Source organism: Roseovarius maritimus (genome assembly GCF_043355895.2).
GTDB classification, from domain to species: Bacteria; Pseudomonadota; Alphaproteobacteria; order Rhodobacterales; family Rhodobacteraceae; genus Roseovarius; species Roseovarius maritimus.
The window spans coordinates 226,707-673,776 of the sequence record NZ_JBHFPF020000001.1; the positions used below are offsets into that span (position 1 = coordinate 226,707).

The following is a 447,070-nucleotide window of genomic DNA, read 5'->3' on the forward strand; positions in this document are numbered from 1 at the left end:
CGATCATCACGCCATCCGCCCCCGAGGCGTTCAGCGCCTGCCGCGCCGAGGCCGCATCATTGATATCGCCATTGGCAATGACCGGAATGCTCACCGCCTCGCGCACCGCGCGGATCGCGTCCCAATCGGCGCGACCCTTGTAGAACTGACAGCGCGTGCGGCCATGCACCGTCACCATCGCGGCGCCCGCATCTTCTGCCATTCGCGCCAGAAGCGGCGCATTGCGCTGATCATCATCCCAGCCAAGCCGCATTTTCAGTGTCACGGGCACCCGGACGGCACCGGCCACCGCCTCGATCAGGCTGCGCGCATGGTCCGGGTCGCGCATCAGCGCCGATCCGGCAGCGCCGGACCCTTGCGCACGGGTCACTTTCTTGGCGGGGCAGCCCATGTTGATATCGATGATGCGCGCGCCGCCCGCCTCGGCCATTCTCGCGGCCTCGGCCATCCAGACCGCCTCGCAACCGGCCAGCTGAACCGCAGTTGCCACATCGCCCAAGCCCAGCTCGGCCTTGTCGCGGGCGGAGGGCTTGGATTGCACCATTTCCTGACTTGCAATCATCTCGCTGACCACCAGCCCTGCGCCGAACTCCGCGACCAGAGTGCGAAACGGCAGGTCCGTGATCCCCGCCAGCGGCGCCAGCAGAACCGGCGAGGCCAGCTCGATATCGCCAAGGGTCAGAGTGTGGTCCAGCGGCATGTGCAAGGGTCCCGGTGTTGCGCGTTTATGTTTATCCGGCGCGGGGGACCTGTGCAATGAATTGCGCGCCGCACTGCAGCACGATACGCTGCTTTTCATGACATGTGCTGTTTTAATAGTCGCTGCCGGGCGCGGAACCCGCGCGGGAGGCGATCTGCCCAAGCAATGGCAGCCGCTGGCCGGTGCGCGCGTGATCGACTGGACCTTGCGCGCGTTCCAGGCGGTGGCGGAGATGGATGAGATCATGATCGCCCTCCATCCCGATGATATCGCATCCTATTCCGCGCCTGCAGGCGTGCGCGTCACGCCGGGCGGCAGCACCCGGGCCGCATCGGTGCGCGCGGGGCTCGAGGAGCTCAGCGGCACGAAATGCACTCATGTCCTGATCCATGACGTGGCACGGCCCTGCGCGTCGCCTGCCCTGATCCGGCGGGTTCTGGCCGCTCTTGAGGGCGGCGCCGTCGCCGCGGCGCCCGCTCTGCCGGTGACCGACGCGCTCTGGACGGGTGCGGAGGGACACGTGACCGGCACGCGGGACCGCGCGGGCCTTTTTCGCGCACAGACGCCGCAGGGGTTTGACTATGGCGCCATCCTCGCGGCCCATCGCCGCCATGAGGGCGCGGCGGCCGATGACGTGGCCGTGGCGCGGGCCGCCGGACTTGACGTTGTGATCGTGCCGGGCGATGAGGAAAACCTCAAGATCACCTACCCTTCTGATTTTGCGCGGGCTGAGGCCCTTTTGAGAGGCAGAATGGATATTCGTATCGGCAACGGCTATGATGTGCACCGCTTTGGCCCCGGCGATCACGTGATGCTCTGCGGCGTTTCGGTGCCACATGAACGCGGCCTGCAAGGCCATTCGGATGCGGATGTCGGCCTGCACGCGATTTGCGACGCGATCTACGGCGCGCTGGCCGAGGGCGATATCGGCCGCCATTTCCCGCCCAGCGAAGCGCAGTGGAAAGGCGCCGAGAGCCATATCTTCCTGCGCCATGCCGTCGCCCTCGCCGCAGAGAAAGGCTATGATATCAGCAATATGGACGTCACTCTTGTCTGCGAGCAGCCCAAGATCGGACCCCATGCCGCAAGTATGCAGGCCGCGCTGAGCACGCTCACCGGCCTTGCGCCGGACCGGATCTCGGTCAAGGCGACGACCTCCGAGCGCCTCGGCTTTACCGGCCGCGAGGAAGGGATCGCCGCCCTGGCCAGCGTCCTTCTGGTGGCGCCGTGAACGTGGCGCGCCTTGTTGCGACGGTGGGCGGCGTCGGCCATCTGCGCCCTGCCCCCGGCACCTGGGGATCGCTCGCCGCACTGCCCATGGCGGCGATCCTGCACCTGATCGGCGGGCCGTGGCTGTTGGTGATCGCGCTGATCGCGGCATTCTTCGAAGGACTGTGGGCCACGACACAGGTGACCCGTTGGGAAGATGATCACGATCCGTCGCATGTCGTCATCGACGAGGTGGTCGGCCAGTGGGTCGCGCTGCTGCCGATCTCGTTTGGGGCGTGGCATGTGGGCGCGTCGATCTTCGCGCTCTGGCCGGGCTGGATTGCCGCCTTTGCGCTCTTTCGCCTCTTCGACATCCTCAAGCCCGGCCCCGTCGGCTGGGCGGATCGCCGGCATACCCCGCTGGGGGTCATGCTGGACGATGTGATCGCGGGCATTCTGGCGGCGGTCTGCGTCATCGTGCTGGCGGCAGTGGCGCATGGGGTGATGGCGTGACGCCTGCGGATCTGCTGGCCAAGGCGCGCCTGCAAGGCGTTATGATAGCCGCCGCCGAAAGCTGCACGGGCGGCATGGTCATGGCAGCGCTGACGGATGTGCCTGGCAGCTCGGATGTGGTTGAACGTGGCTTCGTAACCTATTCGAATGACGCGAAAATCGAGATGCTGGACGTCTCGCCCCAAGCACTCGCCGCGCATGGGGCCGTCAGCGCCGAGGTCGCCGCCGAGATGGCAGCGGGCGCGCTGACCGCGTCCCGCGCGCAACTGGCCGTGTCGATCACCGGCATCGCCGGCCCCGGCGGATCGGATCACAAGCCCGAGGGGCGCGTCTGGTTCGGGATCGCCCGCGAGGGCGGCGATGTGACCACCGACCTGCAGGAATTCGGCGCGCTCGGCCGGGCCGCCGTGCGCCGCGCCGCGCGCGACCATGCGCTGACGCTGATGGCCCAGGCGCTGGATCAGCCGTAAAGCTCGCGCGCGCGCCGCTCGAACGCGCGCACGATGCGCTGCATCGCCTCGTAGAAGAAGAGTCCCGCCGCAGATTGCAAGATGCGGTTGCGAAACTCGAAATCGACGTGGAAATCGACCGTGCAGCCGTCTTCGGCATCAGTGAATTTCCAGTTGGAAATCATATGCTTGAACGGCCCGTCAAGGTATTTCGTGTCGATCTTTTTCGCCTCGGGATAAAGCACGACACGACTTGCGAATTTCTCGCGGAAAACCTTGAAGCTGATAACCAGATCGGCCTCCATCACCTCGGATCCGTCTGGCTGCTCGGTCTGGCTGCGCACGCGGGCGGCAGCAGTCCATGGCAGGAATTCGGGGTAATTTCCGACATCGGCCACCAGATCATACATCTGCTGGGCGGTATAGGGGAGGTGTCGGGTTTCGGAATGGGTGGGCAAGGCCGCCTCCGGGGTTTTCGCGTGACAGTGGGCCTCTATGTCATAGACTGAGGCGCAAATGACAAGGGCCGGTGACCGCGCCATGGCGGGGTTGGCGGGTATAAGCGGCCTAAAAAGCGGCCGCGCTGGCACCGCACAAGAAGGCAGCAACGCAAGCCGATGAACAGCAGATGGCTTTTACGGATGAGGCGGTGGGCGCAAAACCCACCCAGCCCCGGGCGCGTGAAATTCGTCTTGGCGATCATCGCGGTGTGCATCGCTCTTTATGCGGTCGAGCAGATCTATGGCTGGCCCGAGGCGCTGACGCCGGAAAAGACGATGCAGCGCGGCTTTCGGCCGTGAGCACTCCTTGGATGGGGAGCAGCACATACTAAGAGGGGAAAGTGGCGCGGTTGACGGGGCTCGAACCCGCGACCCCCGGCGTGACAGGCCGGTACTCTAACCAACTGAGCTACAACCGCGCGTGAGGCTTGGAGTAATTCAGCCAGCCCGACCCGTCAATGCTGAAAAGACGCCTTTTTAGCGCAAGGCGCGGTTTTTCTACGCCGCCCAGAACCCGATGGCGCAAGGCCCGGAACTCGCACCGCGGAAGGCTGATCGCGACCGCATAACTCTTTGGGTTTTCGGAAAATGCAGCGGTGGCGCGGTTGACGGGGCTCGAACCCGCGACCCCCGGCGTGACAGGCCGGTACTCTAACCAACTGAGCTACAACCGCCCACTGCAAGCGCGCACCGGGCTGCTGCCCCGTTTGCGATGGGACGTCTTTAGTCGGCGCGATGGGACGCGTCAAGCGGCAGTTTCAGCTAATTTCGCTTTGCCGCATATCTGCCGTCATGGGCGGCGGCGCACGGTGTCCATCCATTCCACCGCGCCCCGGTGGACCGCGTCGAAAACCGCCCTGCCCGCCGCGACGCCGATATCGGTATGCATCCCCGCATAGGCGATGTTTCCCTGCGCAGCGGCCACCGCGATGCAGTCCGTACCGGTGCCCGTGGCAATGCCGGTCGGCAGGTCCAGACCCACCTCCATGATGGCGGCCGTGCGGGCCGACGACGCGATGCTGAGCGCTTCGACCAGCGCCGCATCGGTCAGGCCAACGCCCTGCCCCACGTCTAGCTGCAGCGCGATGTTGATGGTGCCCCAATCGTGGCCCCTGCGGTCGACGCGCTGCCCGATCCGCTCGGCATTTGACAGGCCCACTGTTGCGACAGCGGTGGCCTTAGCGCCGTCCATCCCGGCCGTGACAGCGTGATAGCAGGTGATATCGCGCGAGGTCAGGAATGTGACAGCGTCCAGAGCGCCGCGCGATGCCAGCGCGCTCTGCAGCCAATCCTCGACATCCAGATCGGCAGGCAGATCGGCGTTGCGCACCTCGCGCCAGAGGATGCGCCGCGCCAAGACGAAACCGGGACGGTTGACCGCCCAGCTCAGCACGCGCCTCTCGCCCCCGAGGTCAAGCTCGAGCCACGGCGCGTCCAGCGTCGGCGCGCTCATCGCGTCACGCGCAAAGGCTGAAAGAGCGGACCGTCGTCACACCACTGAAACGCCGCCTCGATGCCAAAGACACTGTCCAGCCGCTCGGACGTCAGCACGGCTTCGGGCGCGCCATCGGCGACCAGACCCTCACCCGGCGCCAACAGGATCAGACGGGTGCAGTGGCGCACGGCAAGGCCCAGATCATGCAGCGACACAAGGCAGGATTTGCCCTGCGCGGCCAGCGCGGCAAAGGTCTCCATCGTCGATATCTGGTGCGCGGGATCAAGGCCTGCCGTTGGCTCATCCGCCATAAGAAGGGGCGTGTCCTGCGCCAGCGCGCGGGCGATCAGAACGCGCGCAGTCTCGCCGCCGGAAAGGCGGGTGGCGGCGCGGTGGCGCAATGGCTCCAGCCCCATACGGGCGATGGCCGCCTCCATTGCGGCGATATCGGCGGGCGCGGCGCGCTGTCCGGCCCCCAGATGGGGCACCCGGCCCAGCATCACGAGCGTCTCGACCGTGACGGGCCAGGCGATCTCGCGCGCTTGCGGCATCCAGGCGGCGGCTTTGGCACGTGCCCGCGGCGCCATCGCGGCAAGGCTACTATGACCGGTGCTGGGGATGAGGCCAAGTGCCGCGCGCATCAGCGTGGTCTTGCCCGCGCCATTGGGCCCGATCAGGCCGACGAACTCACCCGGCGCGATGTCGAGGCTCACATCCTTCAGAATGCTGCGCCCCCGCAGGGTGACGCCAAGGCGGTCAAGCGTCAAAAGGCTCATATCCCGTCCTTTCGCGTCTTGAAGATGAGGTGGAGAAACACCGGCGCGCCGACGATGGCGGTCAAAACGCCCAACTTCAGATCCTGCGACGGCAGGATCAACCGGACGGCGATATCAGCGGCGAGCAGCATGATCGCCCCGCCAAGCGCCGAGGCCCATAACAGGCGCGAGGGCCGCGCCCCGACCAGCGGGCGCAGGATATGCGGCACCACCAACCCGACAAAGCCGATCGCCCCCGCAACGGCGGTCCCGGCCCCCACAACGCAGGCCGTGCCGATGACCAACACCAAGCGCATCCGGCCAAGGCTGATGCCCATCGCACCCGCCGCATCCTCGCCCAGCGTCAGCGCGTCCAGCCCCCGGCTCAGCGTGCCCAGAAGGATCCAGCCCACGGCCATCAGCGGCAGCGCCAGCCAGACGTGGGCCATGGAGCGGTCCGAGAGCGAGCCCATCATCCAGAAGACGATTTCATTGGCGGCAAAGGGGTTTGGCGAGAGGTTCAGCACCAGCGATGTCAGCGCCCCGGCAAGGGCCGAGATGGCAATCCCCGCTAGGATGAGCGTCAGCGCCCCGCCGCGTGGCCCCGCCAGCGTCATCACCAGAACCACGCCGCCAAGCGCGCCCGCCAGCGCCGCCAGCGGCAGGCCCAGCGTATAAGCGGCGGCCAGGCCCGTCTGGATCGCCAGCACAGCGCCCAGAGCCGCCGAGCTGGAGACGCCGATCAGCCCCGGCTCGGCCAGCGGATTACGCAGATAGCCCTGCATCGCCGCCCCGCTAAGGCCGAGGCTGCCCCCGATCATCACCGCCAATATCGCGCGTGGCAGGCGGATCTGGCGCATGACGGTCGCGATCGGGCCTTCCCCGCCCTGCCAAAGGGCGGCGAGGCTGTCGGCGATGCCCAGCTCGGCCGGCCCCACCAGAAGCGAGACGGCGAAAAGCGCGGCAAGCGCAAGCGCAAGCGGGATCATCACACGGCTCATCCACCGGCCTCGAAGGCGCGGCGTGCCCGGGCCATGTCGCTGATGGCGCGCAGCACGTAGGGCGTGCCGCAGACCCAATCCTGATCCGTCAGCGCACCCCGGCCCGCCTGCCCGCGCAGATCGCCGACCACGGGATGGTCCATGACCTCCTCGGCGCGGCTGCCGCCGGGATAGCGCCGGGCGGTGATGACCAGATCGGGATCGATCAGCGCCAGCACCTCCAGCGGCAGCTTGCCCCAATCATAGCCTGCCTCGGCGGGGGCGTTGCGCAGGCCGGCTGCCGTCAGGATATCGGTCGCCAGAGACTTCGCGCCCGAGGTATAACCATTGGCATAGTAGAGTGCCGCGCGTGGCATCTCGCCCTTGTCCGGCGCGGCACTCCGCAGCGCCGCCAAATCGGCGTCAAAGCGGGCGACCATTTCCTGCGCGGCGGCCTCACGGCCCAGTACCTCACCCATCTCAAGGATACGGTCGCGCACATCCTCCAGCGAGTGAACGATATCGAACTGCGCGACCTCGATACCGAGGCGCCGCAGCATCGCGACGGTATCGCGCGATGTATAGGTGCCCGCGACGACCAGATCGGGCTGCATCACATGCACCTCTTCGGCGCGACCCGCATTGATCGCATAGCGCTCGGCCTCTTCGGCCATGGGCGAGACGCGCGGGTCCAGCGCGATCCGGCTGACCGAGATCAGCTGATTCTTCCCCCCCAGCAGCATGGCCAGCTGGTCGGTGCAGAGGTTGATCGAGACGACGCGTTGCGGCGGCTCCCCAGCTTGCGCGGCGGACGCCGCGCAAAGGGTCACCGCACCCGCCAGACAGGCGGACGCGGCAAGGTGTCTTATGCGCTCAAAAACTGGCACGAAGCCCGACATAGGCCGCACGGCCCGGCTGATTGAACCCGCCCGCTGTCTCGTAATCTTCATCGAAGATGTTTTCCAGACGCAGGTACAGCTCGGCCTTGTCGGTGACGCCGTAGGATACCCCGGCGCCGACCAGTGTATAGTCGCCGACTTTGTGATCAACGGGTGCAAACGAGCTGGGCACTACGTCAGCGACATGGCGCACGTCCACATATCCCGAGAACCTGTCGGTAAAGTCGTTTGAAACGCCCAGCGTGACATCATGCTTGGGCGTGCGCGCCAGCCGGACACCGTCGGTTTCGGCGTCGGTGTAGGTGTAAGCGCCATAAACGCTTAGCCCTGATGTCAGCGCGTATTCGCCCGACAGTTCGATCCCCTTTGACGTCGTGGTTCCGGGTATCTGAAGGTAGCATCCATTGCCGCCGTTGTTGCAGCCGTTGTCGGCAAAATCGTAATCAATCAGATCTTCGACATCCGTGTAGAACAGCGTTGCCTTGATATATCCCGCCGTGCCGAATGTCTTTTCGACGCCCACCTCATAGCTGCTGCTGTTTTCAGGTTGCAGCGTCGGAAGACCATACAGGCTGAAACGTTCGTATAGGGACGGAGCGCGATACCCGGTGCCAACAACCGCCCTGAAGGCCAGATCCTGAACCGGGCGCCAGACAGCGGCAATACGCCCCGTCGTCTCGCCGCCGAATGACGAATTGTCATCATAGCGCAGCGCCGCCGACAGATCGACATTTTCGGACGGGCTGAACAGGACCTCGGCATTAAGGCCCGTGTTATCCTCGGATCCGCTGGCCGGAGGACCGGCGAATATAGAAGGCCCGGGAACGGTGCTGAACGTCTCTTCGGTGTATTCTGCACCGAAATTCAATATTGTACGCGTGTTCAGCTCGGCGCTGCCCAGATAGGAGACGCTTTTACGATCACCGTTGAAGCCAGTGGTGAACTGGCTTTGTGGATCGTCGCGGTCAATATCGAAGTAAGTATAGCTCAGCGTATTGGTGACGGCGCCGGCCCGCAGCGTGCTGTAGACACGCGCGCCGCGTTCCGTCAGGAAAAACTTGTCGCCCACACTCCCAGCGACGTCGATATCCAGCTCATTGTCGCGGTAATGGAGGGCCGCCCCGAACGTGAGCGCATCGGTGACGTCGTATTCTGCCGTTACATCAACTGTCGATTGATCGAAGCCGTCCTTGTCGGTGTTGAAGCTGCGTTGCGAGAATCCCTCCGCCTCGATCCGTCCATATGACAGCGCGACAAAGCCTTTCTCGGATTTATATCCTGCGCTGAGATTGGCGCCATAAGTCTCATAGGTGCCACCCTCAATCGCGGCCGTGCCGGAAAATCCCAGCTTCTCGGGGCGAAATGTCGTGATATTGACCACACCGGCAATTGCCTCTGATCCGTAGAGCGCTGATTGCGAGCCTTTGAGCACCTCCATCCGCTGGATGCCCGAGCTTGTCAGCCCTCCGAAATTAAAAGCATTTTGCGTACCTGACATATCAGACACGTCGATTCCGTTGATACGCACGCCAACATAGCGTGCTGGCAAGCCACGGATCTGGATGCCGCGAGATGCCCCGATCCCGCCATTTGAAGTCGAATTGACGCCAGGCAGCCGGTCCAGTCGATCCGCCACTGAGGCGCCAGTGCGGCCCACCTCATCGCCCTCCAGAACCTCGACGGTGGCGCCGGTGCGGCCCAGCTCGACAGGGGTCAGACTGGACGATAGCACGATGGTACCCAGATCATAGGTCTGTTGCGCGGCGGCGGGGCTGGCGATCAGCGTGCCGGTGCAGACCAGACCGGTCGCGGTAAGAAAGGTGGAAGTGGAAAAAGAGCGTTTCATATGCGTCTCCGGGTCGCCTGTATTCAGGCGATGCAGGTCTTGGATATGCATGCGGATTGACGTCTTTGCCCCTCCGCAGGCGGCGAAATGCCACCACACCGGAAGAATCCGTTGTCGCCGACGCGCCCCGCGTCCGGACAGGGTGAACACTCCGGCAGGTCTCCTGACTTGCGGGTCGACGCTGGGCCGGGTCTTCCCACCGCAAGGCGCGGCAGTGACGTTGTTCCGGCTTCGCTCACCGCCTACAGTTGCGGGGGCAGTCGCGGATTTGGCGCAAGGCACCTGACCGCGTTCCCTATTATCCGGGGGGTGTTACATCCCGGACCGAAGTAACATCTGCCTAGCGCAGAGGCCCCCTTTCGAAAAGGGGAAAAGCTAAAAAAGACAAAAATTGGATGGGGCGACGCGCGGTACTGCGGTGATCCAAGGATCAACCGCGCTACGCAACACATTGAAATTTAGCGGGATAACGGTGGGTCATGAGGAACCAGAATCCGAAAATATTGGCATACAAACGGATACTTACAAGACACTTTGCAACCAAGTTGGCAAAAATACGATGGACATATGACGTCAGGTAAAGTCGACTGGAATCGGAATGACTTGGCTCGCGCTCTCGGGCAACCTTTAGCGCAGTCATCTCAATCTACGCCCTTAAGGAAGTAAAATAATGAAGCGAATCCTTGTCACCGCGGCCTGCCTCTTTGTCCCCAGTTTTGGGTTCGCTCAAATCGCGTGCACCCCAAGCGACATGTTCACAGTGGACAAAAATGGAAAGCCTTACACACCCTTGGTTGCATCAATGTTTGTCGATCAGACGTTCGAAGTGGATGAGGTAACCGGGGAGCACAATCTTCTCGGGATTGGCAACTCCCAAAGTTTCGATACAACCCGCATTCTTTCATCAGGGGCAGGTGCATCAGGAACGACAATTCTTTCAACTGGAAATCCGGGGAAGGATTCTTCTGGCGCTGAGATCGAAGAGGTTCAGTTCTTTTCGATAGCTCCCGCAGGTGACGGCCCTCGTCCGTTCGTCTTCACAGAAGGATCCTCTTTTGTGATGACAGGCACTTGCCAGTAGAACCCAGCTTTCCCCGAAAAGCACTTAAGATGAAAAACCCGCCGGAGTGGTCCGGCTGGTTTCGTGGTCTTGGTGTGATGGATAACTCCCCGGTAGCAGCTTGAGCGCTTGACGTTAGTCGCCGCCGAGAAGTTCGCGCAGTTCTGTCTTCCGGAGGATGGGGCGCAAGTCTTTTGGCACCACAAGGCGCGCGTGACAGCGCCCTTTGCGGCTGGTCATGTGGCGGACTATACTAGCTATTTCGATGCGTGTTTGTTATCAAATTTGTAACGGTAGAATGGGCATAGTGCCCTGTATGCAGGGCCTTTCTTCGATTTCAATGAGATAGAATGGTGGGTGGTGAGGGGCTCGAACCCCCGACATTTTCGGTGTAAACGAAACGCTCTACCAACTGAGCTAACCACCCGCGCAGCCCGATTAGCGTCATCTGGCCGCTCGCGCAAGTCCCCCGCCGCAGCAATCTGGTCCGAGCCTCTCATCTCGGGGCCGGAGCGTTGCAATGACGATGAAAGATCAGGCCTTTGACGGGAGGATGCGTCGCTCGGTCCCCTGCGACAGATAATAGACGCAGCCCTGCGCATTGTCCTGCGCGCCCATCGCCTCGGCGGGCAGCCCGGTGGCAAGGCCGCGCATCACCTGCCCCCAGAGGCCGTGCGCCACGACGATGCTTGGGCCGCGTAGATCCTCGGCAAAACTGCGCACGCGGTCAATCAGCGCCTCCAGCCCCTCGCCGCCCGGGGCCTTGGCATAGGTGGCCAGGTCATTGGCGCCCTGCGGCAGGTCCGCCTTGTTCTCCCCCTCCCAGGCGCCGGTGTCGATCTCGGCAAGACGCGGGTCGATGACGGGCGTGTGTGCGGGCATGGCCAGCGCGGCGGTTTCACGCGCGCGGCCCAGCGGCGAGACATAGATGTCACCTGCGCCTTTGGCGACGCGCGCCGCGATATCGGTGATCAGCCCGGCCTGCTGCAGCGCCTGCGCGCGCCCCAGCTCCGTCAGCGGGGAATCCAGCCGCCCCTGGATACGGCCGGCGAGGTTCCACTCGGTCTGGCCGTGGCGTAGAAACCATATCTCGGGCCATGTCACTTGAGGCATATCCACGACCCTCCCGAAATCATCCGCTTGCAGGGATCTCTTAATCCACCCCCGCAGGCCGCGCCAATCCCTTAGGCGGCACCGGGCTGCAAAATCTTTCACTTGGCCGGACGCCCCGCCCCGGCTAGCATCCATCGAACCCTTTCAAGGAGGTAATGCCATGTGCCGTCTGTTCATCGGGGCCGATCCGACACTCTGGGAGAGCGTGACACGCTCGTTCCGCATGGATGGCATGGTCACCAGTGTCCGGCTGGAGCAGATGTTCTGGTCAGTGCTGGAGGATATCGCGCAGCGGCAGGATCTGAACGTGCCGCAACTGCTGCACCAGCTTTACAACGAATCCATCGATGAGGGACATGATCTTGGGAATTTCACGTCGTTCCTGCGCGTCTGCTGTATGCGGTTCATCGATTTGCAGCTGAACGGTCTGATCGCCAGCGACAGCGCCGTCGATTTCGAGGCGCTGCCCGTCGAAGAGATCCTGACCGAAGAGCGCAAGCGCAACGCTGCCGCCGGCCAGCGTCGCGCGACCAATTCGAAACAGCACTGACGCCCGCACCCGGAGCAGCGCACAAGCGAAAGCCCGGCATGATATCCTCGTGCCGGGCTTCTGCAATTTCAGAGGCTAGAGGTTGCCCTTGCCCATTTCATCCGCGATGCGGTCGGCCTGCCGGATCGCCAGCGCCACGATGGTCAACGTCGGGTTCTCCGCCGCGCCGGTCGTGAACTGCGAGCCATCCGAGACGAAGAGGTTGGCAATGTCATGCGTCTGACCCCAGCGGTTGACCACCCCGTCCTCTGCCCTTTCCGACATTCGGTTGGTGCCGAGGTTATGCGTCGACGGATATGGCGGGGTCGGCAGCGTGCGCGTAGCCCCCATCGCGTCATAGATCGCTTGGCCGCGCTCATAAGCGTGGTTGCGCATCGCCACATCGTTGGCATGGTCCGAGTAATGCACGTTGGGCACCGGCAGGCCGAATTGGTCGGTCACGTCGGTATTCAGTGTCACGCGGTTGCTCTCTTGCGGCATGTCCTCGCCCACGATCCACATACCTGCCATGTTCTCATACTGGTCGAGGGCGCTGGTAAACTCGCGGCCCCATGCGCCGGGATCGAGGAATGCAGCCATGAAGGGGATGCCGAGGCTAAGTGTTTCCAGCTCGTAACCGCCGACGAATCCGCGGCTGGGATCGTGGCGTGCCTCATCCTGGACGATGCCCGCCATGGTCGTGCCGCGCCACATCTTTACCGGCTTGTCGAAGATGCCATAGACCGACCCGGTGAGGTGACGCATGTAGTTGCGGCCCACCTGCCCCGAGCTGTTCGCGAGGCCATCAGGGAACATCGAGCTAGCCGAGTTGAGCAAGAGGCGCGGGCTCTCGATCGAGTTGCCAGCAACGCAGACGACGCGCGCCTTCTGCATCTGCTCATTGCCATCCGCATCGACATAGACGACGCCGGTGACCTTGCCGCTGTCATCATGCTCGATCCGTAGCACATGGGCCTTTTCGCGGACCTCCAGATTGCCGGTCGCCTCACCTGCGGGGATGTCGGTATAGGCCGAGGACCACTTGGCTCCCCATTTGCAGCCCTGAAAGCAGAAACCCGTCTGCTGGCAGGCCAGGCGATCCTCGGTCGGAGCCGAGTTGATGGCCATGCGGCCGGTACTGACCTCCTTGTAGCCCAGCTTTTGCGCACCCGCCTCGAACACCTTGTAGTTGTTGTTGCCCGGCAGGCCCGCATTGCCGTTTGTTCGGGTCACGTTCAGCTTCTTTTCGGCCTTGTCGTAATAGGGCGCCATCTCGGCCCCATCTATCGGCCAGTCGAGCAGGTTCGCGCCCTCGACAGCGCCGTAATGCGTCTTGGCTTTCCACTCATGCTCCTGAAAGCGCAAGGATGCGCCCGCCCAATGAGTCGTCGTGCCGCCGACAGCCTTGACGATCCATGCGGGCAGGCCCGAAAAATCGTTGGCCACGCGCCAGTCGCCCGAGGTGGTGCGCCCGTCCAGCCAGGCCAGCTGGCCAAAACTGTCCCACTCGTCGTTGATGTAATCCTCGGGCAGATACCGCCCGCCCGCCTCTAGGGCGACAACGCTGACGCCCTTCTGGGCCAGCTCGTTTGCCAGAACCCCGCCGCCGGCGCCGGTTCCGATGATAACGACAACACTGTCGTCGGTGAGGTCAAAAGGTGCCGTCATGGTGCCAATCCTCCCTTAAATCCAGTTGATGTCGTTGAAACCGCGATCGATATAGCCGCCTTGGCTATAACTCTCGCCCTCATAGCCGAAGATCGGCCAGACCGCCTTTTGGTTGTAGAGCCCGGTCACAAGGCCGCCGCGCACCTTTTGGAAAAACGCGGTATCCTCCATGCTGGTCAGAATCGCCACGCGATCCTTTTCCCATCCGGTCCCAAGGTAGCTGTCAAAGCCTGCGGCGCGGGCCGCCTCATCCAGCGCGGCAATCCCGGCCTCTGTCTCGTCCACGGCCTCGGGCACGTCGTATCCCTTGACCGCAATCACGTAGAACTCATCGGCCAGCTGATCGTGCGGGTAGATATCCCGCGCCATCTGCACCAGCGTCGCCATCGTCTCGGGCTTGAGCGCGTCCATCGTCGAGGCCCAGGCGCCGTTGCTGCCCGCGATGAAGCCCGGCCCGACGACAAGCGCCGTCCCTGCCAAGGCCCCACGCGACAAGAGCTGTCGCCGGGTCATTTTTTTCAATTCCAGTGTCATGTCGTTCCTCCCTAGAACTTTGCCTTACTGATATCTTCCGTGTTTCTGCATCACCTCGATCTCGTAGCCGTCCGGATCCTTGACGAAGAAAAACCGCGCCAGAAGCGCCCCGTCGCGCTCGAAATCGACCAATTTACGCGGCGCCCAGCCCGCCGCAATGAACCGGGCATGCTCGGCATCCAGATCGTCGACGCAAAAGGCCAGGTGGCCATAGCCGTCGCCCAGATCGTAGGGCTCCGTGCGGTCCTTGTTGATCGTCAGCTCCAGCTCGAACGCTGTCTCGTCATTCGAGAGGTAAACCAGCGTGAAGCTGTCGAAATCCAATCGCTGCGCAACGCTCAGCCCGAATGCCTTTTGATAGAACTCGACCGAGCGCTCCTCCTCCAGAACGCGAATCATCGAATGTAGTGCCTTGGCCATGATACTTCCCAAACAGTCGTGAACAGAATAATCGACGGTAAGCCGAAAGATCGGGCAAGAGGTAGTAGGTGGATACTACGCCGGCCCGGCACTGCATTTGACTGTTCTAAAAACGCGCGTATCGGCGGACCCACCAAACGAAAACGGCGCCCGTTCAAGGCGCCGTTTTACCTGAAATCAGAACCGCTCCGGTCAGAGCACATCCTGGATTTTCACTGACAAATGGTGGGTGATAAGAGATTTGAACTCCTGACATCTTCGATGTGAACGAAGCGCTCTACCACTGAGCTAATCACCCGTGGGCCGTTTTCTAGCGTCAGTCGTCGCTCTCTGCAACCGCTTCTTTCAGAGGATGGCGCAGGGGCGCGCCCGCGCCCGTGGGGGCGGCGCCGGGCAAGTGTCTGGGGATGCTGCCTGGGGTGCTTTTGGACAGTGGGCGCGGGCCTGTCCCATCAGTCTCGCCCGAGGATTTTTTCTGGCGGATATTGGCAATCACGATGCGGGCCTTGTCGGTCTCCTTCATGCGTTTGCGCTTGATCTTGCCCAAGGGCTGCAGATTCAGATCGCGGCCCTCGGCCAGCGCCTCGCCCAGCACATCCAGCATGGCCTCGATCACCGGCTTGGCATGTTTCTTGGCCACTTCCGAGCGCGCGACGACCTGCGCCATCAATTCCTGCTTCTTGAGCGGAGCGGCATCGTCATCCAGCGTGGCGTCGTTGGTCTTGGCGGTCGCAGGTTTTGCCGGTGTTCTGGCGGGACCGGGTTTGCCGGGCAGCGGGGGCGCCGGGACCATCGTGCTCGTCCCGGCCTGTTCGCGCAGCGGCGCAGGTGTCTTGGGCGGCACGGCACTGGCCCTTCGAGGCTTTTGCGCCTTGGATTTCGTCTTGCTGCCTGTCGATTTGCGGCTTGCCATGAGGCTGCCCCCTTATGGGTTGTTATTGTTTCCTGCTCGGCGACAGAATAACGCCAATCAAGTCTTTATGCCAGTGTTTCATGCAAGATGGGCCTCAGCGGCCCTTGAAAAGCCCGCCCAGAATACCCCGCACGATGCGGCGGCCCGTGGTGCCTTTCAACTCTTTCAGAACCGCACCGGTGATCGCCTCGCCAAAGCTGCCAGCGGTACTGTCCGCGCGCCGCTGCGCGGTCGAGCGCTCCACCCGTTTTCCGGAATAGCGACGGCCCGCGTTGAATTCGCGCTCGGCCACCGACTGCTCTTCGGCGGCCTCTTCGGCGCGTGCCGCCTCGGCGGCCGCCTGATCGGCGCGCGATTTGAGGATCTCGTAAGCGGATTTGCGGTCGATGCTGGCCTCATATTTGCCCGCGACGGGAGAGGCTTTCAGCGCAGCCGCGCGGGCGCTTTCGTCAATCGGCCCCAGCCGCGAGGACGGGGGGCGGATCAGCGTACGCTCGACGATGCCGGGCACGCCCTTCTTCTGCAGCATCGAGGTCACCGCCTCGCCCACGCCCACGTCGCGGATGGCATCGACCGTCGAGAACCGCTCGTTCGGGCGGTACGTCTCGGCGGCGCGGCTCAGCGCCTTGCGGTCACGCGCGGTGAAAGCCCGCAGCGCGTGCTGGAACCGGTTGCCCAGCTGACCCAGGATATCCTCGGGCACGTCATCAGGATTTTGCGTGATGAAATAGACGCCGACGCCCTTGGAGCGGATGAGGCGCGCCACCTGCTCGACCTTGTCAACCAGCGCCTTGGGCGCGTCATCAAAGAGCAGATGCGCCTCGTCAAAGAAGAAAACCAGCTTGGGCTTGTCCGGATCGCCCACCTCGGGCAGCGTTTCAAAGAGCTCGGAAAGCAACCAGAGCAGGAAGGTGGCATAAAGGCGCGGGGCGCCCATCAACTTGTCGGCGGCAAGGATGTTGATCTGCCCACGCCCATCAGCGCCGACATGCATGAGGTCGGCCAACTCCAACGCAGGCTCACCAAAGAGCTGCGCGCCGCCCTGGTTCTCCAGCACCATGAGCTGGCGCTGGATCGCGCCCACGGACTGCGTCGAGACATTGCCATAGCGCAGCGACAGCGCCTCGCGGTTCTCGCCGACCCAGACCAGCAGCGCCTGCAGATCCTTGAGATCGAGCAGCGGCATCCCCTCTTCGTCCGCGACGCGGAAGGCGATGTTCATGATGCCCTCCTGCGCCTCGCTCAACTCCATCAGGCGGCTCAGCAGAAGCGGGCCCATCTCGGCCAGTGTGGTGCGCACGGGATGACCCTGCCGGCCAAAAAGGTCCCAGAAGGTGACCGGAAAGGCGGAATAGGCGTAATCCGTCAGGCCAATCGTCTGGGCCCGGCTGGTAAAGGCCTCATGCAGTTTGAAATCGGCGCTTCCGGCCTGGGCAAGGCCCGAGAGGTCGCCCTTGACGTCCGAGAGGAAGACCGGAACGCCCGCGGCGGAAAATCCTTCGGCCAGGATCTGGAGTGTGACGGTCTTGCCGGTGCCCGTCGCGCCTGCGATCAGACCATGACGGTTGGCGTATTTCAGGCCCAGCATCTGCGCCTCGCCATAGTCCGGCCCGCCGCCACCGATAAAGATTCCGTCACTCATATTTCCGTCCTTCATAGACCGCCGCGTTGCAGCGTGCCGCGAGACCATACAATCTTAACCTTTCGGTGCCAGTATCATTTTCATTCCGGCGCACATGTCCTCTGGGTGCCGGAGTGGTTTCCTCCCTGTCAGACTGGCCGCGCCCCCGGGTGCGGCCCTTTTTTTCAACGCCCTACGGCATGCTCTGAACGCGTGACGAAGGCTCATTTTGACTGTTGACGGCGATTCTCTTGTATCGTAGCGTCACGCTCAATGATTAAGTCGGCCAAGTTCGGCGGGGAGAATTCGGGGAAAGGGGCCATGCGGCCCCTTTTTCTACGGCCACAACAAGGCCCGAAGGGACGCCTCGCCACATGACCCGCGCGGAAATCCGCCCCGTCGTCCTCTTTGGCCGACATTTTGCCCCTGACAGCGCGCCCACGTCATGTTAGATGCGCCGAGAAACTTCAATGAATGAAGGGGACATCATGCCCAAGTCGATTTCCATCCTGTCTTTCGCAGCGGCCCTCGGCCTTGCCGGTGCAGCGTTTGCGCAAGACACCACCACCGAAGAGCCTGCAGCCGAAAGCGCGGCAGAGACCTCCACCGACGCGGCGGCGGATACAGCCACCGAGACCGGCACAGCAGCCGACGCGCCTGCAGAGGCCGATGCTGCGGCATCGGAAGAAGGCGCTGAAAACGGCACCGACAATGCCTTTTCGACCGGCACGCAGGTCGCGGACGAGCAGCCCGCCGTCTATGTCAAAGAGAAGTTTGGCGACTGGAGCCTGCGCTGCTTCCGCAACGATGAGGGCGAAGATCCTTGCCAGCTCTACCAGTTGCTGCGCGAAGCGGGGGGCAACCCCGTTGCAGAATTCAGCGTCTTTCGCATTGAGGGCCAGGCCCCAGCCGTTGCCGGCGCAACCGCGATCGTCCCGCTGGTCACGCTGCTGACCGAAGAGCTGAAATTGTCGGTCGATGGCGGCACCGCCAAGAGCTATCCCTACCGCGTTTGCACCGAGGCAGGCTGCGTTGCGCAGATGGGCCTGACGCAAGAGGATGTCGACACGTTCAAGCGCGGCGCGACCGCGCAGATCACGCTGGTCCCCGCGCAGGCGCCCGACCAGAAAGTGCGCATCGATGTGTCTCTCGCAGGCTTCACCGCGGGCTACGAGGCTGTCGGTGAGTTCACCGAGTAAGCGTTGACGATATATGGTATTTTGAGGGGCGTGCCGGAAGGCGCGCCCCTTTGCTATTGAGCGCTGCGGCCCAGCGGCCCGGGTCCGCCGATGCCATTTCTTCCGCTTGAATACGCGCGGCGAAAGTCTATCATAAATGATAGCAAAAGGGAGGACGTCATGCCCACTATCGTCCGTTTCTACATTACCCACTGCGTGATCGGCTTCATCATCGCTGGCGCGTTCACGGCAACGCTGCTGTGGCTGAACGTCGCGAACCTGTGGCATCTGGTCAGCACATCCGACATCGGCCTCATGGCCGTCCTCGTTTTCTGGGTCCTCAACGGGATCGTCTATGCCGGTGTCCAATGCGGCGTCGCGATCATGCTGATGACCGAGAAGGAGGACAAGGATGAGGGTCCCCGCACCGGCCACGCCATGCTTGCCCGCGCTCCTGCCAAGGCGCAGGCCAAGGGTCTCTGATCCTTTTTTTCTTGAAGTGAACGCAGTCTTGGCGGTTTGCGTTTTGACCTTTGAACTTGTCCCTGACATTTCCAACACAGGACCAGGAACCGGTGGCTCAGATGCCCGCTTTGAGCCCGTAGTGTTGAATGCTGCAGTGGGGGCGAATGGCAGCTACCTGCTATGACTACTCTTGTCTAAGGTCGCGTATCGTCAATAAAGGGCGCTCAAGTGTCAAATTATAGCCCTTTTTGCCCAGTACTATTTTCAGATGACGGAAAAAACCCGCCCCGCTATTGAACGATTGTTGAGAGGTATTTCGACAGATCATGTTGAAACCGTTCGCGATGCATGGCGCGAGCTGTTGCAAGGCGGCGCAGAGGCAACCCTCCAGGTTCAAGAGAAACTGGCGTCATCTGCATGGTCAGAGAACCCGCGCGGACCTTTGGCCAAATATTTCGGGGTGTTGCTATCCATCCTCGATGAGTTGGACGCGTCTGCTTTTGAACAGGAAATCCGCAGGCTGCGAAACAGCAACCTACACTCCATGCACGAAAGAACATTGGATCTTCTTTCGCGCCGCGTTCATGAATACCCGGCAACCTATGTTGGCGACCAAATCCCGGTATTTGTTGCCCCCGGCATAGCTGACCGCTCTGTGGTGATCGGAAATATCGAACGCTGGAGTAAGACGAAGAGGCTTTCGCTCGATAACGTGGCCCGCATCAATGTTATCGCCCGCCGCCCGGACCTCGATTATCTGGGAAGATACAATTTGTTCTTCTCCTGCATCATCCTGACATGGCCCGCCAGCACCCCGAAAGGTATCAAGCTTTGGTGGTGTCGTCTGAATGCGGAATTCACGTTCTACCATGAAGTCGGGCATCACGTATCCGGTCACATCGAGGGTGGACGGGTGGCTGACCAGGAAAAGGAAGCCGATAAATACGCCAGTTCGATGATGCGGAATTCGAGGCCGGTCCTTACGTTGATTGGCAGGATGGTTTTCAAGCCGCTCGCGCCGCTGCTCAAGCGCATAATCGCATCGTCAGGTCCCGCCAAAGTTGATGTTAGCTAGCCAATCGCGCCGATAGCTGCCATTAGCGCATCCGCACCGAAATCACCCTTCGTCCCGCCCAGCGGATATCGATACCTGCCACGCATCGTCGATCACAGTCGAGCCCACCAGGCAGACCAACCAACGCCTCTACCCGGCGCGCCTCAGCGCCAAAACCGCATTCAACCCGCCAAATGCGAAGGCATTGTTCAGTGCCACTTCGACCTTAGCCTCGCGGGCCTCGTTGGGGACGACATCGAGGGCGCATTCCGGGTCCGGCTCGTCGTAGTTGATTGTGGGTGCGATTACGCCGTCGCGCAGGGCCATGATGCAGGCAAGCAGTTCGACCGCGCCGGTGCCGCCGATCAGATGGCCGTGCATGGACTTGGTCGACGAGATCATCAGCTTGTCCGCGTGCCGGCCAAAGACGTCGGCCACGGCAGCGCATTCGGTCTTGTCATTGGCCGCCGTCCCGGTGCCATGCGCGTTGATATAGCCGACCTCCTCGGGATCAACGCGCGCATCGCGCATGGCGCCCGATATGGTACGGGCCGCGCCCTCCTTGGAGGGCATGACGATGTCCGAGGCGTCCGAGGACATGGCGTAGCCCACCACTTCGGCCAGTATATCGGCACCGCGGGCGCGGGCGTGCTCGAACTCCTCGAAGACGAAGATCCCTGCCCCCTCGCCCTGCACCATGCCGTTGCGATTGGCTGAAAAGGGTCGGCATCCGTCGCGCGACATGACGCGCAGCCCCTCCCACGCCTTGACCCCGCCAAAGCACAGCATCGATTCCGAGCCGCCGGTCAGCATCACGGGGCACAGCCCGCCATGCACCATCTGAAACGCCTGCGCCATCGCGTGATTGGAGGACGCGCAGGCGGTCGAGACGGTAAAGCTGGGCCCGCGCAGCCCCCAGGCCATCGAGACATGGCTGGCCGCCGCGTTGTTCATCAGCTTGGGCACGACGAAGGGATGCACGCGGTTCTTGCCGTCCTCGTAGACCGAGCGGTAATTCTCGTCGAGGGTGGTCATGCCGCCCCCCGAATTGCCCAGAACGACGCCCGAACGCAGCGACAACTCTTCGGAGAAATCGAGGCCCGATTGCTGGACCGCCTCGCGCGCGGCGATCAGGGTGAACTGGGTAAAGCGGTCATAGAGGGCCAGTTGCTGGCGGGTAAAATCCACCTCGGGGTCATAACCCTTGACCTGCCCGCCGATGCGGATGGCCAGACGCTCGACATCGCGGAACTCCAGCTCGCTGATGCCGCAGCGGCCCTCACGCATTGCCTCCAGCGTTTCGGGGACATCCTTCCCCAGCGCGTTGATCGTACCCGCGCCGGTGATGACGACCCGCTTCACGATTGCTCTGCGACGAGCCGCTGAACCCCCGCCGCGATGGCGCCGACCGTCGAGATATCGAAATCCCCGGCCGTCGGCTCGTTCGCATTGAAAGGTACGTTGATGTCGAACTCTTCCTCGATGGCAAAAATGCTCTCGACAAGGCCCAGACTGTCGACGCCCAGATCCTCGAGCGTGCTATCCAGCGTGACGTCGGACGGCTCCAGCATGGCCTGCTCGGCGATGATGGCGATCACGCGGTCCGGTATGCTCATGCCATGTCTCCTTGGACGAGTGGCTCCGATTTAGTCACTCTCTTGGGCCTTGGAAACCGATTTCTTCAGCTGGGCGACATCGGCCACCAGTCGGCCCAGACGCCGCAAATGTTTGTACATATCAATATGCGCATCCATCTTCATCGCGGGGTAGCCCAGGATGACACGCCCCGCCGGCACATTCGAAAGGATCTTGGTGCCGCCGCCCGCGATCACGTTATCACCGACAAAGAGGTTATCACCAACGCCAACCTGCCCGGCCAGCACCACGTTGTTGCCGATCCGGGACGAGCCTGCGATGCCGACCAGCCCGCATAGTAGCGTATCGGTGCCGACCACCACGTTATGGGCCACCATGACCAACGTATCGATCTTTGTGCGATCACCGATCACCGTGTCGCGGATGGTGCCGCGGTCGATGGCGGCATTTGCGCCCACCTCGACATCGTCGCCCAGCCGGACCGAGCCAAGGCTGTGAATTCGTACATAGCTCTGCGCCGCCGCGCCGCCCTGATCGCCCAGCGTCTCGCGCACAGACTCGACGCCGGATTTCTCGGGCGTGACAAAGCTGAACCCGTCGCCGCCGATCACTGCGCCGGGATTGATGATGACGCGCGTCCCGATCCGAACGCGGGCAGCGACGCGCACGCCCTCGCGGATCAGGCCATCCTCCCCGATGACAGCATCCGCGCCGATCGTGACCTGCGGCCCGATCCGGGTGCCTGCGCCGATGCGCGCACCACGTCCGATGACCGTGAGCGGTCCGACATGCACGCCGTCGCCCAACTCGGCACTGCAATCAATGATCGCCGAGGGGTGGATGCCCTCGCCCCAGCCCTCGCCGAGGTCCATCATCGCGGTCAGACCCGACATCGCAAAGCGCGGGCGCGGCGCGATGATGGCTGCCTCCAGCCCCAGCGCCTGCCAATCCGCGCCGTCCCAGATCAGCGCGGCGCGGGCGCGGCCCTCGGGCAGGCCTTCGGCATAGGCGGGCTTGGTCGCGAGCGCCAGATCGTCTGGTCCGGCATCCGCAGGCTCGGCCAGAGCGCCAACGCGAATGGATCCGTCGCCAAAGGCGATGGCCCCCAGCGATTTGGCGATTTCATCAATGGTGTAGGACATGGCGCACCCCTAGGCTTGGCGGTGCGATATCTATCCCTGAATAGCGGGCAGTGAAACCCCCGCCTTTTGCAGCGCGTCCCAGATCTTGCCGTCGCGGCCATAGATATCGTCGCGATACTGCACCGGGCCTTTGGCCGGCACGGTGACGGTGCGATAGATGATATGCACCGGGATCTTCTGCTCCAGCGGCACCTGGGTCTGGCGGCCCGAACTCAGTATGCGGTCGAAATAGGTCTTGGGGTCGGCCTCCTGCCGCGACAGGATTTCATAGGCGAAATCGAAGGGGCGCTGCAGGCGGATGCAGCCATGGCTGAACGCGCGCACATTGCGGTTGAAGAGGTTCTTGGACGGCGTGTCGTGCAGGTAGATGTTGTACTTGTTCGGAAACATGAACTTGACCAGCCCCAGCGCATTGCGGTTCGAGGGCGGCTGTTTCAGCGCAAAAGGAAATGTGCGGGCCGAGTAGGCATTGAAATTGACATTGGCCCGGCTGACCTCCTGCCCGCGCGAATTGTAGAGCTTCAGATGCCCCGCCGCGCCGCGATTGCGCTGCATCTGCGGCAGATATTCCTTGACCGTGATCGAGCGCGGGACGTTCCAGACCGGATTGATCTCGAGATATTCCATCTCGTCCGAAAACTCGGGGCTGCGCTGGCCCGAGGTATTCTTGCCGATAACGGCGCGGGTCTCGAAGGTCAGGCTGTCGTCATCCATGATGCGGGCGGTGAAATCGGCAAGGTTGACCAGGATGTGCCGCTGCCCGCGCGGCTTGTTGAGCCAGCGCTCGCGCTCCATCGCGACATGCAGCATGGGCAGACGCTCGGAGATCGGCTTGTTGATCTCGGCCATGGTCGCAGCGCCTGCGGTGCCGTCGGCCACCAGCCCGTGCGCCGCCTGGAACTGCTGCACGGCCTGCATGATCGGGATATCATAAGTGCCTGTCGCGGTCCGCTCCAGATAGCCCATCTGCATCAGGCGGTTGCGCAGCGCGATAACCTCGGGGCCCGACTGGCCGGGCGCCAGGGACGTCGCAGGCACTGCGGGGCCCCAGCCGCCGGTCGCAAGCATGCCCTCAAGCCGGGTCTTTTCGCGCAAAAGCCGCGCGTATTCGCCCGACTTGGGCGCCAGGTTGCGAAAGAATCCGGAAGGTGCGCTGGTGGCAAAGCTGGTCAGCAGCTCTTCGTCGCTACGCACGGGAACATCCCGCACAATGTCGCTGACAACGCGCGACGGCGTCAGGATGCCGGTATGCATGTCATGGGCAAGGCGTAGGAAAGTGCGCGACATCGCGACCTCGACCGCACCCAGATCGCGCGGAGTGCGCGCCGCGCGCATCATCGCCAAAAGCCCCGGTGCGTCATACCGGCTTGCGGGCAGGCCATGCGCGGTGGCGTCGTCAATCGCCTGCAGCAGAGCCTGCCGGCGCGCGCGGCCTGTCTCGCCCTGAATGGTCCAGATGGCTTTGAATCCGCTGGCGCGGTAATACTCCGCCAGCCCGTCCTCGCGCGCGGCTCCCTCTGCCACGGCCTGCTTGAACGCGGTAACGCCCGCCGTCGCCGCAGGCGGCGCGGCAAGGATCATCGCCGCCGCGATTGCCGGCAGCACCGCCCGCCGCGTGCCCTGCACCCAGCGCGAATCCCTGCCAGGTGTGGTCTGGAAAAACGCGGCAATGGTCATGTGGTCCCCCGGCACTCGTTAATCACAGCAGCACTCCCACATCAGCCGGGCAATCAAGCTATTGTCCACCCATTTTTCCGTGATCGGGCCAAAGCTTGGAGGCGTGCGACGCAAACGCATCAATCCATGGCAACCGGGTTACGCATGCTTTGAAATGCGCGGAAATGTGCCGAAATTCATTGCCAAAATAAAAATCGGGAACCTTCATCTTGGTTAGCGATTCTTAATATGCCATAGCTACAAATGCATCTGGGGGAAGATGAAACGCCCGCGCCAAGCGGGGTATAATTTGAAGCGACGGACAGGCAAATCAATGACCGATTCCAGAACGACCAGCCTGTCGCGGCGTGCGCTTTTGGGCGCGTTCGCGGCAACCGCACTCGTTGCGGCCCCATCTTATGGCAACGCTTTCGGACTTCTGCGCGGCGCCGGCGATATCCGCCGCCTGCGCATGACCTCGCCCCGCACGGGCGAGAAGATCGACACGATCTACTGGATCGAGGGTGAGTATATTCGCGATGCCGTAAACGAAATCTCGGCCTTCATGCGCGACTGGCGCACCAACGACATCAAGGGCATCGATGTGCGCACCGTCGATATCATGGTTGCCGCGCATAACCTGCTGGACACGTCCGAGCCATACACGCTCCTTTCCGGTTATCGCAGTCCCAAGACCAACTCGATGCTGCGCAGCCGCTCTGGCGGGGTCGCCAAGAACTCGCTTCATCTCAAGGGACAGGCCGCCGATCTGCGGCTCGGCTCGCGCTCGGTCGGCCAGATGAGCAAGGCGGCCATGGCCTGCCGTGCTGGCGGGGTGGGCCGCTACTCGCGCTCGAATTTCGTGCATATGGATTGCGGCACGGTGCGCAGCTGGGGCGGCTGACACGCCCCCTCGCACAGCCCGCAGCTCCCGCGTTTTCACCTTGAATTCCGCCCGCATCCGGTGCTACCAGATCAGGTGCGGCGGGTATGGTGAAAAGGTATCACGGCAGCTTCCCAAGCTTTAGTTACGGGTTCGATTCCCGTTACCCGCTCCATCCCCGCCACTGACGCGCAGGCGCATCCGATGCAGCGATGGACATGACACGGCGATCCTCATGAGCCGGACCGCACGCGCCGCCACCAGCCTCGCCCTTCTTGCGCTTGGCACCCTCGCCGCCTTCGTGGCCAATGCGCTTTCGACGCCGCTACCCTTCATGCTTGGTCCTCTTATTGCCGTCGGGGCTGTCGCCTGCAGCCGCGCGGCGCGGTTTATGCCGACGGGCTACCGATTTCCGCAACCTCTGCGCGAAAGTTTCATCGCGATGATCGGATTGATGATCGGCGCCCAGGTCGCGCCCGATCTTTTCCGAAACGCTCCGGGCCTCATGCTCAGCATCGGGGCGCTGACCGCCTTTGTCCTTCTGTCGCTGGCTGGCAATTACCTGCTCTTTCGCAGTATTGGCGGCTTCGATCGCCCCACCGCCTTCTTCGCTGCGGCCCCCGGCGGCCTTTACGAGAGCATCGCACTGGGGGAGGCGGCGGGCGCGGATCTGCCCCGGCTGATGACTCAGCAATTCCTGCGCATCATCGTCGTGGTCACCGCCCTGCCCTTCGGCATGTCGCTGCACTTGGGCGCGCCGGTGGGCAGTGCGGCGGGCGTCAGCATGGCTCAAGGCCCTGTGCCGTGGGGCGCCATGCCCTGGCTGGCCCTTGCCGGCTTGGTTGGCTGGGCCTTGGGACGTGCCGCGCGGCTGCCCGCGCCGCAGCTGACCGGCCCACTCGTCGTCGCGGCTGCGCTGAACCTCGCGGGGCTGGTGCATCTGGACGTGCCGCCCTGGCTGGTCAATGTTGCGCAAGTGGTAATCGGCACCGCGCTCGGCACGCGATTTGCGGGCATCGGGCGCGGCCTGATCCTGCGAGGCGCCGCGCTGGCTATGGTATCCGTGGGCGGTATGCTGCTATTGGCGGCGGGGATCGCAGCGCTTCTGCGGCCCCTCTTGGGCGAGGCGTTCGACACGCTTTTGATCAGCTTCGCCCCGGGCGGCGTGACCGAGATGGGGCTGATCGCGCTCAGCATGGCCGCGAACCCCGCTTTCGTCACGATGCATCACATTCTGCGCATCCTGATCACGGTCGTTGCGGTGACGGCTCTGGGGCCGCGCCTGCGCGCGGGCACATGAAGGTCAGCCGCGCGTCAGCCGGCCTTCTCTTCCAGCGTCAGCCACTCTTCCTCGGCCTTGGCCAGCGCTTCTTGCCGCGCGGTCAGCGCCTCGGTCGCCTTGCGGAATTTCACCGGCTCGCGGGTAAAAAGCTCGGGGTCGGCCATCAACCCCTCAAGCTTGCCGATCTCTGCCTCAAGCCGTGCGATCTCATCAGGCAATTCGGCCAACCGGTGCTTCTCGGTAAAGCTCAACTTGGTAGAATTATCCTTCGGCGTCGGGGCGTTGCCCTTGTCTTTTGAAGTGCTCTTGGGCGCCGGACTGGCCGAGGCCGCCCATTCGGGCTGGCGCTGCGCCTGGTAATCGGACCAGCCCCCCGCATAGGCAGTGGCGCGGCCGTTGCCCTCCATAGCGATGGTGGTTGTGGCGATCCGGTCCAGAAAATCGCGGTCGTGGCTGACGAGGATGATCGTGCCATCGTAATCGTCCAACAGCTCCTGAAGCAGATCCAGCGTCTCGATATCCAGATCGTTCGTCGGCTCGTCCAGCACCAGAAGGTTCGATTCGCGGGCCATCAGCTTGGCCAGCAGCAGCCGGGCCTTTTCGCCCCCCGAAAGCGAGCGCACCGGCGCGCGCGCCTGCGCCTCGTCAAAGAGGAATTCCTTGAGATAGCCGATCACATGGCGCGGCGATCCGCGCACAAGGATCTGGTCGGCCTTGCCCGACACGCGCATTTCAGGATCACCAGTCAAACTGTCCCAGAGGCTCATCTCGGGGTCGAGTTGCGCGCGCGCCTGGTCGAATACGGCTGGCATGAGGTTGGTCCCGAGACTGACGGTGCCGCTATCGGGCGCCTCCTGCCCCAAAAGCATGTTCAGCAGCGTTGTCTTGCCCACGCCATTCGGCCCAACCAGCGCGATCCGGTCGCCCCGCAGCACCCGAAGCGAGAAGTCCCGCAGGATCACCTTGTCGCCGTAAGCCTTTGATATGCCTTCTGCCTCAATCACCTTCTTGCCGGATTTCGGCCCGGCCTCCAGCGCCATGGCCGCGGCGCCCTGACGCTTGATCTGACTGCTGCGCTCAGCCCGCAGATCCTGCAAGGCGCGCACGCGGCCCTGATTGCGCTTGCGCCGGGCGCTGATGCCCTCGACGGCCCAGCGGGCCTCGGACTTGATCTTGCGGTTCAGCTTGTGGCGTTGCTGATCCTCATCTTCCCAGACCTTGTCGCGCCATTCTTCGAAATGGGTGAAACCCTTTTCCTGCCGGCGCACCATACCCCGGTCAATCCAGAGGGTTGCGCGCGTCAGTTCACGTAGAAATGCGCGGTCGTGGCTGATCAGGACATAGCCAGTGCGCGTCTCTTTCAGCGTGTTCTCCAGCCAGGCGATCGCCTCGATATCGAGATGGTTCGTCGGCTCGTCCAGCAGCATGAGCTCGGGCGCTTCGGCCATCAGCTTGGCCAGCGCGGCGCGGCGGCGCTCCCCGCCCGAGGCGGTCTCGACCGGGCGGGCAGGATCGAATTTGAGGCCCTCACCGGCCATTTCGACGCGGTAATGCTCGGCCGGGTCCAGCTGACTGGCGGCGAAATCGCCCAGCGTGGCAAAGCCGGACATGTCGGGGTCCTGCTCCATGTAACCGACCGAGGCGGCGGGGGCGACAACGCGCATGCCCGCGTCAGGCTCGACGAGGCCGGCCATCACTTTCATCAGGGTGGATTTGCCTGATCCGTTGCGCCCGACCAGCGCCACCCGGTCACCCGGCTGAACGACAAGCGAGAGGTCGGCAAAGACGGGATCGCCCCCGAACGTGAGGGAGATATCGGAGAGTTGCAAAAGGGGGGGACGTGCTGCCATGGCGCCCGCTACCGTGCTGCGCTGCCGCCGTCAAGCGTGCTGCGCAGGCGGCGCTTGCGCGCCTCGGGGATGCGGGCGATCTCGAGCCCGGTAAATACGTGGATCGTGTTCATTTCAGGGTCGATCACTGCATGGTCGCTGACCCAGCCGCCCATGCCCAGATAACTCCGCAACAGGGGCGGCATCATCGCACGCGCGGCGGCAGGATCCGAGACCTCGCCCACCAGCGGCACGGCATTGGCGGTGCGGCGCCCCGGCCTCCATGCGGGCGGGGCAAGGTGATGCGCGGCCAGCGCGGCAAAGGCCTCACGATAGGGTGCGGGGTCCGTGCCGCGCAAAGAGGTGCAGCCGATCAGCAGTGCAACACCCTTGTCATCGACATGGGCAGTGATCTCGCCCCATGCGGCGCGCAGGATGTCGGGATCATGGGCGGCAGGATCGACGCAGAACCGGCCAAGCTCGGTAATGTGGCCGGGATAGTCGGCCAGCGCAGTCAGGTCATAGAATTGCGCGGCATAGCTGCGGGTGAAGTCGGCGCCCGCCAGCGCCATGAGGCGAAAGCAGGCAACAAGCCGCCCCTCGCGCCGATCCTCGACCACGATATGGGTGCACTGCGCATCGAAGGTATCCCCATCGGGGCGGGTCAGGCCGAAAGCCCGTGTGCGCAAGGCCTGCGCCGCCGCCAGATCGTGCTGCCCTTCAGCGAGCCGCGCGATGTAGCGGCGCTGCGATGAAGGGGCGATCACAGGCGCACCCCCGCCCCAAGCACCCTAGAAGAAGTCGGCCGGGTTGATATTGCCGATATTGCCCAGCATCTGCCGCAGGAAGCCTTTGCCCTGCACGCTCGAATCCGTGACGCGGCGTGAAAGCGGCACGACATTGCCGTCGCGCAGATCGAACCGCTCGATATTCGAGACGATTCCCTGCTGGTCGAAGCTGATGGCCAGCACCTGACGCTCAATCACCTCAGGGCGCAGCATGCCGTAATGCCGGACGCGGCTGCGCACGTAGTAATAGTCGCCGCCCGACAGAACACCGGAGGCCGAGGGCGCGCCGATCACGTCATCGACCGTTGCCCGCGTGTCGACGCCGGGCGCCAGTTGCGCCAGATCCTCGTCTGGGGGCACATACCCATGATTCTGGTAAGTCGCGGTGCAACCCGCAACGGCACCAAAGCCGACAAGGGCAAGCACCATGGCGCAGGCTTTCAGCGAAAAATGGGTTCCGAACATGACTGCCCTCTTGCATCCCGGCCCGCCGGGCCTTTTATCCCGCTTACAACACTCCATACCGGAGGTTCAAGAAAGGAAGCGTTTTCCGCCATGGCAAAGCTGCTGAAAGACCCCGCCGCGCTGCGCGTGGCCGAACTGCCCAAGGGCACCACCCTCAGCTTCGATATCGTGCCGGATGCAGACATGCGCGCCGCGATGGCCCAGGAACTGGGCGTCATCGCCCTGCGCAAGCTATCCTTTCGGGGCACGCTGGCCCCGCTGGGCCGGCGCGACTGGCAGCTGAAGGCAGATCTGGGCGCCACCGCGCAGCAAGAATGCGTGGCCACGCTGGAGTCGGTAACAACCCGCGTCGATACCCGTGTGGAGCGCCGCTTTCTCACCGATATGCCGCAGCCCGAAGAGCTGGCCCCGACTCCGGACGATGGCGTGGAGATGCCAGAGGATGACACAGAAGAACCGCTGGGCGAAGTGATCGACCTTGCACGCGTACTGATCGAGGCGGTTGCGCTTGCCCTGCCCGATTATCCGCGCAAGGACGGCATCGAGCCCGCGGACGCCATCGCCGCTCCTCCGGGTGAGGCGCCGCTGGACGACGATGCGGTCAAGCCCTTCGCAGGGCTGGCCGCGCTGCGGGCGCAGATGAAGGATGACGAGTAGTCCGGTCAGGGCGCGGCGACCGCGAGAATTCGCTTGCAGATGTTGCAATTCGCTGTATTTTCGCGCTCTCACAGGATTTGGGGGTTGAACCGGCGCCCCAAGGCGGACTATGTGCCGCGGAACCTCATGGAAACAGGGCCGAACCGGCCCACAGGAATCGGGATCGCGACATGGCCGTCCAGCAGAACAAAGTATCGAAATCGCGCCGCAACAATCGCCGCGCGCATGACGCCCTCAGTGGCGCCAACCCCAATGAATGCCCCAACTGTGGCGAGCTGAAGCGCCCGCATCACGTCTGCTCGGCATGCGGCCATTACGCGGACCGTGAAGTCGTCGCGCTGGCAGATGAGGTCGATCTGGACGAAGACGCGGCCTGAGCCGCGCCTACTTCCGACTCCGCCGCGCCTGATCATTATTGAGGACGGACCGCCTGCATGACTGCGCGTCCAGACACTGGGCCGGCCCTCGCCGGCCAGACCGGCGCATCGCAGACCGGCACATCATCAGGCTCGCAGCCGGATGTGACCGCTGAACCTGATGCCCGGGCCTCAACCTCGGAACGCGGCCAAGCCCCTCTCAAGGGCAAGACAGTCATTTCTGTTGACGCAATGGGCGGCGATTTGGGCCCCGCGACCGTGGTGGCTGGCATCGCCGCCAGTGCGCACAAAAACCCCGATATTGCCTTCATCGTGCACGGCGCAATCGCCGAGCTCGAGCCGCTTGTGGCCAAGCATCGCGTTCTCGCCGATTGCTGCGTCCTGCGCGACGCCGCCGGCGTCGTCACCATGGAGGACAAGCCCAGTCACGTCGCCCGCCACGGCAAGGACACCTCGATGTGGTCCGCGCTGGAATCGGTGCGCGCGGGCGAGGCGACGGTTTGCGTCAGCTGCGGCAACACAGGGGCGTTGATGCTGATGTCGGTGCTGCGCCTGCGCCGCCTGCCCGGCATTTATCGACCGGCCATCGCCGTCATGTGGCCCTCGCGCAATCCGCAGGGTTTCAACCTCTTGATGGATGGCGGCGCGGATATCAGCGCGGATGCCAAGGATCTGATGCAATACGCGCTGATGGGGGCCGCCTATGCGCGCAACGGATTCGGTGTGCAGCGCCCGCGCATCGGTCTGCTGAATGTCGGCACGGAGGAGCACAAGGGCCGCGCCGAGCTGCGCGAGGCGCATGACCTGATCGCCGCCCACGCGCGCGGCGCCGATTTCGATTTCGTCGGCTTTGTCGAGGGACGCGATCTGCCGGGCGACACCTGCGATGTGATCGTGACGGACGGCTTCACCGGCAATGTCGCGCTGAAAACCGGCGAGGGCACCGCCACGCTGATCGCGGACCTTCTGCGCGAGGCGTTCCAGTATTCGATCCTGTCGCGCATCGCCTCGGTCCTTGCTTACCCGTCGCTGCGCCGCCTGAAAAAGCGGATAGACCCGCGCCGCTTCAATGGTGGCGTGTTTTTGGGTCTTAACGGCACGGTCGTCAAATCCCACGGGGCCGCCGATGCCACTGGCGTTTCGGCTGCGGTCAAGCTGGCTTTTCAGTTGGCGCAGACCGGCTTTTCGGAGAAGCTGGCCTCGCGCGTTGCCTTGGCCGCCCTGCCCGCTCAGGATGACACCGAGGACGAAGCCACAACGGAGAAATCCCAATGACCCGCCGCGCCGTTCCTCTCGGGATCGGGCATTACCTGCCTGACCGCATCGTCCCGAATGCCCATTTCGAAGAGCTGGTCGATACCAGCGACGAATGGATTCGCACGCGCTCGGGGATCGAACGGCGCCATTTCGCCGCCGAGGGGCAAACCACGTCGGACCTTGCCGTGCGCGCGGCACGTGCGGCGTTGGAAAACGCGGGCATCGGCATTGACGGTATCGACGGCATCATCGTCGCCACCTCGACCCCTGACCTCACCTTTCCCTCGGTCGGCACCATGGTGCAGGCCGAGTTGGGCATGACACACGGCTTTGCCTTCGACGTGCAGGCCGTCTGCGCGGGCTTCATCTATGCGCTTTGCAATGCCAATGCGATGATCGTCTCGGGCCAGGCCGACCGTCTTCTGGTGATCGGGGCCGAGACATTCAGCCGCATCATGGACTGGACTGACCGCAGCACCTGCGTGCTCTTTGGCGATGGCGCGGGCGCGCTTGTCCTCGGGGCCGAGGACGGGGCCGGCACATCGGATGACCGCGGCATTCTGGCAACCGATCTCAATTCCGACGGGCGCTATCGGGAAATGCTCTATGTCGATGGCGGCGTCTCGACCACCGGCACCTCGGGCAAGGTGCGCATGCAGGGCAATCCGTTATTCCGCCAGGCCGTGGACAAGTTGGCATCGACCGCCGAAGCGGCCCTCGCCAAGACTGGCGTGACATCCGCAGATGTGGACTGGATCGTACCGCACCAGGCGAATATCCGCATCATTCAGGGCACCGCCAAGAAGATGGGCGTGCCGATGGACCATGTGATCCTGACCGTTCAGGACCATGGCAATACCTCTGCTGCATCCATTCCGCTGGCCCTGTCGGTCGGTGTCGCGGATGGCCGGATCAAGCGCGGCGATCTGATTCTCAGCGAGGCGATTGGCGGCGGTCTGGCGTGGGGCGCGGTGGCGCTACGCTGGTAGTCCGGCTCTCAGCACCGCTCATTGGTGCAAAACCCGCTTAAACAGCCCCTTGCAAGCCATTGTAATTGACTCGCAAATTTCTTCGCCCCTATTGTTGCTCAAAATATATTTGGGGGATGGCGATGAGTGACAAGACTTTGACGCGGATGGACCTGAGCGAAGCGATTTTCCGCGAGGTCGGCCTGTCCCGTAACGATTCGTCCCAACTGGTCGAAAGCGTGCTTGAACATATGTCGGATGCGCTGGTGCGCGGCGAGCAGGTGAAAATCTCGTCCTTCGGCACATTTTCCGTGCGCGAGAAATCGGCCCGTGTCGGGCGCAACCCGAAAACCGGGGAAGAAGTCCCGATCAATCCGCGCCGCGTTCTCAGCTTTCGTCCCTCGCATCTGATGAAGGATCGCGTGGCAGCCGGGAACAAGCGCTGATCATGTCCAAATCCGCGGACGCCTTTCGCACCATCAGCGAAGTCGCAGACTGGCTGGGCATTCCTGCCCATGTCCTGCGCTTCTGGGAGAGCAAGTTCACCCAGGTGAAGCCAGTCAAGCGTGCCGGCGGGCGGCGCTATTACCGACCCGCCGACATGCAGTTGTTGGGCGGCATTCGCAAGCTGCTGCATGACGACGGCATGACCATCAAGGGCGTGCAGAAGGTGATGCGTGATCAGGGTGTGCGCCATGTGGCGTCACTCTCGCCACCGCTCGACGCCGATCTGGAAGGCACCGTTGCCGATATGGCACTCGACGTGCCCGAGGCCGAAGAAGAGCAGCGCGGCCAGGTTGTGAACTTTGAACGGCCGGCTGGTAGCCAGCCGCGGGTTGAGACATCTGAAGGCGAAGATGCGGCCGAGGAGGCCGGCGCAGGGGCGTCCGCCAAGGATATCGCTGAAGCAGAGGCCGCCCCGGATACCGAGGCCGTTGAGGCGGAGGCCGATACTGCCGAGGTGGATCAGACCGAAAGCGCAATCGACGAGACCACGCAGAACGACAGCTCCACTCCGCAGGCCCTGCCGCCAGACCAAACTGCCACGCGCAGCCCTGCACCGGCTAAGATGACCGCCGACGAGGCTGCCGATTCGGGTGACCCGACGCCTAAGGAAGAGGCCGGCCAGGCCGCCCCAGCGCCCGCGCCGGAGCGTCAGAGCATCGCACCTGTCGATACACCCGATGATCCGCCCGACACCATGCCTGCGCCTGCCTCGATCGTTGGGAAGTTAGCCAACCTCAAGCACGTCACGGCGGCCGAGGCCGCTGATTATGCCGATATCGCCAACCGCCTTGCCGATCTGCGGCAGCGCATGGGCGATGGGCGCAGTCCATCCTGAAGCTCATCCTGAGGCGATGTCGAAAAATCGGATTTAGCCCTTGTCGCCGCCGCCAAAACAGGTAAGAAAGCGCCATCGTCGGGCTATGGCGCAGCCTGGTAGCGCGTCCGTCTGGGGGACGGAAGGTCGCAGGTTCGAGTCCTGCTAGCCCGACCATAACCACCCTTCCCCAGCTCCCCTTCACGCACTGCCAGATCGTTTTTCCAAACAATTGCATCGGGCCGCCAAGGCGGGTAGTTAAGCCCAAGTTTGATAGGGGCATGACGATGACCGGGGTTCTCTCCAGCCAGGAATTAGAAGGTCTGATCGCGGACGGCGCCATCACCGCCACCCCGCCCGTGCGCCCCGAACAGATCCAGCCCGCCAGCATCGATCTGCGCCTTGGCACTGTCGCCTACCGCGTCAGGGCTTCGTTTCTGGCCGGACATGGCCGCCGCGTCGCGGATCGGCTGGCCGAGTTCGAAATGCACCGCATTGATCTGACTGCGGGCGCCGTGCTGGAAAAGGGCTGCGTCTATGTGGTGCCACTGATGGAATCGCTGGCCCTCCCCGAGTGTGTTCAGGCCACCGCCAATGCCAAGTCCTCCACCGGGCGGCTGGACTTGCTGACGCGGGCCATCACCGATGGCGGCGCTGAGTTCGACCGGATTCCGGCGGGCTACACCGGACCTCTCTATGCCGAGATCTGCCCGCGCTCCTTCTCCGTGCTGGTGCGGCCCGGAATGCGCCTCAACCAGATCCGCTTCAGCGATGGCGGCGCCGCGTTGACAGATGCCGAGCTGACAGCGCTCCACGCCTCCGACAAGCTGGTCGATAGCGATCCTGTGATCGATGACGGCCTGGGATTTTCGGTCGATCTGAGGCCCGATGACGGCACATTGGTCGGCTACCGGGCCAAGCCGCATACGGGCGTGATCGACCTTGATAACATTGGTTATTATCCGCCCGCCGAGTTTTGGGAGGAGGTCCATTCCGAGCGCGGCCAGATCATTCTCGATCCCGGCGCGTTCTATATCCTCGTCAGCCGCGAAGCAGTGCATATCCCGCCCGATTACGCCGCCGAGATGGCGCCCTACCTCGCCATGGTCGGGGAGTTTCGCGTGCATTATGCCGGGTTCTTCGATCCAGGCTTTGGCCATGATGCGGCGGGCGGCACAGGGTCACGAGGGGTGCTGGAGGTGCGCTGTCACGAGGCTCCGTTCGTACTGGAGCATGGGCAGATCGTTGGCCGCCTGATCTACGAGCGGATGAGCCAGAGGCCCGCCACGCTCTACGGCGCGGGTCTCAGCTCCAACTATCAGGGTCAAGGCCTGAAGTTATCCAAGCATTTCAAATCCGTATAGACCAATCTTAATGCGATGAATGAACTACATTCGCCCCATGCGGCGCGCGATCTTCATCGTGCTACGGGCACGTTTCTGCGTTTCTGACGCATCGGGGGACGGCCCGGCATCTTTGCCTTTGGACATCCGCTTGCTCACCGCGCCGATACCGGCATCCACGCCGGACCGCATCAGGCGACGCATGATCATGCGCATCGCCATGGAGATCAGTTGATTGGCGTTCATTGCGCCCTCCTGCTTTTCCTCGTCGTTACAACATAGCATCGAATAGTGCAGATTTCAGGGCACCCGGCGCTTATTCTTCAAAAAGCTCGCTCTGATCGCCGTCATCCAGCGGGCCTTCATCCTCGTCCTCATCCTCACCGGCGGGCGCGCCTGGCATCGACATGGGCGGCAGGCGGCTATCCAGAAGCCCTGCGGCCCGTAGCTCCTTGAGGCCGGGCAGGTCGCGGGCGCTTTCCAGGCCGAAATGGCCCAGGAAGGTATCTGTCACTACGAAAGTCACCGGCCGGCCCGGCGTCATGCGGCGGCGGCCAAACCTTATCCATTCCAACTCGAGCAGCTGATCGACGGTGCCACGGCTGACCGAGACGCCGCGGATTTCCTCAATCTCGGCGCGGGTGACAGGCTGCTGATAGGCGATGATGGCCAGCGTCTCGATCGCGGCGCGGCTCAGCTTGCGGGTCTCGACCGTCTCGCGCTCCATCAGAAAGCCTAGATCGGGCGCCGTGCGCATGACATAGCCGTCGCCCACCCGCATCAGCTGAACGCCGCGCCCCTCGTAGCGCTTGCGCAAATGCACCAGCGCCTCGGCAGGGTCGCTGCCATGGGGCAGACGCGCCTCCAACTCGCGAACACCGACAGGATCGGACGCGGCAAAGAGGATCGCCTCGACCATCCGCTCCTGCTCGGCCATGGGCGGGGCGGCAAAAAGGCTTTCGCTCGTGTCGTCAATATCTTCAGCCACGTCTCTCATCCCGTTTTCGCAACTCGATAGGCCCGAACACCTCGCCCTGCCGCAACTCGACCCGGCCCTCCTTTGCCAGCTCCAGAGACGCCGCAAAGGTCGAGGCCATGGCCGAACGGCGCCGCGCGGGATCGGTGCCGAACCCTTCCGGCAGATAAGTGGAAATGTCAGTCCAGTCCCCGCCAAATCCGATTAGCCCGCGCATCCGGTCCAACGCCTGTTCGAGCGAGAAGATCGCCTCGCGGTCCATCGCATAAGGGCGGAATTCATCGCGGGTGCGGGTGCGGGCATAGCCCTGCATCAGGTCCAAAAGCGTCGCGGTATAACGGACGCTGCGTCTGCGCGTGACCTCTTCGGGCCGGCCGCGCGCAAAGAAATCGCGCCCCAACTGGCCCCGCGCCATAAGCCGCGCGGCGACGTCGCGCATGGCCTGCAAGCGCTCCAGTTGAAAGGCCAGATGCGCGGCCAGATCCTCGCCAGAAGGGCCGTCTTCTTCGGGATCGGGGGGCAGCAGCAGGCGCGATTTCAGAAAGGCGAGCCATGCGGCCATGACAAGGTAATCTGCGGCCAGCTCCAACCGCAACTCGCGGGCTTTTTCAACAAATTCAAGGTATTGGCGGGCAAGTTGGAGCACTGAAATCTTGCGCAGATCCACCTTTTGCGTGCGGCTGAGAGTAAGCAGCAGATCGAGCGGCCCCTCGAAGCCGTCGACATCGACGATCAGTGCCTCGGCGGCCTGCCGCTCCGCAACGCTCGCGCGCTGTTCTTCCCAATCGTCATCCGCCATGTGCAACGCCGCCGCTCATGGCGGACAGCTTTGCCTCCAGCGCGGAAATGTCAACCTCCGTGGGCGTGCGGCGTGCAGCCAGCGCTGCCTCGGCGCGGGCCAGCCCGGCGTCATCAAGACGTCCTGCTGCCTCGGCCACGGCGCGGCGGTCCTCCAGCGAAGCATTGCATAGCAGCGCCACATCGCAGCCTGCATCAAGCGAGGCGCGCGCGATATCGGTCAGGCTGCCGCTGAGTGCCCTCATCGAGATATCGTCGGTCATGATCAGCCCGTCAAAGCCGATCTCATCGCGGATGAGGCGCATCATTCGGGGCGAGATGGTGGCGGGAAGATCGTCAATCGCCGCGTAGACCAGATGCGCGGTCATACCCATCGGCAGACCGTTCAGCGCCTTGAAGGGGGCGAAATCACAGGCTCTCAGAGCGTCCAGATCCGCGTCGACCACCGGCAGGTCCAGGTGGCTGTCAGCCTGCGCGCGGCCATGTCCGGGGATGTGCTTGAGCACCGGCAGCACCCCGCCGTCCAGAAGGCCATCAGCCACGGCCCGGCCTAGCTCGGACACCTGCGCAGCGTCGGTGCCGTAGCAGCGGTCGCGCAGGAAATCATGAGTTTGCGGGCCGGCAACATCGACGAGGGGCGCGCAATTGCTGTCGATACCAACCGCGTGCAACTCGTGCGCGATCAGGCGATAGCGCAGATACATGACCTCGCGCGCATTTCTGCCCGCCGCCTCGACCTGGCTCAGCGGCGACGGCCAGTCACGCCAGAGCGGCGCACGCAGTCGCTGCACGCGCCCGCCCTCCTGATCGATGGTTATGGGCGCGTCGCGGCCCACCGCATCGCGCATCTCGGCGCAAAGGGCGCGGACTTGATCCGCGCTCTCGATATTGCGTCTAAAAAGGATGAAGCCGAACGGATCCGCATCGGTGAAGAAGCGTTTTTCCTCCGCGCTGAGCCGCGTGCCCGTCGCATCAAGGATGGTGGCGCCGAAATGGGTCATGCGTTCTGCCTGAGATTAATTTTACCGGGTAACCACTGGAATACATTCCGCTTTTTCAGCCACAAGGGCCGAACAGAAGCGCCGTGCATCAGCCAGATCCTCGAAGCCCATCGCGCGCAGGCGATAGAATGTCCGCCCGCCGCTGGTGGCACGCTGGATCACGCGGTCCTTGCCTTCGAGATACTCCTCGAAGCGCACATCCAACCTGTCCCACTCCTCGCGGGCGATTTCCTCGCTGGAAAATGCACCGAGCTGCGCCAGCCGAGTGCCGATGGCGATGCTTTCGGGGTCGATATCGCGGGCCTCTGCATCGGGGGCCGCTGCAGCAACGACCTGGCGGATATTGCTCAGATCGGCCGGGCGGGCCTTGGGCCGCAACGATGCGGTGATGGTCCCGGTGGTCTGGTCTTCTTCGCCGGCACCCGCGTCTTCGACGGTCTCTTCTCCGGCAGGCTCGGCATCGCTCAGCGGATCCAACGGGGTGATCCCCTCGCTGATCGCTCCGGCCAGCGCCAGCATTTCGGCGGTGCCGTCTTCGTCTGTGGAAGCGGGCGCGCTTTCGACCGGCGCGGACGCCTCCTCAGCCACATCTTCTGCTTCCGGCGCAGGCGTCTCTACCTCAGCTTGCTGAGCCGGTGCGGCTTGCTGCACGGGCACGGGGGCGTCGTCTTCCGTCAGGTCCAGCGGCGCGGGGGCGAGGATCAGCTCGTCCGGGGCCTTGCCCGCCGTGCCGACAGCGGCGACGTCATTTACGGATAGCCCCTGGTTCTGCGCCTGGCGCCCGCCCGGATCCTCGGGCTGCACACGGATCGGCCCCTCGGCGGCGCGGATAACCGGCACGCCGCTGACGTCGCGCACCAACAGCTTGTAGCCCCAGACGCCAAGTCCAATGACCAGAGCGACCGAAACGATCGACCCCACCGCGTAGGTCGCGCGTGTCAGCGCGCCAGGCGCTTGTTGTTCGTCCTCCCAGCGGGGCGCGGTCTGCGCGTTGTGATATGCGCCGTCAGACGTGTTGCCACTGTGGTCGCCATGATGGCCGCGCGGGATCTCGTGTGGGTGATGATCTGCCATTGTCCGCCTCTTGTCCGCCGGCGGGCTGCGGAGCCAGCCGAGGGAATGAATTCTGCCTCATTGTCCCCGGCGGCGCGCGATTTTTACCGCATCTCTTCTGCCGGAGTGACGCCCAAAATACCCAAACCCGCGGAAATGACAACGCTTGCGGCCTTGGCCAGCGCGATTTTCGCCTGACTTGTGGCCGGATCGCCCTCCTGGATGAAACGCAGCTCGGGCACATCATGGCCACGGTTCCAGAGCGCATGCAGATCGGACGCCAGATCATAGAGGTAGAATGCCACGCGGTGCGGCTCGCCGGTGCGGCCCGCGATCTCGATCAGGCGCGGCCATTCGGCGATCTTGCGCGCCAGCGCCAGCTCGGCCTCATGGCCGATCAGGTTCAGATCCGCGCCCTTCAGGACCGCATCCGACACGTCGATGCCCGCCGCCTCGGCCTTGCGCAGTACCGAGCAGACACGCGCATGGGCGTATTGGACATAAAAGACTGGATTGTCCTTGGATTGCTCCAGCACCTTGTCGAAATCGAAATCGAGCGGCGCGTCGTTCTTGCGCGTCAGCATGACAAAGCGCGTCACATCCGCGCCGACCAGGTCGACTACGTCGCGCAGGGTGACAAACGTTCCCGCGCGCTTCGACATCTTGAAGGGCTCGCCGTTCTTGTAGAGCTTGACCAGCTGCGTCAGCTTGATGTCGAGCGGTACGCGGCCGCCCGAGAGCGCCGAGACGGCGGCCTTCATACGTTTGACATAACCGCCGTGATCGGCGCCAAAGACGTCGATCAGCATGTCAAAGCCGCGCATGACCTTGTCATAGTGATAGGCGATATCGGGCGCGAAATAGGTCCATGCGCCGTCAGACTTCTTGACGGGCCGGTCCACGTCGTCGCCGTGGGCGGTCGAGCGGAAGAGCGTCTGTTCGCGCGGTTCCCAATCCTCGGGCATCTTGCCCTTCGGCGGCTCCAGCACGCCCTCGTAGATCAGGCCTTTTTCATCCAGCGAGGCAATCGCCTTCTCGATCAGGCCGGTGCCGTAGAAGGACTTTTCGGAGCTGAATTTGTCCATCTCGACGCCAAGGGATTTCAGGTCGGTGCGGATGAGGTCCATCATCGCATCCGTCGCAAACTCGCGCAGCTCGGCCAGCCAGACCTCTTCGGGCTGGTCAACCCAGGCATCGCCGACCTTCGCCTTGAGCTGCTCGCCCGTCTCGATCAGGTAGTCGCCGGGATAGGTGCCATCGGGGAAATCGACGGCACGGCCATGCGCCTCAAGGTAGCGCAGGTAAACGGATCGCGCGAGTGTATCGACCTGCCCGCCGCCATCGTTGATGTAGTATTCGCGCGTGACGTCATAACCGTTGAAATCCAGCAAGCTGGCCAGCGCATCGCCAAAAACCGCGCCGCGCGTGTGACCCACATGCAAGGGGCCGGTGGGGTTGGCGCTGACATATTCAACATTGACGCGCAGCCCCTGCCCCATCGTCGAGCGGCCGAAATCATCGCCTGCCTCCAGCACGGCGCGCAGCACGCCGCGCCAGCAATCGGGCGAAAGGCGCAGGTTGAGAAAGCCGGGACCGGCCACCTCAGCGCTGTCGATGCGCGCATCCTTGGCCAGTTCGGCGGCCAGCGCATCGGCGATGTCACGTGGCTTCATCCCCGCGGGCTTGGCCAGCACCATCGCGGCATTCGTGGCCATGTCGCCATGCAGCGGATCGCGCGGTGGCTCGACGGTGACATTGCCCATCTCCAAGCCGGCAGGCAGCGTGCCTGCGGTCTCCAGCGCGCCGAGCGCCTCCAGAACGGCGGCGCGGATATCGGTAAAGAGGTTCATCGCATCATTCCTTGAATTCCGCCCCAATTTTCGCTGCCCGTCTTAGCACCGATGCGGCCCGCGTCAATCGCTGCGCTTGTCTCTCTCAGCGTCAGCCTTCTCCTCTGCCTCCGCATCCTTGGCGGCCTCTTGCGCGTCGTTCTCGCCATTGCGCTCGGCGGCCTCACTGGTGCGGTCGCGCCCGGGCGACAGGGCCAGCAGTCGCATGCCCGCCCCGGCCTTCAGTTCGGCATCGGCAGCGAGGATGCGCAGGGCGCGGTCGGGCGTCACTTCGGCCAGCGGGATCGACTCGGGGTTGTCCTCTCGCCAAGCGTCCAGCCCGTATTCCTCGGTCAGGTTGGTGGCGCGCACCTCCCAGCCCTGCTGCATGTATTGCGCCAGTTCCAGATAGCGCAGGCCACCTGCAATACTGCGCCCGCCCAGCGTCGCGGGCAGCGCGTGGCGCGTCTGCTCCTGCTTGGCGCGCTTCAGTTGATAGACATGCTCGCGCCCGAATTCAGGGGCAAGGTCCGTGACGACAAGCGTGTTGTAGGCGTCGTTGTCGGAGGTGGCGACAACCCGGCCAAAGCTGATGAACTCGACCCCATGCTCGGCCCCCTCCGAAAGGATGTCGCCCACATAGATCGGCAGGCCCAACTCGCGCGCGCTGCGCAGTCTGGCACGGTTGGCATCGGCGATCAGGACGGGGATGTCCTCTTCCTTCAGCGCCTCGGCAAAGGCAGACGAGAAACGCGAGCCGCCAACGAAGATCACGCCCGGCACATGCGCGCCGGCCAGACCCAGCGCACGGCCAAGCGGGCGCAGGGTAAAGCCGTGCAGGACCACCGTGGCCGCGACCAGCGCGAAGGCCAGAGGCGTGAGCACGTCGGCATCTTCGATTCCGGCATTGACCAGCCTGTCTGAAAAGAGACCCGCAACCGCCACCAGAACCACCCCGCGCGGGCCAGTGAAGGCGACCAGGATCCGCTCGCTCATCGGGACGTTGCTGAACGCCAGCGAAGCCATGACCGTGATCGGACGCACGACCAAAATAACGGCCACGACAAAAATCACCGATGGCCAGCCCAGAAGGCTGAGCCGCTCGATATTCATCGAAGCCGCCAGCAGAATGAAGACGCCCGAGACCAGCAGGACCGTCGCATGCTCCTTGAAGCGTCGCAGCTCGGTATAACTGGGCAGGCCCGCATTCGCGATGTAAAATCCCATGATGGTCACGGCCAGAAGGCCACTTTCATGCAGCAGCCCGTCCGACAGCGCAAAGACCAGCAAAAGGGACGCGAAGAGCACCGGAACCTTCATGAATTCGGGCACCCGGCCTCGCCGGAACCCTTCCGACAAGGCCCAGCCGGCAGCAATGCCCATTGCGATCGCCCCGACGATGCCGACGCCCATGTCCCAGATCGCCGCGCCGAACGTCTCGCTGGCATAGATGACCAGAACCACCTCGAAGGCGAGGACCGCCGCCAGCGCACCGATGGGATCATTGACAATCGCCTCCCATTGCAGCAGTTGCGCGGGCCTCTTGCTGAGCCGCGCAGTGCGCAACAGGGGCGCGATGACCGTGGGACCGGTAACGATCATGATGCCGCCAAAAACGGCCGCGCTGGCCCAGCTGAGGCCCGCGATATAGTGCAGCGCCGCCGCTGATCCGGCCCAGCCGATCGGTGCGCCGATAAAGACAAGGCGTCTTACCCCCCCTGCCGCCTCGCGCAGGGAATGCAGGTTCAGCGTCATCCCGCCCTCGAACAGAATGATTGCCACCGCGATCGAAATCATCGGCGTCATCAGGGGGCCGATATCCCGCTCGGGATTGAAGATGCCCAGACCCGGCCCGATGGCGAGGCCCGCCAGCAGCATCAGCACGATGGCCGGCAGGCGCAGCTTCCACGCGATCCATTGCGAGCCGACGCCGATGGCCCCCACCAGCGCAAAGGCCATGACCGGGCTCATCGCGCCCGCGCTTTCAACTGCCATTCGTCGTCTCTCCTGCTGAGCTGGGCCAGGACCCTGCGCCGCCGGGACCGCCGAGATGCGCGGCGTGCTGCGCCAGCGCGTATCGGTCGGTCATTCCGGCAATATAATCGCTGACCAGCCGGGCCAGTTCGGTCGTGTCTTTCGCCGCCTCCACATCGCTCTGCCAGCGGCGCGGCAGATGCCTAGGCTGCTCCATGTAGAACGGGAACAACCCTTCGACCACATTGGTTGCCTGGGCGCGTTGCACCATCACCATCGGGGCGCGGTACATGCGGGTAAAGAGAAATTTGCGCACCCCTTGCAGATCGCGCCAGAGCGCGTTCGAAAACCGGATCACGGGCCGACCCAGATGACGCACCGCCTCGCTGCTGGCAGGGCTGGCCTCGGCGATGATCGCGCGGGACGCCTCGATCACGTCGCCCACCATAACGCCGAAGACACGCCTGAGCGCCTCGTGGCGTCGGCGATAGGAATCCAGGCCAGGATAGAGACGGTCAACCTCGCCATAGCAGTCCCTGAGGATCGGCAGCTCGGCTACCTCGTCCTCGGTGAACAGCCCTGCGCGCAGGCCATCGTGCAGGTCGTGGTTGTTATAGGCGATATCATCGGCCAGCGCGGCCACCTGCGCCTCGGCGCTAGCATGGGTGTGCAGCTCCAGATCGTGATGCGCGTTATACTCGGCCAGCGCATAGGGCAACGCGCCAGCAGCCTTCCCCCCGATGTGCGTGACAGGGCCGTTATGCTTGGCCAGACCCTCCAGTGTTTCCCATGTCAGGTTCAGCCCGTCGAACTCGGCGTAATGCCGCTCCAGCCGGGTGACGATGCGGATGGCCTGCGCGTTGTGATCGAACCCGCCATAGGGCGTCATCAGCGCATGCAGCGCGTCCTCGCCCGTGTGGCCAAAAGGCGTGTGCCCCAGATCATGCGCCAGGGCCACAGCCTCGGTCAGCTCGGCATTGAGGCCGAGCGCGCCGGAAATCGTCCGAGCCACCTGTGCCACCTCAATCGAATGCGACAGCCGCGTGCGGAAGTAATCTCCCTCATGCGCAACAAAGACCTGTGTTTTGTGCTTGAGCCTGCGAAAGGCGCTGGAATGGATGATCCGGTCGCGGTCGCGCTGAAAGCAGGAGCGAAAAGCGCTTTCCTCCTCGGCCACAACGCGCCCACGCGATTGGCCGGGACACGCGGCGATATCGGGCCTCGTCAGAGCGATCATATGGGCGGCCTCCTTGCCGGGTGGTGCTGCGCCCCATATATTGCAAACGTATCGACAGTGAAACTGTCCAAACCCACCGCACGTCCCCCAGTGGAGGCCCTTATGAACCTGCCGCCCAAAGTCACCCCCCGCGCGTTCGAGCGCCTGAGCGAAATCGGCGCCGGAGATCAGGGACAAGCCTTGCGCATCGCGGTCGAGGGCGGCGGTTGCTCAGGCTTTCAGTATGATATCAAGCTGGACACCCCCGCCGAGGATGATCTGGTACTGGAAGGGCAAGGACAGAAGGTAGTTGTCGATGCCGTCTCGCTCCCGTTCCTGACCGGCGCGGTCATCGATTTCAGCGAGGAGTTGATCGGCGCACGCTTTGTCATCGAGAATCCCAATGCCAGCAGCAGCTGTGGCTGCGGCACGTCTTTCTCCATGTAAATCAGGCAAATACGCGGCGAGTCTTGCGCATCACCTTCACTCCGCCGGAACCACCTTTCGCCCAGCCGCGCCGGGATAGGCCTGATCGTAGATCAGCCACGCGCCCGCCGTGATCACAAGCGCGGCACCCAGATAGATTGCGGCGCCCGGCACCTCACCGAACACAGCCGCGCCAATCACCACCATCCACAGGAACTGTAGGTTCATCAGGGGTGTGATCACATAGGCTGGCAGCATCTTGAAAGCCGCCACCAACACCCAGCGCGCGCCAAACAGCAGCCCGGCATAGAGCACGGCCCAGCCCAGATCGGCCGCTCCCATGGGTGCCCAGACGAAAGGCAGCGCGCAGGCACTGACCGCGGCGAGTGCAAGATTGGGCCAAAAGACCTGCGCCAGAAGGTTACCGTCCCGCATCCCGATATAGCGCGAGGCCATCATCGACACCGTTCCCAGCAATACCGCAGCCAGCGCCACCGCGTGCCCTGCTCCGAAACTTTCAAAGCCGCCGGGCGCAAGGCAGAGTAGCCCGATCATGCCCAGCGTCAGCGCGCCCCAAGCCTGAGGCCGCACAGCCTCGCCCAGAACGGGGCCAGAAAGAAGCGCGGTAAAGAGCGGGATCATCGCAATAAAGAGAAAGACCTCGGCGAAGGGCAGCAGGCGGAACGCGTAGAAAAACGCCCCCGCGCCCAGAACAGTCGCAACGCTGCGCACCGCCATGGCCCGCGGGCAGCGCGTGCCAACGCCGCGCGGGCTGGGCCCGGCGCGGTTGACCAGCACCGACAGAAGCGCGACGATACCACCCGACAGCGCAAAAAGCTGCGGCGCCGCATAGCTGGCGGCAAACATCTTGGTAATCGCATCGGCGCTGGAAATCAGCGCGGTGTAGATGACCGTCAGGCCCACGCCCGCCGCTATTGCCGCCCCAGCGGTGCGCGCGGCGATCATAGCGCCGCCCCCCGCGCCAGGCCGCCTCTCAGCCCAACCCGCGCGAAGCCCTCGAAAAACGCGCCAAACTGGTCGGTCGACGCCTCGGCAGCGATCAGGGCTGCCTGCGCCTCGTCGGAGACCTGCGCCGCGACCTCTTCGCGCATCACTTCCCAATCGGAAGAACGGGCGCGACCCATTGAATAGATGCAATGCGACAGCTCGCGCAGCGGCGCCGAGGCGGGCCGCATGCGGGCAAAGGTGACGCGCCCCTCGGGCACATGATCGCCAAAGCCGCCCTGACCTGCGCGTGTCATGAACCAGTTCAGCATCAGGTATTCGTGGTAGTCGTCCTGCAGCCCGTCGCTGTCCTCGAGCGAGAAGGTACGGATCTGCTGGGTCAGCCAGATCTCCCACACCTCGGGGGCCTCCATTCCGGCAAACCGCATCGCAAGGCAGATCTCGGCCAGAAGGTCGGCATTGAAATCCAGAAAGGCCAGCGTGCCGGCAAACATCAGGCTGCGCCGCGCCTGCGCATCCAACTGCGGATCCTTGCGCCCGTATTCGGACAGGTAGAAAACGATGTGTGTTAGCTCGTAGGCTGCCTTCTTGTTGGGCATGGTAAAGGTATGCGACCGCCCGGCAAAGCCGCGAAGCCGCGCATCCAGCCCGTCATCGTCCGGCAGCGGATCGATCCCCCGCCGCGCGCACAGGCGTCGCGCCTCGGCGCGCTGCAGATCCGACAGCTCGGCATCGGCAAGGCCCTGATCGGCAACCCATGCGGCCAGCGTGGCCCCCTTGCCGCCCGTCATGCCAAGATCTTCCAGATCGAGGCACAGCGACAGAAGGAAGCGGTAATACTGCGGAAAGAACTCCATCCGCTCTTCGATGTCATCATAGAAGTTGTCGTATGGCGAGAGGGCGCCGGGCGCGATATCGGCTCCGGTGCATTCTAGGATGTTCAGCATCTCGGCGTTTTCCTTGAGCCAGAAAACATCCTCTTGCGTGCGGCGCGTCTGCGCGAAGGTTTTGAGCAAGGCCGCCTGGCGTGCGGCCTTGCTGTGCTGCCGGAACGGGACGTCGAGCTGGACGATGGTGGTCATTTTGGTGAACTCCATTTTGATGTGGTCCGGGCCGATCGCCCCGTTCGGGTGTGCGCTTACATGCTTGAGGTAAACATCTCGACCGCGTCGCCTTCGCGTGCTGCAGTCACGGGCGCCATCGAGGAGGTGAAGGCACCAACGGCCTCGCCTGCGGCAACCGGTGCCATGGACGATGTGAACATCTGCACCGCGTCACCTGCTGCGGCGTCGGCGGTGACTGACGGGCTCATCGACGATGTGAACATTTCCACATTGTCGCCAGCAGCGGCATCTGTGCGGGCCGAAGGCGCCATCGACGAGGTGAACATTTCGACGTTGTCGCCGGTGGACGCGTCTGCGCGGGCGGACGGTGCCATCGACGAGGTGAACATCTGAACGTTGTCGCCAAGGCTGGCATCCGCACGGGCCGAGGGGCTCATGGAGGAGGTGAACATCTCGACATTGTCGCCTGCGGTCGCGTCAGTGCGGGCCGAGGGTGCCATGGACGAGGTGAACATCTGCACCGCGTCACCGGTTGCGGCATCTGCGGTCACGCTGGGCGCCATGGACGACGTGAACATCTCGAGGCCTTCGCCCAGACCGGCATCTGCCGACATGATCGGACCCATGGACGAGGTGAACATCTCTGCCCCGATACCGTCATGCAGGCTGGCCGTGCGAACAGTGTTGGTTGCGCCGAAGGTGGTTTCAACTTTGCGTTGTGCTGTCATTTTCATAATCCCCAGATTGAAGTTGCAGACACCCAAAGGCTTGCAGCTTGACGCAAAGCTGCCAAGCAAAATTTCAACCTAAAGGCGAGTTGCCGTTAGCAGGTGATGTCAAGAACATCGGCTAAGGTTCGCGGACTCTTGAAAGAATCCGAACCGCAAAAAAACTTATCCACAGGGGAGTTTGGGAGCCGTTTTAGAGTCTGTTTCGGGAAAAATTCGCGACGTCAAGATACAACCTGAACGTGTTTCTTGATTCCAAACCCCCTTCAGATCCACTCGGAACCGCCTCAGCGATTCGCTCTGGGCACCCACCCCTCCCTTGCCCCTTGCGCCCGGCTGCGTAATAGGTGGGATCGGCATTCCGACCGCGCGAGGACCAACCGATGAAAGTGGCGACATTCAACATCAACGGCATCAAGGCCCGCATCACCGCCCTGCCCGATTGGCTGGACGAAGCGGAGGCCGACGTGGTGCTGCTGCAAGAGATAAAGTCCGTCGACGAGGCCTTTCCGCGCGAGATTTTCGAGGATCGCGGCTACACCGTGGAGACGCATGGGCAAAAGGGATTCAACGGGGTTGCGATCCTGTCGAAACTGCCGCTTGAAGATGTCACGCGCGGCCTGCCCGGCGATGACAACGACGAGCAGGCCCGCTGGATCGAGGCCACCGTGATGGGCGACACCGCCATCCGCGTCTGCGGGCTCTACCTGCCAAACGGCAATCCGGCGCCGGGGCCGAAATACGACTACAAGCTGGCTTGGATGGAGCGAATGGAGGTTCGCGCCACCGAGCTTCTGGCGCTGGAAGAGCCGTTCCTGATGGCGGGCGACTACAACGTCATCCCGCAGGACGAGGACGCAAAGCGGCCTGAGGCGTGGCAGGACGACGCGCTGGCCCGGCCCGAGACAAGGCAAGCCTTTCGCCGCCTGATGAACCTCGGCTTTACCGAGGCGTTCCGCGCCCGCACGCAAGGGCCGGGGCATTACAGCTTTTGGGATTACCAGGCGGGCGCGTGGAACCGCGATGACGGCATCCGCATAGATCACTTCCTTCTGAGTCCCGCCTGCGCCGACTTGCTGGAAGATTGCCAGATCGACCGCGAAATCCGCGCACGGGAAAAACCTTCTGACCATGTGCCTGTCTGGGTGCGTCTGCGCGCCTGATCCGTTCCTGAAAGGACACAAGATGGATAATTTGCGCGGCAGCCTCCTGATGGTGGTGGCCATGGCGGGCTTTGCCGCCGAGGACCTCTTCGTCAAACTCCTGTCCGAGGATCTCCCCGTGGGACAGATGCTGATGATGCTGGGCGCAGCGGGCTGTGCCGTCTTTGCGTTGGCGGCACGGGCGCAGGGTGCGCGGCTGATCAGTCCGGTCCTGCTCACACGCCCCGTTATGTTGCGCAATCTGGGCGAGATCATCGCGGCGGTCAGCTATGTCACCGCGCTGGCCATGGCGGACCTCTCGACCGTCTCTGCCATCCTGCAGGCGACGCCACTAGCCGTAACCCTGGGCGCCGCGCTTTTCATGGGGGCGCAGGTGGGTTGGCGGCGCTGGTCGGCGATCCTGGTGGGCTTCGGCGGAGTTCTGATGATCGTGCGGCCAGGTTTCGACGCGTTCGACATCTCGTCGATCTTCGCGGTCGTTTCGGTCTTTGGCCTCGCGATCCGCGATCTGGCGACGCGGACGATCCCGTCCACGATCTCTTCCATGCAACTCAGCTGCTATGCCTTCGGCACGATGGTGCCCACCGGCGCGGTCCTCCTGGCGTTCAGCGGCGGCGCGACCATGCCGACGCCGGTGAACTGGGCCTACCTTCTGGGCGCGCTGATCTTCGGTGTGCTCGGTTATTATTTCATCGTCGGCGCGATGCGCATCGGGGAAATCGCCGCTGTCACGCCATTCCGCTATGCCCGCCTGCTCTTTGCGCTGATCCTCGGGATGTCCCTTTTGGGCGAACGTCCGGATCTGTGGACCCTACTTGGTGCCGTGATCATCATCGCCTCGGGCCTCTACACCCTCATCCGCGAGCAGCGCATTGCGCGGCGCGCCTTCCGACAGGCAAAACCCAAAGGGCCCCTCTAGCGCTACCATAATTCCCTTTGCCGCGCGCATTTGTTAAAGGCGGCCTCCAAGCCAATTTCCCAGATCAGGACATCCGCCCAATGAGCAGCATCATCGACATTCACGCCCGCGAGATTCTCGACAGCCGGGGCAACCCCACGATCGAGGTAGACGTGACGCTTGAGGACGGCACTCTGGGCCGCGCTGCCGTGCCCTCGGGCGCATCCACCGGCGCGCATGAGGCGGTCGAGCGGCGCGATGGCGACACCGCCCGCTACATGGGCAAGGGCGTGCTGGAGGCGGTCGAGGCCGTCAATGGCGAGATCGCCGATGCGCTGGACGGGTTCGACGCGACCGAGCAGGTCGCCATCGACATGGCGATGATCGAGATGGACGGCACCGATAACAAATCGCGCCTGGGCGCCAACGCGATCCTCGGCGTGTCGCTGGCGGTCGCCAAGGCGGCGGCGGACTATACCGGCCAGCCGCTTTATCGCTATGTCGGCGGCACCTCGGCCCATGTCCTGCCCGTGCCGATGATGAACATCATCAACGGCGGCGAGCATGCGGACAACCCGATCGACATCCAGGAATTCATGATCATGCCGGTCGCCGCCGGGAACATCCGCGAGGCGGTGCGCATGGGCGCCGAAGTGTTCCACACACTCAAGAAGGAGCTTTCGGCAGCGGGCCTTTCCACAGGGATCGGCGACGAGGGTGGGTTTGCCCCCAACATCGCCAGCGCGCGCGAAGCGCTGGATTTCATCCTGAAGAGTATCGAAAAGGCCGGCTACAAACCGGGCGACGACATCTACCTCGCCCTCGATTGCGCGGCGACGGAATACTACAAGAACGGCAAGTATGAGATGATCGGCGAGGGCAAATCGCTGACCAGCGAGGAAAATGCCGACTACCTCGCAGCCCTCGTCGCGGACTATCCGATCATTTCCATCGAGGACGGCATGGCCGAGGATGACTGGGACGGCTGGAAGGCGCTGACCGAGACCTTGGGCGACAAGGTGCAGCTGGTGGGTGATGACCTCTTCGTCACCAACCCCGAGCGTCTGGCCAACGGCATCGCGCGCGGCTGCGCCAATTCGATGCTGGTCAAGGTCAACCAGATCGGCACCCTTACGGAAACGCTGCGCGCCGTCGATATGGCGCATCGCGCTGGCTATACCAACGTCATGTCCCACCGCTCGGGCGAGACGGAGGATGCGACGATTGCCGATCTGGCCGTTGCCACGAATTGCGGGCAGATCAAGACCGGCAGCCTCGCGCGTTCGGACCGGCTGGCGAAGTACAACCAGCTGATCCGCATCGACGAGCTGTTGGGCGAGACGGCCGAGTACGCCGGACGCAGCATCCTGCGCGGCTAGGCGCGATCATCGTAAAAAAAAAGACGCGGCAGAATTGCCGCGCCTTTCAATATCCTGCGCCGCCAATTTTAGGGGCAAGGCGCTTCGTAATAGGTGCCGTCGCCACGCGCATAGGCGCAGATCTTTTGCTGCTGGTTCTGCGCCACGACCGTACCCGCGGCTGCACCGCCCAAGGCCGAGATCAACTTCCAATCATCATCAGCCCCCAGCGCTTCGGCTGTCAGCAGGCCTGCGGCGGCGCCGCCCGCCACACCGGCCACGGTGCGCTGGTTCGACGTGAGGTTTTCACAGGCCCCGAGGCCCATAACAGCGGTCAAGGCGACTGCGGAAATCCAAGGTTTCATTGATTTCTCCTTAATTTGTCTCTCATATCCGTCACCCGGGCCATGCATTGCACAAAGCACCCGGCGCTGACGCATCAACACATGTCGCGCGAGAAGGTTCCAACCAGAACTGCGCAAATGAAAAATTAAGCAAAAATCTGCTTAAGGGATGAAACCATTTGCGGAATTCCGCGTGAGTACAGGCAATCAGGCGGCTTGGAGTGTCCGGATCCCAGCATGGATGGACCTTGAAACGCTTGTCTCAATCGCGTCGCATCCCGTGCGGCGCCAGACGGACGCTGCGTGATCCTCCTCCGGAGGGCGTGCGGCCAGAGGGCGGATCAGCCTGTTACAGAGTGAACGTAGTGTATCAGTTGCCGGGTTGATCCGTCCTTGCCATCCGCCGAAACCTCACCCGACACGACCGGGCCAAGGTCGTTTGCCAGTTTCTTGCCCAACTCGACGCCCCATTGATCGAATGAATTCAGACCGAGCATGACACCCTCGGCAAAGACGCGGTGCTCATAGAGCGCGATGATCTGGCCGAGGCGGCGCGGCGTCAGCCGGTCATAGATCAAGGTGACCGACGGGCGGTTCCCGGGAAAGACGCGATGCCGCGCCTGCCGGTCCAGTTCGGCTCCGGAAAAACCGCGCTCCTTCATCAGCGTGCGCGCCTCATCGAGAGTCCGGCCCAGCATCAGCGCCTCGGATTGCGCCAGACAGTTTGCTACCAGCAAGCGGTGCTGATGGGCGAGATCCGGCTCATGCCCTTCGGCGGCCAGCAGGAATTCGCACGGCACGACTTGCGTGCCTTGGTGGATCAGCTGGTAAAAGGCGTGCTGACCATTTGTGCCCGGCTCGCCCCAGACGACCGGGCCGCCGCCATGCGCCAGAGGCCGCCCATCCATGCCGACGCCCTTGCCGTTCGATTCCATTTCCAGCTGCTGCAGATAGGCCGGCAGCCGCGCCAGACGCTGGTCATAGGGCAGCACGGCGCGCGTCGGGTACCCGCACGCCTGATGGTGCCAAAGCCCGGTCAGCGCCAGCATGATCGGCATGTTCCGATGCGGCGGAGCCCCCAGGAAGTGGCCATCCATCGCCTCGGCTCCGCGTAGGAAATCAGTAAATTTCTCGGCGCCTATGGCGATCATCAGCGAGAGGCCGATCGGCCCCCAGATCGAATAGCGCCCACCGACCCAATCCTCGAAGCCAAAGACACGCTCGGCCGGAATGCCCCATTCTGCCGCCTCCGCTTCGGCGGAAGACAGCGCGGCGAATTGCGCACCGGGATCGTCCACGCTCTGTGCCATCCAGGCGCGGGCTGTGGCTGCATTCGTCATCGTCTCGGTCGTGGTGAACGTCTTGGAGGCCACAAGGATCAGCGTGGTCGCCGGATCAAGCCCCGCCAGTGCGGCAGTGATATCCGCGCCATCCACGTTCGAGACGAAATGACAGCGCGGTCCGTCATGATAGGGCGCAAGCGCGCGCACTGCCATTTCCGGGCCCAGATGCGAACCGCCGATGCCGATATTGACCACATCCGTGATCGCGCCGCCCGCCCCCTTGAATGCGCCGCTGCGCACAGCACCGGCAAAGCTGCGCATCCGCGCCAGCGTGTCCCGAACGCCGGGCATCACATCGCTGCCGTCCACCATGACAGAGCCGCCCGACAGATTGCGCAGCGCCGTATGCAGCACCGCGCGGCCCTCGGTCTCGTTGATGGGCTGGCCCGCGAACATCGCCTCGCGCCGCTCAGGCAGGCCCTGCGCGTCGGCCAGCGCCAGAAGTGCGCCGCGTGCCGCTGCGTCCATCGACGTCTTGGAGTAATCCAGCAACATATCGTCGAACCGGGCCGAGAAGTCGGCGGCCCGCCCTGCCCCGAAGAGTGGCGCGATGCCGCGCATGCGCGCCTTGTCGGCCATGGATTTGATGTCGCGCCACATATCAGGGTGCCCAGTGAACCGTGGCATCGTCCAAAAGCGCGACGATCGGCGCATCAGCGGCATCCATCGTGCGCGCCCGCTCCAGGGCCTTGCGCTTGGCGTTTCCGGTGATGACCACATGCAGATGCATCGCGCCGCGGAGCACCCGCGCGGTCAGCGTGACGCGCGGCTCCGGCTCGCCCTCGATCCGCACGGGCAGGACTGCGGGCGCGTCATGCGCCAGCGTCGCCTCTAGGCCGGGGGCGCGCGGAAACATCGAGGCGGTGTGCATATCGCCGCCCATGCCGACCAGCGCGACGTCGATCGGCAGGCGCGGCGTCAACTGCTCGGCCAGCCCCGGCGCGGCCTCTTCGGGCGTGGCATCCTCGACATAGAGCGGCAAGAGCGTGGCTGCCGCCGCCCGCTCGCATATCAGGCGCTGCGCGATCTGGCCCGCGTTCGAGCGCAGATGCGCTTGCGGGCGCCAACGCTCGTCGCTGGGCATGACGTCAATATGGCCCCAGTCGACACGCGCGCCGCAAAGCGTGTCAAAGACCGGACCCGGCGTTGTTCCGCCCGGCACCACGAGCAGGGCGCGATCGCGCTGGCGCAGCGCCGCATTCAACTGAGCGGCCATCACATCGGCAAGGCCCATCGCCATGAATTCGGCATCGGGATATTCGGTCAGGTTCATGGGCGTATCTCCCGCCAGCGGCGTCCGTCACGGTGCATGAGGGCCAGCGCATCGTCCGGCCCCGAGCTTCCTGTTGCATAAGTGCAGGGCGGGCGGCTGGATGCCTCCCATTCGTCGATGATGGGGTCGGTCCATTCCCACGCCGCCTCCACCTCGTCCCCGCGCATGAAGAGGGTCTGATCGCCGCGGATCACATCCATGATCAGCCGCTCGTAAGCGTCGGGGATATCATCGGCCTCGGGGCCCAAAGCGTCGGAAAAGGTCATGTCCAGCGGCACATCGACAAGGCGCATGCCGCCCGGTCCCGGCTCCTTGATGGTTACGCCCATCTCGATCCCTTCATTGGGTTGCAGGCGGATGGTCAGGATGTTGCGGTGCCGCCCCGCATCGGCGCCAAAAATCGAATGGGGCGCGTCCTTGAACACCACGGCGATTTCGCTGGCGCGGGCGCGCAGCCGTTTGCCCGTGCGCAGGTAGAAGGGCGTGCCGGCCCATCGCCAGTTGCCAATCCGCGCCTTCAGCGCGACAAAGCTTTCGGTCTGGGTGTCGGGATTGCCGACCTCCTCGGCATAGCCGGGCAGGCCATCGGTGCTTTCATACTGGCCGCGCACCACGTCAGCGGGCTGCACCGCCTCAAGCGCGCGGATCACCTTGAGCTTCTCGTCGCGCACGGCATGGGGGTCGTATTTTGCGGGCGGCTCCATCGCAGTCAGACATAGTAGTTGCATGATATGGTTCTGCATCATGTCCCGCATCGCACCCGACTTATCGTAATACTCGCCTCGGCTGCCGACCCCGCCGGATTCGGCGACGGTGATCTGGATATGATCGACATACTGGCTGTTCCACAGCGGCTCGAAGAGGGTATTACCGAAGCGGATGGCCATCAGGTTCTGAACCGTCTCCTTGCCCAGATAATGATCGATCCGGTATATCTGCGTCTCATCGAAATGCTGCGCCAGCGCCGCATTCAGCTTGCGCGCCGAGGTCAGATCGCGGCCGAAGGGTTTTTCGACCACCACGCGCGTATCTGCGCAGATCAGCCCATGCGCCTCGATCCGCTCGGCCAGATCGCCAAATAGACCCGGCCCGACCGAGAAGTAGAAGGCGCGGATGCGTCCCTCGCCGGTCAAACGCTCTTTCAAAACAGTCCAGCCCTCGTCACCGCGCGCGTCCAGCGTGACATAGCCAAGCTGGCCCAGAAATGCACCCAAATGCTCGGAATCGCAGGCCGTATCGGCGCCAAACTCTGTGACCGCCGCCCGGACAAACTCGCGATAGCCTGCATCGTCCATCTCGGCGCGGGCCGCGCCGATGACGCGCGCCTCGTCGCCCATCTGGCCCGCGCAATAACGGCGAAAGAGAGCCGGCAGGATCTTGCGCCGCGCCAGATCGCCGGTGCCGCCAAAAATCACCAGATCGAATGGCTGGACTGGAATGACGCGCGATACCATCAAAGGGGCTCCTCTTCGCCGCGCACCTTAGCACCCTGCGCCGCGTTCACAACTCTGTCAGATGCGGGTGCGCGGCTTTCCAGAGCCGGGCAGCCGGGATAGGCACGATTGACGGGCACGCAAGTCAGGCATGCAAGTCAGGCACTTCAGGAAGGACCGCATGAGAGACGCAATAGAGACCCCCAATGCAGGCAAGTTTCGCGACCCCGAGGTGACCGCCTCGGGCGAGCCGCGCGCCCATGTCGCGCTGACCCGGCCCGACACGCTTTGGTTCAATACCGGAACGCTCTGCAATATCGAGTGCGAGAATTGTTATATCCTCAGTTCGCCCACCAATGACGCGCTGGTCTATATCACCGAGGCCGAGGTGGCAGACTATCTGGACCAGATCGAGGCGCGCGGCTGGCCCGTGCGTGAAATCGCCTTCACCGGCGGCGAGCCTTTCATGAACCCCGAGATGATCGGGATGGCGCGCGCGGCCCTTGAGCGCGGCTATGAGGTGCTGATCCTGACCAATGCCATGCGCCCGATGATGCGCAAGAGCATGCGTGCGGGCATCGAAGAGTTGAACGCCGCCTGGCCCGGCCAGATGACCTTCCGCATCTCGGTCGATCACTGGTCCGAAGAACTGCACGACAAGGAACGCGGCAGGGGCGCCTTTGCCCGCACGCTGGAAGGCATGGACTGGTTGAAGGGAGCCGGCGTGCCGATGGCCGTTGCCGGCCGCACCGTCTGGGGCGAAAGCGAGGGCGAGGGCCGCGCCGGCTATGCCCACCTTTATGCCGCGCGCGGCTATGACATCGACGCTACCGATCCGGGCGCCACCGTTCTATTCCCTGAAATGGACGAAGCGGTCGAGGTGCCCGAGATCACCACCGGCTGCTGGGATATCCTGGGCACATCCCCCGATGCCGTGATGTGCGCCTCGTCCCGCATGGTGGTCAAGCGCAAGGGCGCGGCCCGCCCCGCGGTGCTGGCCTGCACCCTCCTGCCCTACGCGCCTGAATTCGAGCTGGGCGAGACTTTGGCCGAGGCCGAGCGCGACGTATCGCTCAACCATCCGCATTGCGCCAAGTTCTGCGTTCTGGGCGGGGCGAGCTGCTCGGCCTGAATGGCAAGGGGCGCAGGTAGGAGCCGGGCCCGGCAAGGATGCGGGAACACGGTCGATTTAGGCCAAGGCCCCTTGACCTTCCAGCAAGTGGAACCCCTATGTCGGGTTCAAAGACTTGCAGGAGCCGCCAATGCCAAAATCGCACCCCCTACGGTTTACCGTTGAGAATATGTCCTGCGGCTCGTGCGTGGGCCGTGTCGAGCGCGCGCTGACGGGCCTTCCGGGCGTGTCAGATGTGACCGTGAACCTCGCTGCCGAAACGGTGCAGGCACAGATCGACGTGCCGGAGCGCACAGGAGATATCGTGGCGGCGCTGCAACAGGCCGGATATCCCCCGCGCGTGCAGACCGTGCGGCTGAACGTGGCCTCGATGTCCTGCGCGTCCTGCGTGGGCCGCGTCGACAGGGCGCTGGCCGCTCTTCCGGGGGTTCTGGACGTTGCGGTCAACCTGGCCTCCGAGACAGCGACTGTCACCTACGCCGAAGGTGCGCTGCAACTGGAGGACCTTCTGCGCGCCGCCGAGGAGGCCGGGTATCCGGCGACACCTACCGAGACTGCCTCCAAAGAGGACACCGGCGCCCGCAAGGCCGAAGAGGCCCGCGCGATGGCACGCAAGACGGTACTGGCCGCGGCCTTGGCCCTGCCGGTTTTCCTGCTGGAAATGGGCGCGCATGTCATTCCGGGCATGCACGCGCTGATCGGGCGCAGCATCGGCCATGAGGCCAGCTGGCTGATCCAGTTCGCGCTGACGACGGCGGTCCTTGCCGGGCCGGGCCGCGCCTTCTACACCAAGGGTTTCCCTGCGCTCCTGAAGGGGGCGCCGGACATGAACAGCCTTGTCGCCGTTGGCACCTCGGCCGCCTATCTCTATTCGCTGGTCGCGCTTTTCGCCCCCGACCTTCTGCCCGAGGCATCGCGCGCCGTCTATTTCGAAGCAGCGGCGGTCATCGTCGTGCTGATCCTGCTGGGCCGCTGGATGGAGGCGCGAGCCAAGGGCCGCACCGGCGCCGCGATCCAGAAGCTGATCGGCTTGCAGGCCCGGACCGCCCGCGTTCTGGTGAACGGCGAGGCGCAGGACCTGCCGATAGAGCAGATCAGCGCGGGCGCCACCCTGCTGGTTCGCCCGGGCGAGCGTATCGCTGTGGATGGCGAGATCACCCAAGGCAGCGCCCGCATCGACGAGAGCATGATCACAGGCGAGCCGCTTCCCGTGGCGAAAACCGAGGGCGATCCCGTCATCGGCGGCACGGTCAATGGCTCCGGCAGCTTTCAGTTCCGCGCAACCCGCGTAGGCGCGGACACCACGCTGGCGCAGATCATCCGCATGGTCGAAGAGGCGCAAGGCGCCAAGCTGCCCGTGCAGGGCATGGTCGACCGCATCACGCTTTGGTTCGTACCCGCTGTCATGGCATTGGCCGCGTTGACGGTGCTGGTCTGGCTGGTCTTCGGCCCCTCCCCGGAGCTGTCCTATGCGCTGGTCGCGGGCGTGTCGGTCCTGATCATCGCCTGCCCCTGCGCGATGGGCTTGGCGACGCCGACCTCGATCATGGTGGGCACGGGCCGCGCGGCGGAAATGGGTGTGCTCTTCCGCAAGGGCGACGCGTTGCAACAGCTCTCAAGCGCGCGCATCGTTGCGCTGGACAAGACCGGCACCGTGACCGAGGGGCGCCCTGCCCTGACCGATCTGGTGCTGGCGGACGGGTTCGACCGGGCCGAGGTGCTGGGCCTCATCGCCGCTGTCGAGGCGCAGTCCGAGCATCCCATCGCCGAGGCCATCCTGCGTGCCGCTGAGACCGAAGGCGCGCCGCACCACGAGGCGCACGCGTTCGAATCGATCACCGGCTACGGCGTTCGCGCGCAGGTCGCTGGCCGCGACATCCTGATCGGGGCTGAGCGTCTGATGACCCGCGAAGGGCTGCAGCCGGGTGCGCTGGCCGAGGCTGAAATGGAATTGGCCAGCGCTGGCCGCACGGCGCTTTATGCCGCGATCGACGGGCAGGTCGCGGCGGTTATCGCCGTGGCCGATCCGGTCAAGCCCGCCAGCGCGGCGGCGATCCGCGCGCTGCACGATCTGGGGCTGAAGGTTGCGATGATCACCGGTGACAAGCGCGAGACGGCTGAGGCCATCGCGCGCGAGACGGGCATAGACAATGTCATTGCCGGGGTCCTGCCCGAGGGCAAGGTCGCCGCGCTGGACGAGTTGCGCACCGGCGGGCAGATCGCCTTTGTCGGCGACGGCATCAATGACGCGCCCGCGCTGGCCCATGCGGATATCGGCATCGCCATCGGCACCGGTACGGATGTGGCCATCGAATCCGCCGATGTCGTGCTGATGTCCGGCGATCTGCGCGGCGTGGTCAACGCGATCACCGTATCCACCCGCACCATGCGCAACATCCGGCAAAACCTTTTCTGGGCCTTCGGCTATAACGTCGCGCTTATTCCTGTGGCGGCGGGTGCGCTTTACCCGGCCTTCGGCGTCCTGCTTTCGCCGGTTCTGGCAGCCGGGGCGATGGCGCTCAGCTCGGTCTTCGTGCTGACCAACGCGCTGCGCCTGCGCCGGGTTCGTCCCGCGATGCGGGAAGCCCGGCCCCCGCGCCCTGCCGCTGACCCCTCACCGGCCCCGGCGGAATAAGGAGGACACGCCATGAATATCGGAGATGTCGCCGCCCGCTCGGGCTTGCCCGCCAAGACGATCCGCTATTACGAGGATATCGGCCTCGTCAAACCGCAACGCAGCGCCAATGGCTATCGCAGCTTCCGCGAAACGGACGTGCACAAACTGGCCTTTCTGGGCCGGGCCCGCGCGCTGGGATTCAGCATCGAAGATTGCCGCAGCCTGATGAAGCTCTATGAGGATACCGGCCGGACCAGCGCCGAGGTCAAGCAGATCGCGCAGGAGCATCTGGTGCATATCGAAGAGAAGATCGCCGAGCTGTCACAAATGCGCGCTACCCTCGCGTCCCTCGTCGATGCCTGCGCCGGGGATCAGCGCCCCGATTGCCCTATTCTGGCCGATCTCGCCTCCAAAAATGGCCGCGCGCAGCCCGGCGAGTAGCACCGCCTTTGCGACTTTCGCCTAAAACGCGATTTCACATCGCAAAAAATATGGAACCCTCCAGCGGTGGAGCATGGTTTTGTTCCTGTCAAAGGTGCCGAACCGCTGTGTTTCTGCGCCGGAAGGATAGGGAGAATTGTCATGTCCTATTGGAGATTTGCCGCCATGATCGCGACCTCGACGGTCGTGATGTTCATCCTCATGTATCTCAACACTTTCCTCTGGACCCATGTATTCTGGTCCGAAACCCGCGCCTATATGGCGATCCTGATGGGTGGCGTGATGGCGATCATCATGCTGTCCTTCATGCTGGCCATGTATTCCAGCAAGGCTATCAATGCCGCGATTTTTGCCGGTGCCGCCATCGCGGTCGCCGGCTCTTTGTGGTTGGTGCGCAGCCAGGTCACCGTGGGCGATACCAGCTATATGCGCGCGATGATCCCGCACCATTCCATCGCCATCATGACATCGGGCCGAGCCAATATCGAGGATGCCCGTGTGCGCAAGTTGGCCGACAGCATCATCTTTGCGCAGGACAAGGAAATTGCCGAGATGCGCTATCTGATCAACCAGATCGAGGCCTCGGGTGTGGCCGCCGAGGAGGGCCGCGATGACCCGGCTCAGATTGTCAGCGTGGAAGAAGCGCTCTCCACGGCGAAAGTGGCGGGAGTTGATGCGGAATTCCTCAAGGATGATGAAATCGCGCAGCTTTTCCCTGACGGCGCCGCCTGCACTTTCAACTATACCACGAAAAGCCCCGCGTCGCTGGCCCTCGGACAAGTGGACGGCGCAAGCGCCGGTCTGGTCAAGCTGAGCGGCGATCTGGTGCGGCTCGAGGCCGATGCCGCCGGCCAGACCCTCAGCGCTGAGGGCATCACGATGAAACTCAGTGCCGCGGATGGCTCCGGCTCTCTCGAAAATGTCGGCAATACCCCGGTCGAGGCAACACTCGTGCTGGAGTTGGCGGCAGGGCTGACCGCTGGCTATCGCGGCTTCTACAGTTGCCGCGCCTGATTCCGCCAAATGCACCCGAATGGAGACGTTATGCCAAAGGACACCCCCAATACCGCCAAACTCTATCGCATGGTCATGCCGGACCACCTCTGCCCCTTTGGTCTCAAATCCAAGGATCTTCTGGAGCGTGAAGGCTACACGGTAGAGGACCATGAGCTGACCACGCGCGAGGAAACCGACGCCTTCATGGAGCGTCACGGCGTCGATACGACGCCACAGGCGTGGATCGGGGACAAACGGATCGGCGGATACGAGGCGCTGCGGGTCTATTTCGACTTGGACAAGCCTGAAAGCGAACGGTCGGACATTTCTTACACGCCCGTCATCGCGATCTTCTCTGTCGCTTTCCTGATCGCGCTGGGACTGTCGTGGTTCACCTTTCAGGATCTCCTCACCCTGCGCGGCTTCGAATGGTTCATCTCCATCTCGATGTGCTTTCTGGCCGTCCAGAAACTGAAGGATATCGAGAGCTTTTCGACCATGTTTCTCAACTACGACCTTCTGGCGCGGCGCTGGGTAAGGTACGGATACATCTACCCCTTTGCCGAGGGCTTTGCCGGTATCCTGATGGTCGCGAGTGCGCTCACCTGGCTCTCGGCCCCGGTCGCGCTCTTCGTCGGGACGGTCGGCGCAGTGTCGGTCTTCAAGGCGGTCTATATCGACAAGCGCGAACTGAAATGCGCCTGCGTCGGCGGCAACAGCAATGTGCCACTGGGATTCGTGTCGCTGACCGAGAACCTGATGATGATGGCGATGGGCATCTGGATGCCGCTCAAGGTTTATGTTCTGGGCTGGTGACAGCCAGATCGGCAGACCGGACGCCTTGCCCGCACCGCGCGCGCAGCCCATATATAAGGCATGTTGAAATTCACCCCGATCCTTCTGGCGCTGATCTATGCCTTCGTCATGTTCCGGTTCTCGGTCTGGCGCACCTCACGCGATCTGACCGACAAATCGACCGAACTGGCAGACCCCAGGCTGAAGGCGCTGACCGACAGGCTGGCCGCCGCGCTGGATCTGGCGCGGATCCGAGTGCATATCTACGAGATCGAGCCGGTGAACGGCCTCGCTGCCCCGGACGGGCGCATCTTCATCACCCGCGGCTTCTACAACAAGTTCCAGTCTGGCGAGGTCTCGGGCGAGGAGATGGCATCCGTCATCGCGCATGAGCTTGGCCATGTGGCCCTTGGCCATTCGCGGCGGCGGATGATCGACTTTTCGGGTCAAAACGCTCTGCGCACGGCGCTGGCGATGGTGCTCTCGCGCTTCCTGCCCGGCATCGGCGTGATGATCGCTGGTGCGCTGACCTCGCTTTTGGCCGCGCGGCTGTCGCGCCGGGATGAGTATGAGGCGGATGAATACGCCGCAGCGCTGCTGGTCAAGGCCGGGATCGGGACGGAGCCGCAGAAATCGCTTTTCCAAAAGCTGGAGGCGCTGACCAAGTCGAATTCCGGCGCCGCCCCCGCGTGGTTGATGAGCCACCCCAAGACGGCGGAACGTATCGCCGCCATCGAAAAGCTGGAGGGACGCTGGGGTCAGGGCTGACCCGCTCAGCTTTGCGTCAGTGCCTTGGCAAGGCGCGGCAGGCGCGCCTTTTTCAGTAAGGGCCGCAAGGTCCAGTCCGTTCCGCCAAGGCGGCGCGCCTCAGCCAGAATTTGGTCCGCAACCTCGGCTATCATCTCGGGCTGCGCCTGCCAGATGCCATGCAGAAGCGCGTCTGGATCGCTGCGCGACAACCCTTCTTCTGCCAGGATCTGGCGCGGAAAATCCTTGGCATTTAGGGTGATGATTACGTCCGCCGATCCCGCGATGGCGGCGGCCAGCACATGGATATCTGCAGCGTCAGGCAGCCACAGCCGATCCTCCAGCGATTGCGGCCAGCGGATTTCGGCGTTGGGCCAATCTATCGCCAGAAGGGCCGCCTCGGAGGCTGCCTGCGCCATGCCATCGGGGCCCAGTTTGATCGCGGCACGCTGCCATTCCTCGATGATGCGCGCGGACCAGAGGGGGGTGAAGGCCCCTGCCCGCGCCGCGCCCAGCAGCATCTGGCGCATGACCGTCGGATAGATCACGCAAGTATCCAGAAGCGCCTTCACAGCCGGAAAAAGAGCGCCTTGAGATAGCCGCTTTCGGCCAGTTGCGGATGCATCGGGTGGTCCGGCCCCGCCCCGCCCGTGTGGATCAGCTGCGCGCTGCGCCCGGTCTCGTGCAGGCCGCGCCCGATGCCGCGCAGGCTGGCGCGGCGGAAGGCGTCCATGTCGGCGGCGTGGCTGCACGAGCAGAGGCCCAGATAGCCGCCGGGTCGCACCAACGGCGCGGCAAGGCGCGCGGTGCGCTCATAGGCGCGCAGGCCAGCCTCCAGCGCCTTTTTCGACGGCGCAAAAGCGGGCGGGTCGCAGATGACCACGTCAAATGTCGCGCCCTCCTGCCCCAGCGCCATCAACACGTCGAAGGCATCGCCGCGCCGCATCTGGAAGGCATCGCCAAGCCCCATCGCGTCCGCGCCGCCCTGCGCAAGAGTGAGCGCCGGCTCGGAGCCATCCACGGCCAGCGCCGAGGACGCGCCCGCCGCCATCGCCGCAAGGGAAAAACCGCCGACATGGCTGAAGACATCGAGCACGCGCGCGCCCTTAGACAGGCGCGCGGCAAAGGCGTGGTTGGGCCGCTGGTCATAGAACAGGCCCGTTTTCTGCCCGCCGGTCAGGTCGGCCAGATAGGTGGCGCCGTTCATCGGCACATGCACCGGCGCATCCGGCGCGCTGCCCATCAGCCCAGCAGAGACATCATCGAGCCCCTCGAGACCGCGCGCGCGGCCGCTGGCATTTTTCAGGATGTTGCGCGCGCCCGTGACCTCGGCCGTCGCGGCGGCCAGATCCTCCTGCATCACATCGGCCCATACGGCATTGGGCTGAATCACGCAGGTATCGCCAAAGCGGTCGATGATGACCCCCGGCATGCCGTCCGCCTCGGCGTGGATCAGGCGGTAATACGGCGCATCGAACAGCGTCTCGCGCAACTCCAGCGCGCGGACCAGGCGACGGGTCAGCCAGGCGCGGTCGATCTGCGCGGAGGTGTCAAGGTCCAGCACCCGCGCCATAATCCGCGAGGCGGGGTTGACGGCGACAAGGGCGAGCGGCGCGCGTTCGGCATCCTCCAGCAACGCGATGGTGCCAGGCACAATCGCTTTGGTGCGCCGGTCTGTCACCAACTCGTTATCGTAGACCCAAGGGGCGCCAAAGCGCACGGCCTTGGGCGAGGTTTTGGGTTTGAGGCGGATCACGGGAAAAGGGGACGGTGTCATGCCGTCCCCTTAGAAGGTTTTGCGGTGTGCGCAAAGCCTATTTGGCGTTGAACATGGACATCAGGCCCAGTTGCTCGGGTTGAAAGCTGCCGGGCTCGATCAACTCGGTCTGGATGACTTTGGCAAGATGATCGGTGATGCGCACCTTCTGAGTTTCGCCACGCTGCTCGGCGGCCATGGCCTGCGAGCCGCCATAGCCCTTGAGGTCGGCCTCTATGCTACGTGTCGGCGTCAGGGCCAGACCCGTGGCCGGATCGCGCAGCGTGACCGAGAAAGTCACGTCGTGCACGCCGCCAACCGAGTAGCGCGCCTTTTCCGTCAGGGCATGAAATCGCTGGACTTCGATGTCGAGAACGGCGGGCACGCCACTTTTCATGTTCTGCGTGCCGCGCATCATTGCCTCTTCGAAGATCGCGCCAATTTGTTCATAGCGATCACCGATCGGATCGCCGCGCCAGACGATGTCGCCCCCGGGATAATAGCTGTTGGCCTCCGAAACCTTCAGCGTCCGGGGTACATTCACGCGCACCGACTGGATGTCCACGGCCATAGTCGTGGCACGCTGCGGCGCATCGACGATGGCAGCGCGGCTGACCGACTGATCGGGCACACCTGCGCAGGCCGAAATCCCCAGCGCCAGCGACAGTCCCATGATCGTGCGGATCGTTGTGCGAAATGTAGACATCACTGTCCTCCTGCGGCCTTTTCGGCCCTATTCCGTCGGGGCGTATCCCCGCGCTCAGGAAGGACCATCGCCGCGAATTGAGGCCAATTCGCGACAAATGAGGTGCAAATGCGTGATGAATGCGGGGCCTTGTTGCGGCGCGGATCCTGCCTGCGCCGCTCGCCTGTCAGTCCCGTGGCCGCGATTTCCAGCCGCCGCGCCGCCGCGGACGCGCCGAGCCCTCCTGCCCCTGCAGAAGCACGGCGGTCATGGGATGAGCCGGGTGATCGGCCTGATAACGTGCCAGAAAGTGCGCGATGGCCTCTTGGGTGTCCTGCCCGTCGGGCAGCGAAAGCGCCCAGTCGAGAAAGATCGACCGGCACTCTTCGGGCGCGATACCGTCGATGCGGTAGGCCTCGAAGATCAGGCCCTTTCTGTCCAGTGGATCACTTGATTTCACGGTGTCGCCCCTTGGCTGTCCGGCGCATCGGCGCGCGCCGCCTCTGATAACGCCGCATCTATGACATCCGCCGCCGCCTGCGCGCGCGCCTCCAACTCGGCGATAAGGTCCGGGATATCGGCGCAACCCGTCTCGCGCAACACAAACGCGCGCGCGCCCGAGCCGAGCGTATCGGCATCCAGCGGGCCTTCGCCCAAAAGGCGCGCTGCCATCTGCACATCGCGGCAGAGCGAATGCGCGCGCGACAGCGCCTGCGCGCCCGGCTTGTCCCACCAGCCCAGCGATGTGCCCGCACGCAGCCCGGCCTGTGTGCCGGCCACCCGGCCCACTTCGCCCGAAACCAGAATCGCCGCCTGCGCGATCAGTTGAATATCCTGCAGCCGTCCCGGCCCCAGTTTCGGGTCCAGCGGCCCTTCGGGCAACTTGGCGGCGGCGATGCGCGCGCGCATCTCGGAAACCTCGCGCGCCAGGCGCGGCGCTGTGTCCGGGCGCGCCGCCACCTCGGCGATCAGATCACAGCGAAACGCCTCGACCTCGGCGCCCAGATCGGCCTCGCCCGCGATGGCGCGGGCGCGGGTCAGGGCCAGATGCTCCCACCCCCAGGCGCGATTGCGCTGGTAGTCCTGAAACGCGCCCAGAGATGTGGCCACCGGCCCCTGATTGCCCGAGGGGCGCAGACGCATGTCCACCTCGTAGAGCCGCCCGCCGGTCATCTGCGCGGTCAGCCCCGAGATCATCGCCTGCGTCAGCCGTGCGTAATAAGGCTGCACCGCCAGCGGCCTGCGGCCCTCCGACGCCTCGGCGCCGCCCGCATCGTAGATCACGATCAGATCCAGATCCGAGGCCGCGTTCAGCGCCCGCGCACCCAGCGATCCCATCGCCATGACCGCCGCGCCGCGCCCCGGCGGCGGCCCATGCTTGCGCGAGAACTCGGCAACGACTTCGGGCCAGAGCGCGCCCAGAACCGCCTCGGCCAGATCGGCATAGTGCCGCGCCGAGGTAGCGGCATCGACAAGCCCGCGCAGGTGATGCACACCGATGCGGAAATGCCATTCGCGCCGCCAACTGCGCAGCGCGATCAGGCGCCCCTCGTAATCGCGCTCGCGCGCCAGCCGCGCGGAGACATCCGCGCGCAGCGCAGCAAGGCCGGGCCAGGGGGCAAAGAAATCCCCGGCGATCACCGCGTCAAATACGGCGGCATTGCGCGACAGATACCCCGCCAGTGCGGGCGCGGTTCCGACGATATCGACCAGAAGCTCGATCAGCTGCGGATTGCTCTCGAAAAGCGAGAAGACCTGCACGCCCGCGGGCAGCCCCGCCAGAAACCCGTCGAAGGCCAGCAAGGCCTCCTCGGGATGCGAGGTTCGCGACAGGCGTGCAATGATGTCGGGGCGCAGGCGGCGGAAAATCTGCCCTGCCCGATCCGAGCGCAGCGCCGGATAGCTCGGCCAACGCCCGATTACTTTGGCATCCAGCCAGGTGCCTTGCTCGGCCTCGTCGCCACCGGTCTCGTCCTCCTCCTCGGGTCTGAAGAACCGCTCGATCACGCCATCGACTGCAGTAAGGCGCGCCAAAAGATCGTCCTTCAAATCGTCCGCGTCCCGGTCCATGAAAGCGGCGAGCCGTTCGAAACCTTCGTCTGTCTCGGGCAAATCATGCGTCTGCTGATCGCGCAGCATCTGCAGGCGATGCTCGACCTCGCGGTAAAAGCGGTAATGATCGGCCAGATCGCTTGCGATATTGGCCGGAATCCAGTCCTTTTCGGCCAGTCCCGCCAGCCCGTCGAGTGTGCCGCGCATGCGCAGCGAGGGATCGCGCCCCCCGACGATCAGCTGCCGCGTCTGGGTAAAGAACTCGATCTCGCGGATGCCGCCCCGCCCCAGCTTCATGTTGTGGCCCATGAGGTCCAGCGGACCGCCCAGATCGGCGCCGAGGCCTTTATGCGCACGGATGCGCAGTCGCATGTTATGCGCGTCCTCGATGGCGGCGAAATCGAGATGCCGCCGCCAGACGAAAGGTTGCAAGGCGGTCAGGAACGCCTCGCCCGCCGCCAGATCGCCCGCGCAAGGGCGCGCCTTTATATAGGCCGCGCGCTCCCATGTGCGGCCAAGGCTCTCGTAATAGCTCTCGGCGGCGGCCATCGACATGCAGACGGGCGTGACACCCGGGTCGGGGCGCAGCCGCAGATCGGTTCGAAAGACATAGCCCTCGGCCGTGTTTTCGCTGAGTATGGCGGCCATCCGGCGGGTGGCGCGCACAAAGGCGGCGCGCGCCTCGTGCTGGTCATCCTGCGCATAGCGCGTATCGTCATAGAGGCAGATCAGGTCGATATCCGAGCTGTAATTCAGCTCGCCGGCGCCTTGTTTGCCCATGGCCAGAACGGTCATGCCGGCGCAGCTGTCCAGATCGTCCTCGCTCATGCCGGGCAGCTTGCCTCGGCGCAGCTCGTGCCCGATGGCGTGGCGCAGCGCGATTTCGCAGGCCAGATCGGCCAGATCGGTCAACGCCTGCGTGACCATCTCCAGCGGCCAGACACCGGCCAGATCGGCAAGCCCGATCAACAGCGCCGTGCGCCGTTTCGCTTGCCGCAGCGGCACGGCGGGATCGCCTTCGAGCGCCCCGAGCCTCTCCAAAACGTCCGCCAGCGCATCCTCGGGCGCGTTCAGCGCGCCGGGCAGCCAATCCGCCTCGCTGTGCAGCAGATGACGCAGATACGGGCTACATCCGGCGGCGCCCGCGATGACATCGGAAAGATCGCCCTTGATCGCGCCAAACCGCGCCCGCGCTTCGTCGGCAGGCTCGGTCTGGTAAGGGCGCGGTATGCGGCGGATGCGGTCGGCAAAATCCATGCCCATAGTGATACGCATGGGGCGGGGGCGGTCAATGGCGCATGGCGCGGCAGCCTCGGCTATGTAAATATTATTCACATAGCCCCTTGCGGATGCGCGGCGCCGCTCCAATCTATCCAATGTGAATAGAATTTACATATCCCGCTTGAGAGGACATTGACAATGACCACCTATGCCCAAACCCCGACCGCGATCGGCGGTGTGCTGCGCTGGCTTGACCGCGCGGCTGCATGGCTGGACCAGCGCGGCAAACTGGCTTGGATCGCCGTTCTGGTGATCAGTTTTGCCACGATCTGGCCGATCGGCCTTGCCATTCTTGCCTATATGATATGGAGCAAACGCATGTTCGGATCCTGCAACGCCCGCCGCAAGGCGGCCCCTACGATGACCATCTCCCGCAGCAGCGGCAACACTGCCTTCGACGCTTATCGGGACGAAACGCTGCGCCGCCTGCAGGATGAGCAGGCCAGCTTCGAGCAATTCCTCGACCGTCTGCGCCAGGCCAAGGACAAGGCCGAGTTCGACCAGTTCATGGACGAGCGCGCCCGCGCGCCCCGCGGTGCCGATGCCGAACGGGATGCGGAGCCCTCGAAAGAGAACTGAGCCTCTCCACGCCATTCCGGGCAGGGCAGCCCCCTGCCCGGATTATTGCGCGGACTTGATCCCCGGCGCCGCGATGGTTTGATAAGGTGAGCCGCGCCGCGCCAAGCCAACACAGAGAGACGAAGATGTACAACCCCGACCCCGTCTATGATTCGGCTGCCGCGTATGTCGGGCTGCCAGACCCTGTCGCGCAGCCTGAATTCTATGCGGGCGTGACAATGAAACGCTTTCTCGCCTGGGTCGTCGATTCGGTCATGATCCTGATCTTTTGCGTCCTCGCGCTCATTCTGACCCTTGGGATCGGGTTTTTCTTTCTGCCCGCGCTGATGCTGGCCGTCGGACTGGTGTATCGCAGCGCCACGCTGGCACGGGGCTCGGCGACCTGGGGCATGGCACTGATGGCGATTGAGTTGCGCCGCCATGACGGCACACGCCTCGATTCCATGACCGCAGTCATTCATACTTTATGCTATAGCGCATCGATGGCCTTCGCGATTCCGCAGGTCATCTCGGTTCTGCTGATGTTGGTCGGCGGGCGCGGTCAGGGCTTGACCGATGTCGTTCTGGGCACCGCCGCGATCAATCGCCGTGCCATCCTTTAGCGGCATCAACGGATTCCCGGCTTGGCCCCGGACGCCTAGATTGCTAGTCTCCGCGAAACGCTGCTGAAAACGGTCCTTGATGCGACATACGAACACCATAGCGCCGCAGTTCTACGTGACTGCGCCCCAGCCCTGCCCTTATCTGGAGGGTCGGATGGAGCGCAAGCTGTTCACGGCCTTGCAAGGCGAAGGTGCGCAGCGGCTGAATGACGGGTTGAGTAAACAGGGCTTCCGCCGTTCGCAGAACGTTCTTTATCGCCCGTCCTGCGCCGATTGCGCCGCCTGCATGTCGGCGCGGATCAGCGTGGCGGATTTCACGCCCTCCAAAAGCCAAAGGCGCGTGACGCGCCGCAATGCGGGCCTCGAGCGCCGCGCAACCTCGCCCTGGGCGACCGAGGACCAATACGCGCTCTTTCGCCGCTACCTCGAATCGCGCCATGCGGCCGGGGGCATGGCGGACATGGATGCGTTCGAATTCGCGTCGATGGTCGAAGAAACCCCCATCCGGACCCGTGTCGTCGAATATGTCGACCGTGAGACCGGCGCGCTGGTTGCGGTCTGTCTGACCGACGTGCTCGAGGACGGGGTCAGCATGGTCTATTCCTTCTTCGATCCAGATTTGACCCGCCATTCCCTGGGCACCTACATAATCCTCGATCACATCGAGATCGCCCGCGAGGCAGGGTTGCCGCATGTCTATCTGGGCTATTGGGTGCCCGGATCTCCGAAAATGGGCTACAAGGCCGGCTTTTCCGGGCTCGAGCTGCATGTCGGCGGCCAGTGGGAGCTGATGCGCAACCCCGAGGATTACTCCGGCAAGGCGCATCCGCTATCCAACGATCCCATCTCCGAGCAGGTGGCCGGCATCACCCTGCCCGATGGCGAGCCGCTGAGACGCGGCTAGGACCTGCTGTGCACGGGCTGCGCGCTTGGTTGCGGCGCATATCATGCCGCCTCTGAACCCGTTTGAGGCGCTTCCGGCCTTTTCCTTGACGATTTAATCCCTAATGTCCCGTCAACGCACCCGCGCAACAGATGGACCCCTGCCATGAGCACTGATCCCCTCGTCGTCTTCACCCCCTCAGGTAAGCGTGGCCGCTTTCCGGTGGGCACGCCCGTCCTGACCGCAGCGCGGCAGCTGGGCGTCGATCTCGATTCGGTCTGCGGCGGGCGGGGCATCTGCTCGAAATGCCAGATCACGCCCAGCTACGGGGAGTTCTCCAAGCATGGGGTGACCGTGGCCCCCGACGCCCTGTCGGAATGGAATGCCGTCGAGCAGCGCTATGACGACAAGCGCGGATTGAAGGCCGGGCGCCGCCTTGGCTGCCAAGCCACTGTGCAGCGCGATGTCGTCATCGACGTGCCACCCGAAAGCCAGGTACACCGCCAGGTCGTACGCAAGGCAGCCTCGGCGCGCGTGATCGAGATGGACCCGGCCACGCGTCTTTACATGGCCGAGGTCGACGAGCCCGACATGCACGAGCCGACCGGCGATATGGAGCGCCTCGCCCGCGCTCTGCGCGAGCAATGGGACATCCCCGCCATCCGCGCCGATCTGAGCCTCATGTCCAAGCTGCAACCAACCCTGCGCAAGGGCAAATGGCAGGTGACGGTCGCGCTGAACAAGGCGCATGACGACGATGTCGCGCGCATGCTGGAAATTTGGCCGGGGCTGCATGAGTCGGGCCTCTACGGGCTGGCGATCGACCTTGGCTCCACCACCATCGCCGCACATCTGACCGATCTGCACAACGGGGCCGTCATTGCGTCCTCGGGCATCATGAACCCGCAGATCCGCTTTGGTGAGGATCTGATGAGCCGCGTGAGCTATTCGATGATGAACCCCGGCGGCAACAAGGAAATGACCGCTGCCGTGCGCGAGGCGATCAACACCCTGGCCGAGGAGATCGCAAAAGAGGCCGATATCGAGCCCGGTTTGATCGTCGAGACGGTGTTTGTCTGCAACCCGGTCATGCACCACCTCCTGCTGGGAATCGATCCGGTCGAGCTGGGCCAGGCGCCCTTCGCCCTCGCCACCTCGGACAGCATCTCGATGGACGCGCGCGAGCTGGACCTGAGCGCGATCAACCCACGCGCCCGCGTCTACATTCTGCCCTGCATCGCGGGCCATGTGGGCGCCGATGCCGCCGCCGTGGCCCTGTCCGAGCAGCCGGGCCGATCCGACGATCTGGTTCTGATCATCGACGTGGGCACAAATGCCGAGATCCTGCTGGGTGACAAACAAGGCGTTCTTGCCTGCTCCTCCCCCACCGGCCCGGCCTTCGAGGGGGCCCAGATCAGCTCGGGCCAGCGCGCCGCGCCCGGCGCGATCGATGCGATCCGAATCGATCCCGAGACGAAAGAGCCACGCTTTCGCGTGATCGGCAGCGATCTTTGGTCGGACGAGGACGGCTTTGACGCCGCCATCGGCGCCTCCGGCATCACCGGCATCTGCGGGTCCGGGATCATCGAGGCCGTGGCCGAGCTGCGCATGGCGGGGCTTATGGACGAGAACGGCCTGATGGGCAGCGCCGAGGCCACAGGCACGCAGCGCATGGTGCCCGAGGGGCGCACGCATAGCTATCTCGTCCATGACAGCACGAACGAGGGCGGTCCGCGCATCACCGTGACCCAGGGCGATATCCGCGCGATCCAGCTTGCCAAATCCGCGCTTTATGCCGGCGCGCGCCTGCTGATGGATGAGCGCGGCGTCGACAAGGTTGACCGCGTCGTGCTGGCCGGCGCCTTCGGCGCGCATATCTCGAACCTGCACGCGATGGTGCTGGGGATGATTCCCGACGCGCCGCTGGAAAAGGTGACATCGGCGGGCAACGCCGCCGGAACCGGCGCGCGCATCGCGCTGTGCAGCCTCAAGGCCCGCGCCGAGATCGAGCGCACGGTGCGCCGCATCCACAAAGTGGAAACCGCGATCGAGCCCAAATTCCAGGAGCATTTTGTCGCCGCCAATGCGATCCCGCACAAGACCGCCACCTTCCCCGAACTGTCGAAAATCACCAGCCTGCCCAGCCCGAATTTCAACGCAGGCTCGGGCGGCGGCGAGGATGGCGGGCGACGCCGCAGACGGCGGGGGTAAAATCGGGCGCGGCTTAGGAATTTCTAAAGGCCTGCGGTCTACGCAGATGGTTCCATTTATAACGGGATACCATCGATGCACCGCACCCTGCCGCTCACCCTTTCCGCTCTCTTGTTGCTGACCGCTTGCGCGGGGCGTGAGCCTAATCCGATCAAGGAGATACATGACGGCGACGCCCGCCTATCCTGCAGCGAGTTGCGCCGCGAGATCAACGTCAACAGCAAGGCCATTCAGGGGCTGATCGATGAAAAAAAGAGCAAGCAGACACAAAACGTCGTCGCAGGAACAGCCGGTGCCATCCTGTTTTGGCCGGCCCTCTTCTTCATGGACCTGAAGGGGGCGTCAGCCGAAGAAGCGCGAGCCTACCAGCGCCGCAATCAGGGCCTGCTCAGCCGCTACGAGGCGCGTGGCTGCAAGCCCACCATCGCCATCCAGACCTATGACCCCTCCAAGTCAGGAGGCGAGGCCGAGGCAAAGCGCATTGCGCAGGATGCCAAGGTCAAGAACGCGCCGACCAATTGATCGCGCCGCCGCGACGGGGCGCAGACGCCTTCGGATGGTGATGCACCCCGTCAGGCATGTTCAGTAGTTGCCGGCCACGTATTTCGCGATGGCGCCGCCACGCGAATTGACGTCCAGTTTCTGGTAGATCGCCTTGAGGTAATACTTGACGGTGTTCTCGGACAGGCCCAGCCGCGCGGAGATCTGGAAATTGGTCAGCCCGTTGGCCAGCAGCCCCAGGATCTCATGCTCGCGCCGCGACAGCGTATCCGTCGTCTCATTGGCCAATCGGCGCAGGATCTCGGTCGGAACTATCGAATGGCCTTCCACCAGCTTGCCCAGAATCTTGGGCAGGCTGATCAGGATCTGCGCCATCATGCAGACCGAATTGGCCCCGGCCTTGATCGCGGCGCGGATGAACGCGAACTCTCCTTCGTCGGCCACCACCACGACCAGCACGGCGGGGTAATCGCGGCGGATCATCTCCATCGCCGTGGGGTGTCCGAGATCTGCCCGACGAGCGAGCCGATCCCCTGACACACGATCAGCTGCCGGTCCGCAACGATCACGCGCGTTTCTGTCAAGATCGTCTCCTCCATCGCATGATTGCTGCATATCGGCGCGCCCTTGTCACGGGTTTTCTATGCAAAGCACGATGCGAACCCACTGATCTTACGGTATTTTTTGGTGTGCGATGGTATGCCGGGCGCCGCTCACCCCGGCGGGTAGGCCTGCCCTACCCATTCGGCGCGCCGTCTCAGCAAATCGCGGACAGGCCCATGCGGACGGGCATTGTGCCCGCGTACAGCGAACCCAATACATATCCACAGCAACAGGAGAAGACTCATGCACGGCACGTCCCATCTATTCATTCCCGGCCCCACCAACGTCCCCGAAGAGGTGCGCCGCGCCATGAACATTCCGATGGAGGATATGCGTGCGCCCGATTTCTGCGATTTCGTCTCTCCCCTCCTTGAGGACGTCAAGAAGGTGTTCCGCCTAAAGAATGGCCGCGTCTTCATCTACCCATCCTCCGGCACGGGTGCGTGGGAGTCCGCCATCTCGAACACGCTGGCCGCGGGCGACAAGGTGCTGATGGCGCGCTTTGGCCAATTCTCGCTGCTCTGGGCCGACATGGCCGAACGGCTGGGCCTGGACGTGGAACTTATCGAGGTTGAATGGGGCAAGGGCGTGCCGGTCGAAGATTATGCCGCCAAGCTGAAGGATGATACCGACCACGCCATCAAGGCCGTTTTCGTCACGCATAACGAGACGGCGACGGGCGTGACCTCGGACGTCAAGGCGGTACGCGATGCGCTGGACGCGGCGGGCCACCCGGCGCTGCTCTTCGTCGACGGTGTCAGCGCCATTGGTTCGATCCCGTTCGAGCAGGAGGATTGGGGCGTTGATCTGGCCGTCGCGGGATCGCAAAAAGGCTTCATGTTGCCTGCGGGTCTTGGCTTTCTGGGCGTTTCAGCCAAAGCTTTGGAAATCAACGCATCCAACAGCCCGAAAATGCCGCGTAGCTATTTCGCTTTCGACGAGATGATCAAGCTGAACGATACCGGCTATTTTCCCTACACGCCGCCGACACAGCTTCTGCGCGGTCTGCGCGTCTCGCTCGACATGATGCTGGCCGAGGGGATGGAGGCCATCTGGGCGCGCCACGCCTATCTCGCGGAAGGCGTGCGGCAGGCCGTTGGCGAGTGGGAAGGATGCAAGCTGGTCGCGGCTGCACCCGAGTGGCAGTCCGATACCGTCTCGGCCATCTACACGCCTGAGGGCGTGGACGCGAAAGACGTGATCTCGGGCGCCTATTCCAAGTATCGCACCTCGCTGGGCAGCGGCCTGAGCAAGCTGGCGGGCGAGGCGTTCCGCATCGGTCATCTGGGCTCGCTCAACCCCGTGATGCTCTGCGGTGCGCTGTCGGCAACCGAAATGGCGCTACGCGATGCGGGAGCCAGCATCACACCCGGCGCAGGCGTGGCGGCGGCGCAGGAGCATTACCGCAAGCATGCCTGAGCGCGTTCAAGCCTTTATTAACCATGCCCCGGCGACAGTCGGGGCATGAGCATGAACGCCGCCATTCCCCTGACGCCCGAGCAATGGATGCGCGGCGTCTTCGGCACGCAGGCCGCACGCGATGGCCGTGTCCTGCGCCGCAAGCTCGATCATATCGACCGCTATGTCGGACGCGCCCGCTTTGTCGCGGAACTGCAGCGGCGCGGCTATCACGCGGTCGAGAACGCCGGTCAGATGATCATCTTTTGCAACAACGAGCCGGTGCGCATCGTGCTCTAACGGAAAACATTCGTTTTCCGCATTCGGAATGCGCAGGCATTCCGCATCCCGCTGCATGCCATAGCGCCCGGCCCGGGTAGCGCCGCCCTACCCGTTCGCAGCAAAGCGCCCTCCCGGACCTCGCAAAGCTACCCGTGCGAAAGTAGGCGGCACGCGCGGTCTGCGGCAGTCTGGCCCTCGTGACATGATCCGAGGGAGGATACCGACATGAGCTACACCTTGCACCCGCTCAAGAAACAGCGCCTGCAGCGATCCGAGCTGGCCGTGCCAGGCTCGAACCCGTCGATGATCGAAAAGGCCGCCGATAGCGATGTCGATTACATCTTTCTCGACCTTGAAGATGCCGTCGCGCCGCCCGACAAGGCTCAGGCCCGCAAGAACATTATCGAGGCGCTGAACGACATCGACTGGCGCGCTAAGGGCAAGACAATGTCAATCCGCATCAATGGCCTCGACACCCATTACATGTATCGCGATGTCGTGGATATTCTCGAACAGGCCGGCAGTCATGTGGACACGATCCTGGTGCCAAAGGTGGGCGTGCCGGGCGACCTCTACACCGTGGAAACCATGGTCAGCCAGATCGAGGAGGCGATGGGGCTCACACATCAGATCGGCCTTGAGGCGCTGATCGAGACCGCGCTTGGCATGGCCAATGTCGAGGCGATCGCCGCCGCACCCGGGCGGCTGGAGGCGCTGCATTTCGGCGTGGCGGATTACGCGGCCTCGAACCGGGCGCGCACCGTTGTCATCGGCGGGCTGAACCCCGACTATCCCGGCGATCAGTGGCATTTCGCGCTATCCCGCATGACCGTCGCCTGCCGCGCCTACGGGCTCCGCGCCATCGATGGGCCGTTCGGGGATTTCAACGATCCGGACGGCTACACACTCTCGGCCAAGCGCGCCGCGGCGCTGGGGATCGAAGGCAAATGGGCTATCCACCCCAGCCAGATCGCTTTGGCGAATGAAACCTTTTCCCCGCCCGAAGCCGAAGTCACCCGTGCGCGGCGCATCATCGAGGAGTTGCGCAAGGCCGAAGCGCAAGGCAAGGGGGCGGCCAGCCTCGACGGCAAGATGATCGACGCCGCCAGCGAGCGCATGGCCAACAACGTGCTGCAGGTGGCCGATGCCATCGCGGCCAAGGGATGAGGTAGCGCCATGGATATCCACGAATATCAGGCCAAGGACCTGCTGAAGAAATTCGGCGTCAACGTACCTAGAGGTGGCATCGCCTATTCCCCCGAGCAGGCGGTCTACCGCGCGCAGGAACTGTCGGGCGAGCGTGTCGTCGTCAAGGCGCAGATCCATTCCGGCGCGCGCGGGAAGGCGGGCGGCGTCAAGATTTGTAGCACGGATGACGAGATTGCAGATGCCGCCGCCTGGATGCTGGGCCGCAAGCTGGTCACGCATCAGACCGGCCCCGGCGGAAAGCTGGTAGGGCGCCTCTATATCGAGGAGGCAACCGATATCGCGCAGGAGCTTTACCTCGGCTTCGTCATGGACCGCACCGAGGAGCGCGTCGTCGTCGTTGCCTCAGCTCAGGGCGGGATGGAGATCGAGGATATCTCGTCGGACGAGCCGGACAGCATCATCCGCTCGGTTGTCGATCCGGCGGTGGGGATGCAGGCGTTTCAGGCGCGCGAGATCGCGTTTCAGTTGGGGCTGGAGCCCGCGCTGATCCCCCAAGCGGTCAAGCAAATCACCGGCGCCTATCGCGCGATGGACGAAATGGACGCCGCCATGGTCGAGATCAATCCGCTGGTCGTCACCAAATCGGGCGAGATCGTCGCGTTGGACGCCAAGCTCAGCTTTGACGACAACGCGCTTTTCCGCCACCCCGAGATTTCCGAGCTGCGCGACAAGAGCCAAGAGGACCCGCGCGAGACCTATGCCGAGGATCGCGGCCTCAGCTATATCGGCCTCGAGGGCCATATCGGCTGTATCGTGAACGGTGCGGGCCTCGCCATGGCGACGCTGGACATGATCAAGATGTCGGGCGGCGAGCCGGCCAATTTCCTTGATGTCGGCGGCGGGGCCAGCCCGGAACGGGTGTTGATGTCCTTCAAGGCGGTGCTGAACGATCCCAAGGTCGAGGCGATCCTTGTCAACATCTTTGCGGGCATCAACCGTTGCGACTGGATCGCCGAGGGTGTTGTGCGCGCGGTCAAGGAGCTTGAGCTGACCATGCCGCTGGTCGTGCGCCTGTCGGGTACGAATGTGAATGAGGGGCGCAAGGTCCTGGCGACAAGCGGGCTGAACATCACCACGACCGAGACGCTGGCCGAGGCTGCGAACAAGGTTGTCACGGCCTGGAAGGCAACCGGAAATCCATCCACCACGGCGGAGGCAACACGATGAGCATCCTGATAGACAAGACATCCAAGGTGCTGGTTCTCGGCCTCACGGGCCGCATCGGCAGCTTTCACGCCGAGGATATGCGCGCCTACGGAACCAATGTTGTCGGCGGCGTGACCCCTGGAAAAGGCGGCACGCTGCATAACGGCTTGCCGGTCTTCAACACGGTCAAGGGTGCGGTGGCCGAGACAGGCGCGACCTTCGCCATCAGTTTCGTCCCCCCGCCTTTTGCAGCGGATTCGATCATGGAAGCGGCGGATGCCGGGATCGAGACCTGTGTTTGCATCGCGGACGGCATTCCCACGCAGGACATGATCCGCGTCAAACGCTACATGCGCCGCTACAAGGAAGCGCGCCGGATGCGCTTGATCGGACCGAACTGCGCCGGGATTATCTCGCCGGGTGCGGCCTTTGCGGGACTTATGCCGCCCTCGATCTACCTGCCGGGCCGCGTCGGCATAGTTAGCCGCTCGGGCACGCTGGGATACGAGGCCGCCAGCCAGATGAAGGCGCGCGGCATCGGCGTCAGCACCTCTGTCGGTATCGGCGGCGATCCCATCAACGGATCCAGCTTCCGCGATATCCTCGAGCTCTTCGAGCAGGATGAGGGCACCGATGCAGTCGTCATGGTCGGCGAGATCGGCGGCCCGCAAGAGGCGGCAGCGGCCGAATATATCCGTGATCACATGACCAAGCCTGTCGCGGCCTATGTCGCGGGCCTGTCGGCGCCCAAAGGCCGGCGCATGGGCCATGCGGGCGCGATCGTGTCGGCCTTCGGCGAGTCGGCGCAAGAAAAGGTCGAAATCCTGTCAGGCGCCGGTGTGACAATTGTGCCCACCCCATCAGCCTTCGGTGAAACTGTGGAAAAAATGATGGCATGACAACAGCTTGGCAGGGCATCGGCCCTGCCTTGCCGATGCGGTTCTTTGCATATTGTCTTTGCCCAAATTTTGCCGCAATTGCACCGCATTCACGCCCCGGTTCACGGCGAGCATGGGGAATCACACCAGCTGCCAGCTGGAAATACCTCCGGCGCGTGACCCTTTCTTCAGGAGCACTCCGATGCCAGATTCGACCCCCGCCCCCAAGCCGCAATCGGCCAAGGCCACCGAACCCGCCCAAACCACGACACAGCGCCAAGCAGCGCGCCCGTCCAAGACGAAACCGCAGATCATCTCGCGGCAAGTCTTCAGCGATTTTGCCAGCATCTAATCTCTGGCACGCACAAGGATCGGGCGCTAGGCTGCTCAGATGAGCGCCGCTCCCGATCCCGTCTCATCCATTCGAAACCTCGGCCCCGCCGTCGAGGCGGCCTGCGCCCGCGCAGGCATCCATTCAGCCAAGGCACTGCGTGCGCTTGGGGCTGATGCCGCTTATGCGCGCCTGATCGCGGCGGGAATGCAGCCGCATTTCATTGGATTTTATGCCATGGTCATGGGCCTGCAAGGCCGCCCGTGGAACGATTGCCAAGGGGATGAGAAGGCCGCCCTGCGCACCCGGTTTGACCAGATCAAAAGCGCCGCGCAAACCTCTGTTTCCAATAGCAAAGGCCGCACCCAGATGGATGCGGCCCTCAATGAGATCGGTGTGATCTCTAAACGACCTGGCGCTTAGCCGACCAGCTCGAGACCCGAGAAGAAATACGCGATTTCCTCTTTCGCCGTCTCGGGCGCGTCCGAGCCGTGGACCGAGTTTTCGCCAACGCTCTCGGCGAATTCGGCGCGGATGGTGCCGGCGGCGGCATCGGCGGGGTTGGTCGCGCCCATTACTTCGCGGTTCTTGGCGATGGCGCCCTCGCCTTCCAGGACCTGAACGACGACCGGTCCGGAGGCCATGAATTCGCACAGCTCGCCGTAGAACGGACGTTCGGCGTGGACCTTGTAGAACTCGCCCGCCTGCGCCGGGGTCAGGTGGATGCGCTTTTGCGCAACGATGCGCAGACCGGCATCCTCGAATTTGGCGTTGATCTTGCCGGTGAGGTTGCGCTTGGTCGCGTCGGGTTTGATGATGCTCAGGGTACGTTCTTTAGCCATGTCAGCCTCTATGTGTGTGGGTGATGATATGGCGGTGGCGGTATCACGCAGGCGCCATGGGATAAAGACCTATTCGGGGTGCGACATCTTGACCTGAAAGTCCGCTTTCAAATCCAACTATTTTAGTCAGATTATAGCAGAGTACCGACTCACCACAGGACACCGACCCATGTTTACACGTTCCGCCATCGCATCAGCCCTCGTTCTGCTCGCCGCGCCTGCACTGGGCCAAGAGCCAATGCCCCTCACCTATGAGCAGTTCGAAATCGCCGTCGCCCATGTCGACCTCGAGACCTGCCCCAGCGCATTGGCCGAGGAGGGCGTTTTCTGCCGAGCGACATTGCGGCATGACGAAATCCACGTCTTCGTCTTCCGCGATGAGGGAGAAAGCCTGCTCACCGGGTTCAAATCCTATCCTGCCGATGGCTTGGCAACCCTCTTGGAGTAACGCCACCCGTTGACAAGGGCGGAGCGGTCGGCCATCGCTCCGCGCATGCTGCGCATTGATGACATATCCTATTCCGTCGCGGGCCGCCCGCTGATCGAAAACGCCTCGGCCACCATCCCTGACGGGCATAAGGTGGGCATCGTGGGCCGTAACGGGACGGGCAAGACCACGCTGTTTCGCATCATCCGGGGCGAATTGGCGCTGGAAGGGGGTAGTATCACCCTGCCCCAGCGCGCCCGCATTGGTGGCGTCAGCCAAGAGGTGCCGGGCAACGAGGTGTCGCTGATCGACACTGTCCTCGCCGCCGATACCGAGCGCGCGGCCCTTCTGGCCGAGGCCGAGACGGCGACCGACCCCACCCGCATCGCCGAGGTGCAGACGCGGCTGAGCGATATCGACGCCTGGGGCGCCGAGGCGCGTGCGGCCTCGATCCTCAAGGGCCTCGGCTTTGATGACGATCAGCAGCGCCAGCCCTGCTCGGCCTTTTCCGGCGGATGGCGGATGCGCGTTGCGCTGGCCGCTGTCCTTTTTTCGCAGCCCGATCTGCTGTTGCTGGACGAGCCGACGAACTATCTCGACCTCGAGGGCGCGCTCTGGCTTGAGACATACCTTGCGCGTTATCCGCACACTGTCCTCATTGTCAGCCATGACCGAGGGCTGCTCAATCGCGCCGTCGGCTCGATCCTGCATCTCGAGGACAAGAAGCTGACGCTCTACCAGGGCGCCTATGACACCTTCGCCGAGACGCGCGCCGCGCGGCTGGCCGCCGCCGAATCCGAGGCCAGGAAACAGGAGGCGCGCCGCGCCCATCTGCAAAGCTTTGTCGACCGCTTCCGCGCCAAGGCATCGAAGGCCGTGCAAGCCCAGTCGCGCCTCAAGATGATCGCCAAGATGAAGCCGATCACGACCCCGCAGGAGGCCGCGCTCAAGAAGTTCACTTTCCCGTCGCCCGAAGAGCTGTCACCGCCCATCATCCATATGGAGGGCGGCTCGGTCGGCTATGACGGCAAGCCGATCCTGCAGCGCCTGAATCTGCGCATCGACCAGGATGACCGCATTGCGCTTTTGGGCAAGAACGGCGAGGGAAAGTCCACCCTTTCCAAGCTCTTGGCGGGAAAACTTCAGCCGATGGGTGGCAAGATGACCACATCGTCCAAGCTGCGCGTCGGCTTCTTCGCGCAGCACCAGGTCGAAGAGTTGCACGTCGATGAGACGCCCATCGACCATATCCGGCGCCTCCGCCCCGGCGAGACGCCTTCGCGCCTGCGCGCGCGCCTTGGCGGATTCGGCATAGGCGCCGAGCAGGCGGAAACGCTGGTGGGTAAGCTTTCGGGCGGGCAAAAAGCGCGGCTGAGCCTGATGCTGGCCACCATCGACGCGCCTCATATGCTGATCCTCGACGAGCCGACCAACCACCTCGACATCGAATCGCGCGAGGCGCTGGTCGAGGCACTGACCGCCTATACGGGCGCCGTGATCCTCGTCAGCCACGACATGCACCTGCTATCCCTCGTCGCCGACCGCCTCTGGCTGGTCAAGGATGGCGGCGTTTCGGCCTATGAGGGCGATCTTGAGAGCTATCGCGCGATGTTGTTGGCGGGCGACAAGCCTGCACCGAAGCCCAAGGAGCAAAAGCCGAAACGCCCCACGAAGGACGCCATCACCGCGCTCAAGCAGGACGTGAGGAAATGTGAGGAACGCGTTGAAAAGCTGAACACAATGGCTGACAAGCTGGCCAGGAAACTGGCCGATCCCGCCATGTATGACGAAGACAACAAGGACGAGGCGACCGTCTGGCAAAAGAAGTATTCCGAGGTGATGGAGGCGCAGGACCGCGCCGAGTCCCTCTGGATGCGCGCGCTGGAAAAGCTGGAACGCGCAGAGGCGTGATAGCCAACCCCGCCTTGAGACGGTAAGGATAAGCATGGAAAGCGCCGCCCTCATCACCACGTTCGTCACGCTCTTCATCGTGCTTGACCCGTTCGCGCTGGCGCCTTTGTTTCTGGCGCTGACGCGAGGCATGGACAGGCATATGCGCCGCGTGATCGCGATCCGCGCCTGCCTGATGGGCGCGGCCCTTCTCTGCGTCTTCGGCGCGTTCGGCGAGGCGGTGCTGGGCTTCATCGGTATCTCCATGCCCGCCTTCCGCATCGCGGGCGGCATCCTTTTGTTCCTCACCGCGCTCGACATGCTGTTCCAGCGGCGCACTGCGCGGCGCGAGGATACGGCCGAGCAGGACGATCATGACGACCCGTCCATCTTTCCGCTGGCCATTCCGCTGATCGCGGGCCCCGGCGCCATCGCCACGATCATCCTGCTGACAGGCGAGCACCGCGGCATGACAGGCTTGGCATGGGTGCTGGGCACGATGCTCTTCGTGATGACGCTGGTCTTCATCTCGTTTCTGGGTGCCGGGATGCTGGAGCGGGCGCTTGGCAAGACGGGCATTGCCGTTGTCACCCGCGTCCTTGGCATGCTCTTGGCAGCGTTGGCAGTCCAATTCGTGCTGGATGGTCTGCGCGGATTCGGCATTGCGGCATAATGCGCGCCGGATCATCTGGCGAAAGCGCCCTGCGCATCTTATCTTGGGTGCATGAACCCTGATTTTGATACCGCCAACCTGATCTATCTGGTCGTGCTCGGCAGCGCCGTCATGATCTGGTTTTTTGCCGCCAACCGCAATTCGCTGGGCAAGACGGTGCAGCAGGCTGCGGTCTGGGGGCTGATCTTCATCGGCGTCATCGCTGCCATCGGCCTGTGGGACGAGATCAGCGGCACCGTCGCGCCACGCCAGTTGGTCAGCTCGGAAGCTGGCCGGATCGAGCTGCCTCGCGCAGCAGACGGGCATTATTACCTGGCTGCGGAGGTGAACGGTGCGCCGATCCGTTTTGTCGTGGATACCGGCGCCAGCGATATCGTGCTCAGCCGAGATGACGCGATTTCGGCGGGACTGCATCCCGAGGATCTGAATTTCACCGGGCAGGCCAGCACCGCGAACGGGATCGTGCGCACCGCGCCCGTGCGCCTCGACAGCCTTTCGGTCGAAGGGATCACGGATCGGGATGTGCGCGCCGTCGTGAATTCTGGCGAGCTGCGCGAGTCGCTGCTCGGAATGGGCTATCTCGAGCGGTTCACCAACATGCAGATCACTGGCGGTAAGCTCATCCTCGAGCGGTGAGACACAGGCTGCGACACCCCACCGCAGGGCAGATTGATTGAGATCAATCTGCGGGACACTTTGGCGATTATATTCAAGAATGAGCATACATTGTTTCAAGGAGATATTCCCATGCGCCTGATACCCGCCCTCGCCCTCTGCGCCGCCGGTTTTGCCGCCGCTGCCCTGCCCGCTTCTGCCGCGGATGCCCCCACGAAGGTCGTGACCGTCATCAGCAGTGCAGATGCGCAAACGCAGCTGATGGGCATGGTCCTGACGATGCAATCCATCAAGGGGGGCGCGACGGGCCATATGCTCCTGTGCGGTCCGGGTGGTGACATCGCTCTCAAGGACGCACCCGAAAGCGCGACAGCAGCTCAGCCGCCCATGGGCATGAGCCCGCAGGGCCTGATACAGAAAATCCAGGAGGCCGGCGCGACCATTGAGGTCTGCGCAATCTACCTGCCCGGCAAGGGTGCCGAGGCGGACGTGCTGCTGGACGGTGTCACTGTTGCCAAACCGCCCGCAATGGCCGCGCGCCTGATGGATCCCGATGCACGCGTCCTGTCGTTTTGACACATCAAGGAGGATAATCCGATGCTGAAGACATGGATCAGCGCCGCGCTGGCCGCAGCCATGCTGAGCGGCGGCGCCTATGCCGCGGAAGAACCCGAAAACCCGGCCCACCAGACCGAGTGGGGCCTCTACCTGACCGCCCGCGAGGCCTACGAGATGAAAACGGCCCGCGGCGACGAGGTGCTTTTCGTCGATGTGCGAGAGCCGATCGAGATCATGTTCACCGGCTTTACCGACGTCGTGGATGTGAACGTGCCCTTCATGCTGGTCGATCCCACGGCTTGGAATCCAAAAAAGTCCGTTCTGCAGATGCGCAAGAACCCGGGCTTCGCCGCCGGAGTCGCGGCCGCGATGGAAGAGCGCGGCATGGGCAAGGACACGCCCGTCATCCTCATGTGCCGCTCGGGCGGCACGCGCGGCGCGCCCTCGGCCAATGCGCTGGACGGGCTGGGGCTGAGCGAGGTCTATGTCGTGGTCGACGGCTTCGAGGGCGGCTCGATCAAGGACGATCCGCGCGGGCCCTGGCGGCTCAAGAATGGCTGGAAAAACAGCGAGTTGCCGTGGAGCTATGATCTGAACAAGGACAAGATCCCGCTGCGCAGCGAATAAACGCAGCGAGACAACTATGAACGTAAGACTTGCCCGCCCGTCCTAGGACGCGGCGGGTTCTTTTTCTGCCTTTTTCTCCCACCGGCCAGATGCCTCGGACCAGTATTGCGCGGCGCAGCCCGCGTCGGTCAGCGCCTTCCACTGCGTGCGCGCATGGGCCAAAGCGGCTTCGTCATTGCCATCGAAAAGCACGCAAACCCGGTCAAGGCGTTGCACCTCCTTCGGCTGCACCTCGGCGCCCTCGACCGTCATCAGGCAACTGGCACCGTTGGGCATATCGGTCAGCGTGGTCAGCAGGATGGGCTGATCCGCCTCATGCGGCTGGCCCGCGCGGCCATGGGGCAAAAAGGCATCGTCACCCCCAGCATTCCACAGCGCCTCGTCCAGCGCATCCATGCGCGCTGGATCGGACCCGCGCACGGCCACGCGCCAACCCGCGCCGCGTGCCTTGCCCAGAAGCATCGGCAAGGTCACTTCCAGCGGCGCGCGCGTCAGGTGATAGAAATAGGCGACGCCCATTACGCCCGGTCTTCCGAATCCGCGACAAGCCGGTTCAGCGCCATGACGCCCCAACCGGTCGCGCCCTTGGGAGCGTAATCCGTGCCGTCTTTGACCGACGCTACTCCAGCAATGTCCAGATGCATCCAAGGCGTCCCCTCCTGCACGAAACGTTGCAGGAACTGCGCTGCGGTGATCGAGCCTGCGGGACGCCCGCCGACATTCTTCATGTCGGCGATCTGGCTTTTCAGCTGGTCGTCATAGGATTTGCCCATCGGCATGCGCCACGCGCCCTCGCCCTCGGCACCCGCCGCCTTAAGGAAATCGCCCGCGAGCGTGTCGTCATTCGAAAAAACGCCCGCATTATCGTGGCCAAGCCCGATGATGATGGCCCCTGTTAGCGTTGCCAGATCGACCATCGCGCGCGGCTTGTAGGTTTCTTGCGCGTACCACATGACATCCGCCAGAACGAGGCGACCCTCGGCGTCGGTATTTATGACTTCGACCGTGTCGCCCTTCATCGAGGTCACCACGTCGCCGGGGCGCGTGGCCCGGTCCGAGGGCATGTTCTCGACCAACCCGACAAGGCCGACGACATTCGCCTTGGCCTTGCGCAGCGCCAGCGTGCGCATCACGCCCGCAACGACTCCCGCGCCGCCCATATCCATCGTCATGTCCTCCATGCCGGCAGCGGGCTTGAGGCTGATGCCGCCGGTGTCAAAGACAACGCCCTTGCCGACCAGCGCGAGGGGCGCATCACCCTTGGCGCCGCCATTCCACTCCATCACGGCCACCTTGGAAGGGCTGGCACTGCCATGGCCTACACTCAGCAAAAGGCCCATGCCGAGGCTCTCCAGCTTGTCCTCCTCCAGCACGGTCACCTTGAGGCCGAGGCTCTCCATATCCTTGATGCGCTTGGCGAATTCGGTGGTGGTCAGATGATTGGCAGGCTCGCTGACCAGATCGCGGGTGAAAAAGACGCCCTCGGCCACGGCGCGCGCGGCCTCCGCCTCCGCTTTCATCTCATCAGGCTTTGCGACCATCATCGTCACCTCGCCCAGCGTTTTCTTCTCGTCCGTCTTGCGGTCGGTAAAGCTGTAGGCCCGCAGAATCAGGCCCAGCATAAGATCGACTGGGCGGCGCTGCTGCGCGGCCAGCACGGTCATGCCGCCCTTGTCCAAGAGCTTGCCCAACGCGGCGCCGCCCTTGCGCGCCTCGACCTCCTTGGCGCCCCGCTCAAGGCAAAGCACGTCCACCGCCTCGGCCTTGAGGCCCGCAGGCCAGGCCAGCGTTTTCACGTCGCCCGATTTCATGTCTTCCAGCGCGCCGCTCTCGATCATCCGCGCCAGCGCGCCCCTGGTCAGCTTGTTGATGCGCCGCGCGCCTGCGCCCAGCTTGCCGTCCTTGCCGATCACGACGGCGATGCGGCCCTTGGCCTCGGCCAGCATGTCGAAATCGGTCTCGATGATCCGGGTGGATGCGGGTGCGGTCATGTGGTGGCTCCTGAAAGGCTGTGGCGACCGGGCCGCTGGGCCCGGTATGCGCCGATGCGTGTCATGTACTCTCTGCGCCGGACTCTGCGCATTTTCGCCCCGAGTGCAATGGCCGCCAGACGGGCGGCGCGGCGCCGCCCATGGCCCGGCCCGTCCCCGCTTTAGCAGTTTTACCGCGCGGCCAATTCGGATAGCGTGCCACCAGATATGGTGTTGCGGGGGGAATGAGTTGGCCAGATTCGACAGATACATGCTGTCGCAATTCATGGTGCTGTTCGGCTTTTTCGCACTGGTTCTGGTATCCATTTTCTGGATCAACAAGGCCGTGCGCATGTTCGACCGCCTTGTCAGCGACGGGCAGTCGGCGTGGGTCTTTGTCGAGTTCACCGCGCTCACGCTGCCGGGCGTAATCGGCATCGTTCTGCCGATCGCGGCTTTTGCAGGTGCCGTCTACGTGACCAACCGCCTCTCGACCGAAAGCGAGCTGACCGTGATGCAGGCCACCGGCTATTCGCCGTGGCGCATGGCGCGGCCTGTCCTCTATTTCGGAATCATTGTCGCACTGATGATGTCTCTGCTGTCGCATGTCCTCATTCCGCTCAGCCTGCAAAAGCTGGAACAGCGGCGCGCCGAGGTTTCGGGCAATATCACGGCCAAGCTGCTGACCGAGGGAGAATTCCTGCATCCCGCTGCGGGCGTCACCTTCTATATTCGCGAAATCACGCCCAGCGGCGAGCTGCGCAACGTGTTCCTGTCGGATCGCCGCCGCGAAAACGCCCCGACAACCTATACCTCCTCATCGGCCTATCTGGTGCAGGAGGGCGGCGGGACCAAGCTGGTAATGCTGGATGGGTTGGCGCAGAATATCGCGCCCGATGGCCAGCGGCTCTTTACCACGCATTTCGAGGATTTTTCATACGATATCAGCCGCCTCGTGTCGCAAAGCGCGCTGAACCTCGACCGCATCGCCTTTGCCGGCACGCCCGAGTTGATCCGCGACCCGGCCGCGGTGGCCGAGCGGACGGGCGTCACTCTGGGCGTGGCGATCACGGCGCTCCATGCCCGCTTCGCGCAGGCGATCCTTTGCATCGTCGCGGCGCTGATCGGGTTTGCCACGCTGTTGCAAGGCGGGTTCAGCCGGTTTGGCGTCTGGCGCCAGATCCTGACCGCCTTCCTGCTGTTGATCGGCGTCAAACTGGTTGAAGGGGGCGTTGCCGGGCCGGTGCTGGCCGCGCCGATTTTGTGGCCGCTGCTCTATCTGCCGTCGCTGATCGGTTTCGCCATTGCGTGGATCCTGCTCTATTCCGCCGCGCATCCAGGCCTCTTGCGACGCCTGCGCGGCATACGGCGCATCCCGCCGGAGGGGGCTGCCACATGACGCTGCATTGGTATTTCGCGCGCAAGTTCCTGTGGACCTATCTGGGGATCACCGCCATCTTCGTGGTTATCCTCGGCCTTATCGACATGGTGGACGAGTTGCAGGATTTCCCCGATCTCTCGGTCTGGGACGTGGCCGAGGTCGTGCTGCTGAACCTGCCCCATGCCAATTACGAGATCCTGCCGCTGGTCATCATCCTGGCCTCCGTGGCCGTCTTCGTGCGCCTTGCCCGCTCGTCCGAGATGGTGGTGGTGCGCGCCTCGGGCCTCTCAGGGCTGCGCGGCATGAGCGCGCCCGTCATGATGGCCGCGCTGGTCGGCATCGTGTCTATCACCGTCTTCAACCCGCTGGTTGCCGCATCGTCCAAAAGATATCACGATCTCGTCGCATCCTATAGCGGCGCCGGCTCAAGCATCCTTGCGCTCTCCTCGGAGGGGCTGTGGCTGCGCCAAGGCAGCGAAGAGGGGCAGACGGTGATCCATGCCGCCTCGGCCAGCGCGGACATATCCGTGCTGAACGATGCGACATTCATCTCATTCTCGCCTATGGGCGATCCCATTCGGCGCATCACCGCACGTACCGCATCTCTGGGCATCGGCGAGTGGCAATTGACGGACGTCAAGCTCTGGACCCTCGCGAGCGGGCTCAACCCCGAGGCAGGGGCAGAGCGAATGGAGACGCTGTCTGTGCCTTCTGCCCTGACGCGCGAGGGGATCGTAGACAGTTTCGGCAAGCCGGAATACATCCCGATCTGGGATCTGCCCGCCTTCATCGACCAGTTGGAAGCGGCCGGTTTTTCCGCCCGCCGCTATGCCGTCTGGTACCAGATGGAGCTGGCGCGGCCGATTTTCCTGATGGCGCTGGTGCTGGTCGCCGCCGCGTTCACCATGCGCCATGTGCGCACGACCAATACCGGCGTATCGGTTTTGATCGCGATCATGATGGGCTTTTCACTCCATTACATCCGCAATTTCGCGCAAGTTTTGGGTGAGAACGGCCAAATCCCGGTGATATTGGCCGCTTGGGCCCCGCCTGTTGCGTCATTGATGCTTGCCCTTGGCATCGTTCTGCATATGGAGGACGGATGACCCGCGCTCGTCCTTTTGCCGCCCCGGCCCTGGCTCTTGTCGCTGCCATTGCGTTGGCCAGCGCGCCCGTGCGTAGCCAAGAGCGGAATGCGCCGACAGCTGCTGCCGCCCCGGCGCTGCTGATCGCGGATGATGTGACCCTTGATGGTGACCGCAGCTTGACTGCCACCGGCAATGTCGAGGCTGTCTTTGACGGCCAGCGCCTCAAGGCGCGCAGTATCACTTATGACCGTAGCACCGATCAGCTGAAAATCACCGGTCCGCTGACGCTCTATGACGGGGATTACACCACGGTCCTGGCCGATGAGGGGCAGCTGGACCGCGACATGCGTAATGGAATCCTGACCGGCGCGCGGCTGGTGATGGATGATCAGCTGCAACTGGCAGCCAACCAGATCAGCCGCACAGATGGGCGCTACTCTCAACTCTACAAGGCCGCTGTTACATCGTGCCGCGTGTGCAACGAGGGCGACACGCCGCTATGGCAGATCCGTGCGCGGCGCGTGATCCATGATGCCGAAACCCGGCAGCTCTTTCTGGACGGCGCGCAGTTTCGCGTGGGCAACCTGCCGATCGCCTATTTCCCGCGCCTGCGCCTGCCCGATCCGACGGTCGAGCGCCTGACAGGCTTTCTGACGCCGTCGCTCTATAATTCGAGCCTTTTGGGGTTCGGCGTGAAGGTGCCTTATTTCATTCGCATCGGTGATCACAAGGATCTGACGCTGACGCCCTATTACACGAACAAGACTCGCACGTTGGAATTCCGCTATCGCCAGGAATTCACGACGGGTGGGATTGAGTTCGAAGGTGCGATCAGCGATGACGATCTGCAGCGACGCGATCGGCGAGCCTATATCTTTGGCCGAGGCGTTTTTTCTCTGCCGCAGGATTACGTACTGCGGTTCGATATCGAGGCCGTCAAGGATGACGCCTACCTCGTCGATTATGGCTATTCCGACAAGGACCGGCTCGACAGCGAAATCTCGGTCGAACGGGTGCGACGCGATGAATGGCGCCGCGCGGCCCTGACCTATTTTCACACGCTGCGCGACGGTGAAAACAATTCGACCCTGCCGACCAGTGTCGGCAATCTGGATTACGAGAAACGCTATTTCCCCAAGCGCATGGGCGGCGAGCTACGGTTTGCCGGGCAGTTGCATGGACACTACCGGACCTCTTCGGTGACGACGGATGGCCCGGATCTGGACCGTTTTGCCGACGGGCGCGATGTCGCGCGGTTGACCGCCAGCGCCGATTGGCTGCGCAGCTGGACGATGGCAGGCGGCCTGCGCACCACCTTCCAGACCGGGGTTGCTGTCGATCACATCGAGGTCCGCGGCGCGGCAGCCACATCCAGCAGCGAGTATAGCGAGGCCACTCCCAGCGCCGCACTGACCATGCGTTATCCGCTCGCCAAGACGACGGCACGCGGCACGGTGCACATGATCGAGCCGGTCGTGCAACTGGCCTGGGTTGGCGGTAGCACGCCCAACATCGCCAATGACGAAAGCACCCGAAACGAATTCGACGAGGGCAATCTTTTATCCCTGTCGCGCTTCGCCGCCGCCGACCGACGCGAGCGCGGCCTGAGCGCCGTCTGGGGCCTCAACTGGACGCGCTTTGCGCCAGGCGGTCTTCGCAGCACGCTCAGCTTGGGACAGATTGTGCGCGAGCAGGCGCAGCTGGAGGCGACAGGCACCGAGAGCTTTTCGCTGTCCTCAGGGCTGCAGGGATCGACCTCGGATCTGTTGATCGCGGGGCAGATCGCCACACAAAATGGCCTGACCCTGACCGCGCGCAGCCTTTTTAACGAAATGTTCGATACGACCAAAGCCGAGGCCCGGGCCAGTTGGAGCAACGCGGCGCTGGATCTGGGGGCCACCTATATCTGGCTGCCGAACGATCCGCTTGAGGAACGGGGCGGCACGGTGTCGGAATGGGCCTTCGATGCGTCCTACCGGTTGTCGCGGCACTGGACGGGCAGCGCCGAATGGCGTTATGACGTGGCCAGCGATGAAAACGTCAAGGCCGGTGTCGGCATTACCTATACGAATGAATGCGTCGATGTTTCGCTTTCGGCCTCGCGCCGCTTCACCTCTTCCACTATCCTCGAGCCGTCGACGGACATATCGCTGACCGTCGGTCTTCGCGGCTTCAGCGCCCGCGCCGAGGACAAAAGCTACGTTCGGGAATGCAAGAAATGACTTCACTGACCAAGACCGCCAGTCACACCGCCACGCAGGCCATGCGGGCCATCGGCCTCGCTTTCGCGCTGTCGCTGGGGGCGGCGGGCATCGCCGCACCGGGCACCGCCACCGCGCAGGGTCTTTTCGATCCGGTGGTCAAGGTCAACGGCGCCGCCATCACCCGCTACGAGCTGACGCAGCGCGCCGCGCTGCTCAAGCTTCTGCGCGCGCCCGCCGATCCGGCGCGCCTCGCACGCGAGCAGCTGATTGAGGACCGGCTCAAGGCCGAGGCCGCCGCCGCCCAAGGCATCACCGTCAGTGACGAGCAGATCACCGCCGGGATGCAGAATTTCGCAGCGCAGGGCAACCTGGAGGCCGACCAGATGATCGCCCTGCTCGAGCGCGGCGGTGTCAGCCGCGAGACGTTCGAGGCGTTCATTCGCTCGGGTCTGCTCTGGCGCGAGGTGACCCAATCCCGCTTTGGCGCGCGGGTCTCGGTCAGCGAGGACGATCTGGAGCGCGCCCGCGCCGCAGTTTCCGATGGCACCGGCGTCCGGGTCCTTCTGTCCGAAATCATCATCCCCTTCGAGGGTCGCGGCGAAGAGCAGGTGCTGGCCAAGGCGCGCCAGATCTCTGATCTGACCTCGACCGCCGCCTTCAGCGCGCAGGCGCGGCAATTCTCGGCCACGCCCACGCGCGAGGCGGGCGGCCAACTGCCGTGGCAGCCGATCACCAAGCTGCCCCCGGTGCTGCGCCCACTGGTTCTGGGCCTCGCACCCGGCGAGGTGACCGATCCGCTGCCGCTGGACGGCGCCGTCGCGCTCTTCCAGCTGCGCGACATTCAGGAAACCGATGTGCGGGAGCCAAGCTATAGCGCCATTGAATATGCCGCCTATTACATTCCCGGCGGGCGCACCCCCGAGGCGTTGGGCCGCGCGGCGCAGATAGACGCCCAGACCGATACCTGCGACGATCTGTACGGCATTGCGCAGGGCCAGCCCGAGAGCGTGCTGGAGCGCGGCACCAAGGCGCCCGGCGCGATACCGGATGACATCGCCATTTCTCTGTCGCGGCTGGATCCCGGCGAAGTGTCCTATGACGTGACGCGCGCAAACGGCCAGACGCTGGTGCTTCTGATGATGTGCGGCCGGAGCCAGACGATCGAGGGCGCCGGCGAGATTGCCGAGGGCGGTGAAGGCGCCGGAGACGACACGGCGCAACTGTCGCAGCAGATTGGGGCGCGGCGCCTCGAATCCTTTGCCGACGGCTATCTGGAGCAGTTGCGCGCCGAGGCGCGGATCATCGAGTACTGATGCCAACCGCCCTGCCCATCGCCCTCACCTGCGGCGAGCCTGCGGGCGTCGGCCCCGAACTGGCGCATAAGGCGTGGGAGGCTTTGGGGACGTCCCTGCCCTTCTTCTGGATCGGCGATCCGTCGCATCTACCGGATGGCTGCCCTGTGCAGCTGATCGACCGGCCCGGCCAAGCCGACCCGGCCAAAGGGCTTCCGGTACTCGCCCATCCCATGCCCGGCGCGCTGACCCCCGGCACGCCCAATCCGGCCCATGCGCAGGGTGTCATCGACGCCATCGCGCGGGGCGTGGATCTGGTGCGGGACGGCGCGGCGCTGGCCCTTTGCACCGCGCCCATCCACAAGAAGGCGCTGCAGGATGGTGCGGGCTTTGGCCATCCGGGCCATACCGAATACCTTGCCGCGCTGACCGGCACACCGCGCGTCGTGATGATGCTGGCCAGTGACCAACTACGCGTGGTGCCGACGACCATCCATATCCCTCTGGCCGAGGTGCCCGGCGCGCTGACGCGCGAGCTTTTGCTCGACACGATCCGTATCACTCATGCGGGCCTCATCCGCGATTTCGGCCTGCCCTCGCCCCGCATCGCCGTCGCTGGGCTCAACCCCCATGCGGGCGAAGGGGGCAAAATGGGCCGCGAGGAGCTGGACATGATTGCCCCGCTGGTCGCTGAATTGCAGGCCGAGGGAATGGATATCACAGGGCCGATGTCGGCCGACACGATGTTCCACGCCGCTGCGCGCGCGCAATATGACGCCGCCATTGCGATGTATCACGATCAGGCGCTGATCCCGATCAAGACGCTGGATTTTGACCGGGGCGTCAACGTCACGCTGGGCTTGCCTATCGTGCGCACCTCGCCCGATCACGGCACCGCACTGGACATTGCCGGGCGCGGCATGGCCAACCCCACCTCGCTGATCGAAGCGCTGAAGATGGCCGCGCGCATGGGCGCCGCGCGGGGCGCATGAGCATCGACGCGCTGCCCCCGCTGCGGCAGGTGATCGCGGCCCATGAGCTGAGCGCGCGCAAATCGCTGGGGCAGAACTTCCTTCTGGACCTGAACCTGACGACCAAGATCGCACGGCAGGCGGGCGATCTGACCGAATGCGACGTGCTGGAGATCGGCCCCGGCCCCGGTGGCCTGACGCGCGGCCTTCTGGCCGAGGGTGCGCGCCGGGTTCTGGCGATCGAGAAGGATCCGCGCTGCCTGCCCGCGCTGAACGAGATTGCCGAGGCCTATCCGGGCCGCCTGACCGTGATGATTGGCGATGCGCTGAAGGTTGACCCTCTCCAGCATTTGACGCCGCCCATCCGGGTCGCCGCCAACCTGCCTTATAATGTCGGAACCGAGTTGCTCGTGCGCTGGCTGACGCCCGATATCTGGCCCCCCTTCTGGCAATCGCTCACGCTGATGTTCCAGCGCGAGGTGGCCGAGCGGATCGTCGCCGCCCCCGGCTCCAAGGCGTATGGCCGCCTTGCCCTTCTGGCCCAGTGGCGCGCCGAGCCGCGCATCGTGATGCATCTGCCGCCCGAGGCGTTCAGCCCGCCGCCGAAAGTGTCATCCGCCGTGGTGCACCTCACCGCCCTGCCCCTGCCGCGTTACCCCGCGCAACCCAAGCTGCTGGAGCGCACCGTCGCAATGGCCTTCAACCAGCGGCGCAAGATGCTACGCGCGGCGCTCAAGGGGCTGGCGCCCGATATCGAGGACCGGCTGATCGCCTCAGGCATTCAGCCGACCGATCGGGCCGAGACCGTCGGGCTGGAGCAGTTCTGCGCCCTCGCCCGCACGCTGGAATGACGGTTGCCATCCTCGTACCGGCTGCGGGCGCATCGTTGCGTATGGGCGGGCGCGACAAGCTGATGGAAAAGATCGGCGGCGTGCCCCTCTTGCTGCGCCAGACAAGGCGCGCGCTGGCCACGGGTGCCGATGTTCTGGTGACGATCCGCGCTGATTACCCGGCCCGCATTGCCGCGTTGACGGACACTGCCGCGCGGCTGGTGCCGGTGGACGCGCCGGAGGAAGGCATCGCGGCCTCCCTGCGCGCCGGGATTGCAGCCCTGCCGGATGGCACCAGCGCACTGATGATTCTGCTGCCCGACCTGCCTGATATCGACACCGCAGACCTGAAGGCGATTTTGGCCGCCCATAGCGCCGCGCCGGACCGCATCTTGCGCGCCGTCGCCGAGGATGGCGCAGCAGGCCATCCCACGCTTTTTCCTGCACGGTTTTTTCCCGAATTGGCACGGCTCACAGGCGATTCCGGCGCGGCCGGCGTGATCCGCGGGGCAGGCTTCGCCCCCGTTCCACTGACCGGCAATCGCGCCATTCTCGATCTCGACACCCCCGCGGCGTGGGCCGCTTGGCGCACACGGAATTCTTAAGTTTGGCTGGTTCCAAAAACGAAACAATCCCGGCCTTTCGGCCAGGATTGCCTCACTATTTCTGGATCCCAGATGCTCGCCGCTACCGGAGCCCAAGGACCGCAAAGGCTTACTTGGTCAACAGGCGCGCCTCGTGCTTCTTCAGCGAACGGCGGGCGGCCTGATAGGCTTCGATGCCCTCAAAATCGCGCAATTCAGGGAAGAGCGCATAGATCTCGCCGCGCTGCTCGTCGCCCATATCGCCCAGCGTCTGCTCGCCCGGCTGGAAGCTTTCGGTCCAGCTGCCATTCGACAGCACAACCTCATGCTGGTCGAACATGAAGTGGATGTAGCTGATCGCACTCGTGTCCACCGCATCCACGCCTTCCAGGTCGGTCAGATGCTTGGCTGCGGCCAGCACTTCGCGGTCCTCGAAATAGAGGGCGGTTTTCTCGTTGTTGATCAGCACCCGGTGGTTTGGACTGACCAACAGGTCACGCTCGGGCAGACCGCGACCAAGGCTACCGGCGCGGATCAGCACCGGGCGCAGATGCGGCGCTTGCAACAGCTCGGCCCCGGCCAGATCGCGGCAGCCCAGCCAGCGGATTTCCTGCAGGCCGTTGTCCCGGGTAATGATCCGGTCGCCAACCTGTAGCTCTTCCACCAGACGCTCGCCCTTGGGCGTTGCGATCACGGTGCCGGGTGTGAAGCAAGGGATGATCCGCTCGATTTCCTGAAAGGTCATCGAGCCGGTCACGGCGCCGCCGGGCGCGTCGAGGAAATTGATCGTGCCGCTGGTCGAGTTGCCATCGGCATCGACCGTCTCGCCGACGATCTGGTAGGGACCCGCGCCGGTCAGATCGAGCGTGTCGAAATCGTCGCCCCCCGAGCCGCCATCGGCATTGTCGCCATTGCCGTCTTCGGCCGATCCGATGATGAACGTATCCCGGCCCGTATCGCCCGACATGTCATCCGCGCCCGCGCCGCCGATGATGACATCGTTATCGGCGCGGCCCTCGATAGTGTCGTCGCCTTCACCACCCAGAATGGTATCGTCGCCATTGCCGCCGCGCAGGCTGTCATCGCCGTCACCGCCCAGGATGCTGTCGTCGCCGTCCTGGCCCCGGATGAAGTCGTCGTCGATCCCGCCGTCCAGCGTATCATTGCCGCTACCGCCAAGGATCGTGTCGTTGTCATCCTCGCCAAGGATCAGATCGTCGCCAGCCCCGCCGTCGATGAAGTCATCCGCATTGTCCAGCTCGGGATCGATTGCATCGGGAATGTTCGCAGCCGGTTGGTTGACACCGCCATAGATGGTGTCGTTGCCGTCACCGCCAAAGATGGTGTCGCTGCCCTCGCCGCCGATCACCTGATCGTCGCCGGCCCCGGCATTGATCTCGTCATCGTCGAGACCACCGTAGATCACGTCATCCCCGGCGCCGCCTGTAATGGTGTCTGCGTCGTCACCGGTAAAGATGGTGTCATTGCCAGCACCACCCGAAACGAGGTCGCGATCATTGTCCGTGTCCGGATCGGCAGGCACGCCCGAAGGATCGTTGAAGCCGTCATCCGGCAGCGGCGTATTGGCCCCTGTCAGCGGCGCGCTGGTGTCGATGAAGTCATCGCCGTCACCGCCAAGAGCCGTATCCTGACCGTCGCCGCCCAGGATAGTGTCATTGCCCGCCCCGCCGATCAGCGAGTCGTCGCCGATACCGCCATTCAGGGTGTCTTCACCTGCATCGCCGCTGAGCGTGTCGTCGCCCGCGCCGCCGTTCAGCCTGTCATCGCCGGCATCGCCGCCCATGCTGTCGTCACCTTCGCCGCCATTCAGCGTATCATCGCCCTCGCGGCCGCGCACGGTGTCATCTCCGGCGCCCGCCTCGACAATATCGTCGTTCGAGCCGACATCGCCCAGGATCGCGTCATTCGCATCCACCCGGTCGCCCTCGGGATCCCCGGTATAGGGAAGGTCAATCACGTCGTCGCCTTCGGTGCCGGAAACGATGCCATCACGAACCGGATCGGGGAGGATCAGGGTCTCGATCTCGGTAAAGGTCATGGTGCCAGTGACGTCGCCTGCATCATCGAGGAATTCCACCGTTCCGCTGGTCGAATTGCCATCTGCGTCCGTGGTCTCGTTGATTACCCGCAGCGGGCCGCTATCCGACAGATCGAGCGTGTCATTGTCATCGCCGCCCGCGCCGCCGTCGACCACGTCGCCGGCGGTGCCGCCGACGATCACGTCGGCATCGTCGCCGCCGGAAATCACATCCGCACCCGCGCCGCCGGTCAGAACGTCCTCACCACCCTCGCCCAGCAGGCTGTCATCGCCTTCGCCGCCGTTCAGCGTATCATCCCCCGCCGCGGTCTCCTCGGGGACCGTGTCGAAATAGACGTCGGTGATCTTGATACCCGATGTCAGTGGGCCGTTCTGGGTGTGCTCCACCTCGATCCGCGACACGGGGCCGGGGATCTCGACCAGAACCGAGAAAGTCGGATCGGTGTCGTTGCCATAAGCGCCGTTGCTGTCAGCCGTATCGGCCCCCGCAACCGAATCGTTGTCCAGCAGGGTCACGCCGGCTCCGGCAGACAGGTTCACTATCGTTGCATTGCCATCGGCATCGAAGGCACGAACCTGCACGACGCCGTCGCCATCCACGTCATTGACGCGGAACGCGACGTTTTCGACCGCATTTGAAAAATCGAGCTTGTAGGAGGCGCACCCGCCTGCACTCAGCACGTTATCAAGCGCGCTGTTACCATCCGGAGCGGGCAGATCGCCGCTATCCAGACCATCGACGAGGTGTGCCCCCTCGCTATAGACCGTCGGTCCTGTCGACGTGCCGCTAAAGGTCACCTCGGTCTTGCCGGTATCCTGGGTAAAGCCGCGCAACTTGTCGCCATCGTCGATCCCGGGTGCATTGTAGTCATTGGAATGGGGATCGGGCGCCTCGCTCCACTGGAAGACTTCGCGCACAGGGCCATTGTCGGCGGTGTCGCGATCTCCAACCAGCAGATCGTCGCCTGCGCCGCCATCGATTGAATCATCGCCCGCGCCGCCAAAGATTTCGTCATCACCCTTGCCCGCCGCAACGATATCGTCGCCGTCGCCGGCATTGACAACGTCGTCATTTCCGCTCTCGCCGTCTAGGCTGGCGTCGCCCCCGTCGATCACGTCACCCTGCGGATCCGCAGTGTAGCTTGCATCAATGATGTCGTTGCCGTTGGTTCCGTCCACCACGCCCGCACCGGTGTCTGTTCTATCGATACCCATAGTATTCCCCTCATACACAACCGTTACCGGCGCACCGCGGATCGCGGTATTTTTAAAATGTCACCGACGCCTAAGCGACCGGATAACGGTCTTCGCAAGACCCGCACGATACCAAGGGAGAATGGTGGCTTTCCAAGCAGCCACGCCTCGCGGAAAATATCCGCGACTTCGCGCTTTCATCACATCGCAAACCGGCGATATGGCGTTCACACGTCTCCCACATCCGTAAAGATGCGCGTTTCGTGTGGCCGCCCCCATGACCACAGACATTACCCCCCAGTGGGCATGTTTGTTTTAGGTTACCGCCCAAGGTGAACAAAGTGAAATTTGTGTCAATTGTGGTTCGAATGGGGCGAAACCCGGATGATCGCGCCACGATCTTGCCCCGATTCAGCGCATGAAAACGGCGATTGTTTCCACTCCCTTTATACGTGTATTCATTGATTAGGCCTCGCAAAACAAGGCTTTTCTGACGCCGCGCATCCGGCTGATCGGGTGGATTGGGGCGACATCATTGTTTCCAAAGACGCTGATCGGCCGTCCGAATTGGGACGTTAACTATGGCAGAATATTGGCAAAAAGATTGTTGTTGGAGATAGGCCAATGCGCAGAATCCGACCGGTTTGGGGTCGATTGGGAAACCTGACCATCGAATCGGCAATCTCCAGAACATCCGCTGCACGCCGGCACTCAAATCTATTCCCGCGAGTGGCGCATCGGCCGCCGCAAGCGGCCGCACCCGTAAGAGCGCGTCAGAGCTGCCAGTCCCCTGAAGTTCGATAGGATTAAGATGAAACCGTGCGCTTGGTACCCAAGGCCGGACTCGAACCGGCACGCCTTGCGGCGGGGGATTTTGAATCCCCTGCGTCTACCATTCCGCCACTTGGGCGCACTGGAGCCGAGGTCTACCGAAAGGGCACGCGCGCGTCCAGACCCTCCGCGCATTTCGGGCCAGCATTTTTGGATTTGACGAGCGGTCAGGCATGGCCCGGACAGAGGCGCCGTGCGCCATCGGGGCTTGACCGGCCCTGCCCTGCATGGTCTGAGCGCGTCACCCTTTGCCGGAGCGTGCGCCGCACATGATCAGACGCCTATATGACCGCACCATCGCGATGGCCGACCACCCGCATGCGCTCTGGGTGCTGGCCATGGTCGCCTTCATCGAAAGCTCGGTCTTTCCCATCCCGCCCGATGTGCTGATGATCCCCATGATCCTCGCGCGCCCGTCGCGGGCCTGGATCATTGCGGGCACGGCGATGCTGGCCTCGGTGCTGGGCGGCCTTGCGGGCTATGCCATCGGTGCGCTGGCCTTCGAACAAATCGGCCAGCCAATCCTTCAATCGCTGGGCAAGGCCGACGCGATGGCCGAATTCAACATGCGATTCAACGATCTGGGCTTCTGGGCGGTACTTATGGCGGGGATCACGCCATTTCCCTACAAGGTGATCACCATCATGTCGGGCTGGACGGGTATGCCACTGGCGACGTTCATCGCCACTTCGATCCTGGCGCGCGGGCTGCGCTTTTTCATCGTCGCGGGTCTGCTGTGGAAATTCGGCGCGCCGATCCGCGATTTCGTCGAGCGCCGGCTGGGCCTGATGTTCATCATCTTCTTTGCTTGCCTCATCGGCGGCTTTCTTTTGGTAAAGGTGTTCTGAGCCATGTCACGCAACGCTTATATCGCCCTCGCCGCCATCGGGTCGGTCCTGCTTCTGGCGGGCGCCTATGCATTCCAGCATATAGGGGGGCTGGCCCCGTGCCAGCTTTGCCTGTGGCAGCGCTGGCCTCATGCGGCGGCGGCGCTGATCGGCCTCTTCGCGCTTGCGCTGGGTCGGTGGTCACATGGGCGGTTCATGCCGTGGCTGGGCATGTTGGCAGTGCTGACCAGCGCGGGCATCGCCGCCTACCACACAGGCGTCGAGCGCGGCTGGTGGGAAGGCCCGACCGCCTGCTCGGGTGGCGGCTTGGGCGCAGGATCGGGGTCTGACCTTCTCAGCCTCGAAGGCCCGCTAGGCGTCGTGATGTGCGACGAGGTTGCGTGGCAGATGGCAGGCCTGTCGATGGCCAGTTGGAACATGCTGGCCTCATTCGCGCTGGCGGTCCTCTGGGGGATGGCCGCGCGGCGCTAACCAGCCGATTTACGCGTCGAGAGGAGCAAGCTCGTTTCGCTACTGACCACACCGTCTAGGCGACGGATCTGAGCCAGCACGCGGTCGAACTCCTCCAGCGTCGGCGCGCCGATCTCGACGATGATATCCCATTGGCCATTGGTGCTATGCAAGGCCCGCACCGCGCTCAGCCCGTTCAGCTGGCGCAGGATGCGGTCGGTGCCGCGCCCCTCGATGCCCAGCATCATCAGCCCGCGCACCGGATCGCGTGCGGCATCGGCCTTGAGAACGACGGTAAACCCGACAATCTCGCCGCTGCGCTGAAGCCGCTCGATCCGGCTGCGCACCGTCGTGCGCGATACACCAAGGCCCGCTGCCAGATCCGACAGGGACGCGCGCGCGTCATGGCGCAGCGCGGATATGAGCGCACGGTCAATTTCGTCCATATAGGCTGTCCTTTGTTCCGTTTTGCACAAACTTGTTCCCTTCTGTGCAAATTGTCCACTTCCATCCGCCCCATTCGCGCAACACATTGCAGCCAACCGAATTGAGGAGAGCGATATGAACGGCAAGACATGCATATTGATCGGCGCGCCCATGGATGCCGGCAAGCGCCGTCAGGGGTGTCTTATGGGCCCCGACGCCTACCGCACGGCGGGCCTAGGCCCGGCGCTGGCCGATCTGGGCCATGACGTGGTGGATATCGGCAATGTCGCGCCCGATGCGGCCGAGCGGCATCCCGATCTGCCCGATCACCTCTACCAGCCCGCCGAGATGATCGGCTGGACCTCTGCCCTCGCCCGCGCCGCCGAAGAGGCGCTGCCGCGCGGCCTGCCCATCTTCATGGGCGGCGATCACGGCCTTGCGCTTGGCTCGGTCCTTGGCGCCGCGAACCATGCCGCACGCGAAGGGCGGCCCCTCTTCGTGTTGTGGCTGGATGCGCATACCGATTACCATACACCCCAAAGCACCGGCTCGGGCAACCTGCATGGCGCGCCTCTGGGCTATGTGACGGGCCGCGACGGCTTTCACGGCTTTCCCGAGGTGGCGCACCCGGTACCGCATGAAAACATCTGCCTTCTGGGCTTGCGCTCGGTCGATCCGGACGAGCGTGAGGCGATGCAGGCCACCCATGTGCGCTATCACGACATGCGCAGCATCGACGAGACCGGCATTGCCAGCCCCCTCTCCGATTTCCTCGCCGCCGTGGAGAAGGCGAACGGGATGCTGCATGTCTCGCTCGACGTCGATTTTCTCGACCCCAGCTTTGCCCCCGCCGTCGGCACCACCGTGCCGGGCGGCGCGACGATGCGCGAAGGGCATCTGGCCATGGAGATGATCTGCGACAGCGGCCTGATGACATCGCTTGACCTGGTCGAGCTCAACCCATTCCTCGATGATCGGGGCCGCACGGCGCAGGTCATGGTCGATCTGGCGGCCTCCGCGCTTGGCCGCCGCGTCTTCGACCGCCCGACGAGGGCCTTCTCATGACGGTCCAAGCCCCTGCAAACGTGGTGATGATCCGGCCCAACCGGTTCCACCCCAATCCCGAGACGGCTGCCGACAACCGGTTTCAGTCGCGCCCCACGCTGACCGAGGTCGAGGTCGCGCAGGCGGCGGCAGACGAGTTCGACGCCGCCGCGGCACGGCTTCGGGCCGAGGGTGTAGGCGTGCATGTGTTTCAGGACGACCGCGACGACACGCCCGATTCCGTCTTTCCCAATAACTGGTTCTCGACGCATCCGGGCGGGCATGTCGCCGTCTATCCGATGTTCGTGCCCAGCCGCCGCCGCGAGCGGCGCGATGACGTGATCGAGATGCTGAAACGCGAATACCGCGTACAGGTCGTCACCGATTACTCGGGGCTGGAGCAGGACGGGCTGGCCCTGGAAGGCACCGGCGCGATGGTCATCGACCATATCGGGCGCATCGCCTATGTTGCGCGCTCGCACCGCGCCGATCCGATCCTGCTCGAGCGTTTCTGCACCAATTTCGGTTACGAGCCGATGGTGTTCGACGCAATAGATGAGAGCGGCGCGCCCGTCTATCACACGAATGTGGTCATGGCGATCGGCACGCATTTCGCGATGATCAGCCTCGACATGATCAAGAACGCAAGCCGCCGCGCCGAGATCGCCGAGCGCCTGGCCGAGCCGGGCCGCGACGTGATCGACCTCAGCCACCACCAGATTGCCGAATTCGCCGGCAACGCCATCGAGCTGAACACGCCGAGCGGCCTGATGGCTGCCATGTCCAGCCGCGCCCTCGCGGCCCTCGACAAGAACCAGATCGCAATGATCGAGCGATCAGCCCGCATCGTGCCGCTGGACATCCCCACCATCGAAAGCGCAGGAGGATCGGTGCGCTGCATGCTTGCCGGTCTGCACCTCGCCAAACGCAACACGAACCCCGAGAAGGCAAACAGATGAGCAACCTCTTCCCCTCCGAAAAGGCCTACGTGCCTTTTGTCAGCGTCGACAACATGATGAAGCTGATCCACCATATCGGCATCGAAGAGATGCTGGCCGGCCTTGCCACCTATATCGAGGAAGATTTCAAACGCTGGGAGCTTTTCGACAAGACCCCCCGCGTCGCCAGCCATTCCGCAGAAGGCGTGATCGAGTTGATGCCGACCTCGGATGGCGAGGTTTACGGATTCAAATATGTGAACGGCCATCCCAGCAACACCAAGCTGGGCTATCAGACGGTCACCGCCTTCGGCCTTCTGGCCAATGTCGGTAACGGCTATCCGGTGCTGCTGAGCGAGATGACCATTCTCACCGCGCTGCGCACGGCCGCCACATCGGCGCTGGTGGCGAAATACCTCGCGCCCAAGGGCGCGGACACGATGGCGATGATCGGAAACGGCGCGCAGTCCGAGTTCCAGAGCCTCGCGATGAAATCAATCGTCGGCATCAAGAACGTCCGCCTTTGGGATATCGACAAGGCGGCCACCGAGAAGGCCGCGCGCAACCTTGAAGGCATGGGCCTCAACGTCGTCAAATGCGAGAGCGCCGAGGCCAGCATGGAAGGTGCGCAGATCATCACGACCTGCACGGCGGACAAGCAATACGCGACCATCCTGACTGACAACATGGTCGGCGCGGGCGTTCATATCAACGCCATTGGCGGTGACTGCCCGGGCAAGACCGAGCTGGCCCCTGCCATTCTTGAGCGCTCGGATGTCTTTGTCGAATTCCCGCCCCAGACCCGCATCGAGGGCGAGATTCAGCAGATGCCCGAGGATTTCGCTGTCACCGAGCTGTGGCAGGTGATGACGGGCGCCGCCAAGGGCCGCACCAGCAACAGCCAGATCACGCTTTTCGACTCCGTGGGCTTCGCCACCGAGGATTTCAGCGCGCTGCGCTACGTGCGCGCGCAGATCGAGGGGACGAACTTCCATCAGGACCTCGACATGCTGGCCGACCCGGACGATCCGCGCGACCTCTTTGGCATGGTGCGGCGGGCAACGCCCAAGTAATCAGCGCGCCGGACCGCGCCTGGGTCATCAAGGCGGCGGACCGCCTCGAGGCGAAACTTGGGACCCTCACGAATAGCGAAAACGGCGCGCCCAATTCAGGCCGCGCCGTTTTTCTGATTCATGCCATGTCGTCCAGCGCCGCAGAGCAAGCCCTTGGGATGCCTGCCCTGCGGCCACCTTCCCCCGGTGGCCGTGTTTGTTGGAGAAGAAACTCACCGGGGGAAAACGCACTGTCCAGCCAGCGTTGCGGCCAGCCAGGCAGAGTCAGCCCGGTTTAGCTGGCCGGAAGCAGGCCAGCGTCCGTCGCTGCCGTCAATTCGGCATCGTCAACGGCGCCGTCGCCGTTCGAGTCGATTTCACTGAACTGCTCGGCGGTCATGTCGGGATAGGCTGCCTGAACCTCTTCCATCGTCAGCATGCCATCGGCGTTGGTGTCCATGGCCGACATTTCCGCGAATGCGGTCGTTGCCATTGCGCCCATGCCGAGTGCGAGTGCGATATATTTGGTCATGTGATATCTCCTGATTATCAAGTCATCTTGGGAAGAGGCCTCATCGCCCGCTTCACCTAACAAGACGCGGCTAATGGCAATCGCGTCCCGTCACATTCACCGCATTCGCGCCATTGGCGGCGCGGCGCCGATGACGCGATCGCAATCGGCGCGCCTCCGCGCAAAAAGGCCGATTTGGCCCTATCGGCGGAAAGACCCCGGATTGCCTAGAGAAAAAATGCTGCGACTGTAGATAGATATCGTCTCAACAAGAGGTCTGTCCGATGCTGCCCAACCTGCCACTCCTTTCAGAAGAACCAGCCTGTTCGACCCATGTCATGGTCGCACTGCATCCCGACTTGATGCGTCTGGCCCGCCGCCTCGCCGATAGCGAGGCCGAGGCCCAGGACCTGGCTCAAGAAACGCTTTTGCGCCTTTGGCGCCGGCGCGGCGAGATGGCCGAGATCGAGGATCTACGCGCCTACGCGCGTGCCGCGCTGCGCAATCTCTATCGCCAGGGCCTGCGCCGCGCGCCGCATCTTCCGCTGGAGGACGAGGACGCCCCGAGCACCGAGCCCGAGGTTTTTGCCAGCCTCGCGCTGTCGGATCTGCAGGAGGCCATCGCGCGCCTGCCGAGAGATCAGGCCGCGCTCATCGCGCTGGTCATCGCGGGCGAGACCAGCCCTGCGGCGCTGGCCGGGCAAACGGGCTGCGGCAAGAACACCGTGATGTCCCGCCTCGCCCGCGCCCGTGCGCAACTGCGCCGCGAGATGGATCTGGCCCCCGGGGCGCCGGTGGCGAGCCTATTCTGAGAACGGCGGCTAGCCACAGCCACAAATCGGAATCAAAAACGGCGCGACCCTCAGGCGCGCCGTTTCATCTCCATCACCGGATCGCCGTCCGCCGCACTTACTCGGCCGCCTTGGACATATCCGTCATCTCGGCATTGAAGGTAAAAAGCTGCTCGCCCGCGATGCGGTAGCCGTCAATCAGCTCCTTGGCGCGCGCGCTGGTCAGCCAGACCTCCAGCTCCTCGGCCAGATCGCTCTTGATGTAGTCGCCCTTGTCCGGATCCACCGGCAGGTAGGCGTATTGATTAAAGAGCAGCGGATCGCCCGAATAGAGCAGTGCCAGATCGGCCTTGTTGCCGAAATTCAGCCAGCTGGCCCTGTCGGACATGATATAGGCGTTGATCCCCGCGGCCGTATTCAGCGCGGCGCCCATGCCGGCGCCAATCTCCTTGTACCAGTCGCCCTCCGCATCCGGCTTGAGCCCGGCCGCGCTCCATAGGCTCAGCTCTTTCTTGTGGGTGCCGCTGTCATCGCCGCGGCTGACGAAAGGCGCGTCGGCCTCAGCGATGGCCTCCAGCGCCTCGGCGGCGCTGCCCGCACCCTTGATGCCCGCCGGATCGGCCTCGGGGCCGACCAGAACGAAATCATTATACATAATCTCGCGGCGATGGGTGCCGTGACCCGCCTCGACGAATTTCTCCTCGGCGGCGCGCGCATGGACAAGGATCGCATCCACATCGCCCGCCTCGCCCAGCTTGATCGCCTGGCCGGTGCCGACGACCAGAAGTTGCACGTCAATGCCGGTATCCTTGAGGATCTCGGGCAAGAGCACTTCGGCAAGGCCGGAATTGTGGAAGCTGGTCGTGACGGCCATCTTCATCTCTTCGGCCTGTGCCGGGGCGGTTGCCGCCGCACTGCCAAGCATCAGCGCCACTGCAAGGGTGAATTTACGCATCTGGGTAACTCCTTTTCGTCGTCTCATGTCTGAGGGTCGTTCAAGCTGAAGGTCATTCAACGATATCGCCTGCCAGAAAGGCGCGCGCGGCCTCCGTGGTGGGTGTATCGAAAAAGGCGCGAGCGGGTCCGGTCTCATGGATTTTGCCGCCGCGCAGAAATATCACCTCACGGGCCAGGCGCCGGGCCTGCCCCATGTCATGTGTCGCCATGACGATACGTGTTCCCGCTTCGGTGGCAAGGGCCAAAAGCGTCTCGATCTCGCGCGTGGCGCGCCCGTCGAGCGAGGCCGACGGCTCGTCGAGGAACAAAAGCTCAGGCGCTGTGACCAGGGCGCGGGCGAGGGCCAGCTTCTGCTTCTCGCCGCCCGAAAGGACCGTGGCCGCGCGGGCCTCCATCCCCTCGAGGCCGATGCGCGCGCACCAGCCCGCCGCCGCCTCGCGCGCCGCGCGGCGCGGCGTGCCCGCAAGGCGCAGCGGATAGGCCAAATTGTCCAGCACCGAACGGCGCAGCATGACCGGCGTTTGAAAGACGAAGGCCTGCCGGTGCAGCGCCTCGCCGCGCGGGCAGGACCAGGTGATATGTCCCTCGCTCAGCCGCTCGAGCCCGTGCAGCGCCTTGAGCAGGGTCGACTTGCCCGCCCCGTTGGGGCCGATTACCACCGTGACTCCCTGCCCGCCGATATCCATGTCGATGGGGCCGATCAGACGCTTGCCGCGCCGATGCACGGCGCCGTCCGTCATGGAGAGAGGTAATAGCGCGCTCACCACCGGCCCTCCGTCTCGGTCCGGCTGAGCGCGTGGATGGCGAGGTTGATCACGATCGACAGCGCGATCAGGATGAATCCCAGCGCCAGTGCCAGCGCGAAATTCCCCTTGCCGGTTTCCAGCGCGATGGCCGTGGTCATGACCCGCGTGGCATGGTCGATATTACCGCCGACAATCATGATTGCGCCCACCTCGCCCACGCCCCGGCCAAAACCCGCCAGCCCCGCCGTCAGCAAGGCGCGGCGTCCATCATAAAGCAGCGCCGTGATGCGCTGGCCGCGCGTGGCGTTCATCGAAATCAGCAGGTCGTGATACTCGGCCCAGAGATCACGCAGCGACTGATGCGCGATCGAGGCAATGAGGGGCACGATGATGACAACCTGCGCGACGATCATCGCCGTCGGCGTGAAAAGGAGGCCCAGAACGCCGAAAGGCCCCGACCGCGACAGCAGCACATAGACGATCAAGCCCACCACCACGGGCGGCAGGCCCATCAGCGCGTTGAGGATCGCGATCGTGCTGCGGCGCCATCGAAACCGCTGCACCGACAGCAGGGCCGCTAGGGGCAGCGCGATCACGCAGGCGATGACCAAGGCGGTGCCGGTCACGCGCAGGCTGCGCCACGCGATCTCGTAGAGGTCAGGATCGAGGCTACGAATCAGCCAGACCGCCTGCACCATGCCATCCCAAACGTCGCCCATGCCCTTGCGCCCGTTTCCTTTTCGCCGCGTCACCCCGCCCACCCGTATGGCGCGGCTGCGCGCCATGCAAGATATCCCGTGAACGATTGCGCCTCAGCGCCCTGCCCCTCACGCTGCAGGCGCCCCCGAAGATTCGCGCGGCCAGTCATTGCGGGCGCGCTTTGATTGGGGTTTACTTGGGTATAAATCCCAGTGCGCAAGCCATGGAGCCAGCTATGCAATACATGAAACCGCAAACCGCAGCCGAAGTGTCGGACATCCTCGCCCGCAGCGAGGGCGCCGCACGTATCCTTGGCGGCGGGACCGACCTTCTGGTTCAACTCCGCTCGGGGATGATCGAGCCCGATACGGTCGTCGATATCAAGCATTTGAGCGGTATAACCGACATCACCGAGGAAGAGGGTGGCCTGCGCATTGGCGCGGCTGTTTCAGGCCTGCGTCTGGGCGAGCATGAGGGCGCCCGTGCGCTGTGGCCCGGCGTGGTTGAGGCGTGCGAGCTGATCGGCTCGACACAGGTGCAGGGGCGTTGCACGATGGCCGGCAACCTCTGCAACGGCTCGCCCGCTGCAGATTCGGTGCCCGCGATGATCGCCGCCGCCGCCGTGGCGCGGATCGAGGGGCCGGATGGCCCGCGCGACTGCCCGGTCGAGGATATCCCCGTCAGCCCGGGCAAGACGTCGCTGGGCAAGGGCGAATTCGTCTCGTCCATCTTTCTGCCCGCCCGTCCCAACGGCGCGGCGGATGCCTATCTGCGCTTTATCCCGCGCACCGAGATGGACATCGCCGTCGCCTCGGCGGGCGTGAGCATCGAGCTCGGCAGCGACGGCACGATCAAATCCGCCCGCGTGGCCTTGGGGGCGGTTGGCCCAAAGGTCGCCCTGGTGCCGGAGGCGGCGGAGGCGATCATCGGCTCCAAACTGGAGGATCCGGCCATCGCCGCGCTGGTGCGTGCTTGCGAAGCTGCCTGCAATCCCATCGACGACAAGCGCGGCACCGCCGAGTTCCGCACTACCGTCGCGGGCGTCCTGGCCAAGCGCGCCGCCCGCATCGCCATGGAGCGCGCCACCGCGCGCGCCTGAGGCCATTTGACATTCGAGGCTCATAAGGGCCGGGAGAGACCGACATGAAGAACATCCACGTATCCACCACCATCAACGGCGATGAGGCCGAATTCGTCTGCGCCCCCGAGGAAACGCTGCTGGACAGCTTGCGCAACCGCCTTGGCCTCAGCGGAGCCAAGGAAGGTTGCGGCACCGGCGATTGCGGTGCCTGCACAGTCGAGATGGACGGGCGCCTTGTCTGCGCCTGCCTCGTGCTGGGCGCCGAGGCCGAAGGCGCCGAGATCAAGACCGTCGAGGGCATGGCCATCGGTGAGGGTCTGCATCCCCTGCAACAGGCGTTCATCGACCATGCGGCGCTGCAATGCGGGATCTGCACACCCGGCATCCTCGTTGCCGCCAAGACCCTGCTGGAGCGCAATCCCGATCCTACCGACGAGGAGGTCCGCTATTGGCTGGCCGGCAATCTTTGCCGCTGCACCGGCTATGACAAGATCATCAAGGCTGTTCAGATCGCAGCCGCCGACATGAGAGGCGCATGACATGAACTTCCAATCCAAGACCAAGGCTGATTTCAAGATCGTCGGCACCCGCGTGCCGCGCCCCGACGGGGTCGACAAGGTGACGGGTCGCGCGCTCTATGGCGCTGATTTCAACGTTCCGGGTATGCTGGTGGGCCTCATCCTGCGCAGCCCGCATGCCCATGCCACCATCAACAGCATCGACGCCTCCGACGCGCTGGCCCTGCCCGGCGTAAAGGCCGTGGTGACCGCGGCCGATTGGGGCGTGCCAGAGGATGATTTCCTGCGCGACGTGCAGGACAACTGCCTGGCGCGGGGCAAGACACTTTATGATGGACATGCCGTTGCTGCCGTGGCGGCCAAGGACATGGCGACCGCCAAGAAGGCGCTGAAGCTGATAAAGGTCGACTACACGCCCCTGCCCCATGTGACAGACGTGGACGAGGCGATTAAGCCGGACGCGCCCGTGGTGCAAGAGGCCCGCGCGGACGAGAGCGTACCCGCAGGCGCAGGCCCCAACGTCACGCATTACTGCGAATTCGGGCATGGCGATCTCGAGGCGGGCTTTGCGCGCGCCGACAAGATCATCGAGCGCAGCTTTACCACCGCCGCCACCCACCAAGGTTACATCGAACCGCATGCCTGTCTGGCCTCCTACGGCAATGACGGCAAGGCGGACCTGTGGTGTACCACCCAGGGCCAGTATAATGTGCGCGATCTTTGCTCGGGGATCATGGGTATGGAGGGCAGCCAGCTGCGCGTGACCGCGTCAGAGATCGGCGGCGGTTTCGGCGGCAAAACCACCGTCTTCATCGAGCCGGTCGCGCTGGCGCTCAGCCGCAAATGCGGGCGCCCGGTCAAGATCGTTATGAGCCGCGTGGATGTATTCCGCGCGACAGGTCCCACAGTGTCATCCTCGATGGATGTCCGCATCGGCATGACCAATGACGGCCGCATCACGGCCGCCGACGCGCAGCTGCGCTATCAGGGCGGCGCCTTCCCCTGCGAGACTGTCGATATGGGCGCGCAGGCGGCTTTTGCCGCCTATGACCTCGAAGCGGTGCGCACCCAGGGCTGGAACACGCTGACCAACCGCCCCAAGGAAGCCGCCTACCGCGCCCCCGGTGCGCCGATGGCGATCTACGCGGTCGAGAGCGTCGTGGACGAGCTCTGCCAGAAGCTGGACCTGGATCCGCTGGACGTGCGTATCCTCAATGCCGCCGATGCAGGCACCAAGGCATCCTATGGCGTGACATTCGACCAGATTGGCCTCAAGGCGACGCTCGAGGCGGCCAAGGAGCATGAGCACTACCACGCCCCCTTGGGCGAGAATCAGGGGCGCGGCCTCTCTTGCGGCTTCTGGTTCAATTTTGGCGGCAATACCTCGGTCTCCCTCGCCATCAACGCCGATGGCACGGTCAGCGTGACAGAGGGGAATCCAGATATCGGCGGCAGCCGCGCGTCTATCAGCATGATGGCCGCCGAGGAGCTGGGCGTGCCTTATGACAAGGTGCGCACCACCATCACCGACACCGCGAGCCTTGGCCAGAACGATGTGACCGATGGCAGCCGCGTGACCTTTGCCGTGGGCCTTGCCACGATCAAGGCCGCCCGCGCCGCGATCCGCGTCATGTGCGGGCGCGTCGCCAAGATCTGGGGCATCGACGAGGAGGCCGTCCTCTGGGAGGATGGCTGCGCCAAGCCTTCCGGGCCGAACGCAGGTAATTTCGAGCCGATGACACTGGCCGAGATCGCCGCCATATCGTCGGAGACCGGCGGGCCGATCGCGGGGCATCACGAGGTCAATGCCGAGGGCGCGGGCGTCAGCTTTGGCGTTCATCTCGCGGATGTCGAAGTGGACCCCGAGACGGGCGCCACCAAGGTCCTGCGCTACACCGTGTTTCAGGACGCGGGCAAGGCGGTGCATCCAGACTACGTGGAGGGCCAGATGCAGGGCGGCGCCGTGCAGGGCATCGGCTGGGCGTTGAACGAGGAATATATTTATGGCGAAGATGGCAAGCTGCAGAATGCGGGCTTCCTCGACTACCGCATCCCGGTGGCGTCGGACCTGCCCAATATCGATACGGTGATCCTGGAAATCCCGAACCCCGGCCATCCTTATGGCGTGCGCGGCGTGGGCGAGACACCCATCGTGCCGCCCCTCGCCGCGCTCTCGAACGCTGTCAGCCGCGCCGTCGGCGTGCGCCTGCATGAATTGCCCATGTCGCCGCCCAAGATCCTCAAGGCGATCATGGCCAAAGCGTAAGTGCCATGGTGCAGGTGAAACTCTGGGGCTCTCTGCGCGATCTGGCGGACGGTCAGGAAACGGTCGAGGTCGAGGCCAGCAACTTCAAGGAGTTGCTGGATGCTCTGGCCGAGAAGCATCCGGCGCTGAAGCCGCAAATTGACCGCGGGGTCAGCCTCGCGGTCGACGGTCTGGTCTATCGCAACTCGTGGTTCACCGAGGTGAAGCCGGATAGCGAAGTGGTCCTCATGCCCTATATGAAGGGCGGGTGACATCACAGAAACGGATTGCACGACACGGCGATCATGCTTGTCTAATGGCAAAAAATTAGCCCGCCGGTCATGAACCGCCGGGCTTTTCAATTCGAGCGTCTGAAGCGCTTACGGCAGCAGAACCTTGTCGATCACATGGATGACGCCATTCGTCGCCAGAATGTCTGCATTGGTCACGTTGGCATCGTTCACCTTCACAGCCGCACCATACTTGCCGCCCGTGCCATCAACGAGAACCGTGCCGCCCTGAACGGTCGTCACGTTCATGCGCTGGCCGAGGATCTGGTCAGATGTGACCGCACCCGGAACGACGTGATAGGTCAGGATCGACGCCAGCTTGTCCTTGTTCTCGGGCATCAGCAGCATGTCTAGCGTGCCGGCCGGCAGCGCATCGAAGGCCGCGTCGGTCGGCGCGAACACGGTGAAGGGGCCCGGCCCGCGCAGCGTGTCCGTCAGGCCGGCCGCGCCGATGGCGGCGGTCAGAGTAGAGAACTGCGGGTTTGACGAGGCAATATCGACGATGTCATCGCCATCGTCCATCTGGGCGCAGGCACCCACGGCGGCGAGCATACCGGCGGCGGCGAATGATTTGATAATTGAGCGGCGCTTCATGAAATATCCTTTCGCTTTCACATCTATGTGATGCGAACTAGTGCGACATATCGGGCAGGCCAAATTTTTCTTTGATAATTTTACGCAGCGGTGACGATTTTTGTCCTTTTGGCCATTTCGCGGTCAGCCGCGCACATAACTCTGCGCGATCATCCAGACGGCGGTCAGCAGAAGCGCCGGTAGCAGAAAGGTTCGGAAAATCAGCACGGCCAGGATGGACAGATAGCTGGAAATGATCTCGTCGGCGTTCGTCACGACATCGCGCGCCTGCGCCAAAACTTGCTGTCCGCTGGCCACGTAATCGACACCTGCACTGAAACGATCCCGCAAACCGCTCAGCATACCCGGCTCCTCAAGCGCGCTTTCGAGCGGCTCGGGAGCCACTTCGGGCACATCAGCGACGATGTCATCGATGACGGCCTGATGCCGGATCAAAACGGAGCCAGTCAGCGGAACGGCCAGCCAGTCGGACGCCATCAGGCAAAGCGGCAGGCCCAGCGTCAGCACAGCGCCCATGACACCCAGTTTGCGCGCGCCGGGCCGCAAGGGCAGTCGGTGGCCTATCAGCATCAGCAGGCAGGCCGCCGCGATCATCGCTCCGCCCACGGCTCCGACCGGCCCCATCGCCACCGCCAGCAGGCCGGATACCAGCATGATCGAGAAAACCGTCGCCGCGATGCGCTCGATCGTGTCGTCAATCGGCTCGAGGACCTTGCCGGGCTGGAAATTGCCCGACACACCAACCGATGCGCCAACCTCCACCTCCTGGGCGGTCGAAAGGAGTGCGTTCAGCGTCCGCAGTGTCACGTAGGTCGCGGCGCTGACCTTGGCGATGGATTCGGCATACTCGCCGGCCTCTTCCGCCAACGGGTTTCTGTCATGAAAGATCGCCGCGCCGAGGGACAGCGCGGCGATCAGGAGCAGGACGAGGGCCGAAAACCGGCCCTTCCCCTCAGCCATCTTTACGGATGACCTCGTTCTTCGGATCATAGGGGCTGTCTTCGGTCACGGTCGCATCCCAGAGCTTGTCCATGATCTTGACCTTCAGAACGGTCCCCGGCACGACCAGTTCGGGCTTGATGTAGCCCATCCCGATGCTCTTGCCGAAAGCGACCGAATAGCCGCCCGAGGTCAGGCGGCCGACGCGCTCGCCATCTGCGGTATAGAGAACTTCGCGGCCCCAGGGGTCGGCATCGTCCGGCCCGTCGATGAGGAAGGTCGCACATTTCGCGCGCACGCCCGTTTCGATCATCGCCTCCTTGCCGTGGAACTCCTTCTCCAGATCGACGAAGCGCGGCAGATCGGCCTCGAGAGGGGTCGCATCGCGGCCCAGCTCGTTGCCGAAGGCGCGATAGCTCTTTTCCTGGCGCAGCCAGTTCTGGGCGCGCGCCCCGACCAGCTTCATGCCGTGCTTCTCGCCCGCCTTTTCCAGCAGATCGAAGAGGTAGTTCTGCATCTCGATCGGGTGATGCAGCTCCCAACCCAACTCGCCGGTATAGGCGACGCGGATCGCGTTGACGGGGCACATGCCCAGCTCAATTTGGCGGGCGCTAAGCCAGGGAAAACGTTTGTTCGACAGGGCGGTTGAGGGATCGGCATCGACGACGATGTCCTTCAGCACATCGCGCGATTTTGGCCCGGCGATGGCGAAGACGCCCCATTGGCTGGTCACGTCCTGGATCTCGATGTAGCCGAAATCCTCCATCTTGTCCTCGGCAGCCTTGCGCAGGAAATCGGCGTCATACTCGGTCCAGGCACCGGCGGAAACGAGGTAATAGGCGTTCTCACCGGTGCGCACGATGGTGTATTCCGTCCGCGTCGTGCCATGAGCCGTCAGTGCATAGGTCAGGTTGATCCGGCCGATTTTCGGCAGCTTGTTGCAGGTGAACCAGTCGAGAAACTGGGTCGCGCCCGGCCCTTTGATCACATGCTTGGAGAAGGCCGTCGCGTCGATCAGGCCGACGCCCTCACGGATTGCCTTGGCCTCGGCCACAGCATAGTCCCACCAGCCGCCACGGCGGAAGCTGCGCGCGTCGTGGTCGAAATTCTCGGGCGCCTCCAAGGGGCCGTAATAGTTGGGCCGCTCCCAGCCATTGACGAAGCCGAACTGCGCGCCGCGTGCCTTTTGGCGCTCATACGCGGGCGCTGTGCGCAGGGGGCGGCAGGCTGGACGCTCCTCATCCGGGTGGTGGAGGATATAGACGTGCTCGTAGCACTCCTCATTCTTGCGCGCGGCGAATTCGGTGGTCATCCAACCCGACGAATAGCGCTTGGGATCGAGCGACGCCATGTCGATCTCGGCCTCGCCATCCACCATCATCTGGGCAAGATAATAGCCGGTGCCACCCGCCGCCGTGATGCCAAAGCTGAAGCCTTCGGCCAGCCACATGTTGCGCAGGCCCGGCGCGGGGCCAACCAGCGGGTTCCCGTCAGGGGTGTAGCAGATCGGGCCGTTGAAATCGTCCTTGAGCCCGCATTCCTCGCAACTTGGGATGCGATGGTTCATCGCCATGTACTGGTCCTCGATCCGCTCCAGATCGAGCTGGAACAGGTCCGCGCGGAAGCTGTCGGGCACGCCATGCTCGAACCGCGCGGGCGCGTTCGGCTCATACACCCCAAGGATCCAGCCACCGCGCTCCTCGCGCACATAGCTTTGCGCGTCGGCGTCGCGGATCACGGGATGCTCGGGGTTGCCTTCTGCGCGGAATTTGACCAGCTCGGGGTCGCTGTCCATCACGATGAACTGATGCTCGACCGGGATCGCGGGCATCTTGATGCCCAGCATTTTCGCGGTGCGCTGCGCGTGGTTTCCGCTTGCGGTCACGACATGCTCGGCAGTGATCACGATCTGCTCGTCCGAGGGCACGAGGTTGCCGCCCTTCTCGACCATCTTGGTCGCGGTGACTTCCCACGCGTCGCCGTTCCAATGGAATGCGTCGGCCTGCCATTTACGCTCGATCATCACGCCGCGCTGGCGCGCACCCTTGGCCATCGCCATGGTAACATCGGCCGGGTTAATGTAGCCGTCGGTCTGGTGATAGAGCGCGCCCTTGAGGTCCTCGGTTCGGATCAACGGCCATTTCGCCTTGATCTCGTCGGGCGTCATCCACTCATAGGGCACGCCGCAGGTCTCGGCGGTCGAGGCGTAGAGGCGGTATTCGTCCATGCGCTCTTCGGTCTGGGCCATGCGCAGGTTGCCGACCACGGCAAAGCCCGCGTTGAGGCCGGTTTCCTCCTCGAGCGTCTTGTAGAACTTGATCGAATAGTCATGGATATGCGTCGTCGCATAGCTCATGTTGAAATAGGGCAGAAGGCCCGCCGCGTGCCACGTGCTGCCGGAGGTCAGCTCGTCCCGCTCGAGCAGCATCACGTCGTCCCAGCCCGCCTTGGCAAGGTGGTAGGCGATGGACGTGCCGACGGCACCGCCACCGACGACAAGGGCTTTGACTGTGGTTTTCATGCGCTGCGACTCCGAAAGGCATTTCTCGCCCCGGTTCTATCAGTTTCATGATGTGGCGCGCGGCCCATCCGACCTATGCGCGACGGAAACCGACATGCCCCAACACTGCATCAGCGACCCAGCGCCGCATCCAGCCGGTCGATCGGAAAATAGGGCGCCAGAAGCGGACGCAGCTCGGCCCGGCGGGGCGCGGCGGGATCGTAGAGCGCGTGGCAGAGGTAGTCCTCCAGAAGCGCGCCCTGCTGTTCATAGCCGAAATCAAGAAAGCCGGCATCCTCGCCCGGCATGTAGAAATAGGGGTCCATGTTCATCAGACTTTCCAGCGCAGCGCGCGTGGGACGATAGCCGGTGATATCGCGGTTCTGCCATTGCCAGACATGGACCAGCTCATGCGCAAAGACCAGCGCCTGGGGAAAGCGCGCGGCGACCGGCCAGGCGGGCGCAAGATCGGCGCGGTAAAATTCACGGCTGAAATGCACCCTGTTCCACAGCGCCCAGCCGGGCGGCGGGCCACTGCGCGGCTCGGGCGCGGCGCGGGTGCAAAGGCCAGTGACGGTGTTTTCGGCGATCACCGGGTAGAGATCGGATGTATCGGGCACCTGCCGCGCGGGCGGCAACGGGGAAAAACCGCGCGCAACGCGCACCGCGTCCACATCCAGCGTCGGCCCGATCACATCAGCGGCAAAGCGGCGCTCATTCTCGGTCAGCGGCCGAGTGCAGCCCGAAAGACTCGCAATCAGCAAGGGCGTTGCCAGCGCCACTGCGATGTACTTTGCCAGATAGCTCATTCGCCCGAACGCTCCACCGATCCTCAGCCGCAGTTTCGCGCAGCGCGGCAAATGTTCCAAGGGGGCGCAGCCTCAATCGCGGCAAAAACGGCTGGCCGAGCCGTCGAGGCAGGCCTTGCCGCCCGAAAGGGTCAGGCGGCGGGGTTTGGATGCGGCCTCCGATGCGGGTCTGGTTGCAGGATCGACGGGCGCTAGCTTGTTTTGCGCGGCATCGGTAAACGCGTGCTCGATCTCTGCACCCGATTCAGCATCACGGCCTGCGAGCAACACACTGAGTCGCGCTGCCATGACCGCCTCGCGATCTGCCGCGCCGTCGGCCAAGGCTACCCCCGCCTGCAGCTGCAGCAAAACGTCGGCGACCTTTGCCTGCACACCGACCGGCAGATCAGGTGCGGCGCTGCCGAAATACGGCAATGGATGACTTAGAAGATTATTCAGCCCGTCATAGTCGACCGCAGACAGAAGGGCGCGAAGATCGGTCTCGGAAGCAGTGCTGACGACGCGGATCCGGACAATGTCGTCAAACCCGAACACGGCTTCATATGAACCATACTCTGCGCCAGCCTGCGTGATGATCGGGTCATCGGCATCCAATCGGTCCGAGACGCGCCCATAGGCGGCGCCGCCAATGACGGCCCAGCCGGTACCAGCCGTCTGTGCCACCTTCTTCAATTTACCAAAGAACCAGCGCGACTGGTTGCAGTCATCGCCCGCAACGACGTGCTCTGCCCGGATCGCAATACTCGAATCGCCACGCTGATAGATCCAGCCCTGATTGGCGGGGGGCGTGTCCGGAGCGACGCGTGAACTGCCATCAGGCTTGAGCCATGCGCTTCGCGTCCAGCTTTCAGGCGCATCCGGCAGGAACACCTCGGCACCTGCGGCGCGGCTATCCGGGTTGCCTCCTGGCAAATCAGCGCCGTTGCCAGCCACACAGCGATCCCCGAACCGTCCGGAAAAACTGGCGATATAAGCGCCGGGCGAATAGCCGCTCGGGACGGCACCGGCGATGCTGGCCTGATTGGCATAGTCGATGGCCCCCAATGCGGCCAGCGCGACGACACCGAATCCGACGGCGAAATAGTTCATGTCTGCATCTCCGCATCGCTCATCACGGGTGCCACTGTGCAGGGCAAACCGGGCATTTTCGCGATATGCGCGCGGCAGTTTGGCGGCAGGTAACGCGCTTCGAACCGCATGGCGACGCAGGCCTCAGTCGCCGATCGCAAGACCCTCGCGGCGTGGATCGACCCCGCCAGTCAGCGCCTCGCCGATCGCGATGGCATGAAGACCAGAGTTTAGGCCGCGCAGCTCCACTTCATAACCCATGTCCCGCAAGGGACCCGCCAACGCCTCGGCATCCGTTCCCTCCTCAAGGTCATAGACGCCAAAGCGGTTGACGGCATGCGGCATGGCGGTGATCGCCTGCACGTCCATCCCCCAGTCGAGGTGGGCGATGATGGCATTCGTCACGTAGGGAATGATGCGGCTGCCCCCGGGGCTGCCCAGCACAAGGCGCGGCGCACCGTCCTTGAGCAGAATCGTCGGCGCCATGGAGGAGCGGGGCCGTTTGCCCGGCGCGGCGGCATTGGCGATGGGCATGCCGCCCTCATGGCTGGAAAAGCTGAAATCCGTCAGCTCGTTGTTCAGAAGAAACCCGGCGGCCATGAGGCGCGAGCCAAAAGCGTTCTCGATCGTCGTCGTCATCGAGAGCGCATTGCCATAGCCATCGACAATCGAGATATGCGAGGTCGAGGGCATCTCGACCGGAATATGATCTGCCCAGTTCAGCGCGTGGTCGAACTCGGGCGCCCCCGGCGCCACGTCCGTCAGCGCCGCATCCCCCTGCAAGAGCGCGCCGCGCTGCGCCAGATATCCTTCGTCCAGCATCCCCTCGGTCGGGACTGGCACGAAATCGGGGTCAGCAACATAGCGGCCCCGGTCGGCAAAGGCGAGGCGGCTGGCATCACCGATCAGGCGCCGCGCCTCGGGCGCGTCCGGTCCAAGCGCCGCCAGCTCGTATTGCTCGAGCGCGCCCAGGATTTGCCCCACGGCAATCGCCCCGGACGAGGGCGGCCCCATTCCGCAGACGTCATGGCCGCGATATGGCGCGCAAACGGCGGGACGCTCCTTGACGCTGTATAGCGCGAGGTCCAGCAACCCGAGCGTCCCGGGATTGCCAGGCGCCGATTGCGCCGCGCGGGTAATCCGGCGCGCGATGTCGCCCGTGTAGAAAGGCGCGGGGCCCTCGGAGGCAAAGGTTTCCAGCGTTTGCGCATAGGCCGGGTTGCGCAGCCGGTCACCCGCCTTCAGCACCCGACCGCCGGGCATGAAATAGTCGCGCGTGGCGGCGAACCGGTCCAGCGTGTCGGCATTGGCCGCAATTGAGGCGGCCATGCGGGGCGTGACCTCGAACCCCTCGCGCGCATGGTCTAGCGCCTCGGTAAAAAGGTCCTCCCAGTCCAGCCGCCCCCAGCGCGCATGGGCCTCGCCGAGCAGCATAGGCGTGCCCGGCACCCCGACCGACCGGCCACCGACCACGGCATCGAAGAAACCCATGGGCTGGCCTGCATCATTCAGAAAAAGCAGCGGCGTCGCGCCCTGCGGCGCCGTTTCGCGCCCGTCGAGCGTGGTCAACGCCCCCTTCTTGGCGTCCCACCAGACGAGGAAAGCACCGCCACCAAGGCCCGAGCTTTGCGGCTCGACCAGACCCAGTACCAGTTGCGCGGCGATCATGGCATCCGCGGCGGTTCCGCCCTGCCCCAGCACGCGCGCGCCCGCCCGGCTGGCCAGCGGGTGCGCGGTGACGATCATCCAGTCATCGGCGGTGACCGGCCGCGTCGCCGCCTCTATCTCGAACGCGCCTACCTCGGGCGCGACCACATCGGCGGCCTGCTGCGCCGTCGCCGCCGAAGCGGCACAGCCGAGGGCGATCAGCAGCCAGCGCATGTCACAGCATCGCCGGAACGACCTGATCGGGCGGGCGATGCCCATCCGCCCAGGTCTTGATGTTCAGCAGCACCTTCTCGCCCATTTCGATCCGCCCTTCGACAGTGGCCGAACCCATATGGGGCAGAAGGACGACATTTTTCATCTCGCGCAGGCGCGGATTGGCCGCATCCTCATAGACGTCCAGCCCCGCCCCCGCGATTTCACCGGCACGCAGCATCCGCGTCAGCGCATTCTGGTCAATCACCTCGCCGCGCGAGGTATTCACGATCACGGCCTCGGGCTTCATCAGCTTGAGGCGGCGGGCATTCATCAGATGGAAGGTGGAGGGCGTATGTGGGCAGTTGACCGAGATCACGTCCATCCGCGCGACCATCTGGTCGAGGCTCTCCCAATAGGTGGCCCCCAGCGCCTCTTCGGTCTCGGGGCGCAGGCGCTTGCGATTGTGGTAATGGACCTGCATCCCGAAGGCTGCGGCGCGCCTCGCCACCGCCTGCCCGATCCGGCCAAGGCCCAGAATGCCCAGGCGCCGCCCGGACACGCGCCCGCCCATCAGTGCCGTGGGTGACCAGCCGGACCATTCACCCGATTGCATCAGCGCCAGCCCCTCGGGGATGCGCCTGAGCGTGGCAAGGATCAGCGCAATGGTCATGTCGGCGGTGTCATCCGCCGAAACCCCCGGCGTGTTCGATACCAGGATTCCCCGCTGCCGCGCCGTCGCCACGTCGATATGATCAACGCCGGCGCCGTAATTCGCGATCAGCTTAAGCCGGTCGCCCGCCTGCCCGATCAGCCCCGCATCGATGCGGTCGGTCAGCGTCGGCACCAGCACGTCACTGCTGCGCGCGGCCTCCGTCAGCTCTTCGCGCGTCATCGGCGTGTCATCTTCCCGCAGCGTGGTGTCGAACAACTCGCACAGGCGCGCCTCGACCGGGTCCGGCAACCGCCGCGTCAGGGCGACACTCAAACGTTGAGATGGCATGGGACGCCTCCTTGATCTTCCATATTCCGCGCTCTGGTGTCATGGTGGCGCAGGAACGGGCGAGGCACAAGAACCCCGCAGACGAGAACGGACAGATTTCCGGCCATGAGCAGATTATCCAACCTTGCAATCGCGCTGGCGCTTTGCGCCGCGCTGCCCCTTGCGGCCGCCGCGCAGGATCGCGGGCCGGTGACAAACCTGCCCCTGCCGCGCTTCGTGTCAATGAAGGCCGCCGAGGGTAACGCCCGCCGCGGGCCCAGCCGGACGCACCGCATCGACTGGATTTTCAAGCGGCGCGACACGCCGCTGGAAATCACCGCCGAGCATGGCCATTGGCGCCGGGTGCGAGACCGCGATGGCGCAGGTGGCTGGATGCACTACTCGCTCTTGTCGGGTGTGCGCACTGTCATCGTCGAGCGAGACATGCTGCAGATGCGCGCCACCCCCGACCCGAACGCGCTGGTCAACGCCCAGCTTGAGTTGGGCGTGATCGCCCGGATCGAGGAATGCCAGCCCACATGGTGCGCGCTGCAGGCCGGCGGCTATGAAGGATGGGTCCCAAAGGCTGCCATTTGGGGCGTCGGCCCCAATGAGGTCCTTGACTGACCAGCCATCTTGGCCGCCCCGCCAAGGCGCGCGCCCGCCCCCTGCCGGGCACCGCCCCGCCCATCGCAAAATTTCAACCGAATTTTTCATCGTCGGGTCTTGCACCCCAAAGCGCCTCGGTTTAACACCCACGCCAAGTTGGGGTGTAGCCAAGCGGTAAGGCATCGGTTTTTGGTACCGTGTATCGTAGGTTCGAATCCTACCACCCCAGCCATATCCTTTAGATCTCGCCGGACAGAGGCGCGCGCTGACGTAGGGTCAAGGGAACCTCCACCTCCTCTCACGTGTTGTTATTTCTCAATTACCTGTCGTAAGCTGGCCGAACCGCCATGCGACACGCAAAGGAAACAAGCCTGATGACGCCATTCGCAATCGCAGGAGTTCAGATGTATGTGAATGCCCTGCACTCCAATGTCGACGGTATGATCCACCGTCTTGACTTGCTCATGGCGCGGTTTCCCTGGACGCAGATGGTGTTGTTTTCCGAGCTTGCGCCTTTTGGCCCACTGACCAAGTTTTCGCTACCCCTGCGCAATGAAACGATCGACCGGTTTTGCGAGGCGGCGGAGCGACATAACGTCTGGCTGATCCCTGGCTCGATGTTCGAGACGGCAGAAGATGGACGCATTTACAACACCTCCACCGTGATCAACCCGCAGGGTGAAATTGTCAGCAGCTACCGCAAGATGTTTCCGTTCCGCCCGTATGAGGCGGGTGTCGAGGCGGGAACCGGCTTTTGTGTCTTTGACGTGCCGGATGTAGGCCGGTTTGGCCTGTCGATCTGCTATGATATGTGGTTTCCTGAAACGACACGCCAGCTGACCAGCCAGGGTGTCGAGGTGCTGCTCCATCCGGTGCTGACCGGCACCACCGACCGCGAGGCCGAGCTTTCGATGGCGCGGGCGACGGCAGCGCAATTTCAATGCTACGTCATCGACGTCAACGGACTCGGCGCGGGCGGCGTGGGCAAATCCTGCGTGGTCGATCCCACATCAACCGTCCTGCACCAGTCAGCAGGCCAAGAGGATATGTTTCCCATCGAAGTGGACCTCAGCCATGTGCGCCGCCAGCGCGAGCGCGGTATGAAGGGATTGGGCCAGGTTCTGAAAAGTTTCCGCGACCGCGAGGTCGACTTTTCGGTCTATGACCGCAACAGCGGCGCCGATGCATACCTGCACAGTCTGGGGCCGCTGACTATTCCGGGCCAAAATTCGACCGGCGCCGCGCGTGCCGATCTCGGCGCAGATCTGGGCGGGCGACCGGGCTCGCACCATCCGCGCAATTCCGTGACCGAGCATGATAATGAGGATACCTCGGGGGTCATCCCGGGCATCAAGGTCGGAGGCACACCGCCCCTGACCAACTAACGATATAAAAATGCGGACGATCAGACACTGCCCGCACGACACTACCAGCATCCTCTGATCGCCCGCGCATAACAACAGCGGGGAAGAGATATGCATTCGATGGCAGACTATTATTCGGCGGTTCAGCTGCGCGCCGATCGTTGGAGTTCGCTTCGCGAGACGTCGGCCGAGTTGTCGCGCAAGGAAGGCGGCCGCGGCGCGAAAGCTCAGATCGCGCAGATCGACGAGCTGCTGGATCAGTTGGCCCCCATCGAGACGTTCTGGGCCTTTCCCGGCACCGCCGCCTTCGAAATGCTGCGCCGCCAGTTCGATGCGGGCCATTATGGTGAGCTGGCCTTTACCGTGCAGCGCATCACCCGCGCGCTGACCAGCGGCGCGTATCGCCGCCGGCACATCCCGCTCGACCGCGACGGCATCGACTCGGACGATCACGAAGACGAGGCGATGCAGTCGCTGGAAGCGCGGGCGCTGACCAAGCCCTATTTCGAAGTGCTGATCGTCGATAACCTGAACGAGCATCAGGAACGCTGGCTGAAGAACAATTTCCAGCGCATGCGCCGCCCTGAAGACCCGTTCCAGTATGAGCCGGTCGTCGTGCCCAGCTTGCAGGACGCGCTGATGGGGGTGCTCTTCAACCATAATATCCAGGCCATCGTGGTCCGTCCCGGTCTGACGCTGGAATCCAAGTTGTCGCTGCCAATTCTGGAGCGGTATCTGAACCGCGCGGGCGGCGCCGCTGCGCTGGATGACCTCGATCCCAGCAATTACGGCCCCGAACTGTGCAGGATGATCGCGAAGGTCCGCCCCGAACTTGACGCCTACCTGATCACCGACCGCTCGGTCGAGGATATCGCGGGTCTGGATCTGGGGATCTGCCGCCGCGTCTTCTACAATCAGGAGGACTTTCTCGAACTGCACCTCAACATCATTCGCGGCGTGCAGTCGCGCTACAAGACGCCCTTCTTTACCGCGCTGGTCGAGTATTCCAAACAGCCCACCGGCGTCTTTCACGCCATGCCGATCAGCCGGGGAAAGTCCATCAGCCGCTCGCACTGGATTCAGGATATGGGCGCCTTCTACGGCCCCAACATCTTCCTTGCCGAGACTTCCGCCACCTCCGGCGGTCTGGACAGCCTGCTGGAGCCGCATGGCCCCATCAAGGAGGCGCAGCGCCTTGCCAGCCGCGCCTTCGGATCGAAGCAGACCTATTTTGCCACGAATGGCACCTCGACCTGCAACAAGATCGTCGTGCAAGCCCTTGTTCGGCCAGGGGATATCGTGCTGGTCGATCGCGACTGTCACAAGTCGCATCATTACGGCATGGTGCTGGCCGGGGCGCAGGTCTGCTATCTGGATAGCTACCCGCTCAATGAGTATTCGATGTATGGCGCCGTGCCACTGAAGGATATCAAGAAGCAGCTGTTAGACCTTAAGGCGGCGGGCAAGCTGGACCGTGTGCGCATGCTGCTCCTGACAAACTGCACGTTTGACGGCATCGTCTACAATGTCGAGCGGGTGATGGAGGAATGCCTCGCCATCAAACCCGACCTCGTGTTTCTATGGGACGAGGCATGGTTCGCCTTTGCCCGCTTTGGCCCCACCTACCGCCAGCGCACCGCAATGAACGCGGCGGGCAACCTGCGCGAGCGTCTGCGCAGCGAAGCCCATACCAAGGCCTATGAGGCTCAGCAGGAAGAGTTGAAGGACAAGGGCGTCGATGCCTGGCTGAACACCCGCCTCGTGCCGCCGCCGGACGCACGCGTTCGCATCTATGCCACGCAATCGACCCACAAGACGCTGACATCGCTGCGTCAGGGTTCGATGATCCACGTGCATGATCAGGACTTCAAGGGCGAGGTCGAAGCCTCGTTTCAGGAGGCCTACATGACGCATACCTCCACCTCGCCCAACTATCAGATCATCGCATCGTTGGATGTGGGCCGCCGCCAGGTCGAGTTGGAAGGCTTTGAATTCGTTCAAAGACAGGTCGAGGCCGCGATGTCGATGCGGCGAGCGATCTCGACTCACCCGCTCTTGCAGAAATACTTCAAGGTGCTGACCGCGGGTGACATGATCCCCGAGGAGCACCGCGAAAGCGGCGTGACCAGCTATTACGACTCGCAGCAGGGCTGGACAGATATCTGGGATTGCTGGGAGAGCGACGAGTTCGTGCTGGATGCTACCCGCGTGACGCTGGCCGTGGGCGGTACGGGATGGGATGGCGACACGTTCAAGACCGATATCCTGATGGACAAATACGGCATCCAGATCAACAAGACGTCGCGCAACACGGTTCTTTTCATGACCAATATCGGCACGACGCGGTCCTCCGTCGCCTATCTGATCGAGGTGCTGGTCGAGATCGCGCGCGAGCTGGACGAGTTGCAGGATGATGCCTCGATGATGGAGCGTCGCGGGTTCGAGCGGCGCGTCGCGAACCTGATGGACGATCTGCCCCCGCTGCCCGATTTCAGCCGCTTTCACGACAGCTTCCGCTCGGAAGGTGAAACATCCGAGGGCGATATCCGCTCTGCCTTCTTCCTCAGCTATGACGACAAGAATTGCGACTACCTGGAACTCGATGGCTCGATCCACGACGCGATGAGTTCGGGCAATGACGTCGTCTCGGCGCAGTTCATCATCCCCTACCCGCCCGGCTTTCCGATCCTGGTGCCGGGCCAGGTCGTCAGCGACGAAATCCTGTCCTTCATGCGCGCCCTCGATGTCAGCGAGATCCACGGATACCGCGCCGACCTTGGCCTGCGCGTGTTTACCCAGGACGCGCTCAAACGGCAGGGCAAGGCCAACGCCGCGCGGCTGAAACTCAATGACGCACGCGCAAAACTTTGAAGGCACACAGTAAACAAGAAACGAACAAGGGAGACAGAACAATGGTAGCAGAACTCAAGAACATCTCGGAAATCCGCCGGCATTTTCACCGCAACGAGGATCCGATATATTTCATCTCGGCCACAAATTTCAACCTGCTGGGCCTCGATGAATGGTGCAAGAATTTCAAGTATATCTGCTATATCGACTGCTATGGCGGCAAGCATCCCAACACATTTGTTCCGTCCGAGCAGCCGCATGCCGAGTTTCAGTCGATCGAGGACATCAACAACTATTTGCTACAGCACAAGGAGGTCATCGACCTCATCAAGCGGCGCGGCGGCAAGCCCAAATTCGTGTTCCTCATGTTCGACGAGGAGACCGAGCGGCTGTCAAAAGAACTGGGCGCCGATGTCTGGTTCCCCAAGGCCAAGCTGCGCCAGAAGATGGACAACAAGATCGAGACCGTGCGTATCGGCAACAAGGCCGGAGTGCCCTCGGTGCCCAACACGCTGAGCGTGGTCGAAAGCTATGAGCATCTGAACGAGATCTGCGACAAGGCGGGCCTCGGCCATGATCTGGTCCTGCAATCGGCCTATGGCGATAGCGGGCACACCACCTTCTTCATCAAGTCCGAAGCCGATTTCCGCAAGCACGAGCACGAGATCATCGGCGAGGGCGAGATCAAGATCATGAAGCGGATCGACTGCCGCGGCAGCGCCATCGAGGGCTGCGCCACCAAGGAAGGCACCATCGTCGGCCCGCTGATGACAGAGCTTGTCGGCTTCAAGGAACTGACCCCCTATCGCGGCGGCTGGTGCGGCAACGAGATTTTTTCGACAGCCTTCCCGCCCAAGGTGCGCCAGAAGGCGCGCGAGCTGACCTTCAAATTCGGCGAGCAGCTGCGCAAGGAAGGATATCGCGGCTATTTCGAGCTGGATTTCCTGATCGACAAGAAGACCGGCGACATCTGGCTGGGCGAGCTCAACCCGCGCATCACCGGCTGCTCGTCCATGACCAACCACGCGGCCTTTGCCCATGCCGACGCGCCGCTTTTCCTTTTCCATCTGCTGGAGTTCTCCAAGAAGAAATTCCACCTCGATGTGGACGAGCTGAACAGCCGCTGGGCCGATCCCAAGATGATCGACAGCTGGTCTCAGATGGTGATCAAACATACCGACGATACGGTGGATATCGCGACGGACGTCCCAGAAACCGGAATCTACCGGATGCGCGAAGATGGCAGCATCGACTTCAATCGCTTCGACTATCACCGCCGCGCGGTCGAGAGCGAGAACGAGGCGTTCTTCCTGCGTATCCTGCAACCCGGCGACTACCGCTACGAGGGCGCTGATATTGGCATTCTGGTGACGCGCGGGCGGTCCATGACCAACGGCTTCAAGCTGACCGAGCGTGCCAAGCGCTGGATCCACGGGATCAAGCAAGGCGTGCAGGGCCGACCGATGCCCACCGCCGAGGCAGGCCCGGCGTTGAACGATCCCGCGTTCAAGATCATGTAGCCTTTGCATGAAGCTGACTTGGCGCGCGATATCGGAGGATGACCCCGGCCCGAAATGGGCCGGGCTTTTCCGTGAATACTGGCCAGACTACCATCGCTGGTGGGGGCGCGAGGGGGCCGAGGCGCGTCCGGGCTTCTGGGACAGTCACAAGGCGATCCGGGAATACATGCCCGAGATCCTGCCGCTCTACGATCAGTTGGTCGAATTGGCTGGCGGCACCGATCACGCTGCGCGCTTTCTCAGCTTCTATTGTCCGCCGCCCTACCTTTCGGCCTGCAGTCAGGCGATCTGGCCGGGGGCCGAGCCGGTCATGGTGCGCAATTACGATTACTCGCCCAAGGCCTTTGACAGCCTGACGCTGCGCACCAACTGGCAGGGGCGCGCCGTGATTGGTACGTCGGACGGGCTCTGGGGGCTGGTCGACGGGATCAACGATGCGGGGCTGGCCGTCTCGCTCACCTTCGGCGGGCGGCGCGTTGTGGGCGATGGCTTCGGGGTGCCGCTGATCCTGCGCTATGTGCTGCAGACCTGCGAGACGACAGCCGAGGCGGGGCGCGTGCTGGCACGTGTGCCCACGCATATGAGTTACAACGTCACGGTGCTTGACCGGAAGCGCAAGTTCCTGACCGCGCTCATGGCGCCCGACCGGCAGACCGTCATCACGCATCAGGCGGTGGCCACAAACCATCAGGAACGCGTCGAATGGGCCAGCCACGCGCGCTTTACCGCCACGGTCGAGCGCGAGCGCTATCTGCTTCAGCGCCTGACGCTGCATGTCGAGGCCGAGGAGAAATTCATCGGCGCGTTCCTGCGCCCGCCTCTATACTCCACGCGCTTCGACCACGGCTTTGGCACGCTCTACACCGCCGTTTTCCGCCCCCGACAGCTACAGATGGAGATGCGCTGGCCTCGCGCCCGCTGGCCGCTGGATCTGCATGATTTCCGCGAAGATACGCGGGTGATCTATACGCCCGAGGGACCGGCGAAAGTAGAAGAGCGCGCCCATTCGCGTGAGTAGCCCGGGCGCGACGACCTCACCACCGCTTGCGAAACTTTGCCGGCGCCATGTCGAACTTCGCCCGGAACGCCCGCGCAAACGCCGAAGTGCCACCAAACCCGGTGGCCGCGGCGATCTCGGCTATCGGCAGATCCGTCTCGCTCAGCAACGAATAGGCCCGCGCGAGACGCATATCGGTGTAGTAGCGGCGCGGGCTGAGGCCGGTATGCTGCGCAAAGCTGCGCTCGAGCTGGCGTTTCGATATCCCGGCCCCGCGGGCGATCTCCTCGACGCCCAGCGGCTCTTCGAGGTTCAACTGCATCAGGCGCATCGCGGCAATGAGATGCCGGTTGCGGCTGCCGATGACGGCCGAATGCGCGGTCTTCTGCGGCACGTGATCCGAATGGCTGCGCCCGTGCAGACACATATCAGACACGGTCAGCGCGAATTCCGGGCCGAAATCATCCTCGATCACGCTCAGGATCAAGTCGGTCGAGGCCGAGCCGCCCGCTGCCGTCATCAAATCGCGGTCCACCTCATAGAGGTTCGGCGTCGGGACCAGATCGGGATAGGCCTCGACAAAGGCGGGCTGGTTCTCCCAATGCAGCGTGAAGGTGCGCCCGGCCAACAGGCCCGCCCGGGCCAGCGTGAAGGCTCCGGTGCAGATCGCGCCCACCGGCGTGCCATGCGCCGCCTGCCGCGCCGCCCAGTGGGTCACGCTCGCATCCATCGTCTCGGCAGGCTCCACCCCCGAGCAGACAAAGACGCGCGCGCCCCGGCCCGGCGGCCCCAGCGCGGCATCGGCGACGATCGAGATGTTGTTCGAGCAGCGCACGGGCGCACCGCCCGGTGTCATGGTGCGCCAGCGATAAAGCTCCTGCTGGGAGATCTGGTTGGCGACGCGCAACGGCTCGATCGCCGCCGAGAGGGCAAGCATGGTCAGCTTGGGCAAGAGCACGAATTCAAAAAGGCGCGGTGACGCGACACGCGGAATGCGGAAACTGGCCGCGCCTTTGGGAATGTAGTCCGACTGGGTCATGTTAGTCCACACTGATAAGCGCGCCATGCTAGCACGGGCGCCGGGCAAGGCCCAGATCGCGCGCGCGGTCTAGCCGCTGATCACATCCAGCAACGCGGCATGCAGCGCGGGCGTTGCCGCCGTCACCACCCGTCCATCCGATCCAAGCGTCAGCGCGCCCCCCTCCCAGTCGGTGATGATGCCGCCCGCCGCCTCGATCAGCGGGACCAGCGGCAGGAAATCATAGGGCTCGAGGCCGATATCGGTCACCGCGTCGATCTGGCCCGACGCCACCATCGCATGCGGGTAACAGTCAAAGGACATGCGCCGCGTATGGCCGACTTTGCAGAGCCGCGCGAAAAGCGCGGGGTCGCGCTCGAACGTGCGCTGGGGCTCGTTGATATAAAGGCGCGCATCGGTCAGCTCGGTCGTGCCGCGCACATTGATCGGCACGCCGTTCAGCGTGGCGCCGCCACCCCGGATGCCCATATAAGTCTCATCCAGCGCAGGCATCCGCACGATGCCGACCTGCGGTACGCCAGCCTGCAGGTGGCCGATCAGCATCCCAAAGGCCGGATAGCCCGTCAGGAAGAACCGCGTGCCGTCGATCGGGTCGATGATCCAGGCGGGCCCATCCAGCGAGCCGGCTATGCCGAACTCCTCACCAAAGATCCCTTGGCCGGGAAATTCCGCGGCCAGCGCCGCGCGAATGACCTCTTCGGTGGCGCGGTCCGCGATGGTGACGGGGCTGGAATCTGCGTCATCCTTGGTTTCGACCCCAAGGGAGCCTTGACGGAAATGCCGCATCGGCACGGCGCTCGCCTCTTCGGCGATGCGTGCGGCAATGGCCGCGATCTGCTGGAGTTTCACGGGTCTGCCACCTCGATTGTCAGGGACCATGTCTGCGCTGCCTCGGCCAGATCGGCCGGCGGGACCGCATCGGTGACCAAAGTGTCGATCGAGGCAGGATCGCACAGGGTGATAGGCGCCGCGCGCCCGAACTTGGCCGCGTCGGCGGCGACGATACTCCGTGCCGCGCCCTTGATGATCTCTCGGCTGAAATTCGCCTCTTCCAGATCGAACAGCATGAAGCCGTTCTGCGATGTGATTCCGGCGGTTGAAAGCACCGCCAGATCCGTTTTGAAGTTTCGCGCGAATGCCATCGCCTCGGCACCGAACGCGCCGCCATCATGCGCACGCAACGCCCCCCCGGCCATGTAAACCTGATTGCCGCCGCGCGTCGCCAGCTTGTAGGCGACCGAAACGGAATTGGTCACGATCAGCAGCCCCGCATGATCGCGCAGCGCATCCGCGATATAGCTGGTCGTGCTGCCCACATCCAGAAAGACCGACGCGCCATCGGGGATCATGCCGGCCAAATGCCGCGCGATGCGTTGCTTGGCCCCCGCGCCGATATTGAGGCGATGCTGGAAATCGCCCTCGCCCGCCATTTCGGCCAGACGCGCGCCGCCATGCATCTTGTCGACATGGCCCGCCTCGGCCAGCCGCTTGAGATTGCGGCGCACCGTCTCTTCGCTGACACCCAGATCGGCGGCAAGCCGCTGCACCCGCAAGGAGCCGCCCGCGCGGCGCAGCGCGTCGAGAATTTCCTGCTGTCTATGCGTGGGATGCGCGCTGTCCATCGGCCCTGTCCGTCATGTCCATTAAACAGGCGATACATCACGCAGCGCCGGATACAAGTTCAGTTTTGCACGGGATCGCGCGGCAATCCAACATTTTTCCACAAAATATGTTGCCATATATTGTTTTCTGCGTTTCACTCCAAAGTGTCGCACCCATCAAAACGAGGCGCGACCGCAAAACAGGGAGTCCATTACATGAAACGCATTGCCACCTGCGCCGCAGCCCTTGCCGCGTTCGCCGCCCCCGCCCTGGCCGAGGTCGAAAGCCAGGATCCCATCCGCTTGACCACCCACGACTGGACCGGCCAGATCGTCAACACCACGATCCTTAAGAATGTGCTGGAAAAGGCAGGCTATAATGTCGAGCTGGTGCAGGCCGATTACATCGCGCAATTTGCAGGGCTGAAAACCGGTGATCTGCACGTCGCCTCCGAAATCTGGGAGACGACGGGCCGCGAGGCGATGGACGAGGCCGTGGCCACGGGCAATGTCGTCAACATGGGCGAAGGCGGCATGATCGCCATCGAGGAATGGTGGTATCCCAGCTACATGGAGGACCGCTGCCCCGGCCTGCCGAATTGGGAGGCATTGCAAGGATGCGCAAGCGAGTTCGCCACGTCCGAGACCGCGCCGCTGGGCCGCTACCTGGGCGGGCCGGTCACCTGGGGCGGCTTCGACGAAGAGCGGGTCGAGGCGCTCGGCCTCGATTTCGAGGTGGTCCATGCGGGCACGGACGCCGCCCTCTTTGCCGAACTGGAATCGGCCTATCAGCGCGAAGCACCGATCATCCTCTGGCTCTATTCGCCGCATTGGGCGCCCGCGAAATACGATGGCAAATACATTGAATTTCCCGAGTACTCCAAGGAATGCTACGAGGATCCTTCAGTGGGTATAAACCCCGATGCCGCCTATGACTGCGGCAAGCCGACCGGCCCGATCTGGAAAGTCGCATGGTCCGGCGTCGAAGAGAAATGGCCCGGCGCCGCCGAGATCATCCGCGACTACACGATCACCAATGACGAGATGGGCGCGATGGTTTCCGCCGTCGATCTGGACGGAAAGTCCATCGACGATGTAGCCGACGAGTGGATGTCGAGCAATGAAGCCAAGGTAGATGGCTGGATCAACTGAATCTTCCTGAGACTGAGGGGGGCGCACTCTGCCCCCCGCTTTTTCGCAGGACTACCTGCCACACCCCCTGGCCGATCTCCGGCGCCGATGAGGTGACGATGCCCCGCGCACGCAAACTGCTCTGCAAAAACGTCTGGAAAATTTACGGCCCGGACGCGGACCAATTCCTTTCCCGCCATCCCGCCCCGGACGATGTCACGCTGCGGGGCAGCGGCATGATCGGCGCGGTTCGCGCGGCCGATGTCGAAATCCTCGAGGGCGAGATTTTCGTCATCATGGGCCTTTCCGGCTCGGGCAAATCCACGCTGGTGCGGTGCCTGTCGCGTCTGGTCGAGCCGACGGGCGGCGCCATCGAATTCGATGGTGAGGATTTGCTGGCCATGAACGAGACGCAACTGACGCAGCTGAGACGCAAGAAGATCGGGATGGTCTTTCAGAACTTCGCCCTTCTGCCGCATCTGACGGTTCTCCAGAACGTCGCATTCCCGCTGGAGGTTCAGGGCGTGGCCCGCGCAACCCGCGAGACCCGCGCGCATGAGATGATCGAGACGGTCGGCCTGAAGGGCCGCGAGGATTACTTTCCCCGCCAGCTATCGGGCGGACAGCAACAGCGCGTCGGCATCGCCCGCAGCCTCGTGGGCGAGCCCGAGATCTGGTTCCTGGACGAGCCGTTCAGTGCGCTCGACCCGCTGATCCGGCGCGAGATGCAGGACGAATTTTTGCGCCTGCAAGGCCTTTTGCATAAGACCATCGTCTTTATCACCCATGACTTTGATGAGGCCATCCGCCTCGCCGACCGTATCGCGGTGATGAAGGACGGACGCATCGTGCAGACCGCCACTCCCGAAGAGCTGGTGCTGAACCCCGCCACAGACTATGTGGCTGAATTCACGAAACATATCCCGCGCGGCAAGGTGCTGAGCCTTGGCGCGGTCATGGCGCCCCTTGGCCCCGGCCCCTTTGCCGGTGATCTGGACGCCGGGTCGCGTGTCGCGGACGTGGCCGACGAGGTCGAGGCCGCCCGGCGTCCGTTTCGCGTGATGAAAGACGGCGCGCCCGTCGGGCAGGTAGGCGCTGCTGCCGTGGTCGATGTGCTGATCGGCCGGAATGCGTCAGGACTTGGCGCGAGAACGCCTGCATGAGCTGGCGGCGCCTGACCACGCCCCGCGCGCTGTTCTGGTGGGGCCTCTTGGCGGTGACATGGCTACTGTCCAGCTATTCTTTTCAGCTCTACAAGGCGCTGGATGCGCGCTGGATCATCCGCTTTCCCAAGGGATGGCAGATCAATTTCGAGGGTTGGATCTCGGGTGGGATGCGCTGGCTTTTGGAGGATGCGACGTTCGGAATCTTCACGTTCCGCGAGCTTACGCGCTTCATCTCGGGCCTGATCGAGATCCCCTATGACGCCGCGCGCGCCCTTCTGGCAGACGGGTTCATCAGCGGCCTCGGCTCGAACGCCACCGAAATCGCGCCGCCCCTCAGTTGGCTGGCCGTGACGGCGCTGATGATGATGCTGGCGCGTTATGCCAAGGATTGGGGCCTTGCGGCGCTGGTGGGCATCTGTTTCGTCTACCTCGCCGTCTTCGGCCAATGGCAAAGCGCGATGGTCACGCTCGCCTCGGTCGTGATCGCGGTGCCCATCGGCGTTCTGGGCGGCCTCGCGCTCGGCATCGCATGCTACCGCGCGCCGTGGTTCGAACGCGCGCTGCGCCCGGTACTGGACCTCATGCAGACGGTGCCTATCTTTGCCTATCTGGTCCCCATCCTCTTCCTTTTCGGCTTCGGGCCTGTCTCGGCGCTGGTCGCGACGGTGATCTACGCGATGCCGCCCATGGTGCGCGTCGCCACGGTCGCGCTTCAAACGGTCCCGCCAGAGGTGGTTGAAGCTGGTCATATGGCCGGCTGCACCAAGCGGCAGATGATGTGGAAGGTGCTGGTGCCCTCGGCTGGCCCGACGCTGATGGTGGGCGTCAACCAGGTGATCATGCTGTCACTCAACATGGTGATCATCGCGTCGATGATCGGTGCGGGCGGCCTTGGCTTTGACGTGCTGAGCGCGCTGCGCAGCCTCGATATCGGCGGCGGGATAGAGGCGGGGCTGGCCATCGTCGTCATCGCCATCGCGCTCGACCGCGTGAGTCAGGCCTTCGCCACCCGCCTGCCGGATGCGGCACCCGCGCGGGATGCGGGGCTGGTTCAACGCCACCCCTACATCGTGGCCGCCGCCGGGATTATCGCCGCCACCTATCTGATCGGCCTCATCCTGCCCTTCGTGCAGGACTACCCCGAGCGGCTGACCCTCACCACCTCCGCCTTCTGGGAAGACGCGATGCGCTGGATCAACGTGACGTTCTTCGACACGCTGGACGCGATCAAATCCTTCTTTCTCACCTACCTGCTATTGCCGGTAAAGCGATTCTTCACCGGCATTCCCTGGGCCTGGGGTATCATCGCCACAGGCCTTGCGGCGGGCCGCGTCGGCGGCTGGCGGCTGGGCTTGATGGCGGCGCTCATGGCGGGGCTCATCGCCTCGGTCGGCCTCTGGAACGAGGCAATGACGACAGTCTATCTTTGCGGCGTCTCCGTCCTCATCGCCTATGCCATCGGCGTGCCGCTAGGTATCTGGGCGGGTCAGCGCGCAAGGGCACATCGCTGGGTCGGCGCGTTCATCGACACGCTGCAGACGCTACCCAGCTTTGTCTATCTGATCCCCGTCGTGATGCTCTTCCGCGTGGGCGAGTTTTCGGCGATGATCGCGGTCGTTCTCTACGCCCTCGCCCCCGCCGTACGTTACGCGGCCCATGGCGTCAGATCAGTCGATCCACAGATGATCGAGGCGGGGCTGGTCGCGGGCTGTACGCCGCGCCAGCTTCTCTGGCGCATCAAGCTGCCGCTGGCCGCACCCTCGCTGCTGCTGGGCCTCAACCAAACGATCATGCTGGCGCTCTCGATGCTGGTCATCACCGCACTCGTCGGAACGCGTGATCTGGGACAGGAGGTCTATATCGCGCTGACCAAGGCGAATACCGGCCAGGGCATTGTCGCAGGCGTGGCCGTCGCCTTTATCGCCATCACGGCGGATCGCGTCATTTCTGCCATGGCGGCCAGATCAAAGGAAAGGCTGGGACTGACATGACACCTGATGAGGCCATTGCCGCCGCGCTCGCTCTGCCCTGCTGGACGGCGCCAAGCGCCGCGATCCCACTGGAGGGCGGGATCACCAATCACAACATCAAGCTGACCGATGGGGGCCGCGACTATGTCGTGCGGCTGGGTGAGGATATCCCCGAGCATGGCATTCTGCGCTGGCACGAATTGGCACTCAGCCGCGCCGCGGCTGAGGCCGGCCTCTCGCCGCGCGTGCACCACCACGCGCCCGGCGCGCTGGTGATCGAGTTCATTCCCAGCATGGCACTCACCGAAGATGACCTGCATCACGAGGCCACGCTGATGCAGGCGACGGACCTTGTGGCAACGCTGCACCGCGATCTGCCCCAGCACGCCCATGGCCCGACGCTGGCCTTCTGGGTGTTCCACATCCTGCGCAGCTACGCACATGATCTGCGCCAGCGCGGCTCGCTCCATGTGGCCAAGCTGAACGGCCTGCTGGACGAGGCCGCGCTGCTGGAGCGCGCAGTTGGACCCGTGCAGATGGTGCTGGGCCATAATGATCTGCTTCCCGCAAACATCCTGCGCGATGACACCCGCATGTGGCTGATCGACTGGGAATATGGCGGCTGGAACTCGCCCCTTTTCGATCTGGGCGGGCTGGCCAGCAATGCGGCCCTGCCGCATGAAGCCGAAGAGGCGATGCTGATCCGCTACTACCAGCACGCTCCCGATGCCGCCCTCTGGCGCAGCTATGAGTCGATGAAATGCGCCTCGCTCCTGCGCGAGACGATGTGGTCGATGGTGAGCGAGCAGACCTCGGCCATAGACTTCGACTATGCCGATTACACCGCACTGAATCTGGGCCGCTACCGCGAGGCGCTGGCCAAACTCAAAGCCCAAGGACATCTGACATGAGCGATTTTCCGCAAGAGGCCCGCGCCGTCATCGTCGGCGGCGGCATCATTGGCTGCTCGACCGCCTATCACCTCGCCGAACTGGGCTGGGACGTGGTGCTGCTGGAGCGCAAGAAGCTGACCTCGGGGACCACCTTTCATGCGGCGGGCCTCGTGGGCCAGCTGCGCTCGAACGCCAACATCACGCAGCTTCTGGGCTATTCCGTCGATCTCTACAAACGGCTGGAGGCCGAGACGGGACAGGCGACTGGCTGGAAGATGAATGGCGGCCTGCGCCTTGCCTGCAACGAGGAGCGCTGGACCGAAGTGAAGCGGCAAGCCACCACGGCGCACAGCTTCGGGCTGGAGATGGAGCTGCTGACGCCCTCCGAGGCGCAAAAGCTCTGGCCGCTGATGCAGGTGGATGACGTGATCGGCGCGGCGTATCTGCCTACGGACGGACAGGCCAACCCGTCGGACATCACCCTGTCGCTGGCCAAGGGCGCGCGGCAAAAGGGCGCGCGCATCTTCGAGGACACGAAGGTGACCGAGGTCATCGTCGAGGATGGCGTCATCAAGGGCGCCCTGACCGACAAGGGCCGCATTGACACGCCCATCGTCATCGCCTGCTGCGGTCAGTGGACGCGCGCCTTCGCCAAGCAGGTCGGCGTCAACGTCCCGCTCGTCCCGGTCGAGCATCAATACATGGTGACCGAGCCGATCGACGGCGTCACCGCCGATCTGCCGACCCTGCGCGATCCCGACCGGCTGACCTATTACAAGGAAGAGGTCGGCGGCCTTGTCATGGGCGGCTACGAGGCAAACCCAATCCTATGGGCCAAGAACGGCATCCCCAAGGATTTCCACTACACCCTGCTCGACAGCAATTTCGATCACTTCGAGCAGCTGATGGAGCTCTCCTTGGGTCGCGTCCCCGCCTTGGAGACCGCAGGCATCAAGACGCTGACCAATGGCCCCGAAAGCTTTACCCCCGATGGCAATTTCATCCTCGGCGAGGCGCCCGAGCTGCGCAATTTCTTCGTCGGCGCGGGCTTCAATGCCTACGGGATCGCAGCGGGGGGCGGCGCGGGCATGGCTCTGGCCGAATGGGTGGTCAAGGGGCAGCCGCCCTATGACCTCTGGGCCGTGGATATCCGCCGCTTTGGCCAGCCGCATTTCGACGATGACTGGATCCGCGCCCGCACCTACGAGGCGTACGGCAAGCATTACACCATGGCGTGGCCCAGCGAGGAGCACACCAGCGCCCGGCCCTGCCGCAAATCCCCGCTCTATGATGTGCTGAAGTCCCAAGGCGCCGTCTTTGGCGAGAAGCTGGGCTGGGAACGGCCCAACTGGTTCGCTGAAAAGGGCGAGGAGGCGCGCGACATCTACACCTTCGGCGTGCCGAACTGGCATAAGGCCGTGGCGCGCGAGCATAAGGCCGCGCGCGAGGCGGCGGTGGTCTTTGACCAGACCTCCTTTGCCAAATTTGTTCTGAAAGGCCCCGATGCCGAGGCCGCTCTTGGCTGGATCGCGGCGAATGACGTGCGCGGGCCGGTCGGCAAGCTGACCTATACCCAGATGCTGAACGATCACGGCGGTATCGAATGCGATCTGACCTGCCTGCGCGTGGCCGACGACGAGTTCTACATCGTCACCGGCACCGGCTTTGCCACGCATGATTTCGACCATATCGCGCGCGGGATCCCCGAGGGCATGAACGCGCAGCTGGTCGATGTAACATCGTCATACGCTGTGCTGTCGCTGATGGGGCCGAAATCGCGGGATATCCTGCAGGCGGTCACCCATGCGAATGTCTCGAACACCGCCTTCCCCTTTGGCACCGGACAGAACATCGGCATCGCGGGCGCGCCCGTGCGGGCGCTGCGCGTGACGTATGTGGGCGAGCTGGGGTGGGAGCTACACATCCCCGCCGAATATGCCACCGCCGTCCATGCCGCATTGTCCCAAGCCGGCGCTGATGACGGCCTGCGCAATGCAGGCTACCGCGCGCTCGAAACGCTGCGGCTGGAAAAGGGGTATCGCGCCTGGTCCTCCGATATCGGCCCCGATCATACGCCTTTCGACGCTGGGCTGGGCTGGGCGGTCAAGCTGAAGACCAATGTCGATTTCCGGGGCCGCGAGGCCTGCGCCGCACAGAAGGAGAATGGCGTCCGCAAGATCATGGCCACTTTTACCGCCGCGCCGGATGTGATCCTGTCGGGGCGCGAGACGATTTATCGGGACGGCAAACGCTGCGGCTGGCTCAGCTCGGCGGGCTATGGGCACACCATCGGCGCGCCGATCGGGATGGGATATGTACGCTCGGACGAGTTCATCACGCAGCGCGATGTGCTGGCCGGCAGTTACGAGTTGGAAGTCGCGGGGGAGCGTGTGCCCGCCAAGGTACATCTGGCGCCTCTCTACGACCCCAAGATGGCCAAGGTCAAAGTCTGAGCCAATAAAAAAGGCAGGCCGCGGGGCCTGCCTTTCGTCACACATATCTAGATTAGATCACTCGGCCGCGGGCGCGATCGAGTGCAGATAGGCGTATAGATCAAGGGCATCCTGCTCCTTGCGCACTTTCCATGTCATCTTGCTGCGCGCCTTGCTGTCATCCAGCGTCGTTTGCAGCCAATCGGTCGGATCCTGAACATAGGCAACGAAGTTTTCCTCGGTCCACTCGGCACCGGTATCGTGCGCTTCAATCATCGGTTTGCCGTATTTGAAATCCTCGACAGCGCCCACGGGACCGCCGGTCACGCCATAGAGGTTCGGGCCGATCTGGCCACGCTTGCCCGCGAGAAGTTCACCATCGTCCGACTTGACGATGTGGCACGTTATGCACTGCTTGGCAAAGACCGCTTCGCCGGCCGCAGCGTCACCGCTATCTGCAAGGGCTGGTGCGCCCAGCATCATGGCTGCGGCGGTGGCTGTTGCAAAAGTGAATTTCATTCGTCCTCCTTGGCCCCAAGCGGGCCATAGTTAAATCCAAAAACGCAACTCCCAAGGCTGCGCCATGGTTCCGACCCTCTACTTCCCGAACGCGGGGCGCGAGGCGGCACCTTGCCGCAGGTCCGCATTGGCGCGGCCCCGGCATGGGGGTATGCTAGCGCCCAACCAAGCCGACCGAAAGGGCCAAGATGCGCTACCTGCGACTTAACATCACCAGTCTTGCTGGCGCGGCCGTTCTGCTTGCCCATGCGCCGGCGATGGCGCATGCCATCAGCTCCGATTGGAGCTCGCGCAAATGCAGCCTCTACCGCGCGGCCCTCGCCGACGCGCTGGCCGCGCGCGACACAAAAGGGCTGCGGCCCGAGTTTCTGGCCGCTAACGAGGCCTTCATCGCAAGCGGGTGCCGCGAGGTGCCCGATCTTTGCGCGGAGGGACCTGAGGAGATCGCGATGATCGACATGCTGACGGTGATGACGATGAACGAAGGGATGGCCAGCACCTTCGTTCCCTTTGCCTGCACCCGTCCCTAGCCCGGCCATGCCCGGCATGATTGCAATGCGAACCTCCGCGCTCAAAATACTGGCCTTCGCCGCAGATTGATTTTACGCTGCGCTTGCAAACTACATTCCTCAGGGGGATCTGATACATGACCAAGGCACCGACATTGCCGCGCGGCCTGACGCGCCGCCGTTTTCTGGCCACGGCCGCTGCTGCCGCGCTGACGGCGGGCCTCTTCTCGGGAGCGCGCCCGCTGATGGCCGCCGAGCCGATCAAGACTGCAGGCATCTACACCGTCCCGGTCGAGCAGCAATGGGTCAGCCGAATTCACAAGGCCGCAGTCGCCGCCCAGGAGCGCGGCGATATCGACTACGCCTATTCGGAGAATGTCAGCAATACCGACTACGCCCGCGTCATGCGCGAATATGCCGAGAGCGGTTATGCCCTGATCATCGGCGAAGCCTTCGCCGTCGAGCAGGAGGCCCGCGAAGTGGCCGCCGAATATCCCGAGATCGCCTTCCTCCTGGGCTCCAGCTTCAAGCCCGAGCCGGATCTGCCCAACTTCGCCGTCTTCGACAACTACATTCAGGACGCCTCCTATCTGACTGGTATCATTGCTGGATCACTCAGCGAGAGCGGCAATATCGGCCTTATCGGCGGCTTTCCTATCCCCGAGGTCAACCGGCTGATGCATGCCTTCATGGCTGGCGTCCGCGAGACCAATCCCGACGCGACCTTCCAGGTCAGTTTCATCGGCTCGTGGTTCGATCCGCCCGCCGCCAAGGAAACCGCCTACGCCATGATCGAGAACGGCGCAGACATGCTCTATGCCGAGCGCTTTGGTGTGAGCGATGCCGCGCAGGAAAAGGGCGTTCTGGCCATCGGCAACGTAATCGACACGCAGGCCGACTATCCTGACACGGTCGTCGCCTCGGCGATCTGGAATTTCGAGCCGACGCTGAACATGGCGATCAGCCAGGTGCAGGCGGGCACTTTCAAGGCCGAGGATTACGGACGATTCTCGATGATGAAGGAAGGCGGCGCCGAACTGGCCCCGCTCGGAACCTTTGCCGGCAAGGTCCCGCAAGAGGCGATGGATCTGGTCGAGCAGCGCAAGGGCGAGATCATGTCGGGCGACTACGTCACCGAAATCAACGACGAAGAGCCGAAGTCCAACTAAATGCCTGATAAACAAGAGGCGCAGGTCGTCCTGCGCCTCGATCAGATTACCAAGACGTTCGGCAATTTCACGGCCAACGATGCTGTCAGCCTCACCCTGCACAAGGGTGAGGTCATTGCCCTTCTGGGCGAAAACGGCGCGGGCAAGACCACGCTGATGAATATTCTCTTCGGCCAATACACCGCCGATGCCGGCACGGTCGAGGTGATGGGCACCGCCCTGCCCCCTGGCAATCCGCGCGCGGCGCTGGATGCGGGCGTTGGCATGGTGCATCAGCATTTCACGCTGGCCGAGAACATGACCGTGCTGGAGAACGTGACGCTTGGCACGCAGCCTCTGACCGCGCTGCGGCAGGACCGCAGCGGCGCGCGGGCGCGGATCCGGCAGCTCGCCCAAGATTTCAAGCTGAGCGTTGATCCGGATGCCCGCGTCGGCACCCTGACGGTGGGCGAGCGGCAGCGGGTCGAGATCCTTAAGGCGCTCTACCGCGACGCGCGCATCCTCATCCTGGACGAGCCGACGGCGGTTCTGACCCCGCAGGAGACGAACGATCTTTTCGAGACGCTGCGCAAGGCCGTCGCCCTGGGGCTGTCGATCATTTTCATCTCGCACAAGCTGCACGAGGTTATGGCCATTTCCGACCGCGTCGTGATCCTGCGCCATGGCAAGGTCGTACACGCGGGGCCGACATCGGGTACGGACCGGCACGATCTGGCCGCGCGCATGGTCGGCGGCGAGGTCAGTGCACCCAAGGCGGACCCGGGCACACCCGGCGCGCCGCTCTTGTCGCTGCGCGGCGTCTCGACCCCCGACAAGGGCGCGGCTCCGGGCCTAAAATCGCTCGATGTCTCGCTGCATGCGGGCCAGATCACCGGCCTTGCGGGCGTGTCGGGCAACGGGCAGGCCGCACTCGCCGCGCTGGTCGGCGGCGTCATTCGCCCGGCCTCCGGCACGCTCGCGCTGAACGGCTCCGAGGTGACTGCATGGACCCCCCGCGAGGCCATTCACCACGGTATCGCCCGCATCCCCGAGGACCGGCACAAGACCGGCACCATCGCCGATTTCGACCTGACCGAGAACGCCATTCTCGAAACCTATCGCGACACCCCTTTCAGCCGTCACGGCTGGCTTAACTGGCGCCGCGCGCGCGAGTTTGCCGAAGGGATCATCAAAGGCTACGACGTGCGCTGCCCAGGTCCCGGCACGCGCATTCGCCTGCTGTCGGGCGGCAACATGCAAAAGCTGATCCTTGGCCGCGTTATGGAAGGCAGCCCCCAAATCATCCTCGCCAATCAGCCTGTGCGCGGCCTCGATATCGGCGCGGTGAACTACGTGCATTCTCAGCTATTGGCAGCACGCGACCGCGGCGCGGCGGTGCTGCTTATCTCCGAAGACCTGGATGAAATCATGGCCTTGTCGGATGTCATTCATGTCATATCCGAAGGCCGCCTGTCGCCGCCCTTCGCGCGCGGAAGCATGACGCCCGCCGAGCTTGGCGTCTGGATGGCCGGCCATGGATTTGCGGAGCCCGCCCATGCGTCTTGAACCCGTCGCCAACCCATCGCTAGCCCGCACCACCGTGCCGCCCGCGCTGGCCATCCTCGCCACCGTCGCGATTGCGTCCTTCCTCGCCATGATCGCAGGCGCCAACCCGTTTTCAGTGCTGGGCCTCATAATCAAGGGCGCGTTCGGCAGCAAATTCGCCCTCCTGGAAACGCTGAACCGCGCAACCCCGCTCATCTTTACGGGCCTTGCCGTCGCCGTCGCCTTTCGAGCGCGGCTGTGGAATATCGGCGCCGAGGCGCAGCTTTATGCCGGCGCGCTGGTCGTCGCAGTCCTCGGCACCGGCCTGCTCAATTGGCCCTCATTCGCCCTGCTGCCTGCGATGGCGATCCTCGCGATGGTCGCGGGCGCGATCCTCTTGCTCATCCCCGCGCTGCTCAAGGTCCGGCTCGGCGTCGACGAGGTCGTCACGACGCTGCTAATCAACTTCATCTTTCTGCTCTTCATCTCGATGCTGCTCGAAGGGCCGCTGAAGGATCCGATGGGCATGGGCTGGCCCAAATCACCGCGCCTCATCGACGAGGCCCGCCTGTCCCGCATGGCCGAAGGGCTGCGCCTGCATTGGGGCTTCGGCCTTGCCCTGATCGCCGCCGTGATCACCTGGATCATCGGCGCGCGCACCACGCTGGGCTACGAGATGCGCGCGGTCGGCCTCAACCGCGAGGCGGCGGAATTCGCGGGCATCCCGGTAGGCCGCGTGTTGATCAAGACCGCGCTCCTTTCGGGCGGCCTTGCGGCGCTCGCGGGCTATTCGGAGGTAGCGGGGCTCAAGGGCAACCTCACGCTCGATCTCAGCCCCGGCTTTGGCTACACCGGCATCATTGTGGCGATGCTGGCCCTGCTCAATCCGCTGGGGGTCATCGCCGCTGCCCTCTTCGTCGCCGGCATCTTTGTGGGCGCCGACAGTATGAGCCGCGCCGTGGGCGTGCCGACCTATCTGGCGGACATCATGCTGGCCACGGCGCTCCTCCTGATGGTGGTCGCGATCCTTCTGACCCGGTTCCGCGTGGTGAGGGAGTAAGTCATGGACATCTTCGAGATCCTCCTCACCGCCAGCTTCTGGACCGCCGCGATCCGCATCGCTTCACCGCTGATCTTTGCCACGCTGGGCGAATTGATCTGCGAGCGCGCGGGGGTTCTGAACCTCGGGATCGAGGGCATCATGGTCGCGGGCGCCTTTGCGGGCTGGATGGCGGTCTATTCGGGCCTCGGCCTCTGGCCCGGTGTCATGGTCGCCTTCGTCGTCGGCATGGGCTTTGGCCTCGTCCACTCGATCCTCACGGTTCCCTTCGGCCTCTCGCAACATGTGGTCGGCCTCGGCGTTACCCTGCTGGCCACGTCCAGCACCTACTACGCCTACCGCCTCGCGCTGCCCGAGGTCACGTCTCCGCCCAAGATCGAGGCCTTCCAGCCGCTCGAAATCCCAATCTTGTCCGAAATCCCCCTGATCGGGCCGGCACTCTTCGCGCAAACGCCGCTCACTTATCTGGCCTTCGCCATGGTCGCCATTGTGTCGATCACGCTCTACCGCACGCCCCTTGGCCTCGCCGTGCGCGCGGCGGGCGAGAACCCGCAGGCAGTGGCGGCGCAGGGCCTATCGGTCACAGCGATCCGAATGGGCGCTGTGATGGTCGGCAGCGGCCTCATGGCGATCGGCGGCGCGTTCCTCACCATGTCCGCCTTCAACAGCTTCTTCTTCGAGATGGTGAACGGCCGCGGCTGGATCTGCATCGCCCTCGTCGTCTTTGGCGCGTGGAAGCCCGGCAAGGCCCTCCTCGGCGCGATCCTCTTTGCGGCCTTTGACGCCGCCCAGATCCGCCTGCAACAGACCCCGATGGGCGCGGACATCCCCTATCAGGTCTTCCTCATGATGCCCTATTTCCTCTCGATCCTCGCCCTCGTCGTCATGTCGCGCCGGGCCGAGGTGCCAGCGGCCCTCATGGTCCCATTCAACAAAGGAGAGCGCTGATGTTCGATATTCTCGTCAAAGGCGGCACGCTGCCGGATGGCCGGGTGGCCGATATCGGGATCGAGAAGGGTCGCATCAAGGCCATTGGAACGCTGGACGCCGAGGCGGGCGAGGTGATCGACGCCGCCGGCGATCTGGTCAGCCCGCCCTTTGTCGATCCGCACTTTCACCTCGACGCCACGCAATCCTACGGCACGCCGCGCATCAACGCCTCGGGCACCCTGCTCGAAGGCATCGGCCTCTGGAGTGAGCTCAAGCAGGTGATGACGGAAGGCGAGATGATCGCCCGCGCCCTCACCTATTGCGACTGGGCGGCCTCGATGGGCCTGCTGGCGATCCGCAGCCATGTCGACACATGCGACGACACGCTCAAGGGCGTGCGCGCCATGCTGGAGGTGCGCGAGCAGGTCAAGGACTATATCGACCTGCAGCTCGTCGCCTTCCCGCAGGACGGCCTCTACCGCGACCCGACCGCGCGCGAGAACACCGTACGCGCGCTCGACATGGGGATCGATGTGGTCGGCGGCATCCCGCATTTCGAGCGCACGATGGCAGATGGCGCCGCCTCGGTCCGCGAGCTCTGCGAGATGGCAGCCCAGCGTGGCCTGCGCGTCGACATGCATTGCGACGAGACGGACGACCCCCTGAGCCGCCATATCGAGACGCTGGCCTATGAGACCCAGCGCCTGGGCCTCCAGGGCCGCGTTAATGGCAGCCACCTGACCTCGATGCATTCGATGGACAATTACTACGTCTCGAAACTCCTGCCCCTCATCGCCGAGGCGGGCGTCAGCGCCGTGCCCAACCCGCTGATCAACATCATGATCCAGGGCCGCCACGACACCTTCCCCAAACGGCGTGGCATGACTCGCGTCAAGGAGATGCAGGCCCATGGAATCACCGTCGGCTGGGGGCAGGATTGTGTGCTCGACCCTTGGTATCCGCTGGGCACTGCCGACATGCTGGATGTGGCCTTCATGGGGCTCCATGTCGCGCAGATGTCCTCGCCCGAGGACATGGCGCGCTGCTTTGACATGGTCACCACCGAGAACGCCAAGATCATGGGACTTCAAAACTACGGCCTGCACGAGGGGGCGCAAGCCTCGCTCGTCATCCTAGATGCTGCCACCCCGACCGAAGCGCTGCGCCTGCGCGCCGCACGGCTCTGCGTCATCGCAAAGGGCCGCGTGATCTCGCGCAGCCCTCGCATGGACGCCGCACTGTCATTGCCGGGTCGCCCGGGCAGCGTGCGCCGCCGCCACCGCATTGCCTGACGCGGCGCGCATGTATCTTCTGGCCTGAAATATCCTGGGGTGAGACAGAAGGTTTCGCAGAAACCTTCTGACGAGGGGCAACGCCCCTCTGCCGGGCATGACACAAGACCGTCCGCGCATGTCGCTTTCGGTATAGGCCGCTTGCGGTTAGGCTGTCACAAAGATCGCACCCGCAACGCCCCTCGAAGGAAGCACCCCATGTTCCTATCCGTCTTCGACATGTTCAAGGTCGGCATCGGCCCGTCCTCGTCGCACACGATGGGGCCCATGGTGGCTGCCGCGCGGTTCCTGGACAAGATGCGCGCCGCGCCCTTCACCCCGCATGGCGTCAAGGGCTCGCTGCATGGCAGCCTCGCCTTCACCGGCGTCGGCCACGCGACCGACCGCGCGACGATCCTCGGCCTCGCGGGCTTCGTTCCCGAGACCTATGATCACGACAAGGCCGAAGAGGTGATGGAGCAGATCCGCGAGACGCACAGCCTCGAACCCGAAGGCCTTGGCACGCTCAAGTTCAACCCCAAGGAAGACCTTCTCTTCGATTTCGGCCCCAACCTGCCAGGTCATGTCAACGGCATGATCCTGATGGCGACCGACAGCCAGGGCGACACGATCCTGCAGGAGACTTATTACTCCATCGGCGGCGGCTTCGTGATGACGGAGGCCGAGCTGGCCGCAGGAAGGAATACCGAGGAAGGCGCGCCCGTGCCCTACCCGTTCAAATCCGCCGCCGAAATGCTGCAGATGTGCGAGACCTCGGGCAAGAGCATCGCCCAGATGAAGAAGGCCAACGAGATCTCCCGCAAGGGCGAGCATGACATGACAGCAGGTGTCAAACGCATCTGGCAGGTGATGAACGACTGCATCGAGCGCGGCATGAATACGGACGGCACATTGCCCGGCGGGCTGGGCGTCAAGCGCCGCGCCAAGGGCATCCGCGACGCCCTGATTGCCGAGCGCGGCACAAATCTGAGCGCGCCGCACAAGATCAACGACTGGATGAGCCTTTATGCCATGGCCGTGAACGAGGAGAATGCCGCCGGCGGACAGGTCGTCACGGCCCCCACCAACGGCGCGGCGGGCGTCGTGCCGGCTGTAATCCGCTACTACCTCGATCACTACCCCGGCGCGTCCGAGGCGCATGTCGAGGATTTCCTGCTGACAGCCGCCGCCATCGGCGGTCTGGTCAAGTTCAACGCCAGCATCTCGGGTGCCGAGGCGGGTTGCCAGGCCGAGGTGGGCAGCGCCGCCGCTATGGGCGCCGCAGGCCTTTGCGCCGTGATGGGCGGCACGCCCATGCAGATCGAGAATGCCGCCGAGATCGCGCTCGAGCATCACCTCGGCATGACCTGCGATCCGGTCAAGGGCCTTGTCCAGGTGCCCTGCATCGAGCGCAATGGTCTGGGTGCGATCAAGGCCGTCTCGGCGGCATCTCTGGCGATGCGCGGCGATGGCACCCATCTCGTGCCGCTCGACGCCTGTATCGAGACGATGCGCCAGACCGGCGCCGACATGATGGACAAGTACAAGGAAACTTCGCTTGGCGGCCTCGCCGTCAACGTGCCGAACTGTTGACCCCGCCATGCAGGCGTCCCCGGCCCTGACCACCCTGCCCGCAGCGCGCGTGACGCTCGGCATCCTGCTCATGGTCGCCTTCTCGCTGACCGCGCCCATCATGGACAGCTTTGCCAAGCTGATCGGCAGCGCGCTGCCGGTCGCGCAAGTGGCCGCGATCCGGTTCTTTGCGCAGGCGCTGCTGCTGACACCCTTCGCCTGGGCGATGGGCTGGCTGCACATGCCCGGCCGCGCCGAAAGCGGGCTGCATCTCGTGCGCGCCGCGCTCCTTCTGATCGCGACGGGCTGCTTCTTCTTTTCGCTCCAATTCATGCCGGTGGCCGACGCCATCGCCATCTTCTTCGTCGAGCCTTTCATCCTGACGCTGCTCGGTGGCTTGCTACTGGGCGAGGCCATCGGCCCGCGCCGCTACATCGCCTGCGCGGTCGGCTTTGCCGGCGCAATGCTGGTCATTCGGCCCAGCTTTCAGGACGTGGGCGCGCCCGCGCTTCTGCCACTGGTCACGGCGTTATTATTTGCCTTCTACATGATCCTGACGCGCCGCATGGCGACGCGAATGCATCCCATCACGCTGCAGGCCTATACAGGCATCGCCGCGCTGGTCCTTGCGGTGCCGGTGCTGGTGGCGGCGAATGGCTCGGGCCTTGCGCAGTTCGACCCCGAATGGCCCGCCGCGCGCGAGATGTGGCTGCTGGTCGGCCTTGGCCTCGCCGCGACGGTCAGCCACATCTGCATCAGCTTCGCGCTCAAATTCGCGCCCGCATCGACGCTGGCCCCGGTGCAGTATCTGGAAATCGTCACGGCCACCGCTTTCGGCTTCTGGATCTTCGGGGATCTGCCGGACACGATGGCCTTCTGCGGCATCGCGCTGATCGTGGCCTCTGGCCTCTTCGTCTTCCTGCGCGAGCGGCACCTGGAGCGGCGGCCCCTGCCCCAGCCCTGAAGCTCAGGGCCAGCGGGCGGGGTTCTCCATCAACATCTGCACCACGTCCTCCAGATGCGCGGCGGGCAGAATGACCAGCAACTTGGGCGCGGTGACGCTCAGATGGACCGGCCCAGTGGCGAAATTCGACGTGCCGATCTGCCCGTCCGGCGTCAGGACCAGCCCGTCGATCGGCCAGTTCAACCCCTCCGAGCATCCCTCGACCACGCCCATGGGAAAGAGCGACACGCGGCTGCCCACGGGCAGATCGAGCGCCATGGTGGGCGGCGCGAGGAACATCGCGTCATACTCGCTCATCAGCACGCAGCGCCGCGTAGGCCAGCGCACCAAAACGTTGCAGACCGCCAGTTGGTGATCGACGCGCGCACCGCTGAAACCCACGCCGATGATCAAGGGCGCGTCGATCCGGCTGAGGCATTTCTCGAAATCGGTACTGTCTTGCTCATCCACCTTGTGCAGGATTCTGTCCGGCAATGCATCACGTGCAGCATCCGGGATCGAATCCAGATCGCCGATCACGATCTCGGGCATGGCTCCATGCGCCAGCGCCGTGGCCGCACCGCTATCGGCCGCGACCACCCTGCAGGACATGTTTAACACGCGCTCAACCACCTTGCTGGACACCTGAGCGCCTCCGAGCAGGGCGATTGGACCCGTTTTGTGAACAATCATGTTAAATTCCTTCAGACTTACCGCCAGAGGGGAAACAAATCACAATCTTGCCATGAAATGATACGCTGATGATCGCAGATTCGGGCCTCTTTGGGCTAGCCTGCCATGGTAAAGATTGGCTTCGCAGTCAAGGAAAGGCGAGTTAATTATGGTCAGCAACAGCAAGATCCTCACAGTCTCCTACGGCACATTCTCGTGCACATTGGAAGGCTTTGACGACTCGTTCGACACCATGAAGGCGATTGCCGAGTATTTCCGCGATCTTGCCGCTGATGACCGATACTTCGGGGCCGAGCCGCCCAGCCCCGATGCCGAGATGCTGGCCCGCATCGCCGAGCGCGAAATCTCGCGCCGGGTCGAGGCACGCGGAACCGATGGCAAGATTCACCTGCGCGCAGACCCCGCCTCGCTGCCCGCCGCCGAGGCTGCCAAAGCCGAAATGCCCCAATCCGAAATACCCGAATCCGAAACGGCCAAAACCGAAACGCCCAAAACAGAAGCGCGCGCCGCCGAGGCTGACGATGATGCGGCCCAGGCTGAAGCGCCCGAGGCATCCGGGCCGCAGGGAGAGATGGCAGCAGCACCTGAAGAAGAAACATCGCAATTCGCAGATGCGCCGCGCGAGCCGGCCTTCAAGGCCCCCGCCGCCACCGCCGTGAGCGAGAGCATCGCCGACAAGCTGCGCCGTATCCGCGCCGTGGCCGCGCCTGCCGGCACTGGATACGCCGCGCCCGGCTTTGACGAGGATGAGCATGCGCAGGATTTCCTGACCGATACCGCGCTGTCTGACGCCTCCCTCGCTGTCGATGAAAGCGCCATGGACGATGATGCAGACCTGGCGCTCGCCGAGGGTCTGTCGGGTCTGTCCGATGCCTGGGAAGATGACATCGGTCTTGATGAGGCGGAGGGCACGCTCGTGGGCGCGTCCGACCAGGGTGGGGATGATTCTGTGCCCGATGTTTCGGATGCGCCCGAAGCCGAGCCGTCGCTGCAAGATGAAATCGAGAGTGACGACGAGGCCGAAGATAACGGCGAAGAGCAAAGCCTGATCGCGCCCGAGCCGTCAGAGCCAGTGAGTGCGCCCGAGGAGGAGACCGCCAATATCGATGATGGCGACGTCATCACCCCTCTTGCTGCTGCGGATGCGCCCGAGATCGAAGTCGAGGCTGACCACGCGATGGCAGAGGACGCCTCTTCGCGGAACGCGGATGATGCGGATGAGCAGGATCTGGAAGAGATGCTGCGCGCCGCCGAGGCGACCTGGAACGACGACGCCATCGAAGAAGATGAGAATATCTTTGGCGAGGACGAAGCTCAGTCCGGTGATGACGACACGCTGTCGCAGCTTTTGGCTGACGCGATGGGCAGTGAACGGGCCACAACCGATGTGGCCGTCGATAAGACGGCTGACGATATAGACGAGGATGATGAGGACGAGCGGGCCGATCTGCAGGATGCCGAGCCTCCGCTGGCGGCGCGTGTCATCAAGATGAAGCGCAGCGATCTGGATGCGGCCCTCGCGAGTGGCGATCTGGAGGCAGAGATGGACGCGGCGGATCGCCCTTCCGATCTGAGCCCCGAGGCCGAGGCCGAGCTGCAGCGCGAACTGGCCGAAGTCGAGGCCGAACTGCAACACGCCCGCGCCCCGGAGACGGTCATCCCTGACGTGACGCATGCGCCGATGGACGACAAGACGCAGGCCGAGGACGCGACGCTCGATGAGGCCGATGAGGACATGGGGCGCGACGATGCGGATCACGCGGAGGAAGACCGCGCCGAAGAAGATGAAGCCGCCTCACTCCTGGCCGAAAAGGACAAGAGCGACGATGAAGAGGCGCGGGTCGAAGAGACCGCCCCCATCCGTGCAAGTCATCTGGGCACTCCGGCCTCGGACGCGCAGGCCGCGCGCATCTTTGACGAGGCGAATACGCAGTTGGAAGAACCCGAAGCCAACCAGCGCCGCAGCGCGATCCAGCATCTGCGCGCCGCCGTCGCCGCCACGCGGGCCGAGCGCCGCGCAGGCAGCGCCATGGAAGCCGATGTCGACGATCAGCCCTACCGCAAGGACCTGCAAAGCGCCGTGCGTCCGCGCCGTCCGCGCCCTCTTGCGTCCGGCACGACCCCGCGCCCAAGCACCAATCCCGCAGCGCGGCCCGCGCCGCTGAAACTGGTCGCCGAGCAGCGCGTCGATACCCCGACGCAGCCCGTCCGGCCCCGCCGCATCACGCGCGCCGACCTCGCCACCGCACCGGCCCCTGATATCGAGCGCCCCCAGCACGCCGAGCAAGAAGACGCACCTGGTTTTGCGGAATTTGCCGAGCAGATGGGTGCCAACAGCCTGACTGACATGCTGGAAGCCGCCGCCGCCTACATGGCCGATGTCGAGGGGATGCCCCAGTTCTCGCGCCCGATGCTGATGCAGAAGCTGCGCGAGGCGCAGGAGGACGAGTTTACGCGGGAGGATGGGCTGCGCTCCTTCGGCCTTCTGTTGCGGCAGGGTAAGCTGCAAAAGCTGAAGGGCGGTCGCTTTGCCGTCACCTCGGTGACCGAGTTCCGCCGCTCCGCCTGAGGACACATGTTAACCAAGAAAAACGCCGCCGAAGATATCTTCGGCGGCGCTTCTTGTTCGCAATTCACGCTGTGCCAAGGGAATGCCCCTGACGCGTGCCTGCCTTTACATCGACGGCATCAGCACGCTGTCGATGACATGGATGACGCCATTCGACGCTTCGATGTCAGCCGAGGTCACGTTGGCTTCATTAACCATGACGCCGCCCTCGGTCATGATCGTAACGTCGCTGCCCTCAACCGTGGCCGCGGTCATTCCATCGCTCAGGTCACCCGACATGACTTTGCCCGGAACCACGTGATAGGTCAGGATCGCGGTCAGCTTGTCCTTGTTTTCGGGCTTCAGCAGATCATCGACGGTGCCTTCGGGCAGGGCCGCAAATGCATCATCGGTCGGAGCGAATACGGTGAACGGGCCTTCGCCCTTCAGCGTCTCGACAAGGCCCGCGGCCTCGACGGCAGCGACGAGCGTGTTGAACGAGCCGGCATCGACGGCGGTGTCGACAATGTCCATGGAGTGGTTGTCTGCGAATGCGGGAAGTGCCAGTGCGGTCGATGCGGCAAGGGCCATGAATGTTCTGCGGATCATCAGGTAAATCTCCTCTCTGAGTGTCGCCGTTATCAGCGATATCAGGACTACGTCGCGGGATCGGAACAGGATCACTCACATAACCGTGATGCGCGGCTCGATGGTGGCGCAGCGCCCGGCACCTGCCATGCCGCAGCCTCATTAATCCCTTATTAACATGGGATAGAGGAGCCTGAGTGGGGTTTGCCACCGGAGGATCGGTATGCGACATTTTACCATGCAGCTCTTACCGCAGACGCGACATGCGCGGCTGTTTGAGTTGATCCGACAACAGAACCGCGCCGCGCGCATTGCGCAGCGTCTGGGCGTGGCGCCGCCTCCTGATGCCGGTGTCCTCGCTGAGATTGCGCGCCGGGCCGAAGCCTCTTGGCAAAAGCTTTGCTGAGACAGTCCCGGTTTCGGGCACGAAGCCTCTCAGCCGCGAAAGCCCGTAGCGACCACGAATTTTTCGGAGCTGTCCGAGCGCGAAGCTGGCGGTTTGACGTTGGCGACCTTGGCAAAGCGTTGCTTGAGCAGTTTTTGCAACTCACCCTCGGCGCCGCCTGCCAGCACTTTCGACACGAAGGTGCCGCCCTCTTCCAGCACGTCGAAGGCAAGGTAGGCCGCAGCCTCGCAAAGTGCGATGATGCGCAAGTGGTCGGTCTGCTTGTGCCCCGAGGATGAGGCCGCCATGTCGGACATGACCACGTCGGCCTTGCCCCCCAGCCATTCCTTGACCTGCTCATCCGCGCCATCAGCCATGAAATCCAGCGTGTGCAGCGTCGCGCCCGCGATCGGCTCGATCTCTTGAAGATCGACGCCAAGGATGGTGCCAACGGCCTTACGGCCCTTTTCACCCAGCGCGTTGATGCGCGGCACGGCCACCTGCACCCAGCCACCCGGCGCACAGCCCAGATCGACAACGCGCGCGCCCGGCACAAGGAAGCGGAACTTGTCGTCCAATTCCATGATCTTGTAGGCGGCGCGTCCGCGATACCCCTCAGCCTGCGCGCGCTTGACGTAAGGATCATTCAACTGGCGCTGCAGCCAGCGCGTCGAGGAGGCTTTGCGCCCGCGCGCGGACTTGACCTTGATTGTCAGGTCGCGCTGGCCGCGCCCCGACGTGTTCTTGCCATCCGGTCCCTTGTTCATGCATCCTCCTGGGTGCTGAGCACGCCATCTGCCGACATCTGCGCATAGAGCATTCCCTCGCGCAGGCCGCGATCGGCCACCGACAGGCGGTCCGTGGGCCAGCAGCGCAGGAGCGCCTGCAGTATCGCTGCCCCAGACATGATCAGCGCGTGGCGGTCAAGTCCGATCCGCGGATCATTGCGCCGCCCCTCGGGGCCAAGGGCCAAATAGCCGCGAATGACTGTGTCTATTTCATCCGAGGTCATGCGCAGCCCGTCCACCCGGTTGCGGTCATAGCGCCTGAGCTTCAGGTGGCTGGCCGCGACGGTTGTGACCGTGCCGCTGGTGCCGACGATCTGAAAACCCTTGCGCGACTGCTCGCTCATATAGGGGGCAAATTCGGTGAGATTTTCCTCGAAGAACCAGCTCATCAGCGCAAATCGGGCCGCATCGTCGTCCACATCGTGGAACTGATCGCGCAGCGTCGCGACACCCAAGGGCACGCTGATCCAGTCGACGACACGGGCGCGGGGTCCGTCCCCGCCACTTCCGGCGTTGAAGCCACCATGCAGGCGCATGATGGCGCGGCGGCGGTCATGGGGCGGCACTTCGGTGAGGTCGATCCAGACAAGCTCGGTCGAGCCGCCGCCGATATCGACGACGAGCAGCTGGTCCGTCTCGGGCGCGACGAGGGGCGCGCAGCTGACCACGGCCAGTTGCGCCTCTTCCAGAGGCGAGATGACATCCAGCGTCAGGCCGGTCTCGCGCCGCACGCGCGCCATGAAGGCCGCGCCATTGCCCGCGCGGCGCGTCGCCTCGGTGGCGACCAGCCGCATGGACTCGACCTTGTGGCGCTTGAGTTTCTGCTGGCACACGCGCAACGCCTGTATCGTGCGCCCGATCGAGGCACGCGACAACTGGCCGGTCTTTTCCAGACCGGCACCCAGCTGCACCGACTTGCTGAAGCTGTCAATCACTCGGAACTGACTGCCGCGGGGCTCCGCGATCAGCATTCGGCAGCTATTTGTACCCAGATCGAGCGCCGCATAGAGCGGCGGGCGGTCGGGCGGTTTCGGCGCGGGGCTTTCAACCGGTTTCGGGACAGCGCCCGCACCTTCGGGACGCTTGGGCGTCATAGGGAACGCCCTCCATTTTGAGTTACCTCCAAGTTATGGCCTATGCGCCTTCTGCGCAAGCCCGCTGCGCGCGGCGGGCCCGTGCGCCTCATGCAGGAGATGAATATTATGGGGCTAGGCCTGCATGGCCCCGCCGGGGTGGCTCGGTTAAGAATACCGCGTCGCGCAACACATGCTTTCGGTCGAAAACAGGCGCCGGAGGCCGCAGGGCGTGCATTAGACAGGGGCGAGAAACAGGGGAATCACCATGGTCGATGTCACCATAGTTTACTGGCGGGACATTCCCGCGCAGGTCATCGTCGGCAAGGGCCGCCGGGGCGCGAAAAAGCAGCTGCCCGAGCGATTCGAGCAGGCCATCGACCGCGCCGCGATGAAGATCGGCGCGAATGGCAGTGATGATTACCTCGCCGAATGGCGCAAGGCCGCCCCTTATGACGTCGACGGCGAGCCAGCCGAGGTGGCCGAATCCGAGGCCGCCCGCATCGAGGCCGAATACGACCGCGAGCGCATCAAGGTGCTGATCGCCAATGACGGCTGGAATGCCGCAGACGCATCCTCTCAGGCATGACCCCAACCGGGATTAAGGAGGCTATCATGGCCCTTTTGAACTTCAAGAAGCGCAGCACCCCCGCCCACGCCACACCGCCCGCCGCCGTCGAGGCCTTGCTCAAGGACTACTCGATCGAGGTCATGCCGCGCACCGCCGAGAAGGTCGAGAATTTCCGCGATCTGCTGCCCGAGGGGACGCGCGTCTATATCGCTCATATCGAGGGCACGCCGATCGAGGACATGGTCGCCACGGCCAAACGCCTGGCCGAGGGTGGCTATCCGGTCATGCCGCATTTCCCGGCGCGCATCATCAAGGACCGCGCGATGCTGGCCGACTGGATCGCGCGTTATCAGGGCGAAGCGGACGTCGATCAGGCGCTGGTGCTGGCGGGCGGCGTTGCCCAGCCGCATGGCGAGTATCACAGCTCGATGCAGCTGCTGGAATCGGGCGAGTTCGGCAAGGCGGGCTTCAAGCGTTTGCACGTTGCAGGCCATCCCGAGGGCAATCGCGACATCGACCCCGATGGCGGCATGGACAATGTCAGCGCCGCGCTGAAATGGAAGCAGGCCTTTTCCGAGACGTCTGACGCCGAGATGGCGCTGGCTACGCAATTTGCCTTCGAGGCCGGCCCGATCATCGAATGGGCCGACACGCTCAAGGCCAACGGGATCGACCTGCCCATCCATATCGGCATCGCGGGCCCGGCAAAGCTGCAGACGCTGATCAAGTTCGCCATTGCCTGCGGCGTCGGCCCGTCCCTCAAGGTGCTTCAGAAGCGCGCGATGGACGTGACCAAGCTGCTGCTGCCTTACGAGCCGACCGAAGTTATCGCCGAGCTGGCGGCGCACAAAGCGGGCAACCCCGATTTCAACATCACCAACGTGCATTTCTTTCCCTTGGGCGGTATCAAGGCGAATGCGACATGGGCCATCGAGAATGCAGGCGCGTCCGGCGTGCCCGCCTCGGCCAAGTAAAACAAGCATCAAGGAACACACATGACCCGCACTATCGTCGAGAGCAAAACGAAAACCGCCGTCATCGGCTTTGACGAGCCCTTTTGCGTCATCGGCGAGCGCATCAACCCCACGGGCCGCAAGAAACTGGCTGCCGAACTTGAAGCGGGCGATTTCTCGACCGTCGAGAAGGATGCCGTTGCGCAAGCCAATTGCGGGGCGACCGTCCTCGATATCAATGCGGGCGTGGTCTACAACTCCAACCCCAACCCGAACGAGACAGAGCCGCCGCTGATGACCAAGATCGTCGAGCTGGTGCAGGGCCTGGTCGATCTGCCGCTTTGCATCGACAGCTCGGTGCCTGCCGCTTTGGAAGCGGGTCTGAAGGCGGCGCATGGCCGTCCGCTGCTCAACTCGGTCACGGGCGAGGAAGAGCGGCTGGAGTTCGTGCTGCCTCTGGTCAAGAAATACAACGTGCCTGTGGTCGCCATCTCGAACGACGACACCGGTATTTCCGAGGATCCCGACGTGCGTTTCGCTGTCGCAAAAAAGATCGTCGAGCGCGCCGCCGATTTCGGCATCCCCGCGCATGATATTGTGGTCGATCCGCTGGTGATGCCCATCGGCGCGATGGGCACCGCTGGTCTGCAGGTGTTTACGTTGGTCCGGCGTCTGCGCGAAGAGCTGGGCGTGAACACCACCTGCGGTGCGTCCAACATCAGCTTTGGCTTGCCCAACCGCCACGGCATCAACAACGCCTTCCTGCCGATGGCCATGGGTGCTGGCATGACCTCGGCCATCATGAACCCGGTCGCCCTGCCCGTCCCGCCATCCAAGATTGCCGAAAAGCGTGCCGAAGTTGCCGCCACCGGCCTCGAGATCCCCGAGGATATGGATGACGAGACCTTCTGCCAGCTTTTCGGCCTTGGCAGTACCCTGCCCAAGCCCGGTTCGGAAATGGAAGCCATCCGCGCCGCCAACTTCCTGACCAATAACGATGCCCATGGCGGCGAATGGATCCGCTTCAACAAGCAACCTCCCAAGGCCGGTGAAGAGGGCCGTGGGCGCGCGGGCCGCACCGGCGGGCGTCGCCGCCGCTGACATTTCCTCCTGCACCACCTGAGAGGCCCTGCATCCTGCGGGGCCTTTTTCGTTTGATCCGGCTGACTTGTGCGGCGCTCTTGGCGGTTTTTCGCCAAGGAAATTCTAATCACTTCGGTTTGACAAAGAATTGTAGCAAAACGTGACCCAGAGCGCCGCCAAGGTGCCACAGGCAAATCGAAGGACGAGGGACCGAATGACGACGCAGACCACCCGACCCGCACGGCGCGCCGCGCCTCTTCTGGTTTTTGCCGCCCTTGCCCTTTCGGCCTGCGCAGGTGCCCCCAAGATGGAAGAAGCCAGCCTTGGCGGGATCGATCCGGTGCGCGAGGCCATGGCCCTGCGCGAGGCTGCGACCCTGCGCGCCAAGGGCCAGCGCGTCTGGTGCGTGCCCTTCGCGCGTAACGTCAGCGGCATCAATATCCGCGGTAACGCCCATACATGGTGGGGCAAGGCCAAGGACAGCTTTGATCAAAGCAACACGCCCATGGTCGGCGCGGTCATGTCGTTCCGCTCGACGCCGTCCATGCCTCTCGGCCATGTCGCGGTTGTCTCCGAAGTGATTTCGAAGGATCGCATCCTTGTGGATCACGCGAACTGGCACCGCGATCAGGTCAGCCAGGGCATGGCCGTAATCGATGTATCTGACAAGGGCGACTGGTCGGCCGTGCGTCTGGAATCGAACCCGGACGCCTTTGGCGGCGTCTATCCGGTCAACGGGTTCATCCTGCCTCCCTCTGCTGATCAGGGCTGACGCGGGGCGCGGATTGCGCTTTTTTTTCCGATGAATTTTATCCGTTAAGACATCCTTCCGCGTCTCTGCGGTAGACAGACCTCCTCGGGCTCGAAGGGGGAAATCATGCTGCTGTTGCCGCAATTCATCGGATCTCTGGCGCTTGTCGCGGTTTTGTCATCACTCTACGGGATGGTCCGGATCCGCATGCGCCCTGCAAGGGCGCAGACGCTGCTTGGCCTTGCCTTCGGGCTGGTCGCCATGCTGCAGATGAGCGCGCCGCTGGAAATGCTGCCGGGTATCATACTAGACATGCGCAACGTCCCTATCGCGCTTGCGGGGGCATTCTTGGGCTGGCGCGGAGCTCTTCTCTGCCTTGGCATGGCTGTGATGACGCGCGCCTCCATCGGCGGAATCGGAATGGCCGCCGGGATTGCCGGCATGATCATTTCCTGCACGGCCGGGTATGCGTGGAACCGGGTAACGCTTAGCCTGCAGCCCCGCCGGGCCACCCAGCTTTTCGGGTTCGGCCTGATCGTCTCCCTCCACATGGTCGCGGCCGTCCTGCTTCCTTTTGATGTCTGCGCGGCCTTTTTTGCGTCGGCAGCTCTGCCCATGGCGCTGCTGAACCTGCTGTCAGTGCCTGTCGCCGCCGCGTTTCTCGAGCATGAGCGCGTTCGCATGTTGGCTGAAGAGCGACAGGAGACCGACCGACCGCGCGATCCTTACACCGGACTGGCGCGGTTCAGCCATTTCCACCGCGAGGCGACAGCGCTGGCGCGCGGCGACACCAATGGCGGGATCGCAGGCCTTGTCACGATCCGGATGAAGGGCGCGCGTGCCATGCAACGCAACTTGGGTGAAGTGATGTACGCACAGCTTCTCGGTGCCATGCGTTTACGCCTTGCACAGATCGCTCGCCCCGAGCAGCCGGCCATCGCCATGACGGAGGACGGACGTATCGTGATGGCTCTGGATTTTCGACAGGTGGCCGAACACCCTCAAGCCGTAACCGAGATCCGCCGCATTCTCAGCGATCGCACCTATCGGATGACAGACGCGGCCAAGCTGCGCATCAGCGTCTCGCTCGAGGCATATGCGACGCCGACTATCGAAGGACTCGAAGAGACCCTAACGGACCTCGCGCTGCAACGCCCGGCTCAAGCCTCGCCAACGCGATGTGGCGAGACCGAGAAAGAGGACCTCCGCGCAAGGCTCTCCCGACCCACCAGCCTGACCGCCAACCGCAAGACTGTGCGCCATGACCGCCTTTTTGCCGCAGCGAATGTTCTTTCTGCAACGAAAGGCGGCGAACCCGAGCGTAGTATGCGGCGATACAAGGCGCGCGTGAACTCGCAACTTTGAGGTCGTCTGCCTATAGTGCTACCGATGACACAGCCGCCGATTCGTGCGGCCAGAATGCGAGGACGCCCATTCATGTCCCAAGACCTCTTGCTAATCGGCGCCGGTGAATTTGCGGATATCGCATACGAGTATTTCACGGTCGACAGCCCGTATACAGTCGTCGGCTTTGCTGTCGAGAAGGAGCACCTTGGGGACACCGAAAAATTCGGATTGCCTGTCGTCGCGCTGGACGATGCCGCAGACCGGTTCGATCCCGCAACCACCGCGGCGCATGTTGCGATCACGTCGACCCAGCTGAACCGTGTACGCGCAAGGTTGATGGATACGGCGCAGGATGCCGGTTACGAGTTGATCAATTTCATCAGTCCGCGTGCGATGGTCTGGCGCACGGCCAAGCTGGGTAGAAACGTTTTCATCTTTGAGAACAACGTAGTGCAGCACGGTGTTGAGATCGGCGATGGCTGCGTTCTGTGGTCTGGCAACCATGTCGGGCACCAAACGCAGATCGCGAACCACTGTTTCCTGTCCTCGCATGTGGTGATCTCGGGCTATTGCAAGATCGGGGCGCGCAGCTTTCTGGGGGTGAATGCGACCTTCGCCGACAGTGTCACCATCGGCGCGGACTGTCTTGTCGGCATGGCTGCGGTGATCAACAAATCCTTCGAAGAAGATGGGCTGATCCTGAACGGCCACCCCGCCGAGCCGTCGCGGGTTTCTTCCTACCGCTATTACAAGTTGAAGCCGACGGCATGACCTGGCGTAAGCTCGGGCTTGTGTATTGCCCCGATGGATCATCGGACTGGGCGCGGCACTCCTTCATGACGCCGACGCCGTGGCTGCGTAATGCAACCACGATCCGCCTCTACGGCGGCATGCGCGACGATCACGGCATCAGCCGGATCGGCTGGGTCGACGTGGACGCCTCTGATCCGACGCGGATCAAGGGCAGATCCGACCACCCGGTTCTGGACCTTGGTGCGCCTGGCATGTTCGACGACAATGGCCTCATCCTTGGCGACGTTCTGGAGGTCGCCGAAGATGACCTGCGTCTCTATTATGTTGGCTTTCAACTTGTTGAGAAGGCTAAGTTTCTGGCATTTTCCGGCGTAGCAATAAGCCGCGATCATGGTCAGAGCTTTGCGCGGTATCAGCAAACTCCCATTCTGGACCGCTGTCCCGAGGGCATGTTCATCGGCGCCCTTCACTCCATCGCCAAGCTGCCCGAGGGCGGCTATCGCGCGTGGATCTCGCGCGGACGCGGTTGGCAGGAAATCGGCGGGCGGCACTATCCGCAATATGATTGCTGGACCTTGGTCAGCCCCGATGGGCTGCATTTCGACAACGCCGCAGCACAGCCGATCATTGCCCCGGCGCGAAATGAATATCGCATCGGACGTCCCCGCGCCAATGCCTTGCCAGACGGCACATGGGAATTGCGCGCGACGTCGGACACACTGGACAAACAATATGAGAGCTTCCGCTTCATCTCACACGACGGCGTTACGTTCAAACGGACCGGAGAGGTTGAACTGCCGCGCGGCGCTCCCGGCGAGTGGGACAGTGAGATGACATGCTATCCGGCCCATATCCAGACGCCGGGTGGCACGCGCTACCTGTTCTTCAACGGCAATGACATGGGTCGCACTGGCGTGGGCGTGGCGCGCTGGGAGGGGGCATGATTGTGTCTCTGCAGAATAGCGGGACATCTACGTGACACTGGCGGGCACCCAATCACCTCCCGCCAGCTTCATCATGCTGACATTCAATCAGCAAGACAGTGTGGCAAAGGCCGTTCAATCCGTACTGGACCAGCAATGCGAGCCGATCGAGATCATCATTTCGGATGATTGCTCGACAGACCGAAGCTTCGAAATCATTCAAGACGTCGTCGAGCGCTACGAAGGTCCGCACCACGTCATTGCACGGCGCAATGATGTAAATCTGGGCGTAAACGCGCATATCGAGTGCGCCATCGGTCTCAGCACGGCAGATCTCATGATTTGGACTGCGGGAGACGACATCAACACTGAAAACCGCGCTGCGCGGATACTGGAAACGGTCCGCGAGCGTCCGGCTAAACTGCTGTTTTCTGATGCCAGGACAAAATCCGCCGATGGCGGCGATGGGCGCGATGCCTATCGCCGCGCATTGTTTTACCGCGATTACTCGATGGTGGATGCCGCGCTTTCATTCGAGCTCTACCTCGGGGCGACCGTGGCATGGCATAAGGATCTCTATCTTAAATACGGCGGCTTTCCTACGGATACTGCGTATGAGGACTTGATCCTGGGCTTTCGCGCGGTGTTGGAGGACAGCATAGATTATATCGCCGAGCCGCTCGTCATCTATCAAGAAGGGGTTGGCGTCTCCAACCTGCTCAGTCGCCAAACCAGCAAGCTTCCAAACAGTGAGCGGCGGATTGCCGTCTTGACGTTGCAGCTGAATGTTCTGAAGCAGCGTCTGGCGGACACCCGGACCTTTGGTCTTCTACAAAGACATCCTGTGGTTACTGCCCTATGCCGACGTATTGAAACGGTGGAGTCGCGGTTGCTCTACTATCAGTGGGACTGGGCCAGTGTATGGGCAAAATGCGGCAGGCCGATACGTTTCAGTCATGCGCTCTTGTCGGAAATGGTGCGCGACCTTCGTCAACGCTGACGCGGCATCCTAAAGCAGCACCCATTCATATTGATTGAACAGCACACTGCGCGCGCCGAACATCTCTTTCTGACGAGACAGGCCGGCGTTCAGTACGCGCCCACCATCGGTGGTGGAGATCCCGAAATTCAGCCAGTCTCGGTCACTGTATTCCTCCAGCAGATGCGCAACGATCAGGTCCAGCGCGCCGTTTCTGCGCCCGTCTTCGGTTGAGGCCATGTATTGCACGTGGATTGTGCGGCCGCAGTCAAAGACAACGATACCGCCTTGCGCGGTGCTATCGGCCTCAGCGATATAGAGGCGGAGCACGTCGGGGAAGCGGGCGTGCAGCTGCTGGATCTCGGCGAGGTCGTGGGTAGGCGCGGCCCCGTGGGCAGTATCAAGACGGTCGGTCAGGATGTTCCAGAACCCTGCGAAATCCGCGCTCGGCTGCGCGCTCAACCCGGCCTTGCGGGCGCGGGTGATGCCCTGCCGCTTGGACTTGGACATTTTCGGCGCCCGCCCGATGGCGATGGCCGAGGACAGATCGCAGCGCACGAGGCGCGCGCCGGCCTGGATAAGCGCATAGACATCCTGCTCGGCCGGGTAGTTATGGAAGATATGCGGAATCGCCTTGTAGTGCAGCCGGTCGAAGCCCGCAGCCCGCAGCGTGTCCCCAAGCAAGCCAACGATTTCGACCATCAGTTCGGCGGACATTGACGGCCCGGTGACAAAGCCGCCATAGGTCAGCCCGCCATGCGACTGCAGAGTTTTCCCTGCCCTGTTCGCCGGCAGCAGCGCGATGATCTTGTCGCCCTGCTCGACGATCAGCGAGTAATCCTCGAAGCGGTCCGCGTGATACTCCATGAAGCCGCGATCCAGCAGGAAGGTCCCGTTTCCCGAACTGGCGACAAAGGCATTCCATGCCTCTGCGTCCTGCGGCGTATACCGCCTGATTGTTGGCGAGGTGCTCATTGCGCGTCGCCCCTTTTGCTGCCTTGTGTAAGTCGAGGTCAGGTATCAAGGTTTGGCGTCACAGGATCAATGACTGTTTTCGTGCGGGAAAACCATCGGCACACCGATCATGCCGGGCCCCGCTTGCCATAGCCCCGCGGATACCCGACTCTTGCCGAACCCATAACCGGAGTCTGATGACATGAGCGCGATATTGGTCCTGCACACGGGCGGCACTATCGGCATGGCACCCGGCCCTGACGGGTTTGCGCCCTCAGAGGGCGTGGTCGAGACGGCATTGGGGCATATCGCGCCCAGTGACGCCACGGTGATTGTGCGGAGCTTTTCTCCACTCATCGACAGCGCCGAGATTGGCGCGGATGATTGGAACCATATCATCGACGAGATCGCGGGTTTCGAGGGAACCGGCGTCATCCTGACCCATGGCACCGATACGATGGCGTTTACCGGCGCTGCCCTTGCACAGGCGCTGGCCGGCATTGAGATGCCCGTGATCCTTTGCGGCGCCATGCACGCGCTCGATACCGGCGGCGATGCTGAGGACAATCTTGCGCTCGCGCTCGAGGCGGCGCAAACATTCGCGCCGGGGGTCTGGCTGGCTTTCGGGGGGCAGGTGCTACCTGCTGCAGGTCTGGTCAAAGTGCACTCGCAGGAAACGATTGCGTTTAAAGCCGTTCCGCAATCGCCCGTCGCCACACCGGCCGGGCCGCGTCGCTTTGGGCCCTGCCGCCTCGCGATCCTGACGCTCTCACCGGGACTGCCGGCCATGGCGGTGGGCGCGATGTTGCGCCGCCTGGACGGGGCCGTGCTGCGCGTCTACGGCGCAGGCACCACGATGTCCGATCCCGCACTGATGCAGTCCCTGTCAGAGGCCACCGCACGAGGCTGCCGTATCCGCGCGGTCAGTCAATGCCTGGAGGGCGGCCTGACACCCGGAGCCTATGCTGCAGGTGCCGCCCTTTGGCGCGCCGGGATCGAAAACGGCGGCACGCAAACGCCCGAGGCCGCATTCGCGCAGCTTTGGCTGGAACTATCGAGCGAGCGAGAGCGCATTGGCCCCGTTCCCGAGGCTTTTTGAACACTGCGCTCCGTCATGATTGAGTCAATGCTCAATACAGGTCATCAGCAATCACTCAGGTTGGTTATCTGGAGTTAAAGCGCAGCAATGAGACCGCGCCAGGGACGCAGCCGCAGCCAAAGCCGCGGAGCCATCCATGGCGGGTTTCACCAACCGCACCGAGGGCGAGGATGTCAAGCCACTACGCGCCAAATCCAACTAAGAATACAGGATGATCCCCAACCTGCATGCCGTGATGGCCGAGATGCCAGAATTACTCCGGGGATATCGAACCCTGCACGAGCTTTTCGTGGATTCAGGCCTAAATGAGGATGAGCAGACCATTGTCTGGCAGACCATCAGTGTCGAGAATACCTGCCATTACTGCGTCCCCGCCCATACCGGCATCGCCAAGAGCAGGAAGGTCGATGACGCCATCACCGATGCGCTGCGCGACGGCACCCTCCTGCCGAATGCACATCCGGGAGCGCTGCGGACCTTCACGCTGCAGGTCGTGCGCCAGCGCGGCGACTTGTCCGAGACCGAGCTTCAGACATTCTTCGACGCGGGCTATATCTGAACACGATACGCGGAGACATCGCGTCCGCGTTCGAGGTGGCCCGAGATCAGGGTGAGATCCCGAAATCATCCGATTGCACAATGCTCGTGCGCAGCTATCAGGCATATATCACGGCCCTACGGCTCGAGCTGCACCAGCGCACGGATCAGGACGAGATGACGGCGCTGGCCGATCTCTTTGCGCATGACGCGAGACGCTCGGCGTCTCAGGTCCGGGGCCGCATCAGACATGGGCCACCCGCGCTATCGCTCGGCAAAGCGCATGCCCTGCGCCGCATAGCCATCATTACCTAAGCATCCAGAAAACAGCAGGCAGGATTCGACGTAAAAAGGGGCGCATCCCCCGGAATGCGCCCCTCTCACCAATTTTCGTGCCACACACCCCGAAGGGTAGGCTTCAGGCCAAGGCGATGTTGGTGGCGCTTTCGCGACCATCGCGGCCAGCTTCGATGTCGAAAGTCACTTTCTGATCATCGTTCAAGCCGGTCAGGCCTGCGCGCTCAACGGCGGAAATATGGACGAAAACGTCCTTGCCGCCGCCATCTGGCGCGATAAAGCCGAAGCCTTTAGTTGTATTGAACCATTTGACGGTGCCAGTAGCCATCGTCGTACTCCTTTGAAATAACTGCCCGCGAAATGCGGCAGGTCGGCCAAGTCAGTGCAAGATCGAATGACTGACTCGAAAAGGAGCAGTGATGCCGATAAAGGTAACGTCGCATCCCCCACATGCGCCTAAAGAAGGCAAAGTGCAAGGGGAGATGGCGAGAATTGCTGATCAGGCGAAAACACTTCGCACATGACTGGAGGAGAATCTCACGGCACCGGGACCACCTCGCTCGGGTCAATGAATTCCTTGAGACGCAGCCTGAAGCCCCCCCCTAGCCCGTTCAATCGCTCTCCGGGTCGATCTGCCCCCTGCGCGCAAGGATGCTGGCCAGCAGCCACACCATAATGGCCCAAGCCGCGCCCAGCGACCAGCCTGCCAGAATATCCGAAGGCCAGTGAACACCCAGGTAGACGCGGCTGACACCGACGAGAAGCGTCAGAATCGACGCGACCGCGATATAGAACACGCGTGTTCTGACTTGTGTCGCCGTCCGGGCCAGCATGACGGCGAGCGTCAGATAGGTTACCGCGGCCATCATTGAATGGCCCGACGGGAATGACGCAGTCACGGCATCCACCCCGTGCGGGACCAGATCGGGGCGGGGTCGTGAAAAAGCGTATTTGGCCAGGTTGGACAACACCAGTCCGCCGGAGATCGCGACAGCAAGGAAAATCGCCGATGAGCGTTGGCGCAAGAGCAACATGTAAGCCAGCACCGACAGCGAGATGAATGTAAGGACAGTGACGCCGCCGAGCGCGGTCAGATCTCGCATTGCGACCTCCACCTGGGGCCCGCCGATCGCATTTGTCGGATCACCCGGCATTCGCAGCGCCATGAGCACCGCCTCGTCGAACCTATGCAGATCGCCTTCCATCATTTCGTCCGAGAGTGCGATGAAGGCCCATAATCCTCCCGCGATGACGCCGATGGCGACGACCGTTACCACCTCGACCCGGCGCGACAATCTTCCAAGAATGGGAGGAATAGTCATGTCATCTCCTTTATGGCGCGTGGCTGCAAGCACTGGGTAAACGGAAACAGACCGAAGGGCATACCCTTGGGATCGAAAACTACAAACGCTCAGCATGAAAATCAGTTGCGAGCATTCCAATTCCGCCACACCATCCACCCCAATGAGGCCAGCACGGCACCACCTGCAATCAGCGCCATGTGGCGGGGACGCATGCCTTCGCCCGCGGTCGACGCCTGACCGGGACGATACCGTGGATCCAGCAGACGCGTATCGGCAAGGAAACCGCCCAATGCACCCTCGGGCCGGCTCTCGATTCTGCACAGCCTGCGCCCTTCGGAGGCGTTCAACCATTCAATGGCGGCGATCAACGAGCCTTCCTCGCGCAGAGCGTCCTGCATGACTTTCGAGGGGACGCCGAGATGCTCGGCAACAAGCCTCGTGCGGAATCCGTCGATGAGATCCTCAGGGCCCTCGATCGTCACATCGCATTCGGTATCAAAGCCCATCGAGCGATCGTTGAGATTGCTGGACCCGAGACGCAGAATTGCGGCGTCGACGATCATCACCTTGGCATGGACATAGATCGGCTGTCCTTCGGTGGTGACCGGATAGTAAATACGAAAACGATCCTCATGATCAGCGTCGCGCAACTCTTCGATCATCCGGCCGCGCAGCACGTGCATCGCATCATCTTCCAACTGCGACTCGGCGAATTTGGGATTGACCACGACAACCTCGGGGCCGTCCGGCTCGCTCAGGCGCTTACGCAGCGCGGCATGTATGGACTCGCAGGCGAAATACTGCGACTCGATGTAGATAGCCTTGGTGGCCGCCTCGATGCCGCTGAGATAGAGCCGCTCGATCTCGTTGATCAGCGCCTCCCCGTCATAAGGTGGCTCGGTCCGCGAAATCGCAACCTCAACCCCTCTGGCGTCGATATCCAAGCCGTCTGGCCAGATGTCGGTCGCGGCGCCTTCGGGCCGCTCCAGCGTTTCGCCCGTGGCGCGGTGCCAGCGATTGCGCGACAGTTCTGCCAGCGATGTCGCAACCGCGCCGGTGAGCGCAGAGGTCGCGTCATGCCACGGCTCGGATGGGGATCCATCCTTTCGCACCCGGCGCGGATCGTCAGGCAGGTGCTCGGACGTATCCCACCTGTCTTCCGTCGCGTCGATGCCGCCACAAAAGGCGATGCTGTCATCGGCAACGACAATTTTCTGGTGATGACAGGCCCCGAAAGGGTGGTGTCCATCGAGCGCAAAGTGAATGCGATCACTTCCAAACACACTGAGCGCAACCGATGGCACCACGCGCCCAGGCGCCACCAGCACCGCGCCGTTCCATTTCAGAATATAGACATGAAGATCCGGCGAGCGGTCCACGACCGCCTCCAGAAACGCTCCAAGCTGGTTCGGAAATCCGTCGGGTGCGTTGCCCTCGCTGTCGCTTTCACCCGGCAGCATTTCGATCTCGAAATCGAAATCCCATCCGATCAGCAGAATTTCCTGCTGCGCCGCGAGGAACACTTTGCGCAGAGCCCGAAAATAATCTGCCGCGTCGACAATGAGGGCAATCCTCTCGGCCTCGGCAACTCGCCAACAGTTCTGACCGGGTCGGAAAACCGAGCCGATACGTTTTTGCTCAACGTTAGCGCTGTTCACTCGGTTCGGCTCCACTCTATCATACCCGATTGCTCATGATCTTCACTTGGAAGGCGGATTGCAAGGCGCGCCAAAAGCTGCGGGGGAAATCGGCCCAAACACCCGATGAGCCAACCTATGAGGCAAAAGATCAAAGCCTTCGGCTTAAGCGGAAACGGAGCAGCATCTGCTTTTCCTGAAGCCCGAGCCATCGATCGATCTGCCTGCGGTCAAAGGAGCCATCAGAGTGACGTCGCGGCCTCACGATTCCGTGCAACCTTGAACCAATCCCATCGTGACGACCGCATCACCGGTCAAGTTTGACACGGCCGCCCAAGGCATCCCTGATCGCCCGAGCGGCTTTGCGCCCGCTCTCAAGCGCGCCGTTCACGAGGGCCGAGCAATTGCCGCCCATCGCTTCACCCGCAAAGAACACCCTGCCCGCCATCGGTTCAGCCAGAACATTCCGGGCACCATGTCGGCCCGGGCGCAGCGCGGCATAAGCCCCAAGGGTGAGCGGATCGCTGGCCCACTCTGTCGCGATGCCTTTGATAAAATGCTTGCGCGCATCGCTGCCGACCTGCCGGACCAATTCATCAAGCGCGAAATCGACGGTGGCCTCGGGTCCTTCGCGCGAGATGTCCCAGCCGAAGCGGCCGCCGATATTGCCAAAGACGTAATCCTGTCCAAAGGGCCAGGTAATGAAGAAACAGGCCCGCGTGGACGCCTCATCGGGAATATCATAGCTCATCCACTCATTATCCTTCAGCCCGAGCCGCGCGCCGTCGAAGAGCAGCGGCACCTTGACCAGAAGCCCCATGGGCAGGTCATGGATCGCCTGCTGCTTGGCGGCGGGCAGATCGGGGGTAAAACGGATCGCGCCCGAGGCCAGTACACCAGTCGAGACCGTGACAAGGCAAGCGCGCGCACGGATCGTTCCACGATCCGTTTCAATCACGACGCCCTGGCCCGACCAATCGACCGCACGCACGGCGGTACCGAGCGCGATTGGAAGCCCTTCGGCCAAGGTCGCAACGACCGCGCCCAGCCCTTCGGCGACGATGTAGCTGGGCTGGTCATTGGCCGAGAGGTAATCGTCCAGCGCCGAGATGCCGTCCCAATCGACGCCGTAATCCATCGGTCCCATCCAGGCCTTGGCCGCGCCGAGAAAGGGCAGCCCGATGGGGATCACGTCCGATGCAGGAACGTCGCGGTCCTTCTTGCCGGCCTTTGCCATCGCCTGCTCTACCTTGCGGCCTGCCTTCTCGTAGGCCGCGAGTTCGGCCTCGCTTGCGCGGCGGCCATCGATGAAGAGCGCGGTGCCCCGGTCGGTATGATCGACGAGGGTAAATCCGCTCTTGCGCGCGATCTTGGCAAAGCGATTCTTGCGCGCGCCCGAGATCCACGAGCAGCCCATGTCGATCGGCACGCCGAAGCTGTCGGACTGGGTCCAGGCGCGCCCGCCCACGCGGCTCGCCGCTTCGACGATCAGCACCGAATGGCCAGATTTCATCAGCTTGCGAGCGGCGCCAAGGCCAGCCGCACCAGCGCCGATGATAACGACATCTGGACTCGACGGGAGAGCGGCCGGCATCAAGTGCTATCGTGCCGCAGATCGCAGGAGGCGATCAGAAGGCGCGTGCCGGCAGCCACCTCCCAGTCGAGACCGGAGCCGGGAAGCAGGTAGAGACTGCTGCCTGCCTCGAAGGTGTCGCCGTCGATTTTTACGCCGCCTGCAAGCACATGGATCACGCGTCGCCGCGTTTGCGGGGCTGGTCCCTGCATGCGCTCGTGAAACTTTTCGACATGCACGGCCATACGCCCGTCATGGTTGACGAAATGCGTCTCGCGCGTGGCAAGCGCGCCGGGGCTGGCGCTGCCGGCGACGTCGAGCGCAGGCACGGTGACGCGTCGCAACCCCGCATTGTCGGCGCTGCCGGGTGCGGCGCCATCGAGTATCATGAATATCTTGCGCACGGTTTGCGGCATCTTCCACTGGCATTCGAGGCCTTTGGGGATCACGAAGGCGTCGCCGGGCCCAACGGTGACCGAACTGCCATCCGGCATCGCCATCTCGACCGTGCCATCAAGCAGCAGCATGAACTCGTCCACTGGATAGGGCCCGGGATTGTCGACAAATGCAGTGCATTCCCAGATACCGACCGAGTAATCTACTGTCTCGACCTCGTCGTAGAAGACCCCCTTCTGCACGGGATTTCCCGACACAAGATTGGCCGGATCCATCTCCGGCCACTCGGTCAATTCGGCGGCATCCGGGCCGTGTGCGGCGATTCGCTTGAGGTGTTTTTCGGCTGACATCAGTACGTTCTCCTCGGTTCCTTTGCTCTTTCCAACAGGCGAGCAGGTGAATTTTCATGTAGTTCATCAGTTACTTATGCAGCTATGTTGCATGAGTTTCTGGCCGATACTCTATAGGCTTTCCGTATTGAAGCTTGACGTGGAAATGCCGCGCGCACAATCTGAATGAACGATTGTTCAGTCGAATGCACCATCTCGGCTGCCGATGAATTTGGAGACCGACCTTTGCGCATCAGCAGCAAGCATCTGTGACATGCGCCTTACAAAACGGGAGTGTTATTCATGGATGTTGTCGACCACCTGAGCGCAGTAAAGCGCGGGAAACTGTCGCGCAGAGCTTTCAACCGAATCCTAATGGGCGCCGGAATCGGCGTTATTGCCACCCCCCTCACCTCGCGGCGCGCGCTAGCGCAGGACGGCGCGCAGGGGACGATCTTCACCTGGGGCGGCTATGACATCCCCGAGCTTTATACCAACTACGAAGCCGATAACGGCACGCTGCCCAATTTCGCCATCTTCGGCGGGACCGAGGAGGCTCTGACCAAGATGCGCGCGGGCTTTACCCCCGATGTGGCGCATCCGTGCTATTCAGGCGTGAAACGCTGGGCCGATACCGGCATGTTCCAGCCCGTCGACACCTCGCGCCTCTCTAATTGGGGCGACGTCATCCCGAGCCTCGTCAAACTCGACGGCAACATGGCCGAGAACGGCAATCCGTGGCTCGTGCCCTTCGACTGGGGCGGCACCTCGGTCACCTATCGCACCGATCTTTTCGAGCTCGAGGGCGAGGAAAGCTGGGACATGCTCTGGGACCAGCGCTATGCCGGCCAGCTTGGCTCGCTCGCCTCGGGTGGGGATGCCTGGTGGTGCGGCGCGATCAAGGCAGGCGTCGATTTTGACGATATCGCCACCGATGAGGGCTTCGAGAAGGTCGCGGCCGTGATGCGCGAGCAGCGTCCGCTGATCCGCGTCTACACGGACGACACCACAACGCTGGAACAGGCGCTCGCCTCGGGCGAGATGGTGGCCTCGATGACATGGGCCAGCTCGGCCGTCACGCTGGCCTCCGAGGGTGTTCCTGTCAAGTTTGCGCAGCCCAAGGAAGGCGCGCTGACATGGGTGTGCGGCCTGATGATGCACAAGGACGCGCCCAACCCCGACAAGGCCTACGAGATCATCGACAGCCTGCTCAGCGTTGAAGCGGGCAAGTTCATGATCAACGATTACGGCTATGGTCACTCGAATGCCCGCTCCTTTGATCAGTTCGACGAAGAGCAGCTAACGGCGCTCGGCCTCAGCAAGAATCCCGAGGAGATCCTCTCGGCCGGTCACTTCCAGCACCAGCAATCTCAGGAGTGGGAGACGAAGATGAACGAGACCTTCGAGATGATCAAGGCGGGGTTCTGATCTGATGCGGGCGGATAAGGTCAGCGTAGCGAGCCATCCGCCCAGCGCGGCGGGCGCGACATGAGTGACACGGCCGCCCCGGCCGGCGCCACGCGCCGGCCTGCCACGCGCGGCCTCTTCGCGCGGCTGCGTCATGCCAGGACGGCACAGAGTTACGGCCTGCTGGCGCCGTCGCTTCTGGTGCTTGTGATCGGAGTGGTGATTCCGTTCCTGATCCTCGTCGCGATGAGCTTCTGGACGCGGCAGGGTTTCGAGTTCGACACGACGTTCACCACGACGAACTATGCTCGCGCGGCGTCCGAACCGATCTTCGGGGCCTTCCTTGCGCGATCCTTCTGGGTGTCGGGCATCGCCACGGTCTCGACCGTGCTCTTGTGCTACCCGATGGCCTATTACGTCGCGTTCCATGTGCATCGTAACAAGATGCTGTGGATCGTGCTGATGACCCTGCCTTTCTGGACCAGCTATCTGCTGCGCGTCTTCGCGTGGAAGGTGATCCTGGGCTATGAGGGCGTTATCAACGCCTCGCTCTTGGGCATGGGCTTCATCGAGAAGCCGCTGGAATTCCTCCTCTACAGCCAGACGGCAGTTGTCATCACGCTGGCCCATGCCTGGGCGGCCTTCGCCATCCTGCCGATGTATGTCTCGCTTGAAAAGATCGACCGCTCCCTGCTGGAGGCGGCGGCGGATCTGGGCGACGGGCCGGTCATGCGGTTCCTGCGCATCACCCTGCCGCTCTCGATGCCGGGCGTCATTGCGGCCTCCTTCCTGATCTTCATCCCGACCACAGGGGATTACATCACGCCGGCGCTTCTGGGCGGGCCTGACGGGGCGATGATCGGCAACCTCATCCAGCTGCAATTCGGGCCGGTCAACAACTGGCCGATGGGTGCGGCACTGTCGATCGTGCTGATGCTGTGGATCGCGGCGATCGGCCTCGTCTTCCTTTTCGTCACGCGCCGCGCGCAGAGGATGGTGGCATGAGCAAGGGCAGCTATATCTCGCGGCCAAACCGCCCCTTGCAGATCTATGCCTGCCTTTTCCTCGTGGCGCTCTACACGCCCGTCCTCTTCATCCCGCTCTTCAGTTTCAACTCATCCATCTATGTGCGCTTTCCGCTGACCGGTTTCACGACCAACTGGTATGTCGATCTGATGAGCCGCGCCTCGGTCTGGGACGCGATGTGGAATTCGGTCCGGGTGGGGCTGTTCGTCTCGATCGTCTCGACCATCCTCGGGGTGCTTGCGGCGCGGGCCATTACGCGGCGCCGCCTGCCGGGGCAGAATGCGATCATCATCTTCATCATGTTGCCGCTGGTCATCCCGGCGATCATCTTCGGCGTCGCGCTTCTGGTGCTGCTCAGCCGGATGGGGGTGCCGCTCTCGCTCTATACTGTCGCGCTCGGCCATCTCATCGTCTGCATGCCCTTCTCGGTCGCAACGCTCCTGCCACGGTTCGAGGGCATGGACAGCTCGATGGAGGAGGCCTCGGCCGATCTGGGCGAGAACGGCTGGTGGACCTTCTGGCGCGTGACCTTCCCGCTGGTCCTGCCCGGCATCATCGCGAGCCTGCTGCTGACCTTCACCGTCTCCTTCGACGAATTCATCATGGCGTTCTTTTTGTCGAGCACGGACTCGACGCTGCCGATGTACATCTGGTCGCAACTGCGCTTTCCGCGCGAATTCCCTTCGATCCTCGCCCTGTCGTCGCTTATCCTGCTGATCTCCTTCGCGCTCGTCTTCGTCGCGCTCTGGATCAACCGGATGGGTCTGCGCGACGAAGATATTCCCAGCTAGGAGACCCGCGTCCGTGGCCCGATCCCAACCCATCATCAGCATCCAGCAGGTCGGCAAATCCTACGGTGCCTTCCGTGCAATCGAGAATGTGTCGCTCGATATCGAGCATGGCGAGTTCTTCTCGCTTCTTGGCGCCTCGGGCTGCGGCAAGACCACGCTTCTGCGGATGCTGGCAGGGCTCGAGGATGTGACCGATGGCGAGATCCTGATCGACGCTGTGCCGATGTCAGGCGTGCCGCCCTACCGGCGCCCCGTGAACATGGTCTTTCAGAGCTACGCGATCTTTCCGCATCTCAACGTGGCCGACAACATCGCCTACGGCCTGCGCAAACAGCGCCTGCCCAAGGACAAGCGTAACGAGATGATCGACGAGATGCTCTCGCTCGTCATGCTCGAAGGCTACGGCGACCGGCGGGCGAACCAGCTGTCGGGCGGCCAGCGCCAGCGCATCGCGCTTGCCCGCGCGCTGATCATGCGGCCCAAGGTGCTGCTGCTGGACGAGCCCCTCGGCGCGCTCGACAAGCAGCTGCGCGAACAGATGCAGCTGGAGCTGCGGCGCCTGCAGCAGACGCTGGGCATCACCTTCGTCTTTGTGACCCATGACCAGGAAGAGGCGCTGACCCTCTCGGACCGCATCGCCGTGATGTCGGGCGGCGACGTGCTTCAGGTCGACACGCCGAGTGGGCTTTACGAGCGGCCCCGCAACCGGCAGATCGCCAGCTTCATCGGCAATATGAACTTCATGGATGGCCGCGTCGTTTCGCGCGTCAACGGTACGGCATCAGTCAAGATCGAAGGAATTGGCACGCTGGATGCAGCGGCAGGCGGCACGGATTTCCGAGAGGGTGACCGCACCTGCGTGGCCATTCGCCCCGAAAAGCTGCGTGTGCATACCGCTCGGCCCGAGACTGGGCAGGTGATCGAGGGCCAGATCGAGATGCGGACCTATTTCGGCGAGCGCAGCCACCTGCATGTGCGCGTGCCGGGGCTTGAGCAGCCGCTCGCCATCTCGGTCCAGAACAGCACGATCGAAGGCGATGCGCCCACGGAAGCTGGCCCCGTCTGGCTGACCTGGCCCGAAGGCGCGCTGATCACGCTCAAGGACGTATAGGAGACGAGGTTGACCACCCAAGAAGCCCTCAGAAGCCGCCGCTTCGCGCCACCCGAAGTGCGCCGCCAGCAGCTGATAGACGCCACGATCGAGGCGCTGGCACATCATGGCGTCTCGGGCACCACGATGGCCGAGGTGACGCGCCGCGCGGGTCTGTCGATGGGCATCGTCAGCCTGCATTTCCAGTCCAAGGACAACCTGCTCACGTCGACCCTGCGCCATCTCTCCGAAGAATATCGCGAGGTCTGGGCGCCGATCTGCGAGAACACGGCACTGCCGCCCACCAAACGGCTGGCCAGCATCATCGCCGCCAGCTTTGATCCGGTGACCTCCTCGCCGACCAAGATGAAGGCCTGGTTCGCCTTTTTCGGCGAGACGCGATACCGGCTGATCTATGACAAGATGGTCAACGAGTTCGACGACGAACGCATTGACGCGATGGAGCGGCTCTGCGCCGAGATCATCGCCGAGGGCGGTTATGACGATGTCTGCCCCGAGGCGGTGGCCGCCTCCATCGAGTGCCTCTGCGACGGGCTCTGGCTAAGCATGATCCTCTGCCCCGGCTGGCTGACGCCCGAGGGCGCCCAGCAGCAGGTCATGGACATCGTAGCGCGCCATTTCCCGCACCATTTTGCCCTTTCGGGCGCGCAGACTCTAGCCCGCCGCAAAACATGAGCGGTGCGCGCCTCACCCGCCGCAGTGCGATGACCGGAATGGCCGCTGCGCTGGCCTGGCCGAGGCTCACGCGCGCCAATGTGACAAACCCCGACATCGTCGTGATCGGCGCGGGTGTGGCCGGCATCGCGGCGGCGCGGCGGGTCATCGCCAGCGGGCGCTCCGTGCAAGTCATAGAGGCCGCAGGCCGCATCGGCGGGCGCGCCTATACCGAGAGCGCGACCTTCGGCGTGCCTTACGATCATGGCTGCGCCTGGCTGCAGGGGCCGGGCGATCTGCCCCATCTGGAGGCCGCGCGCGAGCTGGGCGCGACGCTGGTGGATCACGCCGGAGCGCGCGATGTGCTTTATGTCGAGGGCCGCCGCGCGGATCATGCCGAGCGCGGCGCCTATGATCGCGCCTATGCCAGTCTCTATGCCGCGCTCGACACGGATCGCGACGTCGCCGCGTCCAGCCTTGCGCCGCTGAACGGTCCTATGGATGCCGTCGCGCAGACGTGGACCGGGCCAATGGATTTCGGCGTCGATCTGGACGCGCTCTCGACCGCCGATTTCAACGCCTACGCAGATTTCGACGTGAATTACCTCGTGCGCGAGGGTCTTGGCACGCTTGTCGCGCATCTGGGGCGCGCGCTCCCGGTCAGCCTCGATACCGCCGCCATCGCCATCGACTGGAGCGGGGACGGCGTCCGGGTGGAGACCAGCAAAGGCACGATCAATGCCCGCGCCGCAATCGTCACCGTCTCGACCGGGGTTCTGGCTTCGGGGCGGGTCCGCTTTACCCCCGATCTGCCGGCCACGAAACAGCAGGCGATCTCGGACGTGCCGATGGGCCTTTTGACGCGGATCGGCCTGCAATTCGACGGCGAGCGCTTTGGCCTGTCGGAGAATGACTTTCTCACCTATGCCGTGCCAGCGGCCCTGCCCGCCGAGGCCTGCTATTTCCTGACCTTCCCCACCGGGCATGACATCGCCGTCGGTTTTGTCGGGGGGCAATTCGGCTGGGATCTGGCGGCCGAGGGCGAGGCCGCCGCCATTGATTTCGCCTTGGGCGAATTCGCCGGCATGATGGGCTCGGACGCGCGCAAGCATTTCGTCAAGGGACACATGAGCGGCTGGGACAGCAACCCGCTGACACTCGGCGCCTATTCTGCGGCAAAGCCCGGCCGCGCAGCATCGCGCGACGTGCTGGCCGAGCCTCTGGGCGAGCGGGTTTTCTTCGCCGGTGAGGCCGTCGCCGGCCCGTATATCGCGCTGATGTCCGGCGCACATCTCAGCGGCGACAGCACCGCGCGCGCCGCGATCGAAACACTCGGCGGCGTGGAGGAGTGCAACTCCTGCGCCGCACGCAAACAGAACCTCGGAAAGGCCAAGCAATGACCAGGCAAGACCCCATCATCCGCCCCGGCAACCGCGATCCGCGCTATGACATCCTCTTCGAGCCGGTCAAGATCGGCCCCGTGACGACGCGCAACCGCTTCTACCAGGTGCCACATTGCAACGGAATGGGGCATCAATACCCCTCGTCGATGGCCGAGATGCGCGGGACAAAGGCCGAGGGCGGCTGGGGCGTGGTCTGCACCGAACAGGTCGAGATCCACCCCTCGTCGGAATTGAGCCCGACCATCGAGGGGCGGCTTTGGGACGATGCCGATATTCCGGTCTTCCAGCGCATGACCGACAAGATCCATGAATATGGCGGCCTTGCGGGCATCGAGCCTTGCTATGACGGGCTTTCGACCGCCAACCGCTATAGCCGCGAAATTCCGATGGGGCCTTCCGCGCGGCCCGTGGAATATCTCGACCCGGTGCAGGTGCGCGTGATGGACACGACCGATATCCGCAACGTGCGGCGCTGGTATGTCGACGCGGCCAAGCGGGCCAAGCGCGCGGGGTTCGATATCATCTATGTCTATGCGGGCCATAACCTCAGCGTGCTGTCGACCTTCCTGTCGCGGCGCGGCAATGACCGCATCGACGAATATGGCGGCAGCCTCGAGAACCGCGCGCGCCTTTTGCGCGAGGTGCTGAGCGATACCAAGGAGGCCGTCGGCGACACATGCGGCATCGCGATCCGCTTCGGCGTCGAGGAGATGATGGGCGAGGCCGGCCTCACCTCGACCGGCGAGGGGCGCGACGTGGTCGAGATGCTGGCTGACATTCCCGATCTGTGGGACGTGAACCTCAGCGACTGGGAAAACGACAGCATGACCTCGCGCTTTTCCGACGAGGGGTTCCAGAACAGCCATGTCGCCTTCGTCAAGAAGGTCACGCAAAAGCCCGTCGTGGGCGTCGGGCGCTACACCTCGCCCGACACGATGGTCAAGCTGGTCAAGTCGGGCGTGCTCGACCTTATCGGCGCCGCGCGCCCCTCGATTGCCGATCCGTTCCTGCCGAAAAAAATCGAAGAAGGCCGGATCGAGGATATTCGCGAATGCATCGGCTGCAATATCTGTGTAAGCTCGGATTTCCTGTCCGTCCCGCTGCGCTGCACCCAGAATCCGACGCAGGGCGAGGAATGGCGTCGCGGCTGGCATCCAGAGAAGATCGACGAAAAGCACGCCGATCAAAGCGTTCTGGTGGTCGGCGCGGGCCCCGCAGGGCTCGAGGCGACGCGCGCGCTGGGGCAGCGGGGCTATGACGTGACGCTCGCCGAGGCCAGTGATGCTATCGGTGGGCGCGTGACGCTCGAGTCGGCCCTGCCCGGCCTTTCGGCGTGGCGGCGCGTGTCGGATTACCGCGAATACCAGATCAGCCAGATGGCCAATGTCGAGACCTACCTGAACAGCCCCCTGACGCCTGAGCAGGTGCTGGAATTCGGCGCCGATCACATCGTCATCGCGACCGGCGCCAAGTGGTGCGACACCGGCGTGGGCCGTCACAATGACGCGCCGATCCCCCGCGACGAGGGCGCGAATGTTGTGACGGTCGATGCGCTGATGCGCGGCGCCGAGGCGACCGGCCCGGTCGTGATCTTCGACGATGATCACTATTACATGGGCGGCGTCCTGGCCGAGCTTTTGCGCGACAAGGGCCACGAGGTGACGCTGGTCACGCCCGCGGGCGATGTCTCGCACTGGACGCATAACACACTGGAACAACGGCGCATCCAGACCCGGCTGATGGAGATGGATGTGAGGATCGTGACGCTTCACACTGTCTCCGAGGTCGAGGCCGATGCCGTGACGCTGGAATGCATCTATACCGAGCGTGAGCATCAAATCCCCTGCGCAACCTTCTTGCCGGTCACGATGCGCCGCGCCGAGGATGGGCTTTATCGCGGCGTCGAGGCGCTGCTGGAGGGCCGCGAGGATGCGCCCAGCCTCACGCGCATCGGCGATTGCTTCGGCCCCAGCACCATCGCCGCCGCCGTCTATGGCGGCCACCGCTATGCGCGCGAGCTGGGCGAGACATCGCAGGACATCGTGCCCTTCCGCCGCGAACTTCCCCGTCTCGCCACCGACTGATCCGAGCCGAAAGGTGCCCATATGACCCGTGATCCCAGATACGACATCCTCTTCGAGCCGGTGAAGATCGGGCCGGTGACCGCGAAGAACCGCTTTTTCCAGGTGCCGCATTGCACCGGCATGGGCTATCTGCGCCCGCAGACGCTGGCCGCGATGCGCGGCGTCAAGGCCGAGGGTGGCTGGGGCGTCGTCTGCACCGAATACAACTCGATCCACCCCACTTCCGACGATGCGCCCGGTGTGCATGCGACGCTCTGGGATGACAGCGATGTGCGCGCCAACCGGCTGATGACCGACGCGGTGCACGCGCATGGCGCGCTCGCGGGGGCCGAGCTCTGGTATGGCGGCGCGCGCTCGCCCAATCTCTACTCGCGCCTGCCCGCGATGGATGTGGCGAGCCTGCCCAATCTCGCCGGACACCCGTTCCAGACCCGCGCGATGGACAAGACCGACATCCGCAACCTGCGCCGCTGGCACCGCAAGGCGGCGCTGCGCGCGCGCGATGCGGGTTATGACATCGTCTATGTCTATGCGACCCACGGCTATCTTCTGGCCAATTTCCTCGACCCGGTCATGAACACGCGCGGCGATGAATATGGCGGCAACCTCGAGAACCGGCTGCGCCTGACGCGCGAGCTGATCGAGGAGACGAAGGAGGCCGTGGGCGATCGCTGCGCCGTGGCCGTGCGCTTCAAGGCCGACGAGACCATCGGCAAGGACGGCGTTCCGGAATATGGCGAGCGGCGCGAGATGTTCGAGCGGCTGGCGCATCTGCCCGACCTCTGGGACATAAACATCGCGGATTACTCGCTGGAAATGGGCATGTCGCGCTTTGCCAAGGAGGGCGCGCTCGAGCCTTACATGTCTTGGGTCAAGAGCATCACGGACGTGCCCGTCGTCACCGTGGGCCGCTTTACCTCGCCCGACACGATGGCCAGCCAGGTGAGGCGCGGGATCACCGATTTCATCGGGGCCGCGCGCCCCTCGATCGCCGATCCCTTCATCCCGAAGAAGATCGAGGAAGGCCGCCCTGAGGATATCCGCGAATGCATCGGCTGCAATATCTGCTACTCGGGCGACAGCCTCGGCGTGCCGATCCGCTGCACCCAGAACCCCACCATGGGCGAGGAATGGCGGCGCGGCTGGCACCCCGAGAACGTGGCGGAAAAAGGCTCGAACGCCCGCGTGCTGATCGTCGGCGCCGGTCCATCGGGCCTCGAGGCGGCGCGTACCGCAGGGCGGCGAGGCTACGAGGTGATGCTGGCCGAAGCCACGCGCAATCTGGGCGGGCGCGTGCCGCGCGAGGCGGCCCTGCCGGGGATGGGCGAATACATCCGCGTGCGGGACTACCGCGAGGGGCAGCTCGTGAAGCTGCCGAATGTCGAGGTCTTCCGCGAAAGCCGCCTGAGCGCCGAGGATGTCCTTGCCGTCGAGGCCGATCACGTCGCCATCGCCACCGGCGCCACATGGCGGCGCGACCGTTTCGACGGCAAATCCTACGTGCCGGTCGCAGCGGATGGCGCCGAGATTTTGACACCCGACGACATCATGGACGGCACCCTGCCCGAGGGGCCATGCGTCGTCTTCGATGGCGACAATTACTATATCGGCGGCCTCATGGCCGAAGCGCTGGCGGATGCGGGGCAGCAGGTGGCCTATGTCACCGAGGAGGACAGCGTGTCGGCCTGGGCCGGCAACACCTCGGAGCGTTGGCGCATCCGCACGCAGATGATGGAGAAGGGCATCGAGATCATCACAGCGCATACGCTGGTGCGTTTCGACGGCGCCGAGGCGACGCTGGAATGCGCCTATACCGGGCGGCAGCGCGCGATTCCGGCCAAGGCCGCCGTGCTGGCGACGCACCGCACGCCGAATAACGCGCTCTATCACGAGATCCTCGCCTCGGTGGAGGGGGACGCCTCCCGCCTGCCCTTCACGCTCACGCTCATCGGCGATTGCGAGGCTCCCTCGATCGTGGCCGCCGCCGTGCATGCCGGCCACCGCTTTGCCACCGAGCTCGACAGCGTTCAGGACGTGGACCAGCCGCTACGTTTTGACCGGATGGATGTGGGCGCGAGGATGCCCGCCCCGATATCGCTCGAGGATCCGGCGAATGTAGCGCAGGCTGACGCGACCTATCTCAAGACGCTACTTGACTATTACGAGGAGGAGATTGGCGGCATCGCCTATTTCAACGCTCTGGCTGACTTGTGCGATACTGCTGATCACAAGGCCAAACTCACGCTTCTTGCCGATGTCGAGCGGCATACTGCGCAGATTGTCGAGCCGCTTTTGCAGCGCTATGATCTCACACCCCGCGCAGTTCATGTCCTGGGCGCTGAAGGAACCGCAACCATTGCCGACGGCCCGCAGGACTGGGACGCAATGATCGCCCACATGCGGAAGCTGTTTCCAAGCTACATCGCCGATTTCGAGCGGCTCGAGCGTATGGCCCCTCCGCAGGACCTGCCCATCCTGAGGCGCATGACCGAACATGAAGTGGTCGCCATCGCGTTCCTTGAGCTGGAAGCCAAGGGTGATCCAGATGCCACTGCGCCGCTGCTGCGTTTTCTTTCCGCGCCCGCCGCCACCGACAGCGCTGCATGAGCAAACGCAATGACAAGATGGGCGTTCTGGGAGGTATCACCGCACTGATTGCAGAAGAAGAAGTAGAACGCCAAGGCTCACAGGCCAGACTGTCCACGTTTTGACGCGGTCAGCTCCAGGCAGAGGAACGACTGACTAAAACCCGACGGTTTGCGCCTTAAGTTGTGTTTGATCCATCTTGCTCCGCAAGGTCCGGTTCTTGCTGGGAAGCCGCCGTTGAGTAAGGCGATATATCAGACGTTACGTAGGTGGTCTTGGTGCGCGCCAGGTCATGGTCAAGAACGCGCAATTTCAGCCAGTCTTCGTATGGAGCCCGCACCAATGCATGATGAACAGTGTCATCCCCGCGCACGCATCTGTCCGGCCATGAAATCCTGCGCGGGCGCCTCGTTTCCCCGCGTCGATGGAAAGCGGACAAGATCCGCCGTCAGATCAACCTGCGCGTCAAAGCCGTCCTCGACCGCCTCGATCAGCTTTTGCTCTTTACTCTGCCCGGATGACCTCCGGCGGGAGGTAGGCATCGACGAAATTCACGATGAGGCCCTGGACCTCCTTGTCCGCGCTCAGCCAATGCTTGCCTGCAAGGTAGTCCGGCGCGGAATAGACCCGTGATATCTGCGCCTCGCCGTGCATGAATGCCCCACAATCGCCGCTCAGTACCGGCTGGCGGAACCAAGGGTCATCCTCTCCGATGAGGGCCAGCACCGGCTGATCAACAGGCGCGTTCAGGCCCCGATAGTCCGGCCATCCGGCATGGCAGGTCCAACCCTCGATGATGCGCATCGCGACATCCGGGGCCATCATCGTCGCGACGGTGATCCCGCCTTCTGAATGGCCCATGAGGACGATCGGAACCTCCCTCAGCACTTCTGTTTCGCGCAGCTGGGCCAAGGCATACTGCATCTCTTCCTGCCGCCAGCCCAGCACCGCGCGGTGCAACCCGCCCCGCGTCTGCGCCGCGTTGCAACTGACAGGCTTGTTCTGCCGCGCGAAACTATCGGGTGCGACGACCAGATAACCGGCGCCCGCCAGGAACCGTGCCGTCACGGTGGTGATCCGGCTCAGCCCATCGCAGCCATGGGCATAAAGGACGGTGGCGCGCGGCGCATCTGCCTCGTCCAGCGCATCGACTGTAGTGGCGTTGACCGTGCCGGGCAGCCAGACCTGCGCCGCGTCCCATGTCCGCGTGACCTCGGCGTTCTCCGCCTGTGCAGAAGAGGCACACAGCGCCAACAGCAGGGCACGAAGGCATATCATGCCACGGCCTCCATCAGGGCCCGGCTATAGGGATGCGACGGGGTGCCGTAGAAATCCTCGGCGGGTGCGGCCTCGACAATCTCGCCCCGGAGCATCACTGCGATGCGGTCTGACACATAGCGCGTCGCGGCCAGATCATGCGAGATGAACATCGCGGCAAAGCCGTGATCGGCCTGCAGATCGCGGATGAGGTTCAGCACCTGCGTCTGCACCGACACGTCGAGCGCGCTCACCGCCTCGTCGAACAGGATGAAACGCGGCTCGGTGATCAACGCGCGGGCGATGGCCACGCGCTGCCTTTGGCCACCCGAAAGCTGACCGGGATAGCGGTCGGCGAAATCGGCGCTCAGCCCGACCTGATCGAGCATGCGCGCGACCGCCTCCTGCCGGGCGGCGGCAGGCGTGCCCAGAACGCGCAGAGGCTCGCCCACCGAGGCGCCGCAGCGCAAACGCGGGTTCAGCGCCCATTCGGGGTGTTGCAGCACGACAGACAGCTGGCCGCGCCGCTGGCGCAGCCTGCCAAATGCCTCGCCCTGCATCCGCATCTCGCCGGTGGTGGGCTGCAAGAGGCCGAGGCAGACGCGCCCGAGCGTTGTCTTGCCCGATCCGCTCTCGCCCACGAGGCCCAGCGTCTCGCCCTCGGCGATTTCCAGCGACACATCGCGCACCGCCTCGACCACGTCTCCGCCGATCAGGCGGCGACGAAAGGTGACGCCGACCTTATCGAGCGTGATGACGGCACTCATCGCGGATCCTCCCTGCTTGCGGGCGTCTTTGCCAGAACATCCTCGGCAAAGTGACAAATGACCTCGCGGCCCGCGACCTCGCGCGGCTCGGGGCGCTCTGCATGGCATTTCTCCTGCGCGAAGGCACAGCGCGGGGCGAAGGCGCAGGCCTCGCATCGCCCGCTCAGGGTGGGCGGCGTGCCGGGGATCGGCTCGAGCCGCTCGCCCGGACGCTCGCTTCCCGATGCCGCGGCGAGGAGCGCGCGGGTATAGGGATGCGCCGGGCGCTCCAGCACCGCGGCGCTGGCGCCAACCTCGACAACCCGGCCGCCATACATCACCGCGACGCGGCCCGCGTGGCGTGCCATCAGACGCAGATCGTGGCTGAGCACCACAAGGCTGGCGCCGGTCTCGTCGCGCAGGCGTGCCAATGTCGCCATCACTTTCTCACGGATCGACGCGTCCAGCGACGCCGTCGGCTCGTCCGCGATCAAGAGCTGCGGCGAGCGCGCAATCGCAATCGCGATCACCACGCGCTGCGCCATGCCGCCCGACAGCTCATGCGGATAGGCGCGCATCACGCGGGTCGGATCGGACAGCTCGGCCCGCTCCAGCAGCGCCGCGATCTCGGCGTCGCTGGCACGGCCCGGCATGGCGCGCGCCACCTGGCGGCCCACCCGCATCGTCGGATCGAGCGCCGTCATGGGGTTCTGAAAGACGAAGCCAAGCTTGTCACGGCGCAGGTTGCGCAATGTCTCGGCATCCGTGGCAAAGACGTTGGTGCCATCCACCTCGATCGTGCCTGCCTCATGCTCGGCCTCGCCCGGCAGAACACGGCCGAAGGCCATGCCCAGCGTCGACTTTCCCGATCCGCTTTCACCGACCACGGCCAGTGTCTCGCCCGCGCGCACCGCAAGATCTGCGCCGTCAAGCGCACGCAAGCTGCCCTTCGAGGTGCGGTAGGAGATGACGACGCCCTCGGCCTTGGCGATATCGCTCATGTCAGCGCCCTGCCCTTCAGCGGCTCCAGCATGTCGCGCACCGCATCGCCAACGAGGTTGACCGACATGATCGCCAGCGACAGCACCGCCCCCGAGGACAGCACCATCCAGGGCGCGATGGTCAGATAGGCGCTGCCCTGCCGCAGAAGCGAGCCGAGCGAGGCTTCGGGCGGCTGCACCCCGAGGCCCAGAAAGCTGAGTGCACTTTCGATGATCATCCCGATCGAGAGGGCGTAGGTCAGTTGCACCATCACCGCGCCCATCACGTTGGGCAGGATATGCACCGCGAGGATGCGCACCCAGGACGCGCCGGCCACGCGCGCCGCGATCACGAAGCCGCGCCCCGCCACGCTGAGCGTGACGGACCGGACCACGCGAATGAGCAGCGGCAAGGTCGCGATCGAGATGACCGAGATGGCCGAGAATTGCCCCGGTCCCAGAACAGCGGCAACCAGCAGGCCGACCAGCAGCGCGGGAAAGGCGAAAAGGATGTCGGCCCCGCGCGCCACCGCGATGTCGATGCCGCGCCCGAAATATCCCGCCGCCATGCCCAGCGCCGTGCCGATCACTGCCGAGATCAGGACCGCGATGGCCGACAAAAGGAAGGTCGCGCGGATGCCCTGCACGACGCGCGGCAGGAAGGACCGGCCCAGCTCGTCCGTGCCGAAGGGAAAGGCCAGCGATGGCGGCCCGAGGCGCGGCCCGGCGGCGATGCGCGTGGGATCGCCCAGCGGCAGCCATTGGCCGAAGATGCCGAGGAAGATCAGCAGACCCAGCACCGCCAGTCCGAAGGCCGACAGGAAATCGGCGCGCCAGAGGCGCCTGAGCCAGTTGAAAGCTGTCCGCATCAATCCGCCCCCACGCGCGGGTCGATCACCGCATAGAGAAAATCGGCCAGCATGTTGATTGCGACAAAGGCGGTCGCCGCCAGAAGCACCCCGGCCTGCACGATGGCATAGTCGCGGTTCAGCAGCCCGTTGAAGATGTAGAGGCCAAAGCCCGGCACGGAAAACAGCACCTCGACCACCACGGCGCCGCCCAGCAGGAAGCCGAAATAGGTCGTCACGACCGTCACTACCGGGATGGCTGCGTTGCGCAGAATGTGCATCCGCACGATATCGCGGGGCCGCTCGCCCCGCGCGACGGCGGCGGTGATGTAGCCTTCGGTCATCACGCGCAGCACTGCGTCCCGCGTGGTGCGCAAGACCAGCGCGATCCCGAAAAGCGACAGCGTCAGCGCGGGCAAGAGCATCACCTGCATGTTGCCAACGGGGTCCTCGCCGAAGGGCACGTATCCGCCGACACGGAACCAGAGCGACCAGACCGAGAAGACGAAGATCAGCGCGCTGCCCAGCACGAAATCCGGCACGCTCGCGCCCAATGCACCGACCAGCCGCGCGAAATCGACGCCGCGCCGCCCGCCCTGCCGGATGCCCGACCAAACCCCCAAGGGCAGGCCGACCAACAGCGCCAGTCCCAGCGCGATCAGCGCCAGCTCGAGCGTGACGGGCGCGCGGCGGATGAACTCATCGAGAACCGGCTGGCGCGTCACCATCGACACGCCGAAATCGCCCTGAAGAAGGGCTGCCAGCCAGCGCAGGTATTGCACCACCAAGGGCTGATCCAGCCCGTATTGCTGGCTGATCGCCTCGCGCGCGGCGGGGGTGACGAAGGGGCCCAGAAGGATGTCGGCATAGCCGCCGGGGATCATCCTCAGCGACAGGAAGACGAGGATCGAGACGCCCAAAAGCGTTACGATCATCGCGGCCAGCCGCGGCAGAAGGTAGAGGAAAAGGCGCATTGACGCTCCGAACGATCAGCGGCGGCGGCGCATGAGAACTGCCGCCGCGAATGCCTTACTTGGGATCGAACTCGGCGATGAACTGATAGGTATTCGCCGATCCGGACCGCTCTGACAGCGTCACGTCCACCTGATCCTCGCGGTAGGCGAGGTAATCGGACTTGCCGACCAGGGCGAGGATATTGGCGCCGTCGTCGATCATCGCGCAGATCTCGGTCAGCTTGGCGTCACGCTCGGCGCCGTCCTGCATCGCACCCACATCGTCGAGTGCCTGCGACAGCTCGGGCACGTTCTCGTGGAAGACGGCATTCCAGACGGCGAATTCAGGGTTCCACCATTTGATGACCATTCCGGGGTCGGTATAGCCCGCCAGCCAAGAGGCCGAGAAATCGAAATCGCCATCGGTGAAGACCTTTTGCAGGTATTCCGCCGTCGGCACCTGATCGAGCGAGACGTCGAAGCCCGCCTCGCCCAGGCTTTGCTGCACGACCTGCCCGATGCGCCCCAGAACCGGATTGGCCGAGCTGAGCGTCAGCGCGATTTCGGGCGAGGTATTTCCCGCCTCCTCCAATAGGTCCCGCGCCTTCTCGAGGCGTTCCTCGCGCGGCATCGCGTAGGTGTCCAGATCGCGGCACGCCTCCTTGCCGAAGGCGGCAGGCACCGGGTAATCTGGCGACGATGTGCCAGCGAAGACGAAATCATTGATCGCATCGCGGTCCAGCGCGAGGTTCATTGCCTGGCGGATACGCTTGTCGTGGAAGGGCGACTCCTCGTCCAGCGCGTTGACGTCAAGGCGGTAGTAATTCGTGGTCTGCTGGACGTCGATGGCGACATTGCCCGCGCTGCTCAGCATCTGCTGCGCGTCGGGGTTCTCGAACGTGGTGAAGTCGATGCGCCCGTCGCGCAGCGCCGCGATGCGCGCGCTCTCGTCGGGGATGATCGGCACCTCCAGCGTGTCGGCCAGCGGATAGCCCTCGCGCCAGTAATGCGGATTGCGGGCCAGGGTCCAGCTTTCGTCCTGCTTGTGTTCTTCAACCATGAAGGGACCCGAGCCCAGCATCTGAGACGCCGGATCGAAGCTGCCCTCCTCCAGCTCTTTCATGGGCAGGATCGCCGCCGTGATATGCGCCAGCGCGGGCAGGAAGCTCGCCTGAGGGCTGGCCAGCTCGATCTCGATCACGCGCTCGCCCGTGGCCTCCATGCGGGCGATGTCACCCAGCTGCGGCGACCAGTAGCTTGCCGTCTCGGGGTTCTTGATCCGCTCGAGGCTGCCGATGACGTCATCGGTCGTGACCGCCCGTCCGTTGGAAAAGGCCGCGCCTTCACGCAAGGTCAGCGTGTAGGCCGTGGGCGATGTCTGCTCCCAAGCCTCGGCAAGACCTGCGGCAAGGCCTAGGTCCGCATCGGTGGTCAGGAGAGTTTCGTAGACCATCTGGTACATTTCCCACGAGGCAACGGTGCCCGCGACATGGACGTCAAAGCCGGTGATCTCGGCCGGCTTGCCCCATGTCATCACACTGTCTTGCGCCAAGGCGCCCATCGGACCAAAAGCCAACAGCGCCGTTGCGCCCATCAGATTGAGTGTTTTCATGTCGGAATTCCCCAGTTGATACGCTCTTTGCACGGTTGCTTGCAGAGCTTATTGACGATGCTGTTATAAAAGTCCCATTCTGTCAATCACGGTTATATTCAGAACATTACACAAAGGCGCGTCCCGATGGAAAATTACGCACAGCATGACGCCACCGGTTTGGCCGCATTGGTAAAAAACGGTGACGCTTCGCCCAACGAACTTCTGGAGACGGCCATCAATCGCGCGGAAGCGTGCGATCCTGTGATTAATGCGCTGTCGCAAAAGCTATATGATCATGGCCGCGCTGCCATTGATGCCGGCCTTCCGGAGGGCCCGTTTCGCGGTGTGCCCTTCTTGCTGAAGGATGCGTCGGGCGAGCTTGCCGGCCATGTCACGGCCAATGGCGCTCGCCTCTTGTCAAAGGGTGTGCCTGCGGCCAGCGATTCGACCTTGGTCGCGCGCTACAAGGCATCGGGGGTCGTTATCTTCGGCAAAACGACGACGCCCGAATTCTCACTTGCCGCATCGACCGAAACCTCCCTCACGGGTGCGACGCGCAACCCCTGGGATCTGGCGCGCAGCGCCGGCGGCTCTTCGGGCGGCGCCGCGGCCGCCGTTGCGGCGGGCATTGTCCCGGCGGCCCATGGCAGCGATGGGGGCGGTTCGATCCGCATCCCGGCCTCCTGCTGTGGCCTTTTCGGGATGAAGCCATCGCGCGCGCGCAACCCGTCCGGGCCGCTGGTTGGCGAAGGCTGGGGCAGCCTCTCGGTCTCGCATGTGCTGACCCGGTCGGTGCGAGACAGCGCCGCGATGCTGGATGCGACGCAGGGAATGGCGCCCGGCGATCCCTATTGCGCCCCGGCCCGCGCGCGGCCCTATGCCGAGGAAGTCCTGCGTGACCCCGGTCGCCTGCGCATCGGCTGGCACATCTCTCCGATGAGCGGCAAGCCCGTCGCGGCACCGTGCCGCAAGGCCGCCATGGATGCCGTGCATCTTCTGGCCTCCCTCGGCCATGAGGTCGAGGAGATGACCCTGCCCGGCGAGGTCGAGCCGTTGCAAAAGGCGCTCTGGGTGCTGGTGGCCAGCAATGTCGCGCGCAGCATCAACGCCATCGGCACGCGCCGGGGCCGCCAGGTTGCGCGCGCGGATGTGGACAACGTGACATGGAATGCCATCGAGGATGCGCGCGACATGAGCGCTGAGGACTATGCCGAAGCCCTCTTTCAGATCCACGCGCAAAGCCGCCGCATGGCCGATCTGCACGCGCGCTTTGACGTGATCCTCAGCCCGACACTGGCAACCCTGCCACCTGAACTGGGTGTGCAACGCACTGACACGCAGGACCTGGACGCCTATCGCACGGCCCTCACCGGCTTTACGCCCTTTACGCAGCTCTACAACATGACGGGTGCGCCCAGCATGACGGTGCCGGTGGGCTGGCACCGTCCCAAGCCTTCGCAGGCCGAGCTGCCGGTGGGCGTGATGATTTCCGCCGATTTCGGGCGCGAAGACATCCTCTTTCGCCTTGCTGGCCAGATCGAGGCAGAATGCCCTTGGTTCGACCGCCTGCCAGACCTAACCAGCCAGAAGCCTCGCCGATGACCCAGCCGTCCCTTCAGGATCGCTTGCGCAAGAAGTACCCGGATTTGACGCGCGCCGAGAAAGCCGTTGCCAATTACATGCTCACGCATTTCGAGCGCCTCGCCTTCGAGACCGCCGCCTCAATCGCCGAGAATATCGGTGTCAGCCAGATGACGGTCGGCCGGTTTCTGCGCAGGCTGGGCTATAACGGCCTGCCAGATCTCAAGACCGACTTGCTCAGTCAGATCGAGGCGCCACCAGTGCGGGTCTCCGACCGTCTTGGCCGCATCCGCGCCAAGGGAAGCGGCGATTCCTGGGACAATTTCGATATGGACGTCACCGCTTTGCAAAGCGCCTATGCGCTGCGCGGCACCCCGGCATGGCATGCCGCGATCCGCAGCATCGGCGCCGCGCAAAAGCTGCATGTCGCGGGATTTCAGACGATTGCAGGGATCGCGTCAGGGTTTGCCACGCGCCTTGCCTATCTGCGGGATGATGTGCGGATCGAAGATGGCAGGGATGGCATCTTTGGTGATATCCTGGGTAACCCGGCAAGCTCGCATTGCGTCGTCCTTTTCGAGATGCGGCGCTATACTCAGGCCAGTCTGACCCTTGCGGCCGCCACCGAAGAAGCGGGAATTCCGCTGATCATCATCTGCGACACGCACTGCATCTGGGCACGCGACCATACGGATATGGTTTTTCCCCTGCGCACCGACTCGCAATTGTTCTGGGACTCGCATGTACCCTATTCCTGCCTCAGCACCTTGCTGCTGAACGACCTGACCGCGCATCTGGGCGATAGCGTTTCAACAAGGCTGGAGCACATGCGCGCTCTTCAAGACCGCTTTGGTGCCTTCAGGGATTGATTTTTCAAGATACAGCACAGGTCCGGGCAATGCCCTGGACTGCCGACCATCGGCCTCACAAACCAATTCCCGATGCAACGCAGGCCCAAAAGGTAGCAGCTTGGACACGCCCGAGACCAGTATGACACTGCGACCCATCCAGGAGCCATGGTTACTTTCACCCAGCGTTCTTCTCAGGTGCGGCCTTTCCATGGCACCAGGAAATCCTCGGCCTTACGCATGAGGATGTCGATGCTGAAGCCGATGACTCCGATCAGGATGATCCCCATAAGAACGATATCGGTCAGCTGGAAACGGCTCGCGACCATGATCATCATGCCTGCGCCCTTCTCGGCTGCGACCACCGTGCCCCAGCAGACCCCATCGCCACCCGCGCACCGGTGAAGATTTCCGGGAGGAAGTTCGGCACGATCACGTGTCGCAGGATCTGCCAGCGGCTCGCGCCCAGAGAATAGGCCGCATGCACCTTGGAGATCGCGACGCCCCGGAACGCAGGCCAGCGCTATTCTTTTTCGCGGAATCAGCTTGATGCCGGAGGGATCAGACGGTAGTTACCGACCACTGGTCTGTATTGATGATTGTCACTCTGTCAGCCGCAATGGGCGGTCATACTGCTTTTGCGGACAGCACTGCGAGAGGCGCAGGGCCGATCATAAAGTCCAGGGGGAGCACAAAAACCAATGCAAAAGATTACGGAGCCTTCCTCACCGCGATGGAACGTGGCACGGACGTGATGGCGGGCGAGGAAAAAGCGATGATTGCGGGGCACCCCCCCTTGCCCGCCTATCGCACCAGGGGACTGACCAAGGTTTACGGCGACGGCCATTCGGCCGTCCATGCTCTGCGCGGCGTCGATCTGGAGATTCCTTCGGGCGAAATCGTGGTCCTGCTCGGGCCGTCCGGGTCCGGCAAGTCGACGCTTCTGAACATCATCGGCGGATTGGATCGCGGCACGGACGGTATTGTGCATTTCCGCGATCAATGCCTCAGCGACATGGGCGATGCGCAGCTGACTCGCTACCGGCGCGATCACGTCGGCTTTGTCTTTCAGTTCTACAACCTGATGCCCAGTCTTACCGCGCGCGAGAATGTCGAGCTGGTGACCGAGATCGCACGCGATCCGATGGACCCCGACGAGGCGCTGGCGCTGGTGGGGTTGAAGGGCCGCGTCGATCACTTCCCGGCGCAGATGTCGGGCGGCGAGCAGCAGCGCGTTGCCATTGCCCGCGCCGTTGCGAAACGACCCGACGTTCTGTTCTGCGACGAGCCGACCGGCGCGCTCGACAGCCAGACAGGCCGCGCCGTGCTGGAGGTGCTCCGTGACGTCAACGAAGAGCTGGGCTCGACCGTGCTGATGGTCACTCACGCCGCCAGCCAGGCCCGGATGGCAGACCGCGTGATCCACTTCGCAGACGGAGATATCCGCGAGGTGGTGCGGAACGAGACCAAACTCAGCCCATCCGAGATCGAGTGGTAAGCCCGCTCGATCATAAACTCCTGCGTGACCTGTGGCGCATGAAGGGGCAGGCCATCGCGATCGGCGCCGTGATCGGGGTGGGCGTAATGATGCTGGTGATGATGACGGGACTCGTCGCCTCGCTCAGCGAGACGCGCGCGGCCTATTACGAGCGATACAGATTGGCCGATGTGTTTGCGCCGGTCAGCCGCGCACCCCAACGGCTGGCCGGCCACCTGGCCCAGATAGAAGGCGTCTCGGCGGTTCAGACGCGCATCGTGGGACGCGCGTTGATCGACCTGCCGGATCAGACGCTGCCCGTGCAGGCCCAGGCCGTGTCCGTGCCCGAGCGTGGGCGCCCGGCCCTTAACGACGTCTACCTGACCGATGGCCGCCTGCCAGCCTCGGGCCGCTCGGACGAGATCGTGCTGCTGCAAAGCTTTGCCGCCGCCCATAACCTGCATCCCGGCGACAACCTCGACGCCACGATGAACGGTGCGCGCCGCAGCTTCAGGATCGTCGGCCTCGCTCAAAGCCCCGAATTTCTTTATGTCACAGCCCCCGGTGAGCTCGTCCCCGACGACGCGCGGTTTGGCGTCATCTGGATGAGCCGTCCGGGTCTCGCCGCCGCATATGACATGGACGGCGCCTTCAACGAGGCGCTGCTGGATCTTACGCGGGGTGTGAATGCCGCTGCCGTCCTTGACCGGGTCGACCGGCTGCTGGCGCCCTATGGCGGCAGCGGCGCCTACGGCCTGGAGGACCAGACGTCGAACCGCTTCATATCCGAGGAGATCGACGGCCTGGATGCCGCCGCCGCGGGCGTGCCGCCGATCTTTCTCGCCGTGGCGGCCTTCCTTCTTTATATCGTCATCAGCCGCATGGTGCAGTCCGAGCGCGAGGAAATCGGGCTGATGAAGGCCTTTGGCTATACCAATACCGAGGTCGGCAGCCATTACTTCAAACTCATCCTCGCCATCGCCGTCGGGGGCGCCATCGCGGGCTGCCTTGGCGGGATCGGGCTGGGCCGGGCGATGATCGGGCTCTATACCGATTATTTCAAGTTCCCCTTTCTCGTCTTTCAACTCGATTCGGCCTCCTTCGTGATTGGCGTGTCGGTCAGCGTCCTGTCGGCCTCTGCCGGGGGGCTTCTGGTCTTGCGGCAGGTCTTTAGGCTGACGCCGGCCACCGCCATGCGCGCGCCCGCGCCTCCCGATTACAGCCGTGTGGGCGGCGCGCTGCGGCGACTGTCCTCATGGCTGGATCAGCCCAGCCGCATGGTGTTGCGCCGCCTGACGCGCCAGCCTGCGCGCATGGCGGGTGCGATGATCGGCATTGCTTGCGGCATGGCGCTGTCGGTGGCGATGATCACGATCTACGCTGGCTTTGACCGGACGATTGATCTGACATTCTCCGTTGTGGATCGCAGCGACGTGACGGTCAGTTTCACCGATCCGGTCAGCGACAAGACCCTGTTCGAGATGCGCCGCATTCCGGGGGTCAAGCGGGTAGAAGGCGTTCGCAACGTCGCCGCCATCCTGCGCCATGGGCAGCGAAGTTATCGCGGGGCGCTGACCGGCCTGCCGAAGGGACCGGTGCTGAACCGCGCCCTGAATAGCGATATGGAGCCCGTAGAGATGCCGCAGACCGGAGCCGTATTGTCGAGCGTGCTGGCCGACATCCTCGAAATCGAGGCGGGCGACACCGTGACTGTGGATGTGCGCGAAGGCCGCCAGCCGGTGCTCAACATTCCCGTCAGCGGCATCGCCGAGACGTTGCTGGGCTCGCCGGCCTTCATGGATCTGGGCGCGCTCAACCGAAGCCTGCGCGAGCCGGGCCGCGTTTCGGGCGCGTATCTGACGATTGACGAGGCTTATGCCGACGCCATTTATCAGACGCTTCAGGACATGCCCACCGTGGCCGGGTTGAGCCTCAAGTCGCAGGCGCGTGAAGCGTTCAACACCCTGATGAACACCGGCGCGGGCGCTATTCGCTACGTGATGGGGGCCATCGCCTTCGTGATCACGTTCGGAATTGTCTACAATGCCGCCCGGATCGCCTATGCCGAGCGTGCGCGTGACCTGGCCAGCCTGCGGGTCATCGGCTTTACCAAGGGCGACGTGGGCTTCGTGCTGCTGGCCGAATTGGCTGTGGTCATACTCGTGGCGCTGCCGGTGGGCGCGATCTTGGGGTATTACCTGTCCTTCGGCATCGCCGCTGGATTTTCGACCGACCTCTACCAGATCCCCGCGACTTTCAATCCGGCCAGCTACGGGCAAGCCATGCTTGTCGTGCTGGCCGCCGCGACGGTTTCGGGCTGGATGGTCAAGCGCGATCTGGATCGCTCGGATCTGGTCGCAGCACTCAAGACGCGGGAGTAAGACGATGGCGAAGGCACGAAAGCGGTCCCGGTTGATCCTGACGGCGGTGGTTGGCGCCTTGATCCTTGGCGCACTCACGGCGGCCTTCTGGCCGCGGCCGATCATGGTCGATCTGGGAAGCGTCACGCGCGGGCCGATGATGGTGACGATCGACGAAGAAGGCCGCACCCGCGTCAGCGAACCTTACGTCGTCTCCACGCCCGTCGCGGGGCGGCTTCAGCGGGTCGAGGTGGATCCCGGTGATGCCGTGCTGCACGGCGAGACGGTCATCGCGCATATGCTGCCTACCAATCCCGCCGCGCTCGACATTCGCACGCGCGAGCAGGCGCAGGCCGCCGTACAGGCCGCCGAGGCGGCGCTGAGGGTCGCCCGCGCCGATCTGAATGCCGCCGAGGCAAGCCGCGATCTGGCCGAGACGCAGTGGCAGCGCACCCAGCGCCTGGCCGAGCGCGATATCGCAAGCAGCGCCGCGCTTGACCGCGCGCGACAGGAATTCCGGGTTGCCGATGCCGCGGTCGAAACCGCACACGCCGCCATCGACATGCGCACGGCGGATCTGGCCAACGCCCGCTCGCAACTGATCGGCTTCGATGATCGCGGTCTGGGCGCCGCACCGGGCGAGAAAACCAAGGACGACATTCCACTCTACGCCCCGGCCTCGGGCCGCATCCTGCGGATTATCCAGCAAAGCGAGACAACCCTGCCGGCAGGCGCACCTATCATGGAAATCGGCGACGTCGAGGGCGACCTCGAGATCGTCGTCGACCTGATCTCGTCCGACGCGGTGCAGGTCGAGCGCGGCGACCGGGTGATCATCGACGATTGGGGCGGCCCTGCTGCGCTCGCGGGCGAGGTCACCCGGATTGATCCCTTCGGAATGACGCAGATCTCGGCCCTCGGGGTCGAGGAGCAGCGCGTGTCGGTGACCATCGCGCTTGCCACGCCCGCCACCGCGCGAATCGGCCTTGGACACGGTTACCGCGTCGAGGCGCGGATCGTCGTATGGGAGGCGGATGATGTCCTGCGCGTGCCATCCAGCGCGCTGTTCCGGTCCGGCTCCGAGTGGTCAATCTTCGTCGAAAAAGGCGGTAAGGCTGTCCAGCGCCAGATCTCGATCGGCCAGAACAATGGCATCGAGGCTGAGGTGACAGGCGGGTTGAAGGCCGGCGATCAAGTCGTCGTCTATCCCTCAGCAGCCGTCCATGATGGGGCTGCCATTGCGGAAAGGTCCATCGAATAGATGCGTGAATGCCTGACTTCGAGAGGCAACCGAACATTGAACTTGGAGCCGTGAGGATCCGCGCGGCCACGTTGCCACCCGTGATGTCCCCGTATTTGAATACTAGCAACATTTTCTGATTACGAAAAACCGCTGCCATTGATTACCGTCGGGTGCCCTCTGCAGTGGCCGAGGCACGAAGTGCCCCCAGATCGCAAAGGCATGAGGGCGCCGCAAGGACGCCCCCCTGATATCGATTTCATCGAATTGCTCCGACTTGCGTCTAATGAACTCCTCGCGCGGAACGCGAGGACTCTCTATTTCGTTGAAGGCACTTCATCTGAATTTTGAAATTCGGACAAAATTATGGCTTCTCACACCGGCCGACAACAACCCTCGATTACTCAGCTACACCCGCTCGTCGCGCCGCACGTGTTGCACTTCATGCAAGTGCCGTTGCGGACCAGCGTGTAGTTGCCGCAATCGCCGCAGGCCTCGCCCTCGTAGCCTTGCATCTTGGCCTTGACGCGGGCGTCCATGGAGACGGAGGTGGCCGTGAAGGTTGCGCTTGAGGCCGTCATGGTGGCGCCGGCGGTCTCGGGAACCAGCGTTTGCAGGCTGCGCGCGGGATCGCCCGCCACCGATGAGAAGGCCTGACCGCCGTTCAGCACGTACAGTTCCTGAGGCAAACGCTTGCGCAGGTAGCCGGTCGAGCTGATCTGCTTGAGCACTTCGAGCGATTTCGACGCCGCGGCCTCGCTCATCTCGCTGATATTGCTGACGCCTTCTTCCTCGCCGCGGCCCAGATCGTCAAAGCTGTGGCCCTCGGGCTTCACATGCGCCAGATCGGTGCGGTCGAGATAGGAGACCGCCAGCTCGCGGAAGATGTAGTCGAGGATCGAGGTCGCGTTCTTGATGCTGTCATTGCCCTGCACCATGCCCGAGGGCTCGAACTTGGTGAAGGTGAAGGCATCGACGAACTCTTCCAGCGGGACGCCATATTGCAGACCCACGGACACGGCGATGGCGAAGTTGTTCATCATCGCGCGGAAGCCCGCGCCTTCCTTGTGCATGTCGATGAAGATCTCGCCCAGCTGACCATCGGCATATTCGCCGGTGCGCAAGTAAACCTTGTGACCGCCGATCACCGCCTTCTGGGTATAACCCTTGCGGCGCTCGGGCATCTTCTCGCGCTGCGACTTGTTCACTTCCTTGATGACGATCTTCTCGACGATCTTCTCGGCCAGGGTAACAGCCTTGTCGTGATTGCTGCCGCTTTCCAGGATCTCGGCCGCGTCGTCGTCATCCTCGACCAAGGCAGAGGCCAGAGGCTGGCTCAGCTTGGAGCCATCGCGGTAGAGCGCGTTGGCCTTGACGCCGAGCGACCACGAAAGTTCATAAGCTTTCTGGCAATCCTCGATCGTGGCGTCGTTCGCCATGTTGATCGTCTTGGAGATCGCACCCGAGATGAAGGACTGCGCGGCGGCCATCATGGTGATGTGGCTGTTCACGCTGAGATAGCGCTTGCCCTTCTTGCCGCAGGGGTTGGCGCAGTCGAAGACGTGGTAATGCTCGGCCTTCAGGTGCGGCGCGCCTTCGAGGGTCATCGTGCCACAAACATGATCGTTCGCCGCCTCGATATCCTTCCTAGAATAGCCCAGATACGCCAAGAGGTCGAAGGCCGGGTCGTTCAGCTTGGCCTCGGGGATGCCGAGGACATTGGTGCAGAACTCGACGCCCAGCGTCCACTGGTTGAAGACGAAGCGGATGTCGAAGGCCGAGCCCAGCGCCGCGTCCACCTTGGCCAGCTCGTTGGGGCCAAAGCCGTGGCCGACCAGAGAGGTGTGGTTGATGCCGGGCGCGTTGCCGATGGTGCCGTGACCCACGGCATAGCCGATGATCTCTTCGATCTGCGCCGAGCCATAGCCCAGCATTTCAAGGGCGGCAGGCACCGAATGGTTGATGATCTTGAAATAGCCGCCGCCGGCCAGTTTCTTGAACTTCACCAGCGCGAAGTCAGGCTCGATGCCGGTTGTGTCGCAGTCCATGACAAGGCCGATCGTGCCGGTGGGCGCGATGACGGTGGATTGCGCGTTGCGGTAGCCGTGCTTTTCGCCCAGTGCCAGCGCCTCGTCCCAGGTGGACATGGCCAGCTCGACAAGGCGGCTGTCGGGGCAGCCGGTCAAGTCCAGCGGCACGGGCTTGACCGCCAGCGCCTCGTAGCCTTCGGAGGCGCCATTGGCCGCGTTTCGGTGATTTCGGATGACGCGCAGCATATGCTCGGCATTGCGCTCGTAGCCCGGAAAGGCGCCGAGCTCGCCCGCCATTTCGGCGGAGGTGGCATAGGCGACGCCCGTCATGATCGCGCTCAGCGCACCGCAAAGCGCGCGGCCCTCGTCACTATCGTAGCCGAAACCCATATTCATCAGAAGGCCGCCGATATTGGCGTAGCCCAGGCCCAGCGTGCGGAAGTCAAAGCTGCGCTGCGCGATTTCCTTGGAGGGGAACTGCGCCATCATCACGCTGATTTCCAGCGTCACGGTCCAGAGGCGTGAGGCGTGCATATAGGCTTCGGCGTCGAACCGACCGTCATCGTAGAACTTGAGCAGGTTCATCGAGGCGAGGTTGCAGGCCGTATCGTCGAGGAACATGTATTCCGAGCAGGGGTTCGATCCGCGGATCTCGCCATCTTCGGGGCATGTGTGCCACGCGTTGACCGTGTCGTGGTACTGGATGCCCGGATCGGCACAGGCCCATGCGGCATGGCCCACATCCTCCCAGAGGTCGCGTGCCTTGATCGTCTTGGCCACGCTGCCATCGGTGCGGTTGATCAGCGCCCAATCGGCATCATCCTTGACCGCCTGAAGGAAGGCGTCGGTGACGCGGATCGAATTGTTGGAATTCTGGCCCGAGACGCTTGCATAGGCCTCGGAATCCCAGTCGGTGTCGTAGGTCGGGAATTCAATGCTCTCATAGCCCTGCTTGGCATAGTCCAGCACGCGCTTGACGTATGTCTCGGGGATCGAACATTTCTTGGCGCCGCGAATGGCGTCCTTGAGGCCCGCGTTCTTCTTGGGGTCGACCGAATCCTCAAGGCTGCCATCCCAGGCACGGATCGCGGCGAAGATGTCGTTCAACTTGGCTTCGTGCATCTTGGAGCCGGCGACGATGCTGGCGACCTTCTGCTCTTCCTTGACCTTCCAGTTGATGAATTCCTCGATATCGGGGTGGTCGGCATCGCAGATCACCATCTTGGCCGCGCGGCGCGTGGTGCCGCCCGACTTGATCGCGCCTGCTGCGCGGTCACCGATTTTCAGAAAGCCCATGAGGCCCGAGGATTTGCCGCCGCCCGACAGTGGCTCGTTCGCAGCGCGCAAGCTGGAGAAGTTGGTGCCCGTGCCGGACCCGTATTTGAAAAGACGCGCCTCGCGCACCCAAAGATCCATGATGCCGCCATCGCCGACGAGGTCATCGGCGACCGACTGGATGAAGCAGGCATGGGGCTGCGGATGCTCGTAGGCGCTGGTCGACTTGGTCAGCTTGCCGGTCTTGTAGTCGACATAGTAATGCCCCTGCCCGGGCCCATCAATGCCGTAAGCCCAGTGCAGGCCGGTGTTGAACCACTGCGGGCTGTTGGGCGCGCCCATCTGGCGGGCCAGCATGATGCGCATCTCGTCGAAATAGGCCTGTGCGTCGGCCTCGGTGGTGAAATAGCCACCCTTCCAGCCCCAATAGGTCCATGCGCCGGCCAGACGGTCAAAGACCTGCTTGGCCGAGGTCTCGCCCGTGGTCTCGACATTGTCGCCATCGGGAACCGAGCGCCACAGGAACTCGGGCACGCCCTTTTCCTTGACGCGCTTGAGGCGGACAGGGACGCCGGCCTTGCGGAAATACTTCTGCGCGATCACGTCGCTCGCGACCTGACTCCAGCCGGCGGGCACTTCGACATTGTCCAGCTTGAAGACCGACGTGCCGTTGGGATTGCGGATCTCGGACGAGGTCGTGACGAACTCGAGCTCCGCATATGCGTCCTTACCGGCCTTCGTGAACTTTCTGTCGATTTTCATGTCGCTGCCTCTCGCCCCGCTTTGGGTACTGGTTCATGTTGGTTGGCTGCCGCGACGCGCCGTTCCGCGCCGGACCCTGTTCATCGGGCGCACCCCTCCACACTGCGACCGCACGCCCCTCGGCGCACGCCTGCTAGCCTGAAATTCGGCTGGTATCGAGAATGTCCCTCGCCGCCCTGGTTGCACTACATATTGTGTGCGCATCGGCGGCCTGCACAACCTGACGCATTGGCACATACTCCGTCAATCGCAAATTTATGGAAAAGCTGCCTCTTTGCCGTTGACCTTTTGCGCGGGTTCCGACCGTGACCCGGGCCAGCCGATTCATGCACAGCATATCCACAGGGTTGCGCGCCGCTGACGTAAAGGAAGCTCGGCTTTCAAAACCGCTGATTTTCGGATGGTTTAGCGCCCGACGCTCACAAAGCGCTTCAACCTTATCCCGCGCTGTTGGTGTAAAGGCGGTGCAGGATTTGGCGCGCGCCGGGGGCGAAAAAAACTTTTCCGCCTCTGGGCGACCCGGTGCATCCGCGCCACAGGCAAGGGCTCAATCCCGCGCAGGAACCGCGTAGGACGGGCACGGGTCCACCGGATGCGGCGCATTTGCGCGATTTCATATGTTGAGAGGAAGAATGGTCGGGGAGGCAGGATTCGAACCTACGACCCCCTGTACCCAAAACAGGTGCGCTACCAGACTGCGCCACACCCCGGACCATGCAGGAGGCTTACGCAGAATCGGATAGGAAGAAAAGCCCAAATGCGAACGTTTGACCGCAAGGTGTCAGCATTTCCAAGCGGCGCGATCTTCGACAAAAGACGGATGGCGCATCTGGGTACCCGGCGCGATACCAAGGCGCTCGGCCAGTCCACCATTGATCTCGAGCACGGCCTTGATATCGGCGCCCCCCATGATCGGGGTAAGGTCGCCCGGCACCGCGTTGGAATGCACCCGTGCCACGGTGCCAGTCGCGTCGACGAAAATCATGTCCAGCGGGATCAGCGTATTCTTCATCCAGAAGCCGACGGTGCGGGTTTCGGGATAGACAAAAAGCATGCCTCCCGATTGCGGGAGGCTTTCGCGGTGCATCAGGCCCTGTGCCCGCTCGGCCTCGTCATCAGCCAGCTCGATGGCGAACCGTGCCTGCCCCCAGTCGCCGCGAAGCTGAACCACGTCGGGGCGGCACTCTTCGGCCAAGGCCGCCGTGCCGACAAGCGCCAGCCAACAGGCAACCGCGAGTTGCTTCATTTGACGGCGCTCTCCCAGCCGCTGACCTCTGCGGCCATTCGGCCCCTCTTGCCGTTGATGACCCGGATGGCCAGCGCCTCGCCCGGCTGCAAATCCGCAAGGCCCGAGCGCCGGAGAACTTCCATATGCACGAAGACGTCACCGTCCTCGCCAAAGGTATTGGCAAAACCAAATCCCTTGGCCTTGTCGAACCACTTGACCCGCGCGGGCACCAAGGGCGCATCGCGCAGCGTCTCGGGATCGATCTCGTCGAAATCGGCGAGCCCGGGAAGGTTACCGGCATCGGGCGGCACGATCTCATGGACGGCAGTCGCCTGCACACCGCGTTCAGTGCTTTGGACGTCCAACTCGACGATGGCGGCATCCGCCACCGAACTCTGGCCGAAATTGCGCAGCACATTCGCATGCAAAAGGATGTCTGCGCCACCTTGATCGTCAAGGACAAACCCAAAGCCGCGCACGGGGTCGAACCATTTGACGCGGCCACGCACACGCCTCAAGTCCGCATCGTCCGATCCGACGATAGTGGCCATCCTGCCTTGCGTCACGTCAAACATGCCCACGCACTCCACTCCTTTCAGCTGCAAGGAGACACATCCATAGAGCGCCCCCTGACACGCTTACATATAGAGTCACCGGGTCTAAGCGTCCATGCCTAAGGGACTCAAAAATCACTTTTTAGAGGACTGTGTCGGCAACAGCTCGCTTTATGCGTGTAAATTCCGGCGTAATCTTGCCACTTTACCCTTGACGTCGGCGAGATAACGTAACGTAAGCTTTGAAATCATGGATTCAGCCGCGTCACACTCCACGCCTCATCCGCCCCCCCCCGGCGCCAGACAAAACGATCGTGAAGCCTGTAATCGCCGTCTGCCCAGAACTCGATCTCGACCGGAGTGATCTTGAATCCGCCCCAGAACGGTGGGCGCGGAGGGTTCAGCCCGTGGCGCGCTGAAACCTTGGCGACCTCCGCCATCAGCGCCCCCCGGCTCGAAAGGGGGCGCGACTGCTTTGAAGCCCAGGCCCCCAGCCGGCTCTTGAGCGACCGCGACGCGTAGTAGGCATCTGCCTCGGGGCCGTCCTGCCGCGCGACGGGCCCGCGCACCCGGATCTGGCGGCGCAGCGTCTTCCAATGCATGACGAAACCGGCTTTGCCGCCAGAGGCCAGTTCCTGCCCCTTGGCGCTCTCGTAATTGGTGTAGAAAACGAAGCCGTCATCCGCGATTTCCTTGAGCAGGACCATGCGCATGTTGGGCATACCCTGCGCATCGACGGTGGCCAGCGCGATGGCGTTGGGATCGTTCGGCTCGGTGCCCTCAGCCTCCTCCAGCCAGCGGCGCGCGATCTGAAAGGGATCGTCGCCTGCGAATTTGCCAGTTCTGTCTGTCATTTCAACCGTCCCCTCGATTTCCATCACGCTAAGATATGACGCAAGGCGCACACCATTTCCAGAGTGACCACGCCACCCTTTGCGGAAGGCAGCCCTTGATGCACCCCGGGCAATCGCCTAAAGGTCAGCAAAAGCATCTAATCGGGTCGGGAAGCGGGATATGTCAAACAATCTTATGGCGGGCAAGCGCGGCGTTATCATGGGCCTTGCCAACGACAAATCCATCGCCTGGGGCATCGCCCAAGCCTGTGCCGATGCGGGCGCCGAACTGGCCTTCACTTACATGGGCGACGCGTTCAAAAAGCGGGTCGAGCCGCTGGCAAAATCGCTAGGCTCCGATGTGATGATCGACTGCAACGTGTCGGACCCCGCTTCGATCGACGCCGCCTTCGCCGAGATCGAACGTGTCTGGGGCAAGATCGACTTTCTGGTCCACGCCATCGGCTTTTCCGACAAGAACGAACTGCGCGGGCGCTATATCGACACAAGCCGCCAAAACTTCCTCGATACGATGGATGTCAGCTGCTACAGCTTCACCGCCGTTGCCAAGCGCGCGGAAAAGCTGATGAAAGAGGGCGGCTCGATGCTGACCCTCACCTATTACGGCGCCGAGCAGGTCATGCCCCATTACAACGTGATGGGCATCGCCAAGGCCGCACTGGAGGCATCGGTGAAATACCTTGCCGAGGATCTGGGCAAGGACGGTATCCGCGTCAACGCCATCTCGGCGGGTCCGATCAAGACGCTGGCCGCATCCGGAATCGGCGATTTCCGCTATATTCTCAAGTGGAACGAGTTGAACTCGCCGCTCCGCCGCAACGTGACCATCGACGATGTGGGCAAGGCCGCGCTTTACCTTCTCAGCGATCTCGGGAGCGGCACGACGGGCGAGAACCTCCATGTCGATGCGGGCTATCACGTGGTCGGCATGAAGGCCGTCGACGCGCCCGATATCGACAACACCTGAGGGCAATGATGGACGCGGCGACGCTCCTTCTGTTCAATGCGGCCATACTCGGCGCGCTTGCCAGTCCCGGACCTGCGTTCATCGCGATGATCCGCTCGTCCTTCGTCGGTGGGCGGCGCGCGGGCTTGATGACGGGGCTTGGTCTGTCGCTCTCGGCCGTCATCTGGTCCGGGGTGGCGCTCTTGGGCCTCAGCGCGATCTTCGCGGCCGTGCCTGCGGCGTATACAGCGCTGAAACTGGCCGGCGCCGCCTATCTGATCTGGCTGGCGATCGGTCTCTGGCGCGGCGCCGACCGCCCCGTCGAGACCGCTCTGCCCGGCATCGCTCAAGGCTTTCGGCTGGGCCTGATCACCAATCTGGCGAACCCCAAGCTGGTATTCTTCATCGGCTCGATCTTCTCCACGATTCTGCCTGCGGATCTGGCTTGGAGCACTTCGGCGCTGATCCTGGCCAATCATCTAGCGCTGGAGCTTGCCTGGTATGCAATGGCGACGATGATCCTGACCACTGCGCCCATGCGAGCAGGGTATATCCGCCTCAAATCCAAATTCGATCGGTGCGCCGCACTTCTTTTGGGCGCCATGGCCGCACGCATCGCAATCTGAGTCATTGGAGCCTCCATGCAAGAACCCCTGCCCCACGAAAAAGGATTCCATGTCAGCTGGGACCAGTTGCACCGCGACGCGCGCGCGCTGGCGTGGCGGCTTGATGGCAAGGGGCCGGATGACGGCGCATGGCGCGCGATCGTGGCCATCACGCGCGGCGGCATGGCCCCCGCGATGATCGTCGCGCGCGAGTTGGATATCCGCACCGTCGATACGATCAGCGTCAAGAGCTACGACCACCAGTCCCAAGGCGCGGCGCAGATCCTGAAATCCCCGGATATGGACATCGTCGGCGACGGCACCGGCATCCTCGTGATCGACGATCTGGTGGATACCGGACGGACGCTCGACGTGGTGCGCGCGCATATGCCCAAGGCGCATATCGCCACCGTCTATGCCAAGCCGATGGCCAAGGAGCGCGTCCAGACCTTCGTCACAGAAGTCAGCCAGGATACCTGGATCTTCTTCCCCTGGGATCTCGCCCTGCAATATGTCCAGCCTTATCGCGGCAAATAAGAAAGACCAGCATATGAGCCGCACTACGCATAGTTTCGCCCCGCCCGTGATGGAGGCCCGCCGCTGGCTGGACGGAGTCCAGTTCCCGCCCGACCGCCCGCTGATCAACGTAAGCCAGGCCGCCCCTGTCGAGGTGCCGCCCGAGGGACTGCGCCGCGCGATGGCCGAGGCGTCGATGACGCAGACCGATGCGCATCTTTATGGCGCCGTTCTGGGCCGCGACGATCTGCGCGCCGAGGTGGCATCGCAATGGACCGCCGCCTATGGCGGCGCCATCGGGGCGGGGAATGTCGCCATCACCTCGGGCTGCAACCAGGCGTTCTGCGCCGCCTTGGCCACGCTCTGCGATGAGGGGGATGAAGTCATCCTTCCAACCCCATGGTATTTCAACCATAAAATGTGGTGCGACATGAACGGCGTGCGTATCTTGCCGCTGCCGGCGCGCGCGGGCCTTCTGCCCGATCCCGAAGAGGCCGCTGCCCTCATCACGCCGCGCACCCGCGCCATTGTGCTGGTCACGCCCAACAATCCGGGCGGTGTGGAGTATCCGGCGGACCTCGTGCGCGCCTTCTACGAGCTGGCCAAATCGCGCGGCATCGCCCTGATGGTCGATGAGACCTACCGCGATTTCGACGCGCGCGCCGGCGCGCCGCACGACCTTTTCACCGATCCCGACTGGGACCAGACGCTGATCCAGCTTTACTCCTTTTCCAAGGCCTACCGCCTGACTGGGCACCGCGTCGGCGCGATGACCGCCTCGCCCGCGCGGCTGGCCGAGGCCGAGAAGTTCCTCGATTGCGTCGCCATCTGCCCCAACCAGCTGGGCCAGATCGGCGCGCTCTGGGGGATGCAGAACCTTGCGCAATGGCTGGCCGGTGAGCGGGCCGAGATTCTGGACCGCCGCGCCGCCATCACGGAGCAGATGCCGAAACTGGCCGCGCAAGGCTGGGAGTTGAAGGGCGTCGGCGCGTATTTCGCCTATCTCGCGCATCCCTTTGCCGAGGGGTCGGACGCGCTGGCCCCGCGCCTTGTCCGCGATGCGGGCGTGCTGACCCTGCCCGGCACGATGTTCGCGCCCGCCGAAGACAGTTCCGGCGCGCGACATTTCCGCATCGCTTTCGCCAATGTGGACCGCGCCGGGATCGAGACGCTGTTCGGCCGGCTCGCCGCGCTTGGCGCCCTTCAGGATCGGGGCTGGCCCCTTGCCCCTCGGACCCCGAGCGCATAGACAATCCCCAACGCGAGACCGCACCCCATTTCCGACGAAGGCGCCAAAAACATGCGATCCAAAAGCATTTCCAAATCCGCGATGTGGGTCCTGATGGGCCTTCTGATCCTTGGCCTCGGCGGCTTTGGCGTAACCAATCTGGGTGGCGGCATCACCCGCATCGGCACGGTGGGCGACACCGAGATCACGATCGACGAATATGCTCGCGCCCTGCGGTCCGAGGTGAACGCTGCGGTGGCCGAGACGGGCGCCCCCCTGCCCTTCGCCGAGGCCGAGGCACGCGGCCTGCCACAGCGCGTCCTTTCGCGCCTCGTCAGCCAGGCCGCGATCGAGGATGAGGCGGCGCGGATGGGCATCTCCGTGGGCGACGCCACGCTGGGCCGCCAGATCATGGATATCCCCGGGTTCCAGGGCGTTGACGGGCAGTTCGACCGCGAAGGCTATCGCTTTGCGCTGGAACGCGCGGGCCTCAGCGAGGCGCAGTTCGAAGAGGATGTGCGCGCCGAGACTGCCAGCACGCTGGTGCAGGGCGCCGTCATCGCGGGCGTCAGCACGCCCGCCGCCTATACGGACAGCCTGCTGGACTATATCGCCGAAGAGCGTGACGTGACCTTCACCGCGCTCGGGCGCGGCGATCTGAACAGCGGCCTGCCGGTGCCCACAGACGCGAATCTGGAAACCTACTATCAGGCCAACATCCCCCAGTTCACCATCCCCGAGACGCAGCGCATCACCTATGCCTGGCTCACCCCCGAGATGATCATCGACGAGGTCGAAGTGGATGAGGCCGCCCTGCGCGAAGCGTATGAAGCCCGCGCAGCCGAGTTCAACCAACCCGAACGCCGCCTGGTCGAGCGTCTGGTCTATCCCGACGCCGAGGCCGCCGAGGCAGCTCGTGCAGAGCTGGACGCGGGCGAGGCCACATTCGACGATCTGGTCGAGGCGCGCGGTTTGACCTTGCAGGATGTCGATATGGGCGACGTGGACCGGACCGAGTTGGGCGCCGCGGGCGAGCCTGTCTTCGGCGCCGCATCGGGCGACGTGGTCGGCCCGGTCGAGACGAGCCTCGGCCCCGCGCTCTTCCGCATCAACGCGGTGCTGCAAGAGCAGATCACCAGTTTTGAGGAGGCCGAACCCGAGCTGCGCGGCGCCTTGGCCAATGACCGCGCCGCGCGCGTTATCGACGCCTCGATCGAGGGCACGAACGATCTGCTGGCAGGTGGTGCGACCATCGAGAACCTCGGCGACGAGACGCAGATGGAAACCGGCACGATTGACTGGCGCCCCGGCATGAGCGAGGGCATCGCAGGCTACGCCGCCTTCCGCGACGCCGCCGCCGACCTGCAAGTGGGCGATTTCCCCGAAGTCCTGAACCTCGGCGACGGCGGGATCTTTGCCATGCGCCTTGACGAGGTGGTCGAGCCCACGGTTCAGCCGCTGGAAGAGGTGCAGCAGCAGGTCGCCGCGGCTTGGGCACGTGACGCGCTGATCGAGGCGCTGCGCGCACAGGCGGACGAGTTGATCGCCGAGCTGGAAAGCGGCGCGTCCTTCGAGGATGTCGGTCTGACGCCCCGCACCGGCAAGGGTATCACGCGCCAGGGCTTTCAGGCTGGCACCCCTTCGGGCACCATCCCCGCGATCTTTGCGATGGACGAGGGCGACGTGACCATGGTCAATGGCGACGACCGCCTGTTCATCATCCGCCTCGACAAGGCCGCCGTCCCCGAGAGCGAGGGCGATGAGCTGGACCGCATCCGCAGCAGCCTGCAGGATTCGGCGGCAGGCGACATCGCGCAGGATCTCTACCAGGCGCTTGCCGATGATATCCGGTCGCGCGCCGGGATCACGCTGGACCAGCAGGCCATCGCCGCCGTTCACGCCAACTTTCAATAAGGACGCGCTGCCGTGGAACTGACCCCATCCTATGATGCCTTTGCCGCAGAATATGAGGCCGGCAAGAGCCAGTTGGTCTATACGCGTCTCGCTGCCGATCTCGACACACCCGTCTCGCTGATGATGAAGCTGGCAGGCACCGCCACTGACGCTTTCATGCTGGAATCGGTCACCGGCGGCGAGGTGCGCGGGCGCTATTCGATCATCGGAATGAAGCCGGACCTTGTCTGGCAGTGCCACGGCAAGTCCAGTCGGATCAACCGGCAGGCCCGCTTCGATCCCGAGGCTTGGGAAGCGCAGGACGGCGATCCGTTGGCCAATCTGCGCAGCCTCATCGCCGAGAGTCGCATCGATCTGCCCGACGATCTGCCCGCCGCCAGTGCGGGGCTTTTCGGCTATCTGGGCTATGACATGATCCGCCTGGTCGAGCATTTGCCCAATGTGAACCCCGACCCGCTCGGCCTGCCCGACGCGCTGATGCTGCGCCCCTCGGTCATCGCCGTGCTGGACGGGGTCAAGGGCGAGGTGATCGTCGTGGCACCCGCATGGCATGAGCCGGGCACCAGCGCCCGCGCCGCCCATGCCCGCGCCGCCGAGCGCGTGATGGACGCCGTGCGCGATCTGGACCGCGCCCTGCCCCAAAGCCGCGGCCTCGGCCAAGCCGCCGAAGATGGCGAGGCGGTGTCGAACTTCACCCGCGAAGGCTACAAGGCCGCCGTGGAGCAGGCCAAGGAATACATCAAGGCGGGCGATATCTTTCAGGTGGTGCCCAGTCAGCGCTGGACGCAGCCTTTCGCGCAGCCGCCCTTCGCGCTCTACCGCAGCCTGCGCCGCACGAACCCCTCGCCCTTCATGTTCTACTTCAATTTCGGAGGGTTTCAGATGATCGGCGCCAGCCCCGAGATTCTGGTCCGCGTCTTTGGCAATGAGGTCACGATCCGCCCCATCGCAGGCACCCGGCCCCGCGGCGCGACTCCCGAAGAGGACCGCGAGAATGAGGCCGACCTGATGGCCGATACCAAGGAACTGGCAGAGCATCTGATGCTGCTGGATCTGGGGCGCAACGACACGGGCCGCGTCTGCAAGGTGGGCACCGTGCACCCGACCGAGGAATTCATCATCGAGCGCTACAGCCACGTCATGCACATCGTCTCGAACGTCGTGGGTGAGTTGTCGGATGATCAGGACGCGCTCAGTGCCCTTCTGGCGGGCCTGCCCGCTGGCACGGTATCAGGCGCCCCCAAGGTGCGTGCGATGGAGATCATCGACGAGCTGGAGCCGGAAAAGCGCGGCGTCTATGGCGGCGGGGTGGGCTATTTCAGCGCGGGCGGCGACATGGATATCTGCATCGCCCTGCGGACGGCCGTGGTCAAGGATGCCAAGCTCTATATCCAGGCGGGCGGCGGCGTGGTCTATGACAGCGACCCCGAGGCCGAGTATATGGAGACAGTACACAAATCCAACGCCATCAGGCGGGCAGCTGCGGATGCGGCCCGGTTCGGGGGATCCTCCAACGGGTAATGCGGGAGGTTGCGCCGCGTCTTGATTGAGCCCACGCGGACCTCAGGTCGAGAGCAGGGAAGCCGATGCAAATTCAAATGATCAAGCATCTGGCGTCGCATCCGCGTGTCGAAACCAAGCGGGTGAAACCCGAATGGCTTTACACGACCAGACGCTATCCGCTTTACTGGCATCATATCCCCAAAAATGGCGGAACGTTTTTCAAGAGTCTGCTCTACTACCTGGATAACGAGCGCCTGATTGACCCTGAGACCGGCAGACATGATTGGGATGATCAGCTGGAACGCGCCTCGCAGACCTCGCTGGAGGAAATCGAAAGAAACGCGCACAACCTGATCATCATGCGCAATCCCATACATCGCTTTCTGTCCGTCTATTTTGACAAGGTTTATCACGGTGGCGGGCCCCGCCGCCCCGGAATGTCTCGGGAGTTTTTCGCCGCCCATGATCTGCGCGAAGACAAGAATTTATCTGCAGCCGGTCATACGGAAAACTGTTTGAAACTGGCGCAATGGGCTGCGTCCAACATTGCCGGTGAGACCAGGACGAAACCCAATTGGCACCTCGTCCCGCAAACGCACCAACTGACACAGGTTTTCAAATCGAATTTTCACGTCCTGACGCTCGAAGGTTTCCGGTGGCAGTTGGTGCATTTCCTAAAGGATCTGGTCCCCGACATCGAAAAGGCGTCCCACGCAGTTGGCGCGCGCAATAAATCCCCAAAGCCCATTCGGAAATCCGATATTCTGACGCCCGAGTTGACTCAGCGTTTGAAGGAAATCTATGCAGATGATTTTCGGTCGTTCCGGCAGGTGCGGCGATATTGGCGGGAATTGAGACAGCGTGAATTGAGCTGACCAAGCACGGCGCGACAGAGCCAGAACAGACGCAAAGGCACGGTCTTCGATTGACGCATTGCCCCCCACCCACGCACTGCCTGAAAGCTATCTATGAGTCGCCTCATCCTTCTCAACAAGCCGCATGGCGTCCTGTCGCAATTCACCGATGAGGGCAGCGGGCATTCGACGCTGGCCGCCTATGTGGACGTGCCGGGCGTCTATCCCGCCGGGCGACTGGACCGCGATAGCGAGGGGCTGCTGATCCTGACCAGTGACGGCAAGCTGCAGGCGCGCATTGCCGATCCGAAGTTCAAGCAGCCCAAGACCTATCTGGCTCAGGTCGAGGGCGTGCCGGACGACGTCGCGCTGGCCGCGCTGGCCAAGGGGGTCGCACTCAAGGACGGCCTGACGCGGCCCGCCGAGGTCCGCCGGATCGACCCGCCCGCCCTCTGGCCGCGCGTGCCGCCGGTGCGGTATCGCAAATCTGTCCCGGACAGCTGGATTGAGCTGACCATCACCGAGGGGCGTAATCGGCAGGTGCGGCGCATGACAGCGCATGTCGGATTTCCCACGCTGCGGCTGGTGCGCTGGCGCATTGGCGAGTGGACACTGGACGGCATTGCCCCCGGTTGTTGGCGCGAAGCTTAATCCTCAGCCAGAAGCACCGCGGAAATCGGAGCGAGCGCCACCCGACTGGCGCGGTCCTGCAGCCCCCAGAGCAGCAGCGCGCTAATCGTATCGGCGCGCAGGCGGCCCAGCATGATCACGCCCTCTTCGTCGCGCCCCGCCTTGAACGCCGCCTGATCGAGGAAGCGGCGAATGACGGTCGCGCTTTGATCATTGCTGTCGAAATCCCTGAAAATCGTGCCGACGGGTACGCCCTCGCGCGCGATCAGCTTTGGCGCGGTCTGAAGACCCTTCGCAAAGAGAACGAGGCCATGCCCGGACTCGAGAAGGATCGGTACCAGTTGCTCGCTGGCATCGCGGCTGATCTGCAGGCCGGTGCCCGAGCCTTCCAGTACGCCGACAGCCTCGGGTACGGCGGCAAAGACGGTCTGCATGACGGCTTCGGCATCGCGCGCATCGGCGCTTTCGGGCAGATCCGCCATGGCAAGCACCTCGAAGCCCGCATCGCGGTAGCGCGCCATCGCCTCGGCAGCGTCAGGCCGCATCGCATCCACGGCAAAGCTGAGCGGATAGGGAAAGGCATCCAGCGCCTCAAGCCCGATGGGGCTGCTGCCGTTGTCGATCAATACGATGGCCATCAGCGGCTTGCCTTCGGGATTGTCGAAGGGCGCGGCGTTTCTTGCGATCGCGCGCGGATCCTCCGGCACCTCTTCGATCTCCAGCTCGACAGGTTCGGGGCCCACGGACGGAAGGCGGTTCGTCTCGATATCCTCCGCGATATCTCCGATCGTGCCGGATGGCATGGCATCCTCGTCGGATGCATCCGGCGCATCAATTGACGGCTCCGGCGAGGAATCCGGCGCGTCTTGAAGTGGATCGTTGTCCATCTCGGGCGCATCCTGAGAGCCGGCGTCCGAAGGCGTCAGGCCTGCACTCGCCTCGACCTCGGGCATGCTGGGCTGGGCTGGATCGGCGGAAATGGCCGGGTCTTCGGCGCCCGGCGCTGGTGCGGTGGCGATATCGCTTGTGACATCGGGCGCGGTCTCGGCGGTGGTTTCTGGAACCACACTTTCTTCCGCACCGGCATCCGCCGCCTCGTCCGGCAGACTGGCGATGATACCGCTGCCGTCGCTGGGCACTTGCGGGGCGCTGAGGTCGGCGTCGATTCCGCCTGTCTCCGGGCGCTGCGAGGGCTGGGTATTCTCGGCCCCCATCGCACTCAGATCATCGGGCGCTGCCGTGTCGACCTTGGGCGCGTCCGAGGCGATGGCTGGCGCGCCGTCCGCATCCGGCATCTGCGCAGGCCCATCGACCAGCGACTGGTTGAATTCCGACCCGGCCGGCACCTCGATCGTGGCCGCGCCGGGCGCTGCGTCCTGCCCGCCCCCGGCGACAACCGAAAGCGTGCCCAAGGCAAACCCCGATACGGCCGCACCGGCCACCAGCCCCGACAAAAATCCGCTCGCCATGCCTTGGCCCTCCTGCAACTGCCCGTCTGCCGCGGCGTTTCCCGCCTTCGGCCCCCTTGACCCTCGGGGCCAAGCCTGAACATGTATACCGCGACCGCCCCCCCGGCCTCCACCCCAAATCCAAGGGACCGATGGCGATGGGGCAAATCCAACACGGACCTGCTGACATGCTGCTGCTCATCGATAATTACGACAGTTTCACCTACAATCTGGTGCACTACGTCGGAGAGCTGGGCGCCGAGGTGATCGTGCGCCGCAACGACGCGCTGGACGTGGAGGCCGCACTGGCCATGAAACCGTCGGGCATCCTGCTGTCTCCCGGCCCCTGCGATCCGGATCAGGCGGGGATCTGCCTAGACCTGACGCTGGCGGCGGCGCGAGCGCGTATTCCCCTTCTGGGCGTGTGCCTTGGACACCAGACCATCGGACAGGCCTTTGGCGGGCGCGTCGTGCGGCATAGCGAAATAGTGCATGGCAAGATGGGTCTGATGCATCACGAGGGCAAAGGCGTCTTTGCCGGGCTTCCCTCGCCCTTCGAGGCGACGCGCTATCACAGCCTCGTGGTCGAACGTGCGAGCCTGCCCGACTGCCTAGAGATCACCGCGCATCTGGAGGACGGCACCATCATGGGGCTCCGGCACCGCGAATTGCCAATCGAGGGCGTGCAGTTTCATCCCGAATCCATCGCCTCGCAGCATGGCCATGCCCTGCTGAAAAACTTCCTCGACATGATGCAGCAACCGGCCAAGGTGCCCGCATGAGCGACGCGATCAAGCCCCTGATCGACGCCGCCGCGAACGGCCCTCTTACGCGCATGCAGGCCGAGCAGGCCTTTGGTATCCTCTTCGACGGCGAAGCGACACCCAGCCAGATCGGCGGCTTCCTCATGGCGCTACGCACCCGCGGCGAGACGGTGGATGAATACGCCGCTGCCGCCGCCGTCATGCGCGCCAAGTGCAACAAGGTGCGCGCGCCCGAGGGGGCGATGGATATCGTCGGCACTGGGGGCGACGGAAAGGGCACGCTCAACATCTCGACCGCGGCGGCCTTTGTCGTAGCGGGCGCCGGCGTTTGCGTGGCCAAACATGGCAACCGCAATCTCAGCTCGAAATCCGGCGCGGCGGATGCGCTGGGACAAATGGGCGTCAACGTGATGATCGGCCCGGAAGTTGTTGAAAGGGCGCTTAAAGACGCGGGCATCGCCTTTATGATGGCGCCGATGCACCACCCCGCGATGGCGCATGTCGGGCCGGTGCGGGCCGAGCTTGGCACGCGCACGATCTTCAACATCCTCGGGCCCCTGACCAACCCCGCAGGCGTCAAGTTTCAACTGACCGGCGCCTATCGGCGCGACCTGATCCGCCCCATGGCCGAAACGCTGGGACAGCTGGGCTCCACCCGCGCGTGGCTGGTGCATGGCAGTGACGGCACGGACGAGCTGGCCATCAGCGGGCATAGCTGGGTTGCCGCCCTCAATGAGGATGGCACCATCACCGAATTCGAGTTGCACCCGGAAGAGGCCGGCCTGCCGCTGCACCCGTTTGAGGACATACTGGGCGGCACTCCGCAGGAAAACGGCGCCGCTTTCCGTGCGCTGCTGAACGGGGCGCCCGGCGCCTATCGCGACGCGGTGCTGCTGAACTCCGCCGCGGCGCTGGTGGTGGCCGGTCACGCCGCATCCCTTCCCGAGGGTGCCGAGCAGGCCGCAGCCAGCATCGATAGCGGGGCGGCCCTCAAATGCCTAGAAACGCTTGCTAAAATCACATCGGAGACGACATGAGCACGCCCACAATCCTCGAAAAGATCAAAGCCTACAAGCTGGACGAGATCGCGGCGACCAAGGCCGAGGTCTCACCCGAAGCGATGGCCGAGCGTGCCCAATCCGCGCCCGAAGTGCGGCCCTTCAAGGAGGCGTTGCTTCAGGCGTCCATCGGAGGCTATGGCCTGATCGCCGAGATCAAGAAGGCCAGCCCCTCAAAGGGCGTCATCCGCGCTGATTTCGATCCCGCCGCGCTGGCACAGGCCTATGCAGAGGGCGGCGCGACTTGCCTGTCGGTCCTCACCGACACGCCCAGCTTTCAGGGCGCCAAGGAATTTCTGACGCAGGCCCGCGCCGCCTGCGAATTGCCCGTGCTGCGCAAGGATTTCATGTATGATCCCTATCAGGTCGCCGAAGCGCGCAGCCTGGGCGCGGATTGCATCCTGATCATCATGGCCAGCGTCACCGACGCCGAGGCCGCCGCGCTGGAACAGGCTGCCGAAACTTGGGGCATGGACGCGATTATCGAGGTGCACAATGCCGAAGAACTCAACCGCGCCGAGGCACTGAAATCTCAGCTCATTGGCATCAACAACCGCGATCTGAACACGTTCGAGACGTCTCTCGACACCTCACGCACCCTCGCCCGCTACGTGCCCGAGGACCGTATCATCATCTGCGAAAGCGGCCTGGAGACGCGCGAGGACCTTGCGGATATCGCACGCTACGGGGCGCGCTGTTTCCTTATCGGCGAGACATTGATGCGCGCGGACGATGTGGCCAGCGCGACGCGGCAGTTGCTTGCCAATCCCCTGACCCCCGGAGGCCTGTAAATGACGGGCCTGACACATTTCGACGCGCAGGGCGACGCGCATATGGTCGACGTGTCCGGCAAGCCCGTGACCGCTCGTGTCGCGACCGCAGCCTGCCACATCAAGATGGCGCGAGAAACCTTTGATATCATTTCCGAAGGCCGCGCCAAGAAGGGCGACGTCATGGCCGTCGCGCGCCTTGCCGGGATCATGGGGGCCAAGCGAACGCCCGACCTGATCCCGCTTTGTCATCCGTTGCCCATCGCGAAGGCCAGCGTCGATCTGATCCTCGACCCTGATTTGCCGGGGCTGCGGATTGAGGCCACGGTCAAGACCACCGGTCAAACCGGCGTTGAGATGGAGGCGCTCACCGCCGCGAGCGTGGCCGCGCTAACCGTCTATGACATGGCCAAGGCGGTCGACCGGGCCATGGAAATCGGCGGACTGCGTGTTCTTCTGAAAGATGGTGGAAAATCCGGTCGTTACGAGGCGGAATAAATGTATTTGGATTTCCAGCGCACTGGCTTCCCAGCATGATCAGCGTTGACGAAGCCCTCGCTCACCTCTTTGCCTTGAGCCGTTTCAGCGGTATTGAGACAGTGCCCCTGCAGGCCGCTTGCGGCCGCGTGCTGGCGAAGCCGGTCAGCTCCTCGCGTGACCAGCCGCCCTTCGCTGCGTCCGCGATGGATGGCTATGCGGTCCGCGCCGCAGATGCCCGCCCCGGCGCCTCCTTGACCGTGGTCGGCGAGGCGGCCGCCGGCCATCGCTGGTCCGGCGTTCTGGCCCCCAATCAAGCAGTAAGAATCTTTACCGGCGCGCCGTTACCCAATGGCGCTGATCGCGTTATCATTCAAGAGGATGTCGAGTTTTCTTCATCCCAAATCACGCTCGGCGAAAGTCTTGATCCTGCGCTGCATGTCCGCCCCGCAGCCGCGGATTTCGCGGCTGGCGAGACGATGGAGGCTCCCCGTAGATTGCGCCCACACGACATCGCTCTTTTGGCGGCGATGAACGTCCCTGACATTCCTGTGGCGCGCAGACCCAGCGTTGCCATCATCGCCACGGGGGACGAGTTGGTCATGCCGGGCGAAACGCCAAATTCCGACCAGATCATTGCTTCCAACACCTTCGGACTGGCTGCCCTGATCGAGGAAAACGGCGGCATCGCCCGCGTTTTGCCCATCGCGAGGGACAATTCCGCATCCCTTGAGACGGCCTTTGGTCTGGCATATGGGGCCGACTTGATCATCACGGTCGGCGGGGCATCCGTAGGCGATCATGACCTTGTCGGCGCGGTTGCCGCCGGGCTTGGGCTGCAGCGGTCCTTCTACAAGATCGCCATGCGACCGGGCAAGCCGCTCATGGCCGGACGTATCAACGGTTCCGTCATGGTCGGACTGCCCGGAAATCCCGTGTCCGCAATGGTTTGCGGTCATGTTTTCATCCTGCCGATGCTGCGCGCAATGATTGGACTCGGCGAGACAGGCGCGCCTTGCATCACCGCCGAACTCGGCGCGGACCTTCCGCAAAACGGGCCTCGCGCGCATTACATGCGCGGGCATCTTGACCGAGGCATCGTGGCGCCTGCCGCATCCCAGGACAGTGCCCTTCTCAGCGTTCTCTCGCGCGCCAACGTGCTTATCGTCAGGCCCGTTCATGCCCCGCCCGCGGCCAAGGGCAGCCTTGTTTCCGTCATGCCGATCTGACCCGTGCCCAAACGGCTTGACACAAAACGGGAACATGTATAGAACAAACTAGGATAAATCGGCGGAGGGACGGATGCTATGCTGACCAAGAAGCAGCTGGATTTGCTGGAATACATCAACAAACGGGTTCAGCGCGATGGCGTGCCGCCCAGTTTCGACGAGATGAAGGATGCATTGGACCTGCGGTCCAAATCCGGAATTCACCGCCTGATCACGGCCCTTGAGGAACGCGGTTTCATCCGCCGTCTTGCCCACCGTGCGCGCGCGCTTGAAATCGTCAAGCTGCCGGAATCGCTGGGCGGCACATCGAGCCATGGCTTTGCCGCACGCGTGATCGACGGCGACATGCCCGACGACCCACCCCCCGCCAATGCCCGCCCGGTCACGATCGATGCGCTGGAAGTGCCCTTGATGGGGCGGATCGCCGCCGGTGTCCCGATCGAGGCCATTCAGCACGCGTCGCACAATGTCGCCGTACCGGGCGCGATGATCGCGGGCGCCGGCGAGCATTATGCGCTGGAGGTCAAGGGCGATTCCATGATCGACGCGGGTATCAATGACGGCGATGTGGTCGTCATCCGCGAGACCTCGACCGCCGATAATGGCGATATCGTGGTGGCCCTTGTCGAGGATCAGGAGGCGACGCTGAAACGGTTTTTCCGGCGTGGCGGCGCGATTGCGCTGGAGGCGGCCAACCCGGCCTATGAAACGCGCATTCTCTCCGATGACAAGGTCAAGGTGCAGGGTCGTCTGGTCGGGCTCATCCGCACCTACTGAGTCATCCGCGCGGCGCGCCTCTTGTGCCGCGCATTCCAAAGCCGCTCGCCCGAGATTTGCCGGGCGGTGGTGGCGTGCAGTTCCTTGCCCTGCAATGCCATTGCCCCGGTGTCCCGCAGAGCCGTCGCATCAAGAGTTTTGCACGCCTTGATCTCGGTCCAATCCGGGGGCGCAACAGAGTTCATGACGATCAGCCCGGGCTCGGTGCAGCCAGTCAGCCCTTCCAGCGCCCGCTTACCGCGAAAGGCGCGAATGGCGGGCCAGCCTGCCGGAACAAAGTCCTGAGGCCATCTTGCTGCCGCCTCTTCCTGCGTCGCCGGATCCCCATCATTCTCCAGCCAGTTCTGTGCCGCGAACCCGTCCCCCTTTGCCGCGCTGAGCGCACGGCCCGACGGCGTCATGATTCCTACCAGGCCTCCGGTGTCGGAGATCAGGATATACGGGCGGTCTGCTTCCGCCCACAACGCGAAAGCGACGATCATCGGAAGGGCGCCGACGAAGCGCAGCCGCCCCTGCCAGAGGATAAGCATCAGTGCCCCCAGCGCCAGAATCGGAAGCACCCATGCCCCCGGGCTGGGCACCATGCCGCGAGCGCCATCCTGCTCCGCGATCCAATGCGCGACACCGAGGATCCAGTCCAGCCCCAGCCCCATGACCCATAAGCCCATGCCTTCCAGTCCGAAGGGCAAGAGGCACACCGACAGAACGGCCGCCGGCATAACCAGAGCGCCCATCAGCGGAACCGAGGCGAGGTTGGCGATCAGGCCGTAATGCGCGATCTGGTTGAAATGCGCGGCGGAAATCGGGGCGGTCGCCAGCCCGGCTACACCGGATGAAATCACGACGGCTACCACCGGGCGCAGCAATTTCGGCCCGCGCGGGACGCTGTCATGCTGCAGCCAGCCAAAGACGGCGATCAGCGCGGTCGTGGCGGCAAAGCTCATCTGGAAGCCGGGGCCCATCAACGCTTCGGGCCGCAGGACCAGCACGATGAGCGCAGCCAGCGCCACGGCCCGCAGGCTGAGTGCGCGGCGGCTGAGCATGACGGCAACCAGCATGACGGCAACCATGATGAAGGCCCGCTCGGTCGCGATGCTGCCGCCCGAAAGGCCGAGGTAGAAGGCTGCGACGACGAGGGCGAGCGCGGCGGCGACCGGCTTGACCGGTGCGCGCAGGGCAATCCATGGCACCAGGGCCAGACCATAGCGGAGCGCGCCAAAGACAAACGCGGTAAGCAGGCCCATATGCAAACCCGAAATCGCCAGAAGATGCGCGAGATTCGATACGCGCAGCGCCGTCAGCGTGTCCTGCCCCATGCCGGACCGATCACCTGTCATGATGGCGGCCGCAAAGGCCCCCGTCTCGCCCGGCAGGGCCGCCTGGACCCGGGCAGACAGGCCCATACGGATGCGGAACATCCACTGCCCGCCCTCGGGCGGGGCCAGGGCAACCAAGGGCACACGGGTGTAACCCACCGCTCCCAGCCCCTGGAACCACGCGTGGCGCTGGAAATCGAAGCCGCCCGGCTCGACCGGGCCGGAGGGCGGCGACAGATGCCCCGTCGCACCCATATAAAGACCGGGCTGCGGCGCGGCGCCAGCAATCTTGGAATGCAGCGACAGACGCACGCGCTCGGGCGTGCGGCCCGGCGCCACGCCTGAAAGTCGCACCCGGTCCAGCGTCACGCGCACCGCGTCCGAGGCCGAGCGGTCGATGCCCACAACGCGCCCCTCGATCGGTCCGTAATAGCGCCAGCCAAGAACCGGTCCGGCAACCTGATGCGCCCGCGCGCCTGCCAGGAGCGCTCCCGCGATGATCAGCGCGGCGCCAATCGCCAGCGGCGAGGTCGCCTGCCCCATCTTGCGCGACAGCCCGAGCAAGAGCGCGATCAGCCCGGCAAGCGCCGCATAGGCGGGCCAGCCCGGCTCGGCCGGGAGGGTGAAATAGAGACCTATCCCCGTGCCGAGGCAAACAGGCGCCCAGCCGATCAGATGCCCCCGCTGCAACAGCAGCACGCCCGCGGAATACTGCCAGAGCGCCGCCACTTGTTTCCCTTCCCGCTCATAGGTAGACAGACGCCGAACCTATCCCCGACATCGTTACCGAAAGGTTAATGCGCCCCATGTCCAATCTGGTGTCCCAAAAGGTCGTGACCCGTTTCGCCCCCTCGCCCACCGGCTATCTGCATATCGGCGGGGCGCGCACGGCGCTGTTCAACTGGCTCTTCGCGCGTGGTCGCGGCGGCCAGTTCCTGCTGCGGATCGAGGATACCGACCGCGCCCGCTCGACCCCCGAGGCGACGCAGGCCATTCTGGACGGGATGGCGTGGATGGGCCTCGACCATGACGGCGAGGTGATCAGCCAGTTCGAGCGCGCCAGCCGCCACGCCGAGGTCGCGCACCAGATGCTGGAGGCGGGGCAGGCCTATAAATGCTTTGCGACCCAAGAGGAAATCCAGGCTTTCCGTGACAATGCCAAGGAGGAGGGCCGCTCGACCCTCTTTCGCAGCCCGTGGCGCGATGCCGCGCCCGAGACGCATCCGGATCTGCCCTACGTCATTCGCATCAAGGCGCCGCTGGAGGGGGCGACTGTAATCGAGGATGCCGTGCAGGGCCGCGTGACCATCCGCAACGACCAGCTGGATGACATGGTGCTGCTGCGCTCGGACGGGACGCCCGTCTACATGCTGGCCGTGGCGGTGGACGATCACGACATGGGCGTGACCCATGTCATTCGCGGCGATGACCACCTCAACAATGCGGCCCGCCAGATGATGATCTATACCGCGATGGGCTGGCCCCTGCCCATCTATGCGCATATCCCGCTGATCCACGGTCCCGACGGCAAGAAGCTGAGCAAGCGGCACGGCGCGCTTGGTACGAACGAATACCGCCAGATGGGCTATCCCGCGTCCGGCATGCGCAATTACCTCGCCCGGCTCGGCTGGAGCCATGGGGATGCCGAGTTCTTCACTGATGCCGAGGCGCAGGAATGGTTCGATCTGGGCGGGATCGGCAAATCCGCGGCGCGGTTCGATTTCAAGAAACTCGAAAACATCTGCGGTCAGCACCTGGCCGCGACGGAAAATGCTGCGCTGCTGCATCAACTCGAGGAATTTTTGCAGGTAACCGGCCGCCCGCGCCTTACGCCCGAACAGGCGGCGATGTTTCTGGACGCGATGCCGCACCTCAAGGAACGCGCGCGCACCTACATAGAACTCCTTGAAAAGGGTCAGTTTATTCTGGCGTCTCGCCCCTTGGACATTGACGAGAAAGCCGCCGCACAACTCGATACGGTATCCCGTGGTATGCTGCGAGAATTGACGCCGCATCTGCAAAATGCTAATTGGACCCGGACGAGCCTCGAGGCGTTTATGAACGATTTTGCAGAGGCGCGCGATATCAAGTTTGGCAAGATGGCAGGCCCGCTCAGGGCCGCGCTGGCCGGGCGCAGCGCAACGCCCAGCGTCTATGACATGATGCTGGTTCTGGGGCAGGCCGAAACGCTCGCCCGTCTCGAGGATGCAGGCAGCGACGCGGATTAATCCCGTCGTAAGGCCAGTAGATTATCCAGCCCGGACCGGGGTACGGCCCACGGTTCGCAACAGGGAGAACGCCTAATGGCCGACGACAAGAAAACCGCCACGCTGAGCATCGACGGCAAGGAATACGAGCTTCCCATTCACTCGCCCACCGCCGGCCCTGATGTCATCGACATCCGCAAGCTCTACAGCCAGGCGGGCGTTTTCACTTATGACCCTGGCTTTACCTCGACCGCCAGCTGCGACAGCACGATCACCTTCATCGATGGTGAAAAAGGCGAATTGCTGCACCGTGGCTACCCGATCGACCAGTTGGCCGAAAAATCGCACTATCTGGAGGTTTGCTACCTGCTTCTCTATGGCGAGCTGCCCTCGGCAGCGCAGCTTGAGGATTTCGAGTCGCGGGTGACGAATCATACGATGCTGCACGAGCAGATGCAGTTCCTCTTCCGCGGCTTCCGCCGCGATGCGCCGCCAATGGCCATCATGGTGGGCGTCGTCGGCGCGCTGAGCGCATTCTATCACGACAGCACCGACATCAACGACCCGTGGCAGCGCGAAGTCGCCTCGGTCCGAATGATCGCCAAGATGCCGACTATCGCGGCAATGGCGTACAAGTACACGATCGGCCAGCCTTTCGTTTATCCGCGCAATGATATCGACTATGCGTCTAACTTCCTGCGCATGTGCTTTGCCGTTCCGTCCGAGGATTACGAGGTCAACCCGATCCTCAGCCGCGCAATGGACCGCATCTTTACGCTGCACGCGGATCACGAGCAGAATGCGTCCACCTCGACCGTGCGCCTAGCCTCGTCCTCGGGCGCAAACCCCTTCGCCTGCATCGCCGCTGGCATCGCCTGTCTCTGGGGCCCTGCCCATGGCGGCGCCAATCAGGCCTGCCTCGAGATGCTGCGCGAGATCGGCACCGTCGACCGCATCCCCGAATATATCGACCGCGCCAAGGACAAGAACGATCCTTTCCGCCTGATGGGCTTTGGTCACCGGGTCTACAAGAATTTCGACCCCCGCGCGAAAGTGATGAAGCAATCCGCAGACGAAGTTCTGGACCTCATGGGGATTGAGGACAATCCGACCCTGCAGGTCGCGAAAGAGCTCGAAAAACAGGCGCTGGCCGATCCCTATTTCGCGGATAAGAAGCTGTTCCCGAATGTCGATTTCTACTCGGGCATCATTCTCGAGGCGATGGGTTTCCCGACCTCGATGTTCACCGCGATTTTCGCCGTCTCGCGCACCGTCGGCTGGATTTCTCAGTGGAAAGAGATGATCGCCGATCCGCAGCTGAAAATCGGGCGGCCCCGTCAGCTATATGCAGGGGCCACGTTGCGGGATTACGTAGATATCGAAAACCGCTGAGCAGCGGCAGTACTATAGAAGAGGGCGCGGCAACATTGCTGCGCCTTTTTCACGACTCAAGCCGGACTTTTGTCAGCAAACCGGCTTCCTTCTCAAAGGACGGACTTGCCGGTTACCGCTCGGTTTCTGCCCCGCTTCCCGCGTCACAATCGGTCCGCAGGGTCATTCGGACGGAGGCGGGGCAAGTTTTACACGCAACCAAGCGCGCGGGCGGGTCCGGTCACGTGTTTCGGGCTGATCGAATTTCGGCCAGCGTTCGGATCGGTCAGACGCGACCTTCTGAAAAACGATTGCAGGCCGGATTGGCTGCGGTCCGGGAAATAACGCTCCCAAGGGCCTGCGATGGACCCGACCGTGTGTCGGCAGGCATCGCCCAGCTCGGCTGGCTATTTGTTTTGAACGTCACCCCGTCGTTATCAGCCAAGCCGCGCGTGCCCCCCAAGTACATCATCAACGAAGTTATCGCGCTGCGCGAAGGCGGCAGCTATGGTTCCGATGCACGCATCTTGCCCGGTGTGCCCAACCGCTCTGGCCGAACCTGCCAGCCAATCTGCAACGTCTCGCCGGTGGGCACCCCCAAGGACCGGATTCACCATCCGGACGCGCGCCAAAGCCGAGCAAAAGGGAAGAGAACATGAGCCGCGACCCCCTCCTTCAACCATACCAACTCAAGCATCTGACGCTGCGCAACCGGATCATGACCACTGCGCACGAACCGGCTTACCCCGAGGACGGGATGCCGAAGGAGCGTTACACCGCCTATCACGCCGAGCGCGCCAAAGCTGGCGTCGCGCTGGCCATGACAGCCGGATCAGCGGCGGTAAGCCGGGACAGCCCGCCGGCCTTCAACAATATCCTCGCGTACAAGGACGAGGTCGTGCCGTGGCTCCGGCAACTGACCGATACCTGCCATGAGCATGGCTGCGCGGTGATGATTCAACTGACACATCTTGGCCGCCGTACAGGCTGGGACAAGGGCGACTGGCTGCCCTCGGTCTCGTCCTCCAAGCACCGCGAGCCGGCGCATCGCGCCTTTCCCAAGCTGGTCGAAGATTGGGATATCGAACGGATCACCGCCGATTTCGCCGACGCCGCCGAGCGGATGCAGGCTGGAGGCATGGACGGGATCGAACTTCAGGTCTACGGCCACCTACTGGATCAGTTCTGGTCGCCGCTGACCAATGATCTGGACGGTCCCTATGACGCGGCCACGCTCGAAAGCCGCCTTAAGTTCCCGATGGACGTTCTGAAGGCGATCCGGGGCCGGGTGGGTGAGAAGTTCATCGTCGGGCTGCGCTATACTGCGGACGAAGCGGCGGCAGGCGGCATCACTCCAACCGAGGGTATCGAGATTTCGAAACGGCTGGCCGATTGCGGCATGGTGGATTTTTTGAACGTCATCCGGGGGCGCATCCATACCGACCCGGCAATGACCGATGTGATCCCGGTGCAGGGCATGAAAAGCGCGCCACATCTGGATTTCGCCGGCACGGTGAAGAAGGCAACCGGCATGCCCACTTTTCATGCTGCCCGCATTCCCGATGTGGCAACCGCGCGCCATGCTATTTCCGCCGGCCTGCTGGACATGGTGGGCATGACCCGCGCGCATATGGCCGATCCGCATATCGTGCAAAAGATCGTCGAGGGGCGCGAGGAGGATATCCGCCCTTGCGTCGGTGCCACCTATTGCCTCGACCGGATCTACCAGGCGGGCGAGGCGCTTTGCATCCACAACCCGGCGACGGGGCGCGAGCTTACCATGCCGCACCGCATCATGCGTGCTGACACACGGCGCAAGGTTGTGGTTGTCGGTGCGGGCCCTGGCGGGTTGGAGGCCGCGCGCGTCGCGGCCGAGCGCGGCCATGACGTAATCGTATTCGAGGCGCAGCCGGACCCCGGCGGGCAGGTTCGACTGACCGCGCAGAATTCGCGCCGCCGCGAGATGATCGGCATCATCGACTGGCGCATGGCGCAATGCGCCGCGCGCGACGTGACGTTTCACTTCAACAGCTTTGCTGAATTGGACGATGTCACCGCACTTTCGCCTGACATCGTGATCGTCGCCACCGGTGGCCTACCCAACCTCGAGTTATTCGAGACCGGGCGCGAGCAAGGGTTGGCCGTCAGTGCATGGGATCTGATCGCAGGCGACGTGAAGCCCGCCGAGCATGTGCTGATCTATGACGAAAGCGGCGATCACCCCGCGCTGATGGCCGCCGAAGTAGCCGCCAACGCAGGTGCGCGCGTTGAGGTGATGACGCCGGATCGGACCTTCGCGCCCGATATCATGGGGATGAACCTGGTGCCCTATATGCGAAGCCTTCAGGACAAGGACACGACCTTTACCGTGGCACGCCGCCTTATGGATATCGCCAGGGATGGCAACAAGCTGAGGGCAACCATCGGCACCGATTACAGTGATCACAAGGTTACGCAGCTCTATGATCAGGTAGTCGTCAATTACGGAACACTGCCGATGGATGAGCTGTATTTTCAGCTCAAGCCGATGTCGTCCAACGCAGGCGCTGTTGATTACGATGCCTTGACTGAAGGCCGCCCGCAGGCGGTTCGTCGCAATGCCGCCGGCGCGTTTCAGCTATTTCGCATCGGCGACGCAGTCAGCGCCCGCAACACCCATGCCGCGATATATGACGCACTTCGGTTGATGAAAGATCTATAAGGCAGGAGACGGCCAGAACGGGCTATTTCGATTTCCGACAACAGCGACTCGATGATCCTGCGAAGCGCCTGAAATGTAACCTCCGAGACACCCAGGCGCCGACAGCGTGATACGACGCGCCGTGATATGTCTTCGGCTGGAAGGATGCATTTCGAGCGACCACCCCCCGCCGAGCTTCAACGACCCTCGAAGGACGGCTTTCGCTTGTCCAGAAACGCCATGACGCCTTCCTTGAAATCGCGGGTCTGGCCACAGGCGCCTTGCAGTCGCGCCTCGACATCCAGTTGCGCTTCGGGGGCGTTTTGCCAGCTTGCGCGCAGGGCGGTCTTGAGATGGCGATAGGCTTCGGTCGGGCCTGCCGCCAGATGCGCTGCGCGGGCGCGCCAATGGCTATCGAACTCCATGTCCGGGACCGCCTCCCAGATCATGCCCCAGTCGGCAGCATCGCGGGCACTGACCGGCTCGGCGAAGAGGGCCGCCCCCATGGCCTTGGCGGATCCCATCTGGCGCGGCAGCCAATACGTGCCGCCAGCATCCGGCATCAATCCGATACGCGTGAAGGCCTGAATGAAGGCGGCACTGTCGGTCGCAATCGTCACATCGGCGGCCAAAGCAAGGTTTGCGCCGGCACCGGCGGCCACGCCGTTGACCGCCGCGACGGTCGGGATCGGGCATTCGGCGATGGCGCGCAGCATGGGGGCGTACTCATCGCGCAGTACACGCTCAAGGTCGAGCGCCGCCGCGTTTCCAGCGTCGCTCAGGTCCTGTCCCGCGCAAAAGGCCCGGCCATTGCCGGTAATGACCAGCACGCGCGCGGATTTTCCGGCGCTTATCACCGCGTCTGTCACCTCGGCCCGCATCTGCGCGTTGAGCGCATTCATCTTCTCGGGTCGATCGAGCCGCAGGATCGCTATGGACGCGTCGATCTCCAGTGTGATGACGGAGTAGCGGCTCATCGCGGCCTCACTTGTCAAGAATGTCGCGCAAGCGCGCCGCCTCGTCATCGCTCAACTGACTGTCCTCAGGTGCTGCCTGACCTCGCCTGCGGATATAGATCACCGCAATCCCGGCGCCGATCAGCAGCATGGCCGGTCCGGCCAGCCACAGAAAAAGCGTGCTACCCGTGGCAGGCGGATTGAGCAAGACGTATTCGCCGTAACGATCCACGATGTAGGTGATCGCCTCATCATCGGTATCGCCCGCCATGAGCCGCTCGCGCACCAGGAGCCGCAGATCACGCGCAAGCGGAGCATTCGAGGCGTCGATATTCTCGTTCCGGCAGACCAGACAGCGAAGCCCCTCGGAAAGCGCACGCGCACGCGCCTCAAGCGCCGGGTCGTCCAGAATCTCGTCAGGCTGCACCGCCATGAGCGGACTGGCAATCAGAGCGAGGATCAGCGCAAGCCGTCTCATTCGGCGGGCACCGCACCGGGCAGCTTGCGAGCACCCGCAGCAACGCGGTAGCGTCGATCACTCAGCGACAGGGCGCCGCCCAGGGCCATCAAGATCGCCCCGCCCCAGATCCAGTTGGCCAGCGGCTTGTAATAGGTGCGGACGGCCCAGCCGCCATCATCCTGCGGATCCCCGATCACGACGTAGACATCGCGGAAGAGCCCGTTATCGATGGCCGCCTCGGTCGTGGGCATCTCGGCCACGGGATAAAAGCGCTTTTCCGGTTGCAGAATGCCGAGCGTCTCACCGTTCTGCGACAGGCGCATATCCGCGATCGTGGCCATATAGTTCGGCCCCTCGCTGCGGCGCACATCCTGAAGCGTGATGGTATAGCCCGCCAAATCGAAGCTGTCGCCGACATTGACCACGCGGATGTCTTCGGCCTCCCAGGCCAACAAGCCCGCGATGCCCGCCATGGTCACGCCAAGGCCTGCATGGGCCGTGGCCTTGCCCCAGTCGGCGCGCGGCAGGCGTGCCAGGCGCCCTGCCCGGCTGGCGATATCACCGCGGCTTCCGGTGCGCGACCAGATGTCGATCACCGAACCGGCGACCAGCCATGTTGCCAGCCCCAATCCGACAGGCCCCATCAGGCTGCGCCCGGTCTGGATGGCCCATGCCAGGCCCAGCACCGCCAAGGCCAGCACCATTGCCGGGGCCAGCTGTCGCAACACGCGCCGCATCTGCCCGCGTTTCCACGGCATCATCGCCCCGATGGGCAGCAGCAAACCCAGCAGGATCATGAAGGGCGTGAAAGCCATGTTGAAGAAGGGCGCGCCGACCGACAGTTTGCGGTCGAAGAAGAGCTCGGCCACGAGTGGCCAAATGGTTCCGACGAAGACGACGAAGGCCGAGACGCCAAGCAAAACGTTATTCGCGACCAGCATGGATTCGCGACTGGAGAGCGCAAAGACCCCCCGCGCCTGCATCGCGCCCGCGCGTGCCGCGAACATCGTCAGACCGCCCATCATGAAGAGCGCCGTGATGCCCAGAAGGAACATCCCCCGCTCGGGATCATTGGCGAAGGCATGGACAGAGGTCAGCACGCCCGAGCGCGTGATGAACGCGCCGATCATCGAAAAGCCGAAGGCGATGATGGCCAGAAGGATGGTCCAGCTTTTCAGGCTCTCGCGTTTTTCGACTACGATGGCCGAGTGCAGCAGTGCGGCAGCAATCAGCCACGGCATGAAGCTGGCGTTTTCCACCGGATCCCAGAACCAGAAACCGCCCCAGCCGAGCTCGTAATAGGCCCACCAGCTGCCCATCGCGATGCCGATGGTCAGAAAGACCCAGGCCGCCAGCGTGTAGGGCCGCACCCAGCGGCCCCAGGCGGCATCGACGCGCCCTTCGATCAGGGCGGCAACGGCAAAGCTGAAGGTCATCGAAAGGCCGACATAGCCGATATAGAGAAACGGCGGATGAAAGGCGAGGCCGGGATCCTGCAGGAGCGGATTCAGATCCTGCCCGTCCAGCGGCGGCGTGGCGAGACGCAGAAAGGGGTTGGACGTAAAGAGAATGAAGGCGAGGAACGCGATCCCGATCATGCCTTGAACAGCGAGCACGCGTGCGCGCAGACCCGGCGGCAGGTTGCCCCCGAACCACGCTGCCGCAGCACCGAAAAGCGCCACGATCAGCACCCAGAGCAGCATGGAGCCTTCGTGATTCCCCCAGACGCCGGTGATCTTGTAGAGCATCGGCTTGGCCGAGTGGCTGTTCAGCGTGACCAGCCGCAGCGAGAAATCCGACGTGATGAAGGCTTGGGTGAGCGCTGCGAAGGAAATCGCGATCATCAGGAATTGTAGGCCCGCCACCGTATCGCCGACGGCCATCCAGCCGCTCCAGCGTTTATGGGCGCCAATCAGCGGGACAGTGGCCTGAACGCAGGCCAGGGCGAGGGCGAGGATAAGGGCGAAGTGGCCGAGTTCTGTAATCATGCCCCTCTATAACCGCCCCGCGCCTTCTCCACCAATGAGAAAAATCATGCGGGGCGGTTCAGATTGTCGCGGGCGGCTACCGCTCCTGCTCGCGCCAGGCGCGCAGGGCGGGGTTGGGCGCATCGGCGGCCTCCTCCGGCGCGTCTTCGGTTCCACCCGCATGGGCCGACTCAAGCGCCCGGATACTGGCGGCGATCCGCGGCGCCTGAGCGGCGCTCTGCACGATCGAGCGGCGATAGGTCTGACCCTTGAACTGATGGCGCGCGCCGAAATAGAAGGAAACGATGACGCCCAAAAGCCACCAGAGCGGCTCGGGTACCAGCGCAATGCCCTGCATCCGCGCCGCGAACCAGACGGGATCGACCATCGCCGCAACGAAAAGGCCCAACGTGCCAAGGGCCAGCGCCGGGCGCGGCAGGCGATTGACGCCGTCCATGAACCGGTCAAAGAGGCCCTGCTGCCCTGCCCCGAACTCGGCGTCGAACTGGCTGACCGCCGCGCCGCGCTCTTCTGTGCGGCGCCTGGCCCCGGCCTCGGCATTCTCGCGAAAAACCTCGGCCGTGCGCGCGACGACATTGCGCCCGTCACCGAAGAGCAGCGTCATGATGCGCTCCATCATTGCCATGCCGCCACCCGTGCGCGAAATTCCGCGACGCTCAGGTGATAGCGCGGCGACATGAACTCTTCGGCGCGCAGGATCCAGCCACCCTTGCCGCCGGCCTTCGTGCGGGCAAACTTGCGGCTGGTCGGGCGCTTGTCCGCGATACGCAGGTAGTAATTGCGCCGCGCAATGGCATAGGCGTCGGCGATGTGGTGCGGCGCGGTCTGCGCGGCGATCTGCGCGGCCTCGGCGGTGCGCGGACCGATCACACCGTCGACGGCCACTTGCTGACCCATCTGGCACAGAAGGCGCTGAAGGATGCGCACCGCGTTCGCGCCCGCATTGACATACATGTCGAAAACGCTCGCGCGCAGGACCGGCGGCAGCCGGTCGATGCCTGGCCCCTCATAATAATGCTCCAGAAAAATCTGTTCGGCCTGCGCGGCACTGATCTGACGCACATCCGCCGCATTGATGCGCCCGTCCGCGTTCAGATCCAACCCCAGACGGCGCATCGTATGCACCGTCACGCCATTTTTGGTCGCACCACCGGGATCATCGGGATCATTGACATAGCCGCCTTCGCGGGCAACGATTTCTCGGGCGATTTCGCGCACTTGGTCCATTGGCACCCCTGCACTTCACTGGCTGGGGACCGCCCCCAGGCCTCGTGCAGAAACTGACGTGCGAATGGTTAATGCCGCGCTTACTGGCCGACCGGCTCCTGATAGACGCCCTGTTCTTTCAGCGCGTCTACAACCTCTTTGGGCATGTAGGATTCGTCGTGCTTGGCCAGGATCTCGGTCGCGCGGAAAGTCTGTCCGTCATAGCTGCCAAGGCCGACCATACCCTGCTCCTCGCCAAAGAGATCGGGCAGTACGCCGACATAAGCAACCGGTACGCTGGCCCCGCCATCCGTGACGCTGAACGTTACCTCCGAGCCCGCGCCGCGCCGCAGGCTGCCCGTTTCAACCAGCCCGCCGATGCGAAACACCTCGCCGGGACCCGGCGGTTCGGCCATGACCTGCGTGGGCGAGCGGAAGAAATTGATCCCGTCGCGCATCGCATAGCCAATCAACCCCGTTGACACGACCAGCGCCACCGCCGCGACGGCGATGATCTGGACCCTGCGCTTTTTCTTGAGCGATTTCATCGCCATGCGGTTCGTTCCTCAAGCAGAGTTCAGGGAAAGACAGGCGGCACCATAAGCGCAGTCGTCTCATCCAAATTTAACATCAGGTTGGCATTCTGCAAGGCCTGACCACTGGACCCCTTGGTGAGGTTGTCCAGCACCGCAATGATGATGGCGCGCCCCGGAATGCGGTCACCGCTGACACCAATATGGCAAAAATTGCTGCCGCGAATATGGCGCGTGCTGGGCACCTCGCCAATGGGCAGCACCTGCAGGAACGGCTCGGATGCGTAGGCGTTTCGCAGCGCCTCATGGATCTGCGGCGCCTCGCCCTTTACATAAACAGTGGCGATTATCCCTCTGTTTGCAGGTAACAAATGTGGGGTGAACTGCACTTTTACAGCGCGTCCAGCGATCGAGGAAAACTCCTGATCGAACTCGGCTAGATGGCGGTGCGTGCCTCCGACGCCATAGGCAAGCGCGCCCTCGCTCAACTCGGCATGCAGCAGGTTTTCCTTCAGGCTGCGGCCCGCACCGCTAACGCCGGTCTTAAGATCAATGATGATATCGTCGAGGTCGATCAGGCCACCTGCGATCAAGGGTCGCAGGGCGTATTGCCCCGTCGCCGCGTTGCACCCCGTTCCAGCGACAAGCCGCGCGCTGCGGATTTGCTCGCGGTAGAATTCGGTCAGGCCATAAACCGCCTCGGCCTGGCAATCGAGGGCGGCATGGGCGTGGCCATACCACTTCTGATAGGCCTCGGGATCGCGCAAACGAAAATCAGCGCTGAGATCGACGATCTTCAGATCCTTTGGCAGGCCCGCGATCACTTCCTGGCTGGTGGCGTGCGGCAGCGCACAAAAACACAGGTCGATGCCCGAGAAGTCGATCTGATCAATCGTCACAAGGTCCGGCAGGTCCAGATGCCGCAAGTGCGGGAAAACCTCGGCCATGCTCTGACCCGCCTTGGAATTGGCGGCTAGCGCGGTGATGTGCATCTCGGGATGGACCGCGATCAGGCGAACCAGCTCGGCGCCGGTGTAGCCGGAGGCGCCCAGAATGGCGATATTATTCATGAGACGGGCCTTTCGATACTGCGCGTAACCAATATGCCGCAGGCTTACGCCATCCCGGCGCGCCGGGCAATCGCCCCTAGGCCGCCTCAAACTGGACAGGGCGGCGCAGGAACTGCGTCGCGCGGTAAGACACACGGGACGGGGCACCCGTGGTCAGATATCGCAGGCCGGTGCCCTGCCCGGCCATCGCTGGACGCCGCGTCAAATAATCGGCCAGGCTATCCGCCACCAGCGAGGGCTGCGACAGAACTGTAACCTCAGGGCCAAGCGCGTCCTGAAACACGGCCTGCAGCAGCGGATAATGCGTGCAGCCAAGCACCGCCGCCTGCGGCTGCGGCATCTTGCGGCGCAGCGCGTCGACATGGCTGCGCACCAGTGCCTCGGCCAGTATCATGTCGCCCTCCTCGATCGCATCCACCACGCCGCCGCAGGCCTGCGCCTCGACATCGACGCCGATGGCGCGAAAGGCCAGTTCGCGCTGGAACGCGCGGCTGCTGACCGTTGCAGGCGTGGCGAACAGCGCCACATGGCGGGCATTCACCTCGCGGGGCGGCGAATTGTCGCCCCATTGACGCTCGGTCAGGGCCTCGATCAGGGGCACAAAGACGCCCAGCACGCGCTTGCCCTCGGGCACGCCCGCCTCCTGCATGCGGCGCAGCGCAACGGCCGATGCGGTGTTGCAAGCCAGCACGACCAGATCGCACCCCTCGGACCAGAGCCGCTCGACCCCGGCGCGGGTCAGCGCATGGATATCCTCGGCTGTGCGCACGCCATATGGCGCATGGGCGTTATCCCCAAGATAGACCAACGCCTGATCCGGCAGGCGCGCGGCTACCGCATCCATCACTGTCAGCCCGCCCAGACCGCTGTCAAAAATCCCTACTGCCATCGCCACTCTCTCCGCCAAACGCATGATGCGTATGGGCGCGACCCTAATCACCGCCGCGCAGCCGCGCCATACCGATCTGCCGCAGTTGCGCGCTCAATCGACCGCGCAGCGCGATGATTCTATGCAGAAGGGGCATTTCTTTGCTAAGGCTGTCCGCAATTAACAGCCGATGGGATGGGGCGCGATGGATTGGGACAAGCTGAGAATTTTTCACGCGGTGGCCGATGCAGGTAGCCTGACCCATGCGGGTGATCAGCTGCACCTATCGCAATCCGCGGTCTCGCGCCAGGTCCGGTCGCTGGAAGAGGCGCTGAACGCAACACTGTTTCACCGCCACGCGCGCGGCCTGATTCTGACCGAGCAGGGCGAGCTGCTGTTCGACGCGACCCGCGCCATGGTCAAACGTCTGGATGCCGCCACCGCCCGCATCCGCGACAGCGAGGACGAGGTTTTCGGCGAGTTGCGCGTGACCACCACAATAGGCTTCGGCACCTTGTGGTTGGCCCCGCGCCTGGCCAAGCTCTACGAGAAATACCCCGATCTCAAGATCGACCTCATGCTGGAAGAGCGCGTCCTCGATCTGCCCATGCGCGAGGCCGACGTGGCCATCCGCATGAAAGAGCCGAGCCAGGCCGACCTCATCCGCAAGCGCCTGATGGGCGTGCACATGGGCCTCTACGCTTCGCCGGACTACCTGGCCAAGAACGCCGCGCCCATATCCGTAGAGGATCTCTGTGATCATCGGCTTATCTGTCAGAACATCAATTCGGCACAGGTCAGCGCGGCCACATATCTAGTGAAGGAGCTGGTCGCCAACGACATTGCGTCTATGCTGACGGTCAACAACTACTTCGGCGTGCTTCAGGCGGTGCTCAACCACCTGGGAATTGGTGTGCTGCCCGATTACCTCACATATGATTTTCCGGGCCTCGTTCGCGTACTACCTGAGGTAGAATCGGTCGAAGTGCCGGTTTTCCTCGCCTACCCCGAGGAACTGCGCCATTCTCAGCGGATTGCCGCCTTTCGCGACTTCGTGCAGCAAGAGATCTTTGCCTACCGCAAAACCGTGAAAGATCAAAAGATTAGCTGAGCCCTTCACCTGCTATGCATTTTCTGCATAGCGGCCATGCCACAAGATCTTGGAATTTTCCTTGATTGGACCCAGAACAGACACTAACTGCTCTTTTGACGGGAACGCCGCTACGGCGTCTCCGTCATACCTCCCTGTTGGACTATGGCCGAGCTTAGTGCTCGGCCTTTTTTTTGCGCGCGCCAATCTCATGCCGGGATCCTGCCCTGATTGCCAATGGCTTTGATCTACGCAAGCAAACAAAACCGGCCGGCGCAAATCTGCAACGCCCGGGTCTGAAACATCATCGATATGGCTCGATTATTCCGCTGCCGTCTCGGATGAGGGAGGAGAGGCGTCGCCGTCTTGTGCTTCGCCCGGCTCCGATTTCGGCTTGCGGGGACGACGCGGCTTGGGCTTGGGCGCGTTACTATCGCCGGCCTCTTCATCCTTGCTCTCGCCATGATCCTGCACGCGCTGGCCGCCGGATGCACCGCCTTCATCAGAGCTGGATGGCTTCTGACGCGGCTTGCGCGGCGCACGTTTTGGGGGCGCTTTGCCTTCGGGAGTGTCCACCAGGGTACTTCCCCCGTCGTCCTGATTGTCGCGGGGCTCTGATTGCTGCGCGTCCGCCACATCACCGCGGCTCTCTTCGCGCTGGTTGCGCTCGCGGTCGCGTTCGGCCTGACGCTCCCGGTTTTCGCGCTCTTGCTGTTCGCGCTTGGCATCCTGCTCGCGCTTGGCGTCCAACTCCTTCTGAGCGGCGCCCAAAAGCCGCAGGTAATGCTCGGCATGCTGTTGAAAATTCTCGGTCGCAACCCGATCATTGGCCAGCTGGGCATCGCGCGCCAACTGGTTGTATTTCTCGATGATTTGCTGCGGCGTGCCGCGCACCTTGCCCTCGGGGCCGGAACTGTCGAACACGCGGTTGACGACGTTGCCGACCGAATTGGGGCGGTTTCTGTTCGACTTGTTGCGCGAACGTGACTTCGATGATCTCATAGGTCTGCTGTCCAGCCTTGTTTCTAGAACCGTGGTAAACCCGAGAGGCGCCCGATGCGCACATGCATAAAACCGGGTTCGGCTATGTTGGCTTGGCGTCGCGCGGGACCACCCGAGATATGGGTATCCACCGCGTCGACCCCTTCACTAACCATGCAACAGCCCCCCGCACAAGGGAAAACTGGGCGATTTTGCTGCCTTTGAAGTGGTTTTTCGCTGTTCTGCGCGGTTTTTGCCCCATCTTGGTGCGGATGCTAGGCTGGAACACCGGCACAGACGACGCGGTCGCGACCGTCCAGATCGGGCAAAATGCGCACATCAACCAGGCCCGCCTCCTGCATCAGACCTGCCACCGGCGGGCCTTGCCTCCAGCCGATTTCGACCATCACCCGGCCACCGGGGACCAGATGCGCCCCCGCCCCGGCACAGATCGCGCGATACGCGGTCAGGCCATCCTTCTCATCCGTCAGCGCCAAGCGCGGCTCAAAGGCCAGTTCCGGCGCCAAGCCCACCATTTCTTCTAAGGCGATATAGGGTGGGTTGCTCACGATTAGATCGAACCGCCCCGTGACGCCCTCGAACCAGTCCGACCGTACAAAGCTTGCGCGATCCGCCACGCCCAGCCGTCCCGCGTTGCGCCCTGCCACGTCCAGCGCCGCTTGGCTGAGGTCAGTCCCCACCCCGCGCGCACTACGCCGCGCCGCAAGGAGCGACAGCAGGATCGCTCCCGATCCGGTGCCCAGGTCCAACACACTGTCAAAAGTGCCTGAAAGCGCCGCGCCCACCAGCGCCTCCGTCTCGGGGCGCGGGTCCAACACGTCGGGCGAGATCTCGAACTCATGCTCGTAGAATGCGCGCCGCCCCAGAATGTGTGAAATGGGTTGCCGCTCCAGCCGCCGCACGGTGTAGTCGCGCAGCAGCGTCGCCGCGGCGGGCGCCAGAGCGTCGCCCTCGTGCAGGCTCAGCCGTCCCGGCGGGATGCCCAGTGCCCCCGCCATCAGCACGCGCGCGTCGCGCGCCGCGCCATCTATGCCGGCCTGCTCCAAGGCGGCGGCCAACTCGCGCACCGCATGCCCGACGCTGCGCGCAGGGCTCATGCCCCCATCTCGGCCAGCATCTGCGCCTGCGCATCGGCGGTCAGCGCGTCGATCAACTCGTCAAGATCGCCCTGCATCACCTGATCAAGCTTGTAGAGCGTCAGGTTGATCCGGTGATCTGTCATGCGGCCCTGCGGGAAGTTATAGGTGCGAATGCGCTCGCTGCGATCGCCCGATCCCACCTGCGCCGCACGGTCGGCGCTACGGGCCGAATCCACCCTCTGGCGTTCGGCATCATACAGCCGGGTTTTCAGCACCTGCATCGCAATTTCGCGGTTGCGGTGCTGGGATTTCTCGCTGCTGGTGACGACAATGCCGCTGGGGATATGTGTGATGCGCACCGCCGAATCGGTGGTGTTCACATGCTGCCCGCCCGCGCCCGAGCTGCGCATCGTGTCGATCCGCAGATCGCCCGCGTCGATCTTGATGTCCACATCCTCGGCCTCGGGCAGCACCGCCACCGTCGCCGCGCTGGTGTGGATGCGCCCGCCGCTCTCGGTTTCGGGCACGCGCTGGACCCGGTGCACGCCGCTTTCAAACTTGAGACGGGCAAAGACGTGGTTGCCCTTCACATGTGCCACCACGTCCTTGATCCCGCCCAGCTCGGTCTGGCTCATCTCGATGATCTCCAGGCTCCAGCCCCTCGCTTCTGCATAGCGCTGATACATGCGCAAAAGGTCACCGGCAAAGAGCGCGGCCTCCTCGCCGCCGGTGCCGGGACGGATCTCGATCATCGCGGGGCGCGCATCGGCCTCATCTTTGGGCAGAAGGCTCAGCTGTAGCGCCGCCTCGACTTCCGGCAGGCGCGCCTCCAGCTCTTTCAGCTCGTCCTCGGCCAGCTCGCGCATCTCGGGATCGTTCAGCATGCCGCGCGCGCCCTCGATATCGGCAAGAAGCGTCTTGTAGTGGCGGATTTCCTCGACCACGGGCCGCAGCTCGGCATATTCGCGGCCCAGCGCGGCAATGTTGCCGCCGCCCGCAGACATCTTGGCCTCGAGAAACTCGAAGCGCTGCACGATCTGCTCTAACCTGTCGAATGGAACCATGGCCCCCATGTCCTTCATTCAATTGTTTTGGTCAAGACGCCGGGGCGTGATATAGTTCGCGCCATGCGCAACGCACTCACCCTCGCCCTTTTCCTGGCCGCCGCCCCGGCGCTGGCCGATGGCACGATGGGCGGCAAGACGATTGATTGCTATTGCACAGACAAGACCGGCGCGCGTGTCGAGTTGGGTGAAATGACCTGCCTCCATGTCGACGGCAAGACCTTTATGGCGCAGTGCCAGATGTCGCTGAACGTGCCCATGTGGCGCAAGATCAGCGATGGTTGCCTTAGCTCATCCCTGCCGCAAAGCAGCCAGCCAACGCTCCACGCGAGCCTTGTTGACGCCCATATCTGACTTGCCATAGCGCAGCCGCGCATGAAGGGCGATCTGATCGCCCTGTTGCTCGATCGTCGTGTAATCGGGAAAGCCGAAGACGCGCGAACGGGTGATATAGGTCACCTTCCCTTCGGCGACCGAGCCGGCCAAGACATGCGTGCGCGGCTCGGCACGGATGATCTTGTCCAGCGCCGCCAGATTGCCGGTGACGCGGCGCATCACGCCGCCTTCCATATCCTTGTTCTCGACCGCGTCCGGCAGTACATGCCAGCGCGCCACATCATCAGGCGCAAGCCTGATCCAGGCCAGCAGGCCAAGCGCGGCCAACAGTAAAAGCAGTCCAATCCACTTCATGCACTCGCACCTTCATCTTGGAGGAAAATGCTCATTCCCCGATCCGCATCAAGCGTCGCCGCCATGATCGTTCCACCCCAGCAGGCAGATGATATTCGTCGCCACATGCGCCCCGGCAATGGCCGTCGCCCCGGTTGTGTCGAACGGCGGCGAGACCTCGACGATATCCCCGCCCTTCAGGTCGATCCCCGCCAGATCGCGCAGCATGATCGCCGCCTGCGCGCTGGTCAGCCCACCCCAGACCGGCGTGCCGGTGCCGGGCGCGAAGGCCGGGTCCAGCGCGTCAATATCGAAGCTGAGATAGACGGGCGCATCGCCAAGAATTCCCTTGATCTTCTTGACCGCCGCTGCCGTGCCGCCCTCATGCACCTCCCGCGCGTCAATGATGTTCATGCCCATCGGATCGGGCACCGTCGTGCGAATGCCCACCTGCACCGACTTGGCCGGATCGATCAGCCCCAGCTTGATCGCCTTGTAGAACATGGTGCCGTGGTCGATCCGCTCGAAATTATCGTCCTGCCACGTGTCCGTATGGGCATCGAAATGCAGCAGGGCCATGGGGCCGAACTTCTCGGCATAGGCCTTGAGGATGGGAAAGCTGATATAGTGATCGCCGCCCAGCACGACGCTGGCCGCGCCCGCATCCAGAATGCCCTTGATATGCTGCGTCAGAAGGCCCGGAAACTCGGGCACCATGGCATAGTCAAAGGCCAGATCGCCGTAATCGACGATATTGAGCGCGCTCATCGGATCATAACCCCAGCCATAGGGCGCATCCGCCGTTTGCAGCGCGCTCGCCTCGCGGATCGCACGCGGGCCAAGGCGCGTGCCGGGCCGGTTTGTTACCGCCTGATCAAAGGGCACGCCCGTCACGGCCACATCGACGCCGGTCAGATCCTTGGTATAGCGCCGCCGCAAGAAGGACGTGGCCCCGCCAAAGGTATTCTCGAAGCTGAGGCCGAGATTATCCGCCCTGGTGAACGCCTCGTCCACCGTGCTGCTTGCGTCTTCCAGTCCCATAATGACCCCTTTCGCTCTTGCGCCGATGCAGCACCCTGTAAGACAAACCCCTCCAGATGCAAGCCCGCCAGCCGAGGAGATGACAGTGACCGATGCCCTGATTCAAGACCCCAAGGGCGGCCTACCCCGCCTTCTGGCGATCATGCGCGCGCTGCGCGATCCTGATAGCGGCTGCCCTTGGGATATCGAACAGGATTTCGCCAGCATTGCCCCCTACACGATCGAGGAGGCCTACGAGGTGGCCGACGCAATCGAGCGCGCCGACTGGACCGATCTTACGGGCGAGCTGGGCGATCTGCTCTTGCAGGTCGTCTTTCACGCGCAGATTGCCGAGGATCGCGGGCTTTTCGATTTCAGCGACGTGGCCAACGGCATCGCGGACAAGATGGTCGCGCGGCACCCGCATGTCTTCGGGGATGAGAGCCGCGACAAGAGCGCCGAGCAGCAGACCCGCGACTGGGAGGCGATCAAGGCCACCGAGCGCGCGGCGCGAGCCGAGACAGGAACGCTCAGCGGCGTCGCCCTGGGCCTGCCCGCCCTGCTGCGCGCGGTCAAGCTGCAGAAACGCGCGGCGCGCATCGGCTTCGACTGGCCGGATATGGAGGGCGTGCTGAACAAGATCAGCGAGGAAGTGGCCGAACTGGCCGAGGCCCATGCCAGCGGCGACGCGGATCATACCGAGGAGGAGTTCGGCGATCTGATGTTCGTGATGGCAAACCTCGCGCGGCACATGAAGATCGACCCCGAGGCGGCGCTAAGACGCGCCAATGCCAAGTTCACGCGGCGGTTCATTCGGATCGAGGCGTTGCTCGACGAGAACGGCAAGACGCCCGATCAAAGCGATCTGGCCGAAATGGACGCACTCTGGAACCGCGCCAAGGCCGAGGAACGGCAGGGCTGAGAGCGCCTCAAACCACCGGCAGCTCTGCCGTAGCAAAGCGGGTCAGCTGCTCGGCGCCGTCCTCGCGGATGACGATATCCTCCTCGGCGACCATGATCGTGCCCGGCCCCGTTGTGACACCGGGCTCCAGCGTGATGACCATGCCCGGCACCAGCTCGGCCCGGTCTTGGGGGATCAGCGACAGCCCCTCGGTCAGTTGCATGCCAAGGCCGTGGCCCAGCCGCCCCGATCCCTCGCCCGCCCCGGTGATCGCGGCCATCGCGGCGTAGACATCGCAGGCGCGCGCGCCGGGGCGCGATGCCTCCAGCCCAGCCTGCACGGCCTCGGCCAGCTGCGCATGCGCCAGCGCCGCGTTGCCGGACGCGGCGCCCACCGCGTAATTCCGGTCGAAATCGCAAAAATACCCATCCCAGACGGCGCCAGTGTCCAGCATCAGCACGTCACCGCGTTTCAGCGGCGCGTCGGACGCGGGCGAAATCACGTTGCCATAACCGTCCGGCCCCGCCCCGCCCGCGATATAGGCCACGAGGTCAGCCCCCTCCTCCAGCAACAGGCGCTGAAAATCGCGAAAGACGGCGCTGAGCGCGCGCCCCTCGCGGGCGATCTCGGGCACCCGGTCAAAGGCGCGATTGCCGATCGCGCAGGCGCGGGCGATCTTGGCGATCTCCGCTTGGGATTTCACCGCGCGCAGGCTTGCGACGATGCCATAATCATGGGTGAACTTCAGCCCGGCTGCCGCCTTGACCGCTGCAAAGCTGGCCATCGGCATCCGGAGATAGCTTTCTGGCCCCGAGGGTACGCCCACCGGCCCGCCCACCTCGCGCAAGGTCGCCGCCAGAAGGCTGATCCCGTCATCTTGTGGGTCCGGCGCGGGCCAGACCCGGATATCGGCCACCCATGTCTGCGCCATCAGCGCGGCACCGATGCTGGGAATGACGGCGATGGGCGCGCCCGACACCGGCAGGACGAGGAACCAGGGGCGGCTGGGGCTTTCCCAGAATCGGGTGAGAAAGCCGGTGAAATAGCGAATTTCCGGCTCGGTCGTCAGCAACAGCGCGCCAAGCCCTGCCGTATCCATGCGCGCCTGCGCGGCGGCCAACCGCGCCGCAAACTCGGCGCGCGCGAAACCGCGCGTCACTCGGCGGGCCCTTCGCTGAGGATGCAAAGCACGCGGGCATCTTCGGGCAGGCCCAGATGCGACAGCGCCGCCAGCCCCGCGCCCCCCGATTCGGAGGTATCGAGCCCCAGCGCCGCCAGTTCTGGCAGCACCGCCGCCGCCTCGTCATCCGTGATCAGTGCAAAGGCATCCGCGTCCCGCGCCAGCCCTTTCAGCGCGATCAGCGACGCCTCCTTGCAATCTAGGCGACCCATATTCGACACTGGCCCCTCGCTGGGTACGAACGCGCCTGCCTCGATGCTGTCATAGAGGGCCGGTGCCGCCTCCGGCTCGACCACGATGATGCGGGGGGCATCGCCCCAGACGCTGCGGAAATAAGCGGCACATGCCCCGGCCATACCGCCAACGCCCGCCTGCAGCAGGATATGCGTCGGCGCCTGCGGCATCTGCTCGGACGCTTCGGCGGCCATGGCCAGATACCCTTCCATGAGGCGATGCGGCAGATCGGTATATCCCGGCCACGAGCTGTCCGAGAGCAGCGTCCAGCCATTCTCGTCCGCGGCCTTTTGCGCGGCCTCCATGCTGGCCTCGTAATTGTCCCCTGCGCGCACCACCTCTGCGCCGCGGGCGCGTAGACGGTCCGCAAAGCTTTCCGGCACCGGCGCCGCCAGGTAGATCACCGCGCGCGCGCCGAAAATCGCCGCCCCGGCGGCGACGGACATGCCGTGATTGCCGGCACTGGCGGTGACGTAGGTGCGCCCATCCAGGATGCGCATCATGTCGCGGTCATCCATCTGGCCGGCCGCCTCCTGCGCCTCATGCGCTATGACATATGCCGCGCCCAAGGCCTTGAAGCTGCCAAGGTTCATGCGGCCCCGCTCGTCCTTGACCCAGACAGCGGGGCCGAATCCCTCGGCTGTCACCAAGGGCGTCGCGCCCGCCGCAGGACAGCGCGCCAGAAGGGCACGGGGAGCTTCGGAATCGGTGCTGGGCCACGGAACATCGGCCAGCGCGCCCTCGGGCAGGCCCTTGCGGCGCCACGGATTATCCTTGATCTGAATGATGCGTCTCCCTTTGCACGCATAGGACGCAGGCAGGGCGCGTCAGTCAAGACCCCGACCTGCCAACCGCGCCCCATCGCCATGCCCCCCTTCCCCCCTCGCGTTCAATCGAATAAAGAGGCGCCAAACGCCCCAGAACCGACAGCCCGAAGGAATATCATCACATGAACGAGCCGGACATCACCCCCGATCTGATCGCCGCTCATGGGCTCAAGCCGGACGAATACGAGCGGATCCTCGAGATTATCGGACGCGAGCCGACATTCACCGAGCTTGGCATCTTCTCGGCCATGTGGAACGAGCATTGCAGCTATAAATCCTCCAAGAAATGGCTGCGCACACTGCCCACCGAGGGGCCTCAGGTGATTTGCGGCCCCGGCGAGAATGCCGGCATCGTCGATATCGGCGACGGGCAATGCGTAGTCTTCAAGATGGAGAGCCACAACCATCCCTCCTATATCGAGCCCTACCAAGGCGCGGCGACGGGCGTGGGCGGTATTTTGCGCGATGTCTTTACCATGGGCGCACGGCCCATCGCGGCGATGAACTCGCTCAGCTTCGGTAGCCCCGACCATCCCAAGACGCGCCAGCTGGTGCATGGTGTGGTCGAGGGGATCGGCGGCTATGGCAACGCGTTCGGCGTGCCCACTGTGGGCGGCGAGCTGCGCTTTGATTCCGCCTATAATGGCAACTGCCTGGTCAACGCCTTTGCCGCGGGCCTCGCAGAGACGGACAAGATCTTTTATTCCGCCGCCTCGGGCGTCGGCCGCCCGGTGGTGTATCTCGGCGCCAAGACGGGCCGCGACGGCGTCGGCGGTGCGACGATGGCAAGCGCGGAATTCGACGACACGATCGAAGAGAAACGGCCCACCGTGCAGGTGGGCGACCCTTTCACCGAAAAGCGTCTGATGGAGGCCACGCTAGAGCTGATGGCCACAGGTGCGGTGATCTCGATCCAGGATATGGGCGCCGCGGGCCTCACCTGCTCGGCGGTCGAAATGGGCGACAAGGGCGGTCTCGGCGTCCGGCTCAACCTCGAGGCCGTGCCGCAGCGCGAGACGAACATGACCGCCTATGAGATGATGCTGAGCGAAAGCCAGGAGCGCATGCTCATGGTGCTGGAGCCATCTCTGGAAGCGGAAGCGCGCGCCGTCTTCGAGAAATGGGACCTCGATTTCGCCATCGTCGGCGAGACGATTGCCGAGGACCGCTTCCTCATCATGCACAATAACGAGGTGAAGGCAGATCTGCCGCTGGCCGCCCTTTCGGGCACCGCGCCGGAATATGACCGCCCTTGGGACGAGCCTGTCCCCGCCGAGGCGCTGGATGCGGCCTCCGTGCCGCAGATCGATCCTATCGACGGGCTGCGCGCGCTGATTGGCTCGCCGAACTATTGCAGCCGCGACTGGGTGTATGAGCAATACGATACGATGGTCATGGCCGATACCGTGCGCGGCCCCGGCCTGGGCGGTGGCCTGATCCGGGTGCATGGCACAGACAAGCTGCTGGCATTCACCTCCGATGTGACGCCCCGCTACGTGCAGGCCAACCCCGAGATGGGCGGCAAGCAGGCGGTGGCCGAAGCCTACCGCAACCTCACCGCGCTGGGGGCCAAACCGCTGGCCAGCACCGACAACCTGAATTTCGGCAACCCCGAAAAGCCGCAGATCATGGGCCAGCTCGTTGGCGCGATCAAAGGCATCGGCGCCGCCGTCGCCGCGCTCGACATGCCCATCGTGTCGGGCAACGTGTCGCTTTATAATGAGACCGACGGTGCGGCGATCCTGCCGACTCCGACTATCGGCGCCGTGGGCCTCATTGCCCATCCCGACCATGCCATTATCGGCCAGGCCCGGGAGGGTCATGCCGCGCTGCTGGTCGGCGAGACCCACGGGCATCTCGGCCAGTCGGCCCTCCTCGCCGAGGTCTTCAACCGCGCCGAGGGCGACGCGCCCCATGTCGACCTTGAGGCCGAGCGCCAGAACGGCGACTTCATCCGTGACAATTACAGCCTGATCACCGCCTGCACCGACCTGTCGGATGGCGGCCTTGCCCTTGCTGCCTTCGAGATGGCCGAGGCGGCCGGCGTGGGCGTGCATCTGGATAGCGACGATACCGGCACCCTCTTCGGCGAGGATCAGGCGCGCTATCTCGTTGCCTGCAACTTCGATCAGGCGGAGGCGCTGATGACGGAGGCCGCCAAAGCCGGCGTGACTGTGACCAGCGTCGGAAAATTCACCGGCGACGCGGTGCGTATGGGCAGTTCCAAGGCACCGCTGGACGAACTGTCACATGTATTCCGCAACACATTTACCGAACGGTTCGCCTGACCTCGGCTGTCGATAGAGTATTTTTGCCAAGATGAAGCAGGGGCGCGCCCCGGATTCATCTTGGTTTCAAATACTCATATCCCCCTCATCCCGCGCTCGACGCTTCCGACGAGACGGACCTGATCCGCTCGATCATGGCCCTCAGCCCGTTCGAGCGTTGCGCCGAGAGGTGGTCCGTCAGACCCAGCCGCGCCAGCTCGCCGCCCGCATCGACGCGCGGGACCTCAGACACGGGCAGATCGTTATAGAGAGCGCGCAGCACCGCGATGAGGCCGCGCACGATCAGCGCATCGCTGTCCCCGTCGAAGCGGAAGGTGCTGCCCGCAATCTGAGGATGCAGCCAAACCTGGCTTGCACACCCCTCGACGCGGGTGGCGGGCACTTTGAGCGCATCGGCCAAAGGCTCCATCGCCTTCCCGGCCTCGATGACATGGCGATAGCGATCTTCCCAATCCTCCAGAAACTCGAAATCCTCGACGATCTCTTCGAATGCCGGCTGGGCCATGCTTCGCTCCTTCTTGCTCTTTGGCTCAGAGGTAGGCGCGCGGGGGGCAAAGGTCCAGCCCCAGCCATGGGCATCCGGGGCGCCGGAACCGGGCCTGTGCGCTTGCGCTTGGGCACCGCGTCCTGCTAGGGTCCGCCGAGTTTCAGACCCTTTGACAAGGACCTTTGCCGATGCGCAGACTGGTGACCCTCGTGACGATTTCCAGCCTGACCCTTGCGGGCTGCTCGGGGTTTCGCGATTCGCGCGCGAACCCGGCCAACTGGTTCGGCAGCAGCCGCACCGCGCCCGCGCCGACCGCCGCCGAGGCAGCGGCCAACCCGCTGATCCCCGAAGAGCGGCGTAACAGTATCTTTCAGCGCAAGTCCGACGCCGAAACCTATGCGGGGACGCCGATCTACGCGATCGAAAACGTTGCGATCGAACGCTCGTCCGGTGGCGCAATTGTCAAGGCGACGGGCCTGTCGCTGCGCCAAGGGGCGTTCGATGTGCGCCTGATGCCCGAGAACAAGGGCGAGTCGGTGAATGGCGTTCTGACCTACACGCTGCGCGCCGTGCAGCGCGCCGACACGCCCCAAGGCCCCGAGCAGACACGGCGCGTCAGCGCGGGCCAGTTCATCTCGACCCAGACTTTGCTGGAGGCGCGTGAAATCCGCGTGCTGGGACAGACCAACAGCGCCGCTTCGCGCCGCTGATCGCGGTGGTCGTTATTGCAAAGCGACCGTCTCAATCGTGCTGCCGTTGACGCGCAAGGCAATCTGGCCAGCGCAAAGGCGCAGCGCCTCGTTGCCAAAGACGTTGCGTCGCCAGCCGCTAAGCGCGGGCACATCGCGCTGCCCGGCGGCGATGGCGTCTAGATCGGCCGCCGTCGCGATCAGCTTTGCCGCCACGCCCTCGCGGTCCGACACGCCTTTCAGAAGGACGCGCAGCAGGTCCGCAATGGCCGGGTTCACTTGCAAACGCTCACGGCTGAGATCAGGCTGAGGCTGCGCACTGGCGGGTGTCGCCAGCCCGTCGACCACGGCCTTGAGGATACCGTCGGCAATCTCGCCCTTGCGCGCCTCGCGCAGCAAAAGGCGAGAGCGACCGAGGTCCTGGATATTGGCCGGCTTGGTTGCCGCCAATTCGACCAGCGCATCGTCCTTGAAGACCCGGCTGCGCGGCACGTCACGCGCCTGCGCGTATTCCTCGCGAAACCGCGCCAATTCGCGCACAATGGCCAAGTATTTGCCGCCATTGTTGCGCGTCTTGATACGCTGCCAGGCATCGTCGGGGCGGGTCACATATGTCTCGGGTGCGTTCAGCACGGCCATTTCCTCGGCCACCCATTTGTCGCGGCCGGACTTCTCCAGCTCGGTGGCGAGAAATTCGTAGATCTTGCGCAGATGCGTGACATCGGCCAGCGCGTATTTCTTCTGCGCATCGCTCAACGGGCGGCGCGACCAATCGGTAAAGCGCGAGGATTTGTCGACCTGCGCCTTGGCGATGCGCTTGACCAGCGTCTCGTATCCCGCCTGCTCGCCAAAACCGCAAACCATCGCAGCCACCTGAGTGTCGAAAAGGGGCGTAGGGATGAGGCCCGCATCGACATAAAAAATCTCCAGATCCTGGCGGGCGGCGTGGAACACCTTGACCGTGCTCTCATCGCGGAAAAGCGCGTAGAGGGGCTCGAGCGACAGGCCCTCGACCAGAGGATCGACCAGCACCGCGTTGTCGTCATCCTCGCCCGGAAACGCCAGTTGCACGAGGCAGAGCTTGGAGTAGTAGGTCCGCTCGCGCAGGAATTCGGTGTCGACAGTTACGTAAGGATAGTCGGCGGCGCGGGCGCAGAATTCGGACAGCTCTTCGGTCGTGGTGAGGGTCTGGATCAAGGGAACGGCTTCTTTCGCTTTGGTTTGTTGCGCCGCTATAGGCCGGATCGGCGCGGATTGAAACGGGGTTGGCGCCGAGCGCGGCGGTTAGGGCAGATGGATCGGCGTGCGGTCCCCGGCAGCAAAGCGGCGCAGGACCGCCGGGTAGAGGCGATGTTCGGCCTCCAGCACGCGGGCGGCGAGGGTCTCGGCGGTGTCGCCCGCTGCGACGGGCACGCGGGCCTGACCCAGAATGGGGCCATCATCCAGCGCCGCCGTCACCTCGTGCACGGTGCAGCCCGCCTCGGCCTCGCCCGCGTCGAGCGCACGCTGATGGGTGTGAAGGCCCCGGTATTTGGGCAAAAGCGACGGATGAATGTTGATCATCCGGCCCTGCCAGCGACTAACAAAGCCTTCGGTCAGCACGCGCATGAAACCGGCAAGGCAGATGATATCCGGCTCATGCGCCATGATCGCGCTATGTAGCGCATCGTCGAAACTGGCGCGATCCTCGCCATGCGGGCGGTGATCGACGACATCGGTCGCGATGCCGCGCGCGGCGGCCTTTTGCAGCCCGCCCGCATCGGCGCGGTTAGACAGAACCAGCGCGGGGCGCGCAGGGTGATCGCCCGTCATGCTATCGACCAGCGCCACCATGTTCGAGCCGCCGCCGGACAAGAGAATGGCGACGCGTTTCGTCACTTGAGCGCGCCGCCATAGCGGATGCCCGCGCCCTTGGTGACATGGCCAAGGCGGTGCACCGTCTCGCCCCGCTCCGCCAGCAGCTCCTGCAGCGCGTCCACTTGCATTGCGTCCACGGCGACGATCATGCCGATGCCGCAGTTGAAGGTCTTGAGCAACTCTGCCTCATCCATGCCGCCGGTCTGGCGCAGCCACCCAAATACGCCCGGCAATTCCCATGCGCCAAGGTCGATATCGGCGCCCAGATCCTCGGGCAGAACGCGCGGCAGGTTTTCGGTCAGGCCGCCGCCAGTGATATGGGCCAATGCGTGTACGCCGCCCGCGCGTATGGCCGCCAGCGCGGGTTTCACGTAAAGGCGCGTCGGCGTCAGCAGAGCCGCGCCCAGCGTGCCCTCGGCCCAAGGGCATTTCGCGTCCCAACCGAGACCCGACATCTCGACCAGCTTGCGAACGAGGCTGTAGCCGTTGGAGTGGACACCATTGCTCGCAAGGCCCAGAAGGATGTCGCCCTCTGCCACACCCGTGGGCAGCGCCGCGCCCCGCTCCATTGCGCCGACGGCGAAGCCCGCGAGGTCGAAATCTCCCGCCGGGTACATGCCGGGCATTTCCGCCGTTTCGCCGCCGATAAGAGCCGTCCCAGACAAGGCGCAACCTTCCGCGATCCCCTCGATGATGCGCGCCGCCTGATCCATCTCCAGCTTACCGGTGGCGAAATAATCGAGGAAGAAGAGCGGCTCGGCCCCTTGGCAGACCAGATCGTTGACGCACATCGCGACGAGATCGATCCCCACACCGTCCACATGACCAGTGTCGATGGCGATGCGCAGCTTGGTGCCGACGCCGTCCGTCGCCGCGACCAAGACCGGATCATCATAGCCCGCCGCCTTGAGGTCGAAAAGCGCGCCGAAGCCGCCCAGACCCGACATCACACCGGGCCGCGCTGTGCGCTTTGCGGCGGGTTTGATGCGCTCGACCAGCGCATTGCCGGCGTCGATATCAACGCCGGCATCGGCATAGCTCACACCATTCTTGGGATAGGTCATTCGGCTCTCCTCGGATTTACGCGGGGACCTAGCCCATAGCGCCATCCAGCGCAATCTCAAAGCCTTGACGCGGGCGCGCGCTCTGCGTAGGAAACACGGCAGGCGGGCCTGTAGCTCAACTGGTTAGAGCAGAGCGCTCATAACGCTTTGGTTGCGGGTTCAAGTCCTGCCGGGCCTACCACACACCGCCTGCCCCAGCCTCAGAGCCACGCCAGCATTTGCAGCGAGATCAGAGCGATGAAGGCGCCTGCGGCGATTTCCATTATCGGCATGGCGCCCCAGATGGCGCTATCCCGCGCGCCTGAGCCGAGCGCGCCTTCGCGCGCGAAGGCGGCCATGAGGGCCACGGCGACGGTCACGGCCCCGGTGCCCAGCGCCATGGCCAGCGTTCCGGCGATTCCCGCAGCGGGGATGCCCATCTGCCACGTCAGCACCAAAAGCAGCAGCGCCCCGGTGCAGGGCCGGATCGCCACCGCGCCGATCAGTGCAAGCGTGCCGCGCAGCCCATGGGCCTGCGCCACCTCCTCCGCCGTCGGACCGTGGCTGTGCCCGCAACCGCACTCGGCACTATGGGTATGTACGGGGCGGCGGCCACGCAGCAGCTTGCGCGCGCCCCGCAGGATCAGCCACAACCCGATCAGCCCGATTGCGGCCGCCGAGACGGTGGCCATCGCCCCTTCGGCAAGGCCAGTCAGCTGCGCGCGGGTATAGCCCAGCAGCAGCATCCCGCCATAGACCAGCGCAATCGCCGTACCCGCCTGTCCCAGCGATGACGCCATGGCGATCAGCGACAGGCGCAGGGCAGACACGCGAGCCGCCATGCCATAGCCGCCGATCAGCAGCTTACCATGACCCGGCCCCGCCGCATGGACGAAACCATAGGCGAAAGACAGCCCCATCAGCCACGCGAACGCGCCCGCATCACCGCTGCGCAGCGCGCGCAAGGCCCCGGCCAGCCCGTTCTGAAACTCGCGCTGCCACGCCGAGGACCACCGCGCAACGGACGCATCCATGCCGGTCCACAAGGCCGCGCCAAGCGCCGCGCCGATCAGCGCGAGGATCAGGAGGGTGCGGCGCATGTCACGATAAACCTGTCTGCAAAGAGAACGCCAATATCCCCCAGATCGACCTCGACATAGGGATCCTCGCCGACATCGACCGAGGCAAGCTTGTCGCCGTATTCCGCGTATGCCTTGTCCGTATCGGCGGCCTGCCGCGTCACGGCGCAGTCCTCGGGCCCCTCGATCGTGGGCAGTGCAGGCACGTCATAAGCCACGAAAAAGCTGGGATCGTAAAGCTGGGCCACCGCGCTGCCCTCGCCCAGATCAACCGGCGCGCTCAGCGGGCGTAGATGGGTGGTGATGATGCGGCCATTCTCAAAATAGGCTCGGTGCTGCGCGGGGCCCTCCAATGCGACCGCCACCCCATCGCGCATCAGCGTGACATCCCCCGGAAACCCTGCGGCCCAGTCCACATCATGACCGGCAAACGCCTCCAGTTGCGCGGGTTCGGGCGTGCCGTCGCCATCGGCATCAAGGCCCTTATCCTCGATCATCACCAGCGAATAGAACTCGTCATAGGACCAGCCGATGCGCAGCGCCGCCAGCCGCCCGTGATCGTCGAAGATCAGCGACAATGCGCCGTCGATGAAAACATGCGGATGCGCCTCGCCTTGCCCCGCAGGCATAGCGAACGCACCCATCAGCGCCAGCGCGCCGATCATGCGGGGGGCTGATCGCCCGGCCCCTGCCCGTCTGGCGCCTAGCTTGCGCATACCGCCAACCGCCGCGCCACGTCGCGGATCAGCTCCGGGTAAAATTGCGGGCCCGGCTTAAGATCAGCCCCCAGCGGGTCAATTACGCCTTTGCGCAGGGCGGCGCCTTCGGTCACCGTATCGACAAAGGCCGAGTTGAACGCCGGCTCGGACAGAACGCAGGTGACGTTCATGTCTTGGATGATATGGCGCACCTCCTGGATCCGGGCGGGACCGGGATCGGAGGCATCGCTTGCGGCGATGGCGCCGACGGCGTGCATGTCGAACCGGTGCTCGAAATAGTGGTAGGCGTCATGAAAGACGACGATACGCGCATCCGAAACCGGCGTCAGTAATGTCCGGGCCTCGACGGCGGCGGCCTCTATCTCGGCGCGCCCCTCGGCGGCGTTGGCGACATAGATATCCGCATTTTCCGGGTCCAGCTGCGACAGCTTGCCCGCGATCACACCCAGCCATGCCTTGCCATTTTCCGGGTCGAGCCATGCATGCGGGTCATCGCCCGAGTGATCGTGCGCGGCATGGCCACCATCGCTACCCTCCGTCTGATAGGCTTCGTGCTCAGGGGGCTCGTGATCATGTGTCCCGCCCTCGTGCTCTGGCCCCTCCTCGGCAAAGCTGACGCCGCTGCGAAAACTCAGAATGAAGGTCTCCGGCGCGTGCAGCAACTCGGTGACATCCGCTTCCGGTGCCAAGGTATCGATCGTGCCATCCAGCCAAGGCGTCAACTCCGGCCCGACCCAGAAGATGGCGTCCGCGCCAGACAGCGCCTCCGCCTCGGAGGGGCGCATGGCGTATCCGTGGGGCGACGCGCCAGGCCGCACGATCTGCTGAGGGGTGCCCAGCCCGTCCATCACGCGGGCGGCCAGAGATGCGACGGGCGCGATATCCGTCACCACGCGAGGCACCTCGGCCGCCGCGGCGCTGGCCGAAACCCATAGCGCCGCCGTAGCCAGAAGAAGAGATCTGTATCTTTGCGTGGACATTCCGGCCTCATGTGATTATGTAACACTTCGCAATGAGGTAAATGGTATAATATAACATATCAACCCCTTTTCGCGCCCAAATCCAGGACCCCGCGCCATGACGATAGATCCTTTTGAAACGCACGACCATGATGGCTGCATCAAGGCCGGCATGCGCGCTGCCGAACGGCAATGTTCCGCGCAGGGCTTGCAATTCACGCCTGTGCGCCGGCGCGTGCTGGAGATTCTGCTGGGCGAGCACAAGGCGCTGGGAGCTTACGACATTCTTGAGGTGCTGCGGGCCGAGGGGCTGGGCGCGCAGCCGCCCGTCGCTTACCGCGCGCTTGATTTTCTGGTCAGTCATGGGCTGGCCCACCGGATCGAGCGGCTGAATGCCTTTACCGCCTGCACCCATTCCGATCAAAGCCACGCCCCCGTTTTCCTGATCTGCCGCGCCTGCCAGCGGGTCGTCGAGGTGGATACCGATCCCGAAGCAGGCGAACTGGCGCGCGCGGCGGGCGATGCGGGGTTCCAGATCGAGCGCACGGTGCGCGAGGCCGTCGGGCTCTGCCCCGGATGCCACGAGAGCGCCACCGCATGACGCCCCCCCTGATCGAAGCCAAGGGCCTGAGCGTGCGGCATGGTCGGAACACCGTGCTGCAAAACGTCGATTTCGCCATCGCCCCCGGCGAAATCGTGACCATTGTCGGGCCCAACGGATCCGGCAAATCCACCCTCTTGCGCGCCCTCTTGGGCGGGGTGCGCCCCAGCGCCGGGCGCATCACGCGCCGCCCCGGCCTTCGGCTGGGCTATGTGCCGCAGCGGCTGGTGCTGGATGCGGCGCTGCCGATCACCGTCTCGCGCTTTCTCAGCCTGCCGCGCCGAGTCAGCCGCGAGGCCGCTCGCGATGCGCTGGAGCGCGCCGGCGTGCCCGATATCGGCGGGCATCCCATGGCGGACCTGTCGGGCGGACAGTTTCAACGCGTCGTGCTGGCGCGCGCCCTGCTGCGGAACCCTCAGCTTTTGATGCTGGACGAGGGCACCGCGGGCCTGGATCAGCCCGGCGCCGCCGCGTTCTATCGCCGGATCGAGGATGTGCGCCGTGAGACGGGCTGCGCCATCTTGATGGTCAGCCATGATCTGCATGTCGTAATGAGCGCGTCTGACCGTGTGATCTGCCTCAACGGGCATGTCTGCTGCGAAGGCACGCCCGAAGTCGTCGCCGAGGCGCCCGTCTATCGCGCCCTTTTTGGCGAAGGCACGCAAGGGGCGCTGGCGCTCTACCGGCACCACCACGACCATTTGCATGGCGAGGAATGCACGCATGACCATGGCACGGCGCAGGCGAAGGCAGGTGACTGATGCTGGATGATTTCATGACCCGGGCGGCGCTGGCCGGGATCGGCACGTCACTGGCCGCGGCGCCCTTGGGGTGTTTCGTCGTCTGGCGGCGCATGGCTTATTTTGGCGACGCGACCGCCCATGCGGCTATTTTGGGCGTCGCCCTGTCGCTGGCGCTGTCCTTGCCGATCTTTGCCGGCGCCCTGGTCGTTGCGCTGGCGATGGCCACATTGGTCACGGCCCTCTCGGGGCGCGGGCGCGGCGTGGATACGGTGCTGGGCGTGCTGGCCCATTCGGCGCTGGCCTTCGGCCTTGTGGGCGTGTCCTTCCTGCAAGGGGTGCGCATCGATGTGATGTCGTTTCTTTTTGGCGATATCCTGTCGGTCTCTCGCGCAGATCTGGCGGTGATCTGGGGCGGCGCGGCGCTGGTTCTGGCGCTGGTCGGCTGGCGCTGGTCAGCACTCCTGACCGCGACGCTGGACCCGGACCTGGCCCGCGCCGACGGGATCGACCCCAAGCGCGAGGAGCTGATCCTGACCCTCGCCCTGGCCATCGTAGTGGCGGTGGCAATCAAGGTCGTCGGCGCGCTGCTGATCACCGCCCTGCTGATCATCCCTGCAGCCACCGCGCGCCCATTCGCCCGCACGCCCGAGGCGATGGCCGTCATCGCCGCCGGGCTGGCGGTAGTAGCGGCATGGGCCGGGCTTCGAACGTCCTACGCGCTGGATACGCCCACCGGGCCGACCATCGTTTGCGCCGCCGCAATCCTTTTCGCCGCCTCAAGCCTCTATGCCGCGATCAAGGATCGCTGGCACGCGCGCTGACGCTCGGCCTAGTGCAAGCGCGCCGCGCGGCCACGCCTTCCGCGGGGTGAGGCGCGCATCGTGGCCTGATTTAGAAACCGGACAAAGGCTTGCGCCGCAGGGCTGCGCGCCTCTGCCGGGGCAGCCTTGAGTGCGGCTCGCGCCGCTTCGGGGGTCGCCGCGCCTGGCAGGGCAAAGGCCCATTCCAGAAAGCCCAGCCGCGCCACCGCGTCCGCATCGGCGCCAACGGCGTCGCTCCGCTCAAGCCCGTTCAGAATCTGCTTCACGCTCATGTCTCATCCACTCCTTGGCCGCACCCCGGGCCGGTTGGGGCGCAGGATGGCGTGCGAGGCTGGCATGCGAGGAACGAGGCCCGGCAGCAGCGTCCACACCGCCCCACGCGGTTTGACGTCACTTCCAAGGCTGGTTTCCGGACTTCGGGGGCCGGGCCGCGATTGGCCCATGATCAGGCGCCCTTCCCGGGCCGTCGTGCCCAGTGGTCTTGCGCCGTCTCGCCCACCCTTACCGTTGCGGGGGCAGTGCCGGATTTGCACCGGCTTCCCAATTCTCCGCGCAGCCGCGCAGCACCTTGGAGATTTCACTGTGACGGATTCGATGCTCCCGCACAACGCCTGATGGCCGGCCGGACGCCAAAAGAGATTTCAGCCTCCGGCGGGGATATTTTTCAGCCAAAAGATGCAGAGCAATGCGCTAGAAAGGCACGTCATCGGGGCTGGTGACAAAGCGCGCCACGACCTTTTTCGTGCCCGCCTTGTCGAATGCGATCTCAAGCTTGTCGCCCTCAAGACCAATGATCTCGCCATAGCCGAATTTCTGGTGGAACACCCGCTCGCCCACCGTGTGGGACGAGGCGGCGGCCATGTCGATCACCGGCGAGGTCGACTCGCGCGGCTGGGCCGTGGGGCGCTGGCCCGCGCGCGCCTGCATCCGTTTCCAGCCGGGGGAATTGTAGACATTCGCCTCGGCCACCTTGGCGTCGATGCTGTTTTGCACGACACCCATGCCCGCCGCGCCATAGCCGCCGCCATAGAGGCCGGGCGGGGTCAGAACATCGACATGATCCTCGGGCAGCTCGTCGATGAAGCGCGACGGCAAGGATGATTGCCACTGGCCAAAGACCCGGCGATTGCCGGCGAAGGAGATCGTGCAGACCTCCTCGGCCCGCGTAATGCCGACATAGGCAAGACGGCGCTCTTCCTCGACGCCCTTGAGTCCGCTTTCATCCATCGAGCGCTGCGACGGGAAGAGACCATCCTCCCAGCCCGGCAGGAAGACGGCGGGAAATTCGAGGCCCTTGGCGGCGTGAAGCGTCATGATGCTGACCTTCTCGCCCTCATTTTCGCTCTCGTTATCCATGATCAGACTGACATGTTCGAGAAACCCTGTCAGATTCTCGAAATTCTCGAGTGCCTTGACCAGCTCCTTGAGGTTCTCGAGCCGTCCCGGCGCCTCGGGCGTTTTGTCGTTCTGCCACATCTCGGTATAGCCGCTCTCATCAAGGATGATCTCGGCCAGCTCGATATGGCTGATCGCCGCATCGCCGGCCATGCGTCCCCAGCGAGCAAGGCCATCCAGTAGCAGCGACAACTCGCGCGCGCCTTTGCCCGTCAGGCCCTTTTCCGCGACCAGAATGCGCGCGCCTTCTATCAAGGGCACACCGTTCTCTCGTGCCGTCACCTGCATCTTTTGCTGCGCCTTGTCGCCGAGGCCACGCTTGGGCGTGTTCACGATCCGCTCGAAGGCCAGATCGTCACTTGGCGACGTTACGCAGCGGAAATAGGCCATCGCATCGCGGATCTCCATCCGCTCGTAGAAGCGTGGACCACCGATGACGCGGTAGGGCAGACCGATGGTCAGGAACCGATCCTCGAAGGCGCGCATCTGGTGCGACGCGCGCACGAGGATGGCCATATCGTCAAGACCGTAAGGACGCTGGCCACGGGTGCCGCGCTGCATCGCCTCGATCTCTTCGCCGATCCAGCGTGCCTCTTCTTCACCATCCCAATGGCCGATGAGGCGCACCTTCTCGCCATCTTGTTCTTGCGTCCACAGCTCCTTGCCCAATCGGCCCTGATTACCCGCGATCACGCCCGAGGCAGCGGCCAGAATATGAGGGGTCGAGCGGTAATTCTGTTCGAGCCGGACCACATGCGCGCCGGGGAAATCCTTTTCGAACCGCAGGATATTGCCCACCTCGGCGCCGCGCCAGCCATAGATCGACTGATCGTCATCGCCGACGCAGCAGATATTCTTGTGCCCGCCGGCAAGGAGGCGCAGCCATAGGTATTGGGCGACATTCGTGTCCTGGTATTCGTCCACGAGGATATATTTGAACCAACGCTGATATTGCTGGAGGATGTCATCATGCTTCTGGAAGATCGTGACGACATGGAGCAGCAGATCGCCAAAATCCACGGCGTTCAGCTCGATCAGGCGGCGCTGGTACTGCTTGTAGAGCAGCACCGCCTTGCCATTGTAGGCGCCCGCCTCGGCGGCGGGCACGCGGTCCGGCGTCCAGGCGCGGTTTTTCCAGTTGTCGATCACCCCGGCCAACTGGCGGGCGGGCCAGCGCTTGTCGTCGATGCCGGCGGCTTGCACCAGCTGCTTGAGCAGGCGCAGTTGATCGTCCGTGTCGAGAATGGTGAAGTTCGACTTCAGCGTGACCTCGCGCGCCGGCGCCTCGATCACGTCATCCGTATATCCACCGCCTTGCACGCCGATCAGCTCGGCATGGCGGCGCAGCAGCTTGACGCAGATCGAGTGGAACGTGCCCAGCCACGGCATCCCCTCGATGGACTGGCCCAAAAGCGCGCCGACGCGGGTCTTCATCTCGCGCGCGGCCTTGTTGGTGAAGGTAACAGCCAGCACCTCGTTGGGGCGTGCGCGGCCGGTATTCAGAAGATGCACGATGCGCGTTGTCAGCGCCTTGGTCTTGCCCGTGCCTGCGCCTGCCAGCATCAGGACGGGGCCGTCCATCGTCTCGACCGCCAGACGCTGCTCGGGGTTCAGGCCATCAAGGTATGGCGCGGGCCGCGCGGCCATTGCGCGCGAAGACAGGGAGGCGCTCTCGAACGCGTCGGATTCGTCAAAACTGCTCATGGGCGGAACCATAGCGCCACCGGCGCGCAAGATAAAGAGATGTTCGGCCTATGTTCTGCACATGAAACACGTCGGGGCGGCATCCCGCCGCCCTGCCCTTTCACACCCCTGGCCATCGGCTTGCGGAGGTGTCAGCCTGCCTTCTTGCCATCCACCGTCTCGGCCAGCGCCTCGGCGCGGGCGGCGATTTCGGCCAGCGTATCGGTGATCGAGCTGGGCACAACCGGAACCTCGACCCTTTCGGGCGTGGGCGGAGGCGCATCGCGCAGGCCTGCCAGCTCAGCTTCGCGCTCGGCCAGCTTGTCGTTCATCTCGGCCAACTTATCCTGCAAACCGGCGGTCTTGTCGGCCAGCATGAGGCCCGCCATCAGCAGCATGCGTGCCTCGGGAATGCGCCCGATCTGCGCAGCCAGAACCGAGGCCTCGTCATCCAGCATCTTGGCGGCGGAATGCAGAAAATGCTCTTCGCCAGTCTGACAGGACACTTGGAACGTGCGGCCACCGATTTCGACATCAACTTCGGGCATCATGCGTCCCCCATTCCATTTCCACTGGTTTTTGCGCCGCTGGTGGCAGTGCTACCGGCCTCATCGAGACTGCCATCGCCTGACCCGCCGATCCGCGCGAGCTCGCCGAGAATGGCATCCATTTCGGCCCGGTCGGCAGCACGGGTGGCACGCAAGCCATCCAGCTCGGCCATCATCGCCTTATTGATCAGATGCGGCTCGGCCACGCCACTGGCATTCGCATCGCGCAGCTTGGCGTTATTGTCGCGCAGTTGCTGATTGGCATGGCGCAGCGATTGCAGATCGCCGTCGATCTTGCGCAGCATCTTGGCACGCGCGTCTTCCTCGGCCTTGGCCTCACCGGCGGCGGCCTTGAGCTCTTCCAAGCTGGCTTCGGCCTCGCGGGCGCGGGCGCTTAGCTGCTTGACGCGCTCTTCCAGCTGGGCATTTGCCAGCCTTTCATCCTCGACCTGCTGGCGCAGGGCCTCTACCTCGCCCGGCTCGTCGGCCTGATCATCCGTCGTTCCCAGCCCGTCCAGTCCCTGCCCGATCCGGTCCAGCGCCGCCATGATACGGCTTTGCATCGCGTCGATATCGCTCATCGCGTCAATGTCCTTTTCAACTGTCTGCCCCAACTCTCTTACAGGGCACGCCGAATCGCAACATGCCCTTGATGGCGCCAAGTCTAGCGAATGGCTTGCAAAAAGGCTTCCCCCCTTGCGGCGGAAGGCGTCGACGTGCCGGGGGGCGGTATGGCGGCGCTTGAACTTCGGGGCCGGGCTGGTATTGAGGCAGGCAGTTAACGCCTCTCCCATAAGGAAACCGCTGCCGTGGATCTCAACGCCCTCGCCAAAGCCAATCCCGATCACTGGTCCAAAGCGACCGCCATTCGCGCCCTGACGCTGGACGCGGTCCACGCCGCCAATTCGGGCCATTCCGGGATGCCTATGGGCATGGCCGATGTCGCCACCGTGCTTTACGAGAAACACCTGAAATTCGATGCGTCCGCGCCCGACTGGCCCGACCGCGACCGCTTCATCCTCAGCGCAGGTCATGGCTCGATGCTGCTTTATTCTCTGCTGCACCTGACGGGCTACGAGGACATGACGCTGGAGCAGATCAAGAATTTCCGCCAATGGGGCGCGATCACGGCGGGCCATCCGGAATATGGCCATGCCAAGGGGATCGAGACAACCACCGGCCCGCTGGGCCAGGGCATCGCCAATTCGGTCGGCTTCGCCATGGCCGAGGAAATCCTGCGCGCGCGCCACGGCCGCAAGCTGGTCGATCACCATACTTACGTCATCGCCGGAGATGGCTGCCTGATGGAGGGGATCAGCCAGGAGGCCATCACGCTGGCCGGGCGTCATTCGCTGGGCAAGCTGATCGTTTTTTGGGACAACAACGACATTACAATCGACGGCAAGGTGTCGCTGTCGGATCGCACCGATCAGGTCAAGCGCTTCCGTGCCGCAGGCTGGCAAGTGATCGAGATCGATGGCCACAACCCGGACGAGATCGACGAGGCAATCGTTAAAGCCAAGAAGTCGAAAAAGCCCAGCATGATCGCTTGCAAGACGCATATTGCGCTGGGGCACGCGGCGCAGGATACGTCCAAGGGCCATGGCGCGCTGACCGACGAGGATCAGATGGCTGCAGCCAAGGCCGCCTATGGCTGGACCACTGGCCCGTTCGAAGTGCCGGGCGATGTGAAAAAGGCATGGAAGGCGATTGGCGCGCGCGGCGCGGACGAACGCAAGGCTTGGGAAGCCCGCTTTGCCGAGGCGTCCGAACGCCGGCAAGGTGAGTTCACGCGGGCCCTAGACCGTGACCCCCCCAAGAAGCTGAGCGCGCGCATCAAGGCGCTGAAGAAACAGATCAGCGAGGAGGCCCCCAAGGTCGCCACGCGCAAATCGAGCGAGATGGTGCTGGAGGTTGTGAATCCGATCATGCGCGAGACCGTCGGCGGCTCGGCGGACCTCACCGGATCGAACAACACAAAGACGGGCGATCTGGGCGTCTTTGACACCGATAATCGCAAGGGTCGATATATCTATTGGGGCATTCGCGAGCATGGCATGGCCGCCGCGATGAACGGCATGGCGCTGCATGGCGGTATCCGCCCCTATGGCGGCACCTTCATGTGCTTCACCGATTATGCCCGGCCCGCGATGCGTCTCGCGGCGCTGATGCGCGTACCCACGGTATTCGTGATGACCCATGACAGCATCGGTCTGGGTGAGGACGGCCCGACGCACCAGCCGGTCGAACATCTGGCGATTTCGCGCGCTACACCCAACACCTGGGTCTTCCGCCCCTGCGACACGGTGGAAACGGCCGAGGCATGGGAACTGGCACTGAGCACCAAGGAGACGCCCTCTGTCCTGTCGCTGACGCGCCAGAACGTGCCCACGCTGCGGACCGAGCATCGCAACAAGAACCTCACCGCGCAGGGCGCCTATGTGCTGGCCGATGCGGAGGGCAAGCGTCAGGCGATCCTCATGGCCACCGGCTCGGAGGTCGAGATCGCAATGAAGGCGCGTGATCTGCTGCAGGCCGAGGGGATCGGGTGCCGCGTTGTCTCGATGCCCTGCATGGAGCTTTTCGAGGCGCAGGACGAGGCGGTGCGCAAGCGCGTGCTGCCCGCAGGTCCGGTGCGCGTCGCCGTTGAGGCCGCCGTGCGGCAGGGCTGGGACAAATGGCTGAGCGGTGAGCGTGGCCGCGCGGCGAAGTCCGGCTTTGTCGGGATGGACAGCTTCGGCGCATCGGCCCCGGCCGATGTTCTCTATGAGAAGTTCGGCATCACCGCCGAGGCGGTCGCCGCCAAGGTGAAATCGCTACTCTGAGGCGAACGGGAAGACTATTATCCAAATAGTCTTCCCGAAACTCTTGGATGAGTTTTTTCCCTAGCAGATGACGTGCACCTGATCATCATTGCAGGCAATCATGATCTTCACGGCATTTTGCGCAATGTGACCTCCGATCCGATCAGATCAAACCACCGGATTGATCTTTCGCACCCGCTGCCAGATCGGCGTGATAACGTTGGTTCCAATAGGGATGAGCACCAGACCCAGCGCCAGCCCCAGAACCCCGTCCATGGCAGCGACCAGCGCCCATTCCGCGGCGGCCCGCCCCTGCTCCAGTCCATGGGCAGCCATTTCGGCCAGGTGATGGATCTGGTCATAGAGCCACGTAAAGCCCAGAGCCGCCAGCCCGTGCAGGATGATGTTGCCGCCCACCCAGAGCATGGCCGCCGTGCCTATGATCACCAGCAGCGCGAGAACCTTGGGCATCGCGGCAACGATCCAGCGGCCCAGACCCCGCGTCGCGCCAAGCTGCCCCTTGGCGGCCATGAACAGCCCCAGATCATCGGCCTTCACGATCAGCGCCACCGCACCATAGACCGCCACCGTGATCATCACCGCAACAGCAGCCAGCGTGCCCGCCTCCATCCAGAAGCTGCTGGGCGGAATCGCGGCCAGCGCGATGGTCATGATCTCGGCCGAGAGGATGAAGTCCGTCTTGATCGCACCCGCGACCTTCTGCTCTTCCAGATGGGCCGGATCGTCGGGCTCCGTCTCCATGTGGCTTTCCTCATGATGCGCCCAGCCCAGTGCGTGAGCCACCTTCTCGGCGCCCTCAAAGCACAGATAGCAGCCCCCCAGCATCAAAAGCGGCGTGACCGCCCAAGGCGCGAACGCGCTCAGGGCCAGCCCGGCGGGCAGAAGAAACACCAGCTTGTTCACCAGCGAGCCGCGCGCGATGCGCCAGATGATCGGCAATTCGCGCGCAGCGTCAAAACCATGCACGTATTTCGGCGTCACCGCGGCGTCGTCGATCGCCGCGCCTGCCGCCTTGGCGCCTGCCTTGGCCGCCTGCCCCACCACGTCATCGACCGAGGCCGCCGCCACTTTGGCGATTGCCGCCACATCGTCGAGTAGCGCCAGAAGTCCGCTCATGCCTGTTCTCCGATCATATTTGCTTCACCGTAGCAAAGCTGATTCCGCGTACAAGGCTGCGACGCGAGATTGCGCTAACAGCCGCGCGCTCTTGCGTTTAGACCTTTCGGTACGGCCCGCTCGCCCGTATATCCCCTGCAAACGCTAAAACCTGCCAAGGAGTTCATCCCCATGACCATCAATGTCGGCATCAACGGATTTGGCCGCATCGGCCGCGCCACCCTCGCCCATATCAGCGAGACAGGTCGCGAGGATATCAATGTGGTCAAGCTGAATGCCACCGGCCCGCTGGAGACGGCGGCGCATCTGATCCGTTTCGACAGTGTGCATGGCCGGTTCCCCGGCACGGTGACCACCGGCGACGGCACGATGGATCTGGGGCGCGGCGATATCCAGATGTTCTCGACCTACGAGATGGATGAGTTGGACTGGGACGGTTGCGACGTCGTGCTGGAATGCACCGGCAACTTTAATGACGGTGAAAAAGCAAAGAAGCATCTCGAGCGCGGCGCGGGCAAGGTCCTGCTCTCGGCCCCCGGCAAGAACGTGGACCGCACCGTGGTGATGGGCGTCAATGACGGCGATCTGCAGGCGGGCGAGCGCATGATCTCGAACGGGTCCTGCACCACCAACTGCCTCGCCCCACTGGCCAAGGTCTTGCATGAGGGCATCGGCATCGAGAGCGGCATCATGACCACGATCCACGCCTACACGGGCGATCAGCCGACGCTGGACCGCCGTCACAAGGATCTCTACCGCGCACGCGCCGCGGCGATGTCGATGATCCCCACCTCCACCGGCGCGGCCAAGGCCCTGTCGGAGGTTCTGCCCGCGATGAAGGGCCGCCTTGATGGATCGGCCATCCGCGTGCCCACGCCCAATGTCTCGGCGGTGGACCTCACATTCGTTGCCTCGAAATCCGTCACCGCCGAAGAGGTCAACGCCGTCGTGGCCGAAGCTGCGGCAGGCGCGATGAAAGGCATTCTTGCCTATGATCCCGCGCCCAAGGTCAGCATCGATTTCAACCACACCGAGGAAAGCAGCATCTTCGCGCCCCAGCAGACCAAGGTCGTCGGCGGCACTCTGGTGCGCGTTCTGGCATGGTATGACAACGAATGGGGCTTTTCCTGCCGCATGGCGGATGTAGCCGCATTGATGGGCCGGCTGGGCTGAGCCGCCGCGATATTGCCAGATGCGGCCCCCGTCTGTACCAAGGCGCGGGGCCGCATGCCATTTGAAAGGGCGCTGACATGACCGACCGCATCGCGCTCTGGCTATTCATACTGATCGTGCTGGCGCTGGTGCTGGATTATTACATCCAAGGCATGGCGGGGCTGATCTTCCTCGGGGCAAAGCTCGGCGAACTCATCGAATGGATGGCCTTCTGGCGGTGACGCCTCGGACCTCGGATTTCAGCGGAACTTGGCGATGAGCGCGGCTTTCACGTCCGGGGTCACGAATGTCGAGACGTCTCCGTCCAGCCGCGCGATTTCCTTGACCAGCTTGGACGCAATGGCCTGGTGACCGGTATCGGCCATCAGAAAAACGGTTTCGATATCCGCATCAAGCGCGCGGTTCATGCCGACCATCTGGAACTCGTATTCAAAATCCGCGACCGCGCGCAGGCCGCGCACGATCACCTGCGCGCCCACATCACGCGCGCAATTTATCAGCAGGTTCTCGAACGGATGCACGACGATCTCGGCCCTGCCCGGCACGGTGATCCGCTCCGCCGCTGATTCCAGCATCGTCACACGCTCGTCCAGGGTAAAAAGCGGGCCCTTGTCGCGGTTTATGGCGACGCCGATCACCAGACGGTCGACCAGTCGCGCGGCGCGGCGGATGATGTCGATATGACCCAGCGTGACAGGATCGAAGGTGCCGGGGTAAAGGCCGATGCGCATGAGGGGTCATCCGTCTGTAGTTTGCGCCAAAAGGCATCACCCGCCCTCAAATTGCAAGGGCGCAGCGGCTCAGTGGCCCATGATCATGCCCTGCATCGACGCGTTTTCCATCGCCAGCTCTTCCAGCCGCGCCTTGACCAAGTCGCCCAGCGTGACGATGCCCACCAATTCGCCATCCTTCAGGACAGGCATGTGGCGGAACCGGCCCTCGGTCATGCGGCTCAGCACCTCTTCGCCCGTGTCGCCCAGACCGGCGCAGAACGGATCGGGCGTCATCAGCGCCTCGACACTGTCCGAAAGGCACCCCGCCCCCCGATCACCAAGCGCGCGCACGATATCGCGCTCGGACAGGATGCCGACAACGCCCTTTTTGCCATCGGTGATGACCAAAGCACCGATGCTTTTCGCGCCCAGCGTGGCCGCCGCGTCCGAGATGAGAGTCTTCCGCGAGATGGTGAAGACGGCATCGCCCTTGGCCTTGAGAATTTGTGAAACCAGCATGATCTAGCGCCCCCTTGTGATCTCCGGCATTGCGTCCGGCCGTGCCCGCGGAATGCCCGCCGGTTGATCCAGCGTAATCGCACCGCAGCATCTGTCAAGCGCGCGTCACCCCTGCCCCTCCAGCCGGGCGACCTCGCGCCGCATCGCCGCCGCCAGCGCCTCGGCAAAACGGTTGAGCCGGTCGAGCCGCCGATCGTCCACATGGCGGATAAGGTAAAAGCTGCGTGTGAGGCTGACCTTATCGGGAAGTACCCGCACCAGTCCGTGACCAAAAGGGATCGAGAAATCATGCACGATGCCGATCCCCGCCCCCTGCCGGATCCAGCTGAACTGCACCGAAACCGAGTTGCTGGCCAGATCCACGCGGGGCAGCCCGGCCTCGGCCATGTAGTCCAGTTCCTTGTCGAAGATCATGTCCTGAATGTAACCGACGATCCGGTGATGGCGCAGATCCTCGACGCTGTTGATCGGCGCGGAATCGCGCAGGTAATCGCGCGACGCCACCAGGCTCAGCCGATAATCGGTGACCTTCTGCACACTCAGGCGCCCCGCCAGGGGCGCGCTGACTGCGATGGCCATGTCCGCCTCGCGACGCGACAGGTTGAAGACGCGTGGCAGCGCGACGATCTGCACCTCCAGATCCGGGTTCTCCTCGACAATCTGCGCGCAGACCTGGGGCAGCAGGAAATTGGCCGACCCATCGGGCGAGCCCAACCGGATCTGTCCACTCAGCTGCGCGCCCTGCCCAGACAGATCTTCGAAGGCGGCGGTCATCTCCTGCTCGGCGCGGGCGGCGTGGCCCATCAGGCGCTGCCCCTCGCCGGTCAGCGCATATCCCTGCGGTGATCTGGCAAACAGCGGCGCGCGCAGCGCCTCTTCCAGCCGCGTGATGCGCCGCCCCACGGTGGCGGGGTCGATCTTGAGTACGCGTCCGGCAGCCGAGAGGCTCTCAAGACGCGCGACGGCCAGAAATATCCTCAGATCGTCCCATTGAGGTTGCACGGCAATCCCTTTGCAAAAACGCAAAATAGCTTTGGTAACATTGTCTCTGTTCTGCGCAATTTTGCAAGACTATGCTGCGCTCAATCGAAATTAGGAGGTTTCCATGACCACTGAACTCACGCATTACATCAACGGCAAGCATGTCAAAGGCACGTCGGGCCGTTTTTCGGACGTCTACAACCCCGCCACGGGCGAAGTGCAGGCCAAGACGCCGCTTGCCTCCGTGGACGAGCTGAACCAGGCCGTCGCTGACGCCGCGAAGGCCCAGATCGAGTGGGAAGCGGTCAACCCGCAAAAGCGCGCCCGCGTCATGATGGAATTCGTGCGTCTCATCAACCGCGACATGGACAAGTTGGCCGAGGCGATCAGCCGCGAGCATGGCAAGACCATCCCCGACGCCAAGGGCGACGTCCAGCGCGGCATGGAAGTGATCGAATTCTGCATCGGCGCGCCGCATTTCCTGAAAGGCGAGTATTCCGGCAACGCCTCGACCGGCATCGACATCTACTCGATGCGCCAGGCGCTGGGTGTCGTTGCGGGCATCACGCCCTTCAACTTCCCCGCCATGATCCCGATGTGGAAGATGGGTCCCGCCATCGCCGCCGGCAACGCCGTCATCATCAAGCCGTCCGAGCGCGATCCTTCCTGCCCGCTCATGCTGGCCGAGCTCTGGACCGAAGCGGGCCTGCCCGACGGCGTCTGCCAGGTCGTCAATGGCGACAAGGAATCGGTCGACGCGATCCTCGACAATGACGATATCAAAGCCGTCGGCTTTGTCGGCTCGACCCCAATCGCGCAGTATATCTATGGCCGGGCCTGCTCGAACGGCAAGCGCGCGCAGTGCTTTGGCGGTGCCAAGAACCACATGATCATCATGCCCGACGCGGACCTCGATCAGGCGGCAGACGCGCTGATCGGTGCCGGTTACGGCGCGGCGGGCGAGCGCTGCATGGCGATCTCGGTCGCGGTGCCGGTGGGCGACGAAACCGCGGACAAGCTGATCGAGAAGCTGGTTCCGCGCATCGAGAAGCTGAAGGTCGGCCCCTACACCTCGGATACCGAGATGGATTACGGCCCGGTCGTGACCGCCGAGGCGAAAAAGCGGATCGAGGGCCTTGTGCAGTCCGGCATTGACCAGGGCGCCGAGCTGGTCGTCGACGGGCGCGGTTTCAGCCTGCAGGGCTATGAGGATGGTTTCTTCCTCGGGCCGCACCTTTTCGACAAGGTGACGCCCGACATGGACATCTACCAGCAGGAGATCTTTGGCCCCGTCCTGACCACGATCCGCGCAGGCAGCTATGAAGAAGCGCTCAAACTGGCCTCGGATCATGAGATGGGCAACGGCACCGCCATCTTCACCCGCGACGGCGATGCGGCGCGCGATTTCGCATCCCGCGTGAATGTGGGCATGGTCGGCATCAACTTCCCCATCCCGGTGCCGCTGGCGCATTACACCTTCGGCGGGTGGAAGAAATCGGCTTTCGGCGATCTTAACCAATACGGTCCCGACGCGTTCAAGTTCTACACCAAGACCAAGACCGTCACCTCGCGCTGGCCCTCGGGAATAAAGGAAGGCGGCGAGTTCCACTTCAAACTGGCCGACTGATGACATATTGGCGCCCGGCCTATCCGGGCGCCAAAAGCCTTCTGGAAGGCTTTTGCCTAAGAAAATTCGAATTTTCTTGGCACGGCGCGCAACCTGCGCTTTGCTGAGCCTCCGGTACAGGAGGCGTGCATGGCATTGGATGAGCCCGATTTCACCATCGGCATCGAGGAGGAGTACCTCCTTGTCGATAGGGAGACCATGGCGCTGACCGACGCGCCCGAAGCGCTGATGAAGGCCTGCCGCAGCGAGTTGCAGGATCAGGTCAGCCCCGAATTCCTGAACTGCCAGATCGAGATCGGCACCAAGGTCTGCGCCACCGTCGGCGATGCCCGCGAGGATCTGCGCCGCCTGCGCAGCTGTATCGCGCGCGAAGCCTCGAAATTCGGCCTCGCGCCGATTGCTGCCTCCTGCCATCCCTTCTCGCGCTGGCGCGAGCAAAAGCATACTGACAAGGACCGGTACAACGATTTGTCCACCGATCTGGCTGGTGTGGTGCGGCGCATGCTGATCTGCGGCATGCATGTACATGTCGCTGTCGGCGCGCCCGACCGGCGCATCGATATCATGAACCAGCTCAGCTACTTCCTGCCGCATCTTCTGGCGCTCAGCTGCTCCTCACCATTCTGGCAAGGCCACGACACCGGCCTCGACAGCTATCGCCTGACGGTGTTCGACAACCTGCCCCGCACCGGCCTGCCGCCCCGGATGAGCAGCTTTGGCGAGTATGAGCGCGCCACCCATGTCCTCACCGATCTGGGCGTGATCGAGGATGCGTCCAAGATCTGGTGGGATCTGCGCCCCTCGTCCAAATTTCCGACCATCGAGGCGCGGATTTGTGATGTACAGCCCCGGATAGAGGACGCCTTGACGCTTGCCGCGCTGATCCAGGGACTGGCCCGGATGCTATGGCGGCTCTCGATCAAGAACCAGCGCTGGCGCATTTATGAAACATTTCTCATCTCGGAAAACCGTTGGCGTGCGCAGCGCTACGGCGTGCGAGAGGGGCTGATTGACTTCGGGCTTGGTCAGATCGTGCCGATGTCCGTCCTGATGGATGAAATGCTGGAGCTGATCGAAGAGGACGCCGCGCATTTCAACTCGGCCTCCGAGGTGGCACATGCGCGCAGCATGGCGTCGCAAGGCACAAGCGCAGATCGCCAGCGCCGCACCTTCGAGGCCGCTGCGACCGCGGGCAAGGACCGTGAGGCGGCCCTGCGCGAAGTCGTTGCTCATCTCATCGAAGAATTTCACGACGGGCTCTAGGCGGCGCTAACAGGTGCTTTGCGCTTGGTGGTATTCGCTCAAACTCCTCTCTCCTGCGCCATTGTGCCACCCATCCTATCGTTCTAATCTGCGCGAAATTTCAAACGCATGAAAGGGGTTGTCATGGAAATCGGATTTATCGGGCTGGGCAATATGGGCGGGCCCATGGCGGCCAATCTGGCTGCGGCCGGCCATGATGTTACCGGTTTCGACCCGGCGGGCGTGACAGCCGAAGGTGTCGTGATTGCCTCCAGCGCCGAAGAGGCTGCACGCGGGCGGGAGGTGGTTATCACCATGCTGCCAAATGGCGACATCCTGCGCAGCGTCGCCGATCAGATCATCCCCGTCATGGAAAAACGCTCCGTCTTTCTCGACTGTTCGACCGTCGATGTGGCCAGCGCCCACGATGTGGCGGCTCAGGCCCAAAAGGCAGGCCTCTCCGCACTTGATGCGCCGGTTTCGGGCGGCGTCGGCGGCGCGGCGGGCGGGACGCTCACCTTCATGGTCGGCGGCGATGAGGCAGGCTTTGCCATCGCCAGGCCGCTCTTCGACATCATGGGCGCGAAAGCCGTGCATTGCGGCCCCTCGGGCAATGGCCAGGCGGCCAAGATCTGCAACAACATGATCCTCGGCGCCACGATGATCGCCACCTGCGAGGCCTTCGCGCTTGCCGACAAGTTGGGCCTCGACCGGCAGGCGATGTTCGATGTGGTCAGCACATCGTCGGGCTACAGCTGGTCCATGAACGCCTACTGCCCCGCCCCCGGCATCGGCCCAAAAAGCCCCGCCGACAACGACTACAAGCCGGGTTTCGCAGCCGAGCTGATGCTCAAGGACCTCACCCTTGCCCAGCAGGCCGCCGAGGCCGTGGATGCCGACACGCCGATGGGCACCGCCGCTCGTGCGATTTATGCCCGCTTCGTTGAGGAAGAAGACGGCCGGGGCCGCGATTTCAGCGCAATGCTTCCGCGGTTCTCAGACCGCGGGCGCAGCTAGGCCAGGCATCTAACCCGCGAAGGCTTTCCTGCGGAACCAATCCCGCGGCACCGGCGTTCAACTCAGGATGAGCGCGACAAGCGGTCACTTGGGGGGCACTGCCGAAATGAAGGCGCAGAAACGCATTTATGTGCCGCTGATCGGCATTTTCATCGTGGTTCTGGTGGCGGCTCTCGTAGCAGCCGCCAATTTCCTGATACCAGTGACGGCGGCGATCCTGTCTTATTTCGTATTCAGTCGTCCGCGCCGCATGCTGGAACGGCTGGGACTTCCCAGCATGCTGATTGCCGGAATCTTCACTGCTTTTCTCTTCGTCTGCGTTGGCATTGCCATCGCCTGGTTTGCCGAGCCTGTCAGCAATCTCGTTGATGACATGCCGCGCCTCATACAGGAAATGCAGACAAAGCTTGGCGATAGCGACAGCCCTCTGGCGAAGGTGAATGACGCCGCAGAAGCAATCGACAAAGCGGTCGGAAATGACAACAAAAAGCCCGCGATGGAAGTCGAGGTCGTCTCGGAGACTTCGACATCCCTGACCATCCTGACCATGGCGCCAAAGGTGCTGAGCCAGGTCATCTTTGCCATTTTCCTGACCTTTTTCCTGATCGGATCGGGTGACTTCTTTGCCCTGCGCACGGTGGAAAGCCTGCCCAAGCTGCAGGACAAGCGCCGCGCAGTCGAGATCATCAAGACCATCGAAGACCGGCTGGGCCGTTACCTGGGCGGGATTGCCATCATAAACGCGATCCTGGGACTGTCGATCGGGATTGCCATGTATCTTTGGGGCGTCCCGAATGCCATCGCGATCGGTGTAATGGGCTTCGCGCTGAATTTCGTACCTTTCCTGGGCGCCGTTGCAGGTGCCTGCATCGCGGCCCTTGTGGCCTTCGTGTCTCTGTCGACCGGGTGGGAAACGGCCGGCGTTTTCCTGACCTACATGGCTCTCACGTCTATCGAGGGGCAGCTGGTAACGCCCCTCCTGATTTCCCGCCGCATGCAGCTGAACACGCCTATCCTTTTCCTGATCGTCGCGTTCTTCGCCTATATCTGGTCGGTCGTCGGGATGGTAGTCGCGGTGCCCGTTCTGATCGTGGTCAAGATCGTCTGCGACGAGATCGAGGGTTTGCGGCCCTTGGGCCACTTCCTCGGCGACAGCTCTGACCAACGGCTTCGCGCGGCATCCAGAGACTCGGGCGCGCGAGGCAAGGCTGGTCAGGATCGGTAGACTTTTTGCTACCTTCCTGCGGGAAACCTGCGGACGCTAACGGTTTTGTTATAGGTATCGCCGAAGACTGGCGGTTTCTTCCACTGCCAGGTGCCCGGATGCCAACCACGCCGATTACTGCCACGCCCCTTGCGGTTTCCAACATCGCCAACATGATCCCGAACGCCATGGAGCTTGCCTGCGGCAGCGGGGATGAGACGATCGATGCCGCCCTTGCATTCGTGCGTGTGCACCTGGGCATGGAAGTCGCTTATCTGTCCGAATTTATCGGCGACAATCTGCTGTTTCGCGCGGTCAGCGCGCCGGGCTTGGAAAATTTGGCGCATGTTGGCGCCACGATGCCGCTTGATCAGGTCTATTGCCGTCATATTCTGGCGGGCCGCCTGCCGGAACTCATCCCCGACACTGCGGACCAGCCGATGTGCCAGGGCCTCGCGCTGACCCATGCGATACCGATCAAGAGTCATGTCAGTGTGCCGATCCGACGCCGCGACGGCAGCGTCTATGGCATGTTCTGCTGTCTCAGCCGCATGGCCAAGCCTGACCTTACACAGCGTGATCTGGAGGTCATGCGCGCCTTCGCCGCTCTTTCGGCCGAGCAGATCAATGACAAGATCGCGGCGCGTGTCACCCATGACACCGTGCATGGCACCATCAGCGATGTTCTGGCGGCGCGCGATTTTGACATCATGTATCAGCCCATCATGGATGCCGCCGCGCGGCGGCCGAAAGGGTTCGAGGCACTCTGCCGATTTCATGCGCAGCCCTATCGCCCGCCGAACCTTTGGTTTGAAGATGCGGCAGCTGTCGGTCTGCAGGTGGACTTGGAAATCTGCGTGATCGAAGAGGCTCTGACGGCGTTGGCAGAGCTGCCCGCCCACGTCTATGTCTCGGTCAATGCGTCGCCCGGCACTGTCGCCTCCGGGCGGCTGGGCGCTGTATTCGCCAACTGGCCGGCCGAGCGGATCGTGCTGGAAGTGACCGAACATGCGATGGTCGAAAACTACGACCGCCTGCTGCAAGAACTCGATGCGCTGCGCTTTCGGGGCGTGCGCCTCGCCATCGACGACGCTGGCGCGGGCTACTCGGGCCTGCAGCACATCGTGCGCCTACATCCCGACATCATCAAGCTGGACATGTCCCTGACAAGCGGTATCGATGCGGATATCGTGCGCCGCTCTCTTGGCGCGGCACTAGTGCAGTTCGCGATTGAAATCGATGCCGCCATTGTCGCCGAGGGGATCGAAACAGAAGCCGAATTCGACACCCTGCACAGGTTGGGTGTTCCGCTGACCCAAGGGTATTTCCTGGGCAAGCCGGCGGATCTAAAAACGGCTCGGGCCTGGTTCGCAAAACCCGAAGCGCAGCAACGCCCCGCCCGGCGCGACTGACGCCGGGCGGCACTCAGCTCATTCCGCGGCAACCTTTCGGGGGCGCAGCATGGGTCCAAGGTAATGGCCGGTATGGCTGCGCGGCTCGGCCGCGACAGCCTCTGGCGTGCCGACCGCAACAACCTCACCGCCGCCATCGCCGCCTTCGGGGCCGATATCGATGATCCAGTCAGCCGTCTTGATGACGTCGAGGTTGTGCTCGATCACGACCACGGTGTTTCCGCTGTCGACCAGCTCGTGCAGCACCTCCAGCAGCTTTTTCACATCCTCAAAATGCAGGCCCGTTGTCGGCTCATCGAGGATATAAAGCGTGCGGCCTGTGCTGCGCTTGGCGAGCTCCTTCGAAAGCTTCACGCGCTGCGCCTCGCCGCCGGAAAGCGTCGTCGCCTGCTGGCCGACCTTGATATAGCCAAGGCCGACGCGCACCAATGCATCCATCTTCTCGCGGATGCTCGGCACCGCCTTGAAGAAGTCCTGCGCATCTTCAACCGTCATATCAAGAACATCGGCTATGCTCTTGCCCTTGAAGCGAATTTCCAGAGTTTCGCGATTGTAGCGCGCGCCTTGGCAGGTCTCGCAGGTGACATAGACATCGGGTAGAAAATGCATCTCGATCTTGATAACACCATCTCCCTGACACGCCTCGCAGCGCCCGCCCTTCACGTTGAAACTGAAGCGTCCGGGTTTATAGCCACGCGCCTTGGCCTCGGGCAGATTGGCAAACCAGTCACGGATCGGCGTGAAGGCGCCGGTATAGGTGGCGGGGTTCGAGCGGGGTGTGCGCCCGATGGGGCGCTGGTCGATGTCGATAACCTTGTCGAGATGCTCGAGCCCCTTGATCGTCTCGCAGGGCGCGGGCGTCTGGCGTGCGCCATTCAGTTGCATCGAGGCGGTCTTGAACAGCGTCTCGATGGTCAGGGTGGACTTGCCCCCGCCCGATACGCCCGAAACACAGACGAATTTGCCAAGGGGAAACTCGGCCGTCACGTCCTTGAGGTTGTTGCCGGTCGCCTTGACGACCTTCAGCTTCTTGCCGTTGCCCTTGCGCCTCTTGGCCGGAACCGAAATCTCGCGCGCGCCAGAAAGGTATTGCCCGGTGATGGAATTGGGGTCGGCCGCCACCGCCGAAGGCACACCATGGCTAACCACCTGCCCGCCATGCACGCCCGCGCCGGGGCCGATATCGAAAACGTAATCCGCCTCGCGGATCGCCTCTTCGTCATGTTCGACCACGATCACGGTATTGCCCTGATCCCGCAGGTTTTTCAGTGTCCCGAGCAGGCGGTCATTGTCGCGCTGGTGCAGGCCAATGGACGGCTCGTCCAGCACGTAGAGCACACCGGTCAACCCGCTGCCGATCTGACTGGCTAGGCGGATACGCTGCGACTCGCCACCCGACAGAGTGCCGGCGTTGCGGCTGAGCGTCAGGTATTCGAGGCCCACGTTATTCAGGAACCCCAGCCTTTCGCGGATCTCCTTGAATATCGCGCGGGCGATCTCCTGCTTCTGGTTGCTGAGGCGCGCGGGCGCCTTGGTCACCCAGTCGAGAGCCTCGCGGATCGACATCTGCACGACCTGGCCAATGTGCAGGTCCGCGATCTTGACCGCCAGCGCCTCTTCGCGCAGGCGATAGCCCTCGCAGGCGCCGCAGGGGCGGTTGTTCTGGTAGCGCTCGAATTCCTCGCGCACCCAGGCGCTATCCGTCTCGCGATAGCGGCGCTCCATATTGGGAATCACGCCCTCGAACACGCGGCTGACATTGTAGACGCGCCCGCCCTCGTCATAGCGGAACGCGATCTCATCCTCGCCCGAGCCATGCAGAAAGACTTGCTGCACATGGGCAGGCAGATCCTTCCACTTGGTCTTCATGTCGAATTCGTAGTGGCGCGCGATGGCCTCGATCGTCTGCAGGAAATAGGGGCTCTTGCCCTTGCGCCACGGGGCCAGCGCACCGTCGTAGATTTTCAGGTTCTGATCGGGCACGACCAGCCGCTCGTCAAAAAACAGCTCCACCCCAAGGCCGTCGCAGACCGGGCAAGCGCCGAAAGGCGCGTTGAAAGAAAAGAGGCGCGGCTCGATTTCGGGGATGGTAAAACCTGACACGGGGCACGCAAATTTTTCGGAGAAGGTCACGCGCTCCGGCTCGCCCTCGCTGGGCGCGGTTTCCAAAACGGCGATGCCATCGGCAAGGTCCAAGGCGGTGCGCAGGCTGTCGGCCAGCCGCGTCTCAAGGCCCTCTTTCACCACAAGCCGATCAACCACCACGTCAATGTCGTGGCGGAACTTCTTGTCCAGCGTCGGCGGCTCGTCCAGCTCGTAGAACTCGCCATTCACCTTGACGCGCTGGAATCCGTTCTTGCGCAGCTCGATGAATTCCTTGCGGTATTCACCCTTGCGGTCGCGCACGATGGGGGCCAGCAGATAGGCGCGCGTACCCTCTTCCATCGCCATGATGCGGTCTACCATGTCCTGCACCTGCTGCGCCTCGATTGGCTTGCCGGTGGCGGGCGAATAGGGCGTGCCCGCGCGGGCGAAGAGAAGGCGCAGGTAATCGTAGATTTCGGTCACGGTGCCGACAGTCGAGCGGGGATTCTTAGACGTCGTCTTCTGCTCGATACTGATCGCGGGGCTAAGGCCGCTGATGTGATCGACATCGGGCTTCTGCATCATGTCGAGAAATTGCCGCGCATAGGCGCTGAGCGATTCTACATAGCGACGCTGGCCCTCGGCATAGATGGTGTCGAAGGCGAGGCTGGACTTGCCCGAACCGGAAAGACCCGTGATCACAACCAGTTGGTCGCGGGGGATATCGACGTCGATATTCTTCAGGTTATGCTCGCGCGCGCCGCGCACTTCGATGTTTTTCAGCTCGGCCATGGTGCCCCCAAGTTTGAGGCTACACAGATAGTGTAGCGCGCCCGCCGTTCCAACCCGTATTAACGAACATAAGTGGAACGTGAAGACCTGAAACTTTGCCAGCCCCTCCGCGTTCTCACAGAAAGGAGACATATCATGGATATACGCACACGACGCGCCTATGACGACATGGCGGAAAACGATGGATATCGCGTGCTGGTCGACAGGATCTGGCCACGCGGCGTCTCCAAGGATGATCTGGATCTCGACGATTGGTGCAAGGAGGTCGCGCCCAGCGATGAGTTGCGCGAATGGTTCGACCACGATGCGGACAAGTGGGAGGAATTCCGGCGCCGCTATCACTCGGAATTGAGCGACTGCAGCGCCGCCGCTGATCTGGCAAAGCGGGCGAAGAAGGGTCGTGTGACGCTGATCTACGGCGCCAAGGACGAGACGCATAACAACGCCGAGGCGTTGCGCGACTGGCTGAAGACCAAGGCCGGCTAGATTTTCTGCGCCAGCGCCCAGGCACAGATGGGGTAATCCGGATCGTTGGTCAGATCATCGGTCGCGGGGTCATAAACCGGCGGCCATTTGTCCTCCAGATTGCGGGCCGCTGCCTGCCGATTGCCCCACTGTCCCGCCTTGATATGCGCCGCGTCAAAACCGGCCTCAATCAGCAGGTTGGTCAGGCCGCGCGCTGTCCAGCGCGTGCAGTCATGGGGCGCGCCGTGATAGCGCACGAAGAAGGGCACGGCGAGCCAGAAATAGCCCCCCATCCGCAACATCCGCAGCACGTTGCGCGTGGCGGCATAAGGGCGATCCAGATGCTCCCACACCTGATTGGCCAGCACGATGTCGAATTTCTGCACCAGTCCGTCCTGCGACAGGAATGGACCCTCGCAGATATCATGTTCGGGATAGCGAAAGCGCGTGTAGCTACCGAACGTGTAGCGCCGCCCGTTCTTGCCTGAAATCTCGGCCGCATCCATGGCAAGCAAAGGAAGCGCCTCCAGCCATTCCCGCGACGTCTGCTGCATGACGATCCGATTGAGCGATGGCATTGCCGCCTACATGTGGATGACGCGGTCGTAGGCGTCGAGGACGCTTTCGTGCATCATCTCGCTCAGCGTGGGGTGCGGGAAAACGGCGTTCATCAGGTCTTCCTCGGTCGTCTCCAACTGGCGTCCAACGACATATCCCTGGATAAGTTCGGTGACTTCCGCTCCGATCATATGCGCACCCAGCAGCTCGCCGGTCTTGGCGTCGAAGATGGTCTTGACCATGCCCTCGGCCTCGCCCAACGCGATGGCCTTACCGTTGCCGATGAAGGGGAAGCGGCCCACCTTGATGTCATGGCCGAGTTCCTTGGCCTTGGCTTCGGTATAGCCGACGGACGCGATCTGCGGGTTGGAATATGTGCAGCCCGCGATACTGGCAGGCTTGACGGGGTGAGGATCTTTGCCCGCGATCAGCTCGGCCACCATGACGCCCTCATGACTGGCCTTGTGCGCGAGCCAGGGCGCGCCGGCGATGTCGCCGATGGCATAGAGTCCATCGACGCCGGTGCGGCAGTATTCATCGGTCAGCACATGGGTGCGGTCAATCTTGACGCCCAGCTCTTCCAGCCCAAGACCTTCGATATTGCCGACGATGCCGACAGCGGAGATCACCGTATCGAACTCGTGTTTCTCGGTCTTGCCATTCGCTTCGATATGCGCGGTCACCTTGCCCTTGGCGCGGTCCAGCTTCTTGACGGCGGTTTTCTGCAGGATCTTCATCCCCTGCTTCTCGAACTGCTTTTTCGCGAATTTCGAGATCTCGGCATCCTCGACGGGCAGGATACGGTCCATCACCTCGACCACGGTCGTTTCGGCGCCCAGCGTGTTGTAGAAGCTGGCGAATTCGATCCCAATGGCGCCCGACCCGATGACCAGCAGCTTTTTGGGCATACGCACCGGCTGCAGCGCGTGGCGATAGGTCCAGACCAGATCGCCATCCGCCTCCAGCCCCGGCAACTCGCGCGCGCGCGCGCCGGTGGCCAGAACGATGTTCTTGGCCGTCAGCTCCTCATCATCGCCCTTGTCCATCTTGATGGCGACCTTGCCCTTGGCGGGCATCGTCGCCTCGCCGCGGAAGACGTTGATCTTGTTCTTCTTCATCAGATGGCCAATGCCATCCGATAGCTGCTTGGCCACCCCGCGCGAGCGTTTGACGACGGCGTCCAGATCGTAATCGACCTTCTCGACCTTGAGGCCGAATTCCTTGGCCCGGTGCATCAGGTGAAACACTTCCGAGCTGCGCAGCATCGCCTTGGTCGGGATACAGCCCCAGTTCAGGCAGATGCCACCCATGTTCTCACGCTCGACGATGGCGACAGACATACCCAACTGCGCGCCACGAATGGCGGCAACATAGCCGCCGGGGCCGGCGCCGATCACGATCAGGTCAAAGGATTTGGGGGCCATCTGCGTCTCCGGGATGCTGAACTGGGATGCTATTTAGTTCAATGTTAAACCACCTTGCGCAAAGGCACAACGCAAACGCCGCGCCCGACCTGGTCGGGTGCGCCGTGATGTGATCTGTTGGATTGAAACAGATCTACGCGCGGTCAGGCGGCGTCTTTCTGCTGAAGCTGGCGCAGCGTATGTCCGTAGGCCCCCGCCTTGAGATACGCCGTTTCGGCTGGCGTGGATTTGCGGCCCAGCGCCTCGTTGCGATAGGGGAAGCGGCCAAATTGCCGGATTACCTCGCGATGCGCCCGCGCGTGCAGCAACTGACTGTCGCCGGTTTCGGGCATACGCTCGCAAATCAGGCGGATGCAGCGCTCCTGATCGCAAAGATTTTCGGAGTGCATGAGCGGCAGGTAGAAGAACTGGCGCGCAGGCTCGTCGATCATCATGTCCCATTTGCGCCCGATCGCGGACTTGGCGGCAGCGACGGCATGGCGGTCAGTTGCAAAGGCCGTGCCCGCGCCTCGAAACATGTTGCGCGGCAACTGGTCCATCAGAATGATATAGGCCAGCGTCCCGGTGGGATAGGTCAGCCAGAGGCCATGGGCGCCTTTGCGGGCGCTTTCCCAAGCAGGTTCGAACCGGTCCTTGATCTGCGCATCCAGCGCGTCGGTCGGGTCATACCAGCGCTTGGGTCCGACATCATCAAGCCAGAACGCGAGGATTTCCTCTGGTGCCGTCACGGGTCTCACTCCTCAAATGCCACGCCGCCGTATCTATCAGGTTACCGTCATGAAGGTGGTGATGGACAGTAACGTATTGCTACAAACGCGAAATTCCGCTCACGCCACGCTTTCGCGGGCGGCTTCCACAGCCTCTTCCTCCTGCGCGACATCGACGGCGTATTCTTGTGCATAGGTCACGGCCATCGGCGAGGAGGAGGGCATGACCGGCGTGTATCCCTCGACCGGATCCACGATCTGCGTCGGGCGCTGCGTCATGCGGTAGGCGGCATAGATGGCCATGGCCGCGCCAAGGATCGCGATATAGAGGAAAAAGCCCCCCGGCCCCATCACCGACATCATCCAGCCCGTCGTGACTGGGCCCGCGATGGCGCCGAGGCCATTGATGAAGACGAGGCCACTGGCCGCCGCTGGCATATCCTCATGCTGCAGGAAGTCGTTGGTATAAGCAATAAGCAGAGAATACAAAGGGTTGGAGAGGCCACCCACGATGAAGGCCGCGGCCAGAAGCATCGTGAAATTCGCGCCGAAAATCATCGCGATGACCGCCCCGGCAGCCAACATCGCGCTGGAGATCAGGATCAGCAGACGCCGGTCCATCCAGTCCGAAAGCCAGCCCAGCGGGTATTGCACCAACATCGCACCGATATAGAAGGCCGAGACGAAGGCCGAGATTTCACCTACGCTCAGACCTGCCTTACCGCCATAGACCGCGCCCATTCCGAATTGCGCCGAAAAGATCCCGCCCAGCAGGAACATCCCCACGCAGCCCAGTGGCGACGTGTGATATATCTGCAGCAGCGTCATCGGCTTGGTCGCCTCGAAGGCGGGGGTCGGACTGATCGAGAGCAATACCGGCGCGAAAGAAATCGAAATCAGAACCGACGGGATGATGAACAGAATGAACCCGCCCGGATCCGCGACGATCATCAAACCCTGCGCCGAGACAATACCGATCATCTGAACGATCATGTAAAGCGACAGCGCCTTGCCGCGGTTCTCGTTACTGGCCGAATTGTTCAGCCAGGATTCGGCGGTGACATAGACGCCCGAGAAGCAAAATCCGATCAGCACGCGCGCAAGGCCCCAGGCCCAAGGGTCCGTCCAGGTGGGGTAAAGCAGCATTACCGACGAGATGAGCGAGCCGAGCGCCGCATAGACGCGCACATGACCCACCCGGCGGATCATCTCGGGCGCAAGGCGCGAGCCGAAGAGGAAGCCGACAAAATAGCCCGACATGACCAGCGACATCGCGAAGGTCGAGAAGCCCTCGATCTCGCCGCGAATACCCAAGAGCGTGCCCTGCATGCCGTTGCCGACCTGCAGCAGCATCATGCCGAAGAGCAGTGCCCATGCGCCTGATAGAACCTTGAACATGTTTTCTCTCCCGGAGCCGGTCTCCGGGCCATCTGGCCCGGGCATGCGCGGTGTGTCTGCCTTGAATGCGACTCAAGAACATGCGTGTCGCACTCGCCCTTGGCAGCGTTTCAGCGCGGGATCAACAAGGATGCATCGCCATAAGAGAAAAACCTGTATCGCTGCTCAACCGCATGAGCGTATATCCGGCGCAACTCGGCCCGGCCCATCAGCGCCGAGACCAGCATCATCAGCGTCGATTTTGGCAGGTGGAAATTGGTCATCAGCGCGTCTGTGACTTTGAAATCGAAGCCGGGATAGATGAAGATATCCGTCTCACCCGTCCATGGCGCAATGGTGCCACTGGCCCGCGCCGCGCTTTCGATCAGGCGCAGGGCGGTGGTCCCCACCGGGATGACGCGCCCGCCTCCGGCCTTGGTTGCCGCGATCTCGGCGGCGGCGGATTCGGTGACCTCGCCCCACTCGGCATGCATCTTGTGGGTGGTCACGTCCTCGACCTTGACGGGCAGAAAAGTACCCGCGCCCACATGCAGCGTCACATGGGTCATGGAAACGCCGCGCGCCGCCAGCGCCTCCAGCAACGGCGCGTCGAAATGCAGCGATGCGGTTGGCGCCGCCACGGCGCCCGAATGCCGCGCCCAGACGGTCTGGTAGTCGTCCTTATCAGAAGCGTCAGCGGCACGGCGCGCAGCGATGTAGGGCGGCAGCGGCATCGCGCCCGCCTCGGCCAGCGCCGCGTCGAAATCATCACCGGTCAAGTTGAATTCCAGGGCGCCCTGCCCGTCTTCCTTGGCGATCAGCGTGGCGCTCAGCCGGTCCGAGAAAACCACCACCTCACCCTCGCGCAGCTTCTTAAGCGGCTTTATCAGCGCGCTCCACCCGCCATCGGGACGCGGCTGCAGCAAGGTCACCTCGATGCGCGCCTCGGTGCGGCCCTGAGCGCCGTTGCGGGTGCGCAGCCCCGAGAGGCGCGCAGGAATGACGCGGGTGTCGTTCAGGACCAGCCTATCACCGGGGCGAAGCCAGTCCGGCAGATCGCCTACATGCGCGTCGGTCAGATGGGTGCCTTCGGCCACCAGCAGGCGGGCGGCACTGCGCGGGCGGATGGGACGCACGGCGATCAGATCGTCGGGAAGGTCATAGTCGAAATCACTCAGCTGCATCGCGCGGCCTTTGTCTGAATGCGGCAGGGTCTACCGGCTGTTGATGCCGCCTTGGCCGCCCAATTCCTGTCGGCGCGGGGACGATGGCGCCGGCGCGCTGGCCTCCGGCTGGGTTCGGGCGGTGCCGGGCGGGCTGCTGGCAGGCGGGCTGGCGGCGGGGCGCGTGGGCGCTTGGCGGCGGAAAATCTCGCGGAACATGCCGGGTGTCAACAGCGACAAGGGGTTGACCGACACCCTCGGAGCAGCTGCCCCGCCCTTCAGCGTGTAATTGACGCCCACCAGCCCCTCGCCCTGCCGGGTGAACATGCCCCCGATCGCGTTCACGATATAAAGGGGCGACACCACGCCCTGCATATCCATCTGCTTGTTTGCGAGGTAGTAATAGCCGTCCATCGAAATGCCCATCGACGCGCCCACCGCGCTGCTGGAGTAGAGCGTGAGTCGCTCAGGCCCCAGACGGAAGCGCGCATCGACATCGCTGAAATGGATGCCGCTCCCCGCCATTTGTTCCAGCAGGCCGACCACGCTGATCGCGCTGAGCAGCTCAGCCAGCGCGGGCGCCTCGGTCAGCCAGATGTCGCCGCCGGTCAGCTGTCCCTCATAGGTGCCCGGCGCGCCCGCGGGCGTCAGGATCAGCTCCATCTCGCCGCCGCGCGCCTGCTTGAGCACACCGGCCGAGCCCAGAACGCCGCCCGCGTCGTCAGTGACGATGCGAAAGGCGCTGCGCCCGTTCTGCGGCACGATCCGCCCACGGATCGGCGCACCGCCATTGAGGCGACCCGTAAAGGTGCCGTCCGCGCCATTGGCCGTGTCCAGCTGTGCGCGGAAATCGCTGAGCTGAATGCCGTCCGAGACGATCAGGCGGCTCAGCGCCAGCGAGACAGGCCCGCCCTGCCCCGAGCCGCCGCCCGATCCGGCCAAATCGGCGCGGCGCAAATCCACCTCGCCGCCCGTCACCTCGACGCCGGGCGCCGCGCCCTTGCCCCGCCCGACCAGCGTGACCGGCGACTCCAGCCAACCGCCGACGGAGACGCGCGAGAAGGTCGCGCGATCCAGCTGCCCCGCGCCCGTCAGGCTGACGCTCCCCGCCGCACTGAGGCCCGGCGCGTCCAGCGACAGCGCCTCGATCCGAAGCGGCGCACCCAGACGGCCCCGCACCTCCAGCGCGCCGCGCGCTGCGCGCGGCAGGCTCCAGTTCAGCTGCGACAGGGACAGGCCCAGCCCCGCCAGATCGGAGGTCAGCACGAAGCTGCCCGTGCCGTCCTTGGCCAGATCCACCGTCACTTCACCCCTGGCGCTGCCCCCCAGGCTGCCCGGCGGCAGGCCGATCCCGAACTCATCCGCAAAGGCCTGATCAAGCGTGACTGTCCCCTTGACTTGGCTGCCGGTCGAGTCCGGTCCCAGCGCGGCGGTATAGGCACCGGTGAAAGGCACCTCGCCCAGGCGGCCATCGCCGGCTACGCGCAAGCCGTCCTCATTGACGCTGAGGTTCAGCGCCTCGGCGCTCAGCATCCGGTTCGGGACCAGGACATCACTGCTGACATCGCTCAGCCGGCCCTTCACATCAAAGCTAACCTCGTGCGTCTTGAGCCCTTTCTTCAAAGGAAAGCCCAGTTGCGCCTCGATTTGCGCCATGCCCTCGGCCAGTGCGACAGGCCTGCCCTGCTTGCTCAGAAACTCGAACGGCTTGTTGTCCATCAGCGATAGCGCGGCGGTGACGCTGCTGTTGGTGCGCACCTGCACCTCGGCGGGCGCTTCGTGCACTTCGACATCGGGAACGGCGAAACTGGTGCCGGATATGTCGATGCGCCCGCCCTCGTCCGGCTGTATCCAGCCGCTATCGGCAGTAATGGCAAAGCGCCCATCCATCAGCCGCGCCGTGCCGGACAGCTCCTGAATCGGCGGCATCTCCTTCATGAAGCGGGTAGAGAGCCCTTCGAAATCGAACCCAAGAAACACATCCACCCGGTTTTTGGGCGGCGAGCGGACGGCCAGTTGAACGTTGCTCAGCTCTGCCTCCGAGACATTCTGCGACACCCATTTGCGCGTCTTGGGAACTGCCGCCTCGGGCCAGAGCTCCATCAGGCGGTCGCGGTCGATCTGGTCCATCCGCCCGTCCAGCGCCAGATCCCAGCCCGCCTCACCGCCGCGCAGGTCTCCCTCCAACACCAGGTGCCGCCCCTGATCCGACAGGCTCAACTGGCCGACCGTCAGATGAAACGGCGCCAGCCGCAGCCGCATGTCCAGTGTCGCGCCATCCAGCGCGACGGGCGCGTCATAAAGGTCGGCCGGATCGGCAGTGATGTCGGTGACCCGCAGCTGCGCCAGAAATTCATCGGGCCAGTCGCTTTGCCCGCCGATCATGTGGGCGATGCCCTCGGCCCGCGCCGAGACCCATTTGCTCTCGATCGAGACGGCCTCGAAGGTGATCGTCTGCGCCTTGGGATCATAGGTGAAATAACTACCCGCCGCATCGAAGGCGATGGGTGTGGTGCCTGCGGTCGGGCGTAGCGCACCCTTGCCGATCTGCAGGCTGGCATTGAGCGGGCCAAGCTGCCCTTCGGCATCCAGCCGGGCGCGCAGGGCGCCCGAAATGGGCGCATCCAGCGCATCGAGCCATGTCAGTGCCGGCGATTGCATCGCCAAGTCGCCCGCTGGCAGGTCCGAGAAGTTCAGCCCCAGCTGCGCCGCGCTACTTCCGATCCGGCTGGAGAAACTCATTTCAAGTGTGCTTGGATAGGCGCGCGCGCCCAGCACGGTAAAATCCCCGCGCATGCGCAGCGTACCGCCCTCGCGCGTCGCGGCCAGCTTGCCCCCGTCGATCGTCCAGGCCCGGCCGGTGCGCGCATCCTCGTAGCGCAGGGTCATGTTGTCGGCATGCACCCCGCGCAACGACGCCATGGCGGGACGCGTCAGCGCCTGATCCACCTGCGCGATGAGGCCACTGACGTCCCGCGGCGCGGCCGGGCCGACCGCCCCGTTCGCCGGCGCGGCGCCGCCCAGCTTGAGACCGACATCGCCCGCATCATTGCGCCGCAGATTGACCTGAAGCCCCGACAGCCGGATCTGCGACGGCTGGACCTGACCCTGCAGCAACGGACGCAGCGCCACGGTGCCGCCCAGTTCGGCCAAGGTCGCGATGACGCGGCGGTCCGGGCCGCGCAGCGTCACGTCCCGCAAGGCAAGGCGCGGGGTCCAACCCTCGTCGACCACCACGACCATCTCGCGCAGATCCACGTTCAGCCCACCTGCCTCGGCGTTTATACGGTCTACGATACGGCCACGCAGCCAGTCGGGCACCACCACCGGAGCGCCGATATAGGATAGCGCAAAGACCGCAACTGCCGCCGCCAGCGCGGCCATGCTCAGCAGCGACCACAGCCCGGCCTTGCGCCGCCGCTTGCGGCGCGCGTGACGCGTCTTGTGCGCGGCGTGCGTACCCGGAACGCGCGTATCGTCCGGAGGCTGATAGGGAGGATGCTTGCTCATTTGCTCCTTCGGGGGCCACGGCGATGATTGCGGAGCGCCTGATATCTTATGCGCATGGCCTTTTGCATTCGGCCCGCACCACTCTAATATATCACGAACATAACTGGACCCAAGGATCACAGATGCCCGATATTTCAGACATGGCGCCCGATTTCACGCTTCCTTTGGGTGGCGGCGGCGAAATTCAGCTTACGGATCTTTCAGGATCTCCCGTTGTCCTCTTTTTCTACCCGCGCGACGACACGCCCGGCTGCACCAACGAGGCACGCGATTTCTCGGCGCTCTTGCCGGAATTCGAGGCGTCGGGCGCACGGGTGATCGGCATTTCCAAGGATACCGTGGCCAAGCACGAAAAATTCGCAACCAAGCATGACCTGGCTGTGCCACTGGCTTCGGATGCCGAGGGCTCGGTCTGCGAGGATTATGGCGTCTGGAAGGAAAAGCAGATGTACGGCAAGACCTTTCTGGGCATCGAGCGCAGCACATTTCTGATTGGCGCGGACGGCCGCATCGCGCGCATCTGGCCAAAGGTGAAAGTGCCCGGCCATGCGGACGAGGTGCTGGACGCAGTACGCGCGCTCTGATCCGCGCGGCACCTGCATGCAAGACAGATGAACTCAAGACAGAGGGCCTGCAGGCAACTCTGCCCGCCCATGTTTTTTCTTGGTGAAAATACCCTTCCCCCTTTGCCGGAGGAGCTGCCGACCCGCCCCGTGTCGCTGCCCGTCCCGTACAGGGGTGCGCTGCGCTCTGTTGCGTTGAAGCGCCTTCCAAACCTGCAAATCCTCGCTCAAGCCGTTGCGGATCGGCAATATTCTGCCATTTATCGCCCCCTCGCCCCCGTTTGCCCGCGATTGGCTGTAAAAGAGTTGCCCATCTGCCGTGTGCTGTCTAAGCAAATGCCCAAGGTGCTGCGCAGCCTTCAACGACGCGCGCCAGCGACGGGACGTAACGGAACAATCGGGGACGGACATTTGCGTACACGTATCGCAATCGCAACTCATGCATTTCTAGAGCGCCACTTTCCGGAACGCCGGATCTTCTTGCGCTCGGACACCGACACGCGCTTCCTGCGGCTGCGGCCTGCGACACAGCTGATCGCCTTCACCGGTGTCTCGCTGATCGTCGGCTGGGCCATCATCGCCACCGCCATCCTGCTGATGGACAGCATCGGATCGGGCAATTTCCGCGAGCAGGCCAAGCGTGATCAGCGCACCTACGAGCGCCGCCTCAACGATCTGAGCGCCGAGCGCGACAAGCGCGCCGCCGAGGCCCGCGATGCGCAGGAACGGTTCAACTCTGCGCTCGAGCAGATTTCGGTGATGCAATCCGAACTTCTGGCCTCCGAAACGCGCCGCCGCGAGATGGAGACCGGCATCGGCGTCATCCAGGCCACCCTGCGCCGCACCATGCAGGAGCGGGACACCGCGCGCAACAAGACCGAGACGCTGACCGCGCAGCTTGAGACTTCCGGCGCCGACAGCCCGCTGGCGCAGGATAGCGAGACGGGCTCCAGCCCCGTCGATTTTCTGACGGCCGCGCTGGCCGATACAGCCGCCGAGCGGGACCAGATCACCGCCGACGCGCAGGACGCCCTTCTGCAGGCCGACGAGATGCAGGCCCAGATCCGTCTCATGCAGGATCAGAACGATCAGATCTTCCGCCAGCTCGAAGATGCCATGACCATCTCGGTCGAGCCGCTGGACAAGATGTTCCGCGCCGCAGGAATGAACACCGATACGATGCTCGATACCGTGCGCAAAGGTTATTCCGGTCAGGGCGGCCCGCTCATGCCACTCAGCTTTTCGACCCGCAGCGAAGAGCCCTCGCCCGACGCCGCGCGCGCCAATGGCATCCTCAATCAGATGGATCGCCTGAACCTCTACCGAATCGCCGCCGAGAAGGCACCCTTCGCCCTGCCCCTGAAAAGTGCGTTCCGCTACACCTCGGGTTTCGGCAAGCGGTGGGGCCGGATGCATGCGGGCACTGATATGGCCGGCCCCACCGGCACCCCCATCTATGCAACCGCCGACGGCGTCGTAACCCATGCAGGCTGGCTTTCGGGCTATGGACGGCTAGTCAAGATCAAGCACGACTTCGGCATCGAGACGCGCTATGCGCACCAATCCAAAATCCGCGTAACGAAGGGACAAAGAGTCTCGCGTGGGGACCATATCGGTGATATGGGAAACTCTGGACGGTCGACCGGCACCCATCTACACTATGAGGTTCGCGTCAACGGCAACGCCGTCAACCCAATGACATATATCAAGGCTGCGAGAGATGTTTTCTAAAAGCAAAATCAACGACCCGAGCCCGCAAAAGGCCGATGCGCCCAAGCCGGCAGGCCATGACAAGCCGCAGGACGCTCCGAAGCCCGCAGCGCCCCAAGGCGATTACAAGGCCTCGGCCCCCAAGGCCAAGCCGCCCGCCTCGGTCTTGTCGGCGGACCTTCATGTCACCGGCAACATGAAGACGACCGGCGACATCCAGGTCGAAGGCACTGTCGAGGGCGACATCCGCGCGCATCTTTTGACCATCGGCGAGACCGCGACGATCAAGGGCGAAGTCATTGCCGATGACGTTGTGATCAACGGCCGTATCGTGGGCCGCGTGCGTGGCCTCAAGGTCCGTCTGACGTCGACTGCCCGCGTCGAAGGCGACATCATTCACAAGACGATCGCCATCGAATCCGGCGCCCATTTCGAGGGTTCGGTTCAGCGTCAGGACGATCCGCTCAATCCGAAGGCCAAAATCGCCGAGCCTGGCGCACCCAAGCCCGCCGAGGCAAAACAGCAAGGCTGATCTGTCATCGTGCCGACGGCGCCCTACGGGAACCCGCCGCCCCCGCGCCATTCGGTTCGGGGGCGGTTTGCGTTCAAGGATTAGCGCCGTCCCGGAATAATGAAAAAAGGCGCGCCCATTGGCGCGCCCTGTCCATCTATCCCGGCAACAGCTATCCTTCAGAAGCAGCCCTTTTCGCCCTCACGGCAGTTAGGGCTTGCACTGTATCGGGCTGGCGTGTGACGCGCTCGCGTGACGGGATGCGCTTTCACTTGCTGATAGGTCTGGTGTTGGTTCGGCACGCCGCAGCAGATCACGCCCGAGAGTGTGATCGGCTGCAAACCCGCCGGGCAGTAATTCTCTTTCGAGTGGTAGGGATAAATCTTGGCTTCGACCGCCAAGGCCGGCGCCACCGCGCCGATCGTCAATGCAATCCCAACCGCAAAGCCAAGTCCGAAATTGGTCAGGTTGCGCATTTTGTCCCTCATGTGTTGCATGCCGCGATTTTGTGATGCGGCGCTTAAAATATGGAGGTCATGGTATAGAAGGACGCGGACCTGTCAAATTTTTTGGCCTTTACGCAAATGCGTGATCTGCCGCGCAACATACCATGTGACGGGAAGGCTGATGACAAAGCCGATCACGGCGGCAACGACCACGCCCTGCATGTCATCATAGCCTGCGACCAGCGCGACAATGATGGCGATCCCTGCCAGGCTGGTGCCGATGATAATATTCAGAAAACTGGCGAGCATCCACATGACAAGGCTCCTTCATGGACGGTGTTCAGATGGGCGCACCCTAGCGCGCAGGACAGGATGCCGCTTTGATCCATGTCATGTTCTCGGCCCGGAACCCTCGGCTGTGCAGTCGCGTTGTCGCCTTGATACCGCAGAAGGAGAAATGACATGCCGAAATTCGTACTCGCACTGATCGCCGTTGCCGGCCTCGCCGCGTGCAACACTGTCGAAGGCTTTGGCCAAGACGTTGAAAATACCGGTGAAGCGATCGAAGCCGAAGCGGATTGATCACTGCAGCGTGGATCGATCAAAGGGGCAGTCGCTTGGGCTGCCCTTTTTTTGTGCGCGGTGCCCGGATGTTCGATGCGGCTCAACAATACCTTAAGACATGGGCGGCAGATTGGCCGCATGAGTTATACAACCCTCGATTCGACCTACAGCTATTGCCTGAACGCCCCGCTTCCCTACGGGATGACTGGAATGGAGGTCGCTCAGGCGACATTGCGCTCGGTCATCACGGCCATGACCGGGGATGGGGCGCCTCGGATTGATGCGATGGTCTGTATCGGAAACCGCATTCATGCGGTTGTCACCACCAGCACCCCTTGGGCGACGCGACCCTGGCCGCGCACGATCCTGCGGTGTTGGACCAGTAGCGCCAACCGGCGAGATTCGGATTGCACGCTCAATGGGATCTTGCCGGACCACGTAAGCGCGCGCCCATTGCGCGGAGCATCCGGCATCAGGAAGCAGATTGACCTCTGCCACTTCACTCCGGTTTCGCACGGATTGGTGCACCACCCCGAAGATTGGCCGATGTCGACGATTCGCGCGCGGCCAGCGTCCCAGATGCTGGTCGCCTGACGGCGTCAGTTATCCATCTTGAGCGCCGAGATGAACGCCTCTTGCGGGATGTCCACCTTGCCGAACTGGCGCATCTTCTTCTTGCCGGCCTTCTGCTTTTCCAGCAGCTTCTTCTTTCGGCTGGCATCGCCACCATAGCATTTGGCCGTCACGTCCTTGCGCATGGCAGACAGCGTCTCGCGCGCGATGACCTTGCCGCCGATGGCCGCCTGGATCGGGATCTTGAACATGTGGCGCGGAATCAGGTCCTTCAGCTTTTCGACCATCGCGCGCCCGCGCATCTCGGCGCGATCGCGGTGGACCATCATGCTCAGCGCATCGACAGGCTCGTCGTTCACGAGGATCGACATCTTGACCAGGTTATCCGTACGGTAGCCGGTCATCTGGTAGTCGAAGCTGGCATAGCCCTTGGTCACGGATTTCAACCGATCGTAGAAGTCGAAGACAACCTCGTTCAGCGGCAAATCATAGACCACCATCGCGCGTGCGCCGGCATAGGTCAGATCCTCCTGAATGCCGCGCCGGTCCTGGCAGAGCTTCAGCACATCGCCCAGATACTCGTCCGGCACGAGGATGGTCGCCTTGATGCGCGGCTCCTCGACATGATCGACGGTGCTCAGATCCGGCATGTCCGCCGGGTTGTGCAGCGGCAAAAGCGTGCCGTCCTTCATATAGACATTGTAGATGACCGACGGCGCGGTCGTGATCAGCTCGATGTTGTACTCGCGTTCAACCCGGTCGCGAATGACCTCAAGATGCAAAAGCCCCAGGAACCCGCAGCGAAAGCCGAAGCCGAGCGCCGCGGAGGTTTCCATCTCGTAGCTGAAGGAGGCATCGTTCAGCGCCAGCTTCTCGATGGCGTCGCGCAGATCTTCGAATTCGGCGGAATCGACCGGAAAGAGGCCGCAGAAGACCACCGGCACCGACGGCTTGAAGCCCGGCAGCGGCGTGGCGCAAGGCGCCTTGTCATGGGTGATCGTATCGCCGACCTTGGTATCGCGCACCTGCTTGATCGACGCGGTGATAAAGCCGATCTCGCCCGGCTCCAGCTTGTCCACCACGGTCATCGCGGGGCGAAAGACGCCGATACGCTCGACTTGGTGGACACTGCCGTTTTGCATCATGCGCACCCGGTCGCCCTTTTTCAGGACGCCATCCATGATGCGCACCAGCACGACAACGCCCAGGTAGAGGTCATACCAGCTATCGACCAGCATCGCCTTGAGCGGTGCGTTGACGTCCCCGGTCGGCGGCGGCAGATGCTCGATGATCGCCTCCAGCGTCTCGATGATGCCCTCCCCGGTCTTGGCACTGACCCGGATCGCGCCCGAGGCGTCGATGCCGATCACGTCCTCGATCTGCTCGGCCACACGCTCGCAATCGGTGGCGGGCAGGTCGATCTTGTTGAGGACCGGCACGATCTCGTGATTGGCGTCGATGGCGTGATAGACATTGGCCAGCGTCTGCGCCTCGACACCTTGCGTCGAGTCTACCACCAGAAGCGATCCTTCGACCGCGCGCATCGAGCGGCTGACCTCATAGGCGAAATCGACATGGCCGGGCGTGTCGATCAGGTTGAGGATATATTCCTCGCCGTTCTGGGCGGTATAGTTGATCCGGACGGTCTGCGCCTTGATGGTGATACCGCGCTCGCGCTCGATATCCATGCTGTCCAGCATCTGTTCCTTCATGTCCCGTTCCGCGACCGTATTGGTCTGCTGAATCAGGCGATCGGCCAGCGTGGATTTACCGTGGTCGATATGCGCCACGATGGAAAAATTGCGGATATGTGCAAGGTCTGTCATGCAACGGGATATGTATGGGATTGCATGTCTGGTCAAGGTGGATCGGCGGCGCGCGTGCCGCCTAAAGGCGCGCCTGTGCACATGATGAGGTCTGGCGTATCTTGCGAATTGAAAACCGGGCGCGGATCGGGCAAACAGGCGCGGGCAGGCCCGCCCTGAGACGGGCAGAAAAACAGCATGAATTGAGGCACGCAGATGAGAAATACCGTGATTGTCGGACTGATGCTGAGCCTTGCAGCCTGTGGCGGCGTGAACCGTTTTGAACAGGCTGGCAACGCACGCGCACCCGCCCCCATCTATGCCCCGACTGCAAGCGGCCCGATCCGGTCGGCCTGCCTTGCCTCGGATCGCAAGGCGCGCTCGAACCAGCTTTGCGGCTGCATTCAGGCGGTGGCGGACCAGAGCCTGAGCCGCTCGGACCAGCTGCGCGCAGTGAAATTCTATGGCGACCCGCAGGCGGCGCAGGATATTCGCCAGTCCGATCGCGCCAGCGACGAGCGGTTCTGGGATGCTTATTCCGAATACGGCAAGCGCGCGACGCGCATCTGTAGCTGACCGCAGGATGCGGGACGCAGACCCCTAGCGTCCTTCGACCGGGAAATGACAGGTATAGCTGTGATTGCCGTCCACCCGCGTGCGGCCGGGCGCTTCGCTGTGGCAAAGGTCCTGCGCCTTGGGGCACCTACCATGAAATTCGCATCCCGTGGGCCGCTGCCTTGGACTGGGCATTTCGCCGGTCAGGGTGATGCGCGCATGGGCGGCATCGGGATCAGGCTCGGGATTGGCGGAGAGTAGCGCCTCGGTATAGGGGTGGCGCGGCGCGCCGAATATCTCGCCGGTCGGTCCCTGTTCGACAAAGCGGCCCAGATACATGATCGCCATGCGGTCGGTGATATGGCGCACGACGTTCAGGTTATGGGTGATTACCAGGATCGCGATGCCCAGCCGCTCCTGCATCTCGGCCAAGAGGTTCAGCACCTCGGCCTGCACCGACATGTCGAGCCCGGCCGTCGGCTCATCCGCGATGACAAGGCGCGGGTCCAGCGCCAGCGCACGCGCCACGCCCACGCGCCGCGCCTGCCCGCCCGAAAGCTGATGCGGGAACCGCCCTGCGAAATGCGCGGGCAGCCCCACCATCTCCAGAAGGCGCGCGGCCTCGCGGCCCATGTCGGCGGATTTACCGTGGATCTTGAGTGGTTCTGTCACAAGGCTGCCCACCGTCAGCCGGGGCGAGAGGGAGCCGACAGGATCCTGCCACATCATCGCAATCTCGCGCCTGAGGCCTGCGTATTCTGCGGCGCCCGCGGCGGTGATGTCGCGCCCGTCAAAGCGCACGGTGCCTGAATGCGCCCGCTTGAGGCCCATGAGGCTGCGCGCGATGGTGGATTTGCCCGATCCGCTTTCGCCGACAAGGCCCAGTGTCTCGCCCTTGCCAAGGGTGAACGAGACACCGGCGACGGCGTCGAACTCGGCCTCCGCGCCGGTAAGGGCGGCGCGGACCCGGCCCATTGCGGGGTAACGGATGACAAGGTCCTCGACCTCCAGAAGCGCGCTCATGCCGGGCCCTCCCTGTCCAGAAGATGGCATTTCGCGCGGTGCTCTGCGCTGTCGGCGGTGTAGGGTCGGGGATGCTCGGACCGGCACCGGTCCCATGCATGTGTGCAACGCCCGGCAAAGATGCAGCCCGGCGGCACGTCCACCAGATCGGGCAGCGTGCCGGCAATCGTCGGCAGATGCCGCGTCGCCACCTTGATCCGGGCCGGATCGCACTCCAGAAGCGCCTGCGTATAGGGATGCGCGGCGCGGTGGAATACATCGCTGACGCTGCCCTGCTCTACCACCTCGCCTGCATACATGACGGTCACATCGTCGCAAAGCTCGGCGACGGTGCCAAGGTGGTGCGAGACGAAGACGATGGCGCAGCCGATCTCCTGCTGCAGCTCTTTCAGCAGCTCGATGATCTGCACCTCGAGCGTGGCATCCAGCGCCGTCGTCGGCTCATCGGCGATCAGCAGGTCAGGCTTGGTCAGAAGGGCCATCGCGATACAGACCCGCTGGCGCATCCCGCCCGAGAACTGGTGCGGATAGGCGCTCAGCTGCGCGGCCGCATCCGGGATGCCGACCCGGTCCAGCATATCGGCGGCGCGCTGACGCTTTTGCGATTTGGAGCCAGCGTCGCGGTATTGGATATCCAGCATCTGCCGACCGATGGTGATCACCGGGTTGAGCGCCGTCATCGGATCTTGAAAGATCATCGACACACGCTGCCCGCGAATGTCGCGCAGCTGCCTCTCGGACATCTCAGTGACGTCCTCGCCGTTCAACAGAATCTGCCCGCCGGTTACCTCGCCATTGGCCGAAAGGAGCCCTGCAAGGCTGAAAGCCAGCGTGGACTTGCCGCAGCCGCTTTCGCCCACGAGGCCCATGATACGGCCCTTGGGCACGGTCAGGTCGATGCCGCGCAGAGCCCGCAGGCGCCCGCGCGGCGTGCCGAACTCGATCGAGAGGTCGCGCACGTCCAGAAGGGTCGCTTCGCTCATGGATCACGCCTCAACTTGGGGTCAAAGATGTCGCGAAGCGCCTCGCCCAAAAAGGTAAAGCCCAGCGTGACGAGGATGATCGGCACCGATCCGGCGATCACCGGCCAGGGTGAATTGCGGATGAAGTTGTAGCCGTCGTTCAGGATCGTCCCCCAGCTGGGCGCAGGCGGGCGCACCCCCATCCCGAGAAAGCTGAGCCCCGCCTCCGTCGCGATGACCATGGGCACGTCCATCGAGGCCAGGATCAAGAGCGGGCCAAGGACGTTCGGCAGCACATGGAGGCTCAGGATGCGCAAGGTGCTGGCCCCCATCGCCTTCTCGGCAAGGATGAACTCGGCATTGCGAAGGGTCTGCGTCTGGGTGCGCACGATGCGCGCGTAGATGGGGATCGACGTGATCGCGACAACGAGGATCACCGTATAGAGCGACGGGCCGATCAGTGTGACGACCGCAAGGCCGAAGACGATCACCGGAAAGGACCGGATCGCGTCGAAAACCAGCAAGAGGATGTTGTCCAGCCATTTCGGCCCATATCCGGCGATGAGTCCAAGGGCCAGCCCCACGCTCATCGCCGCGCCCAGCGTGGCAATGGCGACGAGCATGGCGATGCGCCCGCCCGCGATCACGCGGCTCAGAAGATCGCGCCCCAGATGATCCGTCCCCAGCCAATGCGCCCATGAGGGCGGGCCCATGCGCGGACCGAGCATGATCTGATTAGGATCGTATGGCGCCAGCCAGGGCGCGAAGATGGCGGTGCCGACGACGATCAGCACAAGGATCAGCCCCATCAAACCCATCGGATTCTGCGCCAGCTGGCCCAGATAGATGCGCAGCGCCGAGGGCTGGGTGTAGGATGCGGTCTCGCTCATGTCACAGCCCTTCGCGCTGGCGCGGATCGAGCCACGCGATGATGAGATCCGAGATCAGCGTCGCCAGCACAATGATCGCCGTGGTAATCAGGACCGCGCCCAGAACGATGGGATAGTTCCGCTCGTTCACGGCCGACACGATCAGCGCGCCGATGCCGGGACGCGCAAAGATGACCTCGACAAAGACCGCCGCCGAGAAGAGATGCGCCACCCCTGCCCCGATCAGAGTGACCGCAGGCAGAACGGCGATGCGCAGCACATAGGCGCGGGTGATGCGCCGCTCGGTCAGTCCGAAGGCGCGGGCCATCCGCACATGGTTCTCGCCCATCACCTCCAACATCGAGGCGCGCACGATACGCGCGATGTAACCCACCCAGCTGACGCCGACGGCGAAGGCCGGCAGGATGAGGTGGATGATCTGATCGCCAAGCCCCTCGCCCGCGCCAATGGCCGGCAGCCAGCCCAACCAGACCGCGAAGATAAGCACGCCATAGAGCGCCATGACGAAGGACGGAATCGAGATCGTGCCAACGGACAGAACACCCGTGATGCGGTCGATCCAGGTATTGCGCCGGATCGACGAATAGGCCCCCAGCGGGATACCGATGGCCGCGGCCCAGAGGATCGACAAGCTGATCAGGGCCAGCGTGTAGGGCAACGCCTCCATCACAATGGTTGTGACCGAGCGCCCGGTAAACACGTCGACGCCCAGATCGCCGCGCATGAGATTTCCGAAAAACATCGTCATCTGGATGGCAAAAGGCCGGTCGAGGCCCATTGCAGCGCGCGTCTGCTCGATCAGCTCGGGCGTGGCGCGCGGCCCGAGGACCATCACCGCCGGATCGCCAGGTACGAGGTGCAGCATCACGTTGAGCAGCGTCACCGCGATCGCGATGATCAATGCCGAGAGCAGAACCCTCTGGAATGCGTAAAACGCCATGAAATTCGCGGCCTCTCTTCTGCACCGCGCGGGGGCGCGGCAAGGGGGTCATCGCCATCGCGCAATCCGGCCCCTGTCATGCCGTCAGGGGCCGTATTACGAAGTCAGTCGCGGCTCAGGCGGGCTTGAAGCCCAGATAGAGCGGACGCGCATCGGGGCGCAGTGCAGGCTCCACGTCGTCGCGGAACATCACCGGGCTGCCCTCATGGGTGAGGAAGCGATAGGCGCCGCTTTCTTCCATCATGTCCTGCATCTGGCGATACATTTCAGCGCGCTTTGCCGTGTCCTGCTCGCTCAGTGCGGCCTCGTGCAGCTTGTCGAATTCCGGGTTCGAGAAGCGCTCCCAGTTCCAGATGCCGACCTGCTCGGTCGTGAACCAGGATGTCGCGTAGAACGGGTCGGGCATCATCGAGAAACGGTTGATGACCAGCTGCATGTCCTTCCAGCGGTCGCCCTCGCTCTCCATCCCCAGCGTCCAGAACGAACCCGAATCCTGCACGTTTACCTGCACCTGGATGCCGATCTGGCCCAGCTGCGCCTGGATGACCTCGGCGATGGTTTTCCATGTCGTCGCATTGAGCGTGTCGATGGTGATGGGCTGTGACGGGGCGCCGCCCGCCTTTTCCAGATACTCGCGCGCCTTGTCGAGATTTCCCTCGGGCGGCACGATGGACTGCTCGCGGTGGCCTGTTAGCCCCGGTGCAATGAGGCCGGTCGAGGGCGCGGCCTCGCCGAAATAGGCGGCGTCCATGATCTGCGGCACGTTGATCGCATATTGGATCGCCTTGCGCAGGTTCTCGTCCTTCAGAACGTCGTTCTCGAGGTTCATGCCGACCCAGACATAGTAGAGCGACGGATATTCCTCGATCGTGGTGTCCTTGGGCGGGTTGGCCTTGTAGTTCGCCAGCGAGGACAGCGTGAGTGCGGTATAGTCCAGATCGCCCGCCTCATAGGCGCGTTCGGCCACCTTCTCGTCGTCCATCGGGATGATGCGGATCTCATCATAGCCGGGCTTCAGATCGCCCGAGTAGTCGGGGTTACGCACCATCTTGACGTATTGGTTCGGCTTCCATTCCTCGAGAATGTAGGGGCCAGAGAAGGCAGGCGGCTCCATGCCGAAATCGCTGCCATCGCCAGTGGCCTCGATGACGGCCTTTTTCGACACGATATGACCGACGCCGTAAGGGATGGTGATGGTCCAAAGCGGCTGGAACGGCTTTTCCAGCACGATGGTGCCAGCGTATTTGTCGTCCGCGTCCAGCTCGACCGATTGCAGCGGGCCCCAGTCGCCCTTCACGGGGCTATCATGCTCCAGCACACGCTCGAACGAGAATTTGACATCCTCGGCCGTCATCTCGCCATAGCCGCCCGAGAACATGATGCCGGGTTTCAGCTTGAAGCGGATATGCGTGTCGTCGATCTGCTCCAGCTCCTCGGCGGCCTCCAGCTCGATCTCCCATTCGCGGCCGGGCTTGTAGCGGGCCAGCTTGGAATAGATGCAGTTCATGACATCGACGTTATAGCCGTTCTGGTAGAAACCGGGGTCCAGCTTGTCGATATCGGCATAGGAAAACGCGCGCAGCACGCTGCCCGACTGCGCATAAAGCGCATTCGCCAGCGGCATGGTGCCCGCGGCAAGGCCCGCCGCGGCAGCGCCCTGCAAGAAGCCGCGCCGGCCCAACGTGATCGTGTGGATTGTCTTGGACATTTCAGTATCCTCCTTGGGGTTCTGCGGTACGCCTCACCGTGCGCCCGTCATTCATTTGCGGTAAGCGCGGTCTAGACGTGGTCGCGCGCAATGCTCTCGTTCCATTCCTCTTCATGGGCGAGCGTCTCGCCCTCCCATGCGCGCAGCGTGGCGCGGATCAGCCAGTGGGTGCGCGTCGTGGTCACGCGGGTTTCGGTCTCGGACCGGGTGACCCACTCGCCGCGCCGCGCGCCGTGCTCCCAGATGATATGCGCGGTCGGGGCGTGATCGTCCGCACTGGCAAGCTCGTAAGTCTCGACGCATTTCGTGCTGACGGTCAGGTCATTATCCACGATACGGTACGTCCCGTCATCATCTGTGACCGTGACTCGCGCGCCGCCGCCCTCCAGATGCTCGACCTTCCAGTCAAAACCGCCCTTGTCCAGCGTCTCGGTCCGGAGGGGGGGCGCCGCGACCGGCGTGCCCAGATCGCGCAGCTCGCCGTCAGGGCCGCTCCGCTCGGGCAGGGTCAGCATGCAATTCGCCAGATCGAGCGTCAGCACGGCGGGTTCAGGCGTGGGCCATGCCATGGGGAAATAGGTATTGGACAGCGCAAGGCGCAGCTTGTGGCCCTTGCGCAGCGTCTGAGCCACATGTTTTAGGGGCACATGCGCGGTGTGGGTCTGGCCCGGCACCAAATCCTCGGGGTGCTCGTGGCTATCGCGGTGCGTGAGGTTCAGCATGCCGTAACTGATGCGTGTAGCGCTGCCATCCGGCGCCACGTCCACCAGCCGCGCGGCGATCAGCGCCACGGGCTTGTCGCAGGTGAAACTGATGTCGAGCGTGGCGTCGCCAGCAATCTCGAAATTCTGCTCCAGCGGCGCGGTCTCGAAGGTGACACTCGCCTCGTCATCCGGCCCCTGATCCACTGGCTGATCGCCGTGATTGGCGTAGGAGCACCACTTGCCCGCCTGCAGGCCCACCGTCGCAGGCGTCGAGATATGCGCCGTGCCCTGCACCGCGCCGCCGCGCGCCAGCGTGCCATCCTCGGCCAGCGACCACGCGACGCGGCTGACATTGGGCGAGGGCCAGCACGGCTCGCTGACCCAGCGGCCCTCGCGCGCCTCGTAGCTGCCTTGGGGCGCGGCATGATCCTGCATGAAAAGCCTCACCTGAGGCTCATCCATGATCCCGGTCTCAACGCCCTTCAGCCATTGATCCCACCAGCGCAATTCCTCCCCCAGCCAGTCGATGGCCGGACCCGGCGCGCCGATATGGGGATATTTATGCGCCCAGGGGCCGACCAGCGCCTTTTTCGGGCAGGTAAGATTCTCCATCAGGCGGAACACCGTGCGCGGATAGCCATCGGCCCAGCCCGAGGCGGCATAGACGGGCACCTGAACGGCGGAATAATCCTCACAGATCGAGCCGTGTTTCCAGAACGCATCGCGCGTCTGATGCTCCAGCCAGTTTTTCAGCCAAAGGCCGCTGCCGCGCAAACGGTCGATCCACATCTCGCGCCAGCGCTCGCCGACATGGCGCGGATCGGGGGCGACGGTGTTGTAGCAGAACATCGTCGCGGCCCAGCTGATCTGCTCGCAGAGCATCGTGCCGCCCATGTAATGGATGTCATCCGCATAACGATCATCGGTCGAGCAGAGCGTGACCACCGCCTTCAGCGCCGGGGGCTGCAGCGCCGCGATCTGAAGCCCGTTGAAGCCGCCCCATGAAATGCCGACGATCCCGACACCGCCGTCGCACCACGCCTGATCGGCCATCCAGGCAATGATGTCGCAGCCGTCCTGCAGTTCGGACGCGGTGTATTCATCCTTCATCACCCCTTCTGATTCGCCGCAGCCGCGGATATCGACCCGCACATAGGCATAGCCATGCCCCGCAATGTAGGGCGCGCGCGCGATGTCACGCGCGAGCGTGCCGTCATTCTTGCGATAGGGCAGATATTCGAGGATCGCGGGCACCGGCGCGCCCTCTGCCCCCTCGGGCATCCAGATGCGCGCGGCCAGCCTCGTGCCGTCCGGCATCGTGATTTCAGTATGCTCTATCTCGCGCACCGGGTGGGGAAATTCAGTGACTGTCTGCATGGGGCCGACCGTTTTCTGGAGGTGTGATTTGGCACCAAGTAAACGCCTCCGGCGCCTCTGCCGCAATTTCGCAAACGCGCGGCACTTGACACTCTTTGTGCGTCACTATGCGATAGGGGTATGACCAATGATCCTTTCGCCAGCAACCTCGCGTATGCCTGCAGCCTGCTGCCCTCGATTGCCGAGGTTTGCAGGCGGCTGGGCATCAACCGGCAGCAATTCAACAAGTATCTGGCCGGCACCGTGCGCCCGTCGCGGCATAACATGCAGCGGATCTGCGACTTCTTCGGTGTAACCGAATCGGAATTGCTGATGGACCCGCCCCGTTTCGCCAGCCTGATCTCGCTGCGCAAACCCACGCCGCGCGGCCCCACCGCACCGCATTACTACGATGCGCTGGAGCGGCTGCATCGCCTGTCGGGCGAAATGGCCCGCTATACCGGCTGGTATTTCCGCTATTTCTACACCTTCGGCTATCCCGGCAGGATCACCCGCTCGCTTGCCGTCATATCGGAAAAGGACGGGCGTTATCTGTGGAAGAATATCGAGACCGGGATGGACCCTGACCGCGAACATGAAAGGTTCATCGGCAAATACGAAGGGCTTGCCTTCCATCTTGGCCATCGGATCCACATCATCGAGCATGATGTGCTGGCGGCCAGTTCGATCACCCAGCTGATGCTCTACCCGTCCTACACGCCGCGTCCCGGCCATCTGCGCGGCGTCCAGACCGGCGGCTCGATGCGCCGGGGGCGCAAGCCCGCGGCCTCTGCGGTGATGCTGGAATATCTTGGCGACTCGATAGACCACCGCCGCGCCCTGTCGCGATGCGGCCTTTTCGCGCCCGAGGAGATCGACGACTGGATCAAGCGCCAGATCGAGAACCGCATCACGCCCGAGGAATGGGTATTCGAGATCGACGAGATCTGAGACAGCGCGCCGTTTCGCCTGTTCGAACGGCGCGAAACGACCCAAGATGGCGCCAATCACAGGAGCACCGATCATGAGCGGGAACCCCGCGCTTGAACCGCATTGCCCAGAGGCAGGCGCGCTTGACGCAACAGAAACGGTCATCATTCCCCGCGCACGCGATATCGGAGAATTCGTGGTGCGCCGCGCCCTGCTCTCCCCGACGCGCAAGATGGTCGGGCCGTTCGTGTTCTTCGGCCAGATGATCCATCATGGCGCGGTCAACTGGATGATCGCCGGAAACGGCGTCACGCATTCCGAGAGCGCCAGCGCCGCGAAGCGCCGTGGTCCCAGCAGCCTTTTCGGCGTTCAGACATGGGTCGCCCTGCCCGAAGAGCACGAGAGCATCATGGCGACGAGGCCCTGCCCATGCCCGAAGGCGAAGGCAAGACAGTGCGCCTGATCCTTGGCACCGCATGGGGCGCCCGGGCGCCTGCGGAGACGTTTTCGCAGATGTTTTCCGCTAATGCCCTGCTAGCGCCCGGCGCGATGCTGCCCCTGCCGGACGATCACGAGGATCGCGGACTTTATGTGACCTCGGGCAGCAGCATCATCGCGGGTAAAATATTCGAGGCGGGGCGCATGATGATCTTTCGCCCCGGCGACGCCATCACCGTCCGGGCGGGCGATCAGGGCGCAATCCTCCTGGTGCTGGGCGGCGAGACGCTGAATGGCCCGCGCCATATCTGGTGGAATTTCGTCGCCTCCTCGCGCGAGCGGATCGAGGCTGCCAGGATGGCCTGGGCGACGGGCGACTGGGCGCATGGCCGCTTTCAACTGCCGCCGGGCGACGGGGATGAGTTCATCTCGCTGCCCTGAGCCTTTCTGAATGGGTTCGGGATCTTGCCGCGCCGTGCAAGGCGTGCCAAGTCAACCACACCATGACCCGCGCAAAGGCCAATGACATGCAAACAGACGTGGCGATCATCGGCGGCGGCCTCTCGGGGCTGGCGCTGGCACGAGAGCTGCATCGCGCCGGCGTCGATTTTCAGCTCTTCGAGGCGCGTGACCGCTTTGGCGGGCGCATTGACGCGCTGAGGCTGCCCGGCGGAGCCATCGACTTGGGGCCGTCATGGCTCTGGCCCGGCCAGCCCCGCATGGCCGCGCTGCTGAACGATCTGGGTCTGCGCAGCTTTGCCCAGCACTCCCAGGGGCTGTCCCTGGTCGAGGACCCGGCGGGCCGGGTTCACAAGGGGCCGGGCTATGCCTCGATGGCGGGCGCGCTGCGGATCGAGGGCGGCGCGGCGCGCCTGATCGACACGTTGGCCCACACCCTGCCGCAGGAGCGGCTTCACCTCTCGACGCGCGTGCAGGCGCTCTCCGAGGCGGGCCGGGTCACGCTGGCCGATGGCCGGGTCTGCCGTGCCAATACGATCGTGCTGGCCCTGCCACCCCGCATCGCCGCACGGCTTGTCACGTCGCCCGCCCTGCCCGACGCGGCGTTGCGCGCCCTCGCCGCGATCCCCACATGGATGGCCGGCCATGCCAAGTTCGTCGCCGCCTATGACGCGCCCTACTGGCGCGACGCGGCCCTTTCGGGCGACGCGGTCAGCGCCATCGGACCGCTGGCCGAAATCCACGACGCGTCAGGCCCAAATGGTGCGCCCGCCGCGCTCTTTGGCTTTGTCGGTGTGCCGGCAGATCAGCGCAGGGATCATGCCGAAGCCTTCAAAGTTGCCGCAATCGACCAACTAGCGCGCCTGTTTGGCCCGGCCGCACGCACACCCACCGCCACGGCGTTGATGGACTGGGCCACCGTCCCCGAGACGGCGACCGAAGCCGACCGACATCCTCCGCGCATGCATCCGGCTTATGGCCTGCCCGGTGCAGTGAGGGACCTCTGGGATGGCAGGCTGCTCTTTGCCGGGGCCGAAATGGCGGATGACATGGGCGGCCTGATGGAAGGCGCGTTGGCCTCCGCCGCTGCTGTCGCGGCCCGGATCGGCGCGGCCTAACGCGCTGCCAGAAGCGGCGCCAATAGCGGGTTGGGAAATTGCCGCCGGACCGTCACCGCGTGGAACTTCTCGGACAGGCCGATATCATGCGCCGCCTCGCGCAAGAGCCCCGAGGCCAGTTCGTTCTTGACCACGATGGGCGGCAGCACGGCCAGGCCGATATCCTCGCGCGCCAGAAGGCGCATCATCGCCATGTCATCGACTTCAGCGGCCAGCACCGGCTCGACCCCAAGCCGCGCGCAAAGCGTATCAAAACCTGCGCGCAGCGGACTTTCAGCCGTGGGCACAATCACCGGATGCGCTGCCAGCAGCGTGCTGAGATCGCCGGTGTCGCCCACTCGCGCGGGTGTGCCGACCACGCTCACCGGCTGTTCGGACAGGGTATGCGCGACAAAGCGGCTCATCACGTCGGGCGCGGGCACACGGCTGGTCAGGACGATATCAAGGCTGAGCGTTTCGAGGCCCTGCAAAAGCTCGGCCAGAGTGCCAGAGCGTAGCACCAACTCGATTTCGGGCTGGCCCAGCAGAGGCTTCAGGAACTCGATCTGGAAATTGCGCGAGAGTGTGGCCAGCGCGCCGACGCGCAGCACCTGCCGGGGCGTGCCTGTCTGCGACAGCGTTGCCAGCAGATCCTGCCCTGCGCCGAAGATCGTGTCAGCATGGTCCAGCGCAATTCGTCCTGCCTCGGTCAGATGCAGTTGTCGACCCCGCCGCTCGAACAGGGCGTGGCCCAGCCGCTCCTCCAGCTTGCGGATCTGCACTGACACCGCCGATTGCGACAGGTTCAGTCTCTGAGCCGTGCGCGTCAGGTTGCCGTCATGGGCGACCTGCCAGAAATAGCGCAGATGGTTATAGTTTATATCTCGCATGTCGTTCGCATTAAGCGAACGGTATGATGCAATCAATGAATTTTCTTTTGATCTGCGACAAAGGCTAAGACGCTCCGAACCCTTCACCGAACCGGAGCGCCCATGCCGATGCATACCCTGCCCCTTCTGGCCCCTGCCATACTGATCGCCGCTGCGATCGTCCTGCATCTGCGCCGTAGCATCGCCCCAAGCCGCGCCGCTGCGATTGCCGAAGGCACGGCAGGGGGTGCGCTGGCCTTGGCCCTCGCGACGGCTGCCGTCCTGCTGATCCGCGGCGCAGGCGACAGCGTGCTGTTGGGGCTGGGCAACATTGGCATTTCCGCGCGGCTCGATGCGGTGAGCGCGACAATGCTGGTTCTGGTCAGCTTCATCGGCTGGATCGTGGTGCGCTATGCGCGCGTTTATCTGGATGGCGAGGCGCGCCAAACGCATTTCACCATATGGCTGCTGTGCACGCTGGCGGCTGTGCTGCTGCTCGTGCAGTCGGGCAACCTCGTGCAGTTTGTCCTTGCCTGGATCGCGACCAGCCTCTGTCTGCACAAGCTGCTGCTGTTCTACCCCGAGCGGGTGGCCGCGCAGCGGGCGGCGCGCAAGAAGTTCATTACCGCGCGCACCGGCGATGCGGCGCTTCTGATCGCCGCGATCCTGCTGATCGCCGCCTATGGCACGCCGCGCATCTCGGCCATCCTCGAGGCCGCGCGGCTGGGAGAGGGCGGCACGCCCGCCGTGCTGGCCGCCGCCTTCCTCGCGCTGGCCGCGATCCTCAAATCCGCGCAATTCCCGACCCATGGCTGGCTGACCGAGGTGATGGAGGCCCCCACCCCCGTCTCGGCCCTGCTGCATGCGGGCGTGGTCAATGCGGGCGGCTTTCTTCTGATCCGTTTCGCGGACGTGATGCTGCTCTCGCCGCTGACGCTGGCCGGGCTGGTGCTGATCGGTGGGTTTACCGCCCTCTTCGGCGGTCTGGTGATGCTGACGCAACCGACGGTCAAAGCCTCGCTCGCCTGGTCCACCGTGGCGCAGATGGGCTTCATGATCTTGCAATGCGGCCTCGCGCTCTTCCCGCTGGCGCTGCTGCATATCGTGGCGCACTCTCTCTACAAGGCGCATGCGTTCCTGTCCTCGGGCGGCGCGGTCACGCTCGTGGCCTCGATCCGGCGGCCCGGCCCGGTCGCGGTGCCGAGCCTTGCAAATGTCGGGCGCGCCTTCGCGCTGGCGATCGCTATCTATGCCTGCGTCTACCTCGCCTCGGGTGTGCTGCTGGGCTTTGGTGCGAAATCGCCCCAGGCGGTGGCGCTGGGCGCGATCCTCATCTTCGGCGTTGCCTACCTTCTGGCGCAGGGCCTTGCCGATGCCGCCCCCCGCGCACTGACGCAGCGCACGGCGCTTCTGTCGGGCATCGCCGCCGTAAGCTATGTCGCGCTGCAAAGACTGGCCGAATGGGCCACATCGGGCACGCTCCCGCTGACGCCGGCGCCGGGCGATCTGGAATGGGCGCTCATCCTGCTCGCGCTTCTCAGCTTCGGCCTCGTGGCGCTGGCGCAGGCGACATTGCCGCTCTGGTCGCAACACCCGGCGGCGCAGGGCCTGCGCATCCACCTCTCGAACGGGCTCTATATCAATGCGGTCGAGGACCGGCTGCTGCGCGGATGGGCGTGGCGCGGCAAGACCCGGGCCACCGACACGACCGGCGAAGGAGCCAAAGCATGAAGGCCGATATCTATGCCGGTTTTTCCGGCCCGCATCTCGAACTGATCGCCGTCTCGGAGAACGCGGCCCGCGCGATCCCGCCCCTCTGGCCCCTCTCGGCGTCCGTCGCGGTCAATCCTTATCTGGGGCAGACGGGCATGGCACTCGCGGATGTCTCGGCGCTGCTGACCCGCACCACCGGCGCGCGCGCGACGATGCCGCCCGAATGGTATGCCGCGCGGATCGACGACGGCACCGTAACCGACGAGGATCTTGCCGCCGCGCTCGCCATCGCACCGGAAGGCGCGCCCAAGGATGTGGCCGCGCTGAAGGCCGCCGCCAAGACCGAGGACGCCGCGCGCGCCGCCCTGCCCACCGTGGCCGAGCTGGCCGCCGAAGCCTCGGGCACCGACTGGCCCGCCCTCATCAAGGAGCGCATCGGCGCCTGGGCCGCCGGGTATTTCGATCAGGGCCAGGCGCTCTGGCAACTGACGGACGGGCGCGGCGCCTTCGTGAGCTGGCAGATCTTTGCCAGCCGCGACCTCACCGCCGAAATCGCGGGCCTCAGCGGTTTTGCAGGCGACGTCGCGCGCGCACCCGAAAGCGCGCGGGGCGCGCTGGCCTATGCGTCGGACGTGCTGGGCCTCGGCGCGAACGCCGCACAGACCTATTTCCACCAGCTTCTGCTGGGCCTTGGCGGCTGGGCGCAGCTGGCGCGGCAGCGCCTCTGGCAGGCCGAGCTTGCGGGCGAGGTCGATCCCATCACGACCGACATGCTGAGCATTCGTCTCATGTGGGAGCAGGCGCTTCTATCGCGCTACGATGACGCCATCGGCGCGAAATGGGCCGACGTGCGCGCCGCACATGCCCAGCCTGCGCGCGCCGACGACACGCAGATCGCCCTCGCAATTATGCAAGAGGCCGCCGAGCGGGCGGCGCAGCGCAGCCTGGCCGTAACACTCGGCGAGACGGGCAGCAATGCCGCCGAGGCGCGTCCCGCCCTGCAGGCCGCGTTCTGCATCGACGTGCGCTCCGAGGTGTTCCGCCGCGCGCTGGAAAGCGTCGATCCCGATATCCAGACGCTTGGCTTTGCGGGCTTCTTCGGCCTCACCACCGCGCATCGCGGCTTTGCCTCCGATGTCTCCGAGGCGCGGCTGCCGGTGCTTTTGACCCATGGCGTGACCAGTGCGACCGGCGGGCCCAAGGATGCCAAGGCCGATCTCGCCGCGCGTCTTGCCGCGCGTGCCGCACGCGCCTGGGGGCGCTTCAAGCTGGCGGCGGTTTCCTCCTTCGCCTTTGTCGAGGCGACGGGGCCGATCTATATCGGCAAACTCGCGCGCGATGCGCTGGGATATCAGCACGCCAGGGGGGCAGACAGCCTGCCCCCGCGCCTGACCACCGTGATGACGCTGGAGCAGCGCGTCGATGCTGCCGAGAAGATTCTGCGCGCCATGTCCCTCACCCGCAATTTCGCGCCTCTGGTTCTGATCGCGGGCCATGGCGCGAGCGTCGTCAACAACCCGCATGTCAGCGCGCTGCAATGCGGCGCCTGTGGCGGCTATTCGGGCGAAGTGAACGCGCGGCTTCTGGCCGGCCTTCTGAACATGGAGGACGTGCGCAGCGGTTTGGCCGCACTCGGGATCGAGCTGCCCGCCGACACCGTCTTTGCAGGTGCGCTCCACGATACCACGACCGACGAGGTGACGATCTTCGCGCAGGACCACACCCTGCCGCCCGGCCCGCTAAAAAAGGCGCTGAGCGCGCTCGAGACCGCCGGCACGCTGGCGCGGACCGAACGTGCACAGCGCCTCCCGCGCGCGGCCTCGGGCAAGGATGTCGCCGCTCGGTCGCGCGACTGGTCCGAGACGCGGCCTGAATGGGCGCTGGCGGGTTGCAGCGCCTTCATCGCCGCGCCCCGTGACCGAACGCGGGGCAAAGATCTGAAAGGCCGCGCCTTTTTGCATGATTACGACTGGAAGGCCGACGCGGGCTTTGGCGTCCTGGAGTTGATCCTGACCGCACCTGTCGTGGTCGCAAGCTGGATCAGCCTCCAATATTACGGCTCTGTCACCGCGCCGCATGTCTTCGGCGCGGGCAACAAGCTCTTGCATAACGTGACCGGCGGCGTCGGCGTGGTCGAAGGCAATGGCGGCATGCTCCGCGCCGGGCTGCCGTGGCAATCGGTGCATGACGGGCGCGCGCTGGCACATGATCCCTTGCGCCTTTCGGTCTGCATCGAAGCTCCGCAACAGGCGATCACCGATATCCTGAAGCGCCACGCGGGCGTGCGTGCGCTTTTCGACAACCGCTGGCTGCACCTGATTGCGCTGGGTGAAGAAGGCCGGCCAAGTGCCCGTTACAAAAAAGATCTTGAGTGGGAAGCCTTCTAGTCCACGTCAGATCGCGGTCCGGTCGCCGCCCTTGAGACCCAGCATCTGCCGCGCCTCCTCGGGCGCGGCAATCGTGCGGCCCAGATCCTCGACGATGCGCCGGATCTTGGCCACCTGCTCGGCATTGGTCTTGGCCAGCGTCCCGCGCGAGATCATCAGCGAATCCTCGAGCCCCACGCGCACATGGCCGCCGAGAATGGCCGACATGGTAATCAGCGGCATCTGGTGGCGGCCCGCCGCCAGCACCGAAAAGGTGTAGTCGTCGCCGAAGAGCTTGTCGGCAATCGCCTTCATATGCGTCAGGTTCTCGGGGTCCGGCCCGATTCCGCCCAGCACGCCGAAAACGAACTGGATGAAGAGTGGCCCCTTGACCAGCCCGCGATCCACGAAATGCTTGAGCATATAGAGGTGCCCCATCTCGTAGCACTCGAACTCGAACCGCGCGCCCCGCTTTTCGCCCATCTCGGTCATGATATGGGCCATGTCGCGCGGCGTGTTCTTGAAGATCAGATCGTCGGAGTTTTCGAGAAAGGGCTTTTCCCAGTCATATTTCCACTCGGTGATTTTCGCGGCCGCAGGGTAGAGCGCGAAATTCATCGAGCCCATGTTGAGGCTGCACATCTCGGGCTCCGCCTCGAGCGGGGCGGCGAGGCGCTCTTCCAGCGTCATGATCGCGCTGCCACCGGTGGTGAGGTTCAGCACCGCGTCGCAGTTTTGCTTGATCCGGGGCAGGAAGGCGCGGAAATGCTCAGGCGCGGCCGAGGGACGGCCGTCTTCGGGGTGCCGCGCGTGCAGATGCAGGATCGCCGCGCCGGCCTCGGCCGCGCCGATGGAATGCTCGGTGATCTCGTCCGGCGTGATCGGCAGATGCGGCGACATGGAGGGCGTGTGGATCGAGCCGGTGATGGCGCAGGTGATAATGATCTTCGACATTATTCCACCGCCATTTTCGGCATTTCAGACATGAACTGCGCCAGTGAGCGGTCGAGCATGTCTGTCATTTCGTCGAGCTGCCCCTCGGTCACGATCATCGGCGGGCAGACGAGGAAATGATCGCCCGAAGTGCCGCCCCGCGTGCGGCGCGAATAGATGATGAGGCCGTTGTCATAGGCGATATCGACGAGGCGCGAATGCGCGTTGAGGCCTTTCGGAAGCGGCTCTTTGGTGGCGCGATCCGCCATCAGCTCGAACGCCGTCAGAAGGCCCTTGCCGCGCACATCCCCTATCAAGGGGTATCGCTGCATCAGGCCCCGCAGCCGCTCGGCCAGCTTGTCGCCCATCGCGGCGGCATTGGCCACGAGGCCCTCCGTGTCGATCACATCGAGCACGGCAGAGCCTGCCGCGCAAGCGAGCGGGTTGCCCGCATAGGTGAAGCCGTGGATGAAGCCGCCCGACTCCATCACCGCATCCACCATATCGCCCCGTGCGATCATTGCACCCAGCGGCGCATAGCCCGCGCCAAAGCCCTTGGAAAGGCAGATGAGGTCGGGCGCGGTGTTCCAATGCTCGGCCCCGAAGAAGGTGCCGGTGCGCCCGCCGCCGGTCATCACCTCGTCATGGATCAGCAGAATGCCATACTGGTCGCAAATCTCGCGGATGCGCTGCATGTAGCCCGCAGGTGGCACCAGCGCGCCGGTCGAGGCGCCGCCGACAGGCTCGACAATGAAGGCCATGACGGTGTCGGGACCCTCGTCGAGGATCTTCTGCTCAAGCATGTCAGCATAATACCACCCGGTCGCCTCATCATCGGCATCCAGCCCGTCTAGATAGGCGCGCGGTGCCGGGATCTTGGGCATGCGGGCCATCATGGGATCGAAGGGCGACGTCATGGTTGACATGCCGGTGATGGCAAGCGCGCCCAAGGTGCAGCCGTGATAGCTGGGATAGCGCGAGATCACCTTGTAGCGCGTGCCCTGGCCCTGCGTCAGCACGTATTGCCGCGCGAGTTTCAGGCAGCTTTCCACCGCCTCCGATCCGCCCGAGACAAAAAACACCTTGTCGAGGCCCGCAGGCGCGCGCGCGACGATCTTCTCGGCCAGTTCCTCGGAAGCCTCGGTCTGGAAATGCAGGCGATAGCCGAAGGTGGATTTCTCCATCTGGGCGCGCATCGCGTCCAGCACGGCGGGGTTGGAATGGCCGATATTCGAGACCATCGCGCCGGACGAGCCATCGATATAGCGCTTGCCGTCCTCGGCATACATGTAGATCCCCTCGGCGCGGTCCAGCACCGGGCGGGGTGATTTCGTCTGGTAGAAGAGATGTGACATTTGAGTGCCCTAGCGGCTGAGATGCTTGCGCAGGAAGTTCTTCGTGCGCTCTTCCTTGGGGTTCTTGAAGATGACGTCGGGCGGGCCCTCCTCGACCACGACGCCCTGATCCATGAAGAGCACGCGGTCGCAGACGCTGGCGGCGAAATCCATTTCGTGAGTGACAATGATCATCGTCATGTGCTCCTCGGCGAGCTGCTTCATCACCTGGTTCACCTCCTCGACCAGTTCGGGGTCGAGCGCGGATGTCGCCTCGTCAAAAAGCATGACCTTGGGCTTCATCGCCAGCGCGCGGGCAATGGCGACCCGCTGTTTCTGACCGCCCGAGAGGCGCGAGGGATAGACGTCGATCTTCTCCGAGAGGCCCACATGCGCCAGTTGCTCCTCGGCCAGCTTGTTGGCATCCGCAGTCGACATCCCCTTCAGCATCTTGGGCGCCAGCGTGATGTTGTCGCGCACGTTCAGATGCGGAAACAGGTTGAAGTGCTGAAACACCATGCCGATGTCCTGCCGGACCTGGTTGACGTGTTTTTCGTACTGGCGATGCGGCAGCTTCTTGTTGATCTGCACATCCTCCAGCCAGACCTCGCCAGAGGTGAGAGGATCAAGCTCGTTGATCGCCCTCAAAAGCGTCGATTTGCCCGAGCCGGAAGGGCCGATAATGGCCACGATCTGGCCGCGCTCAACGGTCAGGTTGATGTCCTTGAGAACCTCCAGCGACCCGAAACTCTTGGCGGCGTGTCGTATCTGGATGAAGGGGGTATCGGCTTTGGGGGTGTCGGTGTGAGCGGTATCGGTCATATGGAAGGCTCCTTAGCGCGAGGCCGCGATGCGGCGCTCGAGGCGACGCAATCCGGCCTCGAGGCACAGGTTGACGACGTAATAGCAGGCGGCGGCGGCGATGTAGAATTCAAACGGGCGGTAGGTGCGGCTGATTGCCTGCTGCGCGGCGAGGGTCAGCTCCATCACGCCGATTACCGAGACCAGCGCAGAGTCCTTGAGCAGAGCGATCATGTTGTTGCCCATGGGCGGGATCACCGCATGCACCGCCTGCGGGATGACGATCCGGCGCAGCGTCTGCCCGCGCGAGAGGCCCAACGTGCGCGCGCCCTCGTATTGCCCCTTGTCCACGGCCAGGATCGACGCCTGTATCAGTTCGGAATTGTAGACCGCGAAATGCAGGCCAAGGCCGATCACACCGGCAACAAAGGCAGGCAGGTCGATCCCGATCTCGATCAAGCCGAAATAGATAAGAAACAGCTGCAACAGCAGCGGTGTACCCATGAAGAGCCAGGCAAAGAGGCGAAACGGCAGCCGGATCACCCAATGGCCATAAAGCGCGATCACGGCAAAGATGATGCCACCAAAGAAGCTGAGCAGACCCGCGCCGATGGTGATGGCCACGGTCCACGCCATGCCCAGCAAGAGCGTGTCGAAGTAGCTGGGGATAACAGTGAAATCAAGACCCATGGCGGCCTCCTGTCATGGATACGGTGAGGTATGGCGGGACGGCGCGGCTCATGAGATCTGTGCCCGGCGGTCCAGCCATTTGATACCGTGGCCAACCACATAGATGATCGCCATGTAGAGAAGGCCTGCCAGCAGGAACATCTCGAACGGCTTGTAGGTCGAACCGATGAAACGCTGCGCGGTGTAGGTCAATTCGACCACCGAAATGGGCGCGACGAGGGCCGTGCCCTTGATCAGCGCGTTGATGTTGACGCCAAGGGGCCGGATCATCATGCGGGCGGCCTGCGGCAGTACCACCTTGCGCATGGTCTCTGACCTACTCATGCCCAGCGTGCGCGCCGCTTCGGTCTGGCCGCGATCGACCGACAGGATGGCGCCGCGGATCGTCTCGGTCATGTAGGCGCCGATATTGACGCCCAGCGCGATGGTCCCCGCCGAGAAACTGTCCAGTTGGATCCCGATCTGTGGGCCGCCGAAATAAAGGATGAAAACCTGGATCAGCGCGGGCGTGCCACGAAATATGCTGACATACGTGGCCGCGATCCATCGCAGAGGTGCAAGGCGCGATAGGCGCATTGACGCGCCCAGCGCACCGCAGGCAAGGCCGAGCAGGCATGTCAGCACCGACAGCTCGATCGTGACGAGCGCGGCCTCCAGAAAGAACGGGTAGACCCGCAGGATAAGATCGAGATCCAAGGGCTGTCTCCGGGTATGAGAAATGAGCAGCATACCGCCCCACCCTGCGACAGGTGGGCAGAACGCCGACAAATGGGCCCGCCCGGCGCGCGGGCAGGCCCATGGGATTTAACGGATGTCGCCGCCGACCCACTCGTTGGCAAATTCCAGGTAGGTGCCGTCCTCCATCATCGCGTCCAGCGCCTCTTGCATGGCGGCTGCCAGCTCGGGGTTGTTCTCGCGGATGGCGATGCCCGCCGGGAAGGCCTGCGCGTCGGGTGCCGGAATCTCGGCAAGGTCGTACTGACCGGCCTTCATTGCCAGAAGGACCGGGATCGAATCGTTGATCACCACGTCGATGCGGCCATTGGTCAGCTCCAGCAGAAGTTCGGGCAGACCCTTGTAGGTCTTGACGTTGTATCCCTGATCCCGCGCCCATTCGTCATGGGTCTCGCCCAGCGTGACACCAACGGTCACGTCGTCATTGTTCAACTGATCCAGCGACGTGATGTTTGAGCCTGCGACCGTAAAGAACGCGCGCTTTGTGTTGTAATAGGGACCAACGAAATCGATGACCTTGTCGCGCTCCTCCGTAATCGACATCGAGCCGACGACAGCGTCGTATTTGCCCGCGATCAGACCGCCGATGATGCCGTCCCACGCGGTGGTGACGATCTCTGTCTCAAGCCCCATACGCTTGGCGATCTCGGTGCCGATAGCCGGATCGAAGCCGACAACTTCGTTGGCTTCGTTGACGAAGTTGAAGGGCGGGTATTGGCCCGTCATCGCGATGCGCAATACGCCGCGCTCCTTGATGCCTTCAAGGTCGTCAGCGGCAGCGGGGCCTGCGATGAGGGCCGCGGCGGCCAGGGCGGTTGTCGCCAGGAAGGTGCGGCGGATCATGGATGTGGTCATATGTCGGTGTCTCCCTTTGGGTTTTCTTTTTTGGCAGGCACAGATCACTGGGACAAGAGCCGCGCATCGCACAGCGCCCGCCCCGGCGGTCTGGTCTGACAAGATGTTTGCACAGGCGCCAAACATCGTGCAAATAAATAAAAGAAATGCGCTGGATTGATAAAACCGATGACCCCACTCTTTGAGCATCGCTTTGCCTGGAATCTGGACTGGAACCTGCTGCGCACCTTCATGGTGCTGGTCGACGAGGGCGGCATCACGCCCGCGGCCACGTTTCTCGGTCTCAAACAGCCCACGATTTCTTCGGCGCTCAAGCGGCTCGAGGATCAGGTGGGGCGTCGCCTGATCAACCGCTCATCCACGCATTTCAGCGTGACTCCGGCAGGCGAAACGCTCTATCGCGAGGCCTGCACCATGTTCGGCGCGGTCACGCAACTGCCCACCCTTCTGGGCGCCGCCGAGGACAAGGTAACCGGCCATGTCTCGATCGCGCTGGCCAGCCACGTTATCAGCCCGCATCTGGACGCCGTGCTGGAGCGGTTCAACGCCGCGCATCCCGATGTGACCTATACATTGTCGATTGCCGAGAGCGAGGAGGTCATCGCGCGCGTCCTGCAAAACCGCGTCGCCTTCGGCCTCTGCCTCGTGTCGCATCCAGCGCATGGGCTGGACTACCGCGTGCTCTACCGCGAGTATTTTGGGCATTACTGCGGACCGGGCCATCGCCTATTCGGCAAGACCGGCCTCAAGCTGCGCGATCTGCGCGGCGAGCAAGCCGTGTCATTTCAGACCGATTCCGCCGCCGGCCCCCTCTTCGAGCTGGCACGCCTGCGCCAGCAGGCCGAGATGCGGCCCGATCTCAAGGGCGTGTCGTCCAGCCTGTCCGAGGTCCGACGCATGATCATGACGAATGTCGGCATCGGCGCCCTGCCCGTCCACGTTGCCGCGCGCGATGTGGCGGCGGGCCGGCTCTGGCAACTGCCGCCGGAAACGAACCTGCCCGCCATCGACATTCACATGGTCAGCAATCCGGGGCGCACCCTCAACCGCGCCGAGGATGTGTTGACTGGTATGCTGATCCGCGCGATTTCGGATGTACCTCTCAGCGAGCGGTCCTATATCTAGGCGCGCGCGCCGCCGCACGCGGGTCAGCCGTTGACATGAGACGCATCGGGTCTACTACTCCTGCGCGGGCCGCCTGATGCGGGCCATGATCCGGGGGATCCCTCATGAGCACGAAAACCCTGCTGCTGACAGGCGCAAGCCGCGGTATCGGCCACGCGACCGTCAAGTCGTTCCAGGCCGCCGGGTGGCGGGTGATGACCGTCTCGCGCACCGCCTTCGACAATCGTTGCCCTTGGCACGCGGGCGCCACCGATCATTTTCAGGGAGATCTCTCGGACGCCGAGGCGCGCGCCGACCTGGTCGCCCGCGTCCGCGAGACGCTGGGCCCCGAGGGCCTTGGCGCCATCGTCAATAATGCGGGCATCTCGCCCAAAGGGGGCGGCGGCGCGCGGCTGGGCATCGCGGGCACCGATGATGCAACATGGCATCACGTGATGAACGTCAACCTGATCGGTCCCGCCGCGCTGATGCGCGATCTTCTACCCGAGCTTGAGGCCGCGCAGGGCTGCGTCGTCAATGTCGGCTCCATCGTGGGCAGCCGCGTGCACCCGTTCGCCGGCGCGGCCTATGCCTGCTCCAAGGCGGCCCTGGCTGCGTTGACCCGCGAGGCCGCGGCCGAGTTCGGGCCCCGCGGCATCCGCACCAACATGGTCACCCCCGGCGAGATCGAGACCGAGATTCTGTCGCCCGGCACCGAAGAGATCACGCGCACCATCCCCCTGCGCCGCCTTGGCCAGTCCGAAGAAGTGGCGCGCGTCGTGCTCTTTCTCTGCTCGGGGCAGTCCTCTTATATCAATGGAGCGTCCATCGACGTGAATGGCGGCCAGCACGTCTAGGGCTTAAGCGCGGCCAGCATGTCATCGAGATCCTTGCAGGGATGCGCTCCGGTGGCGCGGATCTGCGCGGTGACATCCACTGGCAGGCTGGAATTGCTGTCCTGCGGGATCTCGTTCAGCTTGCCCCCCATCAGCACCGGCATATCGGCGCCCCGCGCCTTCAGCTCTTCACTCAGGCGGCGCGCATAATGCAGCCCGATGCCGTTATAGGTGCTGACCGCGATGGCATCGGCCCCCGCCTCGATGGCACGCGACACCATCACCTCGGCATCGATGGCAACGCCCGCCTCGATCACCTCGGCCCCGAGGCCGATCAACGCCCGGCGCACCAGATAGGCGCCATGTTCGTGCACATCGGTCGTGCCCAGCGCGATGCGGCGCCGCGCCAGCGCCGCGCCCTGCTGCCGCCGCACCCATGCGCCGGCCATCTCGTCCAACTCCTCCGCCCAGTCGGCGGAGACCAAGGGGACGCGTGCGGTCCCCTCCAGTGGACCCGCGCCGAACATCGCCTCCATCCGCCGCGCACCCAGCCGCCGGATCGCCAGCATCAGCGCCGCCGGGTCGGCGGTATCGACGCCGCGCTCGGCCAGCCCCCTCAGCGCGTTCTCGGCAAAGACGCGCCCGCCCGCGATCAGCCGCTCGACCATCGCGTCGATCAGCGCACTATCTCGCAGCGCCGCATGACCCGGCGCATGGTCCGCCAGCCGAGCCGCGAAAAGCTGCGCATCCAAAATCTCGTCCACATCGGGAATGCGCAGGTTTTCCGTGACCGGCACAGGGTTGATCGCATGGCCCGAATGATGCTCATGCATCGCACAAAGATCGGCCAGCAAATAGCTGGCAAGGCTGGCATAATTCTGCGAAGTGCCGCCCTGATAGGCCACCGTATTGCCGAAAATCATCGTGCCGGGCGTGGCTGTCTCGTGCGCCAGCGCCGCCTGAAACGCCGCCCGCGTCAGCGGCGCCGAAAAGTGATGCCCAAAGCAGAAGGACAGCGGCGCGCCGATCAGATCCTCGACGATATGCTTCTCGATCAACGCCATCCCGAAGGCCGATGTCATGTCGATGAAAAGACCAGCGAACCCATCGTCGAGGTTGGAATGCACGAGGATCTCGGCCTCCTGCGCCGCGATCAGGCCCAGCGCGCGCAACGTCGCCTCGGTCGTCGCCACGTCATCATCCCAATAGGGCAGCCGAAATGTGAAATATTGCCCCAGATTGCCGATGGCCGTCGCCCCCGCCGCGATCGCCGCGCAGGTATTGTCCAGCGCGCCGGGCAGGCCCAGCATGAAATCTCCGAAATGCGCTGCCGCCGGGCTGGCCTGCGTGATGCGGGCGAAATCCTCGGGGCCGGTCAGGACGATGCCGGTGCCGCGCGCCCGATCCGCGCGGTTGTTCTGCGGATAGCCCATCGTCCAGTCCAGCGTGACGCCGAACCGGTCGATGCGCACCCCTTGCGCGGCGGCGCGCCGGTGCAACTCGCCCATCGCATCCACCGTGCGGTCGATGCTGCGAAACCCGATATGAGCATGCTGCATCATGCGCCCGTCCTGCATCGCGCGGCGCTTGTAGTCTGCCTCGGACGCTACGCCCTCGACCTCCATGAAGGCCGAGCGGCCCAACTGCCAATACCGGGCCATCGCGCGCCCTTCGGCCAGCAATGCGCGCCCCGGCGTCAAGGCCGGATCGGTCAGATCAAGCATTGGCAAGGGAGTCTCTCCAAACTTCGGTGCCGTCATTCCGCTTTCCTTTGACAGTCTGCGCAAGTGCCCGTGCAGGGTCTGGCCGCGGCGGCCTTGTCATCCGGAGCCTCTGTGACAGTATGCCCGGCATTGGCACAGGAGCGGGGCGGATTGGAATGAAACTGGGTGTTATCGGAGTGGGTCATCTGGCGGCCTCCATGCTGGACGGGCTGCTGCGTGCGGGCCATGCGCCCGCAGGCATCATGCTCTCGCCGCGGGGGCGCGGGGTTGATCTGGCGAGAGAGCAGGGCTTTGCGCTGGCCCGGGGCAATGACCAGATCGTGGCCGAGTGCGACGTGGTGTTGCTGGCGGTACGTCCGGCGGACGCGCCCGGCGCGGTGCGCGGGCTGGCCTGGCGCGAGGGCCAGACCCTGCTCAGCGCCTGCGCAGGCGTAACGCGGGGCGCGCTGGACGCGGGGCCTGCCGATGTGATGCGCATCATGCCCATCACCGCCTCCAAGCTGGGGGCCAGCCCCACCCTCGCCTATCCCGACCTGCCTGCCGCGCGCCCGCTGCTGGACGCGATCGGCAGCATCATCGCGCTGCGCAGCGAGGACGAGTTCGAGGCGGCCACCGTCTCGGCTGCGATGTATGGCTGGGCGCAGGCGCTGATCCGCACCGGCGCCGACTGGACGGCGGCGCAGGGTATGGACCCGGCCAACGCGCGCCAACTGGTCGCGCGCACCTTCACGGCGGCGGGCCGCATGATCGCCGAAGAGGACGCTCCCATGCAAGACATTCTCGCCAGCCTCTGCACCCCCGGCGGGATCACCCGGCAAGGCCTCGACCATCTGGAGGAAAAGGGTGTGCCGGAGGCGTGGGAAGGCGCCTGCGACGCGATCCTCGCCCGCCTGCGCGGATAGGCCATCAGGCCGGTGCAGTCGCGCCATGCCCGATCTCGAAATTGTTGCCAGCCCGGTCCTGCCCGCTGACCAGATGCAGGGGCCGTGTGCCGTAGCCTTGACTGGGATGCTTCTTGCCGATCTCGGCGCCCCATTCGTGATCATAGAAGGACGTCGCGGGCATCAGCCGCACGATGAAGGCCGCGCGCCGATGATCCGTATGGTTCGCCTTTGAGCCGTGGATCATATAGACATCGTGAAAGCTGACCTGCCCCGCCTTCAGGATCAGAGGCTCGGCCTCGGCCTCGTCGAAATGCTCGGAATCGCAGACGAGGTTGATCGTCTTGTTATCCCCTTCCTGCCATGAATGGCTGTAAAGCTCATGCGCCTTGTGCGAGCCGGGGATGAAGGTCATTGGGCCATTCTCGGGCGTGACATCATCCAGTGGAATCCACATGGTCAGCGTCTCGAGCGGTTTGATCGGGTAATAGCCGCCATCCTGATGCCAGGGCGTTTCCTTGCCGTTCCTGGGCGGTTTGCCGAAGAGGGTCGTGCCCCAAAGGATGATGTCATCGCCGATGAGTTGACGCGCTGTCTCCATAAGCCTCGGGTGCGTGGCGAATTCCAGCCATTTACGGCTGCCCTTCACCCCCATCGAGCCACCCTCCTCCTGATGCGGCGCAAGGATGATGTCAGACCCGATATCGGGATTACGCGCCAAAAGCGCTTCATACTCGGCGCGCATCTCGGCAATCAACTCGGGCGGCAACTGCCAATCGGGGATGACCCAGCCCCGCTCGTGATATTCGGCCACCTGCGCATCACTCAAAGGTTTGTCCGGGACGTCCGCCATATGATCTCTCCGTGTCACAGATCCATGCCGACAGGATTGTCGACAATCTTGTCGGCAGTGTTGACACACCCGCCGAACCTGTCAAGCTTGCCGGCGGAAAATCCAGGAAAGGCGCTGCCACCCATGCCCGCGTTGCGCGAAAATGCCGTCGATCTGGCCTATGAGGCCCTACGCGGGCGACTGATTGCTTTTCGCATGAAACCCGGCGCACGCCTGAATGAAAGCGCGCTTGCTGCTGATCTGGGCCTCAGCCGCGCGCCCGTGCGCGAGGCGCTCAACCGGCTGATCTCAGACGGGCTTGTCTGGTTCGAACCAGGGCGCGGATTTTTCTGCCGCAAGCTCAGCGCGCGCGAAATCACCGAGCTTTACGCCGTGCGCTTCGATCTCGAGGCGGGGGCGCTGAAATTCGCGATGCGCCATACGCCCGATCCGGCCCTTGCGACCTTCGCCGCCGAGTGGCAGCAGAGCTGCGCCCCCGGCGGCACGGATGCCCAAGGGATGATCGCGGCGGACGAGGCCTTTCACCTCGCCCTTGCCCGAATGGGGGAGAACGCTGCACGGCTGGGATTTTTGCAGAACATCAATGACCGCATCCGCTTTGTCCGGCGGATTAATCTGGAGCATGAGGCCCGGCGCAGTAGTGCACACCGGGAACATCAGAAACTGGTCGCCGCCGTTGCCGCGCGCGACGAGAGGGGGGCGCTCAAGATACTCGCTGGCCATCTGGAAAGGTCGGCCGCCGAGGTTCAGGCCCAGGTGCGGACCGCTCTCGCACAGATATACGAGGGCGATATCGCCTGATCCAAGGCGATCGGCCCAGGGGCCCCTAACCTCGCGGATAGGAGGGCCGAGTCAGCACATAAGCCGCCCCCACGCCCATGCAAACCGCCTGTATCGCGATCAGCCGCAAATCCAGACCGCCCAGCAGAGAGGCGACCAGAACGGCCCCCATCGCACCGCAAGCCATCGCCTTGTAGCGCGGCGCAATCACCCCATACGCCTCCCAGTCCGAAATGATCGGGCCGAAGACCGAGCTTCGTGCCAGCCATGCCCGCAGGCGCGGTGCACTCCGCGCGAAAGCAAAGGCCGCCAGCAGCACGAAAGGCGTGGTCGGCAGCAGCGGAAGGATCACCCCGACAGCGCCCAGCGCCAGCGACACGGACCCGATGCAGATCCAGATCGTGCGCATCACCGCGCCCACGGGAGGGTGCTCATCGCCGGGCGGCGAAGGTTTCAGATCCGGCTGCTCCACGATGATCCCAGTTCCTTCTTAAGAACGCCGCTCCGCCGCGACTGGCCACAACCTGTATATCGGCGCACAGCGCGTCGCTTTTTCTTGGTTGAAAATACCCAAATCCCCCCGGATGCAACAGCCGCTGCCGCCGATGGTACTCCGGTCAGGCCGATTTCAGCGCAGGCGCAGGCCCGTGCCCTGCTGCCCAATGGGAGGCTGCCGCGCCAAAGGCTTCGAAAAGGGGCCGCGAAACCGGGTCCTCGATCGCTCTCCACTCGGGATGCCACTGAACGCCAAGGGCAAAGCCGCGCGCGCCGCCGACATGGATCGCCTCGGCGGTCCCATCGGGCGCATGGCCCTCGATCACGATACGCGGGCCGGCTGTCTTGATCCCCTGCCCGTGCAGCGTATTCGTCATCACCTCGCGCGCCCCCATCAGGCGATGAAAAATCCCACCTTCGGTAAAGCTTACCACATGGCGCAGGGCGAATTGCTCGTCCAGCGTACCATCGGGAGGCATGCGGTGATTATCGCGGCCCGGCAGATCGCGGATCTCCGGATGAAGCGTGCCGCCCATCGCCACGTTGATCTCCTGAAATCCCCGGCAAAGGCCGAGCAGCGGCATCCCGGCCTCGACGCAAGCCCGCACCAGCGGCAGTGTGATCGCATCACGCGCCGGATCGAAGGCGCCGTGCGCTTCGGTCTCATCCTCGCCGTAATGGCCGGGATGCACATTCGCGCGCCCGCCCGTCAGGAGGAAGCCGTCGCAGACATGCATCAGCTCTTCCACGCTGACCAGCAGCGGGTCGGCGGCAATGATGTAGGGCATCCCGCCGGCCACTTGCGCCACAGCCTCAAGGTTCATCCGTCCCGCCCCATGAAGCGGATAGCGATCGTCGATCACATGCTGGTTGCCGATGATACCGATGACGGGACGTTTCATGTATGGCCTGTGCTGTGATTGCATCCAGCCAATCTTGCCGCATGGCAGCAAAACTTCAACCCCCACGGTGCGGCTCAGACGCCTCGGGCGCTGGAGGCGGCCGATTTCGCCTACATTTGTCGCTGCAATGCCGCAGCTCGTCCCAATTCCGGGCCCATTTCTTGCGCCATGCAAAGGGCAGACCGCATGTGGCGCAGATCTTGCGGGGCAGATCGCCCTTCTTGCGATGTTTCATCTTGCGCCTCCGGCACGAAAAGGCCCGCCCGGCAGCACCGGCGGGCCTCTTGATGGATAGCGTACCAAAACGATTTACGACAATAATATCACTCGGTTGCTGCGCCCTCAACGGCCGTGCCCTCGACGGCCGCACCATCGGCGGCAACGCCATCCGTCATCTGCGTGTTGACGCCAGTGTCAACCCCGGCCTCATCTCCGGGATCGTTACCGGCAAAGCTGAGCCATACGACCAACCCAAGTAGCAGGACCACGGCAAAGATCACGACGCCGACCATTCCGGAAATCGGTGTCTTGTGAGCGGGTTTGGTTTTTTCGGTGTTGGTGTCGGGTGCCGACATGGCGCGTCCTCACTTTCATTGATGTTGCGGCGCTGCACGCCACATAAGGGCATTGAAGGGACCCTCTTATCCCTCTAACTCTGGCCGCAACCAAATGGTTCCGACCGAAAGGACGCGACATGCAGGACGCCGCCCCCCAGACTATACACCTAGCCGACTACACCCCGCCCAATTGGCTGGTCATGGGGGTACACCTGACCTTTCGTCTGGATCCGACGCGCACGCGCGTTCTGAGCAGGATAGACTTTGCCCCCAATCCCGAGGCGGCGTCGTGGGACTTTGCCCTCGACGGCGAAAACATGAAGCTGATCAGCGCGCGCATCGACGGAAAAGAGGTGTCGCCACGGGTCACCGACACGGGTTTGACCTGCAACGTGCCGGACGGTGCCTTCACTTGGGAGGCTGAGGTCGAAATCAATCCTTCGGCGAATACCGCGCTCGAAGGGCTCTACATGTCGAGCGGTATGTACTGCACCCAGTGCGAGGCTGAGGGCTTTCGCAAGATCACCTACTATCCTGACCGCCCAGACGTGATGGCCGTCTTCGACGTGCGCATCGAGGGCGCCGAGCCGGTCATGCTCTCCAACGGCAACCCCGGCAAGACGGGCGATGGCTTTGCCGAATGGCATGACCCCTGGCCGAAACCGGCCTATCTCTTTGCACTGGTAGCGGGCCGACTGGTCAACCATCCGGGCCGCTTCACCACCATGTCGGGTCGCGAGGTGGACCTGAACATCTGGGTGCGCCCCGGAGACGAGGGCAAATGCGCCTTCGGAATGGATGCGCTGAAGGCGTCGATGCGCTGGGATGAAAAGGTCTACGGGCGCGAATACGATCTGGACCTTTTCAACATCGTCGCGGTCGATGATTTCAACATGGGCGCGATGGAGAACAAAGGGCTGAACATCTTCAACTCCTCCTGCGTTCTGGCCAGCCCCGAGACCAGCACCGACGCCAATTTCGAGCGGATCGAGGCGATCATCGCGCATGAGTATTTTCATAACTGGACCGGCAACCGCATCACCTGCCGCGACTGGTTTCAGCTCTGCCTAAAGGAGGGGCTGACGGTTTTCCGCGACGCGCAATTCACCTCGGATCTGCGCAGTGCGCCGGTCAAGCGGATCGAGGATGTGATCGCGCTCCGCGCACGCCAGTTCCGCGAGGATAACGGCCCGCTGGCGCATCCCGTGCGTCCGGAAAGCTTTGTCGAGATCAACAATTTCTACACCGCGACCGTTTATGAAAAGGGCGCCGAGCTGATCGGGATGCTGAAGACGCTCGTCGGGAACGAGGCATGGTCCAAGGCACTGACCCTCTATTTTCAGCGGCATGACGGGCAGGCCTGCACGATCGAGGATTGGCTGCGCGTCTTCGAAGATGTGACGGGTCGCGATCTGGCGCAGTTCAAACGCTGGTACGAGGATGCGGGCACGCCGCGCCTGTCGGTGACGGACGAGTTTAAGGACGGCACCTACACCCTTCATTTCAAACAGGAAACGCCGCCCACACCGGGGCAGGAGGACAAGCCGCCGCGCGTCATCCCGATCAAGGTCGGCCTGCTGGGCCAGAATGGCGGCGAGGTGGCGGCAACACGCACGCTCGAGATGACAAAGGCCGAGCAAAGCTTTGAATTCACCGGCCTTTCGGCGCATCCCATCCCGTCAATCCTGCGCGAATTCTCGGCCCCCGTGATCCTGCGGCGCGAGACGAACAATGCCGAGCGCGCCTTCCTTCTGGCCCATGACACCGACCCGTTCAACAAGTGGGAGGCGGGCCGCGCGCTGGCGCGCGAGGGTCTGCTGGCAATGATCCGGCACGGCGCCGCGCCCGATGCGGCCTATCTGGAGGCAGCGCGGACGATGGCGCGGGACGATACGCTCGATCCGGCTTTCCGCGCACTGGCGCTTGGTCTGCCCAGTCAGGATGATCTGGCGCAGGCCATCCATGACGCGGGCGGCACGCCTGATCCGCAAGCCATCTGGGACGCACTCGAGGCGCTGAAAGATGCGCGCGCAGAGGCGATGGAAGACACAGCCCGCGCGCTCTACGAGGCCCATCAGGTCGCGGACCCTTACCGCCCCGATGCCGCGCAGTCGGGCGCTCGCTCATTGGGCAATGCCGCGCTGGCGATGATCACGCGGCGCGATGCCGGCAAGGCGGCTCAAGCGCAGTACGACGCGGCCGATAACATGACCCAGCAGCTGGCGGCGCTGGGATGCCTCCTGCAGGCAGGCAAGGGCAATGACGCTGTCGCGGCCTTCTATGAGCAGTGGAAAAAGGACCGGCTTGTCATCGACAAATGGTTCAGTCTGCAAGTTGCCTATGCCGAACCAGGCAAGACGGCAGAGGTTGCCGACAAGCTGACGCAGCATCCCGATTTCACGATGAAAAACCCCAACCGGTTCCGCGCCACGCTGGGCGCGCTGGCCGGGTCGCCCGCAGGCTTTCACCACGCCTCGGGCAAGGGGTACAAGCTGCTTGCCGATTGGCTGATCCAACTCGATCCGATCAATCCGCAGACGACGGCGCGCATGTGCTCGGCCTTCGAGACTTGGAGACGATATGATGCGGATCGGCAGACGATGATCGAGACTCAGCTGGAGCGGATCGCCGCGCGGCCCGGCCTCAGTCGCGATACCGCCGAAATGGTAGGCCGCATCCTGAAAAGCTGACGCGGCTCAGCGCGCTTGGCGTGCGCTGCGCGCAGTCTTGATGGTTTCGGGGCGCAGCAAGGGACGGGGCGAGCGTTTGAGCGCGCAATATTCCTGCCCGCGCAGCCATGAGGCCATGTCCGTGCGCTTGGCCGTGCTGCGCATCGGCCCCCAATCGGCGGCCACCCCGCGCCAGCGCCCATCCCGCACTGCGATGGCATTATCGCGTGGCACGGTGCGCGCCATGATGCGGATCGCGCAGCTCAGATTGTCGCCACCATCCACCAGTTCGCCGCCCGAGGTGGCCCGGCAGCCATAGCTGCGCGCTGTACCCGGCAGGATCTGCAAGAGGCCATACCATTTCCCGCCCCCGCCTACAGCCTTGGCACGATAGGTGCTTTCATGCTTGGCCAAAGCGGACAGAAAGCCGACCCAGAAGGCCCGCCTTTGTGCCTCGTCACCAGAGGCATAGCCGGGGCACCAAGTCGAAACATCGCGCGGCACCGACTGCACCAGCGGCGTGCCATGCCGGGCCAGCGCCGTCAGGGCGCTGCGGGTCCAGGCCGCGCCGCCGGGGCGATGATCCCAGCGCGCCTTCGGTATTTCGATGCTGCGCGACTGCGGACGGATCGCGTTCGCCGCCGCTCCTGTCTCCGACGCATGCAGATACGCAGGGACGATGGCAAGGCAGAACAACACGCAAAGACTGAGGCCGATCCGTTTCATGCGCCATGATCGCCCAAAACACCCGGCCCTGCAATGGCCCCGCCCGCCGCGCACAACTCCGGGGCAGCGCGAGGGCGTATTTCCGCGCAAGGCAATCTTCCATTCTCCCAAGTGGCGACATGATTTGGCCTGAATGCACCGCCATCGTGACGGCTTAATGACATGCAGCAGAAGGCTTCGCTGACGTGACCCATCACGTGCCCATTTCCAAGACCCGGCTTCTGGCCCAGGTCACCCGTCTTTTCTCACGCCAGCGATCCGGCACGGCCCCCGCCAAGCGGCGGCCCCAGCCAAGTCTCGACAAGCTCAGCCGCCGGATCATCCTGCCCTCGATCCCTGTCACGGAAGAGGAAATGACCCGCGTCGCGTTTCAGGATCTGGGGCAGAAATTGGCCCGGCAAGAAATGTGGAGCAAGTTGTCGGACCGCATTATCGAAGCCGACCGGACGCGTAGCGGCACACCTGGCGGCGAATCGGCAGCGATGCTGATGGGATTTGGCGCCCGCAACGATGTCGTGGCGATGGCCGAGGATTCGCTGCATGACGGCGTCATTCCCGACCACCACGGCATCGACGCACTGGACCGCCTGGCCGAAGATCATCCTGACGACTACCCCGTGCATGCCATCGTGGCGCTGGCGCATGTCGACATGGCCCGCGCGTGGAGGTCCGTCCCCGGCGCCGCCGCGCTAAGTGGCGCGGATGACCGCGCCGCGCATCACACGGCCCGGGCGCAGAGCCTTCTGGCCTCGTATTCTGCCAGTGACCTCGACGCGCCGTCGCTGGCTGCCGCGCAATGCGCGCTCTTGCGCGCGGCGCCGGACGCGACTGCGCTGCAGGTGGCGGACGAATACGAGCAACTGATCGACCTTGATCCCGCCAGTCCGCCCAATATGCGCGCGCTTGGCGCGACCGTTCTGGCGGTGGAGCCGGGTAATTTTCCGCAACTGGAGCTGGAGGCCCGCCGCATCGCCGTGCGCACCGCGAGCCTATGGGGCGCGGGCGGATACACATGGGTCTATCTCGACGCGCTGGCACTGGATTCCAAGGCGCTGGCGCTGCTGGATCCGGCGTTCTTCATCGACGGGTTGCGCGATATTCTGCGCCGCTGCCCTGATCAGAACACCGCCAATCTGATGGCCGCGTTCTGCGCCGTCACCATGCGCGCAGGCGATGACCCGGGCGCCGCGCATGAAGCGGTACGCACAGCCCTGCACGATTGTCTGACCTGGATCCTGCGCGACCACCTCCATGAGCTCCATCCGCTGATCTGGACGCAGGCGCTGCATTGCCCCGGCGCCGGCCACCTGCCGCCCCGCCGCGCATTGATCAGCGAGGGGCGCAGCACCGCCTTGAGTGCCATCGCAGCGCAATTTGCGGATGATATCGCGCGCGGACAATCCATCGCTTTCTCACCTGCCGGGATGTACATGCTACCCTCGCTCTAACCGCGCTGCCTGCCCCTTGCCCAGCCGCGCCGCCTGTCCTAGAAGCCTTGGCATCTGACCAAAGGACGCCGCCATGCTGGACCTGACATACGAAGCCCCGAAACCTCGCGTCATCGCCGGCGCCCAGCACGACTGGGAACTGGTCATCGGCATGGAAGTGCATGCGCAGGTCGCCTCGAACGCCAAGCTGTTTTCCGGTGCCTCGACGCGCTTTGGCGCCGAGCCGAATTCCAACGTCGCCTTCGTCGATGCCGCCATGCCCGGCATGCTGCCCGTCATCAACGAGTATTGCGTCGAGCAGGCGGTGCGCACGGGCCTCGGCCTCAAGGCGCAGATCAACCTGAAATCAGCCTTCGACCGCAAGAATTACTTCTATCCCGACCTGCCGCAAGGCTACCAGATCAGCCAGCTTTACCATCCCATCGTCGGCGAGGGCGAGATCCTGGTGGATATGGAGCCGGGCATCGCCCGCCTCGTGCGCATCGAACGCATCCATATGGAACAGGACGCGGGCAAGTCGATCCATGACATGGATCCGAACATGAGCTTCGTGGACCTGAACCGCACGGGCGTCTGCCTGATGGAAATCGTGAGCCGCCCCGACATTCGCGGCCCCGAAGAGGCCGCCGCCTATGTGCTGAAAATGCGCCAGATCCTGCGTTACCTCGGCACCTGCGACGGCAACATGCAGAACGGCAACCTGCGGGCGGATGTGAACGTCAGCATCTGCCGTCCCGGCGCCTATGAGAAGTATCAGGAAACGCAGGATTTCTCGCACCTTGGCACCCGCTGCGAGATCAAGAACATGAACTCGATGCGCTTTATCCAGGCCGCGATCGAGGTCGAGGCGCGCCGCCAGATCGCCATTGTCGAGGCGGGCGGCGAGGTGGTGCAGGAAACGCGCCTCTACGATCCCGACAAGAACGAGACGCGCTCGATGCGCTCGAAGGAAGAGGCGCATGATTACCGCTACTTCCCCGACCCCGACCTTCTGCCGCTGGAGATCGAGCAGGACTGGGTCGACGGCATCAAAGCCTCCCTGCCCGAACTGCCCGACGCCAAGAAAGCGCGCTTTGTCCTCGATTTCGGCCTGTCGGAATATGACGCAAGCGTCCTCACCGCCGAAGTCGCCAACGCCGCCTATTTCGAGGAGGCCGCCTCCAACCGTGATGGCAAGCTGGTCGCCAACTGGGTCATCAACGAGCTGTTCGGCCGCCTGAAAAAGGAAGGCGCTGACATCACCGAAAGCCCGGTCAGCCCCGCGCAGCTGGGCGGGATCGTGGACCTGATCGCATCGGATGCCATCTCGGGCAAGATCGCCAAGGACCTTTTCGAGATCGTCTATACGACTGGCGGCGATCCGGCAAAGATCGTCGAAGAGCGCGGCATGAAGCAGGTGACGGATACCGGCGCCATCGAGGAGGCCGTGGACCGCATCATCGCCGACAACCCCGCACAGGTCGAAAAAGCCAAGCAGAACCCCAAGCTGGCAGGCTGGTTCGTTGGCCAGACGATGAAGGCGACCGGCGGAAAGGCCAATCCAAAGGCCGTGAACGAAATCGTCTCGGCCAAGCTGGGGCTGTGATGCCGGACCTGCCCAATAATATCGCCGATGGCCCCGCCCTCTCGGACTGGATGACGGTCAAGCCCGAGTGGATCGACTTCAACGGCCATCTCAACATGGCCTATTACAACGTCCTCTTCGACGAGGGAATTGACGATGTCTATCGCCTGATGGGCTTTGGCGCCGACTACGCCAAGACGCGCGGCATGACGACTTACGTGGCCGATTTCCGCGTGCGCTACCTGCGCGAGCTGCATCTGGGCGATCGTGTGCAATGCTCGGTCCAGCTTCTGGCGCATGACGAGAAACGCTTTCACAGCTTTCAGCAACTGCATCACGAGGATGGCTGGTTGGCCGCGACCGGCGAGGCGCTGACGCTGCATGTGGACATGAGCGGGCCGCGCGTGGCCCCCATGCCTCCGGATATCTTGGAGCGTGTCGCGGCCCTGCAGGCGGCGCATGACAAGCTGCCCCGCCCCTACGGCGTAGGCCTGCCGATGGGCATTCCCTCCAAGGCATAGCTGCTTTTCACTGCTGCGCCGGACCGCTAAGCTGGCGCGAACACTCATGTTTCACGGAGGGGCGAGAGCACCATGACGCGTTATGACTACAAGGTGATCCCGGCCCCCACCAAAGGCGCCAAGGCGCCGGGCGTCAAGACCGCCGAGGCGCGATTTGCCGGAACGGTGGAGGCTGCGCTGAATGCCCAGGCCGCCGAGGGGTGGGAGTATCTGCGCACTGACATCTTGCCCTCGGACGAGCGGCAGGGCCTGACCGGATCGCAGACCGTCTATCGCACGCTCATGGTCTTTCGCCGCGCCAAAAATGACACGGAGGATGCCGCCGACGACGTGATCCAGACCGCGCAGGACATGGCCGAGGCGGTCACGCCCGAGACGTCGGAAACGAGCGCGTCCAGCCCGAAAGGCGTGCAGCGACGTGAGCCGTACCTGACGCCTATCAAGCCGTCGCGCGCGGATCCCGCGCCGTCGCCGGACGCGCCACTTCCAGACAATCCCAAGACGCCGAACAAGGAATAGCTGCGCCGCGCCCGGTTTTCGCGCTCACGCATCGACTTCTATGGCAAGCGCATGGATCTGCCCGATCAGCTCGGGCCCGATGGCGGCATGGATCGCGCGGTGCCGCGCAAGTCGCGGCATCGCAGCCAGCTCCTTGGCGCGAATACGCACCCGAAAATGCGACTGGCCGCCCTCCGGATAGCCCGCATGCCCGCGATGCGCCTCGCTTTCATCAATCACTTCAAGGAATTGAACCTCCAGGTTCCGCTCCAGCGCCGCGCGAATTTCTGCCGCCTTGTGCATAATTCTGGTCCTAGCCCCCTTCAACTTGCGTTCAATTAGACTAGAGTATCGGCTTCGACTCGCAAAGAGGTGCCCGATGAGCAAATCCGATCCATTTGGCTTCGACATGTCCGTATCATCGGCCAAGAAGAAAAATCCGCGCGGCCGCCGCGGGATGTCCGGCGCATCCGAGACATCCAAGCGGCAATGCGAGCATGAAGGCTGCGAAAAGCCCGGCCTCTACCGCGCGCCCAAGGCGCCCGACGTGCTGGACGAGTTCTACTGGTTCTGCCAGGAGCATGTGCGCGAATATAACCTCAAATGGAATTTCTTCGACGGCACGACCGAGGCCGAGATGAACGCGCAGATGTCCAAGGACAAGGTGTGGGAACGCACGACCAAGGCCTTCACCGACCCCGAGGCCCGCGCCTGGGCACGGCTGGGGATCGAGGACCCGCACCAGGTGCTGGGCGTCAATGCCACGCGCAACCCCGGCAAGGACAAGGCCGGTGGTGGCAAACGCCTGCCCCCGACCGAGCGCCAGGCCATCGAGATCCTTGACGCCAAGGACACCATGACCAAGGCCGAGTTGCGCAGCAGTTACCGGGCCCTGATCAAGGTGCTGCACCCCGATATGAACGGGGGTGACCGCAGCCAGGAAGAGCAGCTGCAGCAGGTCATGTGGGCGTGGGAACAGCTAAAGAACAGCCGCAATTTCAAATAGCCCCGCGCTCACCGGATGGTGATTTGCGCGCGCGGTGGCCGGGCGGCACAAAGGTGCACATGCGGTATCTGCTGATCCTCTTTCTGACCTGCGCGGCGACACTCGGCCATGCGCAAGCCATGCTGGCGCATCCCGCGCCCGCCGCGATGATCCATGCGGGCGAGGGCGCGATGCCGTGCTGCGATGCGGCCAGCAGCACCCACGCCACCCCCGCCTGCGCCGCTTTCGCGATTTTCGATACTGCGCCGATGATGCAGCCTGCCTGCTCGGCCCTGACCCTTACATTTCCGGGCACGCTTGAGCATTGGGCCGGGCGCAGCCCCTGCCCGCCCACCGGACCTCCGCGCCCTGTGTGAAACCTGCCCCTTTCACACCCAGAACAAACGGAGCGATCCCATGAAATTTCCTATCCTCTTCGCCGCGCTGACGGCGTCCCTGCCCCTCATGACCCCCATGCTCGCCCATGCGGAAGAACCCGCGATGTCAGTGCCCGCCGGCCTTTCGATGACAGTGACCAAGACGCCCAATTGCGGCTGCTGCAGCGCCTGGGCCGATCTTGCCGCCAAAGACGGCTATGACGTCGAGATCCTTGAGAACATGGATTATGCGGGCACCAAGCGCGCGCATGACGTGCCAGCGAACCTGACCTCGTGCCATTCGACGCGCGTTGGCGGCTATGTCGTCGAAGGGCATGTGCCTCTTGCCGCGGTCGAAAAGCTGCTGACCGAAAAACCGGACATCACCGGCATATCGGTGCCCGGCATGCCCGCCGGATCGCCCGGCATGGGCGACGATCCGAACGCGCAGTTCGACGTGATCGCCTTTGGCGGCACGGCGGGCGATGGCGAAATCTTCTACCGCGCCGGGCAGTAAGGGCATGAAAAGGGCTTGTCGGGCATCTTCGGCAAGCCCTTATGATCCTCGAGCACCGCGACACGATCCGGTTCATTGTTGCGCATGATCCAGCAGTTGGCCAATTGCACACCGGGTCTTCTGTTCAGCCGATTGAAAGCACAGACCGAGCCATTCTCTGATCATCGGCGAGCGCCCAAGCGCAACTTGGCGTCTATACCCACCCACACGAGACCGCGTGAAATCGACTTGAGAAGATCGGTTGTATGAAGCAGATCGCCAAGCCGGAGGTAGGCCGACGCACGAATAATGTGACGAAATGACCACATCCTATCCGGAAGGCTGCGGCGACTGATACTTTCCCCACACTGAGGTTGACCCCTGCGGGTCTCGCCCGCAATACCCCCCTCGTGCTGTCGGCGCGGCAGCGATCACGAGCCTGAAAAGTCGGAGAAGCAGATGAACTTTATCAAAATGGCCGCGGTTGCGCTTTCATCTGCCGCCCTTGTGGGCTGCGCCGCTGGAACCGGCACATCGGGCATGCAGGACGTAGCGGTCGCCTTCAACAGCGACAGCGCGCCCTCGGGTCTTGTCGGTTACCATGCTACCGAGATCCGGGTCGTCAAACCCAGCCTCAAAGGGCACACGAACAATCATTTCGCGGAAATCACAGCCGATTGCTCAATGAAGGGCGATGGTTTCACCGCCGCTTTCAAAACCCCCAGCACCGTGAAACTGCCGGTTTTCGGAAGCGCCAGCAAAGCCGTCGAGTTGTCTTGCGCGAACGGCTCTACCGCCTCGGCGAGAACGCTCAAACCGGTGAATGTCTCGCAACGGGCGCGTGATGGAAAAGCATCGAATACGATAACTGGCATCATATTGCTGAGCCCCATCATGATCGCCGGTGCTGCCGCCGCAAAGGTACCTCTCGCGGCGGATGGCAAGGACATCTACGGGTACGACAACGTGACCATCAACGTGAAGTGAAGCGAAATAGTGTTTTTCCAACAGCGCGTAAAAGCCCCCGGCCCGGTGCCGAGGGCTTTTTCTTTCGTGTTCTTTCGCGCTGGCGCCTCAGACCAGTTTGGCGTCCAGCGTGATCTCGGCGGTCAACAGCTTGGAGATCGGGCAGTTCTTCTTGGTCGCTTCGGCGACGTCCTGAAAATCCTCTTCGCTGATGCCTGGGATGTCGGCGCTGACGTCGAGATGGACCTTGGTCACGGCAAAGCCGCCATCGACCTCAGAGAGAGTCACCTTGGCTGCTACGTCAACTTTATCTGCCTTCAAGCCCTTTTCGCCCAAACCTAGCGACATTGCCATCGCGTAGCAGCTTGCATGGGCCGCGCCGACCAACTCTTCGGGGTTGGTGCCCGGCTCGTCCTCGAAGCGGGTATTGAAGCCATAGGGCAAATTCTTGAGCGCGCCGCTTTCGGTGCTGACCTGCCCCTTGCCGGATTTCAGATCGCCGCTCCAGACTGCAGAACCTTTGCGTTGCATGTGAATCTCCTTTCATCATGTGTGTCGGGTGATGCGCGTCGCGCGCAGAAAAGCCGCCTTTGCGGCTTGTCATAATGACAACGCAAAGACGGCCTTCATGGTTGCACCTGAGATGTGCGCGCGGCCGGATCAGGCGGCAACGAAGGTCAGGCTGACGCCGTTGATGCAATGCCGCTTTCCGGTGGGTGCGGGGCCATCGTCAAAGATATGGCCCAGATGGCTGCCGCAGCGGCTGCAATGGCATTCGGTGCGCACGCCAAAAAGCGAACGGTCAGCCTTGGTCCCGATCGCGCCCTCCTTGGCCTGCCAGAAACTGGGCCAGCCGGTGCCACTGTCATACTTGACGTCAGAAGCATACAGCGGCAGATCGCAGCCCCGGCAAACATAGGTGCCATCGTCATAATTCTTGTCCAAGGGCGAGGTGAAGGCGCGCTCGGTCGCCTCCTCGCGCATGACGGCATATTCAAGCTCGGTCAGCATGGCGCGCCACTCGGCTTCGGTGCGCGTGATCTCGAAATTCCCTTCGGGCGCCGCGGCGCCGCCGAAGCGGGCAAAGGCGGCGGCTGATCCCGCGGCAAGCGCGGCGGTGATGAAATGGCGTCTGTCCATGATCTTGCTCCTGTCGCTATGCGCAAGGGCCGTCAGGCCGCGCTGTTGGTGTCAATCTGAAAGCATCGGGCCCGGCAGGCAAGTGCCGGGCCCGCGTTCTCACCTGATCGTGTAGCGCCCGTGTGCGCCTTACTTGGTGGCGGGCAGGATGACCGTGTCGACCACGTGGATCACGCCGTTAGATTGGTCGACATCCGCGATGGTCACGTTGATCGTCTGGCCCTGCTCGTCCTCGAGCATGATGTTGCCTCCGTCATAGGTGGCGTTCAACTTGCAACCGCCCAGCGTGGGGACGATATGCGCGCCACCGTCATCGTCGATCATGCCCATGATCGCATCCGACATCGCATCGGCGCCAACAACGTGGCAGGTCAGGATCTGCGTCAGCTGCTCCTTGTTCTCGGGCTTGAGCAGGGCCTCGACGGTTCCATCGGCCAGCTTGCCAAAGGCGTCATCGGTGGGTGCGAAGACGGTAAAGGGACCCTCGCCAGACAGTGTCTCGACCAGACCGGCTGCCTTGACGGCGGCGACCAGGGTCTCGTGATCGGCCGAATTCACGGCGTTCTCGATGATGTTCTTGTCCGCGTACATCGCGGCGCCGCCGACCATCGGGTTTTCGGCATAGGCGCCCGTGGCCAAAACGGCGGCGGTGGCGGTAGCGGTCATCATGGTCTTGAAAGTCATGGAAATCTCCTCGGGTTGGTCAGGCAATATCGCCTGTTGACCCTCGCAGACACGGCGCCGGGGCACAGATAGTTTCAAACTTTTTTTGAGGTGCCTAGACGGGCGCGACGGCGCCGGTGGCCAGAACGCTGCCTGTCGGCGCACCAGTGGGCGAACCGCCCGGCGGCTCGTCCGAGATGGCCAGAACGCCGCCAGGCAGACGGGCGGCGAGCGCAGGGTCCATATCCAGCCGCAGACCCTCGCCATCGGGCAGAACGCCCAGGGAAACGGGCGCGTCCTCGCCCGCGATCAACCACAGCTCCAGCACGCGGCCCACCGGAGCGGTGCCAGTTTGCCGCTTAACGGTCAGCGCACCCGCATCCGCGTCATAGCTGGCCAGAATGACCAGCGAGCCATCCTCGGCGGCAACCTCGGCAATGAATTCGGGCGCGCCCTCCGGCGCCGGACCCTGCCCCAACAGCCCGGTCTCCAGCACCACGAAAAGCGCCAGTGCCGCTGCCACCGCGCCGCCCACCAGCCAAGCCAGCCCGCGCAGCCCGGCAAAGGGCCGACGCGGCGACATGTCACCAAAAGCCTGCGCCTCGATCCGATCCTTCATCGAGGCGGGTGGCGACACCGGGTCGATATCATCCGTCAACCCGGCCAGATCCTCGGCCCAGGCAGCATAAAGCGCGCGCAAGTCAGGCTCGCGCGCCAAACGCGTCTCGAACGCCGCCGCCGCATCATGGCCCAACAGGCCAAGCGCGTACTCGCCCGCAAGGACGCGGTCGTCCTCGTCATATGGCGGCGGGGTGGTCATCGCGTCAGACACTCCTTCAATTTCAGCAAACTGCGGCGCAGCCACGTTCGCATCGTATTGAGCGGCACGCCAAAGCGCGTGGCAAGCTCGTCATATGTCTCACCGTCCAGATAGGCGCGGCGCACAGCGTCTGAATGCCCGGCATCCAGCTCGCCCAGGCACCGGTCCAGCTGCGCGCGCGCGCCCGATGCAATGGCTTGCGCCTCGGGGCCGGGCGCGGCATCGGCCACCATGTCGGCGGCGTCCAGCCCCGGCTGCGTCTCGCGGCGCTTGCGCGCCCGGTCGATCGCGGTATTGCGCGCGATGGTAATGAGCCATGTCATGGGGCTGAGCCCATTGGCACGATACCGGTCCGCATGGCGCCAGATCTTGACGAAGGCCTCTTGCAGCGCCTCCTCGGCCTCGGCGCGGTCATGTAACACACGCAGGCAGATTCCGAATAGTTTCGCGGAGGTATGCGTATAAAGATCGGAGAAAGCGACACGCTCGCCCATGGCGGCACGGGCAATCAGCAATTCAATCTCGTCGCGCGTCACGGGTATAGTCGTCCCAAACTGGTGAAGGGCGCCGCGCGCCTTTCGGGGAAGGTATAGGATGAACACGCCCGGGGACCAGCATTTCTTTCCCTTTCCCTTGCCCTTCTGCACAATATGTTGCACCACACGAGGCAACTCTCAGATGCGACTTAAGGACGTAATGCAATGGCTGATGGCATGATCGACGCGCAAGCGAAACCGACCGAAGAGATTTCCGTGCGCGATGTGTTCGGGATCGAATCCGACATGAAGATCAAGGGCTTTGCCGAGCGGACCGACCGCGTCCCCGACAATGACAGCACCTACAAGTTTGACCGCGACACGACACTGGCGATCCTCGCGGGCTTTGCCCATAACCGCCGCGTGATGATCCAGGGCTATCACGGCACCGGCAAATCCACCCATATCGAGCAGGTCGCGTCGCGCCTCAACTGGCCTTGCGTCCGCGTAAACCTCGACAGCCATATCAGCCGGATCGACCTGATCGGCAAGGACGCGATCAAGCTGAAGGACGGCGTGCAGGTGACTGAATTCCATGAGGGAATCCTGCCCTGGGCGCTGCGCAATCCGACCGCCATCGTGTTCGATGAATATGACGCGGGCCGCGCCGACGTGATGTTCGTGATCCAGCGCGTGCTGGAGGCGGATGGCAAGCTGACCCTCTTGGACCAGAACCAGGTCATCACGCCCAACCCCTATTTCCGCCTCTTCGCCACCGCCAACACCGTCGGCCTTGGCGACACCACGGGCCTCTACCACGGCACCCAGCAGATCAACCAGGGCCAGATGGACCGCTGGAGCCTAGTCGCCACGCTCAACTACCTCAGCCACGATGCCGAGGTGGCGATCGTCCTGTCGAAGAACCCCAATTACAACACCGCCGAGGGCCGCAAGACGGTCAGCCAGATGGTGACCGTGGCCGATCTTAGCCGCACGGCCTTTATGAATGGTGAGCTCAGTACCGTGATGTCGCCGCGCACCGTGATCACCTGGGCGCAGAACGCCAGCATCTTCCGCGATGTCGGCTATGCCTTCCGCCTGACATTCCTGAACAAGTGTGACGAGCTGGAGCGCCAGACCGTCGCCGAATTCTACCAGCGGTGTTTCGACGAGGAACTGCCGGAAAGCGCGGCGAGCGTGAGCTTGGGGTGACGCTCAAGCATTGCCTCGTCGCATGTGTTTTGCTGCCGTGTATTGCGGCGGCAAGCGCCGCGCTACCGGCAGAGGAATCGCGTTACGAAGGCCGTTTGGAGGCAATGACACCACTCATGGATGATGCACAACGACGCGTCAGATGTTACGCTTTCTTTACCGCAGTTCGGGTCCTTCACTCGATTGCACGCGGAGTCGATCACTTGCCAAATGGCAAGACTAGGGTGGCAATGTTTAGCTTTGGCAATGACGTGGACTTGGAAGCGGTCGCTTCGAATGCAGAGCAAGCCAAGGTTCACGAGCGGGGGCTTGTGCAGAAGTATTTGAACACATTCGGTGGCTTTGATCCCGATAATATAGCTACCAATCCCGTATTCGTTGCCGACAAGGGTATTTGCATGGAAGCGATAGGAGCGGCACAATGAAAAAACCATCCGACAACCCAGCCGATCCGTTCAAGAAGGCGCTTGCCGAGGCGACCAAGGTCATGTCCGGCGACCGCGAGCTGAATGTCAGCTATTCGGTCGACCCATCAGGCATCTCGGGCGATTCCATGCGCCTGCCCCAGATCAGCCGCCGGATGTCCCGCGAGGAGGTGCTGCACGCCCGCGGCACTGCCGATGCGCTGGCGCTGCGCCACAAGTATCACAACGCCAAGACCCACGCGAAATACGTGCCCCCCGGCGCCATGGCGCGCGACATCTACGAGGCGATGGAGACGGCCCGCTGCGAGGCCGTGGGCGCGCGCACCATGCCAGGCACAGCGAGCAATATCGACAGCAAGATCGCAGCCGAGGCCGCGCGCGCGGGCTATGCGCAGATCACCGATCCCGCCGATGCGCCGCTGCACAAGGCCGCCGAATACCTCATTCGCCACCTCGCCACGGGCCGTGAGCTGCCCGAAGGCGCGCGCAACGTGATGGAACTCTGGCGCGGCTTCATCGAGGGCGAGGCCGGCGAGACGCTGGAGAACCTGCAAGATACCCTCGCCGATCAGGCCGAATTTGCCAAATTCGCGCGCAAGGTGATCGAGGATCTGGGCTATGGCGACCAGCTGGGCGACGATCCCGATGCCGAGGACGACGAGCAGGAGGACGAGGCCCAGCAGGATCAGAACGAGGACGAGCCCGACAGCAGCGGCCAGGACGACAGTGACACCGAGGAGGCCGACGCCGAGGCCGAGCAGTCCCAGGACGAGCAGCAGGATGCCTCCCAGGCGCAAGTCAGCATGGACGAGAGCGCCAATGAGGATGCGGGCGAGGATGCCGACATGCCCGATGGCGACGCGCCCATGGAGCCGCCCGCGCCGCAGCCTGTCTCGGATGCCGACCCCAATTACCAAGTCTACTCCACTCTCTTCGACGAGGAAATCCACGCCGAAGACTTGGCCGAGCCGGTCGAGCTGGAGCGCCTGCGGGCCTATCTCGACCAGCAGCTCGAGCCGCTGAAAGGCGCGGTCAGCCGCCTTGCCAACAAGCTGCAGCGCCGCCTGCAGGCGCAGCAGAGCCGCAGCTGGGAATTCGACCGCGAAGAGGGAATTCTGGACGCGGGCCGCCTCGCGCGCATCGTGGCCAGCCCCACGACACCGCTCAGCTTCAAGGTCGAAAAGGATACCGAGTTTCGCGATACCGTCGTGACCTTGCTTCTGGACAATAGTGGCTCCATGCGCGGCCGCCCGATCAGCATTGCGGCGATCTGCGCAGATGTGCTTGCCCGCACGCTCGAGCGTTGCAACGTCAAGGTCGAAATCCTCGGCTTTACCACCCGCGCGTGGAAAGGCGGGCAAAGCCGCGAGACATGGCTGGGCGAAGGCCGCCCGCAACTGCCCGGCCGCCTCAATGATCTGCGCCACATCATCTACAAATCCGCCGATAGCCCGATGCGCCGGACGCGCCAGAACCTTGGCCTGATGATGAAAGAGGGCCTGCTGAAAGAGAATATCGACGGCGAGGCGCTGGAATGGGCGCATCGCCGCATGGTGGCCCGCCGCGAGGCACGCAAGATCCTGATGGTGATTTCGGACGGCGCGCCGGTGGATGATAGCACCCTGTCGGTCAACCCCGCCAACTACCTTGAAAAGCACCTGCGCGACGTCATCGCCATGGTCGAAAAGCGCAAGGCGGTCGAGCTTCTGGCCATCGGGATCGGCCATGACGTGACGCGCTATTATGACCGCGCGGTCACCATCACCGATGTCGACCAGCTGGCCGGCGCGATGACCGAGCAATTGGCCGCGCTGTTCGATTCCGACCCCCGCGCCCGCGCCCGCGTGATGGGCATGGCAAAAGGCATGAAAAGGGTCTCGTGATGTTTCAATCCTTTACCGAGAAATCCACCCCGGAACAGGGGCCTCCCCGACTTGCCGCGCTGCGGGGTGCGATGAAATCCGCCCGGCTCGATGGTTGGCTGGTCCCGCGCGCCGACGTGCATCAGGGCGAATACGTGGCCCCGGGAGATGAGCGTCTGGCCTGGCTCACCGGATTTACCGGCTCTGCCGGGTTCGCCGCGATCACCGCGCAGCAGGCCGGCGTTTTCGTCGATGGCCGCTACCGCACGCAGGTGCGCGGCCAGACTGACAGCTCGGCGTTCCAACCCGTCGACTGGCCCGAGACCAAGCTGGCCGACTGGCTGAAAGACGCCCTGCCCGATGGCAGCAAGGTCGGGTTTGACCCGTGGCTGCACACCGTCAAAGAGATGGAGGAACTCGCTCATGCGCTGGAGGGCTCGAACATCCAATGCGCGCCCGAGACCAACCTGATCGATACCATCTGGCCGGACCGCCCCGCGCCCCCGAATGGCGCCATCACCGCCTACCCCGACGATCTGGCCGGCAAAACCAGCGCCGAAAAGCGCGCAGAGCTGGCCGAGACCTTGCGCAAGGCCGGCCACCGCGCCGCCATCCTCACCCTGCCCGACAGCATCGCGTGGCTGCTGAACATCCGCGGCACGGACATTCCGCGCAACCCTATCCCGCATGCCTTCGCCATCCTCCATGACGACGCGCGCGTCGAGCTGTACGTGAACCCGGCCAAGCTGGACAGCCTGCCTGCGAATTGCATCTCGGACGGCGTCTCTGCCCATCCCGATACCGGCTTCTCCGCCGCGCTCACGCTGCTGCTGACGCCCGTGCGCATCGATCCCGCCTCGATTCCTGTGGCCGTCGCGCAAGCGCTGGACGAGGCCGGCATAAAGGCCGCCCATGCGCCCGATCCTTGCATCCTGCCCAAGGCCTGCAAGACCGAGGCCGAGATCGCGGCGACGCGTCACGCGCATCTGCGCGATGGCGCGGCGGTTTGCCAAACCCTCGCATGGCTGGAGGCGCAGACGCCCGGAACGATCACCGAAATAGACGTGGTGAAACAGCTGGAAGAGGCCCGCCGCGCCACAGGAAAGCTTCTCGACATCAGCTTCGACACCATCGCAGGCGGCGGCCCCAATGGCGCGCTGGCGCATTACCGCGTCTCCGAGGCGTCGAACCGCACGCTTCAGGATGGCGATCTGCTGGTCCTCGACGGCGGTGGGCAGTATCTGGATGGCACAACCGACATCACGCGCACCCTGCCCATCGGGGTCCCGACCGATGACGCGCGCGCGGCCTTCACTCGGGTGCTGCAGGGCATGATCGCCATCAGCCGCCTGCGCTTCCCCAAGGGCCTCGCCGGCCGCGATATCGACGCGATAGCGCGCTACCCTCTCTGGCTGGCCGATCAGGATTATGCCCACGGCACCGGCCACGGGGTCGGCGTCTATCTCTGCGTCCACGAGGGGCCCCAGCGCATCAGCCGCGCCAGCGAGACGGCGCTGGGGTCCGGCATGATCCTCTCGAACGAGCCAGGCTATTACCGCGAGGGACATTTCGGCATCCGCATCGAGAATCTGCTGGTGGTGCAACCCGCCACCCCCCTGCCCGGCAGCGACAAGGCGGACAGCGCCACGAACCGCCTTGCCTTCGAGACGCTAAATTTCGTGCCCATAGATCGCCGCCTGATCGACCGCGACGCGCTGTCCCAACCCGAAATCGACTGGCTCGATTCCTACCACGCCCAATGCCGGGACAAGATCGCGCCGCGCCTGACCGGTGCCGCCGCGGAATGGCTGGAAAAGGCGACCGCCCCTCTTTGAAGCGAGCGCCCGCTCACAGCACTGGCATTGCCGCGGCAAAGGCGGCATGGTGCCGCCAAGCGCAGCAGCACGAAAGGCATATGTCCATGACCAAGATCACGATCGAGCCCGCGTTCGGCACCTGGTGCGTCCGCGCAGGCGGCGCCGTTATCGGTGAAAGCGGTGACGCCCTCGAACTCACCGAAGAGGGCCACGCGCCGGTCATCTACTTCCCACGCGATGATATCGCCACCGCCTTTCTCGACCCCAGCGCGCACAACACCGATTGCCCGAGCAAGGGTTTGGCCAGCTACTACTCGATCGTCACGAAAAGCCGCACGATCGAAAATGCGGCCTGGAGCTATGAGGCGCCTTTGGCTGAGGTCTCGCAAATCAAGGGGCACCTCGCCTTCCATACCGGCGATCTCGTCACGGTCGAGCGGGTCTGATACCCGGTTCGTCTTGCTGAAAATAACCTGGGGAGCGCGGAAAAATTCCCCGGATTTTCCGGCGTGGAGGCAAAGCCCCCTTCTTCGGCAGCGGCAACGCCCCTACCCGTGTTCCTCACGCGACAGCGACGCCAGCGCCAGATTGAATTCCTTCAGCGCATCGACGTGGTAGAGCACGCCCTTGTAGATGCTGGGCGCCTCGCCCGTCCCTTGCGCGATGACCGGCACGTAGTTGACCTCATGCGCCTCGAATAGCGGCATGGCAGTTTCCAGCGTTGCGCCGATATCCACATGAATACCCTTGTCGATCATCGCGCGGCACACCTCCTCGGAGGGGGCGCTGTCATCACCAGCCGGACGCATAAGCCCGGCCACCGGCGTCATCGACAGCAGATAGGCCTGCGGCCCCTCGGCCAGGTGGATGCCGCGCCGCTTGAGTTGCGTCAGGAAAAATGACCGCGTCACCAGCCGCGTGCCCAGCGCCGTCGACATCGACACGGCCACCATAACGGCAAGGCCCGTCTGCCAGTCTCCGGTCAGCTCGAAAACGATCATCGTGGTCGAAATCGGTGCGCCCAGCACCGCCGCCGCGACCGCCCCCATCCCTGCCAGCGCATAGAGCGACAGTGAGCCCGAGACATCGGGAAAGATCGGCGTCGCGATCAACCCGAAGGCAAGACCCGTCAACGCGCCCAGCATGAGCGAAGGCGAGAATATTCCACCCCCCATGCGTCCACCCAGCGTGATGGCGACCGCCACGACCTTGAGCACGGCGAAGACGATGGCCTCGTGCAGCACCAGCTGACCGGTGAGCGCGGCGTTCGTGGTCTCGTACCCGACACCGATGATATGCGGGAACCAGATGGCCATTCCTCCCAGCATCGCCCCTGCAATGGCAGGACGCATCCAGTCGGGGATTGACAGGCGGGCGCAGACGGCCGTGACCACATCCTCGGCGAAGAAGGTGCTGCGCATCAGCGCAGCCGCCACGACGCCGCAGACGAGGCCCAGAAGCAGGAAGGCGGGGAGTTCGACATAGAATTCCAGCGCCGAGGAGGTCGGCAGCACGAACTCTGTCAGTCCACCGAATTCCAGTCGGTTGATGATCGTTCCTGCGACACTCGCGATCACGATCGGCGCAAAGGCGTGGATGGCGAAATGGCGCAGAACCACTTCCAGCGCGAAAAGCGCCCCCGCAATCGGCGCGTTGAACGAGGCCGAGACCGCCGCCGCCACGGCGCAGCCCAGAAGATCGCGCCCATGCAGGCCGTTCGCGTTTATGCGGTCAGCCGCCCAGCTGGAAATGACGCCCGCCAGATGCACCACAGGTCCTTCGCGCCCGGACGAGCCGCCAGCCCCCAGCGTGATCAGCGACGCTGCTGCCGAGGCAAGGCCGGCCCGCTTTTCGACGCGGCCGTTGTTCAGCGCCGCGCCCTCGATGACATCTGCCACCGCCCGCACGCGTCCGTCACCGGTGAACCGGGTCAGAATCAGACCCACGGCAAGACCGCCCAAAATCGGAATTATCAGGATCCAGTACCACGCCATGCCGCCTGCGAAGGTATAGAGGTTGCGCGGGTCATCGACGCCGTAGAGCAGGACCTGCAGCCATGTGATACCCTTGCGAAAGAACAGCGCGCCAAAGCCTGCCGCAATCCCGATCAGGAGCGCGATGATCCAGAACTGAAACTGGCTCGGACCCCGCGTCACCATGACATGCCACGCCCGAAAAAGTCCGGCGCGGGCCTCTGCGAGGGTTCGTGCCGCAAAAGAGGGGTCTGGCGTGCTCATGTCGGTCCCTCGGGATCATCTCGGGGCGTGGGTTCGGATCTGCGCGTCGGGCCGGATCGGCCGCGCGCGCAGGCTACCCGGATGCTTAGCGCAGATCGCCGCGGTGCGGAACGCCTCTTCTGATCTCCAGCCCCTCGCCGGTGGTCAGGGCCGTCCCCGTCCCGTGCGCAGCTGCGCGAGCGAGTTGATGGCCCGGCGCAACCATTCCGCCGCGCCAGCCCGCCCCCTGCCCGCGCCGCGGCTGCGGGATTGGAGACGCATCGCCTGGTCTCCAGCGCGCTCGGCTCCCGTCGCATCATGCTCGGCAGCCTGCATGACCGCCGACACGATCTGCTCGTCCAGCACCCAGCGGCCATTCGTTCCCTCGGTCCGGTCAGCCTGCTGCGCTTCGATCCAGCGAATCAAGCGCGCCTTGTCAGCGCCCGCAACCGGCGCGGTGGGCAGATAGAAGCCCGAGTTGATCCGCAGGCAGATATTGTCGAGAAGCCGCGCCGCGGGCTGGTGCGCTTCGGCCACATCGCGTTTGGGCATGTAGTTGAAGCGCTCAGGCTCACCTCGCAGGAACACCGCCAGCGCCGTCCCCAGATCGATCCGCCGCTGCGCCATGATCCAGCCCAGCACCGCTTCGGGGTGGGCTGTCCAATCATAACTGCGCGCCAACCGGATCAGATCACCACGCCGCGCGCGGCGCATGATCTCAAGGTGCGCCGCTGCGCTGCCTTGGGTCCAGTCCTGACGGATCGGCATATGCATATTGGGGGTCCCTTCGAAATATTCTGGTGCATACCACTGGAATGCCCCTCGATTCGGGTGCGACCGCGGTCTGCATGTGGCACCATTCGGGCAATTCGAAAAACTTTGCAGCATCGACGTCGGCCGCTCGTCTGGGCGGCCAAATGTAAAGGCTGCCGAGGTGACAATGAAAACGCTTGCCCTGCTGCGCAGACGCGGTAAACGTCAGGATATGCTGACCCGTATTCTCAACCTCTTCAAGGGGCATCAATCCGACCCCCTCCCAGAGCCAGATGCTCGCCTTGCCCTCGGCGCGCTGATGGTGCGCGTCGCCAAATCCGACGACGATTACCAGTTTGCCGAGATCAGCCGCATTGACAAACTTCTTGCCCGTCTCAACGGACTTGGCCCGGTCGATGCCGCCAAGATGCGCGCCACTTGCGAAAAGATCGAAGCCGAGGCGCCCAGCACGCGAAAATTCGCGCTTCTGATCCGTGAAACGGTCAGCTTCGAGGCCCGGATCGAGGCGCATGAGGCGCTTTGGCAGGTCATGCTGGCCGATGGCGTGCCCAGCGACGCCGAAATGGGCATCGTTTTGCAGGTGCGCGAGGCGCTTGGCCTTTCCAAGGCCGATTGCGATGGCGCAAAACTGCGTGCCGCGCCACTTTGATCCCTGGCGCCGGAGCGCACCATTTCTCCTCGCTGAAACCACCTCCGCCCTTAACGCATCCAGCTGCCCTGAATGCGGGCCTTCAGAGCTCAGATTCATCTTCGCTCGAAGGTGCGATATCGGATTCCGGTATTCGGTGGGCGCATTCTTTGGTTGATCAATGTCGCTCTGGGACGCAAGGTTTACGTAAGGGAAATCATAGCGGGAATTTAAGTTCTGTTGTTATGTGGGGCTTGCAATAACGCGTGCGATGACAGTGCGAGGTTCTGTGACCAGTGCGGGAACAGGCTACCCACAGTCGCGGCATGCAGCGCATGCGGCATTCAACTCCAGCCCAACCTTCGATTCTGTCCGGAATGCGGAACTCGTACCGAAAATCCTGCGGCGGAGCCTGAACACCCTTTTGCCGCACCGGACCATGCAGAAGCTGTCGGCACTGACTTCATCAAATACTCAGCCCCAGAGCCTGCTGCCGCGCGGCAGCCCCGTGACGCCATGTTCGGGGCGGCAGAACGCCGCCAGCTGACAGTTCTTTTTTGTGACCTCGTCGGCTCCACTCGTCTTGCCGAAGATCTCGACCTCGAAGACCTCCGCAGCATACTTGCCACTTATCGCTCGACCTGCAGCGAGATCGTTGCGCGCCACGACGGAACGGTGATGCAGTTTTTGGGGGACGGCATCAATGTCATGTTTGGCTATCCCGTTGCCTACGAGCATTCCACGGGCAACGCGGTCCGCGCGGCAATCGCCATGCTGGCGGCGATCAACGGCGGCAATTCGGAGCTGTCCTCGCTGAACGTGACACTGAACCTTCGCATCGAAATCAATACGGGCCAGGTCGTGGTGGGCAGTGACGGTGCGGGCGCGTTGGGCGAGCAACTCTCCGTGATCGGCGAAGTGCCCAACCTTGCCGCTCGCCTGCAGGGCGTTGCACAGCCCGGCCAGATCGTCGTCAGCAAGTCCACCTACCAACTCACCAGGGAGCTTTTCGATTACACCGAACTTGGTGCCCGTTCGCTCAGAGGATTTTCGAAGCCGGTAAGCTGCTTTGCAGCTTACTGGTGATATGTTCGATGGCACGACCGTTTCCACCACCCAGCGGGACAAGGCCAGCCGTCCGATAGGGCGAAAGGCCGAGCTTGGACTGATCTGCCAGCACTGGTCGTCCGCCGAAAACGGTGACGGTCAGGTACTCATGCTCAGCGGAGAGGCGGGGATCGGGAAGTCATGCATTCTTCACAGCTTCAATCGGCAGCTTGCCGATCAGGATGTGAACATCGTCCGATTTTTCGGCTCGGCCTTTCACCTCCATTCGACAATGCATCCCATCGTGGAAGAATTGCAGGGGAGGCTTGGCCTGCACAAGGATGCATTGGCCGCAGACAAGCTGGCTAAACTCAAGGAGACACTGTCGCAGGATCAGCAGGTACACGTCGCCGCGCTGTGTTACCTGCTCGGTATCGATACGCCTGCGACGGCCGAACTGCTCGGCTTTGCGCCGGAGGACCTCAAGAAAGCGACCTTTGCCGCCGTGCTCGACTTCTACGCATCCATGGCAGAGGAAAAGCCGCTGCTGATGGAGGTCGAGGATGTTCACTGGTGCGATCCGACAACGCTGGAAGTCATCGCGCAATTCATTGAGCAGCTCAAGAACAAGCGGTGGTTGATGCTGCTGTCCTTCCGGCCCAACTACAAGGCGCCCTTCCGAAACCTTTCCTATGTCACGTCGCTTTCACTCAATCGCTTCAGCAAGTCCGACGTCGTCTCTTTGATCAATGCCATGACCGGCGGCAAGCAATTGCCGAAGCGTCTGATGGATCAGATCGTCGAGCGGGCGGACGGCATTCCCCTTTATGCCGAGGAACTCACCCAAATGGTTCTCGAGTCGGGGTGGGTCCAGGATCTTGATGGCCACTACCAGATGAGCGGCTCGGATGTGGAGCACGCCATTCCCGCCTCACTACAAGATTCGCTGACAGCGCGTCTCGACAGGTCTCCCTCTGCAAAGGAAATCGCACAGATCGCAGCCACGATAGGCCGGCGGTTCTCGCGCGAATTGCTGCGCCTCGTGTCAGGCTACCGCGATCAACAGTTGCGCGGCGCATTATAGCAACTGCTCGACGCGGAACTCATCTATCGCCACGGGAGCGCAACCCAGGTCAGCTACGAGTTCAAACACGCGCTTGTCCAGGACGCAGCCTATCAACCGCTCCTCAAGACCGCACGGCGCGAGTGCCATCGACGCATCGCCGTTGCGCTGGAAGATCATATGCCCAAGCTTTGCAATAACGAGCCGGAAACTCTGGGGTACCACCTTGCAGCCGGCGGCGAGCACCAGAAAGCGCTGGCATATTTCGTGACCGCGGCCGAGCGCGCAATGGCGTCTTCGGCAAGCCTCGAGGCAATCAACCATCTGGAAAACGCTCTGGCGGCACTTGCCAGGACTACGCAAAGCGATGAGCGAGATGCCCAGGAAGTTGAACTTCTTGTCATGCTGGCCGTCCCCCAGGCCGCAGCGCTGGGATACTCCCATGAGAACGTCAACCGGTCTTATGAGCGCGCTCGTGAACTGGCGCGCAACCAGAAGGACAGTTTCGCCATATTCCCTGTGACCTACGGGCTGATGCGGTATCACCTGCTCGGCGCGCGCTACGCCAAGGCTTTCGAGCATGGCGAGACCCTGTGGGAAATGGCCAAGGAGGCTGGCGATCGCCTGATGATGGCAGCGGGCCATCGCGCCATGGGATCGGCCAGTTTCTATTGCGGAAACTCGCACAGAAGCTGGATCAGATGGCGGGCAAGTGACGGATCGCGCGCCAGCACCTCCTCCATCGCCTTGCAGGGCAACATCAGACAGTCCGAACGCTCGATCGCCGTTGCATTGGCTGTGCGCGGCAGGCCGTCAAGAAGCGCAATTTCCCCAAAGGGATCGCCCGGTTCCATCAAGGCCAACGTCAATTCGTGCCCTTCGCCATCCGCGATCCAGATCCGGACAAGCCCCGAAAGCACGATCCGCAACCCGTCCGCAGCGTCTCCGGTCTGGAACAGCGTTTCACCCGCAGAACTCTTCAAGACACGGCTGGCGTCGGCCAACGCTTCGATGCTTTGCCGCTCCGCGCCGGAAAACAGATAGCAACTCTTCACGGCGCTCGACCAGTTTGCTCTGTGCATCCGCCCCTCCTGGACAAAGCTATTCGGGAAGAACCTCAATTACTGCATTTCTGGAAACGCGCGGATCATAAGAACATTGCTTGCGCTTCGCCTTGCGCAAGTGTTTCAACTGTACAGTGAATTGCTTTGATCGCCAGCATTTCCTCCTTGAGCCGAAATGTTCATCAGCGTCCAAGTGATGCCATTCTTCACAGCTAGCGTACGCCTGAACTATCCCATACGACTTCTGGAATGATGATGGTGGGGAAGAGCACGGCTTCAGATACACAGCTTTTATCTCACGCGCGCATCCGCCTCGGCCATACAAAGAAGGAGAATAGCGTCCTCGACCTCGTCGCCGAGGATTGGAGACGCCGCCAATTATCTGTTTCATGCCGTGACCGCAGGATGACAGTATCGGCACCAAAGTCACCGTCCGGTCAGTGCCTGCGAAGCCACCCTGATATTTCCCATTGGCCGCGGCACGCCGCCGCATTATATCCTCACGCATGATTGCAGATTTCTTCAAACGTCTCACTGCGGCGCAGGACCAGCCGCTGACCGACACCGATGCCCGCCTTGCGGTGGCAGCCCTTCTGGTCCGCGCCGCGCGCACCGATGGCCATTACGCCCCAAGCGAAATCGAGCACATAGATCGCATCCTGTCGGCGCGCTATGCCATGACGCCCGAGGAAGCCAAGGCGCTCCGCAAGGAGGCCGAAGCGGCCGAAGCCGAGGCGCCGGACACCGTCCGCTTTACCCGCCAGATCAAGGACGCCGTGCCCTATGAGGACCGCACCGCCGTGATCGAGGCGCTATGGCAGGTCGTTTTGGCCGATGGCGACCGCGCCGATCAGGAAAACGCGCTTCTGCGCATGGCGGCCAGCCTGCTCGGCGTCAGCGATGTCGACAGCGCTGCGGCGCGCCAGCGCGTGGCAGCATCCCTCTGAGCGCTGGCGGCGGAACGACAAAAAACGCTGAACCTTTTCGGTATCGTTCAGGCGCCCGAAGCCACTTATCTGGCCGTATCCGTGCCTCGGCCACCCATGGACCCGAACAGGACCGAGTTATATCCCGGTACGAACCCGTCCCGCCGGCGCCGCAGAATTGCACATTGCATCATTGCCGGTTTTCGGCCCTACTGCTCTGCACGCCCGCCGCAACCGCATCAGGACCCCATCTTGCCCCAAGACCCGCCCGTTATCGAGATTTCGAACCTTCACAAGGCCTATGGCACGCTCGAAGTCATCAAAGGCGTTGACCTGACCGCCCGTCGCGGCGACGTCGTCTCGCTGATCGGCTCATCGGGCTCGGGAAAATCCACCATCCTGCGCTGTGCCAATCTGCTGGAGGACAGCCAGCAGGGCGATATCCTTTTCAAGGGCGAGCCTGTCAGGTGGAAGGGCACCGGCGCGCATCGCCATCCCGCCGATCCGGGCCAGGTGCTGCGCATCCGCACGAACCTTGCCATGGTGTTCCAACAGTTCAACCTCTGGGCGCACATGACGATCCTGCAGAACGTGATGGAAGCGCCCGTGACCGTGCTGCGCCGCCCCCGCGCAGAGGTTGAGAAATCTGCGCGCCAGTATCTGGAAAAAGTCGGCATCGGCGACAAGGCCGATGCCTTTCCCGCGCAGCTTTCGGGCGGCCAGCAGCAGCGCGCCGCCATCGCCCGTGCGCTCGCGATGGAGCCGGAGGCGCTTCTCTTCGACGAGCCTACATCGGCCCTCGACCCCGAGCTGGAGCAGGAAGTCATCCGCGTGATCAAGGAATTGGCAGCCGAGGGTCGCACCATGATGATCGTGACCCATGACATGAAGATGGCGAATGATGTCAGCGATCATGTCGTCTTTTTGCACCGGGGTCTGGTCGAGGAAGAGGGCGATCCCGAAACGCTCTTCACCGCGCCGAAATCCGAGCGCCTTCAGCAGTTTCTCAGCTCGACCATGGCCACCTGAACCATGTTCGTGCATCACACTCAACCAACCACCACCATAGGGAGATACCATATGAAAACCCTCATCACCGCCGCCATTCTGGCCAGCCTTGCCGCCGGCTCCGCCGCCGCGCAGGACACCGTCCGCCTCGGCACCGAAGGCGCCTACCCTCCGTTCAACTTCGTCAATGACGCCGGCGAGGTTGACGGCTTTGAGCGCGAGCTGGGCGACGAGCTGTGCAAGCGCGCCGATCTGACCTGCACCTGGGTCACCAATGACTGGGACAGCATCATCCCCAACCTCGTCTCGGGCAATTACGACGCAATCATCGCCGGCATGTCCATCACGGACGAGCGCAAGAAGGACATCGACTTTACCTCGAACTACACTCAGCCCGACCCCTCCTCTTATGTTGTCATGCAAGAGGGCGTCGACCTGACCGCCGAGGGCACCGTGGTCGCGGCGCAGGCCAGCACCATTCAGGCCAGCCACATCGCGTCCTCCGGCGCGACCTTGCTGGAATTCCCGACCCCCGAGGAAACCATCGCCGCCGTACGCAACGGCGAGGCGGACGCGGCCTTCTCGGACAAGGCCTATGCCGTGCCGGTCGTCGAAGAGGATGACGGCCTGATGATCGTCGGGGACGACGTGCTTCTGGGCGACGGCATGGCGCTTGGCATCCGCAAGAGCGATACCGAGCTGAACCAGAAATTCTCGGACGCGATCGACTCGATGAAAGAGGACGGCTCGCTGAACGCGCTGATCGAGAAGTGGCTCGACGGCGCCGCGACGTTCTAAGACACCGGATCGAGGGGGGCGCAGGTCCCCCTCTTTCACTGGTCCCCAAATACTCAAAATCCACGGCCGCCGCGCGCGCAAGGTTCGGAAGGGAGGTCCATGTTCAGTTTCTGCACCGACCCCGACACGCTCGGCACCGTTCGCTGGTTCGCGTGCTACCTGACCACCGGCAAGCAGATGGGCTTCTATCTCAGCTTCGGCACGGTCCTTCTGCTCTTGGCCATTACCGCCCCTGCGGCGCTGGCCTTCGGCTTTGGCGGCGCGGTGGCGGCGCGCTCGCGCATCCTGCCGCTGCGCTGGCTGGGCCAGGGCTATATCGCGCTGGTACGCGGCGTGCCCGATATCGTATATTTCCTCTTCTTCGTGATCGCCCTCGATCAGGGGCTTGAATGGGTCCGGCACAAGATCCTCTGCCCCGGCTGGGATGAGCCCATCCGGCAAGGCGCCGATTTCATCGTCTGCGCCGAGGCCAAGCTGCCCCTCGGCAATGCCGCGCAATGGGTGCATGAGGTCTATGGCTTCGGCCTCGCCGTACTGACCTTTGCCATCGTATTCGGCGCCTTCGCCGCCAACGTCATCTTCGGCGCGATGCGCGCCGTTCCGCGCGCACAGCTTGAGACGGCGGCGGCCTATGGCCTGAACCGCCACCAGACTTTTCGCCGCATTCTCGTGCCGCAGATGTGGGTCTATGCCCTGCCCGGCCTTGGCAATCTCTGGATGGTGCTGGTCAAGGCGACGCCGCTTCTGTTCCTACTGGGGGTCGAGGATATCGTCTATTGGGCGCGCGAGCTGGGGGGCACCGCCAATCCGCGCTACACGGCCTATCCGCATGGCGATTGGCGCGTCTGGTATTTCCTCGCGCTCCTTGTCTTCTACCTGATCCTCACGCGCATTTCCGAGATCTGGCTGGAGCGTTTGATGACCCGCCTCACCCATGGCCAGGCCACCTCGGGCGGCGAAGCGCAGCGCAGGGCGGCGGCATGAGCGCCTGCCTCCAGACCATCCAGGATTATGCCTTTCGCAGCCTCGGCTATGGCGAGCGGCTATTGCCGCGCGGAGATTTCACGCTTTGCCAGCAGGTGACGCTGATCGGCTCGGGCATGATCTGGAACATCTATTTCGGCGTCATCGCAGTGCTGATCGGCTTTTGCATCGCAATCGCCGTAGCGCTTGGCAAGGGCGCGCGCTCGGCTTGGCTGCGCAAGCCCAGCGAGTGGTTCATCTTCGTCTTGCGCGGCTCGCCACTCTTCATCCAGTTCTTTTTCGCCTATTTCCTTTTCCTCAGCCTCAAGGGCGTCAGCGCCATCTTCGATCCCTTCACCTCGGCCGCGCTTGGCGCGCTGGTGGTGCTGATCCTGAACACCGCCGCCTATTCGGGCGAGATTTTCTACGGCGCTTTGCGCTCCATCCCCAAGGGCGATGTCGAGGCGGCAGATGCTTATGGGTTCTCGGGCTGGCCCCGCTTTCGCAAGATCATCTGGCCGACCATGCTGCGCCTCGCCTGGCCCGCCTACACGAACGAGGCGATCTTTCTCTTTCACGCCACGACGCTGGTTTTCCTCAGTGGATTTCCCGCATGGCAGCAGCGGGGCGATGCGCTCTACTACGCCAATTATTTTGCCGACAAGACGTTCAATCCTTTCATCCCCTACCCCATTCTCGCGGGTTTTTTCATCCTGCTGACGCTCAGCGTGATCACGGTGATGGGTGCCATCGGGCGGCGGCTGAACCGGCACCTGCCGCAGGAGGCGCGCCGCAGAATGAGGTTGCGCCCAAACCTTATCCGGTGAATCAATCCTTCCAAAGGGAAGGAATACCTCATGAGCATCGACAATTTCGCCACGTTTCGCGTGGCCGCCTGTGATCTGAACGGGCAGATGCGCGGCAAGCGTATGCCGGCCAGCTACTTTGCCAGTCTTGAAAATGACGGCGTGCGGATGCCGCTCTCGGTGCTGAATGTCGACATCAAGGGCGCCGATATCGAGGACAGCCCGCTGCTGTTCGAGACGGGCGACGCCGACGGCATCATGCGCCCTACCTCGCGTGGGCCGGTGCCTCTGCCATGGCTGGACAGCGAGCAGCCCCTGGTTCCGATGCAGATGTATTTCGAGGACGGCACGCCCTTTTACGGCGATGCGCGCCATGCCCTCGCCCGCGTGCTGGACCGCTATGCCGAGCGCGGCTGGACGGTGATGGCCGCGACCGAGCTGGAATTCACCCTTGTCGATGACAGCGGCAAGCGCCTGCGCCATGTGCGCGATCCGCGCAACCGACGGCGCATCGACGCCTCCGAAATCCTGTCGCTCAGCCAGATGGACGCGTTCGATCCGTTCCTGTCGGCCCTCTACGACGCCTGCGCGGCGATGGGGATCGAAGCGCAGACTACCACCTCCGAGGCGGGTGTGGGCCAGTTCGAGATCACGCTGAACCATCAGGATGCGATGCGCGCGGCGGATGACACCTGGCTTTTCAAATCACTCATTCGCGGCCTCGCCTACCGCTTTGACAGCGCGGCGACCTTCATGGCCAAGCCTTTCGCGCTGGATTCGGGCAACGGGATGCATATGCATTTCTCGGTGCTGGATCAGGACGGGAACAACGTCTTTGACGATGGCGGCCCCAAGGGCACCGATACACTCCGCCATGCCATCGGCGGCTGCCTGGCCGCGATGCAGGGCTCGACCCTGATCTTTGCGCCCCATGCCAACAGCTATGCGCGCATGACCCCGGGCGCGCACGCGCCCACCGCCATCTGCTGGGCGTATGAGAACCGCACGGCGGCCATCCGCGTGCCCGGCGGCAGCCCCAAGGCCCGCCGGATAGAGCACCGTGTTGCGGGCGGCGACATCAATCCCTATCTCAGCTTTGCCGCCATTCTTGGGGCGGCGCTGGTCGGCATCGAGGACGAGATGGACCCCGGCCCGCCCTTGACGGGCAGCGCCTATGGTCAGGATCTGCCGCAACTGGCGACCGATTGGACCCATGCGGTGGACCTCTTCGAGGCCGATCCGCTGATGCCGCGCATTTTCGAGCCGCGCCTTATCCGCAACTTCGTGCAGACCAAGCGGCAGGAGATCGCGGTGATGGGCGAGATCGACGAGGCCGACCACTGGAAGACATATCTGGACAAGGTGTAAGCGCCCGCAAAACACCTTGCCCGAAACACCTTGCCCGGCGCAATTTGCTGCGCTACCCTGAATTTGATCAAATTATGAGGCCCCCGTGACTGTCCCCCACCCTTCGCTGACTCCCGAGGAAGGCGCGACCACCATCGGCATCCTTCTTTGCGGCCACTCGCCCGAAGACATCAAGGTTGATCTGGGCGACTACGATTCGATGTTCGAGGATCTGTTCCAAGGCCACGGTCTGCACTTCCGGACCTATGCCGTGGTCGATGGCGAATTTCCTGCCAGTGTGGACGAATGCGACGGCTGGCTGATAACCGGATCGAAACATGGCGCCTACGAGCCGCATGACTGGATCCCCCCGCTGGAACAGTTCATCCGCGAGGTCTATGCCGATGGGCGGCCCATGGTCGGCATTTGCTTTGGTCACCAGATCATAGCGCAGGCGCTGGGGGGCATGGTCGAGAAATATTCCAAGGGCTGGGCCGTGGGCCGGCATGAATACATCATCGACGGGCAGCCCATGGCGCTGAATGCCTGGCACCAGGACCAGGTCACGCGCCTGCCCGAAGGGGCCACGGTGATCGGACAGAACGAGTTTTGCGACAATGCCGCGCTGGTCTATGACAACCGCATCCTGACGGTGCAGCCCCATCCCGAACATACCGCCGAGTTCGTCGGCCGCCTGGCCGAAAGCCGCGGACGCGGTCTGGTCCCGGACGATCTGCTGGACGCCGCCATCGCACAGCTGGACCGACCGACACATCACGAGACCATCGCAGGCCGCCTGGCGGCCTTTCTGAAAAGAGGTGCCTGAATGGCCGACTGGACTGAAAACCTGCCCCAAGCGGCGCGCGAATACCTTGAGGGTAAGCGCCTCGACGAGGTGGAGTGCATCATCTCGGACCTGCCCGGCATCGCGCGCGGCAAGGCCCTGCCAGCTTCGAAATTCGCCAAGCAGAGCCATTTCCACCTGCCGGACTCGATTTTTTACCAGACGATCACCGGTGATTGGGGCGAGGCCGCGGGCGAGACAGGGTTCATCGAACAGGACATGATCCTGAAGCCGGATATGAGCACCGCCAGCGCCGCACCCTGGACGGGCGACTGGACGCTGCAGGTGATCCACGACGCTTACGACCGCGAGATGAACCCGATCCCCTTCTCGCCGCGCAATGTGCTGAAGCGCGTCGTCGCGGCGTATGAAGAGCGCGGATTGACACCAGTGGTCGCGCCGGAAATGGAATTTTATCTGGTCGCGCGAAACACCGATCCGGGACAGACGATCCAGCCGATGATGGGCCGCTCAGGCCGCCCCGCCGCCGCGCGGCAGGCCTACTCGATGACCGCCGTGGACGAATTTGGCCCCGTGATCGACGACATCTACGACTTCGCCGAGGCACAGGGCTTCGAGATCGACGGCATCACGCAGGAAGGTGGCGCAGGCCAGCTTGAGATCAACCTCGCCCATGGTGATCCGGTGCGGCTGGCCGACGAGGTGTTCTACTTCAAGCGGCTCATCCGAGAGGCCGCGATGCGGCACAACTGCTTTGCCACCTTCATGGCCAAGCCGATCGCCGAAGAGCCCGGTTCGGCCATGCATATCCATCATTCGATCCTAGACAAGAAGACCGGCAAGAACGTCTTTACCGACGAGGATGGCAAGGAAACGGATGCCTTCTACCACTTCATCGGCGGGATGCAGCGGCACTTGCCCAGCTCCATCGCGGTGCTGGCGCCCTACGTCAATTCCTACCGCCGCTATGTCAAAGACCACGCGGCGCCCATCAACTTGGACTGGGGGCGCGACAACCGCACCACCGGCATCCGCGTGCCGCTGGCCAGCCCCGAGGCGCGGCGCGTCGAGAACCGCCTCGCGGGCATGGACTGCAATCCGTATCTGGGGATTGCGGCCAGCCTTGCCTGCGGTCTTCTGGGCCTCGAGGAACAGCAGATGCCCGAGCCCGAGTGCAAGACCGACAGCTATCAAAGCGAAAGCGATATCCCCCAGGTTCTCGGCGACGCGCTGGACCTTTTCGAGGATGCGCCCAAGCTGCACGAAATGCTGGGGCCGGAATTTGCCCGCGTCTATGCCATCGTGAAGCGCGCCGAGTACGAAGAATTCCTGCAGGTGATTTCCCCTTGGGAGCGCGAGCATCTGCTGCTGAACGTGTGACCCATGGCGCTGAATCTTCTGCACGCGAATGATGCGCCGGGCGCCTACCCGGCCAGCTGGTATGCCGCCACGTCGGACATGCTGCCCGACTGCCCCCCGCTGCGCGGCGAGGCGCGGGCCGATGTCGTCGTGGTCGGCGCGGGTTACACCGGCCTCTCGGCCGCCCTGCACTTGGCCGAGGCCGGCATGGACGTGGCCCTGATCGAGGCGCAGCGCGTTGGATTCGGCGCATCCGGGCGCAACGGCGGCCAGCTGGGCAGCGGGCAGCGCATGGATCAGGAAGGGCTCGAGCGGCTGATGGGCGATGGCGATGCCACCAAGCTGTGGGAGCTAGCCGAAGAGGCCAAGGCGCTCACCAAGTCCCTGATCGCCAGGCACGACATCGAGTGCTACCTCCAGCCCGGCGTCGCCCACGCCACCATGTCCGCCAAGGAAATGGCGCACGAGCATGCCTATGCCGATCATCTGGCGGCGCGCTATGGCTATGAGCACATCGAGAAGCTGGACCGCGATGCGATGCACGCGCTCTGCCCCTCGCCCGCCTATCACGGCGGCACGCTCGACATGGGCGCGGCGCATCTGCACCCGCTGCGCTATGCGCTGGGTCTGGCCCGTGCGGCCAAGGCGGCCGGCGTGCGGATCTACGAGCAAAGCGAAGTCACGCAAATCAACGAGGGCGCGCGCGTAACGCTTCATACCAAGGACGGCCGGATCAGCGCGGATCACGTCATCCTCGCCTGCAATGGCTACTTGGGCGGACTGAACGGCAAAGTGGCCCGCCGCGTCATGCCGATCAACAATTTCATCGCCGCGACCAAGCCCTTGGGCGACGAGGCCGCGCGCGTTCTAACCCGCGATGTGGCCGTTGCGGATACGAAATTCGTAGTGAACTACTTTCGCCTCAGCCATGACAAGCGCCTGCTTTTCGGCGGCGGCGAGAGCTATGGCTACAAGTTTCCCGCTGATATCGAGGCGCTGGTGCGCAAACCGATGACCGAGATCTTCCCGCATCTGGCAGATGTTCAGATCGACTACGCTTGGGGAGGTACGCTGGCCATCACGATCAAGCGTATGCCCTACCTCGCCCGCCTCAGCCCCAATATGCTGAGCGCCTCGGGCTATTCCGGCCACGGCGTCGGCAGTGCCACCCACGCGGGCAAGCTGATGGCCGATGCCGTCCGGGGCGAGGCACAAGGCTTTGACACGATGGCGCGCGTGCCGGCGACGCCCTTTCCGGGCGGGGCCGCGCTACGCTCGCCCCTCCTGATGCTGGCGATGACGTGGTACTCGCTGCGCGACCGGCTGGGGGTCTAGTCCGCTTGCGGGGGCTCGAATGTTGCGGCCACGTCATACATCACGGGCTCAAAGCTTTTGCACAGGGCGCTGATCTCGCGGTTGCGGCGGCGCATTTCGGGAGTGCGCAGCATCGCCTGAAAATCCTCGCGCCGGGCCCATTGCGAGTAATTGGCGATCCGCGTCTGGGCGTCGTTTACATGCAGCCCTGCCGCGATAAAGCCGGGCTGGTGCGAGATGAACGCATCATAGGCGTCGATCAGCGCGTCCATGAGATCCTGGCAGGTGCCGGGCGTCATCTCGAAGGTGGTGACAACGCTCTGATGCGGGCTGGGATAGGTGATGCTGGGCATGGCGGACTCTCCTTTTGGGGGCAGTCTAGCACCCGAAGTTGGCATCACAAAGCGCACTGCGCTTAACCGTTCCTTTACCAAGTTTAATCAACTTGAGCGGATGCATCGCAGCGCGCTTCTGATCCTCACCCTCCTCCTTGCTCTCGCGCCTGCGCGCGGTATGGCGGGCGCGTGGCTGCGCGATGTCGGGGACGGGTTCCTGTCCTGGACGATCAAGATACAGGACGGCGCGGAGACCACCGGCTATAGCACCATCTACGCCGAATACGGCATCAATCCCGACCTGACCATCGGCCTCGATCTGGGCAGTGACGAGTTTGGCGATCACAAGGCGCTGGCCTTTGTTCTGATGCCACTGGCGCGCGATGGTTTGCATATAGCGTTCGAGCTGGGCGCCGGCACGCTGGAACATGGGCCTGCCCTGCGGCCGGGACTTTCGGTGGGCAAGGGGCTGAGTTGGGGCGAGTTGGGCGGTTGGTGGAACGTCGACACACGGATGCGTATCATTCCGAATGACACTGACATTGCCATCGACGCGACGCTGGGCCTGAATCTCTGGGAGGAGACCAAATTGATCACGCAGCTACAGCAGGGCGGACCGCTGGTCGATCCTGATTTCCTGCGCCTCGTCAGTTCGGTCGTCTGGCAGGTGGCGCCGGGGCACCACATGGAAGTCGGGCTCACCACCGCCCTGATAGACGCTGAGGATTTCGGCGTGAAACTGGGGATGTGGCGCAGTTTCTAGACGAACTGACGCGGGCTTGGCGCAGATAAGGCTTTCGGTCTCGCGGACAAAGATTTATGTTTCCCGAAAATACATTTCGGAAAAGGTGAAATCATGTCCGACAGCGCCCTGCCGCCCAACACCTACGACGCCGAGCCGATCCCTGAGGCCGCTCGCGCGGCCATCGACGCCATGTTGGCGTCGGGCGATCTCTTTCGCTACACCGCGCCGCAGGACTCGCCCGTAGCTTTGCTTGAGACAGAATTCGCCGCGCTCATGGGTTCGCGCTATGCACTTGCAATCAGCAGTTGCTCGGCCGCGCTCTTCCTGTCGCTGAAGGCGTTGGACCTGCCCAAGGGCGCGCGCGTGCTGATCCCCGCCTTCACCTTCGCCGCCGTGCCGTCTTCGGTCATTCATGCCGATTGCGTGCCGGTCCTGTGTGAGGTGGGCGAGAATTATCGCATCGACATGGCCGATTTCGAGGCGCGTCTGGACGGCGATATCAGCGCGGTCATCATCAGCCACATGCGCGGACACACGTCCGACATGGACGCGATCATGGCGCTGTGCGATGCGCGGGCCATCCCCGTGGTCGAGGACGCCGCGCATTCGCTGGGCACCACATGGCACGGGCGCAATATCGGCACGATCGGGCGCATCGGCTGCTTTTCGTTTCAGTCCTACAAGCTGCTGAACGCGGGCGAAGGCGGCATCCTGATCACCGACGACGCCGATCTCGTGGCGCGCGCGATCATAATGTCCGGCGCGTACGAGCACAACTGGTCCAAGCATCTGGCCCATGGCGACAACGCGCTGAAAGCAGCGTTCGGGCGCTGGCAGAACAAACTGCCGCTCTACAACTTGCGCCTGAGCAACCTGAGCGCCGCGATCATCCGGCCCCAGCTGGACGAGATCCCGCGCCGCGTGCGCGATGGCCGCGCGGGGCACGACTACGTCGCCTCCCTGCTGGACCAGAGCCCGTGGCTGAGCGTGCCCGCCCCGCTGGCGCCGGAAGAGCGTGCGCCCGACTCGATCCAGTTCAACCTTGTCGGCATGGGTGACGATGCCGCCCATGCGTTTGCCGAGGCGGCGGCGGCGCGGGGCGTCAAGGTGCAGATCTTTGGCCATAGCCAGGACAATGCGCGCGCCTTCTGGAACTGGCAGTTCATCGAAGGACCCACGCCCGAGTTGCCCCAGACCCGCGCCATGCTGGGCCGCGCCTGCGACACCCGCCTGCCCGCGCGCCTGACGCGCGCGCAGCATGATGCCATCGCCTCGGCCATCCTGGGCGCGGTGGATGACGTGATGGGCAGCGCGCGCGCCTATGGCACCTGAGCCGCGCGCGGCAGCGGTGGATTTGGGTATTTTCACCAAGAAAAAGCCTGGGGCGCGGCCCTAGAGCAGGGTCAGCGCCCCGGCCATGAACGGGTAGCGCGCGAGCGCGGGCGCGACGATCGCCTCCTGCAGGATCGGCTTGAGAATGGACGCGACATCGCTGGGCATCGTGCCCAGCACACCTTGGCGCGCGGTCAGGGCGATGGTGCGGGTCAGCGGTGCGAATGGCAGCGGCATGACGTCCAGCTGATCGGCAAAGCGGCGCGCGCGCATCAGCGCGAGGGGCGGAAGGATGGTCCAGCCGCTGCCCTGCGCCACAAGGGCGAGGATGGCGTGGTAGCTGTCCAGCTCGAACCGGTGGGGGATGGGCGCGGCGCTGCGCGCCAGATGCGCGGTGATGAGGCGGCCCATGTAGTGCCGGGTGGTGTATTGCACCAGAGGCGTGCGCCTGAGCTGTTCGAGCAGGTCCGCGGCGGGGTCCATGCGGCCCTTGGGCGCCGCCACGACGAAACCCTCGCGCATCAGTGGATGCGTCTCGGCCCAATCGGCGCCCTCGCCCAGCCGCGCGGCAACCACGATATCAAGGCGCTGCGCGTCCAACTGGTCATGCAGCATATGGCTCGCCCCGGTCTCCAGCAGGAATTGGCACTGGGTCAGCTCGCCCGCCATGTGGGACAAAAGGCGGGGCGTGACGTCGGCCTCGAAATCCTCGATCATTCCAAGGCGCACGCGGGTCAGACGCGCCAGATCGGCCATCGCCAACTCGGCCTTGGCCTGCGCTGCCTCGGCCAGGATGGTCTGGGCGCGGCGATGCATGATCTCGCCCGCGCGGGTCAGGCGCAGCGGCCGCGCGCTGCGCTCCAAGAGGGGCGCACCGACGGCGGCTTCAAGATTGCTGAGTTGCTGGCTGACGGTCGAGGCGCTGGCGCCGAGGCGGCGCGCAGCGGCTGAAATCGACCGCTCGTCCGCCGCCGCCATGAACACTTCGATCCCCCAGAGCGTGATGCGGCCGGGGCTGCCTGCCATGACGGCCTACTTGCCCATCCGCGAAAGCTGGCGCTGCAATTCGGCCAGCTGCGCCTTGATATCGTCAAGATCGCTGTCCTTGCGCTCGCTCTCCTCGGGCTCGCGCCCCGACATGCCGCCAAGACCGCCCATGCCGCCGGTCATCGCCTTGACGAAGGCCTCCTGCTGGGCGCGCATGGCCTCCATGCCGGGCATCCTCGCCATGGGGTTGGCCTGCGTCATGTTGGTCAGCATCTTGGACTGACCGTCGCGCAGCATCTCGAAGCTGGCGGCGAGAAATTCCGGAACGACGCTGGTTGCTTGGGTGGTATAGCTGCGCACCAGATCGTTCAGCACGTTGATCGGCAGGACATTCTCGCCGCGGCTTTCGTGATCGGCGATGATCTGCAGCAGGTATTGCCGGGTCAGGTCATCGCCGGATTTGAGGTCGATGATCTGCACGTCGCGCCCGTCGCGGATGAACTGGCTGATATCCTCGAGGGTGACGTAGTCGGACGTCTCGGTGTTGTAGAGGCGCCGGCTGGCGTAGCGTTTGATCAAAAGGGGTTTGCCGTTCTCAGCCACTTTGCGAGCCTCCCGAGGTTATGCAGCAGTGCAGCACAGCCTAGGCGCTGCGCGCGCAAAAAGAAAGGGCGAGCCGCATGGCGGCCCGCCCTATCGTCACCACACCCCCTGATCGGGAGGAGGAGGGATGTGTGTAGGTGACGTGTTCTTACTGCTTGACGCCTGCTTTTTTGGCAGCAGCGGACATGTCGTCGGTCGCCTTCTTGACGGCCTTGGACGCGTCTTCCTGCATGTCGCGGCCTGCGTTCATCATCAGCTCGACGGTGTCCATCTGGACTTTCTTGGCGACTTCAGCGAAGGCAGCCATGTTCTCGGCTGCGACTTCGGCGTTGGCGGAAGCGAAATCGCTCATTGCCTTGGCGTAGTCAGCGGGCTCGGCCTTTGCCTTGGTCATTTCCTGCATTTTGGCCAGTGTCGACTGGGTCCATGCGCTGGAAATCTCGGCCGACTTCTCGGCTGCGTTCAGGGCAACGCCGGACAGCTTCTCGCTGAGGGCAGCCTGGTTCTTGAACGCGTCTTCCATCGACTTGGTGTCGACGGGGAATGCGCCCATCATGTCTTTCATCATCGAATTCATGTCTTGTGCTTTGGCCATGGTGTAGCTCCTTGGATTAGGGGCGATACCGTTCGCCCTGTTCTGCGTCTGACATGAATATGGATGCTGCGGCGCGGCATTTCAAGGGTTTTTTCTGCGTCGCAGCATTTTTCAACCAAGACGTTGACGTAGCGTGATTTTCAGCGCGGCGCGCGGCGTCGCACATAGTCGCCGGGGGCATCTCCAAGGGCCGGATGCTTCGAATCGCCAGGCTCTCGCGCGGGGACCAGCTTGCCCGAGCGGGGCTTCAGCCATGCCTCCCAACGGGGCCACCAGCTGCCCTCGTGGAACTCGGCGGCTTCCATCCATTCATCCGCATTACCCGTCCAGTCGCCATTGGTGTAATGGCCGTATTTCTTCTTGGAGGGCGGATTGACGATGCCCGCGATATGCCCCGATTGCGAGACGATGAAGGTGCGGTCCTTGGACGAAGTCTCACCCATCCCGCGAAAGCAGTCCTTCCATGGGGCGATGTGATCCGTCTCGCAGGTGACGGCCATGAGCGGCACGTCGATATCGCTCAGCTTCAGGGTATGGCCGAGCAACTCGAACCCGTCCCGGGCGAACTGGTTCTTCTGGCACAGGCCCCGCAGATACTGGCGTGTCATGCGGCCCGGCAGGTTGGCCCCGTCCCCGTTCCAGTAGAGCAGATCGAAGGCGGGCGGCGCCTCGCCCAGCATGTAGCTGCGGATGGCGGGCGTATAGATCAGATCGTTCGAGCGCAGAAAGCTCATTGTGCGGCCCAGGATGAACGAGCGCAGGATACCCTGCGCGTCGATTTCGGCCTCGATGCCGTTGACGAAATCATCCTGCAGGAAAGGCGTGAATTCCCCCTGATTGTCGAAATCCGTCAGCGTGGTGAAAAACGTGGCCGAGTTGACCGACTTGTCGCCGCGCTGCTTCATCAGGGACAGCGTCAGTGCCAGTGTCGTACCGGCGATGCAATATCCGATCGTGTTGACCTTCTTGGCCCCGGTGATGCTGCGCACCTCGCGAAACGCGGTCAGGTAGCCGTCCTCGATATATTGCTCCAGCCCGATATCGGCGAGGCTGGCATCGGGGTTGATCCAGCTGACGACAAATAGGGTATAGCCCTGCTCGGTGATCCACTTGATCAGACTGTTCTGTTCCTTGAGATCGAGGATGTAAAACTTGTTGATCCAGGGCGGAAAGATGATCAGCGGAATTTCATGCACCTCTTCCGTCGCGGGCGCATACTGGATCAATTCCATGAGGTCATTGCGGTAGACCACCTTGCCGGGTGTGGTCGCGATGTTCTCGCCCAGGGCAAAAGCGTTTTCATCCGCAAGGCGCACCACCATCTCACCGCCATTGGCCTCGAGATCGGCCACGAGGTTTTCCAGACCTTTCACCAGGCTCTCGCCCTCCGTGGCGACGGCGCGTTCCAGCGCGTCGGGATTGGTGCCAAGAAAATTGGTGGGGGCCATCATGTCGATGATCTGCTTCGAGAAGTACTCGAGACGCTTTTTCTCGACCGGGTCCAGATCGCTCGCCTCGGCCACGGCATCGGCAACGGCCTTGGCATTCAGCTCGTATTGCTCACGGATGTAGCGGAAATAGGGATGCGTGCTCCAGAGCGGGTTGGCAAAGCGCTTGTCGCGGGGGGCGTCCTCGGCCGGGGCGGTTGCGCCGGTCATCATCAGGCGCTGCGCGTCCATGAATTGGCGGACAGATTCGCTCCAGTAAGCAACCTGATTCTCATAGAGCTTGGCAGGATTCTCCATCGCCTCGGTCCAGTAGGAGGCGGCGGCTTTGGCAAACATTTCCTGACTTGGCGCATGCAGCGTCGCATTCGGCGGATTTCGCTGCGCAAGTGCAGCTATCAAACGCTGTGACAGGTCCTCGACCCTCGCCAGATTGGCTGCCATCCGCTCCCGGGTCTCGCCCTGGTCCTTGGCATTTTCACCGTCATTTTCCGCCTTGCTGCGCTGATCCGTTGCCATATCGCTTTTTACACCTTAAGTTTCTGCCTTGCAGCATTGCCGCGCGGCGCCCTCGGGATGCGCGCTGCACCACTTAGATTGATGGGCCCAGCCCTGAAGGAGACCGAATGCGCTACATGGCCACCTATGACATGATGGAATCCTTTCGCAACGCCAATCAGTGGCTCGGGGCAACGGCCCTCTCCCTCGCATCCTATCCCATCTTCAGCATGACGCCAAACCCTGCCTTCGAATGGCTTTCGGCCTGGGGCGAGGTCACCGAGCGCACATTTGACCGCATGGTGACCAAGCCTGATTGGGGCATCCGCACCTTTACCTGCGAGGACGGCAAGGATCATCTGGTCAGCATCGACACCGTGGTTGAAAAGCCGTTCGGCAATCTGATCCATTTCTCGGTCCCGGGCCGGCGCAAGATGGCGCGCAAGATCCTGCTGGTCGCGCCCATGTCGGGCCATTACGCGACGCTGCTGCGCTCGACCGTCAAGAGCCTTCTGGTCGATTGCGAGGTCTATATCACTGATTGGCACAATGCCCGCGACATTCCGGTCAGCGCCGGCAAGTTCGACGTAGAGGATTACACCCTCTACCTCGCCGATTTCATTCGCGAGATGGGGCCGGACACTCATGTCGTCGCCGTCTGTCAGCCCGTGCCGCTGGCGCTGGCCGCCACCGCCTATCTCGCCGAGGAGGACCCCAAGGCGCAGCCCCGTTCGCTGGTCCTGATCGGCGGCCCGGTCGATCCGGACGCCTCCCCTACCGAAGTCACCGATTTTGGCCGCCGCGTGACAATGGGCCAGCTTGAGCAGACAATGCTGCAGCGCGTGGGGTTCAAATATTCCGGCGTCGGGCGCATGGTCTATCCCGGCCTTTTGCAGCTGGCGTCGTTCATCTCGATGAACAGCGAAAAGCACGCCACCGCCTTCAGGGATCAGATCACCGCAGTTGCCCGCGGTGAGGCGGGCGATTACGACCGGCATAACCGGTTCTACGACGAATATCTGGCCGTCATGGACATGCCGGCCGAATTCTACCTCTCGACGGTCGAGCGCATCTTCAAGGCGCGTGAAATCGCGCAAAACGAGTTCATGATCGAGGACCAACACGTCGATATCGGCAAGATCGACAGTGTGGCGGTGATGACGGTTGAAGGCGGCTATGACGACATCTCGGCTCCCGGCCAGTGCATCGCCGCGCTGGATCTGCTGACCGGCTTGCCGGACAGCAAGAAAAACAGCCATGTTGAGCCGGAGGCCGGCCATTACGGTATCTTTGCGGGCAGCAGCTGGCGGAACAACATTCGCCCCCTGGTGCTGGAATTCATCGATTCGAATGATGGCAAGTCAAAGAGCGCCGCGAATAAAAACGCTGCGGCGTGAGGCGCTTGGGCTGCACTCTTAAGGCAACGCCTTAACGCAGCACCAGCGGCTGTTTCATCCAGTGCATCAGCGCGTCGGTCGTGGCGTCCGGCTGTTCCAGCGTGGGCAAGCGGCCCGCCGCTTCGATCACCGCCAGCTCCGCATAGGGAATGAGGTCGGACAGGAATTGATGCCGCTTGATCGGCGATGTCGCGTCCTGCGCGCCGCACAGCACCAGGGTCGGCATCTTGATCTTGCGCATCACCGCCTGATAGTCGCGGCGGCGCTGGATCGCGCGGGCCTGCCGGATCACCGTGTCCTGCCCAAGATGGTCGGCCATGTCATGCACCAGGGCCAGCACCTCGCCGCGCATCGGGCCGGGGGCCAGCGCATTGGCGGGCATGACCCCTTCGGCAAAGCCCTTCAGGTTCCCGGCGCGCGCCTTGGTGATCACAGGCTCGAAATCCGCGGCCGATTGCGGCGTCTCGGCAAAGGCGCTGGCATTCATCAGCGCCAGCCGCGTCACGCGGTCGGGGGCGCGGCGCACGATCTCCATCGCGACGCTGGCCCCCAGCGCCAGCCCTGCCAGCGCAAAGCGGCGCGGCAAGACATCCAGCAGGTTCGACGCCATTTCCTCGATTCGGTCGCCCCCCGTTACCGGAGCAACCGTGATCGCATGCGCCTTGCTGAACGCAGCCAGTTGCGGACCGAAGAGCCGTGCATCACACATGATATCGGGCAAAAGAACGAGAGCCTCGTTCATGCGGGGGAACTCCTTTCGGCCGGCAGGGGGGGGGGCAGGCGCTGCGGCGCACATTGGCAGAGCGCGCGCGGGCGTCAACCGGCCCCGTGCTGGTCAGGGCGTGCGAATGGCGCGAAAGGACGGGAAATCTGCATATCGCGCCTGACGCTGGGCCGCATCCTCGACCGGCTCCGCCCCAGCCCGCAGCAGTAGACCCTTGGGCGCGATATAGCTGGAAATGGTCCGCAGAGGGCGTGTGCGCCAGCTTAGGTTCATCGCGCAAAGCTTTGGGAAGAAGAAGATTTCCGAGTAATCAAGATGATCATGCAACCACCATGCCAGATCGCGCCAGTCGCGCCCCTTCGCATAGCGATCGGCAAACCACGGGATCACCAGAGAGGTGCACGCACCGCGCTGATCGCCCTCACCCGCGTCCCAGATATGCGAGCCGATATTGGCATCATTCCGCGCACAGTTCAGCCCGTTGTCATTGCCAAAGCGATTGAGTGCAGCACTGCGGTAGCCCGAGCGGATCGCGATGCGCCCGAATGTCTCCTCCAGCGGATCCAGCAGCGTCTCGCACAGAGCGCGGCCCATCTCGATGGCGCGGTCCGGATCGTCCGGGATGTTGGGTATGCCGTGGATATTTCCGATCTCGGAATATAGAAAATCGCGCATGTAGAAATGCGGGCTCAGCCGCACGCGGCCCAGATCCTCGAGCCCACGCATGGATCGAGGGCGGCGCATCAACGCGCCGCGCGCGCAGTCACGTCGGCGACCGACGCGTCAATCAATGCAAGGCAGTCGGTATCGGAGAACCTATGATCCGCCCCATCCACCAGCGTCAGGCGCATGTCCGGGCCCCTGGCATGTGTCAACAGCGCCAGCGCGACGCTCATATCGACATCCGCATCAGCCGTCCCTTGCAGGAAACGGACGGGAAACGGAAGATCGAGCGTATCCCGCAGGACAAGGTTTTGCCGCCCATCCTCGATCAGCTTGCGTGTGATCGTGTAGGGTGCGTCATAGTCGCTGGGGCGAAAGATCTGCCCCTCGCGCATCAGCTTGGCGCGCTCGATCTCGTTCATGCCCGCCCACATGCTGTCCTCGGTGAAATCCGGCGCGGCGGCGATGGTGACAAGGCCGGCAATCCGCTCGGGCATGGCGCGCGCCAGCAAGAGCGCGATCCAGCCGCCCATGGACGAGCCGACAAGGATCTGAGGCTCGGTGGTCCGCGCTGAGATCACCGTTGCCGCATCGGCGGCCCAATCGGAAATGCAGCCATCGGTAAACTCGCCCGAGGAGCCGCCATGTCCGGAATAATCGAAGCGCAGGAACGCGCGCCCCTCGGCCTGGGCGGCCGCCTCCAGATGAACGGCCTTCGAGCCCTCCATGTCCGACATGAAGCCGCCAAGAAACACTATGCCCGGTCCTGCCCCATCGGACTGGCGATAGGCGATGCGCCGCCCTTCGGACGTTTCCAGAAAATTAGCTCCGCTCATGGCTCAACCGCTGACATAGGGCGTCTTGCTGGGGCGGAAGAACACCTTCTGATTATGCAGGCGGCCCAGCAACTCGTCGATCTCGCGCACGGTTCGGCCCGCGATTGGCGCATCGGCATCGGCGCCGCCCGGCATCGACAGTCGGCGCTTGGCATGGCGCAGCGCATCCTCGATCAAATCCATATCCTCGATGCCCAGCTCGATATTGGGATTATATTGGGTCATGTCCCGCTCCTTGTGAAAACTGCCGGGGTCAGTCTATCCGGCCTCGCCGGGGCGCGCCAACCGGATTTCAGAACGCAGGTGTGCTTGACACCCGCAAGGGGCAGCGGCACAAGGGCATCTCACCCGCAACCGGGCGCACGTGTAGGCGCCAAACCGACGAGGAGCGCCCCAGATGGCCCAAATCTCCCTGACATTCCCTGATGGCAACGCCCGCGAATACGCCCCCGGCGTCACCCCCGGCGAGGTCGCTGCCGATATATCCAAATCCCTGGGGAAGAAGGCCATCTCGGCCACTGTGGACGGCCGGCACTGGGACTTGCAATGGCCGATCGACACCGATGCCAGCATCGCGATCCACACCATGCAGGATGAGGATCAGGCCAATGAGCTGCTGCGCCATGATCTGGCCCATGTCATGGCCCGCGCGGTGCAGGAGATCTGGCCCGATGTGAAAGTCACCATCGGCCCCGTGATCGAGAACGGCTGGTACTATGATTTCGACCGCGAAGAACCCTTTACCCCCGAGGATCTGGGCCTGATCGAAAAGAAGATGCGCGACATCATCAACGCGCGCGATCCGGTCCGCACCGAGGTCTGGGACCGCCCCCGCGCGATCCAGCACTACAAGGACGCAGGCGAGCCCTTCAAGATCGAGCTGATCGAGGCGATCCCCGGCGACGAGCCCTTGCGCATGTATTGGCATGGCGACTGGCAGGACCTCTGCCGTGGTCCGCATCTTCAGCATACAGGCCAGCTTCCCGCCGATGCGTTCAAGCTGATGAGTGTCGCGGGCGCTTATTGGCGCGGCGACTCCAAGCGCGAGATGCTGCAGCGCATCTACGGTGTCGCCTTCAGCTCCAAGGAAAAGCTGAAGGCCCATCTGAACATGCTTGAGGAAGCCGCCAAGCGCGACCACCGCAAGCTGGGCCGCGAGATGGATCTCTACCACATGCAGGAAGAGGCGCCGGGCCAAGTCTTTTGGCACCCGAACGGCTGGACGATCTACACGCAGCTGCAGGATTACATGCGCCGCAAGCAGCGCGCCGGCGGCTATCAGGAGATCAACACGCCGCAGGTCGTGGACCGCAAGCTGTGGGAAGCATCGGGACACTGGGACAAGTACCAGGACCACATGTTCATCGTCGAGGTCGAGGAAGAGCACGCCAAGGAAAAGGCCGTGAACGCCCTGAAACCGATGAACTGCCCCTGCCATGTGCAGGTTTTCAATCAGGGTCTGAAATCCTACCGCGACCTGCCCCTGCGGCTTGCTGAATTCGGTTCGTGCTCGCGATACGAGCCGTCGGGCGCGCTGCATGGCATCATGCGTGTGCGCGGCTTTACGCAGGACGATGCGCATATCTTCTGCACCGAGGATCAGATCGAAGAGGAATGCGCGAAGTTCATCAATTTCCTTGCCGATATCTACGCCGATCTTGGCTTTGCCGAATTCGAGATCAAATTCGCCACCCGCCCCGAAAAGCGCGTCGGCACTGACGAGTCGTGGGATCATGTCGAGGGCGCACTGGAAGGCGCGATCAAGGCGACCGGCCGTGATTTCACGCTGGAGCCGGGCGATGGCGCGTTCTATGGGCCGAAATTGGACTTCTACCTGACCGACGCGATTGGCCGGACATGGCAATGTGGCACCTTCCAGGTCGATCCTAACTTGCCCGAGCGTCTGGGCGCCACCTATATCGCCGCCGATGGCTCCAAGCAGCGGCCCTATATGCTGCACCGGGCCACCTTGGGCAGTTTCGAGCGGTTCATCGGCATCCTGATCGAGGAACATGCGGGCAAGCTGCCCTTCTGGTTGGCGCCGCGCCAGGTTGTCGTCGCTTCCATCGTCTCGGAGGCGGACGAGTATGTGAACGAGGTGGTCGCCGCATTGCAGGCGCGCGGCGTGCGTGCCGAGGCCGATATCCGCAACGAGAAGATCAACTACAAGGTCCGCGAACACTCCGTCGGGAAAGTGCCCGTCATCCTCGCCTGCGGCCACCGCGAGGTCGAGGATCGCACCGTGTCCCTGCGGCGTCTGGGCGAGAAAGAGACACGCGTCGAGACGCTGGATGACGTGATCGAGAGCCTCGGGCGGGAGGCGAAGGCGCCCGATTTGTTGTAACAATCGCCTGAGAATGGCGGCGCGGCGCCGAAAAAGAACGCCGTGCCGCGCCGTGCGACCCAAATTTATCGTGTAAAAACAACTGCGGCATTCTGACGCGGTTCTAACGCCTGCGTGTCTGACGCATCCGTGACTAGCGCGCTACGCATCACCTTCCCTATGGTAAACCTGTCGCAATACTCAGCGATGCATATAGTCCACAGGGAGACCACCAGATGTCCAACATGATGAAAACCGCTGCAATCGCAGGCGCCTTCACCGCAGCGCTGACCGCCCAGACGGGCACCGCCTCGGCCGAAGCTCAGGTCAAATGCTACGGCGTGGCGCTGGCCGGCGAGAATGATTGCAAGGCCGGCGCCGGCACTACCTGCGCAGGCACCTCCAAGGTCGACTACCAAGGCAACGCCTGGACGCTGGTCGACGAGGGCACCTGCACCACCATGGAACTGCCCGCGATGGAGGACGGCACCGCGCGGCAGGGCTCGCTGGAAGAGCTGCCGCGCGATCTGCCTGCCTAACCCTTTGCCAATCGGGGCGTGCGGCCGAGCCTGAGGCCGCCGCCCCAAAATGGCTTTCCTCGACGCCGCAAATATCCTCAAGGAGCCGTGCCATGCTGGACGACACCACTTCTCCACCAGAACCGCAGGGCGCGCTGCCAAACGGCGTCGGCGTCGGCTACAAGGCGCAACACTTCAACGAATTGATGCAGGATCCTGCACCTGTCGAATGGCTCGAGATCCATGCCGAGAACTACATGGGGGATGGCGGGCGGCCCCTCGCGCAGTTGCGCGCTCTCTCCGAGCGGTTTGCCATCTCGGTGCATGGCGTCGGCCTCAGCATCGGGGGCGAGGGCCCGCTGGACCCCGATCACCTGGCGCGGCTGCGGCACCTGATCGGATGGCTGAAGCCCGCCAGTTTTTCCGAGCATCTGGCCTGGTCCACGCATGACGGCGCGTATTTGAACGATCTGCTGCCCCTGCCCTACACAGCTCAGACGCTGACCCGCGTTTGCGATCATATCGACCAGCTGCAAGAGGCCATCGCGCGGCCCATGCTGCTGGAAAACCCGTCCAGTTATCTCAGCTTTGACGCCAGCACGATGAGCGAGACCGAATTTCTGTCCGAAATTTCCGCGTGCACCGGATGCGGCCTGCTGCTGGACGTGAACAACGTCTTCATATCGGCGCATAACCTCGGACTGGACGCGCGCGCCTATATCGACGCCTTTCCCGTAGAGCATGTGGGCGAATTGCATCTGGGCGGCCATGATGAGGATGCTGGCGGCGATGCCCCCCTGCTGATCGACAGCCATGGCTGCGAGGTGGCCGATCCGGTCTGGGCGCTGCTGGATCACACCCTTGCGCGCACCGGACCGCGCCCCTTGCTGATCGAATGGGATGCAGATGTGCCCGATTGGCCAGTGCTGCGCGAAGAGGCCCGCCGCGCCGCGGGTGCGCTGGCCAAGGCCACCGCCGCCGTGCCCGCATGAGCGCGACCCAATCCCGATTCCGGGCCGCCCTGCTGGACCCGGCGCTGCCTCCACCCGAAGGGCTGGGCGACGGCCAAGGCGGGCCTGTGGGACGGCGTTTTGACATATATCGCAACAATGTCGCCTCCAGCCTGATCGACGCGCTCGAAGTCGGCTTTCCGGCCGTGCGAAAGCTGATCGGACCCAGAAATTTCCGGGCGATCACGGGTGAATTCCTGCGCCGGCATCCGCCCGACAAACCGATGATCGCCATCTATGGCGCAACGCTGCCAAAATTTCTCGAAGAATTTCCACCGCTTGCGCATCTGAGATATCTGGGCGATGTCGCACGGCTGGAGCAAACATTGCGCGAATCCTATCACGCGGCGGATGCTACCCCACTGGACCCCGCAGTTTTGCAGGGCCTGGCGCCCGAGCAGTTGCTGGCCTCCCGGCTCCAGCTGGCGCCTGCACTACGCCTGCTGCGCTCCTCTTGGCCGGTGCACGGCATTTGGGCCTACAACATGCAAAATGGCGCACCGACACCTGCGGCCATAGCCGAGGATGTGATCGTCACCCGCCCCGAGTACCACCCAATAGCGGCGGTCGCTGGTCCCGGCGGCGCCGATTTCGTAGCGGCCCTCGCCGCCGGTCAGACCATTGGTGCGTCGCATGACACTGCGATGCGCGGTGCACCGGATTTCGACCTGGCCGGCGTTCTTGCCATTCTCACAAGCGGCGGCGCCCTCCACCGCCTTATCCCCGGAGAGACCCGATGATGCCGCTTCTGCACCGCTACATCGCGCTGGACGCCGCCCAAAGCAGGGCTGACGCCGCGCTCAGCCTGATCGCCCGCCTCCTCTTTGCCGCCATCCTCGCGGTCTATTTCTGGGCCTCGGGCCTGACCAAGCTCGGAGACGGCCTGCTTGGCATCTTTTCCCCCTCCACCGGCGCCTATGCCCAGATATTCCCGAGGGCGATGGAGGCCGCAGGCTATGACGTCAGCCAGCTTGGCCTTTTCCACACGCTCGTGGTTCTGGCGGGCACCTGGGCCGAATTCATCCTGCCCATGCTGATCGTGATCGGTTTTGCCACCCGCCTCGCCGCGCTGGGGATGATCGGCTTTGTCATAATCCAATCGCTGACCGACGTCGTCGGTCACGGCCTCGCGTCGGAGCCTGATGCGGTCGGCGCCTGGTTTGACCGGGTGCCCGATTCGATAATTCTGGATCAGCGCGCTCTTTGGGTCTTCTTGCTGCTCACGCTGGTGCTGAAGGGCGCGGGCCCCCTGTCTCTCGATCGTCTGGCCGCACGGCGCCTCAGTGCCGGTCCGGCACACTAGCCTCAGATCAGGGCGCCCTGCACGCCTTGGCTCCAGCCCAGATAAAGCGTGTCGCCATCGTCGATCAACGGACGTTTCATAAGCGCAGGATGCGACCGGATCAGATCCAGCGCATCGCACTGTCTCTCTGTTTCGCTCAGACCGCGCCACGTGGTAGAGCGCGTGTTCAGCAGCGCCGCGCCGAACATATCATGCGCCCGCTCCAACAAATCGTCTGGCAAGGGGTGCTCGCGGATATCGACCAGTTCGGCCTGCGGCAGCGCCTTGGCTGCCTTGCGGCAGGTATCACAATTTTTCAGACCGAAAATCTTCATTCGCTTGCATCCTCGTTTCTGGCATAGAAACAGCGCGGGTTTTCGCCGTCCCGCCCCGGTCTAGCGCCGATTTGCCAAAGCTTTATTCTCTTTTGCTTGATTTTTGAAATACCCGTGCAAAGATCGATATGCGACCGGGGCCATATGGCTGCACCCACGCGGTCATGTCGCTCCGGCTGAATGTCCCGGCACCCGCCCGGGGAGACAGACTGGAAGGAGAGGCGGAATGCCGACAGGCACCGTAAAATGGTTCAACACCACCAAAGGCTATGGCTTCATCGCGCCGGATGGCGGCGGCAAGGACGTATTCGTCCACATATCGGCAGTCGAACGGTCCGGGCTGACCGGGCTGGCCGATGATCAGAAAGTAAGTTTCGAATTGCAGGAAGGCCGGGACGGGCGCCAGATGGCCGCCGATATCTCGCTTTTGTAATCTGAGCCACCCGCACAGATGAGCCGCGTCGAAGAAAGGCGGCCCCGACACACGGGGCCACCTTGGGCCTTATCAATCGCTTTTCTTCTCGCCGTGGTCCATGTCGTGCCCTTCCGAGTGCGACATGCCCTGCTCCATGCTGTCGCCGGGCATGCGTTCTAGATCGACAGGGACATCGACGGTCATCTCGCCGGCTTTCTCGAAGGTCAGCGTAACTGGCACTGTCGCGCCCTGAGCCAGCGGCGCGGTCAGACCCATCATCATGACGTGCTTGCCGCCGCGCTGCATCGAGATCATGCCATCTGCGGGCAGCTCGAAGCCCTCTTCGACATGGACCATTTTCATTACACCGTCGCCGCTTTCGATATGCGTGTGCAGTTGGACGATGTCCGCCGCGGGCGATGATGCGCCGATCAGGCGGTCTTGGGCGCCGTGATTGACGATCTGCATGAAGGCCGCGCCGGTCTTGGACGTGGGTGACGCACTGCGCGCATAGGCGTCCTCGACAGTGATGTCGGCGGCAAAGGCGGGCATGGCCGCGAAAAGCGCCGCGCTGGCGACGATAGAGCGAAGGGTGATAGACATGATGTCTCTCCTTGGATTCTGTCTGTGTTAGAGGGTGTCTAAAACTGGCACTACCGAGACTGGCGGCGCCCGCGCTCGGGCCTGCATCGGATTCACGAGAGCCGCGCCACCGGGCAAGGGGGCGGCGCGCGCGGCACGCCTGCTCGTCATCGGGACAGGATTATCGGGCAGACCGGGCAATATGGCACCCAGCGCGGCCAGCGCGCAGTCGGGGCAGATATGCGGCGGGCCCACGGGCTGCCCCTCGGCATTCACCGCGATGCTGAGCGGACCGGTGCCGCTGCAAATCGTCAGAACTGTACTGGCACCCGGCACACTGCGCGCGAGGGCCAAGGATGGGGCCGTCAACACCAGCACCAATGCCACAATGGTGGCCAGTATTTGCCTTGGACGCTGTGTCACGGTCTGAAGTCGACTCCCTGCCCCACCAGAGCAAGATACTGCGCACCCAAGCACTTACAAGGGCCGGGATCCAATTTTAGGGCCCCCGGCATGCGCCTGCCTATACGCAAAAAGCCCCGCCGTTCCCGGCGGAGCCTTTTCGATAGGGTCAGAGCCTTGGCAGAGTTCAGGCCGACGCGGCCAGCGCCTTGGCGATCTCTTTCTTGACCTTAAGAACCGACGGCGACAATTCGACATCCTTGGCCTTGGCCAGAAATGCATCCAGACCGCCACGGTGATCGACACTGCGCAGGGCATGCGCCGAAATGCGCATCTTGATCCCGCGGTTCAGCGCCTCGGACTGAAGCGTGACATCGTTCAGGTTCGGCAGGTACCGGCGCTTGGTCTTGTTGTTGGCGTGGCTGGAGTTGTTGCCAACCATCGGGCCTTTTCCGGTCAATTCGCAGCGGCGCGACATGGTGTCATCCTCGTCTTACTAGGTGAAGGCCAGTCGGCCCTTGTCAATTCGGTATCAGTGTGGCCGCAAAGGCCACAGGACGCCGCAAAAGCCGCGCCCGAAATTCCGTTGGCGGTGGATAGGCGGAATCGCCCGGCCCGTCAAGGGGCGCCAGGGCCATTAAAGTGCTCGCCAAAAGAGATTCCTGCCTTCGGCGAGGATATTTTTCGCCAGAAGATAGCCCGCCCATTTTTCTTGCCTAAAATACCTAAGGGAGGAGCCGCATCACGGCGGAGGGAAAGCGCCCCTCAGTCTTGCTGGGCCTGCATCTCGCCGATCCGGTCCAGCAGCGCGCGCGCGGCGATGGCAGGCGTGGTGCGACCTTCGGCCACGTCTGCACCAAGCTCTTTCATCGCGCGGCGCGCCTCCGGAGTGTCCAGCTGCGACAAGAGGCCCTGCCGGACCTCTTCGCCAAACCAGTAGCGCGCCTGATCGGCGCGGCGCGCATCCCAGTGGCCATTCTCGCGCCGCCAGTCGGCCAGCGCCTGCATCTCGGACCAAGCCGCCTGCAGGCCGGTATCCTCAAGCGCCGAGACCATCATCGCCTTGGGAAACCCTTCGGGATCCTGTGGGCGCTTGCGCAAGAGGCGCAGAGCGCCGGAATAATCGGCGCATGTGCGATTGGCGGCGGATTTCAGATCGCCATCCGCCTTGTTGATCAGGATGATATCCGCAATCTCCATGATGCCCCGCTTGACCCCCTGCAACTCGTCCCCGCCCGCAGGGGCCAGTAGCAGCACGAAGAGATCGGACATCTCGGCCACGACGGTTTCGGATTGTCCAACGCCCACCGTCTCGATCAGCACCACGTCGAACCCCGCCGCCTCGCAGAGCGCCACCGCCTCGCGCGAACGGCGCCCGACGCCGCCCAGATGGGTCTGGCTGGGAGACGGGCGGATAAACGCATTTGGATCGCGGCTGAGCCGGTCCATCCGCGTCTTGTCACCGAGGATCGAGCCCCCCGAGCGGGCCGAGCTGGGATCAACCGCAAGCACCGCGACGCGCAGTCCTTGCGCAGTCAGCATCCGGCCAAATCCCTCGATGAAGGTCGATTTACCCACGCCCGGTGTGCCCGACAGGCCGATGCGCAGTGCCTGGTGGTCCACACCGTCCGCACCCTTGAGCGCTTCGACAAGTTCTGCGGCAAGGGCGCGATGATCGCTGCGGCTGCTTTCGACCAATGTGATCGCGCGCGACAGGGCCCGCCGATCCCCTTTGACAATTCCGCGCTCAAGCTGTGCAATGTCGATGGTCATGGCCGCCCTGATCCTTTTGTCCGTCCGCACGCCTTCATGCCGCGACGGGCCGGGACTTGTCCAGTGCGGCCCTGGGATATGCCCGATCGGAGACTGCTCTATGCGCCTTGCCGCCCCCTTAGCCTTGATACTTGCCCTGCTGTTTGGCGTGCCCGGCCCGTCCCAGGCCGAGGAAGTCCGCACGAGTTTTAATGTGCGTCTTCTCGGACTGCCCGTCGGCAAGATCCGCTTCGCCGCGCGCGAGGAGGCCGGCGCATACGCCGTCACTGGCGTCTTCGATACCAGCGGCATCGGCCGCATCGTCGAGGCCGGATTTCGCCTGTCCGCCCAAGGCCGGGACAAGCAAGGCCGCCTGTCACCGCAGGCCTATGACGAGCGGATCAACACGGGCAGCCGCCGGTCCACAGCCTCGCTTCGCTACAAGGGCGGTGTGCCGCGCATCACCGGGGGCAGCGTCGCCGCCGAGGTCGCTCAGGATCCCGATGCGCTGAACCCCGCAACGCAGGGCGGCACGGTCGATCCGATGACGGCACTTTGGGGCGTGCTGCGCGACCAGCCCTTGCCGGGACTTTGCAACTACGACGTCACCATTTTCGACGGCCAACGCCGCGCGCGCCTGGCCATGACGGAACGGCGCGATGGCGCCGGGCAGATCACTTGCGCCGGTGCCTATACGCGCCTTGCAGGGTTCTCGGCCTCCGAGATGAAGCGCCAGAGCGTCTATCCCTTCGCCGTCACCTACACGCCGGCTGGCACGGTGATGCGCGCAAAGGCGCTGACGGTTAAATCCGCCTATGGCACGGCCGAGATGACGCGCGACTAGATGCAAGGCGATCTGCCCATAGACGAGGCGATCCCGCGCCTCCTGGACGCCATGCGCGGCCGGGGCCGCGCCGTGCTGCAGGCGCCGCCCGGCGCGGGCAAGACGACCCGCGTACCGCTCGCGCTGATGGAGGCAGGCCTCACTCCGGGCCGCATTGTCATGCTGGAGCCGCGCCGCCTTGCCGCGCGCGCCGCCGCCGAGCGGATGGCGCAGACATTGGGCGAGGATGTGGGCGACACCGTGGGCTACCGGGTGCGCGGCGAGGGGCGCGTGTCAGCGGCCACCCGAATCGAGGTGGTGACGACCGGCATCCTGACCCGGCGCATCCAGTCCGACCCCGAGTTGAAGGGCATCGGCGCCGTCATCTTCGATGAATTCCACGAACGCAGCCTTGATGGCGATCTGGGTCTTGCGCTCTGCCTCGAAATCGCGGGCGCGCTGCGCCCTGATCTGCATTTGCTGGCCATGTCGGCCACTCTGGACGCAGCGCCCGTGGCCGAGCTGATGGGCAATGCGCCCCTCATCACCAGCGAAGGCCGCGCCTTTCCGGTCGAGACCCGCTGGTTGGAGCGCCCCCGGCCCAAGGCGCAGCGGCTGGAGGCCGCCTTGGCCGATCTGACCTGCGAGGCGCTGGCCGAGACGGAGGGCGGCGTGCTGATTTTCCTGCCCGGCGAGGGCGAGATCCGCAGGCTGGAGGCGCTGCTGGCGCCGCGCATCGGCGCGGGCTGCATCTTGCGCCCCCTTTTCGGCGCGATGGATTTTGCCGCTCAGCGCGCGGCCATCGCTCCTGCCAAGGGCGCGCGCAAGATCGTGCTTGCCACCTCGATCGCCGAGACCTCGCTGACCATCGAGGATGTACGCGTTGTCATTGACGGTGGCCGCGCCCGGCGGATGCGGTTCGATCCCGGAGCCGGGATGGCCCGCCTTGTGACCGAGCCTGTCAGCCGCGCCGAGGCGGTCCAGCGGCGGGGCCGCGCCGGCCGCGTCGCGCCCGGCATCTGCTACCGCCTCTGGACCCGCGGCGAAGAGGGCGCCCTGCCCGCCTTCCCTCCGGCCGAGATCGAGGCGGCGGACCTTGCCCCTCTCGCGCTGGAACTGGCTCTTTGGGGCGCGGCGCCGGATCAGATGCCCCTGCTGACACAGCCCAACCCGGGCAGTTATGCCGAGGCGCGGGCACTCTTGCGAATGCTGGGCGCACTGGATAACGCCGGGCACATTACCGATCACGGGCGCGGCTTGGCTGCGCTGCCGCTGCACCCGCGCCTTGCGCATATGCTGGCGCTGGCAGGTCCCGACGCCGCCCCCCTCGCCGCGCTCCTGTCCGAGCGCGACCCCCTGCCGCGTGGCGCGCCCGCCGATCTGGCCCTGCGCCTGGCGGCCATCCGCAGGCCCAAGGGGCCGCACCCGCACGCCCCCAGCCGCGCAGTGCTCCAGCGCATCACGCAAGAAGCGCGCCGTCTTGCCGACGCGGCCAAGCCTGCGCAGCACCACGACCTCAGCGATGCCGAAATGGCCGCCCTCGCCTATCCCGACCGGATCGGCATGCGCCGAGCGGGTGACGCGCCGCGCTATCTAATGTCCGGCGGAAAGGGTGCGGTTTTCGGCGCCGAGGACCCGCTGGGCAATCAGCGCCTGATCGTGGTGACCGATACAGATGGCAATCCGCGCGAGGCGCGCATCCGGCAGGCGATCCCGCTGGCCGAGGCGCAACTGCGCAGCCTCTACGCCGAGCAGATCGCTTGGTATGATACCTGCGTCTGGTCGCGCCGCGAGGGACGCGTGAGCGCGCGTCAGCAAGAGCGTTATGGCGCGCTCGTCCTCGATGACCGCCAGTGGAAGGACGCGCCACAGGACGCCATCGCGCGCGCCATGCTGGACGGCGTCCGCGAGATGGGCCTTGTCTGGACGGATGCTGCGCGCCGCTTTGCTGCGCGCGTGGCGCTGGGGCGCGCCAGCGGGATGGACCTGCCGGATATGAGCGAGGCCGCCCTGATGGACCGGCTGGAGGACTGGCTGCTGCCATTCCTCCAAGGCACACGCAGCGCGGCGGAGTGGCGCCGCTTCGATATCCTGAACGCTCTGCGCGCGCAGCTGGACTATGCGCAGATGCAAGCTCTGGATGCGCTGGCGCCTGCGCATTTCACCACGCCGCTTGGCCGCCATATCCCCATCGACTACGACACTGACCCGCCCGAGATCCAACTGCGCTTGCAGGAGATGTTCGGCCAGACCACGCATCCGATGGTGGGCAAGACACCGCTGCGCGTGACGCTTCTGTCGCCCGCGCACCGCCCAGTGCAGACGACGATGGATATCCCCGGCTTCTGGGCCAGCTCCTATGCCGATGTGCGGCGCGACATGCGGGGGCGCTACCCGCGTCACCCCTGGCCCGAAGATCCAAGTCAGGCCAACCCGACCTTGCGCGCGAAGCCCCGCAAATAGGACGAACACCCCCCTTCATCTTGGCAAAAAACACCAAGATACGAACGGCGGACCTAGTCCCACCATGGCCCATGATACACCCCCGGCAGATCCAGCCGCGCATAGCCATGATGGCCAAAGAAATCCCGCTGGGCTTGGATAATATCAGCGGTCCCGTGCCCTTGCCGCATCGTGTCGAACCAGCCGATCGCGGCGCCCAGCGCCGGGGCAGGATGCCCGCCCGCCACCGCCGCTGCGGCCACGCGGCGCAGCGCGGGAATCGTCCGGGTCAGCTCGGCCGCCATGGCGGGAGCGAGGATCAGTTGACCGCCCGGCATATCGGCGCGGAATGCCTCCGCGATGTCATTCAGAAGGGCCGAGCGGATGATGCAGCCCGCGCGCCAGATCTCGGCGATGCGGGCGAAATCGAGCGCCCAGTCATACTCAACGCTGGCTGCCTCGAGGATGCGAAATCCTTGCGCATAACTCAGGATGCGCGCGGCCATGAATGCATCCGCGAGCACATCCTCGCCTAGGTCGAGCGTGCCGCGCTCCCCGCCAAGGATGCCTTCGGCGGCCACGCGCGTGTCCTTCTCCGACGACCAGCTGCGCGCCGCGACAGCGGCATCGATCATGCTGGCCGATTGGCCCAGCTTGACCGCCTCGATGACGGTCCAGCGCCCGGTGCCCTTCTGCCCCGCGGCATCCTTGATTACGTCGATCGCCGGGTGGCCAGTGACCGGATCGGCATAGCCCAGCGCCTTGGCGGTGATCTCGGTGAGGTAGGATTGCAGCGGCCCGTCGTTCCAGCGCGCGAAGGCCGCGCCGATCTCGGAGGGGCTGCGCGCAAGTCCGTAACGCATGAGGCCGTAGATCTCGGCGATCACCTGCATATCCGCGTATTCGATACCATTATGCACCGTCTTGACGAAATGCCCGGCGCCGTCCGAACCCAGATGCGCGACGCAAGGATCGCCTTCATAGCGGGCGGCGATGGCGGTCAGGATCGGTTCCAGCTGCGTCCAGCTGTGCTCCGTGCCGCCCACCATCATCGAGGGGCCGTGCCGCGCGCCCGCTTCGCCGCCCGAGACACCCATGCCGACGAAATGAATGTCCAGTGCGGCCAGCTCGGCGCTGCGGCGGCGTGTGGCGTGAAAATCGGCATTGCCGCCGTCGATGATCGTGTCGCCCGGCGCCAGCAGGGGCAGGATTGCCGCGATCATTGCATCCATCGGCGCGCCCGAGGGGATCATGAAAAGGATGATGCGCGGCGCGGCAAGGCCGGCGACGAAGGCCTCAAGCGTCTCGTGGGAATGAATGCGGGCCGCCAGGTTGCCAGCCTCGGACATGAAGCCGGGCAGCCAGTCGACCTCGCGATTGGCCACGGCGACATCGATGCCTTGCCCGGCCATGTTTAGCGCCAGCGCACTGCCCATCGTGCCGAGGCCATAGATGCCGATCCGTGCTTTGGTCATGCTGCCTCCCCAGGCGGTTCGGCGCAGATTAAGCCCCGTCGCAATGGGTTTGCAAGGCGCCGGCTCAGACGCCGAGACACCAGCGCATGATCGCCTTTTGCGCGTGCAGGCGGTTCTCCGCCTCGTCGAAGACGACGGAATTGGCGCCGTCCATGACGGCGCTCGTCGCCTCTTCCTCGCGGTGGGCGGGCAGGCAATGCATGAAGAGCGCATCGGGTTTGGCAGACGCCATCAGCGCCTCGTTCACCTGATAGGGACGCAGCATGTTATGCCGCCGCTCCTTGGTCGACTGGCTGTCATGCATGCTGACCCATGTATCGGTAACGACCAGATCGGCGCCCTCTACCGCCTTGTGCGGATCACGCTCGACGATGATCCGTGCGCCGGCCTTTCGCGCGAGACCGATGAATTCCTGCTCGGGTTCCAATTGAACGGGGCCGGTGAAGGTCATGTCGAAGCCGAACTGCCCTGCCGCGTGCAGGAAGGAGGCGCAGACATTGTTGCCGTCGCCGGACCAGACCACCTTCTTGCCCTTGATCGGTCCGCGATGCTCCTCGTAGGTGAGGATATCGGCCATGATCTGGCAGGGATGCGTGCGGTCGGTGAGGCCGTTGATGACCGGGACATCGGCATAATCGGCCATCTCGATCAGCACCGACTCATCAAAGGTACGGATCATGATGAGATCGACATAGCGGCTGAGCACGCGGGCGGTATCGGCGATCGTCTCGCCATGGCCCAGTTGCATTTCCGAGCCCGACAGAAGCATGGTCTGCCCGCCCATCTGGCGCACCCCGACATCGAAGCTGACCCGCGTGCGCGTCGAGGGTTTTTCGAAGATCAACGCGACCATCTGGCCCGCCAACGGTTGGTCGTCATCCGCCGCGCCGCGCGTGCGGCCCGCGCGGACGGTTTTCATTTGCGCGGCATTGTCGATGATGCTGCGCAGGGCGGCAGGATCGGTTTTGTGGATGTCGAGAAAATGGTTCATGGAATGTCCTGGTTGCGGATGGCGGCGGGGGCTGTCTGCCCCCGCACCCCCGAGGATATTTTCAGCCAGAAGAGGCAAGCGAGGTGGCAGCCTTGTCGAGGCGGGTGAGCGCTTCGGCGATCTCGGCATCGGTGATGTTGAGCGGGGGCAGAAGGCGCAGAACGTTGTCGGCGGCAGGCACGGTGCAGACAAGCTGATCGTAGCAGGCATTCAGCACATCGGTATTGGGAACCTTGCATTTGAGCCCCAGCATCAGGCCGGAGCCGCGCACCGCCTCGAAGACGTCCGGATGGGCCGCGACCAGCGCCTCAAGTCGCTGGCGCATGAAGCCCGCGCGAGCGCGCACGCCTTGCAGGAACTCTTCGGTGGCGATTTCCGCCATGACGGCATTGCCGACAGCGCAGGCCAGCGGGTTGCCGCCATAGGTCGAGCCATGGGTGCCCGCGACCATCGCGCTGGCCGCATGCTCGGTAGCCAGCACCGCGCCAAGGGGGAAGCCGCCGCCGATGCCCTTGGCGACCATCATGATGTCGGGATCTACGCCCGCCCATTCATGGGCAAACAGGCGGCCGGTGCGGCCCATGCCGCATTGCACCTCGTCGAGGATCAGAAGGATACCGTGCGCGTCGCAGAGGTCGCGCAGGCCCTTGAGGCATTGATCGGGCAGCGGGCGGATGCCACCTTCGCCCTGAACGGGCTCGATCAGGATGGCGGCTGTTTTATCGGTGATGGCGGCGTGGAGCGCGTCGTGATCGCCCCAGGGCAGATGGGTGAAGCCAGGCAGAAGCGGGCCGAAGCCGTGGGTCATCTTGTCCGATCCGGCGGCCGCGATGCCCGCAGCTGAGCGGCCATGGAATGACCCCTCGAAGGCGATGATGTCGGTGCGGTCCGGCTGGTCCGCGTCGTGGAAATGGCGGCGCGCCATCTTGACTGCCAACTCGCACGCCTCGGTCCCGGAATTGGTGAAGAAGACGGTATCGGCGAAGGTGGTGGCGACGAGGCGATCCGCCAGCTCTTCCTGCCCAGGAATGCGGTAGAGGTTGGACGTGTGCCAGAGCGCCTGCGCCTGGCTTGTCAGGGCCTCGACGAGGGCGGGATGTGCATGGCCCAGAGCATTCACCGCGATGCCCGCCCCCAGATCGAGGAAACGACGGCCATCTGCCTCGATCAGCCAGGCGCCCTCGCCCTTGACGAAGCTGAGGGGCGCGCGGTTATAGGTGGGCAGAACAGAGGGGATCATGGCAGTGCTTCCTTTGGGTCAGGCGCCAAGGAGTGCCGCAGCGGGCCTGCCCTGTCAACTCGGGCTAGGCCTTGAGCCGGTAGCCGCGCGCGAACATCCAATGCGCCGCGCCCGCGACGGCGAGGGTTGAGCCCGTCGCCACCACCGCGCCCAGTGCCGGGCTGCTGTCGGAAACCCCCAGCATGGCAAAGCGTGCGCCGTCGATCAGGTAGAAGATCGGATTGAAATGCGTGATCTCGTTCAGCACCGGGGGCAACGCCTCGACCGAGTAGAAGGTGCCCGAGAGGAACGCGAGGGGCGTGACGATGAAATTCGTGATCGCCGCCATCTGATCGAACTTGTTGGCGAAAATGCCTGCAACGATGCCCACGGCGCCAATGAAGGCCGAGCCGAGGATGACGTAGCCCAGCAACATTACCGGGTGTTGCGGCACGATCCCCTCGAAGAGCATCAGGCCCAGCGCGATGGCGATGGCCACGCAAAGACCGCGCCCCATAGCGCCGACGAGATAGCCCAGAACCAGCTCGGCCGGGCTGAGCGGCGGCATGAGCGTGTCGACGATATTGCCCTGCACCTTGCCGATGACGATCGAGGAGGAGGTGTTGGCAAAAGCATTCTGGATCACCGTCATCATCAGGATGCCCGGCGCAATAAAATGCGTGAAGGGCACGCCCATGACATCTCCGCGCGTCGGGCCGATGGCGATGGTAAAGATCACCAGGAAGAGCGCTGCCGTCGCCAGTGGGGCCAGCAGGGTTTGCGTCCAGACGGCGACGAAGCGCATGATCTCGCGCCAGCAGAGCGTGGCAAGGCCCAGCCAGTTCACCGCGCCGAAGCGCCGCGTGCCCATATCGGTGAAATCCTGCATCATCTGCCTCCTGCATGTCGGCCCAGGTCGGCGCCGCATCGCGGCATTCCGGCCCGCTTGGCCTGATTCGACGTCTTGTAACTCACTCACGAGTGATTAGAATAGGGAACTCGGGAAATTTGCGGGTCTCCGCGCCAGTTGGCGTGCGTCCCAAGGTTAAGGAACGGGCCATCATGTCCTGGAGCGATGAACGCGTCGAGCTGCTGAAGAAAATGTGGGGCGAGGGCCAATCGGCCAGCCAGATCGCCAAGGAATTGGGTGGTGTGACGCGCAATGCCGTGATCGGCAAGGTGCACAGGCTGGGTCTGTCGAACCGCAATGGCGGGGCCGGCAGTGCCGGCGCGTCCGGTGCGGGCGCCTCAGAGGCAGAGCCCGCCAAGGCAGCGCCCAAGGTTACGGCCAAGCCATCATCGCCCAAGGCAGCCGCCAAGCCAGCGGCGGCCAAGCCCGCCGCCAAGGCGGAGCCGCCCTCCGAGCCGGAAGAGGATGAGGCGCCTGCCGCCCCCGTCACCCGGATCAAGCCGATCATCCCGGCGGGCCAGCCCCTGCCGCCGCAGCCCTCGACGAACGAGATCGATCCCAAGGCGCTGGCCAAGGTCAGCGAGGTCGAGAAGAAGGCCAAGAAACTGTCGCTGATGGAATTGACATCGCGCACCTGCAAATGGCCTGTCGGGGATCCGGCGACCGATGATTTCTGGTTCTGCGGCCTGCCGGTACAGGCTGGCAAGCCCTATTGCGAGGCGCATGTGGGTGTCGCGTTCCAGCCGATGAGTTCGCGCCGCGACCGCCGCCGCTGAAGGCCGCGCGCCCTTGGGTTAAAACAGCCCCGTCCGGTCAGGCGGGGCTATTTCTTGGACTACAGGATGTCTGCGGCGTGTGTATTTTTGCCAAGATGAAGCCGGGCGCCTAGTCGAAGAGCTTGAAGAGTTCCTTGACCGCCTGCTCCTTGACGTTTTCTTTCAGCGCGTCCTCGACGGACTGGCCCTCCTGAACGGTCACGCCCAGCTCTTTCTCGACGAATTTGTCGATCTCCTTTTCAACCTCTTCGCGGGCCTTCTTCTCAAGCTGTTTGCGCTCATCCTTGAAATTGAGGTCGATGGCCTTTTCCAGATCGGGGCGGATGCGCGGATCGGACCAAGGGCCCGTGATGCTGACCGGGATGGCAAGGCCGCGGCTGTTTTCGCCCTGCAGGAGCACGGGGGTGAAAAGATAGTCGATGTCACGCGCCCCAAGGCCGATGCGGCCCTTGCCCGTTGCGCTTGCCAGCGGCATGGACATTTTCAGATCATCCCCGCGCATGTTGCCGCCCTCGATGGCAAAACTGGCGCCCATCTCATCAAAGACCGTGGTGCCGCCGCTGCCGTCACCGGTGCGCATCAGCCGGTCAAGATCGAAACCGGAGATGACCCCACGCCCGGTCGCAAAGCTGAGATTGCCGCTGAGGCTGTTCATGATCTCGTGAACCGATTGGCCGACGCCGAGGAAATCGAGGCTGGCCGTGCCGGTGGTGGCAAAGCGGGTGATGTCTGCCGCATCTGTCAGCAGCCGCTCCATGTCGATGCCGCGCGCGGTCAGATCACCCCCGACCGACAGGCCCGAGCGGTTGTTGGCCACCACCTGCCCCGTGACGCTACCCCCATACCCCTCGAGCTGATTCAGTCGCGCCACGGCGCGGGCGGCATCGATGGTCAGCTGGATATCCGCGCTTCCGAAGGTGAACTGGCCAAGATCGAGGCTGCTGGCCGTCAAGGCGATATCCGCATCAGCAAGGCCAAGCGCGCTGGCATCTATGGGCGCGCGGGACCAGCCTTCGTCCACGGCTGGTCCGGGGGCGGGCGTGCCCGTGGCGGTGCCGCCGCTGTCGTCGCCAGAGAGCGCGCTGAGATTCAGCGCACCCGCATTCAGCCGCGCCGTGATGCGCGGACGCGCGCCGCTGGTCACCAGGTCCAACGCGCCGGTCAGGGTATTGCCGCCAAGGCCCAACGTCATGTCGCGCAGCAAGACGCGCAGGTCTTCGGTCACGTTCAGTTGCGCCTTGGCGGTCACCTCGCGGCCCAGCCCCCGGGGCAGATCGGCGGGCGGCAGGCCCAGCGCGGTCATGAAGCGCGCCGTGCTGCCGATATCCGCCGTAAGCCCCGCGTCCAGTTGCGGCGCCGCGCTGGCCCGGCCATCGAGGGTGAGCGTGCCGCCATCGGTCGAAACCGTCATCCTGAGCGGCGAGACACCACCTTCGAGCAGCGGGCCAAGCTGATCGATTTGGCCCGCGATCTGCACATCCTGCTGGGCCGGGCGCAGCACCAGATCGAATGTCGCCTCACCGCTATAATTCGGCCAGCGCAGGTCCAGATCGACGCCGGACATCTCCTTCCGGGTGCCGGAGCGCGCATCGATATAGGTCACCGAGGCGTCGGTGATCAGCGCGCGGTCCAATGTCAGCGCCAAGGCGCGCGACTGCGCGTCTTGGGTGGTGGCCCCTTCGCCCTGCAGAGCTTCGCCCTGCCCGGTCGAAGCGACACCGTCGATGCCGATCTCCCAGTTACCACGTCCGTTCTTGTCCCGCTCTATCACGATGCGCGGGCGGGCCACTTCGAGGCCGGTGATGCGCACCTCGCCGCCGATCAGGGCGACGGGATCGACGCCCACCTTGAGGCTGTCCGCCGTCAGCATCGGCCCGCCAGAGGCCCAGTCGGCCGTGGCAATGGTCGTCTTGCCGGTGCTGATGCCGAGGACGGGATAGAAGCTGATCGAGGTATCGCCCGTCATTGTGACCTCGCGGCCCGTCATGGTGCTGATCCGCTCGGCGGCGATGCGCGCGATCCGCTCACCCGGCAGAAAGAAGAGCGCGCCGAGCGCAAGGACCGCCGCGATCAGGACAAAGCCGAGAACCTTTACCAGAAATTTCATGTGCTGCCTCATTATCGTGGCGTCCTTGCCGCCCTTTTACCTTCCAGCTTAGGCGCGGCGCCGCCCACCGGCAATAGTTTGCCCCTTTTGCGGCGTCGCCGCCTCGTCTATATGCCGCCCATGAGCACCAATCCCCCAGATCTGCGCCCCGACCTTGCCCGTGCCCGCCTGACCCCGGCCCCCCGGCGCGAGGGGCAGCCGCATATAGGCATGGTGTCGCTGGGCTGTCCCAAGGCGTTGGTCGACAGCGAGCGCATCCTGACGCGCCTGCGCGCCGAGGGCTATGGCATCTCGCCCGATTATTCCGGTGCGGATGCCGTGATCGTGAACACCTGCGGGTTTCTGGACAGCGCCAAAGCCGAAAGCCTTGCCGCCATCGGCGAGGCGCTGGCCGAGAATGGCCGCGTCATCGTCACCGGCTGCCTCGGCGCCGAGCCGGAATACATCACCGGCGCGCATCCCAGCGTCATGGCCGTGACCGGCCCGCATCAGTATGAACAGGTGTTGGACGCGGTGCATGCCGCCGTGCCGCCACGGCCCGATCCCTATATCGATCTGCTGCCCGCATCGGGCGTCAGCCTGACACCGAGGCACTATTCTTATTTAAAGGTTTCCGAGGGGTGCAATCACAAGTGCAAGTTTTGCATCATTCCCGACATGCGCGGCCGCCTTGCCTCGCGCCCCGCGCATGCGGTGCTGCGCGAGGCGGAAAAGCTGGTCGATAACGGGGTCAAGGAACTGCTGGTCATCAGTCAGGACACCTCGGCCTATGGCGTTGATATCAAGCATGCCGATGAGCGCGGGCACCGCGCGCATATTACTGACCTTGCCCGCGATCTGGGCAGTCTGGGCGCGTGGGTGCGGCTGCATTACGTCTATCCCTATCCGCATGTGCGCAATCTGATCCCGCTGATGGCAGACGGCCTCGTGCTGCCTTACCTCGATATCCCGTTTCAGCATGCCCATCCCGATGTGCTGCGCCGCATGGCCCGACCTGCGGCGGCGGCGAAAACGCTGGACGAGATCGCGGAGTGGCGCGACATCTGCCCCGATATCACTCTGCGCAGCACCTTCATCGTCGGCTATCCCGGCGAGACCGAAGCGGAGTTCCAGACGCTTCTCGATTGGTTGGACGAGGCGCAACTGGATCGCGTAGGCTGTTTTCAATATGAAAACGTGGCTGGCGCGCGATCGAACGATCTGCCGGACCATGTATCGGATGAGGTCAAGCAAGAGCGCTGGGATCGGTTTATGGAAAAAGCGCAGGCTATTTCTGTTGAGAAATTGGCTGCTAAGGTTGGATCTGTGCAAGAGGTTATCATCGATGATATTGACGGGGACGGCGTTGCCACGTGCCGCACCAAGGCAGATGCGCCCGAAATCGACGGCAACCTCTTTATCGACGAAGGCACCGGGGGCCTCAGCGTCGGCGATATCGTGCGCATTGAAGTGGACGAGGCGGGGGAGTATGATCTCTGGGGCGCGCTGGCCCGCTGACTGGCTTGAAACCTTCTGGCATCCGATCACGTTGATGTCCGCGCGCTTGCACTCGAGCGCCTTCAGGTTTTCTTAAGTTCAATGCCCTAGCGTGAAAGGCATGAATGCAATGTCTTACCCTTCCTACACACGTAATGAGCGGTTGGCGGATGGCGCTGTTCACATCGTCGGCTTCGCGCTCGCACTCGGGGCGGTTGTCTGGCTTCTGAGCCGGATGCCGCAAGAGGTGGGTATGGGCCAGTGGACAGCGCTGGCCGTCTACTCTGCAGCACTTCTGATCATGCTGGGAGCCTCGGGAGCCTACCACATTCTTGCGGACACGATTGCGCGCCCGATCTTGCGGCGCCTCGATCACGCAGCCATTTACGTCAAGATCGCCGGCACGTTCACGCCGCTTGCGGTGCTTCTGGGCACCGGATTTGGCTATGTCACGCTGGGCATCGTCTGGGTATTGGCCCTTGTCGGCGCAGCGCTGAAACTGATGACGGGCCGCGGGCGCATGCACACGGCGTTCTGGCCCTATCTTGCACTTGGCTGGATGGGCGTCATTCTGTTCGTGCCGCTCATCGGCCTTTTGCCGCGGTTCAGCCTTGGACTGATCTTGGCGGGCGGGCTTCTTTATAGTGCGGGCATAGCCTTTTACGCCTGGGAGAAGCTGCGCTATTCCAATGCGATCTGGCATGGCTTCGTGCTGGTCGCCTCCGGCTGCTTCTTTGGCGGCATCGCGACGGGAATTCAGCTAGTGCCGTAAGGCCGCGCGCATTCCCTAAAGCGTTTCGCCTTTAATCTGAGACACCAGATAAAGGCGAAACGCGCGCAACATCGAAGCGTGGGACGCGCTTCGCGAAGATCAGTGATTCGGGTTTTTCGCGAAACGCTTTAGCGCGCATAAGCGGCCAGCCACTCATCCACACAGGTCTGCACATGGCGAAACCGGTCTCCGCCCAGATGCTTGCCGCCATACCAGCGCGTCACCACCAATATATACCCTGTCAGCGCTTCGCGCTTCAGCATGCGCACGATCACCATGCCCGCGCCCGCTTCGCCATCGTCACCCTTCAAGGGCGTGCCATCCGGCAGGATGACAGCCCATGTATTGTGGGTCGCCTTGGCAAACTTCTTGTCACGCTTGAGATCTTTCAGAAACGCATCGGCCTCCTCGCGTGAGGCGGCGGGGCCGCCGGAGACCGCGTATTTCGATCCCCGGTCGCTCACCACGCCCGTCAGTTGCCACATGCGTCTTGAGGGCACGCCCTAGCTCACAGCCCGGCGTTGACGCGCCTCACCGTGTCGATCCGCTGCGCATTGGGCGGATGTGTCCCCAGAAAGCGGTCGCCCGGATCGGCAATCTGCGTAAAGAAGGCGGCGCCGCGCACCGGATCATACCCGGCCCGCTTGGTGATGACGGTGCCCAACGCATCGGCCTCCAGCTCGTAATCCTTGGAATAGGTGCGCGCGCCCAGACCCGCGCCCAGATCGGTCGCGTTCTGCACAGTGCTCTGGCCCGCGCCGGTGATAGCCGCGAGACCACCCAGCAAGATCGCGCCCGTCATCGCATTGCTCCGCTGCCGATCAAGATGCCCCGCAATGTGGTGCGCAGCCTCGTGTCCCATGACGAAAGCCAGCTCGTCACGATTGCGCACCTCGGCAATCAGCGCGAGGTTGAACGCCAGGATAGGCCGCCCCTGCTTGTCCACGGTCTGAAAGGCATTGGCCGGCTGGCCAGGGCGATCGTCGACAACGATGCGGAAATCGCAATTTATATTGCTGGTGCGCGCGTTGCACTCTTGCTCGGCCACAGGTTCGACCGCGGCAACGACCGATTTGAACTGTGACAACTTGGCGGATGTCGGCGTCGAGGGCGGCTTTGGCGCCACTGCTGCGGTGGTTTGGCCTGACGGTGCACTGGTCAAGGGTGGCGGTGCATCGCACGCGGCCAGTGCCAGCACACAGAGCAAGGTTAACTTTCGCATAAGAGCCTCCGGGCAGTGTCGTTTTCGCCAGCTTATCGGCGCGCACCGGCAAGGGCCAGTGCCATTGCACATCGCTTGCAACGCGCCGCCGATCCCGCCAGTTTGGGTGCGGAAATTGCTGTAGGAGGCCGGCCAGATGTTTTCCATCGAACATGAATTTGACGCCACCGTCGTGACCCTCGTGGATGAGGGCGCAGCGCCCCTGCAGGAGGATGTGGTGATCGAAGCCTTCGAAGAATGCATCGTGATCCGTCAGTTCGATCCTCGCCTGAACGAGATCCGCGACATAACCCTGTCGATGACGCAGCTGCGGGATTTGGCAGCGGCGCTGAACCTGCCCGAAGGCGTCTATACCCAAGCGCCCTTGACCCCGCCGGGTGGCCGACCGACATAGGGGCATATCCCCAAGGCCGGAGCCACAACATGCTGACACCCCGCCCCGACGTGCTGGATTTTCTTGCGACCCGCCGCTCGCGTCCGGCCAAGACGCTGGGCCTGCCAGTGCCGGACCGCGCTGCGCTGACGCCAATTCTGGAAATGGCCGCGCGCACGCCCGACCATGGCAAGCTCGAGCCGTGGCGCTTTGCCGTGCTGGAACGCGCGGCACTCTTGCGCCTGGCCAAGGCTATTCCAACGCTGCCAGCGGCGCTTGACTCCGAAGCCATAGAGAAGGCGCAAAAACAGTTCACGGACGCACATCTGGTGGTCGCCGTGATCGAGGTTCAGCGCTCCTCTCCAAAGATCCCCGCCATCGAGCAGACCTATTCCGCCGGGGCCGTTTGCCTCGCGCTGCTGAACGCCGCCCTCGCCTCGGGCTGGGGCGCAAACTGGCTCAGTGGCTGGGCCAGCCATGACCGGGACTTCGTCGAAGCCCATCTGGGCCTCGCCCCGCATGAGCGGATTGCCGGTCTGATCCATATCGGCACCGAGACGAGCGTCCCGCCCGAGCGGCCCCGGCCCGATATGACCGCCATCACCACATGGATTTCTGAATGATTTTCACCTGTTTTTCCAAGGCTCTGTCGCAGATGGGCGATCCGCGCTTTCGCCGGGTGCTGATCCTCGGCGTGGCGCTGACAGTGGCACTGCTCTTTGCCGTCTATGCGCTGGTGCTGATCCTCATCTCATGGCTCACCGGCGATGTCGTCACCTTGCCGCTCATCGGCGAGGTGCGCTGGGTCGATGACCTTCTCGGCTGGAGCAGCCTTCTGGCCATGATAGTAATGTCGATCTTCCTGATGGTTCCCGTCGCCTCGGCCATTACGTCGTTTTTCCTCGATGACGTCGCAGCAGCGGTCGAGGCGCGGCACTATCCCGCCCTGCCTGAGGTAAAACCGATGGGATGGATGGACGCCCTGCGCGACACGGCAGGATTTCTGGGGGTGCTGATCGTGGCCAACATCCTGGCGCTGATCCTCTACATCGCGCTGCCCTTCGGCGCCTTTGCGATCTTCTGGGGGCTGAACGGCTATCTGCTGGGGCGCGAGTATTTTCAGCTCGCCGCGATGCGCCGACTGGGACGCGCGGGGGCGCAGGATTTGCGCCGCCGCCATTGGCTGCGGATCTGGGGTGCGGGTGTGCTGATGGCGATTCCGCTATCGGTGCCGCTGGTCAATCTGCTGATCCCGATCCTCGGGGCCGCAACCTTTACCCACCTAGTCCACGCCCTTCGACCGGACCCGGTCCGAACCGATTGAAAAGGTCGATATCCTCCAGCGAGATCGTGCCCGACAGGATGAGATAGGCGAGAACCGCCCAGATGACGAAGGCCACGCCGGTGGTGATCAACGCCTTTTTCTTCAGGTCATGCCGTTCGGGCGAGCCGTGATGCGTGCCGGGCACCGTCTTGCCCGCCTCGCCTTGGGTTTGCAGACGGATCGGGATCGCGACGAAAAACGTCATGAACCAGATCACCGCGTAGAGAACCAGACCGGAGACGGGGCCCATCAGACTTCCTCCAATTCGATAAGGCAGCCGTTGAAATCCTTGGGATGCAAGAAAAGGACCGGCTTGCCATGGGCGCCGATCTTGGGCTTGCCATCGCCCAGTATCCGCGCACCCGAGGCGGTCAATTGCTGCTGCGCGGCGGCGATATCCTCGACCTCGTAGCAGATGTGATGGATGCCGCCGGCCGGGTTCTTGTCCAGAAAGCCGCGAATCGGGCTGGCGTCGCCAAGAGGATAGAGAAGTTCGATCTTGGTATTGGGCAATTCGATAAAGACGACCGTTACGCCGTGATCCGGCTCGTCCTGCGGCGCGCCCACACTCGCGCCCAGCGCACCGCTGTATTGCGCGATGGCAGCATCAAGGTCGGGCACGGCGATGGCCACGTGATTGAGACGTCCGATCATGTCTGGTCCTTTAATTCATGGCTCTGGCGCGGTGGTTGCCTCACGTTATGGGGTCTCCTCGCGCCAAGGGCAAGCGGCGCGGCGTCGCATGTATGCGGCCGGCCCGCACGGCGCGGAAGTTTAGCGACCCCCGTTAACCCCGCGTTAGCCAAGTCTGCGTAACGCTGATGTCATGGATGCTGCCAACATAGGATGAAAACCGATGGATGATCTGCCCGCACTGACCCCGATTCCCTGCCCCACCGCCGCGCGCCCCCTGCTGGGCATGACGGTGCTCGTGGTTGAAGACAGCCTTTATGCCTGCGATGCGCTGCGCCTGATGTGCCTGCATTCGGGCGCTCGGATCCGTCGGGCCGATTGCCTGCGCTCGGCGCGGCGGCACCTGCAGGTCTATCGCCCCTCGGCGGTGATCATCGACCTGGGCCTGCCGGACGGGTCCGGCCTCGACCTCATCTCGGAGCTTTCGCGCGCCGCCCCGCGCGTGACCTCGATCATCGCCACCAGCGGCAATGACGGCGGTGAGGATGCCGCGATGGCCGCAGGTGCGGACGGGTTCCTGGCCAAGCCGCTCAGCAATCTGGGTATTTTCCAGCAGACCATCCTCGCCACCCTGCCCGGCGATCGCCAGCCGAGCGGACCGCGCATTCTGCGCGACGAGCTGGTGCATCCCGATCCACTGGCCTACCGAGACGACATGCTTCACGTCTCGAACCTTCTGGACGAGCATTCCGAGGGACCGGTGCTGGACTATATCGCGCAGTTTCTGGGCGGCGTTGCGAAGGCAGCCGATGACGGACAGCTGGCGCACGCGGCGCTCGAGCTTGCCACGCAGCGGCGCGGCGGCGCGGCGCTTCACGCTCGGGTGGCGCAAGTTGCCGGGCTGGTGCAGGAACGTCTAAGCCAGCGGGTGGCGATGTAGCGCCGAGCAGCAATCCGCCGCGTGCCAAGCGCGCGGCACCGCGCTATCATCCAAGCGATGCGGGCCGCATTGGCCCGGCCATCCTGGGGAGCGCGACATGCCATTCGACCCCGAAATGGCTGACATCCGGTTCGGATGCGGGCTTGGCCCCGGCCTCGCCCCGCCTTCCTCGGTGAGCGAGATAATGGACCGCCTGCGCGGACCCGACCACGCCAAGGCCGCCTTCCCCATTCCCGACACGTCCGCCTATATGGATTGGATGCGCCAGGTGCGGGCTGCGCGAAAGGCGCGCCGCAAAGCCAAGGGCGATGAGGCCCAGCGCAAGGCGAAACGCGCCTACCGCAAGATGAAGCGTCGCAGCCGGGCCGATGCCGCAGGCTGGACCGGCCAGATGCTGCTGCGGCGCGCCCGCACCGAGGACGGTCTGCGCGAGCGGTTGACCGCCTTCTGGGCCGATCATTTCACGGCCCGGGGTGTCGGATTTGTCTGGCCCCAGGCCCATTTACCCTATGTCGAGACGGCGATTCGCCCGCATGTCGCCGGCCGCTTTGGCGATATGCTACGCGCCGTCTGCCAAGAGCCGTTGATGCTGACCTATCTCGATCAGGCCGTCTCGGTCGGGCCGAACAGCGCCGTGGCGCTGGAAAAGGGGCGCGGCGGGGTAAACGAAAATCTGGCGCGCGAGATGCTGGAGCTGCACACGCTTGGCACGGGCGGCCCCTACGACCAAAGCGATGTCGCGGCGCTTGCGCGCTTGCTGACGGGCCTCAACTTCAAGCTGCGGGACGGTTTTTCTTATCGGCCGGACTTTGCCGAGGCGGGGCCACATGTCCTCATGGGCCAGAGTTTTGGCGGCGGCGCTCCCGAGGCAGCACATTTGCACACGGCGCTGGATATGCTGTCGACCCATCCCGCCACGGCGCAGCACTTGGCGCGCAAGATGGCGGTGCATTTCGTGTGCGATGCCCCCGATGCGGCGCTCGTCGACGAAATGGCGGCCGCTTTTCTTGAGACCGGCGGGGATCTTGCCGCCATGACCCGCGCCATGCTGGAGCATTCCGCCGCATGGGCCGCGCCCCGGCAGAACGTCAAGCCACCGGTCGATTTCATCGGCTCGGCCTTGCGCGCGCTGGATCTGGTGCCGGCTCATATTCCCACGGGCGACTACAAGCTGATGAACCAGCTGTTTCTCGCCCCTTTGCAGCTGATGGGGCAACCCGAAGGGGCGCCGCCCGGTCCCGATGGATGGCCCGAAGCGGATGCCGACTGGATCACGCCGCAGCGCCTTGCTGCGCGGCTAAACTGGGCGATGAGCGTGCCCTTCCAGCTGCGCCGCACGTTGCCGGACCCGCAAGAATTCGCGCGCGCCGCCCTCGGCAGAAAACTGCCCAGCGCCGTTCAGGATGCCGCTGCCCGCGCCGAAACCCGCGCCGAGGGGATCGGGCTTGTCCTTGCCTCTCCCGCCTTTCAGAGGGTTTGACCCAATGTCCCGTCTCACCCGCCGCCAATTCCTCAGCCGCTCTGCCGCGATCGGATGCTCGCTCGCCGCCTCGCCGCTTGTCACACCAGTGACGCTGGCCAGCGCGCCGGGCGATGCCCGCCTCGTCGTTATCATCCTGCGCGGCGCGATGGACGGGCTGGACGTGCTGCCTCCCTTGGGCGATCCCGAGTTCGCGGCACTGAGACCAGATCACGCGGCGACGCCCCTCGATGGATTCTACGGCCTCCACCCCGCGCTGGACCCGCTGAGGCCCCTTTGGGACAAGGGCGCACTCGCCTTCGCCCATGCGGTCTCGACGCCCTATCGCGACGCGCGCAGCCATTTCGATGGGCAGGATCTGCTGGAGGCGGGTACCGCGATGGATGCGCTGGGGCGACTGCGCGATGGCTGGCTCAACCGCCTTCTGGCGCAGATGCCGGGCGCGGTCGCCCGGACTGCTTATTCCGTCGGACTCGGTGACATGCTGCTGATGCGCGGCGACGCGCCGGTCGCCAATTGGTCGCCCGATGCCGCCCTCCTCCTCAGCCCGCAGGCCGAGCGGTTGCTGGAGGGTGTCCTGCACGACGACCCGCTCTTTCGTGAAGCGGCTGCCGAGGCGATTGACCTCTCGCGCGACGACGCGATGGCAGCCACCGCCACCGCCGCCGATATGATGAGCGCCAGCGCGGCCCCTGCCGCGCGCTCCGACGCCATTGCCGAATTTGCCGCCGCGCGCCTGCGCGAGGACGCGCGGATCGCGGCCTTCTCGCTGACCGGCTTTGACACCCACGCAAACCAGCATCGCACCCTGCCCCGCGCCTTGACACGGCTGGCCAGCGCCATCACGGCGCTGGAGACCGGTCTCGGCCCGGCGGTGTGGCAGCGCACGGCGGTTGTCGCCATCACCGAGTTCGGGCGCACCGCGCGGCTCAACGGATCGGGCGGCACAGATCACGGCACGGCGGGGGCGATGATCATGGCGGGGGGCGCACTGCGAGGCGGCCGCGTTGAGGCGGACTGGCCCGGCCTGTCCGAAGCGGCGCTGTACCAAAGGCGGGATCTGCGCCCCACCCGCGATCTGCGCGCGCATCTGGCTTGGATCATCCGCGGCCTCTATGGCAGCGACATCGCAGCGCTCGAGCGGGATCTCTTTCCCGGGCTCGACATGGGCACCGATCCAAGGCTAATCGTCTAAATTTCGCTTTCTTCGCGCGGCTTTGCTCCTATGATCGCCCCGTCATAGGAGCGAGGCAAAGCATGAACGAGGAACGCCCGCGCGGCGCAGAGGTGACGGGTTGGACCGTGCCGCCCCGCCCCGGAAACATGACCCTCACCGGCACCCATGTCCGGCTGGAGCCGCTGAATGCCGAGGCGCACGCCGCCCTCCTCTTTGCGGCCTATGACGGCCATGACGAGGTGTGGGACTACATGCCCGCCGGTCCGTTCGCCTCTTCGGCGCAGTTCCACCGCTGGATGCGTGATATCACGGCCTCGCCGGATTTCGTGTTCTTCGCAATCTACGACATCGCACGCGAGGCTTATGGCGGCATCGCATCCTTCCTTCGGATCAAGCCCGAGGCGGGCTCGATCGAGGTGGGCTATATCGCGATGGCACCGCAATTGCAGCGCACGATCGCCGCGACCGAGGCGATGTATCTGATGATGCAATGGGCGTTTGAGGCGGGATATCGGCGCTATGAATGGAAATGCGACGCGCTGAACATGCCCTCGCGGCGCGCGGCGCAGCGGCTCGGCCTCAGCTATGAAGGGGTCTTTCGGCAAGCGACCGTGGTCAAAGGCCGCAACCGCGACACCGCCTGGTTCGCCGGCATAGACGCCGAATGGCCCGCGCTGAACGAGGCGTTTCGCCTTTGGCTGGATGCGTCGAATTTCGACTCCCGCGGCCGGCAACGCTCGTCGCTCAGCGAGTTGACGCGACTGGTGCGCGTAACCAGCGATCCGGCGCTGCCACGCTAGCATCGGAACCACACGGGCCCCGCGACGTTCTTACATCAGATTACTGTAGGGAGTTCTGCCATGACCGATATTTATTCCGCCATCAAAGCCGACCACGACCATCACCGCGAGCTTCTGGAGAAGATCGCCGATACGTCGGGCGCGTCGGAGGACCGAAAGAAGGCATGGGAAGAATTCTATTCCGACGTGAAAAGTCATGGCGCCGCCGAGGAAGAGACGTTCTATTCCAAGCTGATTTCCAAGACATGGGGCCAGGATTCGGCCCGCCACTCGGTGCATGAGCATCAGCAGATCGACGATCTGCTGGAAGAGCTGCGCGAGATGGACATGTCCGAAGGCGCGTGGATGCAGAAATTCAAGAAGCTGCGCCACGATTACGAGCATCACATCGACGAGGAAGAGGAAGAGGTCTTTGCCCGCGCCCGCGAGGTCATCGCCGAAGACGAGATCAAGGGATATGGCGAGCGCTTCCAGGACCGCAAGGAGGAAGAGCGCAAGCTGATCGCGAAAAAGCGCGAGGACAGTCTGGAGGACTGACCCCGCGCGGATGCGCTACTTGTCCTGCGGGATCACCCGCAGGCCAAGTTCCATCAACTGATCGGAGGTGGGCGCGCTGGGGGCGTTCATCATCAGATCCTCGGCACGCTGGTTCATCGGGAACATGATGACCTCGCGAATGTTCGCTTCATCCGCCAGCAGCATCACGATGCGGTCGATGCCGGCCGCGCAGCCCCCGTGGGGCGGCGCGCCATACTGGAACGCCTGCACCAGCCCGCCAAAGCGGCTATGCACCTCGGCCTCGTCATAGCCCGCCTTCTCGAACGCGGCGATCATCACGTCGAGGCGGTGATTTCGGATCGCGCCTGAAACCAGCTCGTATCCGTTGCACGCCAGATCATACTGATATCCCAGAACTTTCAGAGGATCGCCCTGCAGCGCCTCCAGCCCGCCCTGCGGCATCGAGAACGGATTGTGCGAGAAGTCGATCTTGCCCGTCTCCTCGTCGGCCTCGTACATCGGGAAATCGACGATCCAGGCAAAGGCGAAGCGGTTCTCGTCCGTGAGGCCGAGCTCATTCCCGATCTCGACCCGCGCCTTGCCCGCGACACGCTCGAAACTTGACGGCTTGCCGCCGAGGAAGAAGGCCGCGTCGCCCTCGCCCAGACCCAGTTGCTGGCGGATGGCTTCGGTCCGCTCTGGACCGATATTCTTGGCGAGCGGGCCTGCGGCCTCCATCCCGTCATCGCCCTTGCGCCAGAAGATATAGCCCATGCCCGGCAGGCCCTCTTTCTGCGCAAACGCGTTCATGCGGTCGCAGAACTTGCGGCTGCCGCCACCGGGCGCGGGGATGGCGCGGATCTCGGTGCCTTCCTGCTCCAGCAGCTTGGCGAAGATGGCAAAGCCGGACCCGCGGAAATGCTCGCTGACCACCTGCATCTTGATCGGATTGCGCAGGTCGGGCTTGTCGGTGCCATACCAGAGCGCGGCATCGGCGTAGCTGATCTGCGGCCAGACGGTATCGACCGCGCGGCCGCCGCCGAACTCCTCGAAAATGCCCTGAATGACGGGCTGGATCGTATCGAAGACATCCTGCTGCTCGACAAAGCTCATCTCGAGGTCGAGCTGGTAGAAATCGGTCGGCGAGCGGTCGGCGCGCGGATCCTCGTCGCGGAAGCAGGGCGCGATCTGGAAATACTTGTCAAAGCCCGACACCATGATCAGCTGCTTGAACAGCTGCGGCGCCTGCGGCAAAGCGTAGAACTTGCCCGGATGCAGGCGCGAGGGCACCAAAAAATCGCGTGCGCCTTCGGGGGAAGAGGCGGTGATGATCGGCGTCTGATACTCGCGGAAGCTCGCGTCCCACATGCGGCGGCGCATCGAGGCCACGACATCGCTGCGCAGGGTCATGTTGCGCTGCATCGCCTCGCGGCGCAGGTCCAGATAGCGATGCTTCAGCCGCGTCTCCTCGGGATACTCCTGATCGCCAAAGACCATCAGCGGCAGTTCTTTGGACGCGCCCAGCACCTCGATATCGCGGATGAATACCTCGATCTCGCCGGTCGGCAGCTTGGGGTTCACCAACGCCTCGTCGCGGGCCTTGACCGTCCCGTCTATGCGGATGCACCACTCGGCGCGCACCGCCTCGACCGCCGAGAACGCGGGGCTGTCGGGATCGCAGATCAGCTGCGTCATGCCGTAGTGATCGCGCAGATCGACAAAGAGAACGCCGCCGTGATCGCGGATGCGGTGGACCCAACCCGAAAGGCGCACGGTGTCGCCGACATTGCTTTTGGTCAATTCGGCGCAGGTGTGGCTGCGGTAAGCGTGCATTGAGATCATCCTCTTTGGCGGTTCTGACGCGCGGCGCGGCAGGCTTGTCTGGCGTTGGGCCGATACACATGGCCCGGACACCAAAGTCAAGAGGTGCGGCCTGTTGCGCGCTCCTGTGCTGGTTTCGCAGCCACGGTATTTACAAGAAGCAAGGTTCGGGCAAACATGGATGACGCAGGGGAAACCTTGCAGGATGCCAGCGCGTTACCGGCATGTGCGCCGCGCGTATGATAGCTGCGCCGGATCCCGGCCCGCAGTCAAAAGGGGAGAGATATGTGGAGCAAAGCCCTTCACCGTTTCCTGACACGGCTGGTCCGACAGGGCCGGCTTACCGTGACCTACCCTTCCGGCCGTGTGCAGATATATCAAGGCGTCAGCCCCGGACCTGAAATTGCCTTGACGCTGCACGATCCCGCCCTGCCCCGCCGCATTCTGCTGTCGCCTGAAATGGCCGTTGGCGAGGCTTATGTCGATCAACGCCTCACCATCGACGGGGATGATCTGGAGGGATTCCTGCGCCTTGCCATCGGCAACATGGCCGAGCTGGGCGGGACATGTGCCCAAAAACCGATGCAGGCGCTGCGCTATCTGGGCCGGCGGGCCGCGCAGTTCAATCCTGTGGGACGTGCGCAAGCGAATGTCGCACATCATTATGACCTGTCCGGCGCGCTTTACGATCTCTTTCTTGATGACGATCGGCAATATTCCTGCGCCTATTTCCCACGCCCGGACATGACGCTGGAAGAAGCGCAGGAGGCCAAGAAGGCCCATATCGCCCGCAAGCTGCTGCTGGAGCCGGGGATGCGGGTGCTGGATATCGGCTGTGGCTGGGGCGGGATGGGCCTGACGCTGGCACAGGATTTCGACGCGGAGGTGGTGGGCGTGACCCTCAGCCAGGAACAGCACAGCGTTGCCCGGCGGCGCGCCATCGATGCGGGGCTGGAGGGCCAGGTGGATTTCCGGCTGGTGGACTACCGCGATGTCGAGGGCGAGTTCGACCGCATCGTCTCGGTGGGCATGTTCGAGCATGTGGGCGTGCCGCATTACCGCGAATATTTCAGCAAGATCCGCTCGCTTCTGCCGCAGGATGGTGTGGCGCTGGTGCATACGATCGGCCGGGCCAAGCCGCCGGGCACCACCAGCCCCTGGATCGACAAGTACATCTTTCCCGGCGGCTATGTTCCGGCCCTGTCGGAAATGGCGCGCGCGGTGGAGGATGCGGGCCTGATCCCTGCAGATGTCGAAATCTGGCGCCTGCATTACGCCGAGACACTGCGCCATTGGTATGACCGCTTCATGCGCAATCTGGACAAGGCGCGCGCCCTCTATGACGAGCGGTTCTGCCGGATGTGGCGCTTTTACCTGCTGGCCAGCGAGCTGACGTTTCGACTGAACCGGCAGGTTGTGTTCCAGATGCAGCTTGCGCGCGCGCAAGAGGCCGTTCCGCTGAGCCGAGATTACCTTTACGGCCATAACTAAGGCACCGCCGAAGTGGATCGGAGTCTGCCAAAGTTAGCGTGTGCTCTTGCGCAATCTCCAGACGCGCAGATCAGTCAGAGTTTTGGCCGTGGCGATGATGACCAAAGCACAGAGCGCGGTTTTGCTGATCACCTCCATCGTGCCGTCGATCAGCATCGCATGAACCACGCTGCCCAAGACAATGACGACGGCCAGCGCGCCATGCGCCCCGCGCCATATGCGCCAGCGCAGACCTAGACGCTTGCGAAGGGCTGCCAGAACTGCGGTTGCAAAGAGGGCCCACATGGCGATCACGTCCCAATCCGAAAAAGGCGTCGGCGAGGTGAAAAGAAGCGCGTCAATCACATCCGGCGGGCTGGTGATCCAAAGGCCGATGACATGAACGAGGACGGCGGCCAGCAGTGACACTCCGATCCAGCGGTGGATGCGCCTTTCGCGGAACACGGTCAGTCCCGGCAGATAGCCGCCCGCCAGAAGCGGCTGAAGCAGCAGCAAGGCGAGCGCAATAACGCCGGCAAAGCCTGCCGCGATATAGATCGGCTGGCGCCATGCAAGTAGCGGGCTGATAGCGGCCAAAGCCAAAGGTGCAGCAATAGCAATGCACAGCGCGCCCCACACCAAGGCCTTTCGCGGTCCGATATCGCACAATCGGCGCACCCTGCGCAGCCTGCAGTCAGGCCGAGCGGAGCACGAAATGCGCCTCGAGGCTGGTCGCCGAGGGATCAGGCATCACCGGGCGCAGAAACGCCGTCTGGAACGCGGCGTCATCATAGGCCAAGTGGCCGTGCGCCTGTCCGAAGGCGGGCACGATCTGCGGCATTTCCAGACGAAACACGCCGTTCTCATCCGTGAGCGTGGCGCCATGGCTGTGCGGATCGCGCTCGTACCCTTCGGTCGTATGCGCCCAGATCTGGATGCGCTGCCCGGCCAGCGGAGCGCCGTCCCCCTCGCGGCGCACCGTGCCTGTCATCCAGACCCCCCCGCCGCCAATACGCTCGACGATCGGGGCACCGGCGCGGTAATTGTTCGACCCGCCCTGCATGGTGGGGGTTGCCGCCACGGCCCCGGCCCGGACGGGCGACACAAGGCCCGAAAGCCCGGCCACGGCCATCGCGCTGCCAGTGGTGATCAGGGTGCGGCGGGTGAGCGGTATTGTGGTCATCGAAGAGCCTCCTTGCCCGAACGCGGCCCGCCTAACAGACGAGACCACCGCCCCGGTGCTGGACCCGGGGCGAGGCAGGACGAAAACCGGCTATCTGTGGGCGCTGCGCCGGATTGCCGAGCTCTACAAGGTCGAGGCAGACATCCGCGGCGCGGCTCCGGGACAGCGCCTCCCGGCCCGCCAGGTGCGCACCGCACCCCTCGTGGCTGAGTTCGGTGAATGGCTGCAACAACAGCGCCTGCGCATCTCCGCCAAGTCGCGTTTGAGAGAGAAGCTCGCCTATATCCATTGCCAGTGGCACGAATTGCAAACCTTCCTGCAGGACGGGCGGGTCGAACTCGACTCGAATAGCGTCGAGAACCTGATCCGGCCGATCGCTCTGAACAGGAAGAACGCATTGTTCGCCGGACATGACGAAGGCGGGCGGGCCTGGGGCCGCATCGCATCGCTCATCGAGACCGCGAAGATCAACGGTGTCGAGCCCTTCGCCTATCTCAAGGCCGCCATCGAGGCCATCGCCGCCGGCCATCCGCAAAGCAGGATCGACGATCCTCTTGCCATGGACCTTCACGCGGTCAAGATGATCCCGAGCGGGCCGCAGACGACGCTTACGGTGAACCGAACGCGAAACGGCGTTTTGCCCACGCCGGAGCGGCGCGACTTCTTTGTCAAATGCAAGGCGCAGTTGGAAAAATTCGAAGATGCCGAGGCGCATATCCAGAGCCTTGACGGCTACCCGCGCGGCAGGCTGAAGATCGCGTCCAGCGTGGCCTTTGGCAAATCGCAGCTGATCCCCGTTCCGCAAAAGGTTTCTGGATGCGTATCCTGACATTGTGGTCTCACTCGACCTGACAGACCGCGACATCGACTTTGAGGCCGTGAGTTTCGACGCCGCTATCTGCTTTGCCGAGCAACACAACATGCCTGATATCGTCCTGCGCAAACTGATGCAGAGCCGCCGGAACCTCTGCGCCTCGCCGGGCTATCCGCCCCGCGCGGGCCCTCGCGCGAGCTTCGGGGATCTGGCCGGGCATAGCCGCCTGCAGATTGCCGGCAGTCACGAACGGAACGAATGGATTACCGAGGGGGCGCCAAGGGCGCGGACTTTGAGGCCTAGGGGAATTTCGAGGGCAACAGCACCAATGTCGTCTTTAGCGCGACGCTGGCCGGGCTGAGCATCGCCTCCGGCCAGGATATTTTTAGCACGAAGAATGGAGGATCGCGGGAATGAGGCCGCGCAAAGAGTTACCGACATAGACTGCGCGGGCATTCTCCAAGTCCGTTAGGGTCAACCGGGCGGGGCGCGCGCGGCGCTCAGCGATCAGCACCTCTCGTCCGATGCCGGGCAGGCAGCCGCAGGCGCGCGGCGGCGTCAGAAGGATGCCGTCGCCGGTGTCGACATAGACATTCGTTATTGTGCCCTCGGCAAGCGCGCCGCCGTGATTCAGAAAAAGGTATTCATCAATGCCCTCCGGCAGCGCCGCTCGCGCGGTGTCGTAGAGAGCGCGGCGCGTTGTCTTGTGCGCCAGCCATGGGTCGCTGGCGTCCAGGCGCTCGGGATAGATGGCGAGGCGCCAGCGTGTGCCCGGTGGCATCGGCGGGAAGGGGGCCGCAGCGAGCGTGGCCCGCCCCCCGACATCCACCGTGAGGCGCAGGCGCAGGGGGGCCTGTCCGGGCACCGCATCCAACGCCGCCTCGACGCCGACCGGCGTAATGCCGAAATGCCGGGCCGAGCGTCCGAGCCGCGCCATATGGCGCGCGCGGTGCCGAATATAGCCCCCGGGCATCCAGAGCATCGTTTCGATCAGCGCAAAATCCGGCCCTAAAGCCGGGCGAAGCGGGTTTTCCAAAGTGCCTCCTCGTATTCGGCCTCGGCGGTGCTGTCATATACGACCCCGCCGCCCACATTGAGCTTGGCGCGGCCATTCTCAACCATGAGGGTGCGGATCGCCACGTTGAACTCGGCGCGCCCGTCGGGCGCCGCCCAGCCGATGGTGCCGCAGTAGATCTCGCGCGGGGCCTCTTCAAGCACGGCCAGAACCTCCATCGCGCGCAGCTTGGGCGCGCCGGTGATCGATCCGCAGGGGAAAAGCGCCCGGAAGATATCGGCAAGGCCGGTGCCCGTCGCCATCTGCCCGGCGATCAGCGAGGTCATCTGGTGGACGGTGTTGTAGCTCTCGACGGTGAAAAGCTCGGGGACGGTGACCGAGCCCGGCGTGCAAACGCGGCTGAGATCATTACGCAAAAGATCGACGATCATCAGGTTCTCGGCGCGGTTCTTCTCGTCTGTGGACAGAAACAGGCGGTGGCGGGCATCCTCGGCCGCGTCCAAGCTGCGCGGCTGCGTGCCCTTCATCGGGCGCGTCTCGATCCGGCCCGCAGCGTCGGTGCGGAAGAAAAGTTCGGGCGAGCGCGAAAGGATCGCCGGGCCATCCGCTTGCGTGACAAGCGCCCCGAAGCGCACAGGCTGGACTGCCGCCAGCGCGGCATAGAGCGCCTCGGGATCGCCTTTGCTGCGCGCGCTGAGCGGGAAGGTCAGATTGGCCTGGTAGATGTCGCCCGCGCCGATGAAGTCATGCACGGTGCGGAACGCCTTGCCATAGCGCGCGGCGTCCCATGCGGGCGAGAGACCCGACAAGCTGGCAGGCCCGGCGGCAAGCTCGGGCGCTGCCTCCGGCGCGTCATAGACGCCCATTCGCAGCAGAGGCAGGCGGCGGCGCGGCGGCATCAGCGGCGTCAGCCGAGGCTCGAGCGCATAGCCCAGCTCGTAGCTGGCATATCCGGCAAGCCACGCGCCGCCTGCGCGCGCCGCATCGAGCGCGGCCAGAGCCTCCGGCACATCGGCGGGGTCACGCGCCTCGATGATCCGATCCGGCGCGAGAAAGATAGCGGCGTCCATGCCCGACGGGCCGTGATCAAAGCGAATCTCCACCGGCACTTCCCCTGTTGCGCACCCTCCCGCGCTACCTAGAGCGGCAGCCCCGCGAAAAACAGGGGAAATCGGCTATTCCCTCGGGCCATGCGCCCCTATCCCCTTGCGCCGGACGGGCGCATGGATATAACCGCCAACAATTTGCGCGCCCGCCGCATGCGCCACAAGCGGATGCACCCGGCGGGCCTCGCGCACTCACAGCTGCCAAACGGGGACCGCCATGCCGAAGCGCGACGATATCAAATCCATAATGATCATCGGGGCCGGTCCCATCATCATCGGGCAGGCCTGCGAGTTCGACTATTCCGGTGCACAGGCCTGCAAGGCGCTGCGCGAGGAAGGCTACCGCGTCATCCTGGTCAACTCAAATCCCGCAACAATCATGACCGATCCGGGCCTGGCCGATGCCACCTATATCGAGCCCATTACCCCCGAGATCGTCGCCAAGATCATCGAGAAGGAGCGGCCCGACGCGCTGCTGCCCACGATGGGCGGGCAAACCGGCCTCAACACCGCGCTGGCTGTCGCGGATATGGGCGTGCTGGAGAAGTTCGGCGTCGAGCTGATTGGCGCCAACCGCGAAGCCATCGAGATGGCCGAGGACCGTAAATTGTTCCGCGAGGCGATGGACCGGCTTGGCATCGAGAACCCCAAGGCGACCATCGCCAACACCATGCAGGAATGCATGGATGCCATTGATTACGTTGGCCTTCCGGCAATCATTCGCCCTGCCTTTACGCTTGGCGGCACGGGCGGCGGCGTCGCCTATAACCGCGACGATTACGAGCATTACTGCAAGACCGGCCTCGATGCGTCGCCCGTCGGGCAGATCCTGATCGACGAGAGCCTGCTGGGCTGGAAGGAATTCGAGATGGAGGTCGTGCGCGACCGCGCCGACAATGCCATCATCGTCTGTGCCATCGAGAACGTCGATCCGATGGGCGTACATACCGGCGACAGCATCACCGTGGCCCCTGCCCTGACCCTGACGGACAAGGAATATCAGGTGATGCGCAATCACAGCATCGCCGTGCTGCGCGAGATCGGGGTCGAGACGGGCGGATCGAACGTGCAATGGGCGATCAACCCCGTCGATGGCCGCATGGTGGTGATCGAGATGAATCCGCGCGTCAGCCGCTCGTCGGCGCTGGCGTCCAAGGCAACGGGTTTCCCCATTGCCAAGATCGCGGCCAAGCTGGCCGTTGGCTATACGCTGGATGAGCTTGACAACGACATCACGCAGGTGACACCCGCCAGCTTCGAGCCGACGATCGACTATGTCGTGACCAAGATCCCGCGCTTTGCCTTTGAGAAATTCGCCGGCAGCGAGCCGCACCTGACCACCGCCATGAAATCCGTGGGCGAGGCGATGGCAATCGGCCGCACCATCCACGAGTCGCTGCAAAAGGCGCTCGCCTCGATGGAGACGGGCCTGACCGGCTTTGACGAGATCGAGATCGAGGGCGCCCCCGAGGTTCCGGCGATCACCCGTGCGCTGGCCAAGCAGACGCCCGACCGCATCCGCGTGATCGCGCAGGCGATGCGCCACGGCCTGAGCGACGACGATATCCACGCGGTCACCATGTATGATCCGTGGTTCCTGGCCCGCATCCGCGAGATCGTCGAGGCCGAGGAAGAGGTGCGCGCCAGTGGCCTGCCCAGCGGCGAGGCAGGGCTGCGCCATCTGAAGATGATGGGCTTTACCGATGCCCGCCTTGCCATGCTGACCGGCCAAACCGAAGAGGCTGTGCGCGCCGCGCGCCGGGGCGCCGGCGTGAGTGCCGTTTTCAAGCGGATCGACACCTGCGCGGCCGAGTTCGAGGCGCAGACGCCCTACATGTATTCCACCTATGAGGCCCCGATGATGGGCGAGGTCGAATGCGAGGCGCGGCCCACGGACGCCAGAAAGGTCGTCATTCTCGGCGGGGGTCCCAACCGGATCGGCCAGGGGATCGAGTTCGACTATTGCTGCTGCCACGCCTGCTATGCGCTGTCGGATGCGGGCTATGAGACGATCATGATCAACTGCAACCCCGAGACGGTCAGCACCGATTACGACACCTCTGATCGCCTCTATTTCGAGCCGCTGACCTTCGAGCATGTGATGGAGATCCTCAGCACAGAGCAACAGAATGGCACGCTCCATGGCGTGATCGTGCAGTTCGGCGGTCAGACCCCGCTGAAGCTCGCCAATGCGCTGGAGGCGGAGGGTATTCCGATCCTCGGCACCTCGCCAGACGCCATCGATCTGGCCGAGGATCGCGAGCGGTTTCAGGATCTGGTCAACCGTCTGGAGCTGAAGCAGCCGCGCAACGGCATCGCCTCGACCGATGCGCAAGCCTTTGCGATTGCGGATGAAATCGGCTTTCCGCTAGTCATCCGCCCCTCCTACGTCTTGGGAGGGCGCGCAATGGAGATCGTGCGCGACATGCCGCATCTGGAGCGGTATATCGCCGAGGCCGTCGTCGTCTCGGGCAAAAGCCCGGTGCTGCTGGACAGCTACCTTTCGGGCGCCATCGAATGTGATGTCGATGCGCTTTGCGATGGCGAGAACGTCCATGTCGCGGGCATCATGCAGCATATCGAGGAGGCCGGCGTTCATTCCGGCGACAGCGCCTGCTCGATCCCGCCCTACACGCTGAATGCCGATATCATCGCCGAGATCGAGCGCCAGACAATCGCGCTGGCGCGCGCGCTGAAGGTCGTGGGCCTGATGAACGTGCAATTCGCCGTCAAGGACGGCGAGATCTACCTGATCGAGGTGAACCCCCGCGCCAGCCGCACCGTGCCTTTTGTCGCCAAGGCGACCGATAGCGCCATAGCCTCCATCGCCGCACGCCTCATGGCGGGCGAGCCTCTGGCGAATTTCCCGCATCGCGGCGCCTATCCGGCAAATGCCACCCCCGGCAGCCTGCCCATGGCCGACCAGATGACGCTGGCCGATTACGCGATGCCGTGGTTTTCGGTGAAGGAGGCGGTGATGCCCTTTGCCCGCTTCCCCGGCGTTGACACGATCCTCGGGCCGGAAATGCGCTCGACCGGCGAGGTGATGGGCTGGGATGTCAGTTTCGCCCGCGCCTTCCTCAAGGCGCAGATGGGCGCGGGTGTGAACCTGCCCACCGAAGGCCAGGTCTTCTTCTCGGTCAAGGAGGCGGACAAGACAGCGCAGATCACCGCAGCGGCCGAGATCATGATCGGCATGGGGTTCACCATCGTGGCGACACGCGGCACGGCGGCCTTCCTCAAAGCGCAGGGGATCGAGTGCACTGTCGTCAACAAGGTTTACGAGGGGCGCCCCAATATCGTCGACATGCTCAAGAACAACGAGATCGCCGTGGTGATGAACACGACCGAAGGCGCGCTCTCGGTCGAGGACAGCCGCGAGATCCGGTCGGTCGCGCTCTACGACAAGATCCCCTACTTCACCACCGCTGCGGCGTCTCTGGCGGCCGCTCAAGCGATGCTGGCGCGCGCCGAGGGGGACCTCAAGGTGATGCCGCTGCAAGGCCCGCAAGCGGCCTGATACGGGCCATGGCGGCGCCTTGGCGGGCGCCGCCACGATCACAACCTGTGACAAAACGGGCACCACGCGTGAGACGAAATTTTATTTCACCGCCAAGCGCGACGACCTACGGACAAATAATCACTCCAAATCAGTGGGTTGCAAGGTCACCCTCCAGTCATGCGGAATCGGCGCAGCAGCCATGCAGGCAATGCATGTAATTTTCTGTTTTTGCCCATTGTAATGACGAAAAAAAGCTGTAGATGCGGATCAGGGCATAGCAAGACGCCCTCGAGACGGAAGCGCAGACTAAAAGGAGGCACCCATGACCCGGGATCAACTGAACCGCGAACTTCGCATGCATAGTGCCACATGGCCTGCTGTGCTTTTCGTCTATGGCCTGATCGTCGGGACCATGGTCCTGTCCGCAATGTCGATGACCTGACATGCCGGCCTTGGCTGAATCATACCGGTTCGGCCTCTCGAAAAGTTCAGCAGATGCAGCGGCGGATGGGATGCCCCCATGCGCCAATTTCCAATTCTGACCGGGGAACGGAGACCCCCGGTTGCGATAAAAGCGATCGTACCCATGACCAGAGATCAACTGAACCGCGAACTCCGTGCGCATAGCGCGACATTTCCCGCCGTACTGATTGTCTATGCCGTGATTGTCGGCACGATGATCCTGACCGGGATGGCCATGGTCTGAGGACCGCAACGCAAAATTAGCAGCACATACCTAAAATAGAAGAAGCGGCGGATGACATATCATCCGCCGCTTTTGCTTGCATTCCGCGATCAGACCTTGGTTGCCGCGACCTTCTTGGCGTCGGGATCGATCTTGTCCGATGCGGCCTCGCCAAGATTTTCAAGGCCCCGCTCTTCCAGCAGCGTGGTCAGCCACTCGGGGTCCATCTCTGGAACCGAGCTGAGCAGAAGGTCTGTATAGGGGTGGTGCGGCGGCGTGAACATCTTGTCCTTTGGCCCCTGCTCCACCACTTGACCGTTCTGCATGACCACCACCTCATCCGCGATCGATCGAACGGTCGCAAGATCGTGCGTGATGAACATATAGGCCAGATTCAGCTCGTCCTGAAGACGATCGAGCAGGCGCAGGATACCCTCGGCCACCAACTGATCCAAAGCCGATGTCACCTCGTCGCAGACGATGAAGCTGGGCTCGGCGGCAAGCGCACGGGCGATGCCGATCCGCTGCTTTTGCCCGCCCGACAGTTCCGGCGGATAGCGGTTATAGTATTTCGACGGCTCCAACTCGATCAGGTCCAAGAGCTCGTCCACGCGGTTCTTGAGCGCAGCACCCGAGAGGCCCGAGTAGAATTTCGCGGGTCGCCCGATGATCTCGCTGATCTTGACCTTGGGGTTCAGCGCGGTGTCGGCCATCTGGTAGATCATCTGGCACTGCCGCAGCTGCTCTTTGTTGCGGTTGCGGTAATCGGCCGGGAACGGCTGACCCTTGAACAGCACTTCACCCTTTTGCGGCGGCAGAAGGCCGGTAATGACACGGGCGGTCGTCGACTTGCCAGAACCGGATTCGCCCACGACGGCGACGGTCATGCCCTCGTAGATGTCGAAACTCACGTCGTCGAGAATCTTGGGGCCGGCAGAATAGGCCGCATCGACATTCTTGACCTCGATCAGCGGCTCGCGCCCCTCGCGGGAACGCTGCGGAGACTCGAAGCTGCGGACGGCCCAGAGGGATTTGGTATAGTCCTCCTTGGGGTTATCCAGCATCTGCTTTGTCGGGGCCTCTTCAACCTCCTCGCCTTTCAGCAGAACCTTGATCGTATCCGCCATCTGGGCGACCACAGCCAGGTCATGCGTGATGTAGAGCGCGGCGGTGTTGAACTCGTCCACGATATCGCGGATCGCGGCGAGCACCTCAATCTGGGTAGTCACGTCGAGGGCCGTCGTCGGCTCGTCGAAGATGATCAGGTCGGGACGGCAGGACATGGCCATCGCGGTCATCGCGCGCTGCAACTGCCCGCCCGACACCTGGTGCGGATAGCGAAACCCGATCTCGTCCGGATTGGGCAGGCGCAGCTTGTTATAAAGCTCGATCGCATCCTCTTGCGCATCCATCCGCTTCTTCAGGCGGTAATGCAGCGGCGCTTCGGTGTGCTGGTCGATGATCTTGTGCGCCGGGTTGAAGGAGGCCGCCGCCGATTGAGCGACATAGGCGATACGCGCGCCGCGCAGGCCGCGCCGCTCGGCTTCGGTGGCGGTGGTCAGCTCCATCCCGTCGAACTCGATCGAGCTGTCCTCGGTGATGCGCGTGCCGTCACGGGCATAGCCCATCGCGGCGGCGCCAATGGTGGACTTGCCGGCGCCGGACTCGCCGATCAGGCCCATCACCTCACCCCGGTGCAGGGTAAGGTCCACGCCCTTGATGATCGGCACCCAGGTCTCATCCGTGTATCCCTCGATCTTCAGGTTACGGATCTTAAGCAGGACCTCTTTCTTCTTCGGATTTTCCATATTCAATTACTCCTTCAGTCCCGAGGACCGGTGCAGCATCCAGTCCACCACGAAGTTCACGCCCACAGTCAAAAGCGCGATGGCGGCAGCCGGTATAAGCGGTGTGATTTCACCGAACGAGATCAGGGTCGCATTCTCGCGCACCATCGAGCCCCAGTCTGCCGTGGGCGGCTGGATGCCAAGGCCGAGGAACGAGAGGCCCGCAACCAGCAGGAACACGAAGCAGAATTCGAGCCCGAATTCCGCCACGAGTGGCGCGGTCGAGTTCGGCAGGATTTCGCGGCGGATGAGATACCACATCCCCTCGCCGCGCAGCTTGGCGGCCTCGATATAGTCCATCACCACGACATCGCCCGCGACCGCCCGTGTCAGGCGGAAGACGCGCGGCGCATAGATGATGGCCACGGCGATGATGATGACCGGCATGGAGGGGCCGAAGATCGACAGCATCAGCAGGGCAAAGATCAGCGACGGGATGGACATGATCACATCGGCGACGCGGCCCATGAAGTTGTCGAACCAACCGCCTTTGGTGGCCGCCAGAAGGCCCGCGAAAGCCCCCATGAAGAACGCGGCCAGAGTTGCCGTCAGCGCCAGCCCGACGGAATTGCGCGTGCCGTAGATCAGGCGGCTGAACATGTCGCGGCCCAGCTGATCCGCGCCCAGCAGCATGTTCTCATCCGCCGGGGCAAAGGCCGACGCGATCACCTCGGCCTCGCCATGCGGTGCGATCATCGGCGCGAAGATGCCGGCAATCGCGTAGACGAAGATGACGAACATGCCGAACGCCGCCGTCAGGGGCGCCGTACGCAACTCCTTGGCCATCTCCTTGGAGACGATCAGGATCAGGAACTCGCGGAAGCCGTAGGACATCATCGCCGCCATCGCGATCACGAAGGCCGTCACGGCGATCATCGAGAGCGCGCTGGCGCCGCCGACAATGCCGACGATGATCGACAGCAATGTCAGCGAAAAGACCAGCAGGAATGGCGAGCGCTGGTTGTAATAGGCAAAGGCACAGGACGCGACCAGCAGAACCGTGAAGTACACGATCGCGAACATGCTGGGCGACATGCCAAAGTACAAAAGGGTCGAAATATCTTCCATTGTCTCTCTCCCTTACTTCGGATGCCGCAGGCGCGGGTTGGTCAGAATTGCGCCCACATCTGCCGCTAGGTTCAGCAGGATGAAGGTGGCGGCGAAGATCAGGCAGCAGGCCTGCACAACCGGGAAATCACGCTTGGATACCGCGTCGACCAACGCCTGCCCGATGCCGGGATAGACGAAGACCACCTCAACAAGGACAACGCCCGTGATGAGGTAGGCCAGGTTCAGCGCGACCACGTTGATGATCGGGGCCCAGGCGTTGGGCAGCGCGTGGCGCACGATCACCTTCCAGGGTGGCGTGCCCTTGAGCTTGGCCATCTCGATATAGGGTGAGGCCAGAAGGTTGATGATGGCGGCGCGGGTCATGCGCATCATGTGCGCCGTGACCACCAGAACCAGCGTCAGCGCCGGCAGGAACGTACGCTGCAGCAGTTCCCAGAAGGACATGCCGTCACTGAGGCTGGCAATGGCGGGGAACATGCCCCACTTGACCGAGAAATAGAGGATCAGGATGTAGCCGAGAAAGAATTCCGGGCTCGAGATCGAGGTCAGCGTCAGCACGTTTGCCACCCGGTCAAAGATCGAGTTGCGCAAAAGCGCGACGATTACGCCAAGGGTGATGGCGAAGGGAACCGCGATGACCGCGGCATAGGTCGCCAGGAACAGCGTGTTGCGGAACCGCTCGCCGATGACGCTCATCACCGGTTCCTGGGTCACGATGGAGCGCCCGAAATCGAAAAAGATCGCCCCCTTGAGCCAGTCGAAATACCGCACCAGCGCAGGATCATTCAGACCCATCTGCTCGCGCAGGTTTCTCACGTTTTCCTCGGTTGCACCTTGGCCCAAGACCGCCTCGGCGATATCGCCGGGCAGCAGTTCGACCATGAAGAAGATGATGACTGATATCACGAATAGAATGAACAGCCCCAAACCGAGCCGTTTTGCAACGAGCCCAAGAATGTCTCCCATTTGTCCCTCCTGCGGTTTTTTTCTTTTCTCACCGCTTGCGCGGCGCAGTATTCTTTAACGGCGATGGGCTGTGGCGGGTTCCACCAATGTCACCGGATAAGTCGATGATCCTGCCCGAAAATTTGCCGCGGCCCTCCCTTGAGGAAAAGGCCCGGCAGGTGTCTGCCGGGCCGCATCGTCAGGTCAACTGTCGAACCACCAGCGGCTGCAGGCGCGGTAGCCGTCGAGCTGCCAGGCGTTGGTGTATTCGCCAGTCGTGCCGATATTCTTGCGCTTGCCATAGACGAAGTTCATCCAGTAGGGGATCACCGTGCCCCCGTCGTCCCTGGCGAGGATCGCCATGTCGCGATACATCTCGGCGCGCAGGCTGTCGTCCAGCTCGGACTTGGCCTGGTCCAGAAGCTTGTTGAACTCCTCATTCTGCCAATGCGATTCGTTCCAAGCGGCATCGGATTTGTACGCAAGGCTGTACATCACGTCCGGCGTCGGGCGCGCGCCCCAGGCGACCATGCAGAACGGTTTCTTCAACCAGACATCGGACCAGTAACCGTCGTTTGGCTCGCGCTGAACCTTGATGTCGATACCGGCGGCCTTGGCATGCTCGGCATAGAGGATCGCCAGATCGACCGCACCGGTGGCGATGGAATCGGCACTGCTCAACGTGACCGACAGGTTCTCCTTGCCGGCCTTCTTCAGCAGCGATTTCGCCTGGTCCGGATCGTAGGTGCGCTGTTCGATATCCTCGGGATAGTAGGGCATCGCCGGCGAGTGGTGGAAATCGTTCGCGACGCTGCCCGCCCCGAACAGGATGGTCTCGACCATTTCCTCGCGCTTGATCGACAGCTTCAGCGCGTTGCGGACGTCCACATCGTCGAAGGGCGCGACATCGCAAAACATCGGCATCGTCACCGTCTGCGCCGAAGGCACGTTGATCACGTCGACCTCCGCATGACGCTCCAACAGCGCCATCGTCTTGTTCTCCAGCCAGCTTGTCGCGTCCGCATCGCCAGTGACCAGGGCGGTCTGGCGCGCGTTGGGATCGTTGATAAACGTCACCTCGACCGCATCGAAATAGGCACCCTCGCCGTGCCAGTCCTCGTGGCGGGTCAGCGATGCGCGCAAGCCAGGCTCGAATACGTCCAGCTTATAGGGGCCGCAGCCATCGCCGGATTTCCAATCGGCAGTGCCATCATCATTCGCAGGCAGGATGACCAGGTGATAATCGGTCATCAGCCAAGGCAGGTCGGCGTTGCCGGCGTCCATCTTGAATGTCACGGTATGCTCGTCGTCGGCGACGATTTCGTTGATGCCCGTCATCAGCGCCTTCGCGGTCGATGTGCTCTCTTCGCCGCGGTGCAGGTTCATCGAGGCGATGACATCCTCGGCCGTTACCTTCTTGCCCGAATGGAACGTCGCCTTGGGGTTCAGCTTGAACGTCCATTCGGACGCATCCTCCGATGCCGACCATTCCGTGGCCACGTCACCCGCCAGAGTACCGTCCGGCATGATCTGGGTCAGGAAGGCGCGGAACGTGTGGGCCAGCATGATCTCGGCGTTGGATTCGTAAAGGCCCGGATCGTGGCTGTCGCCCGAGTTGCCGTCATGCTGGGCGAGGCGGAACGTGCCGCCGCGTTTGGGTTCGGCCCGGGCGGCGGTGCCCCAAAGGCCGGTGGCGGCGCTGGCGGTCATGCCTGCGGCCATTGAATAATTCATGAAGGATCGCCTTGAGATACGCCCTTCGCGGGCGGCATGTGCAAGGTGGTCCAACATCTGCTGATTGACTGGGTTTTTCATATCTTCTCCCTTAGACCAATATTCTTATTATCGCGCGACCGGCTGAAAGCCTGCGGCGTTCTGGCAGTGTCGGCGCTATATCTCGACATCTTGGGTGCGAAAGCGACACTTGACCAACAAAACACGAATGAACTGTTCCATCCACAAGATTATATCAAGCTGATGATTTTCATAAATTTTCTTGAGGGGAAAATTTATTGCCTGCCGCGAACTCTGCGCAGAGTTGACCTGCCCGCCGTAGGCCCGGCAGCGAAGACGAGTCCGGCATCCCATGATGCCGGACCCTGAATATGCCTGCGCGATCAGCTTGCGAACCACCAACGGCTGGGTCCGCGCGCGCCGTCCAGCTCCCAGCTGGGCGCCAGATCGTCGCCGGTCTGCACGTTGCCGCGCACCGCATAGACGAAGTTATTGAAGAACGGGATGATCGTGCCCCCGTCATCCTTCGCCAGCAGAGCCATCTCGCGATACATCTCGCTGCGGCGCTCGTCGTTCAACTCCGCCTTGGCCTGAACCAGCAGCTCGTTGAACTTCTCGTTCTGCCAGTGCGACTCGTTCCAAGCCGCATCCGACGCATAGGCCAGGCTATACATCACGTCGGGCGTGGGGCGTGCGCCCCAGCTGACGGCGGTGAACGGCTTCTTCAGCCAGACATCCGAGTAGTAGCCATCGTTCGGCTCGCGCACGACATTGACCTTGATGCCCGCCTTGCTGGCCTGCTCGGAGTAGAGCACGCACATGTCGACCGCACCCGAGAACACCGAGTCCGCGGTGCTGAGGCTGACTTCCAGTCCTTCCGCACCGGCCTTCTTCAGCAGCGACTTGGCCTGATCGGGATCATAGCTGCGCTGCTCGATCCCCTCGGGGAAGTAGGGCATCGCGGGGCTGTGATGGAAATCATTGCCCATCGTCGCCTCACCGAAAGCGATCTTCTGGATGATCTCGTCGCGGTCCATCGCCAGTTTCAGCGCGTTACGCACATTGACATCATCAAAGGGCGCCGTGTCGCAGAACATCGGCATCGTGATCGCCGCAGCCGAAGGCACCGACAGGATCTCGATGTTCGGGTCACGCTCCAGCAGCGACTTGGTCTTGAGGTCGACCAGCGACACCGCGTCCACGTCGCCCGTCACCAGCGCCGTTTGACGCGCGTTGGGATCGTTCAGCACCAGCATCAGCAGCTCGTCGAAATAGGCGCCCTCCAGGTGCCACCCGTCGTGGCGCGACAGGCGGAACTGAACGCCCCACTCGGCCTCGTCGATCTTGTAGGGGCCCGAGCCGTCGCCGGACTGCCAATCGATCGTGCCGTCGCCGTTGCTGGGGCAGATGGCAAAATGGTAGTCGGTCATCAGCCACGGAACATCGGCATTGCCGCCATTCAACTCGACCACGACGGCATGATCCCCGTCCGCGCGAATGTCGGACACCGAAGTCAGCAGCGACTTCGCCGCCGAGGTCGACTTCTCACCGCGGTGGAAGTTCAGCGAGTCGACCACATCCTCGGCCGTCACGGCCTTACCCGAGTGGAAGATGGCATCGGGGTTGATCTCGAACGTCCAGACAGATGCGTCCTCGTTCGGCTCCCACGCGGTGGCCAAGTCTTTGCCCAAGGTGCCATCGGGATTGATCATCGTCAGATACGAGCGGTACTGGTGCGCCAGATAGATCTGCTGGCGGCTGACATAGGTGCCGGGATCATGCGTATCGGACGAGTTGCCGTCATGGATGCCAAAGCGGAACGTGCCACCCTTTTGCGGGGCTGCGTTCGCCTTGCTGGTCCAGAGACCGGTCGCCGTGGTGGCGCCGACGCCGGCGGCCATCGAGTAATTCATAAAAGAGCGGCGCGAGATGTCGCCGGTTTTCGCGGCATTGCCCAGTCGCGTCATCAATTCGCTATTCTTAAACTTAGTCACAATAGATACCTCCGATTTTGATTGAATTCTGCTGTTCGCAATCAGACCGCGCAGCCGAAAAGCGCACTTTAACGCGCGCCCGTTCGTTGGGCCTCCCCCGTCTTCGCTCGACCGCGCGATGCGGGCCAGTGACAGAGTGAGTGTCGGTCTGCAAAATGATAGTCCGATTGCGACATGCGCAGATGAAAACACGTATCTTGCCGCACCGCCAGCAAGAATATGCCCAAATGCCTTATTTTTATGGCTTGACCCTATGATCGACCGACCTAAACCCCTTAAAAACAGAGCCATGACAACCGTCTGTGACGTAGCGTCATCTGGCCGCAATGCAGCGTAAATGTCGCAAACAGACAATTATGACGGGAAAATTGACGCGCATCGCGGCGCGGCCCGTCCGTGATTGGTCATATTCAACTGATCAATCGACCATCACTTCGTCGCCCAGACGGCTTTCGGGAGCGAGGCGTGTGACCTCGGGTTCGTTGTATTTGGGCATCTCGGGTTGCGGCTGATCCATGGTCACAACGGGCTGGGCCTACGGCAGGTCGATATCCGGATCAGGCACGGTCACACCGACGGTGGCAGATTACGCGATCGACGACGACCTGTCCGCCGGCCACATTGGCGCTGGACCTGGCAGTATCGCTCTCGAACGCGACGTCGTCGCTGATTGTCTGCGCAAAAGCTGCCGAGCTGACGGTCATGAGCGCCGCAACGGACCCGCCGAGGAAGAGCGTTGACTTGGGCTTTGTCATCCAGGTTCTGTTTTTGCCCGTGGAATACACGGGGTATATTCGCCTTCACGTCACTGTGACCGGCGCTGCGTTACAATCCGAGGCCGTCGCCGCACGGTTCCAGAAATTATTATGGTGCCGATGAGGGAACTGGCGACCGCGCAACGCATTGGCGCAGGTTCAGGTCATGTACGCCGCGTGCGCAGCTTGCCAAAATAGTCCAGCCGCTTCTTCAATTCCCGCTCGAATCCGCGCTCGACCGGCTGGTAAAGCACCGGTCGCTTCATCGTATCGGGAAAGTAGTTCTGACCTGAAAACGCATCCTCGGCATCGTGGTCATAGGCATAACCAGCGCCGAAGCCCTGCTCTTTCATCAGTTTGGTGGGTGCGTTGAGAATGTGTTTGGGTGGTGGTTCGGACCCGGTCTTTTTCGCTTCGCGCATCGCCGCCTTGAAGGCCGCATAACCCGCATTCGATTTGGGCGCGAGGGCAAGGTAGATCACCGCCTGACCCAGCGCCAATTCCCCTTCTGGGCTGCCCAGGCGCTCATATGTCTCCCACGCGTCCAGGCAGACGCGGTGCGCATGCGTGTCAGCGAGCCCGATATCCTCGACCGCCATGCGGGTGATACGCCGCGCCAGGTATCGTGGATCCTCGCCCCCGGTCAGCATCCGCGCCAGCCAATAGAGCGCCGCGTCGGGGTCGGACCCGCGCACGGATTTATGCAGCGCCGAGATCAGGTTGTAATGCTCGTCGCCCGACTTGTCGTACTTCGCGGCGCGGCGCATCAGGCGGGAGGCCAGCCCCTCGGTGCCGAGCTTGCCGTCGATCTTCCATGCCATGATCTGTTCGATCAGGTTCAAAAGGGCGCGCCCGTCGCCGTCGGCCATCTCCAGCAGCGCCTCGCGCGCAGGGCCGTCGAGGGGCAGCGCGCGATTCAGCTCGCGCTCGGCCCGCTGTGCAAGGCGCTCCAGATCGGCCAGATCCAGACGGGTGAGGATCAGCACCTGACTGCGGCTTAGAAGGGCCGCATTCAATTCAAAACTAGGGTTCTCGGTGGTCGCGCCGACCAAGAGGATCGTGCCATCCTCCATATAGGGCAGGAACCCGTCCTGCTGCGCCTTGTTGAAGCGGTGGATCTCATCCACGAAGAGTAGCGTGCCCTGCCCGTTCTCGGCGCGGTGCTTGGCCTCCTGAAAGACTTTTTTCAGCTCGGCCACGCCCGAAAAAATGGCGCTGATCTGGATGAAATGCAGGTCCGTTACATCGGCCAGAAGGCGCGCGATGGTCGTTTTGCCCACGCCGGGGGGCCCCCAGAAGATGAGGCTGCCAAGGCTACCGGCGGCCAGCATGACGCCCAAAGGCGCCTCATCGCCCAGCACCTGCTCCTGCCCGATCACCTCGCCAAGGGATTTGGGCCGCAGAAGGTCGGCAAGCGGGCGATGACCCTGCGGCTGGCCTGTCGGGGGCGTATCGCCAGTATCGAAGAGATCCGCCATGATCTATAGCCGGAAGCGCATGGTCAGCCGCCGCTGCCCGCGCTGGATATCCAGGGCAAGGCGCCGCTCGGCCGCCTCAAGCGCCGCCTCGGCGCTGAAGCTGTCGGTAACGGCGGCGCCGTTGATGCCGAGGATGACGTCGCCCGCCCGCAGACCGGCACGCGCTCCCACATCGCCCGGATCCTCGACCAGCACGCCCTTCGCGATCAGCGGCAAGTCATACTCGGCCATCACGGCGGGATTGACGGTGCTGAGCGTAACGCCCGGCACGGCGGCGCGCGCCCCGGTCGTCAGCGTCGCGCGGGGCGGCTCATCGGGGGCACGCAGCATCGGCACGGCAACCTCGCGCGCTTCGCCCTCCTGAAGAACTGTCATCGCCACATCGGCACCAAGGCCCGCCACGCTCATGCGGTAGATCATCTCGGCGGGGCCATTCACTTCCTGACCGTCCACAGCGAGGATCACGTCACCCGGGGCCAGTCCGGCGGTACCGAAGGGGCTGGCCGGATGCATGTCCGAAAGAATGATGCCGCCCGCCCGCCCAAGACCCAGCCCCTCGGCCATGTCATAGGTGACGGGCTGGCCGCTGACGCCCGCCCACGGACGCTGAAACCGCGTCTCGCCCGCGCGGGCCTGATCGACGAACTGGCGCACCAGCGTGGCGGGGATCGCAAAGCCGATCCCGTTCGAGCCGCCCGAGCGGCTGAGGATCGAGGTGTTGATGCCAATCAGCGCGCCATTCACATCCACCAACGCCCCACCCGAATTGCCGGGGTTGATCGGCGCATCGGTCTGGATGAAATAGCCGCGCGCATTGCCGGTCGCTGTTCCCGAGCGCGCAAGGCCTGACACGATCCCGCTGCTGACCGTCTGGCCCACGCCAAAGGGGTTGCCCACGGCCAGCACCAGCTCGCCCACCTCGACGCTATCGGAGGCGCGCAATTCCAGCGCAGGCAGATCTTCGCCACCCTCAAGCTGAAGGATCGCCAGATCGCTTTCCTCATCCGCCAGAAGAACGGTAGCGTCGAATTCGCGCCGGTCGTTCAGCACGACGCGGATGTCGGTCGCCTGCCCCACCACGTGATAATTCGACACGACAATGCCATCGCTGCCCAGAATCACACCCGAGCCCAGCGAGTTCTCCACACGCGGGCGCTGGCCGGCGAAATTCTGAAAAAGCTGGCCGAAGAACGGGTCATCCGCGAAGGGGCTGGCGCGGCCCTCGATCACGCGGCGGGCGTAGATGTTGACTACGGCAGGGGTCACTTCTTTGACCACCGGCACGAATCCCAACTGTATTTGCGCGCTGTTTTGCGGCACCGCCATCTGCGCCGAGGCGGGCGTGGCCAGAGGAGCGGTGAAAGCTATGAGCGCAATGGCGAGGGGTTTCAGCATGGGCGCCTCGGAAAACTGTCTACGAAAGGTCGTGCCCACGCGATATGCGCCCCGACGCGCGCGATTGCAAGTTTGCGAGAGTCTGCCCTGAGACGCAAAAACCCCCGCCGGATCCGGCGGGGGCCTTTGTCACCTGCCCGTGCGGGCGATGTTTAGTCTTCGTCCATCGACGCCATTTCGGCTGCGACGCGTTCCTTGTCGGCCTTGCCCTTGGCAGCTGGATCGCGGTCAACGAATTCGATGATCGCCATCGGCGCCATGTCGCCATAGCGGAAGCCGGCCTTCAAGACGCGGACATAGCCACCCTGACGGTCTTTGTAACGCGGCCCCAGAACGGCGAACAGCTTCTCGACATACTGGTCCTGCTTGAGCTGTGAGGCAGCCTGGCGGCGGGCGTGGAGATCGCCGCGCTTGCCCAGCGTGATCATCTTCTCGATGATGCGGCGCAGTTCCTTGGCTTTCGGCAGTGTCGTCTTGATCTGCTCATGTTCGATGAGCGAGCCAGCCATGTTCGCCCAGAGCGCCTTGCGGTGCTCGTGGGTGCGGTTCAGGCGGCGATAACCTCTTGCGTGACGCATGTGTAATACTCCTAAATTTGCCCTCTACAGGCGGTTTTGCTTTGTCTGGCGGCGGGGTGCGTGCCGCGCCGCTCTCCTTGGGGCATGTGCCCGGTCGTGTCAGCAGGCCGGGATGTTTCGCCCGGCCTGCATAAAATCAAAAGGCGTCTTCGAATTTCTTCGCCAGATCCTCGATATTGTCGGGCGGCCAATCCTCGACATCCATGCCAAGGTGCAGGCCCATGCCCGACAGCACTTCCTTGATCTCGTTCAAGGACTTGCGGCCGAAGTTCGGCGTGCGCAGCATCTCGGCTTCGGTCTTCTGGATCAGATCGCCGATATAGACGATGTTGTCGTTCTTGAGGCAGTTGGCCGAGCGCACCGATAGCTCCAGCTCGTCCACTTTCTTGAGCAGAAGCGGGTTGAACTCGAGACCGTCATCGTCGTCCTGGCGGCCCGCGCTTTCGGGCTCGTCGAAGTTGACGAAGATGCTCAGCTGATCCTGCAGGATGCGGGCGGCGTAGGCAACGGCGTCATCCGGTGTGATCGAGCCATCGGTTTCGACCTTCAGCGTCAGCTTGTCATAGTCCAGCACCTGCCCCTCGCGGGTGGGTTGCACATCATAGCTGACACGGCGGACCGGGCTATAGATCGCGTCCACGGGGATCATGCCGATCGGCGCGTCCTCGGGCTTGTTCTTGTCTGCGGCGACATAGCCCTTGCCGGTGTTGACCGTCAGTTCCATGAAGAGGTCAGCGCCCTCGTCGAGGTGGCAGATCACGTGATCGCGGTTCAGAACCTCGATGCCCGAGCTGTCCGAGATATCGCCAGCGGTGACGATGCCGGGGCCCTTGGCACTGATCGACAGGCGCTTGGGGCCTTCGACTTCCATGCGGAGCGCGACGCCCTTGAGGTTCAGGATTATGTCGGTGACATCCTCGCGGACACCCGCAACGGACGAGAATTCATGCAGCACGTTGTCGATCTGGACAGCGGTGATGGCCGCGCCTTGCAGCGACGACATCAGAACGCGGCGCAGCGCGTTGCCCAGCGTCAGGCCAAAGCCCCGCTCAAGCGGCTCAGCGACGACCGTTGCGTGACGCGCGGGATCATTACCCGGCTTGACGTCCAGCTGGGTCGGCTTGATCAGTTCAGCCCAATTTTTGTGGATCATGTGTCCCTCCATACCAGTTCTGCCCGCATGTCCGACGGCCAGAACGCCCGAGGTTTCAAAATGACGTAAATGGGGCCGCGCGGACATGCGCAGCCCCACTTGAAATAGAGGCCTCAGACGCGGCGGCGCTTAGGCGGACGGCAGCCGTTATGCGCCATCGGCGTCACGTCGCGGATTGACGTGATGTTGAAGCCGACAGCAGCGAGGGCGCGCAGCGCGCTCTCGCGGCCCGAACCGGGGCCCTGCACTTCGACTTCCAGCGTGCGCATGCCGTGCTCTTGCGCCTTCTTGCCTGCATCCTCTGCAGCCAACTGAGCGGCGTAGGGCGTCGACTTGCGCGAGCCCTTGAAGCCGCAGGAGCCGGCCGAGGACCATGCAATCGCGTTGCCCTGAACGTCAGAGATCAGGATCTTGGTGTTGTTGAACGAAGAGTTCACATGCGCAACGCCGGTGGCGATGTTCTTGGAAACCTTCTTCTTCGTGCGGCGGGTATCGCGTGCCATGTCGTGAGCCCTCCCTTATTTCTTCTTGCCGGCAATGGCCTTTGCGGGGCCTTTGCGGGTGCGAGCATTGGTATGGGTACGCTGACCGCGAACCGGCAGGTTCCGGCGGTGGCGCAGACCGCGATAGCAACCAAGGTCCATCAGACGCTTGATGTTCATCTGCGTCTCACGGCGCAGGTCGCCTTCGACGGTCAGGTTGGCGTCGATGTACTCGCGCAGGGCGACAGCTTCGGTGTCGCTCAGCTCGTTGACGCGGCGCGATGCGTCGATGCCGACGGCTTCGCAGATGGTCTTGGCCGTCGAATGGCCGATACCGGTGACATAGGTGAGGGCGATGGGAACCCGTTTGTGCGTCGGGATGTTGACGCCGGCGATACGTGCCACGTGCATATTCCTTTTCGTTGCGAGCCCGTAATTCCGGGCCCTTTTTTCACAACGCAGGCCCAAGGCAGACGCCCCAGGCCGTAGCTGAATTCAGGTGATCGATTCGGCATGGGGCAAGCCCCAAATGAATCAGCTCCCTTGTGGGATGGTGCTGGTTAGGAGGATTTGCGCGGGGCGTCAAGGGCGGCGCGCAAATCTTGTGCGCCGCACCCCTGCCCGGTGCCGTTGTGGGCTAAGATCAGGCGTCCAGAACAGCCGCGATCGAGGCGGTGACATCTTCCATGCTTCCCAGACCGTTGACGGTGCTCAGCATGCCCTTGGCGTAGTAATAGCCGATCAGGGGCGACGTCTTCTTGTAGTATTCCATGAGACGGTTGCGCAGCGCCTCCTCATTGTCATCGGCGCGGCGGACAAACTCATGCGCCTCGCCGCAGCTGGTGCAGACACCGTCCTCGGGAATGGGCTTGGTCTTGTCGTTATAGACCGCGCCGCAGCCCGCACAGGTGGAGCGCGACGTGATGCGCTCGACCAGCGCCTCGTCATCGACCTGCATCTCTATGACGGCATCCAGGCTCTCGCCGCAATCGGCCAGAAGCTGGCCAAGCGCGTCGGCCTGCGGCAGCGTGCGGGGGAAGCCGTCAAAAATGAAGCCGCCGCCCTTGCCCTGCTCCAGTTTTTCGCGGATGAGGCCGATCACGATCTCGTCGGTGACCAGATCACCGCGCGCCATCACTTCGGCCACTTTCTTACCCATCTCGGTGCCGGAGGCCTTGGCTTCGCGCAGCATGTCGCCCGTGCTGAGCTGGATCATGCCACGTTCTGCAACCAGATGCTGGGCCTGCGTGCCTTTGCCCGCGCCCGGCGGTCCGAGAAGAATAATGTTCATTTACTTACGTCCTGTCCCTTTGCGCCGTGCACGGCGCTTTCCTTTGCCGCCGAGCTGCGATTTTTCGATCAAGCCCTCATATTGATGTGCCAGAAGATGGCTCTGCACCTGCTGGATGGTATCCATCGTGACCGACACGACAATAAGAACCGAAGTGCCGCCGAAATAAAAGGGAATGGCAAACTGTGCGCGCAAAATTTCCGGCAGCAGGCAGACCAGCGCCAGATAGCCCGAGCCGAGGACAAGAACGCGGCTGACGACATATTCCAGATACTCCGCCGTCCGCTTGCCCGGACGAATGCCGGGAACAAAACCGTTCTGGTTCTTGAGATTGTCCGCAACCTCGTCGGGTTTGAACGCGACGTTGTATGTGTAGAAATAGGCAAAGAACACGATCATACCGGTGAAGAACAGCAGATAGAGCGGCTGACCGGGGCCGAAATAGGCGAGGATGGTGGACATGATCGGGCTGGTGCCCTGCCCGCCCGAGAACGTGCTGATCGTGGTCGGCAACAGTAGCAGCGACGAGGCGAAAATCGCCGGGATCACGCCCGCCGGGTTCACCTTGATCGGCAGGTGCGACGATCCGCCGTCATAGACCTTCATCCCCACCTGGCGGCGCGGATACTGGATATGCACCTTGCGCAGGGACCGCTCCATGAAGACCACGAAGGCGATCACGGCGATCACCATCACGATCACGCCGACGATGACAGCCGGGCTGATCGCGCCCGAACGGCCGCTGGCAAAGAACTGTGCGAGGGCGGCGGGCACTTCGGCGATGATGCCGACGAAGATGATCAGCGAGATGCCGTTGCCGATGCCGCGCGCGGTGATCTGCTCGCCCAGCCACATCAGGAACATGGTGCCGCCGACCAGCGTGATCATGCACGAGACGATGAAGAACGTGCCGGGATTGGTGACCAGATCGCCTGATTGCAGGCTGACCGCGAGGCCGTAGGACTGCAGCGTCGCCAGAAAAACGGTGCCGTAGCGGGTGTACTGGTTGATCTTCTTGCGCCCCGCCTCGCCCTCCTTCTTGAGCTGCTCAAGCGCCGGAACCATCGCCGTCATCAGCTGCACGATGATCGAGGCCGAGATATAGGGCATGATTCCAAGAGCAAAAATCCCCATCCGTCCCAGCGCGCCGCCGGTGAACATGCTGAGCATGCCGCCGATGCTGGCACCCGCGTTCGACATGAATTCCCGCAGCTCGACGCCGTCGATGCCGGGCACCGGGATCCAGGTGCCGAGGCGATAGACGATCAAGAGCATCAGGGTATAGACGATGCGCTTGCGTAGATCGGTGGCCTTGCCGAGCGCTGCCCAGCTGGTGTTGGCCGCCATTTGTTCTGCTGCAGATACCATTCGGGTCTCTTTCGGAATGACAAACGCCGCCGGGGTGCTGTTTTCCAGCGGCCCGGCGGCGTCCGTTTTGAAAACTACGAAGTGTGTAAGCGGCAGGCGCGCCGCTCACAACCTCTTATTCAGCCGCCTGCGCGCTTGTGACTTTCAGTGAGCCACCCGCCTTCTCGACCGCCTCGACGGCCGACTTCGATGCGCCGCTGACTTCCAGAGTGATCTTGGAGGTCACGTCGCCCTTGGCCAACACGCGGACACCGTCCAGCTTGCGGCGCACGAGGCCCGACGCGATCAGCGCGTCCTCGGTGATGGCGCTACCTGCGTCCAGCTTCTTGTCGTCGATGAATTTCTGAATCAGGCCCAGATTGACCACGGCATAGGCCTTGCGGTTCGGCTTGTTGAAGCCGCGCTTGGGCAGACGCTGGTAGAGCGGCATCTGGCCACCCTCAAAGCCCTTGATCGCCACGCCCGAGCGGGACTTCTGACCCTTGACACCACGGCCACCGGTCTTGCCCATGCCCGAACCGGGACCACGGCCAATGCGCTTTTTCTTCTTGGTTGCGCCGTCGTTATCGCGCAGTTCATGCAATTTCATGTCGCTTCTCCTTGTGCCGGATGCGGCCCCCAGCGACGGGAGCGGCCGAACGCGGCTTTGCGTGAGTTGTGAGTCGGCAAACCCGCCGACCTCGGGCGCGTATAGCGGGGGCGGCGGGCGCTTGCAAGAGTGCGGGGTCAGTCTGGCGGATTGTAACTGCCATCCGCATCATGCGTTTCGGTGCCGGTCAAGGCGGGCGTGAACACACAAAGAAGGCGCATGCCGGTGCGCGCGCGGATGATATGTGCATCATGCGCGTCCAGCACATACATCGTGCCGGGGACCAGTGGCCATGTGCGGCCCGTCGCCACCTCCTCGATCTCCCCCTCGCCTTCGATGCAATAATTCGCCTCGACATGGTTTTTGTATTCAAGGCGCTGCGTACTACCCGCCTTTATCAGCGTGTCGTGAAACGAATAGCCCAGACCGTCGCGCGCCAATAGGATCCGGCGGCTCTCAAAGGCGTCTCCCACAACGTCGTCGGGGCTCCCGAGTGTGTCGGCGAGTGTCTTGACGAACATGAGCGCTTTCCTCGCAATGTCGGCCGCCTTGACGGCGTTAACCTTGGTTAACATAGTGGTGGAATTACATTTCAGGATATTCCACCGTGATCAGATCATTTGCCCTCGCCTGGACAGTTGCAATGCTTTCACTGGTGCCGATTTCGGCACAGGCCCGCGAAAATGACGCGTCAACGCGGCCCGATACCGCTCCTGTCGCCCATAGCGGGGGCTGTCGCAAAAGTTCGCCCCCCGGGAAATGCTGCCACGCGGGATCTAAGCCGCTTCATTGCCACTAGAAAACGGCGCCTCAAAAAGAAAAACGACCCGGCCATATCTGACCGGGGCGTTTCCATCTCAAAGACAGAGCTGAAGCCTCAGCCCTTCTCTTCCAAAATCTGGACCATATGCGGGATCTTGTTGATCATGCCGCGGACCGATGGAGTGTCCTCCAGCTCGCGCACGCGGTGCATCTTGTTGAGGCCGAGGCCGATCAGCGTTGCGCGCTGCTCGGCGGGGCGGCGGATCGGGCTGCCGATCTGCTTGATCACGATAGTCTTGGCCATGTCTTAACCCTCCTGAGCGACGGGCGCTTGCTCGCCCTTCGGGCGGGGTGCGTCGGCAGTTGCCTGAATGTCCGCGACCTTCTTGCCGCGGCGCTGCGCGACCATGCGGGGGCTCGACTCCTTGGTCAGGCCGTTCATGGTGGCGCGGATCATGTTGTAGGGGTTCTGGCTGCCGTTGGATTTCGCAACGACGTCCTGAACGCCCAGCATCTCGAACACGGCACGCATCGGACCACCGGCGATGATGCCGGTACCCTGAGGGGCGGTCCGCATCACGATCTTGCCGGCGCCGTGGCGACCTTCCATGTCGTGGTGCAGGGTGCGGCCCTCGCGCAGCGGCACGCGGATCATGCCACGCTTGGCAGCCTCGGTCGCCTTGCGGATGGCCTCGGGGACCTCCTTGGCCTTGCCCTTGCCAAAGCCGACGCGGCCCTTCTGATCGCCTACGACGACCAGCGCCGCAAAGCCAAAGCGCTTGCCGCCCTTGACGGTTTTGGAAACGCGGTTGATCGCGACCAGGCGGTCTGCAAATTCGGGGGCCTCTTCACGCTGGTTGCGGCGGCCACCACCACGGTTGTCATCTCTTGCCATGTGGCAAATCCTTTATCTTGGCGGCGCAACGCTTGGCGCCTGAAATGTATCAATCCAGGTGGGCAGGAAAGCGCCCCCGGATCATCGAGGCGGCCCCACATCGGGGCCGCCTACGCTGAAATCAGATCTTCAGACCACCTTCACGCGCAGCGTCGGCCAGAGCCTTCACCTTGCCGTGGAAGAGAAAGCCGCCACGGTCGAAGTAAGCTTCGCTCACCCCGGCCTTCTTGGCGCGCTCGGCAATCGCCGTGCCGACCTTAGTGGCCGCCTCGACATTGCACTTGCCGACCATGCCCAGATCCTTTTCGAGGGTCGAGGCCGATGCGAGCGTCACGCCGTTCGCATCGTCGATCAGCTGAGCGCTGATGTTCTTGTTGCTGCGGTGAACGCTGAGGCGCATGCGCCCTGCATTGACCTGACGAAGTTTGTTCCGAACGCGCAGGCGGCGTTTCAGAAACAGTTTTCTTTTGCTGTTTGCCATCTACCCGTTCCTTACTTCTTCTTGCCTTCTTTCTGGAAGATATACTCGTCTTTGTAGCGAATGCCTTTGCCCTTATAGGGCTCGGGACGACGCCAGTCGCGGATATTGGCCGCGACCTGACCGACGAGCTGCTTGTCCGTGCCTTCGACCACCAGTTCGGTGGGCTTGGGGACGGTAACAGTCACACCTTCCGGAATTTGAAAATCGACGTCGTGCGACAGGCCGAGGTTCAGTTTCAGGACATTGCCCTGAAGCTGCGCCCGGTAACCCACGCCGCGGATTTCCAGCTCTTTCTTGAACGTCTCCTTGGCGCCGTGGACCATGTTGGCCACCACAGTGCGGGTCATGCCCCACTGCTGGCGCGCGCGCTTGGACTTGCCACGCGGGGTGACGGTGATCTTGCTATCTTCGATAGCGATCGTGACGTCATCCGTGAACGTGAACACCTTGGCGTCCTTGGGACCCTTGATCTCAAGCTGCTGGCCGCTGAGCGACGCAGTAACCCCATCAGGGAGCGAGACGGGCAATTTGCCGATACGAGACATATTCTGGCCTCCTTAGAATATCGTGCAGAGCACTTCGCCGCCAACGTTCTGGCTGCGGGCACTTGCATCCGACATCACACCCTTGGGGGTGGAGACAATCGACACGCCCAGGCCCTGACGGACCGAGGGGATGTCCTTGACGCCCAGATAGACGCGACGGCCGGGCTTGGAGACCCGCTTCATCTCGCGAATGACGGGGGCGCCATCGAAATATTTCAGGCTGATCTCGATGGCCGGGTGGCCATCCTTGCCGGTCGTCGCTTCAAAGCCGCGGATATAGCCTTCGTCCGCCAGAACACCGAGCACGCGCTCGCGCATTTTGGAGGCCGGGGTCATCACCGTGGACTTGCCGCGCATCGAGGCGTTGCGGATCCGCGTGAGCATATCGCCGATAGGATCATTCATTTCAAATCTCCCTTACCAGCTGGATTTCACGAGGCCGGGGGCCTGGCCGTTCTGGCCCAGTTCCCGCAGCGCGATACGCGACACTTTGAGCTTGCGGTAATACGCATGCGGACGGCCCGTCAGCTGGCAGCGGTTGTGCAGACGTGTTGCACTGCTGTTGCGGGGCAGATCCGCCAGCTTCAGGGTCGCGCGGAAACGCTCTTCCATCGGCTTGCTCTCGTCATTGATGATCTCTTTCAGTGCGGCGCGTTTGGCGGCGTACTTTTCGACCAGTTTCTGGCGCTTCTTCTCGCGCTCGATCATTGCTTTCTTAGCCATAACTCTCTCTCCCGCGCCTTAGCTGTTGAAGGGCATGTTGAAGTGCTTCAACAGCGCCTTTGCTTCGGCATCGGTCTTCGCCGTGGTTGCGATGATGACATCCATGCCCCAGGATTCGTCGATCTTGTCGAAGTTGATCTCGGGGAAGACGATGTGCTCCTTGATGCCGAACGCATAGTTGCCACGGCCATCGAAGGATTTGCCCGAAACGCCGCGGAAGTCGCGGATCCGGGGCATCGCGACCGTGATCAGACGGTCGAGGAAGTCGTACATGCGCGCACCGCGCAGCGTCACCTTGGCGCCAAGGGGCATGTCCTCACGAACGCGGAAGCCGGCGATCGAGTTCTTGGCCTTGGTCACGACGGCGCGCTGGCCTGCGATCGTGCTCAGGTCATCCTGAGCCGATTTGGCCTTCTTGCTGTCGCGGACCGCCTCGGAGCCGCAGCCGATGTTCAGGACGATCTTGTCCAGACGCGGGATCATCATGTCGTTGGTGTAGCCGAATTCTTCTTTCAGCTTTGCCTTGATCTCGTCGCGGAACTGCGTTTGCAGGCGCGGGGTGTAGTTTGCAGTATCAAGCATCGATCACATCCCCCGTGGTCTTGGCGACGCGCACTTTCTTGCCGTCCTTGATGTCAAAGCCAACGCGCGTCGGCTTGCCCTTGGCATCCAGCAGCGCGATGTTGCTCAGGTCGATCGGCATTGCCTTGGGCAGGCGGCCGCCCTGTGCGGTCTGGCTCTGGCGGGTGTGGCGGATGGCCATGTTGACACCATCGACCACGGCCTTGCCGGCCTTGGGATCGACGGAGGCAATCGTGCCCTCCTTGCCTTTGTCCTTGCCAGCGAGGACGACGACCTTGTCGCCTTTCTTCAGTTTGGCAGCCATGTCACAGCACCTCCGGGGCGAGCGAGATGATTTTCATGAATTTCTTGGCCCGCAACTCGCGAACGACCGGGCCGAAGATACGCGTACCGACCGGCTCACCTGCGTTGTTCAGGATCACGGCGGCGTTGCGGTCAAAACGGATTGCGGTGCCGTCTTCGCGGCGCACTTCCTTGGCGGTGCGAACGACAACGGCCTTGCGGACGTCACCCTTCTTCACACGGCCACGGGGGATGGCTTCCTTGACCGAGACGACGATGATGTCGCCGACGGACGCGTATTTACGCTTGGAACCACCCAGAACCTTGATGCACTGAACGCGGCGCGCGCCGCTGTTGTCAGCAACATCCAGGTTTGTCTGCATCTGGATCATTTGGTTTCTCCCGACCTACCGGGGGGCGATGCGGCCCTTGCCCCGGGGTTTCGATTAAGCTGAATTGGTCTTGGCGGGCTCAGCCCTCCAGAACCTCCCAGCGTTTCGTCTTGGACTTGGGTGCGCATTCGATGATGCGCACCTTGTCGCCCACCTTGAACGTGTTGTTCTCATCATGGGCGCGGTATTTCTTGGACTTCCGGATCGTCTTTTGCAGAACCGGGTGCTTGAAGCGGCGCTCGACCGATACGCTGATGGTTTGTGCGTTGGCGTCGCTTGTCACGGTGCCAGAGAGGATACGTTTGGGCATCTTGCAGGCTCCTTATTCTGCTGCCGCGGCAGCGGCTTTCTCGTTGAGAATGGTCAGCACGCGGGCCGCATTGCGGCGTGCGGTGCGCATCTGCGATGCATTCTCCAGCTGACCGGTCGCGGCCTGAAAGCGCAGGTTGAACTGTGCTTTTTTCAGGTTCGACAACTCTTCACGCAGCTGGTCGGGTGTCTTTTCGCGTAGTTCCTTGGCGTCCATCGCCTTTATCCTTTCAACATCACAGGAGGGCCCTTGCGCATCGATACGCTTGGTCACCCTGATTCCGGTGGAGATCGTTCGTGATTGGGCGCGTATAGAGGCGCCGGCGCATGGGCGCAACCCCCTAGTTCAAATGGGCCTCGCCTTGCGCCCTGCCCTGCGCTATGACGCGGAGCATGGCACATATATCATCCCTCTTCGTCACCCGTCTATACCGCGCCTGCCTTAGCGAGCTGGGCAAACCCATTGATCCGTCCGAGTTGGAAGCCTCCTGCTGGTCCATAGCCGAAGATGACGAGGCGGGCCAGGAGTGGTGCGAAGAGAACGGCTATCCCGGCTATACCTCTTACGCGTCCCTCGACGATCTGCCCTACCGCTTTCCGATCTTTCGTGACCTGCAGAAGGTTCTGGACAAGCATGTCGCGGCTTTCGCGGAGGATCTGGAGTTCGATCTTGGTGGCAAGAAGCTGAAGCTCGACAGCCTCTGGATCAACATCCTGCCAGAGGGTGGCACGCATTCCTCGCATATCCATCCCCATTCGGTGATCTCGGGCACGACCTATGTGACGATGCCCGAAGGCACGAGCGCGCTGAAGCTCGAAGACCCCCGCTCGGCCCGCATGATGGCCGCCCCGCCCCGCCGCAAGGATGCGCGCGAAGAGTTGCGGGCGTTTCGGTATGAAGCGCCCGAGGCGGGCGAGGTGCTGCTGTGGGAGTCGTGGCTGCGGCATGAGGTCCCGGTGAACCTGAGCGAGGATGACCGGATCAGCGTCAGCTTTAATTACGCCTGGGGTTGAAGGGGTCCGCAGGGGCCAAATGAACCATATCGCTTCTTGTGGCGTTATTTTGCGACGCAACGAGGAGACAACCCCTGGAACCGATTACCGTCCTGATCAATCAGCTTCGCGACATTGCCCGTGCTTCCATAGAGGTGCTGCCGAACCTGGCAGTCGCCCTCATCGTGATCCTGTTGACATGGCTGGCCGTCAAGATCGCATCCTCATGGCTCGCCCGCATACTCGGCAAGACCCGGCTGCGCAAAAGCCTGCAAGAGCTCTTCAGCCTTCTGACCTCGATCGCCATCTGGGTTCTGGGGATCATGACCGCCGCCGTCATCCTTTTCCCCGGCCTCACTCCGGCCAGCATCCTCGCCGGACTGGGCATAGGCTCGGTCGCCATCGGCTTTGCCTTCAAGGACGTGTTCGAGAATTTCCTCGCCGGGATCATCATCCTCTTTCGCAAGGAAATGCGCATCGGGGATTACGTGGAATGCGAGGATATCGAGGGCGAAGTATCCCGCATCGCGATCCGCGAAAGCCATATCCGCCAAACCGACGGGCAGTTGGTGATCGTGCCCAATTCGATCCTGTTCAAGAACGCCGTGACGGTCCGCACCGATCTGGATCATCGCCGCGTCACGGTGATCTGCGGCGTGGCCTATGACGTCGATGTCGATGAGGCGCGGACGGTCATCTCCGAGGCGGTGAATGCGTGCGACACGGTGATCACGGACGAAAAGCCGGTTCAGATCTTCGCGCAGGAATTCGCATCCTCCTCTATCAACTTCGAGGTGACATGGTGGACCGGGTCCACGCCCCTGGATGTGCGTAAATCGCGCGATCAGGTGGTTGCGGCGGTCAAGCGCGCCTTGGACGACGCGGGGATCGAGATCCCATTCCCCTACCGAACGCTGACCTTCAAGGAGCCGCTGCCGATGACGCGCGCCTCGAATGAGAGTGAAGGGTAGCGGGCACCAACGCGCCGAGATGGTTAGAGACGCGAACCCGAGACCGTAGACTGAATGACGACAGTAGACTGAATCACGACGGAAAAACCCCCGCCGAATTTTCGACGGGGGTTTTTTTTATTCTCAATCGGGGTACGGCCCGCGATTTTTCCTACGGAACGTCGCTGCGCCGCACCTGGTAAATGTCGCCAAGCGAAATTTACCAGTCCTCGCGAACCACGACGCGGGTCTTGATCGGCAGCTTCATCGCGGCGAGGCGCAGGGCCTCGAATGCGATCTCTTCGTTAACACCGTCGATCTCGAACATCACGCGGCCCGGCTTGACGCGGGCTGCCCAGTAATCGACCGAGCCCTTACCCTTACCCATGCGGACTTCCGTTGGCTTGGACGTCACCGGCAGATCCGGGAAAATTCGGATCCAGACACGGCCCTGACGCTTCATGTGGCGGGTCATCGCGCGGCGGGCCGCTTCGATCTGACGTGCCGTGATACGCTCGGGCTGCGTGGCCTTGAGGCCGAACGAGCCGAAGTTCAGGTCCGAGCCGCCCTTGGCTTCGCCTTTGATGCGGCCCTTGAACTGCTTGCGGAATTTAGTGCGTTTCGGTTGTAGCATCTGTCATTCCCCCTTAGCGACGCCCGCCTGCACCGCGAGGTGCCGGACCGTCCTGAAGTTCCTGAGCTTTCCGGTCACGCGCAGACGGGTCATGATCCATGATCTCACCTTTGAAGATCCAGGTCTTGATCCCGATGATGCCGTAGGCGGTCAACGCCTCGACATGGGCGTAATCGATATCGGCCCGCAGCGTATGCAGGGGCACGCGGCCCTCGCGATACCATTCGGTCCGGGCGATCTCGGCGCCGCCAAGGCGGCCGGCGAGGTTCACACGGATGCCGAGGGCACCCATACGCATGGCGTTCTGCACGGCGCGCTTCATCGCACGGCGGAAGCTGACCCGGCGCTCGAGCTGCTGGGCGATGCTCTCACCCACCAGCGCGGCGTCCAGCTCGGGCTTGCGCACTTCGACGATGTTCAGGTGCAGCTCGCTGTCGGTCATCGCGGCCAGCTTCTTGCGCAGCGTCTCGATGTCTGCGCCTTTCTTGCCAATGATGACGCCGGGGCGGGCTGTGTGCACCGTGACGCGGCACTTCTTGTGCGGACGCTCGATGATCACGCGGCTGACGCCGGCCTGCTTGCACTCTTTCTTGATGAACTCGCGCATGGCGATGTCCTCAAGCAGAAGATTGCCGTAGTCCTTGGTGTCGGCATACCAGCGGCTGTCCCAGGTGCGGTTCACCTGCAGGCGCATGCCAATCGGATTGACTTTGTTACCCATCAGGCTTGCTCCTCGACTTGACGCACGATGATCGTGATTTCCGAGAACGGCTTGCGCAGGGCGCCAAACCGGCCACGGGCACGCGGACGGCCGCGCTTCATCACGAGGTTCTTGCCGACATAGGCCTCGGCCACGACCAGCTCATCCACGTCCAGATTGTGGTTGTTCTCGGCATTGGCGATGGCCGACTGGAGGCACTTGCGCACATCCTCGGCGATCCGCTTCTGGCTGAAAGTGAGGTCCGTCAGGGCCTTGTCCACTTTCTTGCCACGGATCAGCTGTGCCAGAAGGTTCAGTTTCTGCGGGCTGGTGCGAAGCATCCGGAGCTTGCTCCGGGCTTCGTTATCGGCCACGCGGCGGGGGTTCTTTTCCTTGCCCATGACTTACTTCCGCTTCGCTTTTTTGTCGGCGGCATGACCGTAATAGGTGCGGGTCGGCGAGTACTCACCGAACTTCTGACCAATCATGTCTTCGCTGACGTTGACAGGGATATGCTTCTTGCCGTTGTAGACGCCAAACGTCAGGCCCACGAACTGGGGCAGGATCGTCGAGCGGCGCGACCATATCTTGATGACTTCATTGCGCCCGGATTCGCGCGATGCTTCGGCCTTTTTCAGGACGTAAGCATCCACGAAGGGGCCTTTCCATACAGAACGTGCCATGTCTTAACGGCCCTTCTTCTTGGCGTGACGCGAGCGGATGATCAGCTTCTGCGACGCCTTGTTCTTGTTGCGGGTGCGGGCACCCTTGGTCGGCTTGCCCCACGGGGTGACCGGGTGGCGACCACCCGACGTGCGGCCCTCACCACCACCATGCGGGTGGTCGATCGGGTTCATCACGACACCGCGAACACTCGGGCGGATGCCCTTGTGACGCATGCGGCCGGCCTTGCCGTAGTTCTGGTTCGAGTTGTCGGGGTTCGAGACCGCGCCAACCGTCGCCTTGCACTCCTGCCGCACCAGGCGAAGCTCGCCCGAGCTGAGGCGGATCTGCGCGTAGCCACCGTCACGGCCAACGAACTGGGCATAGGTGCCCGCGGCGCGTGCAATCTGTCCGCCCTTGCCGGGCTTCAGCTCGATGTTGTGAACGATGGTACCGATCGGCATGCCCGAGAACGGCATGCAGTTGCCGGGCTTGATGTCGACGCGCGCGCCCGAATAGATCTTGTCACCGATGGCGAGACGCTGGGGCGCCAGGATGTAGGTCTGCTCGCCATCATCATATTTGATGAGAGCGATGAATGCGGTCCGGTTGGGATCATATTCGATCCGCTCGACGGTGGCCGCCATATCGAATTTGTTACGCTTGAAATCAACGATCCGGTAGAGGCGCTTGGCCCCACCCCCGCGACGACGCGATGTGATACGTCCGGTGTTGTTCCGGCCGCCCGATTTCGTCAGACCCTCGGTGAGGGCTTTGACGGGGCGTCCTTTGTACAGCTCCGAACGGTCGATCAGCACCAGCCCGCGCTGGCCCGGCGTCGTTGGCTTATACGACTTGAGTGCCATGCTTTCTGTCTTCCGTTTAGCAAACGGCGAACGCGTGTGTCCGCCTATGTGAGGCGGGCCTGGCCCGCCATTGGTATAGGCCCCCGTAGGTGCCCGGCTAGATCGTTCAATTGAACGAAAACGAAGCCCCGGACGAATCCGGGGCTGCGGTGATGCGTCCGTTTAGGGGCTAAGAGAGGTGGGGTCAAGTGGGGGAAGGGCGCAAAAGCGCTTGCATACTGGACGCAGGCGCCGCCTGCCCCGCTGATCCCTGGCGCTCCCCTCTCCAAACCGGGCGCGCGCCTGACCGGGGGCTGGCGCCGCAACGCCCGTTCTGCCCACTTTATCCCCGCCAAGCCCCTCCAACATCCATACGGCAGCGCCCGGCCGCCAAAGCGCCAGACCGCGGGCCGGTCAGGCGCTCGCCCGGCGCGCTCCGCGCGCTGTTCGGGCGGGGTTAGCCACAAGTCGCCAGGTCGGCTATGCGGACGAAGCCGTCACTCCTTGCGTTCGCGAGCCCACCCAAACCAGTCGTTGAACATGTTGCTTTTTCGTGCCCTATATTCGATATGACCCAACGTAGTTCAACCGACGTCACCCTGTTAAAAAATCTGTTGATGAACGCTTACGGATCAGCTCGGGGGCCGACAGAGATTTCAAATCTAGAAATGGTTATTCCTGACGATTATTCAAAATTTTTAAGCGAGATAGGAGGCGGAACCATCGGGCAAATGTTCTTTGAACTCTACAGTGAGCCACTTAGATCAAACTACATTTACGGTAACAATGCACCTGACCACTTGAAGAACCTCGTCTTCGTAGGCGATGATTGTAACGGCTTTTGCGTTGGGCTCGATCCTGACAGCAATTGGGCTGTTGTTGAGGTCGACAAGCATTCGCTGGAAACTGAGGTGCTCGCAGAAACGTTTTTCGACTTCTTGATGAATGATTGGCGATTAGACCCATCTAGCGAAAAACTCTGAGCCCCAGAACTATGTTTGAGCAGTTGTCACTTTGGGCACAAACCGGCCATTGAACAGAAAAAACCCCGGCCACTACAGCCGGGGTTCATAAATCCTCAAGCCAACTAAACCTCAGAGACCAGTGGTCACGTCGATCGTGTTGCCTTCTTCCAGCGTGACATACGCTTTCTTGACGTCCGCGCGGCGGCCCATCTGGCCGCGGAAGCGCTTGGCCTTGCCCTTGGTGATGGTCGTGTTCACAGCCTTCACCTTGACACCAAAGAGTGCCTCGACGGCCTCCTTGATCTGGGGCTTGTTGCTGCCGATCGAGACTTCGAAGACGACGGCGCCATTCTCGGACGCCATTGTGGCCTTCTCGGTCACGACGGGCTTGCGGATCACGTCGTAATGTTCGGGTTTCGCGCTCATTTCAGTCGTGCCTCCAGTGCTTCGACACCCGCCTTGGTGATGACCAGGGTATCACGCTTGAGGATGTCATAGACGTTTGCACCGATGGTCGGCAGAACGTCCAGACCCTCGATGTTGCGCGCGGCCTTGGCGAAATCGGCGTTGACCTCGGCGCCGTCGATGACCAGCGCGCGCTTCCAGCCCAGATCCTTGATCTGCTTGGCCAGCGTGCCGGTCTTTGCGACATTGCCGAAATCCTCGACGATCACCAGCTCGCCTGCGCGCGCCTTGGCGCTCAGGGCATGCTTGAGACCGAGGGCGCGGACCTTCTTGGGCAGATCATGCGCATGACTGCGCGGCGTCGGGCCCTTGTAGATACCACCCTTGCGGAAGATCGGAGCCGAGCGCGCGCCGTGGCGTGCGCCGCCGGTGCCCTTCTGGCGATAGATCTTCTTGGTCGAGTAGCTGACTTCGGACCGCGTCTTGACCTTATGCGTACCGGCCTGCGCCTTGTTGCGCTGCCAGCGGACGACACGGTGCAGGATATCCGCGCGGGGATCCAGGTCGAAGATGTCTTCGCCCAGATCGACCGAGCCGGCCTTGCTGCCGTCCAGTTTGATCATGTCGAGTTTCATGCTTCGTCATCCTTCTTGGTCTCGTCCAGAGTCTCGCTCTGGTCGCCAGCGGCCTCGCTGTCAGCCTCGATCTGGGCCTCGGCCTCCTTCTCGGCTTCGGCTTCCTGGGCGGCCTGTGCTTCGGCTGCGGCCTTGGCGGCTGCTTCTTCCTCGGCTGCTGCGGCTGCGGCGGCTTCTGCTGCGGCTTTCTCGGCTTCTTCAGCTGCCGATTTCAGCGCGGCGGGCAGAATGGCGTTCTCGGGGAACGGCTTCTTCACCGCATCCTTGATCGTCACCCAGCCACCTTTGGAGCCGGGAACGGCTCCCTTGACCATGATCAGGCCACGGTCGGCGTCGGTCTTGATCACCTGCAGGTTCTGCGTGGTGATGCGTGCGGCGCCCATGTGACCGGCCATCTTTTTGCCTTTGAAGACCTTGCCCGGATCCTGGCACTGGCCCGTCGAGCCGTGCGAACGGTGACTGATCGAAACGCCGTGGGTCATTTCCAGACCGCGGAAGTTGTGACGCTTCATGGCACCCGCGAAACCCTTACCGATCGAGGTGCCGCAGACGTCCACGAACTGACCTTCGAAGTAATGGTTGGCGGTGATTTCCTCACCCACGGCAATCATGTTCTCGGGCGCAACGCGGAATTCCGCGATCTTGCGCTTGGGCTCCACCTTGGCTGCGGCGAAGTGGCCGCGCATTGCCTGGCTCGTCCGCTTGGCCTTGGCCGAGCCTGCGCCCAGCTGAACGGCCGAGTAACCGTGGCTGTCGGCCGTGCGCTGTGCAACGACCTGCAGTTTGTCCAGTTGAAGAACGGTGACAGGAACCTGCCGGCCGTCTTCCATGAAAAGACGGGTCATGCCCACCTTCTTTGCGATAACGCCAGAGCGCAACATAGTCAGTGCCCTCCTTAAACCGAAATCTGCACGTCGACACCGGCCGCCAGGTCGAGCTTCATCAGCGCGTCCACGGTCTGGGGTGTCGGATCAACGATGTCCAGCAGGCGCTTGTGCGTGCGGATTTCCCATTGATCGCGGGATTTCTTGTTCACGTGGGGACCACGCAGAACGGTGAATTTTTCAATCTTGTTCGGCAGCGGAATCGGACCACGGACGTCGGCGCCCGTGCGTTTCGCGGTGTTGACGATTTCCTGTGTACTGGCATCCAGTACGCGGTAATCGAACGCCTTCAGCCGAATGCGAATGTTCTGGCTTTGCATTGGTCTAGCCTTTCGCGGCATTGGAGTTGATAGGAGGGAGGCCGGACCACCCGGCCTCCCTCATCGAACCCTTGGGGCGGGCAGCCTGCCCGCCCGGGATAATTATTCGATGATCTTCGAAACGACGCCGGCGCCGACGGTGCGGCCGCCTTCACGGATGGCGAAGCGCAGACCCTCTTCCATGGCGATCGGGGCGATCAGCTCGACATTGAACTGAAGGTTGTCGCCCGGCATCACCATCTCGGTGCCTTCGGGCAGAACAACGGTGCCGGTCACGTCCGTGGTACGGAAGTAGAACTGCGGGCGATAGTTGGCGAAGAACGGCGTGTGACGGCCACCCTCTTCCTTGTTCAGAATGTAGGCTTCTGCCTCGAACTTGGTGTGGGGGGTCACCGACTTCGGCTTGCACAGAACCTGACCACGTTCGACGCCTTCACGGTCGATGCCGCGCAGCAGGGCACCGATGTTGTCGCCTGCCTCACCACGATCCAGCAGCTTGCGGAACATTTCCACGCCCGTGCAGGTCGTTTTCTTGGTGTCTTTCAGGCCAACGATCTCGATTTCGTCACCAACGTTGATGACACCGCGCTCGACGCGGCCGGTCACAACCGTACCACGGCCGGAGATCGAGAAGACGTCCTCGACCGGCATCAGGAAAGGCTGGTCCACGGCGCGTGCCGGGGTCGGGATGTACTCGTCGACAGCGGCCATCAGCTCGCGGATCGAGTTCTCGCCGATTTCGGGATCACGGCCTTCCATCGCGGCCAGAGCCGAGCCCTTGATGACTGGGATGTCGTCGCCGGGGTAGTCGTAGCTCGACAGAAGCTCGCGGATTTCCATTTCCACCAGTTCCAGCAGCTCGTCGTCGTCAACCTGATCGACCTTGTTCATGTAGACGACCATGTAGGGAATACCCACCTGGCGGCCCAGCAGGATATGCTCGCGGGTCTGGGGCATGGGGCCGTCAGCGGCGTTCACGACCAGGATCGCGCCATCCATCTGGGCGGCACCGGTGATCATGTTCTTGACGTAGTCGGCGTGGCCGGGGCAGTCGACATGTGCGTAGTGGCGGTTCTCGGTCTCATACTCGACATGTGCGGTCGAGATGGTGATGCCGCGGGCCTTCTCTTCGGGCGCGCCGTCGATCTGGTCATACGCGCGGAAGTCGCCGAAATACTTGGTGATCGCAGCCGTCAGCGTGGTCTTGCCGTGGTCGACGTGACCGATCGTGCCGATGTTCACGTGCGGTTTGCTGCGGTCAAACTTTTCCTTTGCCATGGTGTGGCTCCTCTTTTGATCAAGTCAGGTGGTGGGCGTCATGCCCACCCTACGGTGGTGGGTAGGGCGGGGAGTCCCCCGCCACCCGGTTAAGCGTATTTCGCCTGGATCTCTTCCGAGATGTTGCTCGGGACCGGCTCGTAATGCGAGAATTGCATCGTGAACTGGGCCCGGCCCGACGACATGGACCGCAGGGTGTTGATGTAGCCAAACATGTTGGCTAGCGGCACCTTGCAATTCAGAGCGATGGCGTTGCCGCGCGGCTCCTGCCCCGAGATCTGGCCCCGGCGCGATGTCAGGTCACCGATGATACCGCCCGTATATTCTTCGGGGGTGATCACCTCGACCTTCATGATCGGCTCAAGAAGCTTGGCACCAGCCTTGCGCAGACCTTCGCGCATGCCCATCCGTGCCGCGATCTCGAACGCCATGACCGACGAGTCGACATCGTGGAACTTGCCGTCGATCAGCGCGACCTTGAAGTCGATGACCGGGAAGCCGGCCAGCGGGCCGCTGTCCATGACCGAGCGGATGCCCTTCTCGACGCCCGGGATGTATTCCTTGGGCACCGAGCCGCCAACGATCTTGCTCTCGAACGAGAAACCTTCGCCAGCTTCGGTTGGCGAAATGACCATCTTGACCTCGGCGAACTGACCCGAACCACCCGACTGTTTCTTGTGGGTGTAGGTATGCTCGACCTCGTGACCGATCGTCTCGCGGTAAGCCACCTGCGGCGCGCCGATATTGGCGTCGACCTTGAATTCACGGCGCAGACGGTCGACCAGGATATCGAGGTGCAGCTCGCCCATGCCTTTCATGATCGTCTGACCGGATTCGATGTCCGTCTCGACACGGAACGAGGGATCCTCGGCCGCAAGACGTGCGAGGCCTGCCGACATCTTCTCCTGGTCGCCCTTGGTCTTGGGCTCGACCGCGATCTCGATGACGGGATCGGGGAAGGTCATCGTTTCCAGAACGACCTGCTCCTTGGGATCGCACAGCGTGTCACCCGTGGTCGTGTCCTTGAGTCCTGCAAGCGCGATGATGTCGCCGGCGAATGCCTCCTCGATTTCCTCGCGCTGGATCGAGTGCATCATCATCATACGGCCGATGCGCTCTTTCTTGCCCTTGGTCGAGTTTTGGACGGTATCGCCCTTCTTGATCACGCCCGAATAGATGCGCGTGAAGGTCAGCGAGCCGACGAAAGGATCGTTCATGATCTTGAACGCAAGGCCCGAGAAGGGCATCGAGTCGTCCGCACGGCGCGGAATATTGCGCGTCTCGGTCTCGTCATCGGGGGCAAAGCCCATGTAATCGACAACGTCCATGGGGCTGGGCAGGTAGTCGACGACCGCGTTCAGAAGAGGCTGCACGCCTTTGTTCTTGAACGCCGAGCCGCACAGGATCGGAACGAAGCTGAGCGACAGCGTGCCCTTACGGATCAGCTTGCGCAGCGTCTCTTCGTCAGGCTCTTCGCCTTCCAGATACGCCTCCATAGCCGCGTCGTCCATTTCGACGGCGGTCTCGATGAGGTGTGCGCGCCACTCGTCAGCCAGGTCCTTGAGGCTGTCGCGGATAGGGCCGCGCGTCCAGTTGGCGCCCAGATCCTCGCCCTTCCAGACCCACTCTTCCATCGTGACCAGATCGACCAAGCCTTCCAGCTCGTTCTCGGCACCGATCGGGATCTGGATCGGCGCGGGCGTTGCGCCCGTACGATCCTTGATCATTTTGACGCAGTTAAAGAAGTCCGCGCCGATCTTGTCCATCTTGTTGACGAAGACGACCCGCGGCACCTTGTAGCGGTCGGCCTGGCGCCAGACAGTCTCGGTTTGCGGCTCGACGCCTGCGTTGGCGTCGAGAACGGCAACAGCACCGTCAAGCACGGCCAGCGAGCGTTCGACTTCGATGGTGAAGTCCACGTGGCCGGGCGTGTCGATGATGTTCATCCGATACTTGGTCTCGGACGTGCCCTCCTGGGTCGGATCATTCTGGCGCTGCCAGAAGGTGGTGGTCGCAGCCGAAGTGATCGTGATGCCACGCTCCTGCTCCTGCTCCATCCAGTCCATGGTCGAGGCACCTTCATGGGTCTCGCCCATGTTGTGGTTCTTGCCTGTATAGAACAGGATCCGCTCGCTGCAGGTTGTCTTGCCTGCATCGATATGGGCCATGATGCCGAAGTTACGGTAGCGTTCTAGAGCGTAGTCGCGTGCCATGTGGCTGCTTCCTCAGTGTATCAGATTACCAACGGTAATGGCTGAAGGCTTTGTTCGCCTCGGCCATCTTGTGTGTGTCTTCGCGCTTTTTCACGGCGCTGCCCCGGCTGTTCACCGCATCCAGAAGTTCGCCCGCAAGGCGCTCTTCCATCGTGTTCTCGTTGCGGGCGCGGCTGGCATTGATCAGCCAGCGGATCGCCAGCGCCTCGCGGCGCTCGGGGCGCACTTCTACGGGGACCTGGTAGGTCGCACCACCAACGCGGCGCGAGCGGACCTCGACAGACGGCTTGATCAGGTCAAGCGCCTCGTGGAAGATCTCGACCGGCGCGCGCTTGGCTTTGTCCTCTACGCGGGTCAGGGCGTTGTAGACGATGCGCTCGGCGGCGGATTTCTTGCCATCGACCATCAGGTTGTTCATGAATTTTGTCAGAACCCGGTCACCATACTTGGCATCGGGCAGGACTTCGCGCTTTTCGGCGGCGTGACGACGGGACATCTGGTAATCCTCTTACTTCGGGCGCTTGGCGCCATATTTCGAACGGCGCTGCTTACGATCCTTGACGCCTTGCGTGTCAAGCACGCCGCGCAGGATGTGGTAGCGAACGCCGGGAAGGTCCTTGACGCGGCCGCCGCGGATCAGGACCACCGAGTGCTCCTGCAGGTTGTGGCTCTCACCCGGGATATAGCTGATGACCTCAAAGCCATTGGTCAGGCGCACCTTGGCAACCTTACGCATGGCCGAGTTCGGCTTCTTGGGCGTCGTTGTGTAAACGCGTGTGCAGACGCCGCGCTTTTGCGGGCAACCCTGCAAATGCTGCGATTTCTGCGCTCTTACTTTCGGCTGCCGCGGCTTGCGGATCAACTGTTGGATCGTTGGCATTCCGGTTCTTTCCCCGTCTCTCAACACATGTGTCTGCATGGGCAAACCCATGCGGCTAATCAAATGCATATGGCGCGTCCGCAATACGCAAGAACCGCGATCGCAACCTTTGCTGGTCGGACGCGGTGAGTTTCCAGAGGATCGGGACGGCGGGCGTCCGGATCTTGACCACTTCAGTTCTGATATCGGCAGACGGGGCGACCCCCAAGCCGGATGAGGCGCGTATAGGGGGAGTCGCAGGGGTTGTCAACAGGCCCACCCGGGCTTTGGCGGCGGGGCTCGCGCACCTTTGCGCCAAGGCGCGCGCGTCACTGATTTGCCTCGGCTGTGCCTTGTCTTGGCGCGTATCGCCTGCCATCGTCAAGGGCATGGCAAGGCGGGCAGGATCGCGCGGGACATGGACACAGCATCAATGCAGGTGATCGGCCTTTGCCGGTTTTCCTATCCCGCCCTCGGCGGGTTTCAGATCGAGCATGACACGCCTGAGACGCGTGCCGCGTTCCTCTACGATCCCGTCCGCATGGACGAGCGCTTCGCGACATTCGAATGCATGACCCTGCCCTCCGTTCGCGCGCAAACAGATACCGATTTCACCCTCGCCATAGTCGTGGGCGAGGCAATGCCCGAGCGGCTCTTGGCCCGCCTTCTAGATCTTGTGCAGGACATGCCGCAGGCCGTGGTGATTCCCCGCGCGCCCGGGCGGCACCGCCAGGTGATGCGCGAGGTCATTAACCAGGTGCGCCGAGACAGCCCCCTGCCCTCCCTCCAGTTCCGCATGGATGACGACGATGCCGTCGGCGTCACCTTCGTCGAGCGTCTGCGCGCCGCGGCCGGCAGCATCGCGCCCCTTCTGGCACAGCACCGTTATGTCGGGATCGACTTCAACCAGGGCCATATCGCGCGCATCTCGCCCAAGGGAATCCATGCCAAGCCCGCCCTTGAGACGCTCTGGACTCCCGGCCTCGGCATGGCGGTGGCGCCCGGCGCCTCGCGCGGCATCATGAATTTCAGCCACGCCAAGCTGGGCCGTGTCATGCCGGTCGTAACGCTGCCGGGCGAGGACATCATGATGCGCGGGCATAATCAGTTCAACGACTCGCGCCAGAAGCACGGGGTGAAACCGGTGCGCTTACCCTTGCTCGACGCGGCTGGCGAGGCGGAGTTCCGGCGCAGCTACAATATCGACGCGGACCGCGTCCGCTCACATTTCGCGAAAGGCGCCTGACATGCGCGTGATTGGCGTCTGCCGCTTTTCCTACCCGGCCCTCGGCGGCTTCAAGCGGATGCATGACACCGTCGCCGAGCGCGAGGCGTATCTCTATGCTCCCGCACGCATGGCCCTGCGCTTTGCGCATTTCGAGACCTTGACCTTGCCCTCCGTCGCGGCGCAGACCGATCCCGACTTCACCTTTCTCATCGTGATCGGCAAGAACATGCCGCAGCCCTGGCTCAGCCGCCTCGAGGCGCTTTGCGCGCCCGTGCCTCAAATCAAGATCGTGCCCTGCGAACCGCTGAAACACCGCCTTGCCCTGCAACTGGCCATCCAGGCCGAGCTGGGCGAGGGCCGTCCCGAAAGCCTGCAATTCCGTCTCGATGACGACGATGCGATGGGGGTGGATTTCATCGAGCTCGCGCGCTCGGTCGCCCGCCGTTCCGCGCGGCTTCGGCGGCGTCAGCCGCGCACGGCGATCGAGTTCAATGCCGGATATTCCGCCACCCTCTCGGCCGAAGGCATCATCGCCGAGGATGTCGTCAGTTCCTTCTGGGCCTGCGGCCTCGCGGTGCATTTTGCCGAAGGCGATGACAAGACGATCATGAATTTTGGTCATCACAAACTTCACCACATCATGCCGTCCATCATCCACCCGCGCCCGCCCATGTATATCCGCGCCAAGCACGCCGATAACGACAGCGAGGCCAAATTCAGGCCACGCAGACTCAAGCCGCTGACGGACGCCCAGCGGCAGATTTTTCGCGACAGGTTCAACGTGGATGAAGATCGGGTGCGCACCGCCTTCGCAGAACTTGCCGGCGCGCAATAAGAGGCGGCGTCAGGACTTCTTTTGCGCGATCAGGTCGATCAGCGCGGACATGCCCGCATGCCCCGACCCCTCGGTGATCTCGCGGTCGTAGGCTTCGAGGCGCAGGATCTGGAAATCGCCGAAGACTTCTTCCAGAAGGTCGCGGGTATACATGTTCTCTGCTTTGGGCGGCCCGCCAGTGCCATAGTCCAACTGCTCGGGTCGGTAGCCGTGCAGCAGCAGCTTGCCCCCCGGCTTCAGCGTACGCTTCATCCCGTCAAATATCATATCGCGCATCTGCGGCCCGGCGAACTGGATGAAAATGGCGACAACGGTGTCGAACGCCTCCGGCTTCCAGTCCCAGCTGTCGACATCGGACACGTTGAAATCTACCTCGACGCCCCGCGCCTCGGCAAGACGGCGCGCCTTATCGACCGCAACGGGCGAGGCATCGAAGGCGGTAACGCTCAGACCCTGCTGAGCCAGGAAGACCGAATTGCGGCCCTCGCCATCGGCGACGGCCAGCGTGCGGCCAGGCGCAAGGTGATGCGTCTGGCGAAGCAGGAACCCCGCAGGATCAGTGCCGAAAAGATAGCCGTCTCCGGCGTAGCGATCGTCCCACATGGAGTTGCTCATCGCGTTGCCTCAGAACTTGTCGACAGGCATCTTGAGATAGTGATGCCCATCGTTTTCGGCCTTGGGCAACTGCCCCCCACGCAGGTTGATCTGCAAGGCGGCCAGCATCCGGTCAGGCAGCGCCAAGGTTTCGTCCCGCTCTTCGCGCGCTTTCACGTATTCGGCCTTCTTGGTGCCGTCCTTGACATGCTTGTTGCTGGCCTTGTGCTCATCCACGGTCGCCTCCCACGCGGGGGTGTCGCGGCCTTCCGAGCCATAGTCATGGCCGATATAGAGGCGCGTATCACCCGGCAGGCTGAGGATTTCCTGAATCGAGGCCCAGAGCACATCGGCAGAGCCACCGGGAAAATCGCAGCGGCTGGTGCCCGCATCCGGCATCATCAACGTGTCATGCACGAAGGCCGCATCGCCGCAGTGATAGGTGATCGAGCCCAGCGTATGGCCCGGCGACAGCATCACGGACACATCCAGATTGCCGATCTTGAACGTATCGCCGTCCTCAAACAGGCGGTCGAAATCGGCATCGGGGTTGAACGCTTCGGGCGTGTTGTAGAGATCGCGCCACAACTCGGCGATTTCGCGCACCTTGGCGCCGATCGCATTGGGCACACCCAGCCGCGCCTTGAGATGCGCGGAAGCCATCAGGTGATCCGCATGAGGATGCGTGTCGAGGATCCACTCGATCTTGAGACCGTGCTCCTCGGCCAGCGAGACGACCTGGTCCATACTGCGGGTATCGGTGCCGAAGCTCTTCGGATCGAAGTTCCATACGACGTCGATCAGCGCTGCGGACTTCGTCTCGGGACAGGCGCAGATATACTGGATCGAGCCGGTATCAGGCTCATAAATGCCCCAGACATCGGGGCTGCCAGCGCCGGTCGAGGCGGAATGGCGGACGATGGGTTCGTTGAGATCACTCATGGGTCACATACTCCTAAGCTGGTAGTTTCATTATTTCAGATACCGCCCCACTATGATGCCAATCAGCATCAGCGGGACAAAGACAAGTGTGCCGGGGGCGGCAATCGGCAGGGCGGTCCAGGCCGGACCGGGGCAAAATCCGCCAATCCCCCAGCCGATGCCAAACACCGCCGCGCCGGTCAGAAGGCGCGTGTCGATCTGGCTGGCCGACGGGATCTCGAAATTCGCCATCAGGGCTGGCCGCTCCTGCCGCCAGGCCAGCCGGTACCCGACGAAGGCCGTCAGGGACGCGCCGCCCATCACGAAGGCAAGGCTGGGATCCCACGTGCCGAACACGTCGAGAAAGTTGAGAACCTTGGCCGGGTTGGCCATGCCCGAAAGGATAAGGCCAACACCGAAGACGAGGCCCGAGAGGAAGCCGAAGAGAGCCCGCATCACACTGCCCCCCCGACCACATGGCGCAGCGCGAAAACCGTCGCTGCCGCGAAGAGCATGAAGGTGATGACCGCGGCCAGCGACCGTCCCGACAGGCGCGCAAGGCCGCAAACGCCATGTCCCGACGTGCAGCCCGAACCCAGCGCCGTGCCGATCCCGACCAGAAGGCCGGCAAGCCCCATCATCGGCAGATTGCTACTGACGGTCTGCTGCGGATAGCCGCCGGTGACCAGCAGCCAGCCGACCGGCGCAGCCAGCAGGCCGGCGATGAAGGCAATACGCCACGCCCGGTCGCCTTGGGCGACGGCGCCTGCGGTGATGCCGACGATCCCCGCGATACGGCCAAAGAGGGCCATCACCAGCACGGCCGAAAGGCCGATCAGGATGCCTCCGGCCAGTGAGGCAAGCGGCGTGAAATCAGTGGGTGTTGCAGGCAGCATGCGCATGTCTCCTTTCAAGCGTCGCGTGCGGGTATATCGGCACCGTTATCATTGTTCTGCTCACACGCCAGCGCCTGGATTGCCTCGTGTTGAGACAAAAAGACCCGGCCCGTCAGCTCATCCAGAAAATGCGAGCGTTCGAGCCGGTCCATAACCGGGCCCTTGACCTCCGACAGGTGCAGTTTCGTATCCATCTCGCCCAGTCTTGTGTTGATCGCCTCAAGGGATTCGAGCGCGCTCATGTCTATCTCGTTCACGGCCGAGCATTGCAGGACGACATTGCGCACCGCCTTGTCCCGCGTCACGCGGTCAAGGATGTGATCCTCAAGGAACCGCGCATTGGCGAAATACAGGCTTTCGTCCACGCGCAGGGTGACGATATGCGGATGCGTCTCTACCTCATGTCGGTGGATGTTCCGGAAATGCTCGGTCCCGTCGATGCGTCCGACCTCGGCGATATGCGGCTTGGACGTTTTGTAAAGATAGAGCAGCACCGAGATGGCCACACCGCTGGACACGCCCAGTTCGACCCCAAGGCCGAGGGTGATGAGGATGGTCGCCGCCACGGCGGCAAAATCGGCTTTGGAATAGGCCCAGGCGCGCGCCAGCACCCCGAAATCCACAAGGCTGAGCACCGCAACGATGATCGTGGCCGCCAGCGTCGCCTTGGGCAGGAAGTAGATCAGAGGCGTCAGCGCCAGCGCGGCGATGGCCAGCCCGACCGCCGTATAGGCGCCTGCCGCCGGCGTGCGCGCGCCCGCATCGAAATTCACCACCGAGCGGGAAAAGCCGCCCGTCACCGGAAAGCCGCCGGTAAAGGCTGCGCCAAGGTTGGCGGCCCCAAGACCGATCAGTTCCTGATCCGGCTTGACCCGCTCGCGCTTTTTTGCGGCCAGCGTCTGCGCAACCGAGATCGACTCGACGAACCCGATGATCGAGATCAGCAGCGCCGGCAGGAAAAGCTGGCCCACCAGCCCCGGTGAGATGTCGGGCATGGTCAGGGGCGGCAGGCTTTGCGGGACCTCGCCCACGATGGCAACGCCCTGAGCGCCCAGATCGAAGGCCCAGACGGTGGCGGTTGTGGCGACAACCGCCGCGACGGGGCCCGCCTTGGCCAGCGTATCGGCCATGCGCGGCCCCAGCCCCATCTTGCGCAAGAGCGGCTTGAGCCCGCGACGCACCCAGAAGAGGAACGCCGTGGCCGAGACGCCGATGATCAGCGTAATCATGTTGGTCTGCGGCAGGTTGGTGGCCAGGCTGTGCACCAGCTCGATCAGGGTATGCCCGCCGCCCTCGATGCCAAGGATATGGCGCAGCTGGCTGACTGCGATGATGATGCCCGAGGCGGTGATGAAACCGGCAATGACCGGATGCGACAGGAAATTCGCCAGAAAGCCCAGACGGAACAGCCCCATCGCCAGCAGGATCGCCCCCGAGAGCGCGGCCAGCGTCAGCGCAGCGGCGGCATAACCCATCGTGCCCTGATCGGCGATCTGCCCAAGCGCTGCCGCGGTCATCAGTGACACCACCGCGACCGGCCCGACGGCCAGCGCCCGGCTGGTGCCGAAGATCGCATAAAGCAGGATCGGCGCGATCGACGCATAAAGCCCCGCTTCGGGCGGCATCCCGGCCAAGAGGGCATAGGCCAGCGATTGGGGGATCAGCATGATCGTGACGATCACGGCTGCCACCAGGTCGTCCGACAGCGTGGCGCGGTCGTAACGGCGCCCCCAGTCTAGAATTGGGAAATATCTGAAAATCATGGTGATGTAGCGCAATTTCAATTCTGTAGATGACAACGCACGAGGCAGGGGATCAGGTTCCCCTGCCCCGCGCGTGTCCGGTATCAGTGCTGGCCAGGACGTTCAGGCGCAGCCATCCATTCGCGGCCGCGCAGCATTCCCTTCCAGTAGATCGGGGGCAGCATCCGCTCTTTCAAGAACCACGCGGCGCGCGATGGCTTGGTGCCGTCGATCAGTGCCTTGGGCAGGCTGGGCAAGAGCTTGCCGCCATAGCCGAACTCGGCCAGCACGATCTTGCCGCGCTCCACGGTCAGAGGGCACGAGCCGTAACCGGTATATTGAGCCACAGCCGATTTGCCGTCGATATCGGCGATGACATTCTCGGCCACAGTCGGGGCCTGAATGCGCGCGGCGGCAGCCGTCTTGGCATTGGGCGCGTTCATCACGTCGCCCAGAGACCAGATATTGTCATAGGTCTTGTGCCGCAGCGTCGCCTGATCGACATCCACCCAGCCCGCCCCGTCCGCGAGGGGCGAGACGCGGATGAAATCGGGCGCGGTCTGAGGCGGGCAGACATGCATCATGTCGAACTCCATCTCGACCTGCCGGACCTCTTTCTCGGGCTCTTTCACCTCGAAGACGGCCTTTTTCGCCGCGCCATCGACGGCGATCAGGTTGTGAAAGAAGTTCAGATGCGCATCGTATTTCCGGACATATTCCATCAGCGCCGGGACGTATTCCTTGACCCCGAAGAGGACGCCGCCCGCATTGTTGAAATTGACGTCGATATCCCCCAGCACGCCACGCCGCGTCCAGGCATCGCAAGACAGGTACATCGCCTTTTGCGGCGCGCCTGCGCATTTGATGGGCATAGGCGGCTGGGTAAAGATGACCCGACCGCGCTTCATCTCCTGCACCAACTTCCAAGTATAAGGCGCCAGATCATAACGATAATTCGAGGTGACTCCATTCTTGCCCAGCGTCTCGATCAGACCGTCGATGCGCGCCCAGTCCAGCTTGAGGCCCGGGCACACGATGAGGCGACTGTATTTGACGACGCGGCAGCCGTCGAGGATGACGGCGTTCTGCTCCGGCTCGAACGCAGCGACCGCCGCCTTGATCCAGCGCACGCCCTTCGGGATCAGGCTGCCCATCGTCTTCGCCGTCTGCTCGGGCGCAAAGATACCACCACCGACCATTGTCCAACCGGGTTGGTAGTAATGCACCTCGGCAGGCTCGATGATGGCGATGTCCAGATCGGCGCGGCGCGATTTCAGACTGGCCGCCACGGCGATCCCGGCGGCCCCGCCACCGATGATCACCACGTCATGCACCGCATCGGGCGCGTCGGTGGGTGTCTTGCCGCCATTGGCGATACGGCGGACAACTCCGCTCATGTCATAGCCGGCCTTCTGCGTCGCGGCCAGAATATCGGCTACCGGATGCCCCTTGGCCTGACTCAGCGACCAAAGCGTCGCCGAGCGTGTGCCGCTGCGGCAATAGGCCAGAACCGGCCCCGGCAATGTCTCGAGCGCGGACCCGAAGATTTGTGCGTCTTCGTCCGATACCTTGCCGCCCTCGATAGGAATATAGCGCGCCTCCATCCCCTGTTTTTCCGCAGCCGCCGCGACCTCGGTAAAGCTGGGCTGATCCGGCCCTTCACCGTCGGGGCGATTGCAGACGATCGAGCGGTAACCCATCTCCTTCAAGGCAGCCACGTCTGCTGGCGCGATCTGCGACGATACCGATAACCGGGCCGAAATTGTCTTGGGGTCCATAGCTATTCGTCTTCCCTCTTGATCTTTGTTCCCGAGACATGGCTTGAAACCGGCCTCACGCCGAGCAGAGCGCTCCCGGCTAATTGATCAGGCTTCGCCGTCGCCCTCATCGCCGGCCTTGATGGAGACATATTTGGCGCTGTACGCTTTTTCACCGAGGCGCTCGATCAGATCGAGTTGCAGTTCCAGCCACGCCTTATGGCCCTCCTCGTCCAGCGCGATGTCCTCAAAGAGCTTTCGGGAGCCCAGATCACCCACCGCATCGGCGTCCTTGGCGGACTGAATATAGAAGGCCAGTGCTTCTTCCTCGTCAGCGAGATCGGCTCGAAACATTTCCACGAGGGATGAAGCGCGCTTAGGTGGTTGAGCAAAAGCGATTTCCGGCTCTCCCTTGAGAAACAGCACACGCTCGATGAAAAGATCGGAATGGCCGATCTCCTCGACCTGCTCTTCACGCATCATGGCGGCCAATTCATTCAACCCCCAGTCTTCCAGTACATGCGCATGAAGCTGGTATTGATGCGCCGCACTCATTTCCATTTGCAGGGCCTTGTTCAAATTGTCGATTGTCGGACTATTGGACATCTCAGGTTCCTTTCTTATGGTTACCTCATCAAAGCGCGTTCAGCGGTACTTTGAGCATTGGCTTGCCGTCATGATCGGTCGGCACCTCGCCTGCGCGCATGTTCACTTGCAGCGACGGAATGATCAGCCTCGGCATGGCCAGCTGCGCGTCCCGCTCGCTGCGGAAGCGCACGAAGTCCTCGCGGGTCTTGCTACCGCCGACATGGATGTTGTGTGCCTTTTCCTCGGCCACGGTCGTCTCCCACGCGATGTCGCGGCCGTTCGGGCCATAGTCATGGCACATGAAGAGGCGCATCTGATCCGGCAGGGCCAGCACCTTTTGAATACTGTCGTAGAGCGTACCCGCATCGCCGCCCGGAAAATCCGCCCGCGCCGAGCCGCCATCGGGCATGAACAGCGTATCGCCCACAAAGGCCGCATCGCCCATCACATGCACCATGCAGGCCGGGGTGTGACCAGGCGTATAGATTGCAAAGCAGTCCATTCCGCCGATCTTGTAAGTGTCACCATCCTTGAACAGCGCATCGAACTGACTGCCGTCCCGCTGGAACTCGGTGCCCTCGTTGAACACCTTGCCGAAGGTTTCCTGCACGACCATGATCTTGTCGCCGACACCGATCTTTCCGCCAAGGCGCTCCTGGATATAGGGCGCGGCGCTGAGGTGATCGGCATGGACATGGGTCTCGATGATCCAGTCCAGCGTCAGGCCGCGCTCCTTGATCTCGGCGATCAGCGCATCGGCGTGATCATAGGTGATACGCCCTGCAGCATAATCGATATCCATGACGCTATCGACGATGGCGCAATGGTCGGACGCCGGATCCTTGACGATGTAGCTGATCGTATTGGTCGCCTCGTCGAAATGGGCCGAGACGACCGGTTTGACGTCCATGTGCACGGGATAGCTCACGGGCCGCTCCTTCTCGGTCAGCATTTGCTGCAGGTCTTTACGCCCAGCACGCGGTAGAGCGGACAAAAGCCGGTCAGCGCCGTGATCACCAGAACCGCGCCAACGATCAGCGCGCCCCAGTAGATCACCGGGTTGGCGAAGAGCGCCATCGCGGTCGCAAGCGGCAGGATGACCAGGATTAAACCAAGAATACCGCGCAGCACGCGGTCGAATGTGCCTTCATTGGTCGACATGACTTACCTCCATATACATCGATCTCGCATGATCTCGATTACCTATGTTCAAGATATATCTTTTGGCCGGCCAGTTCAGTGACGTTGTTACCGATGGATCAAATCGGGTTCGCCCGCGCGAATTCGGTCAGCGCCGGGCGGTCGGTGATGCGCACATTCCCGCGCTTCTGCTCGACCCAGCCGCGCCGGGCGAACTCGGCCATCTGCCGCGAGATCACCTCGCGCGCCGTGCCAAGCTCTCGTGCCCAATCGCCATGAGTGCCGGTGATCAGATCGTTCTTGCCGCTCAGCTCCAGCAACTTGTGCGCAAGGCGTGCATCCATGCGACCGAAGGCGATTTCCTCGACGGTCAGGAAGAGATCGGTGATCCTGTCCGAGAAGGCGGCAAAGACAAATCTGCGAAACTCGGGCGAAGTTGCCATGGCGTGATCGAAGGCGCGCTTGGGAATGGCAACAGCCTCCAGATTCGTCTCGGCCAAACCGTCGGCGGTATAATCCTCGAACGCCATCAGGCAGGCCGTCGTCAGAACGCAGCTTTCCCCAGCATGGACCCGGTAGAGGACGATTTCGCGGCCACTCTCGGTCACCTGCTGCACCCGCACCTGCCCGTCGAGCAGCAGCAATAGGTTCTCGGGCGCCTGACCGGGGCCGAAAATCACCGTGCCCGCCGGAACGCGGATGATACTGGCCTCGGCCAGCAATTCGTCGCGCACGGGGCCAGACAGGGCCGCCAGCCCCTCGAAGCGCTCTGTCCAGTCCTTCATGACGGTGCCTCGCTCGCGTTCTGGCTGAGGGCCGGATCGATGCGGCTCATCAGCGCATCGCGATTGGCGGCGATATCGGCGATGGTCAGATCGTCCAGCACGGCCATGAAGGCGGCCGTCGCCTCCTTGATCTTGCGCGACAGGCGGCACACGTCGATCAACGGACAGGTATTCGTGGACGGATTGAAGCATTCCACGACCTCCAGATCGCCCTCGGTCAACCGCACGATCCGCCCCACCACGATCTGGTCTGCCGGCATGGCCAGTCGGAACCCGCCGCCACGCCCCCGCTGCGTCTCGAGATACCCCTCCCGGCCCAGTTCGTGCACGGCCTTGACGATATTCGGCTTTTTCAGGCCATGGATGGTCGCCACATCCTCGATCCGCACCAGATCCGGCGCGCGCAAGGCAGCCAGTTGCAAAGTACGCAATGCGTAATTTGTATAAGCGGTCAGACGCATAACATCGCCATAAGGTATATTCCATATATTGCTTTATTTGAAGTATATGTTAACTACCTACCCATTCATAGATGGAGAGAGACATATGAGTCTGAAAATTGGTGAACGCGCCCCCGATTTCGAGGCCGATACGACCACGGGCCACATCAAGCTGAGCGATTGGGCCAAGGGTCATTGGGTGTTCTTCTTCAGCCATCCGGCGGATTTCACACCCGTCTGCACCACTGAGATGGGCCGCACCGCGCAGCTTGCGCAGGAATTTGCTGATCGGGACGTGCTGCCGCTGGGGCTGAGCACCGATACGGTCGAAGAGCACAGCAAGTGGATTTCGGACGTGGACGAGACCCAGCACACTACGCTGAAATTCCCCATCGTGGCCGACCCGGACCTGAGCATTGCCAAGCTCTACGAGATGATCCACCCCGAAGAGAGCGAAACCGCCGCGGTCCGCTCGGTCTTCATCATCGACCCCGAGATGAAGATTCGCCTGACGATGACCTACCCGATGAGTGTGGGGCGCAATTTCGACGAGATCCTGCGCGTGATCGATGCGCTGCAGACCAGCGACCGTC

445 protein-coding genes, 10 tRNA genes, 4 pseudogenes and 2 riboswitches (2 of these 461 only partly in view) are annotated in these 447,070 nt (G+C 63.5%); of the genes and pseudogenes, 220 read left to right on the forward strand and 239 right to left on the reverse strand.

Annotation, left to right across the window (positions count from 1 at the left end):
* On the reverse strand, window positions 1-700 hold the 5' portion of the coding sequence (gene dusB, locus ACEWPM_RS01060) for a tRNA dihydrouridine synthase DusB (protein WP_393960638.1). The gene continues 302 nt to the left of window position 1, outside the view; the window shows 700 of its 1,002 coding nt (coding positions 1-700); it begins with the start codon at window positions 698-700; its stop codon lies beyond the left edge, outside the window.
* Between the two features lie 97 nt (window positions 701-797).
* Here dusB and ACEWPM_RS01065 point away from each other — a divergent pair, with 97 nt between their 5' ends.
* The 3 genes from ACEWPM_RS01065 to ACEWPM_RS01075 are packed head-to-tail and all read left to right on the forward strand — an operon-like array spanning window position 798 to window position 2,892.
* A complete protein-coding gene (locus ACEWPM_RS01065) occupies window positions 798-1,931 on the forward strand; it encodes a bifunctional 2-C-methyl-D-erythritol 4-phosphate cytidylyltransferase/2-C-methyl-D-erythritol 2,4-cyclodiphosphate synthase (protein ID WP_393960986.1) in 1,134 nt (377 codons plus the stop codon).
* The gene (locus ACEWPM_RS01070) at window positions 1,928-2,422 is read left to right on the forward strand and encodes a phosphatidylglycerophosphatase A family protein (RefSeq protein ID WP_393960639.1); all 495 of its coding nucleotides are present in this window, start codon (window positions 1,928-1,930) and stop codon (window positions 2,420-2,422) included. The genes ACEWPM_RS01065 and ACEWPM_RS01070 overlap by 4 nt, the downstream gene beginning before the upstream one ends.
* Window positions 2,419-2,892, forward strand: coding sequence for a CinA family protein (locus ACEWPM_RS01075; RefSeq protein WP_393960640.1), 474 nt, complete (start codon window positions 2,419-2,421; stop codon window positions 2,890-2,892). Before ACEWPM_RS01070 ends, ACEWPM_RS01075 begins: the two co-directional genes overlap by 4 nt.
* Here ACEWPM_RS01075 and ACEWPM_RS01080 read toward each other — a convergent pair.
* The 8 genes from ACEWPM_RS01080 to ACEWPM_RS01115 all read right to left on the reverse strand — a co-directional run bounded on the left by ACEWPM_RS01080 (window position 2,883) and on the right by ACEWPM_RS01115 (window position 9,286).
* Window positions 2,883-3,329, reverse strand: coding sequence for a type II toxin-antitoxin system RatA family toxin (locus ACEWPM_RS01080; protein ID WP_393960641.1), 447 nt, complete (start codon window positions 3,327-3,329; stop codon window positions 2,883-2,885). The two genes, ACEWPM_RS01075 and ACEWPM_RS01080, sit on opposite strands and share 10 nt — an antisense overlap.
* Before the next feature lie 384 nt (window positions 3,330-3,713).
* Window positions 3,714-3,790 (reverse strand) — tRNA-Asp (locus ACEWPM_RS01085).
* Window positions 3,791-3,968: 178 nt separating this feature from the next.
* Window positions 3,969-4,045, reverse strand: a tRNA-Asp gene (locus ACEWPM_RS01090).
* A 116-nt stretch (window positions 4,046-4,161) separates the two neighbouring features.
* Window positions 4,162-4,824, reverse strand: a complete 663-nt coding sequence (locus ACEWPM_RS01095; protein ID WP_393960642.1) for an adenosylcobinamide amidohydrolase — start codon at window positions 4,822-4,824, stop codon at window positions 4,162-4,164.
* A complete protein-coding gene (locus ACEWPM_RS01100) occupies window positions 4,821-5,582 on the reverse strand; it encodes an ABC transporter ATP-binding protein (protein WP_393960643.1) in 762 nt (253 codons plus the stop codon). Before ACEWPM_RS01100 ends, ACEWPM_RS01095 begins: the two co-directional genes overlap by 4 nt.
* A complete protein-coding gene (locus tag ACEWPM_RS01105) occupies window positions 5,579-6,562 on the reverse strand; it encodes a FecCD family ABC transporter permease (protein WP_393960644.1) in 984 nt (327 codons plus the stop codon). The genes ACEWPM_RS01100 and ACEWPM_RS01105 overlap by 4 nt, the downstream gene beginning before the upstream one ends.
* Window positions 6,559-7,371 carry an ABC transporter substrate-binding protein gene (locus ACEWPM_RS01110; protein ID WP_393960645.1) on the reverse strand — a complete coding sequence of 271 codons (813 nt, stop codon included), beginning with the start codon at window positions 7,369-7,371 and terminating at the stop codon, window positions 6,559-6,561. The genes ACEWPM_RS01105 and ACEWPM_RS01110 overlap by 4 nt, the downstream gene beginning before the upstream one ends.
* 43 nt (window positions 7,372-7,414) lie before the next feature.
* Window positions 7,415-9,286, reverse strand: coding sequence for a TonB-dependent receptor plug domain-containing protein (locus ACEWPM_RS01115; protein ID WP_393960646.1), 1,872 nt, complete (start codon window positions 9,284-9,286; stop codon window positions 7,415-7,417).
* 136 nt (window positions 9,287-9,422) lie between these two features.
* Window positions 9,423-9,630: riboswitch (cobalamin riboswitch) on the reverse strand.
* 326 nt (window positions 9,631-9,956) lie between these two features.
* On the opposite strand from ACEWPM_RS01115, the gene ACEWPM_RS01120 reads away from it, so the two are divergent.
* Window positions 9,957-10,367: a hypothetical protein gene (locus ACEWPM_RS01120; protein WP_393960647.1), complete on the forward strand. Its 411-nt coding sequence runs from the start codon at window positions 9,957-9,959 to the stop codon at window positions 10,365-10,367.
* A 330-nt stretch (window positions 10,368-10,697) separates the two neighbouring features.
* Here ACEWPM_RS01120 and ACEWPM_RS01125 read toward each other — a convergent pair.
* Window positions 10,698-10,773: transfer RNA gene (locus ACEWPM_RS01125), tRNA-Val, on the reverse strand.
* A 107-nt stretch (window positions 10,774-10,880) separates the two neighbouring features.
* Window positions 10,881-11,459, reverse strand: coding sequence for a histidine phosphatase family protein (locus ACEWPM_RS01130; RefSeq protein WP_393960988.1), 579 nt, complete (start codon window positions 11,457-11,459; stop codon window positions 10,881-10,883).
* Between the two features lie 160 nt (window positions 11,460-11,619).
* Between ACEWPM_RS01130 and ACEWPM_RS01135 the strand changes: the two genes are divergently transcribed.
* Complete coding sequence (locus tag ACEWPM_RS01135; protein ID WP_393960648.1) at window positions 11,620-12,009, forward strand: ribbon-helix-helix domain-containing protein; 390 nt, start codon at window positions 11,620-11,622, stop codon at window positions 12,007-12,009.
* Between the two features lie 75 nt (window positions 12,010-12,084).
* Here ACEWPM_RS01135 and ACEWPM_RS01140 read toward each other — a convergent pair whose 3' ends face one another.
* The 6 genes from ACEWPM_RS01140 to ACEWPM_RS01165 form a co-directional block, all read right to left on the reverse strand.
* Window positions 12,085-13,656: a GMC family oxidoreductase gene (locus tag ACEWPM_RS01140; protein WP_393960649.1), complete on the reverse strand. Its 1,572-nt coding sequence runs from the start codon at window positions 13,654-13,656 to the stop codon at window positions 12,085-12,087.
* A gap of 15 nt (window positions 13,657-13,671) precedes the next feature.
* Window positions 13,672-14,190: a Twin-arginine translocation pathway signal gene (locus ACEWPM_RS01145; protein WP_393960650.1), complete on the reverse strand. Its 519-nt coding sequence runs from the start codon at window positions 14,188-14,190 to the stop codon at window positions 13,672-13,674.
* Window positions 14,191-14,214: 24 nt separating this feature from the next.
* Window positions 14,215-14,610 carry a VOC family protein gene (locus ACEWPM_RS01150; RefSeq protein WP_393960651.1) on the reverse strand — a complete coding sequence of 132 codons (396 nt, stop codon included), beginning with the start codon at window positions 14,608-14,610 and terminating at the stop codon, window positions 14,215-14,217.
* A gap of 223 nt (window positions 14,611-14,833) precedes the next feature.
* A tRNA-Val gene (locus ACEWPM_RS01155) sits at window positions 14,834-14,908 on the reverse strand.
* An 18-nt stretch (window positions 14,909-14,926) separates the two neighbouring features.
* On the reverse strand, window positions 14,927-15,523 hold the full coding sequence (locus ACEWPM_RS01160; RefSeq protein ID WP_393960652.1) for an HU family DNA-binding protein: 597 nt from the start codon (window positions 15,521-15,523) through the stop codon (window positions 14,927-14,929).
* Window positions 15,524-15,617: 94 nt separating this feature from the next.
* Window positions 15,618-17,165, reverse strand: a complete 1,548-nt coding sequence (locus tag ACEWPM_RS01165) for a helicase HerA-like domain-containing protein (protein WP_393960653.1) — start codon at window positions 17,163-17,165, stop codon at window positions 15,618-15,620.
* Between the two features lie 467 nt (window positions 17,166-17,632).
* Between ACEWPM_RS01165 and ACEWPM_RS01170 the strand changes: the two genes are divergently transcribed.
* The 3 genes from ACEWPM_RS01170 (at window position 17,633) to ACEWPM_RS01180 (ending at window position 19,862) form a co-directional block, all read left to right on the forward strand.
* A complete protein-coding gene (locus tag ACEWPM_RS01170; RefSeq protein ID WP_393960654.1) occupies window positions 17,633-18,343 on the forward strand; it encodes an invasion associated locus B family protein in 711 nt (236 codons plus the stop codon).
* Between the two features lie 159 nt (window positions 18,344-18,502).
* The gene (locus ACEWPM_RS01175) at window positions 18,503-18,805 is read left to right on the forward strand and encodes a hypothetical protein (protein WP_393960655.1); all 303 of its coding nucleotides are present in this window, start codon (window positions 18,503-18,505) and stop codon (window positions 18,803-18,805) included.
* A 250-nt stretch (window positions 18,806-19,055) separates the two neighbouring features.
* Complete coding sequence (locus ACEWPM_RS01180) at window positions 19,056-19,862, forward strand: hypothetical protein (protein WP_393960656.1); 807 nt, start codon at window positions 19,056-19,058, stop codon at window positions 19,860-19,862.
* 129 nt (window positions 19,863-19,991) lie between these two features.
* Here the strand turns inward: ACEWPM_RS01180 and ACEWPM_RS01185 are convergent, their stop codons facing one another.
* From ACEWPM_RS01185 to ACEWPM_RS01200, 4 genes are read right to left on the reverse strand one after another with little or no spacing between them, the layout of a single operon-like run.
* A complete protein-coding gene (locus ACEWPM_RS01185; protein WP_393960657.1) occupies window positions 19,992-21,203 on the reverse strand; it encodes a beta-ketoacyl-[acyl-carrier-protein] synthase family protein in 1,212 nt (403 codons plus the stop codon).
* On the reverse strand, window positions 21,200-21,457 hold the full coding sequence (locus ACEWPM_RS01190; protein ID WP_393960658.1) for an acyl carrier protein: 258 nt from the start codon (window positions 21,455-21,457) through the stop codon (window positions 21,200-21,202). The genes ACEWPM_RS01185 and ACEWPM_RS01190 overlap by 4 nt, the downstream gene beginning before the upstream one ends.
* Before the next feature lie 30 nt (window positions 21,458-21,487).
* Window positions 21,488-22,579 (reverse strand): UDP-3-O-(3-hydroxymyristoyl)glucosamine N-acyltransferase, encoded by a 1,092-nt coding sequence (gene lpxD / locus ACEWPM_RS01195; RefSeq protein ID WP_393960659.1) that lies wholly within the window; start codon window positions 22,577-22,579, stop codon window positions 21,488-21,490.
* Between the two features lie 30 nt (window positions 22,580-22,609).
* A complete protein-coding gene (locus tag ACEWPM_RS01200) occupies window positions 22,610-24,256 on the reverse strand; it encodes a L,D-transpeptidase family protein (RefSeq protein ID WP_476454002.1) in 1,647 nt (548 codons plus the stop codon).
* Between the two features lie 313 nt (window positions 24,257-24,569).
* On the opposite strand from ACEWPM_RS01200, the gene mepK reads away from it, so the two are divergent.
* From mepK to ACEWPM_RS01215, 3 genes are all read left to right on the forward strand, one after another.
* Window positions 24,570-25,139, forward strand: a complete 570-nt coding sequence (mepK, locus tag ACEWPM_RS01205; RefSeq protein WP_393960660.1) for a peptidoglycan L,D-endopeptidase MepK — start codon at window positions 24,570-24,572, stop codon at window positions 25,137-25,139.
* A gap of 80 nt (window positions 25,140-25,219) precedes the next feature.
* Window positions 25,220-25,293, forward strand: a tRNA-Gly gene (locus ACEWPM_RS01210).
* A 60-nt stretch (window positions 25,294-25,353) separates the two neighbouring features.
* Complete coding sequence (locus ACEWPM_RS01215) at window positions 25,354-26,418, forward strand: AbrB family transcriptional regulator (protein WP_393960661.1); 1,065 nt, start codon at window positions 25,354-25,356, stop codon at window positions 26,416-26,418.
* Between the two features lie 14 nt (window positions 26,419-26,432).
* On the opposite strand, the gene ACEWPM_RS01220 is transcribed toward ACEWPM_RS01215, so the two are convergent.
* Genes ACEWPM_RS01220 through ACEWPM_RS01230 form a run of 3 tightly spaced genes read right to left on the reverse strand, consistent with a single transcriptional unit; the run spans window position 26,433 to window position 29,482 of the window.
* Window positions 26,433-28,250, reverse strand: coding sequence for an ABC-F family ATP-binding cassette domain-containing protein (locus ACEWPM_RS01220; RefSeq protein WP_393960662.1), 1,818 nt, complete (start codon window positions 28,248-28,250; stop codon window positions 26,433-26,435).
* A gap of 8 nt (window positions 28,251-28,258) precedes the next feature.
* Window positions 28,259-28,996 (reverse strand): GNAT family N-acetyltransferase, encoded by a 738-nt coding sequence (locus ACEWPM_RS01225; protein ID WP_393960663.1) that lies wholly within the window; start codon window positions 28,994-28,996, stop codon window positions 28,259-28,261.
* 24 nt (window positions 28,997-29,020) lie between these two features.
* Window positions 29,021-29,482 carry an outer membrane protein assembly factor BamE gene (locus tag ACEWPM_RS01230; protein WP_393960664.1) on the reverse strand — a complete coding sequence of 154 codons (462 nt, stop codon included), beginning with the start codon at window positions 29,480-29,482 and terminating at the stop codon, window positions 29,021-29,023.
* Window positions 29,483-29,572: 90 nt separating this feature from the next.
* Between ACEWPM_RS01230 and ACEWPM_RS01235 the strand changes: the two genes are divergently transcribed.
* The 8 genes from ACEWPM_RS01235 to ACEWPM_RS01270 all read left to right on the forward strand — a co-directional run bounded on the left by ACEWPM_RS01235 (window position 29,573) and on the right by ACEWPM_RS01270 (window position 35,426).
* Entirely contained in the window at window positions 29,573-30,139 is a 567-nt protein-coding gene (locus ACEWPM_RS01235; protein WP_393960665.1) for a YceD family protein, read from the forward strand.
* A gap of 170 nt (window positions 30,140-30,309) precedes the next feature.
* Window positions 30,310-30,516: a 50S ribosomal protein L32 gene (rpmF, locus tag ACEWPM_RS01240; RefSeq protein ID WP_393930069.1), complete on the forward strand. Its 207-nt coding sequence runs from the start codon at window positions 30,310-30,312 to the stop codon at window positions 30,514-30,516.
* Window positions 30,517-30,660: 144 nt separating this feature from the next.
* Window positions 30,661-31,791, forward strand: a complete 1,131-nt coding sequence (gene plsX / locus ACEWPM_RS01245; RefSeq protein ID WP_393960991.1) for a phosphate acyltransferase PlsX — start codon at window positions 30,661-30,663, stop codon at window positions 31,789-31,791.
* The gene (locus tag ACEWPM_RS01250) at window positions 31,788-32,762 is read left to right on the forward strand and encodes a beta-ketoacyl-ACP synthase III (RefSeq protein WP_393960666.1); all 975 of its coding nucleotides are present in this window, start codon (window positions 31,788-31,790) and stop codon (window positions 32,760-32,762) included. The genes plsX and ACEWPM_RS01250 overlap by 4 nt, the downstream gene beginning before the upstream one ends.
* A gap of 122 nt (window positions 32,763-32,884) precedes the next feature.
* The gene (gene ihfA / locus ACEWPM_RS01255) at window positions 32,885-33,187 is read left to right on the forward strand and encodes an integration host factor subunit alpha (RefSeq protein WP_393930065.1); all 303 of its coding nucleotides are present in this window, start codon (window positions 32,885-32,887) and stop codon (window positions 33,185-33,187) included.
* A gap of 2 nt (window positions 33,188-33,189) precedes the next feature.
* On the forward strand, window positions 33,190-34,083 hold the full coding sequence (locus tag ACEWPM_RS01260) for a MerR family transcriptional regulator (protein WP_393960667.1): 894 nt from the start codon (window positions 33,190-33,192) through the stop codon (window positions 34,081-34,083).
* Between the two features lie 79 nt (window positions 34,084-34,162).
* Window positions 34,163-34,239 (forward strand) — tRNA-Pro (locus ACEWPM_RS01265).
* 110 nt (window positions 34,240-34,349) lie between these two features.
* A complete protein-coding gene (locus ACEWPM_RS01270) occupies window positions 34,350-35,426 on the forward strand; it encodes a 2'-deoxycytidine 5'-triphosphate deaminase (RefSeq protein ID WP_393960668.1) in 1,077 nt (358 codons plus the stop codon).
* Between the two features lie 24 nt (window positions 35,427-35,450).
* Here the strand turns inward: ACEWPM_RS01270 and ACEWPM_RS01275 are convergent, their stop codons facing one another.
* The 8 genes from ACEWPM_RS01275 to ACEWPM_RS01310 all read right to left on the reverse strand — a co-directional run bounded on the left by ACEWPM_RS01275 (window position 35,451) and on the right by ACEWPM_RS01310 (window position 44,273).
* Window positions 35,451-35,651 carry a hypothetical protein gene (locus ACEWPM_RS01275; protein WP_393960669.1) on the reverse strand — a complete coding sequence of 67 codons (201 nt, stop codon included), beginning with the start codon at window positions 35,649-35,651 and terminating at the stop codon, window positions 35,451-35,453.
* Window positions 35,652-35,721: 70 nt separating this feature from the next.
* Complete coding sequence (gene scpB, locus ACEWPM_RS01280) at window positions 35,722-36,402, reverse strand: SMC-Scp complex subunit ScpB (protein WP_476454003.1); 681 nt, start codon at window positions 36,400-36,402, stop codon at window positions 35,722-35,724.
* On the reverse strand, window positions 36,386-37,180 hold the full coding sequence (locus ACEWPM_RS01285; RefSeq protein ID WP_393960670.1) for a segregation and condensation protein A: 795 nt from the start codon (window positions 37,178-37,180) through the stop codon (window positions 36,386-36,388). Before ACEWPM_RS01285 ends, scpB begins: the two co-directional genes overlap by 17 nt.
* A complete protein-coding gene (nagZ, locus tag ACEWPM_RS01290; RefSeq protein WP_393960671.1) occupies window positions 37,170-38,180 on the reverse strand; it encodes a beta-N-acetylhexosaminidase in 1,011 nt (336 codons plus the stop codon). The genes ACEWPM_RS01285 and nagZ overlap by 11 nt, the downstream gene beginning before the upstream one ends.
* Window positions 38,181-38,201: 21 nt before the next feature.
* Window positions 38,202-39,254 (reverse strand): SPOR domain-containing protein, encoded by a 1,053-nt coding sequence (locus ACEWPM_RS01295; RefSeq protein WP_393960672.1) that lies wholly within the window; start codon window positions 39,252-39,254, stop codon window positions 38,202-38,204.
* An 83-nt stretch (window positions 39,255-39,337) separates the two neighbouring features.
* Complete coding sequence (gene argS / locus ACEWPM_RS01300) at window positions 39,338-41,083, reverse strand: arginine--tRNA ligase (protein ID WP_393960673.1); 1,746 nt, start codon at window positions 41,081-41,083, stop codon at window positions 39,338-39,340.
* Window positions 41,084-41,146: 63 nt separating this feature from the next.
* On the reverse strand, window positions 41,147-43,057 hold the full coding sequence (locus ACEWPM_RS01305) for a cation:proton antiporter (RefSeq protein ID WP_393960674.1): 1,911 nt from the start codon (window positions 43,055-43,057) through the stop codon (window positions 41,147-41,149).
* A complete protein-coding gene (locus tag ACEWPM_RS01310) occupies window positions 43,047-44,273 on the reverse strand; it encodes a deoxyguanosinetriphosphate triphosphohydrolase (protein WP_393960675.1) in 1,227 nt (408 codons plus the stop codon). Before ACEWPM_RS01310 ends, ACEWPM_RS01305 begins: the two co-directional genes overlap by 11 nt.
* A 102-nt stretch (window positions 44,274-44,375) precedes the next feature.
* Here ACEWPM_RS01310 and ACEWPM_RS01315 point away from each other — a divergent pair, with 102 nt between their 5' ends.
* Window positions 44,376-44,699 carry a HesB/IscA family protein gene (locus ACEWPM_RS01315; protein WP_393960676.1) on the forward strand — a complete coding sequence of 108 codons (324 nt, stop codon included), beginning with the start codon at window positions 44,376-44,378 and terminating at the stop codon, window positions 44,697-44,699.
* A gap of 36 nt (window positions 44,700-44,735) precedes the next feature.
* Here ACEWPM_RS01315 and ACEWPM_RS01320 read toward each other — a convergent pair whose 3' ends face one another.
* The 3 genes from ACEWPM_RS01320 to ACEWPM_RS01330 are packed head-to-tail and all read right to left on the reverse strand — an operon-like array spanning window position 44,736 to window position 47,436.
* The gene (locus tag ACEWPM_RS01320; RefSeq protein WP_393960677.1) at window positions 44,736-45,644 is read right to left on the reverse strand and encodes a DMT family transporter; all 909 of its coding nucleotides are present in this window, start codon (window positions 45,642-45,644) and stop codon (window positions 44,736-44,738) included.
* Window positions 45,641-46,726: a DUF6902 family protein gene (locus tag ACEWPM_RS01325; RefSeq protein ID WP_393960678.1), complete on the reverse strand. Its 1,086-nt coding sequence runs from the start codon at window positions 46,724-46,726 to the stop codon at window positions 45,641-45,643. Before ACEWPM_RS01325 ends, ACEWPM_RS01320 begins: the two co-directional genes overlap by 4 nt.
* 56 nt (window positions 46,727-46,782) lie before the next feature.
* Complete coding sequence (locus ACEWPM_RS01330) at window positions 46,783-47,436, reverse strand: hypothetical protein (RefSeq protein ID WP_393960679.1); 654 nt, start codon at window positions 47,434-47,436, stop codon at window positions 46,783-46,785.
* A 383-nt stretch (window positions 47,437-47,819) separates the two neighbouring features.
* Between ACEWPM_RS01330 and xth the strand changes: the two genes are divergently transcribed.
* The 3 genes from xth (at window position 47,820) to eno (ending at window position 50,876) form a co-directional block, all read left to right on the forward strand.
* Complete coding sequence (gene xth / locus ACEWPM_RS01335; protein WP_393960680.1) at window positions 47,820-48,599, forward strand: exodeoxyribonuclease III; 780 nt, start codon at window positions 47,820-47,822, stop codon at window positions 48,597-48,599.
* Between the two features lie 22 nt (window positions 48,600-48,621).
* Window positions 48,622-49,518, forward strand: coding sequence for a DMT family transporter (locus tag ACEWPM_RS01340; protein ID WP_393960681.1), 897 nt, complete (start codon window positions 48,622-48,624; stop codon window positions 49,516-49,518).
* Window positions 49,519-49,598: 80 nt separating this feature from the next.
* Window positions 49,599-50,876 carry a phosphopyruvate hydratase gene (eno, locus tag ACEWPM_RS01345; RefSeq protein ID WP_393960682.1) on the forward strand — a complete coding sequence of 426 codons (1,278 nt, stop codon included), beginning with the start codon at window positions 49,599-49,601 and terminating at the stop codon, window positions 50,874-50,876.
* 68 nt (window positions 50,877-50,944) lie between these two features.
* Here the strand turns inward: eno and ACEWPM_RS01350 are convergent, their stop codons facing one another.
* The 4 genes from ACEWPM_RS01350 to zwf form a co-directional block, all read right to left on the reverse strand.
* A complete protein-coding gene (locus ACEWPM_RS01350) occupies window positions 50,945-51,220 on the reverse strand; it encodes a glycine zipper 2TM domain-containing protein (protein WP_393960683.1) in 276 nt (91 codons plus the stop codon).
* 320 nt (window positions 51,221-51,540) lie between these two features.
* Window positions 51,541-53,142 carry a glucose-6-phosphate isomerase gene (pgi, locus tag ACEWPM_RS01355; RefSeq protein ID WP_393960684.1) on the reverse strand — a complete coding sequence of 534 codons (1,602 nt, stop codon included), beginning with the start codon at window positions 53,140-53,142 and terminating at the stop codon, window positions 51,541-51,543.
* A gap of 1 nt (window position 53,143) precedes the next feature.
* Window positions 53,144-53,815: a 6-phosphogluconolactonase gene (gene pgl, locus ACEWPM_RS01360; RefSeq protein WP_393960685.1), complete on the reverse strand. Its 672-nt coding sequence runs from the start codon at window positions 53,813-53,815 to the stop codon at window positions 53,144-53,146.
* Complete coding sequence (zwf, locus tag ACEWPM_RS01365) at window positions 53,812-55,269, reverse strand: glucose-6-phosphate dehydrogenase (protein WP_393960686.1); 1,458 nt, start codon at window positions 55,267-55,269, stop codon at window positions 53,812-53,814. The genes pgl and zwf overlap by 4 nt, the downstream gene beginning before the upstream one ends.
* 160 nt (window positions 55,270-55,429) lie before the next feature.
* On the opposite strand from zwf, the gene ACEWPM_RS01370 reads away from it, so the two are divergent.
* The 6 genes from ACEWPM_RS01370 (at window position 55,430) to ACEWPM_RS01395 (ending at window position 61,997) form a co-directional block, all read left to right on the forward strand.
* Complete coding sequence (locus tag ACEWPM_RS01370) at window positions 55,430-56,380, forward strand: radical SAM protein (protein ID WP_393960687.1); 951 nt, start codon at window positions 55,430-55,432, stop codon at window positions 56,378-56,380.
* Between the two features lie 130 nt (window positions 56,381-56,510).
* Window positions 56,511-59,015: a heavy metal translocating P-type ATPase gene (locus ACEWPM_RS01375; protein ID WP_393960688.1), complete on the forward strand. Its 2,505-nt coding sequence runs from the start codon at window positions 56,511-56,513 to the stop codon at window positions 59,013-59,015.
* A gap of 12 nt (window positions 59,016-59,027) precedes the next feature.
* Window positions 59,028-59,438 carry a Cu(I)-responsive transcriptional regulator gene (cueR, locus tag ACEWPM_RS01380; RefSeq protein WP_393960689.1) on the forward strand — a complete coding sequence of 137 codons (411 nt, stop codon included), beginning with the start codon at window positions 59,028-59,030 and terminating at the stop codon, window positions 59,436-59,438.
* 141 nt (window positions 59,439-59,579) lie between these two features.
* The gene (locus tag ACEWPM_RS01385; protein ID WP_393960690.1) at window positions 59,580-60,452 is read left to right on the forward strand and encodes a DUF305 domain-containing protein; all 873 of its coding nucleotides are present in this window, start codon (window positions 59,580-59,582) and stop codon (window positions 60,450-60,452) included.
* A 30-nt stretch (window positions 60,453-60,482) separates the two neighbouring features.
* The gene (locus tag ACEWPM_RS01390) at window positions 60,483-61,250 is read left to right on the forward strand and encodes a MauE/DoxX family redox-associated membrane protein (RefSeq protein WP_393960691.1); all 768 of its coding nucleotides are present in this window, start codon (window positions 60,483-60,485) and stop codon (window positions 61,248-61,250) included.
* A gap of 60 nt (window positions 61,251-61,310) precedes the next feature.
* Entirely contained in the window at window positions 61,311-61,997 is a 687-nt protein-coding gene (locus ACEWPM_RS01395) for a M48 family metallopeptidase (protein ID WP_393960692.1), read from the forward strand.
* A gap of 5 nt (window positions 61,998-62,002) precedes the next feature.
* Here ACEWPM_RS01395 and ACEWPM_RS01400 read toward each other — a convergent pair whose 3' ends face one another.
* The 5 genes from ACEWPM_RS01400 to ACEWPM_RS01420 form a co-directional block, all read right to left on the reverse strand.
* Window positions 62,003-62,548 carry an RSP_2648 family PIN domain-containing protein gene (locus ACEWPM_RS01400; RefSeq protein WP_393960693.1) on the reverse strand — a complete coding sequence of 182 codons (546 nt, stop codon included), beginning with the start codon at window positions 62,546-62,548 and terminating at the stop codon, window positions 62,003-62,005.
* A complete protein-coding gene (locus tag ACEWPM_RS01405) occupies window positions 62,545-63,753 on the reverse strand; it encodes an RSP_2647 family RNA methyltransferase (protein WP_393960694.1) in 1,209 nt (402 codons plus the stop codon). Before ACEWPM_RS01405 ends, ACEWPM_RS01400 begins: the two co-directional genes overlap by 4 nt.
* Before the next feature lie 37 nt (window positions 63,754-63,790).
* On the reverse strand, window positions 63,791-64,438 hold the full coding sequence (locus ACEWPM_RS01410; RefSeq protein WP_393960695.1) for a DUF6778 family protein: 648 nt from the start codon (window positions 64,436-64,438) through the stop codon (window positions 63,791-63,793).
* A gap of 166 nt (window positions 64,439-64,604) precedes the next feature.
* On the reverse strand, window positions 64,605-64,877 hold the full coding sequence (locus ACEWPM_RS01415; RefSeq protein ID WP_393960696.1) for a hypothetical protein: 273 nt from the start codon (window positions 64,875-64,877) through the stop codon (window positions 64,605-64,607).
* The gene (locus tag ACEWPM_RS01420; RefSeq protein WP_393960993.1) at window positions 64,874-67,726 is read right to left on the reverse strand and encodes a bifunctional [glutamine synthetase] adenylyltransferase/[glutamine synthetase]-adenylyl-L-tyrosine phosphorylase; all 2,853 of its coding nucleotides are present in this window, start codon (window positions 67,724-67,726) and stop codon (window positions 64,874-64,876) included. Before ACEWPM_RS01420 ends, ACEWPM_RS01415 begins: the two co-directional genes overlap by 4 nt.
* A gap of 162 nt (window positions 67,727-67,888) precedes the next feature.
* On the opposite strand from ACEWPM_RS01420, the gene ACEWPM_RS01425 reads away from it, so the two are divergent.
* The 5 genes from ACEWPM_RS01425 (at window position 67,889) to ACEWPM_RS01445 (ending at window position 72,547) form a co-directional block, all read left to right on the forward strand.
* Window positions 67,889-68,329, forward strand: coding sequence for a DUF2852 domain-containing protein (locus ACEWPM_RS01425; protein WP_393960697.1), 441 nt, complete (start codon window positions 67,889-67,891; stop codon window positions 68,327-68,329).
* A 125-nt stretch (window positions 68,330-68,454) separates the two neighbouring features.
* A complete protein-coding gene (locus ACEWPM_RS01430; protein WP_393960698.1) occupies window positions 68,455-68,931 on the forward strand; it encodes an RDD family protein in 477 nt (158 codons plus the stop codon).
* Between the two features lie 79 nt (window positions 68,932-69,010).
* Complete coding sequence (locus tag ACEWPM_RS01435) at window positions 69,011-69,835, forward strand: arginyltransferase (RefSeq protein ID WP_393960699.1); 825 nt, start codon at window positions 69,011-69,013, stop codon at window positions 69,833-69,835.
* A 144-nt stretch (window positions 69,836-69,979) separates the two neighbouring features.
* Complete coding sequence (locus ACEWPM_RS01440) at window positions 69,980-72,025, forward strand: ASKHA domain-containing protein (protein WP_393960700.1); 2,046 nt, start codon at window positions 69,980-69,982, stop codon at window positions 72,023-72,025.
* Window positions 72,026-72,100: 75 nt separating this feature from the next.
* The gene (locus ACEWPM_RS01445; protein WP_393960701.1) at window positions 72,101-72,547 is read left to right on the forward strand and encodes a hypothetical protein; all 447 of its coding nucleotides are present in this window, start codon (window positions 72,101-72,103) and stop codon (window positions 72,545-72,547) included.
* 60 nt (window positions 72,548-72,607) lie between these two features.
* Here ACEWPM_RS01445 and ACEWPM_RS01450 read toward each other — a convergent pair whose 3' ends face one another.
* A complete protein-coding gene (locus ACEWPM_RS01450) occupies window positions 72,608-73,009 on the reverse strand; it encodes a helix-turn-helix transcriptional regulator (protein WP_393960702.1) in 402 nt (133 codons plus the stop codon).
* Window positions 73,010-73,372: 363 nt separating this feature from the next.
* Here ACEWPM_RS01450 and ACEWPM_RS01455 point away from each other — a divergent pair, with 363 nt between their 5' ends.
* The 7 genes from ACEWPM_RS01455 (at window position 73,373) to ACEWPM_RS01485 (ending at window position 78,796) form a co-directional block, all read left to right on the forward strand.
* A complete protein-coding gene (locus tag ACEWPM_RS01455) occupies window positions 73,373-74,548 on the forward strand; it encodes a pyridoxal-phosphate-dependent aminotransferase family protein (protein ID WP_393960703.1) in 1,176 nt (391 codons plus the stop codon).
* A gap of 51 nt (window positions 74,549-74,599) precedes the next feature.
* Window positions 74,600-74,827 carry an N-(5'-phosphoribosyl)anthranilate isomerase gene (locus tag ACEWPM_RS01460; protein ID WP_420767989.1) on the forward strand — a complete coding sequence of 76 codons (228 nt, stop codon included), beginning with the start codon at window positions 74,600-74,602 and terminating at the stop codon, window positions 74,825-74,827.
* A gap of 207 nt (window positions 74,828-75,034) precedes the next feature.
* On the forward strand, window positions 75,035-75,976 hold the full coding sequence (locus ACEWPM_RS01465) for an HpcH/HpaI aldolase/citrate lyase family protein (protein WP_393960705.1): 942 nt from the start codon (window positions 75,035-75,037) through the stop codon (window positions 75,974-75,976).
* Window positions 75,977-75,985: 9 nt separating this feature from the next.
* On the forward strand, window positions 75,986-77,185 hold the full coding sequence (locus ACEWPM_RS01470) for a malate--CoA ligase subunit beta (RefSeq protein WP_393960706.1): 1,200 nt from the start codon (window positions 75,986-75,988) through the stop codon (window positions 77,183-77,185).
* Window positions 77,182-78,063 (forward strand): succinate--CoA ligase subunit alpha, encoded by an 882-nt coding sequence (gene sucD, locus ACEWPM_RS01475; RefSeq protein WP_393960707.1) that lies wholly within the window; start codon window positions 77,182-77,184, stop codon window positions 78,061-78,063. The genes ACEWPM_RS01470 and sucD overlap by 4 nt, the downstream gene beginning before the upstream one ends.
* Window positions 78,064-78,244: 181 nt before the next feature.
* A complete protein-coding gene (locus ACEWPM_RS01480) occupies window positions 78,245-78,394 on the forward strand; it encodes a hypothetical protein (protein WP_393960708.1) in 150 nt (49 codons plus the stop codon).
* A 39-nt stretch (window positions 78,395-78,433) separates the two neighbouring features.
* On the forward strand, window positions 78,434-78,796 hold the full coding sequence (locus ACEWPM_RS01485) for a TfoX/Sxy family DNA transformation protein (RefSeq protein ID WP_393960709.1): 363 nt from the start codon (window positions 78,434-78,436) through the stop codon (window positions 78,794-78,796).
* On the opposite strand, the gene ndk is transcribed toward ACEWPM_RS01485, so the two are convergent.
* Window positions 78,793-79,215 carry a nucleoside-diphosphate kinase gene (ndk, locus tag ACEWPM_RS01490; protein ID WP_377169175.1) on the reverse strand — a complete coding sequence of 141 codons (423 nt, stop codon included), beginning with the start codon at window positions 79,213-79,215 and terminating at the stop codon, window positions 78,793-78,795. The genes ACEWPM_RS01485 and ndk overlap by 4 nt on opposite strands.
* A 169-nt stretch (window positions 79,216-79,384) precedes the next feature.
* On the opposite strand from ndk, the gene ACEWPM_RS01495 reads away from it, so the two are divergent.
* The 6 genes from ACEWPM_RS01495 (at window position 79,385) to ACEWPM_RS01520 (ending at window position 84,005) form a co-directional block, all read left to right on the forward strand.
* Window positions 79,385-79,663, forward strand: a complete 279-nt coding sequence (locus tag ACEWPM_RS01495; protein ID WP_393960710.1) for a hypothetical protein — start codon at window positions 79,385-79,387, stop codon at window positions 79,661-79,663.
* 45 nt (window positions 79,664-79,708) lie between these two features.
* A complete protein-coding gene (locus tag ACEWPM_RS01500) occupies window positions 79,709-81,553 on the forward strand; it encodes an ABC-F family ATP-binding cassette domain-containing protein (RefSeq protein ID WP_393960711.1) in 1,845 nt (614 codons plus the stop codon).
* A gap of 34 nt (window positions 81,554-81,587) precedes the next feature.
* Window positions 81,588-82,205 (forward strand): MarC family protein, encoded by a 618-nt coding sequence (locus tag ACEWPM_RS01505; protein WP_393960712.1) that lies wholly within the window; start codon window positions 81,588-81,590, stop codon window positions 82,203-82,205.
* Window positions 82,206-82,256: 51 nt separating this feature from the next.
* Window positions 82,257-82,841, forward strand: a complete 585-nt coding sequence (locus ACEWPM_RS01510) for a retropepsin-like aspartic protease family protein (RefSeq protein ID WP_393960713.1) — start codon at window positions 82,257-82,259, stop codon at window positions 82,839-82,841.
* A gap of 111 nt (window positions 82,842-82,952) precedes the next feature.
* Complete coding sequence (locus tag ACEWPM_RS01515; protein WP_393960714.1) at window positions 82,953-83,396, forward strand: DsrE family protein; 444 nt, start codon at window positions 82,953-82,955, stop codon at window positions 83,394-83,396.
* Window positions 83,397-83,417: 21 nt separating this feature from the next.
* Complete coding sequence (locus ACEWPM_RS01520) at window positions 83,418-84,005, forward strand: rhodanese-like domain-containing protein (protein WP_393960715.1); 588 nt, start codon at window positions 83,418-83,420, stop codon at window positions 84,003-84,005.
* A gap of 42 nt (window positions 84,006-84,047) precedes the next feature.
* On the opposite strand, the gene ACEWPM_RS01525 is transcribed toward ACEWPM_RS01520, so the two are convergent.
* Both ACEWPM_RS01525 and ACEWPM_RS01530 read right to left on the reverse strand, forming a co-directional pair.
* Window positions 84,048-84,524: a DNA polymerase III subunit chi gene (locus tag ACEWPM_RS01525; protein WP_393960716.1), complete on the reverse strand. Its 477-nt coding sequence runs from the start codon at window positions 84,522-84,524 to the stop codon at window positions 84,048-84,050.
* The gene (locus ACEWPM_RS01530; RefSeq protein ID WP_393960717.1) at window positions 84,524-85,996 is read right to left on the reverse strand and encodes a leucyl aminopeptidase; all 1,473 of its coding nucleotides are present in this window, start codon (window positions 85,994-85,996) and stop codon (window positions 84,524-84,526) included. The genes ACEWPM_RS01525 and ACEWPM_RS01530 overlap by 1 nt, the downstream gene beginning before the upstream one ends.
* 250 nt (window positions 85,997-86,246) lie before the next feature.
* On the opposite strand from ACEWPM_RS01530, the gene lptF reads away from it, so the two are divergent.
* From lptF to ACEWPM_RS01565, 7 genes are read left to right on the forward strand one after another with little or no spacing between them, the layout of a single operon-like run.
* The gene (gene lptF / locus ACEWPM_RS01535; protein ID WP_393960994.1) at window positions 86,247-87,374 is read left to right on the forward strand and encodes an LPS export ABC transporter permease LptF; all 1,128 of its coding nucleotides are present in this window, start codon (window positions 86,247-86,249) and stop codon (window positions 87,372-87,374) included.
* A complete protein-coding gene (lptG, locus tag ACEWPM_RS01540; RefSeq protein ID WP_393960718.1) occupies window positions 87,371-88,462 on the forward strand; it encodes an LPS export ABC transporter permease LptG in 1,092 nt (363 codons plus the stop codon). The genes lptF and lptG overlap by 4 nt, the downstream gene beginning before the upstream one ends.
* Window positions 88,459-90,666: an LPS-assembly protein LptD gene (locus tag ACEWPM_RS01545; RefSeq protein ID WP_393960719.1), complete on the forward strand. Its 2,208-nt coding sequence runs from the start codon at window positions 88,459-88,461 to the stop codon at window positions 90,664-90,666. Before lptG ends, ACEWPM_RS01545 begins: the two co-directional genes overlap by 4 nt.
* Complete coding sequence (locus ACEWPM_RS01550; RefSeq protein ID WP_393960720.1) at window positions 90,663-91,961, forward strand: SurA N-terminal domain-containing protein; 1,299 nt, start codon at window positions 90,663-90,665, stop codon at window positions 91,959-91,961. The genes ACEWPM_RS01545 and ACEWPM_RS01550 overlap by 4 nt, the downstream gene beginning before the upstream one ends.
* Entirely contained in the window at window positions 91,961-92,932 is a 972-nt protein-coding gene (pdxA, locus tag ACEWPM_RS01555; protein ID WP_393960721.1) for a 4-hydroxythreonine-4-phosphate dehydrogenase PdxA, read from the forward strand. Before ACEWPM_RS01550 ends, pdxA begins: the two co-directional genes overlap by 1 nt.
* Window positions 92,929-93,762, forward strand: a complete 834-nt coding sequence (rsmA, locus tag ACEWPM_RS01560; protein WP_393960722.1) for a 16S rRNA (adenine(1518)-N(6)/adenine(1519)-N(6))-dimethyltransferase RsmA — start codon at window positions 92,929-92,931, stop codon at window positions 93,760-93,762. Before pdxA ends, rsmA begins: the two co-directional genes overlap by 4 nt.
* Complete coding sequence (locus ACEWPM_RS01565) at window positions 93,759-94,346, forward strand: nucleotidyltransferase family protein (RefSeq protein ID WP_393960723.1); 588 nt, start codon at window positions 93,759-93,761, stop codon at window positions 94,344-94,346. Before rsmA ends, ACEWPM_RS01565 begins: the two co-directional genes overlap by 4 nt.
* 109 nt (window positions 94,347-94,455) lie before the next feature.
* Here ACEWPM_RS01565 and ACEWPM_RS01570 read toward each other — a convergent pair whose 3' ends face one another.
* Together ACEWPM_RS01570 and ACEWPM_RS01575 are read right to left on the reverse strand one after the other, a co-directional pair.
* Window positions 94,456-97,599 carry a Hint domain-containing protein gene (locus ACEWPM_RS01570; RefSeq protein WP_393960724.1) on the reverse strand — a complete coding sequence of 1,048 codons (3,144 nt, stop codon included), beginning with the start codon at window positions 97,597-97,599 and terminating at the stop codon, window positions 94,456-94,458.
* Between the two features lie 805 nt (window positions 97,600-98,404).
* A tRNA-Leu gene (locus tag ACEWPM_RS01575) sits at window positions 98,405-98,488 on the reverse strand.
* A 190-nt stretch (window positions 98,489-98,678) separates the two neighbouring features.
* On the opposite strand from ACEWPM_RS01575, the gene ACEWPM_RS01580 reads away from it, so the two are divergent.
* The gene (locus ACEWPM_RS01580) at window positions 98,679-99,257 is read left to right on the forward strand and encodes a YqaA family protein (RefSeq protein ID WP_393960725.1); all 579 of its coding nucleotides are present in this window, start codon (window positions 98,679-98,681) and stop codon (window positions 99,255-99,257) included.
* A 3-nt stretch (window positions 99,258-99,260) separates the two neighbouring features.
* On the forward strand, window positions 99,261-99,728 hold the full coding sequence (locus ACEWPM_RS01585) for a disulfide bond formation protein B (RefSeq protein WP_393960726.1): 468 nt from the start codon (window positions 99,261-99,263) through the stop codon (window positions 99,726-99,728).
* Here ACEWPM_RS01585 and ACEWPM_RS01590 read toward each other — a convergent pair.
* Window positions 99,725-100,153: an Lrp/AsnC family transcriptional regulator gene (locus ACEWPM_RS01590; protein ID WP_393960727.1), complete on the reverse strand. Its 429-nt coding sequence runs from the start codon at window positions 100,151-100,153 to the stop codon at window positions 99,725-99,727. The two genes, ACEWPM_RS01585 and ACEWPM_RS01590, sit on opposite strands and share 4 nt — an antisense overlap.
* 115 nt (window positions 100,154-100,268) lie before the next feature.
* On the opposite strand from ACEWPM_RS01590, the gene rocF reads away from it, so the two are divergent.
* The 3 genes from rocF to ACEWPM_RS01605 are packed head-to-tail and all read left to right on the forward strand — an operon-like array spanning window position 100,269 to window position 103,188.
* Complete coding sequence (gene rocF, locus ACEWPM_RS01595) at window positions 100,269-101,198, forward strand: arginase (protein ID WP_393960728.1); 930 nt, start codon at window positions 100,269-100,271, stop codon at window positions 101,196-101,198.
* Window positions 101,195-102,136 carry a citrulline utilization hydrolase CtlX gene (gene ctlX / locus ACEWPM_RS01600; protein WP_393960729.1) on the forward strand — a complete coding sequence of 314 codons (942 nt, stop codon included), beginning with the start codon at window positions 101,195-101,197 and terminating at the stop codon, window positions 102,134-102,136. The genes rocF and ctlX overlap by 4 nt, the downstream gene beginning before the upstream one ends.
* Window positions 102,133-103,188, forward strand: coding sequence for an ornithine cyclodeaminase (locus ACEWPM_RS01605; RefSeq protein WP_393960730.1), 1,056 nt, complete (start codon window positions 102,133-102,135; stop codon window positions 103,186-103,188). Before ctlX ends, ACEWPM_RS01605 begins: the two co-directional genes overlap by 4 nt.
* Before the next feature lie 274 nt (window positions 103,189-103,462).
* Here ACEWPM_RS01605 and ACEWPM_RS01610 read toward each other — a convergent pair whose 3' ends face one another.
* Window positions 103,463-103,699, reverse strand: a complete 237-nt coding sequence (locus tag ACEWPM_RS01610) for an EF-hand domain-containing protein (RefSeq protein ID WP_393960731.1) — start codon at window positions 103,697-103,699, stop codon at window positions 103,463-103,465.
* A 263-nt stretch (window positions 103,700-103,962) separates the two neighbouring features.
* Between ACEWPM_RS01610 and ACEWPM_RS01615 the strand changes: the two genes are divergently transcribed.
* Complete coding sequence (locus ACEWPM_RS01615) at window positions 103,963-104,490, forward strand: RNA polymerase sigma factor (protein WP_393960732.1); 528 nt, start codon at window positions 103,963-103,965, stop codon at window positions 104,488-104,490.
* Between the two features lie 97 nt (window positions 104,491-104,587).
* Here the strand turns inward: ACEWPM_RS01615 and ACEWPM_RS01620 are convergent, their stop codons facing one another.
* The 3 genes from ACEWPM_RS01620 to ACEWPM_RS01630 are packed head-to-tail and all read right to left on the reverse strand — an operon-like array spanning window position 104,588 to window position 106,891.
* Entirely contained in the window at window positions 104,588-105,424 is an 837-nt protein-coding gene (locus ACEWPM_RS01620; RefSeq protein WP_393960733.1) for an ABC transporter substrate-binding protein, read from the reverse strand.
* Window positions 105,425-105,476: 52 nt separating this feature from the next.
* Entirely contained in the window at window positions 105,477-106,166 is a 690-nt protein-coding gene (locus ACEWPM_RS01625; protein WP_393960995.1) for an ATP-binding cassette domain-containing protein, read from the reverse strand.
* A gap of 20 nt (window positions 106,167-106,186) precedes the next feature.
* Window positions 106,187-106,891, reverse strand: coding sequence for an ABC transporter permease (locus ACEWPM_RS01630; protein ID WP_393960996.1), 705 nt, complete (start codon window positions 106,889-106,891; stop codon window positions 106,187-106,189).
* 215 nt (window positions 106,892-107,106) lie between these two features.
* Between ACEWPM_RS01630 and ACEWPM_RS01635 the strand changes: the two genes are divergently transcribed.
* The 4 genes from ACEWPM_RS01635 to ACEWPM_RS01650 are packed head-to-tail and all read left to right on the forward strand — an operon-like array spanning window position 107,107 to window position 110,987.
* Window positions 107,107-107,970 (forward strand): FAD binding domain-containing protein, encoded by an 864-nt coding sequence (locus ACEWPM_RS01635; protein WP_393960734.1) that lies wholly within the window; start codon window positions 107,107-107,109, stop codon window positions 107,968-107,970.
* A 44-nt stretch (window positions 107,971-108,014) separates the two neighbouring features.
* On the forward strand, window positions 108,015-108,491 hold the full coding sequence (locus ACEWPM_RS01640) for a (2Fe-2S)-binding protein (protein ID WP_393960735.1): 477 nt from the start codon (window positions 108,015-108,017) through the stop codon (window positions 108,489-108,491).
* Between the two features lies 1 nt (window position 108,492).
* Window positions 108,493-110,736, forward strand: coding sequence for a xanthine dehydrogenase family protein molybdopterin-binding subunit (locus ACEWPM_RS01645; RefSeq protein ID WP_393960736.1), 2,244 nt, complete (start codon window positions 108,493-108,495; stop codon window positions 110,734-110,736).
* 5 nt (window positions 110,737-110,741) lie between these two features.
* Window positions 110,742-110,987, forward strand: coding sequence for a MoaD/ThiS family protein (locus ACEWPM_RS01650; protein ID WP_393960737.1), 246 nt, complete (start codon window positions 110,742-110,744; stop codon window positions 110,985-110,987).
* Between the two features lie 108 nt (window positions 110,988-111,095).
* On the opposite strand, the gene ACEWPM_RS01655 is transcribed toward ACEWPM_RS01650, so the two are convergent.
* From ACEWPM_RS01655 to ACEWPM_RS01685, 7 genes are all read right to left on the reverse strand, one after another.
* A complete protein-coding gene (locus ACEWPM_RS01655; protein WP_393960738.1) occupies window positions 111,096-111,599 on the reverse strand; it encodes a fasciclin domain-containing protein in 504 nt (167 codons plus the stop codon).
* A 123-nt stretch (window positions 111,600-111,722) separates the two neighbouring features.
* Window positions 111,723-112,559 carry a hypothetical protein gene (locus ACEWPM_RS01660; protein WP_393960739.1) on the reverse strand — a complete coding sequence of 279 codons (837 nt, stop codon included), beginning with the start codon at window positions 112,557-112,559 and terminating at the stop codon, window positions 111,723-111,725.
* A complete protein-coding gene (locus ACEWPM_RS01665) occupies window positions 112,552-115,059 on the reverse strand; it encodes a GcvT family protein (protein ID WP_393960740.1) in 2,508 nt (835 codons plus the stop codon). Before ACEWPM_RS01665 ends, ACEWPM_RS01660 begins: the two co-directional genes overlap by 8 nt.
* A 110-nt stretch (window positions 115,060-115,169) precedes the next feature.
* The gene (locus tag ACEWPM_RS01670; RefSeq protein ID WP_393960741.1) at window positions 115,170-115,847 is read right to left on the reverse strand and encodes a hypothetical protein; all 678 of its coding nucleotides are present in this window, start codon (window positions 115,845-115,847) and stop codon (window positions 115,170-115,172) included.
* 72 nt (window positions 115,848-115,919) lie between these two features.
* Window positions 115,920-116,936, reverse strand: coding sequence for a hypothetical protein (locus ACEWPM_RS01675; protein ID WP_393960742.1), 1,017 nt, complete (start codon window positions 116,934-116,936; stop codon window positions 115,920-115,922).
* A 123-nt stretch (window positions 116,937-117,059) separates the two neighbouring features.
* The gene (gene ggt, locus ACEWPM_RS01680) at window positions 117,060-118,796 is read right to left on the reverse strand and encodes a gamma-glutamyltransferase (RefSeq protein ID WP_393960743.1); all 1,737 of its coding nucleotides are present in this window, start codon (window positions 118,794-118,796) and stop codon (window positions 117,060-117,062) included.
* Window position 118,797: 1 nt separating this feature from the next.
* Window positions 118,798-119,778 carry a 2-hydroxyacid dehydrogenase gene (locus ACEWPM_RS01685; RefSeq protein ID WP_393960744.1) on the reverse strand — a complete coding sequence of 327 codons (981 nt, stop codon included), beginning with the start codon at window positions 119,776-119,778 and terminating at the stop codon, window positions 118,798-118,800.
* A gap of 105 nt (window positions 119,779-119,883) precedes the next feature.
* Between ACEWPM_RS01685 and ACEWPM_RS01690 the strand changes: the two genes are divergently transcribed.
* The 6 genes from ACEWPM_RS01690 (at window position 119,884) to ACEWPM_RS01715 (ending at window position 127,118) form a co-directional block, all read left to right on the forward strand.
* Window positions 119,884-120,384, forward strand: a complete 501-nt coding sequence (locus ACEWPM_RS01690) for an SH3 domain-containing protein (RefSeq protein ID WP_393960745.1) — start codon at window positions 119,884-119,886, stop codon at window positions 120,382-120,384.
* 139 nt (window positions 120,385-120,523) lie between these two features.
* A tRNA-Gln gene (locus ACEWPM_RS01695) sits at window positions 120,524-120,598 on the forward strand.
* A 142-nt stretch (window positions 120,599-120,740) separates the two neighbouring features.
* On the forward strand, window positions 120,741-121,751 hold the full coding sequence (locus tag ACEWPM_RS01700) for a carbon-nitrogen hydrolase family protein (protein ID WP_393960746.1): 1,011 nt from the start codon (window positions 120,741-120,743) through the stop codon (window positions 121,749-121,751).
* 90 nt (window positions 121,752-121,841) lie between these two features.
* Window positions 121,842-124,601: an aminotransferase class I/II-fold pyridoxal phosphate-dependent enzyme gene (locus tag ACEWPM_RS01705; protein WP_393960747.1), complete on the forward strand. Its 2,760-nt coding sequence runs from the start codon at window positions 121,842-121,844 to the stop codon at window positions 124,599-124,601.
* A gap of 41 nt (window positions 124,602-124,642) precedes the next feature.
* Complete coding sequence (locus tag ACEWPM_RS01710; RefSeq protein ID WP_393960748.1) at window positions 124,643-126,100, forward strand: biotin carboxylase; 1,458 nt, start codon at window positions 124,643-124,645, stop codon at window positions 126,098-126,100.
* Window positions 126,101-126,107: 7 nt separating this feature from the next.
* Window positions 126,108-127,118 carry a C45 family autoproteolytic acyltransferase/hydrolase gene (locus ACEWPM_RS01715; RefSeq protein ID WP_393960749.1) on the forward strand — a complete coding sequence of 337 codons (1,011 nt, stop codon included), beginning with the start codon at window positions 126,108-126,110 and terminating at the stop codon, window positions 127,116-127,118.
* 16 nt (window positions 127,119-127,134) lie between these two features.
* Here ACEWPM_RS01715 and ACEWPM_RS01720 read toward each other — a convergent pair whose 3' ends face one another.
* The 3 genes from ACEWPM_RS01720 to ACEWPM_RS01730 form a co-directional block, all read right to left on the reverse strand.
* A complete protein-coding gene (locus tag ACEWPM_RS01720; protein ID WP_393960750.1) occupies window positions 127,135-128,136 on the reverse strand; it encodes a GlxA family transcriptional regulator in 1,002 nt (333 codons plus the stop codon).
* A gap of 69 nt (window positions 128,137-128,205) precedes the next feature.
* Window positions 128,206-128,985: an inositol monophosphatase family protein gene (locus ACEWPM_RS01725; protein ID WP_393960751.1), complete on the reverse strand. Its 780-nt coding sequence runs from the start codon at window positions 128,983-128,985 to the stop codon at window positions 128,206-128,208.
* Entirely contained in the window at window positions 128,982-129,758 is a 777-nt protein-coding gene (locus tag ACEWPM_RS01730) for a DeoR/GlpR family DNA-binding transcription regulator (protein WP_393960752.1), read from the reverse strand. Before ACEWPM_RS01730 ends, ACEWPM_RS01725 begins: the two co-directional genes overlap by 4 nt.
* A 195-nt stretch (window positions 129,759-129,953) precedes the next feature.
* On the opposite strand from ACEWPM_RS01730, the gene ACEWPM_RS01735 reads away from it, so the two are divergent.
* The 5 genes from ACEWPM_RS01735 to ACEWPM_RS01755 all read left to right on the forward strand — a co-directional run bounded on the left by ACEWPM_RS01735 (window position 129,954) and on the right by ACEWPM_RS01755 (window position 137,350).
* Window positions 129,954-130,889, forward strand: a complete 936-nt coding sequence (locus tag ACEWPM_RS01735) for an ABC transporter substrate-binding protein (protein WP_393960753.1) — start codon at window positions 129,954-129,956, stop codon at window positions 130,887-130,889.
* A gap of 98 nt (window positions 130,890-130,987) precedes the next feature.
* Entirely contained in the window at window positions 130,988-132,031 is a 1,044-nt protein-coding gene (locus ACEWPM_RS01740; protein WP_393960754.1) for a quaternary amine ABC transporter ATP-binding protein, read from the forward strand.
* Complete coding sequence (locus tag ACEWPM_RS01745) at window positions 132,028-134,025, forward strand: ABC transporter permease (RefSeq protein WP_393960755.1); 1,998 nt, start codon at window positions 132,028-132,030, stop codon at window positions 134,023-134,025. Before ACEWPM_RS01740 ends, ACEWPM_RS01745 begins: the two co-directional genes overlap by 4 nt.
* Complete coding sequence (locus ACEWPM_RS01750; RefSeq protein WP_393960756.1) at window positions 134,022-134,915, forward strand: phosphotransferase; 894 nt, start codon at window positions 134,022-134,024, stop codon at window positions 134,913-134,915. The genes ACEWPM_RS01745 and ACEWPM_RS01750 overlap by 4 nt, the downstream gene beginning before the upstream one ends.
* Entirely contained in the window at window positions 134,912-137,350 is a 2,439-nt protein-coding gene (locus ACEWPM_RS01755) for a GcvT family protein (protein WP_393960757.1), read from the forward strand. The genes ACEWPM_RS01750 and ACEWPM_RS01755 overlap by 4 nt, the downstream gene beginning before the upstream one ends.
* 57 nt (window positions 137,351-137,407) lie before the next feature.
* Here ACEWPM_RS01755 and ACEWPM_RS01760 read toward each other — a convergent pair whose 3' ends face one another.
* A complete protein-coding gene (locus ACEWPM_RS01760) occupies window positions 137,408-137,848 on the reverse strand; it encodes a c-type cytochrome (RefSeq protein WP_393960758.1) in 441 nt (146 codons plus the stop codon).
* 188 nt (window positions 137,849-138,036) lie between these two features.
* Between ACEWPM_RS01760 and ACEWPM_RS01765 the strand changes: the two genes are divergently transcribed.
* From ACEWPM_RS01765 to ACEWPM_RS01800, 8 genes are all read left to right on the forward strand, one after another.
* Window positions 138,037-138,378 (forward strand): hypothetical protein, encoded by a 342-nt coding sequence (locus tag ACEWPM_RS01765; RefSeq protein WP_393960759.1) that lies wholly within the window; start codon window positions 138,037-138,039, stop codon window positions 138,376-138,378.
* A gap of 116 nt (window positions 138,379-138,494) precedes the next feature.
* Window positions 138,495-139,526 (forward strand): BMP family protein, encoded by a 1,032-nt coding sequence (locus ACEWPM_RS01770; protein WP_393960760.1) that lies wholly within the window; start codon window positions 138,495-138,497, stop codon window positions 139,524-139,526.
* Entirely contained in the window at window positions 139,527-141,071 is a 1,545-nt protein-coding gene (locus tag ACEWPM_RS01775; RefSeq protein WP_393960761.1) for an ABC transporter ATP-binding protein, read from the forward strand.
* A complete protein-coding gene (locus tag ACEWPM_RS01780; protein ID WP_393960762.1) occupies window positions 141,061-142,110 on the forward strand; it encodes an ABC transporter permease in 1,050 nt (349 codons plus the stop codon). Before ACEWPM_RS01775 ends, ACEWPM_RS01780 begins: the two co-directional genes overlap by 11 nt.
* Window positions 142,111-142,113: 3 nt before the next feature.
* Window positions 142,114-143,058 (forward strand): ABC transporter permease, encoded by a 945-nt coding sequence (locus ACEWPM_RS01785; RefSeq protein ID WP_393960763.1) that lies wholly within the window; start codon window positions 142,114-142,116, stop codon window positions 143,056-143,058.
* Window positions 143,058-144,332 carry an amidohydrolase family protein gene (locus ACEWPM_RS01790; protein WP_393960764.1) on the forward strand — a complete coding sequence of 425 codons (1,275 nt, stop codon included), beginning with the start codon at window positions 143,058-143,060 and terminating at the stop codon, window positions 144,330-144,332. The genes ACEWPM_RS01785 and ACEWPM_RS01790 overlap by 1 nt, the downstream gene beginning before the upstream one ends.
* Before the next feature lie 198 nt (window positions 144,333-144,530).
* The gene (locus ACEWPM_RS01795; RefSeq protein WP_393960765.1) at window positions 144,531-145,904 is read left to right on the forward strand and encodes an L-serine ammonia-lyase; all 1,374 of its coding nucleotides are present in this window, start codon (window positions 144,531-144,533) and stop codon (window positions 145,902-145,904) included.
* Window positions 145,905-145,911: 7 nt separating this feature from the next.
* A complete protein-coding gene (locus tag ACEWPM_RS01800; protein ID WP_393960766.1) occupies window positions 145,912-146,847 on the forward strand; it encodes a DMT family transporter in 936 nt (311 codons plus the stop codon).
* A gap of 3 nt (window positions 146,848-146,850) precedes the next feature.
* On the opposite strand, the gene ACEWPM_RS01805 is transcribed toward ACEWPM_RS01800, so the two are convergent.
* Window positions 146,851-147,519, reverse strand: coding sequence for a thiamine diphosphokinase (locus tag ACEWPM_RS01805; protein WP_393960767.1), 669 nt, complete (start codon window positions 147,517-147,519; stop codon window positions 146,851-146,853).
* Window positions 147,520-147,667: 148 nt separating this feature from the next.
* Here ACEWPM_RS01805 and ACEWPM_RS01810 point away from each other — a divergent pair, with 148 nt between their 5' ends.
* Window positions 147,668-150,088 (forward strand): hypothetical protein, encoded by a 2,421-nt coding sequence (locus ACEWPM_RS01810; RefSeq protein WP_393960768.1) that lies wholly within the window; start codon window positions 147,668-147,670, stop codon window positions 150,086-150,088.
* A 105-nt stretch (window positions 150,089-150,193) separates the two neighbouring features.
* On the opposite strand, the gene ACEWPM_RS01815 is transcribed toward ACEWPM_RS01810, so the two are convergent.
* The 3 genes from ACEWPM_RS01815 to ACEWPM_RS01825 form a co-directional block, all read right to left on the reverse strand.
* Window positions 150,194-150,676: a fasciclin domain-containing protein gene (locus tag ACEWPM_RS01815; RefSeq protein ID WP_393960769.1), complete on the reverse strand. Its 483-nt coding sequence runs from the start codon at window positions 150,674-150,676 to the stop codon at window positions 150,194-150,196.
* Window positions 150,677-151,090: 414 nt separating this feature from the next.
* Window positions 151,091-151,807 (reverse strand): RlmE family RNA methyltransferase, encoded by a 717-nt coding sequence (locus ACEWPM_RS01820; protein ID WP_393960770.1) that lies wholly within the window; start codon window positions 151,805-151,807, stop codon window positions 151,091-151,093.
* Window positions 151,804-152,922, reverse strand: a complete 1,119-nt coding sequence (locus tag ACEWPM_RS01825; protein ID WP_393960771.1) for a Ppx/GppA phosphatase family protein — start codon at window positions 152,920-152,922, stop codon at window positions 151,804-151,806. The genes ACEWPM_RS01820 and ACEWPM_RS01825 overlap by 4 nt, the downstream gene beginning before the upstream one ends.
* A gap of 247 nt (window positions 152,923-153,169) precedes the next feature.
* On the opposite strand from ACEWPM_RS01825, the gene ACEWPM_RS01830 reads away from it, so the two are divergent.
* The 8 genes from ACEWPM_RS01830 to ACEWPM_RS01865 all read left to right on the forward strand — a co-directional run bounded on the left by ACEWPM_RS01830 (window position 153,170) and on the right by ACEWPM_RS01865 (window position 160,282).
* Window positions 153,170-153,490 carry a virulence factor gene (locus tag ACEWPM_RS01830; protein WP_393960772.1) on the forward strand — a complete coding sequence of 107 codons (321 nt, stop codon included), beginning with the start codon at window positions 153,170-153,172 and terminating at the stop codon, window positions 153,488-153,490.
* 26 nt (window positions 153,491-153,516) lie between these two features.
* Window positions 153,517-154,446, forward strand: coding sequence for a methylenetetrahydrofolate reductase (locus tag ACEWPM_RS01835; protein ID WP_393960773.1), 930 nt, complete (start codon window positions 153,517-153,519; stop codon window positions 154,444-154,446).
* 21 nt (window positions 154,447-154,467) lie between these two features.
* Window positions 154,468-155,526, forward strand: a complete 1,059-nt coding sequence (locus ACEWPM_RS01840; RefSeq protein WP_393960774.1) for a methyltetrahydrofolate cobalamin methyltransferase — start codon at window positions 154,468-154,470, stop codon at window positions 155,524-155,526.
* A 196-nt stretch (window positions 155,527-155,722) separates the two neighbouring features.
* Window positions 155,723-156,280: a CHAP domain-containing protein gene (locus tag ACEWPM_RS01845; RefSeq protein WP_393960775.1), complete on the forward strand. Its 558-nt coding sequence runs from the start codon at window positions 155,723-155,725 to the stop codon at window positions 156,278-156,280.
* Window positions 156,281-156,466: 186 nt separating this feature from the next.
* Window positions 156,467-157,624, forward strand: coding sequence for a LytS/YhcK type 5TM receptor domain-containing protein (locus ACEWPM_RS01850; protein WP_420768004.1), 1,158 nt, complete (start codon window positions 156,467-156,469; stop codon window positions 157,622-157,624).
* 72 nt (window positions 157,625-157,696) lie between these two features.
* Window positions 157,697-158,377, forward strand: coding sequence for an acetyltransferase (locus ACEWPM_RS01855; protein WP_393960777.1), 681 nt, complete (start codon window positions 157,697-157,699; stop codon window positions 158,375-158,377).
* Entirely contained in the window at window positions 158,374-159,303 is a 930-nt protein-coding gene (locus ACEWPM_RS01860) for a glycoside hydrolase family protein (RefSeq protein ID WP_393960778.1), read from the forward strand. The genes ACEWPM_RS01855 and ACEWPM_RS01860 overlap by 4 nt, the downstream gene beginning before the upstream one ends.
* Window positions 159,304-159,334: 31 nt before the next feature.
* The gene (locus tag ACEWPM_RS01865; RefSeq protein ID WP_393960779.1) at window positions 159,335-160,282 is read left to right on the forward strand and encodes a glycosyltransferase family 2 protein; all 948 of its coding nucleotides are present in this window, start codon (window positions 159,335-159,337) and stop codon (window positions 160,280-160,282) included.
* A 9-nt stretch (window positions 160,283-160,291) separates the two neighbouring features.
* On the opposite strand, the gene ACEWPM_RS01870 is transcribed toward ACEWPM_RS01865, so the two are convergent.
* Window positions 160,292-161,236: a GNAT family N-acetyltransferase gene (locus ACEWPM_RS01870; RefSeq protein WP_393960780.1), complete on the reverse strand. Its 945-nt coding sequence runs from the start codon at window positions 161,234-161,236 to the stop codon at window positions 160,292-160,294.
* 181 nt (window positions 161,237-161,417) lie between these two features.
* On the opposite strand from ACEWPM_RS01870, the gene ACEWPM_RS01875 reads away from it, so the two are divergent.
* From ACEWPM_RS01875 to ACEWPM_RS01885, 3 genes are all read left to right on the forward strand, one after another.
* Entirely contained in the window at window positions 161,418-162,314 is an 897-nt protein-coding gene (locus tag ACEWPM_RS01875; RefSeq protein ID WP_393960781.1) for an asparaginase domain-containing protein, read from the forward strand.
* 211 nt (window positions 162,315-162,525) lie between these two features.
* On the forward strand, window positions 162,526-162,873 hold the full coding sequence (locus ACEWPM_RS01880) for a carboxymuconolactone decarboxylase family protein (protein ID WP_393960782.1): 348 nt from the start codon (window positions 162,526-162,528) through the stop codon (window positions 162,871-162,873).
* An 80-nt stretch (window positions 162,874-162,953) separates the two neighbouring features.
* Window positions 162,954-163,166: a hypothetical protein gene (locus tag ACEWPM_RS01885; RefSeq protein WP_393960783.1), complete on the forward strand. Its 213-nt coding sequence runs from the start codon at window positions 162,954-162,956 to the stop codon at window positions 163,164-163,166.
* Window positions 163,167-163,269: 103 nt separating this feature from the next.
* Here ACEWPM_RS01885 and ACEWPM_RS01890 read toward each other — a convergent pair whose 3' ends face one another.
* The 5 genes from ACEWPM_RS01890 to ACEWPM_RS01910 form a co-directional block, all read right to left on the reverse strand.
* Window positions 163,270-163,476 (reverse strand): cold-shock protein, encoded by a 207-nt coding sequence (locus ACEWPM_RS01890; RefSeq protein ID WP_393931838.1) that lies wholly within the window; start codon window positions 163,474-163,476, stop codon window positions 163,270-163,272.
* A 283-nt stretch (window positions 163,477-163,759) separates the two neighbouring features.
* Window positions 163,760-164,470, reverse strand: coding sequence for a phosphatase PAP2 family protein (locus ACEWPM_RS01895; protein ID WP_393960784.1), 711 nt, complete (start codon window positions 164,468-164,470; stop codon window positions 163,760-163,762).
* A gap of 101 nt (window positions 164,471-164,571) precedes the next feature.
* Window positions 164,572-166,110, reverse strand: coding sequence for a phospholipase D-like domain-containing protein (locus ACEWPM_RS01900; RefSeq protein ID WP_393960785.1), 1,539 nt, complete (start codon window positions 166,108-166,110; stop codon window positions 164,572-164,574).
* A 286-nt stretch (window positions 166,111-166,396) separates the two neighbouring features.
* Window positions 166,397-167,683, reverse strand: coding sequence for a flavin monoamine oxidase family protein (locus tag ACEWPM_RS01905; protein ID WP_393960786.1), 1,287 nt, complete (start codon window positions 167,681-167,683; stop codon window positions 166,397-166,399).
* Window positions 167,683-168,408: a cupin domain-containing protein gene (locus ACEWPM_RS01910; protein ID WP_393960787.1), complete on the reverse strand. Its 726-nt coding sequence runs from the start codon at window positions 168,406-168,408 to the stop codon at window positions 167,683-167,685. The genes ACEWPM_RS01905 and ACEWPM_RS01910 overlap by 1 nt, the downstream gene beginning before the upstream one ends.
* A 282-nt stretch (window positions 168,409-168,690) precedes the next feature.
* Here ACEWPM_RS01910 and ACEWPM_RS01915 point away from each other — a divergent pair, with 282 nt between their 5' ends.
* From ACEWPM_RS01915 to ACEWPM_RS01950, 8 genes are read left to right on the forward strand one after another with little or no spacing between them, the layout of a single operon-like run.
* Window positions 168,691-169,815 carry an ABC transporter substrate-binding protein gene (locus ACEWPM_RS01915; protein ID WP_393960788.1) on the forward strand — a complete coding sequence of 375 codons (1,125 nt, stop codon included), beginning with the start codon at window positions 168,691-168,693 and terminating at the stop codon, window positions 169,813-169,815.
* A gap of 60 nt (window positions 169,816-169,875) precedes the next feature.
* Window positions 169,876-170,799 (forward strand): ABC transporter permease, encoded by a 924-nt coding sequence (locus ACEWPM_RS01920; protein WP_393960789.1) that lies wholly within the window; start codon window positions 169,876-169,878, stop codon window positions 170,797-170,799.
* Complete coding sequence (locus ACEWPM_RS01925; protein ID WP_393960790.1) at window positions 170,796-171,611, forward strand: ABC transporter permease; 816 nt, start codon at window positions 170,796-170,798, stop codon at window positions 171,609-171,611. Before ACEWPM_RS01920 ends, ACEWPM_RS01925 begins: the two co-directional genes overlap by 4 nt.
* 13 nt (window positions 171,612-171,624) lie before the next feature.
* Window positions 171,625-172,722 (forward strand): ABC transporter ATP-binding protein, encoded by a 1,098-nt coding sequence (locus ACEWPM_RS01930; RefSeq protein WP_393960791.1) that lies wholly within the window; start codon window positions 171,625-171,627, stop codon window positions 172,720-172,722.
* Window positions 172,723-172,731: 9 nt separating this feature from the next.
* Window positions 172,732-173,397, forward strand: coding sequence for a TetR family transcriptional regulator C-terminal domain-containing protein (locus ACEWPM_RS01935; protein ID WP_393960792.1), 666 nt, complete (start codon window positions 172,732-172,734; stop codon window positions 173,395-173,397).
* Window positions 173,394-174,776 carry a flavin monoamine oxidase family protein gene (locus ACEWPM_RS01940; protein ID WP_393960793.1) on the forward strand — a complete coding sequence of 461 codons (1,383 nt, stop codon included), beginning with the start codon at window positions 173,394-173,396 and terminating at the stop codon, window positions 174,774-174,776. The genes ACEWPM_RS01935 and ACEWPM_RS01940 overlap by 4 nt, the downstream gene beginning before the upstream one ends.
* The gene (locus ACEWPM_RS01945; protein WP_393960794.1) at window positions 174,773-176,863 is read left to right on the forward strand and encodes an oxidoreductase; all 2,091 of its coding nucleotides are present in this window, start codon (window positions 174,773-174,775) and stop codon (window positions 176,861-176,863) included. The genes ACEWPM_RS01940 and ACEWPM_RS01945 overlap by 4 nt, the downstream gene beginning before the upstream one ends.
* Window positions 176,864-176,884: 21 nt before the next feature.
* Window positions 176,885-179,470 (forward strand): oxidoreductase, encoded by a 2,586-nt coding sequence (locus ACEWPM_RS01950; RefSeq protein WP_393960795.1) that lies wholly within the window; start codon window positions 176,885-176,887, stop codon window positions 179,468-179,470.
* Window positions 179,471-179,808: 338 nt separating this feature from the next.
* Here the strand turns inward: ACEWPM_RS01950 and ACEWPM_RS01955 are convergent, their stop codons facing one another.
* The 7 genes from ACEWPM_RS01955 to ACEWPM_RS01985 are packed head-to-tail and all read right to left on the reverse strand — an operon-like array spanning window position 179,809 to window position 185,845.
* Window positions 179,809-179,991 carry a hypothetical protein gene (locus ACEWPM_RS01955; protein ID WP_420768006.1) on the reverse strand — a complete coding sequence of 61 codons (183 nt, stop codon included), beginning with the start codon at window positions 179,989-179,991 and terminating at the stop codon, window positions 179,809-179,811.
* Window positions 179,954-180,727 carry a dienelactone hydrolase family protein gene (locus ACEWPM_RS01960; RefSeq protein WP_393960797.1) on the reverse strand — a complete coding sequence of 258 codons (774 nt, stop codon included), beginning with the start codon at window positions 180,725-180,727 and terminating at the stop codon, window positions 179,954-179,956. The genes ACEWPM_RS01955 and ACEWPM_RS01960 overlap by 38 nt, the downstream gene beginning before the upstream one ends.
* Window positions 180,724-181,473 (reverse strand): ATP-binding cassette domain-containing protein, encoded by a 750-nt coding sequence (locus ACEWPM_RS01965; protein WP_393960798.1) that lies wholly within the window; start codon window positions 181,471-181,473, stop codon window positions 180,724-180,726. The genes ACEWPM_RS01960 and ACEWPM_RS01965 overlap by 4 nt, the downstream gene beginning before the upstream one ends.
* On the reverse strand, window positions 181,470-182,453 hold the full coding sequence (locus ACEWPM_RS01970) for an ABC transporter ATP-binding protein (RefSeq protein WP_393960799.1): 984 nt from the start codon (window positions 182,451-182,453) through the stop codon (window positions 181,470-181,472). The genes ACEWPM_RS01965 and ACEWPM_RS01970 overlap by 4 nt, the downstream gene beginning before the upstream one ends.
* Window positions 182,450-183,301, reverse strand: coding sequence for an ABC transporter permease (locus ACEWPM_RS01975; protein ID WP_393960800.1), 852 nt, complete (start codon window positions 183,299-183,301; stop codon window positions 182,450-182,452). Before ACEWPM_RS01975 ends, ACEWPM_RS01970 begins: the two co-directional genes overlap by 4 nt.
* Entirely contained in the window at window positions 183,301-184,254 is a 954-nt protein-coding gene (locus ACEWPM_RS01980) for an ABC transporter permease (protein WP_393960801.1), read from the reverse strand. Before ACEWPM_RS01980 ends, ACEWPM_RS01975 begins: the two co-directional genes overlap by 1 nt.
* 55 nt (window positions 184,255-184,309) lie before the next feature.
* Window positions 184,310-185,845 carry an ABC transporter substrate-binding protein gene (locus tag ACEWPM_RS01985; RefSeq protein ID WP_393960802.1) on the reverse strand — a complete coding sequence of 512 codons (1,536 nt, stop codon included), beginning with the start codon at window positions 185,843-185,845 and terminating at the stop codon, window positions 184,310-184,312.
* 126 nt (window positions 185,846-185,971) lie between these two features.
* On the opposite strand from ACEWPM_RS01985, the gene ACEWPM_RS01990 reads away from it, so the two are divergent.
* Window positions 185,972-187,429: an amidase gene (locus ACEWPM_RS01990; RefSeq protein WP_393960803.1), complete on the forward strand. Its 1,458-nt coding sequence runs from the start codon at window positions 185,972-185,974 to the stop codon at window positions 187,427-187,429.
* Entirely contained in the window at window positions 187,426-188,277 is an 852-nt protein-coding gene (locus ACEWPM_RS01995; protein WP_393960804.1) for a MurR/RpiR family transcriptional regulator, read from the forward strand. The genes ACEWPM_RS01990 and ACEWPM_RS01995 overlap by 4 nt, the downstream gene beginning before the upstream one ends.
* A 173-nt stretch (window positions 188,278-188,450) precedes the next feature.
* Here ACEWPM_RS01995 and ACEWPM_RS02000 read toward each other — a convergent pair.
* Window positions 188,451-188,761, reverse strand: a pseudogene (locus tag ACEWPM_RS02000) (ABC transporter permease subunit); the annotation flags it as partial.
* Window positions 188,762-189,031: 270 nt separating this feature from the next.
* Between ACEWPM_RS02000 and ACEWPM_RS02005 the strand changes: the two are divergent.
* The 3 genes from ACEWPM_RS02005 to ACEWPM_RS02015 are packed head-to-tail and all read left to right on the forward strand — an operon-like array spanning window position 189,032 to window position 193,354.
* Window positions 189,032-189,754 carry an ABC transporter ATP-binding protein gene (locus ACEWPM_RS02005; RefSeq protein WP_393960997.1) on the forward strand — a complete coding sequence of 241 codons (723 nt, stop codon included), beginning with the start codon at window positions 189,032-189,034 and terminating at the stop codon, window positions 189,752-189,754.
* Window positions 189,748-192,114, forward strand: a complete 2,367-nt coding sequence (locus ACEWPM_RS02010; RefSeq protein ID WP_420767990.1) for an ABC transporter permease — start codon at window positions 189,748-189,750, stop codon at window positions 192,112-192,114. The genes ACEWPM_RS02005 and ACEWPM_RS02010 overlap by 7 nt, the downstream gene beginning before the upstream one ends.
* A 4-nt stretch (window positions 192,115-192,118) precedes the next feature.
* Window positions 192,119-193,354 carry an efflux RND transporter periplasmic adaptor subunit gene (locus ACEWPM_RS02015; protein WP_393960806.1) on the forward strand — a complete coding sequence of 412 codons (1,236 nt, stop codon included), beginning with the start codon at window positions 192,119-192,121 and terminating at the stop codon, window positions 193,352-193,354.
* 383 nt (window positions 193,355-193,737) lie between these two features.
* Here ACEWPM_RS02015 and ACEWPM_RS02020 read toward each other — a convergent pair whose 3' ends face one another.
* The 5 genes from ACEWPM_RS02020 to pdxH all read right to left on the reverse strand — a co-directional run bounded on the left by ACEWPM_RS02020 (window position 193,738) and on the right by pdxH (window position 200,036).
* Window positions 193,738-197,400: a vitamin B12-dependent ribonucleotide reductase gene (locus ACEWPM_RS02020; RefSeq protein WP_393960807.1), complete on the reverse strand. Its 3,663-nt coding sequence runs from the start codon at window positions 197,398-197,400 to the stop codon at window positions 193,738-193,740.
* A 633-nt stretch (window positions 197,401-198,033) separates the two neighbouring features.
* A tRNA-Pro gene (locus ACEWPM_RS02025) sits at window positions 198,034-198,110 on the reverse strand.
* A gap of 71 nt (window positions 198,111-198,181) precedes the next feature.
* Entirely contained in the window at window positions 198,182-198,646 is a 465-nt protein-coding gene (locus ACEWPM_RS02030; RefSeq protein ID WP_393960808.1) for a DUF192 domain-containing protein, read from the reverse strand.
* On the reverse strand, window positions 198,643-199,179 hold the full coding sequence (locus tag ACEWPM_RS02035; protein WP_393960998.1) for a cold-shock protein: 537 nt from the start codon (window positions 199,177-199,179) through the stop codon (window positions 198,643-198,645). Before ACEWPM_RS02035 ends, ACEWPM_RS02030 begins: the two co-directional genes overlap by 4 nt.
* Window positions 199,180-199,430: 251 nt before the next feature.
* On the reverse strand, window positions 199,431-200,036 hold the full coding sequence (gene pdxH / locus ACEWPM_RS02040; protein ID WP_393960809.1) for a pyridoxamine 5'-phosphate oxidase: 606 nt from the start codon (window positions 200,034-200,036) through the stop codon (window positions 199,431-199,433).
* Between the two features lie 160 nt (window positions 200,037-200,196).
* Here pdxH and fabI point away from each other — a divergent pair, with 160 nt between their 5' ends.
* From fabI to ACEWPM_RS02080, 8 genes are all read left to right on the forward strand, one after another.
* On the forward strand, window positions 200,197-201,003 hold the full coding sequence (gene fabI, locus ACEWPM_RS02045) for an enoyl-ACP reductase FabI (protein WP_393960810.1): 807 nt from the start codon (window positions 200,197-200,199) through the stop codon (window positions 201,001-201,003).
* 8 nt (window positions 201,004-201,011) lie between these two features.
* Window positions 201,012-201,608, forward strand: a complete 597-nt coding sequence (locus ACEWPM_RS02050; protein ID WP_420767991.1) for a LysE family translocator — start codon at window positions 201,012-201,014, stop codon at window positions 201,606-201,608.
* A gap of 15 nt (window positions 201,609-201,623) precedes the next feature.
* Window positions 201,624-202,124 carry a xanthine phosphoribosyltransferase gene (gpt, locus tag ACEWPM_RS02055; protein ID WP_393960812.1) on the forward strand — a complete coding sequence of 167 codons (501 nt, stop codon included), beginning with the start codon at window positions 201,624-201,626 and terminating at the stop codon, window positions 202,122-202,124.
* A gap of 13 nt (window positions 202,125-202,137) precedes the next feature.
* Window positions 202,138-203,352 carry an aminotransferase gene (locus tag ACEWPM_RS02060; protein WP_393960813.1) on the forward strand — a complete coding sequence of 405 codons (1,215 nt, stop codon included), beginning with the start codon at window positions 202,138-202,140 and terminating at the stop codon, window positions 203,350-203,352.
* A gap of 51 nt (window positions 203,353-203,403) precedes the next feature.
* Window positions 203,404-205,245 carry a peptidyl-prolyl cis-trans isomerase gene (locus ACEWPM_RS02065; RefSeq protein ID WP_393960814.1) on the forward strand — a complete coding sequence of 614 codons (1,842 nt, stop codon included), beginning with the start codon at window positions 203,404-203,406 and terminating at the stop codon, window positions 205,243-205,245.
* Window positions 205,246-205,257: 12 nt separating this feature from the next.
* On the forward strand, window positions 205,258-206,766 hold the full coding sequence (gene trpE, locus ACEWPM_RS02070) for an anthranilate synthase component I (protein ID WP_393960815.1): 1,509 nt from the start codon (window positions 205,258-205,260) through the stop codon (window positions 206,764-206,766).
* 77 nt (window positions 206,767-206,843) lie between these two features.
* Entirely contained in the window at window positions 206,844-207,623 is a 780-nt protein-coding gene (locus ACEWPM_RS02075) for a sulfotransferase family 2 domain-containing protein (RefSeq protein ID WP_393960816.1), read from the forward strand.
* A gap of 93 nt (window positions 207,624-207,716) precedes the next feature.
* The gene (locus tag ACEWPM_RS02080; protein WP_393960817.1) at window positions 207,717-208,253 is read left to right on the forward strand and encodes an rRNA large subunit pseudouridine synthase E; all 537 of its coding nucleotides are present in this window, start codon (window positions 207,717-207,719) and stop codon (window positions 208,251-208,253) included.
* Here the strand turns inward: ACEWPM_RS02080 and ACEWPM_RS02085 are convergent.
* Entirely contained in the window at window positions 208,250-209,701 is a 1,452-nt protein-coding gene (locus tag ACEWPM_RS02085) for a divergent polysaccharide deacteylase family protein (protein WP_393960818.1), read from the reverse strand. The genes ACEWPM_RS02080 and ACEWPM_RS02085 overlap by 4 nt on opposite strands.
* A gap of 167 nt (window positions 209,702-209,868) precedes the next feature.
* Here ACEWPM_RS02085 and ACEWPM_RS02090 point away from each other — a divergent pair, with 167 nt between their 5' ends.
* The 6 genes from ACEWPM_RS02090 to lexA all read left to right on the forward strand — a co-directional run bounded on the left by ACEWPM_RS02090 (window position 209,869) and on the right by lexA (window position 214,755).
* The gene (locus tag ACEWPM_RS02090; protein WP_393960819.1) at window positions 209,869-210,462 is read left to right on the forward strand and encodes an anthranilate synthase component II; all 594 of its coding nucleotides are present in this window, start codon (window positions 209,869-209,871) and stop codon (window positions 210,460-210,462) included.
* Window positions 210,459-211,481 (forward strand): anthranilate phosphoribosyltransferase, encoded by a 1,023-nt coding sequence (gene trpD / locus ACEWPM_RS02095; RefSeq protein WP_393960820.1) that lies wholly within the window; start codon window positions 210,459-210,461, stop codon window positions 211,479-211,481. Before ACEWPM_RS02090 ends, trpD begins: the two co-directional genes overlap by 4 nt.
* Window positions 211,478-212,293, forward strand: coding sequence for an indole-3-glycerol phosphate synthase TrpC (gene trpC, locus ACEWPM_RS02100; protein ID WP_393960821.1), 816 nt, complete (start codon window positions 211,478-211,480; stop codon window positions 212,291-212,293). The genes trpD and trpC overlap by 4 nt, the downstream gene beginning before the upstream one ends.
* Window positions 212,294-212,770, forward strand: coding sequence for a cyclic pyranopterin monophosphate synthase MoaC (moaC, locus tag ACEWPM_RS02105; protein ID WP_393960822.1), 477 nt, complete (start codon window positions 212,294-212,296; stop codon window positions 212,768-212,770).
* Between the two features lie 35 nt (window positions 212,771-212,805).
* The gene (locus ACEWPM_RS02110) at window positions 212,806-213,978 is read left to right on the forward strand and encodes a molybdopterin molybdotransferase MoeA (protein WP_393960823.1); all 1,173 of its coding nucleotides are present in this window, start codon (window positions 212,806-212,808) and stop codon (window positions 213,976-213,978) included.
* Between the two features lie 78 nt (window positions 213,979-214,056).
* The gene (lexA, locus tag ACEWPM_RS02115) at window positions 214,057-214,755 is read left to right on the forward strand and encodes a transcriptional repressor LexA (protein WP_393960824.1); all 699 of its coding nucleotides are present in this window, start codon (window positions 214,057-214,059) and stop codon (window positions 214,753-214,755) included.
* Here lexA and ACEWPM_RS02120 read toward each other — a convergent pair.
* Window positions 214,749-216,800 carry a ComEC/Rec2 family competence protein gene (locus tag ACEWPM_RS02120; RefSeq protein WP_393960825.1) on the reverse strand — a complete coding sequence of 684 codons (2,052 nt, stop codon included), beginning with the start codon at window positions 216,798-216,800 and terminating at the stop codon, window positions 214,749-214,751. The genes lexA and ACEWPM_RS02120 overlap by 7 nt on opposite strands.
* Before the next feature lie 89 nt (window positions 216,801-216,889).
* On the opposite strand from ACEWPM_RS02120, the gene gltX reads away from it, so the two are divergent.
* The 4 genes from gltX (at window position 216,890) to ACEWPM_RS02140 (ending at window position 222,350) form a co-directional block, all read left to right on the forward strand.
* Window positions 216,890-218,299, forward strand: coding sequence for a glutamate--tRNA ligase (gene gltX, locus ACEWPM_RS02125; RefSeq protein ID WP_393961000.1), 1,410 nt, complete (start codon window positions 216,890-216,892; stop codon window positions 218,297-218,299).
* A gap of 75 nt (window positions 218,300-218,374) precedes the next feature.
* Window positions 218,375-219,670: a citrate synthase gene (gene gltA / locus ACEWPM_RS02130; RefSeq protein ID WP_393960826.1), complete on the forward strand. Its 1,296-nt coding sequence runs from the start codon at window positions 218,375-218,377 to the stop codon at window positions 219,668-219,670.
* Window positions 219,671-220,026: 356 nt separating this feature from the next.
* Complete coding sequence (locus tag ACEWPM_RS02135) at window positions 220,027-220,308, forward strand: hypothetical protein (RefSeq protein WP_393960827.1); 282 nt, start codon at window positions 220,027-220,029, stop codon at window positions 220,306-220,308.
* Complete coding sequence (locus ACEWPM_RS02140) at window positions 220,305-222,350, forward strand: oxidoreductase (protein WP_393960828.1); 2,046 nt, start codon at window positions 220,305-220,307, stop codon at window positions 222,348-222,350. The genes ACEWPM_RS02135 and ACEWPM_RS02140 overlap by 4 nt, the downstream gene beginning before the upstream one ends.
* Before the next feature lie 176 nt (window positions 222,351-222,526).
* Here ACEWPM_RS02140 and ACEWPM_RS02145 read toward each other — a convergent pair whose 3' ends face one another.
* From ACEWPM_RS02145 to ACEWPM_RS02180, 8 genes are all read right to left on the reverse strand, one after another.
* Window positions 222,527-223,306, reverse strand: coding sequence for an enoyl-CoA hydratase-related protein (locus ACEWPM_RS02145; RefSeq protein ID WP_393960829.1), 780 nt, complete (start codon window positions 223,304-223,306; stop codon window positions 222,527-222,529).
* A gap of 7 nt (window positions 223,307-223,313) precedes the next feature.
* Complete coding sequence (locus tag ACEWPM_RS02150) at window positions 223,314-223,763, reverse strand: cytochrome c-type biogenesis protein (protein WP_393960830.1); 450 nt, start codon at window positions 223,761-223,763, stop codon at window positions 223,314-223,316.
* Complete coding sequence (locus tag ACEWPM_RS02155; RefSeq protein WP_393960831.1) at window positions 223,760-225,733, reverse strand: heme lyase CcmF/NrfE family subunit; 1,974 nt, start codon at window positions 225,731-225,733, stop codon at window positions 223,760-223,762. Before ACEWPM_RS02155 ends, ACEWPM_RS02150 begins: the two co-directional genes overlap by 4 nt.
* 76 nt (window positions 225,734-225,809) lie before the next feature.
* The gene (locus ACEWPM_RS02160; RefSeq protein ID WP_393960832.1) at window positions 225,810-226,358 is read right to left on the reverse strand and encodes a holin family protein; all 549 of its coding nucleotides are present in this window, start codon (window positions 226,356-226,358) and stop codon (window positions 225,810-225,812) included.
* Window positions 226,349-226,960: a holin-associated N-acetylmuramidase gene (locus ACEWPM_RS02165; RefSeq protein ID WP_393960833.1), complete on the reverse strand. Its 612-nt coding sequence runs from the start codon at window positions 226,958-226,960 to the stop codon at window positions 226,349-226,351. Before ACEWPM_RS02165 ends, ACEWPM_RS02160 begins: the two co-directional genes overlap by 10 nt.
* 80 nt (window positions 226,961-227,040) lie before the next feature.
* On the reverse strand, window positions 227,041-227,487 hold the full coding sequence (ccmE, locus tag ACEWPM_RS02170) for a cytochrome c maturation protein CcmE (RefSeq protein WP_393961001.1): 447 nt from the start codon (window positions 227,485-227,487) through the stop codon (window positions 227,041-227,043).
* Window positions 227,488-227,516: 29 nt separating this feature from the next.
* On the reverse strand, window positions 227,517-228,542 hold the full coding sequence (argC, locus tag ACEWPM_RS02175; RefSeq protein ID WP_393960834.1) for an N-acetyl-gamma-glutamyl-phosphate reductase: 1,026 nt from the start codon (window positions 228,540-228,542) through the stop codon (window positions 227,517-227,519).
* 76 nt (window positions 228,543-228,618) lie between these two features.
* Entirely contained in the window at window positions 228,619-229,431 is an 813-nt protein-coding gene (locus ACEWPM_RS02180) for a glutamate racemase (protein ID WP_393960835.1), read from the reverse strand.
* 184 nt (window positions 229,432-229,615) lie between these two features.
* Here ACEWPM_RS02180 and ACEWPM_RS02185 point away from each other — a divergent pair, with 184 nt between their 5' ends.
* The gene (locus ACEWPM_RS02185; protein ID WP_393960836.1) at window positions 229,616-230,521 is read left to right on the forward strand and encodes a LysR family transcriptional regulator; all 906 of its coding nucleotides are present in this window, start codon (window positions 229,616-229,618) and stop codon (window positions 230,519-230,521) included.
* A 300-nt stretch (window positions 230,522-230,821) separates the two neighbouring features.
* Here ACEWPM_RS02185 and ACEWPM_RS02190 read toward each other — a convergent pair whose 3' ends face one another.
* The 3 genes from ACEWPM_RS02190 to prfA form a co-directional block, all read right to left on the reverse strand.
* Window positions 230,822-231,502 (reverse strand): DUF4167 domain-containing protein, encoded by a 681-nt coding sequence (locus ACEWPM_RS02190; protein ID WP_393960837.1) that lies wholly within the window; start codon window positions 231,500-231,502, stop codon window positions 230,822-230,824.
* 254 nt (window positions 231,503-231,756) lie between these two features.
* Window positions 231,757-232,599 carry a peptide chain release factor N(5)-glutamine methyltransferase gene (prmC, locus tag ACEWPM_RS02195; RefSeq protein WP_393960838.1) on the reverse strand — a complete coding sequence of 281 codons (843 nt, stop codon included), beginning with the start codon at window positions 232,597-232,599 and terminating at the stop codon, window positions 231,757-231,759.
* Complete coding sequence (gene prfA / locus ACEWPM_RS02200; RefSeq protein ID WP_393960839.1) at window positions 232,596-233,645, reverse strand: peptide chain release factor 1; 1,050 nt, start codon at window positions 233,643-233,645, stop codon at window positions 232,596-232,598. The genes prmC and prfA overlap by 4 nt, the downstream gene beginning before the upstream one ends.
* Window positions 233,646-233,708: 63 nt before the next feature.
* Here prfA and ACEWPM_RS02205 point away from each other — a divergent pair, with 63 nt between their 5' ends.
* Window positions 233,709-233,999 carry a hypothetical protein gene (locus ACEWPM_RS02205; protein WP_393960840.1) on the forward strand — a complete coding sequence of 97 codons (291 nt, stop codon included), beginning with the start codon at window positions 233,709-233,711 and terminating at the stop codon, window positions 233,997-233,999.
* Here the strand turns inward: ACEWPM_RS02205 and ACEWPM_RS02210 are convergent.
* Window positions 233,937-234,335, reverse strand: a complete 399-nt coding sequence (locus ACEWPM_RS02210; RefSeq protein ID WP_393960841.1) for a DUF1499 domain-containing protein — start codon at window positions 234,333-234,335, stop codon at window positions 233,937-233,939. The two genes, ACEWPM_RS02205 and ACEWPM_RS02210, sit on opposite strands and share 63 nt — an antisense overlap.
* Before the next feature lie 48 nt (window positions 234,336-234,383).
* Window positions 234,384-235,355, reverse strand: a complete 972-nt coding sequence (gene speB, locus ACEWPM_RS02215) for an agmatinase (RefSeq protein WP_393960842.1) — start codon at window positions 235,353-235,355, stop codon at window positions 234,384-234,386.
* A gap of 79 nt (window positions 235,356-235,434) precedes the next feature.
* Here speB and mazG point away from each other — a divergent pair, with 79 nt between their 5' ends.
* Window positions 235,435-236,256 (forward strand): nucleoside triphosphate pyrophosphohydrolase, encoded by an 822-nt coding sequence (gene mazG / locus ACEWPM_RS02220; protein WP_393960843.1) that lies wholly within the window; start codon window positions 235,435-235,437, stop codon window positions 236,254-236,256.
* 7 nt (window positions 236,257-236,263) lie between these two features.
* Here mazG and ACEWPM_RS02225 read toward each other — a convergent pair whose 3' ends face one another.
* Both ACEWPM_RS02225 and ACEWPM_RS02230 read right to left on the reverse strand, forming a co-directional pair.
* Complete coding sequence (locus ACEWPM_RS02225) at window positions 236,264-237,394, reverse strand: M24 family metallopeptidase (RefSeq protein ID WP_393960845.1); 1,131 nt, start codon at window positions 237,392-237,394, stop codon at window positions 236,264-236,266.
* A complete protein-coding gene (locus tag ACEWPM_RS02230) occupies window positions 237,391-238,434 on the reverse strand; it encodes a pyridoxal-phosphate dependent enzyme (protein ID WP_393961002.1) in 1,044 nt (347 codons plus the stop codon). The genes ACEWPM_RS02225 and ACEWPM_RS02230 overlap by 4 nt, the downstream gene beginning before the upstream one ends.
* A gap of 164 nt (window positions 238,435-238,598) precedes the next feature.
* On the opposite strand from ACEWPM_RS02230, the gene purL reads away from it, so the two are divergent.
* Window positions 238,599-240,764, forward strand: a complete 2,166-nt coding sequence (gene purL, locus ACEWPM_RS02235; protein WP_393960846.1) for a phosphoribosylformylglycinamidine synthase subunit PurL — start codon at window positions 238,599-238,601, stop codon at window positions 240,762-240,764.
* Between the two features lie 85 nt (window positions 240,765-240,849).
* On the opposite strand, the gene ACEWPM_RS02240 is transcribed toward purL, so the two are convergent.
* On the reverse strand, window positions 240,850-241,269 hold the full coding sequence (locus tag ACEWPM_RS02240) for a SufE family protein (protein ID WP_393960847.1): 420 nt from the start codon (window positions 241,267-241,269) through the stop codon (window positions 240,850-240,852).
* A gap of 170 nt (window positions 241,270-241,439) precedes the next feature.
* Between ACEWPM_RS02240 and ACEWPM_RS02245 the strand changes: the two genes are divergently transcribed.
* Window positions 241,440-241,961, forward strand: coding sequence for a hypothetical protein (locus tag ACEWPM_RS02245; RefSeq protein WP_393960849.1), 522 nt, complete (start codon window positions 241,440-241,442; stop codon window positions 241,959-241,961).
* A gap of 12 nt (window positions 241,962-241,973) precedes the next feature.
* Here the strand turns inward: ACEWPM_RS02245 and rnd are convergent, their stop codons facing one another.
* From rnd to purM, 3 genes are all read right to left on the reverse strand, one after another.
* Window positions 241,974-243,134 carry a ribonuclease D gene (gene rnd, locus ACEWPM_RS02250; RefSeq protein WP_393961003.1) on the reverse strand — a complete coding sequence of 387 codons (1,161 nt, stop codon included), beginning with the start codon at window positions 243,132-243,134 and terminating at the stop codon, window positions 241,974-241,976.
* A gap of 90 nt (window positions 243,135-243,224) precedes the next feature.
* A complete protein-coding gene (purN, locus tag ACEWPM_RS02255; RefSeq protein ID WP_393960850.1) occupies window positions 243,225-243,818 on the reverse strand; it encodes a phosphoribosylglycinamide formyltransferase in 594 nt (197 codons plus the stop codon).
* The gene (gene purM, locus ACEWPM_RS02260) at window positions 243,815-244,861 is read right to left on the reverse strand and encodes a phosphoribosylformylglycinamidine cyclo-ligase (protein WP_393960851.1); all 1,047 of its coding nucleotides are present in this window, start codon (window positions 244,859-244,861) and stop codon (window positions 243,815-243,817) included. The genes purN and purM overlap by 4 nt, the downstream gene beginning before the upstream one ends.
* A gap of 104 nt (window positions 244,862-244,965) precedes the next feature.
* On the opposite strand from purM, the gene ACEWPM_RS02265 reads away from it, so the two are divergent.
* Window positions 244,966-245,042, forward strand: a tRNA-Ile gene (locus ACEWPM_RS02265).
* A gap of 19 nt (window positions 245,043-245,061) precedes the next feature.
* Here the strand turns inward: ACEWPM_RS02265 and ACEWPM_RS02270 are convergent.
* Genes ACEWPM_RS02270 through ACEWPM_RS02280 form a run of 3 tightly spaced genes read right to left on the reverse strand, consistent with a single transcriptional unit; the run spans window position 245,062 to window position 247,618 of the window.
* Window positions 245,062-245,940: a nickel/cobalt transporter gene (locus tag ACEWPM_RS02270; RefSeq protein ID WP_393960852.1), complete on the reverse strand. Its 879-nt coding sequence runs from the start codon at window positions 245,938-245,940 to the stop codon at window positions 245,062-245,064.
* Window positions 245,922-246,635: a DUF1007 family protein gene (locus ACEWPM_RS02275; protein WP_420767992.1), complete on the reverse strand. Its 714-nt coding sequence runs from the start codon at window positions 246,633-246,635 to the stop codon at window positions 245,922-245,924. The genes ACEWPM_RS02270 and ACEWPM_RS02275 overlap by 19 nt, the downstream gene beginning before the upstream one ends.
* Window positions 246,623-247,618: a zinc ABC transporter substrate-binding protein gene (locus tag ACEWPM_RS02280; RefSeq protein WP_393960854.1), complete on the reverse strand. Its 996-nt coding sequence runs from the start codon at window positions 247,616-247,618 to the stop codon at window positions 246,623-246,625. Before ACEWPM_RS02280 ends, ACEWPM_RS02275 begins: the two co-directional genes overlap by 13 nt.
* A gap of 97 nt (window positions 247,619-247,715) precedes the next feature.
* Between ACEWPM_RS02280 and ACEWPM_RS02285 the strand changes: the two genes are divergently transcribed.
* Genes ACEWPM_RS02285 through ACEWPM_RS02295 form a run of 3 tightly spaced genes read left to right on the forward strand, consistent with a single transcriptional unit; the run spans window position 247,716 to window position 249,762 of the window.
* The gene (locus tag ACEWPM_RS02285) at window positions 247,716-248,198 is read left to right on the forward strand and encodes a Fur family transcriptional regulator (RefSeq protein ID WP_393960855.1); all 483 of its coding nucleotides are present in this window, start codon (window positions 247,716-247,718) and stop codon (window positions 248,196-248,198) included.
* On the forward strand, window positions 248,195-248,959 hold the full coding sequence (locus ACEWPM_RS02290; protein WP_393960856.1) for a metal ABC transporter ATP-binding protein: 765 nt from the start codon (window positions 248,195-248,197) through the stop codon (window positions 248,957-248,959). Before ACEWPM_RS02285 ends, ACEWPM_RS02290 begins: the two co-directional genes overlap by 4 nt.
* The gene (locus ACEWPM_RS02295; RefSeq protein ID WP_393960857.1) at window positions 248,959-249,762 is read left to right on the forward strand and encodes a metal ABC transporter permease; all 804 of its coding nucleotides are present in this window, start codon (window positions 248,959-248,961) and stop codon (window positions 249,760-249,762) included. The genes ACEWPM_RS02290 and ACEWPM_RS02295 overlap by 1 nt, the downstream gene beginning before the upstream one ends.
* 8 nt (window positions 249,763-249,770) lie before the next feature.
* Here the strand turns inward: ACEWPM_RS02295 and ACEWPM_RS02300 are convergent, their stop codons facing one another.
* From ACEWPM_RS02300 to ACEWPM_RS02315, 4 genes are all read right to left on the reverse strand, one after another.
* The gene (locus ACEWPM_RS02300; protein WP_393960858.1) at window positions 249,771-250,034 is read right to left on the reverse strand and encodes a hypothetical protein; all 264 of its coding nucleotides are present in this window, start codon (window positions 250,032-250,034) and stop codon (window positions 249,771-249,773) included.
* A gap of 111 nt (window positions 250,035-250,145) precedes the next feature.
* Window positions 250,146-250,348: riboswitch (cobalamin riboswitch) on the reverse strand.
* 104 nt (window positions 250,349-250,452) lie between these two features.
* Window positions 250,453-252,861, reverse strand: coding sequence for an ATP-dependent helicase (locus ACEWPM_RS02305; protein WP_393960859.1), 2,409 nt, complete (start codon window positions 252,859-252,861; stop codon window positions 250,453-250,455).
* Between the two features lie 131 nt (window positions 252,862-252,992).
* The gene (locus ACEWPM_RS02310) at window positions 252,993-253,388 is read right to left on the reverse strand and encodes a cell division protein ZapA (RefSeq protein ID WP_393961004.1); all 396 of its coding nucleotides are present in this window, start codon (window positions 253,386-253,388) and stop codon (window positions 252,993-252,995) included.
* Complete coding sequence (locus ACEWPM_RS02315; protein ID WP_393960860.1) at window positions 253,388-253,969, reverse strand: hypothetical protein; 582 nt, start codon at window positions 253,967-253,969, stop codon at window positions 253,388-253,390. The genes ACEWPM_RS02310 and ACEWPM_RS02315 overlap by 1 nt, the downstream gene beginning before the upstream one ends.
* A gap of 228 nt (window positions 253,970-254,197) precedes the next feature.
* Between ACEWPM_RS02315 and tkt the strand changes: the two genes are divergently transcribed.
* Window positions 254,198-256,213, forward strand: coding sequence for a transketolase (tkt, locus tag ACEWPM_RS02320; RefSeq protein ID WP_393960861.1), 2,016 nt, complete (start codon window positions 254,198-254,200; stop codon window positions 256,211-256,213).
* Window positions 256,214-256,360: 147 nt separating this feature from the next.
* Here tkt and ACEWPM_RS02325 read toward each other — a convergent pair whose 3' ends face one another.
* A complete protein-coding gene (locus tag ACEWPM_RS02325) occupies window positions 256,361-257,329 on the reverse strand; it encodes a DUF808 domain-containing protein (RefSeq protein ID WP_393960862.1) in 969 nt (322 codons plus the stop codon).
* A gap of 171 nt (window positions 257,330-257,500) precedes the next feature.
* Between ACEWPM_RS02325 and gap the strand changes: the two genes are divergently transcribed.
* Window positions 257,501-258,502 carry a type I glyceraldehyde-3-phosphate dehydrogenase gene (gene gap / locus ACEWPM_RS02330; RefSeq protein ID WP_393960863.1) on the forward strand — a complete coding sequence of 334 codons (1,002 nt, stop codon included), beginning with the start codon at window positions 257,501-257,503 and terminating at the stop codon, window positions 258,500-258,502.
* 77 nt (window positions 258,503-258,579) lie between these two features.
* Window positions 258,580-258,723: a hypothetical protein gene (locus tag ACEWPM_RS02335; RefSeq protein WP_393960864.1), complete on the forward strand. Its 144-nt coding sequence runs from the start codon at window positions 258,580-258,582 to the stop codon at window positions 258,721-258,723.
* A gap of 18 nt (window positions 258,724-258,741) precedes the next feature.
* Here the strand turns inward: ACEWPM_RS02335 and coaD are convergent, their stop codons facing one another.
* The 3 genes from coaD to ACEWPM_RS02350 all read right to left on the reverse strand — a co-directional run bounded on the left by coaD (window position 258,742) and on the right by ACEWPM_RS02350 (window position 260,736).
* Window positions 258,742-259,233 (reverse strand): pantetheine-phosphate adenylyltransferase, encoded by a 492-nt coding sequence (gene coaD, locus ACEWPM_RS02340; protein ID WP_393960865.1) that lies wholly within the window; start codon window positions 259,231-259,233, stop codon window positions 258,742-258,744.
* 69 nt (window positions 259,234-259,302) lie between these two features.
* Window positions 259,303-259,734, reverse strand: coding sequence for a CBS domain-containing protein (locus ACEWPM_RS02345; protein WP_393960866.1), 432 nt, complete (start codon window positions 259,732-259,734; stop codon window positions 259,303-259,305).
* Between the two features lie 105 nt (window positions 259,735-259,839).
* Window positions 259,840-260,736: a LysR family transcriptional regulator gene (locus ACEWPM_RS02350; RefSeq protein ID WP_393960867.1), complete on the reverse strand. Its 897-nt coding sequence runs from the start codon at window positions 260,734-260,736 to the stop codon at window positions 259,840-259,842.
* 103 nt (window positions 260,737-260,839) lie between these two features.
* Here ACEWPM_RS02350 and ACEWPM_RS02355 point away from each other — a divergent pair, with 103 nt between their 5' ends.
* The 5 genes from ACEWPM_RS02355 (at window position 260,840) to ACEWPM_RS02375 (ending at window position 267,217) form a co-directional block, all read left to right on the forward strand.
* Complete coding sequence (locus tag ACEWPM_RS02355) at window positions 260,840-262,342, forward strand: CoA-acylating methylmalonate-semialdehyde dehydrogenase (protein ID WP_393960868.1); 1,503 nt, start codon at window positions 260,840-260,842, stop codon at window positions 262,340-262,342.
* Between the two features lie 129 nt (window positions 262,343-262,471).
* On the forward strand, window positions 262,472-263,605 hold the full coding sequence (locus ACEWPM_RS02360; protein ID WP_393960869.1) for a carboxylate-amine ligase: 1,134 nt from the start codon (window positions 262,472-262,474) through the stop codon (window positions 263,603-263,605).
* A gap of 123 nt (window positions 263,606-263,728) precedes the next feature.
* The gene (mmsB, locus tag ACEWPM_RS02365; protein ID WP_393960870.1) at window positions 263,729-264,601 is read left to right on the forward strand and encodes a 3-hydroxyisobutyrate dehydrogenase; all 873 of its coding nucleotides are present in this window, start codon (window positions 263,729-263,731) and stop codon (window positions 264,599-264,601) included.
* A 67-nt stretch (window positions 264,602-264,668) separates the two neighbouring features.
* A complete protein-coding gene (locus ACEWPM_RS02370; protein WP_393960871.1) occupies window positions 264,669-265,826 on the forward strand; it encodes an AI-2E family transporter in 1,158 nt (385 codons plus the stop codon).
* Between the two features lie 98 nt (window positions 265,827-265,924).
* The gene (locus ACEWPM_RS02375; protein ID WP_393960872.1) at window positions 265,925-267,217 is read left to right on the forward strand and encodes a sensor domain-containing phosphodiesterase; all 1,293 of its coding nucleotides are present in this window, start codon (window positions 265,925-265,927) and stop codon (window positions 267,215-267,217) included.
* 18 nt (window positions 267,218-267,235) lie between these two features.
* On the opposite strand, the gene uvrA is transcribed toward ACEWPM_RS02375, so the two are convergent.
* Window positions 267,236-270,094 (reverse strand): excinuclease ABC subunit UvrA, encoded by a 2,859-nt coding sequence (uvrA, locus tag ACEWPM_RS02380; protein ID WP_393960873.1) that lies wholly within the window; start codon window positions 270,092-270,094, stop codon window positions 267,236-267,238.
* Window positions 270,095-270,229: 135 nt separating this feature from the next.
* Here uvrA and ACEWPM_RS02385 point away from each other — a divergent pair, with 135 nt between their 5' ends.
* A complete protein-coding gene (locus ACEWPM_RS02385; protein WP_393960874.1) occupies window positions 270,230-270,580 on the forward strand; it encodes a DUF488 domain-containing protein in 351 nt (116 codons plus the stop codon).
* Here ACEWPM_RS02385 and ACEWPM_RS02390 read toward each other — a convergent pair.
* From ACEWPM_RS02390 to ACEWPM_RS02415, 6 genes are all read right to left on the reverse strand, one after another.
* Window positions 270,577-271,137 (reverse strand): methyltransferase domain-containing protein, encoded by a 561-nt coding sequence (locus ACEWPM_RS02390; protein ID WP_393960875.1) that lies wholly within the window; start codon window positions 271,135-271,137, stop codon window positions 270,577-270,579. The genes ACEWPM_RS02385 and ACEWPM_RS02390 overlap by 4 nt on opposite strands.
* A 6-nt stretch (window positions 271,138-271,143) precedes the next feature.
* Complete coding sequence (lpdA, locus tag ACEWPM_RS02395; protein ID WP_393960876.1) at window positions 271,144-272,541, reverse strand: dihydrolipoyl dehydrogenase; 1,398 nt, start codon at window positions 272,539-272,541, stop codon at window positions 271,144-271,146.
* 143 nt (window positions 272,542-272,684) lie between these two features.
* Window positions 272,685-273,269 carry a DUF924 family protein gene (locus ACEWPM_RS02400; RefSeq protein WP_393960877.1) on the reverse strand — a complete coding sequence of 195 codons (585 nt, stop codon included), beginning with the start codon at window positions 273,267-273,269 and terminating at the stop codon, window positions 272,685-272,687.
* A 99-nt stretch (window positions 273,270-273,368) separates the two neighbouring features.
* Window positions 273,369-274,646, reverse strand: coding sequence for an MFS transporter (locus ACEWPM_RS02405; protein ID WP_393960878.1), 1,278 nt, complete (start codon window positions 274,644-274,646; stop codon window positions 273,369-273,371).
* 110 nt (window positions 274,647-274,756) lie between these two features.
* Window positions 274,757-275,809 (reverse strand): tRNA preQ1(34) S-adenosylmethionine ribosyltransferase-isomerase QueA, encoded by a 1,053-nt coding sequence (gene queA, locus ACEWPM_RS02410; RefSeq protein ID WP_393960879.1) that lies wholly within the window; start codon window positions 275,807-275,809, stop codon window positions 274,757-274,759.
* Window positions 275,810-275,839: 30 nt separating this feature from the next.
* Window positions 275,840-279,298, reverse strand: a complete 3,459-nt coding sequence (locus ACEWPM_RS02415; protein WP_393960880.1) for a YhdP family protein — start codon at window positions 279,296-279,298, stop codon at window positions 275,840-275,842.
* 122 nt (window positions 279,299-279,420) lie between these two features.
* Between ACEWPM_RS02415 and ACEWPM_RS02420 the strand changes: the two genes are divergently transcribed.
* From ACEWPM_RS02420 to ACEWPM_RS02430, 3 genes are all read left to right on the forward strand, one after another.
* Window positions 279,421-279,882 (forward strand): peroxiredoxin, encoded by a 462-nt coding sequence (locus tag ACEWPM_RS02420; RefSeq protein ID WP_393960881.1) that lies wholly within the window; start codon window positions 279,421-279,423, stop codon window positions 279,880-279,882.
* A 390-nt stretch (window positions 279,883-280,272) separates the two neighbouring features.
* On the forward strand, window positions 280,273-281,592 hold the full coding sequence (locus tag ACEWPM_RS02425) for a DUF5930 domain-containing protein (protein ID WP_393960882.1): 1,320 nt from the start codon (window positions 280,273-280,275) through the stop codon (window positions 281,590-281,592).
* A complete protein-coding gene (locus tag ACEWPM_RS02430) occupies window positions 281,582-282,103 on the forward strand; it encodes a bactofilin family protein (protein WP_393960883.1) in 522 nt (173 codons plus the stop codon). The genes ACEWPM_RS02425 and ACEWPM_RS02430 overlap by 11 nt, the downstream gene beginning before the upstream one ends.
* Before the next feature lie 158 nt (window positions 282,104-282,261).
* On the opposite strand, the gene ACEWPM_RS02435 is transcribed toward ACEWPM_RS02430, so the two are convergent.
* Together ACEWPM_RS02435 and ACEWPM_RS02440 are read right to left on the reverse strand one after the other, a co-directional pair.
* Window positions 282,262-282,558: a hypothetical protein gene (locus ACEWPM_RS02435; RefSeq protein WP_393960884.1), complete on the reverse strand. Its 297-nt coding sequence runs from the start codon at window positions 282,556-282,558 to the stop codon at window positions 282,262-282,264.
* A gap of 84 nt (window positions 282,559-282,642) precedes the next feature.
* Window positions 282,643-282,843 carry a CTP synthetase gene (locus tag ACEWPM_RS02440; protein WP_393960885.1) on the reverse strand — a complete coding sequence of 67 codons (201 nt, stop codon included), beginning with the start codon at window positions 282,841-282,843 and terminating at the stop codon, window positions 282,643-282,645.
* A 147-nt stretch (window positions 282,844-282,990) separates the two neighbouring features.
* Here ACEWPM_RS02440 and ACEWPM_RS02445 point away from each other — a divergent pair, with 147 nt between their 5' ends.
* Together ACEWPM_RS02445 and ACEWPM_RS02450 are read left to right on the forward strand one after the other, a co-directional pair.
* A complete protein-coding gene (locus ACEWPM_RS02445) occupies window positions 282,991-283,110 on the forward strand; it encodes an entericidin A/B family lipoprotein (protein WP_393960887.1) in 120 nt (39 codons plus the stop codon).
* Window positions 283,111-283,230: 120 nt separating this feature from the next.
* Window positions 283,231-283,686 (forward strand): hypothetical protein, encoded by a 456-nt coding sequence (locus ACEWPM_RS02450; RefSeq protein WP_393960888.1) that lies wholly within the window; start codon window positions 283,231-283,233, stop codon window positions 283,684-283,686.
* Between the two features lie 5 nt (window positions 283,687-283,691).
* Here ACEWPM_RS02450 and lepA read toward each other — a convergent pair whose 3' ends face one another.
* Window positions 283,692-285,491, reverse strand: coding sequence for a translation elongation factor 4 (gene lepA, locus ACEWPM_RS02455; RefSeq protein WP_393960889.1), 1,800 nt, complete (start codon window positions 285,489-285,491; stop codon window positions 283,692-283,694).
* A 195-nt stretch (window positions 285,492-285,686) separates the two neighbouring features.
* On the opposite strand from lepA, the gene ACEWPM_RS02460 reads away from it, so the two are divergent.
* Entirely contained in the window at window positions 285,687-286,046 is a 360-nt protein-coding gene (locus tag ACEWPM_RS02460; protein WP_393960890.1) for a hypothetical protein, read from the forward strand.
* Window positions 286,047-286,070: 24 nt separating this feature from the next.
* Here ACEWPM_RS02460 and ACEWPM_RS02465 read toward each other — a convergent pair whose 3' ends face one another.
* From ACEWPM_RS02465 to ACEWPM_RS02490, 6 genes are all read right to left on the reverse strand, one after another.
* Window positions 286,071-287,048, reverse strand: a complete 978-nt coding sequence (locus ACEWPM_RS02465; RefSeq protein WP_393960891.1) for an ABC transporter ATP-binding protein — start codon at window positions 287,046-287,048, stop codon at window positions 286,071-286,073.
* Complete coding sequence (locus ACEWPM_RS02470) at window positions 287,045-288,031, reverse strand: ABC transporter ATP-binding protein (RefSeq protein WP_393960892.1); 987 nt, start codon at window positions 288,029-288,031, stop codon at window positions 287,045-287,047. The genes ACEWPM_RS02465 and ACEWPM_RS02470 overlap by 4 nt, the downstream gene beginning before the upstream one ends.
* Entirely contained in the window at window positions 288,028-288,900 is an 873-nt protein-coding gene (locus tag ACEWPM_RS02475; protein ID WP_393960893.1) for an ABC transporter permease, read from the reverse strand. The genes ACEWPM_RS02470 and ACEWPM_RS02475 overlap by 4 nt, the downstream gene beginning before the upstream one ends.
* 1 nt (window position 288,901) lies before the next feature.
* The gene (locus ACEWPM_RS02480) at window positions 288,902-289,840 is read right to left on the reverse strand and encodes an ABC transporter permease (protein WP_393960894.1); all 939 of its coding nucleotides are present in this window, start codon (window positions 289,838-289,840) and stop codon (window positions 288,902-288,904) included.
* A 115-nt stretch (window positions 289,841-289,955) separates the two neighbouring features.
* Complete coding sequence (locus tag ACEWPM_RS02485; protein ID WP_393960895.1) at window positions 289,956-291,548, reverse strand: ABC transporter substrate-binding protein; 1,593 nt, start codon at window positions 291,546-291,548, stop codon at window positions 289,956-289,958.
* A gap of 71 nt (window positions 291,549-291,619) precedes the next feature.
* The gene (locus tag ACEWPM_RS02490) at window positions 291,620-293,629 is read right to left on the reverse strand and encodes a CocE/NonD family hydrolase (protein ID WP_393960896.1); all 2,010 of its coding nucleotides are present in this window, start codon (window positions 293,627-293,629) and stop codon (window positions 291,620-291,622) included.
* 120 nt (window positions 293,630-293,749) lie between these two features.
* Here ACEWPM_RS02490 and ACEWPM_RS02495 point away from each other — a divergent pair, with 120 nt between their 5' ends.
* From ACEWPM_RS02495 to ACEWPM_RS02505, 3 genes and pseudogenes are all read left to right on the forward strand, one after another.
* A complete protein-coding gene (locus ACEWPM_RS02495) occupies window positions 293,750-294,559 on the forward strand; it encodes a helix-turn-helix domain-containing protein (RefSeq protein ID WP_393960897.1) in 810 nt (269 codons plus the stop codon).
* A 73-nt stretch (window positions 294,560-294,632) separates the two neighbouring features.
* Window positions 294,633-295,417 (forward strand): annotated as a pseudogene (locus ACEWPM_RS02500) (pirin family protein).
* Window positions 295,418-295,503: 86 nt separating this feature from the next.
* Window positions 295,504-296,553, forward strand: a complete 1,050-nt coding sequence (locus tag ACEWPM_RS02505; RefSeq protein ID WP_393960898.1) for a flavin monoamine oxidase family protein — start codon at window positions 295,504-295,506, stop codon at window positions 296,551-296,553.
* Here the strand turns inward: ACEWPM_RS02505 and ACEWPM_RS02510 are convergent.
* Complete coding sequence (locus tag ACEWPM_RS02510) at window positions 296,550-297,422, reverse strand: LysR family transcriptional regulator (protein ID WP_393960899.1); 873 nt, start codon at window positions 297,420-297,422, stop codon at window positions 296,550-296,552. The two genes, ACEWPM_RS02505 and ACEWPM_RS02510, sit on opposite strands and share 4 nt — an antisense overlap.
* A 102-nt stretch (window positions 297,423-297,524) precedes the next feature.
* Between ACEWPM_RS02510 and ACEWPM_RS02515 the strand changes: the two genes are divergently transcribed.
* Window positions 297,525-299,132 (forward strand): proton-conducting transporter transmembrane domain-containing protein, encoded by a 1,608-nt coding sequence (locus ACEWPM_RS02515; protein WP_393960900.1) that lies wholly within the window; start codon window positions 297,525-297,527, stop codon window positions 299,130-299,132.
* Complete coding sequence (locus ACEWPM_RS02520) at window positions 299,129-301,501, forward strand: YbcC family protein (protein WP_393960901.1); 2,373 nt, start codon at window positions 299,129-299,131, stop codon at window positions 301,499-301,501. Before ACEWPM_RS02515 ends, ACEWPM_RS02520 begins: the two co-directional genes overlap by 4 nt.
* A 6-nt stretch (window positions 301,502-301,507) precedes the next feature.
* Here the strand turns inward: ACEWPM_RS02520 and kce are convergent, their stop codons facing one another.
* The 6 genes from kce to ACEWPM_RS02550 all read right to left on the reverse strand — a co-directional run bounded on the left by kce (window position 301,508) and on the right by ACEWPM_RS02550 (window position 306,828).
* A complete protein-coding gene (gene kce, locus ACEWPM_RS02525; RefSeq protein WP_393960902.1) occupies window positions 301,508-302,434 on the reverse strand; it encodes a 3,5-dioxohexanoate:acetyl-CoA acetone transferase in 927 nt (308 codons plus the stop codon).
* Window positions 302,434-303,768, reverse strand: a complete 1,335-nt coding sequence (locus ACEWPM_RS02530) for an aminotransferase family protein (RefSeq protein ID WP_393960903.1) — start codon at window positions 303,766-303,768, stop codon at window positions 302,434-302,436. Before ACEWPM_RS02530 ends, kce begins: the two co-directional genes overlap by 1 nt.
* A gap of 9 nt (window positions 303,769-303,777) precedes the next feature.
* Window positions 303,778-304,569 carry an amino acid ABC transporter ATP-binding protein gene (locus ACEWPM_RS02535; RefSeq protein ID WP_393960904.1) on the reverse strand — a complete coding sequence of 264 codons (792 nt, stop codon included), beginning with the start codon at window positions 304,567-304,569 and terminating at the stop codon, window positions 303,778-303,780.
* Window positions 304,570-304,581: 12 nt separating this feature from the next.
* Window positions 304,582-305,238 carry an amino acid ABC transporter permease gene (locus tag ACEWPM_RS02540; protein ID WP_393960905.1) on the reverse strand — a complete coding sequence of 219 codons (657 nt, stop codon included), beginning with the start codon at window positions 305,236-305,238 and terminating at the stop codon, window positions 304,582-304,584.
* A gap of 48 nt (window positions 305,239-305,286) precedes the next feature.
* Window positions 305,287-305,934: an amino acid ABC transporter permease gene (locus tag ACEWPM_RS02545; protein WP_393960906.1), complete on the reverse strand. Its 648-nt coding sequence runs from the start codon at window positions 305,932-305,934 to the stop codon at window positions 305,287-305,289.
* 108 nt (window positions 305,935-306,042) lie between these two features.
* Window positions 306,043-306,828: a transporter substrate-binding domain-containing protein gene (locus ACEWPM_RS02550; RefSeq protein ID WP_393960907.1), complete on the reverse strand. Its 786-nt coding sequence runs from the start codon at window positions 306,826-306,828 to the stop codon at window positions 306,043-306,045.
* 168 nt (window positions 306,829-306,996) lie between these two features.
* Here ACEWPM_RS02550 and ACEWPM_RS02555 point away from each other — a divergent pair, with 168 nt between their 5' ends.
* Together ACEWPM_RS02555 and ACEWPM_RS02560 are read left to right on the forward strand one after the other, a co-directional pair.
* Window positions 306,997-307,953 carry a LysR family transcriptional regulator gene (locus ACEWPM_RS02555; RefSeq protein ID WP_393960908.1) on the forward strand — a complete coding sequence of 319 codons (957 nt, stop codon included), beginning with the start codon at window positions 306,997-306,999 and terminating at the stop codon, window positions 307,951-307,953.
* Window positions 307,954-308,057: 104 nt separating this feature from the next.
* Window positions 308,058-308,789 carry an SDR family NAD(P)-dependent oxidoreductase gene (locus tag ACEWPM_RS02560; protein WP_393960909.1) on the forward strand — a complete coding sequence of 244 codons (732 nt, stop codon included), beginning with the start codon at window positions 308,058-308,060 and terminating at the stop codon, window positions 308,787-308,789.
* Here the strand turns inward: ACEWPM_RS02560 and ACEWPM_RS02565 are convergent.
* Entirely contained in the window at window positions 308,786-310,528 is a 1,743-nt protein-coding gene (locus ACEWPM_RS02565; protein ID WP_393960910.1) for a cobalamin-dependent protein, read from the reverse strand. The genes ACEWPM_RS02560 and ACEWPM_RS02565 overlap by 4 nt on opposite strands.
* 119 nt (window positions 310,529-310,647) lie before the next feature.
* Here ACEWPM_RS02565 and ACEWPM_RS02570 point away from each other — a divergent pair, with 119 nt between their 5' ends.
* Window positions 310,648-311,394, forward strand: coding sequence for a pyrroline-5-carboxylate reductase dimerization domain-containing protein (locus ACEWPM_RS02570; RefSeq protein ID WP_393960911.1), 747 nt, complete (start codon window positions 310,648-310,650; stop codon window positions 311,392-311,394).
* Between the two features lie 4 nt (window positions 311,395-311,398).
* Here the strand turns inward: ACEWPM_RS02570 and ACEWPM_RS02575 are convergent, their stop codons facing one another.
* A complete protein-coding gene (locus ACEWPM_RS02575) occupies window positions 311,399-312,226 on the reverse strand; it encodes a phytanoyl-CoA dioxygenase family protein (protein WP_393960912.1) in 828 nt (275 codons plus the stop codon).
* 123 nt (window positions 312,227-312,349) lie between these two features.
* Between ACEWPM_RS02575 and ACEWPM_RS02580 the strand changes: the two genes are divergently transcribed.
* A complete protein-coding gene (locus tag ACEWPM_RS02580) occupies window positions 312,350-313,027 on the forward strand; it encodes a GntR family transcriptional regulator (protein ID WP_393960913.1) in 678 nt (225 codons plus the stop codon).
* Between the two features lie 25 nt (window positions 313,028-313,052).
* On the opposite strand, the gene ACEWPM_RS02585 is transcribed toward ACEWPM_RS02580, so the two are convergent.
* The 4 genes from ACEWPM_RS02585 to ACEWPM_RS02600 all read right to left on the reverse strand — a co-directional run bounded on the left by ACEWPM_RS02585 (window position 313,053) and on the right by ACEWPM_RS02600 (window position 314,978).
* Window positions 313,053-313,478 (reverse strand): YbaN family protein, encoded by a 426-nt coding sequence (locus ACEWPM_RS02585; RefSeq protein ID WP_393960914.1) that lies wholly within the window; start codon window positions 313,476-313,478, stop codon window positions 313,053-313,055.
* 145 nt (window positions 313,479-313,623) lie between these two features.
* Window positions 313,624-314,403 (reverse strand): gamma-glutamyl-gamma-aminobutyrate hydrolase family protein, encoded by a 780-nt coding sequence (locus ACEWPM_RS02590; protein ID WP_393960915.1) that lies wholly within the window; start codon window positions 314,401-314,403, stop codon window positions 313,624-313,626.
* Window positions 314,404-314,458: 55 nt separating this feature from the next.
* Window positions 314,459-314,791, reverse strand: a complete 333-nt coding sequence (locus ACEWPM_RS02595; RefSeq protein WP_393960916.1) for a DUF2256 domain-containing protein — start codon at window positions 314,789-314,791, stop codon at window positions 314,459-314,461.
* A complete protein-coding gene (locus ACEWPM_RS02600; protein WP_393960917.1) occupies window positions 314,727-314,978 on the reverse strand; it encodes a hypothetical protein in 252 nt (83 codons plus the stop codon). The genes ACEWPM_RS02595 and ACEWPM_RS02600 overlap by 65 nt, the downstream gene beginning before the upstream one ends.
* A 119-nt stretch (window positions 314,979-315,097) precedes the next feature.
* Between ACEWPM_RS02600 and pepN the strand changes: the two genes are divergently transcribed.
* Window positions 315,098-317,650 carry an aminopeptidase N gene (gene pepN / locus ACEWPM_RS02605; RefSeq protein WP_393960918.1) on the forward strand — a complete coding sequence of 851 codons (2,553 nt, stop codon included), beginning with the start codon at window positions 315,098-315,100 and terminating at the stop codon, window positions 317,648-317,650.
* 6 nt (window positions 317,651-317,656) lie between these two features.
* On the opposite strand, the gene ACEWPM_RS02610 is transcribed toward pepN, so the two are convergent.
* Window positions 317,657-318,355, reverse strand: coding sequence for a lytic transglycosylase domain-containing protein (locus ACEWPM_RS02610; RefSeq protein WP_393960919.1), 699 nt, complete (start codon window positions 318,353-318,355; stop codon window positions 317,657-317,659).
* Between the two features lie 185 nt (window positions 318,356-318,540).
* Here ACEWPM_RS02610 and ACEWPM_RS02615 point away from each other — a divergent pair, with 185 nt between their 5' ends.
* The 4 genes from ACEWPM_RS02615 (at window position 318,541) to ACEWPM_RS02630 (ending at window position 322,407) form a co-directional block, all read left to right on the forward strand.
* Window positions 318,541-319,803, forward strand: coding sequence for a hypothetical protein (locus ACEWPM_RS02615; protein WP_393960920.1), 1,263 nt, complete (start codon window positions 318,541-318,543; stop codon window positions 319,801-319,803).
* A gap of 73 nt (window positions 319,804-319,876) precedes the next feature.
* Window positions 319,877-321,388, forward strand: a complete 1,512-nt coding sequence (gene gatB, locus ACEWPM_RS02620) for an Asp-tRNA(Asn)/Glu-tRNA(Gln) amidotransferase subunit GatB (RefSeq protein ID WP_393960922.1) — start codon at window positions 319,877-319,879, stop codon at window positions 321,386-321,388.
* Window positions 321,388-321,888 carry a thioesterase family protein gene (locus ACEWPM_RS02625; RefSeq protein ID WP_393960923.1) on the forward strand — a complete coding sequence of 167 codons (501 nt, stop codon included), beginning with the start codon at window positions 321,388-321,390 and terminating at the stop codon, window positions 321,886-321,888. Before gatB ends, ACEWPM_RS02625 begins: the two co-directional genes overlap by 1 nt.
* Window positions 321,889-321,960: 72 nt before the next feature.
* Window positions 321,961-322,407, forward strand: coding sequence for a DUF4177 domain-containing protein (locus tag ACEWPM_RS02630; RefSeq protein WP_393960924.1), 447 nt, complete (start codon window positions 321,961-321,963; stop codon window positions 322,405-322,407).
* 24 nt (window positions 322,408-322,431) lie between these two features.
* Here ACEWPM_RS02630 and ACEWPM_RS02635 read toward each other — a convergent pair whose 3' ends face one another.
* On the reverse strand, window positions 322,432-322,689 hold the full coding sequence (locus tag ACEWPM_RS02635) for a BolA family protein (RefSeq protein ID WP_393960925.1): 258 nt from the start codon (window positions 322,687-322,689) through the stop codon (window positions 322,432-322,434).
* Window positions 322,690-322,765: 76 nt separating this feature from the next.
* On the opposite strand from ACEWPM_RS02635, the gene ACEWPM_RS02640 reads away from it, so the two are divergent.
* From ACEWPM_RS02640 to ACEWPM_RS02655, 4 genes are all read left to right on the forward strand, one after another.
* Entirely contained in the window at window positions 322,766-323,392 is a 627-nt protein-coding gene (locus ACEWPM_RS02640; RefSeq protein WP_393931627.1) for a J domain-containing protein, read from the forward strand.
* A gap of 59 nt (window positions 323,393-323,451) precedes the next feature.
* The gene (locus ACEWPM_RS02645; protein ID WP_393960926.1) at window positions 323,452-323,748 is read left to right on the forward strand and encodes a hypothetical protein; all 297 of its coding nucleotides are present in this window, start codon (window positions 323,452-323,454) and stop codon (window positions 323,746-323,748) included.
* A 40-nt stretch (window positions 323,749-323,788) separates the two neighbouring features.
* The gene (locus ACEWPM_RS02650; RefSeq protein WP_393960928.1) at window positions 323,789-324,265 is read left to right on the forward strand and encodes a DUF411 domain-containing protein; all 477 of its coding nucleotides are present in this window, start codon (window positions 323,789-323,791) and stop codon (window positions 324,263-324,265) included.
* 453 nt (window positions 324,266-324,718) lie between these two features.
* On the forward strand, window positions 324,719-325,231 hold the full coding sequence (locus ACEWPM_RS02655) for a hypothetical protein (RefSeq protein ID WP_393960929.1): 513 nt from the start codon (window positions 324,719-324,721) through the stop codon (window positions 325,229-325,231).
* A gap of 87 nt (window positions 325,232-325,318) precedes the next feature.
* Here the strand turns inward: ACEWPM_RS02655 and ACEWPM_RS02660 are convergent, their stop codons facing one another.
* The 5 genes from ACEWPM_RS02660 to ACEWPM_RS02680 all read right to left on the reverse strand — a co-directional run bounded on the left by ACEWPM_RS02660 (window position 325,319) and on the right by ACEWPM_RS02680 (window position 328,327).
* Complete coding sequence (locus tag ACEWPM_RS02660; RefSeq protein WP_393960930.1) at window positions 325,319-325,741, reverse strand: OsmC family protein; 423 nt, start codon at window positions 325,739-325,741, stop codon at window positions 325,319-325,321.
* A 129-nt stretch (window positions 325,742-325,870) separates the two neighbouring features.
* The gene (msrB, locus tag ACEWPM_RS02665) at window positions 325,871-326,350 is read right to left on the reverse strand and encodes a peptide-methionine (R)-S-oxide reductase MsrB (protein ID WP_393960931.1); all 480 of its coding nucleotides are present in this window, start codon (window positions 326,348-326,350) and stop codon (window positions 325,871-325,873) included.
* 129 nt (window positions 326,351-326,479) lie between these two features.
* Window positions 326,480-327,034 carry a fasciclin domain-containing protein gene (locus ACEWPM_RS02670; protein WP_393960932.1) on the reverse strand — a complete coding sequence of 185 codons (555 nt, stop codon included), beginning with the start codon at window positions 327,032-327,034 and terminating at the stop codon, window positions 326,480-326,482.
* Between the two features lie 94 nt (window positions 327,035-327,128).
* The gene (locus tag ACEWPM_RS02675) at window positions 327,129-327,833 is read right to left on the reverse strand and encodes an anti-sigma factor (RefSeq protein ID WP_393960933.1); all 705 of its coding nucleotides are present in this window, start codon (window positions 327,831-327,833) and stop codon (window positions 327,129-327,131) included.
* Window positions 327,830-328,327 (reverse strand): sigma-70 family RNA polymerase sigma factor, encoded by a 498-nt coding sequence (locus tag ACEWPM_RS02680; protein ID WP_393961005.1) that lies wholly within the window; start codon window positions 328,325-328,327, stop codon window positions 327,830-327,832. The genes ACEWPM_RS02675 and ACEWPM_RS02680 overlap by 4 nt, the downstream gene beginning before the upstream one ends.
* 207 nt (window positions 328,328-328,534) lie before the next feature.
* Here ACEWPM_RS02680 and cobS point away from each other — a divergent pair, with 207 nt between their 5' ends.
* The 5 genes from cobS (at window position 328,535) to ACEWPM_RS02705 (ending at window position 334,071) form a co-directional block, all read left to right on the forward strand.
* The gene (gene cobS, locus ACEWPM_RS02685) at window positions 328,535-329,521 is read left to right on the forward strand and encodes a cobaltochelatase subunit CobS (RefSeq protein WP_393960934.1); all 987 of its coding nucleotides are present in this window, start codon (window positions 328,535-328,537) and stop codon (window positions 329,519-329,521) included.
* Window positions 329,522-329,637: 116 nt separating this feature from the next.
* Window positions 329,638-329,946 carry a hypothetical protein gene (locus ACEWPM_RS02690; RefSeq protein WP_393960935.1) on the forward strand — a complete coding sequence of 103 codons (309 nt, stop codon included), beginning with the start codon at window positions 329,638-329,640 and terminating at the stop codon, window positions 329,944-329,946.
* On the forward strand, window positions 329,943-331,829 hold the full coding sequence (gene cobT, locus ACEWPM_RS02695) for a cobaltochelatase subunit CobT (RefSeq protein WP_393960936.1): 1,887 nt from the start codon (window positions 329,943-329,945) through the stop codon (window positions 331,827-331,829). The genes ACEWPM_RS02690 and cobT overlap by 4 nt, the downstream gene beginning before the upstream one ends.
* Window positions 331,829-333,643, forward strand: a complete 1,815-nt coding sequence (locus ACEWPM_RS02700) for an aminopeptidase P family protein (protein WP_393960937.1) — start codon at window positions 331,829-331,831, stop codon at window positions 333,641-333,643. The genes cobT and ACEWPM_RS02700 overlap by 1 nt, the downstream gene beginning before the upstream one ends.
* 86 nt (window positions 333,644-333,729) lie before the next feature.
* The gene (locus tag ACEWPM_RS02705) at window positions 333,730-334,071 is read left to right on the forward strand and encodes a DUF427 domain-containing protein (RefSeq protein ID WP_393960938.1); all 342 of its coding nucleotides are present in this window, start codon (window positions 333,730-333,732) and stop codon (window positions 334,069-334,071) included.
* Between the two features lie 102 nt (window positions 334,072-334,173).
* Here the strand turns inward: ACEWPM_RS02705 and ACEWPM_RS02710 are convergent, their stop codons facing one another.
* Window positions 334,174-335,862, reverse strand: a complete 1,689-nt coding sequence (locus ACEWPM_RS02710) for a chloride channel protein (RefSeq protein WP_393960939.1) — start codon at window positions 335,860-335,862, stop codon at window positions 334,174-334,176.
* 144 nt (window positions 335,863-336,006) lie between these two features.
* Window positions 336,007-336,615 (reverse strand): hypothetical protein, encoded by a 609-nt coding sequence (locus ACEWPM_RS02715; RefSeq protein WP_393960941.1) that lies wholly within the window; start codon window positions 336,613-336,615, stop codon window positions 336,007-336,009.
* Between the two features lie 166 nt (window positions 336,616-336,781).
* Between ACEWPM_RS02715 and ACEWPM_RS02720 the strand changes: the two genes are divergently transcribed.
* The 4 genes and pseudogenes from ACEWPM_RS02720 (at window position 336,782) to ACEWPM_RS02735 (ending at window position 339,374) form a co-directional block, all read left to right on the forward strand.
* Window positions 336,782-337,264, forward strand: coding sequence for a tellurite resistance TerB family protein (locus ACEWPM_RS02720; RefSeq protein ID WP_393960942.1), 483 nt, complete (start codon window positions 336,782-336,784; stop codon window positions 337,262-337,264).
* Between the two features lie 219 nt (window positions 337,265-337,483).
* A pseudogene (locus ACEWPM_RS02725) lies at window positions 337,484-337,615 on the forward strand (double zinc ribbon domain-containing protein); the annotation flags it as partial.
* Window positions 337,616-337,759: 144 nt separating this feature from the next.
* On the forward strand, window positions 337,760-338,329 hold the full coding sequence (locus ACEWPM_RS02730; protein ID WP_393961006.1) for an adenylate/guanylate cyclase domain-containing protein: 570 nt from the start codon (window positions 337,760-337,762) through the stop codon (window positions 338,327-338,329).
* A gap of 1 nt (window position 338,330) precedes the next feature.
* A complete protein-coding gene (locus tag ACEWPM_RS02735) occupies window positions 338,331-339,374 on the forward strand; it encodes an ATP-binding protein (protein WP_393960943.1) in 1,044 nt (347 codons plus the stop codon).
* Here ACEWPM_RS02735 and ACEWPM_RS02740 read toward each other — a convergent pair.
* Complete coding sequence (locus tag ACEWPM_RS02740) at window positions 339,369-339,935, reverse strand: hypothetical protein (protein WP_393960944.1); 567 nt, start codon at window positions 339,933-339,935, stop codon at window positions 339,369-339,371. The genes ACEWPM_RS02735 and ACEWPM_RS02740 overlap by 6 nt on opposite strands.
* Before the next feature lie 86 nt (window positions 339,936-340,021).
* A complete protein-coding gene (locus tag ACEWPM_RS02745) occupies window positions 340,022-340,435 on the reverse strand; it encodes a Crp/Fnr family transcriptional regulator (protein WP_393960945.1) in 414 nt (137 codons plus the stop codon).
* A 488-nt stretch (window positions 340,436-340,923) separates the two neighbouring features.
* Here ACEWPM_RS02745 and ACEWPM_RS02750 point away from each other — a divergent pair, with 488 nt between their 5' ends.
* The 9 genes from ACEWPM_RS02750 to ACEWPM_RS02790 all read left to right on the forward strand — a co-directional run bounded on the left by ACEWPM_RS02750 (window position 340,924) and on the right by ACEWPM_RS02790 (window position 349,764).
* Window positions 340,924-341,364, forward strand: coding sequence for a tellurite resistance TerB family protein (locus ACEWPM_RS02750; protein WP_393960946.1), 441 nt, complete (start codon window positions 340,924-340,926; stop codon window positions 341,362-341,364).
* Between the two features lie 231 nt (window positions 341,365-341,595).
* Entirely contained in the window at window positions 341,596-342,372 is a 777-nt protein-coding gene (locus tag ACEWPM_RS02755; RefSeq protein WP_393960947.1) for an ABC transporter ATP-binding protein, read from the forward strand.
* Window positions 342,373-342,423: 51 nt separating this feature from the next.
* Complete coding sequence (locus tag ACEWPM_RS02760; RefSeq protein ID WP_393960948.1) at window positions 342,424-343,149, forward strand: transporter substrate-binding domain-containing protein; 726 nt, start codon at window positions 342,424-342,426, stop codon at window positions 343,147-343,149.
* A 99-nt stretch (window positions 343,150-343,248) separates the two neighbouring features.
* Window positions 343,249-344,133 (forward strand): ABC transporter permease, encoded by an 885-nt coding sequence (locus ACEWPM_RS02765; RefSeq protein WP_393960949.1) that lies wholly within the window; start codon window positions 343,249-343,251, stop codon window positions 344,131-344,133.
* On the forward strand, window positions 344,130-344,939 hold the full coding sequence (locus ACEWPM_RS02770; RefSeq protein ID WP_393960950.1) for an ABC transporter permease: 810 nt from the start codon (window positions 344,130-344,132) through the stop codon (window positions 344,937-344,939). The genes ACEWPM_RS02765 and ACEWPM_RS02770 overlap by 4 nt, the downstream gene beginning before the upstream one ends.
* 30 nt (window positions 344,940-344,969) lie before the next feature.
* Window positions 344,970-346,286: a glutamine synthetase family protein gene (locus ACEWPM_RS02775; RefSeq protein ID WP_393960951.1), complete on the forward strand. Its 1,317-nt coding sequence runs from the start codon at window positions 344,970-344,972 to the stop codon at window positions 346,284-346,286.
* An 85-nt stretch (window positions 346,287-346,371) separates the two neighbouring features.
* Complete coding sequence (locus tag ACEWPM_RS02780) at window positions 346,372-347,091, forward strand: type 1 glutamine amidotransferase (protein WP_393960952.1); 720 nt, start codon at window positions 346,372-346,374, stop codon at window positions 347,089-347,091.
* Window positions 347,092-348,450, forward strand: coding sequence for a glutamine synthetase family protein (locus ACEWPM_RS02785; protein WP_393960953.1), 1,359 nt, complete (start codon window positions 347,092-347,094; stop codon window positions 348,448-348,450).
* Window positions 348,451-348,453: 3 nt separating this feature from the next.
* Window positions 348,454-349,764, forward strand: a complete 1,311-nt coding sequence (locus tag ACEWPM_RS02790) for an NAD(P)/FAD-dependent oxidoreductase (RefSeq protein ID WP_393960954.1) — start codon at window positions 348,454-348,456, stop codon at window positions 349,762-349,764.
* Here ACEWPM_RS02790 and ACEWPM_RS02795 read toward each other — a convergent pair.
* Entirely contained in the window at window positions 349,761-350,096 is a 336-nt protein-coding gene (locus ACEWPM_RS02795; protein WP_393960955.1) for an antibiotic biosynthesis monooxygenase family protein, read from the reverse strand. The two genes, ACEWPM_RS02790 and ACEWPM_RS02795, sit on opposite strands and share 4 nt — an antisense overlap.
* A gap of 100 nt (window positions 350,097-350,196) precedes the next feature.
* Here ACEWPM_RS02795 and ACEWPM_RS02800 point away from each other — a divergent pair, with 100 nt between their 5' ends.
* Both ACEWPM_RS02800 and ACEWPM_RS02805 read left to right on the forward strand, forming a co-directional pair.
* A complete protein-coding gene (locus tag ACEWPM_RS02800) occupies window positions 350,197-350,841 on the forward strand; it encodes a hypothetical protein (RefSeq protein ID WP_393960956.1) in 645 nt (214 codons plus the stop codon).
* Between the two features lie 93 nt (window positions 350,842-350,934).
* The gene (locus tag ACEWPM_RS02805; protein WP_393960957.1) at window positions 350,935-352,155 is read left to right on the forward strand and encodes a DegT/DnrJ/EryC1/StrS family aminotransferase; all 1,221 of its coding nucleotides are present in this window, start codon (window positions 350,935-350,937) and stop codon (window positions 352,153-352,155) included.
* A 60-nt stretch (window positions 352,156-352,215) separates the two neighbouring features.
* Here the strand turns inward: ACEWPM_RS02805 and ACEWPM_RS02810 are convergent, their stop codons facing one another.
* From ACEWPM_RS02810 to ACEWPM_RS02825, 4 genes are all read right to left on the reverse strand, one after another.
* Window positions 352,216-353,181: a LysR family transcriptional regulator gene (locus tag ACEWPM_RS02810; RefSeq protein WP_393960958.1), complete on the reverse strand. Its 966-nt coding sequence runs from the start codon at window positions 353,179-353,181 to the stop codon at window positions 352,216-352,218.
* A 6-nt stretch (window positions 353,182-353,187) separates the two neighbouring features.
* Entirely contained in the window at window positions 353,188-353,745 is a 558-nt protein-coding gene (gene phaR / locus ACEWPM_RS02815) for a polyhydroxyalkanoate synthesis repressor PhaR (protein WP_393935060.1), read from the reverse strand.
* Window positions 353,746-353,893: 148 nt separating this feature from the next.
* Window positions 353,894-354,340 carry a phasin, PhaP gene (locus ACEWPM_RS02820; protein ID WP_393960959.1) on the reverse strand — a complete coding sequence of 149 codons (447 nt, stop codon included), beginning with the start codon at window positions 354,338-354,340 and terminating at the stop codon, window positions 353,894-353,896.
* A 140-nt stretch (window positions 354,341-354,480) separates the two neighbouring features.
* The gene (locus tag ACEWPM_RS02825) at window positions 354,481-356,229 is read right to left on the reverse strand and encodes a PHA/PHB synthase family protein (RefSeq protein WP_393961007.1); all 1,749 of its coding nucleotides are present in this window, start codon (window positions 356,227-356,229) and stop codon (window positions 354,481-354,483) included.
* Between the two features lie 182 nt (window positions 356,230-356,411).
* On the opposite strand from ACEWPM_RS02825, the gene phaZ reads away from it, so the two are divergent.
* Window positions 356,412-357,680: a polyhydroxyalkanoate depolymerase gene (phaZ, locus tag ACEWPM_RS02830; RefSeq protein ID WP_393960960.1), complete on the forward strand. Its 1,269-nt coding sequence runs from the start codon at window positions 356,412-356,414 to the stop codon at window positions 357,678-357,680.
* Window positions 357,681-357,711: 31 nt separating this feature from the next.
* On the opposite strand, the gene ACEWPM_RS02835 is transcribed toward phaZ, so the two are convergent.
* From ACEWPM_RS02835 to ACEWPM_RS02850, 4 genes are all read right to left on the reverse strand, one after another.
* Entirely contained in the window at window positions 357,712-358,422 is a 711-nt protein-coding gene (locus ACEWPM_RS02835; protein ID WP_393960961.1) for an alpha/beta fold hydrolase, read from the reverse strand.
* 93 nt (window positions 358,423-358,515) lie between these two features.
* Window positions 358,516-359,130 carry a hypothetical protein gene (locus tag ACEWPM_RS02840; RefSeq protein WP_393961008.1) on the reverse strand — a complete coding sequence of 205 codons (615 nt, stop codon included), beginning with the start codon at window positions 359,128-359,130 and terminating at the stop codon, window positions 358,516-358,518.
* Window positions 359,131-359,147: 17 nt separating this feature from the next.
* The gene (locus ACEWPM_RS02845) at window positions 359,148-359,903 is read right to left on the reverse strand and encodes an alpha/beta fold hydrolase (protein WP_393960962.1); all 756 of its coding nucleotides are present in this window, start codon (window positions 359,901-359,903) and stop codon (window positions 359,148-359,150) included.
* 3 nt (window positions 359,904-359,906) lie between these two features.
* Complete coding sequence (locus ACEWPM_RS02850) at window positions 359,907-360,128, reverse strand: hypothetical protein (protein ID WP_393960963.1); 222 nt, start codon at window positions 360,126-360,128, stop codon at window positions 359,907-359,909.
* Between the two features lie 172 nt (window positions 360,129-360,300).
* Here ACEWPM_RS02850 and thrS point away from each other — a divergent pair, with 172 nt between their 5' ends.
* From thrS to ACEWPM_RS02875, 5 genes are all read left to right on the forward strand, one after another.
* A complete protein-coding gene (thrS, locus tag ACEWPM_RS02855) occupies window positions 360,301-362,247 on the forward strand; it encodes a threonine--tRNA ligase (protein ID WP_393960964.1) in 1,947 nt (648 codons plus the stop codon).
* Between the two features lie 215 nt (window positions 362,248-362,462).
* Complete coding sequence (locus tag ACEWPM_RS02860; RefSeq protein ID WP_393960965.1) at window positions 362,463-362,765, forward strand: BufA1 family periplasmic bufferin-type metallophore; 303 nt, start codon at window positions 362,463-362,465, stop codon at window positions 362,763-362,765.
* Window positions 362,766-362,857: 92 nt separating this feature from the next.
* Entirely contained in the window at window positions 362,858-363,736 is an 879-nt protein-coding gene (gene bufB / locus ACEWPM_RS02865; protein ID WP_393960967.1) for an MNIO family bufferin maturase, read from the forward strand.
* Entirely contained in the window at window positions 363,733-364,494 is a 762-nt protein-coding gene (locus tag ACEWPM_RS02870; RefSeq protein WP_393960968.1) for an HvfC/BufC family peptide modification chaperone, read from the forward strand. The genes bufB and ACEWPM_RS02870 overlap by 4 nt, the downstream gene beginning before the upstream one ends.
* Window positions 364,494-365,057, forward strand: coding sequence for a DoxX family protein (locus tag ACEWPM_RS02875; RefSeq protein ID WP_393961009.1), 564 nt, complete (start codon window positions 364,494-364,496; stop codon window positions 365,055-365,057). The genes ACEWPM_RS02870 and ACEWPM_RS02875 overlap by 1 nt, the downstream gene beginning before the upstream one ends.
* Before the next feature lie 2 nt (window positions 365,058-365,059).
* Here ACEWPM_RS02875 and ACEWPM_RS02880 read toward each other — a convergent pair whose 3' ends face one another.
* Window positions 365,060-365,371, reverse strand: a complete 312-nt coding sequence (locus ACEWPM_RS02880) for an arsenate reductase family protein (RefSeq protein ID WP_393960969.1) — start codon at window positions 365,369-365,371, stop codon at window positions 365,060-365,062.
* A gap of 226 nt (window positions 365,372-365,597) precedes the next feature.
* Here ACEWPM_RS02880 and ACEWPM_RS02885 point away from each other — a divergent pair, with 226 nt between their 5' ends.
* A complete protein-coding gene (locus ACEWPM_RS02885) occupies window positions 365,598-365,804 on the forward strand; it encodes a cold-shock protein (protein ID WP_393935074.1) in 207 nt (68 codons plus the stop codon).
* 72 nt (window positions 365,805-365,876) lie between these two features.
* Here the strand turns inward: ACEWPM_RS02885 and ACEWPM_RS02890 are convergent, their stop codons facing one another.
* Window positions 365,877-366,389, reverse strand: a complete 513-nt coding sequence (locus ACEWPM_RS02890) for a copper chaperone PCu(A)C (protein ID WP_393960971.1) — start codon at window positions 366,387-366,389, stop codon at window positions 365,877-365,879.
* 181 nt (window positions 366,390-366,570) lie between these two features.
* On the opposite strand from ACEWPM_RS02890, the gene ACEWPM_RS02895 reads away from it, so the two are divergent.
* On the forward strand, window positions 366,571-366,798 hold the full coding sequence (locus tag ACEWPM_RS02895) for a hypothetical protein (RefSeq protein ID WP_393960972.1): 228 nt from the start codon (window positions 366,571-366,573) through the stop codon (window positions 366,796-366,798).
* Between the two features lie 159 nt (window positions 366,799-366,957).
* Here the strand turns inward: ACEWPM_RS02895 and rpmB are convergent, their stop codons facing one another.
* Window positions 366,958-367,248, reverse strand: a complete 291-nt coding sequence (gene rpmB / locus ACEWPM_RS02900) for a 50S ribosomal protein L28 (RefSeq protein ID WP_076532386.1) — start codon at window positions 367,246-367,248, stop codon at window positions 366,958-366,960.
* Between the two features lie 287 nt (window positions 367,249-367,535).
* Window positions 367,536-368,543 carry a methylmalonyl Co-A mutase-associated GTPase MeaB gene (gene meaB / locus ACEWPM_RS02905; RefSeq protein WP_393960973.1) on the reverse strand — a complete coding sequence of 336 codons (1,008 nt, stop codon included), beginning with the start codon at window positions 368,541-368,543 and terminating at the stop codon, window positions 367,536-367,538.
* A 193-nt stretch (window positions 368,544-368,736) separates the two neighbouring features.
* Here meaB and ACEWPM_RS02910 point away from each other — a divergent pair, with 193 nt between their 5' ends.
* Together ACEWPM_RS02910 and hrpB are read left to right on the forward strand one after the other, a co-directional pair.
* Complete coding sequence (locus ACEWPM_RS02910) at window positions 368,737-369,366, forward strand: DUF3108 domain-containing protein (RefSeq protein WP_476454004.1); 630 nt, start codon at window positions 368,737-368,739, stop codon at window positions 369,364-369,366.
* Window positions 369,367-371,808, forward strand: coding sequence for an ATP-dependent helicase HrpB (gene hrpB / locus ACEWPM_RS02915; protein ID WP_393960975.1), 2,442 nt, complete (start codon window positions 369,367-369,369; stop codon window positions 371,806-371,808).
* A gap of 53 nt (window positions 371,809-371,861) precedes the next feature.
* On the opposite strand, the gene gndA is transcribed toward hrpB, so the two are convergent.
* The 4 genes from gndA to ACEWPM_RS02935 form a co-directional block, all read right to left on the reverse strand.
* Window positions 371,862-373,262, reverse strand: a complete 1,401-nt coding sequence (gndA, locus tag ACEWPM_RS02920) for an NADP-dependent phosphogluconate dehydrogenase (RefSeq protein ID WP_393960976.1) — start codon at window positions 373,260-373,262, stop codon at window positions 371,862-371,864.
* A gap of 64 nt (window positions 373,263-373,326) precedes the next feature.
* Window positions 373,327-374,253 carry an ornithine carbamoyltransferase gene (gene argF, locus ACEWPM_RS02925; RefSeq protein ID WP_393961010.1) on the reverse strand — a complete coding sequence of 309 codons (927 nt, stop codon included), beginning with the start codon at window positions 374,251-374,253 and terminating at the stop codon, window positions 373,327-373,329.
* A 61-nt stretch (window positions 374,254-374,314) separates the two neighbouring features.
* On the reverse strand, window positions 374,315-375,493 hold the full coding sequence (locus ACEWPM_RS02930; RefSeq protein WP_393964094.1) for an aspartate aminotransferase family protein: 1,179 nt from the start codon (window positions 375,491-375,493) through the stop codon (window positions 374,315-374,317).
* 64 nt (window positions 375,494-375,557) lie between these two features.
* The gene (locus ACEWPM_RS02935) at window positions 375,558-376,361 is read right to left on the reverse strand and encodes an ABC transporter permease (protein ID WP_420767993.1); all 804 of its coding nucleotides are present in this window, start codon (window positions 376,359-376,361) and stop codon (window positions 375,558-375,560) included.
* Window positions 376,362-376,534: 173 nt separating this feature from the next.
* On the opposite strand from ACEWPM_RS02935, the gene ACEWPM_RS02940 reads away from it, so the two are divergent.
* On the forward strand, window positions 376,535-377,158 hold the full coding sequence (locus ACEWPM_RS02940; RefSeq protein WP_393964092.1) for a GcrA family cell cycle regulator: 624 nt from the start codon (window positions 376,535-376,537) through the stop codon (window positions 377,156-377,158).
* Between the two features lie 109 nt (window positions 377,159-377,267).
* On the opposite strand, the gene ACEWPM_RS02945 is transcribed toward ACEWPM_RS02940, so the two are convergent.
* A complete protein-coding gene (locus ACEWPM_RS02945; RefSeq protein WP_393964091.1) occupies window positions 377,268-379,265 on the reverse strand; it encodes an AsmA family protein in 1,998 nt (665 codons plus the stop codon).
* 120 nt (window positions 379,266-379,385) lie between these two features.
* Between ACEWPM_RS02945 and rimO the strand changes: the two genes are divergently transcribed.
* Window positions 379,386-380,762, forward strand: coding sequence for a 30S ribosomal protein S12 methylthiotransferase RimO (gene rimO, locus ACEWPM_RS02950; RefSeq protein ID WP_393964090.1), 1,377 nt, complete (start codon window positions 379,386-379,388; stop codon window positions 380,760-380,762).
* 109 nt (window positions 380,763-380,871) lie between these two features.
* Window positions 380,872-381,513 (forward strand): PAQR family membrane homeostasis protein TrhA, encoded by a 642-nt coding sequence (gene trhA / locus ACEWPM_RS02955; protein WP_393964089.1) that lies wholly within the window; start codon window positions 380,872-380,874, stop codon window positions 381,511-381,513.
* Between the two features lie 128 nt (window positions 381,514-381,641).
* Here trhA and ACEWPM_RS02960 read toward each other — a convergent pair whose 3' ends face one another.
* The gene (locus tag ACEWPM_RS02960) at window positions 381,642-381,998 is read right to left on the reverse strand and encodes a YigZ family protein (RefSeq protein WP_393964088.1); all 357 of its coding nucleotides are present in this window, start codon (window positions 381,996-381,998) and stop codon (window positions 381,642-381,644) included.
* Window positions 381,999-382,021: 23 nt separating this feature from the next.
* The gene (locus ACEWPM_RS02965) at window positions 382,022-382,735 is read right to left on the reverse strand and encodes a M48 family metallopeptidase (RefSeq protein WP_393964087.1); all 714 of its coding nucleotides are present in this window, start codon (window positions 382,733-382,735) and stop codon (window positions 382,022-382,024) included.
* 136 nt (window positions 382,736-382,871) lie between these two features.
* On the opposite strand from ACEWPM_RS02965, the gene ACEWPM_RS02970 reads away from it, so the two are divergent.
* From ACEWPM_RS02970 to ACEWPM_RS02980, 3 genes are read left to right on the forward strand one after another with little or no spacing between them, the layout of a single operon-like run.
* The gene (locus ACEWPM_RS02970; protein WP_393964086.1) at window positions 382,872-383,129 is read left to right on the forward strand and encodes a hypothetical protein; all 258 of its coding nucleotides are present in this window, start codon (window positions 382,872-382,874) and stop codon (window positions 383,127-383,129) included.
* A 29-nt stretch (window positions 383,130-383,158) separates the two neighbouring features.
* Window positions 383,159-383,731 (forward strand): nitroreductase family protein, encoded by a 573-nt coding sequence (locus tag ACEWPM_RS02975; protein WP_393964085.1) that lies wholly within the window; start codon window positions 383,159-383,161, stop codon window positions 383,729-383,731.
* Window positions 383,728-384,432, forward strand: a complete 705-nt coding sequence (locus tag ACEWPM_RS02980) for an EI24 domain-containing protein (RefSeq protein ID WP_393964084.1) — start codon at window positions 383,728-383,730, stop codon at window positions 384,430-384,432. Before ACEWPM_RS02975 ends, ACEWPM_RS02980 begins: the two co-directional genes overlap by 4 nt.
* On the opposite strand, the gene ACEWPM_RS02985 is transcribed toward ACEWPM_RS02980, so the two are convergent.
* Together ACEWPM_RS02985 and mce are read right to left on the reverse strand one after the other, a co-directional pair.
* Entirely contained in the window at window positions 384,383-384,682 is a 300-nt protein-coding gene (locus ACEWPM_RS02985) for a DUF1467 family protein (RefSeq protein WP_393964083.1), read from the reverse strand. The genes ACEWPM_RS02980 and ACEWPM_RS02985 overlap by 50 nt on opposite strands.
* Complete coding sequence (gene mce / locus ACEWPM_RS02990; RefSeq protein WP_393964082.1) at window positions 384,682-385,086, reverse strand: methylmalonyl-CoA epimerase; 405 nt, start codon at window positions 385,084-385,086, stop codon at window positions 384,682-384,684. The genes ACEWPM_RS02985 and mce overlap by 1 nt, the downstream gene beginning before the upstream one ends.
* 202 nt (window positions 385,087-385,288) lie before the next feature.
* On the opposite strand from mce, the gene ACEWPM_RS02995 reads away from it, so the two are divergent.
* The 5 genes from ACEWPM_RS02995 (at window position 385,289) to ACEWPM_RS03015 (ending at window position 389,999) form a co-directional block, all read left to right on the forward strand.
* Window positions 385,289-386,005 (forward strand): response regulator, encoded by a 717-nt coding sequence (locus ACEWPM_RS02995; RefSeq protein ID WP_393964081.1) that lies wholly within the window; start codon window positions 385,289-385,291, stop codon window positions 386,003-386,005.
* Window positions 386,006-386,102: 97 nt separating this feature from the next.
* Window positions 386,103-387,485, forward strand: coding sequence for a DUF1800 domain-containing protein (locus ACEWPM_RS03000; RefSeq protein WP_393964080.1), 1,383 nt, complete (start codon window positions 386,103-386,105; stop codon window positions 387,483-387,485).
* Window positions 387,486-387,489: 4 nt separating this feature from the next.
* Entirely contained in the window at window positions 387,490-388,680 is a 1,191-nt protein-coding gene (locus ACEWPM_RS03005) for a DUF1501 domain-containing protein (RefSeq protein ID WP_393964079.1), read from the forward strand.
* Between the two features lie 62 nt (window positions 388,681-388,742).
* A complete protein-coding gene (locus tag ACEWPM_RS03010) occupies window positions 388,743-389,462 on the forward strand; it encodes a GNAT family N-acetyltransferase (protein WP_393964078.1) in 720 nt (239 codons plus the stop codon).
* Window positions 389,463-389,522: 60 nt separating this feature from the next.
* The gene (locus ACEWPM_RS03015) at window positions 389,523-389,999 is read left to right on the forward strand and encodes a hemerythrin domain-containing protein (RefSeq protein ID WP_393964077.1); all 477 of its coding nucleotides are present in this window, start codon (window positions 389,523-389,525) and stop codon (window positions 389,997-389,999) included.
* 15 nt (window positions 390,000-390,014) lie between these two features.
* On the opposite strand, the gene aspS is transcribed toward ACEWPM_RS03015, so the two are convergent.
* Window positions 390,015-391,793, reverse strand: a complete 1,779-nt coding sequence (gene aspS / locus ACEWPM_RS03020) for an aspartate--tRNA ligase (protein ID WP_393964076.1) — start codon at window positions 391,791-391,793, stop codon at window positions 390,015-390,017.
* Between the two features lie 273 nt (window positions 391,794-392,066).
* Between aspS and ACEWPM_RS03025 the strand changes: the two genes are divergently transcribed.
* Window positions 392,067-393,272: a class I SAM-dependent methyltransferase gene (locus ACEWPM_RS03025; RefSeq protein ID WP_393964075.1), complete on the forward strand. Its 1,206-nt coding sequence runs from the start codon at window positions 392,067-392,069 to the stop codon at window positions 393,270-393,272.
* A gap of 33 nt (window positions 393,273-393,305) precedes the next feature.
* On the opposite strand, the gene ACEWPM_RS03030 is transcribed toward ACEWPM_RS03025, so the two are convergent.
* Both ACEWPM_RS03030 and ACEWPM_RS03035 read right to left on the reverse strand, forming a co-directional pair.
* Window positions 393,306-393,920 carry a ferric reductase-like transmembrane domain-containing protein gene (locus ACEWPM_RS03030; RefSeq protein ID WP_393964074.1) on the reverse strand — a complete coding sequence of 205 codons (615 nt, stop codon included), beginning with the start codon at window positions 393,918-393,920 and terminating at the stop codon, window positions 393,306-393,308.
* Window positions 393,921-393,945: 25 nt separating this feature from the next.
* On the reverse strand, window positions 393,946-394,434 hold the full coding sequence (locus ACEWPM_RS03035) for a peptidase associated/transthyretin-like domain-containing protein (protein WP_393964073.1): 489 nt from the start codon (window positions 394,432-394,434) through the stop codon (window positions 393,946-393,948).
* A 37-nt stretch (window positions 394,435-394,471) separates the two neighbouring features.
* Here ACEWPM_RS03035 and ACEWPM_RS03040 point away from each other — a divergent pair.
* Both ACEWPM_RS03040 and ACEWPM_RS03050 read left to right on the forward strand, forming a co-directional pair.
* Window positions 394,472-394,990 (forward strand): annotated as a pseudogene (locus ACEWPM_RS03040) (IS66 family transposase); the annotation flags it as partial.
* 277 nt (window positions 394,991-395,267) lie between these two features.
* Complete coding sequence (locus tag ACEWPM_RS03050) at window positions 395,268-395,609, forward strand: LysR substrate-binding domain-containing protein (RefSeq protein WP_393964146.1); 342 nt, start codon at window positions 395,268-395,270, stop codon at window positions 395,607-395,609.
* A 24-nt stretch (window positions 395,610-395,633) separates the two neighbouring features.
* Here the strand turns inward: ACEWPM_RS03050 and ACEWPM_RS03055 are convergent, their stop codons facing one another.
* Window positions 395,634-396,284, reverse strand: a complete 651-nt coding sequence (locus ACEWPM_RS03055) for an aminotransferase class IV family protein (RefSeq protein WP_393964145.1) — start codon at window positions 396,282-396,284, stop codon at window positions 395,634-395,636.
* Window positions 396,257-397,366, reverse strand: coding sequence for an aminodeoxychorismate synthase component I (locus ACEWPM_RS03060; RefSeq protein WP_393964144.1), 1,110 nt, complete (start codon window positions 397,364-397,366; stop codon window positions 396,257-396,259). Before ACEWPM_RS03060 ends, ACEWPM_RS03055 begins: the two co-directional genes overlap by 28 nt.
* A gap of 220 nt (window positions 397,367-397,586) precedes the next feature.
* Here ACEWPM_RS03060 and carB point away from each other — a divergent pair, with 220 nt between their 5' ends.
* Window positions 397,587-400,889, forward strand: coding sequence for a carbamoyl-phosphate synthase large subunit (carB, locus tag ACEWPM_RS03065; protein WP_393964143.1), 3,303 nt, complete (start codon window positions 397,587-397,589; stop codon window positions 400,887-400,889).
* 777 nt (window positions 400,890-401,666) lie between these two features.
* Here the strand turns inward: carB and ACEWPM_RS03070 are convergent.
* The 4 genes from ACEWPM_RS03070 to ACEWPM_RS03085 form a co-directional block, all read right to left on the reverse strand.
* Entirely contained in the window at window positions 401,667-403,364 is a 1,698-nt protein-coding gene (locus ACEWPM_RS03070) for an ABC transporter ATP-binding protein (protein ID WP_393961698.1), read from the reverse strand.
* Window positions 403,365-403,370: 6 nt separating this feature from the next.
* Window positions 403,371-404,471, reverse strand: a complete 1,101-nt coding sequence (locus ACEWPM_RS03075; RefSeq protein ID WP_393961699.1) for an ABC transporter permease — start codon at window positions 404,469-404,471, stop codon at window positions 403,371-403,373.
* Window positions 404,472-404,483: 12 nt separating this feature from the next.
* Complete coding sequence (locus ACEWPM_RS03080) at window positions 404,484-405,440, reverse strand: ABC transporter permease (RefSeq protein WP_393961700.1); 957 nt, start codon at window positions 405,438-405,440, stop codon at window positions 404,484-404,486.
* 183 nt (window positions 405,441-405,623) lie between these two features.
* On the reverse strand, window positions 405,624-407,153 hold the full coding sequence (locus ACEWPM_RS03085; protein ID WP_393961701.1) for an ABC transporter substrate-binding protein: 1,530 nt from the start codon (window positions 407,151-407,153) through the stop codon (window positions 405,624-405,626).
* A 45-nt stretch (window positions 407,154-407,198) separates the two neighbouring features.
* Here ACEWPM_RS03085 and ACEWPM_RS03090 point away from each other — a divergent pair, with 45 nt between their 5' ends.
* Entirely contained in the window at window positions 407,199-407,522 is a 324-nt protein-coding gene (locus tag ACEWPM_RS03090) for a hypothetical protein (protein WP_420767995.1), read from the forward strand.
* A 14-nt stretch (window positions 407,523-407,536) separates the two neighbouring features.
* Here ACEWPM_RS03090 and ACEWPM_RS03095 read toward each other — a convergent pair whose 3' ends face one another.
* From ACEWPM_RS03095 to rpmC, 23 genes are all read right to left on the reverse strand, one after another.
* The gene (locus ACEWPM_RS03095) at window positions 407,537-409,120 is read right to left on the reverse strand and encodes an ABC transporter substrate-binding protein (protein WP_393961703.1); all 1,584 of its coding nucleotides are present in this window, start codon (window positions 409,118-409,120) and stop codon (window positions 407,537-407,539) included.
* 584 nt (window positions 409,121-409,704) lie between these two features.
* Complete coding sequence (locus ACEWPM_RS03100) at window positions 409,705-409,902, reverse strand: hypothetical protein (protein ID WP_393961705.1); 198 nt, start codon at window positions 409,900-409,902, stop codon at window positions 409,705-409,707.
* Window positions 409,903-410,066: 164 nt separating this feature from the next.
* Window positions 410,067-411,380 carry a replication-associated recombination protein A gene (locus ACEWPM_RS03105; RefSeq protein ID WP_393961707.1) on the reverse strand — a complete coding sequence of 438 codons (1,314 nt, stop codon included), beginning with the start codon at window positions 411,378-411,380 and terminating at the stop codon, window positions 410,067-410,069.
* A 3-nt stretch (window positions 411,381-411,383) separates the two neighbouring features.
* Window positions 411,384-412,775, reverse strand: a complete 1,392-nt coding sequence (locus ACEWPM_RS03110) for a trypsin-like peptidase domain-containing protein (RefSeq protein ID WP_393961708.1) — start codon at window positions 412,773-412,775, stop codon at window positions 411,384-411,386.
* Between the two features lie 152 nt (window positions 412,776-412,927).
* Window positions 412,928-413,353 carry a 50S ribosomal protein L17 gene (gene rplQ / locus ACEWPM_RS03115; protein ID WP_393961709.1) on the reverse strand — a complete coding sequence of 142 codons (426 nt, stop codon included), beginning with the start codon at window positions 413,351-413,353 and terminating at the stop codon, window positions 412,928-412,930.
* A 136-nt stretch (window positions 413,354-413,489) separates the two neighbouring features.
* Complete coding sequence (locus ACEWPM_RS03120; RefSeq protein WP_393935149.1) at window positions 413,490-414,506, reverse strand: DNA-directed RNA polymerase subunit alpha; 1,017 nt, start codon at window positions 414,504-414,506, stop codon at window positions 413,490-413,492.
* 113 nt (window positions 414,507-414,619) lie between these two features.
* Window positions 414,620-415,009 carry a 30S ribosomal protein S11 gene (gene rpsK, locus ACEWPM_RS03125; protein ID WP_076532328.1) on the reverse strand — a complete coding sequence of 130 codons (390 nt, stop codon included), beginning with the start codon at window positions 415,007-415,009 and terminating at the stop codon, window positions 414,620-414,622.
* Window positions 415,010-415,024: 15 nt separating this feature from the next.
* The gene (gene rpsM, locus ACEWPM_RS03130) at window positions 415,025-415,393 is read right to left on the reverse strand and encodes a 30S ribosomal protein S13 (RefSeq protein ID WP_393935151.1); all 369 of its coding nucleotides are present in this window, start codon (window positions 415,391-415,393) and stop codon (window positions 415,025-415,027) included.
* A 238-nt stretch (window positions 415,394-415,631) separates the two neighbouring features.
* On the reverse strand, window positions 415,632-416,279 hold the full coding sequence (locus ACEWPM_RS03135) for an adenylate kinase (protein ID WP_393961710.1): 648 nt from the start codon (window positions 416,277-416,279) through the stop codon (window positions 415,632-415,634).
* The gene (secY, locus tag ACEWPM_RS03140; RefSeq protein WP_393961711.1) at window positions 416,280-417,647 is read right to left on the reverse strand and encodes a preprotein translocase subunit SecY; all 1,368 of its coding nucleotides are present in this window, start codon (window positions 417,645-417,647) and stop codon (window positions 416,280-416,282) included.
* A gap of 115 nt (window positions 417,648-417,762) precedes the next feature.
* A complete protein-coding gene (rplO, locus tag ACEWPM_RS03145; RefSeq protein WP_393961712.1) occupies window positions 417,763-418,236 on the reverse strand; it encodes a 50S ribosomal protein L15 in 474 nt (157 codons plus the stop codon).
* A 137-nt stretch (window positions 418,237-418,373) separates the two neighbouring features.
* A complete protein-coding gene (locus ACEWPM_RS03150) occupies window positions 418,374-418,757 on the reverse strand; it encodes an ectoine synthase (protein ID WP_393961713.1) in 384 nt (127 codons plus the stop codon).
* Window positions 418,758-419,113: 356 nt separating this feature from the next.
* Complete coding sequence (gene rpmD, locus ACEWPM_RS03155) at window positions 419,114-419,302, reverse strand: 50S ribosomal protein L30 (RefSeq protein ID WP_393961715.1); 189 nt, start codon at window positions 419,300-419,302, stop codon at window positions 419,114-419,116.
* 3 nt (window positions 419,303-419,305) lie between these two features.
* Complete coding sequence (gene rpsE, locus ACEWPM_RS03160) at window positions 419,306-419,893, reverse strand: 30S ribosomal protein S5 (protein WP_393961716.1); 588 nt, start codon at window positions 419,891-419,893, stop codon at window positions 419,306-419,308.
* Between the two features lie 121 nt (window positions 419,894-420,014).
* A complete protein-coding gene (gene rplR, locus ACEWPM_RS03165) occupies window positions 420,015-420,374 on the reverse strand; it encodes a 50S ribosomal protein L18 (protein WP_393961717.1) in 360 nt (119 codons plus the stop codon).
* A gap of 11 nt (window positions 420,375-420,385) precedes the next feature.
* A complete protein-coding gene (gene rplF, locus ACEWPM_RS03170) occupies window positions 420,386-420,919 on the reverse strand; it encodes a 50S ribosomal protein L6 (RefSeq protein WP_393961718.1) in 534 nt (177 codons plus the stop codon).
* 12 nt (window positions 420,920-420,931) lie between these two features.
* Window positions 420,932-421,324 (reverse strand): 30S ribosomal protein S8, encoded by a 393-nt coding sequence (rpsH, locus tag ACEWPM_RS03175; RefSeq protein ID WP_393961720.1) that lies wholly within the window; start codon window positions 421,322-421,324, stop codon window positions 420,932-420,934.
* Between the two features lie 12 nt (window positions 421,325-421,336).
* On the reverse strand, window positions 421,337-421,642 hold the full coding sequence (gene rpsN / locus ACEWPM_RS03180; protein ID WP_393935168.1) for a 30S ribosomal protein S14: 306 nt from the start codon (window positions 421,640-421,642) through the stop codon (window positions 421,337-421,339).
* A gap of 18 nt (window positions 421,643-421,660) precedes the next feature.
* Window positions 421,661-422,224: a 50S ribosomal protein L5 gene (gene rplE / locus ACEWPM_RS03185; protein WP_393961721.1), complete on the reverse strand. Its 564-nt coding sequence runs from the start codon at window positions 422,222-422,224 to the stop codon at window positions 421,661-421,663.
* A complete protein-coding gene (gene rplX / locus ACEWPM_RS03190; protein ID WP_076532305.1) occupies window positions 422,217-422,528 on the reverse strand; it encodes a 50S ribosomal protein L24 in 312 nt (103 codons plus the stop codon). Before rplX ends, rplE begins: the two co-directional genes overlap by 8 nt.
* A 1-nt stretch (window position 422,529) precedes the next feature.
* The gene (gene rplN / locus ACEWPM_RS03195; protein ID WP_336422234.1) at window positions 422,530-422,898 is read right to left on the reverse strand and encodes a 50S ribosomal protein L14; all 369 of its coding nucleotides are present in this window, start codon (window positions 422,896-422,898) and stop codon (window positions 422,530-422,532) included.
* Window positions 422,899-422,977: 79 nt separating this feature from the next.
* Window positions 422,978-423,208, reverse strand: coding sequence for a 30S ribosomal protein S17 (gene rpsQ, locus ACEWPM_RS03200; RefSeq protein ID WP_393961722.1), 231 nt, complete (start codon window positions 423,206-423,208; stop codon window positions 422,978-422,980).
* 12 nt (window positions 423,209-423,220) lie between these two features.
* The gene (gene rpmC / locus ACEWPM_RS03205) at window positions 423,221-423,424 is read right to left on the reverse strand and encodes a 50S ribosomal protein L29 (protein ID WP_393961723.1); all 204 of its coding nucleotides are present in this window, start codon (window positions 423,422-423,424) and stop codon (window positions 423,221-423,223) included.
* Window positions 423,425-423,600: 176 nt separating this feature from the next.
* Between rpmC and ACEWPM_RS03210 the strand changes: the two genes are divergently transcribed.
* Window positions 423,601-424,221: a TIGR02466 family protein gene (locus ACEWPM_RS03210; protein WP_393961724.1), complete on the forward strand. Its 621-nt coding sequence runs from the start codon at window positions 423,601-423,603 to the stop codon at window positions 424,219-424,221.
* A gap of 134 nt (window positions 424,222-424,355) precedes the next feature.
* Complete coding sequence (locus ACEWPM_RS03215) at window positions 424,356-425,171, forward strand: mechanosensitive ion channel family protein (protein ID WP_393961725.1); 816 nt, start codon at window positions 424,356-424,358, stop codon at window positions 425,169-425,171.
* 199 nt (window positions 425,172-425,370) lie between these two features.
* Here the strand turns inward: ACEWPM_RS03215 and rplP are convergent, their stop codons facing one another.
* From rplP to rplB, 5 genes are read right to left on the reverse strand one after another with little or no spacing between them, the layout of a single operon-like run.
* Window positions 425,371-425,784, reverse strand: a complete 414-nt coding sequence (rplP, locus tag ACEWPM_RS03220; RefSeq protein ID WP_393961726.1) for a 50S ribosomal protein L16 — start codon at window positions 425,782-425,784, stop codon at window positions 425,371-425,373.
* Between the two features lie 13 nt (window positions 425,785-425,797).
* Entirely contained in the window at window positions 425,798-426,505 is a 708-nt protein-coding gene (rpsC, locus tag ACEWPM_RS03225) for a 30S ribosomal protein S3 (protein WP_076532292.1), read from the reverse strand.
* Window positions 426,505-426,885 carry a 50S ribosomal protein L22 gene (gene rplV / locus ACEWPM_RS03230; RefSeq protein ID WP_076532290.1) on the reverse strand — a complete coding sequence of 127 codons (381 nt, stop codon included), beginning with the start codon at window positions 426,883-426,885 and terminating at the stop codon, window positions 426,505-426,507. Before rplV ends, rpsC begins: the two co-directional genes overlap by 1 nt.
* A 3-nt stretch (window positions 426,886-426,888) precedes the next feature.
* On the reverse strand, window positions 426,889-427,167 hold the full coding sequence (gene rpsS, locus ACEWPM_RS03235; RefSeq protein WP_008236480.1) for a 30S ribosomal protein S19: 279 nt from the start codon (window positions 427,165-427,167) through the stop codon (window positions 426,889-426,891).
* Window positions 427,168-427,170: 3 nt separating this feature from the next.
* Complete coding sequence (gene rplB / locus ACEWPM_RS03240; RefSeq protein ID WP_393961727.1) at window positions 427,171-428,013, reverse strand: 50S ribosomal protein L2; 843 nt, start codon at window positions 428,011-428,013, stop codon at window positions 427,171-427,173.
* Window positions 428,014-428,609: 596 nt separating this feature from the next.
* Between rplB and ACEWPM_RS03245 the strand changes: the two genes are divergently transcribed.
* The gene (locus ACEWPM_RS03245) at window positions 428,610-428,975 is read left to right on the forward strand and encodes an SMI1/KNR4 family protein (RefSeq protein WP_393961728.1); all 366 of its coding nucleotides are present in this window, start codon (window positions 428,610-428,612) and stop codon (window positions 428,973-428,975) included.
* A 111-nt stretch (window positions 428,976-429,086) separates the two neighbouring features.
* On the opposite strand, the gene ACEWPM_RS03250 is transcribed toward ACEWPM_RS03245, so the two are convergent.
* The 8 genes from ACEWPM_RS03250 to rpsL all read right to left on the reverse strand — a co-directional run bounded on the left by ACEWPM_RS03250 (window position 429,087) and on the right by rpsL (window position 435,572).
* The gene (locus ACEWPM_RS03250; RefSeq protein ID WP_393961729.1) at window positions 429,087-429,383 is read right to left on the reverse strand and encodes a 50S ribosomal protein L23; all 297 of its coding nucleotides are present in this window, start codon (window positions 429,381-429,383) and stop codon (window positions 429,087-429,089) included.
* Window positions 429,380-429,997 (reverse strand): 50S ribosomal protein L4, encoded by a 618-nt coding sequence (rplD, locus tag ACEWPM_RS03255; protein ID WP_393961730.1) that lies wholly within the window; start codon window positions 429,995-429,997, stop codon window positions 429,380-429,382. Before rplD ends, ACEWPM_RS03250 begins: the two co-directional genes overlap by 4 nt.
* A complete protein-coding gene (gene rplC / locus ACEWPM_RS03260) occupies window positions 429,994-430,878 on the reverse strand; it encodes a 50S ribosomal protein L3 (protein ID WP_393961731.1) in 885 nt (294 codons plus the stop codon). The genes rplD and rplC overlap by 4 nt, the downstream gene beginning before the upstream one ends.
* 14 nt (window positions 430,879-430,892) lie before the next feature.
* Window positions 430,893-431,201 carry a 30S ribosomal protein S10 gene (gene rpsJ, locus ACEWPM_RS03265; protein WP_076532278.1) on the reverse strand — a complete coding sequence of 103 codons (309 nt, stop codon included), beginning with the start codon at window positions 431,199-431,201 and terminating at the stop codon, window positions 430,893-430,895.
* Window positions 431,202-431,303: 102 nt separating this feature from the next.
* Window positions 431,304-432,479 (reverse strand): elongation factor Tu, encoded by a 1,176-nt coding sequence (tuf, locus tag ACEWPM_RS03270; RefSeq protein WP_393961732.1) that lies wholly within the window; start codon window positions 432,477-432,479, stop codon window positions 431,304-431,306.
* Window positions 432,480-432,568: 89 nt separating this feature from the next.
* Window positions 432,569-434,692: an elongation factor G gene (gene fusA / locus ACEWPM_RS03275; RefSeq protein WP_393961733.1), complete on the reverse strand. Its 2,124-nt coding sequence runs from the start codon at window positions 434,690-434,692 to the stop codon at window positions 432,569-432,571.
* Window positions 434,693-434,717: 25 nt separating this feature from the next.
* Entirely contained in the window at window positions 434,718-435,188 is a 471-nt protein-coding gene (rpsG, locus tag ACEWPM_RS03280) for a 30S ribosomal protein S7 (protein ID WP_393961734.1), read from the reverse strand.
* Window positions 435,189-435,200: 12 nt separating this feature from the next.
* Entirely contained in the window at window positions 435,201-435,572 is a 372-nt protein-coding gene (gene rpsL, locus ACEWPM_RS03285; protein ID WP_076532270.1) for a 30S ribosomal protein S12, read from the reverse strand.
* 397 nt (window positions 435,573-435,969) lie between these two features.
* On the opposite strand from rpsL, the gene ACEWPM_RS03290 reads away from it, so the two are divergent.
* Entirely contained in the window at window positions 435,970-436,797 is an 828-nt protein-coding gene (locus ACEWPM_RS03290; protein WP_393961735.1) for a putative rhamnosyl transferase, read from the forward strand.
* A gap of 1 nt (window position 436,798) precedes the next feature.
* The gene (locus ACEWPM_RS03295) at window positions 436,799-437,614 is read left to right on the forward strand and encodes a glycosyltransferase (protein WP_393961736.1); all 816 of its coding nucleotides are present in this window, start codon (window positions 436,799-436,801) and stop codon (window positions 437,612-437,614) included.
* 9 nt (window positions 437,615-437,623) lie between these two features.
* Here the strand turns inward: ACEWPM_RS03295 and ACEWPM_RS03300 are convergent, their stop codons facing one another.
* The 11 genes from ACEWPM_RS03300 to ACEWPM_RS03350 form a co-directional block, all read right to left on the reverse strand.
* The gene (locus tag ACEWPM_RS03300; RefSeq protein ID WP_393961737.1) at window positions 437,624-438,229 is read right to left on the reverse strand and encodes a class I SAM-dependent methyltransferase; all 606 of its coding nucleotides are present in this window, start codon (window positions 438,227-438,229) and stop codon (window positions 437,624-437,626) included.
* A gap of 9 nt (window positions 438,230-438,238) precedes the next feature.
* Window positions 438,239-439,150 carry an MBL fold metallo-hydrolase gene (locus tag ACEWPM_RS03305; RefSeq protein ID WP_393961739.1) on the reverse strand — a complete coding sequence of 304 codons (912 nt, stop codon included), beginning with the start codon at window positions 439,148-439,150 and terminating at the stop codon, window positions 438,239-438,241.
* Between the two features lie 30 nt (window positions 439,151-439,180).
* A complete protein-coding gene (locus ACEWPM_RS03310) occupies window positions 439,181-439,585 on the reverse strand; it encodes a DUF6691 family protein (protein ID WP_393961740.1) in 405 nt (134 codons plus the stop codon).
* The gene (locus ACEWPM_RS03315) at window positions 439,585-440,025 is read right to left on the reverse strand and encodes a YeeE/YedE family protein (protein ID WP_393961741.1); all 441 of its coding nucleotides are present in this window, start codon (window positions 440,023-440,025) and stop codon (window positions 439,585-439,587) included. Before ACEWPM_RS03315 ends, ACEWPM_RS03310 begins: the two co-directional genes overlap by 1 nt.
* Window positions 440,026-440,039: 14 nt before the next feature.
* Entirely contained in the window at window positions 440,040-441,788 is a 1,749-nt protein-coding gene (locus tag ACEWPM_RS03320; RefSeq protein ID WP_393961987.1) for a SulP family inorganic anion transporter, read from the reverse strand.
* A gap of 83 nt (window positions 441,789-441,871) precedes the next feature.
* Window positions 441,872-443,545 carry a bifunctional protein tyrosine phosphatase family protein/NAD(P)/FAD-dependent oxidoreductase gene (locus ACEWPM_RS03325; RefSeq protein ID WP_393961742.1) on the reverse strand — a complete coding sequence of 558 codons (1,674 nt, stop codon included), beginning with the start codon at window positions 443,543-443,545 and terminating at the stop codon, window positions 441,872-441,874.
* 87 nt (window positions 443,546-443,632) lie between these two features.
* Window positions 443,633-444,130, reverse strand: coding sequence for a bacterioferritin (locus tag ACEWPM_RS03330; protein WP_393961743.1), 498 nt, complete (start codon window positions 444,128-444,130; stop codon window positions 443,633-443,635).
* 28 nt (window positions 444,131-444,158) lie between these two features.
* A complete protein-coding gene (locus ACEWPM_RS03335) occupies window positions 444,159-445,022 on the reverse strand; it encodes an MBL fold metallo-hydrolase (protein WP_393961988.1) in 864 nt (287 codons plus the stop codon).
* Window positions 445,023-445,057: 35 nt separating this feature from the next.
* On the reverse strand, window positions 445,058-445,273 hold the full coding sequence (locus ACEWPM_RS03340) for a YgaP family membrane protein (RefSeq protein ID WP_393961744.1): 216 nt from the start codon (window positions 445,271-445,273) through the stop codon (window positions 445,058-445,060).
* A gap of 98 nt (window positions 445,274-445,371) precedes the next feature.
* Window positions 445,372-446,037 (reverse strand): Crp/Fnr family transcriptional regulator, encoded by a 666-nt coding sequence (locus ACEWPM_RS03345; RefSeq protein ID WP_393961745.1) that lies wholly within the window; start codon window positions 446,035-446,037, stop codon window positions 445,372-445,374.
* Window positions 446,034-446,498: an RrF2 family transcriptional regulator gene (locus ACEWPM_RS03350; protein WP_393961746.1), complete on the reverse strand. Its 465-nt coding sequence runs from the start codon at window positions 446,496-446,498 to the stop codon at window positions 446,034-446,036. The genes ACEWPM_RS03345 and ACEWPM_RS03350 overlap by 4 nt, the downstream gene beginning before the upstream one ends.
* Window positions 446,499-446,583: 85 nt before the next feature.
* Here ACEWPM_RS03350 and ACEWPM_RS03355 point away from each other — a divergent pair, with 85 nt between their 5' ends.
* A protein-coding gene (locus tag ACEWPM_RS03355) for a peroxiredoxin (protein WP_393961747.1) crosses the window boundary here: on the forward strand, window positions 446,584-447,070 show its 5' portion. It continues 149 nt past the right edge of the window; the window shows 487 of its 636 coding nt (coding positions 1-487); its start codon is at window positions 446,584-446,586; its stop codon lies off the right edge, out of view.

Bases quoted from the DNA above. Each gene is read 5' to 3' on its own strand.
- ACEWPM_RS02075 (WP_393960816.1), top strand. From the start codon at position 206,844: ATGATCAAGCATCTGGCGTCGCATCCGCGTGTCGAAACCAAGCGGGTG.
- ACEWPM_RS01130 (WP_393960988.1), bottom strand. From the start codon at position 11,459: ATGCCTCAAGTGACATGGCCCGAGATATGGTTTCTACGCCACGGCCAG.
- ACEWPM_RS02825 (WP_393961007.1), bottom strand. From the start codon at position 356,229: ATGGCAGCCAATCTGGCGAGGGTCGAGGACCTGTCACAGCGTTTGATA.
- ACEWPM_RS02670 (WP_393960932.1), bottom strand. From the start codon at position 327,034: ATGACTTTCAAGACCATGATGACCGCTACCGCCACCGCCGCCGTTTTG.
- ACEWPM_RS01780 (WP_393960762.1), top strand. From the start codon at position 141,061: ATGCGTCTTGAACCCGTCGCCAACCCATCGCTAGCCCGCACCACCGTG.
- cobT (WP_393960936.1), top strand. From the start codon at position 329,943: ATGAAAAAACCATCCGACAACCCAGCCGATCCGTTCAAGAAGGCGCTT.
- ACEWPM_RS02880 (WP_393960969.1), bottom strand. From the start codon at position 365,371: ATGAAGATTTTCGGTCTGAAAAATTGTGATACCTGCCGCAAGGCAGCC.
- gap (WP_393960863.1), top strand. From the start codon at position 257,501: ATGACCATCAATGTCGGCATCAACGGATTTGGCCGCATCGGCCGCGCC.
- ACEWPM_RS01640 (WP_393960735.1), top strand. From the start codon at position 108,015: ATGAAGAACATCCACGTATCCACCACCATCAACGGCGATGAGGCCGAA.
- ACEWPM_RS02275 (WP_420767992.1), bottom strand. From the start codon at position 246,635: ATGCGCAAGCTAGGCGCCAGACGGGCAGGGGCCGGGCGATCAGCCCCC.
- ACEWPM_RS02650 (WP_393960928.1), top strand. From the start codon at position 323,789: ATGAAATTTCCTATCCTCTTCGCCGCGCTGACGGCGTCCCTGCCCCTC.
- ACEWPM_RS02600 (WP_393960917.1), bottom strand. From the start codon at position 314,978: ATGTCGGCACCCGACACCAACACCGAAAAAACCAAACCCGCTCACAAG.
- sucD (WP_393960707.1), top strand. From the start codon at position 77,182: ATGAGCATCCTGATAGACAAGACATCCAAGGTGCTGGTTCTCGGCCTC.
- ACEWPM_RS01880 (WP_393960782.1), top strand. From the start codon at position 162,526: ATGATCCCCAACCTGCATGCCGTGATGGCCGAGATGCCAGAATTACTC.
- ACEWPM_RS01920 (WP_393960789.1), top strand. From the start codon at position 169,876: ATGAGTGACACGGCCGCCCCGGCCGGCGCCACGCGCCGGCCTGCCACG.
- ACEWPM_RS02795 (WP_393960955.1), bottom strand. From the start codon at position 350,096: ATGCCCAGCATCACCTATCCCAGCCCGCATCAGAGCGTTGTCACCACC.
- ACEWPM_RS03005 (WP_393964079.1), top strand. From the start codon at position 387,490: ATGTCCCGTCTCACCCGCCGCCAATTCCTCAGCCGCTCTGCCGCGATC.
- ACEWPM_RS01675 (WP_393960742.1), bottom strand. From the start codon at position 116,936: ATGAACTATTTCGCCGTCGGATTCGGTGTCGTCGCGCTGGCCGCATTG.
- ACEWPM_RS01970 (WP_393960799.1), bottom strand. From the start codon at position 182,453: ATGAGCGATATCGCCAAGGCCGAGGGCGTCGTCATCTCCTACCGCACC.
- ACEWPM_RS01410 (WP_393960695.1), bottom strand. From the start codon at position 64,438: ATGTCTACATTTCGCACAACGATCCGCACGATCATGGGACTGTCGCTG.
- rpmF (WP_393930069.1), top strand. From the start codon at position 30,310: ATGGCCGTCCAGCAGAACAAAGTATCGAAATCGCGCCGCAACAATCGC.
- lpdA (WP_393960876.1), bottom strand. From the start codon at position 272,541: ATGGCCCCCAAATCCTTTGACCTGATCGTGATCGGCGCCGGCCCCGGC.
- ACEWPM_RS01275 (WP_393960669.1), bottom strand. From the start codon at position 35,651: ATGAACGCCAATCAACTGATCTCCATGGCGATGCGCATGATCATGCGT.
- cobS (WP_393960934.1), top strand. From the start codon at position 328,535: ATGGCTGATGGCATGATCGACGCGCAAGCGAAACCGACCGAAGAGATT.
- ACEWPM_RS02360 (WP_393960869.1), top strand. From the start codon at position 262,472: ATGGCATTGGATGAGCCCGATTTCACCATCGGCATCGAGGAGGAGTAC.
- ACEWPM_RS03150 (WP_393961713.1), bottom strand. From the start codon at position 418,757: ATGTTCGTCAAGACACTCGCCGACACACTCGGGAGCCCCGACGACGTT.
- cueR (WP_393960689.1), top strand. From the start codon at position 59,028: ATGAATATCGGAGATGTCGCCGCCCGCTCGGGCTTGCCCGCCAAGACG.
- ACEWPM_RS01945 (WP_393960794.1), top strand. From the start codon at position 174,773: ATGACCAGGCAAGACCCCATCATCCGCCCCGGCAACCGCGATCCGCGC.
- carB (WP_393964143.1), top strand. From the start codon at position 397,587: ATGCCGAAGCGCGACGATATCAAATCCATAATGATCATCGGGGCCGGT.
- ACEWPM_RS02565 (WP_393960910.1), bottom strand. From the start codon at position 310,528: ATGACGGCACCGAAGTTTGGAGAGACTCCCTTGCCAATGCTTGATCTG.
- ACEWPM_RS01630 (WP_393960996.1), bottom strand. From the start codon at position 106,891: ATGGGCGACGTTTGGGATGGCATGGTGCAGGCGGTCTGGCTGATTCGT.
- ACEWPM_RS01915 (WP_393960788.1), top strand. From the start codon at position 168,691: ATGGATGTTGTCGACCACCTGAGCGCAGTAAAGCGCGGGAAACTGTCG.
- ACEWPM_RS02490 (WP_393960896.1), bottom strand. From the start codon at position 293,629: ATGCAGACAGTCACTGAATTTCCCCACCCGGTGCGCGAGATAGAGCAT.
- ACEWPM_RS02890 (WP_393960971.1), bottom strand. From the start codon at position 366,389: ATGTCTATCACCCTTCGCTCTATCGTCGCCAGCGCGGCGCTTTTCGCG.
- ACEWPM_RS02510 (WP_393960899.1), bottom strand. From the start codon at position 297,422: ATGCGAGATATAAACTATAACCATCTGCGCTATTTCTGGCAGGTCGCC.
- ACEWPM_RS03330 (WP_393961743.1), bottom strand. From the start codon at position 444,130: ATGTCCAATAGTCCGACAATCGACAATTTGAACAAGGCCCTGCAAATG.
- ACEWPM_RS01230 (WP_393960664.1), bottom strand. From the start codon at position 29,482: ATGTTCGGAACCCATTTTTCGCTGAAAGCCTGCGCCATGGTGCTTGCC.
- ACEWPM_RS01710 (WP_393960748.1), top strand. From the start codon at position 124,643: ATGGTAGCAGAACTCAAGAACATCTCGGAAATCCGCCGGCATTTTCAC.
- ACEWPM_RS01330 (WP_393960679.1), bottom strand. From the start codon at position 47,436: ATGACAGCACAACGCAAAGTTGAAACCACCTTCGGCGCAACCAACACT.
- ACEWPM_RS01650 (WP_393960737.1), top strand. From the start codon at position 110,742: ATGGTGCAGGTGAAACTCTGGGGCTCTCTGCGCGATCTGGCGGACGGT.
- pgi (WP_393960684.1), bottom strand. From the start codon at position 53,142: ATGTGGCGCGACATCAAATCCATGGCCGACAAGGCGCGCATGCGCGGC.
- rpsL (WP_076532270.1), bottom strand. From the start codon at position 435,572: ATGCCAACGATCCAACAGTTGATCCGCAAGCCGCGGCAGCCGAAAGTA.
- ACEWPM_RS02520 (WP_393960901.1), top strand. From the start codon at position 299,129: ATGAAGGCCGATATCTATGCCGGTTTTTCCGGCCCGCATCTCGAACTG.
- ACEWPM_RS02645 (WP_393960926.1), top strand. From the start codon at position 323,452: ATGCGGTATCTGCTGATCCTCTTTCTGACCTGCGCGGCGACACTCGGC.
- ACEWPM_RS01340 (WP_393960681.1), top strand. From the start codon at position 48,622: ATGGATAATTTGCGCGGCAGCCTCCTGATGGTGGTGGCCATGGCGGGC.
- ACEWPM_RS02090 (WP_393960819.1), top strand. From the start codon at position 209,869: ATGCTGCTGCTCATCGATAATTACGACAGTTTCACCTACAATCTGGTG.
- ACEWPM_RS01960 (WP_393960797.1), bottom strand. From the start codon at position 180,727: ATGATATGCCTTCGTGCCCTGCTGTTGGCGCTGTGTGCCTCTTCTGCA.
- trpC (WP_393960821.1), top strand. From the start codon at position 211,478: ATGAGCACGCCCACAATCCTCGAAAAGATCAAAGCCTACAAGCTGGAC.
- ACEWPM_RS02300 (WP_393960858.1), bottom strand. From the start codon at position 250,034: ATGAGCGTGAAGCAGATTCTGAACGGGCTTGAGCGGAGCGACGCCGTT.
- coaD (WP_393960865.1), bottom strand. From the start codon at position 259,233: ATGCGCATCGGCCTTTACCCCGGCACCTTCGATCCTGTCACGCTGGGT.
- ACEWPM_RS02870 (WP_393960968.1), top strand. From the start codon at position 363,733: ATGAGCGCGACCCAATCCCGATTCCGGGCCGCCCTGCTGGACCCGGCG.
- lepA (WP_393960889.1), bottom strand. From the start codon at position 285,491: ATGACAGACCTTGCACATATCCGCAATTTTTCCATCGTGGCGCATATC.
- speB (WP_393960842.1), bottom strand. From the start codon at position 235,355: ATGGGACTGGAAGACGCAAGCAGCACGGTGGACGAGGCGTTCACCAGG.
- ACEWPM_RS01785 (WP_393960763.1), top strand. From the start codon at position 142,114: ATGGACATCTTCGAGATCCTCCTCACCGCCAGCTTCTGGACCGCCGCG.
- ACEWPM_RS01745 (WP_393960755.1), top strand. From the start codon at position 132,028: ATGAGCTGGCGGCGCCTGACCACGCCCCGCGCGCTGTTCTGGTGGGGC.
- ACEWPM_RS03135 (WP_393961710.1), bottom strand. From the start codon at position 416,279: ATGAACATTATTCTTCTCGGACCGCCGGGCGCGGGCAAAGGCACGCAG.
- ACEWPM_RS02495 (WP_393960897.1), top strand. From the start codon at position 293,750: ATGACCAATGATCCTTTCGCCAGCAACCTCGCGTATGCCTGCAGCCTG.
- ACEWPM_RS01715 (WP_393960749.1), top strand. From the start codon at position 126,108: ATGAAGCTGACTTGGCGCGCGATATCGGAGGATGACCCCGGCCCGAAA.
- ACEWPM_RS02165 (WP_393960833.1), bottom strand. From the start codon at position 226,960: ATGGACCAAGTGCGCGAAATCGCCCGAGAAATCGTTGCCCGCGAAGGC.
- ACEWPM_RS02355 (WP_393960868.1), top strand. From the start codon at position 260,840: ATGACCACTGAACTCACGCATTACATCAACGGCAAGCATGTCAAAGGC.
- argF (WP_393961010.1), bottom strand. From the start codon at position 374,253: ATGAACCATTTTCTCGACATCCACAAAACCGATCCTGCCGCCCTGCGC.
- phaZ (WP_393960960.1), top strand. From the start codon at position 356,412: ATGCGCTACATGGCCACCTATGACATGATGGAATCCTTTCGCAACGCC.
- ACEWPM_RS01705 (WP_393960747.1), top strand. From the start codon at position 121,842: ATGCATTCGATGGCAGACTATTATTCGGCGGTTCAGCTGCGCGCCGAT.
- ACEWPM_RS02005 (WP_393960997.1), top strand. From the start codon at position 189,032: ATGATTGCGGGGCACCCCCCCTTGCCCGCCTATCGCACCAGGGGACTG.
- ACEWPM_RS03025 (WP_393964075.1), top strand. From the start codon at position 392,067: ATGTGGAGCAAAGCCCTTCACCGTTTCCTGACACGGCTGGTCCGACAG.
- ACEWPM_RS01325 (WP_393960678.1), bottom strand. From the start codon at position 46,726: ATGACCACCATCGTCCAGCTCGACGTCCCGTTCCGGCAGCACAGCAAG.
- ACEWPM_RS01590 (WP_393960727.1), bottom strand. From the start codon at position 100,153: ATGGACGAAATTGACCGTGCGCTCATATCCGCGCTGCGCCATGACGCG.
- ACEWPM_RS01105 (WP_393960644.1), bottom strand. From the start codon at position 6,562: ATGAGCCGTGTGATGATCCCGCTTGCGCTTGCGCTTGCCGCGCTTTTC.
- ACEWPM_RS02180 (WP_393960835.1), bottom strand. From the start codon at position 229,431: ATGGCAGTAGGGATTTTTGACAGCGGTCTGGGCGGGCTGACAGTGATG.
- thrS (WP_393960964.1), top strand. From the start codon at position 360,301: ATGGCCCAAATCTCCCTGACATTCCCTGATGGCAACGCCCGCGAATAC.
- ACEWPM_RS02020 (WP_393960807.1), bottom strand. From the start codon at position 197,400: ATGAAAATCGACAGAAAGTTCACGAAGGCCGGTAAGGACGCATATGCG.
- ACEWPM_RS01805 (WP_393960767.1), bottom strand. From the start codon at position 147,519: ATGATTGTTCACAAAACGGGTCCAATCGCCCTGCTCGGAGGCGCTCAG.
- ACEWPM_RS02375 (WP_393960872.1), top strand. From the start codon at position 265,925: ATGCCAACCACGCCGATTACTGCCACGCCCCTTGCGGTTTCCAACATC.
- ACEWPM_RS01455 (WP_393960703.1), top strand. From the start codon at position 73,373: ATGCACGGCACGTCCCATCTATTCATTCCCGGCCCCACCAACGTCCCC.
- ACEWPM_RS02690 (WP_393960935.1), top strand. From the start codon at position 329,638: ATGGATGATGCACAACGACGCGTCAGATGTTACGCTTTCTTTACCGCA.
- lptF (WP_393960994.1), top strand. From the start codon at position 86,247: ATGCTGTCGCAATTCATGGTGCTGTTCGGCTTTTTCGCACTGGTTCTG.
- ACEWPM_RS02535 (WP_393960904.1), bottom strand. From the start codon at position 304,569: ATGACCGATACCGCTCACACCGACACCCCCAAAGCCGATACCCCCTTC.
- rplO (WP_393961712.1), bottom strand. From the start codon at position 418,236: ATGAAATTGCATGAACTGCGCGATAACGACGGCGCAACCAAGAAGAAA.
- bufB (WP_393960967.1), top strand. From the start codon at position 362,858: ATGCTGGACGACACCACTTCTCCACCAGAACCGCAGGGCGCGCTGCCA.
- ACEWPM_RS01895 (WP_393960784.1), bottom strand. From the start codon at position 164,470: ATGACTATTCCTCCCATTCTTGGAAGATTGTCGCGCCGGGTCGAGGTG.
- rplC (WP_393961731.1), bottom strand. From the start codon at position 430,878: ATGTTGCGCTCTGGCGTTATCGCAAAGAAGGTGGGCATGACCCGTCTT.
- ACEWPM_RS02775 (WP_393960951.1), top strand. From the start codon at position 344,970: ATGAGCATCGACAATTTCGCCACGTTTCGCGTGGCCGCCTGTGATCTG.
- ACEWPM_RS02705 (WP_393960938.1), top strand. From the start codon at position 333,730: ATGACCAAGATCACGATCGAGCCCGCGTTCGGCACCTGGTGCGTCCGC.
- ACEWPM_RS01730 (WP_393960752.1), bottom strand. From the start codon at position 129,758: ATGGACAGCGCGCATCCCACGCATAGACAGCAGGAAATTCTCGACGCG.
- ACEWPM_RS02405 (WP_393960878.1), bottom strand. From the start codon at position 274,646: ATGTTCAAGGTTCTATCAGGCGCATGGGCACTGCTCTTCGGCATGATG.
- ACEWPM_RS02875 (WP_393961009.1), top strand. From the start codon at position 364,494: ATGCCGCTTCTGCACCGCTACATCGCGCTGGACGCCGCCCAAAGCAGG.
- ACEWPM_RS02155 (WP_393960831.1), bottom strand. From the start codon at position 225,733: ATGATTACAGAACTCGGCCACTTCGCCCTTATCCTCGCCCTCGCCCTG.
- ACEWPM_RS01180 (WP_393960656.1), top strand. From the start codon at position 19,056: ATGACGGAAAAAACCCGCCCCGCTATTGAACGATTGTTGAGAGGTATT.
- ACEWPM_RS02675 (WP_393960933.1), bottom strand. From the start codon at position 327,833: ATGACCACCCCGCCGCCATATGACGAGGACGACCGCGTCCTTGCGGGC.
- eno (WP_393960682.1), top strand. From the start codon at position 49,599: ATGAGCAGCATCATCGACATTCACGCCCGCGAGATTCTCGACAGCCGG.
- ACEWPM_RS03210 (WP_393961724.1), top strand. From the start codon at position 423,601: ATGGCACATATATCATCCCTCTTCGTCACCCGTCTATACCGCGCCTGC.
- ACEWPM_RS01190 (WP_393960658.1), bottom strand. From the start codon at position 21,457: ATGAGCATACCGGACCGCGTGATCGCCATCATCGCCGAGCAGGCCATG.
- ACEWPM_RS02630 (WP_393960924.1), top strand. From the start codon at position 321,961: ATGACGCGTTATGACTACAAGGTGATCCCGGCCCCCACCAAAGGCGCC.
- ACEWPM_RS02810 (WP_393960958.1), bottom strand. From the start codon at position 353,181: ATGGCAGGCAGCCCCGGCCGCATCACGCTCTGGGGGATCGAAGTGTTC.
- ACEWPM_RS02700 (WP_393960937.1), top strand. From the start codon at position 331,829: ATGTTTCAATCCTTTACCGAGAAATCCACCCCGGAACAGGGGCCTCCC.
- scpB (WP_476454003.1), bottom strand. From the start codon at position 36,402: ATGAGAGACGTGGCTGAAGATATTGACGACACGAGCGAAAGCCTTTTT.
- ACEWPM_RS01585 (WP_393960726.1), top strand. From the start codon at position 99,261: ATGTCACGCAACGCTTATATCGCCCTCGCCGCCATCGGGTCGGTCCTG.
- ACEWPM_RS02150 (WP_393960830.1), bottom strand. From the start codon at position 223,763: ATGAGACGGCTTGCGCTGATCCTCGCTCTGATTGCCAGTCCGCTCATG.
- ACEWPM_RS02450 (WP_393960888.1), top strand. From the start codon at position 283,231: ATGAGTTATACAACCCTCGATTCGACCTACAGCTATTGCCTGAACGCC.
- ACEWPM_RS02610 (WP_393960919.1), bottom strand. From the start codon at position 318,355: ATGAAACGGATCGGCCTCAGTCTTTGCGTGTTGTTCTGCCTTGCCATC.
- ACEWPM_RS02985 (WP_393964083.1), bottom strand. From the start codon at position 384,682: ATGGGCCCCGTCTCCGGTCTGGTTCTCTACGCGGTGATCTGGTTCATG.
- ACEWPM_RS01795 (WP_393960765.1), top strand. From the start codon at position 144,531: ATGTTCCTATCCGTCTTCGACATGTTCAAGGTCGGCATCGGCCCGTCC.
- ACEWPM_RS02760 (WP_393960948.1), top strand. From the start codon at position 342,424: ATGAAAACCCTCATCACCGCCGCCATTCTGGCCAGCCTTGCCGCCGGC.
- ACEWPM_RS02290 (WP_393960856.1), top strand. From the start codon at position 248,195: ATGACGCCCCCCCTGATCGAAGCCAAGGGCCTGAGCGTGCGGCATGGT.
- ACEWPM_RS03340 (WP_393961744.1), bottom strand. From the start codon at position 445,273: ATGTCGACCAATGAAGGCACATTCGACCGCGTGCTGCGCGGTATTCTT.
- gltA (WP_393960826.1), top strand. From the start codon at position 218,375: ATGGCCGACGACAAGAAAACCGCCACGCTGAGCATCGACGGCAAGGAA.
- ACEWPM_RS03070 (WP_393961698.1), bottom strand. From the start codon at position 403,364: ATGGAAAATCCGAAGAAGAAAGAGGTCCTGCTTAAGATCCGTAACCTG.
- ACEWPM_RS01700 (WP_393960746.1), top strand. From the start codon at position 120,741: ATGACGCCATTCGCAATCGCAGGAGTTCAGATGTATGTGAATGCCCTG.
- lptG (WP_393960718.1), top strand. From the start codon at position 87,371: ATGACGCTGCATTGGTATTTCGCGCGCAAGTTCCTGTGGACCTATCTG.
- ACEWPM_RS02370 (WP_393960871.1), top strand. From the start codon at position 264,669: ATGAGCGCGACAAGCGGTCACTTGGGGGGCACTGCCGAAATGAAGGCG.
- ACEWPM_RS02190 (WP_393960837.1), bottom strand. From the start codon at position 231,502: ATGAGATCATCGAAGTCACGTTCGCGCAACAAGTCGAACAGAAACCGC.
- ACEWPM_RS01375 (WP_393960688.1), top strand. From the start codon at position 56,511: ATGCCAAAATCGCACCCCCTACGGTTTACCGTTGAGAATATGTCCTGC.
- ACEWPM_RS02160 (WP_393960832.1), bottom strand. From the start codon at position 226,358: ATGGCAATGATGGAGCGCATCATGACGCTGCTCTTCGGTGACGGGCGC.
- ACEWPM_RS02280 (WP_393960854.1), bottom strand. From the start codon at position 247,618: ATGTCCACGCAAAGATACAGATCTCTTCTTCTGGCTACGGCGGCGCTA.
- ACEWPM_RS01905 (WP_393960786.1), bottom strand. From the start codon at position 167,683: ATGCCGGCCGCTCTCCCGTCGAGTCCAGATGTCGTTATCATCGGCGCT.
- rplX (WP_076532305.1), bottom strand. From the start codon at position 422,528: ATGGCTGCCAAACTGAAGAAAGGCGACAAGGTCGTCGTCCTCGCTGGC.
- ACEWPM_RS01160 (WP_393960652.1), bottom strand. From the start codon at position 15,523: ATGGCAAGCCGCAAATCGACAGGCAGCAAGACGAAATCCAAGGCGCAA.
- ACEWPM_RS03300 (WP_393961737.1), bottom strand. From the start codon at position 438,229: ATGAGCAACTCCATGTGGGACGATCGCTACGCCGGAGACGGCTATCTT.
- rplR (WP_393961717.1), bottom strand. From the start codon at position 420,374: ATGGCAAACAGCAAAAGAAAACTGTTTCTGAAACGCCGCCTGCGCGTT.
- hrpB (WP_393960975.1), top strand. From the start codon at position 369,367: ATGCAAGGCGATCTGCCCATAGACGAGGCGATCCCGCGCCTCCTGGAC.
- ACEWPM_RS03310 (WP_393961740.1), bottom strand. From the start codon at position 439,585: ATGCGGGCTCTCTTCGGCTTCCTCTCGGGCCTCGTCTTCGGTGTTGGC.
- rpsG (WP_393961734.1), bottom strand. From the start codon at position 435,188: ATGTCCCGTCGTCACGCCGCCGAAAAGCGCGAAGTCCTGCCCGATGCC.
- ACEWPM_RS02480 (WP_393960894.1), bottom strand. From the start codon at position 289,840: ATGGCGTTTTACGCATTCCAGAGGGTTCTGCTCTCGGCATTGATCATC.
- zwf (WP_393960686.1), bottom strand. From the start codon at position 55,269: ATGGTATCGCGCGTCATTCCAGTCCAGCCATTCGATCTGGTGATTTTT.
- ACEWPM_RS02245 (WP_393960849.1), top strand. From the start codon at position 241,440: ATGCGCAGACTGGTGACCCTCGTGACGATTTCCAGCCTGACCCTTGCG.
- ACEWPM_RS02860 (WP_393960965.1), top strand. From the start codon at position 362,463: ATGTCCAACATGATGAAAACCGCTGCAATCGCAGGCGCCTTCACCGCA.
- ACEWPM_RS01615 (WP_393960732.1), top strand. From the start codon at position 103,963: ATGCTGCCCAACCTGCCACTCCTTTCAGAAGAACCAGCCTGTTCGACC.
- ACEWPM_RS02465 (WP_393960891.1), bottom strand. From the start codon at position 287,048: ATGAGCGCGCTTCTGGAGGTCGAGGACCTTGTCATCCGTTACCCCGCA.
- ACEWPM_RS02765 (WP_393960949.1), top strand. From the start codon at position 343,249: ATGTTCAGTTTCTGCACCGACCCCGACACGCTCGGCACCGTTCGCTGG.
- ACEWPM_RS02750 (WP_393960946.1), top strand. From the start codon at position 340,924: ATGATTGCAGATTTCTTCAAACGTCTCACTGCGGCGCAGGACCAGCCG.
- ACEWPM_RS02315 (WP_393960860.1), bottom strand. From the start codon at position 253,969: ATGAGCGATATCGACGCGATGCAAAGCCGTATCATGGCGGCGCTGGAC.
- ACEWPM_RS01065 (WP_393960986.1), top strand. From the start codon at position 798: ATGACATGTGCTGTTTTAATAGTCGCTGCCGGGCGCGGAACCCGCGCG.
- ACEWPM_RS02720 (WP_393960942.1), top strand. From the start codon at position 336,782: ATGAAAACGCTTGCCCTGCTGCGCAGACGCGGTAAACGTCAGGATATG.
- rplP (WP_393961726.1), bottom strand. From the start codon at position 425,784: ATGCTACAACCGAAACGCACTAAATTCCGCAAGCAGTTCAAGGGCCGC.
- argS (WP_393960673.1), bottom strand. From the start codon at position 41,083: ATGAACCTCTTTACCGATATCCGCGCCGCCGTTCTGGAGGCGCTCGGC.
- ACEWPM_RS01750 (WP_393960756.1), top strand. From the start codon at position 134,022: ATGACACCTGATGAGGCCATTGCCGCCGCGCTCGCTCTGCCCTGCTGG.
- ACEWPM_RS02050 (WP_420767991.1), top strand. From the start codon at position 201,012: ATGGACGCGGCGACGCTCCTTCTGTTCAATGCGGCCATACTCGGCGCG.
- pgl (WP_393960685.1), bottom strand. From the start codon at position 53,815: ATGAACCTGACCGAATATCCCGATGCCGAATTCATGGCGATGGGCCTT.
- gatB (WP_393960922.1), top strand. From the start codon at position 319,877: ATGCTGGACCTGACATACGAAGCCCCGAAACCTCGCGTCATCGCCGGC.
- ACEWPM_RS01825 (WP_393960771.1), bottom strand. From the start codon at position 152,922: ATGACGCCCAAGCGTCCCGAAGGTGCGGGCGCTGTCCCGAAACCGGTT.
- ACEWPM_RS01150 (WP_393960651.1), bottom strand. From the start codon at position 14,610: ATGGCCAAGGCACTACATTCGATGATTCGCGTTCTGGAGGAGGAGCGC.
- ACEWPM_RS01470 (WP_393960706.1), top strand. From the start codon at position 75,986: ATGGATATCCACGAATATCAGGCCAAGGACCTGCTGAAGAAATTCGGC.
- trpD (WP_393960820.1), top strand. From the start codon at position 210,459: ATGAGCGACGCGATCAAGCCCCTGATCGACGCCGCCGCGAACGGCCCT.
- fabI (WP_393960810.1), top strand. From the start codon at position 200,197: ATGTCAAACAATCTTATGGCGGGCAAGCGCGGCGTTATCATGGGCCTT.
- ACEWPM_RS01440 (WP_393960700.1), top strand. From the start codon at position 69,980: ATGAGCACTGATCCCCTCGTCGTCTTCACCCCCTCAGGTAAGCGTGGC.
- ACEWPM_RS01850 (WP_420768004.1), top strand. From the start codon at position 156,467: ATGCGCCCTGCAAGGGCGCAGACGCTGCTTGGCCTTGCCTTCGGGCTG.
- ACEWPM_RS02420 (WP_393960881.1), top strand. From the start codon at position 279,421: ATGCCCGATATTTCAGACATGGCGCCCGATTTCACGCTTCCTTTGGGT.
- pdxA (WP_393960721.1), top strand. From the start codon at position 91,961: ATGCCAACCGCCCTGCCCATCGCCCTCACCTGCGGCGAGCCTGCGGGC.
- rpsH (WP_393961720.1), bottom strand. From the start codon at position 421,324: ATGAATGATCCTATCGGCGATATGCTCACGCGGATCCGCAACGCCTCG.
- ACEWPM_RS01435 (WP_393960699.1), top strand. From the start codon at position 69,011: ATGCGACATACGAACACCATAGCGCCGCAGTTCTACGTGACTGCGCCC.
- ACEWPM_RS01235 (WP_393960665.1), top strand. From the start codon at position 29,573: ATGGCAAAGCTGCTGAAAGACCCCGCCGCGCTGCGCGTGGCCGAACTG.
- ACEWPM_RS01305 (WP_393960674.1), bottom strand. From the start codon at position 43,057: ATGGCAGTTGAAAGCGCGGGCGCGATGAGCCCGGTCATGGCCTTTGCG.
- ACEWPM_RS01685 (WP_393960744.1), bottom strand. From the start codon at position 119,778: ATGCCATCTCAACGTTTGAGTGTCGCCCTGACGCGGCGGTTGCCGGAC.
- queA (WP_393960879.1), bottom strand. From the start codon at position 275,809: ATGCAGCTGAGTGATTTCGACTATGACCTTCCCGACGATCTGATCGCC.
- ACEWPM_RS03325 (WP_393961742.1), bottom strand. From the start codon at position 443,545: ATGGACCCCAAGACAATTTCGGCCCGGTTATCGGTATCGTCGCAGATC.
- ACEWPM_RS01320 (WP_393960677.1), bottom strand. From the start codon at position 45,644: ATGATCGCCGCGCGCACCGCTGGGGCGGCAATAGCGGCGGGCGTGGGC.
- ACEWPM_RS01295 (WP_393960672.1), bottom strand. From the start codon at position 39,254: ATGGCAGATCATCACCCACACGAGATCCCGCGCGGCCATCATGGCGAC.
- ACEWPM_RS01285 (WP_393960670.1), bottom strand. From the start codon at position 37,180: ATGGCGGATGACGATTGGGAAGAACAGCGCGCGAGCGTTGCGGAGCGG.
- ACEWPM_RS01465 (WP_393960705.1), top strand. From the start codon at position 75,035: ATGAGCTACACCTTGCACCCGCTCAAGAAACAGCGCCTGCAGCGATCC.
- ACEWPM_RS01995 (WP_393960804.1), top strand. From the start codon at position 187,426: ATGACCCAGCCGTCCCTTCAGGATCGCTTGCGCAAGAAGTACCCGGAT.
- ACEWPM_RS02145 (WP_393960829.1), bottom strand. From the start codon at position 223,306: ATGAGCCGCTACTCCGTCATCACACTGGAGATCGACGCGTCCATAGCG.
- ACEWPM_RS03015 (WP_393964077.1), top strand. From the start codon at position 389,523: ATGACCGATATTTATTCCGCCATCAAAGCCGACCACGACCATCACCGC.
- tuf (WP_393961732.1), bottom strand. From the start codon at position 432,479: ATGGCAAAGGAAAAGTTTGACCGCAGCAAACCGCACGTGAACATCGGC.
- ACEWPM_RS02935 (WP_420767993.1), bottom strand. From the start codon at position 376,361: ATGCAGGATTTCACCGATATGGGCACGCGGCGCTTCGGCGCGGTGAAC.
- ACEWPM_RS01390 (WP_393960691.1), top strand. From the start codon at position 60,483: ATGCCAAAGGACACCCCCAATACCGCCAAACTCTATCGCATGGTCATG.
- ACEWPM_RS01840 (WP_393960774.1), top strand. From the start codon at position 154,468: ATGACCCGCACTATCGTCGAGAGCAAAACGAAAACCGCCGTCATCGGC.
- ACEWPM_RS03320 (WP_393961987.1), bottom strand. From the start codon at position 441,788: ATGATTTTCAGATATTTCCCAATTCTAGACTGGGGGCGCCGTTACGAC.
- rpsE (WP_393961716.1), bottom strand. From the start codon at position 419,893: ATGGCAAGAGATGACAACCGTGGTGGTGGCCGCCGCAACCAGCGTGAA.
- ACEWPM_RS01270 (WP_393960668.1), top strand. From the start codon at position 34,350: ATGACCGGGGTTCTCTCCAGCCAGGAATTAGAAGGTCTGATCGCGGAC.
- ACEWPM_RS02550 (WP_393960907.1), bottom strand. From the start codon at position 306,828: ATGACCACATCCATGATCCGCCGCACCTTCCTGGCGACAACCGCCCTG.
- ACEWPM_RS02930 (WP_393964094.1), bottom strand. From the start codon at position 375,493: ATGATCCCCTCTGTTCTGCCCACCTATAACCGCGCGCCCCTCAGCTTC.
- ACEWPM_RS03105 (WP_393961707.1), bottom strand. From the start codon at position 411,380: ATGGCGGATCTCTTCGATACTGGCGATACGCCCCCGACAGGCCAGCCG.
- ACEWPM_RS01520 (WP_393960715.1), top strand. From the start codon at position 83,418: ATGCTGAAGACATGGATCAGCGCCGCGCTGGCCGCAGCCATGCTGAGC.
- rsmA (WP_393960722.1), top strand. From the start codon at position 92,929: ATGAGCATCGACGCGCTGCCCCCGCTGCGGCAGGTGATCGCGGCCCAT.
- ACEWPM_RS01790 (WP_393960764.1), top strand. From the start codon at position 143,058: ATGTTCGATATTCTCGTCAAAGGCGGCACGCTGCCGGATGGCCGGGTG.
- ACEWPM_RS02730 (WP_393961006.1), top strand. From the start codon at position 337,760: ATGTTCGGGGCGGCAGAACGCCGCCAGCTGACAGTTCTTTTTTGTGAC.
- ACEWPM_RS02065 (WP_393960814.1), top strand. From the start codon at position 203,404: ATGCGATCCAAAAGCATTTCCAAATCCGCGATGTGGGTCCTGATGGGC.
- ACEWPM_RS02995 (WP_393964081.1), top strand. From the start codon at position 385,289: ATGGATGATCTGCCCGCACTGACCCCGATTCCCTGCCCCACCGCCGCG.
- ACEWPM_RS01890 (WP_393931838.1), bottom strand. From the start codon at position 163,476: ATGGCTACTGGCACCGTCAAATGGTTCAATACAACTAAAGGCTTCGGC.
- ACEWPM_RS02660 (WP_393960930.1), bottom strand. From the start codon at position 325,741: ATGCAACGCAAAGGTTCTGCAGTCTGGAGCGGCGATCTGAAATCCGGC.
- ACEWPM_RS02735 (WP_393960943.1), top strand. From the start codon at position 338,331: ATGTTCGATGGCACGACCGTTTCCACCACCCAGCGGGACAAGGCCAGC.
- lpxD (WP_393960659.1), bottom strand. From the start codon at position 22,579: ATGTCCTACACCATTGATGAAATCGCCAAATCGCTGGGGGCCATCGCC.
- ctlX (WP_393960729.1), top strand. From the start codon at position 101,195: ATGACGGTCCAAGCCCCTGCAAACGTGGTGATGATCCGGCCCAACCGG.
- gndA (WP_393960976.1), bottom strand. From the start codon at position 373,262: ATGACCAAAGCACGGATCGGCATCTATGGCCTCGGCACGATGGGCAGT.
- ACEWPM_RS01875 (WP_393960781.1), top strand. From the start codon at position 161,418: ATGAGCGCGATATTGGTCCTGCACACGGGCGGCACTATCGGCATGGCA.
- kce (WP_393960902.1), bottom strand. From the start codon at position 302,434: ATGTCGAAGATCATTATCACCTGCGCCATCACCGGCTCGATCCACACG.
- ACEWPM_RS01690 (WP_393960745.1), top strand. From the start codon at position 119,884: ATGAGCAGATTATCCAACCTTGCAATCGCGCTGGCGCTTTGCGCCGCG.
- ACEWPM_RS02140 (WP_393960828.1), top strand. From the start codon at position 220,305: ATGAGCCGCGACCCCCTCCTTCAACCATACCAACTCAAGCATCTGACG.
- ACEWPM_RS02460 (WP_393960890.1), top strand. From the start codon at position 285,687: ATGAGAAATACCGTGATTGTCGGACTGATGCTGAGCCTTGCAGCCTGT.
- ACEWPM_RS02430 (WP_393960883.1), top strand. From the start codon at position 281,582: ATGTTTTCTAAAAGCAAAATCAACGACCCGAGCCCGCAAAAGGCCGAT.
- ACEWPM_RS02580 (WP_393960913.1), top strand. From the start codon at position 312,350: ATGCCCGCGTTGCGCGAAAATGCCGTCGATCTGGCCTATGAGGCCCTA.
- ACEWPM_RS02035 (WP_393960998.1), bottom strand. From the start codon at position 199,179: ATGGCCACTATCGTCGGATCGGACGATGCGGACTTGAGGCGTGTGCGT.
- ACEWPM_RS01975 (WP_393960800.1), bottom strand. From the start codon at position 183,301: ATGCGGACAGCTTTCAACTGGCTCAGGCGCCTCTGGCGCGCCGATTTC.
- ACEWPM_RS02790 (WP_393960954.1), top strand. From the start codon at position 348,454: ATGGCGCTGAATCTTCTGCACGCGAATGATGCGCCGGGCGCCTACCCG.
- ACEWPM_RS02505 (WP_393960898.1), top strand. From the start codon at position 295,504: ATGCAAACAGACGTGGCGATCATCGGCGGCGGCCTCTCGGGGCTGGCG.
- ACEWPM_RS01830 (WP_393960772.1), top strand. From the start codon at position 153,170: ATGGTCGATGTCACCATAGTTTACTGGCGGGACATTCCCGCGCAGGTC.
- ACEWPM_RS02960 (WP_393964088.1), bottom strand. From the start codon at position 381,998: ATGTGGCAACTGACGGGCGTGGTGAGCGACCGGGGATCGAAATACGCG.
- ACEWPM_RS01395 (WP_393960692.1), top strand. From the start codon at position 61,311: ATGTTGAAATTCACCCCGATCCTTCTGGCGCTGATCTATGCCTTCGTC.
- ACEWPM_RS03290 (WP_393961735.1), top strand. From the start codon at position 435,970: ATGGACACAGCATCAATGCAGGTGATCGGCCTTTGCCGGTTTTCCTAT.
- ACEWPM_RS01800 (WP_393960766.1), top strand. From the start codon at position 145,912: ATGCAGGCGTCCCCGGCCCTGACCACCCTGCCCGCAGCGCGCGTGACG.
- ACEWPM_RS01115 (WP_393960646.1), bottom strand. From the start codon at position 9,286: ATGAAACGCTCTTTTTCCACTTCCACCTTTCTTACCGCGACCGGTCTG.
- rplN (WP_336422234.1), bottom strand. From the start codon at position 422,898: ATGATCCAGATGCAGACAAACCTGGATGTTGCTGACAACAGCGGCGCG.
- ACEWPM_RS01140 (WP_393960649.1), bottom strand. From the start codon at position 13,656: ATGACGGCACCTTTTGACCTCACCGACGACAGTGTTGTCGTTATCATC.
- ACEWPM_RS01985 (WP_393960802.1), bottom strand. From the start codon at position 185,845: ATGAAAACACTCAATCTGATGGGCGCAACGGCGCTGTTGGCTTTTGGT.
- ACEWPM_RS02785 (WP_393960953.1), top strand. From the start codon at position 347,092: ATGGCCGACTGGACTGAAAACCTGCCCCAAGCGGCGCGCGAATACCTT.
- purM (WP_393960851.1), bottom strand. From the start codon at position 244,861: ATGACCTATCCCAAGAATGGTGTGAGCTATGCCGATGCCGGCGTTGAT.
- ACEWPM_RS02270 (WP_393960852.1), bottom strand. From the start codon at position 245,940: ATGCGCCGCACCCTCCTGATCCTCGCGCTGATCGGCGCGGCGCTTGGC.
- ACEWPM_RS01485 (WP_393960709.1), top strand. From the start codon at position 78,434: ATGAGCGCCGCTCCCGATCCCGTCTCATCCATTCGAAACCTCGGCCCC.
- rplV (WP_076532290.1), bottom strand. From the start codon at position 426,885: ATGGGCAAGGAAAAGAACCCCCGCCGCGTGGCCGATAACGAAGCCCGG.
- ACEWPM_RS02060 (WP_393960813.1), top strand. From the start codon at position 202,138: ATGAGCCGCACTACGCATAGTTTCGCCCCGCCCGTGATGGAGGCCCGC.
- pdxH (WP_393960809.1), bottom strand. From the start codon at position 200,036: ATGACAGACAGAACTGGCAAATTCGCAGGCGACGATCCCTTTCAGATC.
- ACEWPM_RS01500 (WP_393960711.1), top strand. From the start codon at position 79,709: ATGCTGCGCATTGATGACATATCCTATTCCGTCGCGGGCCGCCCGCTG.
- ACEWPM_RS01910 (WP_393960787.1), bottom strand. From the start codon at position 168,408: ATGTCAGCCGAAAAACACCTCAAGCGAATCGCCGCACACGGCCCGGAT.
- ACEWPM_RS01515 (WP_393960714.1), top strand. From the start codon at position 82,953: ATGCGCCTGATACCCGCCCTCGCCCTCTGCGCCGCCGGTTTTGCCGCC.
- ACEWPM_RS03350 (WP_393961746.1), bottom strand. From the start codon at position 446,498: ATGCGTCTGACCGCTTATACAAATTACGCATTGCGTACTTTGCAACTG.
- ACEWPM_RS01450 (WP_393960702.1), bottom strand. From the start codon at position 73,009: ATGATCCGCCGCGATTACCCCGCCGTGCTGGTCGTGGTGGTGGCCGAC.
- ACEWPM_RS01315 (WP_393960676.1), top strand. From the start codon at position 44,376: ATGAACCTGCCGCCCAAAGTCACCCCCCGCGCGTTCGAGCGCCTGAGC.
- ACEWPM_RS01885 (WP_393960783.1), top strand. From the start codon at position 162,954: ATGCTCGTGCGCAGCTATCAGGCATATATCACGGCCCTACGGCTCGAG.
- rpsJ (WP_076532278.1), bottom strand. From the start codon at position 431,201: ATGCAAAGCCAGAACATTCGCATTCGGCTGAAGGCGTTCGATTACCGC.
- ACEWPM_RS02085 (WP_393960818.1), bottom strand. From the start codon at position 209,701: ATGGCGAGCGGATTTTTGTCGGGGCTGGTGGCCGGTGCGGCCGTATCG.
- ACEWPM_RS01175 (WP_393960655.1), top strand. From the start codon at position 18,503: ATGCCCACTATCGTCCGTTTCTACATTACCCACTGCGTGATCGGCTTC.
- ACEWPM_RS02335 (WP_393960864.1), top strand. From the start codon at position 258,580: ATGACCGACCGCATCGCGCTCTGGCTATTCATACTGATCGTGCTGGCG.
- ACEWPM_RS02895 (WP_393960972.1), top strand. From the start codon at position 366,571: ATGGCACCCAGCGCGGCCAGCGCGCAGTCGGGGCAGATATGCGGCGGG.
- ACEWPM_RS02475 (WP_393960893.1), bottom strand. From the start codon at position 288,900: ATGAGCGAGACCGCATCCTACACCCAGCCCTCGGCGCTGCGCATCTAT.
- ACEWPM_RS01170 (WP_393960654.1), top strand. From the start codon at position 17,633: ATGCCCAAGTCGATTTCCATCCTGTCTTTCGCAGCGGCCCTCGGCCTT.
- mmsB (WP_393960870.1), top strand. From the start codon at position 263,729: ATGGAAATCGGATTTATCGGGCTGGGCAATATGGGCGGGCCCATGGCG.
- ACEWPM_RS01925 (WP_393960790.1), top strand. From the start codon at position 170,796: ATGAGCAAGGGCAGCTATATCTCGCGGCCAAACCGCCCCTTGCAGATC.
- ACEWPM_RS01980 (WP_393960801.1), bottom strand. From the start codon at position 184,254: ATGCGCCTTTTCCTCTACCTTCTGCCGCGGCTGGCCGCGATGATCGTA.
- ACEWPM_RS01965 (WP_393960798.1), bottom strand. From the start codon at position 181,473: ATGAGTGCCGTCATCACGCTCGATAAGGTCGGCGTCACCTTTCGTCGC.
- ACEWPM_RS01860 (WP_393960778.1), top strand. From the start codon at position 158,374: ATGACCTGGCGTAAGCTCGGGCTTGTGTATTGCCCCGATGGATCATCG.
- ACEWPM_RS02635 (WP_393960925.1), bottom strand. From the start codon at position 322,689: ATGCACAAGGCGGCAGAAATTCGCGCGGCGCTGGAGCGGAACCTGGAG.
- ACEWPM_RS01260 (WP_393960667.1), top strand. From the start codon at position 33,190: ATGTCCAAATCCGCGGACGCCTTTCGCACCATCAGCGAAGTCGCAGAC.
- ACEWPM_RS01310 (WP_393960675.1), bottom strand. From the start codon at position 44,273: ATGATCGCTCTGACGAGGCCCGATATCGCCGCGTGTCCCGGCCAATCG.
- rplQ (WP_393961709.1), bottom strand. From the start codon at position 413,353: ATGCGTCACGCAAGAGGTTATCGCCGCCTGAACCGCACCCACGAGCAC.
- ACEWPM_RS01990 (WP_393960803.1), top strand. From the start codon at position 185,972: ATGGAAAATTACGCACAGCATGACGCCACCGGTTTGGCCGCATTGGTA.
- ACEWPM_RS01145 (WP_393960650.1), bottom strand. From the start codon at position 14,190: ATGACACTGGAATTGAAAAAAATGACCCGGCGACAGCTCTTGTCGCGT.
- ACEWPM_RS01550 (WP_393960720.1), top strand. From the start codon at position 90,663: ATGACTTCACTGACCAAGACCGCCAGTCACACCGCCACGCAGGCCATG.
- ACEWPM_RS02205 (WP_393960840.1), top strand. From the start codon at position 233,709: ATGCGCAACGCACTCACCCTCGCCCTTTTCCTGGCCGCCGCCCCGGCG.
- ACEWPM_RS01740 (WP_393960754.1), top strand. From the start codon at position 130,988: ATGCCCCGCGCACGCAAACTGCTCTGCAAAAACGTCTGGAAAATTTAC.
- pepN (WP_393960918.1), top strand. From the start codon at position 315,098: ATGCAGGACGCCGCCCCCCAGACTATACACCTAGCCGACTACACCCCG.
- ACEWPM_RS02640 (WP_393931627.1), top strand. From the start codon at position 322,766: ATGAGCAAATCCGATCCATTTGGCTTCGACATGTCCGTATCATCGGCC.
- rpmD (WP_393961715.1), bottom strand. From the start codon at position 419,302: ATGGCCAAGACTATCGTGATCAAGCAGATCGGCAGCCCGATCCGCCGC.
- ACEWPM_RS01845 (WP_393960775.1), top strand. From the start codon at position 155,723: ATGACGACGCAGACCACCCGACCCGCACGGCGCGCCGCGCCTCTTCTG.
- ACEWPM_RS01220 (WP_393960662.1), bottom strand. From the start codon at position 28,250: ATGGCAGCACGTCCCCCCCTTTTGCAACTCTCCGATATCTCCCTCACG.
- ACEWPM_RS03345 (WP_393961745.1), bottom strand. From the start codon at position 446,037: ATGAAGGACTGGACAGAGCGCTTCGAGGGGCTGGCGGCCCTGTCTGGC.
- ACEWPM_RS02820 (WP_393960959.1), bottom strand. From the start codon at position 354,340: ATGGCCAAAGCACAAGACATGAATTCGATGATGAAAGACATGATGGGC.
- trhA (WP_393964089.1), top strand. From the start codon at position 380,872: ATGTCTTACCCTTCCTACACACGTAATGAGCGGTTGGCGGATGGCGCT.
- ACEWPM_RS02885 (WP_393935074.1), top strand. From the start codon at position 365,598: ATGCCGACAGGCACCGTAAAATGGTTCAACACCACCAAAGGCTATGGC.
- rocF (WP_393960728.1), top strand. From the start codon at position 100,269: ATGAACGGCAAGACATGCATATTGATCGGCGCGCCCATGGATGCCGGC.
- ACEWPM_RS01950 (WP_393960795.1), top strand. From the start codon at position 176,885: ATGACCCGTGATCCCAGATACGACATCCTCTTCGAGCCGGTGAAGATC.
- ACEWPM_RS01165 (WP_393960653.1), bottom strand. From the start codon at position 17,165: ATGAGTGACGGAATCTTTATCGGTGGCGGCGGGCCGGACTATGGCGAG.
- rpmB (WP_076532386.1), bottom strand. From the start codon at position 367,248: ATGTCGCGCCGCTGCGAATTGACCGGAAAAGGCCCGATGGTTGGCAAC.
- ACEWPM_RS01660 (WP_393960739.1), bottom strand. From the start codon at position 112,559: ATGGCTGAGGGGAAGGGCCGGTTTTCGGCCCTCGTCCTGCTCCTGATC.
- ACEWPM_RS02805 (WP_393960957.1), top strand. From the start codon at position 350,935: ATGTCCGACAGCGCCCTGCCGCCCAACACCTACGACGCCGAGCCGATC.
- ACEWPM_RS02715 (WP_393960941.1), bottom strand. From the start codon at position 336,615: ATGCATATGCCGATCCGTCAGGACTGGACCCAAGGCAGCGCAGCGGCG.
- mce (WP_393964082.1), bottom strand. From the start codon at position 385,086: ATGATCGGACGTCTCAATCACGTGGCCATCGCCGTGCCCGACCTTGAT.
- ACEWPM_RS01430 (WP_393960698.1), top strand. From the start codon at position 68,455: ATGTACAACCCCGACCCCGTCTATGATTCGGCTGCCGCGTATGTCGGG.
- ACEWPM_RS01250 (WP_393960666.1), top strand. From the start codon at position 31,788: ATGACCCGCCGCGCCGTTCCTCTCGGGATCGGGCATTACCTGCCTGAC.
- ACEWPM_RS01425 (WP_393960697.1), top strand. From the start codon at position 67,889: ATGACCACCTATGCCCAAACCCCGACCGCGATCGGCGGTGTGCTGCGC.
- ACEWPM_RS01570 (WP_393960724.1), bottom strand. From the start codon at position 97,599: ATGGGTATCGATAGAACAGACACCGGTGCGGGCGTGGTGGACGGAACC.
- ACEWPM_RS01775 (WP_393960761.1), top strand. From the start codon at position 139,527: ATGCCTGATAAACAAGAGGCGCAGGTCGTCCTGCGCCTCGATCAGATT.
- ACEWPM_RS01770 (WP_393960760.1), top strand. From the start codon at position 138,495: ATGACCAAGGCACCGACATTGCCGCGCGGCCTGACGCGCCGCCGTTTT.
- ACEWPM_RS01835 (WP_393960773.1), top strand. From the start codon at position 153,517: ATGGCCCTTTTGAACTTCAAGAAGCGCAGCACCCCCGCCCACGCCACA.
- ACEWPM_RS03250 (WP_393961729.1), bottom strand. From the start codon at position 429,383: ATGAGCGCGAAACCCGAACATTACGACGTGATCCGCAAGCCCGTCGTG.
- gpt (WP_393960812.1), top strand. From the start codon at position 201,624: ATGCAAGAACCCCTGCCCCACGAAAAAGGATTCCATGTCAGCTGGGAC.
- ACEWPM_RS02590 (WP_393960915.1), bottom strand. From the start codon at position 314,403: ATGAAACGTCCCGTCATCGGTATCATCGGCAACCAGCATGTGATCGAC.
- ACEWPM_RS03080 (WP_393961700.1), bottom strand. From the start codon at position 405,440: ATGGGAGACATTCTTGGGCTCGTTGCAAAACGGCTCGGTTTGGGGCTG.
- ACEWPM_RS02965 (WP_393964087.1), bottom strand. From the start codon at position 382,735: ATGCGAAAGTTAACCTTGCTCTGTGTGCTGGCACTGGCCGCGTGCGAT.
- ACEWPM_RS02940 (WP_393964092.1), top strand. From the start codon at position 376,535: ATGTCCTGGAGCGATGAACGCGTCGAGCTGCTGAAGAAAATGTGGGGC.
- ACEWPM_RS02240 (WP_393960847.1), bottom strand. From the start codon at position 241,269: ATGGCCCAGCCGGCATTCGAAGAGATCGTCGAGGATTTCGAGTTTCTG.
- ACEWPM_RS02015 (WP_393960806.1), top strand. From the start codon at position 192,119: ATGGCGAAGGCACGAAAGCGGTCCCGGTTGATCCTGACGGCGGTGGTT.
- ggt (WP_393960743.1), bottom strand. From the start codon at position 118,796: ATGCGCTGGCTGCTGATCGCCCTCGGCTGTGCCGCTTCGGCGGCGACG.
- ACEWPM_RS01735 (WP_393960753.1), top strand. From the start codon at position 129,954: ATGAAACGCATTGCCACCTGCGCCGCAGCCCTTGCCGCGTTCGCCGCC.
- mazG (WP_393960843.1), top strand. From the start codon at position 235,435: ATGACAGTGACCGATGCCCTGATTCAAGACCCCAAGGGCGGCCTACCC.
- moaC (WP_393960822.1), top strand. From the start codon at position 212,294: ATGACGGGCCTGACACATTTCGACGCGCAGGGCGACGCGCATATGGTC.
- mepK (WP_393960660.1), top strand. From the start codon at position 24,570: ATGACCGATTCCAGAACGACCAGCCTGTCGCGGCGTGCGCTTTTGGGC.
- ACEWPM_RS01350 (WP_393960683.1), bottom strand. From the start codon at position 51,220: ATGAAACCTTGGATTTCCGCAGTCGCCTTGACCGCTGTTATGGGCCTC.
- ACEWPM_RS01460 (WP_420767989.1), top strand. From the start codon at position 74,600: ATGAACGCCGCCATTCCCCTGACGCCCGAGCAATGGATGCGCGGCGTC.
- ACEWPM_RS01620 (WP_393960733.1), bottom strand. From the start codon at position 105,424: ATGCGTAAATTCACCCTTGCAGTGGCGCTGATGCTTGGCAGTGCGGCG.
- ACEWPM_RS01480 (WP_393960708.1), top strand. From the start codon at position 78,245: ATGCCAGATTCGACCCCCGCCCCCAAGCCGCAATCGGCCAAGGCCACC.
- ACEWPM_RS01505 (WP_393960712.1), top strand. From the start codon at position 81,588: ATGGAAAGCGCCGCCCTCATCACCACGTTCGTCACGCTCTTCATCGTG.
- meaB (WP_393960973.1), bottom strand. From the start codon at position 368,543: ATGACCATCGACATTGCACAGCTTGAGCGCGGAATTGTCAAAGGGGAT.
- ACEWPM_RS02945 (WP_393964091.1), bottom strand. From the start codon at position 379,265: ATGAAATTTCTGGTAAAGGTTCTCGGCTTTGTCCTGATCGCGGCGGTC.
- ACEWPM_RS01545 (WP_393960719.1), top strand. From the start codon at position 88,459: ATGACCCGCGCTCGTCCTTTTGCCGCCCCGGCCCTGGCTCTTGTCGCT.
- ACEWPM_RS01095 (WP_393960642.1), bottom strand. From the start codon at position 4,824: ATGAGCGCGCCGACGCTGGACGCGCCGTGGCTCGAGCTTGACCTCGGG.
- ACEWPM_RS02560 (WP_393960909.1), top strand. From the start codon at position 308,058: ATGAGCACGAAAACCCTGCTGCTGACAGGCGCAAGCCGCGGTATCGGC.
- ACEWPM_RS02445 (WP_393960887.1), top strand. From the start codon at position 282,991: ATGCCGAAATTCGTACTCGCACTGATCGCCGTTGCCGGCCTCGCCGCG.
- ACEWPM_RS02310 (WP_393961004.1), bottom strand. From the start codon at position 253,388: ATGCCCGAAGTTGATGTCGAAATCGGTGGCCGCACGTTCCAAGTGTCC.
- ACEWPM_RS03000 (WP_393964080.1), top strand. From the start codon at position 386,103: ATGCCATTCGACCCCGAAATGGCTGACATCCGGTTCGGATGCGGGCTT.
- ACEWPM_RS03315 (WP_393961741.1), bottom strand. From the start codon at position 440,025: ATGCTGCCTGCAACACCCACTGATTTCACGCCGCTTGCCTCACTGGCC.
- xth (WP_393960680.1), top strand. From the start codon at position 47,820: ATGAAAGTGGCGACATTCAACATCAACGGCATCAAGGCCCGCATCACC.
- ACEWPM_RS01720 (WP_393960750.1), bottom strand. From the start codon at position 128,136: ATGACCCAGTCGGACTACATTCCCAAAGGCGCGGCCAGTTTCCGCATT.
- rpsC (WP_076532292.1), bottom strand. From the start codon at position 426,505: ATGGGTAACAAAGTCAATCCGATTGGCATGCGCCTGCAGGTGAACCGC.
- ACEWPM_RS01655 (WP_393960738.1), bottom strand. From the start codon at position 111,599: ATGAAGCGCCGCTCAATTATCAAATCATTCGCCGCCGCCGGTATGCTC.
- ACEWPM_RS01605 (WP_393960730.1), top strand. From the start codon at position 102,133: ATGAGCAACCTCTTCCCCTCCGAAAAGGCCTACGTGCCTTTTGTCAGC.
- prmC (WP_393960838.1), bottom strand. From the start codon at position 232,599: ATGAGCCCTGCGCGCAGCGTCGGGCATGCGGTGCGCGAGTTGGCCGCC.
- ACEWPM_RS01385 (WP_393960690.1), top strand. From the start codon at position 59,580: ATGTCCTATTGGAGATTTGCCGCCATGATCGCGACCTCGACGGTCGTG.
- rpmC (WP_393961723.1), bottom strand. From the start codon at position 423,424: ATGGACGCCAAGGAACTACGCGAAAAGACACCCGACCAGCTGCGTGAA.
- ACEWPM_RS02840 (WP_393961008.1), bottom strand. From the start codon at position 359,130: ATGCGTGGGCTCGAGGATCTGGGCCGCGTGCGGCTGAGCCCGCATTTC.
- ACEWPM_RS03305 (WP_393961739.1), bottom strand. From the start codon at position 439,150: ATGAGTGATCTCAACGAACCCATCGTCCGCCATTCCGCCTCGACCGGC.
- ACEWPM_RS02680 (WP_393961005.1), bottom strand. From the start codon at position 328,327: ATGGGCGAGCGTGTCGCTTTCTCCGATCTTTATACGCATACCTCCGCG.
- ACEWPM_RS01510 (WP_393960713.1), top strand. From the start codon at position 82,257: ATGAACCCTGATTTTGATACCGCCAACCTGATCTATCTGGTCGTGCTC.
- ACEWPM_RS01760 (WP_393960758.1), bottom strand. From the start codon at position 137,848: ATGAAATTCACTTTTGCAACAGCCACCGCCGCAGCCATGATGCTGGGC.
- ACEWPM_RS02485 (WP_393960895.1), bottom strand. From the start codon at position 291,548: ATGTCCAAGACAATCCACACGATCACGTTGGGCCGGCGCGGCTTCTTG.
- ACEWPM_RS03010 (WP_393964078.1), top strand. From the start codon at position 388,743: ATGAACGAGGAACGCCCGCGCGGCGCAGAGGTGACGGGTTGGACCGTG.
- ACEWPM_RS02325 (WP_393960862.1), bottom strand. From the start codon at position 257,329: ATGAGCGGACTTCTGGCGCTACTCGACGATGTGGCGGCAATCGCCAAA.
- ACEWPM_RS01855 (WP_393960777.1), top strand. From the start codon at position 157,697: ATGTCCCAAGACCTCTTGCTAATCGGCGCCGGTGAATTTGCGGATATC.
- ACEWPM_RS01765 (WP_393960759.1), top strand. From the start codon at position 138,037: ATGCGCTACCTGCGACTTAACATCACCAGTCTTGCTGGCGCGGCCGTT.
- aspS (WP_393964076.1), bottom strand. From the start codon at position 391,793: ATGCACGCTTACCGCAGCCACACCTGCGCCGAATTGACCAAAAGCAAT.
- ACEWPM_RS02655 (WP_393960929.1), top strand. From the start codon at position 324,719: ATGGCCGCGGTTGCGCTTTCATCTGCCGCCCTTGTGGGCTGCGCCGCT.
- ACEWPM_RS02415 (WP_393960880.1), bottom strand. From the start codon at position 279,298: ATGAGCAAGCATCCTCCCTATCAGCCTCCGGACGATACGCGCGTTCCG.
- ACEWPM_RS01625 (WP_393960995.1), bottom strand. From the start codon at position 106,166: ATGACGGACGGCGCCGTGCATCGGCGCGGCAAGCGTCTGATCGGCCCC.
- rplB (WP_393961727.1), bottom strand. From the start codon at position 428,013: ATGGCACTCAAGTCGTATAAGCCAACGACGCCGGGCCAGCGCGGGCTG.
- ACEWPM_RS01445 (WP_393960701.1), top strand. From the start codon at position 72,101: ATGCACCGCACCCTGCCGCTCACCCTTTCCGCTCTCTTGTTGCTGACC.
- ACEWPM_RS02435 (WP_393960884.1), bottom strand. From the start codon at position 282,558: ATGCGCAACCTGACCAATTTCGGACTTGGCTTTGCGGTTGGGATTGCA.
- ACEWPM_RS02470 (WP_393960892.1), bottom strand. From the start codon at position 288,031: ATGAGCGAAGCGACCCTTCTGGACGTGCGCGACCTCTCGATCGAGTTC.
- ACEWPM_RS02080 (WP_393960817.1), top strand. From the start codon at position 207,717: ATGAGTCGCCTCATCCTTCTCAACAAGCCGCATGGCGTCCTGTCGCAA.
- ACEWPM_RS02555 (WP_393960908.1), top strand. From the start codon at position 306,997: ATGACCCCACTCTTTGAGCATCGCTTTGCCTGGAATCTGGACTGGAAC.
- ACEWPM_RS01405 (WP_393960694.1), bottom strand. From the start codon at position 63,753: ATGACACCGTCCCCTTTTCCCGTGATCCGCCTCAAACCCAAAACCTCG.
- ACEWPM_RS03035 (WP_393964073.1), bottom strand. From the start codon at position 394,434: ATGACCACAATACCGCTCACCCGCCGCACCCTGATCACCACTGGCAGC.
- ACEWPM_RS01120 (WP_393960647.1), top strand. From the start codon at position 9,957: ATGAAGCGAATCCTTGTCACCGCGGCCTGCCTCTTTGTCCCCAGTTTT.
- ACEWPM_RS03085 (WP_393961701.1), bottom strand. From the start codon at position 407,153: ATGAATTATTCAATGGCCGCAGGCATGACCGCCAGCGCCGCCACCGGC.
- ACEWPM_RS02210 (WP_393960841.1), bottom strand. From the start codon at position 234,335: ATGAAGTGGATTGGACTGCTTTTACTGTTGGCCGCGCTTGGCCTGCTG.
- ACEWPM_RS02970 (WP_393964086.1), top strand. From the start codon at position 382,872: ATGTTTTCCATCGAACATGAATTTGACGCCACCGTCGTGACCCTCGTG.
- ACEWPM_RS02570 (WP_393960911.1), top strand. From the start codon at position 310,648: ATGAAACTGGGTGTTATCGGAGTGGGTCATCTGGCGGCCTCCATGCTG.
- ACEWPM_RS02800 (WP_393960956.1), top strand. From the start codon at position 350,197: ATGCATCGCAGCGCGCTTCTGATCCTCACCCTCCTCCTTGCTCTCGCG.
- rpsS (WP_008236480.1), bottom strand. From the start codon at position 427,167: ATGGCACGTTCTGTATGGAAAGGCCCCTTCGTGGATGCTTACGTCCTG.
- ACEWPM_RS02110 (WP_393960823.1), top strand. From the start codon at position 212,806: ATGATCAGCGTTGACGAAGCCCTCGCTCACCTCTTTGCCTTGAGCCGT.
- ACEWPM_RS01870 (WP_393960780.1), bottom strand. From the start codon at position 161,236: ATGAGCACCTCGCCAACAATCAGGCGGTATACGCCGCAGGACGCAGAG.
- ACEWPM_RS02745 (WP_393960945.1), bottom strand. From the start codon at position 340,435: ATGCACAGAGCAAACTGGTCGAGCGCCGTGAAGAGTTGCTATCTGTTT.
- ACEWPM_RS01810 (WP_393960768.1), top strand. From the start codon at position 147,668: ATGGTCAGCAACAGCAAGATCCTCACAGTCTCCTACGGCACATTCTCG.
- ACEWPM_RS01755 (WP_393960757.1), top strand. From the start codon at position 134,912: ATGAGCGATTTTCCGCAAGAGGCCCGCGCCGTCATCGTCGGCGGCGGC.
- rplE (WP_393961721.1), bottom strand. From the start codon at position 422,224: ATGCTTGATACTGCAAACTACACCCCGCGCCTGCAAACGCAGTTCCGC.
- secY (WP_393961711.1), bottom strand. From the start codon at position 417,647: ATGGTATCTGCAGCAGAACAAATGGCGGCCAACACCAGCTGGGCAGCG.
- ACEWPM_RS02305 (WP_393960859.1), bottom strand. From the start codon at position 252,861: ATGAGCAGTTTTGACGAATCCGACGCGTTCGAGAGCGCCTCCCTGTCT.
- ACEWPM_RS01580 (WP_393960725.1), top strand. From the start codon at position 98,679: ATGATCAGACGCCTATATGACCGCACCATCGCGATGGCCGACCACCCG.
- ACEWPM_RS02540 (WP_393960905.1), bottom strand. From the start codon at position 305,238: ATGGGTCTTGATTTCACTGTTATCCCCAGCTACTTCGACACGCTCTTG.
- ACEWPM_RS03095 (WP_393961703.1), bottom strand. From the start codon at position 409,120: ATGACGCGACTGGGCAATGCCGCGAAAACCGGCGACATCTCGCGCCGC.
- ACEWPM_RS01215 (WP_393960661.1), top strand. From the start codon at position 25,354: ATGAGCCGGACCGCACGCGCCGCCACCAGCCTCGCCCTTCTTGCGCTT.
- ccmE (WP_393961001.1), bottom strand. From the start codon at position 227,487: ATGAAATCGCTCAAGAAAAAGCGCAGGGTCCAGATCATCGCCGTCGCG.
- ACEWPM_RS02030 (WP_393960808.1), bottom strand. From the start codon at position 198,646: ATGAAGCAACTCGCGGTTGCCTGTTGGCTGGCGCTTGTCGGCACGGCG.
- ACEWPM_RS01525 (WP_393960716.1), bottom strand. From the start codon at position 84,524: ATGGGCGTCGCCTATTTCTATCACCTGACGCGCGCGCCGCTGGAAGTG.
- ACEWPM_RS02980 (WP_393964084.1), top strand. From the start codon at position 383,728: ATGATTTTCACCTGTTTTTCCAAGGCTCTGTCGCAGATGGGCGATCCG.
- ACEWPM_RS03120 (WP_393935149.1), bottom strand. From the start codon at position 414,506: ATGATCCACAAAAATTGGGCTGAACTGATCAAGCCGACCCAGCTGGAC.
- ACEWPM_RS03245 (WP_393961728.1), top strand. From the start codon at position 428,610: ATGAACGCTTACGGATCAGCTCGGGGGCCGACAGAGATTTCAAATCTA.
- ACEWPM_RS01565 (WP_393960723.1), top strand. From the start codon at position 93,759: ATGACGGTTGCCATCCTCGTACCGGCTGCGGGCGCATCGTTGCGTATG.
- ACEWPM_RS01820 (WP_393960770.1), bottom strand. From the start codon at position 151,807: ATGAACAAGGGACCGGATGGCAAGAACACGTCGGGGCGCGGCCAGCGC.
- ACEWPM_RS01645 (WP_393960736.1), top strand. From the start codon at position 108,493: ATGAACTTCCAATCCAAGACCAAGGCTGATTTCAAGATCGTCGGCACC.
- ACEWPM_RS01420 (WP_393960993.1), bottom strand. From the start codon at position 67,726: ATGGATTTTGCCGACCGCATCCGCCGCATACCGCGCCCTTACCAGACC.
- ACEWPM_RS03295 (WP_393961736.1), top strand. From the start codon at position 436,799: ATGCGCGTGATTGGCGTCTGCCGCTTTTCCTACCCGGCCCTCGGCGGC.
- ACEWPM_RS01670 (WP_393960741.1), bottom strand. From the start codon at position 115,847: ATGAGCTATCTGGCAAAGTACATCGCAGTGGCGCTGGCAACGCCCTTG.
- uvrA (WP_393960873.1), bottom strand. From the start codon at position 270,094: ATGGCCGAGCTGAAAAACATCGAAGTGCGCGGCGCGCGCGAGCATAAC.
- ACEWPM_RS01200 (WP_476454002.1), bottom strand. From the start codon at position 24,256: ATGACCATTGCCGCGTTTTTCCAGACCACACCTGGCAGGGATTCGCGC.
- ACEWPM_RS02285 (WP_393960855.1), top strand. From the start codon at position 247,716: ATGACGATAGATCCTTTTGAAACGCACGACCATGATGGCTGCATCAAG.
- ACEWPM_RS02975 (WP_393964085.1), top strand. From the start codon at position 383,159: ATGCTGACACCCCGCCCCGACGTGCTGGATTTTCTTGCGACCCGCCGC.
- lexA (WP_393960824.1), top strand. From the start codon at position 214,057: ATGCTGACCAAGAAGCAGCTGGATTTGCTGGAATACATCAACAAACGG.
- ACEWPM_RS02625 (WP_393960923.1), top strand. From the start codon at position 321,388: ATGCCGGACCTGCCCAATAATATCGCCGATGGCCCCGCCCTCTCGGAC.
- ACEWPM_RS03100 (WP_393961705.1), bottom strand. From the start codon at position 409,902: ATGACAAAGCCCAAGTCAACGCTCTTCCTCGGCGGGTCCGTTGCGGCG.
- ACEWPM_RS01530 (WP_393960717.1), bottom strand. From the start codon at position 85,996: ATGACCGCACCCGCATCCACCCGGATCATCGAGACCGATTTCGACATG.
- ACEWPM_RS02295 (WP_393960857.1), top strand. From the start codon at position 248,959: ATGCTGGATGATTTCATGACCCGGGCGGCGCTGGCCGGGATCGGCACG.
- ACEWPM_RS02385 (WP_393960874.1), top strand. From the start codon at position 270,230: ATGGATATACGCACACGACGCGCCTATGACGACATGGCGGAAAACGAT.
- ACEWPM_RS01635 (WP_393960734.1), top strand. From the start codon at position 107,107: ATGCAATACATGAAACCGCAAACCGCAGCCGAAGTGTCGGACATCCTC.
- ACEWPM_RS01135 (WP_393960648.1), top strand. From the start codon at position 11,620: ATGTGCCGTCTGTTCATCGGGGCCGATCCGACACTCTGGGAGAGCGTG.
- argC (WP_393960834.1), bottom strand. From the start codon at position 228,542: ATGAATAATATCGCCATTCTGGGCGCCTCCGGCTACACCGGCGCCGAG.
- rimO (WP_393964090.1), top strand. From the start codon at position 379,386: ATGAGCACCAATCCCCCAGATCTGCGCCCCGACCTTGCCCGTGCCCGC.
- ACEWPM_RS02740 (WP_393960944.1), bottom strand. From the start codon at position 339,935: ATGCTCGAAAGCCTTGGCGTAGCGCGCGCCGAGCAGGTGATACCGCAT.
- msrB (WP_393960931.1), bottom strand. From the start codon at position 326,350: ATGGACAGACGCCATTTCATCACCGCCGCGCTTGCCGCGGGATCAGCC.
- ACEWPM_RS01665 (WP_393960740.1), bottom strand. From the start codon at position 115,059: ATGAAAACCACAGTCAAAGCCCTTGTCGTCGGTGGCGGTGCCGTCGGC.
- ACEWPM_RS01815 (WP_393960769.1), bottom strand. From the start codon at position 150,676: ATGATCCGCAGAACATTCATGGCCCTTGCCGCATCGACCGCACTGGCA.
- ACEWPM_RS02515 (WP_393960900.1), top strand. From the start codon at position 297,525: ATGCCGATGCATACCCTGCCCCTTCTGGCCCCTGCCATACTGATCGCC.
- ACEWPM_RS02345 (WP_393960866.1), bottom strand. From the start codon at position 259,734: ATGCTGGTTTCACAAATTCTCAAGGCCAAGGGCGATGCCGTCTTCACC.
- ACEWPM_RS01370 (WP_393960687.1), top strand. From the start codon at position 55,430: ATGAGAGACGCAATAGAGACCCCCAATGCAGGCAAGTTTCGCGACCCC.
- ndk (WP_377169175.1), bottom strand. From the start codon at position 79,215: ATGGCTAAAGAACGTACCCTGAGCATCATCAAACCCGACGCGACCAAG.
- ACEWPM_RS02575 (WP_393960912.1), bottom strand. From the start codon at position 312,226: ATGGCGGACGTCCCGGACAAACCTTTGAGTGATGCGCAGGTGGCCGAA.
- ACEWPM_RS02710 (WP_393960939.1), bottom strand. From the start codon at position 335,862: ATGAGCACGCCAGACCCCTCTTTTGCGGCACGAACCCTCGCAGAGGCC.
- ACEWPM_RS01495 (WP_393960710.1), top strand. From the start codon at position 79,385: ATGTTTACACGTTCCGCCATCGCATCAGCCCTCGTTCTGCTCGCCGCG.
- fusA (WP_393961733.1), bottom strand. From the start codon at position 434,692: ATGGCACGCGACTACGCTCTAGAACGCTACCGTAACTTCGGCATCATG.
- ACEWPM_RS01955 (WP_420768006.1), bottom strand. From the start codon at position 179,991: ATGCCTACCTCCCGCCGGAGGTCATCCGGGCAGAGTAAAGAGCAAAAG.
- ACEWPM_RS01610 (WP_393960731.1), bottom strand. From the start codon at position 103,699: ATGACCAAATATATCGCACTCGCACTCGGCATGGGCGCAATGGCAACG.
- ACEWPM_RS02530 (WP_393960903.1), bottom strand. From the start codon at position 303,768: ATGTCACATCTCTTCTACCAGACGAAATCACCCCGCCCGGTGCTGGAC.
- ACEWPM_RS02850 (WP_393960963.1), bottom strand. From the start codon at position 360,128: ATGACCCAATATAATCCCAATATCGAGCTGGGCATCGAGGATATGGAT.
- ACEWPM_RS01940 (WP_393960793.1), top strand. From the start codon at position 173,394: ATGAGCGGTGCGCGCCTCACCCGCCGCAGTGCGATGACCGGAATGGCC.
- ACEWPM_RS02835 (WP_393960961.1), bottom strand. From the start codon at position 358,422: ATGAACGAGGCTCTCGTTCTTTTGCCCGATATCATGTGTGATGCACGG.
- purL (WP_393960846.1), top strand. From the start codon at position 238,599: ATGAACGAGCCGGACATCACCCCCGATCTGATCGCCGCTCATGGGCTC.
- prfA (WP_393960839.1), bottom strand. From the start codon at position 233,645: ATGGTTCCATTCGACAGGTTAGAGCAGATCGTGCAGCGCTTCGAGTTT.
- ACEWPM_RS02845 (WP_393960962.1), bottom strand. From the start codon at position 359,903: ATGAGCGGAGCTAATTTTCTGGAAACGTCCGAAGGGCGGCGCATCGCC.
- ACEWPM_RS02390 (WP_393960875.1), bottom strand. From the start codon at position 271,137: ATGCCATCGCTCAATCGGATCGTCATGCAGCAGACGTCGCGGGAATGG.
- ACEWPM_RS03110 (WP_393961708.1), bottom strand. From the start codon at position 412,775: ATGCTGAAACCCCTCGCCATTGCGCTCATAGCTTTCACCGCTCCTCTG.
- rplF (WP_393961718.1), bottom strand. From the start codon at position 420,919: ATGTCTCGTATCGGCAAATTGCCCGTCTCGCTCCCTGATGGGGTTACT.
- ACEWPM_RS01100 (WP_393960643.1), bottom strand. From the start codon at position 5,582: ATGAGCCTTTTGACGCTTGACCGCCTTGGCGTCACCCTGCGGGGGCGC.
- rpsK (WP_076532328.1), bottom strand. From the start codon at position 415,009: ATGGCACGCGATACCCGCCGCACGAAGAAGAAGGTTTCCAAGAACATC.
- ACEWPM_RS02595 (WP_393960916.1), bottom strand. From the start codon at position 314,791: ATGGCGTTGCCGCCGATGGTGCGGCCGTCGAGGGCACGGCCGTTGAGG.
- ACEWPM_RS02440 (WP_393960885.1), bottom strand. From the start codon at position 282,843: ATGTGGATGCTCGCCAGTTTTCTGAATATTATCATCGGCACCAGCCTG.
- nagZ (WP_393960671.1), bottom strand. From the start codon at position 38,180: ATGACCCATTTCGGCGCCACCATCCTTGATGCGACGGGCACGCGGCTC.
- ACEWPM_RS03075 (WP_393961699.1), bottom strand. From the start codon at position 404,471: ATGGAAGATATTTCGACCCTTTTGTACTTTGGCATGTCGCCCAGCATG.
- ACEWPM_RS02770 (WP_393960950.1), top strand. From the start codon at position 344,130: ATGAGCGCCTGCCTCCAGACCATCCAGGATTATGCCTTTCGCAGCCTC.
- rpsQ (WP_393961722.1), bottom strand. From the start codon at position 423,208: ATGCCCAAACGTATCCTCTCTGGCACCGTGACAAGCGACGCCAACGCA.
- rpsN (WP_393935168.1), bottom strand. From the start codon at position 421,642: ATGGCTAAGAAAGCAATGATCGAGCGCGAGAAGAAGCGCCAGAAACTG.
- ihfA (WP_393930065.1), top strand. From the start codon at position 32,885: ATGAGTGACAAGACTTTGACGCGGATGGACCTGAGCGAAGCGATTTTC.
- rplD (WP_393961730.1), bottom strand. From the start codon at position 429,997: ATGAAACTCGACATGATCAAACTGGACGGCAGCAAGGCCGGCTCGGTC.
- ACEWPM_RS02185 (WP_393960836.1), top strand. From the start codon at position 229,616: ATGGATTGGGACAAGCTGAGAATTTTTCACGCGGTGGCCGATGCAGGT.
- ACEWPM_RS03335 (WP_393961988.1), bottom strand. From the start codon at position 445,022: ATGGACGTCAAACCGGTCGTCTCGGCCCATTTCGACGAGGCGACCAAT.